This window comes from Lysinibacillus sp. ACHW1.5 (genome assembly GCF_022014815.1).
GTDB lineage: Bacteria > Bacillota > Bacilli > Bacillales_A > Planococcaceae > Lysinibacillus > Lysinibacillus capsici.
In genome coordinates, this window is record NZ_CP091777.1 from 3,747,425 (window position 1) to 4,208,797 (window position 461,373).

421 protein-coding genes, 25 tRNA genes, 9 rRNA genes, 1 pseudogene, 8 riboswitches and 2 other annotated features (1 of these 466 running past the window's edge) are annotated in these 461,373 nt (G+C 37.8%); of the genes and pseudogenes, 108 read left to right on the plus strand and 348 right to left on the minus strand.

What is annotated here, in order from left to right; translation table 11 throughout:
- The 7 genes from L6W14_RS18825 to L6W14_RS18855 all read right to left on the minus strand — a co-directional run.
- Positions 1–82, minus strand: partial view of a fatty acid--CoA ligase family protein gene (locus L6W14_RS18825; RefSeq protein WP_048390826.1) — the 5' end (the start) only. Its footprint begins 1,466 nt before the window's first position; 82 of the gene's 1,548 nt are visible here — the first part of the coding sequence; the start codon lies at positions 80–82; the stop codon falls past the left edge of the window.
- A gap of 142 nt (positions 83–224) precedes the next feature.
- On the minus strand, positions 225–2,159 hold the full coding sequence (locus tag L6W14_RS18830) for an FtsX-like permease family protein (protein ID WP_131521122.1): 1,935 nt from the start codon (positions 2,157–2,159) through the stop codon (positions 225–227).
- Entirely contained in the window at positions 2,131–2,907 is a 777-nt protein-coding gene (locus tag L6W14_RS18835; RefSeq protein WP_004230460.1) for an ABC transporter ATP-binding protein, read from the minus strand. The genes L6W14_RS18830 and L6W14_RS18835 overlap by 29 nt, the downstream gene beginning before the upstream one ends.
- Before the next feature lie 12 nt (positions 2,908–2,919).
- Positions 2,920–3,345, minus strand: coding sequence for a hypothetical protein (locus L6W14_RS18840; protein ID WP_131521121.1), 426 nt, complete (start codon positions 3,343–3,345; stop codon positions 2,920–2,922).
- 11 nt (positions 3,346–3,356) lie between these two features.
- Positions 3,357–4,340, minus strand: a complete 984-nt coding sequence (locus L6W14_RS18845) for a sensor histidine kinase (RefSeq protein WP_237898676.1) — start codon at positions 4,338–4,340, stop codon at positions 3,357–3,359.
- Positions 4,340–5,044, minus strand: a complete 705-nt coding sequence (locus L6W14_RS18850; protein WP_004230457.1) for a response regulator transcription factor — start codon at positions 5,042–5,044, stop codon at positions 4,340–4,342. Before L6W14_RS18850 ends, L6W14_RS18845 begins: the two co-directional genes overlap by 1 nt.
- A 100-nt stretch (positions 5,045–5,144) precedes the next feature.
- A complete protein-coding gene (locus L6W14_RS18855; RefSeq protein ID WP_131521119.1) occupies positions 5,145–6,137 on the minus strand; it encodes a lipoate--protein ligase in 993 nt (330 codons plus the stop codon).
- Positions 6,138–6,281: 144 nt separating this feature from the next.
- On the opposite strand from L6W14_RS18855, the gene yhfH reads away from it, so the two are divergent.
- Entirely contained in the window at positions 6,282–6,407 is a 126-nt protein-coding gene (yhfH, locus tag L6W14_RS18860) for a protein YhfH (RefSeq protein ID WP_004230455.1), read from the plus strand.
- A 397-nt stretch (positions 6,408–6,804) separates the two neighbouring features.
- Here yhfH and L6W14_RS18865 read toward each other — a convergent pair whose 3' ends face one another.
- The 6 genes from L6W14_RS18865 to L6W14_RS18890 all read right to left on the minus strand — a co-directional run bounded on the left by L6W14_RS18865 (position 6,805) and on the right by L6W14_RS18890 (position 13,386).
- Positions 6,805–8,994 (minus strand): YhgE/Pip domain-containing protein, encoded by a 2,190-nt coding sequence (locus tag L6W14_RS18865; RefSeq protein WP_237898677.1) that lies wholly within the window; start codon positions 8,992–8,994, stop codon positions 6,805–6,807.
- A 133-nt stretch (positions 8,995–9,127) separates the two neighbouring features.
- Entirely contained in the window at positions 9,128–9,700 is a 573-nt protein-coding gene (locus L6W14_RS18870; protein WP_009373269.1) for a TetR/AcrR family transcriptional regulator, read from the minus strand.
- Between the two features lie 121 nt (positions 9,701–9,821).
- A complete protein-coding gene (locus L6W14_RS18875) occupies positions 9,822–10,346 on the minus strand; it encodes a FixH family protein (RefSeq protein WP_131521117.1) in 525 nt (174 codons plus the stop codon).
- Between the two features lie 3 nt (positions 10,347–10,349).
- Positions 10,350–11,738 (minus strand): sensor histidine kinase, encoded by a 1,389-nt coding sequence (locus tag L6W14_RS18880; RefSeq protein WP_131521116.1) that lies wholly within the window; start codon positions 11,736–11,738, stop codon positions 10,350–10,352.
- Entirely contained in the window at positions 11,735–12,418 is a 684-nt protein-coding gene (locus L6W14_RS18885; protein WP_131521115.1) for a response regulator transcription factor, read from the minus strand. Before L6W14_RS18885 ends, L6W14_RS18880 begins: the two co-directional genes overlap by 4 nt.
- Complete coding sequence (locus tag L6W14_RS18890; protein ID WP_227744938.1) at positions 12,418–13,386, minus strand: YncE family protein; 969 nt, start codon at positions 13,384–13,386, stop codon at positions 12,418–12,420. The genes L6W14_RS18885 and L6W14_RS18890 overlap by 1 nt, the downstream gene beginning before the upstream one ends.
- Positions 13,387–13,569: 183 nt before the next feature.
- On the opposite strand from L6W14_RS18890, the gene L6W14_RS18895 reads away from it, so the two are divergent.
- Both L6W14_RS18895 and L6W14_RS23220 read left to right on the plus strand, forming a co-directional pair.
- Positions 13,570–14,655 carry a glycosyltransferase family 2 protein gene (locus L6W14_RS18895; RefSeq protein WP_131521113.1) on the plus strand — a complete coding sequence of 362 codons (1,086 nt, stop codon included), beginning with the start codon at positions 13,570–13,572 and terminating at the stop codon, positions 14,653–14,655.
- 179 nt (positions 14,656–14,834) lie between these two features.
- Positions 14,835–17,684, plus strand: a complete 2,850-nt coding sequence (locus tag L6W14_RS23220; RefSeq protein WP_371824158.1) for a beta strand repeat-containing protein — start codon at positions 14,835–14,837, stop codon at positions 17,682–17,684.
- Positions 17,685–17,824: 140 nt separating this feature from the next.
- Here the strand turns inward: L6W14_RS23220 and hemY are convergent, their stop codons facing one another.
- From hemY to hemE, 3 genes are all read right to left on the minus strand, one after another.
- The gene (hemY, locus tag L6W14_RS18905; protein WP_237898678.1) at positions 17,825–19,246 is read right to left on the minus strand and encodes a protoporphyrinogen oxidase; all 1,422 of its coding nucleotides are present in this window, start codon (positions 19,244–19,246) and stop codon (positions 17,825–17,827) included.
- A gap of 14 nt (positions 19,247–19,260) precedes the next feature.
- Positions 19,261–20,181, minus strand: a complete 921-nt coding sequence (gene hemH / locus L6W14_RS18910; protein ID WP_131521110.1) for a ferrochelatase — start codon at positions 20,179–20,181, stop codon at positions 19,261–19,263.
- 155 nt (positions 20,182–20,336) lie between these two features.
- Positions 20,337–21,386 (minus strand): uroporphyrinogen decarboxylase, encoded by a 1,050-nt coding sequence (gene hemE, locus L6W14_RS18915; RefSeq protein WP_131521109.1) that lies wholly within the window; start codon positions 21,384–21,386, stop codon positions 20,337–20,339.
- 233 nt (positions 21,387–21,619) lie between these two features.
- On the opposite strand from hemE, the gene L6W14_RS18920 reads away from it, so the two are divergent.
- On the plus strand, positions 21,620–22,135 hold the full coding sequence (locus L6W14_RS18920; RefSeq protein ID WP_237898679.1) for an antibiotic biosynthesis monooxygenase family protein: 516 nt from the start codon (positions 21,620–21,622) through the stop codon (positions 22,133–22,135).
- 70 nt (positions 22,136–22,205) lie between these two features.
- Here L6W14_RS18920 and L6W14_RS18925 read toward each other — a convergent pair whose 3' ends face one another.
- Positions 22,206–23,387 (minus strand): ABC transporter permease, encoded by a 1,182-nt coding sequence (locus tag L6W14_RS18925; RefSeq protein WP_237898681.1) that lies wholly within the window; start codon positions 23,385–23,387, stop codon positions 22,206–22,208.
- Positions 23,371–24,120, minus strand: a complete 750-nt coding sequence (locus L6W14_RS18930; RefSeq protein ID WP_131521106.1) for an ABC transporter ATP-binding protein — start codon at positions 24,118–24,120, stop codon at positions 23,371–23,373. Before L6W14_RS18930 ends, L6W14_RS18925 begins: the two co-directional genes overlap by 17 nt.
- A 104-nt stretch (positions 24,121–24,224) precedes the next feature.
- On the opposite strand from L6W14_RS18930, the gene L6W14_RS18935 reads away from it, so the two are divergent.
- The 5 genes from L6W14_RS18935 to L6W14_RS18955 all read left to right on the plus strand — a co-directional run bounded on the left by L6W14_RS18935 (position 24,225) and on the right by L6W14_RS18955 (position 27,322).
- Positions 24,225–24,638 (plus strand): HIT family protein, encoded by a 414-nt coding sequence (locus tag L6W14_RS18935; RefSeq protein ID WP_237898683.1) that lies wholly within the window; start codon positions 24,225–24,227, stop codon positions 24,636–24,638.
- Between the two features lie 148 nt (positions 24,639–24,786).
- Entirely contained in the window at positions 24,787–25,323 is a 537-nt protein-coding gene (locus tag L6W14_RS18940) for a tryptophan transporter (RefSeq protein WP_112116634.1), read from the plus strand.
- Between the two features lie 134 nt (positions 25,324–25,457).
- Positions 25,458–25,853: a YtxH domain-containing protein gene (locus tag L6W14_RS18945; RefSeq protein WP_237898684.1), complete on the plus strand. Its 396-nt coding sequence runs from the start codon at positions 25,458–25,460 to the stop codon at positions 25,851–25,853.
- A 157-nt stretch (positions 25,854–26,010) separates the two neighbouring features.
- Entirely contained in the window at positions 26,011–26,571 is a 561-nt protein-coding gene (locus L6W14_RS18950; RefSeq protein ID WP_004230760.1) for an HTH-type transcriptional regulator Hpr, read from the plus strand.
- A 205-nt stretch (positions 26,572–26,776) separates the two neighbouring features.
- Positions 26,777–27,322, plus strand: a complete 546-nt coding sequence (locus L6W14_RS18955) for a DUF3267 domain-containing protein (RefSeq protein ID WP_016992098.1) — start codon at positions 26,777–26,779, stop codon at positions 27,320–27,322.
- Between the two features lie 502 nt (positions 27,323–27,824).
- Here L6W14_RS18955 and L6W14_RS18965 read toward each other — a convergent pair.
- Positions 27,825–27,929 carry a YjcZ family sporulation protein gene (locus L6W14_RS18965; protein WP_004230765.1) on the minus strand — a complete coding sequence of 35 codons (105 nt, stop codon included), beginning with the start codon at positions 27,927–27,929 and terminating at the stop codon, positions 27,825–27,827.
- Between the two features lie 142 nt (positions 27,930–28,071).
- Between L6W14_RS18965 and L6W14_RS18970 the strand changes: the two genes are divergently transcribed.
- Entirely contained in the window at positions 28,072–29,052 is a 981-nt protein-coding gene (locus L6W14_RS18970) for a peptidylprolyl isomerase (RefSeq protein ID WP_131521103.1), read from the plus strand.
- 61 nt (positions 29,053–29,113) lie between these two features.
- Here L6W14_RS18970 and L6W14_RS18975 read toward each other — a convergent pair whose 3' ends face one another.
- The 4 genes from L6W14_RS18975 to L6W14_RS18990 all read right to left on the minus strand — a co-directional run bounded on the left by L6W14_RS18975 (position 29,114) and on the right by L6W14_RS18990 (position 35,623).
- A complete protein-coding gene (locus tag L6W14_RS18975; RefSeq protein ID WP_237898685.1) occupies positions 29,114–30,418 on the minus strand; it encodes a methyl-accepting chemotaxis protein in 1,305 nt (434 codons plus the stop codon).
- Between the two features lie 165 nt (positions 30,419–30,583).
- Entirely contained in the window at positions 30,584–31,519 is a 936-nt protein-coding gene (gene yhaM / locus L6W14_RS18980) for a 3'-5' exoribonuclease YhaM (protein WP_048391758.1), read from the minus strand.
- Positions 31,516–34,404, minus strand: coding sequence for an ATP-binding protein (locus L6W14_RS18985; protein ID WP_237898686.1), 2,889 nt, complete (start codon positions 34,402–34,404; stop codon positions 31,516–31,518). The genes yhaM and L6W14_RS18985 overlap by 4 nt, the downstream gene beginning before the upstream one ends.
- 4 nt (positions 34,405–34,408) lie before the next feature.
- The gene (locus L6W14_RS18990; protein WP_237898687.1) at positions 34,409–35,623 is read right to left on the minus strand and encodes a metallophosphoesterase family protein; all 1,215 of its coding nucleotides are present in this window, start codon (positions 35,621–35,623) and stop codon (positions 34,409–34,411) included.
- Between the two features lie 259 nt (positions 35,624–35,882).
- Here L6W14_RS18990 and L6W14_RS18995 point away from each other — a divergent pair, with 259 nt between their 5' ends.
- Entirely contained in the window at positions 35,883–36,068 is a 186-nt protein-coding gene (locus tag L6W14_RS18995; protein WP_036075853.1) for a YhzD family protein, read from the plus strand.
- Between the two features lie 52 nt (positions 36,069–36,120).
- Here the strand turns inward: L6W14_RS18995 and L6W14_RS19000 are convergent, their stop codons facing one another.
- Positions 36,121–36,903 (minus strand): enoyl-CoA hydratase, encoded by a 783-nt coding sequence (locus L6W14_RS19000; RefSeq protein ID WP_131521099.1) that lies wholly within the window; start codon positions 36,901–36,903, stop codon positions 36,121–36,123.
- A 137-nt stretch (positions 36,904–37,040) separates the two neighbouring features.
- Here L6W14_RS19000 and L6W14_RS19005 point away from each other — a divergent pair, with 137 nt between their 5' ends.
- Positions 37,041–38,012, plus strand: coding sequence for an oxygen-dependent tRNA uridine(34) hydroxylase TrhO (locus tag L6W14_RS19005; RefSeq protein WP_237898689.1), 972 nt, complete (start codon positions 37,041–37,043; stop codon positions 38,010–38,012).
- On the opposite strand, the gene L6W14_RS19010 is transcribed toward L6W14_RS19005, so the two are convergent.
- Together L6W14_RS19010 and L6W14_RS19015 are read right to left on the minus strand one after the other, a co-directional pair.
- Entirely contained in the window at positions 38,001–38,141 is a 141-nt protein-coding gene (locus tag L6W14_RS19010) for a hypothetical protein (protein ID WP_193767373.1), read from the minus strand. The two genes, L6W14_RS19005 and L6W14_RS19010, sit on opposite strands and share 12 nt — an antisense overlap.
- Positions 38,142–38,149: 8 nt before the next feature.
- Positions 38,150–39,799: an FAD-binding dehydrogenase gene (locus tag L6W14_RS19015; protein WP_131521097.1), complete on the minus strand. Its 1,650-nt coding sequence runs from the start codon at positions 39,797–39,799 to the stop codon at positions 38,150–38,152.
- Between the two features lie 404 nt (positions 39,800–40,203).
- Positions 40,204–40,445: a binding site (T-box leader), on the plus strand.
- Positions 40,446–40,604: 159 nt separating this feature from the next.
- On the opposite strand from L6W14_RS19015, the gene serA reads away from it, so the two are divergent.
- From serA to L6W14_RS19030, 3 genes are all read left to right on the plus strand, one after another.
- Positions 40,605–42,218: a phosphoglycerate dehydrogenase gene (gene serA, locus L6W14_RS19020; RefSeq protein WP_131521096.1), complete on the plus strand. Its 1,614-nt coding sequence runs from the start codon at positions 40,605–40,607 to the stop codon at positions 42,216–42,218.
- A gap of 96 nt (positions 42,219–42,314) precedes the next feature.
- The gene (locus L6W14_RS19025) at positions 42,315–42,818 is read left to right on the plus strand and encodes an RNA polymerase sigma factor (protein WP_237901007.1); all 504 of its coding nucleotides are present in this window, start codon (positions 42,315–42,317) and stop codon (positions 42,816–42,818) included.
- Positions 42,808–43,731, plus strand: coding sequence for a hypothetical protein (locus tag L6W14_RS19030; protein ID WP_131521094.1), 924 nt, complete (start codon positions 42,808–42,810; stop codon positions 43,729–43,731). Before L6W14_RS19025 ends, L6W14_RS19030 begins: the two co-directional genes overlap by 11 nt.
- Positions 43,732–43,776: 45 nt before the next feature.
- Here the strand turns inward: L6W14_RS19030 and L6W14_RS19035 are convergent, their stop codons facing one another.
- The 5 genes from L6W14_RS19035 to L6W14_RS19055 form a co-directional block, all read right to left on the minus strand.
- Positions 43,777–44,565, minus strand: coding sequence for an HAD family hydrolase (locus L6W14_RS19035; RefSeq protein WP_131521093.1), 789 nt, complete (start codon positions 44,563–44,565; stop codon positions 43,777–43,779).
- A 132-nt stretch (positions 44,566–44,697) separates the two neighbouring features.
- Complete coding sequence (locus L6W14_RS19040; RefSeq protein ID WP_131521092.1) at positions 44,698–44,946, minus strand: DUF3006 domain-containing protein; 249 nt, start codon at positions 44,944–44,946, stop codon at positions 44,698–44,700.
- The gene (locus tag L6W14_RS19045; RefSeq protein ID WP_237898690.1) at positions 44,933–46,123 is read right to left on the minus strand and encodes an MBL fold metallo-hydrolase; all 1,191 of its coding nucleotides are present in this window, start codon (positions 46,121–46,123) and stop codon (positions 44,933–44,935) included. The genes L6W14_RS19040 and L6W14_RS19045 overlap by 14 nt, the downstream gene beginning before the upstream one ends.
- Positions 46,124–46,192: 69 nt before the next feature.
- A complete protein-coding gene (locus L6W14_RS19050; protein ID WP_048391781.1) occupies positions 46,193–47,539 on the minus strand; it encodes a GntP family permease in 1,347 nt (448 codons plus the stop codon).
- On the minus strand, positions 47,540–48,679 hold the full coding sequence (locus tag L6W14_RS19055) for a glycerate kinase (RefSeq protein WP_131521089.1): 1,140 nt from the start codon (positions 48,677–48,679) through the stop codon (positions 47,540–47,542).
- Between the two features lie 165 nt (positions 48,680–48,844).
- Between L6W14_RS19055 and L6W14_RS19060 the strand changes: the two genes are divergently transcribed.
- Positions 48,845–49,942, plus strand: a complete 1,098-nt coding sequence (locus L6W14_RS19060; protein WP_237898691.1) for a CdaR family transcriptional regulator — start codon at positions 48,845–48,847, stop codon at positions 49,940–49,942.
- 22 nt (positions 49,943–49,964) lie between these two features.
- Here the strand turns inward: L6W14_RS19060 and L6W14_RS19065 are convergent, their stop codons facing one another.
- Positions 49,965–51,470 carry a coproporphyrinogen III oxidase gene (locus L6W14_RS19065; protein ID WP_131521087.1) on the minus strand — a complete coding sequence of 502 codons (1,506 nt, stop codon included), beginning with the start codon at positions 51,468–51,470 and terminating at the stop codon, positions 49,965–49,967.
- A gap of 165 nt (positions 51,471–51,635) precedes the next feature.
- Here L6W14_RS19065 and L6W14_RS19070 point away from each other — a divergent pair, with 165 nt between their 5' ends.
- Positions 51,636–52,034 carry a hypothetical protein gene (locus L6W14_RS19070; protein ID WP_054548655.1) on the plus strand — a complete coding sequence of 133 codons (399 nt, stop codon included), beginning with the start codon at positions 51,636–51,638 and terminating at the stop codon, positions 52,032–52,034.
- A 50-nt stretch (positions 52,035–52,084) separates the two neighbouring features.
- On the opposite strand, the gene L6W14_RS19075 is transcribed toward L6W14_RS19070, so the two are convergent.
- From L6W14_RS19075 to L6W14_RS19090, 4 genes are all read right to left on the minus strand, one after another.
- Positions 52,085–52,996 carry a copper amine oxidase N-terminal domain-containing protein gene (locus tag L6W14_RS19075; RefSeq protein ID WP_237898693.1) on the minus strand — a complete coding sequence of 304 codons (912 nt, stop codon included), beginning with the start codon at positions 52,994–52,996 and terminating at the stop codon, positions 52,085–52,087.
- Between the two features lie 119 nt (positions 52,997–53,115).
- Entirely contained in the window at positions 53,116–53,778 is a 663-nt protein-coding gene (locus L6W14_RS19080) for a ribonuclease H family protein (RefSeq protein ID WP_237898695.1), read from the minus strand.
- Positions 53,779–53,919: 141 nt separating this feature from the next.
- Positions 53,920–54,267 carry a YlbF family regulator gene (locus tag L6W14_RS19085; protein ID WP_004230811.1) on the minus strand — a complete coding sequence of 116 codons (348 nt, stop codon included), beginning with the start codon at positions 54,265–54,267 and terminating at the stop codon, positions 53,920–53,922.
- Between the two features lie 15 nt (positions 54,268–54,282).
- Positions 54,283–55,425 (minus strand): DUF445 domain-containing protein, encoded by a 1,143-nt coding sequence (locus L6W14_RS19090; protein WP_131521083.1) that lies wholly within the window; start codon positions 55,423–55,425, stop codon positions 54,283–54,285.
- A gap of 208 nt (positions 55,426–55,633) precedes the next feature.
- On the opposite strand from L6W14_RS19090, the gene L6W14_RS19095 reads away from it, so the two are divergent.
- The 4 genes from L6W14_RS19095 to L6W14_RS19110 all read left to right on the plus strand — a co-directional run bounded on the left by L6W14_RS19095 (position 55,634) and on the right by L6W14_RS19110 (position 59,267).
- Positions 55,634–55,837 (plus strand): YheE family protein, encoded by a 204-nt coding sequence (locus L6W14_RS19095; protein WP_131521237.1) that lies wholly within the window; start codon positions 55,634–55,636, stop codon positions 55,835–55,837.
- Positions 55,838–56,008: 171 nt separating this feature from the next.
- Positions 56,009–56,425, plus strand: a complete 417-nt coding sequence (locus tag L6W14_RS19100) for a hypothetical protein (protein ID WP_131521082.1) — start codon at positions 56,009–56,011, stop codon at positions 56,423–56,425.
- 428 nt (positions 56,426–56,853) lie between these two features.
- The gene (locus L6W14_RS19105) at positions 56,854–58,173 is read left to right on the plus strand and encodes a hemolysin family protein (protein WP_004230815.1); all 1,320 of its coding nucleotides are present in this window, start codon (positions 56,854–56,856) and stop codon (positions 58,171–58,173) included.
- 191 nt (positions 58,174–58,364) lie between these two features.
- Positions 58,365–59,267: a cation diffusion facilitator family transporter gene (locus L6W14_RS19110; RefSeq protein ID WP_048391796.1), complete on the plus strand. Its 903-nt coding sequence runs from the start codon at positions 58,365–58,367 to the stop codon at positions 59,265–59,267.
- A gap of 17 nt (positions 59,268–59,284) precedes the next feature.
- Here the strand turns inward: L6W14_RS19110 and L6W14_RS19115 are convergent, their stop codons facing one another.
- Positions 59,285–60,022, minus strand: a complete 738-nt coding sequence (locus tag L6W14_RS19115) for an effector binding domain-containing protein (RefSeq protein WP_131521081.1) — start codon at positions 60,020–60,022, stop codon at positions 59,285–59,287.
- A 65-nt stretch (positions 60,023–60,087) separates the two neighbouring features.
- On the minus strand, positions 60,088–61,014 hold the full coding sequence (locus L6W14_RS19120; RefSeq protein ID WP_237898697.1) for a helix-turn-helix transcriptional regulator: 927 nt from the start codon (positions 61,012–61,014) through the stop codon (positions 60,088–60,090).
- A gap of 555 nt (positions 61,015–61,569) precedes the next feature.
- Between L6W14_RS19120 and L6W14_RS19125 the strand changes: the two genes are divergently transcribed.
- A complete protein-coding gene (locus L6W14_RS19125) occupies positions 61,570–62,691 on the plus strand; it encodes a response regulator (protein WP_131521079.1) in 1,122 nt (373 codons plus the stop codon).
- A 48-nt stretch (positions 62,692–62,739) separates the two neighbouring features.
- On the opposite strand, the gene L6W14_RS19130 is transcribed toward L6W14_RS19125, so the two are convergent.
- Together L6W14_RS19130 and L6W14_RS19135 are read right to left on the minus strand one after the other, a co-directional pair.
- Positions 62,740–63,387: a response regulator gene (locus tag L6W14_RS19130; protein WP_004230823.1), complete on the minus strand. Its 648-nt coding sequence runs from the start codon at positions 63,385–63,387 to the stop codon at positions 62,740–62,742.
- Between the two features lie 12 nt (positions 63,388–63,399).
- Positions 63,400–64,515: a GAF domain-containing sensor histidine kinase gene (locus L6W14_RS19135; RefSeq protein WP_054548662.1), complete on the minus strand. Its 1,116-nt coding sequence runs from the start codon at positions 64,513–64,515 to the stop codon at positions 63,400–63,402.
- A gap of 188 nt (positions 64,516–64,703) precedes the next feature.
- On the opposite strand from L6W14_RS19135, the gene L6W14_RS19140 reads away from it, so the two are divergent.
- Positions 64,704–65,129, plus strand: coding sequence for a disulfide formation protein C (locus L6W14_RS19140; RefSeq protein ID WP_131521078.1), 426 nt, complete (start codon positions 64,704–64,706; stop codon positions 65,127–65,129).
- A 54-nt stretch (positions 65,130–65,183) separates the two neighbouring features.
- The gene (locus L6W14_RS19145; protein WP_131521077.1) at positions 65,184–66,023 is read left to right on the plus strand and encodes an RluA family pseudouridine synthase; all 840 of its coding nucleotides are present in this window, start codon (positions 65,184–65,186) and stop codon (positions 66,021–66,023) included.
- Between the two features lie 41 nt (positions 66,024–66,064).
- Here the strand turns inward: L6W14_RS19145 and L6W14_RS19150 are convergent, their stop codons facing one another.
- Together L6W14_RS19150 and L6W14_RS19155 are read right to left on the minus strand one after the other, a co-directional pair.
- Positions 66,065–66,895 (minus strand): aldo/keto reductase, encoded by an 831-nt coding sequence (locus tag L6W14_RS19150; protein WP_131521076.1) that lies wholly within the window; start codon positions 66,893–66,895, stop codon positions 66,065–66,067.
- Between the two features lie 82 nt (positions 66,896–66,977).
- A complete protein-coding gene (locus L6W14_RS19155; protein WP_004230831.1) occupies positions 66,978–67,148 on the minus strand; it encodes a hypothetical protein in 171 nt (56 codons plus the stop codon).
- A gap of 391 nt (positions 67,149–67,539) precedes the next feature.
- Between L6W14_RS19155 and L6W14_RS19160 the strand changes: the two genes are divergently transcribed.
- Entirely contained in the window at positions 67,540–68,385 is an 846-nt protein-coding gene (locus tag L6W14_RS19160; RefSeq protein WP_237898699.1) for a VOC family protein, read from the plus strand.
- A 37-nt stretch (positions 68,386–68,422) separates the two neighbouring features.
- Here L6W14_RS19160 and trmL read toward each other — a convergent pair whose 3' ends face one another.
- Both trmL and queG read right to left on the minus strand, forming a co-directional pair.
- Positions 68,423–68,896, minus strand: coding sequence for a tRNA (uridine(34)/cytosine(34)/5-carboxymethylaminomethyluridine(34)-2'-O)-methyltransferase TrmL (trmL, locus tag L6W14_RS19165; protein WP_004230835.1), 474 nt, complete (start codon positions 68,894–68,896; stop codon positions 68,423–68,425).
- Positions 68,897–69,080: 184 nt separating this feature from the next.
- Complete coding sequence (queG, locus tag L6W14_RS19170) at positions 69,081–70,211, minus strand: tRNA epoxyqueuosine(34) reductase QueG (protein WP_237898701.1); 1,131 nt, start codon at positions 70,209–70,211, stop codon at positions 69,081–69,083.
- A 59-nt stretch (positions 70,212–70,270) separates the two neighbouring features.
- Here queG and L6W14_RS19175 point away from each other — a divergent pair, with 59 nt between their 5' ends.
- From L6W14_RS19175 to L6W14_RS19185, 3 genes are all read left to right on the plus strand, one after another.
- Positions 70,271–70,960 (plus strand): B3/B4 domain-containing protein, encoded by a 690-nt coding sequence (locus L6W14_RS19175; RefSeq protein WP_237898703.1) that lies wholly within the window; start codon positions 70,271–70,273, stop codon positions 70,958–70,960.
- A gap of 15 nt (positions 70,961–70,975) precedes the next feature.
- A complete protein-coding gene (locus tag L6W14_RS19180; protein WP_004230848.1) occupies positions 70,976–71,485 on the plus strand; it encodes a hypothetical protein in 510 nt (169 codons plus the stop codon).
- A gap of 296 nt (positions 71,486–71,781) precedes the next feature.
- Positions 71,782–73,368, plus strand: coding sequence for a catalase (locus L6W14_RS19185; protein ID WP_237898705.1), 1,587 nt, complete (start codon positions 71,782–71,784; stop codon positions 73,366–73,368).
- Positions 73,369–73,411: 43 nt separating this feature from the next.
- Here L6W14_RS19185 and L6W14_RS19190 read toward each other — a convergent pair whose 3' ends face one another.
- Together L6W14_RS19190 and L6W14_RS19195 are read right to left on the minus strand one after the other, a co-directional pair.
- Positions 73,412–73,813, minus strand: a complete 402-nt coding sequence (locus L6W14_RS19190) for a cytidine deaminase (RefSeq protein ID WP_131521236.1) — start codon at positions 73,811–73,813, stop codon at positions 73,412–73,414.
- Positions 73,814–73,827: 14 nt separating this feature from the next.
- Positions 73,828–74,733: a S66 peptidase family protein gene (locus tag L6W14_RS19195; RefSeq protein WP_131521070.1), complete on the minus strand. Its 906-nt coding sequence runs from the start codon at positions 74,731–74,733 to the stop codon at positions 73,828–73,830.
- A 121-nt stretch (positions 74,734–74,854) separates the two neighbouring features.
- Between L6W14_RS19195 and L6W14_RS19200 the strand changes: the two genes are divergently transcribed.
- Positions 74,855–75,754, plus strand: a complete 900-nt coding sequence (locus L6W14_RS19200) for a DMT family transporter (RefSeq protein WP_131521069.1) — start codon at positions 74,855–74,857, stop codon at positions 75,752–75,754.
- A gap of 20 nt (positions 75,755–75,774) precedes the next feature.
- On the opposite strand, the gene nagB is transcribed toward L6W14_RS19200, so the two are convergent.
- Entirely contained in the window at positions 75,775–76,488 is a 714-nt protein-coding gene (gene nagB / locus L6W14_RS19205; RefSeq protein WP_131521068.1) for a glucosamine-6-phosphate deaminase, read from the minus strand.
- A 186-nt stretch (positions 76,489–76,674) separates the two neighbouring features.
- Here nagB and L6W14_RS19210 point away from each other — a divergent pair, with 186 nt between their 5' ends.
- The gene (locus tag L6W14_RS19210) at positions 76,675–77,421 is read left to right on the plus strand and encodes an arylamine N-acetyltransferase family protein (protein ID WP_131521067.1); all 747 of its coding nucleotides are present in this window, start codon (positions 76,675–76,677) and stop codon (positions 77,419–77,421) included.
- Positions 77,422–77,460: 39 nt separating this feature from the next.
- Here L6W14_RS19210 and L6W14_RS19215 read toward each other — a convergent pair whose 3' ends face one another.
- Both L6W14_RS19215 and L6W14_RS19220 read right to left on the minus strand, forming a co-directional pair.
- Positions 77,461–78,546, minus strand: coding sequence for an S-layer homology domain-containing protein (locus tag L6W14_RS19215; RefSeq protein WP_237898707.1), 1,086 nt, complete (start codon positions 78,544–78,546; stop codon positions 77,461–77,463).
- An 82-nt stretch (positions 78,547–78,628) separates the two neighbouring features.
- Complete coding sequence (locus L6W14_RS19220; protein ID WP_131521065.1) at positions 78,629–78,982, minus strand: VOC family protein; 354 nt, start codon at positions 78,980–78,982, stop codon at positions 78,629–78,631.
- Between the two features lie 176 nt (positions 78,983–79,158).
- Between L6W14_RS19220 and L6W14_RS19225 the strand changes: the two genes are divergently transcribed.
- From L6W14_RS19225 to L6W14_RS19235, 3 genes are read left to right on the plus strand one after another with little or no spacing between them, the layout of a single operon-like run.
- Positions 79,159–79,755 (plus strand): TetR/AcrR family transcriptional regulator, encoded by a 597-nt coding sequence (locus tag L6W14_RS19225; RefSeq protein WP_131521064.1) that lies wholly within the window; start codon positions 79,159–79,161, stop codon positions 79,753–79,755.
- Positions 79,756–80,457 (plus strand): SGNH/GDSL hydrolase family protein, encoded by a 702-nt coding sequence (locus L6W14_RS19230; RefSeq protein WP_131521063.1) that lies wholly within the window; start codon positions 79,756–79,758, stop codon positions 80,455–80,457. It begins immediately after the preceding gene.
- A 2-nt stretch (positions 80,458–80,459) separates the two neighbouring features.
- Positions 80,460–81,269, plus strand: coding sequence for an SDR family NAD(P)-dependent oxidoreductase (locus L6W14_RS19235; protein ID WP_237898708.1), 810 nt, complete (start codon positions 80,460–80,462; stop codon positions 81,267–81,269).
- Positions 81,270–81,309: 40 nt separating this feature from the next.
- Here L6W14_RS19235 and L6W14_RS19240 read toward each other — a convergent pair whose 3' ends face one another.
- The 6 genes and pseudogenes from L6W14_RS19240 to L6W14_RS19265 form a co-directional block, all read right to left on the minus strand.
- Positions 81,310–81,984, minus strand: a complete 675-nt coding sequence (locus L6W14_RS19240; protein ID WP_237898709.1) for an ABC transporter ATP-binding protein — start codon at positions 81,982–81,984, stop codon at positions 81,310–81,312.
- Positions 81,985–81,986: 2 nt separating this feature from the next.
- On the minus strand, positions 81,987–83,018 hold the full coding sequence (locus L6W14_RS19245) for an ABC transporter permease (protein ID WP_237898710.1): 1,032 nt from the start codon (positions 83,016–83,018) through the stop codon (positions 81,987–81,989).
- Positions 83,019–84,265: 1,247 nt separating this feature from the next.
- Positions 84,266–84,499, minus strand: a pseudogene (locus tag L6W14_RS19250) (transposase); the annotation flags it as partial.
- Positions 84,500–84,680: 181 nt separating this feature from the next.
- Positions 84,681–84,953, minus strand: coding sequence for a hypothetical protein (locus tag L6W14_RS19255; protein WP_237898711.1), 273 nt, complete (start codon positions 84,951–84,953; stop codon positions 84,681–84,683).
- A gap of 377 nt (positions 84,954–85,330) precedes the next feature.
- Complete coding sequence (locus tag L6W14_RS19260) at positions 85,331–86,869, minus strand: M56 family metallopeptidase (protein ID WP_237898712.1); 1,539 nt, start codon at positions 86,867–86,869, stop codon at positions 85,331–85,333.
- 1 nt (position 86,870) lies between these two features.
- Positions 86,871–87,239, minus strand: a complete 369-nt coding sequence (locus L6W14_RS19265) for a BlaI/MecI/CopY family transcriptional regulator (protein ID WP_237898713.1) — start codon at positions 87,237–87,239, stop codon at positions 86,871–86,873.
- Between the two features lie 536 nt (positions 87,240–87,775).
- Here L6W14_RS19265 and L6W14_RS19270 point away from each other — a divergent pair.
- Positions 87,776–88,168, plus strand: coding sequence for a tyrosine-type recombinase/integrase (locus tag L6W14_RS19270; protein ID WP_237898715.1), 393 nt, complete (start codon positions 87,776–87,778; stop codon positions 88,166–88,168).
- A 444-nt stretch (positions 88,169–88,612) separates the two neighbouring features.
- Here the strand turns inward: L6W14_RS19270 and L6W14_RS19275 are convergent.
- From L6W14_RS19275 to L6W14_RS19370, 20 genes are all read right to left on the minus strand, one after another.
- Positions 88,613–88,693: transfer RNA gene (locus L6W14_RS19275), tRNA-Leu, on the minus strand.
- Between the two features lie 47 nt (positions 88,694–88,740).
- Positions 88,741–88,814 (minus strand) — tRNA-Cys (locus L6W14_RS19280).
- A gap of 8 nt (positions 88,815–88,822) precedes the next feature.
- Positions 88,823–88,897, minus strand: a tRNA-Gly gene (locus tag L6W14_RS19285).
- 5 nt (positions 88,898–88,902) lie between these two features.
- A tRNA-Gln gene (locus tag L6W14_RS19290) sits at positions 88,903–88,977 on the minus strand.
- Between the two features lie 4 nt (positions 88,978–88,981).
- Positions 88,982–89,057: transfer RNA gene (locus L6W14_RS19295), tRNA-His, on the minus strand.
- Between the two features lie 35 nt (positions 89,058–89,092).
- Positions 89,093–89,168, minus strand: a tRNA-His gene (locus tag L6W14_RS19300).
- A gap of 12 nt (positions 89,169–89,180) precedes the next feature.
- Positions 89,181–89,254, minus strand: a tRNA-Trp gene (locus tag L6W14_RS19305).
- Between the two features lie 13 nt (positions 89,255–89,267).
- Positions 89,268–89,351 (minus strand) — tRNA-Tyr (locus tag L6W14_RS19310).
- A 9-nt stretch (positions 89,352–89,360) separates the two neighbouring features.
- A tRNA-Thr gene (locus tag L6W14_RS19315) sits at positions 89,361–89,436 on the minus strand.
- Positions 89,437–89,448: 12 nt separating this feature from the next.
- Positions 89,449–89,521: transfer RNA gene (locus tag L6W14_RS19320), tRNA-Phe, on the minus strand.
- Positions 89,522–89,536: 15 nt separating this feature from the next.
- A tRNA-Asp gene (locus L6W14_RS19325) sits at positions 89,537–89,612 on the minus strand.
- A gap of 3 nt (positions 89,613–89,615) precedes the next feature.
- Positions 89,616–89,690 (minus strand) — tRNA-Met (locus tag L6W14_RS19330).
- Positions 89,691–89,716: 26 nt separating this feature from the next.
- Positions 89,717–89,792: transfer RNA gene (locus tag L6W14_RS19335), tRNA-Val, on the minus strand.
- Positions 89,793–89,807: 15 nt separating this feature from the next.
- Positions 89,808–89,882, minus strand: a tRNA-Glu gene (locus L6W14_RS19340).
- A 24-nt stretch (positions 89,883–89,906) separates the two neighbouring features.
- Positions 89,907–89,998: transfer RNA gene (locus L6W14_RS19345), tRNA-Ser, on the minus strand.
- Between the two features lie 5 nt (positions 89,999–90,003).
- Positions 90,004–90,080, minus strand: a tRNA-Asn gene (locus L6W14_RS19350).
- A 16-nt stretch (positions 90,081–90,096) separates the two neighbouring features.
- Positions 90,097–90,212 (minus strand): 5S ribosomal RNA (gene rrf, locus L6W14_RS19355).
- A gap of 111 nt (positions 90,213–90,323) precedes the next feature.
- A 23S ribosomal RNA gene (locus L6W14_RS19360) occupies positions 90,324–93,251 on the minus strand.
- A 180-nt stretch (positions 93,252–93,431) separates the two neighbouring features.
- Positions 93,432–94,983 (minus strand): 16S ribosomal RNA (locus tag L6W14_RS19365).
- Together the 16S, 23S and 5S rRNA genes with 16 tRNA genes alongside form the textbook arrangement of a ribosomal RNA operon.
- A 346-nt stretch (positions 94,984–95,329) precedes the next feature.
- Entirely contained in the window at positions 95,330–96,217 is an 888-nt protein-coding gene (locus L6W14_RS19370; RefSeq protein ID WP_237898716.1) for a nucleotidyltransferase-like protein, read from the minus strand.
- Between the two features lie 149 nt (positions 96,218–96,366).
- On the opposite strand from L6W14_RS19370, the gene L6W14_RS19375 reads away from it, so the two are divergent.
- Positions 96,367–96,720 carry a YgzB family protein gene (locus tag L6W14_RS19375; protein WP_004230509.1) on the plus strand — a complete coding sequence of 118 codons (354 nt, stop codon included), beginning with the start codon at positions 96,367–96,369 and terminating at the stop codon, positions 96,718–96,720.
- Positions 96,721–96,742: 22 nt separating this feature from the next.
- Here the strand turns inward: L6W14_RS19375 and perR are convergent, their stop codons facing one another.
- From perR to bcp, 3 genes are all read right to left on the minus strand, one after another.
- Positions 96,743–97,186 carry a peroxide-responsive transcriptional repressor PerR gene (gene perR, locus L6W14_RS19380; protein WP_131521920.1) on the minus strand — a complete coding sequence of 148 codons (444 nt, stop codon included), beginning with the start codon at positions 97,184–97,186 and terminating at the stop codon, positions 96,743–96,745.
- Positions 97,187–97,306: 120 nt separating this feature from the next.
- On the minus strand, positions 97,307–98,251 hold the full coding sequence (locus L6W14_RS19385; protein WP_131521921.1) for a D-2-hydroxyacid dehydrogenase: 945 nt from the start codon (positions 98,249–98,251) through the stop codon (positions 97,307–97,309).
- Complete coding sequence (bcp, locus tag L6W14_RS19390) at positions 98,248–98,724, minus strand: thioredoxin-dependent thiol peroxidase (RefSeq protein WP_237898717.1); 477 nt, start codon at positions 98,722–98,724, stop codon at positions 98,248–98,250. Before bcp ends, L6W14_RS19385 begins: the two co-directional genes overlap by 4 nt.
- A gap of 129 nt (positions 98,725–98,853) precedes the next feature.
- Between bcp and L6W14_RS19395 the strand changes: the two genes are divergently transcribed.
- Complete coding sequence (locus tag L6W14_RS19395) at positions 98,854–100,140, plus strand: glutamate-1-semialdehyde 2,1-aminomutase (protein ID WP_131521923.1); 1,287 nt, start codon at positions 98,854–98,856, stop codon at positions 100,138–100,140.
- 135 nt (positions 100,141–100,275) lie between these two features.
- Positions 100,276–101,364, plus strand: coding sequence for an FUSC family protein (locus tag L6W14_RS19400; RefSeq protein ID WP_004230503.1), 1,089 nt, complete (start codon positions 100,276–100,278; stop codon positions 101,362–101,364).
- 122 nt (positions 101,365–101,486) lie between these two features.
- Here L6W14_RS19400 and L6W14_RS19405 read toward each other — a convergent pair whose 3' ends face one another.
- From L6W14_RS19405 to mutY, 18 genes are all read right to left on the minus strand, one after another.
- Entirely contained in the window at positions 101,487–102,521 is a 1,035-nt protein-coding gene (locus tag L6W14_RS19405; protein ID WP_131521924.1) for a toxic anion resistance protein, read from the minus strand.
- 22 nt (positions 102,522–102,543) lie between these two features.
- Positions 102,544–104,175, minus strand: a complete 1,632-nt coding sequence (locus L6W14_RS19410; protein ID WP_237898718.1) for a YceG family protein — start codon at positions 104,173–104,175, stop codon at positions 102,544–102,546.
- 95 nt (positions 104,176–104,270) lie between these two features.
- Positions 104,271–105,086 (minus strand): HAD family hydrolase, encoded by an 816-nt coding sequence (locus L6W14_RS19415; protein WP_237898719.1) that lies wholly within the window; start codon positions 105,084–105,086, stop codon positions 104,271–104,273.
- A gap of 8 nt (positions 105,087–105,094) precedes the next feature.
- Positions 105,095–106,195: a cysteine protease StiP family protein gene (locus L6W14_RS19420; protein ID WP_237898720.1), complete on the minus strand. Its 1,101-nt coding sequence runs from the start codon at positions 106,193–106,195 to the stop codon at positions 105,095–105,097.
- Positions 106,192–107,550, minus strand: a complete 1,359-nt coding sequence (locus tag L6W14_RS19425; RefSeq protein ID WP_237898722.1) for a phosphoribosyltransferase family protein — start codon at positions 107,548–107,550, stop codon at positions 106,192–106,194. The genes L6W14_RS19420 and L6W14_RS19425 overlap by 4 nt, the downstream gene beginning before the upstream one ends.
- The gene (locus L6W14_RS19430; protein ID WP_131521929.1) at positions 107,531–108,724 is read right to left on the minus strand and encodes an HpcH/HpaI aldolase/citrate lyase family protein; all 1,194 of its coding nucleotides are present in this window, start codon (positions 108,722–108,724) and stop codon (positions 107,531–107,533) included. Before L6W14_RS19430 ends, L6W14_RS19425 begins: the two co-directional genes overlap by 20 nt.
- A 321-nt stretch (positions 108,725–109,045) precedes the next feature.
- Positions 109,046–109,621 (minus strand): TerD family protein, encoded by a 576-nt coding sequence (locus L6W14_RS19435; RefSeq protein ID WP_016994007.1) that lies wholly within the window; start codon positions 109,619–109,621, stop codon positions 109,046–109,048.
- Positions 109,622–109,655: 34 nt separating this feature from the next.
- On the minus strand, positions 109,656–110,237 hold the full coding sequence (locus tag L6W14_RS19440; protein ID WP_048394760.1) for a TerD family protein: 582 nt from the start codon (positions 110,235–110,237) through the stop codon (positions 109,656–109,658).
- 30 nt (positions 110,238–110,267) lie between these two features.
- Entirely contained in the window at positions 110,268–110,885 is a 618-nt protein-coding gene (locus L6W14_RS19445) for a TerD family protein (RefSeq protein WP_131521930.1), read from the minus strand.
- A 278-nt stretch (positions 110,886–111,163) separates the two neighbouring features.
- Entirely contained in the window at positions 111,164–112,060 is an 897-nt protein-coding gene (nikC, locus tag L6W14_RS19450) for a nickel transporter permease (protein ID WP_131521931.1), read from the minus strand.
- Between the two features lie 12 nt (positions 112,061–112,072).
- The gene (locus tag L6W14_RS19455) at positions 112,073–113,077 is read right to left on the minus strand and encodes an ABC transporter permease (protein ID WP_131521932.1); all 1,005 of its coding nucleotides are present in this window, start codon (positions 113,075–113,077) and stop codon (positions 112,073–112,075) included.
- 226 nt (positions 113,078–113,303) lie between these two features.
- Positions 113,304–114,920 (minus strand): ABC transporter substrate-binding protein, encoded by a 1,617-nt coding sequence (locus L6W14_RS19460; protein ID WP_131521933.1) that lies wholly within the window; start codon positions 114,918–114,920, stop codon positions 113,304–113,306.
- 30 nt (positions 114,921–114,950) lie between these two features.
- Positions 114,951–115,931 carry an ABC transporter ATP-binding protein gene (locus L6W14_RS19465; RefSeq protein WP_131521934.1) on the minus strand — a complete coding sequence of 327 codons (981 nt, stop codon included), beginning with the start codon at positions 115,929–115,931 and terminating at the stop codon, positions 114,951–114,953.
- Positions 115,906–116,919, minus strand: coding sequence for an ABC transporter ATP-binding protein (locus L6W14_RS19470; protein WP_009371539.1), 1,014 nt, complete (start codon positions 116,917–116,919; stop codon positions 115,906–115,908). The genes L6W14_RS19465 and L6W14_RS19470 overlap by 26 nt, the downstream gene beginning before the upstream one ends.
- 296 nt (positions 116,920–117,215) lie before the next feature.
- A complete protein-coding gene (locus L6W14_RS19475) occupies positions 117,216–118,961 on the minus strand; it encodes an ABC transporter ATP-binding protein (protein WP_305799918.1) in 1,746 nt (581 codons plus the stop codon).
- A gap of 179 nt (positions 118,962–119,140) precedes the next feature.
- Positions 119,141–119,692, minus strand: coding sequence for a nucleoside tri-diphosphate phosphatase (locus L6W14_RS19480; protein WP_004230486.1), 552 nt, complete (start codon positions 119,690–119,692; stop codon positions 119,141–119,143).
- Positions 119,693–120,010: 318 nt separating this feature from the next.
- Complete coding sequence (locus L6W14_RS19485) at positions 120,011–120,190, minus strand: gamma-type small acid-soluble spore protein (RefSeq protein ID WP_004230485.1); 180 nt, start codon at positions 120,188–120,190, stop codon at positions 120,011–120,013.
- 77 nt (positions 120,191–120,267) lie between these two features.
- Positions 120,268–121,317: an A/G-specific adenine glycosylase gene (mutY, locus tag L6W14_RS19490; RefSeq protein ID WP_048394777.1), complete on the minus strand. Its 1,050-nt coding sequence runs from the start codon at positions 121,315–121,317 to the stop codon at positions 120,268–120,270.
- Between the two features lie 197 nt (positions 121,318–121,514).
- On the opposite strand from mutY, the gene L6W14_RS19495 reads away from it, so the two are divergent.
- The gene (locus L6W14_RS19495) at positions 121,515–122,501 is read left to right on the plus strand and encodes a metal-dependent hydrolase (protein ID WP_054549020.1); all 987 of its coding nucleotides are present in this window, start codon (positions 121,515–121,517) and stop codon (positions 122,499–122,501) included.
- Between the two features lie 36 nt (positions 122,502–122,537).
- On the opposite strand, the gene L6W14_RS19500 is transcribed toward L6W14_RS19495, so the two are convergent.
- Genes L6W14_RS19500 through recX form a run of 3 tightly spaced genes read right to left on the minus strand, consistent with a single transcriptional unit; the run spans position 122,538 to position 123,937 of the window.
- The gene (locus L6W14_RS19500) at positions 122,538–122,807 is read right to left on the minus strand and encodes a YfhJ family protein (protein ID WP_048394780.1); all 270 of its coding nucleotides are present in this window, start codon (positions 122,805–122,807) and stop codon (positions 122,538–122,540) included.
- Complete coding sequence (locus L6W14_RS19505; protein WP_036076977.1) at positions 122,808–123,137, minus strand: YfhH family protein; 330 nt, start codon at positions 123,135–123,137, stop codon at positions 122,808–122,810.
- Complete coding sequence (recX, locus tag L6W14_RS19510; protein ID WP_036219262.1) at positions 123,134–123,937, minus strand: recombination regulator RecX; 804 nt, start codon at positions 123,935–123,937, stop codon at positions 123,134–123,136. The genes L6W14_RS19505 and recX overlap by 4 nt, the downstream gene beginning before the upstream one ends.
- Before the next feature lie 204 nt (positions 123,938–124,141).
- Here recX and L6W14_RS19515 point away from each other — a divergent pair, with 204 nt between their 5' ends.
- The 3 genes from L6W14_RS19515 to rlmD (L6W14_RS19525) are packed head-to-tail and all read left to right on the plus strand — an operon-like array spanning position 124,142 to position 127,359.
- Positions 124,142–125,059, plus strand: a complete 918-nt coding sequence (locus tag L6W14_RS19515) for a TIGR01777 family oxidoreductase (RefSeq protein ID WP_237898724.1) — start codon at positions 124,142–124,144, stop codon at positions 125,057–125,059.
- A 58-nt stretch (positions 125,060–125,117) separates the two neighbouring features.
- The gene (locus tag L6W14_RS19520) at positions 125,118–125,942 is read left to right on the plus strand and encodes a polysaccharide deacetylase family protein (RefSeq protein ID WP_009371550.1); all 825 of its coding nucleotides are present in this window, start codon (positions 125,118–125,120) and stop codon (positions 125,940–125,942) included.
- A 37-nt stretch (positions 125,943–125,979) separates the two neighbouring features.
- Entirely contained in the window at positions 125,980–127,359 is a 1,380-nt protein-coding gene (gene rlmD / locus L6W14_RS19525) for a 23S rRNA (uracil(1939)-C(5))-methyltransferase RlmD (protein WP_131521937.1), read from the plus strand.
- A 325-nt stretch (positions 127,360–127,684) separates the two neighbouring features.
- Here rlmD (L6W14_RS19525) and L6W14_RS19530 read toward each other — a convergent pair whose 3' ends face one another.
- A complete protein-coding gene (locus L6W14_RS19530) occupies positions 127,685–128,320 on the minus strand; it encodes a hypothetical protein (protein WP_131521938.1) in 636 nt (211 codons plus the stop codon).
- 238 nt (positions 128,321–128,558) lie between these two features.
- Positions 128,559–129,743, minus strand: a complete 1,185-nt coding sequence (locus L6W14_RS19535) for an MFS transporter (RefSeq protein ID WP_237898726.1) — start codon at positions 129,741–129,743, stop codon at positions 128,559–128,561.
- A 372-nt stretch (positions 129,744–130,115) separates the two neighbouring features.
- On the opposite strand from L6W14_RS19535, the gene L6W14_RS19540 reads away from it, so the two are divergent.
- Positions 130,116–130,301, plus strand: a complete 186-nt coding sequence (locus tag L6W14_RS19540) for an SE1561 family protein (RefSeq protein ID WP_237898727.1) — start codon at positions 130,116–130,118, stop codon at positions 130,299–130,301.
- 41 nt (positions 130,302–130,342) lie between these two features.
- Here the strand turns inward: L6W14_RS19540 and L6W14_RS19545 are convergent, their stop codons facing one another.
- The gene (locus tag L6W14_RS19545) at positions 130,343–131,143 is read right to left on the minus strand and encodes a YwqG family protein (protein WP_131521941.1); all 801 of its coding nucleotides are present in this window, start codon (positions 131,141–131,143) and stop codon (positions 130,343–130,345) included.
- Positions 131,144–131,331: 188 nt separating this feature from the next.
- On the opposite strand from L6W14_RS19545, the gene L6W14_RS19550 reads away from it, so the two are divergent.
- Positions 131,332–132,870 carry a fumarate hydratase gene (locus L6W14_RS19550; RefSeq protein ID WP_131521942.1) on the plus strand — a complete coding sequence of 513 codons (1,539 nt, stop codon included), beginning with the start codon at positions 131,332–131,334 and terminating at the stop codon, positions 132,868–132,870.
- A gap of 272 nt (positions 132,871–133,142) precedes the next feature.
- Complete coding sequence (locus L6W14_RS19555; RefSeq protein WP_131521943.1) at positions 133,143–135,047, plus strand: heavy metal translocating P-type ATPase; 1,905 nt, start codon at positions 133,143–133,145, stop codon at positions 135,045–135,047.
- Between the two features lie 174 nt (positions 135,048–135,221).
- Here L6W14_RS19555 and L6W14_RS19560 read toward each other — a convergent pair whose 3' ends face one another.
- Both L6W14_RS19560 and L6W14_RS19565 read right to left on the minus strand, forming a co-directional pair.
- The gene (locus L6W14_RS19560; protein WP_004225576.1) at positions 135,222–136,139 is read right to left on the minus strand and encodes a YihY/virulence factor BrkB family protein; all 918 of its coding nucleotides are present in this window, start codon (positions 136,137–136,139) and stop codon (positions 135,222–135,224) included.
- A gap of 22 nt (positions 136,140–136,161) precedes the next feature.
- Positions 136,162–136,488, minus strand: coding sequence for a YtxH domain-containing protein (locus L6W14_RS19565; protein WP_131521944.1), 327 nt, complete (start codon positions 136,486–136,488; stop codon positions 136,162–136,164).
- Between the two features lie 177 nt (positions 136,489–136,665).
- Between L6W14_RS19565 and L6W14_RS19570 the strand changes: the two genes are divergently transcribed.
- On the plus strand, positions 136,666–136,887 hold the full coding sequence (locus L6W14_RS19570) for a DUF1128 domain-containing protein (protein WP_016995366.1): 222 nt from the start codon (positions 136,666–136,668) through the stop codon (positions 136,885–136,887).
- A gap of 66 nt (positions 136,888–136,953) precedes the next feature.
- Here the strand turns inward: L6W14_RS19570 and motB are convergent, their stop codons facing one another.
- Positions 136,954–137,706, minus strand: a complete 753-nt coding sequence (gene motB, locus L6W14_RS19575) for a flagellar motor protein MotB (protein ID WP_131521945.1) — start codon at positions 137,704–137,706, stop codon at positions 136,954–136,956.
- Complete coding sequence (gene motA, locus L6W14_RS19580; protein WP_004225583.1) at positions 137,690–138,493, minus strand: flagellar motor stator protein MotA; 804 nt, start codon at positions 138,491–138,493, stop codon at positions 137,690–137,692. Before motA ends, motB begins: the two co-directional genes overlap by 17 nt.
- A 191-nt stretch (positions 138,494–138,684) precedes the next feature.
- On the opposite strand from motA, the gene L6W14_RS19585 reads away from it, so the two are divergent.
- The 3 genes from L6W14_RS19585 (at position 138,685) to L6W14_RS19590 (ending at position 140,948) form a co-directional block, all read left to right on the plus strand.
- Positions 138,685–139,926, plus strand: a complete 1,242-nt coding sequence (locus tag L6W14_RS19585) for an aminopeptidase (protein WP_193767403.1) — start codon at positions 138,685–138,687, stop codon at positions 139,924–139,926.
- A gap of 140 nt (positions 139,927–140,066) precedes the next feature.
- Positions 140,067–140,201 (plus strand): hypothetical protein, encoded by a 135-nt coding sequence (locus L6W14_RS23105; RefSeq protein WP_004225590.1) that lies wholly within the window; start codon positions 140,067–140,069, stop codon positions 140,199–140,201.
- 183 nt (positions 140,202–140,384) lie between these two features.
- Positions 140,385–140,948, plus strand: coding sequence for a beta-class carbonic anhydrase (locus tag L6W14_RS19590; protein WP_004225593.1), 564 nt, complete (start codon positions 140,385–140,387; stop codon positions 140,946–140,948).
- Between the two features lie 72 nt (positions 140,949–141,020).
- Here L6W14_RS19590 and L6W14_RS19595 read toward each other — a convergent pair whose 3' ends face one another.
- Both L6W14_RS19595 and L6W14_RS19600 read right to left on the minus strand, forming a co-directional pair.
- Positions 141,021–141,608, minus strand: a complete 588-nt coding sequence (locus L6W14_RS19595; RefSeq protein WP_016995361.1) for a GNAT family N-acetyltransferase — start codon at positions 141,606–141,608, stop codon at positions 141,021–141,023.
- Between the two features lie 161 nt (positions 141,609–141,769).
- Complete coding sequence (locus tag L6W14_RS19600) at positions 141,770–142,594, minus strand: polyphosphate kinase 2 family protein (RefSeq protein ID WP_131521947.1); 825 nt, start codon at positions 142,592–142,594, stop codon at positions 141,770–141,772.
- Positions 142,595–142,793: 199 nt separating this feature from the next.
- Here L6W14_RS19600 and L6W14_RS19605 point away from each other — a divergent pair, with 199 nt between their 5' ends.
- On the plus strand, positions 142,794–143,507 hold the full coding sequence (locus L6W14_RS19605; protein WP_131521948.1) for a hypothetical protein: 714 nt from the start codon (positions 142,794–142,796) through the stop codon (positions 143,505–143,507).
- Positions 143,508–143,535: 28 nt separating this feature from the next.
- Here L6W14_RS19605 and map read toward each other — a convergent pair whose 3' ends face one another.
- Both map and thiT read right to left on the minus strand, forming a co-directional pair.
- Positions 143,536–144,291 (minus strand): type I methionyl aminopeptidase, encoded by a 756-nt coding sequence (gene map / locus L6W14_RS19610; RefSeq protein WP_048394807.1) that lies wholly within the window; start codon positions 144,289–144,291, stop codon positions 143,536–143,538.
- A 162-nt stretch (positions 144,292–144,453) separates the two neighbouring features.
- The gene (gene thiT / locus L6W14_RS19615; RefSeq protein WP_237898729.1) at positions 144,454–145,014 is read right to left on the minus strand and encodes an energy-coupled thiamine transporter ThiT; all 561 of its coding nucleotides are present in this window, start codon (positions 145,012–145,014) and stop codon (positions 144,454–144,456) included.
- A 134-nt stretch (positions 145,015–145,148) separates the two neighbouring features.
- A riboswitch (TPP riboswitch) is annotated at positions 145,149–145,256 on the minus strand.
- 125 nt (positions 145,257–145,381) lie between these two features.
- Here thiT and L6W14_RS19620 point away from each other — a divergent pair.
- Positions 145,382–145,705: a magnetosome magnetite crystal formation protein family gene (locus L6W14_RS19620; protein ID WP_009371560.1), complete on the plus strand. Its 324-nt coding sequence runs from the start codon at positions 145,382–145,384 to the stop codon at positions 145,703–145,705.
- A gap of 55 nt (positions 145,706–145,760) precedes the next feature.
- Positions 145,761–145,883, plus strand: a complete 123-nt coding sequence (locus L6W14_RS23110) for a hypothetical protein (RefSeq protein WP_004225603.1) — start codon at positions 145,761–145,763, stop codon at positions 145,881–145,883.
- Positions 145,884–145,923: 40 nt separating this feature from the next.
- Here L6W14_RS23110 and L6W14_RS19625 read toward each other — a convergent pair whose 3' ends face one another.
- The 9 genes from L6W14_RS19625 to L6W14_RS19665 form a co-directional block, all read right to left on the minus strand.
- Complete coding sequence (locus tag L6W14_RS19625) at positions 145,924–149,004, minus strand: AAA family ATPase (RefSeq protein WP_237898731.1); 3,081 nt, start codon at positions 149,002–149,004, stop codon at positions 145,924–145,926.
- Entirely contained in the window at positions 149,001–150,158 is a 1,158-nt protein-coding gene (locus L6W14_RS19630) for an exonuclease SbcCD subunit D (RefSeq protein WP_131521952.1), read from the minus strand. The genes L6W14_RS19625 and L6W14_RS19630 overlap by 4 nt, the downstream gene beginning before the upstream one ends.
- 141 nt (positions 150,159–150,299) lie before the next feature.
- On the minus strand, positions 150,300–151,202 hold the full coding sequence (locus L6W14_RS19635) for an SGNH/GDSL hydrolase family protein (RefSeq protein WP_131521953.1): 903 nt from the start codon (positions 151,200–151,202) through the stop codon (positions 150,300–150,302).
- Positions 151,203–151,228: 26 nt separating this feature from the next.
- The gene (locus L6W14_RS19640) at positions 151,229–152,458 is read right to left on the minus strand and encodes an aminopeptidase (RefSeq protein WP_131521954.1); all 1,230 of its coding nucleotides are present in this window, start codon (positions 152,456–152,458) and stop codon (positions 151,229–151,231) included.
- Position 152,459: 1 nt separating this feature from the next.
- On the minus strand, positions 152,460–153,608 hold the full coding sequence (locus L6W14_RS19645) for a DEAD/DEAH box helicase (RefSeq protein WP_004225614.1): 1,149 nt from the start codon (positions 153,606–153,608) through the stop codon (positions 152,460–152,462).
- Positions 153,609–153,818: 210 nt separating this feature from the next.
- On the minus strand, positions 153,819–154,520 hold the full coding sequence (locus L6W14_RS19650) for a cysteate racemase (protein WP_131521955.1): 702 nt from the start codon (positions 154,518–154,520) through the stop codon (positions 153,819–153,821).
- A complete protein-coding gene (locus L6W14_RS19655) occupies positions 154,517–155,749 on the minus strand; it encodes a carboxylate--amine ligase (protein WP_237898732.1) in 1,233 nt (410 codons plus the stop codon). The genes L6W14_RS19650 and L6W14_RS19655 overlap by 4 nt, the downstream gene beginning before the upstream one ends.
- 55 nt (positions 155,750–155,804) lie before the next feature.
- The gene (locus tag L6W14_RS19660; protein ID WP_131521957.1) at positions 155,805–156,794 is read right to left on the minus strand and encodes a C39 family peptidase; all 990 of its coding nucleotides are present in this window, start codon (positions 156,792–156,794) and stop codon (positions 155,805–155,807) included.
- Between the two features lie 210 nt (positions 156,795–157,004).
- Complete coding sequence (locus tag L6W14_RS19665; protein ID WP_131521958.1) at positions 157,005–158,501, minus strand: class I adenylate-forming enzyme family protein; 1,497 nt, start codon at positions 158,499–158,501, stop codon at positions 157,005–157,007.
- Positions 158,502–158,745: 244 nt separating this feature from the next.
- On the opposite strand from L6W14_RS19665, the gene L6W14_RS19670 reads away from it, so the two are divergent.
- The gene (locus L6W14_RS19670) at positions 158,746–159,339 is read left to right on the plus strand and encodes a metallophosphoesterase family protein (protein ID WP_131521959.1); all 594 of its coding nucleotides are present in this window, start codon (positions 158,746–158,748) and stop codon (positions 159,337–159,339) included.
- Between the two features lie 40 nt (positions 159,340–159,379).
- Here the strand turns inward: L6W14_RS19670 and L6W14_RS19675 are convergent, their stop codons facing one another.
- The 6 genes from L6W14_RS19675 to L6W14_RS19700 form a co-directional block, all read right to left on the minus strand.
- The gene (locus L6W14_RS19675; protein ID WP_237898734.1) at positions 159,380–161,131 is read right to left on the minus strand and encodes a methyl-accepting chemotaxis protein; all 1,752 of its coding nucleotides are present in this window, start codon (positions 161,129–161,131) and stop codon (positions 159,380–159,382) included.
- A 281-nt stretch (positions 161,132–161,412) separates the two neighbouring features.
- A complete protein-coding gene (locus L6W14_RS19680) occupies positions 161,413–161,997 on the minus strand; it encodes a DUF305 domain-containing protein (protein ID WP_004225628.1) in 585 nt (194 codons plus the stop codon).
- Positions 161,998–162,099: 102 nt separating this feature from the next.
- Positions 162,100–162,288 carry a cysteine-rich CWC family protein gene (locus L6W14_RS19685; RefSeq protein WP_131521961.1) on the minus strand — a complete coding sequence of 63 codons (189 nt, stop codon included), beginning with the start codon at positions 162,286–162,288 and terminating at the stop codon, positions 162,100–162,102.
- A gap of 79 nt (positions 162,289–162,367) precedes the next feature.
- Complete coding sequence (locus L6W14_RS19690; protein ID WP_131521962.1) at positions 162,368–162,565, minus strand: gamma-type small acid-soluble spore protein; 198 nt, start codon at positions 162,563–162,565, stop codon at positions 162,368–162,370.
- 12 nt (positions 162,566–162,577) lie between these two features.
- Positions 162,578–162,787 carry a hypothetical protein gene (locus L6W14_RS19695; RefSeq protein ID WP_004225632.1) on the minus strand — a complete coding sequence of 70 codons (210 nt, stop codon included), beginning with the start codon at positions 162,785–162,787 and terminating at the stop codon, positions 162,578–162,580.
- Positions 162,788–162,831: 44 nt separating this feature from the next.
- Positions 162,832–163,065, minus strand: a complete 234-nt coding sequence (locus L6W14_RS19700; RefSeq protein ID WP_016993469.1) for a hypothetical protein — start codon at positions 163,063–163,065, stop codon at positions 162,832–162,834.
- A gap of 134 nt (positions 163,066–163,199) precedes the next feature.
- Here L6W14_RS19700 and L6W14_RS19705 point away from each other — a divergent pair, with 134 nt between their 5' ends.
- Positions 163,200–163,694 (plus strand): L,D-transpeptidase family protein, encoded by a 495-nt coding sequence (locus L6W14_RS19705; protein WP_131521963.1) that lies wholly within the window; start codon positions 163,200–163,202, stop codon positions 163,692–163,694.
- A 39-nt stretch (positions 163,695–163,733) separates the two neighbouring features.
- Here L6W14_RS19705 and L6W14_RS19710 read toward each other — a convergent pair whose 3' ends face one another.
- Complete coding sequence (locus L6W14_RS19710) at positions 163,734–164,501, minus strand: DUF2935 domain-containing protein (RefSeq protein WP_237898735.1); 768 nt, start codon at positions 164,499–164,501, stop codon at positions 163,734–163,736.
- A gap of 202 nt (positions 164,502–164,703) precedes the next feature.
- Here L6W14_RS19710 and L6W14_RS19715 point away from each other — a divergent pair, with 202 nt between their 5' ends.
- Positions 164,704–166,377, plus strand: a complete 1,674-nt coding sequence (locus L6W14_RS19715; RefSeq protein WP_131521965.1) for a ribonuclease J — start codon at positions 164,704–164,706, stop codon at positions 166,375–166,377.
- 44 nt (positions 166,378–166,421) lie between these two features.
- Here L6W14_RS19715 and L6W14_RS19720 read toward each other — a convergent pair whose 3' ends face one another.
- A complete protein-coding gene (locus L6W14_RS19720) occupies positions 166,422–167,078 on the minus strand; it encodes a restriction endonuclease subunit S domain-containing protein (protein WP_131521966.1) in 657 nt (218 codons plus the stop codon).
- A 211-nt stretch (positions 167,079–167,289) separates the two neighbouring features.
- Here L6W14_RS19720 and L6W14_RS19725 point away from each other — a divergent pair, with 211 nt between their 5' ends.
- Positions 167,290–167,679: a helix-turn-helix domain-containing protein gene (locus tag L6W14_RS19725; RefSeq protein ID WP_004225641.1), complete on the plus strand. Its 390-nt coding sequence runs from the start codon at positions 167,290–167,292 to the stop codon at positions 167,677–167,679.
- Positions 167,680–167,721: 42 nt separating this feature from the next.
- Here L6W14_RS19725 and L6W14_RS19730 read toward each other — a convergent pair whose 3' ends face one another.
- Positions 167,722–168,597, minus strand: a complete 876-nt coding sequence (locus tag L6W14_RS19730) for a radical SAM/SPASM domain-containing protein (protein WP_131521967.1) — start codon at positions 168,595–168,597, stop codon at positions 167,722–167,724.
- A 196-nt stretch (positions 168,598–168,793) separates the two neighbouring features.
- On the opposite strand from L6W14_RS19730, the gene L6W14_RS19735 reads away from it, so the two are divergent.
- On the plus strand, positions 168,794–169,207 hold the full coding sequence (locus L6W14_RS19735; RefSeq protein ID WP_131521968.1) for a hypothetical protein: 414 nt from the start codon (positions 168,794–168,796) through the stop codon (positions 169,205–169,207).
- Positions 169,208–169,408: 201 nt separating this feature from the next.
- Here the strand turns inward: L6W14_RS19735 and L6W14_RS19740 are convergent, their stop codons facing one another.
- The 3 genes from L6W14_RS19740 to L6W14_RS19750 form a co-directional block, all read right to left on the minus strand.
- Positions 169,409–170,812, minus strand: coding sequence for a SpoVR family protein (locus tag L6W14_RS19740; RefSeq protein ID WP_131521969.1), 1,404 nt, complete (start codon positions 170,810–170,812; stop codon positions 169,409–169,411).
- 44 nt (positions 170,813–170,856) lie between these two features.
- Positions 170,857–172,014: a sporulation protein YhbH gene (gene yhbH, locus L6W14_RS19745; RefSeq protein ID WP_131521970.1), complete on the minus strand. Its 1,158-nt coding sequence runs from the start codon at positions 172,012–172,014 to the stop codon at positions 170,857–170,859.
- Positions 172,015–172,278: 264 nt separating this feature from the next.
- The gene (locus L6W14_RS19750; RefSeq protein WP_066038234.1) at positions 172,279–174,174 is read right to left on the minus strand and encodes a PrkA family serine protein kinase; all 1,896 of its coding nucleotides are present in this window, start codon (positions 174,172–174,174) and stop codon (positions 172,279–172,281) included.
- Positions 174,175–174,386: 212 nt separating this feature from the next.
- Between L6W14_RS19750 and L6W14_RS19755 the strand changes: the two genes are divergently transcribed.
- Complete coding sequence (locus L6W14_RS19755; protein WP_131521971.1) at positions 174,387–175,382, plus strand: M23 family metallopeptidase; 996 nt, start codon at positions 174,387–174,389, stop codon at positions 175,380–175,382.
- A 262-nt stretch (positions 175,383–175,644) separates the two neighbouring features.
- On the plus strand, positions 175,645–177,339 hold the full coding sequence (locus L6W14_RS19760; RefSeq protein WP_131521972.1) for a methyl-accepting chemotaxis protein: 1,695 nt from the start codon (positions 175,645–175,647) through the stop codon (positions 177,337–177,339).
- Between the two features lie 56 nt (positions 177,340–177,395).
- On the opposite strand, the gene L6W14_RS19765 is transcribed toward L6W14_RS19760, so the two are convergent.
- The 6 genes from L6W14_RS19765 to L6W14_RS19790 all read right to left on the minus strand — a co-directional run bounded on the left by L6W14_RS19765 (position 177,396) and on the right by L6W14_RS19790 (position 183,447).
- On the minus strand, positions 177,396–178,070 hold the full coding sequence (locus L6W14_RS19765) for a ceramidase (protein WP_237898736.1): 675 nt from the start codon (positions 178,068–178,070) through the stop codon (positions 177,396–177,398).
- 137 nt (positions 178,071–178,207) lie between these two features.
- The gene (locus L6W14_RS19770) at positions 178,208–179,698 is read right to left on the minus strand and encodes a sodium:solute symporter family protein (RefSeq protein WP_131521974.1); all 1,491 of its coding nucleotides are present in this window, start codon (positions 179,696–179,698) and stop codon (positions 178,208–178,210) included.
- Between the two features lie 21 nt (positions 179,699–179,719).
- A complete protein-coding gene (locus tag L6W14_RS19775) occupies positions 179,720–180,472 on the minus strand; it encodes an SDR family NAD(P)-dependent oxidoreductase (protein WP_131521975.1) in 753 nt (250 codons plus the stop codon).
- Positions 180,462–182,213, minus strand: a complete 1,752-nt coding sequence (locus L6W14_RS19780; RefSeq protein WP_237898737.1) for a methyl-accepting chemotaxis protein — start codon at positions 182,211–182,213, stop codon at positions 180,462–180,464. Before L6W14_RS19780 ends, L6W14_RS19775 begins: the two co-directional genes overlap by 11 nt.
- Positions 182,214–182,319: 106 nt before the next feature.
- Positions 182,320–182,405, minus strand: a riboswitch (cyclic di-GMP riboswitch).
- Positions 182,406–182,616: 211 nt separating this feature from the next.
- Positions 182,617–182,811: a hypothetical protein gene (locus L6W14_RS19785; RefSeq protein WP_004225659.1), complete on the minus strand. Its 195-nt coding sequence runs from the start codon at positions 182,809–182,811 to the stop codon at positions 182,617–182,619.
- A gap of 141 nt (positions 182,812–182,952) precedes the next feature.
- Complete coding sequence (locus tag L6W14_RS19790; protein WP_103118849.1) at positions 182,953–183,447, minus strand: YehS family protein; 495 nt, start codon at positions 183,445–183,447, stop codon at positions 182,953–182,955.
- Positions 183,448–183,632: 185 nt separating this feature from the next.
- Here L6W14_RS19790 and L6W14_RS19795 point away from each other — a divergent pair, with 185 nt between their 5' ends.
- The gene (locus L6W14_RS19795; protein WP_004225662.1) at positions 183,633–183,836 is read left to right on the plus strand and encodes an alpha/beta-type small acid-soluble spore protein; all 204 of its coding nucleotides are present in this window, start codon (positions 183,633–183,635) and stop codon (positions 183,834–183,836) included.
- 70 nt (positions 183,837–183,906) lie between these two features.
- On the opposite strand, the gene L6W14_RS19800 is transcribed toward L6W14_RS19795, so the two are convergent.
- Complete coding sequence (locus L6W14_RS19800) at positions 183,907–185,103, minus strand: MFS transporter (protein WP_131521977.1); 1,197 nt, start codon at positions 185,101–185,103, stop codon at positions 183,907–183,909.
- A 303-nt stretch (positions 185,104–185,406) separates the two neighbouring features.
- Positions 185,407–186,744 (minus strand): trypsin-like peptidase domain-containing protein, encoded by a 1,338-nt coding sequence (locus L6W14_RS19805; RefSeq protein ID WP_237898740.1) that lies wholly within the window; start codon positions 186,742–186,744, stop codon positions 185,407–185,409.
- Positions 186,745–187,034: 290 nt separating this feature from the next.
- Here L6W14_RS19805 and L6W14_RS19810 point away from each other — a divergent pair, with 290 nt between their 5' ends.
- Entirely contained in the window at positions 187,035–187,355 is a 321-nt protein-coding gene (locus tag L6W14_RS19810; protein ID WP_054548992.1) for a YflT domain-containing protein, read from the plus strand.
- 227 nt (positions 187,356–187,582) lie between these two features.
- On the opposite strand, the gene L6W14_RS19815 is transcribed toward L6W14_RS19810, so the two are convergent.
- The 5 genes from L6W14_RS19815 to L6W14_RS19835 form a co-directional block, all read right to left on the minus strand.
- Positions 187,583–188,242, minus strand: a complete 660-nt coding sequence (locus L6W14_RS19815; RefSeq protein ID WP_131521980.1) for a zf-HC2 domain-containing protein — start codon at positions 188,240–188,242, stop codon at positions 187,583–187,585.
- Positions 188,229–188,723 carry an RNA polymerase sigma factor gene (locus tag L6W14_RS19820; protein WP_054548990.1) on the minus strand — a complete coding sequence of 165 codons (495 nt, stop codon included), beginning with the start codon at positions 188,721–188,723 and terminating at the stop codon, positions 188,229–188,231. Before L6W14_RS19820 ends, L6W14_RS19815 begins: the two co-directional genes overlap by 14 nt.
- 264 nt (positions 188,724–188,987) lie before the next feature.
- Entirely contained in the window at positions 188,988–189,956 is a 969-nt protein-coding gene (locus tag L6W14_RS19825; protein ID WP_237898742.1) for a tRNA dihydrouridine synthase, read from the minus strand.
- A gap of 309 nt (positions 189,957–190,265) precedes the next feature.
- The gene (locus L6W14_RS19830) at positions 190,266–191,249 is read right to left on the minus strand and encodes a bile acid:sodium symporter family protein (protein ID WP_237898743.1); all 984 of its coding nucleotides are present in this window, start codon (positions 191,247–191,249) and stop codon (positions 190,266–190,268) included.
- A gap of 11 nt (positions 191,250–191,260) precedes the next feature.
- Positions 191,261–192,646 (minus strand): FAD-binding oxidoreductase, encoded by a 1,386-nt coding sequence (locus tag L6W14_RS19835; protein ID WP_237898745.1) that lies wholly within the window; start codon positions 192,644–192,646, stop codon positions 191,261–191,263.
- Between the two features lie 225 nt (positions 192,647–192,871).
- On the opposite strand from L6W14_RS19835, the gene L6W14_RS19840 reads away from it, so the two are divergent.
- A complete protein-coding gene (locus L6W14_RS19840; RefSeq protein WP_237898746.1) occupies positions 192,872–193,597 on the plus strand; it encodes a FadR/GntR family transcriptional regulator in 726 nt (241 codons plus the stop codon).
- A 220-nt stretch (positions 193,598–193,817) separates the two neighbouring features.
- Here the strand turns inward: L6W14_RS19840 and rlmD (L6W14_RS19845) are convergent, their stop codons facing one another.
- The 16 genes from rlmD (L6W14_RS19845) to L6W14_RS19915 form a co-directional block, all read right to left on the minus strand.
- On the minus strand, positions 193,818–195,185 hold the full coding sequence (rlmD, locus tag L6W14_RS19845; protein ID WP_237898748.1) for a 23S rRNA (uracil(1939)-C(5))-methyltransferase RlmD: 1,368 nt from the start codon (positions 195,183–195,185) through the stop codon (positions 193,818–193,820).
- 109 nt (positions 195,186–195,294) lie between these two features.
- The gene (locus L6W14_RS23115) at positions 195,295–195,417 is read right to left on the minus strand and encodes a cytochrome bd oxidase small subunit CydS family protein (protein ID WP_004225690.1); all 123 of its coding nucleotides are present in this window, start codon (positions 195,415–195,417) and stop codon (positions 195,295–195,297) included.
- A 13-nt stretch (positions 195,418–195,430) separates the two neighbouring features.
- A complete protein-coding gene (locus L6W14_RS19850; RefSeq protein WP_131521993.1) occupies positions 195,431–196,456 on the minus strand; it encodes a cytochrome d ubiquinol oxidase subunit II in 1,026 nt (341 codons plus the stop codon).
- Positions 196,453–197,799, minus strand: coding sequence for a cytochrome ubiquinol oxidase subunit I (locus L6W14_RS19855; protein ID WP_131521994.1), 1,347 nt, complete (start codon positions 197,797–197,799; stop codon positions 196,453–196,455). Before L6W14_RS19855 ends, L6W14_RS19850 begins: the two co-directional genes overlap by 4 nt.
- A gap of 432 nt (positions 197,800–198,231) precedes the next feature.
- Positions 198,232–199,146, minus strand: coding sequence for a diacylglycerol kinase (locus L6W14_RS19860; RefSeq protein WP_004225701.1), 915 nt, complete (start codon positions 199,144–199,146; stop codon positions 198,232–198,234).
- 72 nt (positions 199,147–199,218) lie between these two features.
- Positions 199,219–199,782, minus strand: a complete 564-nt coding sequence (locus tag L6W14_RS19865; protein WP_131521995.1) for a thioredoxin family protein — start codon at positions 199,780–199,782, stop codon at positions 199,219–199,221.
- Positions 199,783–199,939: 157 nt separating this feature from the next.
- The gene (gene gatB, locus L6W14_RS19870; protein ID WP_048394874.1) at positions 199,940–201,367 is read right to left on the minus strand and encodes an Asp-tRNA(Asn)/Glu-tRNA(Gln) amidotransferase subunit GatB; all 1,428 of its coding nucleotides are present in this window, start codon (positions 201,365–201,367) and stop codon (positions 199,940–199,942) included.
- A gap of 1 nt (position 201,368) precedes the next feature.
- Positions 201,369–202,832, minus strand: coding sequence for an Asp-tRNA(Asn)/Glu-tRNA(Gln) amidotransferase subunit GatA (gene gatA / locus L6W14_RS19875; RefSeq protein WP_131521996.1), 1,464 nt, complete (start codon positions 202,830–202,832; stop codon positions 201,369–201,371).
- A gap of 24 nt (positions 202,833–202,856) precedes the next feature.
- A complete protein-coding gene (gene gatC, locus L6W14_RS19880) occupies positions 202,857–203,144 on the minus strand; it encodes an Asp-tRNA(Asn)/Glu-tRNA(Gln) amidotransferase subunit GatC (protein WP_004225708.1) in 288 nt (95 codons plus the stop codon).
- Between the two features lie 233 nt (positions 203,145–203,377).
- Entirely contained in the window at positions 203,378–204,517 is a 1,140-nt protein-coding gene (locus L6W14_RS19885; RefSeq protein WP_131521997.1) for a CamS family sex pheromone protein, read from the minus strand.
- Positions 204,518–204,635: 118 nt separating this feature from the next.
- Positions 204,636–206,642 (minus strand): NAD-dependent DNA ligase LigA, encoded by a 2,007-nt coding sequence (gene ligA / locus L6W14_RS19890; protein WP_131521998.1) that lies wholly within the window; start codon positions 206,640–206,642, stop codon positions 204,636–204,638.
- Between the two features lie 14 nt (positions 206,643–206,656).
- The gene (gene pcrA / locus L6W14_RS19895; protein WP_131521999.1) at positions 206,657–208,909 is read right to left on the minus strand and encodes a DNA helicase PcrA; all 2,253 of its coding nucleotides are present in this window, start codon (positions 208,907–208,909) and stop codon (positions 206,657–206,659) included.
- A gap of 32 nt (positions 208,910–208,941) precedes the next feature.
- Positions 208,942–209,631 (minus strand): heptaprenylglyceryl phosphate synthase, encoded by a 690-nt coding sequence (locus L6W14_RS19900; protein WP_131522000.1) that lies wholly within the window; start codon positions 209,629–209,631, stop codon positions 208,942–208,944.
- Between the two features lie 111 nt (positions 209,632–209,742).
- Positions 209,743–210,063 carry a YerC/YecD family TrpR-related protein gene (locus tag L6W14_RS19905; RefSeq protein ID WP_004225717.1) on the minus strand — a complete coding sequence of 107 codons (321 nt, stop codon included), beginning with the start codon at positions 210,061–210,063 and terminating at the stop codon, positions 209,743–209,745.
- Positions 210,064–210,078: 15 nt separating this feature from the next.
- A complete protein-coding gene (locus tag L6W14_RS19910) occupies positions 210,079–211,134 on the minus strand; it encodes a DUF3048 domain-containing protein (RefSeq protein WP_131522001.1) in 1,056 nt (351 codons plus the stop codon).
- Positions 211,135–211,203: 69 nt separating this feature from the next.
- On the minus strand, positions 211,204–212,925 hold the full coding sequence (locus tag L6W14_RS19915) for an adenine deaminase C-terminal domain-containing protein (protein WP_131522002.1): 1,722 nt from the start codon (positions 212,923–212,925) through the stop codon (positions 211,204–211,206).
- Between the two features lie 199 nt (positions 212,926–213,124).
- Between L6W14_RS19915 and L6W14_RS19920 the strand changes: the two genes are divergently transcribed.
- Complete coding sequence (locus tag L6W14_RS19920; RefSeq protein WP_131522003.1) at positions 213,125–213,550, plus strand: YgaP-like transmembrane domain; 426 nt, start codon at positions 213,125–213,127, stop codon at positions 213,548–213,550.
- Between the two features lie 95 nt (positions 213,551–213,645).
- Here L6W14_RS19920 and purD read toward each other — a convergent pair whose 3' ends face one another.
- From purD to L6W14_RS20075, 31 genes are all read right to left on the minus strand, one after another.
- Positions 213,646–214,902 (minus strand): phosphoribosylamine--glycine ligase, encoded by a 1,257-nt coding sequence (gene purD, locus L6W14_RS19925; RefSeq protein ID WP_131522004.1) that lies wholly within the window; start codon positions 214,900–214,902, stop codon positions 213,646–213,648.
- 81 nt (positions 214,903–214,983) lie between these two features.
- Positions 214,984–216,510 (minus strand): bifunctional phosphoribosylaminoimidazolecarboxamide formyltransferase/IMP cyclohydrolase, encoded by a 1,527-nt coding sequence (purH, locus tag L6W14_RS19930; protein WP_131522005.1) that lies wholly within the window; start codon positions 216,508–216,510, stop codon positions 214,984–214,986.
- Positions 216,511–216,623: 113 nt separating this feature from the next.
- On the minus strand, positions 216,624–217,193 hold the full coding sequence (purN, locus tag L6W14_RS19935) for a phosphoribosylglycinamide formyltransferase (protein WP_004225729.1): 570 nt from the start codon (positions 217,191–217,193) through the stop codon (positions 216,624–216,626).
- The gene (purM, locus tag L6W14_RS19940; RefSeq protein ID WP_131522006.1) at positions 217,193–218,248 is read right to left on the minus strand and encodes a phosphoribosylformylglycinamidine cyclo-ligase; all 1,056 of its coding nucleotides are present in this window, start codon (positions 218,246–218,248) and stop codon (positions 217,193–217,195) included. Before purM ends, purN begins: the two co-directional genes overlap by 1 nt.
- A gap of 84 nt (positions 218,249–218,332) precedes the next feature.
- On the minus strand, positions 218,333–219,757 hold the full coding sequence (purF, locus tag L6W14_RS19945) for an amidophosphoribosyltransferase (protein WP_004225733.1): 1,425 nt from the start codon (positions 219,755–219,757) through the stop codon (positions 218,333–218,335).
- Positions 219,733–221,967 (minus strand): phosphoribosylformylglycinamidine synthase subunit PurL, encoded by a 2,235-nt coding sequence (gene purL, locus L6W14_RS19950; RefSeq protein ID WP_131522007.1) that lies wholly within the window; start codon positions 221,965–221,967, stop codon positions 219,733–219,735. Before purL ends, purF begins: the two co-directional genes overlap by 25 nt.
- Positions 221,954–222,637 (minus strand): phosphoribosylformylglycinamidine synthase subunit PurQ, encoded by a 684-nt coding sequence (gene purQ / locus L6W14_RS19955; protein WP_048394895.1) that lies wholly within the window; start codon positions 222,635–222,637, stop codon positions 221,954–221,956. The genes purL and purQ overlap by 14 nt, the downstream gene beginning before the upstream one ends.
- 2 nt (positions 222,638–222,639) lie before the next feature.
- The gene (gene purS, locus L6W14_RS19960) at positions 222,640–222,888 is read right to left on the minus strand and encodes a phosphoribosylformylglycinamidine synthase subunit PurS (RefSeq protein ID WP_004225741.1); all 249 of its coding nucleotides are present in this window, start codon (positions 222,886–222,888) and stop codon (positions 222,640–222,642) included.
- Between the two features lie 2 nt (positions 222,889–222,890).
- Complete coding sequence (gene purC, locus L6W14_RS19965; RefSeq protein ID WP_131522008.1) at positions 222,891–223,601, minus strand: phosphoribosylaminoimidazolesuccinocarboxamide synthase; 711 nt, start codon at positions 223,599–223,601, stop codon at positions 222,891–222,893.
- 128 nt (positions 223,602–223,729) lie between these two features.
- Positions 223,730–225,025, minus strand: coding sequence for an adenylosuccinate lyase (gene purB / locus L6W14_RS19970; RefSeq protein WP_131522009.1), 1,296 nt, complete (start codon positions 225,023–225,025; stop codon positions 223,730–223,732).
- Positions 225,026–225,038: 13 nt separating this feature from the next.
- Positions 225,039–226,163: a 5-(carboxyamino)imidazole ribonucleotide synthase gene (gene purK, locus L6W14_RS19975; RefSeq protein ID WP_004225748.1), complete on the minus strand. Its 1,125-nt coding sequence runs from the start codon at positions 226,161–226,163 to the stop codon at positions 225,039–225,041.
- Positions 226,160–226,648, minus strand: a complete 489-nt coding sequence (gene purE, locus L6W14_RS19980; RefSeq protein ID WP_131522010.1) for a 5-(carboxyamino)imidazole ribonucleotide mutase — start codon at positions 226,646–226,648, stop codon at positions 226,160–226,162. Before purE ends, purK begins: the two co-directional genes overlap by 4 nt.
- A gap of 208 nt (positions 226,649–226,856) precedes the next feature.
- A riboswitch (purine riboswitch) is annotated at positions 226,857–226,955 on the minus strand.
- Between the two features lie 93 nt (positions 226,956–227,048).
- Complete coding sequence (locus L6W14_RS19985) at positions 227,049–227,243, minus strand: NETI motif-containing protein (RefSeq protein ID WP_237898749.1); 195 nt, start codon at positions 227,241–227,243, stop codon at positions 227,049–227,051.
- A 140-nt stretch (positions 227,244–227,383) separates the two neighbouring features.
- Complete coding sequence (locus L6W14_RS19990; protein ID WP_237898751.1) at positions 227,384–227,650, minus strand: hypothetical protein; 267 nt, start codon at positions 227,648–227,650, stop codon at positions 227,384–227,386.
- A 140-nt stretch (positions 227,651–227,790) separates the two neighbouring features.
- Positions 227,791–227,906 (minus strand): 5S ribosomal RNA (gene rrf, locus L6W14_RS19995).
- A gap of 70 nt (positions 227,907–227,976) precedes the next feature.
- Positions 227,977–230,904: ribosomal RNA gene (locus L6W14_RS20000) — 23S ribosomal RNA — on the minus strand.
- Positions 230,905–231,084: 180 nt separating this feature from the next.
- Positions 231,085–232,636, minus strand: a 16S ribosomal RNA gene (locus tag L6W14_RS20005).
- 424 nt (positions 232,637–233,060) lie between these two features.
- Positions 233,061–234,362, minus strand: a complete 1,302-nt coding sequence (locus tag L6W14_RS20010; protein WP_237898752.1) for an NCS2 family permease — start codon at positions 234,360–234,362, stop codon at positions 233,061–233,063.
- Between the two features lie 131 nt (positions 234,363–234,493).
- Positions 234,494–234,595: riboswitch (purine riboswitch) on the minus strand.
- A gap of 209 nt (positions 234,596–234,804) precedes the next feature.
- A complete protein-coding gene (locus L6W14_RS20015; RefSeq protein ID WP_237898753.1) occupies positions 234,805–235,473 on the minus strand; it encodes an MOSC domain-containing protein in 669 nt (222 codons plus the stop codon).
- A 174-nt stretch (positions 235,474–235,647) separates the two neighbouring features.
- The gene (gene guaA / locus L6W14_RS20020; RefSeq protein WP_131522315.1) at positions 235,648–237,201 is read right to left on the minus strand and encodes a glutamine-hydrolyzing GMP synthase; all 1,554 of its coding nucleotides are present in this window, start codon (positions 237,199–237,201) and stop codon (positions 235,648–235,650) included.
- 157 nt (positions 237,202–237,358) lie between these two features.
- Positions 237,359–237,460: riboswitch (purine riboswitch) on the minus strand.
- A 32-nt stretch (positions 237,461–237,492) separates the two neighbouring features.
- Entirely contained in the window at positions 237,493–239,676 is a 2,184-nt protein-coding gene (locus L6W14_RS20025; protein ID WP_131522316.1) for a transglutaminase TgpA family protein, read from the minus strand.
- Positions 239,673–240,854 (minus strand): DUF58 domain-containing protein, encoded by a 1,182-nt coding sequence (locus tag L6W14_RS20030; RefSeq protein WP_131522317.1) that lies wholly within the window; start codon positions 240,852–240,854, stop codon positions 239,673–239,675. Before L6W14_RS20030 ends, L6W14_RS20025 begins: the two co-directional genes overlap by 4 nt.
- Positions 240,851–241,795, minus strand: a complete 945-nt coding sequence (locus tag L6W14_RS20035) for an AAA family ATPase (RefSeq protein ID WP_131522318.1) — start codon at positions 241,793–241,795, stop codon at positions 240,851–240,853. Before L6W14_RS20035 ends, L6W14_RS20030 begins: the two co-directional genes overlap by 4 nt.
- Positions 241,796–241,989: 194 nt before the next feature.
- The gene (locus L6W14_RS20040) at positions 241,990–242,670 is read right to left on the minus strand and encodes an ABC transporter ATP-binding protein (RefSeq protein ID WP_131522319.1); all 681 of its coding nucleotides are present in this window, start codon (positions 242,668–242,670) and stop codon (positions 241,990–241,992) included.
- Complete coding sequence (locus L6W14_RS20045; RefSeq protein ID WP_237901012.1) at positions 242,667–243,467, minus strand: ABC transporter permease; 801 nt, start codon at positions 243,465–243,467, stop codon at positions 242,667–242,669. Before L6W14_RS20045 ends, L6W14_RS20040 begins: the two co-directional genes overlap by 4 nt.
- Positions 243,467–243,919, minus strand: a complete 453-nt coding sequence (locus tag L6W14_RS20050) for a nitrous oxide reductase accessory protein NosL (RefSeq protein ID WP_131522320.1) — start codon at positions 243,917–243,919, stop codon at positions 243,467–243,469. Before L6W14_RS20050 ends, L6W14_RS20045 begins: the two co-directional genes overlap by 1 nt.
- Complete coding sequence (locus L6W14_RS20055; RefSeq protein WP_131522321.1) at positions 243,916–245,187, minus strand: right-handed parallel beta-helix repeat-containing protein; 1,272 nt, start codon at positions 245,185–245,187, stop codon at positions 243,916–243,918. Before L6W14_RS20055 ends, L6W14_RS20050 begins: the two co-directional genes overlap by 4 nt.
- A gap of 58 nt (positions 245,188–245,245) precedes the next feature.
- The gene (locus tag L6W14_RS20060; RefSeq protein ID WP_237898755.1) at positions 245,246–245,869 is read right to left on the minus strand and encodes a nitrous oxide reductase accessory protein NosL; all 624 of its coding nucleotides are present in this window, start codon (positions 245,867–245,869) and stop codon (positions 245,246–245,248) included.
- Positions 245,870–246,074: 205 nt separating this feature from the next.
- Positions 246,075–246,395 carry an NAD synthetase gene (locus L6W14_RS20065; protein ID WP_131522323.1) on the minus strand — a complete coding sequence of 107 codons (321 nt, stop codon included), beginning with the start codon at positions 246,393–246,395 and terminating at the stop codon, positions 246,075–246,077.
- A gap of 159 nt (positions 246,396–246,554) precedes the next feature.
- Positions 246,555–247,379, minus strand: a complete 825-nt coding sequence (gene nadE / locus L6W14_RS20070) for an NAD(+) synthase (RefSeq protein WP_237898757.1) — start codon at positions 247,377–247,379, stop codon at positions 246,555–246,557.
- Positions 247,380–247,397: 18 nt separating this feature from the next.
- The gene (locus L6W14_RS20075) at positions 247,398–248,858 is read right to left on the minus strand and encodes a nicotinate phosphoribosyltransferase (RefSeq protein ID WP_082148178.1); all 1,461 of its coding nucleotides are present in this window, start codon (positions 248,856–248,858) and stop codon (positions 247,398–247,400) included.
- 312 nt (positions 248,859–249,170) lie between these two features.
- On the opposite strand from L6W14_RS20075, the gene L6W14_RS20080 reads away from it, so the two are divergent.
- Positions 249,171–249,512 (plus strand): P-II family nitrogen regulator, encoded by a 342-nt coding sequence (locus tag L6W14_RS20080; RefSeq protein WP_016995352.1) that lies wholly within the window; start codon positions 249,171–249,173, stop codon positions 249,510–249,512.
- Between the two features lie 14 nt (positions 249,513–249,526).
- Complete coding sequence (locus L6W14_RS20085; protein ID WP_131522325.1) at positions 249,527–250,825, plus strand: ammonium transporter; 1,299 nt, start codon at positions 249,527–249,529, stop codon at positions 250,823–250,825.
- Positions 250,826–251,011: 186 nt separating this feature from the next.
- On the opposite strand, the gene L6W14_RS20090 is transcribed toward L6W14_RS20085, so the two are convergent.
- Positions 251,012–251,521 (minus strand): methylated-DNA--[protein]-cysteine S-methyltransferase, encoded by a 510-nt coding sequence (locus L6W14_RS20090; protein WP_131522326.1) that lies wholly within the window; start codon positions 251,519–251,521, stop codon positions 251,012–251,014.
- Between the two features lie 94 nt (positions 251,522–251,615).
- On the opposite strand from L6W14_RS20090, the gene L6W14_RS20095 reads away from it, so the two are divergent.
- The 3 genes from L6W14_RS20095 (at position 251,616) to L6W14_RS20105 (ending at position 254,145) form a co-directional block, all read left to right on the plus strand.
- Positions 251,616–252,347 (plus strand): ABC transporter ATP-binding protein, encoded by a 732-nt coding sequence (locus tag L6W14_RS20095; RefSeq protein WP_131522327.1) that lies wholly within the window; start codon positions 251,616–251,618, stop codon positions 252,345–252,347.
- The gene (gene fetB, locus L6W14_RS20100; protein ID WP_131522328.1) at positions 252,344–253,096 is read left to right on the plus strand and encodes an ABC transporter permease; all 753 of its coding nucleotides are present in this window, start codon (positions 252,344–252,346) and stop codon (positions 253,094–253,096) included. The genes L6W14_RS20095 and fetB overlap by 4 nt, the downstream gene beginning before the upstream one ends.
- Positions 253,097–253,170: 74 nt before the next feature.
- Positions 253,171–254,145, plus strand: coding sequence for a proline dehydrogenase family protein (locus tag L6W14_RS20105; RefSeq protein WP_048394992.1), 975 nt, complete (start codon positions 253,171–253,173; stop codon positions 254,143–254,145).
- Between the two features lie 45 nt (positions 254,146–254,190).
- Here the strand turns inward: L6W14_RS20105 and L6W14_RS20110 are convergent, their stop codons facing one another.
- From L6W14_RS20110 to L6W14_RS20155, 10 genes are all read right to left on the minus strand, one after another.
- A complete protein-coding gene (locus tag L6W14_RS20110) occupies positions 254,191–254,802 on the minus strand; it encodes a response regulator transcription factor (RefSeq protein WP_048394990.1) in 612 nt (203 codons plus the stop codon).
- A gap of 16 nt (positions 254,803–254,818) precedes the next feature.
- Positions 254,819–255,826, minus strand: a complete 1,008-nt coding sequence (locus tag L6W14_RS20115) for a sensor histidine kinase (RefSeq protein ID WP_193767439.1) — start codon at positions 255,824–255,826, stop codon at positions 254,819–254,821.
- A 271-nt stretch (positions 255,827–256,097) separates the two neighbouring features.
- Positions 256,098–257,129, minus strand: coding sequence for a Delta(5) desaturase DesA (locus L6W14_RS20120; protein ID WP_054548858.1), 1,032 nt, complete (start codon positions 257,127–257,129; stop codon positions 256,098–256,100).
- 109 nt (positions 257,130–257,238) lie between these two features.
- Positions 257,239–257,739 (minus strand): GNAT family N-acetyltransferase, encoded by a 501-nt coding sequence (locus L6W14_RS20125; protein ID WP_131522329.1) that lies wholly within the window; start codon positions 257,737–257,739, stop codon positions 257,239–257,241.
- Positions 257,740–257,833: 94 nt separating this feature from the next.
- Positions 257,834–261,265: a methionine synthase gene (gene metH / locus L6W14_RS20130; protein ID WP_131522330.1), complete on the minus strand. Its 3,432-nt coding sequence runs from the start codon at positions 261,263–261,265 to the stop codon at positions 257,834–257,836.
- The gene (locus tag L6W14_RS20135) at positions 261,258–263,105 is read right to left on the minus strand and encodes a bifunctional homocysteine S-methyltransferase/methylenetetrahydrofolate reductase (RefSeq protein ID WP_131522331.1); all 1,848 of its coding nucleotides are present in this window, start codon (positions 263,103–263,105) and stop codon (positions 261,258–261,260) included. Before L6W14_RS20135 ends, metH begins: the two co-directional genes overlap by 8 nt.
- Before the next feature lie 89 nt (positions 263,106–263,194).
- Positions 263,195–263,295: riboswitch (SAM riboswitch) on the minus strand.
- A 99-nt stretch (positions 263,296–263,394) separates the two neighbouring features.
- Entirely contained in the window at positions 263,395–264,789 is a 1,395-nt protein-coding gene (locus L6W14_RS20140; RefSeq protein ID WP_131522332.1) for a protoporphyrinogen oxidase, read from the minus strand.
- A gap of 240 nt (positions 264,790–265,029) precedes the next feature.
- On the minus strand, positions 265,030–266,322 hold the full coding sequence (locus L6W14_RS20145; RefSeq protein WP_237898760.1) for a globin-coupled sensor protein: 1,293 nt from the start codon (positions 266,320–266,322) through the stop codon (positions 265,030–265,032).
- A 627-nt stretch (positions 266,323–266,949) separates the two neighbouring features.
- The gene (locus tag L6W14_RS20150; RefSeq protein WP_131522334.1) at positions 266,950–268,236 is read right to left on the minus strand and encodes a tetratricopeptide repeat protein; all 1,287 of its coding nucleotides are present in this window, start codon (positions 268,234–268,236) and stop codon (positions 266,950–266,952) included.
- Between the two features lie 71 nt (positions 268,237–268,307).
- Positions 268,308–269,324 carry a YdcF family protein gene (locus tag L6W14_RS20155; RefSeq protein WP_237898761.1) on the minus strand — a complete coding sequence of 339 codons (1,017 nt, stop codon included), beginning with the start codon at positions 269,322–269,324 and terminating at the stop codon, positions 268,308–268,310.
- Positions 269,325–269,508: 184 nt separating this feature from the next.
- Between L6W14_RS20155 and L6W14_RS20160 the strand changes: the two genes are divergently transcribed.
- On the plus strand, positions 269,509–269,970 hold the full coding sequence (locus L6W14_RS20160; RefSeq protein WP_237898763.1) for a hypothetical protein: 462 nt from the start codon (positions 269,509–269,511) through the stop codon (positions 269,968–269,970).
- Positions 269,958–270,245, plus strand: coding sequence for a DUF2653 family protein (locus tag L6W14_RS20165; protein WP_131522337.1), 288 nt, complete (start codon positions 269,958–269,960; stop codon positions 270,243–270,245). Before L6W14_RS20160 ends, L6W14_RS20165 begins: the two co-directional genes overlap by 13 nt.
- A gap of 49 nt (positions 270,246–270,294) precedes the next feature.
- Here the strand turns inward: L6W14_RS20165 and L6W14_RS20170 are convergent, their stop codons facing one another.
- From L6W14_RS20170 to L6W14_RS20185, 4 genes are all read right to left on the minus strand, one after another.
- Positions 270,295–270,663, minus strand: a complete 369-nt coding sequence (locus L6W14_RS20170) for an ion channel (protein WP_048394973.1) — start codon at positions 270,661–270,663, stop codon at positions 270,295–270,297.
- An 89-nt stretch (positions 270,664–270,752) separates the two neighbouring features.
- Positions 270,753–272,378 (minus strand): S-layer homology domain-containing protein, encoded by a 1,626-nt coding sequence (locus L6W14_RS20175; RefSeq protein ID WP_237898766.1) that lies wholly within the window; start codon positions 272,376–272,378, stop codon positions 270,753–270,755.
- Between the two features lie 109 nt (positions 272,379–272,487).
- Positions 272,488–273,654, minus strand: coding sequence for an endonuclease Q family protein (locus tag L6W14_RS20180; RefSeq protein ID WP_237898767.1), 1,167 nt, complete (start codon positions 273,652–273,654; stop codon positions 272,488–272,490).
- 72 nt (positions 273,655–273,726) lie between these two features.
- Positions 273,727–273,897 (minus strand): hypothetical protein, encoded by a 171-nt coding sequence (locus tag L6W14_RS20185; RefSeq protein ID WP_175400775.1) that lies wholly within the window; start codon positions 273,895–273,897, stop codon positions 273,727–273,729.
- 181 nt (positions 273,898–274,078) lie between these two features.
- On the opposite strand from L6W14_RS20185, the gene L6W14_RS20190 reads away from it, so the two are divergent.
- The 3 genes from L6W14_RS20190 (at position 274,079) to L6W14_RS20200 (ending at position 275,399) form a co-directional block, all read left to right on the plus strand.
- The gene (locus tag L6W14_RS20190) at positions 274,079–274,657 is read left to right on the plus strand and encodes a TetR/AcrR family transcriptional regulator (RefSeq protein WP_237898768.1); all 579 of its coding nucleotides are present in this window, start codon (positions 274,079–274,081) and stop codon (positions 274,655–274,657) included.
- Between the two features lie 74 nt (positions 274,658–274,731).
- Entirely contained in the window at positions 274,732–275,085 is a 354-nt protein-coding gene (locus L6W14_RS20195) for a DMT family transporter (RefSeq protein ID WP_131522342.1), read from the plus strand.
- Positions 275,085–275,399, plus strand: a complete 315-nt coding sequence (locus L6W14_RS20200) for a DMT family transporter (protein ID WP_131522343.1) — start codon at positions 275,085–275,087, stop codon at positions 275,397–275,399. The genes L6W14_RS20195 and L6W14_RS20200 overlap by 1 nt, the downstream gene beginning before the upstream one ends.
- 89 nt (positions 275,400–275,488) lie before the next feature.
- Here the strand turns inward: L6W14_RS20200 and dapF are convergent, their stop codons facing one another.
- The 3 genes from dapF to L6W14_RS20215 are packed head-to-tail and all read right to left on the minus strand — an operon-like array spanning position 275,489 to position 278,242.
- Positions 275,489–276,346: a diaminopimelate epimerase gene (gene dapF, locus L6W14_RS20205; RefSeq protein WP_131522344.1), complete on the minus strand. Its 858-nt coding sequence runs from the start codon at positions 276,344–276,346 to the stop codon at positions 275,489–275,491.
- Between the two features lie 52 nt (positions 276,347–276,398).
- Positions 276,399–277,190, minus strand: a complete 792-nt coding sequence (locus tag L6W14_RS20210) for a heme ABC transporter ATP-binding protein (protein ID WP_237898769.1) — start codon at positions 277,188–277,190, stop codon at positions 276,399–276,401.
- A 5-nt stretch (positions 277,191–277,195) separates the two neighbouring features.
- Entirely contained in the window at positions 277,196–278,242 is a 1,047-nt protein-coding gene (locus L6W14_RS20215) for a FecCD family ABC transporter permease (RefSeq protein WP_048394957.1), read from the minus strand.
- 146 nt (positions 278,243–278,388) lie between these two features.
- Positions 278,389–278,577, minus strand: a riboswitch (cobalamin riboswitch).
- Positions 278,578–278,731: 154 nt separating this feature from the next.
- Here L6W14_RS20215 and L6W14_RS20220 point away from each other — a divergent pair.
- Both L6W14_RS20220 and L6W14_RS20225 read left to right on the plus strand, forming a co-directional pair.
- Entirely contained in the window at positions 278,732–279,328 is a 597-nt protein-coding gene (locus L6W14_RS20220; RefSeq protein ID WP_131522346.1) for a biotin transporter BioY, read from the plus strand.
- 102 nt (positions 279,329–279,430) lie between these two features.
- Complete coding sequence (locus tag L6W14_RS20225; RefSeq protein ID WP_237898770.1) at positions 279,431–280,000, plus strand: YdhK family protein; 570 nt, start codon at positions 279,431–279,433, stop codon at positions 279,998–280,000.
- 41 nt (positions 280,001–280,041) lie between these two features.
- Here the strand turns inward: L6W14_RS20225 and L6W14_RS20230 are convergent, their stop codons facing one another.
- From L6W14_RS20230 to L6W14_RS20255, 6 genes are all read right to left on the minus strand, one after another.
- The gene (locus L6W14_RS20230) at positions 280,042–280,743 is read right to left on the minus strand and encodes a response regulator transcription factor (RefSeq protein WP_131522347.1); all 702 of its coding nucleotides are present in this window, start codon (positions 280,741–280,743) and stop codon (positions 280,042–280,044) included.
- The gene (locus L6W14_RS20235; protein ID WP_237898771.1) at positions 280,721–282,121 is read right to left on the minus strand and encodes a sensor histidine kinase; all 1,401 of its coding nucleotides are present in this window, start codon (positions 282,119–282,121) and stop codon (positions 280,721–280,723) included. The genes L6W14_RS20230 and L6W14_RS20235 overlap by 23 nt, the downstream gene beginning before the upstream one ends.
- 126 nt (positions 282,122–282,247) lie before the next feature.
- The gene (locus L6W14_RS20240; protein WP_048394950.1) at positions 282,248–282,790 is read right to left on the minus strand and encodes an NADPH-dependent FMN reductase; all 543 of its coding nucleotides are present in this window, start codon (positions 282,788–282,790) and stop codon (positions 282,248–282,250) included.
- A 63-nt stretch (positions 282,791–282,853) separates the two neighbouring features.
- Positions 282,854–283,471: a nitroreductase family protein gene (locus L6W14_RS20245; RefSeq protein WP_131522348.1), complete on the minus strand. Its 618-nt coding sequence runs from the start codon at positions 283,469–283,471 to the stop codon at positions 282,854–282,856.
- Between the two features lie 69 nt (positions 283,472–283,540).
- Positions 283,541–284,524 (minus strand): ring-cleaving dioxygenase, encoded by a 984-nt coding sequence (locus L6W14_RS20250; protein WP_131522349.1) that lies wholly within the window; start codon positions 284,522–284,524, stop codon positions 283,541–283,543.
- Between the two features lie 50 nt (positions 284,525–284,574).
- Complete coding sequence (locus tag L6W14_RS20255; protein ID WP_131522350.1) at positions 284,575–285,009, minus strand: MarR family winged helix-turn-helix transcriptional regulator; 435 nt, start codon at positions 285,007–285,009, stop codon at positions 284,575–284,577.
- A gap of 152 nt (positions 285,010–285,161) precedes the next feature.
- On the opposite strand from L6W14_RS20255, the gene L6W14_RS20260 reads away from it, so the two are divergent.
- The gene (locus L6W14_RS20260; RefSeq protein WP_131522351.1) at positions 285,162–287,156 is read left to right on the plus strand and encodes a catalase; all 1,995 of its coding nucleotides are present in this window, start codon (positions 285,162–285,164) and stop codon (positions 287,154–287,156) included.
- Positions 287,157–287,203: 47 nt separating this feature from the next.
- Here L6W14_RS20260 and L6W14_RS20265 read toward each other — a convergent pair whose 3' ends face one another.
- The 3 genes from L6W14_RS20265 to L6W14_RS20275 all read right to left on the minus strand — a co-directional run bounded on the left by L6W14_RS20265 (position 287,204) and on the right by L6W14_RS20275 (position 291,399).
- Positions 287,204–287,668 carry a YusW family protein gene (locus L6W14_RS20265; RefSeq protein ID WP_131522352.1) on the minus strand — a complete coding sequence of 155 codons (465 nt, stop codon included), beginning with the start codon at positions 287,666–287,668 and terminating at the stop codon, positions 287,204–287,206.
- 105 nt (positions 287,669–287,773) lie between these two features.
- Complete coding sequence (locus L6W14_RS20270) at positions 287,774–289,981, minus strand: YcdB/YcdC domain-containing protein (RefSeq protein WP_237898772.1); 2,208 nt, start codon at positions 289,979–289,981, stop codon at positions 287,774–287,776.
- 128 nt (positions 289,982–290,109) lie between these two features.
- Positions 290,110–291,399, minus strand: coding sequence for a glycoside hydrolase family 18 protein (locus tag L6W14_RS20275; protein ID WP_237901014.1), 1,290 nt, complete (start codon positions 291,397–291,399; stop codon positions 290,110–290,112).
- Between the two features lie 487 nt (positions 291,400–291,886).
- Here L6W14_RS20275 and L6W14_RS20280 point away from each other — a divergent pair, with 487 nt between their 5' ends.
- Together L6W14_RS20280 and L6W14_RS20285 are read left to right on the plus strand one after the other, a co-directional pair.
- A complete protein-coding gene (locus L6W14_RS20280) occupies positions 291,887–292,306 on the plus strand; it encodes a hypothetical protein (protein ID WP_237898774.1) in 420 nt (139 codons plus the stop codon).
- Positions 292,307–292,318: 12 nt separating this feature from the next.
- Complete coding sequence (locus L6W14_RS20285; protein ID WP_237898775.1) at positions 292,319–297,409, plus strand: DUF4132 domain-containing protein; 5,091 nt, start codon at positions 292,319–292,321, stop codon at positions 297,407–297,409.
- Positions 297,410–297,454: 45 nt separating this feature from the next.
- Here L6W14_RS20285 and L6W14_RS20290 read toward each other — a convergent pair whose 3' ends face one another.
- Together L6W14_RS20290 and L6W14_RS20295 are read right to left on the minus strand one after the other, a co-directional pair.
- Entirely contained in the window at positions 297,455–298,186 is a 732-nt protein-coding gene (locus tag L6W14_RS20290) for a hypothetical protein (protein WP_237898776.1), read from the minus strand.
- Entirely contained in the window at positions 298,179–299,516 is a 1,338-nt protein-coding gene (locus L6W14_RS20295; protein ID WP_131522358.1) for an AAA family ATPase, read from the minus strand. Before L6W14_RS20295 ends, L6W14_RS20290 begins: the two co-directional genes overlap by 8 nt.
- A 149-nt stretch (positions 299,517–299,665) precedes the next feature.
- Here L6W14_RS20295 and L6W14_RS20300 point away from each other — a divergent pair, with 149 nt between their 5' ends.
- From L6W14_RS20300 to L6W14_RS20315, 4 genes are all read left to right on the plus strand, one after another.
- Positions 299,666–300,127 carry a hypothetical protein gene (locus L6W14_RS20300; protein ID WP_131522359.1) on the plus strand — a complete coding sequence of 154 codons (462 nt, stop codon included), beginning with the start codon at positions 299,666–299,668 and terminating at the stop codon, positions 300,125–300,127.
- A 525-nt stretch (positions 300,128–300,652) separates the two neighbouring features.
- Entirely contained in the window at positions 300,653–302,401 is a 1,749-nt protein-coding gene (locus L6W14_RS20305; protein WP_131522360.1) for a methyl-accepting chemotaxis protein, read from the plus strand.
- A 136-nt stretch (positions 302,402–302,537) separates the two neighbouring features.
- Complete coding sequence (locus L6W14_RS20310; RefSeq protein WP_237898779.1) at positions 302,538–305,708, plus strand: non-ribosomal peptide synthetase family protein; 3,171 nt, start codon at positions 302,538–302,540, stop codon at positions 305,706–305,708.
- Positions 305,705–306,361 carry a 4'-phosphopantetheinyl transferase family protein gene (locus L6W14_RS20315; protein ID WP_237898781.1) on the plus strand — a complete coding sequence of 219 codons (657 nt, stop codon included), beginning with the start codon at positions 305,705–305,707 and terminating at the stop codon, positions 306,359–306,361. Before L6W14_RS20310 ends, L6W14_RS20315 begins: the two co-directional genes overlap by 4 nt.
- A 79-nt stretch (positions 306,362–306,440) precedes the next feature.
- On the opposite strand, the gene L6W14_RS20320 is transcribed toward L6W14_RS20315, so the two are convergent.
- The 5 genes from L6W14_RS20320 to groES form a co-directional block, all read right to left on the minus strand.
- Complete coding sequence (locus L6W14_RS20320) at positions 306,441–307,451, minus strand: ABC transporter substrate-binding protein (protein ID WP_237898783.1); 1,011 nt, start codon at positions 307,449–307,451, stop codon at positions 306,441–306,443.
- A 10-nt stretch (positions 307,452–307,461) separates the two neighbouring features.
- Positions 307,462–308,223 carry an ABC transporter ATP-binding protein gene (locus L6W14_RS20325; RefSeq protein WP_054548890.1) on the minus strand — a complete coding sequence of 254 codons (762 nt, stop codon included), beginning with the start codon at positions 308,221–308,223 and terminating at the stop codon, positions 307,462–307,464.
- Positions 308,224–308,227: 4 nt separating this feature from the next.
- Entirely contained in the window at positions 308,228–309,307 is a 1,080-nt protein-coding gene (locus tag L6W14_RS20330; protein WP_131522364.1) for a FecCD family ABC transporter permease, read from the minus strand.
- A 353-nt stretch (positions 309,308–309,660) separates the two neighbouring features.
- Positions 309,661–311,292, minus strand: coding sequence for a chaperonin GroEL (gene groL, locus L6W14_RS20335; RefSeq protein WP_004224361.1), 1,632 nt, complete (start codon positions 311,290–311,292; stop codon positions 309,661–309,663).
- 129 nt (positions 311,293–311,421) lie between these two features.
- Positions 311,422–311,706, minus strand: coding sequence for a co-chaperone GroES (gene groES / locus L6W14_RS20340; protein WP_004224358.1), 285 nt, complete (start codon positions 311,704–311,706; stop codon positions 311,422–311,424).
- A gap of 171 nt (positions 311,707–311,877) precedes the next feature.
- Here groES and L6W14_RS20345 point away from each other — a divergent pair, with 171 nt between their 5' ends.
- Positions 311,878–312,642, plus strand: coding sequence for a CPBP family intramembrane glutamic endopeptidase (locus L6W14_RS20345; RefSeq protein WP_115672985.1), 765 nt, complete (start codon positions 311,878–311,880; stop codon positions 312,640–312,642).
- 77 nt (positions 312,643–312,719) lie between these two features.
- On the opposite strand, the gene tatC is transcribed toward L6W14_RS20345, so the two are convergent.
- From tatC to L6W14_RS20360, 3 genes are all read right to left on the minus strand, one after another.
- Positions 312,720–313,544 carry a twin-arginine translocase subunit TatC gene (tatC, locus tag L6W14_RS20350; RefSeq protein WP_131522365.1) on the minus strand — a complete coding sequence of 275 codons (825 nt, stop codon included), beginning with the start codon at positions 313,542–313,544 and terminating at the stop codon, positions 312,720–312,722.
- Between the two features lie 16 nt (positions 313,545–313,560).
- Positions 313,561–313,746, minus strand: coding sequence for a twin-arginine translocase TatA/TatE family subunit (locus L6W14_RS20355; RefSeq protein WP_008176991.1), 186 nt, complete (start codon positions 313,744–313,746; stop codon positions 313,561–313,563).
- 165 nt (positions 313,747–313,911) lie between these two features.
- Entirely contained in the window at positions 313,912–314,547 is a 636-nt protein-coding gene (locus L6W14_RS20360) for a redox-sensing transcriptional repressor Rex (RefSeq protein ID WP_004224350.1), read from the minus strand.
- A 253-nt stretch (positions 314,548–314,800) separates the two neighbouring features.
- Between L6W14_RS20360 and L6W14_RS20365 the strand changes: the two genes are divergently transcribed.
- Positions 314,801–316,744 (plus strand): ABC transporter ATP-binding protein, encoded by a 1,944-nt coding sequence (locus L6W14_RS20365; RefSeq protein ID WP_237898784.1) that lies wholly within the window; start codon positions 314,801–314,803, stop codon positions 316,742–316,744.
- Positions 316,745–317,178: 434 nt separating this feature from the next.
- Here the strand turns inward: L6W14_RS20365 and tsaD are convergent, their stop codons facing one another.
- The 6 genes from tsaD to L6W14_RS20395 form a co-directional block, all read right to left on the minus strand.
- Positions 317,179–318,195, minus strand: a complete 1,017-nt coding sequence (gene tsaD / locus L6W14_RS20370) for a tRNA (adenosine(37)-N6)-threonylcarbamoyltransferase complex transferase subunit TsaD (protein ID WP_048394920.1) — start codon at positions 318,193–318,195, stop codon at positions 317,179–317,181.
- Positions 318,195–318,647 (minus strand): ribosomal protein S18-alanine N-acetyltransferase, encoded by a 453-nt coding sequence (gene rimI / locus L6W14_RS20375; RefSeq protein ID WP_054548892.1) that lies wholly within the window; start codon positions 318,645–318,647, stop codon positions 318,195–318,197. Before rimI ends, tsaD begins: the two co-directional genes overlap by 1 nt.
- Positions 318,640–319,347: a tRNA (adenosine(37)-N6)-threonylcarbamoyltransferase complex dimerization subunit type 1 TsaB gene (gene tsaB, locus L6W14_RS20380; protein WP_131522368.1), complete on the minus strand. Its 708-nt coding sequence runs from the start codon at positions 319,345–319,347 to the stop codon at positions 318,640–318,642. The genes rimI and tsaB overlap by 8 nt, the downstream gene beginning before the upstream one ends.
- The gene (tsaE, locus tag L6W14_RS20385; RefSeq protein WP_131522369.1) at positions 319,344–319,793 is read right to left on the minus strand and encodes a tRNA (adenosine(37)-N6)-threonylcarbamoyltransferase complex ATPase subunit type 1 TsaE; all 450 of its coding nucleotides are present in this window, start codon (positions 319,791–319,793) and stop codon (positions 319,344–319,346) included. The genes tsaB and tsaE overlap by 4 nt, the downstream gene beginning before the upstream one ends.
- 181 nt (positions 319,794–319,974) lie before the next feature.
- Entirely contained in the window at positions 319,975–320,313 is a 339-nt protein-coding gene (locus L6W14_RS20390) for a hypothetical protein (RefSeq protein WP_048394912.1), read from the minus strand.
- Between the two features lie 467 nt (positions 320,314–320,780).
- Positions 320,781–320,856: transfer RNA gene (locus L6W14_RS20395), tRNA-Asp, on the minus strand.
- 196 nt (positions 320,857–321,052) lie between these two features.
- Between L6W14_RS20395 and L6W14_RS20400 the strand changes: the two genes are divergently transcribed.
- On the plus strand, positions 321,053–322,117 hold the full coding sequence (locus L6W14_RS20400) for a M24 family metallopeptidase (RefSeq protein WP_237898785.1): 1,065 nt from the start codon (positions 321,053–321,055) through the stop codon (positions 322,115–322,117).
- A gap of 161 nt (positions 322,118–322,278) precedes the next feature.
- Here the strand turns inward: L6W14_RS20400 and rrf (L6W14_RS20405) are convergent.
- The 23 genes from rrf (L6W14_RS20405) to acpS form a co-directional block, all read right to left on the minus strand.
- A 5S ribosomal RNA gene (rrf, locus tag L6W14_RS20405) occupies positions 322,279–322,394 on the minus strand.
- A gap of 192 nt (positions 322,395–322,586) precedes the next feature.
- Positions 322,587–325,514: ribosomal RNA gene (locus L6W14_RS20410) — 23S ribosomal RNA — on the minus strand.
- Between the two features lie 180 nt (positions 325,515–325,694).
- Positions 325,695–327,247, minus strand: a 16S ribosomal RNA gene (locus L6W14_RS20415).
- 197 nt (positions 327,248–327,444) lie between these two features.
- Positions 327,445–327,518 (minus strand) — tRNA-Gly (locus L6W14_RS20420).
- Positions 327,519–327,536: 18 nt separating this feature from the next.
- A tRNA-Arg gene (locus L6W14_RS20425) sits at positions 327,537–327,613 on the minus strand.
- A gap of 22 nt (positions 327,614–327,635) precedes the next feature.
- Positions 327,636–327,721 (minus strand) — tRNA-Leu (locus L6W14_RS20430).
- Between the two features lie 66 nt (positions 327,722–327,787).
- Positions 327,788–327,860 (minus strand) — tRNA-Lys (locus L6W14_RS20435).
- Between the two features lie 15 nt (positions 327,861–327,875).
- Positions 327,876–327,950, minus strand: a tRNA-Gln gene (locus tag L6W14_RS20440).
- 5 nt (positions 327,951–327,955) lie between these two features.
- Positions 327,956–328,031, minus strand: a tRNA-Asp gene (locus L6W14_RS20445).
- Positions 328,032–328,061: 30 nt separating this feature from the next.
- Positions 328,062–328,133 (minus strand) — tRNA-Glu (locus L6W14_RS20450).
- Between the two features lies 1 nt (position 328,134).
- Positions 328,135–328,211 (minus strand) — tRNA-Asn (locus L6W14_RS20455).
- 91 nt (positions 328,212–328,302) lie between these two features.
- Entirely contained in the window at positions 328,303–328,764 is a 462-nt protein-coding gene (locus L6W14_RS20460; RefSeq protein WP_237898787.1) for a SprT family protein, read from the minus strand.
- Positions 328,765–328,831: 67 nt separating this feature from the next.
- Positions 328,832–331,003: a Tex family protein gene (locus tag L6W14_RS20465; protein ID WP_305799919.1), complete on the minus strand. Its 2,172-nt coding sequence runs from the start codon at positions 331,001–331,003 to the stop codon at positions 328,832–328,834.
- 135 nt (positions 331,004–331,138) lie between these two features.
- Entirely contained in the window at positions 331,139–331,924 is a 786-nt protein-coding gene (gene sigB / locus L6W14_RS20470; RefSeq protein ID WP_066038032.1) for an RNA polymerase sigma factor SigB, read from the minus strand.
- Entirely contained in the window at positions 331,902–332,372 is a 471-nt protein-coding gene (gene rsbW / locus L6W14_RS20475) for an anti-sigma B factor RsbW (RefSeq protein ID WP_016993413.1), read from the minus strand. The genes sigB and rsbW overlap by 23 nt, the downstream gene beginning before the upstream one ends.
- On the minus strand, positions 332,372–332,704 hold the full coding sequence (locus L6W14_RS20480; protein ID WP_016993414.1) for an STAS domain-containing protein: 333 nt from the start codon (positions 332,702–332,704) through the stop codon (positions 332,372–332,374). The genes rsbW and L6W14_RS20480 overlap by 1 nt, the downstream gene beginning before the upstream one ends.
- Positions 332,705–332,767: 63 nt before the next feature.
- The gene (locus tag L6W14_RS20485; RefSeq protein WP_048394289.1) at positions 332,768–333,718 is read right to left on the minus strand and encodes a PP2C family protein-serine/threonine phosphatase; all 951 of its coding nucleotides are present in this window, start codon (positions 333,716–333,718) and stop codon (positions 332,768–332,770) included.
- Positions 333,719–333,776: 58 nt separating this feature from the next.
- A complete protein-coding gene (locus tag L6W14_RS20490; protein WP_048394287.1) occupies positions 333,777–334,178 on the minus strand; it encodes an anti-sigma regulatory factor in 402 nt (133 codons plus the stop codon).
- Between the two features lie 361 nt (positions 334,179–334,539).
- Positions 334,540–334,890, minus strand: coding sequence for a type II toxin-antitoxin system PemK/MazF family toxin (locus L6W14_RS20495; RefSeq protein WP_004232054.1), 351 nt, complete (start codon positions 334,888–334,890; stop codon positions 334,540–334,542).
- Positions 334,891–334,894: 4 nt separating this feature from the next.
- Positions 334,895–335,158: a hypothetical protein gene (locus L6W14_RS20500; RefSeq protein ID WP_004232053.1), complete on the minus strand. Its 264-nt coding sequence runs from the start codon at positions 335,156–335,158 to the stop codon at positions 334,895–334,897.
- A gap of 301 nt (positions 335,159–335,459) precedes the next feature.
- Positions 335,460–336,581 carry an alanine racemase gene (gene alr, locus L6W14_RS20505; protein ID WP_131520847.1) on the minus strand — a complete coding sequence of 374 codons (1,122 nt, stop codon included), beginning with the start codon at positions 336,579–336,581 and terminating at the stop codon, positions 335,460–335,462.
- 178 nt (positions 336,582–336,759) lie between these two features.
- Entirely contained in the window at positions 336,760–337,818 is a 1,059-nt protein-coding gene (locus L6W14_RS20510) for a LolA family protein (protein ID WP_048394283.1), read from the minus strand.
- A gap of 124 nt (positions 337,819–337,942) precedes the next feature.
- A complete protein-coding gene (acpS, locus tag L6W14_RS20515; protein WP_004232050.1) occupies positions 337,943–338,296 on the minus strand; it encodes a holo-ACP synthase in 354 nt (117 codons plus the stop codon).
- Positions 338,297–338,361: 65 nt separating this feature from the next.
- Here acpS and L6W14_RS20520 point away from each other — a divergent pair, with 65 nt between their 5' ends.
- Positions 338,362–338,985 carry a rhomboid family intramembrane serine protease gene (locus L6W14_RS20520; protein WP_048394279.1) on the plus strand — a complete coding sequence of 208 codons (624 nt, stop codon included), beginning with the start codon at positions 338,362–338,364 and terminating at the stop codon, positions 338,983–338,985.
- Between the two features lie 60 nt (positions 338,986–339,045).
- Here the strand turns inward: L6W14_RS20520 and L6W14_RS20525 are convergent, their stop codons facing one another.
- The 8 genes from L6W14_RS20525 to L6W14_RS20560 form a co-directional block, all read right to left on the minus strand.
- Positions 339,046–339,621 carry a GNAT family N-acetyltransferase gene (locus tag L6W14_RS20525; protein WP_131520848.1) on the minus strand — a complete coding sequence of 192 codons (576 nt, stop codon included), beginning with the start codon at positions 339,619–339,621 and terminating at the stop codon, positions 339,046–339,048.
- Positions 339,622–339,732: 111 nt separating this feature from the next.
- Positions 339,733–341,199, minus strand: coding sequence for a PH domain-containing protein (locus L6W14_RS20530; protein WP_131520849.1), 1,467 nt, complete (start codon positions 341,197–341,199; stop codon positions 339,733–339,735).
- Positions 341,192–341,671, minus strand: coding sequence for a PH domain-containing protein (locus L6W14_RS20535; protein WP_131520850.1), 480 nt, complete (start codon positions 341,669–341,671; stop codon positions 341,192–341,194). The genes L6W14_RS20530 and L6W14_RS20535 overlap by 8 nt, the downstream gene beginning before the upstream one ends.
- Before the next feature lie 135 nt (positions 341,672–341,806).
- On the minus strand, positions 341,807–343,330 hold the full coding sequence (locus L6W14_RS20540) for a degradosome RNA helicase CshA (RefSeq protein WP_054549592.1): 1,524 nt from the start codon (positions 343,328–343,330) through the stop codon (positions 341,807–341,809).
- A gap of 352 nt (positions 343,331–343,682) precedes the next feature.
- The gene (locus L6W14_RS20545) at positions 343,683–344,375 is read right to left on the minus strand and encodes an alpha/beta hydrolase (RefSeq protein ID WP_131520851.1); all 693 of its coding nucleotides are present in this window, start codon (positions 344,373–344,375) and stop codon (positions 343,683–343,685) included.
- Positions 344,376–344,450: 75 nt separating this feature from the next.
- A complete protein-coding gene (gene murF / locus L6W14_RS20550; protein ID WP_131520852.1) occupies positions 344,451–345,818 on the minus strand; it encodes a UDP-N-acetylmuramoyl-tripeptide--D-alanyl-D-alanine ligase in 1,368 nt (455 codons plus the stop codon).
- Between the two features lie 11 nt (positions 345,819–345,829).
- Positions 345,830–346,909, minus strand: coding sequence for a D-alanine--D-alanine ligase (locus L6W14_RS20555; protein ID WP_131520853.1), 1,080 nt, complete (start codon positions 346,907–346,909; stop codon positions 345,830–345,832).
- 223 nt (positions 346,910–347,132) lie between these two features.
- Positions 347,133–347,885: a hypothetical protein gene (locus L6W14_RS20560; RefSeq protein WP_048394266.1), complete on the minus strand. Its 753-nt coding sequence runs from the start codon at positions 347,883–347,885 to the stop codon at positions 347,133–347,135.
- A 353-nt stretch (positions 347,886–348,238) separates the two neighbouring features.
- Here L6W14_RS20560 and L6W14_RS20565 point away from each other — a divergent pair, with 353 nt between their 5' ends.
- Entirely contained in the window at positions 348,239–349,426 is a 1,188-nt protein-coding gene (locus L6W14_RS20565; RefSeq protein ID WP_036079404.1) for an FtsW/RodA/SpoVE family cell cycle protein, read from the plus strand.
- A 57-nt stretch (positions 349,427–349,483) separates the two neighbouring features.
- On the opposite strand, the gene L6W14_RS20570 is transcribed toward L6W14_RS20565, so the two are convergent.
- Positions 349,484–349,621, minus strand: coding sequence for an Lmo0850 family protein (locus tag L6W14_RS20570; protein ID WP_004232019.1), 138 nt, complete (start codon positions 349,619–349,621; stop codon positions 349,484–349,486).
- Positions 349,622–349,990: 369 nt separating this feature from the next.
- Between L6W14_RS20570 and L6W14_RS20575 the strand changes: the two genes are divergently transcribed.
- Complete coding sequence (locus tag L6W14_RS20575; RefSeq protein ID WP_371824159.1) at positions 349,991–351,151, plus strand: MFS transporter; 1,161 nt, start codon at positions 349,991–349,993, stop codon at positions 351,149–351,151.
- A 217-nt stretch (positions 351,152–351,368) separates the two neighbouring features.
- Positions 351,369–352,826 carry a cardiolipin synthase gene (gene cls, locus L6W14_RS20580; protein ID WP_048394260.1) on the plus strand — a complete coding sequence of 486 codons (1,458 nt, stop codon included), beginning with the start codon at positions 351,369–351,371 and terminating at the stop codon, positions 352,824–352,826.
- 49 nt (positions 352,827–352,875) lie between these two features.
- On the opposite strand, the gene L6W14_RS20585 is transcribed toward cls, so the two are convergent.
- The 4 genes from L6W14_RS20585 to L6W14_RS20600 form a co-directional block, all read right to left on the minus strand.
- The gene (locus tag L6W14_RS20585) at positions 352,876–353,655 is read right to left on the minus strand and encodes a M15 family metallopeptidase (RefSeq protein WP_131520855.1); all 780 of its coding nucleotides are present in this window, start codon (positions 353,653–353,655) and stop codon (positions 352,876–352,878) included.
- 150 nt (positions 353,656–353,805) lie between these two features.
- On the minus strand, positions 353,806–354,054 hold the full coding sequence (locus tag L6W14_RS20590; protein WP_054549596.1) for a hypothetical protein: 249 nt from the start codon (positions 354,052–354,054) through the stop codon (positions 353,806–353,808).
- Positions 354,055–354,109: 55 nt separating this feature from the next.
- Complete coding sequence (gene yidC / locus L6W14_RS20595) at positions 354,110–354,871, minus strand: membrane protein insertase YidC (protein WP_004232011.1); 762 nt, start codon at positions 354,869–354,871, stop codon at positions 354,110–354,112.
- 176 nt (positions 354,872–355,047) lie between these two features.
- The gene (locus L6W14_RS20600) at positions 355,048–355,842 is read right to left on the minus strand and encodes a helix-turn-helix transcriptional regulator (protein WP_048394255.1); all 795 of its coding nucleotides are present in this window, start codon (positions 355,840–355,842) and stop codon (positions 355,048–355,050) included.
- A 506-nt stretch (positions 355,843–356,348) separates the two neighbouring features.
- Between L6W14_RS20600 and L6W14_RS20605 the strand changes: the two genes are divergently transcribed.
- The 3 genes from L6W14_RS20605 to L6W14_RS20615 all read left to right on the plus strand — a co-directional run bounded on the left by L6W14_RS20605 (position 356,349) and on the right by L6W14_RS20615 (position 360,168).
- Positions 356,349–356,999 carry a LytTR family DNA-binding domain-containing protein gene (locus L6W14_RS20605; protein ID WP_004232004.1) on the plus strand — a complete coding sequence of 217 codons (651 nt, stop codon included), beginning with the start codon at positions 356,349–356,351 and terminating at the stop codon, positions 356,997–356,999.
- A gap of 349 nt (positions 357,000–357,348) precedes the next feature.
- Positions 357,349–358,869 (plus strand): succinyl-CoA:acetate CoA-transferase ScpC, encoded by a 1,521-nt coding sequence (locus tag L6W14_RS20610; RefSeq protein ID WP_131520856.1) that lies wholly within the window; start codon positions 357,349–357,351, stop codon positions 358,867–358,869.
- Between the two features lie 156 nt (positions 358,870–359,025).
- Entirely contained in the window at positions 359,026–360,168 is a 1,143-nt protein-coding gene (locus tag L6W14_RS20615; RefSeq protein WP_237898789.1) for an MFS transporter, read from the plus strand.
- A gap of 17 nt (positions 360,169–360,185) precedes the next feature.
- Here the strand turns inward: L6W14_RS20615 and L6W14_RS20620 are convergent, their stop codons facing one another.
- The 12 genes from L6W14_RS20620 to L6W14_RS20675 form a co-directional block, all read right to left on the minus strand.
- Entirely contained in the window at positions 360,186–360,494 is a 309-nt protein-coding gene (locus L6W14_RS20620; RefSeq protein WP_004232000.1) for a hypothetical protein, read from the minus strand.
- A gap of 498 nt (positions 360,495–360,992) precedes the next feature.
- Positions 360,993–361,274 carry a GNAT family N-acetyltransferase gene (locus L6W14_RS20625; RefSeq protein ID WP_131520857.1) on the minus strand — a complete coding sequence of 94 codons (282 nt, stop codon included), beginning with the start codon at positions 361,272–361,274 and terminating at the stop codon, positions 360,993–360,995.
- 223 nt (positions 361,275–361,497) lie between these two features.
- On the minus strand, positions 361,498–362,412 hold the full coding sequence (locus L6W14_RS20630; RefSeq protein WP_004231995.1) for a DUF1002 domain-containing protein: 915 nt from the start codon (positions 362,410–362,412) through the stop codon (positions 361,498–361,500).
- Between the two features lie 159 nt (positions 362,413–362,571).
- Positions 362,572–363,429 carry a CvfB family protein gene (locus tag L6W14_RS20635; RefSeq protein ID WP_131520858.1) on the minus strand — a complete coding sequence of 286 codons (858 nt, stop codon included), beginning with the start codon at positions 363,427–363,429 and terminating at the stop codon, positions 362,572–362,574.
- 29 nt (positions 363,430–363,458) lie between these two features.
- A complete protein-coding gene (mntR, locus tag L6W14_RS20640) occupies positions 363,459–363,878 on the minus strand; it encodes a transcriptional regulator MntR (RefSeq protein WP_004231993.1) in 420 nt (139 codons plus the stop codon).
- Between the two features lie 122 nt (positions 363,879–364,000).
- Entirely contained in the window at positions 364,001–364,297 is a 297-nt protein-coding gene (locus tag L6W14_RS20645; RefSeq protein WP_371824172.1) for a late competence development ComFB family protein, read from the minus strand.
- Between the two features lie 170 nt (positions 364,298–364,467).
- Complete coding sequence (locus L6W14_RS20650; RefSeq protein WP_237898791.1) at positions 364,468–366,591, minus strand: heavy metal translocating P-type ATPase; 2,124 nt, start codon at positions 366,589–366,591, stop codon at positions 364,468–364,470.
- Positions 366,572–366,943 (minus strand): ArsR/SmtB family transcription factor, encoded by a 372-nt coding sequence (locus L6W14_RS20655; RefSeq protein WP_131520861.1) that lies wholly within the window; start codon positions 366,941–366,943, stop codon positions 366,572–366,574. Before L6W14_RS20655 ends, L6W14_RS20650 begins: the two co-directional genes overlap by 20 nt.
- Positions 366,944–367,084: 141 nt before the next feature.
- A complete protein-coding gene (locus tag L6W14_RS20660; RefSeq protein WP_131520862.1) occupies positions 367,085–369,454 on the minus strand; it encodes a penicillin acylase family protein in 2,370 nt (789 codons plus the stop codon).
- Between the two features lie 496 nt (positions 369,455–369,950).
- Complete coding sequence (locus tag L6W14_RS20665) at positions 369,951–370,706, minus strand: exodeoxyribonuclease III (protein ID WP_048394240.1); 756 nt, start codon at positions 370,704–370,706, stop codon at positions 369,951–369,953.
- A gap of 51 nt (positions 370,707–370,757) precedes the next feature.
- Positions 370,758–371,672 (minus strand): UDP-N-acetylmuramate dehydrogenase, encoded by a 915-nt coding sequence (murB, locus tag L6W14_RS20670; protein ID WP_131520864.1) that lies wholly within the window; start codon positions 371,670–371,672, stop codon positions 370,758–370,760.
- A gap of 219 nt (positions 371,673–371,891) precedes the next feature.
- Complete coding sequence (locus tag L6W14_RS20675; RefSeq protein ID WP_004231981.1) at positions 371,892–372,197, minus strand: winged helix-turn-helix transcriptional regulator; 306 nt, start codon at positions 372,195–372,197, stop codon at positions 371,892–371,894.
- A 359-nt stretch (positions 372,198–372,556) separates the two neighbouring features.
- On the opposite strand from L6W14_RS20675, the gene L6W14_RS20680 reads away from it, so the two are divergent.
- Positions 372,557–373,084 (plus strand): YceI family protein, encoded by a 528-nt coding sequence (locus L6W14_RS20680; protein ID WP_131520865.1) that lies wholly within the window; start codon positions 372,557–372,559, stop codon positions 373,082–373,084.
- 34 nt (positions 373,085–373,118) lie between these two features.
- Positions 373,119–373,484, plus strand: coding sequence for a DUF2500 domain-containing protein (locus tag L6W14_RS20685; RefSeq protein WP_131520866.1), 366 nt, complete (start codon positions 373,119–373,121; stop codon positions 373,482–373,484).
- Positions 373,485–373,514: 30 nt separating this feature from the next.
- Here the strand turns inward: L6W14_RS20685 and L6W14_RS20690 are convergent, their stop codons facing one another.
- The 3 genes from L6W14_RS20690 to L6W14_RS20700 all read right to left on the minus strand — a co-directional run bounded on the left by L6W14_RS20690 (position 373,515) and on the right by L6W14_RS20700 (position 377,690).
- Positions 373,515–375,875, minus strand: a complete 2,361-nt coding sequence (locus L6W14_RS20690) for a bifunctional 2',3'-cyclic-nucleotide 2'-phosphodiesterase/3'-nucleotidase (RefSeq protein ID WP_237898792.1) — start codon at positions 375,873–375,875, stop codon at positions 373,515–373,517.
- Between the two features lie 303 nt (positions 375,876–376,178).
- Entirely contained in the window at positions 376,179–376,805 is a 627-nt protein-coding gene (locus tag L6W14_RS20695) for an FMN-dependent NADH-azoreductase (protein ID WP_004231976.1), read from the minus strand.
- A gap of 177 nt (positions 376,806–376,982) precedes the next feature.
- Positions 376,983–377,690 carry a DsbA family oxidoreductase gene (locus L6W14_RS20700; protein ID WP_112116765.1) on the minus strand — a complete coding sequence of 236 codons (708 nt, stop codon included), beginning with the start codon at positions 377,688–377,690 and terminating at the stop codon, positions 376,983–376,985.
- 125 nt (positions 377,691–377,815) lie between these two features.
- On the opposite strand from L6W14_RS20700, the gene L6W14_RS20705 reads away from it, so the two are divergent.
- Positions 377,816–379,195 (plus strand): FAD-dependent oxidoreductase, encoded by a 1,380-nt coding sequence (locus tag L6W14_RS20705; RefSeq protein ID WP_066038018.1) that lies wholly within the window; start codon positions 377,816–377,818, stop codon positions 379,193–379,195.
- A gap of 39 nt (positions 379,196–379,234) precedes the next feature.
- On the opposite strand, the gene L6W14_RS20710 is transcribed toward L6W14_RS20705, so the two are convergent.
- Complete coding sequence (locus L6W14_RS20710) at positions 379,235–380,161, minus strand: manganese-dependent inorganic pyrophosphatase (protein ID WP_131520869.1); 927 nt, start codon at positions 380,159–380,161, stop codon at positions 379,235–379,237.
- Between the two features lie 453 nt (positions 380,162–380,614).
- Between L6W14_RS20710 and L6W14_RS20715 the strand changes: the two genes are divergently transcribed.
- Entirely contained in the window at positions 380,615–381,418 is an 804-nt protein-coding gene (locus L6W14_RS20715) for a GNAT family N-acetyltransferase (protein WP_237898794.1), read from the plus strand.
- Between the two features lie 110 nt (positions 381,419–381,528).
- On the opposite strand, the gene L6W14_RS20720 is transcribed toward L6W14_RS20715, so the two are convergent.
- Both L6W14_RS20720 and L6W14_RS20725 read right to left on the minus strand, forming a co-directional pair.
- Positions 381,529–382,395, minus strand: a complete 867-nt coding sequence (locus L6W14_RS20720) for a MurR/RpiR family transcriptional regulator (RefSeq protein WP_237898797.1) — start codon at positions 382,393–382,395, stop codon at positions 381,529–381,531.
- 317 nt (positions 382,396–382,712) lie between these two features.
- Positions 382,713–383,942, minus strand: coding sequence for an MFS transporter (locus tag L6W14_RS20725; protein ID WP_131520871.1), 1,230 nt, complete (start codon positions 383,940–383,942; stop codon positions 382,713–382,715).
- A gap of 204 nt (positions 383,943–384,146) precedes the next feature.
- Here L6W14_RS20725 and thrC point away from each other — a divergent pair, with 204 nt between their 5' ends.
- The 3 genes from thrC (at position 384,147) to L6W14_RS20740 (ending at position 386,896) form a co-directional block, all read left to right on the plus strand.
- Positions 384,147–385,199, plus strand: a complete 1,053-nt coding sequence (thrC, locus tag L6W14_RS20730; RefSeq protein WP_131520872.1) for a threonine synthase — start codon at positions 384,147–384,149, stop codon at positions 385,197–385,199.
- Positions 385,196–386,110: a homoserine kinase gene (gene thrB / locus L6W14_RS20735; protein ID WP_237898799.1), complete on the plus strand. Its 915-nt coding sequence runs from the start codon at positions 385,196–385,198 to the stop codon at positions 386,108–386,110. The genes thrC and thrB overlap by 4 nt, the downstream gene beginning before the upstream one ends.
- 99 nt (positions 386,111–386,209) lie before the next feature.
- Entirely contained in the window at positions 386,210–386,896 is a 687-nt protein-coding gene (locus tag L6W14_RS20740; RefSeq protein WP_131520874.1) for an MtnX-like HAD-IB family phosphatase, read from the plus strand.
- A 55-nt stretch (positions 386,897–386,951) separates the two neighbouring features.
- Here the strand turns inward: L6W14_RS20740 and zupT are convergent, their stop codons facing one another.
- The 8 genes from zupT to L6W14_RS20775 form a co-directional block, all read right to left on the minus strand.
- The gene (zupT, locus tag L6W14_RS20745; protein ID WP_016992734.1) at positions 386,952–387,761 is read right to left on the minus strand and encodes a zinc transporter ZupT; all 810 of its coding nucleotides are present in this window, start codon (positions 387,759–387,761) and stop codon (positions 386,952–386,954) included.
- 158 nt (positions 387,762–387,919) lie between these two features.
- On the minus strand, positions 387,920–388,528 hold the full coding sequence (locus tag L6W14_RS20750) for a phosphatase PAP2 family protein (RefSeq protein ID WP_131520875.1): 609 nt from the start codon (positions 388,526–388,528) through the stop codon (positions 387,920–387,922).
- Positions 388,529–388,613: 85 nt separating this feature from the next.
- Complete coding sequence (locus L6W14_RS23120) at positions 388,614–388,745, minus strand: hypothetical protein (RefSeq protein ID WP_255501606.1); 132 nt, start codon at positions 388,743–388,745, stop codon at positions 388,614–388,616.
- Positions 388,746–388,784: 39 nt separating this feature from the next.
- On the minus strand, positions 388,785–389,684 hold the full coding sequence (locus L6W14_RS20755) for a hypothetical protein (protein WP_237898800.1): 900 nt from the start codon (positions 389,682–389,684) through the stop codon (positions 388,785–388,787).
- Positions 389,685–390,098: 414 nt separating this feature from the next.
- The gene (locus tag L6W14_RS20760) at positions 390,099–390,710 is read right to left on the minus strand and encodes a response regulator transcription factor (RefSeq protein WP_225341057.1); all 612 of its coding nucleotides are present in this window, start codon (positions 390,708–390,710) and stop codon (positions 390,099–390,101) included.
- Positions 390,694–392,982 carry a sensor histidine kinase gene (locus tag L6W14_RS20765; RefSeq protein ID WP_227744932.1) on the minus strand — a complete coding sequence of 763 codons (2,289 nt, stop codon included), beginning with the start codon at positions 392,980–392,982 and terminating at the stop codon, positions 390,694–390,696. The genes L6W14_RS20760 and L6W14_RS20765 overlap by 17 nt, the downstream gene beginning before the upstream one ends.
- A 5-nt stretch (positions 392,983–392,987) precedes the next feature.
- Positions 392,988–393,146 carry a competence pheromone ComX gene (comX, locus tag L6W14_RS20770; protein WP_131520877.1) on the minus strand — a complete coding sequence of 53 codons (159 nt, stop codon included), beginning with the start codon at positions 393,144–393,146 and terminating at the stop codon, positions 392,988–392,990.
- A gap of 12 nt (positions 393,147–393,158) precedes the next feature.
- A complete protein-coding gene (locus tag L6W14_RS20775) occupies positions 393,159–394,061 on the minus strand; it encodes a polyprenyl synthetase family protein (RefSeq protein ID WP_131520878.1) in 903 nt (300 codons plus the stop codon).
- A 339-nt stretch (positions 394,062–394,400) separates the two neighbouring features.
- Here L6W14_RS20775 and L6W14_RS20780 point away from each other — a divergent pair, with 339 nt between their 5' ends.
- Positions 394,401–394,946, plus strand: coding sequence for a hypothetical protein (locus L6W14_RS20780; protein ID WP_131520879.1), 546 nt, complete (start codon positions 394,401–394,403; stop codon positions 394,944–394,946).
- A 632-nt stretch (positions 394,947–395,578) separates the two neighbouring features.
- Here the strand turns inward: L6W14_RS20780 and L6W14_RS20785 are convergent.
- The 12 genes from L6W14_RS20785 to putP form a co-directional block, all read right to left on the minus strand.
- Complete coding sequence (locus L6W14_RS20785; protein WP_237898801.1) at positions 395,579–395,893, minus strand: antibiotic biosynthesis monooxygenase family protein; 315 nt, start codon at positions 395,891–395,893, stop codon at positions 395,579–395,581.
- A 1-nt stretch (position 395,894) separates the two neighbouring features.
- Positions 395,895–396,920, minus strand: a complete 1,026-nt coding sequence (locus L6W14_RS20790) for a siderophore ABC transporter substrate-binding protein (RefSeq protein ID WP_131520882.1) — start codon at positions 396,918–396,920, stop codon at positions 395,895–395,897.
- 63 nt (positions 396,921–396,983) lie between these two features.
- Positions 396,984–397,745, minus strand: a complete 762-nt coding sequence (locus L6W14_RS20795; RefSeq protein WP_131520883.1) for an iron ABC transporter ATP-binding protein — start codon at positions 397,743–397,745, stop codon at positions 396,984–396,986.
- Positions 397,742–398,695: an iron chelate uptake ABC transporter family permease subunit gene (locus tag L6W14_RS20800; RefSeq protein ID WP_131520884.1), complete on the minus strand. Its 954-nt coding sequence runs from the start codon at positions 398,693–398,695 to the stop codon at positions 397,742–397,744. The genes L6W14_RS20795 and L6W14_RS20800 overlap by 4 nt, the downstream gene beginning before the upstream one ends.
- The gene (locus tag L6W14_RS20805) at positions 398,688–399,638 is read right to left on the minus strand and encodes an ABC transporter permease (RefSeq protein ID WP_131520885.1); all 951 of its coding nucleotides are present in this window, start codon (positions 399,636–399,638) and stop codon (positions 398,688–398,690) included. Before L6W14_RS20805 ends, L6W14_RS20800 begins: the two co-directional genes overlap by 8 nt.
- Before the next feature lie 284 nt (positions 399,639–399,922).
- Positions 399,923–400,975, minus strand: coding sequence for a YkvI family membrane protein (locus L6W14_RS20810; protein ID WP_237898802.1), 1,053 nt, complete (start codon positions 400,973–400,975; stop codon positions 399,923–399,925).
- A gap of 51 nt (positions 400,976–401,026) precedes the next feature.
- Positions 401,027–402,133: an o-succinylbenzoate synthase gene (menC, locus tag L6W14_RS20815; RefSeq protein WP_131520887.1), complete on the minus strand. Its 1,107-nt coding sequence runs from the start codon at positions 402,131–402,133 to the stop codon at positions 401,027–401,029.
- Positions 402,134–402,154: 21 nt separating this feature from the next.
- Positions 402,155–402,979 carry a GNAT family N-acetyltransferase gene (locus L6W14_RS20820; RefSeq protein ID WP_131520888.1) on the minus strand — a complete coding sequence of 275 codons (825 nt, stop codon included), beginning with the start codon at positions 402,977–402,979 and terminating at the stop codon, positions 402,155–402,157.
- Complete coding sequence (locus L6W14_RS20825) at positions 402,979–404,124, minus strand: M20 peptidase aminoacylase family protein (RefSeq protein ID WP_131520889.1); 1,146 nt, start codon at positions 404,122–404,124, stop codon at positions 402,979–402,981. Before L6W14_RS20825 ends, L6W14_RS20820 begins: the two co-directional genes overlap by 1 nt.
- Positions 404,125–404,329: 205 nt before the next feature.
- The gene (locus L6W14_RS20830) at positions 404,330–405,817 is read right to left on the minus strand and encodes a peptide MFS transporter (protein ID WP_048394189.1); all 1,488 of its coding nucleotides are present in this window, start codon (positions 405,815–405,817) and stop codon (positions 404,330–404,332) included.
- Between the two features lie 400 nt (positions 405,818–406,217).
- Positions 406,218–407,504 (minus strand): GTPase HflX, encoded by a 1,287-nt coding sequence (hflX, locus tag L6W14_RS20835; protein WP_237898806.1) that lies wholly within the window; start codon positions 407,502–407,504, stop codon positions 406,218–406,220.
- Positions 407,505–407,637: 133 nt separating this feature from the next.
- On the minus strand, positions 407,638–409,125 hold the full coding sequence (gene putP / locus L6W14_RS20840) for a sodium/proline symporter PutP (RefSeq protein ID WP_066038005.1): 1,488 nt from the start codon (positions 409,123–409,125) through the stop codon (positions 407,638–407,640).
- A 198-nt stretch (positions 409,126–409,323) separates the two neighbouring features.
- Here putP and L6W14_RS20845 point away from each other — a divergent pair, with 198 nt between their 5' ends.
- Positions 409,324–410,484, plus strand: a complete 1,161-nt coding sequence (locus L6W14_RS20845) for a class I SAM-dependent methyltransferase (RefSeq protein WP_131520892.1) — start codon at positions 409,324–409,326, stop codon at positions 410,482–410,484.
- Positions 410,485–410,546: 62 nt separating this feature from the next.
- Here L6W14_RS20845 and L6W14_RS20850 read toward each other — a convergent pair whose 3' ends face one another.
- Positions 410,547–411,866, minus strand: a complete 1,320-nt coding sequence (locus tag L6W14_RS20850) for an ABC transporter permease (protein WP_131520893.1) — start codon at positions 411,864–411,866, stop codon at positions 410,547–410,549.
- Position 411,867: 1 nt separating this feature from the next.
- A complete protein-coding gene (locus L6W14_RS20855; RefSeq protein ID WP_048394180.1) occupies positions 411,868–412,554 on the minus strand; it encodes an ABC transporter ATP-binding protein in 687 nt (228 codons plus the stop codon).
- 425 nt (positions 412,555–412,979) lie between these two features.
- On the opposite strand from L6W14_RS20855, the gene L6W14_RS20860 reads away from it, so the two are divergent.
- The 3 genes from L6W14_RS20860 to L6W14_RS20870 all read left to right on the plus strand — a co-directional run bounded on the left by L6W14_RS20860 (position 412,980) and on the right by L6W14_RS20870 (position 416,855).
- Positions 412,980–413,600 carry a DUF47 domain-containing protein gene (locus tag L6W14_RS20860; protein ID WP_004231927.1) on the plus strand — a complete coding sequence of 207 codons (621 nt, stop codon included), beginning with the start codon at positions 412,980–412,982 and terminating at the stop codon, positions 413,598–413,600.
- 21 nt (positions 413,601–413,621) lie between these two features.
- Entirely contained in the window at positions 413,622–414,638 is a 1,017-nt protein-coding gene (locus L6W14_RS20865) for an inorganic phosphate transporter (RefSeq protein WP_004231925.1), read from the plus strand.
- Positions 414,639–414,743: 105 nt separating this feature from the next.
- Positions 414,744–416,855: an MMPL family transporter gene (locus tag L6W14_RS20870; protein WP_131520895.1), complete on the plus strand. Its 2,112-nt coding sequence runs from the start codon at positions 414,744–414,746 to the stop codon at positions 416,853–416,855.
- Positions 416,856–416,899: 44 nt separating this feature from the next.
- Here L6W14_RS20870 and L6W14_RS20875 read toward each other — a convergent pair whose 3' ends face one another.
- The 20 genes from L6W14_RS20875 to L6W14_RS20970 all read right to left on the minus strand — a co-directional run bounded on the left by L6W14_RS20875 (position 416,900) and on the right by L6W14_RS20970 (position 436,408).
- Complete coding sequence (locus L6W14_RS20875) at positions 416,900–417,508, minus strand: alpha/beta hydrolase (protein WP_131520896.1); 609 nt, start codon at positions 417,506–417,508, stop codon at positions 416,900–416,902.
- Between the two features lie 17 nt (positions 417,509–417,525).
- Entirely contained in the window at positions 417,526–417,717 is a 192-nt protein-coding gene (locus L6W14_RS20880; RefSeq protein WP_004231917.1) for a hypothetical protein, read from the minus strand.
- A 22-nt stretch (positions 417,718–417,739) separates the two neighbouring features.
- On the minus strand, positions 417,740–418,204 hold the full coding sequence (locus L6W14_RS20885) for a hypothetical protein (RefSeq protein ID WP_004231915.1): 465 nt from the start codon (positions 418,202–418,204) through the stop codon (positions 417,740–417,742).
- Positions 418,205–418,338: 134 nt separating this feature from the next.
- A complete protein-coding gene (locus L6W14_RS20890; protein ID WP_131520898.1) occupies positions 418,339–418,962 on the minus strand; it encodes an NUDIX hydrolase in 624 nt (207 codons plus the stop codon).
- 11 nt (positions 418,963–418,973) lie between these two features.
- Positions 418,974–420,065, minus strand: coding sequence for an AI-2E family transporter (locus L6W14_RS20895; protein WP_131520899.1), 1,092 nt, complete (start codon positions 420,063–420,065; stop codon positions 418,974–418,976).
- 165 nt (positions 420,066–420,230) lie between these two features.
- Positions 420,231–421,928: a M3 family oligoendopeptidase gene (locus L6W14_RS20900; RefSeq protein ID WP_131520900.1), complete on the minus strand. Its 1,698-nt coding sequence runs from the start codon at positions 421,926–421,928 to the stop codon at positions 420,231–420,233.
- Positions 421,929–422,069: 141 nt separating this feature from the next.
- A complete protein-coding gene (locus tag L6W14_RS20905) occupies positions 422,070–422,630 on the minus strand; it encodes a YdcF family protein (protein WP_237901018.1) in 561 nt (186 codons plus the stop codon).
- 90 nt (positions 422,631–422,720) lie between these two features.
- Entirely contained in the window at positions 422,721–424,463 is a 1,743-nt protein-coding gene (locus L6W14_RS20910; RefSeq protein WP_237898808.1) for a methyl-accepting chemotaxis protein, read from the minus strand.
- Between the two features lie 224 nt (positions 424,464–424,687).
- Positions 424,688–426,436, minus strand: a complete 1,749-nt coding sequence (locus L6W14_RS20915; protein ID WP_237898809.1) for a methyl-accepting chemotaxis protein — start codon at positions 426,434–426,436, stop codon at positions 424,688–424,690.
- Between the two features lie 82 nt (positions 426,437–426,518).
- Positions 426,519–427,814 carry an arsenic transporter gene (locus L6W14_RS20920; RefSeq protein WP_131520903.1) on the minus strand — a complete coding sequence of 432 codons (1,296 nt, stop codon included), beginning with the start codon at positions 427,812–427,814 and terminating at the stop codon, positions 426,519–426,521.
- A 64-nt stretch (positions 427,815–427,878) separates the two neighbouring features.
- Entirely contained in the window at positions 427,879–428,598 is a 720-nt protein-coding gene (locus L6W14_RS20925) for a YebC/PmpR family DNA-binding transcriptional regulator (RefSeq protein WP_237898810.1), read from the minus strand.
- 201 nt (positions 428,599–428,799) lie between these two features.
- Positions 428,800–429,261 carry a low molecular weight protein-tyrosine-phosphatase gene (locus L6W14_RS20930; RefSeq protein WP_131520905.1) on the minus strand — a complete coding sequence of 154 codons (462 nt, stop codon included), beginning with the start codon at positions 429,259–429,261 and terminating at the stop codon, positions 428,800–428,802.
- Positions 429,262–429,321: 60 nt separating this feature from the next.
- Positions 429,322–429,924 carry a lysophospholipid acyltransferase family protein gene (locus L6W14_RS20935; protein ID WP_048394163.1) on the minus strand — a complete coding sequence of 201 codons (603 nt, stop codon included), beginning with the start codon at positions 429,922–429,924 and terminating at the stop codon, positions 429,322–429,324.
- A 79-nt stretch (positions 429,925–430,003) separates the two neighbouring features.
- On the minus strand, positions 430,004–430,837 hold the full coding sequence (locus L6W14_RS20940) for a putative RNA methyltransferase (RefSeq protein ID WP_237898811.1): 834 nt from the start codon (positions 430,835–430,837) through the stop codon (positions 430,004–430,006).
- Positions 430,838–430,839: 2 nt separating this feature from the next.
- On the minus strand, positions 430,840–432,207 hold the full coding sequence (locus tag L6W14_RS20945) for an MATE family efflux transporter (protein ID WP_237898812.1): 1,368 nt from the start codon (positions 432,205–432,207) through the stop codon (positions 430,840–430,842).
- A gap of 134 nt (positions 432,208–432,341) precedes the next feature.
- Entirely contained in the window at positions 432,342–433,109 is a 768-nt protein-coding gene (locus L6W14_RS20950; RefSeq protein WP_237898813.1) for a tyrosine-protein phosphatase, read from the minus strand.
- A gap of 145 nt (positions 433,110–433,254) precedes the next feature.
- Positions 433,255–434,205 (minus strand): ABC transporter substrate-binding protein, encoded by a 951-nt coding sequence (locus tag L6W14_RS20955; protein ID WP_237898814.1) that lies wholly within the window; start codon positions 434,203–434,205, stop codon positions 433,255–433,257.
- Positions 434,189–434,746: a hypothetical protein gene (locus tag L6W14_RS20960; protein ID WP_131520910.1), complete on the minus strand. Its 558-nt coding sequence runs from the start codon at positions 434,744–434,746 to the stop codon at positions 434,189–434,191. The genes L6W14_RS20955 and L6W14_RS20960 overlap by 17 nt, the downstream gene beginning before the upstream one ends.
- Positions 434,747–434,903: 157 nt before the next feature.
- A riboswitch (cobalamin riboswitch) is annotated at positions 434,904–435,102 on the minus strand.
- A 124-nt stretch (positions 435,103–435,226) separates the two neighbouring features.
- A complete protein-coding gene (locus tag L6W14_RS20965; RefSeq protein WP_131520911.1) occupies positions 435,227–435,772 on the minus strand; it encodes a glutathione peroxidase in 546 nt (181 codons plus the stop codon).
- A gap of 81 nt (positions 435,773–435,853) precedes the next feature.
- A complete protein-coding gene (locus tag L6W14_RS20970) occupies positions 435,854–436,408 on the minus strand; it encodes a hypothetical protein (protein WP_131520912.1) in 555 nt (184 codons plus the stop codon).
- 90 nt (positions 436,409–436,498) lie between these two features.
- On the opposite strand from L6W14_RS20970, the gene ytvI reads away from it, so the two are divergent.
- Complete coding sequence (gene ytvI / locus L6W14_RS20975) at positions 436,499–437,557, plus strand: sporulation integral membrane protein YtvI (protein WP_131520913.1); 1,059 nt, start codon at positions 436,499–436,501, stop codon at positions 437,555–437,557.
- 161 nt (positions 437,558–437,718) lie between these two features.
- Here ytvI and L6W14_RS20980 read toward each other — a convergent pair whose 3' ends face one another.
- Both L6W14_RS20980 and L6W14_RS20985 read right to left on the minus strand, forming a co-directional pair.
- Positions 437,719–438,873: a C40 family peptidase gene (locus L6W14_RS20980; RefSeq protein ID WP_004231877.1), complete on the minus strand. Its 1,155-nt coding sequence runs from the start codon at positions 438,871–438,873 to the stop codon at positions 437,719–437,721.
- 322 nt (positions 438,874–439,195) lie between these two features.
- Complete coding sequence (locus tag L6W14_RS20985) at positions 439,196–441,184, minus strand: ABC1 kinase family protein (RefSeq protein ID WP_131520914.1); 1,989 nt, start codon at positions 441,182–441,184, stop codon at positions 439,196–439,198.
- A 250-nt stretch (positions 441,185–441,434) separates the two neighbouring features.
- Here L6W14_RS20985 and L6W14_RS20990 point away from each other — a divergent pair, with 250 nt between their 5' ends.
- Positions 441,435–443,129 carry an FAD-dependent oxidoreductase gene (locus L6W14_RS20990; RefSeq protein ID WP_237898816.1) on the plus strand — a complete coding sequence of 565 codons (1,695 nt, stop codon included), beginning with the start codon at positions 441,435–441,437 and terminating at the stop codon, positions 443,127–443,129.
- 39 nt (positions 443,130–443,168) lie between these two features.
- Here L6W14_RS20990 and L6W14_RS20995 read toward each other — a convergent pair whose 3' ends face one another.
- The 11 genes from L6W14_RS20995 to hmpA all read right to left on the minus strand — a co-directional run bounded on the left by L6W14_RS20995 (position 443,169) and on the right by hmpA (position 450,877).
- Complete coding sequence (locus L6W14_RS20995; RefSeq protein WP_004231872.1) at positions 443,169–444,119, minus strand: c-type cytochrome; 951 nt, start codon at positions 444,117–444,119, stop codon at positions 443,169–443,171.
- A 234-nt stretch (positions 444,120–444,353) separates the two neighbouring features.
- Complete coding sequence (locus tag L6W14_RS21000) at positions 444,354–445,058, minus strand: DsbA family oxidoreductase (protein ID WP_237898817.1); 705 nt, start codon at positions 445,056–445,058, stop codon at positions 444,354–444,356.
- Between the two features lie 12 nt (positions 445,059–445,070).
- Positions 445,071–445,847 (minus strand): sulfite exporter TauE/SafE family protein, encoded by a 777-nt coding sequence (locus L6W14_RS21005; protein ID WP_103118920.1) that lies wholly within the window; start codon positions 445,845–445,847, stop codon positions 445,071–445,073.
- Between the two features lie 80 nt (positions 445,848–445,927).
- Positions 445,928–446,155 (minus strand): sulfurtransferase TusA family protein, encoded by a 228-nt coding sequence (locus tag L6W14_RS21010; RefSeq protein WP_131521045.1) that lies wholly within the window; start codon positions 446,153–446,155, stop codon positions 445,928–445,930.
- A 144-nt stretch (positions 446,156–446,299) separates the two neighbouring features.
- Positions 446,300–447,427 (minus strand): MBL fold metallo-hydrolase, encoded by a 1,128-nt coding sequence (locus tag L6W14_RS21015; protein WP_237898818.1) that lies wholly within the window; start codon positions 447,425–447,427, stop codon positions 446,300–446,302.
- A gap of 79 nt (positions 447,428–447,506) precedes the next feature.
- Positions 447,507–447,902, minus strand: coding sequence for a DsrE/DsrF/DrsH-like family protein (locus tag L6W14_RS21020; protein WP_016992899.1), 396 nt, complete (start codon positions 447,900–447,902; stop codon positions 447,507–447,509).
- A 17-nt stretch (positions 447,903–447,919) separates the two neighbouring features.
- A complete protein-coding gene (locus L6W14_RS21025; protein WP_237901019.1) occupies positions 447,920–448,468 on the minus strand; it encodes a sulfurtransferase TusA family protein in 549 nt (182 codons plus the stop codon).
- Positions 448,469–448,533: 65 nt separating this feature from the next.
- A complete protein-coding gene (locus L6W14_RS21030; protein ID WP_131520920.1) occupies positions 448,534–448,833 on the minus strand; it encodes a rhodanese-like domain-containing protein in 300 nt (99 codons plus the stop codon).
- A 12-nt stretch (positions 448,834–448,845) separates the two neighbouring features.
- Positions 448,846–449,187 carry a rhodanese-like domain-containing protein gene (locus L6W14_RS21035; protein ID WP_131520921.1) on the minus strand — a complete coding sequence of 114 codons (342 nt, stop codon included), beginning with the start codon at positions 449,185–449,187 and terminating at the stop codon, positions 448,846–448,848.
- A gap of 41 nt (positions 449,188–449,228) precedes the next feature.
- Entirely contained in the window at positions 449,229–449,489 is a 261-nt protein-coding gene (locus L6W14_RS21040; RefSeq protein ID WP_004231849.1) for a metal-sensitive transcriptional regulator, read from the minus strand.
- A 221-nt stretch (positions 449,490–449,710) separates the two neighbouring features.
- On the minus strand, positions 449,711–450,877 hold the full coding sequence (hmpA, locus tag L6W14_RS21045; RefSeq protein ID WP_131520922.1) for an NO-inducible flavohemoprotein: 1,167 nt from the start codon (positions 450,875–450,877) through the stop codon (positions 449,711–449,713).
- 190 nt (positions 450,878–451,067) lie between these two features.
- Between hmpA and L6W14_RS21050 the strand changes: the two genes are divergently transcribed.
- The gene (locus L6W14_RS21050; protein ID WP_048394127.1) at positions 451,068–451,505 is read left to right on the plus strand and encodes an Rrf2 family transcriptional regulator; all 438 of its coding nucleotides are present in this window, start codon (positions 451,068–451,070) and stop codon (positions 451,503–451,505) included.
- A gap of 48 nt (positions 451,506–451,553) precedes the next feature.
- On the opposite strand, the gene L6W14_RS21055 is transcribed toward L6W14_RS21050, so the two are convergent.
- The 4 genes from L6W14_RS21055 to L6W14_RS21070 all read right to left on the minus strand — a co-directional run bounded on the left by L6W14_RS21055 (position 451,554) and on the right by L6W14_RS21070 (position 455,466).
- Positions 451,554–452,534: a GNAT family N-acetyltransferase gene (locus L6W14_RS21055; RefSeq protein ID WP_237898819.1), complete on the minus strand. Its 981-nt coding sequence runs from the start codon at positions 452,532–452,534 to the stop codon at positions 451,554–451,556.
- A gap of 524 nt (positions 452,535–453,058) precedes the next feature.
- Positions 453,059–454,183, minus strand: a complete 1,125-nt coding sequence (locus tag L6W14_RS21060) for a DUF4179 domain-containing protein (RefSeq protein WP_131520924.1) — start codon at positions 454,181–454,183, stop codon at positions 453,059–453,061.
- A complete protein-coding gene (locus L6W14_RS21065) occupies positions 454,155–454,745 on the minus strand; it encodes an RNA polymerase sigma factor (protein WP_131520925.1) in 591 nt (196 codons plus the stop codon). The genes L6W14_RS21060 and L6W14_RS21065 overlap by 29 nt, the downstream gene beginning before the upstream one ends.
- A gap of 226 nt (positions 454,746–454,971) precedes the next feature.
- Entirely contained in the window at positions 454,972–455,466 is a 495-nt protein-coding gene (locus tag L6W14_RS21070; RefSeq protein WP_237898821.1) for a DUF1648 domain-containing protein, read from the minus strand.
- Positions 455,467–455,777: 311 nt separating this feature from the next.
- On the opposite strand from L6W14_RS21070, the gene L6W14_RS21075 reads away from it, so the two are divergent.
- Positions 455,778–457,472, plus strand: coding sequence for a methyl-accepting chemotaxis protein (locus L6W14_RS21075; RefSeq protein ID WP_131520927.1), 1,695 nt, complete (start codon positions 455,778–455,780; stop codon positions 457,470–457,472).
- 262 nt (positions 457,473–457,734) lie between these two features.
- Positions 457,735–457,973: a binding site (T-box leader), on the plus strand.
- Positions 457,974–458,064: 91 nt separating this feature from the next.
- Positions 458,065–459,636 carry a 2-isopropylmalate synthase gene (locus L6W14_RS21080; RefSeq protein WP_036079516.1) on the plus strand — a complete coding sequence of 524 codons (1,572 nt, stop codon included), beginning with the start codon at positions 458,065–458,067 and terminating at the stop codon, positions 459,634–459,636.
- A gap of 50 nt (positions 459,637–459,686) precedes the next feature.
- Here the strand turns inward: L6W14_RS21080 and metG are convergent, their stop codons facing one another.
- Positions 459,687–461,321, minus strand: coding sequence for a methionine--tRNA ligase (gene metG, locus L6W14_RS21085; protein ID WP_237898823.1), 1,635 nt, complete (start codon positions 461,319–461,321; stop codon positions 459,687–459,689).
- Positions 461,322–461,373 lie beyond the last annotated feature (52 nt).

The window sequence follows — 461,373 nt, forward strand, 5'->3', positions numbered from 1 at the left end:
TCGTATCTTTCCCCATAAAATGATACGCCACTTTTTCAGGTTGTTCTGCTGCCTGTTGACGAACACGTGAAACTAAATTCAATTACACCATCCCCTTATCGTATAAAATGAATCGTTATTCAGTAATATTATATAAGAAATATATCTAAAAAACAATGAAACTTTTTATCTCATGTCATAAATTACGTTAAATAATTCATTTTTTTCTCCTTTAAACCATTACCTCATGAGCGAATATGGGAGATATAGCGCCATCGAATTAAATAAAAATAAACCACTTGTATTAATACAAAAAAGCCAAAAGCAAAGAATACTTCTTTTACAATCGATATATTCGCGATGTCCCTTAAAATACCTTGAACCATTAGAAAAGCAAAGGCACTATGCATCATCGCAACACCCCAAGGTAAGAAGAATTGGGGAAACAAATGGCGATTAACTAGCTTTTTTAACTCCGTATCTGTTAAACCCATACGTTTTAATACATCAAATTTACGCTTTTCACGTTCGAGGGATGTATGCAATTTAAAATAGATAAAGCTTCCAGCCGCAAGTAAAAATACAGTGGCTACTAAAACACCCACTAATGTAAATAATGAGTAGGTAGCTAGTATATAAGAATAATTTAATCCTGCATTTTCAAAGTAAAAAGGGCTAAACTTATCCTTTTTAATAAAATATAAATTGGATTCTAGATAATCGATATCCTTACCGATTTCCTTCGTTTCCATCCATTGGGGAATAACAAATGTGAACAGATGATAGCTTGGTTGAATAATGTCTTGCTCGGAAATTGGATGAATAAGCTTTGCGAAATCTTCATCACTAATGACAATCGAATTGACACTGACAATAGAGCCTGGAAACACTATTTTTGGATAGACACTATCAATAGTGAGCGGTATATTATTTTCTTCTAAAACAGTATGCACAACTCGATCTTTTAATTTTTTTAGGGAATCCTCCGAATAAGGAATAAATACTGCCTCACCTGCTTCCAGATTCAGTAATGGATAACTGTAGGAAGAAAGCAGAACATTCATATCGGACTCTCGAAAAACCTCCACTTCATTTCGAGTGAAAGAGGAGGTTTGCTTCACAACAATAAAACGGGATAGCTGATAAGATAAACCTTTCTCCTCTAATTGCAACCTTAAAGAATTGATATGCTCCCGTTCATATGGATTATCGACATCCCCTTTATAAACCAGCCCTAGTGGATTTAATCGATCATATTGCGTTGTATAGGAGGACATCGTTGCTAAAACACCAACAGATAAAAATGCAAGCGTCGATACCATCGTCACAACGAAAAACATTTTCACGTTATCCATCATTATATGCGTTTGTTCTGCTAGCGATAGTAGACGGTAGCGTTGCCAATGATATTTGCGTTTCCCACGTGCTAAATCTAAAAAACAAGGCACAGAATCACTGAAAAAATAATAGGTGCCAAATGTTGCGGAAAATGGTATTAACAGCGTTAGCCCGATTAGTGATGTATGTCCGACAACAAACGCGAGAATATACGTCGTTACAATTAAAGCAATACCATAGAAAGCTCGTATTTTGGAATACGTTGTTAAGCTATTTAAATAATCACTGCCTTTTATAAGATCTCGTAATTTTCTCTCTCGTGTAAAATACACACTAATAAAGGAAATGACGAAAAATGCACTTGTGAAAACACCAATCGTTAATAAAAATGGCTCCCATGAAATATAGAGTGGTAAATCTTCTAAATGTAAAATTTCCCGAACAATCATAAAAAAGAATTTTGAAAAGGAGAAACCAAAGACAATCCCTACAATAATGGAGCCTGTTCCAATAATCATTGTCTCTAAAAAGACAAGTTTATTCATCTGACGTTTTTCCATTCCCAAGTGCAATAAAATAGCAAATTCATGTGATCTGGCCTCTAAAAAGGCACTCATGGAATAATATAAAAAGAATAATGTAAACAGGACGAGAACAATTTCAGCCCCCACCATCCCAATGAGAGACATCTCCCCTAATATCCCACGTTCAATATCAGGGTGAAACATCAGCATGGAATAGATAAAAAATACAGCCACAGAAAAAAAGCTTGCCATGAAGAAGGCGCCATATATCCGGCTGTTCCGCACGACATTACGGTAAGCGAATTGTCGAAAGGTCACCTACTTGCCCTCCTCCTAGTAAGCTTAAAACATTTAAAATACGTTGGAAAAACATCTGACGGCGGTCATCTCGATAAATTTCATTAAAAAATTCACCATCTTTAATGAATAACACTCGATCACAATAGCTTGCTGCAATTGGATCATGCGTGACCATCACGATTGTCGTTTGTTTATCCTGATTCACCTTTGTCAATAGTTCAAGCACATCACGTGAAGAATTTGAATCTAAATTACCTGTAGGTTCGTCCGCTAAAATGAGACTAGGATTATGAATAAGCGCACGACCAATTGCTGTTCTTTGTGCCTGTCCCCCAGATATTTCATTTGGACGTTTATGAAGGAAGGAAGTTAAATCTAGCTTTTCTACAATACTTGCCAGACGCTCCTCCATTACCTCTAGCGGCTGTTGATCTAACGTTAAGGGCAACACAATATTTTCCTCGACGGTCAGCATATGCAAAAGATTGAAATCCTGAAACACAAAGCCAAGCTGTCTTCTTCTAAAATAGGCAAGCTCTGTTGCATTCAATTTATGTGGATTCATTCCATCTAAAATAATTTCCCCACTAGTTGGTTCATCGATGGTCGAAATAATATTCAGTAATGTCGTTTTACCGCTTCCTGAGGGGCCCATAACAGCTAAAAACTCGCCTTCTTCCACGTCAAAGCTCAATTGATTTAATGCACGATGTGTTACTTTACCTTCGTACACTTTAGTCACATCTTTAATTTGTAAAATAGGCATACTTCATTCACCTTATTTCTTCATTAATTCTAAGGATTGAGGTAAAAGCCACTGTAAAACGACCTCAAAACCAATATGAAAATGAGGCTCTGTTAAAGCCAGTATTGACTCTTCCTCTACTAAACTAAAGCAATGCTCCCCAATAATCACATCCCAAGCATCCATTTCTCCCTCTACAATTTCCCCACATACAGTATAATATCCACTATACATAATCTGTTGACCGTCTACAGGAAAAGCATTCAATAATGTTGGTTGCTGTAAGTTTAACCCAAGGCTCTTTGAAAAATGCAGTAGTTCTTCATCTAACTTTTCATGTGCCAGGATAAAATTTTGATAGGCTAATGGATCTCCCGCTTGCAGATGTGTCATATAAAGCGCATTTGTTTTCTCCTTATCAATCGTTAGTTTCCAATTTTCTATACGTACCTCTACCATCCTAATGCCCCCTAATTTGTAAATGTTACTGTCACAATCGTCCCTTTTCCTACCTCTGATGTAATAGCCAGCTCATGGCCTAGCTTTTCACAGATTTCTTTGGCTAAATAAAGGCCCATTCCAGTTGATTCCCCTGTTTTCCGCCCATTTTCACCAGTAAAAAAGGCTTTCGTAACACGTGAAAGATCGGAAGCTGGAATCCCAATACCCTCATCACAAATCGCAAGTTGTACATAGTCATCCTTTTCAATGGCAGAAATAACAATTTTTTTATTGGCTTCAAACGTGTATTTCACTGCATTGGTGATAAATTGTCCAAGAATGAAACGAAGCCATTTTGAATCACTGGCAACAATTAGATCGTCCTCAATATGAATTTCCGGAAAAACTCTTTTCGTAATAAATAAACGTTTATTTTCATTAACAGTTGCAGTTACAATACCTTTTAGTGCAACTCGCTCTACTTGCATATCATCCTCAAAATTTTCTAGGCGTGCATTAACAAGTACCATGTCCAATCCTCTTCGCAAGCGATCGATTTCCTCCTGAACATTCTTTTTATCAAGAGGTCGGTCATCTTGTAATAATAATTCAATCACTGAAATAGGTGTTTTCATTTGATGGACCCACTGGTTCATAAATTGATCATGCCTTTTTTGACTTGCATATAAAGCATGCAGCTCATGTTGATAAAGTCGATACAATTCATGCATATACTTCTCGGTTTGCATAGCTTCTGGCGTTTTTGCGTTTTTTTGTAGCACATCCTCCATTGCTGTTGGAAGCTGAGTTATCTTCAATAAGTAGCGTTGCCGCATTAAATAGCGAACAAGTAAAAAGGATGCTAATAGCACAAGGCTAATACAAAAGGAATAAATAGCCGTATCAATATTTCGAAAACCGTCTAGTCCATAGATAACCATGATGAAGCCAACTAATAAAAGCTGGAACACAATAAATGATGCATAATCACGTAAAAAAAGCTTCCAGCCCACTATAGCTCACCTGCACTTAAAATGAATCGATAGCCTGCACCACGTACCGTTTCGATTGTTGACGATATATGATAATCCGCTAACTTTTTTCGAACTCTGGTCATATTCACATTCAAAGTGTTTTCATCGACAAATGCTTGATCGTCCCAAAGTTCCTCTAACAACTGCTCACGTGAAACTACTTTTGGTGCATTGCCCATCAGTAGCTCTAAGATGATACATTCTTTTTTCTGAAGTGGAATTTCTAAATCATTTTTATGTAGCTCCATTCTTTCTAAATGAAGTACAAGCTGTCCTTGCTTGATTGTCCGTTCTTCTTGCCTTGCTGCATATTCACCATATGTACGGCGTAGATGACTACGGATTTTAGCCAACACAATTTCGTAGTTAAAAGGCTTGGTAATAAAATCGTCGCCCCCATTTTCAAGTGCAAAGATTTGGTCCATTTCTCCTGAGCGTGCAGAAATGAAAATTATCGGACATGTTGTATGCTGACGTAGCTGGCGACACCAATAATAGCCATCGTAAGCGGGTAAATTTATATCAAGCAGCACCATATGTGGATTAAATGCTGTAAATTCTTCTATAAGATGATCAAATTCTTGAATTGTTGCAACTTCGTATTGATATTTTCTAAGCGTTTCCGCTAGTAATGATGCAATCTTGACATCATCTTCAACTATGAATATTCGATGCTTTTCCATATCAACACTCCTTTCTTTCTATATTGTATCAAAAAAAGGTTCGACGACATAATTGTCAGCGAACCTTTAGGCTAAAACATTACATGAAACCGTATTTTCCTTAATAAATTAATTGTAAAAAGTCCTCAGTTGAAATGCCACCAAAATATGTAGGGATATCAATGTCTGCTAATGCCTTAGCAATAGCCGCTCTGTCATAGTTTGTCCCAACTAAGCGCTGTTCTATATCAGCCATATCACCGACGCCAAAGAAATCTCCAAAAATATGCGCTTCTTCCATCACACCATGATTTACTTCTAGGCGAATATCAATGCCTCCTGTTGGAAATCGATGTGTTTTTTGAATATTAAAGCGTGGTGATTTTCCAAAATTCCACTCCCATGTTTGATAGCGTTCCTCTGATAGCTTGTGGATATTTGCCCAATCATCTTCAGTTAGCTCATAATAACGAATATTTTCTTCCCCGCCAAAAATGGATTTCAAAATTTCAAGACGGAATTCCTCAACTGTCATTTGCTCTTTTAAAAACTCTGAAATGTTTGCTACTCGTGAGCGAATCGATTTAATACCTTTTGATTCGATTTTATCCTTTTTGACCTTTAAGGCAGAGACAACCGCATCAATTTCTGTATCAAACATCAATGTACCATGGCTGAACATACGTCCTTTTGTAGAGAACTGAGCATTTCCTGAAACTTTACGTCCCTCTGCTAGTATATCATTGCGTCCTGAGAGCTCTGCATTCACACCCATTTTTGCTAGAGCGTCAACGACTGGTTGCGTGAATTTTTTATAATTCATAAAGCTATCGCCATCATCATTTGTAATAAAGCTGAAGTTAAGATTGCCTAAATCATGATAAACAGCACCACCACCTGAAAGACGGCGCACAACAATAATGCCATTGTCCTCTACATAGTCTGTATTGATTTCTTCAATCGTATTTTGGTTTTTACCGATGATAATAGACGGTTGATTAATGTAGAAAAGGAGCACTGGCTCTTTCTCAACGTCCATTGTTTTTAACAAATACTCCTCAATAGCAAGATTAATGCGTGGATCATGGATCCCTTTATTATCAACGAAAATCATAGTTCACGTTTCCTCCTTCACAAAATATCCATATTTATTTTACCGTAAATTAGGCATTTTGTGTTGACGAAAAGCATCTGTTATAATACACTAGAAAATATCAAAACAGTAATAGTACAGATGAACTTAAAGGAGGAGTCCACAATGTTAGAAAACGTAGTTGAATTTTTCAAGAATTTACCTGCTAAGCAATGTACTGAGTGCGGTGAAAAAATGGAAGAACAAAGCGAATGCTACAGCAACACTTGTGAAAAATGTAACCACCTATAAGCATTTGCCTATTCTGATATAGTCATATACGTGCCCCACACGTAGCAATCATGACACCTTTCATCATATTTTGATGAACCCTTAATTAAATCTCTTACACTTACAAAAAACAACAGCTGATACGCTCATATCAGCTGTTGTTTTTATGTTTTTGAAAAAGACAATCACTAGCAGAGAAAGACCTTTTGGCAAGGAAAGGGGGATTTCCGTTCTGCCAGCGTCCAGAGGGAGCAGCTCGCCTACTTAAAAACAAATGGCCGCAATGGAATCATACTCTTTTTCATAAAATTTCTATAGATTGCTTTGTTTTTATTTATGTCATTTGAGGCTGAAGAATTATTACATAACCCCAATGAACAACAAAGCACTCACCGTACATTCGGTGAGTGCTTCATGATTAGTTCTCTTCAGCTACTTTAGAGTAACGTTTATTGTGCAGTAGCATGAAGTAGCCAAATGTGATTGCTAAGAATGCTACTAAGAAACCAGCTAGAACACCATAGTTTTGCATTAAGAATGTCGTATCACCAGTAGAAATACTTGATTTAAATGCTTGAACTGTATATGTCATCGGTAATAGCTTGTTAAATACTTGTAATGGTGAAGGTATTAATTCTAATGGGAATGTACCTGCACTTGTTGTTAATTGTAAAATTAGTACAACTATTGCCATGAAACGACCAGGGTCACCAAAGATCGAAACAAGCATTTGAATTAAGGCTAAAAATACATAGCTTGTTAATAAGGCTGTTAAAATAAAGTAGCTCATGTTATTCACTTCGAGTCCTAGACCCCATTTGACAATAACTACTGTTAGTAATGTTTGCACTAAACCTACGACTGCTAGTACAGTCACTTTACTTGTAAACCAAGATGCCCCGTTTTTAGGACGAATAGCAGGTTCAACAAGTGGGAACACAATTGAAATTAATAATGCTCCTACGAATAAACCTAGAGAAATAAAGTATGGTGCAAAACCTGTACCATAGTTAGGAACATGGTTTACAGACTCTTTTTCAACTTCAACTGGACTACCTACCATATCGTAAGTGTCTTGATTTGCTTTGACTTCATTTGCTTTTTCACTTGCCTCACCTAATTTGCCTGATAATGTAGACGTACCGTCAGCAAGTTCTGTAGAACCATCTGCAAGTGTTGCTGAACCTTGTGCTAGCTCACCAGATTTTGAAGCAAGGGTAGATGTCCCTTGATTTAATGTCGTTGTACCATTCGCTAATTCATTTAAACCAGATGCCAATGTTTTAGAGCCTGTTACAGCTGTATTCACACCTGCATTTAGTTCCCCTAATTTTGCAGCTAATGTAGCATTACCTGCTTGTAGACCTTTTGCACCTTCCAATAAAGCATTACTTTTAGCTGTTAATGCATTCGCACCAGCTAGCACTTCTGCTTGACCTGCTGCAATTTGAGTTGCACCAGAGCTTACTTGATTGGCACCAGCTTGTAATTTTTCTGTACCAGCTGATAAAGATGTTAAACCGTTATGCACACTAGCACTACCTGCCTGTAGTTCCGCTAATGTTTGTGTCAACGCTGCTGCTTGTTCTTCAGGCATTGAAGCCATCATCGTTTGTAATTGATTTGATAGGGCTGTAATACCTGCCTCTACTTTTGCAGATCCCGCTGTTAATTGGGTTGCTGCACCATTCAATGCACCGGCGTTCTCAGCAATAGATGCTGCACCTGTACTAATTTGCTGTTGTTTGTCGTTTAAAGTGGTTAAACCAGCTCCAACTTTTGCAACACCCTGTGTATATTGTGATAACCCCTGTTCAAGGCTCGTTGCTCCATTTGCAGCTTGCTGTGCACCCTGTTGTAATTGAACTGTACCATCTTGTAGTTTGACTAAACCACTAGATAAGTCATTCGCGCCTTTTGCCGCATCTCCCGCACCTTTTGTTAATTTATCAGTACCATTTGATAGTTCAACTGTGCTCGATGCTAGTTGCTCCAGATATCCTTTTAAATCTTTTGCACCATTCGCTACTTTTTGTGCACCCTCATCTAGCTTATTTGAGCCATCTGCTGCTTCTGTAAAGCCATCTCCAAGTGTTGCAATGGAATCAAATAATTTTTCTGCATACGTCGCTGATACTTGAGAATTTACTTCAGCGCGTACACGATCCATTGCTGTCTCACCAATCTGAGCACCAAGGAAGTTCAATCCCTCGTTTGGAATGTAGTTCATTACTAATTTTGATGGTTTGTCATCTAATAGTGTTGTTGCATGTTCAGAGAAATTTGTTGGAATTTCCAAAATCATATAATAATCACGACTATTTAAGCCTTTTTCAGCTTCATCTTTTGAAACTTCTATAAAGTTAAATTGCTCGCTATCTATCAATTTATCGACCAAGGTATCCCCTAAGTCTAATTTAACGCCATCCATCTCAGCACCAGTATCCTCATTAACAACTGCTACTGGAAGATTAGGAAGCCCCGCATACGGATCCCAAAACGCCCATAAAAACATACCCGCATACATTACTGGAATAAATAATACAGCAATGATTGAAACAAGCATTTTTCTTGTTTTAAAGATCTTTAGCCACTCAGCTTTAATCATATAATATCCTCACTCCTAAACTATTTGACCGAAAACGTCATTTGGTCATTTTCATTCAAAAAAAATAATCAACCTCGACAATATTGCAAAAAGAGTACTTGATTCGATACTTATACTGCTGTATTTTTTCGAATCAAGTTAGAATCAAACCTCGAAAGATAGTTTCCTTAAAAAGATTAAGAATCTTTTCTTCAGGGATTACATCACCATGTAACTCATGCCAATCGACAACAAAAGCAAGATATGCCTTCAGCAATAAGTAACTAACTAGCTCCGCATCACACTCTCTAATTTCACCTTTATTAATACGTCGTTGTATTAACTCTGCGACATACGATAAGATTTCAGTCTCGATACGTAGTAGCACCTGTTTAACTGCTGGTGTTCGTAATTCTTTTTCTTCCTCGATTAGCTTTGCAAATAAAAGATGTTTTTCTCGGAACTGTAGCATTTTCATTAAAGCATTATGCGCATTATCCATAAAGCTTGCTGATGCATCCAACACTGCATCTGCTTCCGCTTTCATCTCTCGTACAAGTGACATTGCGATCTCTTGAAATAAAATTTCTTTATTTGCAAAGAATGTATAAATCGTACCTTTACCTACATTGGCAATTTTCGCCACTTGCTCCATTGTTGTTGCCTTGTAGCCAAACAATGTAAAAGATTTTGCAGCTGCTTCAAGAATTTCCTGCCTACGATCCATTAGTAACATCCTTTCTAGTTAGGTTATGTACATCTCTCGTACACTTTAATAAAAATGACCAGAAAACCATTTCGGTCATCTGGTCATTATCATATTCCTATTTCAAAAAAATTGCAAGCCTTTAATGATGATTTTTTTCATCTTTTTTCTCTTCCTCATGATCCATATCATTTGAAGTGTCATTATTATGGTCCATCATGTTATTATCCATGCTGTTATTGGCTTTTTCATCCTCTGGGGCAACCTTTGTCATATCAGGGCTTCCAGCAATAATTTGTTGCTTTGGCATATTATGAACACCGTTAGCTGTTGTATGTGCATACATATAATACACACCATCATGATCAAAAGTAGTCGTTGCTTTATATACACCGTCTTGCTCTAATTTCCCATCAATCATTTGTCCTTCATCGCGTTTTCCTGATTCCCAAACTTCGAATTCTACTACAGCATCATCGACATTTTTTCCACCTTGTTCAACATGTGCTGCCAGCTCAATCGTTTCATTGAGTGCTACTTCTTTTGGTGTTAAAATTTCCACTTCTGGGATCTGTGGTACTTCTGGTTCTGGCAATGCCTCTTTTTTTTCTCCACATCCTACTAATAATGTAGGGACTGCAATTAGCGCAAATAACCACTTTTTCATCTTTTAATCCTCCATTAATGGCAACCGTATCTTTACGGATGTGCCTTTTTCAAAAACACTTTCAATTTCTAACGTTCCCTGTAACTGTTTTAATAACTGTTCAACAATCGATAAACCGAGTCCACTACCACCGTCTGCACGACTTCGAGCTTTGTTAACACGATAAAATCGTTCAGTGACATGGGTTAAATCCTCGGCAGGAATACCAATTCCATAATCCCTAATGGTAATTTGTGCACTACCAGCCTTTTCAGCAGCAACAATTTCCACCTTAGAATTTTCATGCGAGTAATTAATCGCATTTTCAATAATGTTAATAAAAATTTGTTTTAGTTTTACTTCATCCGCTTCAATAATTAGGGCATCATCTACATCTAAATATAAAGTTATGTTCTTTTTATTTGCTTGATGCGTTAAGATTTTTTGAACCTCTCGTAATGTTTCACCTAACGGAATTGGATATAAATCAATTTCGGTTTGTTCATTTTCTGTTCTTGCCAGCTGAAGTAATTCGTTTGTTAAGCGTTCCATGCGATTGGCCTCACGTACGATTAGCTGAATAGTTTCTTCTTTTTGGCCTTCTGTGATGATGCCATTTTGCATGGCTTCGCTATAGCCCTTTACATAGCTAATCGGTGTTCGTAATTCATGCGATACTGTTGCCAAGAATGTTTTTTGGGCTTCATCCTCTTGCTGAATGGCCTCTGCCATTTTATTAAAGGTACTAGATAATTTACCGATTTCATCCCGTGAATTGACAGGTACACGAGTCTCATAATTCCCATAGGACATCTGCTCCACTGCAAGCTGTAAATCGTTTAATGGTCGCATAATATGTCGAATCCCTTTATAAATTAAATAGCTAACAACTACTAAAAATATGAAGGCACTAATAAACAATAAAATAACGCCACTATTTGCCAATTCACTAATTTTGGCCAGTGGGAAATAAATATAAATAATACCTTCTAATCGATTTTGATCAACAAGTGGTACAACCACCGAAATAAGTTGTCGATCAAAACGAGGCTCGTACCCAATTTTTTGCACATACTTTCCTGCCAATAATTTTTGTCTTTCCTCAGGACCAATCAATGTCTCATAATCGATATCAAATGGAACACAGGCACTTAATTCACGAGGATTCCTTACCGCAAATATATTCAAGTTGGAATAATCATTAAATTCTTCAATATCTGCAATAAATTCATCCGTTACCTTGCCATTGTCATACATTGTCTGTAGCTTCAATCCAACTTCGACCATTGTATCTTCTGTATCTTGTACATATAAACGTTGATATAAAAAATTTGTGAGAACATACATAAAGACGACGGTAATAATTAAAAAGGCGAAAATTAACAACCAAATGCGCGTGGCAATTTTTTTCATTCGCCAGGATCAAAGCGGTAGCCCACACCCCAAACGGTTTGGATATGTGAAGCCGCATCCTTTCCAAGCTTTATTCGTAAAGTTTTAATATGTGTATCTACCGTGCGTGTTCCACCTACATAATCAATATCCCAAATGCGTTCTAATAATTGCTCTCTCGAATAGGCATTTCCTGGATTTTTCATAAATAAGTGTAAGAGTTCAAATTCCTTTAAAGTAAGTGGAATACTCTTTCCATCAACAGATACTTTTCGTGCTATTTCATCTATTTTAATAGAGCCAAAAATTACATACTTTTGCTGTAGTTCTGTAATATTTGCACCACTTCGTCTTAATACAGCATAAATTCTGGCTACGAGTTCATCATGTGTAAATGGCTTAACAATATAATCATCTCCGCCAAGTGTAAGACCTTTCACTTTATCCTCATTCGCATCACGTGCAGTTAAAAAAATAATCGGCACATTGGACATAGCCCGAATACTTTGACAAACAACAAAACCATCCTCATGTGGCATCATAACATCAAGTAAGACTAAATCTATATTTTCACGCACTATTACATCGTAAGCCTCAGTTCCACTAGCGGCAGTATATGTCTCTATATCAGAGTTATTGAGCATCATTTCAATTAAATTACGCATATCCTGCTCATCATCAACTATTAATACAGTTGTCATCATTGTTCCTCCCTTACTAACAGCTGAAAAGCACCTTTCCCTACATCAACTGTTTTTTCCTTCTGGCCATCTTTTATAAAATACAATGTATGATCATCATAGCCAGCGACAACAATATAATCTTTAAATTGATCCACTACAAATGGATTTGCCCCAACCTCTTGTTGCCATTTGATATGGCCATCAAAGTCAGCCACATATAACTCGTTGTGACCATGACTTACAACAAGAACAGCATCTTTGGTCTTTTTTAATCCTACTGGCATCAAAGGCATGTCAATCTCTCCATGCAGTTGACCTGTAGTCAAATCATATTTTTTAACAGAACTATTTGGCTTACTTCCTTCCCCATGACCGCCTACCCATAGCTCATGTGTTTCTTCTAGAACAGCTATTCCATGTGCAGATTTTTGAATCGGCCACTCTTGCTCAATTTTTAAATCCTTCATATTTAACACAGATAACTTTGTATCTTTAAAATTAATAACATATAGTTTATCCCTATACGATGTCATTGACATGGGATAATTGCCAAGTTGTTGTGAAGCTAGCTGATTGCCTTCTTGATCAAAGCTTGTCACTGTATTGGTTTTACTATTCGTGATAAAAAATTGCTTGATGTTGTCATCGTAGTATACATTGGTCGTACCAATCTCTACTTTTTTTGAATAGAGCTTTTCTCCAGTGGATATTGTATAGACGTCGATGTTATTTAATTGGTGTCCATATAATAAAACTTGGTCATTTCCTAATAGGATGGCCCCTGAATAAGCCTTATCAAATAACCATGTCGCAAGTATATTCCCATCCTCATCAATAAAATCTAATGATGGCTCTTGTATATTTAATGAAGCTATAAAACTTCGTTCCTTTTCAATGGGTTCATATGACTTTTCAGCGCAACCCGCTAACCATATAATTTGTAGTAACGAAAAAATGAAGAATGCCCATTTTTTCAACTTTATCACCTCTGCCCCTTTACTATACTTCACAATTGTGAAATTCGGGTGAAACTTGGAAGGTAAATTTATGACAAACCATGAAAATACATTTCACATATCAGGCGCGCAATTCTTCTAACAGTTCAATCATCCAACCAATATTTCCGTCCTTACATATATTACAAAGATAATGGTAAGGAGGAATAGAGTATGATATCCATTAGCTTATGTATGATTGTAAAAAATGAAGAAGATGTTATTGGTCGATGTCTTGACTCTGTCAAAGATATAGTAGACGAAATTAATATTGTTGATACGGGATCAACAGATAGTACAAAGCAAGTGGTTGCACAATATACAGACCGAATTTTTGATTTTACATGGATACATCACTTTGCAGCAGCACGAAACTTTTCGTTTCAACAAGCAACAAAAGAATACATCCTCTGGCTTGATGCTGACGATGTTTTTTTAGACGAAGACCGCCAAAAATTAAAGGCACTCAAAGCATCTCTTACTTCCGATATTGATGCTGTTTCTATGAATTATCATTTAAGTTTCGATCATGAGGGAAATGCAGATACCTTAATAAGAAGATATCGCCTTGTCAGGAGGGAAAAGCAATTTCAATGGATTGGTGCAGTTCATGAATATTTAGAAGTTTGTGGTATGTTGTTTGATAGTGATGTTGCTGTCAGCCATTTACCGTTAACCCATGATCACTCCCGCAATATTACGATTTATAGACAACTGATTGAAACGGGAGAAACACTATCACCACGTGATACATTTTATTTTGCTAATGAATTAGTAGATCATGGCCTGTTTGAGGAAGCTATTTATTATTATGAATTATTTTTAACGTCCAAATTAGGGTGGATTGAAGATAACATACGTGCCTGCTTAAAATTAGCTGATTGCTATTCCCATTTAAACGATAAAGGAAACAATTTCAGCGCTATACTACGAAGCTTTGAATACGATATCCCCCGACCAGAAGCCTGCTGTCGCCTAGGTTATCACTTTATGGAACAATCTAGAAATTACGAAGCTATATTTTGGTATGAGCAAGCTCTAGTGATTAAACAGAAGCCAAATGCGCCCTTTCAAAACAAAAGCTTTTCTACATGGCTACCCCACTTACAGCTCTGTGTTCTTTACGATCGCTTACAACAATATGAACTAGCCAATGCCCATAATGAATTAGCGGGCTCGTTTATTCCGAATGACCCAAAAATTCTACACAATAAAGAATATTTCAAGCGTATTTTAACAATCAATCAAAATGACTCTTAAAAAATATCAATCACCATCTAAAAAGTTTCGTCTTCTATTCATAGGATAAACATCCAATTATCTTAAATACAATTGCAACGAATCTATAAATAACTCTCTATTTACAAGTAATTAATAGTTATGTGTCTACCTCTCCTCTCCTTCCTCAGAATACGATATTTGAGAGAGGAGGTGAGATTATGCATTTTGGAAATTTTATAGATAGAGTTTGCAGTAAGTGTCATTCATTTCCCTGTTGTTGTAAAACTGGTCCTATTCCAAGTTGTCCAATTTGGCCAGTGAAACCTACAGGACCAACCGGGGGGATAACTGGACCTACAGGTAGTACAGGTGTGACTGGCGTTACCGGGGCTACTGGTGTTACTGGCGCTACTGGGGCTACTGGTGAGACCGGCGTTACTGGCGTTACCGGCGCTACTGGCGGTACTGGGGCTACTGGGGTAACCGGCGCTACTGGCGTTACTGGGGCTACCGGCGCTACTGGCGTTACTGGGGTAACTGGCGCTACCGGCGCTACTGGCGGTACTGGGGCTACTGGTGAGACCGGCGTTACTGGCGTTACTGGGGTAACTGGGGCTACCGGCGTTACTGGGGTAACCGGCGTTACTGGCGCTACTGGCGCTACTGGCGCTACTGGCGCTACTGGAGTAACCGGGGCTACTGGCGCTACTGGCTTGACTGGCGGTACTGGGGTAACTGGCGCTACCGGCGCTACTGGCGTTACTGGGGCTACGGGTGAGACCGGCGTTGCTGGGGCTACGGGTGAGACCGGCGCTACTGGCGTGACTGGTTCTACGGGTGTAACCGGGGCTACTGGGGTAACTGGGGCTACCGGCGTTACTGGTGTAACCGGCGCTACTGGCGTTACCGGCGTTGCTGGCGCAATCGGACCTACTGGGGTAACTGGCGCTACTGGCGCTACCGGCGCGACTGGGGTAACTGGCGCTACCGGTGTTGCTGGTTCTACGGGCGTTACTGGGGCTACTGGGGTAACTGGGGCTACCGGCGCTACTGGGGCAATCGGACCTACTGGCGCTACCGGCGTTGCTGGGGCTACGGGTGAGACCGGCGCTACTGGCGTTACTGGTTCTACGGGTGTAACCGGCGCTACTGGCATTACTGGGGTAACTGGCGCTACCGGCGTTACTGGAGTAACCGGGGCTACTGGCGTTACCGGTGCAATCGGACCTACTGGGGCAATCGGACCTACTGGCGCTACCGGCGTTGCTGGGGCTACGGGTGAGACCGGCGCTACTGGCGTTACTGGTTCTACGGGTGTAACCGGCGCTACAGGTGTTACTGGCGCAATCGGACCTACTGGCGCTACCGGCGTTGCTGGGGCTACAGGTGAGACCGGCGCTACTGGCGTTACTGGTTCTACGGGTGTAACCGGCGCGACTGGCATTACTGGGGTAACTGGGGCTACCGGCGTTACTGGTGTAACCGGCGTTACTGGCGTTACTGGCGTTACTGGCGCTACTGGCGCAATCGGACCTACTGGCGCTACCGGCGTTGCTGGGGCTACAGGTGAGACCGGCGCTACTGGCGTTACTGGCGCTACTGGGGTAACCGGCGCTACTGGCGTTACTGGGGTGACCGGGGCTACCGGGGCTACCGGCGTTACTGGCGCTACCGGCGCTACTGGCGTTACTGGCGCTACTGGGGCAATCGGACCTACTGGGGTAACTGGGGCTACCGGTGTTGCTGGTTCTACGGGCGTTACCGGGGCTACTGGCGTTACTGGCGCAATCGGACCTACTGGCGCTACTGGGGTTACTGGGGCTACCGGCGCTACTGGCTTGACTGGCGCTACCGGCGTTACTGGCGCAATCGGACCTACTGGCGCTACCGGCGTTACTGGGGTAACTGGGGCTACCGGCGCTACTGGCGTTACTGGCGCAATCGGACCTACTGGCGCTACTGGCGTTACTGGGGCTACCGGCGCTACTGGCGTTACTGGCGCTACCGGCGCTACTGGCTTGACTGGCGCTACCGGCGTTACTGGCGCAATCGGACCTACTGGCGCTACAGGTGTTACTGGCGCAATCGGACCTACTGGCGCTACAGGTGTTACTGGCGCAATCGGACCTACTGGCGCTACCGGCGTTGCTGGGGCTACGGGTGAGACCGGCGCTACTGGGGTTACTGGTTCTACGGGTGTAACCGGGGCTACTGGGGTAACTGGGGCTACCGGCGTTACTGGTGTAACCGGGGCTACTGGCGTTACCGGCGTTGCTGGCGCAATCGGACCTACTGGGGTAACTGGGGCTACCGGCGTTACTGGAGTAACCGGGGCTACTGGCGTTACCGGTGCAATCGGACCTACTGGGGTAACTGGGGCTACCGGCGTTACTGGAGTAACCGGGGCTACTGGCGTTACCGGTGCAATCGGACCTACTGGGGTAACTGGCGCTACCGGCGTTACTGGAGTAACCGGGGCTACTGGCATTACCGGTGCAATCGGACCTACTGGCGCTACTGGGGTAACTGGCGCTACCGGGGTAACTGGGGCTATCGGCGTTACTGGCGCTACCGGTGCTACTGGGGCTGCGTTTACTGAAGGATTCTCTGCCTTTAAAAACACGTTGGCTGTTAGTGGATCTACTTCAATCACTAACTGGAGTGTTGCTTCACCATACTTTACAACACCTGCTTTCAATCCAACAACTGGGATATTCACTGTACCAACTACAGGTAGGTATTCCTTTGAAGCAACCATTAACTACTCCACTGCTGCGGCTATTACCGTTACTTTAGGAGCAGGAATAAACCCTTCATTTGCAATTAGACAAAATGCTACTACAAATTTAATTAGTGGCTTGTTCCCTGTACTAAACGTCAATGTGGCGCTTGTATTAACTTTACGCGCAGTTCTTGGAAATGGCACTATCACTTTAGCAGGAGAAGTGAATTTAAATGCTGGAGATACGATTGATTTGTTCTATGAAGCAAATGGATTGACTATCTCTCTTACACTAGGCGGCGCTAACTCTGGTGGTATTGTTTGGTCATGTCATCGAATTTCTTAGCGTTAGGACATTAATCAGCAATACAGCTCTTAGTAGAAATAGCAAACCACTATTTTGTGGTTTGCTATTTCTTTTTCATGTAACAATATAAAAAAATAGTACAAACATTGATAATAAATGTTTGTACTATCTGATTTGCATTACTTGAACATTTCCATTAATACTTCATTCGCAACCTGTTTACCTTGTTGTACACATTCTGGAATTGATATTCCTTCAAACGAGCTTCCTGCAAGCTTTACAGTTGGAAAATGTTCTTGTAATTCTTGCTTGATACGAAGGACTTTCGCCTCGTGCCCAACTGTATATTGTGGCATCGCATTTTTCCAACGTGTTACAACAGTTGTGATCGGTGCTCCATCGATACCAATCGTTTTCTTTAAATCCTGTAGCACGGTTTTTTCGATCTCCGTATCCGATAACGCCACAATTGCTTCGTCACCCACTCGACCAATATAACTACGTAATAATACATAATCCTCTGGTGAAGTACCTGGCCATTTTCGATTCATCCAAGTGCAGGAAGTAATTGAAAAATCACTATTTCGAGAGACATAAAAAGAAAGTGCATCTAAATCACCGAGTTGTTCCTTTTTAAAGGCCATTGTAACGGTTGCAATAGTTGCAGCCTTCATAGTGCCCAATTCATGTAATAGACTTAACTTACTAAACATTTTTTCAGCCATATTAAAGGGGGTAGCAATAATAACAGCATCTGCTTTAATATGCGAAAAATTATTGAGCATCACCTGAACTGAACCATCCTTACCATGCTCAATTTCCTCTACTTTGACACCCTTCATCACTGTCCCCGGAAGTAGGGATTCTTCAATACTTTCGATAAGTGTTTCAAGGCCATTGCTAAAGGTTTGAAAGATACCTTTATTTTCAGCTATGTGATGATTGCTTAAGAAATTCGTGCCTGACTTCTTCATACCAATCAGCAAACTACGATATTGTTGTTCTAAACTATAAAGCTGCGGGAAGGTTGAACTCATACTTAATTGCTCAATATCCCCTGCAAATGTACCCGCTAGTAGGGGCTCTACTAGATTTTCCACAATCTCTGCACCAAATCTTCTTCTAAAAAAAGCGCCTAATGGTTGATCGTCATCCTGTGTAGAACGAGGAATGAAAAAGTCCCCCGCCGCACGAACTTTACCACTAAGTGAGAACAGGCCAGAAGTTATGAATGAAGAGATATGTGGTGTCTCTCCAGATAGGAGATGACTAGGTATTGGATATAACTGACTACCAACAGCAACATAGTTTGGACCCGCATTACTTGTTAATAGTTTCTGTTCGATCCCGAGATCCTTCGCTAAAGCATTGACATAGTTTTCACGATCAAAAAAAGATTCTGGCCCACGCTCAATAATGAATCCATCTTTTCTTAGAGTTTGAATTTTTCCGCCAAGACGTAATGACGACTCGACAAGTACGATATCTAATGGCAATTCTTTTGCGCTTGCTTCTTTTTGCATATAGAACGCAGCTGTAAGGCCTGTAATGCCACCGCCTATGACAACTACCTTTCGTCTTTTCTGAGTCACCAACATCATCACTTTCTTTTCGCTTAGCTTAATTTTTTATGAATCGCCTCTACCATCGCATCAATAAATAAAGGATGTGTATTTGGCATCGCTGGACGATAGTATTTTGCACCAAGTTCATCACAAACAACTTTACATTCGTAATCGTTGTCATACAACACTTCTAAATGCTCTGTTACGAAACCTACTGGTGTATAAACAAATGAACGGAAGCCTTTTTCTTCGAATAGCTCACGTGTTAAGTCTTGAACATCTGGACCAATCCAAGGCTCTGGGGTTTGGCCTGCTGATTGCCAGCCAACCTCTACATTTTTTAAACCAGTCGCAGCTTGAATAAGACGAGCTGTTTCAATTAGTTGATCTTCATATGGATCACCTAAGTTTTTAATTTTTTCAGGCAATGAATGTGCTGATACAACTAGACAAGCTGTCTCACGTTCTTCTTCTGACATTGCATTGAATGTCTCATTCACTTGTTGTTTCCAGTATTCTATGAATTTTGGCTCGTCATACCAAGATTCCACAGAAGTTATCTTTAAGCGACCTCCTGCAGCCTCTTCAGCACGACCATTATAAGACTTAATTGAGAAAGTAGAGAAATGAGGAGCTAAAACAATAGAAACCGCTTCTTTTATGCCCTCCTCCACCATTTGCTCTACTGCATCTTCTATAAATGGATGAATATGTTTTAAACCAATAAACAATTTATATTCTACAGCATCCTGTACTTCGTTCAAACGTGTACATAATGCTTCAGCTTGTGCTTGTGTTGCCGCAGCTAATGGGGATAAACCACCGATTGCTTCATAGCGGCTACGTAAATCTTCTAAATGCTCTGCAGAAGGTTTACGTCCATGACGAATATGCGTATAGTAAGGTTCAATATCTTCTTCTTTATAAGGTGTGCCGTATGCCATTACTAATAAGCCTTTAACTTCTTTCATTACCCTTTTCACCTCTAAAATTGTTTTATGTTTTCATACATTATGTGATAAAAAGAAGCTGCCCAATCTGGCTTGTTGGACAGCCCCTTTTCTACATTGAAATAAAAATTTCCTATATAGAAAAGGTCATATGATTCACGCCTGATTGTCTTCTATTAAGAACGAGCTTGAATTTGTTGAGCACTATATTCATGAATAAGCGTTGTAAGACGTTTTAAGACATCTGGGTCAACCTCTGGGAAAACACCATGACCAAGATTAAAGATATGACCTGGCATTTCTAGACCTTGATCAATAATATCTTTCGTTCGTTTCTCAATCACTGACCAATCTGCAAGTAATAGAGATGGATCTAAGTTTCCTTGTACAGGCTTGGTAATACCATTGGCACGTGCGTCTTTAATCGGTAAACGCCAATCTAAGCCCACAACATCTATCGGTAAATCATTCCATTCCCTTGCTAAATGGCTAGCACCCACTCCAAATTGAATTAATGGTACATTTTCTTTTTGCAACTCTGCAAAAATACGAGTCATAATCGGTTTAATAAATACACGGTAATCCTCTACATTTAGGGCTCCAACCCATGAATCGAATACTTGGATAGCTTTTGCACCAGCTTTAATTTGAGCCGTTACATCTGCAATAATCATGTCAGCAAGTTTATCCATTAAAGCAAACCAAGCTTGAGGTTCTGATACCATAAATGATTTTGTTTTATTATAGTTTCTTGAAGGTCCACCTTCAATCATGTAGCTTGCAAGTGTGAATGGGGCTCCAGCAAAACCGATTAGAGGTACATTTAATTGCTCTTCTGCAAGTAATTTGATTGTCTCTAATACAAATGGTGTATGCTCTTTAGCATTGAATTCACCTAGTTTTTCTACATCCGCTACTGAACGAATAGGATTTGAAATAACAGGACCAACACCTGCCTTGATTTTCACATCTATCCCAATTCCAGGGAGAGGTGTGACAATATCTTTATATAAAATAGCAGCATCTACATTGTAATTTTCTACAGGTAGACGAGTGACATACGCACATAGCTCAGGTTGATGTGTAATTTCCTCTAAGGAATACTTTTCTTTAATGGCACGGTATTCTGGCTGAGAACGTCCTGCCTGACGCATATACCAAACTGGTGTATGAGCGGTCCTTTCTCCACGTGCAGCACGTAGAAGTGTATCATTAAAAGTTGTCATGAATAGTTCCTTCCCCTCAATAAATTCTTACTATAAAAAATCGCATGTTTATTCCTTTATTATTGATATCCGTTTCCAATAGTAAACGCTTCCTCTGTTATTGTATAGTTTTCCTAGTGAAATGTCATAAAATTGTTCTTTCTAGGCATATTCTTTTTGAACGGAGCGTTAGACTTACGCCAGAAAGGGTATAATCACGCTATATTAGTAAGATTCATAAGGAGGATAAATTCATGTATATTTATTTAACTTCTGGTACTGGCGATTTTTTGGAACAGGTAAAAAATAAGTATCCTAATGAACATATGATTTTAATTCATGGCGAAGGTAACTCTGTACTGATACATGAAACAGAAGGAAAAACAGTATTTGCGACACCCCGTAAATTTGAAGTGCTAGATTCAGTAAATGATTTAGAGGAACATGGTTTCTTTGTTTTCAATAATATTCCTGTAACAGATGAAGGAAGACCAGTTTTCGAGCATCGCTTTTTAGAACGTTCACGCGCTATTGAAAACGAGCCTGGCTTTGTTGCCTTCCGTTTATTAAGGCCTATCAAGAGTGATACTTACATTGTCATGACTCAATGGCATGGACCCCATTCATTTGAGGCATGGAAGAGTTCTAAAGCCTATGAAACTGCCCATGCTAGAAGAGATGATTCAACTGGGATACGCCAGCAAAATATCTTCTCATCAGCTTCTTATGTAACTACCTATAGTGCTATACCGAAAGAAGAAGATTCATAATAAATTTAAATAATTAAAAGCTCATTTATCCAACAATATCATTGGTAAATGAGCTTTTTAGTATTTTATTCTACTTTGAAACCTTCGACGTTAATTCACTAATCATCATAACAATGATGAAGGCAATATAAAACATTGGTTGTGTCATAGCACATAAGCCCACAACAATAGCTTGTGTAATCATGGCTAAACGCACAATTTGCTTCACAGCTAGTTGACGAGCATGATCTGGTAACGGATAGAGCATGTCCATTCGAAATTCGCCACTGGCTAACAGAGCTTGTTTTAACTGAATAGTTGTCGCAAAGCTGAGTGCACCCGCTACAATCCATGTAACGACAGGAATATCTACAAATGCCGCAATGATTGCTGATATAGCAGTAAGGCGTACCCATAAATAGAAATGGTCATCTGTCCGAATAAAGGTACGAAATACCAGGTACTTTTGAGCATTTCCCTGACCGTATGGTACAAATTTATAGAGCCAGTCCATCCAGCTTCGACGTCGAATGCTACCGTGTAAATGAGGTACGTCTGTAAAATAATTTGCAAAACGATAGAAGCTCATCATACGATTCTGTTCAAGCTTGACAAAATGCTCATACGGCACTGGTTCGCCAACTGATTTTTTACTAAAGACCATCAAATAAACAACACTAATAACTGTCGCGATTACTGCTAATAACAACTGCGCATGAAGCCCCATATAAACAGCAGCCGCAAAAATGACAGCTCGGATAAACCTATCTACCCAAACCATCTGCCCTCGTTCACTATAACGATAGCTGAATTCTCCTCGAACACTTAGATATTTCAACACAATAGTAAGTAAAAATATTGTCCATATTTCGACCGTTGTTAATTCAGTCACGGCTTTTAATAAAGGGATACTAACAATATAGACAATCGCTACAATCCACACTTGAGACCAAAACGTCCAAGCCAACGCCTTGCTGAAGTACAAAGACATCTTTGATTCTAAAGGTAATAAGTATACTTGATCTGGCTCTCTCAACAATGTAGTCGGACGGCTAAAGGCCAATAAAATCCCTATGATAACAGCTATCAGGACTTCTGCTGGAAAGTCTGTTTGAACAACTTTCAGCCATTCGCTATATTGATAGCCCCCTGCTCCTATTAGAAATACAAGTACGATGGCTATATGCCCTGTAAAAATAAATTGCATATATTTTTGTACTTCTCCTATATAATGCATGAAGCGAGAGGACCATACATCACGCAAGTTCTTCATGGTCCCGCTCCTTTGTCATAGCAATATAGAGGTCATCTAATGTCGCATTCGGCATAGCAAATGATTGACGTAAATCAGCCATTGTTCCTTGTGCTCGAACTTTTCCTTCATGCAATAAGATAATGCGATCACAATACTTTTCAGCTGTCGATAGAATATGTGTAGACATTAATATAGAAGCGCCTTCTTTTTTCTTTTCATCCATTTGGTCTAATAACGATTGAATACCTAGTGGATCCAATCCCACAAAAGGTTCATCAATAATATATAGACTTGGATTCACTAAAAAGGCACACATAATCATAACTTTTTGACGCATTCCCTTCGAAAAATGTGAAGGGAACCAATTTAATCTTTTCTCCATTCGAAACTCTTTTAATAGTACCTCAGAACGAGCATCCAGTGTTGCTTTGTCAATACCGTAAGCCATTGCTGTTAATTCTAAATGCTCTCTTAATGTTAGCTCATCGTACAATACAGGGGTTTCAGGAATATAAGAAAAAGCTGTACGATACTTGTCCGTATCTTCCTTTAAGGTTACACCATTTAGACGAATGTCACCTTCCTTTGGCAACATTGTTCCTATAATATGTTTAATCGTTGTACTTTTACCAGCTCCATTTAAGCCAATTAAGCCAACTAGTTCACCTTTTCCAATCGTAAAAGATAGATCTTTAATAACAGGTTTTCTTGTATAACCACCTGTCACACGCTGTACCTCTAATACTGACATATTCTCACTCCTCTTCTTGTATTATATATTATCAAAAATTAGCAAATGATACAGGTTTGAGTATGATAGAATGTACTTACATATACGTTAAGGGGGAAATTCTTATGAGCGATTGCCTATTTTGCAAAATTATCGATGGTTCTATTCCAAGTACAAAAATTTACGAAGACGATCATGTCTATGTATTCACAGACATTTCACCTGTTGCAAAGGGCCATACACTATTAATTCCAAAACATCACTGCCAAGATCTATTTGAAATGCCAGAGGAAGTGGCGCGTAATCTATATGCTGTAGCGCCAAAAATTGCAAATGCTATTAAAGCAGCATTTCAGCCCATTGGTTTGAATACCATTAATAACAACGGTGCTGCTGCTGGACAAACTGTTTTCCACTACCACTTACATTTTATTCCGCGTTACGATGAAAAAGAAGGGCTAGGCTTAATTTGGCAAACACAAAAGTACTCACCAGAGCAGTTGACAGAAGTAGCAGAAAGTATTAAAGCCAATCTATAAGCCATTTGTAATATTTTAACATCTGAATGTTCAGAATACTGTATTGCAAATTTTAAAAATTTAGCGTACAATCACAAATAAGTTTCGCTAGCGGTCAAGAGGACACGTTAGGAGACAAATAGATTAGCATAGTCGAGGAGAGATTCAAATGAATACAAAGAATTTAGTATTAATGGCACTATTAGTTGGTGTCGGTGCTGCACTTTATGTGGTTACACCAGGAATGGTGAATGGGATGAAGCCTGATTTTATGTTAACCATGATGTTTATTGGTATTCTGTTATTCCCAACAGTGAAAGAAACGTTCCTACTTTCTCTTTCAACAGGGGTGCTTTCAGGTTTATTTACAACATTCCCAGCAGGTCTAGTTCCAAATATTATTGATAAAGCTGTTACTGGTTTTGTATTTTTAGCTGCTTTAATCATTCTCAAAAAACTGGCAGGTCATTTCGCCGTATCTGCTGTATTAGTTGGCTTGGGAACAATTCTTTCAGGAACTGTTTTCTTAGCAGTAGCGCTTTTTGTATTTAATGCAAATGTTGGCGCGACGTTTGCGATGCTATTTATTGGCGTTGTCCTTCCAGCTGTCGTATTTAACGTTGTTGCGTTTGCCGTTATTTACCCAATTGTTTCAAAATTAGTGAAGCGCTCTAAATTCAATACAGCTATTTCTCAAATTTCATAAGTAAACATTTTAAATAATCAAAAGAAACTAAACTGTGAAGGTCAAATCATTCGTTTAGTTTCTTTTTTCTTTTTGTATTGGTGCATTTCATGGTTTAATAGTAAATAAACATGACTAGAAATGAGGTATCTAATATGAAAGCAAAACCATTTTTACTTGGACTAACTACAGGAATTATCGGGGGGACAATCGCTGTGCTTTTCTCCACGCCACAATCTGGGCAACAGCTACGTGCTTCTGTTAAACAAAATGTTGACCAAACAAAGGGTATGCTCCTTGATGTAAAACAACAAGTAGGAACTGTTAAACAATCTGTTAATGCATTAACAATTGAAGTGAAAAATAATATCCCACAAATAATAAATGATTTAAAGCAAACAATTACGACTTTTACTGAAGAAATCGAACCAACGAAAAATAATTTACAACAAGAATTAGATGCTTTACAGAATTCGATAAGCGAAATCGAGAAAAACATTGCACAAATTACAGAAAATAAGAAAAAACCTCAAGAAAAAGTTAGCGACTAAAGTCCTTATCGATAGTTAGATAATCTGTATTTTTATCAAAAACTATTGCTATAATATTATTTTTTAGCCACTTTTCAATTTTTTAATTTTTCTAACTTTAAACTTTTTTCCTTTACTGCTATAATATTTTTAAAAATGTGAAAGAAAGCAGTAGGTGATGGCTTTGTCAGAGGAATTATATACACAAAAAGAAGCGATGCTTTATAGTCAAAGAATCGCACAGTTATCAAAAGCGCTGTGGAAAGCGGTTGAAAAGGATTGGCAACAATGGATTAAACCTTATGATTTAAATATTAATGAACACCATATTTTATGGATTTCATACCATTTAAAAGGCGCTTCCATTTCTGATGTTGCGAAATTTGGCGTGATGCATGTTTCTACAGCATTTAATTTCTCCAAAAAATTAGAAGAGCGTGGCTTTCTCAAGTTTTCCAAGCGTGATGACGATAAACGTAATACGTATGTTGAACTTACAGAAGCTGGCACAGAGCTCATTATAGAGATGAATAAAAACTACCATAATACGTATCATTCCGTACTGGAAGGATCATTAGCATTAAAAGATTTATATGGCCGTTTCCCTGATTTTTTAGATGTAATGGCTGTTATTCGTAATATCTATGGTGAAGATTTCATCGATATTTTCGAACGCTCTTTCCAACATTTCCGTGATTCCTTTGACACACTAGAAGAACGCACACCTGTAAAAGGATAAGACGAAGCTTCAAACTGCACATAATTTTTCCTGCAATTATTTATAAGTTGAACAAAAATGAGTTATACTACTGTTCATTCAGGAATGAGTCATGTGAAAGGAGGTATTTCAGAAATATTTCTGAAGTACCTCCTTTTTCTTGCATTCTAACATAATTCAATTTACATTAAATAGGACACTTCCTATTCGGAGTTGATAAAAAACCATGCATTGCTGGAAAATTTTAAATTTAGAACATCATTACGGTACTACGCGTATTATTATAATGGGTGTCATTACTTTTTTATTGGTCTTTTCTGTTTCGTATGTAACGTTTAATTTATTTAATGAAGAGCATTATACAGATCGACTATTCTGGCTCTTTGTGATAGCTGTGCTAACACTTTATCCCATTCACAAATTTTTGCACTTTGTGGCCCTATTTGATTTACGCCAACATTTAAAATTACGTGTACGTAGTCAGTTTTATATAATTCCTGTTTTACACATGCGAATTCGAGAGCCATTATCTAAAAATCGATACATCTTAGCATTACTTACGCCTTTTATCGTTCTAAATACTAGTATTATAGTTGGAACATGGCTTTTACCAGCCTATACCCATTATGGGACATTGCTGTTAGCCTATCACTGTAGTCTGTGCCTGATTGATATCCTTTACGTAAAGTATCTCTTGAATTCACCTAAAAATTCACAAATAGAGGAAACACCTAAAGGCTATGAAATTTTAGTTCCACCGACCGTTCACTAAATGGCTTGTACTTGTTTTTTATTGACGTTCTTTGTTATGCTATTACTATTGAAAGAGGGGAGGAATAGACTTGCTATTAATGATTGTAGTTCTATTCTCGGTATTCTATTTATTTCAAATTAACCGCATGACATATGCTCTATGCATGCGACGTGAAATTCCCGAAGAAAACCAACCAAAAATATTCCGAACTATAAATATACTTATTACTATCCTACTTGTCTCATTCTACATTGAAATTTTATATGCAGTTTAACAGAAAAATCCATTACGCCTCGGCGTAATGGAATCTAATTTTTTGGGGCTTTTTTTGAAAAGGCCCTTTTTTAAAAAAGTGCACCATCCGCGCCCGTCCGCACGCTCGAAGATAAGTCGAGCCCCCCATGCAACAACTTTTACTAATCAAATAAATTGTTTAGAACCTAAGGCATGCGGCGCGAATGTCTAACATTGTTAAGAAAAGCTAAGAGTTGATGCTCTTAGCTTTTCGCTGTTTTATTAATTAGTATAGGAACGCTGCACCAACGATAATTAATAAAATAAATAACACAACTAATAAAGCAAAGCCTGAGCCGTAGCCACCGCCACCGTATCCTCCGTTGCCCATAACTTCACCCCCTTTCTTTCTATATCCTATGCGCTTCAAAATTTGAAATATAGGCAATACTCAAGGGGGAACCATTTTGTTTTTAAAACGTTTATGTTATAGTAAAAAATGGACGAAACCATGTTAGGAGAGAATATCCACTATGAAAAAGACAGTTTTATCTTTAACTTTAGCTGCGTCTGTATTAGCGCTTGGTGCTTGTAGCGGCGGAGATAGCAAAGCAATCGTTACTTCTAAAGTGGGCGATATTTCAGTAGCTGATTTTAATGAAAAGGCAAAAGCTTTAACAGGCTCATATGTAATGCAGCAAATGGTGACTGAAAAAGTTTTAGCTGACAAATATGAAGTAACAGATAAAGAAATCAAAGAAGCGTATGACACAACTGCATCACAATTTGGTGATGGCTTTACACAAGCGCTTGCTGAAAGTGGCTTAACAGAACAGGGCTTTAAAGATTCTTTACGTGTTCAACTTCTTCAAGAGAAAGCTTTGAAAGATCAAGCCATTAAAGAAGAAGATGTGAAAAAATACTACGAGCAAATGAAAACAGAATTAAATGGTCGTCATATTTTAGTAGCAGATGAAAAAACAGCAAAAGAAGTAATTGAAAAAATTAAGGGTGGCGCTAAGTTTGAGGACGTTGCAAAAGAGTACTCAACAGATACTGGCTCTGCTCAAAAAGGTGGAGAGCTTGGATGGTTCTCTGTAGGTTCAATGGTAGACGAATTTAACGATGCTGCTTATGCTCTTGAAGTAAATACATTAAGTGAGCCAGTAAAATCTAGCTTTGGTTACCATGTAATTGAAATTACGGACAAGCGTGATGTAAAAGGTGTTGGTTCATTTAAAGACGAAGAAGAAAACATTCGTTCAACTATGTTAAGTAAACTGAACCAAACTGGTGAAGCTCAAACGATTCTTAAAGATATCGTTGCTAAAATGGCTAAAGATGCCGATGTGAAAACATCTGATAAAGATTTAAAAGAACCGCTTAAATTCTTTACAACAACAAGTGAAGAACAAGCAAAAGCAGCTGAAGAAGCAGCTAAAAAAGCTGAAGAAAATGCGCCAAAAGAGGATTCTGAAGATAAAGCAGAAGATACTGACAAGGAATCTAAATAATTAGAGTCTAGTGTAACAAAAAGAGAAGCACCTGATACATCAGATGCTTCTCTTTTTTACTCTATTTTACTTTAAATTGGCTAATTTCAGTTTGCAGGTCATTTGACATTGTTTGAAGAACATTTGCAGCACTTGCTATTTCCTCATTAGAAGCACTTTGTTGCTCGATAGATAAAGCAATATGCTGTATGCCCGAAGATGTGCCATTCGCTATGCCAACGACTTCTTTTACAGCCTCATCTGTTTGACTTGCTTTCTCATTGACACGCAAGACAATATCCTTTACTTCCATTGTACGATGACTTATCTGTTGCAAATATACGACTATATTTTTAAAGGTATCGCCTGTCTGTTCAACTGATTCACGACCTTCCTCCACAAATTGCGTCCCACTATTAATAGCATAAACAGCACTGGAGGTTTGGTTTAAGATATCATCCACCAATGATCGAATATTATGTGCAGCCTTCCCAGATTCCTCTGCTAGCTTTCTTACTTCATCTGCTACTACTGCAAAGCCTTTTCCAGCCTCTCCTGCACGAGCTGCTTCAATAGATGCATTTAATGCAAGCAAGTTTGTTTGATCTGTAATACTTGTAATCAACGCTACAATCGTACTGATTTCCTTTGATTTTTCACCTAAAGCATTCACAACTGCGGTTGACTGATGAACAGATTCATTTATGGTATTCATTTTTTCAATCGTTTGTTCAATTAACTGTAATCCTAAATCAGCCTTTTGGTTTGTTTCATTTGCTATTGAGGCCATTTCCTGTACAGCAGAGGATGCATGATCCATATCTTTAGTAATTAAATGTTGTGATTCAGATAATAAATCCATTTGCCTTAGTTGTCCTTCTGCACTGGAGGCAATTTCCCCAATGGCACTAGAAATAGTTTCAACTGTTTGACTACTTTGCTCGGTAATCGTTGTAAATTCCTTTGTAAAGGTTGATACATCTGTCGATGCTTTATTCGCCTTTTCAATGACCGTCCCAATTTGTTCTAGCATATGATTAAATTCAGTTGATAATTGACCAATTTCATCTTTTAATCGATCGTCAATGCGAACAGTTAAATCGCCATCTGCAGCTTGGGTCATAGCATTTAACACACGCTTTACACGCCTTAAGACAATATACCTTGTACATAACGAAATAATTACCGTGCCAATAAATAACGAAATAAATGTATTAATGGCAACCCCAGCACTTCCATTCAAATGCACTACCTTCTCGAATTGACGACTAACAAATTCTGAAATATGGGAGCTAATAAATAAACTTATGCCGATAGCTAGTATCATTTTGAAAATTAAACTTTTCCAAAACTTAATTTTTCGTGAAAAAAGTCCCTCTGTATCCATTACTTTTCCCCATTCCTATAATTTCTCTCTCTATTCTAAATTAAATATTCCCATTGGTACAATAGTTAGGCACTACAATTGAATTTATGAATATTTAGACTCAGAGAAATTAATAACGAATAGCTAGACAGTAACGTCAGTTTAAGGGCTGATTGATACTGCTGTTTAAATAGTAGGCTTATAGAATGAACGATTATCAAGAGGGAAGAGTCTCTCTGTAAATTCCCCTGGTGTCGTTTTACCTAACGCCCTTGTTAACATATTCATCTTTGCATCAATGTTATCGATATAATGCAAAATTTCCGCTTCCTGAATCATAGGTTTTTTTGGGCTACCCCACTCTTCTTTCCCATGGTGAGACAATACCATATGTTGTAACAGCATGACTTCCTCACCTTCAATTTCAAGCTCACTAGCAATCTTAGCAATTTCATTTACCATAATCGTAATATGACCTAATAAATTGCCCTCCACTGTATACATTGTGGCAACTGGGCCTGATAACTCTACAACCTTGCCTACATCATGTAAAATAATCCCAGCATATAATAAGTCACGATTTAATGTTGGATATAGATCAGCAATGGCTTTACCTAGTTTGAGCATGGAGACCATATGATCTAATAAACCTGACGCATAGTCATGATGATTTTTAGTCGCTGCTGGAAAAACTAAAATAGCCTCTTGATGTTTTTTAATTGCTGCTCTTGTAATTCGTGAGATATTAGGGTTTTTAATGTCAAAGAAAAATTGCGTTAATTCTTCATATAGTTGTTCTTTTGGTGTTGCAGAGGAAGGCACTAAATCATGAATAGCAATTCCTTCCTCTGGCTTTGCAACACGGATAGATTTAATACGCAATTGATTCTTTCCTCTATAGTCATGAATCTCTCCGCCAACACGTACAATGGCTTCCGCATGGTACATCTTTTCATGATCCTCATTCGTGTCCCATAGCTTTGCCTCTATATCCCCACTCTTATCTTGTAATATTAGCGACATAAATGGCTTTCCAACGGTTGTAACCCCTTTTGTCGCTTGTTTTATTAATAAAAATTGATCAACTACTTCTCCAACTTGGAGCGTCGTAATCCCTTTCATGTTGACGCCACTCCCCTTTCATTTGCTAATGCTCCTATATCGACAATCTGCTCTTTCTTCCAATAGTTGAGCATTGTGTCATGACAAGTAAAATACAAAATTTGACGTTCATATCCTACTTCTTTCATTAATTGTACCATTTTGTCTGTGCGGTTTCGATCAAAATGGACAAAAGGATCGTCCATAATCATTGGAAATGGAGCAGCACTCACTAGGGTTTTTGCTAGAGCCATTCGCAATGCAATATAAGCTTGCTCTTTGGTAGCCTGTGACAACTCCACCATTTGATAACGTATTCCTGCAGCATCCTGTGCTACAAAGTAACCATCCTCATGAATCGAAAGTTTGTCATAGTTTCCTCCTGTTAGTAAACGGAATACAGCATTTACCTCTTCAAGGACATGAGGTAATTTTTCTTCACGAAGACGGAATAGGGTTTCATGAATAGCTGTCGCCACCGCTTTTCTAGTTGCCCACTGCTCAATTAACTGCTGCAATTCTGTTTTCTCCTGCTCAAACTGTTGAAGTAATTGACCATACTTTTCATCATTTAATAGCTGTTCTTTTTCCATAAGCAAAGCAGCACGTTGTTCCAGACATTGATCAATTTCTAGTTGCAATGATTGCTGCTCTTGTTCCAAAGCAAATATGCGTTCGCTAACAGAGTCCTCAATCAGATTTTCCTTCTGTTGAAGATCGAGTGAAGATAATTGAGCCTGGACGGTTTGCAATTCTGTCTCAATTTTTCTTCTCTGTTCAAATTGCTCATGCATTTCATAATAAGCCTGTTCATTTTGGATCTTTGCTTCTTTGAATAGCTCGTACATTTCAGCAGTATAACGATCCATTCTTGATTGTCCACCTTCTATTTTTATTTGGACGCTGGCTAGCTGATCTTTTGCATGCTGTGCTTGCTGCTGTTGCTGTTGTGCTTCAAGGTAGGCTGTTCGTAAATGCATATAAATTTCATGTTCATCATAGGCTCCATCTAAAACCCGCTGAAGCTGCTCATAAATGCTGTTCTTTTCTACCTGCGTTTCTTGCAACAGACTTGAGGTACTGTTTCTTTTAGCTGCTAATTCTTGTACACCACGAATACGCATAAATAATTCGGGCATTAGCGATCTGGCTATCGTTCCTTGTAAGCGATAACGCTTTAAAAAATGCTGGAGTGTTTGAGTGGCTTCTTCACTCTCCACCTCCGTTAGTTGAATTTTATATTCAAGAGAAGTATATTGCTGCTCCTTCTCTTTCTGCTGTTCCTTGATGTGTAACAAGCGATCTTCATATCTTTGCTTCTTTATAAGAACTGCTTGTACTGTCAATTCCTCTTGCTCTAACTCCCGTAGGAGGATGCTGTGCTCTTTATTAGTAGGTTCATCTGCTTGCTTAACATATCGAATAAACAAAAAGGTTAGCAATGATAAAACTGCTCCAATTAGGATTACAATTATGTTTTTTTCAAATACACCATAAGCAAATGACATGAAGCCAATCAGTAGTACAAGCCAGATAAAGTCATGAGGCTTCTTCTGCTTACTTCGTTGCGATTTGGCAGCACGTAATTGCTCAAGCCTTCGCTTTTGTTGAGGCCATTGTGCTAAAATATGTTCTTCCTCACTTGTTAATGACTCATCCATTAGCTGTTGTTTCTGTTTGGCTATTGCATCTAATTCTAGGTGTACTTGCTCTAGTGAACGTAGATGAAATTTTAGCTCTTCCTCCGCCTCCTCTAATTTACTTAATTGAAGCTGAAATTGTTGCTCCTGTTGGAGTGAAACTGTTTCGTTCAAAAGATTTTCTTGTGCTTCTTTCTCTGTTACACCTAGTAAACGAAACTGTGCTTCAATTTCTTGTTCGAGCAAAAATAGATCATCCTGAAGATTTTGCTCTTTCACTATTAGCTGATGCCATGTTGCTTCCTTTTGCATAAGGTAAGCCATTTCATTAACCTTTTGCTCATCCACTGTAGCAAGTATTTTCTCCTGCAATGTTTGATGCTGCTCCTTTAATTGCATCAGTTGTTGGCTTTCATGTAACAGACGATCCTTTACTTGCTCATATCGTCTGATACCCTCTGAAGGAAACTGAACATGTTGAAAATTGGTCATTGTCTGTTGCAACGTCTGTTGCTGCTTGAGAAGAGGGAGTGCTTGCTTTTGAACAGTTAATTGCTGCCATTGTTGCTGTTGCCGTTTTTGCGTACCAAATAGCTGTTCCAACTTTTGCTCAAGTAATTGTAATTGCTGTAATTTATCCTCAAAGGTTTGAATCTTCCCCTGTTCCTGTTTAATCGTCCGCTCAAGTTGCTTTAATTGTTCAATTTTTTGATTAATCAATGGCACTTTACCTGTCTTTTTAAACAGCTCACTAGCCTCTTTATCCATTTTCTTTTCAAGGGTGGATAGATACTGAATACCTGTTGTACCAGAGGCAAGTAGCAAATGGGTTAGCTCCTCTTCAGACATTTTTTCAATACCTTGTAGTTCATGCAATGAAAAAGAAAAAATGGCTTCAAAGGATGCCCTAGAATAACCATATAAAAGCTTTACTAACAACGCCTCATGCCCCGTTGTTCCATCCTCTAGGTAGACAGTAACATCACCAGCAGCCTTTCCTTTCACACGTTCAACTGTACATTGCCCATAAACTGGGTGCAAAAGTGTCAGCTGACCTCCATATTTCGTTGAAATTTTCGGCTCATATTTGCGCTGTATCTGCTGCCTTGTTGGGAAACCAAAAAGCATTTGTAGTATAAACTGCTGAATCGTCGTTTTTCCTGCTTCATTTAATCCATAAAAAATAGTGACACCATCATTTAACGAAATGGAGATATTTTCATGCTTACCAAAGCCATATATTTGGATTTTCTGTATTGTCAGCATGTAATCACGCCCTTTGAATTTCTTCAGCTAATAATGTCTGTGCACGATTGGTTAAGTTCTCAATTTCCTTTTCACTAAGTGGCTCTATTAACCTCGCACCACCAGCATACTGGTACAAATCCTTTAGAATATCCTTCCATTCATTGCTGTCCCATTGCTCCATCAAGCTCACAACGGATTGAGTTGTTGCTGTATGCTCAAAAAATCTCGATGTCTTTTGCAACACCATTTTTTGTACCCAACACATTGGCTCAATACCTTCCTCTGCCTCTCGAATAGTCTCTAACCAAGCATCTACTGTTGCATGCTCAAATAAAGCTTCCGTTTGTTCGTCAATATGTTGCAAATGAAGCTCTACTACCGATGCGCCATATTTCTTCCTATTGGCTGTAATAGCTTCTGCACATCTCTTCAATAATTCATTGGCGTGTACCACATTCGTACAATCCACCTCAATGGTGCTATAAACAACTGTAGAAGTAGAGATAAAATCAAGCTCAGTCGATGTTTTGGATAACGTCACATCATAAAAGCCTTTCATTCCTTGTTCTTTACGATGTCGACTTTGAATATTGCCTGGATAAACAATTGGAGGGTTTTGATGTAAAAGCTGTCTTTTATGAATATGGCCAAGCGCCCAATAATGATAGTTCTTTTCAAGTAACTGTTGCTTTGTAAAAGGAGCATACACATCATGTGTCGTATTGCCTGCCTCACTGCCATGAAGCATACCAATATGTATAGCATGCTGATCATGTGCAATTGGATAGCTTTCAATAACGGATTCCTTTAAATGACGTTCAGGATAACTAAAACCATAAATATTCACTTGTTGACCCCGTATTTTTAATTGAACTACACTCGTTTCAGCGGGTAATTCATAGACATTACTTGGTAAAGAAAAGCGTGTCCATGTGCCATTTAAATGATCATGATTTCCGTAGCTTACAATGACAGGAATATTGTGTTGAAAAAGCTTCTCCATTGCATCTTGAAATCTTCGTTGTGCTTGCAAGCTACGATTTTCACCATCATAAATATCCCCAACAATTAGTAAAAAATCAGGTTTTTCCTGAATCGCTTTAAGGATAATTTTATCAAACGCTTCAAAAGTGCTTGACCGTATTTTCTTTAAAATGGGTTCGGGGAGACCAAATAAGCCCTTAAATGGACTATCTAAATGTAAATCTGCCATATGGAAAAAACGAATTGCTGACATCCAATCACCTCAAATAGTAGATAATTCTCTCTTTAGTGCAAAACCAAAGTAATAATATGCTGATTAATCAAAACCGAATATTTGTTCTATTTTATCATAATTCATGTATGATGAAAAATGCTATTACGCAAAAAAACAACATTGCCTTACTTTTTCCACAATTTTCGTAATTTATCAATAAATTCACTAGTTTTACCGTGAAGTTTATAAATCTTCTATGTATAATAGAAATATATTCAAGTAAAAGGGTGGGGTCTGTATGGAGAATTATCGTTTTACAGCTTTTGAAAAAACAGGGGAAACATTGTTTGATGAAACTTGGACTTTTGAAAATGATGAGGCTGCTAAACTAAATGGACAACAACAAATTGAGGAAAAAGGTGTTGCCGATAAAACTCATCGTCTTGTAAACGCTTCTGGTAAATTAATTTTATTCCATGTTTAGTGGCTAATAAAAGGCACGTAGTCAATGGTTTGCTACGCGCCTTTTATTATTTTTATTTACCTACAAAGACAGGCGTTCTTTTCTCTACAAATGCATGAATGCCCTCGACATGATCTGTTGTTTTACGCATTGCAGACTGGCCCTCAGCCTCTAATGCTAAGATATTTTCTAGCTGTGGTATATTTTGTGCATGTAAAATTTTTTTCGTTGTAATCATGGAAGAAATCGGGGATGCAAGCATTTTCCCCACCACCTGATCTGCCATTGCAAATACAGTGCCCTCTGGTGCAATATAATCAATTAACCCTGCATCTAATGCTTCTTTTGCTGTTAATACCTTTCCCTCCCATATCATTTGTTTCGCTTTAACAGTACCTACACGCTCCTTCATGAAGAAATGACCGCCCCCATCTGGAATCAGTCCAATTCCAATGAAATTCATAGCAAGTTTACTATTTTCACAGGCTACAATAATATCTGCCCCTAGTGTTAGACTAAATCCTAAACCTGCTGATGCACCATGAACCGCTGCAATCACAATCATTGGTAGCTGATAATATGCCTTCACGATACGTGTCAGATAAACCATTGCCTCATCAATATTCAGTGGTTTGCTTTCATCTAGCATTGCTTTTATATCACCACCCGCAGAAAAGACCTTTCCTTCCCCACGAATAACAAGCACCTGAATATCTTTTTCCTGTTGTAGTGCCTCGAAGCATTCTGCAAGTTCACGCATCATGACATCATCCATTGCATTCATCGCCTGTGGACGATTCAACGTTAACGTTGCACGACGCTCTAATTTTTCTAAAGTAATCGTTGAAAATTCCATTTCTATAACCCCCAAATATGAATAGTCATTCACTATGTATAATTCGTGTTTTTTTAGAAAACTCCTTCTCTCTGAGCAAAATTGCTCCTGTTATGCTATATTAAAGGACGAATATCGAGATAAGGTGGTAATGTATTTTGACAAAAAAAGACTATCGTGTATTACTTTATTATAAATATATTACGATTGAAGATCCTGAAGCGTTCGCAGAAGAACATTTAGCATTGTGTAAAGAGATAGGGCTTCTTGGTCGTATTTTAGTAGGTTACGAAGGTATTAACGGAACTGTATCAGGTACTATTGAGCAAACAGATGCTTACATGAACCATATGAAGGCAGATGCTCGTTTTAGCGATATGATGTGGAAAATTGATGAGGCTGAAGGGCATACCTTTAGAAAAATGCATGTACGTCCTCGTCGAGAAATTGTTCACCTCGGTTTAGAACAAGATATCAATCCGTTAGAAATCACAGGTGATTATTTAACACCTAAAGAATTTATGGAACAGATGCAAGATGACAACACAGTAATCATCGATGCCCGTAATGACTATGAATATGATCTCGGTCATTTCCGAGGTGCTGTTCGACCAGATATCGAAAACTTCCGCGACCTACCTGCTTGGATGGAGGCACATAAAGGAGATTTTGCAGATAAAAAAATCTTAACTTATTGTACAGGTGGTATTCGCTGTGAAAAATTCTCTGGTTGGCTAAAACGCGAGGGCTTTGGTAAGAGCGTAGGTCAATTACACGGCGGTATTGCTACATATGCGAAAGATCCTGAAGTGAAAGGTCAATTATGGGATGGTCAAATGTTTGTTTTTGACCGTCGTCGAAGTGTACCGATTAATCAGGTGGAACATGTCATTGTTGGGAAGGATTATTTCACTGGTGAGCCTTCTGAACGATATACAAATTGTGCAAATCCAGCGTGTCATAAATTAATGCTTTGTGAAGAAAAACATGAGGCTTTTTACATGCGAAGCTGTTCAGATGATTGTCGCCGTGCCGAACGCAACTTTTTCGTGGAGGAAAACAATTGGACAAAGGAACAGGTTGAAGAACAAATTGCTAAGATTGCAGAGGTCCAACAATCAAATTGCTAATCTATTCCATAATTTAATCAAGGTGAGCATCGCTGTTGGATTTCTGCTCAAAACTTCAGCATAGTGATCCACTTCAGCATTATCAATCCATTTAAAAAGAGCATCGTTCATCAAGACGATGCTCTTCATTATGCACCTTATCCTTGTCCTAAATAGCGTCCTACCTGACGTCCACTAAATAAACAACCACCAACAAATGTCCCTTCTAAAGCGCGGTAACCATGGACGCCACCGCCACCGAAACCACTTACTTCACCCGCTGCATATAACCCAGGAATTGGCTGACCGTCCATGCCCAAAACAGCGCCATTTAAATTTGTTTGTAAGCCACCTAAAGTTTTCCTTGTTAGAATGTTTAAGCGAACAGCAATTAAAGGCCAATTTTTGGTATCTAAAATTTTATGTGGCTTGGCAACACGCACCCATTTATCCCCAATATAATTTCTTGCTCCATGAATAGCGTTTACTTGCAAATCCTTGGTAAACTTATTGTCCATTTCCCGATCTCTTGCCAAGATTTGCTCTTTAATCTTCATGAAATCAAGTAGCTCATTCCCAGCAAGTTTATTCATTCCATCTACAAGTTCCTTTAGATCATGTGCAATCACAAAATCCTCTCCGTGATTTTTAAAAGCTTGGATAGGAGCAGGTGGGCCTGGTAAAATGCGTTTTAGAACATCGCCAATGCTTTTGTTTGTTAAATCTGGGTTTTGCTCCGAGCCAGATAAAGCAAATTCTTTCTCAATAATTTTCTCCGTTAAAATAAACCAGGAATAGTCATAACCTGTTTTTTGAATCGCCTCTAACGTACTGAGTGTATCAAACCCTGGAAAGTTGGGTGCATGAAAACGATTCCCCTCTGCGTCAAACCACAGGGAGGAGGGACCAGGCAATATCCGAATTCCATGGTTGGGCCATATTGGATCCCAATTTCTTAAACCCTCTGTGTAATGCCACATGCGATCACGGTTTACAATGCGTCCCCCAGCATGTTCCGTGATCTCTAGCATTCTTCCGTCAACGTAAGCTGGCACACCACATACCATATTTTTTGGAGGGATTCCTAATCGAGCAGGCCAATTTTTTCTCACTAAATCAAAATTTGCCCCAATACCACCACTTGCCACAATCACAGCTTTCGCTTCGTAGGAAAATTCACCGATTCCTAATCTCGAACTTTTTTCACCTCGATTAATAAAGGTTTCAGCTAGCACCGTTCCGCTAACTCCTATAATCTTCCCTTCTTGCTGCACAAATTCATCCACACGATGCCTTGGCTTGAAGTCAATGAATCCTTCTCTCATAGCCTGTTTTACTTTATCTACAAATGGTTTTACAATGCCAGGGCCTGTTCCCCAGACAATATGAAATCTAGGTACTGAATTGCCATGCCCTCCTGCCAACGAACCTCCCCGCTCTGCCCATCCAACAACAGGGAAAAACTTTATACCTTTTGACTTTAACCAGTCGTATTTTTCACCTGCAGCAAAATCGACATATGCTCTTGCCCATTTATATGCCCAAGAATCCTCATCTTCTAAACGATCAAAGCCTGCAGTTCCTTGCCAATCCTGCCAAGCAAGCTCCTTACTATCTTTAATTCCAAGCCTTCGTTGCTCTGGAGAATTTACTAAAAATATTCCTCCAAAAGACCAATAAGCCTGTCCTCCGATTGAATTTTCAGGCTCTTGATCTACTAAAAGCACTTTTTTCTTTGCATCTATTAATTCACAAGCTGCGACTAATCCTGCAAGACCAGCACCGACTATTGCAACATCGTACTTCATTCTTACACCCCCAAATCAATCATCCTTAACTAACATTCTTCTCTCACAGTCTGTTTACCTTCTACTTTTTATATTTTTGTCTAAAATGTGACAAACAAAAACGTTCGCTTTCTTAGAACAAATCCGTGGATAATTAGCATAAACCCTCTATTTTATTCCATTTAATTCCCATATAATTTTTCATGCTAAAACTACACAGAAACCTGATACTATCGGACTTTTCAAATATCGTTAGCGCTTTCATTGTACTCCCCAAAAAGACGAACTATATAACAAAAATATATACAAAATATTCGTTTTTAGTTATTTTTCAGAGTTTTGAAGTCAACATTTTTAAAGTTTTTAAGAAATATCGTTGACAAAGGTGAACAATAGGGATTATGATGTTAACAAATTTAATCACAAAAAATATAACGACGGAGACACACTAGTCGCAAGAAAATCCAAAGAGAGCTGATGGTTGGTGCAAATCAGTGATTTCTACGATAATAGTTCCACTCCTGAATAGATAGGCTGAACAACTTAAAAGTAAGCTTATCCGTCTCATGCACGTTACGCATATAGCTAAGACTGCCAGAATAAATTTTCCAGCAGTGATTAAGGGTGGTACCGCGAACCAAAGTTTATACAGCCTTTCGCCCCTTACAACACACTAACTGTGTTTGTAAGGCGTGGAAGGCTTTTTATATTGTCTTCGATTTAGAAAGGAGATTGTTTGTATGCTGTAAGATGTTCGAATTTTACAAATTTCAGACTATCGTAAATAAAGCCATAGCCAATAATGATAAAAAAGGAGCTAATTATAATGACTACTGCAACAAAAACAAGAACTATTAACGTATTTATCGCTGATCCACTAAGTGAGGATGGTATTTTCCCATTACGCCAGGAACAAGATTTAGATTTAAACATTATTGTAGACACAGGTTTAGCACCAGAAGAATTAATCGCTAAAATTGCTGATGTAGATGTATTACTTGTTCGTTCTCAAACAACGGTAACACGTGAAGTAATTGAAGCAGCTAAAAGCCTAAAATTAATTGGTCGTGCTGGTGTTGGTGTCGATAATATTGACCTTGCTGCTGCTACAGAACACGGCATTATCGTGGTAAACGCACCAGATGGTAATACTAACTCAGCTGCCGAACATACAATTGCGATGATGACTTCACTTGCCCGTCATATTCCACAAGCTTTTAATACATTAAAAAATGGCAAATGGGATCGCAAATCTTATGTTGGCGTGGAGCTAAAAAATAAAACTTTAGGTGTTGTAGGTTTTGGTCGAATTGGTGTTGAAGTAGCTTATCGTGCTAAGGGTCAACGTATGAGTGTTATGGCATATGATCCTTTCCTAACAGATGAACGTGCCAAAGAATTAGGTGTAACAAAAGCAACGGTTGAAGAAATTTGTGTAGCTGCTGATTTCATTACAGTTCATACACCACTTCTACCTGAAACTCGCAACCTAATTAATAAAGATAAATTTGCGATGATGAAAGATGGCGTACGTATTATAAACTGTGCACGTGGCGGTATCATCAATGAAGACGATTTATATGATGCAATCGTAGCAGGAAAAGTGGCTGGAGCTGCTCTTGACGTATTTGTTTCTGAACCAGCAACAGATCATAAGCTGCTGACTTTACCACAAGTTATCGCAACGCCTCACTTAGGAGCATCTACAATCGAGGCACAAGAATCTGTAGCGGTTGACGTGTCAAATGACATCATTAAATTTTACAAAACAGGGACTGTAACAAATCCAGTAAATATGCCATCTATACCTAAAGAGCTTCTTGCACAAGTTGAGCCTTTCTTTGAATTAGCTGAAAAACTTGGTTCATTCCTATCACAAGTGACAACAGAGCCAGTCAAAGAAATCAACCTATCTTATGCTGGAGAAGTAGCAAACTATGATGTTCGTCCATTAACTTCAAATGCGTTAAAAGGTTTACTGTCTAAAAATCATGGTAATCATGTCAATGATGTGAATGCTCGTTACTTATCTGAACGTATTGGTATGAAAATTAATGAGCACAAAACAACAACAGCAAAAGGCTTTACTAGCTTAATTACGATTGAAATTATTACTGCTAACGAAACACATACTGTAGCGGGTACACTATTAAACGGTTTAGGTGCACGTATTGTAAAAGTAGAGGACTATGTTGTAGATGTCATTCCACAAGGCCACCTTCTTTACATTAAAAACACTGACAAACCAGGTGCAATTGGCCGTGTAGCAACAAAGCTTGCAGAAAAAGAAATCAATATTGCAACAATGCAGGTTGGTCGTGCACAGGTTGGTGGTACAGCGGTTATGATGTTAACGGTTGATAATGTTGTAACAGAAGAAGATTTAGTTTTTGTGGCACAGCTTGAAAACATTGATGAGGTAAAAGCCATTAACCTATAATTAATAATAGCAAGAAGCAGGGAGTCTCTACTCTCTGCTTTTTATTTTGGGAAAATGATACTTTTCTATGAGTTCTTCGTCCTTATAGAAAAGGAGGTGCACAGCTTGAACATTGAAGAAATATTTTACTTACATAATCACACCATTTTTAAATACTTATATTACTTACTAAATGACGAAAAATTAGCAGAGGATTATACACAGGAAACCTTTGTCCGTTATTTGAACCATCATCAAACAATAAAAAAAGGAGCTGATCTTGCTTGGTTACGCTGTACTGCGCGTAACCTTGCCTATGATCATTATCGTCGAAAAAGGATCATTCAGTTTGTTCCTTTTTTACAACAGCATGAAGAACAAGTATCACCTTCTCCTCATCAATGGCTGATGCAACAAGAAGATGCCAAGATACTATATCTTGCCATTCGGAAACTAAAAATTACCTATCGCGATGTGATTATTCTGCGCAAAATAGAGGGACTGTCCATCGAAGAAACCTCCAATATCCTTGGTTGGAATGAGGGGAAAGTAAAAAACACATTAAAACGAGCACTCGTCGCATTAAAAAAACAGCTAGGAGGTGAAATGGATGAAGAATGATAAGAAGACATGGCAACACTTAGATGATTTAACATTATCTAATCAGCAGGAGAAAAAAATATTACGCAATATGACAGAGCCTTCAGTAATTAATAAACAACAATCAAAAAATAAATGGAAAATCCCATCTGTAACATTACTATTTATAGTAGTTCTTTCTTTATTAATTTTATCTTTTGTTCAACGTCCGATTGATTCTCCTACGACAATGGATTCCTCCAAAGCAATCCAACGAGTCTACTTAAAGGAGAATCTGAACAAGGAAACCTTTATAGCAAAGGACTCTTGCCTTTATGTTCCTCAGCAATGCTATGCTCATACAAAGGCTATCACACAGCTACAACAGAATTGGGACAACGCTTCTCCTATAACAATATCCGCTAGTCAATGGAAAAGTGGTACTAGCTATGATATTTTGATTCTCTATAATGACCGTACACAAGAGAAATGGAAGGTACTCAATAACAAGATTTTCTTCAATGTTGAAACCCAGCAAGCCTTTCTGATTGAAGAATCAATTGACTCTTTACGCTATTTTTATGATGAGAAGCGGTCGACGAAACTGATTTTAGGGAACTTTTTCATCCTACTTATGCATTTCATCCTATGGATTGCTAAAAAAAGAATGCCTTATACAGAACGTCGCTTTTTCGCTGCGACAGTAGAGCATGCTATTGCCAATGCCATTATGCTCGTGTTGTTTGGAGGTATTTCATTTGGTATCTATCTTGTCCACCATACTATTCATGCAACAATTATTTATGGCCTTTTCTCACTCTACTCCTTTATGCAAATCTATTATCGTAAAAAGGCTGGCGAACCACAGGGTTACTTAATTGCTAGCGCTCTTGTTCAGCTTTGTATAGGGATAGCTTTTACATGTTTATACCTTGGACTGAATGTCTATTTTTAATAAAAAAATGTACTGTCTCCACGAAGGATCAGTACATTTTTTATACTATAGCTTATTTACAAGCTCCAACAACGCTGTCAAAGAGTCCACCTCATAGGTAGGTGTCACAGCCCCGTTGGCGATATTGCTTTCACGATTAATCCATACATTACGCATTCCCACACGAGATGATCCTAAAATATCAGTATTAAGATTGTCGCCAACCATAATTGCCTCGTCGGCTATAATACCTGCTTTTTCCATCACATACTCAAAAATAGATGCGTCGGGCTTCCCTTTACCAAAGTCACCTGAAATAATAATATGATCAAAATATGGGGCAATTTCTGGTGTGATTTCTAGCTTTAAATTTTGCAAACTTGGTGCGCCATTTGTAAGCAATACAAGCTGATATTTTCCTTTTAATTCATCTAACACTGCAAAAGTATCTTCGTATAAAAATGGCGCTACTTTACGCTCGGCTACAAAGCGCTCTCCTAGCTCCGCTCCAAATGCTGTATCTTCAATACCAAGAGCAGCTAACCCTTTTGTCCAAGCCGCTGCACGATAGCTAGGCACAATTTCCTTCATTTTCTGGAAGGAATCCGTCGAGTCGTCAAACGTTCCCCAAAGTCCTTCAAAGGGATTGATACCAATTAATACCGTATAATCATATATTTCATAACTCTCATATAAAGCACGTGCCTCTCGGCGAACAGCTTCCTCTAGCTCAGTAGGATTCACATTATGTACTGTTGCTGCATAGTCACATGTTTTTTCAAATGCAGTTTTGACTGATTTCTTATCCCATAGCAGTGTATCATCTAAATCAAAAATAATTGTATTTATCGACATTTTTGTCCGCTCCTAGCTCCCGATTAATACTACTATTTTAGCATATTTTCAAAATAGTTAGGATAACAAATTATGTACAATTCCTTTATCTAAAAACAAGCTGTGCGTCAAATCTTCACAGCTTGTCATACATTAATTATGTTTATTACGCAAACGGTTCATTAAACTTTGAATGTCAGCTCTTTTTTGCTGTGTTTCTTCTTGTAAAATTTCAATATAGTAAATGCCATCTTTTTCTTCTATCTGAACACGATCACCTACTTGCACAGGCTTGTTCATAGCTGACTGAGAAATAATGAGTTGTTCCTCTTCTGCTGGAAACTTTAAGAAAACCGCATAGCCATTTTCAATACGGTCCAATGTGTATTTACTCAAGCTCACTTACAAGTTCCCCTTTCTCATTCCGTAATTGCGCAGCATCTCCAGCATTTAACCAAATTTGTTTAGTTGTCCATTTCAAATAATTTTGCCCTTCCCGTGCATTGGTTCCACTAGTAATATAAATCGTTTTCCCTGGCTGTAAAGAAAGATTAGGGAAGTTATAAACTTGATGCCCTTCAATTGAAATAAGCTGCCAATCTTTTAAAGATACTGCGTGTTGTCCACTATTTTTAATTCCTACAATTTCAGTAACAAGATCCTTGCTAACGATTTCAATAGCTGTTGTCGGTTCTTCTTTAGATAGTATATTACCAGTTTCTACACTAGAAGTTTCCTTACCGTTCACCGTATAGTTTACCCCATCTGTGGACACCGTAATCGTTCCTAAATCCGCGGTGGCATATATTTTACTACCAATAGCCTGCAAACGGTCCACAATTTCTGCATGTGGATGTCCATACTTATTATCCTCTCCATAACTTAATATCGTGACCTCTGGTTTTACAGCCTGAATGAACTCCTCTGAGCTACTTGTGTTAGAGCCATGATGTCCAGCTTTTAAAACTGTTGCTTTCACATCATACTGCAACATTTCCTTTTCTAATGCCACTCCCGCATCTCCTGTCAATAAAAAAGAGACATTCCCATAAGTCATTTTTAAGACAATCGAGGCATCGTTATTGTCTGTAGCCTGATCATTGGCATTTAAAACTTTCACATTTACATCCTTATCAAATTCGATATCATCGCCGATTTTTGGCACATGATAAGGAATATTTTTTTCATCGATACGTGTCAGCATCTCTTCAAAGGTTTGCGATGTATGTACTTTTCCCGAATCATAAAATTGCTCAATCGTCATGTTATCTAATACAGGAATAAGCCCTCCAATATGATCAGCATCTGGGTGTGTTGCTACTACAATATCAAGCTTATTTATCCCAAGTTCTTTTAAATAAGAGACAATCTGTTGCCCTGCGCCCTTCACTCCCCCATCTATAAGCATCGTTTTACCACTTGGTGATTCGATCAGTATAGAATCCCCTTGTCCTACATCAATAAAATGAACCTGCATTTCATGACCAGCTGTTACAGGAATTTTCTCTGTCTTGACTGCCTCGGTACAGCCGGCTAATAAAAAAAGACAAAGGAGTAATACCTTTATTATTTTTTTCATCTACTAACTTCCTTTCTATTTTCCTATTATACAAAAAGAGAGCTAGCCATGGGCTGCTCTCCTTTTACTTTAAACAAATATCCACCATAAAATCATCGTAATAATAATCGTCACAAGACCCTGTAACAACGTGGCCACCGTTTGGGCTTTATAGGCTTGTGTTACTTCCATACCACTATACTGCGTAATCACCCAAAAGAAGCTATCATTCACATGGCTAACTGTCATTGCTCCTGCACCTATTGCCATCACCACTAATGCTAATGGTACCGCTCCATCAATTCCCAATGTCACAAGCATTGGGGCTACTAAAGTAGATGTAATCACAAGAGCTGTTGTAGAAGAACCTTGAGCCGTTTTCAACGCTGCTGCTACTATAAACGGCACAAGAAGGAATAATGTACCTGAGGCAAACATACCTAAATCCATTTCTTGAAGCATTTCTCCAACACCAGCATTTTTTATAACAGTTCCAAACGAACCACCAGCCCCTGTTATAAGTAAAATTGGTGCTGCTTCTTTTAGACTTTCGCCAATCCAACCTGTTAATGTCGTTTCATTGATTTCAGGTAATAATAAAAAGGCTGCTGCTACACCTAAAAATAAGGCCACTGTTGGAGAACCTAAGAATTTAAAGATGGTATTGAAAGTCGCTTCCGTATCACCAACTAATGCTGCTATAGAACCCAAACCAATTAACACAATCGGCAGAACGATTGGTAAAAATGCTTTAAATGTTGAGGGCATTTTACCAAAGGATTTAATGACTTCCTCATAATCTAATGCCTCTACCTCATCTTCAGGAACGCGAATTTTTGTCGCAACTTTTACTGACCATAGATAACCTACGAATGTCGCTGGTATCGCGACTAATAAACCAATGACAATGACTGTTCCTAAATAATCTGCTGCGCCAATATTTCCTGCTGCTGCAATAGGACCTGGAGTTGGTGGTACTAATACATGCGTCGCAAATAAGCCAGTTGCTAAAGCTACTGCCATAGATGCAATCGTAACATTGGCTCGCTTTGCTAATGATTTTTGCAAACTGGATAAAATAATAAAGCCTGAATCACAAAATACTGGTATGGATACGATATAGCCAATTAAAGACATCGCTAATTGTGGACGTTTAGGTCCTACAATTCTTAACACTACTTCTGCCATTCGATAAGCAGCACCTGACTTTTCTAATATTAAGCCTATAATAGTACCAGCAATAATGACTAAACCAATACTTGTCATTAAGCCTCCAAATCCAGTATTAATGCTTTCCACTACTGTCAATAATGGCATACCTGAAGCAATTCCAACGAAGAAAGCGCTGATTAATAAAGCTAAAAACGGATGAAGCTTTAACTTAGCCGTTCCTAAGACAACAAATAATACCCCTATTAATATAATAATGAACAACATCTAGTCATCCCCCTTTTGTAAGTAACGCTCCAGCATTCTTTTTGTTTTTAATCGGATAAAGTGAGCAGGTTCTTGCATTGCCTGCTGCACACCAATCTCCTCATCTACCAATGACTCAACAACTGTAAAATACGCTTGTAATGCTGCATTTGCCTTGGTATCAATTCCTCCTGACAGCAGCATCGCCTCTACATTCGCTTGCTTTGCAGCCTTTGCTACACCTAATGGTGCCTTACCATGTAATGTTTGAAGATCTGATTTTCCTTCACCCGTTATCACTAACTGTGCTTCTGCTAAATGAGCCTGAAGCTGTACAGCGTCCAGCACAAGGTCAATTCCTGCATGGAAGGTTCCTTTTAAAAAAGCGATTAATGCGCCCCCCATTCCCCCAGCGGCTCCAGCACCTTTATAGTCATGTAATCGTATAGCAAATTTAGCTTCAACAATATCTGCAAAATGCTTTAAACAACGATCAAATTCAGCGACCTGGTGTTTTTGAACACCCTTTTGTGGACCAAAGATGGCAGTGGCTCCTCGTTCACCAATAAGCGGATTATCCACATCACAGGCAATCGTAAAAGTTGCTTCTGCTAATCTAGTATCTAGTAGACTCATATCTATGACATCTAATTGCATAAGGTTAGAAACACCAGCCTTAAGTTCCACCCCTTCTGCTGATAATAACCGCACACCTAATGCTTGTAACATACCAGTACCCGCATCATTTGTAGCACTCCCACCAATGCCAATAATAAATTTTCTAAAACCTTGATCAAGTGCGGCTTTAATTAATTGTCCTGTGCCATAAGATGTAGCAAGTTCAGGATTTTTCTCATTTTCTTGTAACAGCATAATACCAGATGCTTGAGCCATCTCTATTACACAGGTTACTTGATCGCCCAGTACACCATATTGAGCCTGGATAGCTCTTCCCAAAGGATCAAGCACAGTTGCTGAGCAATATCGACCATCTGTAGAGGCAATAAGTGAGTGCAGTGTACCTTCACCACCATCTGCCACTGGTAGTATAATTGTTTCAATTGAATGATCCACATCTAGGATTCCTTTTTGCATTGCCTTTGCTACTTCAACTGCTGACAGAGTACCCTTGTAGGAATCTGGACTAATGATAACTTTCATGTTATACCTCCACTTATGTCGTCCATTGACATTTACGTAAATTTTCATATCCCTAAGTTAAGCGCTTACAATTTATTATAATGACAATAAATTCAGAAAACATTATAATAAGTGTACAATTTATCTGTCATATAACAGGCTGTTTTTTATGCGAGGTGTATAAACATGTTGACAAAAAAGTTAGCAGAAGACATCGTCCATCAAACGATGCTACGCTTGCGTCACAATATTAATGTTATCAGCCCAAGTGGGGTCATTTTAGCTTCTGGAGATAAAATGAGGGTGGAAAATATTCATGAAGGTGCACTATATGTAGCACAGACAAAAGAGACTCTAATTATAAATGAGGAAAATATAGCACTTTATCCAAACACAAAACCAGGCATCAATATGCCAATTATGTATCAAGATGAGGTTGTAGGTGTTATAGGTATTACAGGAGATTCAGACGATATGCTTGAAATTGCTAATCTCGTTCAACTCACAACAGAGATTATGGCCCATCAAGCGATTGTTGAATCTAAAAGCGAATGGCAACGAAAGAATAACGATTACATATTTGAAGCACTCGTTCATGGAAGTAAGCTAGACGGAGCCTTAAATGAACGGATTCAGAAATTACCATTTGCTCTTTCGGGCTCTTTTCAGGTGATTTTAGTGAGCTTAAATGAAGCATCCTACGCAGAAAATACAATACCCTTCTTTTTTGAGGATCTATTTTACAAACAGCCTGTTCTTGCTGGTCATAGCCAATTACAGGAATACTATATCCTACTAACAAATTGCGGGGAGCAAAATTGCCGTCCTATTATAAAAGCACTGCGTAAGCAGAAGCAGAAACTTCCCTCCCTTCAAATTGGTGTAGGGCCTGTGGTTCAGCATTTATCTCAGCTTCCCTATAGCTACCAAGGTGCCAGAACAGCTCTAAAATTTGCTACAATCCATAATGAATTGACTTTTTTTGAAGATGTCGAGTTATTTTCCCTTTTTAAACCTCGTGAATCGGAGGAGGTTCAAGCATTTTACCATCGTATACTCAAAAATTTAGACGCTAAACAATTGGAAACATTACAATCGTTTTTTGACTGTAATTTACAGCTAAAGCATTGTGCTCAGCAATTGAATATTCATCGACATACACTTACTTATCGTTTAAATAAAATAAGGGAATTAACAGGCTATGATCCGCAATACTTTGAGGATGCTGTTCTGCTAAAAATGGCCTGTACCTTGCGAACACTACAAACAATGAAGGCAATCTGAACAGATCAGATTGCCTTTATCATTAAGCCTTATATAATTCATTTAAAAATTCAATTTTCTTCCCAATAGCCTCTTCAAAGGTCATGATATAGGCAGCAGGATCTTTCGGATTATGGAATTGTGTAATTCTCCCTGTTTCGGGATGAACAAATTTTGAGGATGCCCCACAGCCAATTCCTAAGATTGTCTGCACTTCTTCCATAATAACGATATTATAAATACTTTCTTCTCCCGCTTTACTATAGCCGACATTTTCTAAATTACCTAAAATATTTTTCTGACGATATAAATAGTATGGAACATAATCATTTTCTTTTGTCCAAATTTGGGCCATTTCCATCATTTCAGCTACCGTATCACGGTCGGCTACTTTGTATTTATCCTTATTACGCGTCATCTCTGATGCACGTTTAAATGATAGCGTATGAACAGTTAAAGACTCTGGCTGCATCTTTGCCGATTCCTCTAATGAATGTTGGAATTCTTCAATCCCTTCATTCGGTAGCCCAATTATAAGATCCATATTAATATTATTCATTCCTGATGCTCTTGCAAGCCAAAACTTATCAATGGTTTCCTGAACCGTGTGATGACGACCAATTGCTTTTAATGTTTCATCAGTATAAGATTGTGGATTTACACTAATACGATCAATACCCCATTTTTTTAGTACTTCTAATTTTTCTGGTGTGATGGTATCAGGTCTTCCTGCTTCAACTGTCACCTCTCGAATTGTTTCAGGGTTAGGGAATGATTCAAACATCGTTTGATATAAGGCATCCATTTCATCGGCCTCAATTGAAGTCGGTGTACCACCACCCCAATAAATGGAGGTGATTTTCATATCATTGTCCTTCAGCCATTTGCCCATTTCGCGCAATTCAATATGCAAGCCATCTAAAAAAGTCGTAACACGCCCCTGCTTACGATTGCTACCAATCGCATAGGCTGGGAAAGTGCAATATGCACATTTGGTAGGGCAGAATGGAATACCAATATAAACACTGATTTCTTCTCCAATGGCATCAAGATCAGGAATGGTCACTAGTTGTCGGTCCACAATTTCCTTTAATAGTCCAACTTTTTCCTTTGATAAGCGGAAATCTCGAATTAATAGATCAGCAATTTCTTGCTCACTTTTACCTTCTTTTCTAAATTTATGATACAGCTTTGTTGGGCGTACACCCGTTAAAATCCCCCATTGCTGATGCACTCCAGTATGCTGTTCAAGAACATCTAAAAATACATGTGACAATGCACGTTTTATGCGAATATTTAGCTCACGATCTGTTGCTGGGGAATCATATTGAATACTGTACTCATTCGTGTATTGCTTACCATCTACAATCAAGTTTGCTTTTGTAGAAATGGAAAAATCGTCTCCAGTCTGATAGTCAAATGAAGCAGACATATCTGCTCCCATTGGTTCAACCTTCAGCTTGGAATCCTCAAAAAATAAATTCGCAATATGATTTAATACGCGAATCCAATCTTCAGGATATTTTTGATCTATATGAATAATTTTCATTTCGTTTCGCTCTCTTCTTTTATATATTGCAGATTTAAGTTTAACAAATTTCTATGACTATAAGCAAAATAACAATTAGAATCTATAAAATAACAGAATATTCAGTTTAAATATAGACAAACTATTTTTTTGTCATTATAATTTTCAGAAAAGGTGGTGTCGAGAATGTTTATTTTAAAAAATGACAATTATACATCTGTTTCGAGCTTTATTCATCAAGTAGAAGTAGCATTCCACCATTTTGATTTAGAGCGCTGTGACGAAAAAACATTATATGTCACGGTAAAACTTAATTACGGCACACATAAAGTACTTTGTGATTTTATTTATATTATTGATCAACAAGAAATCTATGGCGCTATTTCAATTAACAAGCATTATGAAAAGACAAGGGTATTTATTCAACAGCATTTTCAGCAATTTTTATTGTATTCAGATGAAATGGTATTAGCTAAAAACTTCATGAGTACAATATCCTTTAAACAATGTCTCCAACAATTTGCGAAAAAGTATCCAGCCTTTATTTCCTCAAAGAACCATTACGCTCTAGCAATGGCTGAGTAACCACAAATAAAAATAGTATGCCAAGCATTGTTGGCATACTATTTTCTTAATTATTTTAAATATTCATCCACAAATTCAACAGGTACATATGTCTTTGTATCTTTTAAGGTCGGTGCGACTGTTAGTGTACGTAATGCCTTATTATAGCCAAATGTTTTTTCACCGCGAGTAATTGTGTAAGATATATTCCCTTTTGAAAGGATTGCCCCCTTGCCTGTAGAATCCACTTTGAAGCCAAGCTTTTCAGCGATCACACGTAATGGCACCATTTTTGTACCAGCTACTTCATAAGAATCTGATGCGATAATATTATCAATTTCTTCATGTATTGGATTCTTAGTAGTTGAGGAATCATCGTTCAGTACAATTACTTTAGATGGTGTTGTTTGAGCTGGGATACTTTTAGTAGAGGCCGTATAGAAAACAATCAGATGCTTCTCTGCTAAATCTTTAGCGTCCACCTTTTCACCTTTTTCATTGAATAGCTCTGTTTCTTTCCCAATATTTAATTTTAAAATATCATACGTATTAGTTAAATCTTCAAAGAAATAATCCACTTCTACAAAACCAACTTCTTCTGTTTCAACGATGACAACCTCTGGATTGAATTGTGGTGGATAAATATATTTTTGCGGTTTGTTAGCAAAGGTATAAGCTAATACTTTATCACCCTTTTGTAGCTCCACTTTCTTCCCAGTATTGTCGAACACGAGAGTATCTTTAGTAATTTCTAATACATTTGTTTGCTCGCCTTCTTTTACTGTGTAATATGTAATATTTTCCCCAACACGAACATCTTCCACAGTACCACGAGTATCATTAAAAATGTGTACGGGATCAATTTGTATTTGTGGTACCTCCGCTTCTGTAGATTGCTGCTCATTTGCTGAAGCTACTGGTACAAGGGCACTTCCAAATAATAATGCAGACATAGCTGCAGGTGCTATTTTTTTCATGTTCATAAAATCTCTCCTTATTGTTTGGATTCATAGTAGTAGTAGTTTTAAAATGGAAAAAGTTTCAGTGCAAACCGAGGATTTTATGAGAAAGAGGTGGCAGTATCTACTGCCACCTCTTATTCCTATTCTTTAACAATCTCGCTCAAACCAGTAATATCGATGCCATTTAAAGCTTGAGTAGCAAGGCGATCCGCTTCTGAATTATCCTTACGTGAAACAAGCTGATATTCGGCTTGAATGTGAAGTTGCTCCAGCTTAGCATCAATTTTATCTGCCCAGCTTGCTAGTTCTTTTTCCAATGCTGGCCATTCCCCATTCAGCTGGTTGATGACCACTTGTGAATCTCCTATAATACGTACAGGCAAATGGTGGACATTTAAAAGTTCTAGCTCTACTAAGGCTAAATAAAGCGCTGCATACTCTGCCTCGTTATTTGATTTCAATTCAGACGAAAAGGCATTCCTTCTCAATCGTAAAGGTTTACCATTTTGTTCGTAATAAATGGCGCAGCCTAGTCCTGCTTGCCTTGTCCCACGATCAAAACCTCCATCAAAATAGAGCGTAATATTATGAGGCTCTGTATCAATTTCCTTTAAATATGCTTTTAGCTCTTTAAGTGACCAATTTGTATCTTGCCGATCAACACAATGTAGCGATTTTACCCTTCCCGTTCTTTCCATATCCTCTGCAAGTAAAAATGCTTGAGCTGCAGGCATTTCAGCTGAACGTAAAACTGTTGTTGCTCCTTTTGATGTTTTATAGGTCCATTCAATGATGACATGCATATTCATAACCTCCCATACTCTTTAACTGGTACATAAAGCAAAAACGTGTACCGACCAATAGCGGATACACGTTTTCCTCTCACTTGTTATATGTGCAATTCCTAGAAAAATTATTCCTTTTTAAATTGCGCTTATCACCTATTATTGAATTCCTTCATATAAACCTTGGATAGGTTTTATTAAAATGCGATTTACTTCTTCGATTACTTTACTTACCTTCATTTCTGCCTCAAGCATCGTTGAAATTTTTTCATTTTGCTGTGCAAGCTGTGCCGCTTTTTGTGCATAGACAAGCTCATCTTCCAAAATATCCTCACCAGCTAATTGCTTTTTCTGTAATTCGATTTGGATTTTACGGAAGTTTTTAAAGACATTTAATGCCTCTTCATCATTTTTAACAACTTCAACAGCAGCTTTTAACGCTTCAAATTCTGGAATCTTACGGAAAGTTGCTTCTAGCGCATTAATGTCATTATAAATATTAATCATTCATACAATCTCCTTTTAAATAAAGTAAACAATCAAGCCTTGCACAATCCCAATCAATCCACCAAGCACTGCACCTAATACAGTAATCATTTTAAACTCACGTTTTGAAATACCTAATACAAGCTCCTCTAATTTCTCTACTGGGAATGAGTCAACCTGCTCTCGCACGACCTCTTGTAAGTTTAAACGTTTTAGTACATCCTCAAGTTTTTCCTCTGCCTTCACAAAAGCTTTTTCTATAGCTTGTGGAATCACGGTATACTTCGCCCAGTCATTTCCTTGTGGCCAATAATAAGAAATCGGTTGATTTAAACGTTCAGAGATTGCTAATTGTTCTTTCACGTACACTTGTAATTTCGATAAAATGGGGTCAAATTGAACATCTTGCAAAAAGTCCATAGCTGGTCGATCTTTAAGTTTTTCCCATTCCTGCGAAAATATTTTTGTTAGTAAGGTTGTTGTTCCTGGTGCTTGTAAAAACTTCACAAGCTCACGTTGAACTTTCCCAACTAATGAAGAGGAATCACCTAAGAACATATTGATCATGCCGCCTAGAGACCCTTTTGATGATAAAAAGTCATCAATCATTGCCTTAATCGTCATTTCACCTTCTGGTGATAAAAAATAATCCTCGCCTTTTTCTAAAATGTGCTGAACTGCTACTGGAATTTTAGCATCAATTGTATTTTGGATATCATCTGATAGGAGCGTACGAATTGATTTTGTTGATAGTGTATTCTTTACTGACGAAAATTGTCCCTCAACAATTGCTTCAACCTTCTGTTCAATGGTAGTAGGTAGATGAGCAAACCCAGCTAAGTTTAGCCAATCCTGAATTGTTTTGTCGTTTGTAAAGATTGTTTCTTCAACTTTTGTTTGCACAAAGTGTTCTACTTTGTCTTGAATATCCTTAGAGAAAAACTTTTTTCTAAATGTTTCAGGTGTTAGTAAATAATTAACTACTGTAAGACCCAGCTGTTTAGCTAATTCATCACGTCGTTTGGGTATAAGGCCTGGTGTAAACGGTACACGCCAATTTTTAATATATATCGCTTTATATGGACGAAAAAGCATTTTAATGGCTAAGTGATTTGTAACGCCCCCAATTGCAGCCCCAATGATAGCCATAAAAAGTAATGTCACTATAAAATTATCCATTAGTATCCTCTCATTTCAATTGTATTCAAGATTGGCGTATTTTGTCGCCTTCTGCACTCATTATAGCAGAGCAATGATTTTCAACGAAAGAAATACCCCTTTAGAATTTCAATCTCATCCTATTTACTTCTATGAAAAGTGAATAGTTGCAAAAATACCTTTATACTTGAATAATATGACTACATACTATAAGAAGCGAGGTTTGATGATGATTCAACATTTCAGTTTTAAACCACTATTTGAAAACACGCAACTACCTGGGTGGTCTATTTCGTTTTTTTATCAACGAGAACGATACCAAGGGGAATATTTAAAGGACGGTACGATTGAGTGGATAGGAGCCATTCCATCAGACGAAGAGGTTGTTAAAAAAATGATACATGAACTTATGCTGTTTCATGTATACGATTGAATTTGATAGTCAATTTTTCGTTGTGATCCCGTATAAAAATACCTATATTTACTATTAATAGCACGCCATTTAAGCTAATTATGTTGAATCCTGTTGAAATTTGTATATTTTTCTTATACATTTATGATATCAGCTTAATAGTAAATGTTTTTTATGCAGGGGGCCATTTCAATGAGTAAAGTCACACTTTCGGATGACTTAAATAGCTATAATTCAAAAGCGTTAATTCGTGTAAAAGTAAAAGAATTTTTTTCAGAATTTTCCGCTAAAATATTCGAATTAGTGGATGAAGCGGGTGCTGTTAATAGTAAGAAATTCGAGGAACTTTCTGGCTATAAAAGCGACTTTTACAATGAGTATTGCAGTCAACTAAAGGGCTTCTTTGATTCTTCTACTAGCTCTTTCGGCAAGAAATCGATTAAAACGTTCTATTTAACGTATAATAATAAGAACTATGTTTTAACACAGCAAGGCATAACGGAAAAAGCACCTGTATCTATCGCTCCGCTTACAGGTGAAATACCTTTAAAGGAAACGGTTCATGACGTTGAAAAAGCGTGTTTAAAATTACGCTTCCAGCAAGAATAAATAGGTCAAACATTTAGAAAGGGGGAGTCTCAAATGATGATTGAGACTCCCCCCTTTCTATAAAAAATAATTCATTTAAAAAAATCCGCAAGCTAAAGCACTCTTGAGATTTTTGACGTGTCGTATTATATGAGATGCAAAATGCTTCTTTCCCTAAACAAACTATCTTTGATCTTTCTAAAGTTAGCATATAGCCATGGTAATTACAATCTTTTGGTATTTGAATCTAGTTGCATTTTTACAAAAGATCCATGAAAAACAAGTGAAAAAGTTGTTGTCAATATTTGTGTTTTTCTTTTAAATAATTTATGATTGAAACATCCAACAATTTTTTAAATCATAGGAGGTGTACACTTTGTTTACTTCCCTCATTCGGGCGGGAACAAAGGAATTATTTGGACGGAGACATATTGGAGATAACCATTAGGTTGGCGGCATTCGCCCTACTAATTATAATGACTGGATTTTTCGTTGCAACTGAATTTGCAATCGTAAAAGTGAGATCTACCCGCATTGATCAATTGCTCGCGGAAGGGCATAAAAAAGCGAAAAATGCAAAACGTGTTGTTTCAGATTTAGATGAGTACTTATCTGCATGCCAGCTAGGTATTACCATCACTGCACTTGGTTTAGGTTGGTTAGGTGAACCTACATTTGAAATCATTTTACACCCAGTGTTTGAATTTCTAAATTTGAATGGTAGTATTACATCTATCCTTTCATTCATACTTGCATTCTCAATCGTTACGTTTATGCATGTTGTTATTGGGGAATTGGCGCCAAAAACATTAGCCATCCAAAAAGCAGAATTTGTCACATTAAATTTTTCTGGTCCATTAATCATCTTCCACAATATTACGTATCCCATCATTAAGCTATTAAATGGCTCTGCTCGTGGTTTAACAGGTCTTTTCGGCTTAAAAATGATGTCAGAATCAGAAGTGGCTCATACAGAGGAAGAGCTGCGTATGATTTTGTCGGATAGTTTAAAAGGTGGAGAAATTAATAACTCAGAATATGAATATGTTAACAGTATTTTCGAGTTCTCTGATCGTCTTGCAAAAGAAATTATGGTTCCTCGAACTGAAATTGTCGGCATAGAAAAAGAGCTAACAATTAAAGAAGTGTTTGATTTAATGGGTGTTGAGCAATATACTCGTTATCCAATTCTGGATGGAGATAAAGATCATATTATTGGATTAGTTAACATGAAGCATTTATTAACCGCTTACATTAAAGATCCTAAAAATGGTGATAAGCCAGTCATTGATTATATGCAACCTATTATTCGAGTGATGGAAACAACGCAAATTAACGATCTATTACTAAAAATTCAACGTGAACGTATTCATATGGCCATTTTAATGGATGAATATGGCGGAACATCTGGTTTAGTGACGATTGAAGATATTATTGAGGAAATTGTCGGCGATATTCAAGATGAATTTGATGAAGACGAAATCCCGGAAGTACAAGAAATTGCAGAAAATCATTTTATTTTAGATGCTAAGATGCTTCTTGAAAATGTAAATGATATGCTTGGTACTGACATAGAAGATGATGATATTGATACTATCGGTGGTTGGTTCATGACGAAGCGTTTTGATGCGGTCGAAGGTGACAGTATTGAAGAGCAAGGTTTTGAATTTATCGCAAAAGAATTAGATGGTCACCATATTTTATACTTAGAAGTTCTGAAATTACCTAACAGTGATTTATCAAATGAATATGACGCAGTCATTGACTAAAATTGAATTGATTTGCCATACTTGTCGTGGTACTATTAGAAGCACGCTTGTATAATCTAGGCTATAAATATGGTCTTTTCTTCACACCTTATATAGGTGGGAGCAACGACTGTAATAAATAGATGAAACGACTCCCTTTTTAAAAGGGGGTCGTTTTCTAATGTTCGAAAGTTTTGCGAGGAGGAAACAAAATGGAGCTCTATACAAATTTACGTCAAGGGGAAAAAGGTGCATGGCTATCCATTGGTACATATCTTATCCTAAGCTCTGCTAAGCTTACAATAGGCTACATTGGTACATCTGAGGCTCTAAAAGCTGATGGTTTAAACAACACCACTGATATCATTGCTTCCATCGCGGTACTGGTTGGTTTACGCATTGCCCAAAGACCACCTGATTCCAACCATCAATACGGACATTTACGAGCTGAGACGGTTGCCTCTTTAGTCGCATCGTTCATTATGCTTGTTGTCGGTCTCCAAGTATTAGTTAGTTCCCTAAAAAGCTTGTGGGAGCCCACTGGAACAACACCTTCACTGTTAACTGCCTATGTCGCAATAGGTAGTGCAGTTGTCATGTATGTGGTTTACCGCTATAATTTGGCACTATCTAAAAAAATTAAAAGCGCCGCTGTTAAAGCAGCTGCCTTTGACAATCGCTCCGATGCACTTGTCAGCATCGGTACAGCCATTGGTATTTTCGGAGCCATTTTCGGCTTTCCGATCATTGATTCACTTACAGCTCTCATTGTTGCCCTTTTAATTATTAAAACAGCAGTAGAAATTTTTTGGGAAGCTGTTCAAAGTCTTACAGATGCCTTTGATATTGATGAAGTTGAAACGTTATCGGTCTTAATCCGTAACGTGGATGGGGTAATGGAGCTTTTAGACTTTAAAGGACGTGCCCATGGGAATATGTACTTTATCGACGTAACTGTCACAGTAGACCCTTATTTAAATGTCTTTGAAAGTCATCGTATAACCGAAGAAATCGAACATACCATTATGCGTGAAAATCGCTTTTGTCAGGTTCTTGTGCATATTGAGCCACATATCATTCCTCCACAAAACGAAGAAAAGTCTCCTACCAATTGATTGGTAGGAGACTTTTTTTATTTAATAGCTATATAAATAGCCACTTGTGAATCATGTGGATTAGCACATCGTTCATCATACAGTTCAAAGTCGCCTGTATATGTTCGTTCAACTTTAGAATTTGCAAACCATGTCCAAATCTCTTGCCAAGTTTGAATGACAACTTCAGGCATCACGCCTTTATCTGATGTAAAAACTAGATACTTAGCTGCTGGAATCGTTTTTACTACTAAATCAGTTTGAATGTCATCATTATCTACCTCTACTCCTAGTGTAAGAGTATAATTACCATTCACATCCGTCTCATAGTCTGAATACAAACCATAGACATGACCATTTTTTCGCTCGGCTATTTGATCCGTAATATTTTGCTGATAAAAGTGATCCCATAATTGCGGAATTTTAGCTTGCTCTGTTATTTCATTGGCATTACTTGTTTGAGTTGAAATACCCACGATGTTAAATGCATTTAATTCAACTACTTTTGGTTCTCGCCACTCACTTTTTCTCCATCGCTTTAAATTTGGCAAAAAGGAAGTCAGCATATTACGTGCTTCATTTTCTGGCATACCACCTTCCATAAGATGCGGTACACAAATTTCAATCATTTCGTCTACTGTTAACTGGGGTTGTTTAAACTCGCCCCCCTCGTAACAATATGTACAATAATCCTGACTTTTTCCCCCTTCTTTTTCAGTACCCAATAATGCCTCTTCTACTAAAGGCATACCGCAGCTTTGACAATAGCTTTGCATCGTCATTCCACCTTTCGCTTTATTTGTACTTACTATAGCAAAGGAAACCTGACAACTGTCTGTCATCAATTATCTAGATTTTTATATAATTGAACAATTTCTAAAGCTCGTTTTTGAATGATATCTCTTATATAAGGTGGTTCCATAATTTTAATGTGATGGCCAAAGCTTAGCAAGAAACCATAAAGCCATTCATCTTCAGGTATAGATATATGAATCATAGATTGTTCATGGTCTATATGTTCTGCACCAAAGGATTCTTCCACCAATGTTGTAATGTCTTTATCAAAAGAAATGACCAAATCGACTACGTTTTGCGGTCGATGCCATTCTTTACCCCAAGGGAGTTCACTTAAATTCACTTCCTTACGATCAAAGGTAGAATTAGCTTGAAGCAAATGTTTCATTCTCGCAAGCTTAAATAAACGAAAGTCCTTTCTTAATGTACAATAGCCATACAAATACCATATCTTCCCTTTTTGAACAATTGTATGTGGTTCGACTATTCGGCTTGTTTGTTCACCATAAGTAGTAGAATAATGAAAGCTTATGCAACGATTATTCTCTATAGCTGTCTTGAGCGTCGTAATATGCTCTTTAAAGAGAGCGTTTGGTCCCCATGGACTAAGATCAACAAACAGATGGTCCATCGATTGTTTTACATGATCATCAGCAATACTCGTTATTTTCTCGAGCACGGCTTCAGCGTGGGAATCTTCATAGGTAGTCAACGCACTTTTAATCGCAATAGAAAGTGACGTGAGCTCATCCTTCGTCAACACTTGCTTATCAACACGATACCCATCGATTAAACTAATACCACCATTTACACCTTGCTGACTAATAACAGGTACACCAGCACAGCTCAGTGTTTCAATATCTCGATAGATGGTACGAATCGAAACATTAAATAACTCTGCTAATTCCTGTGCCTTAACCTTTTTACGGTTGATTAATATCATCGTCATGGTTAGAAGTCTTTCTAATTTCATGGTAAAATCTCCTTTCTTGCCATCCCATTATTCCTATATATACTTCTATTTTAATTAACAAACTATCTTTTTAAGTATTTTTTAAGTACTTTTTGAGTATTTTTTAAGGCAAATGTACTATAATAACGCCTAATTATTGTTATAACAATTATACTATTTTAACAATAAAAGAAAAAACAAGGCTAATGCCCATATGCAACTTTCATTAACAATACTATGTTGTTTCATTTTTGTATAAGAATAGTTTGATTTTAACGCCTAAACAATTATTTCAATTCTCTTAACACAACATAAAAAACTTCTATCTTCTATATAATGAACGGCGATATTTTCTTTGAATGGATTTGACGCGATGTGACAAACACATCGGGATTCATTGACTCTCACCCGTGAAAGAACTACAACATAAATTGCTTTTTCTAGCATCAAATTTTTAATAGAAAAGTTGAGTGAGTTTCACTTTTCTTGCCCTTCACTATATAGTAGGAAGCCTTTTCACCCAAAATGAACTAGAGTTTAATGTTTTTAATTTAATTGTATAAAGGAGAGTTTGATGTGATTCGAGCCGTTTTAATAGACAATGAACCTTTAGCTTTACACTATTTTCAAAATAAACTACATGCCTTTCAACAAATACAGGTGATTCAAACCTTTACTAGCGTAGAAGTATTTCTGAATGAACTACCCACTATGGAATTTGAAGCTATCTTTTTAGAAGTAAAACTTCAAGAATTATCAGGACTTGAAGTTGCTGATATTATCAAAACGGAACGTCCACAAGTCAGTGTAATTTTCATTACCTCCTATCATGAATTTGCATTACAAGCCTATGAAATTGGCAGTCTCGACTATGTATTAAAGCCTATCAGTCATGCCCGTTTAGAAAAAACTGTAGCCCGTATTGAGCATGAATTCTCAATTCAGCAAATGCTTCAACAAGCTACACAAACTGTATTAAATGTACAATGCTTCGATCAATTTGCCGTCTATAGTAACAATAGTTTAGTGGCATTTAAAACAGAAAAGACAAAAGAAATGTTTGCTTATTTTATTTTGCATCCAAATATACCGATTCATCGAGATTATCTAATTGAAATTCTATGGCCAGATTTAGATTATGTAAGAGCCAAATCAAATCTTCATACAGCTCTATCTTATTTAAGGAAAACTCTAAATACAATTGGCTATGAAAACTGTATTGTCTTTTCAAATAAATACTATATCTTCGAAAAGCCAAATATCGTATGTGATTTATACGATTTTCAAAAACTTCATGAAGATTTTGCAAAACTTGAATTTCCTTCTATTTCTTTGATTGATCAATGTCTTTCTATTTATAAGAATGGCTTATTTGTTTTTGATGATTATGAATGGTCAACTGCCTATAAAGATAAATTAATGAAATCATACATAGAGCTATTAGAAAAAGGGTTTCAAACAACAGTCTTTTCAGACACTGAAAGAGCTATGGAATTTTTACATGCATTAATAGAGTATGATCCCTATAATGAACAAAAAATTGAGCACTATTTATATACGTTAATACAGGCAGGGCTTCATGATCAGGCACTCAAAATTTTCCAAACATATACGCAAAAACTAGTGGAAGATTTAGCACTAACACCAAGCTCTACATTATTAGAGATATCCAAAAAATTATTTGTTCAACATAAATAATGTAAAAAACGGCGAGTGCTTCTATGTGAGTAGAAGCTCGCCGTTTATTTACATCCCACTACCTTCAGTTAGCCCGTGCTTAACAGCATACAGCGCTGCCTGTGTACGGTCTTGTACTTGTAGCTTTGTAAAAATATTTGAAATATGGGTTTTCACTGTTTTTTCTGTGACAAAGAGTGAAGATGCAATTTCCCGATTACTCTTTCCTTTTGTAAGCTCTGCTAGCACATCCTGCTCACGAGGTGTCAGCGGATTTAATAAATGGGGTGCATTCTGTGATTCCTGGCGATCCATTTCAAGCGTTGTCGTTGCTTCAGGATGTAAAGTGTTTTCACCACGCATAATACGACGAATGGATAAGACCAATTCATCTGGCTCAATATCTTTTAACTGATAGCCTGCCGCTCCAGCCTCCATTGCTGGCACCACATGGTCTCGATCAGAAAAGCTAGTAAGCATTAAAATTTCTATTTGTGGAAATTTCGCTTTGATGCGTTTAGTCGCCTGAATGCCATCCATTTCAGGCATGACTAAATCCATTAAGATAATATCTGGTTGAATGCTTTCTGCTAATGCAACCGCTTCGTGCCCATTTTTTGCCTCTCCAACAACCTCAATATCCTTTTGTGTCTTTAAGAAAAACAGTAGTCCTCTACGCACCACGTGATGATCGTCTGCAATTAATACACGTATCATGTCCTCTCCCCCTTAATATGGCAAGCGGATTAGCAGCTCCGTACCTTTGCCAATTTCACTTACCCAGTCGGCAGTTCCACCTACTGATTTTGCACGATCCTTGATAGATTGTAAGCCCATCGAAAGCAACTTTGTATTGTTGTCAATGACAAAGCCTCGTCCCTCATCACGAATAACCAACAAAATATCTGTTGATGTAACAGTAATATACAATGCTGCCTCTAATACACCTGCATGGCGACGTACATTATTTAACGCCTCTTGGGCTACGCGAAATAATGTTTCTTCAATACGTGAGGGAAATTGCAATACGCCTGAAACTGTAACATGTAGTTTTAAGCCAAGCATTTCAGCGTATACTTTCATGGCCTCAAGTAAACCATTTTCCAATCCTTTAGGTCGCAATTGCCAAATTAACGCACGCATCTCTGTAAGTGCGTCTTGTGTTAAATGCTGAATCTCTTTAAATGTTTCTTTCACTTCGCAATCATCCGTCATTTCAATACCAGCCCTAGCTGTTAACGTGACCGAGAATAGTAGTTGATTGACTGAATCGTGTAAATCGCGGGCTAGACGATTACGTTCCTTCACAAGTGCCATTTCCTGCTCCTGTTTTGTCAGTAAAATTCGCTTAATAGCTGAACCCATCTGAAAGGCAACTGATTCTAATAAAGCAAGCTCCTCCTCTGAAAAGCGCACTGTATCCTTAGATGCGACATTTAATACGCCAAAACGTTCTTGTCCAGATTGAAGGGGTACTGTCGCATGATGCGTGATTCCTTCATGATCCCCAACATTTGCGGCAATGGCACTTTCAATACGCTGACACTCAATAATATTGGAGGCTTTTTTTAGCTCTTCATTACGATAACGGGATACACACCAACAACCGCCCTTTTTTAAATAATGGCAATTGTTATATTCCAATGCCTCTGGTAGATTTTCATGGACAACAAGTTCTGAACGCCCCTTTGCATCAATAAAAAAAATCCAGCCTGTTTCAAAATTGGTGCCATTTAAAAATTTGATGAGCGCACCTTTTAGCATTGTGACAATTTCAGTTTCTTCATTTAATAGTTCAGCAATTTCTTTTAAAATACTGATATTGGAATGCTCATTCTCTCTCACGAAAACACCCCTTCTTTAGCATTACTATTGTTAATGATACCATTAAGCTATTGAAAGCGTCTGCTTCCACCGTTCATACTTTAGACTGAAATTCATCACATACCTTATTTTGTGTAAGTTGATTTACATATAAAACTAGAACCACTATAATCGAACAAGGACATGGTTTTATGAAGGGAAGATTGAATATGTCTAAAAAAGAAGAAAATGGCTTATTATTTATTTGGATTGTTTCTGCTATAGCAACGCTAGGTTCGTTATATTTTTCTGAGATTCGTCATTATGAACCTTGTAAATTATGTTGGATTCAACGTATTTTTATGTACCCAATTGTTATTATGACGACAGTAGCCTTTATACAAAAAAATGCGCGTATTGCTGTCACAACAGCTGTATTTTCTTTGATTGGCGGCTGTATTTCACTTTACCATTATGGAATTCAAAAGCTTAGCTATTTAGCTGAAAATGCTCCTTCCTGTGGCGCAGTTTCTTGTACAGGACAATATATTAATTGGTTAGGCTTTATTACTATTCCGTTTTTAGCATTAACTGCATTTATTTTAATCGCAGGGGCAAGCTTTTATTTAATAAAAGCTTCTAAAGCTGCAAAATAATCGGAAGACCGTGTTCTACCTTTGGAATACGGTTTTTTCTACGGAGGAAGATCTATGTTTCATTATGAAATTGCTGAAGATAACTTAAGTGTGGAAGAACTGCTACGTAATCATTGGCGACTCGGTAAAAAACTCGTTCATGAATTGCGTATGGCCAAAGCCATCACATTGGCAAATGATGAGCTGATTCAATGGAATACACCTTTACAAACTGGAACAATAATCAAATTTACGTTTCCTGTTCCAACTTCTAGCTACAAACCAACACCTGTATGTGCTATTGATGTAGTCTATGAGGATGACCATTGTTTAATCGTATCAAAGCCAAAAGGGATGGCAACACATCCTAATGATGCTCGTGATACACATACATGTATGAACCATGTCATGGCACATATCAAAGAACAGGGTGGCATTTATGCTGAACATGTTCATCGTCTTGATAAAGGGACACAGGGCTTATTACTAGTAGCAAAGCACCCTTTAGCAAAGTCCATTTTCGATCGAATGATTGAGGAAAAAACCATTATTCGTACGTATGCAGCAGAGGTGCAAGGTAATTTACGAACATCTTCTGGAACGATTGCAGAACCAATTGGCAAAGACCGACACCATGCCACAAGACGTGTTGTGTCTAAAACTGGACAGCATGCGGTAACTCATTATGAAGTGGTGGCGCGTTACAAAAATTCCTGTGTCGTTCATCTCATACTTGAGACTGGACGCACACATCAGATCCGTGTGCATTTAGCCTATATTGGCCATCCAATTATTGGGGATACAATGTATGGTGCACGAGAAACAGTAAGTGATGATTACGAACTACATGCCATTCAATTAGAATTTGACCATCCTTTTTTAAATCAACGTATTATTGTCAAGGACGAGCAATAAGAAAAATCCCGCCTCTATAGGAGTGCGGGATTTATTCTTTTTTAAAAATCAAATTTAAAATGATCAGGATCTTGTCCAAATCGTTGGTTACGATTTAATGTTGCCATTTTCTCCATTTGATCTTGGGTTAATTCAAAATCAAAAATCTGTGCGTTTTCCTCAATTCGGCTCGGTGTTACGGATTTGGGTATAACGAGTGTATCATTTTGTAAATGCCAACGTAGTACTACCTGAGCAGGGGTTTTGTCGATCTCTTTCCCAATCTCAATAATGGTAGGATCAGCAAGTACACCACCACGTCCTAGTGGAGACCATGCAGTAACAGCAATTTGGTGTTTATTACAAAATGCGCTTAATGGCTGCTGTTGTAAATATGGATGTACCTCCACTTGATTCACCATTGGTGCAGTATTTGCCTTAGCCAATATTTTTTCTAAATGATGCTCATGATGATTTGATACACCTGTTGCGCGAATTAATTTTTCATCGTAAAGACGCTCAATAGCTCGATATGTTTCTTCAAATGTTTCAGGGACAGCCCAATGTGTTAAATATAAATCTAGGTAATCCATATTTAAATTCTTTAGCGAAACCTCAAAAGCACGTAATGTTGCATCGTATCCTTGGTCATTATTCCATACTTTTGTTGTAACAAAAATATCTTCACGACGAATGCCTGAATGACGAATTGCTTCTCCTACTTCTACCTCATTCCCATATAGGGATGCTGTATCAATAGCTCGATAACCGTATTGAAGTGCTTTATCAATAGCCTGTAATGTTTCCTCGCGTTCTGTCATTTTGTAAACACCTAAGCCAAAACGAGGCATTTCTACACCATTTGTTAATGTTTTCGTTGATTGTAAATTCAAAAAGCACAACCCCTTTCTTATCCTAGTACCATTATACAAAAAATTGGATTTAAGAAAAATAAAGCGGCTTTTTTATAATACACTACTTTTTCTTTTGTTCAACATCTTCCAATTGAATTGGATCAGCGATTCGCTCATCCTCCGCAAGCTCTAGACCATCACGTAAATGCTCCATCTGCTTGCCTAAATCTTTTAATTCTTTCATATCTCTCACCATTGTCCCATTTTCAATATTTGGCACCTTTTTTTCCATATTGATCACCTCACTTTTAGTTTTCCCGATATCAAGCTGTTTGAACCATTTCTGACATATTTTATTCTGCTATGTCGTTTCATTTTTAAAGTAGATAGGCTATACTAAAAAGAGATTTCTTTATAACATGAGGAGGGTTACTTCCATGAAATTATTATTAATCATTGGTGTAACAGTTGCTTTCTTAACAGCTATTTTCACTGCTGGATATGAAGGCGACTACAAAGCTGACAAATAATATCTCAAGAAAATCACTAAGCTTTTAGAAAAGCTTAGTGATTTTCTTTTTTTGTGGAACAATAGAAATACTTGACTTTCCTTTATTTTTAAAATAAACTAACTTACATAAAGTAACTTAATGAAAAAAGATAACTATTCGGAGGTATTCTAAATGCATTTTCATGAAAAACCTAACACATATGTAACAAATGTTGAAATAAAAGTGAGTGATTTACATCGCTCTTTAACCTTTTATCAAGAAATTATTGGCTTTAAAGTGTTACAACAAGATTCACATAAAGCTATGTTAACTGCCGATGGAGAAACAGCTCTATTAACTCTTGTTCAGCCTAAAACTGTAGAAGATAAGCTTAGCATGACGACAGGACTTTATCACTTCGCCCTATTATTACCTAGTCGACGTGACTTAGCTAATGTTATTTCTCATTTTCACGAAAAAGGTGTGTACCTTGGGGCTTCTGATCATGCTGTAAGTGAAGCACTCTATTTAAGTGATCCTGATCATAATGGAATCGAGATTTATGCAGATCGTCCTGAAAGTGAATGGACATGGCATAACAATCAGGTGCATATGGTGACAGAACCACTCAATATTCGTTCTATTTTAGAAGAGGGCGATGGCAACTGGCTTGGTCTGCCTGCTGGCACAGTAATGGGCCATATTCATTTATCGGTCTCTAACTTGGTTGAAGCCGAGCAATTTTATACAAAGGGATTAGGTTATGATATTGTCACACGCTACGGGTCCCAAGCATTATTTATTTCTACAGGCCGTTACCATCATCATATCGGCTTAAATACGTGGCACTCAGAGAATGCACCAAAGCTTGGAAAAAATCAAGTTGGCTTAAAAACGTTCTCATTGCGTTTAGATAACGAAGAACAAGCGGCAACTATGAAAGATAATCTTCGTGGTATAGGTGCACCTGTTACAGAAATCATCGGAGGGTTCCAAACAGAGGATCCTGCGGGGAATGTTGTGTTATTAAAGTTTTAATATTAAAAAGCAGTTCTCACAAGCGGAGAACTGCTTTTTAATGTAACCCTGGATATCCTTGTTGACGTAATGCCTCATAAATAACAATTGCAGCCGTATTGGACAAATTAAGTGATCGCACATGATCACTTTGTGGAATACGTAAACACATATCTCGGCGTTCATAAGCAAAGTCCTTCGGCAAACCTGTAGTTTCTTTTCCGAACATAAAATAAATATCTCGGTCTTGATCACTAAAATCATTTTTCGTAAACGGCTCATCACTGTATGTTTCGATTAAATAAACATCTCCATTTTTAGAGTACTCTATAAAATCCTCAAGTGAATCATGATAGACAATATTTACACTATGCCAATAATCTAAGCCCGCCCGTTTCAGCATTTTATCATCCGTTGAAAAACCTAGCGGACGAATTAAATGGAGCGATGTATTAGTACCCGCACAGGTACGTGCAATATTCCCCGTATTGGCTGGTATTTCTGGTTGATATAAAACGATATGCAATGGCATAACGACACACTTCCTTATTAAAAAATTCTTTAAGATAGCTCTTTAAAAAGTTAAACGAAGTCTTACTCTTTTGGAGCGACTCTTCTCACAATTAGAGCGGATCCGCTCTCAATCATAGGAACTCCAAGCAATTGATTTCATCCCTACATTAAACTGTAGTTAGTCAATGCTTCTACATCCAATACTACTTAAAAAACTGCAACCCTTTATAAATTTCACTTCGCACTTCTTCGTCCTGCTCCGTAGCTTCTGCTTCATGTAAGGCAGTTTGTGCTGTATCCCCGCCAATCTTACCCAATGCCCATGCGGCTGTGCCTCGAATGACAGGACGGTCATCTTTATGAAGTAGAGCAATCAAATCTGGTATGGCGGCTTCCTCTTTAAAATGAGCAAGTGCCAAGATGGCATTTCGCTGAATAGGCTTTTTTCCACGCCATGAGCCTGAAACATGACCAAATTTCCCCTTAAATTCTCGATTGGAAATCGTTAAAAGCGGTGTCAATAATGGTTTGGCTAGCTCTGGATCTGGCATAAATTCTTCATGTATCCAATTAATTTTCCCTTTATTTTTAGGACATACTGTCTGGCATGTATCACAGCCATAGAGTCGATTACCGATATGACTACGAAACTCATCTGGTAATGTTCCCTTCGTTTGAGTCAAAAAAGCAATACAGCGCTGTGCATCCAATTGTCCACCTTGTATTAAGGCTCCCGTTGGACAAACATCCAAGCACAGGCGACAATCTCCGCATTCATCCTCCATTGGCTTATCTGGCGCAAATGGAATATTTGTAATGAGCTCTCCTAAATACACATAGGAACCAAATTCAGGCGTGATAATCGAGCAATTTTTTCCGCTCCACCCAATGCCTGCACGTTCAGCTACCGCCCGATCTACGAGGGCTCCTGTATCAACCATTGATTCAATACGTACACCTTTGACATGTTCCTCAAGCCAAGTGGATAATAGCTTTAAACGCTCACGTAATGCTGTATGATAATCGACACCCCATGAAGCACGGCAGAAAATTCCACGTCGCGCACCCTTTTTACCAACTGGAGCATTTTGCATACGTGAAGGGTAAGCCACAGCTATTGCTACAATACTCTCTGCTTCATCTAGTAATTGAAGGGGTTCTGTACGTTTTTGAATATCACTTTCTTCAAAGCCAGACTGATAGCCAAGCTCCTGCTGGCGACGCAATCTGTTTTTTAATTCTGTAAAGGGAGCTGCTGTTGTAAAACCTATTTTATCAACACCAATGGACATCGCATATGCCACAAAATCACGTTGTAGGTCGTGTATGTTCATTTTATTTCCAACTCCTTACATGGTACAATATTAGAAATAGATAAAGTAGGTGATGTTCATTGGAAATTTCCATTAACCCAACTCTATTAACACAACATCCCGAGCTAAAAATCGGCATTATTCATTATACCAAAATTGTTGTAGCAGAATCCCCTCAAATGATTAAAGGGCGTATGCAATTGTATCAGGAAAATCTTTTTCTTGAAATGCAGGAACTTCCTGTAACACAGCGTGAGGGGATCGCAGAATGGCGACAAATCTGGAAAAAGCTTGGTGCTGATCCAAACCGCTATCGTCACTCAGCAGAAAGCCTTATGCGTCGAATTAGTAAGCAAAACTATTTAACGCCAATTCATTCAGGTGTTGATTTAAATAATTTCTTTTCACTTCAATATGAAATGCCAATTGGGCTATATGATGTTGCTCAAATCAAAGGGTTTGTAGCAATTGAGCTTGGTCATGACGAGATTGGTTATGAAGGTTTGAATGGGCGCTTTAACACATTAGAAAATATTCTGTATAGTCGTGATGAGGTAGGAGCATTTGGCTCACCTTTTGTTGATTCTAAACGCACAGCTGTCACAGAGGAAACAACTGATGCGTTACATATTTTTTATTTCCGCCCTTCCTTAACAAATGACGCAGCGAATGAACTGCTAGCGTCAGCTGGGAAAATGTTTAATCAAATTCATGGCGGACATTATCAAATCGCAATTATATCAAATGATGTACCATCTATAACACTATAAAAAGGACGTGTTTTCGTGATTAATCTTGCAGAAGCTGTTAAACTAAAAAGTATTTTAGGAAAGAAAACTCAAGAGCTAGTAAACGAACTGCATCGCAGTGCCTTTGTAACAGTTGAAAAGGGACAAGCCCCTAAAACAAGTAATCGAGCACTCCCCCTTATTGAAGCTGACTTAGCCCAAGTTCGTCTAGATACTCGTACATTAGACCGCCTCGTTTACGAAGCAAACATCCAAAACACCGTAGACTTTAAAGGGCAAAAGCTAGCACTAGTAGAAGCCATCGAACTAGCAACACAACTCCGTGCCGAGGCTGATTTGTGTAAAGATTTCAGTATGCGAGAAAAAGAGAGTGTAAGATTTGGCTATGGCGAAAATACAATGTTATATGAAATCGCTTTGTATGAGCCAGATGAATATCGAGAACGGGCTACAAAGCTAGAAAAAGATGCACATAAACTATCTAATCTTATTAATTCAAAAAATTACAGTATTCAAATTAACTTTGACGATTCCCGTTATTTCTAAACTCGGGACGGTGAGACTCCAACCCGAGTTGGATGTGCTGTTTTCAAATCTAGCTTTTCAGCTAATTAGTTAAAAACCAATAACAAGTTACCTGTTACTGTATGACCGATGACTAATGACCAACTATAAGCAATGGCCATACTCAAAACAACTTGATTCCATTTGAAAACGCCATCCAAGGCTCTCCTACATTTATGTATGGAGAGCTTTTTTAGTAGTTCAAAGGGATAATTTGGATGACTAGTTTGCCCCTTTCAAGGACAAAATGGAAGTATCTATAGGAAAGGGGTCATACTATGACACAGCAAAATGATGCAACACATGAGCAAGATATGACAATGACCAACAGACAGGGACATCCAATTACCAACAATCAAAATTTGCGAACAGTCGGTAATCGAGGTCCTGCAACATTGGAAAATTATGATTTCCTAGAGAAGATGAGTCATTTTGACAGAGAGAGAGTTCCAGAACGAGTTGTGCATGCTCGTGGAGCTGGAGCACATGGGTATTTTGAGACCTATGGTGTTGTTGGCAATGAACCTATTTCTAAGTATACACGTGCAAAAGTCTTTCAGGATAAAGGGAAAAAAACACCTGTATTTGTGCGTTTTTCAACTGTTATACATGGTGGTCACTCCCCAGAAACATTACGTGATCCCCGCGGTTTTGCAGTAAAGTTTTATACAGAGGATGGCAATTGGGATTTAGTGGGCAATAATTTAAAGATCTTCTTTATTCGTGATGCGCTCAAATTTCCAGACATGATTCATGCTTTTAAGCCTGATCCCATTACTAATATTCAAAACGTTGAACGTTTTTTTGATTTTTGTGCTAGCTCACCAGAAACCTTCCATATGGTAACATTCGTTTACTCTCCTTGGGGGATTCCAGCAAATTATCGTATGATGCAGGGCTCTGGGGTTAATACGTACAAGTGGGTGAATAGTGAAGGCAAGGCAGTCCTTGTCAAATATCATTGGGAACCGCTACAAGGTATTAAAAATTTAACACAAAAAGAAGCAGAAGAAATCCAACAGAAAAATTTCAATCATGCTACACAAGATTTATATGATGCTATCGAACGTGGAGACTTCCCCGAATGGGAGCTACATGTTCAAATTATGGAGGATGGTTCACACCCTGAGCTTGATTTTGATCCATTGGATGATACAAAGCTTTGGCCAAACGATCAATTTCCGTGGTATCCAGTTGGCAAAATGGTGCTAAACAAAAACCCTGAAGACTATTTTGCTGAGGTGGAACAGGCTACTTTCGGGACAGGGGTGCTTGTTGATGGCTTAGACTTCTCTGATGATAAAATGTTGCAAGGTCGTACCTTCTCTTATTCTGATACACAACGCCATCGTGTAGGAGCCAACTACTTACAGCTTCCAATTAATGCACCAAAAAAACGTGTAGCGACCAATCAACATGGTGGGCAAATGATGTATAAGCGTGATTTGGCACCTGGACAAAATCCACATATTAACTATGAGCCATCCATGCTGAATGGGTTAAAGGAAGCAACACAAGCTGGTAAAGAATATACACCATACATTGAAGGAAACCTTGTTCTTGAATCGATTGATCGTCAAAGTAATACGAAACAGGCTGGTGAAACTTATCGTAACTTTGAACAGTGGGAACGCGATGAACTTCTTGAAAATTTAATCCGTGATCTATCGGTCTGTCATGAGGATATTCAAAATGCCATGATTGCTTTGGCACAAGAAGCCGACGAAGAATATGGTCGCTTACTCAAGGAAGGTTTGCACAACGCTAAAAAAGATTCCTCTGCATCAAAACCACTTGGCAATATCAAGGGTGACCAAGCACCTCAAGATGCCATGAATAAAGGACACGATGCTGAGCCTTATTAACGAAGCTAAAAAAGACATTACATTTTTTGTAATGTCTTTTACTTTATTGTTCATATGCTTTATACCAATGATAAGGTTGAATTTCCTTTAATGATTTAAATACCAATTCTCCATCTGCATTCGTAATCGCTGCCTTTACATTTTCTCCCCAATAGAAAAGTCTTTCCTGACAGACTCCACAGGGTGTCAGCACTACAAATTTAGATGTTTCATCTTCCCTAGCAACACAAATCGAATGTGTAACTTTTGTATTCAATTTATGTGCCTCTAAAATAGCACCTGTTTCCATACATAATTCAGTAGCAGCATTCATGACCTCGGGTGCGACACTTGTTAAAATTTGTCCATCCGCGGTATATAAGGCTGCAGCTCCTCCCCATCCAGAGGGATATCTTTTTTCTGCTAGTGCAACGGCAGCTTCATACAGTATTTTTTCAATAGCCATATTTCCTCTTCCTATCATACATGCACACCTGGTAATATTTTCAATACCTTTTCCTGTGCGTCTAAAATTGCTTCTGTTCCTAATGGAATCGCTATATTCGTTGTTTCATGTCCGAACTTAAAACCTGCCACAACTGGTATTCCTAAATCTGCAAAATACTCCTTCATTAACGAATGAAGAGCCGCTTCCTCAGATCCTGTCTGTGTAAACGAACCAATGACGACTCCTGCTAATTGCTCAAACTTCCTTGCTTGTTTTAAATGCTGAAGCATTGAATCAATAACTGGAATTGTTTCATTTACATCCTCTATTAATAAAATCCTGCCTTCAGTCCTCACTTCAAATTTGGTACCTAGTGTGCTGACAAGACGATAGAGATTTCCTCCAATCATTTCACCACGTGTGATGCCCCCAGCAATCGTTGTTAACGGAGAAATTGCCTCTGTATATTGAATTTCCATCGGGGAGAATAGCTGTAAAAACATTTTCTTTGATAAATCATCCATCTTATTAGCTGACATCAGCATTGGCCCATGAAATGTCACCATATTGGCATATTCATTAATCGCACAATGTAAATATGTAACATCAGAAAAGCCCCAGAAAATTTTAGGATTTTCTTCTATTAAAGCATAATCAATTTTATCAGCAATTCTGGCAGAGCCATAGCCACCCTTTATACAAAAGATTGCTTTCACTTCTGGGTTTTTTACCATCTCATGAAAATCAGCTAGTCTGATTTCATCACTTCCTGCCAAATATTCATGTTTTGCATGAATCGTATCACCCACAATATAGCGAAGACCCAACTCGTCCAAAAAAGCTACTGCTTCTCCTAGTTTTTCAGGCTCTACAAGACTTGAAAGTGCAACAACACCGACTAAATCTCCCTTTTGTAAACATGGTACGGTACTTTTCACAGTTATTCCTCCTCTTGTTTTCCTTATTTTAGCATAGCAAAACTTCAGGGGCATTGATTATTGCTATACTGACTGCCTATAATTAACTTTACTATTCAATTAATAAAGGGGTTAAAGCATCTTGAAAATTCCACCATATCTATTATTAGTACTCGCAACTCTTTTATGGGGTGGTAATTTTGTTATTGGACGTGCCGTTAGTGAAGATATCCCTCCCCTAACACTTGCCTTTTTACGCTGGTGCGTCGCATTTATTATCTTTTTTCCCATTGCATTTCACCAACTAAAACGTGAATGGCGGATACTGAAAAGACATTGGTTGATTGTCATCATTCTTTCATTAACAGGGGTTACAGCATTTAACACACTTGTTTACATTGGATTACATTACACAACGTCTATTAATGCATCTTTAATGAACTCTTCTACGCCCATAATGATTTACATACTTTCCTTTATTTTTTTGAAGGAAAAACTATCAAAATTTCAGTTAATAGGGACCGTTTTATCACTGAGTGGAGTTGCCTTTATTATAATGGGAGGCTCTTTTACAAGGATTGTCGATTTTACTTTCAATAAAGGGGATTTAATTGTAATCGCAGCAGTATTTTGTTGGAGCATATATTCATTGCTCATTAAACAATATGCAACTCGCTTACCAGGGCAGTCTACCTTTCTAGTGACGATTGGACTTGGGGCTATTGTGTTATTTCCGTTTTCTCTCTATGAAACATTGTCTAGTACAACAGCAATTCATTGGGAATGGTCAACCATTGGTGCTATTTTATATGTTGGTATTTTTGCCTCTATCATTGCTTTTCTCTGCTGGAACAGTGGTGTTATACAGCTTGGAGCGAACAAGGCAAGTATTTATTTAAATTTCATTCCTGTTTTTGCCTCCATTTTTGCTGTTCTTTTTCTACATGAAAGATTGCATTCTTTTCAGCTTATAGGTGGACTAGCCGTTGTAGCAGGGGTTATTTTATCAGGAAAAATAAATAAGCAAAGACTTCAATCCTAAGAAGCCTTTGCTTATTTTTGCTAATTCGTACCACCATAAATTATTGTAACATTAGGATGGTTTAATAATTGGCTTGCTGGGAATTCTTCTGTAATATGACCACTTTTCAATTTTTCAATCGCCGCGAGCTTTTTTTCACCAAAGGCAATGAGAACGATTTCCTTTGCCTTCATGATGGAGTGAATGCCCATTGTAATGGCATGTGTTGGTACTTCAGACGGATCATTAAAATAAATAGCATTTTCTGTTCTTGTTGACTCTGTTAGCTCCACAATATTCGTCTTGGCATCAAACGATGCGCCTGGTTCATTAAAAGCAATGTGTCCATTTACACCAATACCTAGAAGCTGTAAATCAATGCCTCCTGCTTCTTCAATGCGCTTATCATATGCAGCACATTCTTCAGCTAAATTGGCTGCCTGTCCATTTGGCAAATGGACATTTTTCGGCTGTATATCCACAAAATTAAATAAATTCTCATGCATAAATGTAAAGTAGCTTGCTGGACTTGATTGCTCAATGCCTACATACTCATCCAAATTAAAAGTTTGTACTTCCTTAAAAGATAAATGGCCAGCTTGGTGTCGTGCCACTAATTCTTTATACATGCCTACAGGTGATCCACCAGTTGCTAAACCTAAAACACTATCAGGTTTCTCTTGTATTCGTTTTGAGAAAATAGTAGCTGCCACTTCGCTCATTTCCTCATATGTATTCACTTCTATCCATTTCATGCTATATACGATACCTACCTTACCATTTATATTATTAACTAATATGTAAAACATTTCACTTTATAGTAGCTAATATATTAATCTTACTAGTTATTTAGCTATTTTTCTATCATTTCCTACTTCAGTTTATGCGTGTAATCTAAGACTATTTCGGTTATGTTATTAATAAGGAAGTGAGGCGATTTTATGAATGAGCAGATTCAGCACTATTTACAGTATATTCAATTTCAAGGAACGTTAGAGCCATCTATTCAGCTACTTGGACAACTTCAAACTAAACATCTATTAACCATTCCCTATGAAAATTTAGATGTTGCCTTGAACCGGGGTATCTCCTTCGCTATTCCTGATTTATTTCAAAAAATAATTATTGATAAACGTGGTGGCAATTGTTTTGAATTAAATATCTTATTCAGTTGGCTCTTACGAGAGCTTGGCTTTTCTGTTACCAATCGTTATGCCCAGTTTTGGCGCAACATAGCAGAAAATACCCCTCCTGAGGAAATTCCCATGCATCAATTATTGCTAGTGAATGTGAGGGGACAATACTATATCTCGGATGTAGGTGTCGGTGCATTAGCCCCCTGTAAACCAGTGCCACTAATTGCTGGCTATCAACACCGTGAAGGTAAAGAGTTATATAAAATAGATTATGATGAAGCGAATGGTTGGATGCTGTTGGAACAAGCTAAACATAGTTGGCGTTTGCTTTATAGTTTTCACGACGATGCCAATGATGCAAAATTTGCACCACGACTTTCCAAGCAAAAAAATAAAATTGCTATGATTCGAACCATTGGTGGCCGTCATACCATGATGAACAACGAATTTAGAATTTATGAAGGACAATCCTTAACTACCTATACAACAAACACTGAGAAGGAATGGCTGCAAGCTCTACAGCGTTTTTTTCATATCTCTGTACAACTATAAAGGAAAGCAAGTCCATCGGTGGCTTGCTTTCCTTTCACATTATTTCATTGTCCTATTGAGCAATTCAAACACAACTATGTCATTGTGTAGCTCTTTAACTAAACCTATATCATCTACAAAGTAATAAATTTTCACTACATCACTAAATTCTGACCTTTTCTCGACTATAACCACGCCCGTATATTGCACATCACCTGCTTGTACCGTACCATCTGTAGATTTTACAGTTACTCGTTCCCCTGCAGAAACCCCTGGATCATCTTCATGTAAAACAACACCTATTCTAAGTGGGAGTTCTATATATAAATCATAATGTGTGTTAGCTTCACTAGCAATGGCTTGTCCGTATGCACGATCATGACCATATAAAAGCTCATCAGAGATAGTTTGTCCTGTACTTACATTTTTGACTGTCCATACATCATTTTTACCGTCGTGTTGCTGATATTGATAGTTTAAAGTATAACGCTTATTGTCACTTAAAGAATAATAGGCATACGTATATTCAAATGCGGGGTCCCTTAGCAAGTTAGGTTTAGACAGAGTCATTGCTCTCGCTAAAAACGCTGAGAAATGGGCGCGTGTAACAGGATCATTAGGTTTAAACGAACCATTCTCATAGCCCCTTACCAAATGATTATGGGCCAGTGTTAAAATTTCTTTATAACCTGGCGTCTGCTTACTCACATCTGCAAAATAATAAGGATCTGAACCTTTTAATTGAAAGGCCCTATTTAGCACAATCGCCATTTCCCCCCTAGCTAGCGGTGCATCTGGATGAAATTTATGGGCAGTATCAAATATACCTTTATTTTGCACAGCCGCAATTTCTTTATAAAATTTATGAGTGGTTGTTACATCTTGATAGTTTGGATTTTGCATATGGATCGTGTTTAATCCTAAAGCACGTGTTAGCATTACAGCTACCTGTGCTTTCGTAATATAATCATTCGGCTTGAACAAGTTATTCGAATACCCTTTCGCAATATCCTGTTCTACTAAATAATGAATTTCCGTCGTTAATGTATCATCCGTTAGATCGATAAAGCTGGCTGCCTGCACTTCCTTCGGTAATATACCAATCGTTATCAGGATCAAACATACTAGCTTCAATATGTTCTTCACATTATCCCTCCTCCTTCGATTCTATACCCATAAAGACGTATCCATATGCTTAAAATGAGAAAAGCCTCTATTAAAAGAGACTTTATTCGTTATATTGAATTAATCCAATCCCTATTCCAGTCGGATCGACCAAATAAGCTAGATAGAAATCTTCGAACGTCATTTTGTCACGCAAAATAGTAGCACCGTTGTGTTTTGCCTGTGCAATGACTTCGTCAATTGCATCCACTTCAATTTGAATTCTTGTACCATGCGGAAAATCACTTGGTCCTTTACCAATGCCACCATTAATTCCAGCTTTGTCTTTATTCCCAGTCATAACTGCCCAATAATCCCACTTTGGAGTTGCTACCTCCCAGCCAAACACTTTACTATAAAAAGCTGCCGCTTTCTCCGGTTCCTGACTATTTAATTCAAAGCCAATCACTTTTCCCATACATATACCCCCTCATTTTTAGCATAACAAATAATTCAACAATAAATTGGAATTCCCTTCCTGAAGACTTTAGAAATTTGACAATATTCTAAATAAAAAATTATGTATTTAATTAGTTAGAAAATTATGTATAATTAAATTAGAACGATTGTTCAAATCATTAAAGGAGTACAACATTGAGTAAAAGACGCTATGACAGTGACAAGGCAAAGATTGAGATTATCAAACATGCCATCCAATTATTTTCTCAACATGGCTATAATCAGACATCTGTTGGTGATATTTCGAAAGCCTCTGGTTATAGTAAAGGACATATTTATTATCATTTCGAAAATAAAGAAAAGTTATTTGTGCTTTTGGCGCAGCAATCGATGAAAAATTGGCATAACAAATGGTTGCAACAAGAATCTTCATACACCACATCCACAGATAAATTGTATGGTATGGCCATGCATGTCCTCTATGAGTATCAAACACCCTTACTAAAGTCAGGTCAGGAACTGGCATCTAATCCCAAATCAAGTCCTGATTCAATACAACAGTTATACAATTTAGCTATTACGCCAATGAATGCTTATCGAGCAATTCTTCAAGAGGGCATCGACCAAAACGAATTTGTTCATGGAAATGTAGATACATGGACCGTCTTACTTGGCACATGGCTAGGTGGATTATGTCAGCTGACCAATACTCATAACTTGAAATCATTAGAACCACTCTTTCAACAGGCAATAACGATTTTCTTAAAAGAAATTAAAAAAGGTGGGGTTTAAATGAAAGTAGGTTTAATAGGTGATAGCTTAACAGAAGGTCGTCCAGGCGTTTCATTTTATGATCTCTTGAAACATCAATATCCCCATATTTCATTCGATAATCTTGGAAATCCAGGCGAGACGATTAAAAGTTTATTTACTCGCTTGGAAAAAATGCCGCTCCAATCTTCCTATGATCTTCTTATTCTTTGGATAGGCGTCAATGACGTCTATTCAAAATTATTAAAGGTGCAAGCACAGCCTGTGGCGAAGGATCACATTGAATTCGAAGAGTACTGCCTCAAGGTATTAGAGAAAGCACAAGACGCTTCCAAAAATGTTGTATTAGTATCTCCAGCATTAGTAGGAGAAGATCTTCAAAATCCCTCTAACAAAGAAATAACACAATTAACGTCTGTTATGGAGTCTATTTCAATGAAATCTGGCAATGTTTATTTTGTAAATATGCAAAATCTCTTTAAAGAGCATTTAGAACATTTGGAGTGCTCAGGCTTTATTAATACGAATGTAATAAGAGTCCTACTGGATGTTTTATTTTACAAAAGTCCTTTACGTATCGATAAATTATCTCAAAAAAGAGGGCTACATGTAACTTTAGATGGTGTTCATTTGAATAGTAAAGGTGCTGATTTAGTGGCACAGCAATATAGCTCTATCATTGAACTTTATAAAGTCGAAGGAGACAAAATCGGGAGGTCCTAAAGATGAGAAAGATTGCTGTTGTTACTGGCGGTGTTTCAGGGATAGGAAAGGCTATTTGCCAAGAATTAATCGCTCGACATATATTTGTCATTATTGCTGATATTCAAGATCATGAGGGTCGTGTGTTAGAAGCAGAGTTAAATAAGGATATCGCCCATGTAAAATTTGTACATTTAAATGTAACCGATTACAAAGATGTAGCTTCTGTCATTCATGATGTATTTGAAGAATTTCACCGTATAGATTACCTGTTTAATAATGCTGGTATCGCTATGTATGGGGAGATAGGTGAAATGACTATTGAGGATTGGAAGGAAATTATGGCCATTAATTTATGGGGTGTCATTTATGGGACTCAAATAGGCTACCCGCTTATGAAAAAACAAGGTTTTGGTCATATCGTCAATACCTCCTCTGCTGCAGGGTTAGGACCTTCTCCTTTTTCTACTGCATACGCTACTACCAAACATGCTGTTATAGGACTAACAACCTCTCTACACTATGAGGCTGAGGAATTCGGGATTAAGGTGAGTACTTTATGTCCAACGTTTGTGGATACACCCATTTTCGATAATGCAAAGGCGATTCATATGGATAAATCCATTATCACCAAACAATTAAAGCAGCAAAAAATGATCTCACCTCAGCGAATTGCAAAAATGGCTATAGAGGGTGTTCATCAAAATAAGCCTATCATTTGTCCAATGCCAATGCGCAAAACACTGGATGTTGTTTTTACTATTTTTCCTTTTTTACACAAAGCGTTAATGAGAATGGTTTGTAAAGTGAGTCGTAATGCACGTTTAACCTAATGTTTCACAAGGCTCCCTTCTAATGGGAGCCTTGCTTATTTTATAATACGACACCATCGCTCATTTTAATAATACGATCTGTATATGCCAACATTTCTTCGTCATGCGTCACTATTAATGTTGTTATATTTAAAGTTTTTGTTAATGTTCTTAATAACAACATAATCTCTTTAGAACGCTGTGAATCTAAACTAGCCGTTGGTTCATCAGCAAACAATACTTTCGGTTGATGAATAATAGCACGTGCAATTGCTACACGCTGCTTCTCTCCCCCTGACAAGGAGGAAGGATAGGCAGTTTTACGGTGTTCCATTCCAACTAACTTCAATAGCCGATTGACTTCATATTTCTGTTCATTCTTTTTTAAAGGAGATTCAGCCACATCTAGCATTAATAGCAATTGTTCCTCCACTGTCAAAAAGGGGACGAGATGTGCAAATTGAAAAACAAAGCCGAATTTACTTGCACGTAATTTTCGTACCTGGTCGGATTTCATCTTCGTAAGATCTTGCTCTTCAAATAACACTTGCCCATCTGTTGCTGGTTGTAGTCCTGCAGCGATCGTTAATAATGTACTTTTCCCAGAGCCAGAAGCACCTACCAATGCTGTAATCTCTCCTTCATTTAAAGAAAGATTGATGCCCTTTAAGATCTCTTCCTCAACTTCACCATTCTTGAACGTTTTTCGTACTTCATCAATTGTAAATAACGTCATGATTAAGCCTCCCCTTGCTGTATTGCTTGTAACGGTTCAATTTTTTTAATTTGCATTCCTGACAAGGTCGCACCAATAAAGCCTATGAGGAGGAATACAACGGATAACTGTGTTGTAGTGCCTATTGTTAAAGTGAATGGCATCCCCTTAGGAGCAATTATATTAAATAGCTGGCTAAGGCTGACAGATACTACAAGTGAAAAGATTGTAATAATAGCCATCTGTGTCCAGATCATTTTAAATAGCTTACTTGTTTTTAATCCAATCGCTTTTAAAATGCCATACAAGCCAATTTTTTGCACATTCATCATGTAGAAGAAAATAGCAAACAACATCCCACTAATCACAACTAAGAACCATATAATCATATTTAAAGATAATTGTTCCGCATTATAACTGGGGATAGTATTGAGAAACTCTTTATTGCTATATGCTTGCAATCCCTTAATATCTTTTGGCTCACTATTTGGTACGAAAATTAACTGTTTATCAGCTACTCGATACATCTCCTGGTAAGCCTCCTCACTAATATAAGCAACGGGAGCATGGCTATATTTTTTTTGTTTTACAAAACCTTTTACAATGAACTTTCCACTGTACTGATTATTCGTTAATATATCTCCTACTTGTATTCCTTTATCTTGTAGTGAGCTATCTAAAAGCACCTCGTCTTGATGCACATTGCTAAAAAGTGTAGATTCCGTTGATGTCACAAAGGCTACACTTTGTTGTTTATCATCCTGATCATTTAAAAAGCCCATCTGGATAGAAAAAGCTACTGCCTCTTTTTCTTTACTTATGACTTTCTGCTGCAGATCGCTATCGATTCTTGAAAGATTAAACGTGCCATCCGCATCCTCAGCCATATAAAATTGCCCCTTCGGTAAATCCTTAATTATAGCTGCATTATCCTGTGACAGACCATTTGCTAAACCCGAGATAATAAACGTTAAAAAACTAACTAGGAAGATAATGGAGCCCAAAATTAAAAACCGTACTTTATTCTTCTTCATTTCTTTCCAGGCAAGATTCATCACTAACCCCTCCATTTCTTTGATTACTCCTAGCTTAAAATTGTTAAATGAACAGAGCATGAACTAATCGTTAAAATGTAGAGATCTTATAAAAAGCCGCTCTATAAAGGCATTTTTATCCCATAGAGTGGCTTCTTTTTTGAATCTTATTTATCTTTACTTGCTAAAATCTTATTTTGTTATAGAACCTCGCCTTGAATGAATTGCTTTTTTTTGATTTCTAGTCACGGTCTTACTATTTTATACGAACTGTGAACTTCAATTGTTGTATGAATATAGTACCTATAATAGAAGACAAGTACACATTTATCTATTAGATAACGTTACCACGATCATCGTGATTACATATAATATAGCTGTTGTATAGACAACAATAAGACCCATTCAGTCTACCTCTTTTTTATCTATGTTTATATACATCCTATAATTTTTTACAATAAAAAAAGAATTCCTAATAAATCAAGGATTCTTCGTTGTAATTGATACCGGTGGTCAGGACAGGCAATGTAGTAAAATGCCTTATATATCAAGTTTTTCTACTTGGTGTGTGTAAAAATTGTGTAAAATGATTTGGCAATATAAATCTCAAAAGTACATACTTCACTTTCTTTTAAATTGACATGCCTCAAGCATAAGTTTTTTGGTGGATCCTAAGGTGGATCGAACCCTGACCTCATCGCGGTTAGGGGGGAGATGAGATTTTGTACGGTAGGAGACTAACTAAGGAAAGCCTTTTGAAACATGCCTTTTTTAAATTTATATTGCTACTGTCTAGTACTCAGCGGCATACAAAGAAAGAAAGCGTTACCAAGTTTGTGACCATTAAATTAAACTTACATTATAAATACATTAGAACTTGAATATTGAGAAGTCGTGGTGGGGTGGATGCTCTAAATATCAGATTCATCGACTAAAAATCCCTTGTCCTACTTGGGATTTTAGTCGATGAGCTCAATTATTTTGTAAAGCATTTGAGTATTTATATTAAATCAATTAATAGAAAGTTTAAACATGTCTGTTCATTTCCAACTATAAATAGTATTGATTTTGCTCTGCTTAAGCCTACATATATTAGTTCCCTTTTTTCATTAAATTCTAAATAATCCATTCCCCATAATCTCAGATTCTAACCCTTTAAATCTATTAATAGTAGTCATCGTTACAACGTTTTCCTTTAAGAGATCATTTTCAAGATATTGGATTCTTTGAGGAAGAGCATGCTCTTAAAGAGCGTCAAAATAAATTTTTAAGGATGTACCATTTTCAATTGTAAAATTTAGTACGTCCAGTTTAAACCGTTGTTTGTAATTTGTACATCGTTTAATAAAGGCATCAAGGCCATTATGTTCATATTGTATCACCCATATAAAGTTTGACTTCTTGTTTACACCAATGGTTTGCCCAATTTCTTTATAACTTTCATTACCATTCAAATAGCGTTGAACAGCTTGTAATTTTTCTTCAGCAGTAATTTTCGACAAAAAAACTGCACCTCCAATTGTTAGATTGTGTGTCTAACAATTGGGGAGCAGTTCATACTAGAGGTTGTTTTTAACCGTATTAAAATAAAAGGCTATTCGTAATATGTAGTAGAATAAGCTTATATTTTTACTAAACAATCGATAATCAAGTGGCGTGAAGCCATCTTTTTAATTTGCTTTATCAGTTATAAACACCATTAGCATATACATACATCGAGATTGTTCCACCACTGTTTGTTCCTGTTGAACCAGTATAAGATACTGTTGCATTAACGATTAGCATAGAAGTGTTATTCTTATCAACAGAAGTACCTGTTGCTTTCAAGTTAGAAGAAGATGGTTTATTGATTATCTTGGCTGAATGGCTTGTAGCCCCCACTATTTTCCCATCAGATATACATGTTGCATTAATGACTACAGAACCAAGGTTAGCGTTATTATAAAGGTCAGTCATTACAACTGTCTTGGTTGCATTTATCCCCGCTTGTGTTAATGTAGGAAGAACTCTAAATTCAATCCCGTCGATTTCGTAAACTTGCTCAGAATTGTCCGAAGCATCAATTTCGAGAAGAAAACCTTTTTCTGTGGGTTCTTCAGTTTCTGCTTCTTGTGCAAAAGCAGCTACTGGTGTTAATCATTGTCAACATACTCATCATCCATTTTTTCATTGTTAAATCCCTCTCTTTTTTCATATTTTCTTGTATAACTACTGAGATTCGAAGGTGGCATCACATCCCTTAAAGAAATTTTTCTATATGTGATAGTTCAGAAATGCTAAGTTTCTTAATAATATAAGAGAAGCCTACATCACTCAGTTATACAACACGATTTCTATGGTGTAGACTCCATATATCTTGGTGTAGTACCTATAGAATTCTGACTTGGGAAAGGCAGATGATCATTGTTCGTTACCCAACCACCAAAACGAAATGTGAATTCCACTCGTGCGTCTGTATTCTGTGTATCAATATCTCGCATATAGTCTTTCAATCTATTTTCTAGGTAATTCGGTGTGATAAAATCTGTATATGGTATAGACTTTAACTCATGAAAAGGCAACAAATAGGCTTCGATAAGGGTATTGAGCTCATCATATTCAACAGGTGCAAGTAGCTCATAGTCATATTCAATATGAATTACTGTTGTATATTTTTGTCCATTTTGTCTATGCACAATTTCAATCGGGTATTGGTATCTTGCTTCAGTTCCAATGACCCCCGCTGAAAACACATCACGATAGAGCTCTTTGTTTATAGTAGGCTCAGGTGGCACAGTTTTTCTATCACTCATATTCTTTGGGTAAATAATAAATTTGTCTGTTGCAAAGTAGCCTCTTGATGCACCATTTAAAATGGATTCTTTCATAAATGTTTCGTCTAAATAGCTCAACTGCTTACTGGAAATAGCAAATGCTGAACTGACAACCATTCCACCTGTTGTAAGTAAAATTAATAGTGCCATCACAACGATTCCTGATTTCTTCTTACTCATATCCATAATGGAGAGTATTCTCTTTTTTAAAATTTGTGTACTTCCTAGAAAATTTGTAGTAAAAACACCTTCTCCTCTTTTTAATTTCTCAGCATGTAGTATCGTCTGACTATACGTTTTTCTAAGTTGGATGTCAGTATTTTTAACTACTTCATCATCACAAGCGTGTTCACAAAGATTGTCCAGTTCTTTAGCGAAGAGATAGAACAATGGATTGAACCAATGAATACTACTAATCAGCAATACAAAAGCTTTATACCATAAATCCTTTCGTTTTAAATGAACTAACTCATGCTTCAATATCAAGTTTAGTTCTTCTTCTCGATAAGAATTATTAGGTAGCCAGATAGTATTTTTAGTAAATCCCACTAACATGGGGGAATGGATAAAGCTACATTCTTTCAATGCGATTTCCTTAGTGATATTCATTTCGCCTTTAACTTTTTCAAGCAAATAAAGGGTTTTCGGTTCAGTTATCGTTTGCCCCCATCTTTTCACCATGTACATAAATCGATAATGTTTTACAAGATGAACTGCCAAAAATACAACGATTCCTAAAATCCAAATTATCATCACCATCTGCCAAACAGAAAGTGCTGTCACTGTATCTACGGATGAGGACACAAGCGTTATCTGACTACTGTTACTTGGAACAGGTTCTTTAGATGGTATTTGCACCGATTCTGATAGATTGACAACTGGGGTCGATATATTGATTGTAAATGGTAAAATAAAGCCTACAAGGATAGCAAGCCAGCCATAATAAAGCCATCTAGCACTGTATCGTTTTAAAAGGAAAGGCGTTACAGCTATAAAAAGTAGTCCAATAAAGGACATAACTACTGATTTAAAGAATAAACCTACCATGATACTGTGCATATTAATCCCTCTTTTCTTCCACCCATTTAATTAATGAGGCTAAATCTTCATTAGAAATAGTATCGGATTTATAGAGTGTACCCACTAAATTCATAAAGGAGTTTTTATGATAGAGCTTCATAAAATGCTCTGTTTCAAAACTTAGATATGCACCTTTTTCTACTATAGGGTAATAAAATCTCTCCTTACCTTTTTTCTCACTATGAAGAAATCCACGTTCAGTTAATCTTTGCATAAGGGATACTACGGTTTGGATTTTCCAACCTTTCTCATTTCCTATTTCGTGCATTATTATACCTGTAGTAATTGGAGGATTACTTTCCCAAACTATCTTCATAATCTCAAATTCTGCTTCAGGCAATTTTTTCATATTCACTCACCCCTTTTTCATTTAAGTCAATTGTCTTAAACGTATAATATATCTTTTTTAAAACATTGTCAAATTATGCTATATATGGATATATAATATTCCGATGTCAAAAGTTATCCCAACATCCATTGCATTTTTGGTTCAAGTCGCAAAAATTCCCTATTAAACGATCAATTCTATGTAGCTATGGAAAAAGAATTATGGGCAGGTATTACATAAAAAAGCAAAAGCAATAGAATTAAAAACAAACCTTTTGACCTATAAAAATATTAATATTTTGAAAGTATGATACTTATAATTGAAGGCGGGTGGAGAATCACTTAAAAAAGTTAATTATGTTTTAGAAAAAGTCTTCGAAAATATAAATAGAAAGTATAGTATATTCTAATTAGGATGAGAGAATATCGAAATTACTATATTTCAGAATTATCCGGTTAATTCACTAAATATAATCGAATATGTTAACAAGGGAAAAACCCAAGCAACAGATATTCCAATGGATATTTCATCACTTTGAATAACTACTGCCTGAGTCTTTGCGTTGGTTAGAATATTATTTGCTGTTACTAGGTTTAATATCGGGACTACGATTTGAAGCATTGGTCGGACTTATATTTAGTGATTATAATTTCGATAATAAGGAAATAACTGTAGATAAAACATGGGGATATAATAACAGAATGCCTATAGGATTTGGACCATTAAAAAATAAAACATCTAAAAGGAAAGTTAAATTAGAGAATATAACTAATGAAAATAATTTAGTATTTTATAATGAAAAATCAAAGTATAAAGTAATTGCTAATGAAAGAGCAAATGATATTTTAAGGGAAGTTTTACTCGAATTAAATATTCATCCATTGATTACTATGTACGGTCTAAGACATACTCACAGTAATATTTTAGTTTATTCTCTTCTTTATATTTAATATACCTTTCAAATGTAAGAAAATAATTGTTTATGAATATGGAAATTCATTCTTTTTCAATAGCTGGTCTTTTAGAGTATTAGTCATTTTATCTTCTCCATTATAGAACTCTCTATTGATAATACCGTTAAAAGACCCTACATAGTCCTTTGCCAGAACTTTCGTTAAATATTATCAAATAATCATTAAACTCCATCTCCATCTCCCTTTAGAACATATATTTAAAAGAATTCTACAACCTTTCATTAAACCCTTATTGGATAACAGCTTGTGTAAAAACTTGTGTAAAATAAATCTGATTATGTGTAAAATTTGTGTAAAACAAAATCATTTCTTATCGTTTTATATCGTATTCTCAGGAAATGTAAAAAGCTCATAAACCTGTCATATCAAGGTTTATGAGCTCTCTTAATTTTTTAATCGTAACGTATATTAAACTAAAGATACCGGTGGTCGGGGTCGAACCGACACTCCAAAGGAACACGATTTTGAGTCGTGCGCGTCTGCCAATTCCGCCACACCGGCATAATGGAGATAAAAAAAATCGGATAAACCGATTAACAGTTGAAATATGGAGGCGGCAACCGGATTTGAACCGGTGATAAGGGTGTTGCAGACCCGTGCCTTACCACTTGGCTATGCCGCCGTCATACTTGGAGCGGAAGACGAGGTTCGAACTCGCGACCCCCACCTTGGCAAGGTGGTGTTCTACCACTGAACTACTTCCGCAAAAATGGCTGGGGTACTAGGATTCGAACCTAGGCATGACGGAATCAAAATCCGTTGCCTTACCGCTTGGCTATACCCCAACAATGGGGCGACTGATGGGAATCGAACCCACGAATGCCGGAACCACAATCCGGTGCGTTAACCACTTCGCCACAATCGCCATTGTATTATGATGTTTATTAATTTTATATGAGATGGGGCGACTGATGGGAATCGAACCCACGAATGCCGGAACCACAATCCGGTGCGTTAACCACTTCGCCACAATCGCCATAAAATTAATTGGCAGGGGCAGTAGGAATCGAACCCACACCAAAGGTTTTGGAGACCTCTATTCTACCGTTGAACTATGCCCCTAAAAAAATAAAACTGGTGGAGGGGGACGGATTCGAACCGCCGAACCCTAAGGAGCGGATTTACAGTCCGCCGCGTTTAGCCACTTCGCTACCCCTCCGGGAAAATCTGGTGCCGGCTATAGGAATCGAACCCACGACCTACTGATTACAAGTCAGTTGCTCTACCTGCTGAGCTAAACCGGCAAAAAAACAGGATGGGTCAGGACGGAATCGAACCGCCGACACTTAGAGCTTCAATCTAATGCTCTACCAACTGAGCTACTGACCCATATTTTAAAATAAATGGCGGTCCCGACCGGGATCGAACCGGCGATCTCCTGCGTGACAGGCAGGCATGTTAACCGCTACACCACGGGACCATTTGGTTGCGGGGGCTGGATTTGAACCAACGACCTTCGGGTTATGAGCCCGACGAGCTACCACTGCTCCACCCCGCGATAATACTATAATGTTGTAAAAATAATGGTGGAGGATGACGGGCTCGAACCGCCGACCCTCTGCTTGTAAGGCAGATGCTCTCCCAGCTGAGCTAATCCTCCATCTGGGTATTGAAATGGTGACCCCTACGGGATTCGAACCCGTGTTACCGCCGTGAAAGGGCGGTGTCTTAACCACTTGACCAAGGGGCCATCGTTTGGAACACATCAAAGTGCTGGCGGAGAGTAAGGGATTTGAACCCTTGAGACAGTGTTAACCGCCTACACGATTTCCAATCGTGCTCCTTCGGCCACTCGGACAACTCTCCAAGAATGGCTCCGAAGGCAGGACTCGAACCTGCGACAACCTGATTAACAGTCAGGTGCTACTACCAACTGAGCTACTTCGGAATAATTTTAGTATATAGCCTAGCGACGTCCTACTCTCACAGGGGGAAGCCCCCAACTACCATCGGCGCTAAAGAGCTTAACTTCCGTGTTCGGTATGGGAACGGGTGTGACCTCTTTGCCATCATCACTAGACTATTATCGACCTTCCATACACGGATTATTGGTGTATCTAGAAGCTCTCTTTTTAGAAAGATTTGCTCTTTCAAAACTGGATAAACGGCACATTGAATGTTTCAAACGTTTTTGGTTAAGTCCTCGATCGATTAGTATTCGTCAGCTCCATGTGTCACCACACTTCCACCTCGAACCTATCTACCTCATCGTCTTTGAGGGATCTTACTTACTTGCGTAATGGGAAATCTCATCTTGAGGGGGGCTTCATGCTTAGATGCTTTCAGCACTTATCCCGTCCACACATAGCTACCCAGCGATGCCTTTGGCAAGACAACTGGTACACCAGCGGTGTGTCCATCCCGGTCCTCTCGTACTAAGGACAGCTCCTCTCAAATTTCCTACGCCCACGACGGATAGGGACCGAACTGTCTCACGACGTTCTGAACCCAGCTCGCGTACCGCTTTAATGGGCGAACAGCCCAACCCTTGGGACCGACTACAGCCCCAGGATGCGATGAGCCGACATCGAGGTGCCAAACCTCCCCGTCGATGTGGACTCTTGGGGGAGATAAGCCTGTTATCCCCGGGGTAGCTTTTATCCGTTGAGCGATGGCCCTTCCATGCGGAACCACCGGATCACTAAGCCCGTCTTTCGACCCTGCTCGACTTGTAGGTCTCGCAGTCAAGCTCCCTTGTGCCTTTACACTCTACGAATGATTTCCAACCATTCTGAGGGAACCTTTGGGCGCCTCCGTTACCTTTTAGGAGGCGACCGCCCCAGTCAAACTGTCCGCCTGACACTGTCTCCTGCCCCGCTAAGGGGCATGGGTTAGAATTTCAATACAACCAGGGTAGTATCCCACCGACGCCTCCTTCGAAGCTGGCGCTCCGAGATCTCTGGCTCCTACCTATCCTGTACAAGTTGTACCAAAATTCAATATCAGGCTACAGTAAAGCTCCACGGGGTCTTTCCGTCCTGTCGCGGGTAACCTGCATCTTCACAGGTACTATAATTTCACCGAGTCTCTCGTTGAGACAGTGCCCAGATCGTTACGCCTTTCGTGCGGGTCGGAACTTACCCGACAAGGAATTTCGCTACCTTAGGACCGTTATAGTTACGGCCGCCGTTTACTGGGGCTTCAATTCGCAGCTTCGCTTGCGCTAACCACTCCTCTTAACCTTCCAGCACCGGGCAGGCGTCAGCCCCTATACGTCACCTTACGGTTTTGCAGAGACCTGTGTTTTTGCTAAACAGTCGCCTGGGCCTATTCACTGCGGCTCTCATGCGCTTGCACGCTCAAGAGCACCCCTTCTCCCGAAGTTACGGGGTCATTTTGCCGAGTTCCTTAACGAGAGTTCTCTCGCACACCTTAGGATTCTCTCCTCGACTACCTGTGTCGGTTTGCGGTACGGGCACCTCTCACCTCGATAGAGGCTTTTCTTGGCAGTGTGAAATCAGGAACTTCGTCCATACGGACTCGCCATCACAGCTCAACGTTACAGTGTGCGGATTTGCCTACACACACGCCTTACTGCTTGGACGCGCACAACCAACGGCGCGCTTACCCTATCCTACTGCGTCCCCCCATTTCTCAAACGGTGAGGAGGTGGTACAGGAATATCAACCTGTTGTCCATCGCCTACGCCTATCGGCCTCGGCTTAGGTCCCGACTAACCCTGAGCGGACGAGCCTTCCTCAGGAAACCTTAGTCATACGGTGGACGGGATTCTCACCCGTCTTTCGCTACTCATACCGGCATTCTCACTTCTAAGCGCTCCACCAGTCCTTCCGATCTGACTTCAACGCACTTAGAACGCTCTCCTACCACTGACATCGTAGATGTCAATCCACAGCTTCGGTGAATCGTTTAGCCCCGATACATTTTCGGCGCAGCGTCACTCGACCAGTGAGCTATTACGCACTCTTTAAATGATGGCTGCTTCTAAGCCAACATCCTGGTTGTCTGTGCAACGCCACATCCTTTTCCACTTAACGATTACTTTGGGACCTTAGCTGGTGGTCTGGGCTGTTTCCCTTTTGACTACGGATCTTATCACTCGCAGTCTGACTCCCGTGTATAAATATCTGGCATTCGGAGTTTGTCTGAATTCGGTAAACCGGGATGGCCCCCTAGTCCAAACAGTGCTCTACCTCCAGTATTCTCATCACGAGGCTAGCCCTAAAGCTATTTCGGAGAGAACCAGCTATCTCCAAGTTCGATTGGAATTTCTCCGCTACCCACACCTCATCCCCGCACTTTTCAACGTGCGTGGGTTCGGGCCTCCAGTAAGTGTTACCTCACCTTCACCCTGGACATGGGTAGATCACCTGGTTTCGGGTCTACGACCACGTACTACTTCGCCCTATTCAGACTCGCTTTCGCTGCGGCTCCGCCTTCTAAAGCTTAACCTTGCACGTAATCGTAACTCGCCGGTTCATTCTACAAAAGGCACGCTATCACCCATTAACGGGCTCTAACTACTTGTAGGCACACGGTTTCAGGATCTCTTTCACTCCCCTTCCGGGGTGCTTTTCACCTTTCCCTCACGGTACTGGTTCACTATCGGTCACTAGGTAGTATTTAGCCTTGGGAGATGGTCCTCCCGGATTCCGACGGAATTTCACGTGTTCCGCCGTACTCAGGATCCACTCAGGAGAGAACGAACTTTCGACTACAGGGCTTTTACCTGCTCTGGCGGACCTTTCCAAGTCGCTTCATCTAACTCGCTCTTTTGTAACTCCGTATAGAGTGTCCTACAACCCCAAGAGGCAAGCCTCTTGGTTTGGGCTCTTCCCGTTTCGCTCGCCGCTACTCAGGGAATCGATTTTTCTTTCTCTTCCTCCAGGTACTTAGATGTTTCAGTTCCCTGGGTCTGCCTTCAAGACGCTATGTATTCACGTCAAGATACTACGCGATTAAACGTAGTGGGTTCCCCCATTCGGAAATCTCCGGATCAAAGCTCACTTACAGCTCCCCGAAGCATATCGGTGTTAGTGCCGTCCTTCTTCGGCTCCTAGTGCCAAGGCATTCGCCGTGCGCCCTTAATAACTTAACCAAGTTATTAAGCCTATAAAAAACTTAAAAAATAAATGTGTTTGTTACAATTTCAATGTCGTTTTATCCAGTTTTCAAAGAACAAGTTTTGAAGTGTTTCATTCAGAAGAATGAACCTTCAAAACTGAACGCAAAACGTAATCTTACAAACCCAAGGTTTGTATTCCGAAATAATCCTTAGAAAGGAGGTGATCCAGCCGCACCTTCCGATACGGCTACCTTGTTACGACTTCACCCCAATCATCTATCCCACCTTCGGCGGCTGGCTCCAAAAGGTTACCTCACCGACTTCGGGTGTTACAAACTCTCGTGGTGTGACGGGCGGTGTGTACAAGGCCCGGGAACGTATTCACCGCGGCATGCTGATCCGCGATTACTAGCGATTCCGGCTTCATGTAGGCGAGTTGCAGCCTACAATCCGAACTGAGAACGACTTTATCGGATTAGCTCCCTCTCGCGAGTTGGCAACCGTTTGTATCGTCCATTGTAGCACGTGTGTAGCCCAGGTCATAAGGGGCATGATGATTTGACGTCATCCCCACCTTCCTCCGGTTTGTCACCGGCAGTCACCTTAGAGTGCCCAACTAAATGATGGCAACTAAGATCAAGGGTTGCGCTCGTTGCGGGACTTAACCCAACATCTCACGACACGAGCTGACGACAACCATGCACCACCTGTCACCGTTGCCCCCGAAGGGGAAACTATATCTCTACAGTGGTCAACGGGATGTCAAGACCTGGTAAGGTTCTTCGCGTTGCTTCGAATTAAACCACATGCTCCACCGCTTGTGCGGGCCCCCGTCAATTCCTTTGAGTTTCAGTCTTGCGACCGTACTCCCCAGGCGGAGTGCTTAATGCGTTAGCTGCAGCACTAAGGGGCGGAAACCCCCTAACACTTAGCACTCATCGTTTACGGCGTGGACTACCAGGGTATCTAATCCTGTTTGCTCCCCACGCTTTCGCGCCTCAGCGTCAGTTACAGACCAGAAAGTCGCCTTCGCCACTGGTGTTCCTCCAAATCTCTACGCATTTCACCGCTACACTTGGAATTCCACTTTCCTCTTCTGCACTCAAGTCCCCCAGTTTCCAATGACCCTCCACGGTTGAGCCGTGGGCTTTCACATCAGACTTAAAGGACCGCCTGCGCGCGCTTTACGCCCAATAATTCCGGACAACGCTTGCCACCTACGTATTACCGCGGCTGCTGGCACGTAGTTAGCCGTGGCTTTCTAATAAGGTACCGTCAAGGTACAGCCAGTTACTACTGTACTTGTTCTTCCCTTACAACAGAGTTTTACGATCCGAAAACCTTCTTCACTCACGCGGCGTTGCTCCATCAGGCTTTCGCCCATTGTGGAAGATTCCCTACTGCTGCCTCCCGTAGGAGTCTGGGCCGTGTCTCAGTCCCAGTGTGGCCGATCACCCTCTCAGGTCGGCTACGCATCGTCGCCTTGGTGAGCCGTTACCTCACCAACTAGCTAATGCGCCGCGGGCCCATCCTATAGCGACAGCCGAAACCGTCTTTCAGTCCCTTGCCATGAAGCAAAAGAGATTATTCGGTATTAGCCCCGGTTTCCCGGAGTTATCCCAAACTATAGGGTAGGTTGCCCACGTGTTACTCACCCGTCCGCCGCTAACGTCAAAGGAGCAAGCTCCTTTTCTGTTCGCTCGACTTGCATGTATTAGGCACGCCGCCAGCGTTCGTCCTGAGCCAGGATCAAACTCTCCATAAAAGAAATTTGATTAGCTCAAATTGTTTTGCTGGCATCATGTTTGATGTCCAAAATTGTGTTTCGTTCACTAGCGAAACTAGCTACTTAAAACTTTATTGATTACGTTTTGCTTGTTCAGTTTTCAAGGTTCATTGTTTAAGTCGTTTTTCAGCGACTTCTTTATATTAACATTTCATTCAAAACATGTCAACAACTTTTTTAAAAAGTTGTTTGTGTTTTTCTGAGTTATTCGTTTATGTCTTAGCGACAATTAATATAATACAATACTAAGATATTATTCGTCAACTACTTTTCTAAAAAAATATCGAGGTATTTTTTATATACCTCGATTACAAGCATACTACAGTCATTGCCCCATTTCTAGAGCATCTTTATTTACCTTGTAATGACGGTGAAATATCCTATCATTTTTCGCTGCAATGGGTTCAATTTGAATATAGCCTTTATCCACTAGATACTCAACAAACACTTCTAAATCCACGGAGTAGTTCACGAGCTCATGATGATCATGTAATTCCTGGATAGTCCACATTTCTTTTGTTTGCATGACTTCTAATATATGTTGTGCCCCATCTCGTGTACGAGAGTGGATTAAAAACTCACTTGCTAAAAACAACAATTCTAAGCGCTTTTCTATTGGCTCATTACTTGTCACTAGCTCTTCATACAACTTATAGATGGCTGGCTCAATTTTTTTCACCTGTGCCCAAACAGTTACTTCAGGATACAGGCCACTATCGATAATAGAAAGGCGGCCTAGATGATGTAGGGAATCCACAACGTGATTATAAGCATCCAAGTAACTTCCTTTATCGAAGTATTCTTTCCCCTCCAAATAGCGGCGAATTAACTTTGAAAATTGAATACCTGTTTTAATTTTACGACCACTATACGGAAATTCCTGCAATTCTATTTTTAGTTTATGCAGAAATTCATTCCGATCAAATAATACTCTACCGAAGAATATCCAATCAACAACCTTTCTATTTGAACCGATGAGTAACCATTTTCGAATTATTTTCTCCGTAACAGTATGTAGAGCGATTTTATTTCCTTCATATAAGTAATGTTTTGAAAAGACTGGTTGCTCTGCTTCTTTTACGATAATAAGTAAAACCGTATCAAATGTATCTGTAACGTTACTTTGTTCTTCACGCTTTTCCACTAAAATTACGCCTAATGTATTCGACTGACTCGCACGTTCTTGGTATATTGGACGCAGTACTTGCTCCATGTTCAGCCCTCCTTTATTCATATAGGTTCTTTTGTTCCGTTAAAAATTCGACATACTCTAAAAGTATTCCTTCTTTCATTCAGTTCAAAGCTAAAATACTTTGCCCTTATATGTTATAGTAGATTTTAGATTGGGAGGCAAGATGAAATATGAAACCTTATAAAAGTAAAATTAATAAAATTCGTTCATTCGCATTAGCACTAATCTTTTTTGGTTTTATTGTCATGTACGGAGGCATTTTCTTTAAAAACAGCCCGATATTAGTTTTAATTTTCATGTCACTAGGTGTTCTTTGTATTATCGGTAGCACAGTTGTATATGCGTGGATCGGATTACTGTCAACAAGAGCTATTCAGGTAGAGTGTCCTAATTGCCATAAACATACAAAGGTTTTAGGCCGAGTAGATATGTGCATGTACTGCAATGAGCCATTAACACTTGATCCTACTCTAGAAGGTAAAGAGTTCGATCAATCCTATAATAATAAAACAAAAAAATCCTAGCCCTTTTTAAGAGCTAGGATTTTTATTGTACTTTAGCAGTAGCAACTTTACATGATGGACAAGTGCCGTATATCTCTAAGCGATGCGAATGCACATCAAAGCCTGTTACCTGTGATGCAAAATGCTCTATTTCGTCGAGTCCAGGATAATGGAAATCGACGATCTTACCACAGCATTCACAAATCATATGGTAATGATCGTTTGTCACGAAATCAAAGCGACTTGAAGCATCCCCGTAAGTTAGCTCTTTCACAAGACCTACTTCACGAAATACACGCAGGTTGTTATAAACAGTCGCTACACTCATATTAGGGAACTTACCCTCAAGAGCTTTATAAATTTCATCGGCAGTAGGATGTGCCATTGTTTGAATTAGGTATTCCAAAATAGCATGACGCTGAGGAGTAATACGTACACCAGTTGTTTTCAACGTGTCCAGTGCATCTTGTAAATGCGTTGCAGACATCGTCATGCACCTCTTCCATAAGTATTATTAATTTATAATTGTTATAAATAGTGTATCCAATTCGTACTACTTCGTCAACAATCACACATTGCCTATCCTCAATAAATCAATGTTTTTTCCTTAATAGCCTCTCGATAAATCCATAACATTTTCTAAATCCTTGTCACCCTTTAGCCATTTTGTTAGGCTTGGCTTGAATATTTCTAAGCTACGCTCAACATAACGAGAAGAATGACTGGATACATGAGGTGATACTATGACATTTGGTAATGTCCATAATGGATTGTCAGATGCCAGAGGCTCCTCTTCAAATACATCTAAAACTGCGTGTCCTATTTGTTTGGTTTCAATTGCTTGCAAGAGTACCTTTTCATCAACTAAATTACCTCGACCAAAATTCATGAAGATCGCATTATTTTTCATCACAACAAAATGCTCTTCTTTTAATAAATGGGTCGTTTCTGTTGTTTTTGGTAGTACAGAAATAACGATATCTGCATGAGGTAGAGCTTCTTTTAATTGGGTAAAACTAATCATCGTATTCATATAGGCTGCTTCTTTACCAGAGCGGTTACAGCCAATCGTCGTAACACCAAAAGCTTGCAATAAACGTCCAACTTCCGAACCAATGGCACCTGGCCCTAAAATAAGTGCCGTACTATCCCGTAGTTCCGTTTGTTGTGTTTTTTTCGACCATTCTTTTTTCTTTTGCTGCTCATACATCCAAGGCAAAGCTCTTTTAATGGCTAAAATATGAGCAAGCATGGATTCAGCCATAGGCGTTTTATGAATGCCACGAACATTTGAAACTAGAATTCCACGTTCAATAATAGCCTGAGCTGGCATTTTTTCTATACCTGCTGATGCAACAAAAATCCATTTTAGCTTAGTCGCAGATTGAATACTCTCTTCTGTTAAATCTTCACCATATGTAACTAATACATCCGCTTGTTGAAGCTCTTCAATTGATAAGCTCTTTTCAAAGATAAATTCAAGCTGCGGAAATTCTGCTACTAATGGTTCTCGTAAATCTGGTCTAGGTTCAAATGTAAAATAGATTCTCATTGTTTTGCCTCCTGTTCTGCTAAATAAGCATATACATCTTCAATATGATTTTTCACTCGAACTTTGCGCCAAGCTTTTACAAGCTTCCCCTCAGCATCAATTAAAAACGTTGAACGCTCTATGCCCATATATTCACGTCCATACATTTTCTTTAAAACCCATACACCATATGCTTCAGCAATAGCATGGTCCTCATCCACTAATAATGAAAATGGCAAACCATGCTTATCAATAAATTTTGTATGCTTGCTTGCGTTATCTGGGCTAACACCCAGAACAACAGCATTTAAATGACTGAAGTCTTCAAACTTATCACGAAAATCACATGCCTCCGTCGTGCAACCTGGTGTCATATCCTTTGGATAAAAGTATAAAATAACATTTTTTCCTTTAAAATCAGCTAAATGCACCATCTCGCCCTTTTCGTTCAATAGAGAAAAATCTGGCGCCTTTTGTCCTTCTAGTAATGTCATATAATCTCCTCCTCTGTAGGTCCTATTTTACTCTAAGTAACAAATCAAGTCATATCCCTTAATTTCTTTGGATTTCTTACACTGATAGGTCTACAATAGATTACGTATAAAAAGTTAGGAGGCAATTCTATGAATCATGCAAAATCTGAAGCAATACATGCAGAGGCATTACAGCATATTGTTGGTGGTGTAAACAGCCCTTCTCGTTCATATAAAGCAGTAGGTGGCGGTTCTCCTGTAGCCATGGCGCGAGGAAAAGGCGCTTATTTTTGGGATGTAGATGGCAATCGTTATATCGACTATCTAGCAGCATATGGTCCAATCGTTACTGGTCATGGCCATCCTCATATTGCAAAGGCCATAACGCATGCTGCTGAAAATGGTACATTATTTGGGACGCCGACTGAATATGAAGTTACTTTCGCAAAAATGTTAAAGGAAGCCATTCCATCGATGGATAAAGTACGTTTTAACAACTCTGGTACAGAAGCTGTTATGACAACGATTCGTGTGGCACGTGCCTATACAGGCCGTACAAAAATCATGAAATTTGCTGGTTGCTACCACGGACACTTCGATTTAGTATTAGTGGCTGCAGGATCAGGTCCAGCAACATTAGGAACACCAGACTCAGCAGGTGTAACAACTTCAACTGCTGAAGAAGTTATTACTGTACCTTTTAATAACCCTGAAGCCTTTACAGAAGCCATGAATAAATGGGGCGAGGAGATTGCAGCTATTTTAATCGAACCAATTGTAGGAAACTTTGGTATTGTTGAACCGAATCCTGGCTTCCTTGAATTAGTACACGCTACTGCTAAAGAAAAAGGGGCCTTAACGATTTATGATGAAGTCATCACGGCCTTCCGCTTCCACTACGGTGGCGCTCAAAATTTACTTGGCCTCACACCTGATTTAACTGCACTTGGTAAAGTTATTGGTGGTGGTTTACCAATCGGTGCATATGGCGGGCGTAAAGAGATTATGGATACTGTTGCACCACTCGGTCCAGCATACCAAGCGGGTACGATGGCTGGAAATCCTGCATCTATGCAAGCCGGTATTGCTTGCCTAGAAGTGCTACAAACGCCAGGCATTTATGATGAAATGGATAGATTGGGCGCAATTTTAGAAGAAGGAATTTTAACTGCTGCTAAAAAACATGACGTAACCATCACGTTAAATCGTCTCAAAGGGGCGCTGACTATTTACTTTACAGACGTGAAAGTAGAAAACTATGAGCAAGCTGAAAACTCTGACGGTGAAATATTCGGACGCTTCTTTAAACTTATGCTTGAGCAAGGCATTAATCTAGCTCCTTCTAAATATGAAGCATGGTTCTTAACAACTGAGCATACAGAAGCAGATATTCAGGAAACAATTGAAGCAGTAGATATTGCGTTTTCTCAATTGTAATCTTGACAAGAAAAAGGCGACTTGCAAGTAGAAGTCGCCTTTTTCTTATTCATCCATGCAAATCTATGTATTTTATGAGCACTTCCTTCTATAATGTAAAGAAGCTAAAAAATATTAGACAGAAAGGACATCTTTATGAAATTAGGTGCCCGTGTATTTAAAACTGGTGTAGCTATCGTATTTGCATTATTTATTGCAGAGTTGTTAAAATTACCTTCACCTGTTTTTGCTGGAATTGCAGCTATTTTTGCTATTCAGCCTTCTATTTATCGTTCTTACCAAACCATTGTAGAGCAAGTACAAGCGAATATCATAGGTGCGACAATTGCTGTCATTTTCGGCTTACTTTTTGGCCATCATGTCGTTGCCATTGGTATAGCTGTCATAATAGCTATTGGTTTAATGTTAAAGTTTAAACTGGAAAAATCACTTTCGCTAGCGTTGGTATCAGTTGTGGCTATTATGGAATTTCAAGGGGATGACTTTTTAACATTTGGTTTAATACGCTTTGTTACGATATTAGTTGGTGTATTAGCAGCGTTTGTCGTAAACCTTGTGTTCTTACCACCTAAATACGAGGTAAAACTATTTCGCAAAATTTATATTTTACAAGATGATATTATTCGTTGGACACGACTGGCTGTACGTCAAGCTTCTGAGCACACATCCACAAAGACAGCATTAAGTAAGTTTAAAAACCGTATGCTACGAGTGGATACGCTGTATGATTTATATAAGGAAGAGCGTAATTATTTTAAAAATAAAAAATATGTGAAAGCACGTAAACTAGTAGTCTATCGTCAAATGATTTTAACTTCCAAGAAAAGCTTGGAGTTACTACAGCGTTTGCATAATCACGAAAATGAATTAGCGCAGCTCCCTACACAATTTCATTTAATGATTCAGGAAAGACTTGATTCCTTGCTAACGTACCATGAGCAATTGCTCTTAAAATATACAGGAAAACTAAAGCCTGAGCATTCAGAGTGGAGTAAAAGCATTGACTATGTCCAACGTAATGAGCTGATGGAAATTTTCATTAAGCAAATCAACTTTGCTCGTGAAGAAGGCGATACGGAGTTTTCTAGCTATCACCTACTCTATATTTTATCGCGTATTTTAGATTATGAGGAAAACTTAGAACATCTTGATACACTCATTGTTTCTTACCAAAGCTATCATGGACATGAAATCAATGTAGAATTTGAAGAGGAATTCATATAGCTAACATTTTGGCGACAGATTACCTTGATTCAGGGGGCTTTGATCACCCATTGAATGCGGTAATTCTGTCGCTTTTTTTATACAAAAAACCTCCAAGTAGTAATCTACTTAGAGGAAAGAAGCTAAGAACGCAATGTTAGCAATTGTTGCTCTGCTTGTTGGCGTTTAACCGTTTGTTCATCACGTAATTGCTGATAATTGGCAATGCCTGATACAATCGTATCCCACATTTCTTCAAGAGTCTGGGTAGTGCTGGATTGTTGAGCCATGGCAGTACTTAATTGCACCGCTTCCTTGCTAGCTCCCCCAAATTGCTTCATACGATCTTCAAAGGCAGCGGCTGATTGATTTTGTAATTGTTGACGTCTCTCATTAACTGCATTCATCAAACCCATTTTAAAAACAGGAATGGTTTTAACAAAAGCCCCATTAATTTGTTCAATCAATTCATTGTTACCATTACGTAGCATATCGATTTGAGGGGCTGTGATAATAGCCACCATACGCGATTTTTCTAAATCATCTATTTTTTGCTGGAGCATCTCTGCAATAGCTTGCAAACGATTTAGCTCCATTTTCGCCAGCTGATTACCTGCTTCACTCTGTTTTTCATACATCGGAATCAATGTTGTTTGGACCTCATGAAGTTTCATGTCAGTTGCTACGATATACTTTTCTAGCTCAAGATAGTACATGAGGTCTTCTTGATATAAACGTGCAAGTACTCGATTATCCCTTGCTAATTCCTCTTCCATCAGTACAAATTGATAATGGATTTTCTCAATATCTCTCCCCAGTCCATTGTATTTCGTAAATAAATCGCCATCATTTTTGATCTTACGTGCAAATAGCTTTTTAAAAAATCCCTTTTGCTCTGTAAAATCTTGTTTGTCGAATGTCTGCATAAGGGCTTCAAGCTGCTTAAATAATTCATTTGATTCGAAAGTTGTTGACTGGGTGATGATGGCTAAAATTTGATCTGCAAATGTAGCTAATTTTGTGGACGGCTCTTTTCCCAAAGCTAATAGCTCTATCTGATTTTTTATATTGATTTGATTGGCAATTTGCCGTACCTCTGCATGATCCCTTAACTGTTCTTTGAAGGCTTCTGCTGTTTCCAGTGTCAGCTGCTTCAGCATCAACGAGTTATTCGACATTCGTGCCGCCTCCTTCCTATCATCAGAAAAAACGATTAAAGAGTTTTTTTATGATTTTGTCGGGTGCAGTTTTCTGTGGCTTTGGTTCTTCATAGTGCAAGTCAAACAGCATATGCTCTAAACGGTGTACATCATAACTATCCTCTTGCAAATACTTTTCTAAATCTAGTTGACCTGTCGGATTATAAAAAACAATATCCACACCAAACCGATTTAAAAAGGCCAATAACGCTATATCCTCACGTGATAAAGCTGGTTGTTGAGGTGCTTGGTATAATACCAGCTTCGGTACCTCTTGGGAATAGTCAAAGCTTTGTAGTAATCTTAGGATCTCCTGTGGAATCATCGTCATTTGTTTAAATAAAAATAACTGTAAATCATATAAGGTCTCATTTGGCTGCTGTTTCAACATGGGCTGCTCACAGGAAGTTTTTATCGTGTGTGCAATCGCACGCTGTAGCTCCAATGTTAACTCACCGTATTGCCACCAATCACTTTGCATAATACGCTCTACTGATAGTTCTCCATTTACTAGGCAGTGCTTATAGTGAAAGTGAAAATTGGCTCTACTCGTTGGTGCATAGGGGAATTTCTGGACAAAAACAGTTTGCGGATTTGCTAATAACTGATGCATATAATACCAGTATTCTTCCCGTCTGCTCGAAACCCCACTAATTTTGGCAAATATGACTGGAATGACAATCTCATTCCCAATTACTTCAAACTGTGGTCGAACCAAAGCTTTCTCTTTTGCATAAATAAAAATATCATCATATGTCATCCGTAATGTTAAGGAGCGTGGCATAAAATCTTTAAACTGCCAAGGCTTATAGACACCTGATTGCTGATCATGCATTAATTGCTCAAAATGCTGACTAGATCGATATCCAACCGTTGCCTGCCGGTCACGCAACTTATCAGGAAATGGCTGTAAAGTTGTTTGATTGGCATATGCATATGTGATAGAGAAAGTATCGTTAGGATCAATCTCAGCAAATTCATCTATTTTAACTGGATGAAAAATTAACACATCACAACCAAGCTCCATTAATAACAATAAGAAATAGCGCTGACTTAGAGTTGCTTCCCCATACCAAACTACTTTAGGAAAATCATCTGTTGGTTTCATGGATTTTGTCCATAGAATCCAATGGTTTTTCAACCATTTCACCATATCAATTAAAAAACGGCGAAAGTCATTTGCTAGCAAACCTAACGATTGCTGTTTTTGAAAGAGCTCTACTACTTTAATGGTTGCTAACTGTAAATGGCGATTCATTACACTGTCATCATGCTTAGGAATTAATTGATAACCATACATCATTGCCACTAAACGATTTATAGATAGACCTTGTGGAGTTTGTTGATGCTGCGAAAGGATTGTTTGTATTGCCTGAAAGTCTTTTGGTTCAATATGTTTATTTAATTCTTCACTTAAAATATGGATGTTAGTGTTCTGTGACAATGTAAATAATGAATTGAAATAATCATCTTCTTCGATTGGTACGCCCAATACACGAACACCAATTCTACTAAAGCTCACTTGCTGCTCTGTTGTTTCATAAAATGCACGATCCTTTGGTGAATCTTGAAACGCCTGTAGCCAATCATCAGGATGACGCTCCAACACTGATTTAATTGTGATTGTTTGCATACAAACGCACCTCCTAAAAATCATCCTCAGCCTATGCTAAAGCATTCATTTGTCATAGGACGTCTCACCTAATGACAACAAAAATATTTGAACATCTATACGATCGTTTGTTGTGATGCCATCTGTAAAACTGTTTCCAATAAATTCTTTGTAAATGCTTCACCATTGTGAGGCGAGTAAGTTGTATTTTGTAAAAACTTTGGCTGTTTATCCTTTAAGTCGCCATGATTTGGTGTAAAACCTAAATCAGCCATTGCAAGCATGCCATAATCCATAATAGAATCACCTGCTGCTATATGCACATCGTATGTACAGAACTCTTTTATATATTCTATAGCCGCTTCCTTTGTCAGCACCTTGGGCATAAAATACAATTTTTTCCCTTGTAGCAGAACATGCCAACCATGCATATCAAACTCTTGAATCATCGCTTGTAATTCATCGGATGGTAAAACATCAATATCTACATGATGTACATAAAAAAGTTCATCTATATACAGAGATCGTTGTAGCCATGTATCAGATTTAATCGTCTGAAAAAGCTTTAGCATATCCATACGAGGGATCGAGGAATCTTCAATACGTCTAGATAATGTTTGTGTCCATTTCTCATATGGCTGACCCTTTTCTACTATTGTACCCCCATTGCTTGTAATTGCAAAAGCAGGGCATAAATCATGAATAAAATGGATTCTTTTATATTGATGTAAGGCTCTTGTCGTAACAGGTACAAATAAACTTTGTTGGTGTACCTGTTGCAATAGGGGTGCTGTTGCCTGTGTCATCATACTCATTGCTATTTCGACCTTGTGTTCAACGACGATTGTCTCTGTTGCTGGCGGAAACATCTCCATCATGCGTTTAGAATAAATAAGGGTTCTATCTAAATCAGATGTAAATAATATCATCATATTCTCCTCTATAATTCTTTGATCAAACCACAACATGCATAGGACATATTCGAATACTCTTCAACCAATACATTTTTTTCTTGGGCTAATAATAAAATATGTTTCAATTCATGCATGTACTGTGGGTTAATTAAAATCTTCCAAGGTATTCTTCTCAGCAAAACTCTTGTCGTTTCCCCAACACCTGGCTTAATGAAATGAATATTATCAATACCAAAATCTCGTTGAATTGTTTGCACGGACTTCATACCCTCCCAAGTAATTGGAGAGATTTCTTGCTCTTGAATTTGTTGCACAATTTTACTCTGTACTTGTTCAAAACATGTGACGATACGCTCTATGTACAGATTGGAGACATCTATTGCCTCTAATTCTTTGTAGTATTTTGCACCATGAAAATCGTTTGCATCCATAAACTGCAAATTTAATACCGTTCTACTTACTAATCCAGATACAGTGGAATTTAAACAAGCAGATGGTATTAAAAAATCCTCACGAGTTCCATAAATAGCTGCACAATGGCCAGGATCAGCCAAAACAGCTAAATCGGCACTTAACTGTTCTTGGTATTGTAAATTAAACTTTTGGCAGGATTGAATTAATTCATTGGTAATTGCCCCTTTTCCTGTCCAACCATCAATAAATTGCAGACTTCCTAGAGGATGCTGTGTCAAAATATAACGAATTGCCATTTCATCAAACCCACGACCTCGCAGTATAGAGATGGAGTAGTGTGGAACATTCACATGATAATGCATGGCTATATACCGTTTGATTAAAATACCAATGGGTGTACCTGCACGAGCTAAACTCACAAGAATTAAATTTTTTAATCCTCTATTTTCAATGATTTGTTCTGCCACTACTCCAACGGCGATTGCTATTCTTTCTGCATGAACATCTAGCGCTTTATAAAAAAGATTCATGTAGGTATCCGATGGTTGCTTCTCCACTGGCAGCATTTCCGAATAATGTATACCCGATTGAATGAGTTGTTCACGTTTCTCATTATCCATTTCAAGGAATGCACTTCCAATATCACGCAATAAAAAAATAACGTCCTCTGGTGCATAACTCCCCATTTTATCTGGCTGCAAAGTCGATATCATCGTTCTACCTCCAATTCATGCATACTAATTACATATACTTTGGCGTTAGTGGCTTCTTGTAATGCCTTTACCACACGAGCAACTACCTCTTTACTTGCTATACGTTCCACTAAGAAAAAAAGTTCCGTGTAAGACTGGCTTTGAAGATTATATAAAAAATTAGTGACCCCGTTATTTTCTGGACTTTCAAAGGCTATTTTATCGTTAATCGTATATCCTAAATCATCTGTACAATAGATTGGACTACGAGTAGTTGACTGAAAATAAACATCATTCCCTAAATAAGAGGCAATTTGCATAGGAACATACATGAACTCACCCGTGCCAATAACAAGCGCTGGCCCATTTGTTCTTAGCTCTTGTATTTGAATAGCAATAGCTTGTATCGTTTGCTTTTGGTCAACATGCTGTTTTGACGTGAGCATAAATCTCCCTGTTGCTAGTAAATAGGGATGCTTATTTATTAATCCATTCTCCGCAACAGATCGATAGGATTTGCGATCAGCAGATACTTGAATCGGACAAATATCCATATCTCGTGCAATCTGTGTTAGTAAGTTAGGTTGTGTACTGGTTAAGCTTGGAATGCCTGAACAGTAAAAATTCCCACACATAATGGAGATGAATTCTATAGAGATATCCCATTGTACTTCTAACTGCTTAAAGATTGTTTGCTGCTGTTGGGAACGCCAATCTAAAATAGATAGTACCGCATATTGTCTCACTAAAGGAAATTTCTGTCTTAATGTCTCAATCATATTAATGACCGTATTTCCAGTAGTAATCTCATCATCAATTAACACAATGCGCTTAGCTTGCAGTAAAAGTTCTGGTTCCTCCGTATAAATTCTATGGCTTGTCGCATGTGAATGTTCTTCCTCAAACGTAACAAATGGCTCAAAATCTAGCAGCACTTCACGTGTTGTGTGGATATACATAGCATTCGAGTGAAAGGTATTAAATACTGCGTGTCCAAGTGCTGTTGCCGTCTCAGCAAAGCCAATAAATAATGTTTCATCCGTTAATTCTAGGGTTCCTTCTATGGATTTTTGTACTTCATCCAAATTAGATTCATCTTTTAAAGCTGTAACGACAGACGAAGCCATTACCTTTTGTCCAGTAAGGTGCTGCTGATATAGCATAGCTAAAAGAGTTCCTGTCAGTAAAGGGATTTGCGGACGGACAGCCAAATGTTTGCCTAGTACCGTGCTTACAAACAAAAATTGTCTCTTCTTATTAATCCGAGCCGCCATTCTAAACAAGTCGGTTAGCGCAAAATTATGTGGATTGTAGGTAATTTCAATATCAATTGAATAATTCGGTAAAATGCTTAATTTACTCATTTGTTGTTGCATATACACTACCACCTATTTCAGACTGTAATAACAGTGAAGCAAAATCGACAGATTCATGATAAACACCATAGACATGAGCCTGTTTTAAAATCCGTTGTGCCCATCTCATATGTGGCTTCATTTCATTCATTTTATTAGCATAGTGACTTTTCATAACACCTTTTTGTCCATCATTATTTTCTATAATACTTAGCGCATCTAAGTATTCCTCATACGAAATAGCATAGAGGGCATGCACAACACGGATATGGCTCGGATGAATAATTGTTTTTCCCACTATGCCATTTTGTTTATCCATTAAAACTTCTTTCATTAATCCATCTAAACAATCGTCTAATAATGCTTTCCTTGTATCAAGCGCACCTTTCTCACTGAATGGTGTCACTCTAAGTGCGGGCTTTAATACACGCTGATTATTAAAATACTCCCACACAGGCCCAGAAATAATAAAACCATCTTCCTCACGGCCTAATATATTAACAATATCTGCAATACAATCGCGAATGACACTAATATCATAAATGGTAGAATCCATACGGCGTCGAATTCCGTAAATGCCACAAAAATCGGTAGCACCAATTCGTACATTTAACACACGGGCTTTGTATTGATGTAGAACTGCTTTAATGTCTAATAACGCTTCCATGCGAGATTCCTTATATAGGACCTCACGACTTTCTAAAATTGGCATACCATATAAAATTAAATCATTTTCTAAAATGGTTTGTTCAAGCAACTCGAAATAACGAGCACCCTGTTCTGCTGTAAATTTCGGAAAGACATAGCCAGTTAATATTTCTTGCTTTTTTCCTAAAACAGTTGTTAGCTTTTGAAATTGCTCAACATGACGTACTCGAACAAAAAGTAAAGGGAGCTCCTGAAGTAATAGCTGTTTTTGCTGATAGAGTGCATATAATTCACTAATATCCTCTATCAGCTTAGCTTCACAATCTACTAACTCTGCATCTCCAACTGCATCCTCCAAATCAATGACGAGTGATGTGAGTTCCTTATATTTTTGTGATCGGATCAAGCTCACAATCGTAGGCATGGAAGCTGGCATATACAAAGTCGCACCTAAGGCATATGACAAAATATCCGACGTTTCCCATTTTGTAAACGGCTGTGGCTTCTTATAAAAAATCGTCTCTGCTTCTGTTGCAAAGTGTTGCATCTAATCCTCTCCCCAGTAACTATGCCTTTTGTGAAAAAAGCACTGTATCAGCCTGTTCCATACAGACTAATACAGTGCCTTGTTTACACTGCTGTTTTCTTTTTCAACTTGTAAACCACAAATGTCAATAAGAATTTAGCTATTAAAATAATAACGAAAATTTCATGCGAAGGATGGTAGCCCCAAAATACTAACACATATTTTCAGTGCATTACGATAAGCCCTTGTTACATCTGCTAGTGTTAAAACTGTGCATATGTATTGAATATCTCATTTAATACATCTACACCCGCTCCTTTACCATGCCCCTATGTCCCATAGTTACTGTAGGCCATATGCATTGATTAAAGCAGCTAGTCCACCCTGGTAACCTGAACCTACTGCAGCAAATTTCCACTCACCATTATGTCGGTAAAGCTCACAAAATACTACAGCCGTTTCAATACTGAAATCTTCACCTAGATCGTAGCGCAATACCTCTGACCCCGACTCTTCGTTCGTCAATCGTACATAGGCATTTAAGACTTGCCCGAAGTTTTGATGACGTCCCTCAGCATCGTAAATAGTAACCGTCACTACAATTTTTTCAATTTGAGGTGATACTTGCTTTAAGTTGACAAGAATTTTTTCATCATCCCCATCCCCTGCACCTGTACGATTATCTCCTGTATGGACAACAGATTGGTCTGGGCTCGCTAGATTATTATAGAAAATAAAGTCCTGTTCATTCCGACATTTACCTGAAGCATCTAGTAAAAATACAGATGCATCCAAGTCAAAGTCTTGTCCACCATCAAATTGCTTTACATCCCAGCCTAAACCAATGCCAATGCTATTTAAGCCTGGATCTTGCTTTGTTAAATCAATACGTTGCCCTTTACTTAATTGTATAGCCATTCAAAAATCTCCCTTTCTGTCCAAAGATGAAATTTTAGTTTACACTTAAGCCATAATCATTACATAAAGCAGCTAAGCCACCTTGATAGCCTGCACCAATCGCATTAAATTTCCATTCTCCGTTATGACGATATAATTCTCCTACAACAATAGCTGTTTCGATACTGAAATCCTCGCCTAAATCATAGCGAATAATTTCTTCGTTGGAAGCAGCATTCATAATACGAATATAGGCATTAGACACCATACCGAAGTTTTGACTGCGAGACTCTGCATCATGAATGGTTACTGTGAAAGCTAGTCGCTGAACATGGGCAGGTACTTGAGTTAATGCCACTTTCACCACTTCATCGTCACCTTCGCCTACACCTGTTAAATTATCGCCTGAATGCTCAACTGAACCATTGCCACCTGTAGTGTTGTTATAGAAAATAAAATCATTTTGATCTGCAACTTTACCTGTATCAGCAAGTAAAAATACAGAGGAGTCTAAGTCAAAATCATGACCACCATCATATTTATTTGTATCCCAGCCTAAACCTACAACAACATTCGTTAATCCTGGATTTGTTTTAGTTAAATCTACCTTCTGACCTTTTTGTAGTGAAATGCCCATAATTTTTATTCCTCCTAGTTAGTCAATTATTTATTGATATCTTCGAACAACGTCGCCAAGCTTTATGTCATTTGTTCCCGTACCAACCGCAGCAAATTTCCATTCGTTATTATGACGGTAAATTTCTCCACATACTAACGTCGTTAAATTCGAATAATTATCAGTTAAATTATAGCGAATTAATTCGCTTCCTGTCCTGTCATCATATACACGAATATATGCATTTTGAATCATACCGAAGTGTTGATTGCGACCTGCCGCATCATAAATGTTTACAACAAACACAAGCTTGTTATATTGCGAAGGTACAGACGATAGTTCAATTGTAATTACCTCATCATCACCATCGCCATCACCTGTCAAATTATCACCTGAATGTCGAACAGAACCGCAGCTACTTGTTAATTTCCCGAAATAAACAACATCGTCACCCGCTACAACCTTATCATCTTGTAACATTAATACTGAAGCATCACAGTCGATACTTCTGCCACTGCCACTATTTCTGCTAGAAAATAAACCACCTAAAAAGCCGCCACTTTTCTCTTGGCCTACAGGGTCCCACCCTAAACCAACTTTAATTTTATTTAATCCTGCGTTACCCTTTGTTAAATCAACTCTTTGTCCTTTTTGTAAATTAATCCCCAATTCTAACACCCTCCTAAAATATGTATTTCAGTCGAAAGATTTTATGGTAAGCAATAATCTACTAAGCTAAAAGATTTCTACTTAAATTAAGTCTAAAATAACGTGACAAAAAATTCAATTAATGGCTCCGAAAAGGTGTTTTCTCTTATTTTTGAAAGCCCCTCATGTCTTTTTCTATACTATAGAACGTTTTTGTAGTAAAAATGTTCCTTTTATATCCATTGGTCCACGCAGCTAAAAAAACCTTCTAACTTGTAGAAGGCTATTGTTCCTAATTACTAACTTTTCATTTTTGGATCAAGTGCATCTCGTAGTCCATCCCCCATTAGATTAAAGCCTAAAACTGTTAACATAATAGCTAAACCAGGGAAAATCATCGTCCACGGAGCATTTAATAAAAACTTCCGTGCATCCGCTAACATTTTGCCCCATTCTGGTGCTGGAGCTTGAGCCCCTAGCCCAAGGAAACCTAATGCTGCCGCTTCAATAATGGCTGTCGCAATTGCTAGTGTTCCCTGTACAATTATTGGGGTTATGGAATTCGGCAAAATATGTGAAAATAGAATTCGTGCATCACGCATGCCAATTGCTTTTGCCGCTACTATATATTCCTCTTCCTTGACACTTAAAACTTTAGAACGGATTAAGCGCCCAAAATTCGGTACGTTAATAATAGCAATGGCGATTAATGCATTTTGTAAAGATGGACCCAGCACTGATACTACTGCAATCGCTAGTAGCATACTAGGGAAAGCTAGCATAATATCAAAAATACGTGAAATTATCGTATCGATCCATTTTCCATAATAACCTGCAATGATGCCAAGTAAACTACCAATTATCACGGACAAAATAACAGAAAAAAAGCCTACCCATAGCGATATCCTTGCACCGTGAATGATCCTCGAAAAAATATCCCGTCCAAAATCATCCGTTCCAAACCAATGATCAGCGGATGGTGCCAGTAAGCGCTTCGTTAAATCTTGTTCATTGATGCCCTGCGGTGCAATGAACGGACCAATGACAGCCAGTAAAATGAAAAATATAACAATTCCTGCTCCCACAAGGGATACTTTACTCTTTTTAAAACTACGCCAGCCTTCGAGCCATGGACCTACTGCCTTTTCTCGAGCTGGTGCTACTTCTTTTTTTATATCGATTGCTCCAGTCATCATTGCAACTCCCTTCTATTTGTATTTAATCCGTGGGTCGACTACTGTGTACAGTAAATCCACGATTAAGTTAATCATGATGAAAATAAATGCAACGATGAGAATACCTGATTGAATAACAGGATAATCCCTGAAGCCAATCGCATCATAAATATAACGACCAATTCCTGGCCAACTAAAAATCGTCTCTGTTAGAATGGCACCACCTAGCAGTAATCCAGTTTGTAGACCAATTACCGTTAACACAGGAATAACCGCATTCTTTAATGCATGCTTATAAACAACGATAAACATTTTTTGTCCTTTTGCTCTTGCCGTCCTTACATAATCTGAACGCATAACTTCTAGCATGGAGGACCTTGTGATTCTTGCAATGATAGCCATCGGAATCGTTGCAAGTGCTACTCCTGGTAATATTAATCGCTTTATGACTTCGATGAATTGATCAAAGCGGCCTTGAATGAGTGTATCTAGTAAATAAAAATGGGTTATGGCGGTAATTGGATTTCGCACATCTTCTCGACCAGATGTAGGCAACCAACCAAGCTTACTACTAAATGTCCATTGCTCCATCAATCCAAGCCAGAACACGGGTACAGAAACACCGATTAACGCTATGATCATCGCTGTATAATCAAACCAAGAATTTTGGAACCATGCAGAAATAATGCCAGCATTCACACCAATAACGATCGCAATAATCATCGCAAATAATGCAAGTTCGGCTGTTGCTGCTAAGTATGGGAAAATTTCTTCTGATACAGGTAGTTTCGTACGTAGGGAAACTCCTAAATCTCCCTGAAAAATACCCCCTAAGTAACTAAAATATTGTGTATACCACGGCTTATCTAATCCTAAACTTGCGTTTAACGCCTCGACCGCCTCTTTTGTTGCCTGTTGTCCTAAAATAACCTGTGCTGGATTTCCAGGGATTGCTCGTATCAACATAAAGACGATAAAAGTCATTCCAAGCAAAACTGGGATTAGTTGAAGTAAACGTCTCCCCATATAGTGAAGCATTTTCATCACCTCTCTATGATTTTCATAATCTACTGTGAAGTCTTTATATACTGTTGAAAGGTTGAGCCTTCACTAAACGGTTTTGAATGTTTAGTTGAATTCTTTCATACAGGAAATAATCATTATCTTTACTTGAAAAGAATCTGCGAGATTTCCACGGCTTACCCGCAGAAAAGCAAGCAGATTCTTCACATTTTTTTGTTCAATTAAAAAATGATGAAATTTACTATTGAATATCTACTGCATCTAAACGGTCAGAGCCAGTAGGATGCGCAATGTAATTTGTAACTTTCTTGTTAGCAGCTAAAATTGGAATAGAGTGAGCAAGTGGAACCCATGGAGCATCCTCAGAAATAATTACTTGAGCTTGCTTATAAAGTTCATTACGCTTGTCTTCATCGATCTCAGTTTGAGCAGCTGTTAATATCTTGTGTAATTCTGGATTATCATAGAACGTATAGTTATTAGAACCAATATTATCGGCGTCTAATAACGTGTATAGGAAGTTATCCGCATCCCCATTATCGCCTGTCCAGCCAAGTAGGAATGCATCCGCTTCACCATTTTGAGCTTTTTCTAAATACGTAGCCCATTCAAATGACACAATTTTAGATTTAATACCTACGTCTTCTAAGTTCTTTTGAATCGCTTCAGCCACTTTTTGTCCGTCTGGCATGTATGGACGTGGTACTGGCATTGCCCATAGCTCAATTTCCTTGCCATCATAACCTGCTTCAGCAAGTAATGCTTTCGCTTTTTCAGGATCATACGTATAGCCTGTCACTTCATCGTTATAACCAGAAATTACTGGTGGCATTGGGTTTTTCGCTGGTTCAGCTAGCCCTTCATAAAACGCATCCACTAATGCTTGTTTATCAATTGCATAGTTGACTGCTTGACGTACTTTTACATTATCAAAAGGTGGACGTGTAACAGTTAAACCAAGGTAACCAACGTTCATAGATGGACGTTCGATTAACTGTAAATTTGCATCGCCTTCAATTGTTCCTTTATCAGAAGGACTTAAGCCATCAGCTACATCAATATTGCCTGCTAATAAATCATTTAAACGTGCTGAGTTTTCTGGAATAGAACGATAAATTACTTTATCTAATTTAGGATAGCCATCAATATAGTAATCTGGGTTTTTCTCAATTGTGATTGAATCATTACGTACCCAGCTAACAAACTTGAATGGACCCGTTCCTACAGGATTTGCAGATAAACCTTCTTCATCTGCTTCAAATGCTGTTGGAGAAGCAATTGCAAATGGAGACATTGCTAAATTTTTCAAAAATGGTGCTTGAGGTTGACTTAACTTAAAGACAACTGTGTAGTCTCCCTCTGCAGTTACAGATTCAATTACTTGCTTGTCACCAACGACAAATTGCGAACTAAAGTAAGGATGTTTATCCGCACCTGTTTTCCAACGTTCAATATTCTTAACAACAGCCTCAGCATTGAAATCTGTGCCATCATGGAATTTCACACCTTCTTGTAGCTGGAAAGTATACGTTAAACCATCCTCTGATGCCTCCCATGATTTGGCTAAGCCTGGTTGAATTGTTACATCTCGTTCACCAAAGTTTACAAGTGTTTCATAAATATTAGCTGTCACTGTGAAGGATTCACCGTCTGTAACAACAGCAGGGTCAAGTGCTACAGAATCTCCACCACGACCATAGACTAAAATTTTTGGTTCTCCACTGCTCGCTGTATCGCCACCAGTTGAAGTATCTTTACTACCCGTATCCTTGTTATCTGAGCCGCCACATGCTGCTAAGATTGTCGAGAGAATAAGGAGTAGCATTACACCTAAAGTCCAAAACTTCTTTTTCTTCATCGAATTTCCCCCTATGAGTTTTTATATCATTTAATGTTGTAGTGCCTCGTAAAGATGGCAAGCAACATAATGACCTGGTTTCACTTCTTGCATTTTAGGTACTACCTGTGAGCACTGATCCTTTTTAAATGGACATCTCGTATGGAATGTACAACCGCTTGGCGGGTTTGATGCACTTGGAATATCTCCAGAAATGATGATCTGTTCCCGTTCAAACGTAGGATCTGGAACAGGAACCGAAGATAAAAGTGCTTGTGTATATGGATGAAGCGGTTCAGCATATAAGTCCTCACTCGCTGTCAGCTCAACTAATTTACCTAAATACATAACGCCAACTCGATTACTGATATGACGTACAACCCCTAAATCATGGGAAATAAAAATATAAGTTAGCTTTAAATCCTTTTGCAGCTTTTGCAATAAATTCAAAACCTGTGCCTGAATGGACACATCAAGTGCAGATACTGGCTCGTCCGCAATAATTAAGCGTGGATTGGTCATCAGGGCTCTAGCAATGCCGATACGTTGCCTTTGCCCTCCACTAAATTGATGCGGATAGCGCTTGATATGATACTCATTCAATCCAACAATCTCAAGTAGCTCCAACACTTTCTGTTTTCGCTCTTTGGCATTACCTATCCCATGAACAATAAGGGGCTCCTCTAAAATTTTGCCAATGTTATGGCGAGGATTTAGTGAGGCATAGGGATCCTGAAAAATCATTTGAATATCTCTACGTGCCTTCCTCATTTCATTGTTGGATAATTCTGAAATCATTTTACCTGCGAATTCTATCTTACCTCCAGTTGGCTCTAGTAAACGCATTAATAAGCGACCCGTTGTGGATTTACCACAGCCTGATTCGCCAACAATTCCTAATGTTTCTCCTTCAAATACTTCAAAGGAAACATCATCTACAGCCTTTACATCCCCGGCATGTGAATTAAGGACTCCCTTTCGAATCGGAAAATATTTTTTTAACCCCTCAACCTTTAATAACGCTTTCGACACGTTGCTCCACCTCCTGCTTCTCTAGTAAAAAACATCTCGATTTATGATTCTCTGCTGCTTCAAATAAAGGTGGTGTTTCCTGTAAACAACGTTCCATTGCATATTCACAGCGTGCCGCAAAACGACAGCCTACCTGAATACTTCCTGGTTTCGGTACACTTCCAGGAATGGAGTATAAATTTTCCTTTTTATAACGCATGTCAGGTACTGATTGAATGAGTCCTTGTGTATAGGGATGTTTAGGATTAGTGAAAATTTCATGAATCGGCGCCTCTTCCACTATTTGTCCTGCATACATAACAATCACTCGCTCACAAGTTTCCGCGACAACCCCCAGATCATGTGTAATTAACAACACAGCTGTATTCAATCGTTTATTTAAGTCTTTCATAAGCTGTAAAATTTGGGCTTGTATCGTAACATCCAATGCAGTTGTAGGCTCATCCGCAATCAATACTTGAGGGTCACAGACAAGTGCCATAGCAATCATCACACGTTGACGCATACCGCCAGACAGCTGATGTGGGTAGTCCTTTAGCAATTCCTCAGCACGTGGTAGACCTACCAATTTCATAATTTCAACCGCTCTTGCAAACGCTTCCTTTTTTGACCATTTTGGATTGTGGATTAATATAGCTTCCTTTAACTGATCACCAATCGTGAACAAAGGGTTTAGCGAAGTCATCGGCTCTTGGAAAATCATTGCAATGTCTTTACCACGTATTTTTTGCATTTGTTTGTCCGTACATTTAGCAATATTTTTGCCATCTAGCAAAATTTCTCCACCAGTTATTTTACCTGGTGGTGATGGAATTAATCCCATGATGGACAGCGACGTAACACTTTTACCACTTCCCGATTCTCCTACAATCCCTAAAATTTCTCCTTCATGGACAGAAAAATCGATATCGTCTACAGCAGGAATTTGCCCATTATCTGTGAAAAAGGTTGTTTTCAAACCTTTTATTTCTAGTAGTTTTTTCCTCATGTGTAACGCCCCACCCTACCTATATTTTACTCAAATGTATAATAATATTAATAGAATACTATAACTTTCGTTAAATTCCTTATTTTCAGATAATTCTAACTAAAAATCATTACTCTTTCAATCATTAATATTCTGCAAATTACATAGAATTTCTACAATAATTGCCTTCGATAATAATAAAATCTTATAAAGAGATAATTTTTTACATTTTTCAAAAAAAAATAGCCTTCCATTTTCGAATAAATGAAAGACTTTTTTTGAAAAAAATTCTTAAACCATGTATTTTACGGAAAATTTTAATCTAAATGCTGTACTTGGAATAAATTATAATATGTCCCTTGACTGTCCATTAGCTGTTCATGTGTTCCACTTTCAATTAATTGACCATGATCGATGACGAATATCTTGTCAGCATGGGTAATTGTAGAAAGACGGTGCGCAATAATAATAGTTGTTCGTTCATGAGCAAGCTTGTCTAATGATTCTTGAATCAGTGCTTCACTTTCTAGATCTAATGCAGAAGTAGCCTCGTCAAGGATTAGAATTGGTGGATTTTTTAAAAACACACGCGCAATGGCAACTCGTTGTTTTTGTCCGCCAGAGAGCTTTACTCCTCTTTCCCCAACCTTTGTGTCATAACCATTAGGCAGACTCATAATAAAGTCATGGGCATTTGCCGCTTTCGCTGCTTCGATGACCTGTGCATCTGTTGCATCTGGTTTCCCCATTAAAATATTCTCTTTGACAGAGTCACTAAAAAGTATATTATCTTGCAGGACAATACCAATTTGAGATCGTAAGGAATGTAAAGTGACATCCCGTACATCTTTTCCATCAATGGTCACTTGCCCGCTTGTTGTATCATAAAAGCGAGGAATTAAACTGATAATCGTTGACTTACCACCACCACTCATCCCTACAAAGGCAACAGTCTCCCCAGGATTTATCGTTAAATCGATAGCATCTATAATAGGTGAGCCAGTTTCTTCATATTGGAAGGATACATTGTGAAAGCGAACCTGCCCATTTGCACGTGGGAGTTCACCAGCATAGTCCTTATCCTTGACTTCATAAGGCTCATCTATTAAATCGAACATTCGATCCATTGAAGCGATTGACTGCGTTAAAGTTGTGGACGAGCTAACCAGTCGACGAAGTGGGCCATATAAACGTTCAATATAAGCAATAAAAGCAACCATTGTTCCAACTGAAAGTGACCCATTTATTACTTGATAGCCCGCATAGGCTATAACTAGTAATGGCGCTACATCTGTAATGGTATTCACGACAGCAAATGATTTTGCATTCCACTTTGTTTGATCAAGCGCTTTTTCTAAAAACTCACCGTTTGCTGAATCGAACAATTTTTGTTCATGCTTTTCTAAAGTAAAGCTTTTAATAATGCTCATACCAGCTACACGTTCATGTAAATAGCTTTGTACACCTGCAAGTGCTTGAGAACGTTTCCGTGTCAAATCTCTCAATTTGCCAAAGAAGTATTTCACACTGAAAGCATAAAATGGAAATGCGATTAACGCTACTAGTGTTAGCTTCACATCCATGGTTAGCATAATGGCAATCGCAATTACAATTGTCGCCAGATCTAACCAAACATTCATTAAACCTGTCATGACAAAGGTTTTTGTTTGTTCAACATCATTAATTACTCTTGAAATAACATCTCCTGCTCGTGTATTGGCATAGTACCTTAAGCTTAAACGCTGTAAATGTGCATAAATTTCCTTACGAATATCAAATAGCACCTTGTTGCTTACGTGTTGTGCAAAATATTGTCGATAATATTCAATAGGTGGACGGATAATAAAGAATACAATAATAGTGCCACCTAGCCAATAAAATAGTTCTTTTGTTTTTTCTACATCTGTTAAGTCATCTGCTGCAATAATATCGTCTAGCACAATCTTAATGAGCAGTGGAATAAATAGTGGAATAGCAAATTTTACTATACCAATGATAATCGTTAAAATAATTTCCCATGTATAGGGTTTAACAAAGCGCATATATCGCTTAATGCTTCCCAATTTATCATCACATCCTTACAAAAGAAACAGACATTCGAAGATGAATGCCCTATGTATTATAGCAATATTTTGATTAAAATACAGTTATGATGACTTTATAGCGGACTATTTTACCTTTGCCTTAACAACACTCTGTTCCCCTCCAATAAAAAAACACCTATTAGTTAAACTAATAGGTGTCATGATTGATCATCTGACTGCATATCAAGCTGGAACTTGTAACGATTTGTCCAGACATCGATGAAATCGGGTGCAAATGGTCCTCTTTTTTGTTGAATCCAGCTTATTAATTTATCGACATTGCGCTTTAAAATCTTATCTATGACATCAGGATAAGACATTTCCTTACGATGGAGCTCATATTCATCCTCGTCTAAAAGGGTATAAGACATGTCAGGAAAAACTTTAATATCTAAATCATAGTCGATATATTTAATGGCATTATTATCGAAAACAAATGGTGAGCTTAGATTGCAATAATAATACACACCGTCTTCACGTAGCATACAGATGATGTTAAACCAGTGTTCCGCATGGAAGTAGCAAATAGAAGGCTCTCTCGTTAGCCATGTACGACCATCGGATTCTGTCACAAGTGTCCGTTCATTCGCACCGATTACGATATTTTTCGTTCCTTTTAAAACCATCGTTTCTTGCCAAACACGGTGGATACGGCCATTGTGCTTATAACTATGTATTTGTATCGTTTCTCCTTCTACCGGTAATGCCATTTTGTTAGCCCACCTTTTCGTCTATGCTACCTAAATCTAGCAGTCTCTAGTATATTATAGCAATGTGTACGCGAAAGGTGTAGTTAGAAAACCACAAATTTCACTACGCTATTTTGAATTTGTATAAAATTTAGTCAATTATAAGCGAATTTTATTATAATGTCAGCGTTGATGGGATTTTTTAGTTAATGCTATAGAGGATTTCCTTTTATGCTGACGATTTACTTACCTAAACAATTTGAAAGGGGCTGTCTTTTTCATCTTTTCGGATTTAAGACAGCCCCTTAGAGGTAAATGCAATTATGCAGTTACAAAGTGTTACTCACCTAAATCTTGGTTAGTTTTTGAGAAACGGCCAGAAGCTGGAGCTTTCTTTTGCTCTGCTTTCGCATTTTGCTTTTGCACTTCATTTACGTCCGTTTCATAACCAAACTCTTCACTTTGACGTTGCATGTTTTTATTCGGTTGGAAATTTTGGTTGTTTTGTTTTTTCATCATTCATTCACCTCCACGCTAGTTATTGTGTACGGAGGTGATGACTTTTATGCTCATGTATCAATGATTTTAAGAAGGTTTTATTTTCCTGCCGTTTGCTTTTTTACTTCATCCCAAATTTTTAGCATAGGCACAGGCATCGGTAAAAGTTCTATTTGCTCACGATTTAGCCAATCACCTAGCTCAGTCGATTCGCATTTTATATAATAGCTATTTAAATGCCAAGTTAAATGTGAAAAAACATGTTTAAATGTAAGTAATTCATGTTTGGCTTGGACAATTACTTTATATTCCATTGTAAAGTTTTCTACCGAAGATTGGCTTGTATCAATCATTGGAAATTGCCATAGATTAGCTAGCAGGCCTTGCTCAGGACGTTGTTGCATTAAAAATTGTCCTTTGTCATTTTCATATACGAGAACATCATATGTGAGATGCTTCATTTTTATCTTTTTTGATTTGACAGGTAATTTTTCTGGTTCTCCCTCATTAAAAGCTGTGCAATACTCTCTGACTGGGCATAATAAACATTTTGGAGAGGTAGGTGTACAAATAAGTGCACCCAGCTCCATTAAGCCCTGGTTAAACGATGAAGCATGATCAGGATCAATTAGTTCCTCAACCGCACTTTCGAAAATTTTCTTCGTTTTGGGAATAGCTATATCTTCATGTATATCAAGCACTCTACTTAGAACCCGCATAACATTACCGTCAACTGCATGTTCAGGCTTATTATAGGCAATACTTAAAATAGCACCTGCAGTATAGGGACCAACACCTTTTAATTTAGATATTTCATGGCGATTGTCAGGTACTATACCACCGTAATTTTCTATAACCTCACGAGCACCTGCTTGTAAATTGCGAGCACGAGAATAATAGCCAAGACCTTCCCAATGCTTTAATAAGTATTCTTGGGGTGCTTCTGCAAGCAAATCTAATGTTGGAAAACTTTCCATAAAGCGATTGTAATAAGGAATAACTGTGTCGACACGTGTCTGTTGTAGCATCACTTCAGATACCCAAATTTTATAAGGATCTGTTGTGTGTCTCCACGGTAAATCACGCTTCTCTGTGTTAAACCAGTCAACTAATGATTGTCGAAATTCTGTTACATATGGGTAATTCACAGTGACCTCCGTTGTTTTTACGATTTAATTTATGATGAAAAGGGTATACAATGAAGAAAAGAATATTCGTGGAAGATCGACAATAATCGTCGCTTTCGCACGAGTGTCAGAATATTTCAATATACCTTTTATTATGTTCGAAATAAAGTTGTATGCACATTGTACTCGATTTTAATGCATACTAGGAGTGGATATTTTTGGATTCAGGTACACATTTCGTTATGGGTATTGCCCTTGGCGGTCTTGCATTAGCTGACCCTGTAGTAGCCAATCATTCAATGACTTTTACAGCAGTAATGGCAGGTACAATTATTGGCTCACAAGCTCCAGATGTCGACACTGTGTTAAAACTACGTAATAACGCCATCTATATCAGACATCATCGTGGAATTACACACTCACTACCAGCTGTAGCTATATGGCCTATTTTAATTACAATTGTTTTATCACTGATTTTGCAAGATGTGAATGTGTTACATTTATGGCTTTGGACATTTTTAGCTGTTGCACTTCATGTTTTTGTCGATATTTTTAACGCGTATGGTACACAAGCAATTCGACCTTTCTCTCGAAAATGGGTTGCGTTAGGTGTCATTAATACCTTCGATCCCATCATTTTTACCTTACATTGTGTAGGTATTGTGTTATGGGCATTTGGTACAAATCCAGTATGGACATTCAGTATCATGTACGTGGTTATCGTGATTTACTATATTTTACGATTTGCTGTGCAAAAAGCAGTAAAAAACGCGGTGCATCATACTATTCAAGATGAAGAATATGTCATTGTAGCACCTACTATGCGCTTCTTCCACTGGCGAATCGCAGCAAAGTCAAAAACTCATTATTATGTTGGCCGTGCTTATGGAAGGACTGTTAATATTTACGATAAATTCGAAATTAAGCCTTTGCCTAAAACTGCGCTTGTAGATGCTGCAATGAAAGATCCTAACTTAGCTGCATTTGTGTCTTTCTCTCCTATGTATCGATGGGAGATTTCCGAGCTTGAAAACGGCCTAATAGAAGTAAGGTTAATCGATTTGCGTTACCGTAGTGACAATCGCTATCCTTTCGTTGCCGTAGCACATTTAAATGATGCGAATGACATTATTACGTCTTACACAGGCTGGATTTTTACAGAAGATAAGCTCCAGAAAAAACTACAAATTGGTGCGAGTAATTAAGCAGTAAACCCTGACCAATATTGGTCAGGGTTTTTATTATTGTACCATATCATCACTAGCATCTAGTAAATGTATATACTTCGGATTGCGCCCTGCAAAAGCATGTAGTTTATCACCATAGCTTGCAATTAATTGACGAACAAGATTTTCTGTATACTCTGCCCCACGATAATCATACCCTGCTTTCGCGGCAGTTGATTCAAAGTCACTCCATAACAACTCCACCCAAACCTGTGCCCGTCCAACAGACATCTGAGGATTCTTTGCAAGTAACTCTTGTGTTAGTTTCTCAATTTTTTCATCCATTTATTTGCCCACCTTTACTGGTGAAAGGATAGATACTGGTAGTGCCTCTTGGTACTTGTCTCCACCTAAACGATGACCCCAAGCAAAGCGACCCTTCAAATAATCTACTTGGAAAAACTCATTATCTGAACCATCAATACGATACATTTCTCCTGGAACGATTGTATCAAGATCCACTAAATAAGCCGCAGCCATTAAAGCTTTGCGTTCATAAACAGCAAACTCATTGATGATCCCTAGCTGTTCTGCCTTTCGAGCTTTCTCTTTTAGAAAAGCAATTTCCTCTCGCAATTCATGTTCAGACATAGCTGCATAATTTTTTTCACTCATTCTTCATTCTCCTTCTCTTCTATAAAACGATCTATTACTTCTATAGGAAAACCCTTTTGATAGAGCGCCTGTTTAACCTTCATTTTTAGCTCATAACCAGTATACTTCGATACGTACTTTTTCCAAACTTTTTCGCCTTGAGCATCAAGTAGCTGCTGCCAGTTGTCATCATCCTGCCCTATCTCAACTTGGCTAAGCACCTCTTCTACAATCGAGAAAGCATACCCTTTTCTTAATAAGTAATCCTGAATTTTGGTCTTAATCTGTGTTGGGGTCTTCTTGCTCTCCGCTCGAACAATTTTCTCTGCCAGTTGCTTCGCCAGTTTTACTTGTTCCTCAAAACTATATGTAGCAAGCACCTCATCCTGCAAGTTTTTCTCAATGCCTTTTTTGATCATGTCTTGTCTAATGGCTCTTGGTCCTTTTTTCATAGTAGCTTTCTTTGTATCAAGAAGAGCCTTTGAATAGTTTTCATCATTAATAAAGCCATAGGATTTTAACTTTTGGATTGCCTCTAACACTACAGCTTCTCCAAATTCTAAGTTGAGCAGTTTTTTCTTAACCTCATGCTCACTTCGCATTTGATATGAAAGGAAGTTTAACCCCTTATTAAATGCCTTACGTATCTCATCTTCATAGGCAATCTCTTGAATTTCGAATTCATCGAGCACCTTTCCCTTTGTTAAACCAAATTGAATGAGAATGGCTTCATCAACCGGAAAAGCATACTCTTCATTTAAATAGATATTATAGCGTTCAGGATTGTTTTTTTGACGTGCAATTTTCGTAATCATACGCATAGCAAACACCTCACTATTATCATTATAGCATTTCTTGATGGGGGATCTGACAATTAGCACGGTTAATTTCCCTTTGTTCGCGGGCATTCCCTTCCTTCCATGGGTAAACTTCCTGATCTGCAATTAATGCCTAAAGATGTTTACTTTTTGCTTACATGATAAACTTATTAGTAAGCGTTTTATTCGAGAAAAGAGGTGCTTGTTATGAAAATAGTGATTGCAGGTGGCACTGGCTTTGTTGGAAAAGCTCTTATACAGCTATTGCAGGACAACGGACATGACATTTTTGTCTTAACGCGTCATGAGTCCAAACTAGAAAATGGCGTTCACTATGTTCAATGGCTACATCAGCAGGAGCAAACTTTGGCCATCTTTGAAGGTGTAGATGCCTTTGTGAATTTAGCAGGTGTTTCATTAAATAATGGTCGTTGGACAAAAAAGCAAAAGAAAGCTATCTATTGGAGCAGAATGAATGCCACACTAGAGATTATACGTATAATGGACATGCTCACGATAAAACCAAAAGTCCTTGTCAATGCTAGTGCAGTTGGTATATACCCTACTTCCACACAAGCCATCTATGATGAAGATTTTGCGGATTACGCAACTGATTTTTTAGGCACTACAGTCCACGATTGGGAGCGACATGCGAAACGAGCAGAAGCATTAGGTATTCGTGTGGCTCTTGCACGCTTTGGTGTCATTTTAGGTAGAAATAGTGGCGCACTTCCACCCATGCTATTGCCCTATCAAATGCATATAGGTGGAACGATTGGCTCTGGGGAGCAATGGCTTTCATGGGTACATATTGAAGATGTAGCACGTGCTATTTATTTTGCTATTACAAATGAAAATATTCATGGACCATTTAATATAACAGCCCCGCATCCTATGAGAATGAAGGAATTTGGTCAAACGATTGCCGAAGTCATGGGCAGACGTCATTGGCTGCCTGTTCCTAGCTTTGCGATGCGTTTAGCTCTCGGCGAACAAAGCATACTTGTTTTAGAAGGACAACAAGTGCTACCAACCCTATTAGAACAACAACATTTTATATTTAAATACCCTTATTTAAAGCAAGCACTTGAAAATTTGTTAAAGGCTCAAAATAGAAAAAATTAAGTTGGATAATTTTTTAAGTAATTACGCATTCTAATGAAAAAGAAAGGATGCGTTTTTTATGTGGAAACAACATATTGTTGGTGCGGTAATTGCTACTTTTATTATTGCCGCAGGAATTAGCTTTAATCCATTTTTTGCTGCTGGTTCTGATGAACACCATTGGGGTTTTAAACGTGCTAAAAACGGTGAGCAGGCAGAGGCAGGAGCACAGCTCGATCAGTTACTCGACAAATATGGTGCGATTTATAAAGGGAAGGCAGATAAAAAAATTGCCTATTTAACATTTGATAATGGCTATGAAAACGGCTTTACTGAAAGTATTTTGGATACATTGAAAAAAGAAAATGTACCTGCTACTTTCTTTTTAACAGGCCATTACTTAGACAGTGCAAGCGATTTAGTAAAACGTATGGTGAAGGATGGTCATACTATTGGGAATCACTCATATGGACACCCTAATATGGCTCGACTTTCGCCAGATGGCATGCGTGCAGAATGGCAAAAGTTCGATGGCAAGTTACGTGAATTGACAGGCATCGATCGTACAACATACGCTCGTCCACCTGAAGGAATTTTTAATGCAAAAGTGCTAGAGGTGGGCAATGCTGAAGGTTATCGTCATATTTTCTGGTCTGTGGCCTTTAAGGATTGGATGAAGGATGAGCGTCGTGGGGCAGATTATGCTTATAATGCACTTATGGAACAACTGCATCCTGGTGCCGTTATTTTAATGCATACCGTAGCACAGGATAATGCCGAAGCATTACCAATGTTTATTGCAGAAGCTAAAAAGCAAGGTTATACGTTCTTATCGCTTGATGATTTAGTATTAGAATACGAAGATTTCCCTGTTGCTTTGCAATCGCCTGCTCCTTCGCTATAATGGGGAGATGACAATATAGAGCAGGGACGTGGAACGTTTGACGCAGCAAACAACAATGACCGTGGGACAAAAATTCCCACTAACAATAAAAAGGCTAGGCATTAATGGTGAAGGTGTAGGCTTTTATAAACGTAATGTGATATTTGTAAAAGGAGCCATTCCTGGTGAAGAGATCACAGCTCAAGTAACAAAAACACAACGTAATTTTGCTGAAGCAGAGATTTTAGCCATTCGTAAAGCTTCAAAACATCGTCAGGAAGCACCGTGCCCAGTGTACAATGAGTGCGGCGGCTGCCAGCTTCAGCATATGACCTATGAAAAACAGCTAATAGAAAAGCGAGACATAGTTATACAAGCATTAGAGCGTTATGCCAAACCTTTACTCGAAACAATTGAAGTGCGAAAAACACTTGGCATGGATGATCCTTGGCATTATCGTAATAAAAGCCAATTCCAAGTACGTAAAGAAGGCAAGCGTGTTTACGCAGGTTTATTTGCTGAAGGAAGTAATAAGCTGTTAAACATTAATGATTGCCTTGTTCAACATCCGATCACTTCCAAAATCACCGTTGCCACTCGAAAAATTTTGCAAAAGCTAAATATCACTATTTACGATGGTCGTACGCTAGATGGTTTAGTGCGTACGATTGTTGTACGTACAGGTATTCGTACCGGGGAGACACAAGTCGTTCTTGTCACAACAAGGAAAGAAATCCCTCATTTAGCTGAATTGATTACACGTATTAAAAAAATTGATCCGAGTATAGTATCCATTGCGCAAAATATTAACCGTGAAAAAACATCATTAATCTTCGGTGATGAAACTGTTGTACTTGATGGCAAAGAAACCATTCATGAAGAGCTTGGTGAATTGGCTTTTGATTTATCCGCTCGCGCCTTCTTCCAACTAAATCCAACGCAAACAGTTCATCTTTATGATGAAATTAAAAAAGCTGCTGCTTTAACGGGAAAAGAAACAGTGGTTGATGCATACTGTGGCGTTGGCACAATTGGATTATGGTTAGCGGATAAAGCGAAGGAAGTTCGTGGAATGGATGTCATTCCTGAAAGCATTCAGGATGCTCGTAAAAATGCTCGAAACCATGGCTTCAAGCATACGAAATATGCAGTCGGTACAGCGGAAAGTGTCCTAGCAAAATGGCGCAAGGAAGGATTTACTCCTGATGTGATTACGGTAGATCCACCACGTACAGGACTAGCACCTGAATTTATTCGAACAGTCCTTAAACTAAAACCTAAACGTTTTGTTTATACCTCCTGTAACCCATCCACTTTGGCAAAGGACTTACAACAGTTAACGAAGCTTTATCATGTTGAGTATATTCAGCCTGTGGATATGTTCGCACAAACGGCGCAGGTGGAATGCGTTGCAAAACTTGTTTTAAAAAACAAATAGTATGAAAAGGACGTTTCCCTAGGAGACGTCCTTTTTCTAATGCACAGCACAAGCTGCCTGGTGGATGATGGATGGTCCAGAAAAGTCGATACCTTAACCAATAACCCAGGATTTAAATGATTATTAAATGTTAAATTTTCAGCTTTTATCCAAAGAACTTTAAAACGTAAGCTTTGTACTTTCACCTTTTACCTTTGAGCTTTCAAATCAGTTTAGTTGAAAGTTACCATTGGAGTAAGGCATGTTTTACGTTTTAACTCGCACACATGCCTTGAAGCGCGAGTGACTTTTCGTTTTCCATTTTCGCTAGGACATGCAAATCTTTTTAAACGTGTACTTCAATAAAGGTTGTGGCATTCGACTCTGATAAGACAGCGTCCACCTCTGATTCAAATTCTTCAATCCGATTGCTCAATTTCTCAATTTGTTGTTTAACATTTAGGGGATCAATGATTTCAAACTCATTTCTTTTCATAAATGTTTCGGTATGTAATTTAACTTCCTCTGGTGATTGTTTATCTTTATTGCCCAATATGTTAATTAAATAGGTTTCCAGCTTTGCAGGTAATGCATCATTTTCTTTGGCAACCGTATTGATAGCTGAACGATGCTGATGCTGAATAACTTCTAGCAAATTCTTTTCGTATTGAATGGATTGTTTCCGTTCAATTGCCTCCGCTACAGTCATTTCCTCTTTGCCCACCAACACCTTTGTGTTTGCATTGGACTGCACAACTAGTGCTTTTATTTTATTTCGATAGGAAATTAAACCTAGCACTTTATCATAGGATGCTTGCATTTGTTTTTCATATTCAGGAATGTCTACACCATTAATTTTACGATTGCTTTTTCGATTAGCTACGACTGCGCTAACCTCATTTGTTGCTGCTTCAATTCGTAGAGTCAGCATTTTTAATTCTGTTAAAGCACGGTGGATAGATAGTTTTTTCATTTCTGTCATGATAAAAACCTCCTTTTTAAGCAAGTGTTCCTTTATTATAAATAGAAAGATAGATAATGTCCAAAAATACCCATTTTATTTTTTATTGCTTTCATTAGAACATGTCTGTATAATAATTTTCTAGGTGCCAAACCTATGTAACTTGGACGGAACATCCTTGTTACGCAAAAAACGCCATAACAGCACGGATTTGCTGGGCGTTTTTTGTTTTTTGAGCGGGAGATGAGCCCCGCTCTTTTTATTTTGCCATCGTTGGTTGTTGATGCTTGCGGCGTCCAAATATAAATAAAACGATTGCAACGGCTAGCAAAAGCATAGCCACAAGTAAAAGGAAGCTATAATTTTTTACATATTCTAAATAAACTCCACCTAAAAATGGACCTGTTAAGCTACCAATACTTAAAGCAATTCCGCATAGTAAATTCCCCGTAGGCAGTAGCTCCTTTGGTGTCAAATCAGCCATAAATGTAATTCCTAAAGAAAACATCGAGCCAACCAGCGTACCCGTTAAGAAAAATGCGACCGCCACAGCGAATTGTGAATGCTCTAAAAAACTTGCAATCGCAAAAATAATTGCGCCACCAAATGACCCAATCATCAAAATATTCCTTCTCCCTACTTTATCTCCTAGTGCACCAAGCGGCACTTGCGTTAAAATACCACCAAATGTAAAAACAGATAAAATGATAGGAATCATGCCGACTTCAAAGCCCTTGCGTAGTGCATAGACAGGAAACAAGGCATTTAGTGAAGACTCCAGAAAGCCATAAACAAATGGACCTAAAAAGGCAATCCACCCAAATAAAATAGCCATTTTGTACCGTTGCCACCCTCTGGCATTTAAGTCACCTGTTAAACGCTCAGGCTTTTCATTTTGTAAGAGAAATACAAAGGACCATGCTAATAGGCACATTATTGAAGATACGATAAACGGTAGCGCCTCAGCAATTTCAATTAGCCTCACCATAAGTGGTCCAACAGCAAAACCTATGCTAAATGATAAGCCATAGATGGCCATTCCCTTTCCTAAGCTTTTATGATCTGCTGTACTTGTAATCCATGTTTGTGTCGCATAATGCAAGGCATGATCGCCTACGCCAATTAATAAACGAAGGACAAACCAAAAGGTCACACTTTTCCATAGAGGAAATGCAAGTAAAGACGCAAAAACTAGTGCTCCACCAATTAAAATAATCGGTTTATAGCCCCACCTGCGTAAGGGCTGCTCGATAAATGGTGAAATCAATAATGTTCCTATGTATAAGCCTGTTGCATTCAAGCCATTCAATGCAGAGGATACCCCATCACGTTCAAAAATTATCGAAATAAGCGGTAATAGCATCCCTTGTGAAAAGCCTGATATGGATACAATTATTACTAAAATGGTAAATCTTTTCTTGCTGTAATCTGAGAAGTACGTCATTTTTCCCTCCACTATCTAGTCATTCTTCCAAAGAACAGCATACCAAAAAGCCTTAGCGCTCACCACATGTGATTTTACGCTAAGGCTTAACTAATACTTATCCTCATTTAATTGTATAAACACGATTTTCGGCTTTTGAATATTACCGATTACTTGTTTAAACTCCCTCCTTTTCGAGTTAGCGTTACAGATGACTTTTTTCAATCAGCTCCTTTACTTTATCTTAAAACAACTTTAACATACATACTCAATATTGTAAATATTCTGTCTATTGTTTTTTTAAAATTAATCTCTTAGTCCTAGGTGTTTCCCTAAACATTGAAATTTAAGCTCAAATCGGCTACGATGAAAGGGATGAAATGAGGTGTACGAATGTCAAAGCCAATCACTAATAAAGAGCAACAAGTAACCTATTTAAAAGAGCGTCTGGAGATGTTTTTAGAAGTATTAGATGCCCTTGATCCTGAAACAGCTGAGTTAGAAGATATTGATCGCTTAATCCAAATGATGGATGATTTAGAGGACAAAATGGAGCAATTTCATGCTCGTGAACAATAATGAATAAAAAAACAAGCGAGCATCGTGTGCTCGCTTGTTTTTTAATGGCAATCCCAATTATAAAGTACCTTGCTAAAATCTTTATTCATTAACTCTTCCTCTGTGATAAAGAAATTGCCAACGCCACAATCACCCCAAAGAATATTGTCGCCGACACTATCAATCTGTAACAGCAAAATGATTGAATCTTTATAATCTCCATATGCTCGAGGATCCTCTTGCGTAAAGAATGGATAGCCTCCAATTTTACAACCATCACCAGTCATAGCATCATAGAAGCTGTCTTCTAATGCTTCGTCATCCTCCAAAGCTGTTAAGATGCTAGCATACTTTTCATTGCTTCTAAAATCATCAATCGACATCGGCTCAACGCCTGTAGTAAAGGATAATGCCATTTCACGCTCGACAGGAAAATATAATTCCTCATCATCTATTTCTATAAAAGAAAAGTCTTGTATAAGCTGTGCTTCATCTTGCATAACTTGTTCATGAAATATTACACGAAAGCCTTCTTGTTTTTGTCCATTATCAAAATCCATTCCTAAAACATCGTCATAACCATCAATATAAAACTGCAATATTCCCTCTTCTGGGAAATTGGGTAAATGCATAGGAACCTCTGCAAAGTTAATTTGAGCTAATAGCTTTAACGGTTGTCCCTTCATGTTTTTTGGATATTCCATCGCCAATGGGAAATAAGGATCTCCTGCAAACTTACTTTGAAATAAAGTTGTCTTGCTTATCTCCGTATTAACCATTACAACAGGCTTCATTGTCCCCTCTATTAATGGTCTATATTGCTCGAATGCTTCTGGTAATTCAAGTAAAGTTTTAGCAGCCATGCAAGTTCCGCCTAATATTGGATTTATTCTATTTTAGAACAAATGTTCTGTAAAATCAATACTCTCCTTCTATATTATTAAAATATGCTTTAATTTAGCAGTCTCAGATAAGGACTCTTTTTTTCATTAGTTGAAAAGAGTATAATGTAACGTGGAAATAATCAATTTTTCTATGGGGGGCAATACCAATGAATCTACAAAATTTGGAGAAGAGTCTTTACGATTTAATTACTGAAACATCTACGAATTTACCTAAGGATGTACGTCGTGCTATTAAAAAAGCAAAAGAAGCTGAAAATGCTGGTACTCGTGCAGCAATGAGCTTAGACACAATCGCAAATAATATTATTATGGCAGAAGATAACGTGTCACCAATTTGTCAGGATACAGGGCTACCAACTTTCAAAATTTATACTCCTGTTGGCGTAAACCAATTAGAAATTAAAGCTGCAATCAAAAAAGCAATCAGCGATACAACTGCAGATGCTAAATTACGTCCTAATGCGGTGGATTCATTATCTGGTGCAAACAGTGGTAATAATCTTGGTGATGGTTTGCCAGTAATGAAATTTGAACAATGGGAAAAAGATTACATTACAATTAAGTTAATTCTCAAAGGCGGCGGCTGTGAAAATAAAAACATTCAATACAGTCTACCATGTGAATTAGAAGGTCTTGGTCGTGCAGGGCGTGACTTAGATGGTATTCGTAAATGTATTTTACACTCTGTATACCAAGCACAAGGTCAAGGGTGTTCTGCTGGTTTCATTGGTGTAGGTATTGGTGGAGACCGTTCTTCGGGCTATGATTTAGCAAAAGAGCAATTATTCCGCCATGTTGAAGATACAAATCCAAATGCAGATCTTGCTAAGTTAGAAGAATACGTTGTTAAAACGGCTAACACATTTGGTATCGGTACAATGGGCTTCGGTGGTGAAGCAACATTATTAGGCTGTAAAATTGGCGTAATGCACCGTATTCCTGCCTCTTTCTATGTATCAGTAGCATATAATTGTTGGGCTTACCGTCGTATGGCTGTGGACATCGATCCTCAAACTGGCGAAATTTTGAATTGGCACTATCAAGAAGGTGAAAAAATTACCTTCAAAGAAAATGAAGTTGCTGCTACAACAGAAGATACAACTACAGATGTAGTAGAACTTACTGCGCCAATTACTGAAGAACAAATTCGTTCATTAAAAGTTGGAGATGTCGTTTCGATTACTGGTCGTATGTATACTGGCCGTGACGCCATCCACCACCATTTAATGAGCCACGATGCACCAGTTGATTTAAATGGACAAGTTATCTATCACTGTGGACCTGTAATGGCAAAAGACGAAGAAGGCAACTGGACAGTGAAAGCGGCTGGTCCAACTACTTCAATTCGTGAGGAGCCTTATCAAGGCGATATCATGAAAAAATTCGGTATCCGTGCTGTTATTGGTAAAGGTGGAATGGGACCAAAAACATTAAAAGCGCTTAATGAGCATGGTGGCGTTTACTTGAATGCAATCGGTGGAGCAGCACAATACTATGCGGATTGTATTAAAGGCGTTGATGGTGTTGATTTAATGGAATTCGGTATCCCTGAAGCTATGTGGCACTTAAATGTTGAAAAATTTACAGCAGTTGTAACAATGGATTCACATGGTAACTCACTACATGCAGATGTGGATAAATCATCATTAGAAAAACTAGCTTTGCATGCAGAAAGAGTCTTCTAATTAAATAATAGGTAGCAGTAGTAACTCGTTTTATTGCACAATTTTGTAAGGCACAGAATATTCCTAGTGAATAGACTGTGCCTTTTTCAATCCTTTCGCAAATTGTTTAAAAATCTCCATCAAACTTCCTACTTTATTTTTATAAATTCCTTTGTTATAATAATTCTAAACAAAAGAGATGGTAATTGAAATCCATTTTCAATTGAATAGCTCAAAACAACGCTAATTTATAAAGGTTTTGATATTGATTTTCATTATCAGGAGGGATAAAGATGGAATACTCTAATCGAGAAAACATAAACATAATTGAGAAAATAAAAGAACATGCAGAATTAATTGCTGCATTAATGGCTGGAATTTTCATCTTACTAGCATGGCGTTTAGACACAAGTGGACAAACAACAGCTTCTGTTCTACTATATTTAATTGCCTTTTGTGTAGGTGGTTTCGCGAAAGCAAAAGAAGGCATTGAAGAAACCATAGAAGAGCGAAAGCTAAATGTTGAGCTGTTGATGGTATTAGCTGCAATTGGCTCAGCTGCAATTGGCTATTGGACAGAGGGGGCCATCCTAATATTTATTTTTGCAGTAAGTGGTGCACTTGAAACTTATGCGATGAATAAAAGTCATCGCGAAATATCTGCACTTATGAATTTACAGCCAGAAGAAGCTTGGTTAGTGCGTGGCGGATTTGAGCCTATGAAAGTATCAGTTTCCACATTACAAATCGGGGATCATTTATTGATTAAACCGGGCGAACGAATTCCAGCAGACGGCATTATTTTTAAAGGCCAATCTTCTATTGATGAGTCAGCTATTAGCGGTGAGCCACTGCCAATCTCAAAAAGCGAAGGAGACGAAGTTTTTGCAGGCACAGTCAACTTAAATGGTGCTATTACTATGGAAATGACAAAGGCGAATTCAGAGACCCTTTTCCAAAAAATTATACAGCTCGTTCAAAGTGCCCAAAGTGAAAAATCTCCCTCTCAACAATTCATCGAAAAGTTTGAAGGGACTTATGTAAAATTTGTTTTACTTGGTGTTGCCATTATGATGGTTCTTCCCCACTTCTTACTCGGCTGGGACTGGACAACAACCTTTTACCGAGCAATGGTGTTATTAGTGGTTGCTTCACCTTGTGCACTCGTTGCCTCCATTATGCCTGCAACACTCGCTACTATATCAAATGGTGCAAAAAATGGTGTGCTATTTAAAGGTGGTTTACATTTAGAGCATCTTAGTGTGTTACGTGCATTGGCGGTCGATAAAACAGGTACTTTAACGCAAGGAAAACCAGTTGTTACAGATTTTATTGTCCGTGATGGAGTAGAACGTGAGACGGCTCTAGCAATTCTTGCAGGAATTGAATCTCAATCCAATCATCCCCTTGCCCAAGCGATTACCTCCTATGCTAAGGCTGAAGGAATCGACATACTGCCACAAGCAACAATTGAAGATATTCCTGGCTGGGGTATTAAAGGAACGATTCAAAACAAGGAGTATCAAGTAGGCAAACCAGAGTTTGTTGATGTACAACTTGCTAACAGTTTTGCAAATGGTGCTGTAACTAAACTTACAGAAGAGGGAAAAACAGTTATTTTCATTCGCGATCAACATGGTATTGTTGCATTAACAGCATTAAAGGATACTGTGCGCTCCGAAGCTAAAAAGGCTGTTACATTATTAAAAGAGCTTGGTATTCAAGTGGTGATGCTTACAGGTGACAACGAAAAAACAGCGAAAGTTATCGCGAAGGAGGCTGGCGTTACTGAATACGTCGCAGAATGTCTGCCAGAAACGAAGGTAACTGAAATGAAACGCCTACTTACACAACATCAATTTGTTGGCATGGTCGGCGACGGTATTAATGATGCCCCTGCATTGGCTACCGCAACTACTGGCATCGCTATGGGTGAAGGTACAGATGTGGCGCTTGAAACAGCGGATGTCGTGCTAATGAAAAATGACTTATCAAAAATCGCCTATGCTGTTCGTTTATCACGTAAAATGCAACGTATTGTGAAACAAAATATTTTCTTTTCTATCGGGGTTATTGTCTTATTAATCGCCTCTAACTTTTTACAAGTTGTCGACTTGCCTTTAGGCGTAATCGGGCATGAAGGTAGTACAATTCTAGTTATTCTAAATGGTTTACGTATGCTCAATAAAAATGTTTAACATCAATTAAGCCTCAGCATAATTGAGTCCAGCTTGCTTAAAAGCTCCTCTTCCTGCGCCATCCGTTAAGGCTTTTATTGAATAATTGATGCATTTAATCAGCTAAAATCAAGTTAAAAAAGCCTCGCTACTCTTTAGGAGTTTAGCGAGGCTTTTTATAATGAATTCATTTCCTTATCGACGAATTTCCTTTTGAAGTGCTCTTTTCTGCATTGTAGCATTTAATACGCCACCAAAGATTAAAATGATTCCCGTAAAATATAACCAGAGCATTAAAATAATGACGCCACCAATACTACCGTATGTAGCAGAATAATTTGCAAAATTATTAATATAAAAAGAGAAACCATATGTGACTGCTAACCAAGCAAGCGTGGCAAATAACGCTCCTGGCCATACGCCCATTATTTTTAAACGAGGACTTGTATTTGGCACAAACCAGTAGATGCCCATTAATACGATGAAAATCAATAATGGCGGGATTGACCATCTTAATCTATGCCAAACTGATTCAAATTGCTCCTCTATTCCGACGATTGAGAATAGGAAATGTCCAATTTGCTGACCAAAGACCGGTAATAAGAGCGCAACGGCAATAACAATGACGAGAGCGATTGTAAAAACTAGTGATAAACCCCTATCTAATATGCCTGCTCTCCCTTCTGTATCATAGGCTTTATTTAAAGCACGAAGCAGTGCATTAATGCCTTTAGATGCAGACCAAATTGTACCTAAAACCCCAATCGATAGTAAACTACTGTTGCGATTTGTTAAAATCTCATTCAGTGTATTTTCAATAAGCTTATACACTTCATCAGGTAAGATATTCACTAAAAACGAATAAACCTGAGTTGTTTCTAAGTTAAGATATGGTAGGAGTGTCACCAAGAAAATAAGTAAGGGGAAGAACGATAGTAAAAAGAAATAAGCCAATTGTGCAGCAAGCGCAGATATTTCAACTCGCTTGAGCCGACCTATTAAATCTTGGATAAAACCCTTGGATGTCATAATATCAATCGCTCCCTCCTCTGGAGAGACAAACGACTTTACAAACCCAAAAGCGTTATGCAATGTTGCTTTATTCTTTTCCATACATTTCCTCCTAAAACGACCTTTACTCCTTATGAGGTAAAGTAAAGGCTGATTTCGTATCTTCAATCATTCCCTGTATCGTGGAAGGTAAATCCTTAAATTCATCCACCTTTTCAGCAATTGTGTTGACATTATCTGACACACTTTCACAAAGCACCTTTGCTGCTAGTACTTTTTCCTCTACCAAAACCTGCAATTCTTCTCGATTTGCAGCATAGTATGAGATGGCTTCCTTCATCTTTTTTGTTGAGGCAATTGTTTTTTCTCGTGTAGCGTGATCTAACATACTTAATGCTGCTCCTACAGCTGCTCCTGCTACAATAGATACTAATAATTTACTTTGACCCATAATAAAACCCCCTGCTTGTATAGTTGCCTATTCCCTATTATTTCATAAATAAACAGTCTTCTGCCCTTATTCTACCCAATAACCGTCTATTTTTAAAGCAATGCCTAAATACAGAGTTGACATTTTTTTTATTCAATGAAATGATATGTGCGAGGATGACGAAAGGTAGGGTAAAAAATGGATTTATCAGTTCCATCTAAAGAAAACGTTGTGTATATGGTTGATCAAATGAAGGACAAGCTTCGTATGGTGAATGTCGATGCAATGAAATCAGAAAACTTCGATGAAGCAAATTATGAAGATTTAGTGTATCTATATGAAATGGTTATGAAGAGAGAAACTTTTAGTCCAAGCGAAATGCAAGCGATTGTTGCTGAATTAGGATCTTTGCGTAAATAGGTAAAATGAAAAGCTATTAGCCTAAGACATTTGTCTGCTGCTAATAGCTTTTTATTACTGTGTACTCTAAGTTTCTGAACCATCCTCAGTAACTAATGGTTGAATTAATACTTCCACACGACGATTCTTCGCACGTCCTTCGGCTGTGTCATTTGGTGCAATTGCACGATACTCACCGTTTCCTTTTGCACTAAAGCGCGTAGGATCTAATTTGTCATTACTTTCAATAAGCAGTTCTAAAAATTTAGTTGCACGCATTACAGATAACTGAAAATTCGATGTAAAATTCGGACCTGCTGGCACATTATCTGTATGACCTGTGATGACAATATTTCGAGCTGGATCAGATTCCAGCATAGTTGATAGCTCTTTGGCAATAGGGACATACTCAGGTTTAACTGTTGCCTGCCCTGGATCGAATAAAATACTATCACGGATTGTCACTAGCAACCCTTCATCCGTCATTTCTGTGGCAAATTGACCTTCCATTTCATTGACTGCAATAAAATTATCCACACTATCTTTTATTTCAGCTAACTCCTGTTGATCCTTTAAATAGGCAGAGTTTTGCTGTGGCGTTTGGTCGCTATCCGCATTCGGAGTAGGGACTGGTGCAGGTTGCTCTAGAAAACTAGTTCCACCATCAAAGACTTGATTAAAAACTGCCGACATTCTTTCTAGCTTTTCTTGATCGACTGAACTTGAGGCAAATAAAATAATGAACACGGCTAGCAGCAAAGTTAAAATATCTGCGTATGGCACTAACCAGGATTCATCAATATGTTCATCATGCTTTTTTTTCTTAGCTTTCTTTGCCAAGGCCACCCGCCCCGCTTTCACCAGAAATTTGACGACGTTCTTCCATCGTTAAGTATGATGATAGTTTCTGTTCAATTACACGTGGAGCCTCCCCTTCTAATACTGAAAGGATACCCTCAATCATCATTCTCTTTTGTTTTACCTCTAAAGCAGATTTACGTTTTAGCTTGTTCGCAAATGGATGCCATAAAACATACCCTGTAAAGATACCGAGTAATGTAGCCATGAAGGCAGCTGAGATAGCATGTCCTAGCTTTTCGATATCATTCATATCAGCCAATGCGGCGATTAACCCTACTACTGCACCAAGAACCCCTAAAGTAGGTGCATATGTACCTGCTTGTGTAAAAATAGCTGCTCCACTAGTATGTCGCTCTTCCATCGCTTCTACTTCTTCTGTTAAGACATCACGTATGTAGTCAGCATTTTGACCATCAATTGCTAATGTAAGGCCATTTTTTAAAAATGGATCTTCAATCTCTGAGGCCTTACTTTCAAGTGCTAATAGCCCTTCGCGACGAGCTAAGTCAGCCCATTGTGAAAACATTTTAATAATCTCTATATCATTTGCTAATTTTGTTTCTTTAAAAAGAATTTTAAATAGCTTCGGCACTCGCTTTAACTCCTGCATAGGAAAGGCAATTGTTACTGCGGAAATAGTACCAAAAATGATAATTAGGATAGCTGCAGGGTTATAAAATGCAGATAAACTTACACCCTTCATTACCATCCCTGTTAATAGTGCTACTAAAGCAAGTATTAACCCTATAATCGACGACTTATCCATTCTAGAACCTCCAAATCTACTATCTAATGTTATTTCGTCTTTTTTTCCATATTTTAAATATATATATTCCTAGTATAAATGTATTTCATATATTTTTCGATGTAATTAATGCTTTTTATTCACATTTCGACCATTTTTGATTATATTGAATTAAGAATATTACACTTAACTGTCTTAAATTGAAAGGGGATATGATTTTGTTATTATCGTTTGACACAAAATTACTAAAATATGCCGAGTTAGCGGTGAAAGTAGGAGTAAATATCCAAAAAGATCAGTATCTTTATATAAGCTGTTCGACTGATAACCTAAAACTCGCACAAATAATTACTAAAATTGCCTATAAAAATGGTGCAAAACAAGTTTTTGTCGATATATCCGATGATGAACTTGTACGTGCTCGCTATGAGGGGGCACCAAAAGACTCATTTGATTTCTTCCCACCTTGGAAAGTGCAGGAACGTGAATGGTTAGCTGAACATGGCGCTGCTTTTTTAAGCATTAGCTCACAAAATCCAGATTTATTAAAAGGTATTGAACGTGATAGAATCATGGCATTCCAAAAAGCATCTGGCCAAGCACTTGCCAACTATTATCAATGGTTACAAGCAGATAAGTTTAGCTGGTCTGTTATTGCTGCTCCATCTAAAGCTTGGGCAGCAAAGGTCTTTCCTCACCTTCCAGAAGAACAGCAAATGAATGCATTATGGGAAGCTATCTTTGCAGCCACACGTATAGACGTTGAAAATCCTGTTGAAGCTTGGCATGCCCATGATCAGGAATTACATAGTAAAGCTGATTATTTAAATGCAAAGCAATTTAAGTCACTACACTATACTGCACCAGGCACAGATCTAACAATTGAGCTGCCTCCACACCATGTGTGGACAGGGGGTAGTAGTATAAGTACACAAGGCCAAACATTTATGGCCAATATGCCCACTGAAGAGATTTTTACAGCACCGTTAAAAACAGGTGTTAATGGTTATGTATCAAGCACTAAGCCTTTAAGCTATGGCGGCAATATTATAGATAATTTCACATTAACATTTAAAGATGGTCGAATCATTGACGTCAAGGCGGAGCAAGGCCAAGAAATTTTAGCTTCTCTTATTGAAACAGATGAAGGGGCTCATTACCTTGGTGAAATAGCATTAGTACCACATCAATCACCTATTTCACAATCCGACCTATTATTTTACAATACATTGTTTGATGAAAATGCATCCAATCATTTTGCCATTGGTAGTGCCTATGCTTTTTGCATTGAGGGCGGCAAAGAAATGACCTCTGAGGAACTAAGTGCGCATGGTCTCAATCAAAGCTTAACACATGTAGACTTTATGATTGGCTCTACCAAGATGAATATAGATGGAATAACACATGATGATCAAATAGACCCAATATTCCGTGATGGAAATTGGGCATTCTAAATAATCCATTCCTACTAATAGTATTCTAGGCTAAGTATGTTAAGGTTGTCATAAATTATCCTTAGATTTTCCTAGTAACCTATTGTATAATTGTTTTAGGGAATTTTAGTAGATCATTTAAGTAGAGAGGAGCTCTAATAATGTTCATTACAACTGTTCTTGGCTTTTCAGCAGTTTTATTAATTTCAACGGGATTCTTCATCCACTACCTACAAGTTGGTTTAGATAGCAAGTCTTCAGTAACTGTAGATCCAAAGCCAAACGAAAAATTTTAATGTATAAAAAACAGCTACTATTATAGGTAGCTGTTTTTTTATAGCTTACAAGTTATTTATTTCATCTACTAAAGCGTATGAAACTGCTCCTTTATTGTAAAAATTATCTGAATAAAGTCTTTATTGTTTGCATATTGAAAATTTTGCTCTACAATATTTTTTGTAAGGAAGGGAGCAATATTCATGACAATGTTACAAGATATTCTAGAATTTAACAAAGAGTTTGTACAAGAAAAAAAATATGAGCCATTCATCACTACGAAATATCCTGATAAACGTATTGTTGTTTTATCTTGTATGGATACTCGTCTTGTAGAGCTTTTACCAAAAGCGATGAATTTGCGTAATGGCGATGTAAAAATAGTGAAAAGTGCTGGTGCGTTAGTGAGCCATCCTTTCGGTGCAGTTATGCGTAGTTTATTAGTTGCTGTCTACGGCCTACAAGCTGATGAAGTGTATGTTGTTGGACATTATGACTGTGGTATGAGTGCGGTTGATCCTGACGCCATGCTTAGCGAAATGGTACAACGAGGCATCGACCCAGAAACAATCAAAATGTTGGAATATTCTGGTTTTGATTTGAAAGAATTTTTACGAGGTTTCGGTGATGTAGCAACAAGTGTTAAGAAAAGTGTCGATACAATTCGTAATCATCCATTAATGGTAAAAGACGTACCTGTTCATGGTTTAATAATTGATCCAAATACAGGTCATCTAGATTTAATTGAAGATGGAAATAAGCAATAAAGTTATTTTTTGATACATTAATAAAAGAACAAGTGCCTATCCTCACTATGTAGAAGATAGGCACTTATTATTCTATTCATCCTCTAAACGTGCGTACATATAGTGATCTACCCAATGACCATTGATATACAGTAGCTTTCTTAGCAGACCCTCCTGCTGGAATCCAGCCTTCTCTAATACACGCATGGAGGCATTATTTTGTGTCGATACATAGGCCTCTACACGATGTAAACCAATTTGTTCAAATGCAAATCGGACCACCATATTCACAGCTTCTGTGACAATGCCCTTTCCAACATAAATCTCATCCATCGCATAGCCAACAAATGCACTCGAGTACGGTAAGCGTTTGACAGCATAAAGTGCAATATGCCCTATTAGATTATTTGTACCATGCTCAAAAATACCAAAAGTAAATTCACGCTTTGATTCCATTAAATAGAGACTTTCTTGAATTTTTTTGTATTGAGCATCGACTGTATAGTATTCAGGTCTTTGCAGTGGCTCGTATATAGACCAAAAGTATTTATTACGGCTTACGAGACCCGTTAAACTTCGTGCATCTTTTTCTTGGAATGTGCGGATGTAGCATTTTTCCCCCTTTATTGTTACCACATTCCCACCCTTTTTTCTTAATAGATTCCAAATTTTAAGCACCATTTCTCCACACTAGCCTTCCAATAAAAATCAATCCATTTCTCTTTGTTACATTGGCTATAAGCCATAATTGCAAAACCCTATTTATATTTCATTGTATGTAAAAAAAGAGGCTGCTACAACCAAAACAGCTTATGTCTTATTGTCATAGCAGCACAATTCAATTATTTAGTTTTTTGTTCTTTCTTTTTCTCATTTACTATTTCTAAGCTGGAGGAATCAGCATCCTCTAGTTGTGTATTGTCTAACACATTTGTTAAATGAAGACCACGTCTTTGAGCCTCTCGTTCAATGTGTGCAATAGTTTCCTGTAGCACCTGAACCCGTGCATACTTTTTGTCATCTCCAGCGACTAAGATCCATGGTGCATCCTTTTTATCTGTCTTTTCAAACATTGCATTCGCTGCTTCAATATACTGAGGTGTTTTATCTCGATTGCGCCAATCCTCGGCAGTTAACTTCCAAGATTTATAAGGGTTTTGTTCACGTTCTTTAAAGCGTTTTAATTGCTCCTCATCTGAAACATGAAGCCAGAACTTAATAATTATGTAATCTCCTGCAGTTAAAATCTTCTCAAAATTATTAATTTCCTCATAAGCACGAGACCATTCATCTTTTGTTGCGAATCCCTCGATGCGTTCCACTAATACGCGGCCATACCACGAGCGATCAAAAATAGCGATTTGCCCATGCTGAGGCAACTTTCTCCAAAATCGTTGTAAATAATTGTAGCGTAATTCATGAGCTTGAGGGGCAGAAATAGGATGTACAACATAACCGCGGGGATCGACACGTTCGATTAATCGTTTAATAGCGCCACCTTTACCAGCCGCATCCATTCCTTCGAAAACCAAGATCAAGCCAATCTTGTTTTTTAATAAAAATTGTTGTGCGTTCAACATTTCATATTGGAGTACTTTTAATTTCTTTTTATACATCTTTTTGTCTAGTTCAACAGTTAGATCTAGATTTTTTAAATTTTGGGTCATGAAACTTCACTCCTTTTATTTGACTATTCTTATTGTACTAAAGAAATATGTGGATGCCTATCAGACATGGTAAATTGTAGGTATTAATAGTAAAACAACACGATACATTGTTGGAAATTTCCGTTATAATAAAAAAAGTGACAGTACTATACTTATTTGTCTTTTCCCTATACAATCTAACACGAAGGGAGAGGAAAACATGCCTCGGTTTATCATGATGACAATCTCTTATCTTGTCTCAATCATCCTAACCTTTTCATCCTTTTTCGTGAACATCAACGGTCAATCTTCGCTAGAAATCGCTAATCGTTTTTCTGTTGTATTTGCACCAGTTAGTGTAAGTCATGTAATTTGGATTATCATTTATTTTTTACTCGGTTATTGGTTAGTTATGAACATGAAAAAGACAACTTTGAAACAGTCTGCGCTTTTTAGCTGCATAAATATATTACAAGCATTGACGATATATGTCTGGCACCATGAGTTATTTATTGTTTCTCTTGGCATTACATTACTCTTAGTCTTGTATTTATTTATGTTGTATAATACGTACCCTCTTCAGGACAAATCCTTGTTTGGTCGTATTCCTTTCTCTGTTTATTTAGCATGGATGACATTTATTTTTATCACAAATACAAGCTTTACGTTAACGGCTTATGGTTGGAACGGCTTTGGTCTTAGCACACCTCTTTGGGCAGTGATTTTACTTACTTTAGGTGGAGCCATTGCGCTACATATCCGTTTCCATCACTTTGATGTTATGTATCCAAGTGTTTTTATTTGGGCTTATATTGGAATCGCCATACATAATGGTTTTGATGAGCTACTTGTCACTACAGCCGCTTTATTTTTATGTGGTGTTCTCTTTGTTGGCATTTTATTTATTAAAAAAAATCCTGCTAACCAAAAATAATTTGGTTAGCAGGATTTTTCATTACATCTTATTCTTCGTCTAATGACGTTAAGATAATTGGTTTATCTTTTGTTACAATGACTGAATGTTCGATTTGAGCTACAAGTGATTTATCAGGTGTCACGAATGTCCAGCCATCACCTGCTTCTACGATATGCTCTGCATTTGCTGAGATAAATGGCTCAACCGCAAGGACCATACCTTCTTTCATAATAGTAGTATCCCATGCATCGTAATAATTTAAAATATGGTTTGGTTCATCATGTAAAGATTGACCTAAGCCATGACCTGTTAAATTCATAATAACAGTTAACCCATTAGCATTTGCCTCGCGTTCAACAGCTTTACCAATTTGATTTAATTTAGATCCAGCCTTTACCTTTGTCATTGCTCGATCAAAGGCACTTTTAGCAACACGGCAAAGCTTTTCTTTGTCCTCATAGCCATCACCCACAACAAATGAAATACCTGTGTCAGCAAAATAGCCATTTAAAGAGCCTGAAACATCAATATTTACGATATCTCCCTCTTGAATAACACGCTTTCCTGGAATACCATGTGCTACTTCTTCATTGACGCTAATACATGTATACCCTGGAAAATCATATTCTCCCTTTGGTCCTGAAATAGCGCCTGCCTCTGCAAACATGCGACCAGCAATTTCATCAAGCTCAAGTGTTGTAACACCTGGTTTTGTGGCAGCTTTCATTGCTTCGCGAATTTCAGCACAAATGCGTCCTATTTTTTTAAAAGCTTCAATCTCTTCTTGCGTTTTTACAATCATGTATAACGTCCCTTTCATCTAATATCTATTCTTTAATATAACATAACTTTTTATGCGTATAACGATAAACGCTTTAAATATTGTATGCTTTCCTACTTTGCAAAGTGCTAAAAGAGTTATTCACGACAAAAAAGTCCCTCCACTCATGTGAAGGGACTAGCATTAAAATTTTCTTTGCATTAATTGTGGAGCGGCTGTGAATAAAAGAACACCAACGACCGCCGTTAAAATGGTTGCTGGTAGCATATATGTACCATTGTAGATGATGGAATAGATCCATGCATTTTGGTCACCGGCATATTCGGCAAAAAATACAGCACCAGCAATTGTATGTGCTGTGTATCGTAAGAGGCCTGCGAAAACGGTACCTATGATTATATAAAGTGCCATTTTTGTTTTGTTCATATGTTTAGCAGCGTCTAACACTGGTCCACGTACAACCGCCGCTAATCCTACAACTGTAAAAGCAACTCCATAATCCAGGAATCCTTGTAGCCAGTGCACAATCGTAGCACCAAACATGGTTTGCATTACACCTACGAGTAATCCAGTTGTTAGCCCAGCTATTAAGCCCCAGCGAAATGCTATTAACATAATTGGTACCATAACAAGACTAACTGAGCCGCCTTGTGCCCATACTTTAAAGGAAACCTGATCCAGTACGAGACCAATCGCTGCAAAAATCGCAATCTCCACTAGCATTAATAGTCTTTTTTTGTCCATACATATTCTCTCCTTTGTTCCGATGTAGGATACAAGAGCAGGAATAGAAAAGCGCTGATATGTCTCTTTCTGACACCTTTTTTCCTTTAAGGACGAAAAAACGATGTCAGGACAGAGCCTCACATCGTACAAGTGTCGGTTTCTATCCACATCCCTACGCAAGCGTTAACTTACAGGTTCGAAGAGTCAAGGCATTACGTGCCCAGTCTCAGCTGACATCATCAGCTCCCCTTGTGGTCGTTACATCTGAATTTATTTGAACACTCTCATTGTACGCAAAGGATTAAAGGATTACAACCTTCCATACATCATTTTTTTGAAACTTTGCTGTTTTTCATGCGTAAATATTTAAAAAGGAGGTACAACTATGGAGAATCAAAAAATTTTAGCTGCCTTTAGTTATCTTAGTATTTTCTTCGCCCCTTTTATCGTTCCATTAATTGTATATTTTGTAACAAAAGACAGTGATGTAAAAAGCCATTCGATTCGTGCACTTGTCTCTCATTTAATACCTTTTGTTTTTGGCATTCTATTCTTTATTGTCTTTGTTTTTTCTACATTTAGTTTAGATCCAACCTCCAATAACAAGACGGTGATGATTATTTGGTTTGCTTCATTCGCCATCTATGCTCTCGTCTCACTAGGTATTGTGATTTGGAATATAATTCAGGCTGTTCGTGTTATCCGTTAATGTTTTATTTTTAAGTGAAACAGGTAGTAGTAATTGTAAAAGGAGCTGTTTTGGGATGAAAGTATCAAACGTTGTAAAAACCGCCGTTAAGTTAGCACCTATTGTTATTCCTATCGTAAAAAAAGTAATGGCTGCAAAAAAGGGCACAACGCCTACAACCACCACTCGAAAAAAATAAAATGAAGGCGTATTCCTTTTAGAGGAAATACGCCTTCGTTTTATTTCACTTCAAAATGGGTTTGACTATGGCCATTCAATGTTTTTTCTACATGTAAAACTGCTGGCATTGCAGATTTCAATTCAGGTACATGCGAAATAACGCCAATCATACGACCCGAATCCTGCAAATCAATTAATGTATCGATTGCTTTATTTAGTGATTCCTCATCGAGCGAGCCAAAGCCCTCATCAATAAACATCGTTTCAATATGAATATTACCTTGGTAGCTTTGAATCACATCTGCCATCCCCAATGCAAGGCTCAACGAAGCATTAAATTTTTCGCCACCTGATAAAGTTTTGACATCTCGTAATTGATCTGTATAAGCATCATAAACATCAAGACCAAGGCCACTTTGCTTCGCATGCTTTTCTAATCTATCTGAACGTCTAAGCTCAAATTGACCGTTTGATAAATGATACAGACGTATATTGGCAGCTTCTGTAATTTGATCTAAGTAGTTAATTTGTATATAACGCTCAAAGGATAGCTTTTTCGAGTTTTGTCCATTTAATAATCCATAGAGCTCCTTTACTCGCCCTGCTTCTTGTTCAAGTAAATGAAGCTCTTTCGCTATTTCTTCCACCTTTTCACTAAAGCCTTGGCATGCTTGTATAAAGCCATTGATCTGTTGTAAACGTTTAAATGCTTCCTCATAGGAAACTCGATGCTGTTCTACTCTTGCTTCCATCGCCTCTAAATCTTGCTTCTCTTTTCCTTGAAGGTATGTAGCCCCTTCGGTAATCTGAATTTGCAACGTGTGTACTTGTAAAGCATAGTCGCTACATGCTTTTCGAAGTGCATCCAATTGTATGGCACTCCGTTTAGCAGTTGCATAAGCCTCATAGCTTTCGAAACCTATTTCTTGCATATCTGCTGAAAATTGCTGAAGCTTTTCATTCATTTTAAGCTGTAATTCCTCAAAGGACTGTTTGGCAATTTCTACTGTTAGTGTTGCATTGCTAGCTGCTTCCTTTGCTACATGCAAATTTTCTTGACTCACTTGCCAACTTTTTTGAAGCCCTTCTTTCTGTTTACTAACTTCATTAAGTTGTTGCTTTAATTGCTGTAAAGTTGGTAAATTAGGGGGCATCTGCTTAAGTTGTTCGTCTACAACCGCTTGTAATTTTGTCCATTCTTTTATCTGCTCTGCTAAATATTGCTCTAGCTTCATATGCTTATTTCGTAGCTGCTCTATTCGATCATGCTGATGCTTTATTTTTAATCGCACATCAGCTAATTGATGTTGAATAATTTTTAATGCTGCAATCTCTTGTTCCACTTCATGTAAAGTAGCGATGATCTGTGGTTGGTCTTCTTGTTTAATATGCTGCGCCTCAAGTTGTTGCCATGTATCTTGAAGAAGCTGCTGCACTGATGCTAAAAATGCCTCTTTCTCTAAATACTTACGCTCGTCTGATGATGCCTTCGCTCTCAATGCTTCCACTTGAGCAAGCTCAATAATTTCCAGTTGCTCATTGTGTGCTTTCTGATGTGTCATACTACCACAAACAGGACAGGGTTCTCCTTCCTTCAGCTGTTCTGCTAAAATACTAGCTTGACTCGTCAGCCATCGTTGCTGCAAAAGTTGAAGAGCCTCTTTACTTTCTTGATAGAGACTTTCTGAAGCAACTACATCCTGCTTAGCTAACTCTACGACATGTTTATATTTCTCTGCTTGCTTGATTAAAGCAACCTGTTCCCGTAGTTTCGGTAATTGTTCTAAATAGCTTTCATAGGGTTCAACCTGTTTTTCATAGCCTTCTACTGATTGAGAAAAATGCTGTAATTGCTTTTGTTCATTTTCCAAAAGTTTGATGTTATCATTTACTGCTCGTTTTGCATTTTCAGCATATTGCTCCGCTATTTGCAGCTGTTGTATATTGTTTTCATAGGCTTCAAATTTCGGTAAAAGCGCTAGCATCTGCATTTCCTGCTGTAAGATTTGCTGTCGTTCAGATTCTTTAGCCTGCTCTATCTCATATTTTTCTTGTGCTTCTTGCAACTTTTCTTGTGACTGCTGTTGCGTAACTTTTGCTTGTTGAAAAGCTAGTTCTTTTACATTCAGTTCAGCACGTAAATCCTTGCATTGTTGTTCGAGGAGCACAAGTCGCTCTGCTTGTTCTGCCAAAGCAATCTCCTTCTCCTTTGCTTGGTATACATCCTGCTGTTGTAAAAGCATTTGCAGCCGTTGCTGTCGATTAGCTTGTTCATCAAATTGCTCATTTAGCGTTTTTGCTAAGCGATAATATTCCTGCTCTTTTTGATGAAGGCTATACGCTTCTTCATAGTATGACTGTTCATCTTCTCCACATTTCTTATAGTAGCTAAGCTCCTCATCAAGTGCCTCTGTCAGTTGATGTAAATTTTCGGTATTATCCGCAATCAATGTGAATAAAGCGGAAGAACGTTGTGGTAAGGCGCCCACAATTTGACCAAGTAAATGTTCTTTTAATTGTTTGGCACGTTCAAGATCACTTTCTGCTTCTTTACGCTTGGCATCAAGCTTTTTTGCCATGACACCGAAACGATCAGTTTTAAAGATTTTCCGTAAAATTACTTCTTTATTTGTTGAATCAGAGGTTAATAGTTTTCTAAATTCACCTTGAGGTAGCATGACAATCTGGCTAAATTGATCTTTTGTGAGACCTATAATTTCCTGCAATTTCTTATCGACTTCAAGCGTTTGCTGTTTCTCTACAATGCTATAATCCAGCTTTCCCTCTTTTACTTCTGCTAGCTCTATTTTCTTTCCAGTAACCGTTTTATTTTTTTCTTTAATATGACCTGGCTGTCGTACTATTTGATAGACTTTTCCATGCATTTCAAAGACGAGTTCTACAGCTGTATAAACTTCATCATGTGCAAAGCCGCTTCTTAGTAAAGCTGTATCCTGCCGGTCCTCCCCACTACCTGATCCGTAAAGAGCATAGCAAATAGCATCGAAAATGGTTGTTTTACCAGCACCAGTTTTTCCAGAAATGGCAAACAATCGATGCTCCCCTAGCTCTTGAAAATCAATTACTTCCGTGTCTTTATAGGGACCAAACGCTGTAATTGTTAACTTTAAAGGCTTCATTTTACAGTCTCTCGCTCCTCATCTAATAACTCCTGTAACATCTCTGTGAATAGGCGTTCCGTATCTTCATCAGGCTGAATGCCAATAATATTGGTGAAGAATGAACGGAATAAATCAATATCTTCTAGTTTTTCAGCTTCTACTACTTGTAGTTCACGTGGCATATCTTGTCTTAGTACCTTCCGCTCCACATGCATAGCGTGCGGAAATACACTACGAATGCGTTCCATTGGTGAAGTCACAGATATTTTATCCGTCAATCTAACAAAGACATAATCCTCACTTGGTGTGAGGGTTAATAACTCCTCTAATTGACCTTCTATTACTCGTAGATCTCTTCTTGGCACAAGCTTTCTTTTACTTACTGTGGTGTTACCTTGCTCGTCTAATTCAATGATTAAAAAACCTTTCTCATGTAAATGCTCAGATAACGAGTATTTTAAGATAGAGCCTGAATAGCGTATGGTTTCGTTTAAAACAAAATGTGCCTTATGTAAGTGCCCAAGCGCCGTATAGTGAAAAGGTTTGAATAAAGCTGCATTCACACAATCTGAGCCTCCAATGGAAAGGGGTCGCTCGGAATCACTAGTATTTGCTTCCTCCTCACCATACTTCGTCACAAAGGCATGTCCAACAAAAACATGACGCTTACTTGTGTCCATGTCTTCTGTGATATGCTCAATAATTTTTCGCATGGCGTCTTGATGAGAACGGATTGACTCATCTTCAAAGATGTTGCGAATAGCTGCTGGCTCTGCATAGGGCACTAAATGAAAATGTACTTCTCCATGTTGATCATTCAAAACAATAGGTGCATGATTTTTTGTAAATTGGCCCTTTATATATAAACCACTATCACTCATTAAACGACTACCAAAATTTAAACGACCTGCACTATCATGATTTCCCGCCACTGCTAGAACAGGAATCTTCTTTTCTAATACTATTTTCGCTAATACATCATTTAGTAAATTAACTGCCTCAATAGGAGGCATCGAACGGTCATATAAATCACCTGCGATGATAATTACATCTGGTTTTTCCTCATCTATCGCTTGTATAAATTGTTGAAGAATATAATGTTGATCTTCTGTCATATAGACACCTTGAACAAGCTTTCCTAAATGCCAATCTGCTGTATGAAATATTTTCATTCTAGTACCTCCTAGTCTTCTCTATATTTTAGCATGACTATTCCCCATCTAGTGCACACTAAAGGTTTAGTAGTTCTAGCCAAAATTGGTTTTCATAGAAAAAAGCATCTTAATAGGTAAGATGCCTTAGATATCGATTATTTAGATGTATTTGATAAATGCCTTATATCCTGGGAATCCCTGAATTACGTAAGTCATACGAGAAGATTGATGTTGTGCCACATTTTGCTTCCGAGGCTTCGCTGATGATTGTTGCTTTAGGATTTCCTCAAATGATTTGGGATTTGGCTCTGGCAATTCTGCTGAAGAGATGTTTAAAGCATCACTCCCACTATAAATCTGTAAAAATGAGTTAGCCATTTGTCGATAGCCTTCAATATTTGGATGAACATCGGCACTATTTGGTAAGTAGTTGGTTGCATTCAAACCAAAGGCATCATAGACATTTATATAAGCTGCGCCAGCTTGCTCTGCTTGTTGTTGTAAAATTGCATTTAATCTAACTAGCTGGGCGTTTGTTCCTTCTTTTTGCGTCGGATGAACTGTTGGATAAGCAAAATAATACCCTATGACATAGATTTTTGCTTTAGGCGCACGTTCTTCTAATTCATCCAAAATCGATAGCATATTTTTTCTAGCCAAATTTAAAGCGTAATCTGTCTGAAGCTGTGAAAAAGCTAAGGTCCCTGCATTTGGGTTTACCTGGACAAGACGTAATAAATCATTAGCCCCTGCCGAAATTGTAATAAGTGTCGCATTTGCTAATAAATTTTGCGCTTCCTCAGATCGTATTCGTTCTAATACATCTGCCGTAGTAAAGCCAGGAAAAGCAAGTTCTTTTGTATAAAATGATAATTGACCAATCGAACTTAATTTCATGGCAATCAAATCACTATACCCTACATCAATTTCTTTGTAGGGTGTTTGACCCGCTGCTAAGGAATCGCCAATAGCCACATAGGTTTCTGTTTGAGCGAAAGCAGATGAAACCCAAATTGTCATGAATAATATTGTCATACCTAGCAAGCTACATAACCGTTTCATCTGCTTCCCTCTTTTCTTGACTAAAATTAAAAAGCCCAGCTACCCTTGCGGAAAATTGGCTCAACCGTACCGTCTGGTAAAATACCATCAATGTCCATTTCACCACTGCCAATCATGAAGTCTTCGTGTGTCACAGAAATATTCGCACCCAATGCTTCAAGTTGACCATTTTCTAGGTCTCTACCGCCCTCTAAGCAAGTCGGATATGCCTCACCAATAGCTAAATGGTTTGAAGCATTTTCATCAAACAGCGTATTGAAATATAAAATCTCCGACGCTGAAATGGGTGATTCGTGAGGGACAAGTGCTACTTCACCTAAATAGCTTGAGCCTTCATCTACTTGAATAAGCTCTTGTAATAAATCATGTCCTACTTCGGCCTCTGCCTTAATAATTTTGCCCTCTTCAAATGTTAATTTAAAGCCATCGATGATATTGCCCTGATAGACTAATGGCTTCGTATTACGAACATAACCGTTTACACCTTGTTTCAATGGAAGTGTATAAACTTCTTCTGTTGGCATATTGGCCACAAAGACATTATCTTCTGGTGTTTTACTACCACCAGTTAGCCATTTATGTTGTGGTGCTAAAGCGATTGTTAAATCTGTACCAGGAGCTGTATAGTGAAGCTTTGCATACTTTTTATTATTTAAAAGCTGTGCACGAGATTCTAAATTAGCTACATGCTGACGCCAATTATCAACTGCATTGCCTTCTCCAATATGAACCGTTTTAAAGATTGCTTCCCATAATGCAGGTACTTGTTGCTCCTCTGTTAATCGTGGGAAAACCTTTGCTGCCCATTTAGCTGAAGGAACAGCTACGATGGACCAAGCAATTAAATCCTTCATGACTGCATTGCGATAGTTTTTTAATGCTGCCCCTGATACTTTTTGATGTGTTGCTAGTCTGTCCGCAGGAATTCCTGTTAGCTTATCAGGATCTGCTGCATCAATCCATAATAGAGCTCCTTTACGTTCAATCAGTTCATCACGCATTTTCACAACCCATTCAGGGAAGCGATTAAATTCCTCATCGGAAGCATGCTCAAAATAAGCACGATCCAATTCATCATCGGAAAAGTTTACATGAACACGACCTGCCCCAGCCTTATAAGCCTCTTTTACAACTAAACGGGCAAAATCTAAAGCATCCACAGATGTATTGACTAATAAGTACTGACCTGGTTGGATGTTCACACCCACTTTTACTGCAAGCTCTGCATATGCCTGTAATTTCTCTTCAAATGTCATACTATTTCCCTCGCTTCTGTCCAATTGTTTTAGAATTACCTTCAATCAGCTCGCCATCATGCCATATTTTTTGCACAGGCTTGCCTGGAATTTCCCTTGTCCATTTTTTATAGGTTTTTTCATCACGATAAGATAATAAGGTTAATACTTCCCCATCTGCTCCAGCACGCCCAGTACGACCAGAACGATGCAAATACTGTTCAATTGTTCGTGGGACATCAACATGAATAACATGTGTTAAACCAGCAATATCTAAACCACGAGCTGCAATATCTGTTGCAATTAAAATACGTGCATCTCCTTTACGGAATGCATCTAACGCTTTTTTACGTTCTTCTTTCTTCATATCAGAATGGAGCGTGACAATCGGTGCTGAACGGTATTGTAGTTTTGTTTCCTTCATTAATAATTGATCGATATTATTAACAAAAGCCAACGCTCTTAAACCCTCTGTATGCGAAAGTCGGCGCAGGAAATCCGTTTTATCACGTTCTTCTACCTTCACAAAAGAATGGACAACTTTACCAACCTTTAACATGTCCTCAGGCTTAATTTTAAAACGCAGTGGCTCAAACATCATACGACTTGCCACTAATTCAATTTCCTCTGTAATCGTAGCCGATACAACAACAACTTGTCGGCCATAGGCAGAACCTTCGATAAAGGATTTGATAACAACACGGTATTCCCGACTTAGTAATTGATCACATTCATCTAAAATAACTGTTTCGACTTCTTTAAGTTTTAATTTTCCTGCTCGTGCTAATTCGTTTAAACGACCAGGTGTGCCAACAACAATCGTTGGCTTTTTCTTCAACTTTTCAATTTGACGAGCAGAATTGGCACCACCAATCAGCTGTTGAACAGTAATGTCTGTTCCAGCTGTCCACTCACGAATTACTTCTACGATTTGCATAGCGAGCTCTTGCGAGGGAGCGACGATCAGTCCTTGTGTTTGCTTTTTTGCCCCATTCACTTTATTTAATAATGGTAAGACATATGCCAACGTTTTACCTGATCCTGTTGGTGATTCCGCTACAATATCTTTGCCTTCAAGCATAGCTGGTATCATTTCATCTTGAATTTTCATGGGTGTTTCAAAGTTCCATTTTGCTTGTAGTTCTTCTTTTAATAAATTAATGACTGACATGTTATTTCCCACCTTCTATCTACTTGACACTAGTTTAACACACTCCGTAGGTTCCTACTTTATATGTACGAAGCAATTATTTAATCGTTTCAATAAAACATTGCTTCCTTTCATAAAAAATCTGCTTCACTCAACACGGAAAAGTAAGCCTGTCCACAACTCTTTCAAGAATTGTAGCTTACCCGTGAAAAGCAAGCAGATTCTTTTCAATTAATCCACTAATTCATAACCACATGCTAAAATGGCACATTCAGCTAAAACGATTAATGAATCAATATAAATGTCACTTAGCTTCAAATCTCTGTTTACAACTGAAAGCTCAGTACAACCTAATACAATTCGATCACAATTTAATGCTAGCATCGCCTCTTCTATCGGTTGCCAATCTTCTAGCGTAACATCCTTCCCAGCCTTGACGTAATCATAAATAATCGACATCACATAGGATCTCATTTCATTATCTGGAACAACTGGTGTAATACCAAACTCCTCAAGTGCCTCCTGATACATCTGTGATGTTAACGTGCCTGTTGTTGCTAAAATACCTACTCGCTTTGCTCCTAAATCAGCAGCACGCTTCGCTGTTTCACGAATCATATGCAAGACAGGTATAGGAGAACCATCTTCAATTTCTTGATAAAAAGTGTGTGCCGTATTACATGGGATAGCTATTACGTCTGCTCCTACCGAAGCTAGTTTTTTTGCATCCTCAATAATGACTGGAACTGGATTCTCCTTTGAATTATCTAAAATAAAAGCCGTACGGTCAGGAATATTTGTATCATTATCAATAATGGTATGTAAATGATCCTGATCTTTTTGTGCCTTCGTACGTCTTACAATCATTTCTCCTATAAACATTGTTGCGAGTGGACCAACGCCACCAATAATACCTAAAGTGTGTTTTTTCATGTGTTAGACAGACCCTTGTTATTAAAATATTTCTTATAGCTACGATAAAAGCTTAAATTATCAAGCGTAACATTCAACCAACGTTTTGCATTCATATCCTTATAATTAAAAATAGAATCTGTAGCCATACCTTGACGAATTAAACTTTTCGCTTCCATTACTAGTTGTTCATTTTGAACATATTTGAACAATACACCATTCGGTACGATTGTCCAAAGATGCTTGTTCTTCACATATGTTAGTTGTTGTTTACTTCCTCGAACATAATCGTTCGCTACATACTGCATTAAATTAAAGCCACTGGCCGTCACATAATAATTGGAAAGTTCATTATGTAATTCAATACTCAACAATTTATATTGACCATCACGATCATCATATTTCATATCAAATGTGGCAAAGCCTTGGAATTGTATCGCTTCAAGGAATAGCTTAACATTATCCATTAATTCCTGATGATAGGTTGTCATAATCGCTACATAACGTCCTATCCCTTCTGGAGAATGCTCTTCTAAAATAGGGTTTCCTACGGCAAGAAGTTTTGCCTTCCCATCTTGTCCTATATATGCATTAACAACACGCATGTTAGCGTCTTCACCTGGTATATATTGTTGAATCATCAGATCATCACGATAAGCTGATTCTTTATAGATAGCACGTAGTATACTGTCCTTTTCGTCCTTATCATATGCAATATATACTTTTTTCTTACCAGGAAAAATACAAGTAGCATATTTTGTCATATTCATGGGCTTAATGACAACTGGATAATCAAAAGGCATGTTGTAGTCTTCATAATCATTCACCGTGCATACATGTGTAGCAGGGTATTGAAAACCAAATTGTGCACATAGCTCATACATGCTTTCACGAGTTAAAAGTTGATGCGCAAGTGTGGCGTCTACATAAGGAACTAGAAAATCCTCTGCTAACTCCTCTTTGTGTTCTACGATTCTTTTGACATAAAATTCATCACAGGCTAATAGCAGTAATTTTTTGTCTTGGAACTCCTCCGCAATGGCTTTTAGGGCGGTCACAAACCTTTCTTCGATATGAAGTCGCGGTATCTCACGAAAAGTCCATAAATCACTTTGTTGAATTTTTTCCATGTTCGTATGGTTTAGTTTCAGTGGCTTCACACCATAGGCTTCATAAAATGCTCTAGCCATGCCATAAGCATTCATTTCATCTCCAAGTAAAACAGGTAAAAAAACGTGCTCAATGGCCATTCTACTCAACTCACTTTTACTTTTTTATTAGTGTAACATACTAATGATTTATAGCTTATTTATGAACAGCTACAGCTTGTTTGCCTAATTCCTGATAACTTTTGAAAAATTGATCGACATTGTAAGTAACATACCCTTTTAAAGGATCCATTACGACTACCTTATCACCTAAATGTCCAGTTAAGACGACTGCATGTAAGTTCATAAAAGCATCATGCGGAGTCGTTTCCCCTGTATAAATCCAGCCTCTTTCTGCTTTTCGTTTAGGCTTTGATAAATCTAGCGTTACCCATGTCACAACAGGAATACCTTCACGCACAAGCTGTAAAATATCATCCTGCGAGGCGTTACTCATATTTTTGACATGTAGGTTAGCTTGTTTATCGGTAATAACTGCCTCAGCCGCTTTGACAATTGGAGCAGCAAAAACATACATGCCACGAGCTTTATCACGAGGATTACCTGCAAAAGCTTCATTGGGATTTGGTCCAAAACGTTGATTGCCTACTGTTCGTATTTCTTGCTTTGGTAAGTATTTGTCAGTCATTTCGAGTTTTGACACATTCATCCCAAAATAATTTAATACGGCTGTAAGTGAAGTAATTTCACAGCCATGTGGCAGCTCAGGGTTTTGCATGACAACAGGGACATCTAACTCCTGATCGTCTCTTAAAAAGTGTGTTTGTAATCGATAATAGGGCTTTGTTGTATCGTAAGTGAAATTCTCGATTGTTGTATACCCATTATTTGTCGTACTATTTTCAAGTGTTGTTGCCGCAATTGCATATTCTCTCCCTGCCTTTAGCTTCGAAAATATAGCCTCTCCCTCTTCTGAACCAATCGCTTCTTCCACTACATCACCTGTTTGTACATCTGTAACCGTAAGGAAGAGATTTGGAATAGGTGCCCCGCTATTAAATTCTACTGTTAAAACCGTTAATTGATTTTTTTGTTCAGCATCTTGCTGAGAAAATGGCTGACAGCCTGAAAGTAACATAATAATCAAAATGCCAATAAGTAAAAGGCGTTTATACCCCGTCCACAAGACAAATTCCGCTCCTATTCTAAGGCGAAGAGCAGCCCCTTCGCCATTCTGTTATTCAATTTGTCGTAGACTCTATTATACGATACTTTCATAGCCGTTCCTATTTTATCTTGATTTAGTAACTATTTTTTGTACTAATAGCGAGTTACACCCAAGACGTAAACCCCAAAAATCTGGATAGCAATTATGCCAAAGGATAATGGAACTGTCTTAAATCGTTGTCACTTTCGGCCGTAATGTATGCTTTAGGACCTTCCCAGAGGCATTTCGTGGCAATTCTATTAAAAATTCAATTTCATAAGGTACTTTGTATTTGGCAAGTCGTGTTTGACAATAGGATAGTATCGAATTTTCATCAAGAGACTTTCCCTCCTTTAACACCACAAATGCTTTTGGTACTTCTCCATATACTTCATGTGGCAATCCAATCACTGCAGCTTCTAAAATTTCTGGCATTTGATATAGAACTTCTTCTATTTCGATTGGGTAAATATTTTCTCCACCACGAATAATCATATCTTTTTTTCGATCTACAATATATAAATAGCCTTCCTCATCAAAGCGACCTAAATCGCCTGAGTACAGCCAGCCATCCCTAATCGCTCTTGCTGTTTCCTCTGAATTGCGCAAATAGCCCTTCATTACTTGTGGCCCTCTTACGCAAATTTCGCCCACCTCTCCAGCTGGTACGACCTTTCCTTCACTATCAACTACACAAACCTCTGTCTGTGCTAATGGTTTTCCCACTGAGCCAATTTTCGTCAATGCATCTGTATCTAGCAGAGAGGTAGCTGCAGGTGAATTTTCAGTTTGACCATAAAGATTTTGAACCTTTACATTTGGAAATGCTTCTTTCACTTGCTTTACTAGCTCATAAGGCATCGGGGCAGCCCCGTAACATAATAAACGTAAATGATTAAAGCTATGTTCCTTGAATCCTGGAGTATTTAATATGATCGTATACATAGATGGAACACCAAAGAAAATTGTTGCCTCAGTCGCTACAATTTGAGCTAACGTTTTAGTTGGTGAAAATGCTTCTTCAATGACCACTGTTCCCCCACGATAAAACATAGGCATAGCAAATACGTGAAGACCTGCACAATGAAACAAAGGCGTACAAATAAACATTTTGTCTTTGCTAGACATTTTCATAGAAGACGACCAAATATCTGCTGTAGCCACGATATTCTGATGCGTTAGCATGACGCCTTTCGGTTTACCTGTTGTTCCTGATGTATACATGACCACTGCCGTATCGTCAGCCTCTAATTGCACAATTTTTCTAACACGATTATCATATTCAATTATGTTTTTCATTTCGTGAAATCCGATTGTATGTTGGAATGAATAGGAGACGTCCTCTAATATCTCTGTTAATCTTTCATCAAAAATTAAGCCCCTTGCTTGTGAATGATTAAAAATAAAATCAACCTCAGGAGCAGCTAATTTAGTGTTAATAGGCATTACAATAAATCCAGCTAATTGGACGCCTAAATAAGCGATTAAAAATAAATCTGAATTGAGCGTATATAGGGCAATCACATCATTTTTTTCAAAATCTTGTTCCTGCAAGTAAGCCGCAAATCTTTCTACACGTTGGTAAAAATCATGATAGCTTAATGCCTTTCCATCATACAGTGTTGCAATTGCATTTGGTTGCTGCCCTGCGTAGTCTTCAAGAATATCTGTCATAAACTTCGTCATTATAAGCCCTCCATACATTCATTTTATTATTACTGAATAAACAAGAATGGGAAACTATTAAACTTCTTAAAATTCTGAAAATTACGATTATATTTTATCAGGCAATGTATTTCTTGGCAATTTTTCCACACATTCAAAATATGTAGCTGAAGTAACGAAATATTCTTAGACATTTTACTTTTCTAGCAATTTCTATTGGGTGTATGATACTTGTACCATTATTATTAGGAAAGGCCGGGTTTAAATGCTTTATGCACTTTTAGGAGATTTACATTCTAATATAGAAGACACTAAAGCTGTTCTAGCTCATATTCAACAAACAGCAGAGGAAGCAAAAATCATTGGGTTAGGGGATTTATATGAATGCACTGTTAGTAAGAAAAAGGCACAAACCATATCTGGCTTACCTTTGCAAAAGGCGGCCATAGTAGAAAGTGAATTTGAAAAACTGCTAACCTTCCCCTCTATTCGAGGCAATCAAGAAGAACGTATTACTCAGGTCACTGGCATTGAACGTTTTAAAGCTTTACCTGAGACAATAGAGATTGATGGAGCCACGCTTATGCACGGACATCAATTTAAGTGGAATGTAAGCTGGCAACCGACTTTCCCATCCTTTCAAAAACCATTATTTTTCTTTGGGCATAGTCACGAATCAGGTCTTTATCATCAACAAAAAAAGCTGCCGATTCGTATTCGCTACGGGCAACCAATTGCGTTACAAGACAAACAATATGGTGTGAATGTAGGCTCTGTTATCAATCACCGTGAATGGTGTCTTTATGATAGCCAAAAGCGTACAGTGACATTTATGTGTGTTCCACCTATTAATCTATAAAAGAGCAAGCTAGTATGTAGACTAGCTTGCTTTCCAATTTTTAATGAATATATTGCTTTTTCCCGCTCAATAAAATTTCCTTTAACTCTTTTAACTTTTCAATTACAGCATACGATTCATCCGTAATTTCTTTTAGGTATTTTTCAGCGCCCGTTTTATTGCCTACATTGTATTCACGCACTGCTTTTTTTGCTATATCATGCACGTAAATAAATGGTTGTTCTAACTCTGCGTAGACACGCTCATCACCTAACAGTTTCTTTCCTGTGCCGTAATACCACTCGCCAAGGCGTGATTCTTTTGGAGACCCTACATCCTGCTCCGTCATCGTTTCAAAGCCTAGTAGCAAATTGTAGATTTTCCATCTCCACAATAGATGGTCGGTAATAGCTAATTCAATAATATCCTCTTGGCTAATAATAAAGTTTTTAGAAATTGTTGTGGATCGGTATCCATCAATCATTTTACTTAACTTATAAATGGCAGAGCCCATATCAAAAACGATTACCTTACTTTTTTGCATGCTTTCTGTAATAGTATGGTTACGTTCAGAAATAGTAGTAGCAGATTGTGCCTGAACCTTTGTCGTTGTAGCTATTTCCTCAAAGCGCGCCCCCTGCTGCTGTAAGTTTTTATTTAGCTCAGCTAGCGTCTGTGATATATATAAGGTATCTGTAACACCTTGATGTAAATCTTGGGAAAATTGAGTCGTCAATGAACTAATATTATGGGTAATATGAAGTAGCTCCTGTATATCTGTATGTATAGATTTGACAGATGTACTTGTATCATCAGCAAGTTTCCGAACTTCCTCTGCAACAACCGCAAAACCTTTTCCTGCTTCTCCAGCACGAGCGGCCTCTATTGATGCATTTAAAGCCAGCAAATTTGTTTGATCTGCTATTTTTTTAATTAATTCCATTAATTTCGCTACACTATTTACACGTTCAACTAAACGCCTAATATCTTCCTGCATTGATTTATGGCCTTCATCGGTTGTCTGTAAAATAGATGATACTTGTTGTAATGATTCCAAATCCTGATTTAATTTTTTAAAGGCATACTTTGTTTGCTCTGAAATATCACCAACTGATGTGGCAATTTCTTCAATACTTTCGTCTAACTCATGCATTAATTGATCTGCTGCTACAATTTCCTGTTGTTGAATCTCCTGAAATTCAATCAGTTCCTTAATGGTATCTAACTGTGTATTATAAGTAATTATTTCACCTAATCCATTTACTACGGATCCTGCTTGAATTTCAATATAGGTCTCTAAAATAATTTGTTGATCAATTGTTACTAAGCTATCGTAAGACAATAAAACATCCAGCATTTTTTCTTCATCACGAGATAGTTCTTTGACAATAAGCGGAATGATTAATTGATTAATCAGTGTATAGGCAGAAATCATCCAATTCGGTAGTACACCAATTCTTGCATGAACATACGCAATTTTACGACGCTTAAAGACATAATCTAAATCTAATTCATCATCAAATAAGCTAATAAAATGTGTATCAAACAATCCTTTTAAACGCTCTACTGTCGAATGTGTATTGATGACATGATTAAACTCTGGAATTTCCAGTAGACGAGCATAAAAATTATCGAGTATATGCTGTCGATTATTCTCGTAAATTTTACGTAAAAACCCTACAGATTCTCTTCTAATTCTAGATAAAGCAAGGAAATCCAATTTTTCTTTAAAACGTTCATTTGTTTCGATGTCTGAATTTTTCGTAGCCGAAAAATAATCATAACTTTGATTAATCTTCTTCCTTTTGAACATAGCTCCCACTCCTAGTTGTATTCAAGTAAAATATAATTACCAATATTTTAAAGCCAATTATAGATTTCTCTTCATTACCTTCAACTAATAAAACATATATATTTTACCAACAATAGAATGACAAAAATAGATTCTCATTTAATTCTTTACACTTTATTATTTTTTCGTCCACTTTATTGACAATTTCTTATTTTCTTAGTTAAACACTGTCTTTACGCAGAAAAAGCGCTAAAATCCCAATTGATTTAGCGCCTTCTTCCCATATAAACTTCTCGTTAGTGCTAGCACTCACAATCGCAATTTTGTAAGCTATCCAGTAGCTTTTCCATGGCTTCTAGTTGCTCACACAGCGTTTGAATCATGCAACGTAGGATTGGAATTAACTCTTGACAGATGCAGAATCTAAGCACATTTTGTGCCAGTCGTATACCACCCTGATGATGGACGATCATTTCCCGAAGATAATTGATATTAATGCTATTAGAGACTGGTGGAGCACACATTGCATTGAACATAGCTTCTGTAATTTCTTTGTAAGCACACATATACTCGTATAATTCATACTCTGAATTTTGTACGACACAACATCGATTTTGTATCGCTTCAAGACTCTCAACCATTTCTGTATGTGTGCGAATGATTTCTAATGCGAGATTTTGCACAGGTATATTCGTTGTATAACGTAAAACATTTTCAGACATTTGGATTGCTGCAACTTGATGAGGGATGATTTGCTTAATAAAATTTTCTGAGATACTACAAGTAATGGTAACATAGGTCATACCCTGCATCATTTTTTTGAGGATTCGCTGATATTCCTCTAAATATGCCTTTGTCACATTACTGAGTTCAATTGGTTTAGCCATTAGACACACTCCTTTCAGAGTAATGTATGCCTGCTAGGTTGTTGTGCGATAGACAATTGTACCAATTGCTCAATTTTTACCAATCTTTATCATCGTAGAAAACTATACTTGCTCTTTCTTATATGTATCTATGCATGTTGAACAAATGCATAGATTTGGCTCTCTTTGAACTGAAGTTAACAGGGTTTCTGGTATGCTAACTGTCATACACCAGCACTCTTTTTCACCTCTTGCCACGCCACAATGGTTTTCGCCTCCGCATAATGGACATTTCATTTCTCCAGTTGTCATGCTTTTACAACTCCTTTATTTTTCACCATTGTAAAATAAAAAGGGAAGAGCGCTCAATACCTTGCTCCTCCCAAAACTTTTACTGTTGATGCCTGTGTATATCTTGTTTTACTTCTTCAATGTCAGTGTCGCTATAAATAGACGTTCCACGTCCACCACTTTTTGCTAACAGGGCCTTCACTTCATTATAGGATAATCCTGCATCTGCATTTTTTTGCTTCACTTCGTTAATATTTGTACCTGCAGATGTAAACTGGATGTCTTTTTCACGATTCATCATTTTTACCTCCTATAATTCATCTGGCTGCATTTCAATTAATTCGTCGCCTTCTCTTTTTACACGCTTATTGAGTTCCTCTATTGGAATGGCATCTACAGTTTGCATATCCTCATGCAGATCGAAAAGACTAATCGTATCTGATTCAACCATATCAGGCTTGTCCTTACTATTTAAATTCATGAACATTTTCTTTTCATGTGGTATTTTTTCGATGTCCATTCTGTCACACTCCTTTACCTTTAATGTGTGTAATGCTGAACAGATTATGTGTCTTTCTCTTTCGCACTTTTATCTATTCGATGATACTCAGCTATTTGAATAACTCGTACATGTTTTGTGTGCAGTTCATGGTATATTCCCCTACTATCCGTAAAGGAGATATATTGATCGCGTTCATTTTTCACTAATTTTTCTGCCTCTTGTTGCGATTCAATAAAAATGAATCTTCGAACATAATGTACCTCATCAAAAAAATACGTAATTTTAAATTCCTTCATCTTTATGCCCCTTAATCCTGCAATGTCACCGTTTATTCTGTCCAGAAACTGAAAAACTTTGCATTCCTAACATTACCTAAAACATCTGAAGCATATAGTAGAGCAATAAATCTTTGCATTGGAGTGAATAATAATTGATTCATACTGTCAAAGCTGGTGAAACCCTTGCTCAAATTTCTCAAGATTACCGTACACCTTTGGCATCCATTATCGCTGCTAATCCAGGAATTCAGCCTGACCATCTTTTCATGGGTCAACAAATTATCATCCCCGGCTTGCCCGACCCTGAAGCAATTCCTTATCGTATCGAGATATCCACCAATAATCGCTGGCTCCGTTTATATAAAAACAATATCCTTCAAAAACAATACCCAATTGCAGTCGGACGCATGCTTCACGAAACACCTGTAGGTAGTTTTATTATCATCAATAAAGCGCCAAACCCTGGCGGTCCTTTTGGCACGATGTGGATGAGTCTTTCTAAAGAACATTACGGAATTCATGGCACAAATGATCCTAGCTCGATTGGGCATGCTGTTTCACATGGGTGTATCCGCATGCAAAATCGAGATGTTGAAGAGCTAGCCAGTATTGTGCCAATAGGTACAGAGGTAGTGATTCATCCCTAACTAAAAAGGCTATCTAGTCAGTTTAGATAGCCTTTAGATTTAATTATCTTGTTCTCTAGCCTGTGCAAGCTTTGTTAAATAGTATTGCTCTTCACGCCACATATGATCCGCCATCGGAGCTGTAAATGTACCTAGCACCTCTGCACTTAGCTCCATTTCTTCTAATTCTCTTAAGAATGTTTTAAATAATGTCATTTCTAGCTCAACATCTTTATTAAATCGTTTTAAAGCTGGAAAGGAATCGATATTCGTACGTAAATAGCCTGTTAATTCTACGGCCTTTAAGTAAAATTGTTCAAAGTGTTGAGCAAACTCATGACTCTTTTGCTTCAAACGCTTCTCAACACCATCTAAATCATCATTAATAATGCCTGCATGTCCAGAGGCATCTAAAAGCCAAACTAAATGATGATGAAGTTCATGGATAATCGGTGGTGCTTCTCCTTTTTTCAAGTAATTCAGCACATTTTGGTATTCCTCTAATTCATTGACCATATGGTTGACAAACGTAGGCGTTAAATGAATCCCAATATCCCCCAATAGTTGATGTCTAAGTAGATGAAGCTTGAATTGTTTAAATTGCTCAACATTGTCGTCCACGGACACTGAAAAAGATACAGCATTTGAATCATCGAGCGAAGGTATATACGCAAGTAGCTGCGAGAATTGATAAATATACGTATGGGCATTTTGAATAGCATCCTTTTCTGAGGAATAGAGAGCGTCATGAATAAATTGAGCATGATTTTGCATAATTTCTAGCCAAAATCTATGCTCAAAAATAGCATGTTGCACAAAATTAGACAAAGGTTTACCTCCTCTTAACTTGATTTTAGAGAAATAACTAAAAAATTTACTCGGAGCTGTCTTTGATTTTGTTGTCTCTCCATTCTATTCTTTGCGTTATACAATTAGTCGTATATTTCGTATAGGATGAAATGCTAAAAGCTATACTACCTATGGCAAAAGCATTTAGAAGGCTTTATTTAAAACTATAGGAGGGAATACGTTGTCAACAAGTAAACAGCTATTATCCATATTCGCCCTAGGTGGGATAAATGAAATTGGTAAAAATATGTATGTAGTACAATATGCAGATGACATAATTATTATTGATTGCGGAGCAAAATTTCCTGATGAAACACTGCTTGGAATTGATTTAATCATTCCAGATATTACGTATTTACTTGATAATAAGGAGAAAATTAAGGCATTAATTGTCACGCATGGTCATGAGGATCATATTGGTGGTATTCCTTACTTACTAAAAAAATTAAATGTCCCTGTGTATGCTACCCGATTCACGCTTGGACTTATTGAATTAAAGCTGAAGGAACATAAACTTTTAAGAGGAACCGATTTAATTGAAATTCATGCAGACTCAGCTCTACATTTAGGACAAATCGATGTTAGTTTCTTTAGAACCAATCATAGTATACCCGATTGTTTAGGAATCGTTTTAGCCACACCAGAAGGAAACGTTGTCCATACTGGAGATTTTAAATTTGACCTAACGCCTGTTAACAACCAATTTGCTGATATTCATAAAATGGCTGAAATCGGTTCAAATGGTGTGCTAGTTCTTATCTCGGAAAGTACAAATGCAGAAAGACCAGGTTTGACACCTTCAGAGCAACTTGTAGGGCATCATATTGAGGAAGCCTTTTTACATGCTGAGCGAAAAGTAATCATCTCTACCTTTGCTTCAAATGTTAATCGTATTCAACAAATCGTACATGCAGCAATTGCCACCAATAGGAAGCTAGCTTTAGTAGGGCGTAGCATGGTCAATGTCGTTGATGTTGCAATTGAACGAGGTTATTTATTTGTACCAGAAGATCTGTTAATTGATGCACGAGAGGTCAAATACCTCCCACCAGAAGAGGTGGTGGTCCTCTGCACAGGTAGCCAAGGCGAGCCTCTAGCTGCACTTGCAAGAATAGCAAATGGTAATCATCGTGAAATTAAAGTTTTACCAGACGATACAGTCATTCTTGCCGCTTCACCAATCCCTGGTAATGAAAAGGGCGTTTCTCGCATTGTGGACAATTTGTTTCAGCTTGGTGCTAAGGTTATTTATGGTTCTTCCAGTCATACAGGTATGCATGTATCAGGACATGGTCATCAAGAGGACTTGAAACTTATGCTGACGTTTATGAAGCCTAAATTCTTCATCCCTATTCATGGTGAGTACCGTATGTTACATCAACATCGTTTATTAGCAGAATCTATTGGCGTTCAAAAGGGACATACATTTATTATGAAAAATGGGGATGTTGTTGATATTGAAGATTCAAAGGCAAGGCAAACACGGAAAATTCCAGCTGGGGATACCTATGTAGATGGGATTGGCATTGGTGAGGTCGAAGGAATTGTCCTCCGTGATCGCAAGCAACTTTCAGAAGATGGAATGCTTGTTATTGTATTGACACTCAATAAAGCTGACGGTGGTTTTATTTCAGAACCCGATACCATTTCACGTGGTTTTGTTTATGCTAAAGATTTCGAGGCACTGTTAACTAAAGTCAATGTGCTTTCCAAAGAAATCGTCAATGAGCTTCAAGAAGAGGGCAGACAGCAAATACATGTCCTTCGCCGAGAAATTAAAAGAGCTGTTGGACAATATTTATTTACCCAAACAAAACGTAAGCCCATGATTTTACCAATTATTATTGAAATTTAACAAGTCGGTGCAAGGATTGCTCAATCCATTTGCACCGACTTATGTTAATTGCTCAGCATTTGAAAGGAGGAATCATTTAAGAAATCTCCATTATAAATCTTATGTAACATATCCGCATATAAAGATTGGAGCTGGTCAAAGCTATGATGTAAGTTTTTTGAATGCTGATTTACTTGTTTTGACACATTATCGAAATACTGTGGAAGTTTTTCTACCGCTGTGACTAAAGAATCTTTATTCATTAATAGATGTTGAATAGCGTTTAATAGTTGAGCTGCTCTATGCTGTATATCAAGAGGAGGTAATTCGATTATTAAACGAAGGATATGACGCTTCTCTTTATTTAATTGATACCATTTAAAAAAGTGAAATAAATAGTCACTAACAACAATGGATTCATTTGGAATAATGGCAATGATATCATGACCGATGCACACAGCTTTTTTACATTGATAAATAATGGTTTCCTTTACATTTAATTTGTTGAGAAGAATGCTTTTTGCAGGTACTAGTGACAAATTTAATGAATCAACCGTGTGATCAATCTTTGGCACTTGACTAGCATCATCATCTACCATTAATTTCAAGAGTGTTGCTTTGGTGATAAAAGGAGTACCTTCCCTAGTAAAATATTGATCGTTCACAATTAAATGACCAATTTGGACTTTTGCTATTTCTTCTAAAAAAAACTGCTTCACCATGTATGAACCCTCCAATCCTCTGTCCCAATTAATACCCTGAATTCAATCTTCATTAACGCATGCCTAGTTATTTATTTAGGTCATTTGTCTGGATAAAAGTATTACTCTAAAGATTGTACCATTTTAATGGAACTTTTTCTCTATTATACCACTATAATAGTATAGTCATTTCCATTGTTTTTCACTAGCTTTTAACATAGAGGTGAATCATATGTCAGATTTTTTAAAGCTAGTAGGTGAACAACTTCGGATTATTCGATTATCTAAAGGACTTAGCCAAGAAGAAGTGGCTGAAAGAACAGGGAAGTTGGGTTTCAGTAAAGGAAGAGTTTCCAATATTGAGCATGGACAATCTAATATTACCTTAAGTACTTTGGAAACAATCATGAAGGCATTAGACATTACCCCTGAGGAGCTATTTAATTTTCAAAAATTATCTGGCGTTACTGATATTGAGGAGAAAAACCTCATGCTAGACATTCATCGCTCATTATTAAGAGAACGAAATTTAGACGAGGTAAAATATGTAGTTCGTATAACGAAGGATTTTTTAGATACGATTGATTCTCAATCAAAGAAAAACAGCTCTAACGGTCAATGACCATTGGAGCTGCTTCTTTATTTCAACGTAACTTTTTAGAAGCTACATACCAAACTTTTGACGATAGCCGCATTTTCTACATAGTTCTTCCACAGCTTCTCTTCTTGAGAAGCCTTCAACAATCTTATTGGCACGCTCTCCTTCTACAATGTCGGAGAAGGATTTTTCATGTACATTCCCTAAATTAATGACACCTTCACCATCCAAACAGCAAGGTACAACGGTACCATCCACCAATATAGCTGCTTGACTACGCAGAGCATGACAAAAGCCCTTGCCTTCATCCTCTGGTTCTAGGAGACTTGGCCATCTAAACTCATGATCTTGATTTAAATACACATGCGGGGCAATTTTTACCCCTTTACCAGGTTCTACTTTTTCTTCTATACGATAATCAAGATGATACTCATTTTCTAATATTTCTAAAGTCTCGCGGTTGCGACGAGCTGCAACATCTGAAACATGATCCTGTTGTAGATTCCATAAACGATAGGAAATAATCGTATTGTATTCCCTAGAATCTCGCACAAAATCCAAAATATCTCCTAAATATTTTTCACGATTTTCGGAGCCTTCATGCCCATCAAAGCTATGCAACGAGAAATTAATTTGACGTAATGCTGGCTTTCCTAATATTTTCTCGCGATTCTTTTTGATTAGCGTACCATTCGTTGTAATATTGACTTTGAATCCTTTTGCATGGGCAGCATCTAATAGCTGATCAATTCTTGGATGTAGTAATGGCTCTCCTTTCACATGCAAATAAATATATTTTGTATGTGGACGAATTTCATCTAATATTTTATTAAATTGTTCGACTTTAATAAGCCCCTTTGCACGCGCTGTAGGTGGACAAAAACTGCATGCTAAATTACAAACGCTTGTAATTTCTATATAAACCTTTTTAAATGTTCTCAATGTTGCTTCTCCGTTCCCATTCACTAAATAATCAAATCTCATTCATTTTAACAAATTTATTGGATAGATAGCAAAAATCGTTGAGCTTCCCTCTGGCCACTCCTACCTTTTCTCTAGGTAACATGGCTACACGTACAGGTGGGTTCAAGAAGCGCTAATATCTTAATAGTAATAGGAATGGAAGGGAGGAAAAACGATGTCTAGTTTTAATTCTAAAAAATTTTATGGACCTGACGAACCTGAGCAGGAATCCTCTAACAAGCAAGGGAAAAATCATATAACAATAAATTTTACATTCAATATAGGAAATACTGATTTTCACTTTGAGCAGCGTGCAGAAGGCGGAGGCCAAATCAATCATGATGTAGGCACAAATGCCAACCAAGGTGGACAAAACGCTAGTAACGGTAGTCATACACGCAACGTCAATTCACAGTTTGCTGACGGTAATGGAAGAAGCGGTATTGCTGGTAATCATAATGACGAGGCTGGTGGGCAACAAGGCATTAAAGTACGAGATAGTCTTGTCATTGATAGTGATATTCATTCATCCTCTAACCATAGTGAAAGTAATGAAGAGACTGATGTATTAACTGAAGAAGGCGAGTAGATTGGTTTCAAAAAGATCATATCAGTCGCAAAAAAAGTCCTTTTGGCAAGAACAGGCTCTGTGCTCTGCCACAGGAAAGCTAGTAGCTTGCAACCGATTGTTGACCTTTTCTAAAAACTACTATTAATGGTTTTGTTTTTCAATGCGATGAAAAAACTTCTATCTGCTTGATGGTACCCTCAACAGATAGAAGTTTTTTTATTATACATTGCGTTTATAATTTTTTGTGCCGTCATATGAATAGAGCATCGGCTTTTTATCCACATAGGTTTCTAAATGAACAGGACGTCCCCATAGCTGGTAAATATAAGGTAATACATTTTCTAAATAGTGTGGATCTAACTCCATCCCTTCATAGCCATGAACTAAATATAGCTCGCCATTCCGCAAATAATCACCATTTTTCACCACAATATATGGGAAGCCGCCGTTTACACGCATGGATACGAGTTGATCGCGAACCATCTCGTGATCCTTATCCGTTATACGGTATTCATTCCCTTTCTTTTGGAACAAGTACAAATCTTCACGCTTCGCTAAATCCTTTGTTAAATAGTTTCGAATAAAGGAAATATCTGATTCTACCTCTCTTACCTCAAAAATCTTTTCACGTCCCGTATTTGGCAAAACACCTAACCGTTTCATTTCCTCAGTAGGATTATTATAGCGATTTTCAATATCCTCGAAAATTTTAATCCCAAGATAATATGGATTAATCGATGTTTTGGAGGGCTGCACAACCCCCGCATTTAATTTGGCATATTCGATCGTTTCAGCAGTAGTTAACTTTAGCTCCCGCATGATTCGTTGATGCCAGAAGGAGGCCCAGCCCTCGTTCATTATTTTAGTTTCTAATTGAGGCCAAAAATAAAGCATTTCCTCTCGCATCATTGTTAATATATCTCGTTGCCAGTCTTCCAATTCACGGCTATGTTCCTCTAAGAATAACAACAGATCTTTTTCTGGCTGAGGAGGAAATTGCTTTAATCTGCGTCGAATTGGTTTATAAACTTTTTCTTTTTCTTCTATACTCCATAAATCATCATACGGTGATTTTGTTGGTGGTTTTTCCTCCTCAAGCTCATCCTCTTCACTCCAGGATAGCTTCGGTCTTAAAATTGATGGATCAATATGTTCTTGAATAGCTAAAACAGCATCTAAAAACTGCTCCACCTCATCCTTGCCATACTCTCTCTCATAGCCAGCTATTCGCTCCGCAGTTGCGGTCATACTTTCTACCATATCTCTTCTTGTATTAGAAAAACGTATATTATTTTTGAAGAAATCGCAGTGTGCTAGAACATGGGCAATAATCAATTTATTTTGGGTTAAAGTATTGGTATCCAGTAAAAATGCATAGCAAGGATTTGAATTAATGACAAGCTCATAAATCTGACTAAGTCCTAAATCATATTGAAGCTTCATTTTATGAAATTGTTTGCCAAAGCTCCAATGGGAAAAGCGCGTGGGCATACCGTAGGCGCCAAATGTATAAATAATATCTGCTGGACAAATTTCATAACGCATTGGATAAAAATCTAAGCCAAAGCTTGAGGCAATTTCGGTAATTTCATCTATTGCACGATGAAGCTCTTTTGTGTCCATTTTACGCCCCCTCCTTTGAACGTGGTGCTGAGGATACTTCCATGTTACTCTTCACTTTTCTTGAAAAAGCTCTTTAAAGCGTCATACACATCGCCTTTTTTTCTCAAAATATGGTATCTGAATTTAGGATCATCAATTTTTTTATACGTATACATAAGCGTTGAGAATCGGTTATGCTGATTCACCTCACCATAGCCAAACATGCTGGATACATCCATTAACTCTCCTACTAGCTTCAAGCACTTTTCATTGTCCATCGATATATTTTCACCATCTGAAAAATGGACAGGATAAATATTGTAGCGAGACGGATGATATTTATCCTGAATTAATTCCAATGCCTTTTTATAAGCTGAAGAACAAATGGTTCCACCACTTTCGCCCTTTGTAAAAAACTCCTCTTCTGTGACAACCTTTGCCTCAGTATGATGGGCAATAAATTCAATTTCTACTGTTTCATATTTTGACCGTAAAAACTTCGTCATCCAAAAGAAGAAGCTTCTCGCACAATATTTTTCAAATGCTCCCATTGAGCCACTTGTATCCATCATGGCGAGCACTACGGCTTTGGATTCTGGTTTCTCCACTTCATCCCATGTTTTAAAACGTAAATCGTCATTGTGGATTGGCGTTATTTCTGCTTTCCCATGCATCGCATTGCGCTTTAATGCATTCAAAATGGTACGCTTTTTATCGACATTACCCATGAGTCCTTTTTTTCGAATATCATTAAACTCTATTTTTTCTGTTTTAATATCTGCCTTTTCTTTTTGCTGTAAATTAGGTAACTCTAGTTCATGAAATAAAACATTTTGAATTTCCTCAATACTGACTTCCGCTTCATAATAATCTTGGCCAGGCTTGTCACCTGCTTCTTTACCTTTACCGGGAGCCTGATTGGCCTTACTGCCATCGCGCGCTACTACATCTCCAACACTACTATCCCCTTGTCCCTGCCCTACATGCTTAGAGTTATCATAGTTATATCGAATTTTATATTCATCAAGTGACCGAATTGGTATCTTAATAACCTCGCGACCATTGGACATCACAATACTTTCTTCGCTAACTAAATCAGGTAAATTATTTTTAATTGCATCTTTCACTTTTTCCATATGGCGTTGTTGGTCTTGGTGCCCTTTACGATGGAGGGACCAATTTTCCTGAGAAATGACAAAGCGTTTATTTTTGTGTTCAGTCATTTTTATCCTCACCCATCTATCAAATTCGCTTTTTCTATACTATGCTTGAGAGCCAAATTTTTGAACTTTTTTCATAAAATCAATTGTAAATCTATCAATCACGCCTCAATGCGTCCAGATTTTTTCCGATTATGCTCGAAAGTTTCTCTTCAAAGTCTCGGACATCCTCTGGGGCTTTTTGTTGATAAATCTCTCCTCCTGATAATAAAAGGAGTGCCCTAAAAATGGGACACTCCTATCTGACTTGGAACAATGAACATCAAGTTATCGATTGAGCAAACTTCCTACATACTGTAACAACTCATTTGCTGATGTTGTATTATAGCCATGTTCATCAACAAGCCTTGCCACAACCTCATTAATCTTCTTCAGCTGCGATTCATCTGGCATCTTAGAAGAAGTAGTAATTTTCACGACATCTTTCAAATCTGCAAATAATTTCTTCTGAATGGCTTCTCGCAATCTTTCATGAGAATTGTAATCAAAACGTTTACCTTTTCGTGCATAGGCTGAAATTCGAATGAGAATCTCTTCACGGAATGCCTTTTTAGCATTTTCTGAAATGCCAATTTGCTCCTCAATCGAGCGCATTAATTTTTCATCTGGGTTCATTTCTTCCCCAGTAAGTGGATCATAAATTTTATTTTTATTACAAAATGCCTCTACATTATCGAGGTAGTTGTTCATCAATGTTTTTGCCGATTCCTCATAGGAGTACACAAAAGCCTTTTGTACTTCGTTTTTAGCAATTTCATCATATTCTCTACGAGCAACCGCAATATAATTCATGTATTTTTCACGATCCTCTTGAGAAATAGATGCATGCTGATCTAGCCCATCCTTCAATGCTCGTAAAACGTCTAAGGCATTTATAGATGGTATCTCTTTGCGGATAATAGCGGAAGAAATACGGTTAATAATATAGCGTGGATCAATACCGTTCATGCCTTCATTCGGGAACTCTTTCTTCAGCTCCTCTAAGTCAACGGAATTAAATCCCTCCACATTTTCTCCGTCGTACAAGCGCATTTTTTTAATTAGATCCACACCTTGTTTTTTCGGAACTTCCAATCGAGTAAGAACCGAAAAGATTGCTGCGGCCTTTAAAGCATGCGGTGCAATATGGACATGGGACATATCGCTCTCTTTTATCATCTTTTCATAAATATGCTCTTCCTGACTAACTTTGAGGTTGTAGGGAATTGGCATAACGATAATTCGAGAATGTAATGCCTCATTCTTTTTGTTCGAAATAAATGAACGATACTCTGTTTCATTTGTATGGGCAACGATTAACTCATCTGCACTAATTAAAGCAAATCTTCCTGCTTTGAAATTTCCTTCCTGTGTTAGCGATAATAAATTCCATAAGAATTTTTCATCTAGTTTTAGCATCTCCTGGAATTCCATCATTCCTCTATTGGCCTTATTCAGCTCCCCATCAAAGCGGTAAGCACGAGGATCCGACTCTGAGCCAAATTCACCTATTGTAGAAAAATCAATACTTCCTGTTAAATCTGCAATATCCTGTGATTTAGGGTCTGATGGAGTAAATGTCCCAATGCCCACACGTTTATCTTCTGAAAAAGTAATACGTTCAATCATTACATTTTCAATGCGTCCATCGTATTCCTTTTCAAGACGCATTGTATTTAAAGGCGATAAACTTCCTTCAATTCTAATCCCATATTCCTCAAAGAACTCATTACGCAAATGATGTGGAATTAAATGGAGCGGATCTTCATGCATTGGACATCCCTTAATTGCGTAAACTGCACCTTCATCTGTTCGCGAATATTGCTCTAAGCCGCGTTTTAGTAAGGTAACGATAGTTGATTTACCACCACTAACTGGTCCCATTAATAATAAAATACGTTTTCTAACATCTAACCTGCGTGCTGCTGGATGGAAATATTCCTCCACCAGTCTTTCAATTGCTGTTTCAAGCCCAAAAATTTCTTGTCCGAAAAATTTGTACATTTTTTGCCCATCGCGTTCCTCTACACCAGAACTTTTTATCATATTGTAGACGCGTGAATGGGCTGTTTGAGCAACTTCAGGTCTTTCCCTAATGATGTTTAAATAATCTGCAAATGTCCCTTCCCACTTCAGCCTGTTTTCTTCTTCGCGATAGTTTTTCACTTTATCTAAAATGTTAATAGCCTTCCCTCCATTCAGGGCTTGATTTATAACATAGTATGAAGTTAATGGCATGATGATACCATTACTTTTTCTTTGATGAAGTTTCTTCTTATTATTTCTATTTTTTTTTGCAAAAAAATAGCGGAGATATCAACTGTTTTCATACATAGAACCTTACTGAATGAAGATAAAAATTTCGGTTATTCTAACGTTAGAAAGGAGGTCTATCATTGCATCGCCATTTTATATTTCTTTTCACGTGTTTATTTTTAGTGATTATGCTGTACCCTTCCGTCTCTTTTGCAAAGGAGGATCTTACAGAAGAAGAAATTTTACAGCAGCGTATGTCCTATTATGTACAATTCGATGAATTACTCATTCCATGGCATTTTTTAGCTGCTATCGATCAATATGAAAGAAACCTACAATCAGTTCGTAAAGACATCCCTAAACGAGAGGGCTATTTGGCTATTCAATTTTCTGATGAATACTGGTCAGGCGCATTAAATCCTGTAAAGGAAGACACTTCTCCTGAGACAATTAGCTATTTCGGAGGAATGGGCCTTGACGGTAATCATGATGGAATAGCTAGTCCAAAGGATGATGAGGATGTCATTTTTTCGATGGCTAGTTATTTAGGGAAATTCGGAACAACAGATGAGGATTTTAAATTAGCATTATGGGAATATTACGGAAGCGAAGAAGCAGTCAATCAAATATTTACCATCTCCACATTGTACAGACATTTTAAAACTATAGAACTTGATGCACATACCTTCCCGCTAAATATCCGCTCTGATTACAGTTACAGGGGCACTTGGGGCGCCAATCGTGGTTGGGGGGGACGCCGTATTCATGAGGGAACTGATATTTTTGCCAGCTATGGAACGCCTGTATTATCTACCTCTTATGGAATAGTGGAGGTTAAAGGATGGAATCAATTTGGTGGCTGGCGTATTGGTATTCGGGACAATCATAATTCCTACCACTATTATGCCCACCTTGGTAGCTATCATAAGGAAATTGAAGTAGGTACAATTGTAAAACCTGGTACTGTTCTTGGCTATGTTGGAAGCTCTGGATATGGAAAAGAAGGTACATCTGGCAAATTCCCTCCACATCTTCATTATGGTATTTATAAATTTAATGGAAGAACCGAATGGGCTTTTGACCCTTATCCTTCCCTTCTACAGTGGGAGCGCAAGGCGAAAAGTCAAAAACAATAGAGAATCCTTTACTTATGGCACTTGAAGCATGTTGCTTCAGGTGCATTTTCTTTCTACATAGGAAATTCTACATAAATATATAAATCAGTCGTTAGACATCTATATATATTTAACTATTAATAAAAGGAAAATAATTATATCATTGTACTAAGAAACTATTTTTAAATATTTCTACCGAAAGGCTTATTAATACGCATAATTAGTTATAAAATAATACTTGTGTTGAAAAAATTTCTCAATGAGATAGTAAAGGGATGGGAAAATGAAAGGCATTATCAAGTTTAAAACACTTAAAACTCGAATTTTAAGTGCATTTATTCTTTTGTTAGTTTTAGTAGTTAGCTTTACAACCTACACTTACAATTCCAATACAAATATGGAAAAACAAGCAAAAGATTTAGTGAAAGAAGATTTAGTTGTTTTAGATGCAAGTAAAAATTTAGCACTCTCTATGAGTGTCCGCCTATCTGCAGCGTTAAATTATGTGTTGACAGGTGACGAAAAATACAAAGAATCATTTAATGAGTATCGCAAAATGGCTGAGGAAAATAACGCTATTCTAGACAAATATGAAAAATCAGATGAACGCGATCAACTTGTAGCAATTGCCCGAGATTGGAGTACCCTTGTCAATACAGAGGTATTTGATATCTACCAAAAGGGCAATAAAGAATTAGCTTTAGAAAATTTAATGGATACACATGAACTCGTAACGAAAGTGCGATATGGTTACGAAAAACTGGCAGATGAACGCGCTAAAGCCATTACAGATGTCGGTAACGATGTCGTATCAACTAGCTCTGAGAATCGAACAATTGGTATCGCCTTTAGCTTGATTCTAACTATAGCGGGTATTCTTATTGCTATTATCACAGCAAGTACCATTTCTAAACCTGTTACAGTCGTAGCCGACCGAATGAAAGAATTAGCAGATGGAAATTTACAACTAGAGCCTCTACCTGTAAAAACACGAGATGAAATTGGAACGTTAATGGTAGCAGCCAATGACATGAACGAAAAATTAAAACAAACGATCCAGTCTATCTACACGGTTTCTGAAACAGTAGCAGCTAGTAGTGAAGAACTTGCTCAATCATCGAATGAGGTACAAGCAGGTACTGAGCAAATTACAGTAACCATGCAAGAGCTTGCATCGGGTACAGAAACACAAGCTTCTACCACAGGTGATTTGGCAGAAACAATGACAGCATTTAAGCGTAGCATTCATGAAACTACACAGGAGGGCATTGAATTAAGCGAACATTCTAGTCATGTTCAACAATTAACGGTTTCAGGGAAAAGTTTAATGGTTCAATCTACCAAACAAATGGCTACAATAAATGAAATTGTATTAGACTCTGTGAAAAAGGTGGAAAATTTAAATGAACAGTCTGCTGAAATATCCAAGCTTGTGTCCGTTATCGATGATATTTCAAACCAAACAAATTTACTTGCCTTAAATGCAGCCATCGAAGCAGCACGAGCAGGTGAGCATGGCAAGGGCTTTGCTGTTGTGGCAGATGAAGTCCGAAAGCTTGCTGAGCAAGTACAGTTCTCTGTCACGGATATTGCAACAATTGTCCAGCGTATTCAAGGTGAAACTGGCACTGTAACATCTGCCCTTCAGACTGGCTATGAGGAAGTAAAAAGAGGAACCACTCAGCTCGATGAAACAAATAAAACATTTGAAAAAATTTCTGATGCTGTTGGGGATATGATTGATAATATTTCAACGATTTCAACGAATTTAAATCAGCTGGCTCAAAATTCGGAAACCATTAATGCTTCTATTGATGATATGGCCTCCATTTCACAGGAATCCGCAGCTGGCGTTGAGCAAACAACAGCAACTGTTGAGGAAACCGCCGCTACAATGGATGAAATCGCTAGAAGTGCAAATCAGCTTGCTGGAATGGCCGAAGAATTAAATACACAGCTACAGCAATTTAAAATTTAATCATCTAAACAACAATGGCTATCTCAAATTTTTCTATTTTGAGATAGCCTTCTCTCTTATTGCCAATGACTTATTGGCACTCGTTCCAGTTCATGACGTTTAATAATAACACTTATCTTTTGAAACCATTTCTCACAAAGCTCTATGGCTTCTTTATAGTCATCCTCCTCTTTTGATATGGGATCTTCACTATTATCCATGAACATATATTCTTGAATAGGCTCTGATAAATGATCTACAACTAACTTTAGCGATAGCTGTGAAATTGTATCTTCTTCTACCTCCTCTTCTTCTATTTCATCTGCTTCAGCAAGTAAGGAACCACTCATTAGATGATTCTTTGTTCGAACCGTAAATACTTCATCTTCCATGATGGCCACCTCATATATTCTGTTAAATGGAACCTCTATAATTTTTAGTTCTTCGTCTAAAGCTTCTCTTCGGGCGAAAATAAGCATGTTTGTCTCTTCATTTAACAGTAAAGCATTTAAAGCATCATGGGAAACTGTACATTGTGTATGAGGAATAGCCATTATCTCCTCCTCACTAGCTTCCGTCATGGCTGTCAAAGTTTGTATGGCCATATAACGCTCTTTTAAATAACGGATACTTCCTAGACCGACTAAAGCGAGCCCAATTAAAAAAAATAGTTGCTTAATAATGACTAATTCAATAGCATTTGCTAGATAAAGATAGACAATCCCTAATAAAATGAAGAAAATATTTTTCATTCAATTCCCGCCTTTATCAAGATAATCACTAGAAAAATTCAGATGATGTACTAGCAATAGTATTCTTGATTCTATCTTTTCATTCTAATAAAAAACACGAATTCATTGAACTTTACAATGAATCCGTGCTTTTGCTTTTAACGACCAATTAGCTCTTCTTTACTACTTACGTCATCTAATGTTTTATCTTTTTCTATTTTATGCATCTCAAGAACATGCTCAGATGGCGGCACGAGTAAGCTCACCACGACAATTGTGATACCAGTTATAACAACACCCGAAAATACAGGAGCCTGCCATAATTCATTTAATAGGCCTATGAAGCCTTCTGATTGGATTGTCAGACTAGGTACGAATGTTAGTGATGTCACAATATAATAAACTAAGCCAACGGAAATACTTGCCCAAACTGCGGGTGTACTGACACGTTTCCAAAATGGTCCTAAAACGATTGGCCAGAATATTGTTACGAATATAATATCCCAAGCTAAATAAGCTAAATCAATTACTTTTTGGAAGCTTACAGCTAGCACTAAACCTAATAAAGCACTAGCTAGAATAATAGATCGTGAAAATCTTAATAGCTTCTTAGGATCAGGATTACGATTAATAAAATCTAAATAAATATTCTTTGTCACAATCCCTGAAGTCGCTACATAACATGCAGCTACTGTAGACATCCCCATGGCTGCCATAGCTGTTAAGAAAATAGCTGCTAATATAGGCGGAAAATAACCTTGTGCAAAGGTAAGCATCAATGTTTCTGGGTTTGTGCTCTCAGGATAAATAGACTTAAAGGCTTCCCCTAGCATCCCTGGAATCCAGCTAATTGCAATGACAATAATACCAGCAATAATCATACTTCGTTGTGCCACTCGCGGACTTTTCGCAGCAGCTACCCGCTGCCCAAGGTCAACTGCTGGGATATCTCCAAGTGCTAGTACAAGATACAAAGTCCAAAATTCTGCTCCTGCCTTCTCAAATAATGTACTGATATTCCACCACTCAGGATTAAATGTAACGTCAGGATAGTAAAACAAAATAAAAATGGTGATACCCAAAATGCCTGCCACTGCAAGCGCACCTTGTACGATTTCAGTATAGGCAACTGCCCATAAACCACCAATAACTGAATAAATAGCCGTTAGCGATACAAATAGAAGCGCCGCAGGTATAAAATCAATTTGCAACAATTGCTGAATAATATAAGTTCCACCAACTGTTAATGCCGCTGCATTAAAAACACCAAAAGCAATTGCCATAACAACCCCTGTATAGGCTCCTAGCTTTTTACTGCCATAGCGTAAACCGTAGTAATCTGCTAATGTCCAGCCCTTTAAACGTCGTAATGGCTTGGTCCAAATGAGTGCGCCAAGAATCATACAAGTCCCTAAACCACCCATTGTTGCCGAACCTTCAAAGCCACCACTTGTATAGCCAGAGCCTACCGCTGCAAAAAAGAAGGGAGCAGCTAATAAAGCAGCGACTAAACTACCCGTTACAACGGATAAAGGCATGCTCCAGCCAGCAACAATTAAATCCTCGGCTGTGTTGACACGCTTATAGCCTTTATAGCCAATGTAATAGATAAATAATAAGTATAAGCAAAAGATAATAATATTTAACATTATTTACTCCTTCGTTTTCCATTAACCGTTCATTACGACCCCACCATTTGGCGTTAATATTTGACCTGTATAGAAGTCAGCATGATTAGAGGCTAAAAATAATACACTTTTCGCAATCTCCTCTGGTTGCGCTAAACGTTTTAATGGATATTTTGCGGATTCTTCCTCCACATAGTTATCGCCAAACTCTCGTAGAATGTCCGTAAATGTTCCACTAGGAGCAACTGCATTGACAAGTATAGAAGGTGCTAATTCTCTTGCTAAAGCCTTTGTAAATGCATTAATAGCACCCTTCGCAGCTGAATAATGTGTGAATTCTTCACAACCCAAGCTACCAATATCAGATGAAATATTGATGATTTTCCCTGTATTACGTTCCTTCATTCTTTTAGCTGCTTCACGGCAATTATAGAAACAGCCATATAAATGAACTTTAATCATGCGGTCCCACTGCTCATCCGTTAAATCTGTCATACTGGAACCCTGTGCAAATCCAGCGTTATTTACAAGAATATCAAGATCCCCGAGATGCTCGTCCATAAATTGATGCATCGCTTGTACTTCTTGTGAGTTAGCAACATCTGCGTGGAATATTAAAGCTTTCACACCCCACTTTTCTGCTTCTGCACGTACAGCTTCTGCCTCTTGCTCATTCCCAATATAATTAATTAAAATATTGGCTCCATGTTGCGCAAAGCCTAATGCAATTGCTTTACCAATTCCTTTACTAGAGCCTGTAATTAAAACATTTTTTCCTGTAAAATTAATGTCCATTATGATCATTCTCCAATTTGAATTTTGCCACAAGACCTTGCAGCTCTTCTGCAGTTTTGCCCAATGATGAAGAGGCATCCTTTACTTCCTGCATGGTAGATAATTGCTCTTGTGTAGATTTCGATACATTTGAAGAGAATTCTGCTGACTGCTCTGCAGATTGTTTAATATTATTAACAGATGCCGCCACTTCCTCTGAGGATGCAGAAATTTGTTGTGAGGCTGCTGAAATTTCACGTATTTGGCTAGCTACTTCTTCTGATGCAGTAAGAATTTCTTTAAAGATTTCGCCTACTTCATTGGTAAATGCCATCCCTACCTTAACATCCTCTTTGCCTTTCTCCATAACCGTGATAGAAGCATTTGAATCAGACTGAATAGAACTAATTAAATTATAAATTTCTGTTGCTGATTGAGAGGATTGTTCTGCTAAGCGTCTCACCTCATCCGCAACAACGGCAAAGCCTTTTCCATGTTCACCTGCTCGTGCCGCTTCGATGGCAGCATTTAATGCTAATAGATTTGTTTGATCGGCAATAGCAGTAATTAAGCTAACAATTTCACTTATTTTTTTCGTATTAACATGTAGACCATTAATGGTTGTCCCTATTTGTTCAACAGAATCATTAATTAACTCCATTTGAGCAATAACTTGTTGTACAACTTCATTGCCTCGTTCAGAAGCCTGTGATGCTGAAATAGAAGATTCCGCAGCTACATTTGCAGAATCAGCAATTTGCTGAATACCTGTTGCCGTTTCTTCCATAGCAGCAGCTGTTTCCTCTGTCATGGTCATCGAGGCCTCAGCATTTTGTGTAATTTGATTCATGTCTAGTGCAATATTTGTTGAGCTGTTATAAGTTTCACCAGCATGTACCGTTAATTGATTGGCTGCTGAAGAAACGTGATTGGATGTATTGCGTATGTTTAAAATAATATGTTGCAAATTAGCCACCATTGTACGAATGGATTCAGATAATTTACCAATCTCATCCTTCGATGTCTCTAAATCAACATCTATTAATTCACCATTTGCCACTTGATTGGCAACGTTCACTACTTTTTTCAGTGGCTTTAATAGTCGATCTATAATTATGTAAACTAAAACTAATAAAATTAAAATGCCGATAATGGCAATGACAATTTGCTTAATCACACTTGTTTTAATAATCGTATTGATATAATCAGCGGAGTAATCAATCCCTAATAGGGCAATCAGTTGGCCATTATCATCTTTAATAGGACTAAAAACCGTTCTCCAAGAACCAAAAGGATCCTCGAAAATATCAGTTACCTCTGTACTATTATTTTCAATAGCTAATTTTGCTGTTTCTACATGTTCATCCGCTAAATCAGTAAAAATTTCACCAGCTTCATAGACTTCATTTAGATTAGAGGTATAACCAATTGGATTGACGCCACCCTCATCCTTGACATCCCAAATATAACTCCAGCTCATAATACCTTGCTGTTCCTGAATCATATCAAGTTGCTTTTGGATCTTTGTAAACTTTGCGTTTGTTTCCCCTTTTTCGGACAGCAAATCTTTTACTTCATCACTGTCTAAGTTCATAGCTGTTAATAAACCAACACTTTTTAATTCTTGCTTCAAATCCACATTCATCCGATTATTCAATTCACTAATACTTTGCGTCGTAATAATAGCGATAAGCAGTAATACAACGATAGAGACTGTTAGTAAAAGCTTATTTTTTAATGATGTGTTTTTTAACAACGTCATTTCCCCTTTTCCTCCTTTGAACTTTACTTGCAAAAAAAATGCCTATTTCAAAAGAAATAGGCATAAAAGAACAAAAACTAGAATGAAGATGATACAACTAGCACTCTTTTGCAACCCAGCCGTCATAGCATTTATTGCCTTAGACCTGTAGCTTTGCGTCTCTACTTTTCAGTAAATTTGCCTATATTTCCCTACCAAAATTAACACAGTAGGTAAAAGTAGTCAATGCTCTCTACTTAAAACATACATATTTTATACTAGCTGTTCCTTCATTAATAATTATATAAATTACTTAATTATGAAGGTTTTATTCATCTATGGGACAAAATAAAAACAGCTACAACCTCAATTAGCGTTGTAGCCGTCAACTTTCAATTCACTTACCCCTAAGTGTTTGAATAAATTATACGTTTTGTGTGACAAGTAATACGGATGGTATGAAGGATAACGCAAACATAGCGATATACCATACGGAAGTACGACGTAATGAAAAGCGCACTTTTTTTCGTTCTGCATAAAAAATATCTAACATAACTGCAACAATAAAAGGCATTGTAATACATGCAATAGCTACTAATAAGATGTCAAAATAAATCATACAAGCACCCCTTTGTTTGTGAACATTTTTCATCTTTTTTGTGAACATTTTGTGATAAATTCATTGTACACAATTTCGTCACAAATTGTCAACGAGTTTTAAAGAAAAAAATGGCACTTTATGATTGATATCCATTGTGCATTATGCTCTATATTTATATGTTAGGCCCCTTAAAAAATTTCGTACGAATGAATCGCCACACTCTTTATAATTACGATGACTTGGATTTCTTAAAATAGCACCTAATTCACCTTTTGTGACTTTAATACCGCCGTCATATAAAATCTCAAGCATCTCCTCGGTTGTTAAAGCTAAAGCAATTTTCACTTTCTTTAGTAGCATATTATTTGGGCTTTCTTTACCTGACACAGGTAACGGTCCAACCGCCTGTCCTTCCCTTGGTTTCTGAGGCCCGCGTTTAAAAGTAATTAATCCATTTAAAAATGCCTCTAACATTTTATTATTACATTTGATGTATTCCTCTGGCGCTTCTTCCTCATCATTAATCTTAATCAGCATATTTAATACTTCTTCCTTTGTATAATCCATGCCACCAAGTTTAAAAATTTCTACCATATCTACATTTTTTATATCGAACGCATAGCGTAAACGAATTAAGATATCATTATTTGTCATTATATGTTCCTCCTTTAATTAACCTTATATAGTAAAGAGCCAGGCTTAATTATAACAGAGAGTTTGCTGATTATTGCTAGCTTTCCACAAGTTGTTGTTGTTAGCAAATAGCGTGTGCATTTCCTACTTTTTAAATGTATGAAAAATTTCATCGCAACCATTCTAAGGTCAAGGAGGTGAGAACAATGGCTAACAATAACCGCAGTTCAAATAAACTTCTAGTACCTGGAGTACATGAGGCTGTCAATCAAATGAAATATGAAATTGCACAAGAGTTTGGCGTTCAGCTTGGACCAGAAGCATCTTCTCGCGCAAATGGTTCCGTTGGAGGAGAGATCACAAAACGCCTGGTTGAAATCGCTGAAAAACGTTCAAAAGGTTTATTATAATTAAATACTAATATGAAAAGAACGAATCCCATTTACATAATTGGAATTCGTTCTTTCGTGCTCTATAAAATTATGCTGTTTGCAATTCCTTCCCTGAGCTCTTAAGCGTTAGCATAACGATAAAGGAAATACAATACAGTGCTGCTAAGTAAATCATCACGACAGTCATATCGTAGCTTTGTAAAATAAAGCCGACAAAGATTGGTGAAAACCCACCTATAGCTCGTCCAAAGTTAAAAATGGTGTTTGTTGCTGTACTGCGAATTTGTACTGGATAAAAGCTACTAATTAATGCACCATACCCTGCAAACATTCCATTAGAGAAGAATCCTACAACCGCACCGCCTACTAATATCGCTACTGCACCTGTTGCAAACGAGTAAAGGAATACAGCACATGCAGAGGCTACTAAAAAGATCCCGAACGTTCGCTTTGCACCAAAACGATCCATAAATCTGCCAAACGTTAGCATTCCAATGATCATGCCTACTGCGGTACTAATGGTCCACAATGCTGAGCTTGAGACCGATAAACCTTGCGATTTCTGTAACATCGAAGGTAGCCAAATCATTAGACCATTATAGCCTGCAATTTGAACAGTAGCCATTAGAATTAGGGAGAGTGTTGTCATGGTGATACGAGGTGAAGCAAATAATTGTGCTAATTTCCCGTTCTCTTCCTTATTATTTTGTTGTTTCTGCGCTGCTAACCATTCTGGTGATTCATCAATATTTTTACGTACGATAAAGGCAAAAATAACTGGTAGTAATCCTACAAAGAATAATGCACGCCACCCTAAAGTTGGTAAAATAATAGCACTTAATAAAGCGGCTAAAATGACTCCATATTGTGCACCTACACTGACATAAGAGGATGCTCTGCCTTGTTTATTCTTTGGCCAAGCCTCCGCCACAAGCGCCATCCCAATACCATATTCTCCGCCAGCACCTAAACCAGCGATAAATCTATAAACATAAACTTGTTCAATACTTGTTGCTACTCCTGTTAAGGCCGTTCCGATGGCAAACAAAATAATCGTATACGTAAATACTTTTACTCGACCATATTTATCTGCTAACACACCGAAAACAATACCACCCAGTAGCATCCCAATATTCGTGATGGATGAAATCAATCCACCTGTTGCAAGATCAATATTAAATTCTGCAATAATCATTGTCATAGCAAAGGAAATAAACATAATATCCATTCCTTCTAACGTTAGCCCTGCCACTGAAGCGACCACGGTTTTTTTACGATAATCCATTCTTGTTAGCCTCCAATTTTCTAGTTGTCGATCTCTTTTAGTGAATGGATTATAGCTGTCTTGTCCATTCTCTTTTGAAGCCTCACAGGACTTCCTTTAAAAGAGGAGTATGGAACAATAATAAAAGCCCTTCCGTCACAGAGGACAAAAGGGCATGACAAAGCAAAGATATTAGCTTAAAAATATCACATAGCCCTTTTCAGCCTCTCTGGACCGTATTAAAGGATTTATATATCGTTCATTTATACCGTTCTACATTCTATAAGATTTAGAAAGAAAAAGCAATGGTCGAATAGTGGAAATTCAACTCGGTAATTCTATAAAGTTTTGAGCAAACTGATAAATTAAATTGGCAGGTACAGCCAAATTAAGGTTTTGACCATCATCGAAGCCTGCTGTAATCAGACCTACCAAGCGCCCATGCATATCCAATAAAGCACCCCCCGAACTGCCATTTGATATAGCGGCTGTAAATTGAATCATAGACATTTGCCGTATATCACGAAAACCAGAAACAATTCCATCAGAAACCGAATTAAACAATCCTAAAGGACTGCCAATCGCCACAATTTTTTGCCCTCGAACTAATTGTCCATCCATTTTAACAGGTAAAGGGTGGCTTCTTCTGTCTACCTTCAAAATAGCCAAATCATGCATATCATGATATTTCACAAATTGATGAGTAATATACTCATTGGTATCATTTTCATAGAGCACAGAATAATATTTTCCACCACCCACAACATGCAAGTTTGTTAAAATATATCCATCTTGGTGGAGAATGACACCAGAGCCATAGCATAAAACCTTGTCATCTTCCCCGAAGGTCTTTATCATCACAACAGATGTGGCTAAGGAGGCTAATTGCTCATAGCTCCACTCCTCTGTCGCATTCGTTTTTTGAGCAGGAATGTTCAATTGTCTTAAAGTACTTTTAATAGGCAATGTTATTTCTTTTTCATAGAAATGACGACACATATGTAAGGTAGATGACGCTTCTATTATAGGGTACAAATTGGCAATATCTCCTTTAGGATTCATGTAACAAATATCGCACCCCAGTGACGATAAGAAATATAAAAATAGTAATTCATGCTGCGTAATGTCGCCTATAAAAACAATTTTTGGGGACGTTGGATTTTCCTCAGAAAAAATTTGTGGTAAATAATAATCCATCCAATACAAAAATTTAACGGCAAAATTTTTTAACAACGTTTCATTAGGATAAGGCTGATTTTCTTTAAATAGTTGAATCATCTGTAAAAAGCTTAGCTTTTTTGTCCATTCAAGTTGATCACTCGCTAATTTACTACACAAAGAAAGCTTATACAGTAATTGCTTGTTTTCAGCAGCAGTCTGCCACCTTCTCCAACTTTCCGTCAATCTATCTACATCTTCCTTATTACGAATGACCTCAAGCTTCTGCAGCCGTAAATAAAAAATGCTTTGCTTGGAGAAATACTCCTCCATTTTTAGAATCTCATCTTTATAAAAATCTACAGAATCAGGTATACCGATATATCTTAGAAAAACTACTTCCTTCGTAAGAGAATGTTTGTGGTGATGAATTTGCATAAACTCCTGAAAAGTATTTGCTGATTTATTGTATTTAATTTTTAACGGTCTAGTTGTCACAATCATCTTCATACAACTCCTATAAGAACGTCATTACATAATGGTACTTATATACAATTCTCTGATGTTTCTCTAAATCCTCTATTGATGCAAACAAAAAAGCCCAACTCTATAAAGAATTGGATGTAGCTTTGGAATAAAGATTTAGAATAACAACCCCCAATGTTTTCTAGTTGTTCATTAGTATTCCATAAGTTGTTCATGCCGCTCTAACATAATTAAAAACTAAAAAGATGTTTTATCCATTCAATTTAGTGGAATAGATTGAATGTGAACATATATAGGAGGGATCAATAATGACAGTCAAATTGACAGTAGAAAACGTAGTACAGGCGAAACAAGAAGTGGAGAAATTAGAAGCGCAAGGATATCTTCGAGATAACATTTACATCTTTGCGCACTATGAAGAACGTGAAGATGATATTAACGAAGCACTCGGGACTGAAGAAGCTGGTATTAGCGAGCAAGGGTTCCTGACTTCTCTGAAGAACCTGGTGAATTCCCGTGGAGATGAACTCCGCAACAAGTTAGCTTCTGTCGGATTAAGTGAATCGGAAGCTGCTCAATTCGAAAAGGAACTGGATACAGGTAAATTGGTCATAATTGCCAATAAGTAAAAACAAACCCGGGAATCCAATCCCGGGTTTGTTTCATTTTACACCTTCGTCTCTGTATTCAAGATAGCCTTTCAACTATTGTCAATGATCTGCTCGAGGAAATTTTCTTCTTCTTCATTAAAGAGTCTTCTTTAGCAATATGGTCCTATTCATAAAGAATGACACTTTTCCTTATTACGGAAAAGCACCCGATAATGGAATAACTAAATATGATTTCCATCAGATTATTATTTCTCCCAAATTAATACTGCACGTTCTAAAACTGAATCCCAAGAATCCTTTCCTCCAGGAACCATCTCTTCTGAATCAAATTCCACATAATATACCGCATCGTTATTTCCACTTTCAGGTAGAACAAAGGTATCTTCTTGTCCAAGCCTCTTTTCATCATCAATCAGGTTTCTCGAAGGCGAATCAGCTACTGTTTTTGTATAATAAATAAAACTCACAATCTTTTTCTCTCCATCAATTTCAATTCCCATAGGAAACGTTCCGTGAACACCTGCACGGCTTTTGCCATAATATCGGGAAACCAACTGATGATCATTTTGTCTTTCAATTTTGATCAAATCTTCCGAATAAGAAATAACCGTTTCATAATAGAAAACAGACAAATAGGTCCCTAATAAAATAAGTGCCGTTATGAAAACCGAAGTAATGGAAATGATCACTTTTTTCTTACGCCATTTTTTACTGATCTCTTTAAATTGAAAAGCCTTATTTTCTGCCGGGATATAAAGTTCCTGTTTCATGGTTTCATATTCTTTTTGACATTTTTCACAATGCTGTAAATGTTCGTCTACCATTTCTTTTGTATCTTCACTAACTACCTCATCAACATACAGAGGTAAAACATCTTGAATAATTGTGCATTTAATCTCTTTCATAATTCATCGCCTCCATATACTCGATAATTTGTTTTCTCGCTCTGTAAAAGGTAACCCTTGCCCACCCTGCACTTTTTCCAAAAAGACGTCCTATCTTTTCAAAAGGTAATTCTCCAAAAGTACGTAATGAAAAGACCTCCTTATATGGCTCATTCATCGAGTGAAGAAACTGATGAACCATGAAGGCATCTTCTTCATTCATCAAATGCTTTACAATTTGCACTTCCATACTTGATTCTTCTACTGCACCTGAATCTACTTGTCGTTTCTTTCTTTTGTAGTGTGAGAAATATGTATTTTTCGCAATTGTAAAAAGCCATGCTCGAATATCCTTAGAACCATCAAATTTTTTTATTGCTTTTAATGCCTTAAAAAATGCTTCTTGTGTTATTTCCTCGGCTATGCGCTCATCGTGACTTAATGATAGGATATATAAATAAACTTCTTTAAAGTATTCCTGATAGATTTCCTCAAAGTCCACCTATTTTCACCCCTTTCACTTATATAACTCTTAGAATTTAATTACGTTACAAAAATATGTTATTTTCGATTACCAATCTACAAATGATTCAGGGGCAATATTGTTATTTTCACAAACATAAAAACAAGAGCCCCCTAGCATCTGACAAAACCTCAATAGCGATAAATTGAAAGGAGCAAAGAAAGGGAAATCTCATCCTCAAATCTTTGCTCCTATTTCTACTGTTATTTACTTGACTTTATTAGTGGTTCCATCATTTCATTGTCATTCAATATTGTTTGATTCAAAGTTGTCTAGCAATACACGCACTTCATCCGTTGATTTTGTGTTCATCAATTGACTTCTTAATTCACCAGCTCCTCTGAATCCTTTGACATAAATTTTGAAGAAGCGATGAAGCCCTGTGATGGAACGTGGTAGTTCTTCCGCGTATTGATCTTGAAGATCGAGCTGCAGTCTTAAAAGATTAAGATACTCTTTACTGCTATGCTCTTTTGGCTCCTTTTCAAAAGCAAAAGGATTTTTAAAAATACCTCGTCCAATCATCACGCCATCAATCCCGTATTGTTCAGCTAGTTGGAGTCCCGTTTGACGGTCAGGAATATCTCCATTGATTGTCAGTAGCGTATTAGGTGCAATACGGTCACGTAGTTTTTTGATTTCCGGAATAAGCTCCCAATGCGCATCTACTAGGCTCATTTCCTTTCTTGTTCGTAGATGAATCGAAAGGTTCGCAATATCCTGTTTTAATATATGCGTTAGCCAATCCTCCCACTCATTTACATCCTTGTAGCCAAGTCGTGTTTTCACGCTAACAGGCAGTCCGCCCGCTTTTGCTGCTTGAATTAATTCTGCCGCCACATCTGGTCGGAGAATAAGGCCACTCCCCTTCCCTCTTGATGCTACATTCGGTACAGGGCAGCCCATGTTAATATCAATGCCTTTAAAACCCAGCTCAGCCATGCCAATACTCATTTCACGGAAATACTCGGGATTATCTCCCCAAATATGTGCCACCATTGGCTGCTCATCTTCTGTAAAGAGCAAACGACCTTGCACACTTTTCTTTCCCTCTGGATGACAGTAGCTATCCGAATTTGTAAACTCAGTAAAAAACACATCTGGTCGACCTGCTTCACTTACAACGTGACGAAACACAACATCTGTCACATCTTCCATCGGTGCCAATACAAAAAATGGTCGTGGTAAATCACGCCAAAAATTATCTATCATGTTAATTCCAAATCCTCTCACTATGGATAAAACTCCATGCTCTCAGTTAAAAATTATAAAGTCAAATGTTACATTTATCTCATTAGCTAATGCAAAAATCAACAATGTTTATTTTAACGAAAATCAGTCCTAAATGGTATTTTAACAAACAAAAAAGTAGATGGTATAGATTGTTTCTACCTCATCTACTTTTATTATACCTAATTTTCATTTCTATATTTTTTCGAATGGATCCATTTGTGAGGTGGATTTAAACAAAATAGATAATATGACTGCACTACTATCGGGTGGAACTCAAATATTTACTTTCTATATTTGAGTTCTGCGGTTATCTTCTTGCATCTGTTTATTATACTGTACCTCTGGTTTCTCTGGTTTTTTCGACCAATAGGTAGCGAGAATCGGACCAGAAATATTATGCCAAACAGCCCCAAGTACACTAGGTAGGGCCGCTAAGGGACCGAAGTGGGCAGTAGCTAACGCTACACCCAGACCAGAGTTCTGCATGCCAACTTCAATTGAAATAGCTCTTCGATTGCTTTCATCGAGGCCTAATACACGAGCTGTTATATAACCAAATAACAATCCGAATGCGTTATGAAGCACTACAGCTGCAAAAATAATGGAGCCTGCCGAAGCGATGGTATCGACATTACCAGCAACAACAGCAGATACAATAATCATAATAGCAACTACTGAAATAAGAGGAATCACATTAATACTTTTTTCTACGATTTGAGGAACAACTCTTCTGATAATAATCCCTAGGATAATAGGGATAATAATTACTTGAATAATTGAAGTAAACATCGCTATGGGATCAACTGGCATCCATTTACCTGCAAGCAATAATAGGATGAATGGTGTGGCAATTGGAGCTAATAATGTCGAAAAGGATGTCATTGTGATGGACAAAGGTACATTTCCTTTAGCTAAATACACCATGACGTTTGAAGCAGTTCCACCTGGTACAGATCCAAGAAGGACTAGCCCTGCAGCTAATTCTGCTGGCAAGTTCATTATATAAGCAATTAAAAAAGCGGAAAGTGGCATGATAACATATTGAGCACATACACCAATAATGACTGGTACTGGATTCGTTATAACCAATTTAAAGTCTACTGCTTTTAGCGTCAGACCCATGCCAAACATAACAATGCCTAGCAAAATCGTGATATACCCCCCAAATATTAAAAAGGGTTCTGGAGCTATAAAGGCAATAACAGCAATACAAATAACCCATATAGCAAAGTATTTACCAGCAATGGTACTAATCGTTTCTAAAATCTTCATATTTCCACTCCCTATATTTTTATTTTCAATATTTTATTCGGATTGAAAAGTGTGTCAGGGTCAAGTGCTTGTTTAATCTTTTCCATCACTAGAAGTGCTTTACCGTGTTCTTTCTCTTGATATTTCTGCTTACCAATGCCCACACCATGTTCTCCTGTGCAAGTTCCTCCTCGTTCTAGTGCATACATCACAATCAACTCATTTAATTCATCAGCTTTCTTTATTTCCTTTGGATCATTCATATCAATCATTAATAGTACATGGAAATTGCCATCACCAACATGTCCAACAACCCCACCTGTAAGCGCTAACATATCAAGTGCTTCTCTTGCATGTTCAATAGCACCTGCTAACTCGGATATCGGTAAGCAAACATCGGTTACCATTAGTTTTTTTCCTGGATGACCATGGACATAGGCATAAGCTAAATTATGGCGAGCTTCCCATAGCTGATTTCGGGCTGCATTATCCATCTCAAATTCAATATTTTTGCAATTATGAGCCGCTACAATCTCTTTCATAAATTCTACATCCTGCCTTAAGCCAGCCTCATTCCCCTCAAACTCTAAAAATAAGGTTGGTTGTTCCTCATAAGCTGTTTGACTATACAAGTTCACTTGCTTCATTGAAGGTTCATCTACAAGTTCAACTCTTGCAATAGGAATTGCCGCTTGTAGAATACTCACAACTCCTTCCACAGCATCATTCACTGTTTCGAAGGACGCTCTAACAGCCATGACACATTCAGGAATACCATAAACTCTTAACGTCAACTCAGTAAAACAACCAAGTGTTCCCTCTGACCCAACAAATAGACCGTTTAAATGATAGCCCGATGAAGATTTCTCTGCTAAATTCCCTGTATGAATCACGGTTCCATCTGACAGAACAACCTCTAAATCTCGAACTTGATCGCGCATAGTTCCATATTTAACAGATGTTGTCCCACTAGCATTTGTTGCAGCCATTCCTCCAATTGTCGCATCTGCTCCTGGGTCTACGGAGAAAAATAATCCATATTTCTTTAACTCTTTATTCAATTGAGAACGTGTCACCCCTGGTTGAACTTTCACAAGAAAGTCCTTCTCTCTAACTTCTACTATTCTGTTCATGAGTGAAAAATCAATTGTTATCCCATGATTATAAGGAATCACATGTCCTTCTAAGCTTGTTCCTCTTCCAAATGGCACTATTGGTACTTTGTATTGATTTGCTATGTTCATTATCTTACTCACTTCTTCTGTCTTTGTCGGAAACACCACAATATCGGGTAGACAGGCACTATGATAGGATTCATCACTGCTATGCTGTTCTAAAATCGTTTGATTAATTGTCACTTCAATTTCTGGAAGAACATTTCGTAGGGCCCTCACTAATTCTTCATTTGTAATAATCATTTTTTCCTTCCCCTTTTGCTCTCATAGTATTTGGATTGTTTAATTGATAAATTTATATGTCATACCAATTCACCGTATTCTTAAAATTGGTCCAACCTTTTTACATTGTACTAAATATTCAGAAAATATCAACTATTAATTTTTTTCGTAAATTGATAAACATGCTGTATTTCTGTATGATTAAAGCGTTTATAGTACTATGTATTTAAGGTGGTGAGATAGGTAATGCCTCAACCAAAGAAAAAAGCGTATCAGGTAATCGTTGATCAAATAAAGGAATATTTTTTAAATGGTGAATTACAGCCTGGGGATAAACTCCCGACAGAAAGAGAATTAGCGAGTCGTTTTAATGTCAGTCGGACATCCGTAAGAGAGGCACTTCGAAAGCTTGAAATAAAGGGATTTATTGAAATTAAACAAGGCAGTGGTAGCTTTATTAAAACAGTAGAATCCCATACTTTAGGTGAAGAGCTTTCCTCTACAATTATAAATACTGAAAAAAAATTAATTTATGAAATGTTGGAGCTTCGCCAAGCACTTGAAGTAGAATGTGCCTTTTTAGCTTCCCGACGAGCTACTTCTGTAGACTTAGAACGAATAAGCAAAGCATTAGACATGATGGATCAAGGTAAAAATGATGTAGAATTAGGAATTCAAGCAGACCTAAGTTTCCATCATAATATTGTACTCGCTTCACATAACTCTATATTTTTGCAATTATTTCAAACCCTTAGTGAGCATATGCAAGACACAATCCGAGCTACCCGCAGACAACGCTTGGAAGATCCAGAACGAACGCAAGAAACCATCGATGAACATAAAAAAATTTACTTAGCCATTGCTTCTGGAGATGCGAACCAAGCTAAGCAACTCATGGAAAACCATATCACGCAAATAAGACGAGAATTGACAGAGTCTCTTTTAAGTCATATTGGAGAAAAAAACAATTAAACTAGAGATACACAATTATATATAGTTTATAAGTGATGGGATGTTCTGAATGGTTTTTGTCAATGTGAATTGACTCAATTAGTGAAGGTTTCAGATGGAAGAAATTACATCGAAAAAAACTCGGATTCGTATTTGATCGAATCCGAGTTTTTATTGATTTTAACTAAATTCCGTCCTAAAACGGTAATTTTTATATTGTATAGATGAGTTTAGTAATGTGTTACACATTTAACTTAAGCCATGCCACGGCTTCACAATGCGTCGAATGCGGGAACATATCCACTGGCTGGATTTCCTGCGTTTGATAGCCGCCATCCTCTAAAATGCGAAGATCACGTGCTAGTGTGGCTGGGTTACAGGATACGTAGACCACTCGTTTTGGTCGTTGCTCTAGTATCGTAGTTAGCAGTGCTTCATCGCAGCCTTTGCGCGGTGGATCGACGACTAGTACGTCTGCTTCCTTGCCTTCTTTATACCATCTTGGGATAACTTCCTCTGCTGGGCCTGCTTCAAAATAAGTATTTGTAAAGCCATTAAGCAGTGCGTTGCGTTTGGCATCTTCAATCGCTTGTGGGACAATTTCCACGCCCATGACAGCCTTTGCTTTTTGAGCAAGGAATAAAGAGATCGTACCAATTCCACAATACGCATCAATGACACGTTCATCTCCCTGCAAGTCAGCATAATCTAGTGCTTGCTTGTAGAGGACCTCTGTTTGCTCTGGATTGACTTGATAGAAGGAGCGAGCAGAGATTTCAAAACGTACGTCACCAATTGTATCAATAATAACGTCTTTACCCCAAAGGTTGATTGTGTCATCACCAAAAATAACATTGGTTTTCTCACTATTCACATTTTGCATAATTGATGTAACGTTTGGCACTAGCTTTTGGATTACTGCAATAGCTGCCTCTTTTTGTGGGAACTTTTTCTTTTTCGTTACAAGGACAACCATGACTTCGCCTGTTGCTCGTGCTTTACGGATAACGACATGACGCAACATCCCTTCATGTGTATGCTCATTATAAGAGCGAACACCTAACGTTGCTAATTCCTTTTTCAAGCCTGCAAGAATAGCATCTGCTTCTCCTGTTTGAATTAAACAGCGATCCATATCCACAATGCTATGCGTTTTTGTTTTATAAAAGCCTGCAATCGCTTGTCCAGCTTCATTTTCAGAGAAAGGAATTTGTGCTTTATTACGGTAGTGCCAAGGTTCTTTCATACCTTTTACTGGGTGAACAGGTGCATGAATTTTACCAATCCGCTGCATCACATTGCGCACCATATTTTCTTTCCATTTTAGCTGCCCCTCATAGGATAAATGCTGTAATTGACAGCCGCCACACTGCTTGAAGTAATCACATGGAGCTTCAACACGGTCTGGAGATGGCTTGATAATATCTATTACCTTTGCAAAGCCATAGTTTTTTAATGTTTTTAACACATGGATTTCGGCCGTTTCGTTTGGCAGTGCGCCTTGTATGAATAGTGGATAACCTTCAACCTTTGCGACACCATTGCCATCATGCGTTAGATCTTCTATATAAACTGAAAGTCGTTCATTTTTTTTTACGGGTGCTGACATTCGTACATCCTCCATTTCAATCTCCTTATTGTAGCATGTGTTGGCGAATGAAAAAAGAACAAGACTTGGCTGTTGCGTGTCTCTGCTAATTAACTTGAAAAAAGAGTCGCTATTCGCGACTCTTTTCCTGCTCTTTTGTAATATGATAATCCCTTGGTGCCCACCAAAATGCACACAAGATCCCAAGTATGACGACAATAAAAGGTGCATAAAAAATTAAAAAACTTTGCATATGTGCTTTCCTCCTATGCGTGATTGTCTTCTTTTCCTGTCACATATTTTTTATTGAATAAGAATAGTTTCATCAATAAATAAAGTGAAGGAAGAAGAAGACACAGTCCTAAAATAAATGCGATAACTAAAGCAATCGCCATTTGTGTGCTTGTAAAGCTATCGTAAATGGTTAAATACGGATACAGTAGGTATGGATATTGAGCTATTCCATAAGCAAAGAAGGCTACGGCAAATTGAGCAATCAGGAGCCCAACTGCAAGTCCGTACTTTTTACGCATGGCAATGAGTACGACTGTGACAATAAATAAGACAGCTGAAATCGCAAACATCCACCATAAATTTACCATATGACTGTAGCTCTCTGGGTTGATGGATTTCATTTCATACATAATGCCAAGCGCACTAATCATTAGCGGTGCTGCCCACACAAGAGCATATTTTCTCATCAGTTTCGTTGCTTCGCTATCATTTGCTTTATGCGCGTACCATGTTAAAAATACGGCTGAAATATACAATACAGCAGCGATACTGAGTACCACTATGCTCCAAGCAAATGGACTTGTATATAAAGTCCAGTAGTTCAGCATAGGCTGCCCATCAATTACATCAACATAGCCTCCACCAGCAATGGCAAAGACAACGGATAAAGAAGCGGGAATTAATAAACCTGCTACACCATATGTCAGTGTATATCCGATATGGCCTCGTGTACCATACGATTCAAAGGCATAATAGGAGCCTCGAATTGCCAATAGTACAAGCGAAATACTAACGGGCACAAGTAAAATCGTTCCGTAATAAAAAGCGGTTTGCGGGAAAAATCCTACGATTCCTACAAAGAAGAATACTAAAAAGACATTGGTAACTTCCCAAACAGGCGATAAATAACGTTTAATAATATTTGTTAAAATATGATTTTTTCCAATAAGTAGACTGTATGCATTAAAGAAGCCAGCACCAAAATCGATTGATGCGACAATGACATAGCCAAATAGGAATATCCATAATACTGAAATACCTAAAATCTCTAACGTCATAGGATGTCACCGCCTTTTTCAGAGTGGCGATCTTCAATCTCGCGTTCGATTGGGTTCTTTTTAAACATTCTTACCAATACGACAATACTTCCCACTGCTAATACTGCATAGACGCCTGCGAATAAAAGCAGCATTAAATCGACATGGTCGCTCGTCGTAGCTCCCTCAGGTGTACGCATTAGTCCATAAAGTATCCATGGTTGACGTCCAACTTCGGCAAGCCACCAACCTGCTTCAATGGCGATAATTGATAGTGGTCCACCCGCTACGATAATCCATCTATACCATCTTGAATGAATAAACTGCCAGCCCCGTGCTTTCCCTACAACATAAAGTAATGAAACTAGCAGCATAAACATACCAATGGAAACCATGATATCAAAGAGATAGTGAATATAGAGTGGCGGTAGATCCTCTTCCTCAAATTGATCTAAGCCGATTACCTCTGCATTAGGATTAAAATGTGCAAGAATGCTTAAAGCATACGGAATTTTAATAGCATATTTAACTTCTTCTCCATCTAAGACACCAAATAATACAAGAGACGCCTTACCTTCTGTTTCAAAATGCCATTCTGCTGCTGCTAGTTTTTCGGGTTGATATTCGGCTAAGTATTTTCCTGAAAAATCTCCAATCACAGCGGCTGCTATGGAGAAAATCAAGCCAATTTTCATTAGTAAAAGTAGTGATTTTTTATGGTATACATGCTTCGAGCCTTTTAACATTCTAAATCCTGCAATAGCTGCTAGCACAAAAGCCGATGTCATGTACGCTGTCACAAGTACATGTGCAACCTTCGTTGGCATGGCGGGGTTAAACATTGCAAGAAAAGGTTGAATATTAACAAGTTCTCCGTCTACGATATCAAATCCTCTTGGTGCGTTCATAAAAGCATTAACGATTGTGATAAAGACTGCTGACATGGATGCTCCGACAGCAACAGGGATTAACAGAAGCATATGCTTTTTCTGACTATCAAAGCGATCCCAAGTATATAAATAGATGCCCAAGAATATCGCCTCAAAGAAAAATGCAAACGTTTCCATAAAAAGTGGTAACGCAATTGTTTGACCAGCGAGTTGCATAAAATTAGGCCACAATAATGATAGTTGTAAGCCGATTGCGGTTCCAGTTACCACACCGACTGCTACAGTAATGACAAAACCACGGGCCCAACGTCTTGCCATTAAGATATAATGTTCATCATTCTTTTTATACCCAGTCCATTGAGCAATCATAATCATTAACGGGACACCCACACCAATTGTTGCATAAATAATATGGAACGATAATGTTAACTCCGTTAATGCTCGGCTCCAATAGACCGCTGATTCATTAATCATCTCATTGCCCCCTTAACTTCCAAATATTCTTCCAAGAATAGAAAGTAGCATAATGATTGCAACACCAAAGCTTAGCCATATAAGCTTCTTTTCTTGTGACTTATACAAAGGCAACACTTCCTTTCCCTTATCCATACCCCCATTTTCCACTATTCCAACGAAAAAAACCTTAATAACGGACCGAAACTTCAGTCTATTATTAAGGTTTCAAATTTTGTTCAAGTAATATACGCACATTTGCCAAACATTTTTCTAATTTCATTCACATTCTTACTTCTAAAGCTTAGTTTATGGGATTTAGCCAGTTTTATTCTAATGATGGAATTTTAATTTGGAGCGGCCTCACCTCCTTTGAGAGCGCTTCAAGCAATCAACCAAAAAATACAAAATAAAGCTCATCCTCAATAAAATCGGATGAGCTTTTCGGGTTCATTAAATACGGTCTTCCTCTCGAATATCTGCGAGTGGAACAAAGATTTCGATGTGACGCTTTAGGTTTTCAAATGTAGCAGGAGCGTCTCCGCCATATTCGCCATCGAGGTTAAGGTGGACCTCATTTTCTGTAGTCACTTTGACAACACTAGCTTTCTTGTAGATGACACGATCATCATTTAAATGTTCGCCTCTTAGTGCCATGGCAGCTAGCTGAATAAATTCAGGAAGACTTACCTTCTTTAGCACTATTAAAGTAAAGTAACCATCATTAATGCTTGCATCAGGAGCTAGTTTTTCAAAGCCGCCTACTGAATTCGTTAACCCACATAGGAACATCATAGCGTCGCCATCAAATACTTCGCCATCATATTCAATGCGCATATGTGAGGCTTTGATGGATGGAATCATCTCAACTGCCTTTACATAATAGGCTAGCTGACCAAGCATTGTTTTCATTTTGCTTGGTACTTCGTAAGTAAGCTCTGTAATACGTCCGCCAGCAGCAATATTGATGAAATAGCGTTCGCCATTTAAGAGACCAACATCCACTGGCAATGTGTCGCCTTGAATAATAATGTCTACTGCCTCTTCAATATTTCGAGGGATATGCACGGCACGGGCAAAATCATTTGTAGTGCCCATTGGAATTAGACCAACTTTCGGACGGTTTTCAAATGGACTTACACCTGAAACAACTTCATTTAATGTGCCATCTCCACCAACTGCGATGATGATATCAAAACCGCGTTCTACCGCATTTTTTGCTGCAAGCGTTGCATCGCCTTCACATGTTGTTGCGTGACAGGATGTCTCATAGCCTGCTACCTCTAGTTTTTCCAACACCTCTGGTAGATGTTTCTTAAACACTTCGCGTCCAGATGTAGGATTATAAATGATTCTTGCTCGTTTCATAACATACCTTCCTGCTTCATAAGATTCTACTTCATTCAACGATTTATACGTTGAAATGTTGCAATGCTCTTGTTATTTTTGTAATGCTTCTGTTACTTGCTTCTTAAAGTCCTCATAAACATATATCCAATATGTTTGATTGGAGATATTTTCCTCACGAATTTCTGCATACAGAGCCTTTTGAGCCTCTTCAAAGGTTGGATCTTCTTTATCTGGTAAGCTTGCTCGTTTCGTTACGACGAACTCTTGTAATTCAGGTGCACGTGGTCCCCATTTTCCAATCACTTCTCCAGCATCATCTAATAATAGATAAATTGGAATTGCACGACCACCGTTTGTTAAATAACGATCAATTAGCTCTGTATCAGCATCACGGAAAACGGTACGCATATCTAATCCTGCCGCTTCAGCAATACGGCGAATAATTGGATTATTTAACATTGCGTCTCCGCACCAATCCTCTGTAATCGTTAAAATTTTAGGTTGTTTTTCTTTTAATAACGCAATAAAACCATCGTTTGTTGGTACTTCAAAGCCATCATAAATACGAAAGCTTTCTTCTTTTAACGTCGTCATGTTCTCCATATATTGCTGTATTGATATAGCTTCATTAAAATACTGTTGTTCTGTTTTCATTGGCTCGTCCCCCTTATTACTGTCTATTCTATATTTTGCTATGGATACGCTTTTTAAACAACTATTAAGTTTCACAAAATGCAAATTTGTTACATTTTTGAATAGTAATAGCCGAGGGAGCAATGAAGCTCTCTCGGCTATTATGTTACAACGAGTATTATCGTTTGGCAATTTCTTGTTGTAATAATTTATTAACCATTGGTGGGTTAGCTTGACCTTTTGTTGCCTTCATAATTTGACCAACTAAGAAGCCAATCGCACGGTCTTTACCATTTTTGAAGTCCTCGATAGATTGAGCATTGTTATCTAAAACTTCTGTTACGATTGCTAGTAATGCACCTTCATCGGAAATTTGCACTAAGCCTTTTGCTTTCACAATATCCTGTGCAGAGCCACCGTTTTCTACCAATTCAGCAAATACTTTTTTACCGATCTTAGAAGAAATTGTACCGTCCGTGATTAATTTTACCATTTCAGCAAGGTTTTCTGGTGTTAATGCAGTATCTTTTAGATCTTTTTGCTCTGCGTTTAAATAAGCAGAAACATCACCCATTAACCAGTTAGCAGAAAGCTTAGCATCTGCCCCATTTGCTACCATTGCCTCAAAGAAGTCTGAGATTTCTTTAGAGATAACAAGAACTCCAGCATCATAAGGTGTTAAGCCTAGTTCTTCAACATAGCGTTTTTTACGAGCATCTGGAAGCTCTGGAATTTCAGATTTCACACGCTCTAACCACGCATCATCAATTGAAAGACGAACTAAGTCTGGCTCTGGGAAGTAACGGTAATCATCTGTTCCCTCTTTAACACGCATTAAAATTGTTTTACCTGTTTTTTCATCAAAACGACGTGTTTCTTGCTCAATCACGCCACCAGATAATAATACATCTGCTTGACGTAATTCTTCATGCTCTAAACCACGACGAACATAGTTGAAGGAGTTCAGGTTTTTAAGCTCTGTTTTTGTACCAAATTCTTCTTGACCATAAGGACGAATAGAAATATTGGCATCACAACGTAATGAGCCTTCTTCCATCTTACAATCAGATACGTCAGTATATTGAATAATCGATTTTAATTTTTCGAGATATGCATACGCTTCGTTTGGTGTACGAATATCTGGCTCAGAAACGATTTCAACAAGCGGTGTTCCTTGACGGTTAAAGTCAACTAGTGAATGGTCACCAGCATGTGAAAGCTTACCAGCGTCTTCTTCCATATGAAGACGCGTGATACCGATACGTTTTGTATAGCCGTCTACTTCAATATCAATCCAACCATTTTTACCGATTGGTTTATCGAATTGTGAAATTTGATAAGCTTTCGGATTATCTGGATAGAAGTAGTTTTTACGGTCAAACTTTGTTTCTTGTTCGATTTCCATATTGAGTGCAAGCGCTGCACGCATAGCGAAATCTACTACATTTTTGTTCAGGACTGGTAGGACCCCAGGATAGCCTAAATCGATTACTGTTGTATTTGTATTTGGTTCAGCACCAAAGTGAGCTGGTGCTGGTGAGAAGATTTTTGAGTTAGTCTTCAACTCAACGTGTACTTCTAAACCAATGACTGTTTCAAAGTTCATGTTATTTTCCCTCCCACATTTGAGGAACTTCTTTATGGAACTCAGTTGCTTGTTCAAAAGCATGAGCCACACGGTAAATAGTCGCTTCATCGAAATATTTACCAATTATTTGTAAACCTAATGGTAGATCGTTTTCAAAGCCACAAGGAATTGAAATCGCTGGTACACCTGCTAAGTTCATCGGGATTGTTAAAATATCGTTTGCATACATTGTCATTGGATCATCAACATTTTCACCAATCTTGAATGCTGGTGTTGGAGCTGTTGGACCAATGATAACATCAAAGTCTTCAAATACTTTATCGTAGTCTGCTTTGATCAGTGTACGTGCTTGTTGTGCCTTTTTGTAGTACGCATCATACGTACCTGCACTTAGTGAGTAAGTACCTAGCATGATACGTCGTTTTACTTCATCACCAAAGCCTTGTGCACGCGTTTCTTTATAAAGGTCCATTAAATTTGTTACGTTTTCTGCACGGAAACCATAGCGGATACCATCGAAACGAGATAAGTTAGAAGACGCTTCAGATGAAGAAAGGATATAGTACGCAGCTAGTGCATATTTCGAGTGAGGAAGTGATACCTCTTCTACAGTAGCGCCTAAGCCTTTTAATACCTCTAATGCCGCAAGCACTGATTGACGAGCTGCTTCACCAACGCCTTCACCAAGGAATTCTTTTGGCACAGCGATACGTAAGCCCTTAACATCACCAGTAAGAGCTGCAGCGTAATTTGGCACCTCAACATTCGCGGAAGTCGAATCATTTGGATCTAATCCAGCGATAGCTTCTAGTAATAGCGCATTATCTTCAACATTGCGTGTAATTGGTCCAATTTGATCTAGAGAAGATGCGAATGCAACGAGACCAAAACGAGATACACGACCATATGTAGGTTTCATCCCTACAACACCACAGTAAGCTGCAGGTTGACGGATTGAACCACCTGTATCTGATCCAAGAGAGAATGGTACTTCACCAGCTGCTACAGCTGCTGCAGATGCACCTGAAGAGCCTCCTGGTACGTGGTTTAAATTCCATGGATTTTTTGTTGTTTTATAGTATGAGTTTTCGTTTGAAGAACCCATTGCAAATTCATCCATGTTTAATTTACCAACTGTAATCATGCCAGCTTCACGTAGCTTGTTGACAACAGTTGCATCATAGATTGGCATAAAGCCTTCTAGAATTTTAGAGGCACATGTTGTTTCTAAGCCTTCTGTTACGATGTTGTCTTTCACACCGATCGGTAGACCGAATAATGGTCCACGCTTTTCAAATGGTACTTTATCCATTTCAGCAGCTTGAGCAGTTGCTTTTTCTTCGTTTGAAGCAAGGAATGCTTGTACATCGCCATCAAGCTTTGCAATACGCTCGTATGCTTCTTTCGTTAAGTCAGCGATTGATAAGTTACCCGCTTTAATTTCTGCTTGTAACTCCTTAGCTGAACGTTCAAATAGCGTCATGAGGAATCCTCCTATGTTTTAGTATTACATGATAGCTGGTACTTTTACTTGACCATCTTCTTGTTCTTTTACGTTTAACATCATTACTTCGCGGTCTAAACCTTTTACTGCTACATCTTCACGCATTACATTCACTAATGGTAAAACGTGCGTTGTTGGTTCAACATTTGTTGTATCCAGTTCATTTAACTGCTCCGCAAAGTCTGTAATTTTACCAAGCTGTTCAGCAAATTTCTCTGCTTCTTCTTCTGTAATTGCAAGACGTGCTAAATTTGCCACGTGCTTTACTTCTTCTTTTGTTAATTTAGCCATTTTTCACACCTCCGAATACTTGTTCAATTCATTGTTTTTATTGATAACAATAGGGTTGAATAAAGTTAACCATGCCAATAATCATAACATTTTTCATTTTAAAAATCACAACTTTCACTAAAAATATAGAAACTTTCACTACTATAACAAAGTGTTGTCGCTATCATCCTGTTGTGTTCCTCTATTTCAATCCATTACCATAAAAAATATAGTCAGCACAAAGGCTGACTATATTAATCATAGACATGCACGTAAGGGTCCTTGTCATTGGCCTTTTTAATGATTAGTGCCTCAGGACCATTCACTGAAGTAACACTCACTTCCACATGAATATTATCAAATTGATTGATTAAAATCCCTGTTAAATATTGCGTAAATCCTATTATCTCTGCTTTACCGAAAAATTGGATTGGAATTTCAATCGAAAGATTTTGAATTTGTTTATTACGATAGAAACCAGTACCGATCACACTTGTATAGTTAGAAAAATATTTATCAACATCTTGTTTGAAGTTCTTGAAGTTATTGTTGATATCTCGGTATACATCTTGTGAATCATCTGTTGGGAACAAGACGTAATTTTCATCTATACCTTCCCAATCAGCAATGCTGTTCTGTCCAGCTTTTGCTACACCATAGCTAAAGTATGTCCCTGGAATAATTTGATTACGGGCTTGCTGCTTAAACAAACCGACCACAATCGGTACATCCTTTAACTCTTCACGTGAACGTAAACGGGAAACGATTTCAGCAGCCATTTTTTTGCCTTGCTCAATAAGAGTAGACTCTGAAATTGGTTTCTCGTAATATTCGCCATACTGTTCTTTTTGATAATAATAGATAGAATTTAAGGCAAGACCAATTGAAATCCCACCTAGTTTCACTTTATTATCATTCGTTTTTGTTAAGTAGTTTTGCTCTACAATATGAGATAAATAAACTGGAGCCTTTGTTGCTCGCTCCTCTGGTGTCATTGTGTCTGTTGTCGGTGGATTTAATCCATCCTCTGTTTGTGAACTACGAGCAAGCCAAGAGCTTACTGTACTTTCAGCTAAATATTGACCTTCTTGGAAGTAGTAGTTATCTGTGTCGAACTCATTTTGAGATAAACGCATTAAACCTGATTCAACTTCCTTCATATCATATTTCGTATAAATATTAGATACCACTAGACCTCTACTTGCACTCTCTTTATAAGGGATAAGCGTCTTATAATAAGATTCATCAATTTGTATGCTTGGGATAATTGTTGTTTCAGCTTTTTCTTTCTGTTGCGTTTCCTGTGTAAGCTCTGTCTCCTTCTTGTCAGAAGGCACACAGCCGACTAGCATTGCAGCAGCTACGATTGCTGGAATGAGTCGAAAAGACTTCATTATTTAGTGCTCCTTTACTAATAGTCAATTTTAGGTCGACGAAACTACTCGACGCCTTGATGTAACGGTTGTGCACTCGACATCGCTTCCTATTCATAAAAGGGAAGATATCATGCACTTATTCGATGAGGTTAAGTTGTTCAATTAAGTTATCTTCAGTCCAAACTTCGATACCCAATTGCTCAGCCTTTGTTAGTTTAGAGCCTGCATCCGTACCTGCGATCACTAGATCTGTTTTTTTGCTGACACTACCCGTGACTGTACCACCTAACTCTTCTATTTTCGCTTTTGCTTCGTTGCGTGTCAATTGCTCAAGTTTACCAGTTAAGACAATTGTTTTACCTGCAAAAGGACTATCACCAATCGCCACTTCTACTTTTTTACCTTTGTATGTCATATTAACGCCTGCAGCAGCAAGACGCTCAATAACTGCTCGTGCATCTTCATTTGAGAAATACTCCACTAACGATGAAGCCATTTTATCTCCAATTTCATAAATTGCCACAAGCTGCTCCTCTGTTGCAGCCATCACCGCTTCCATTGAACCAAATTCCTCTGATACGATTTTGGCTGCTTTTTCACCAACATGACGAATTCCTAGTCCAATTAATAAACGCTCCATCGAATTTTCCTTCGATTCTTGAATAGCATTTACTAAATTAGTTGCTGATTTTTCGCCCATACGCTCCAATTCCACAAGTTGCTCCACCGTTAAATGATACAAGTCAGAAACATCATGTATTAAATCTGCACGCAATAATTGCTCCACTACTTTATCCCCAAGACCGTCAATATTCATCGCGTTCCGAGAAACAAAATATTTTATGCTTTCTGCAATTTGAGCAAAGCAGGCAGGATTTACACAGCGCAGGGCAACTTCGCCTTCAATACGAATCAATTCACTATCACAAACAGGGCAATTTTTTGGCATGACAAAAGGGACTGAATCCTCAGGACGTTGTTCTATTAGTACACCTACAACTTGAGGGATAATGTCTCCAGCTTTTCGAATAATAACTGTATCTCCAAGACGAATATCCTTATCTCGAATTAAATCCTCATTGTGTAAAGAAGCACGCTGAACCGTCGTCCCCGCTACTTGTACGGGGGTTAAAATCGCTGTAGGAGTAACAACACCTGTACGACCTACTGTTAAATCAATATCAAGTAACGTAGTAACAACTTCCTCTGCAGGAAATTTATAGGCAATCGCCCAGCGTGGACTCTTTGCTGTATAACCTAGTTCATCTTGCTGAGCATAACGGTCAACTTTAATAACAATTCCGTCAATCTCGTAAGCCAATTTTGGACGGTTTTCTGTCCAATGTTCTATAAAGGCCATTACCTCTTCAATAGTAGAGCATCGTTGGCGTTCTTTATTGGAAGGGAAGCCTAAGCCTTCTAAATAATCAAGCATTTCAGCATGACCGTCGATACCGTATACTTCACCGTCTCCGCCAATGGCATAGATAAACGTTGATAGTTGGCGACTGGCCGCAATTTTAGGGTCTAACTGACGTAATGAGCCAGCAGCCGCATTACGTGGATTAGCAAACAACTCCTCACCATTGTCAGCACGTTGGGCATTTAAGTTTTCAAAGGATTTTTTCGGCATATACGCCTCACCACGTACTTCAATCGTAATGGGTTCCTTTAAACGAAGGGGAATCGCACGGATGGTCTTTAAATTGGCGGTAATATCTTCTCCTACCACACCATCTCCTCTTGTAGCCCCTTGTACAAACATGCCATTTTCATATTTTAATGAAATAGCCAAACCATCTATTTTCAGCTCACATACATAAGAAAATTGATCTCCGATAGCCTGACGCACTTTACGATCGAATTCTCGCAAATCCGCTTCATGAAAAGCATTTGAAAGACTAAGCATCGGGTAATCATGCGTTACTTTTTTAAAGCCCTCTACCACTGCTCCACCAACACGCTGCGTAGGAGAATCCGGGTAAATAAGGGATGGGTTCGCTTCTTCTAATGCAATCAGTTCCTGTAATAGCTGGTCATAGACACTATCTGCTACGACAGGTTTATCTAAAACATAATAGGCATAACCATATTCATGCAATAATTTATTTAACTCCGCTATACGCTGTTCTATTTCGTTCATTTACGTTCCTCCGCTTACGCTTTTTCAATCGGTGCAAATTGAGCAAGTAATCGTTTAATACCAATTGGTTGTGGGAATGCGATATCGAGCTCTGTACTATCACCTTCACCTTTTACACTAACAACCATACCTGTTCCCCATTTTTTATGAATCGCCTTATCTCCAGCCTTCCATCCAAATTGATCTCCACCCGTTGCTTGTAAACGTGCTGTGGCAGGTTGTGTTTGCTGAATAGCACCAAGTGTACGCTTTTGATGACCACCTGTTGAACGATTGTTAGTAGCAAATGGTACTGTTGATGTTGTCCCTGCCTTAGAAATTGACTCTGTAATATCTTGAGAAATTTCACCTAAAAATCGGGAGGCATTATTAAAGCTTGAACGACCAAAAATCGTACGGCTTTGGGCACATGTTAAATATAGACGTTCCTCAGCACGGGTCACACCTACGTACATAAGGCGGCGTTCCTCTTCCATTTCATCTTGATCGTCAAGTGAGCGGGAATGTGGGAAGATGTTTTCCTCCATACCGATAATAAAGACAACTGGGAACTCTAAGCCTTTAGCTGCATGCATCGTCATTAAAATAATATTGCCCTTGGATGCATCCTCTTTGTCGAGTGCATCAATATCAGCTATAAGGGCTAAATCGGTTAAAAAGGCAATTAAGCTTTTATCATCACTGCGCTCTTCAAAAGCCTTTGTGACAGATAAAAACTCTTCAATATTTTCTAAACGGCTTTCTGCTTCAATTGTTTTTTCGTTTTGTAACATTGCTCGATAACCCGATTTGTCAATAACTTGCTCCACAATTTCAGTGACAGATAGATATTCCTGCATTTGTGTAAAGCCTTTAATCATGGCATAAAATTGCTCAGCCGAATTTGCTGCTTTCCCTGATAGTCCCATGAAAACAAGATCATTCATCGCGTCAAAAATCGAACGATCCTGATCTATTGCATAACGTGCCATTTTTTCAAAGGAAGTTGCACCTATACTGCGCTTTGGCTCATTAATAATACGTGCTAGTGATAAATCATCATCATTATTGGCAATAAGTCGTAAATATGCTAGTAAGTCCTTTATCTCTTTACGATCATAGAACTTTGTTCCGCCTACTATTTGATAGGCCATATTGGACTTAACAAGTACTTCCTCCATTACGCGAGATTGAGCGTTTGTACGATATAAAATAGCAAAGTCATCAAATGAACGATTTTCTTTTTCAATTAGCTGTTGAATTGTTTGTACAACAAATTGTGCTTCCTCTTGCTCGTTATAAGCTTTATATAGCGCAATCTTTTCACCTTCTGAATTTTCTGTGCGTAATTCTTTTGGGTAACGTGTTGTATTATTTTGAATGACGTCATTAGCTGCCTGTAGGATGCGTTTAGTTGAACGATAATTTTGCTCTAGCATAATCACCTTTGCAGTTGGATAATCCTTTTCGAAGGATAGAATATTCCCAATATCTGCACCACGCCAACGATAGATAGACTGATCGGAATCACCTACAACACAAATATTTTTAAATTTCTTTGCTAGTAACTGTACAAGTAAATACTGAGATTTATTGGTATCTTGATATTCATCGACATGAATATATTGAAATTTATTTTGATAATATTCAAGCACTTCTGGTACACGTTTAAACAACGTAATCGTCGTCATAATCAAATCATCAAAATCAAGGGATTGGTTGCGGCGTAATCTTTTCTCATAGCCTTTATAGACACGTGCAACTGTTTGTTCATAAGGATTCTTATCGTTCATTTGACCTGCATAATCATCCGCTGCTATACACTCGTTTTTTGCTGCACTAATAGCATTTAAAACTGCTCGTGGCTCAAAACGTTTTGGGTCAATATTTTCTTCCTTCATCACATTTTTGATGACTGAAAGCTGATCCGTAGAATCTAAAATAGAGAAGTTACGGGAAATGCCTAGTTGATCGATATTACGACGTAAAATTCTTACACACATAGAGTGGAAAGTAGATACCCACATACTATCGCCCGTACCATTACCAAGAATGCCATCAATACGTTCACGCATTTCTCGTGCTGCTTTATTTGTAAATGTAATCGCTAAAATTTTAGAAGGATATACTTCCTTTTCAATCACTAGGTAAGCAATACGATGTGTTAAAACTCGTGTTTTTCCTGACCCAGCACCTGCCATAATGAGTAATGGTCCTTCAGTTGTTTTAACTGCTCTTTCCTGTTCAGGATTCATGCCTGCTAGTAAATTTTTTGTTAACTGTTCCATTTCGCACCGCCTTACAAACATTTGTTCTAAAATTATAACGTATTTTTAACAGCCTTAACAGTCGCAAGTGCAGCTTTTAAATCTTCGTAAATAATATTTCCAACTACTACCGTATCTGCAAACTGTGCCATTTCCTCTGCTTGCTTTGCAGATGTTATGCCACCACCATAAAAGAGCTTGGTATGCTTCAGTTCGTTTTTCACAGCACTGACTATCCCTAAATCCCCATACATTCCACTGTACTCTAAATAAAAAACAGGCAGTTTAAAGAAATTCTCTGCCATGCGTGCATAAGCTACCACATCATCCATCGTTAAATCTGTTTTCGCCCCCGTTACGTGGGCTACTTTACAATCAGGATTTAAAATACAATATCCTTCCGCTACTAATTCATCCCATACCATAATATCGCCGTATTCCTTAATAGCCTCGTGATGTAAATTTTTAATCCACTTTGGATCATCACTATTTAATACCGTTGGGATAAAATAATAGTCGTAACCTGGTGTTACCGCATCAATCGTAGAAATTTCAAGGGCTATTGGCACCTCAAAACGACGTACTCGAACAAGTAAATCTAATACCCCATCCAACGTTACATTATCTGTTCCCCCAACTAAAATAACATCTGTCCCAGACTCGCAAATTTTTTCTAGTGCTTCATCGGAAATGTCCTTCGCTGGATCTAGCTTGAACACATGTCTCCATTCTAAATAATCCATCTATGTTTACCACCTATCATTTTCTATCTATTCGTTTACAAGTATAGCTTATGATTCACGACAAAAAAATGAAAAAGACCGAGTAGAACTTCTACTCAGCCTTTTTTCTGACTATTCTTTTGGTGCTTGGAATGGTTTTTCATCAGGATACAAACGACCTAACATTTCATCATATGTATCATTCCCGTAATCGAAGCAGCGACGCACGCGCGAAATAGTTGCAGTACTTGCCCCTGTTTCCTTTTTAATGGATTCGTAGGTTTTCTTTAATCGTAATAAATGTGCAACCTCAAAGCGTTGTGCCAACGATTGAATTTCACTAATCGTACATAAATCATCAAAAAACTTATAGCATTCCTCGATGTCCTTCAACTCTAACACTGCTTTAAATAATTGATCTGTTTGATGCCCCCGAATTTTTTCGATTTGCATGCAATTTTCCTCCCTTTAAGGCTGCGTTTTCACCATTGCTTGTAACCCTGGCGAAGATGGTACGAAATGAACCCACGACTTTCCTGGTACAAGCTTTACAGGATCCCCTGTTTGCTCTACAGCCATTGGTATTCCATTAACATTAGCCCATTTGACTTCCCTCAAATAGCCATTTTGAAATACATACGCATTTCCACCAGACGTTAAATCAATTGCTTGGCGACCAATATCATCAATTGTTTGGTGATCCATTTCGAAAAATAGAACATTTGCCAATGACACTGTTTCGTCTGTTAACATATCTTTTGTGTCCACGCTAGCCGATTGTCGTTCATAGTGATTAGTTTGATGTTCATACACATACGCGTTATGGAAATCTTCATTATTTCCGTAGTAAATATCCACTTGACTTGTTTCAATACCTATTTTACCACGTTCATCAGGTTCATAAAAAGCCTGAAGTACTTTTTCACTGTAATTCATTGAAGCGCCTACCATTTCAGCACCCTTTAGAATGTTTTCTGATGTAATATAGGAATTATGTGGGGCAACGCGGTCGTTAGAACGTTTAAACAGAATACCATCATAAGCCATACCGTTGATATTGTCGACGATACGATGATCAAGCATTGTTTTCGCCTCTGGACTATAGCCATGTGCTACATAAAAGGCATCAAATCCCTTGGCCATATCGATAAAATAAGAGCGTGCACTACGAACTGGCCCAATATTTTCAGGCAGTTCACTTTGGTATACTGCTAAAAAGCGTGTCACATTACCTTCTGCAAGCATTTCATAAATGATATCCGCCGCAGCTAAGCCTGATTGTGGACGTGCCGCTGGATGATTATTAATGGTTACGATAATTGGTCGCTGTGTAATTTCTTCTTGTACAGCCTCCCCAGTAAGTGGTGCAACAAAAGCTGGTTGTTGCACAGGCTCCTCCACTACTGCTTCTTCCTCTACAATTGGTTCATCATTCTCTTTGACTTTTGGCGTATCCTTTGAACATCCCCCGATCACCAAAGCACTAAATGCAAAAGCAATCCATAATTTTCTCGATTTGAACACAAGCATATCTCTCCTTTGAACAATTACACATATTTGTAATTGTTTAAACAACTGAAACACTTTCATGAATTAGCGCATAACAGCAGGTAATAATAACTTATTCTTCATCACATCGAAAATTCCTTGTGGTGTTATACGAATATATGGTAAATGAGTAGATTGTAAAAATAATAATGTATAAATGGCATCTCCTAATTGATAGCCTCTATCTGCTAAAGCTTGTTTTAAAGACTTTTCTTTCTCCGTTAAAGTGAATACATCTCCATCATATAAAAGTCCACCAATTGTTAATGGGATATCCGCTATAACTTCTCCTTTTTCAACGAGAACAATACCACCATTCATTGCCTTCATTTCTTCGAAGGCTTTAATCATATCGTCTTTATTTTTTCCAATTAGCAATATGTCACCCGTGTTGGAATAAGAGGATGCAAAGCCTTGGACATCTGTTGCAAATCCTTTAATCATTGTATTTACATGCCAGTTGCCTTTTCGGTTAATGAGCATTAAATAGCACTCATCATGATTTGCCAATTGCCCTTCTTTCGTAATTAAAGAATTATAAGGCTTTGTAATCACATCATTAACTAATTGAATCCCAAACGGCATAGAAAACTGGAAATCCTGTGAATCTAATGAGAAATCTAAATCTAAAGCTGGGATGGCAGAATAATCAATTGTCGCCATTCTATGCACACGATCCCCATCACGCTTCAACCAGACACCCTTTGATAAGACACTTTCTGGAACAGGATGATATTCATCTTGTAGAATATTGAGTGAAGCAAAACGCCCTGTTGCGATAAAACCATGTAAATTAGACATATTGTAATAACGTGCTACATTATAGGAAGCCATTTGATAAGCATCAATAGGAGATACTCCTGCATCTAAAGCTACTTGAATGCATTTATCCATCACACCATCCTCATGGAATGAAGGTGTTGAACCGTCTGTTGTCATCATTAAATGATCAAAGATTGGAAGCTCTTTTTCTACTATTCCTTTTAGTAGATTTGGTAAATCTGGTCGTATGGAAGAATGACGTAAAGTTACAGCATAGCCCTGCATAATACGACGCTCTACCTCTTCTACTGTCATTGCCTCATGATCACCATCAGCACCAAGCAGTTTCATGCGTGCCAATGTTCTTTCTGAAGCTCCAGGGAAATGGCCTTCAATTTTTTTTCCCAGTCCCTTAGCCATTTGCATACGATAAAGCATTTGATCGTCACCATGCAACAGCTTAGGCCAGCCTGTCAACTCTCCACCAAGTAAGACATCACTTCTCTCTAACCACTCTACTATAGAAGTATTAGAGAAAACCTCTTCTTCTTGCTCCAATTCAGTTTGTGAGTCAAAGCGAGTCCACCAATAAAAAGAAAAAGGTAGCTTTTTCAAACTCTCTAAAATTGAAAACGCTTTCTTATTTTCTAAATTTAAAACAAAGCTTAAATTATCCGAAATAAAAGTTGTTGTCCCAAGCTGACCACAAAAATCTGCAAATGACTGTGGATGATAAAGCTGGAATGGGTGTACATGTGGCTCAATATAGCCAGGTACGATTGTTTTTCCTGTACAATCCACCACTTCTGTTCCTTCTAATAAAGGAGGCATTCTGTCACCAGCATAGACAATGCGATCTCCCAAAATCCAAATGTTCCCTACTATGAATTGTTTTAACATACTATGCAAATAACGTGCATTCTTCAGCACGATATCTGGTGCCTTTTTCCCATCAATTACTGCTAATTGTTGACGTATTTTTGTTATTTTCCATACTGGATCCATGCTATTCGCTCCTTCCTAAATTACGTAATTTTTCATTGTGTAAATCCAACTTGAAATCACATACTACTACTGCATAATCGCATATTTTCATAAAAATTATGCTTTATGCAATCATCTTGTTTCAATCGTAACACAGCACTTTCATAAAGCAAAGTGCACCTCGCTTATTTTTTCCACAATGACTAAAGGAGGAAGTATGATGATGCAGCAAGCAAATTTAAGCGAAAAGAATGCATTTTGTCGTTTTGCCATGGGGACGAGTTTGACCGCATTTGGTATCGCTAAAGTTTCTAGAAATCCTAATTGTACAAAAGGTCGATTAATGATTGCATTAGGTGCCATGAAAATGGCTGAGGGACTTTTTAAATATTGTCCAACGAAAGCAGTTTTAAGCTCCAATATGCAGAATGCCATGAACACCTCTATGCAAAGTATGTTCAGCGGGCAAAATTCTATGTCTACTGAACAAATCGATAAGCTCATGAAGGATTTTTCCTCTGCTATAGCTGGTAATTCTTCAGGTTCACAAGCTACTGCTTCAAAACAATCTGATACCAGCACTTCAACTCAAAATTCCTCAAATAGTAGCGATTCTTCAACGAATAAAGCTCAAAATCCTTCTTAGTCAAAGGAGCCGTCCCAATCTATTATTGAGACGGCTCTTACCTCTTACGTTTTGAAACAACAAGAGGTTTCAAAAATATTTAGTGAAAATAATAATTACTTAAATGTACGCCAGCCAATATCTTTACGGAAGAAAAAGTGATCCCATGTTTCCGTTGCAATACCTTCATAAACCTTTTCCTGTGCTTCTTGTAAAGTAGCTGCTTTTGCACCAACTAACAGTACACGTCCTCCGTTACCAACGAATTGACCGTCTACTAATTTTGTACCTGCATGGAAAACTGCATGTGATGTCGAAAGTGCCTCTAAATTCGGTAATACCTTACCTTTTTCAACGTCTCCTGGGTAACCCTCTGCTGCAATGACTACACCAAGCATTGCTTCTTCTGACCATTGTAAATCAAAAGGCTGTTCATCCATTAACGCCATCATAAATGCACCAAAATCTGAAACCATACGTGGCAATACAACTTGCGTTTCAGGATCACCAAAACGAGCATTAAACTCTATGACCTGAGGACCTTTCTTCGTTAAAATTAACCCTGCGTATAAAATACCTGTAAAGGAAGCACCATCTGCCTCCATCCCTTTAACAGTTGGTTCTACAATAGTTTGAAATGCAATATCTACTACCTCTTGTGGGATTTGTGGTACTGGTGAATAAGCACCCATACCTCCTGTGTTTGGTCCTTTATCACCGTCATAAGCTCGTTTATGATCTTGTGCAATAACCATCGGATAAATTTGTCCTTTGTGTACAAAAGACATAAAGGAGAATTCTTCACCGTCTAAAAATTCCTCAACGACAACACGTGAAGAGGATTCACCAAAACGTTGGTTTCCAATCATATCCACTACAGCTTCAATCGCTTCTTCCTCTGTCATTGCCACAACGACTCCCTTACCAGCCGCTAAACCATCAGCCTTAATGACAATAGGCGCTCCTTGTTCTTTAATATAGGCTATTGCTTTTTCTGCTTCAGTAAATGTTTCATGTGCTGCTGTAGGAATATTGTATTTATTCATAATTTCTTTCGCATAGGATTTACTGCTTTCTATTTGAGCAGCAACTTTTGTAGGACCAAAAATACGTAAACCTCTAGCTGTAAAGAAATCGACAATGCCTTCAGCAAGCGGCTGTTCTGGGCCAACAAATGTTAATGCAATATCATTTTCCTTGGCAAATTGAGCGAGACCTGCGAAATCCATTGTATCAATAGCAACAACTTCTACTTCGCCTCGCATCCCATCATTTCCTGGCGCGACGAATACGTTTTTCACTGATGGAGAGATGCTAAATTGTTTAGCGATTGCATGCTCACGGCCACCGCTTCCGATTACTAATACATTCATTTTAGAGAATCCTCCTCTTTGTAAGTAAGACCGAGATGAACCAACATCTCGGTCTGTTTTGATTTCTATACAATTCAACAATTAATGTTTAAAATGACGTACACCTGTGAATACCATCGCAATGCCGTATTCATTTGCTTTATCAATGGAATCTTGATCTTTAATGGAACCACCTGGTTGAATAATTGCTGTAATCCCTGCAGCTGCCGCCGCCTCCACAGTATCGCTCATTGGGAAAAATGCGTCTGATGCTAATGCGGCACCTTTTGCTTTTTCTCCAGCTTGTTCAAAGGCAATTTTAGCTGCACCTACACGATTCATTTGACCTGCGCCAACCCCAAGTGTCATTTGGGAATCTGTTACAACAATCGCATTGGATTTCACATGTTTGACAACAGACCAACCAAGTTGCAATGCTTCCCATTCTTGCTCTGTTGGTTCACGATCTGTCATCACTTTAATATCCGCATTGCCGAAGCCATAACGATCTGGCTCCTGCACAAGAAGGCCACCCTCAACTGATACTACATTGAATGAATCTTGTTTCGCTTGCTCGAAAGGAATTGTTAGTAAGCGGATATTTTTCTTTTTCGTTAAAATATCTAATGCTTCTTGTGAGAAAGCAGGTGCAATAATAATTTCTAGGAAAATATGACTTAGCTTCTCAGCAGTTGCTGCATCTACTTCCATATTTAATGCGATAATACCGCCAAAAATAGATGTTGGATCGGCCTCATATGCTTTATCGAATGCTGCCTCTAACGTGACACCAGTGCCAACACCACATGGATTCATATGTTTCACCGCTACAGCAGCTGGCATTTCAAATTCTTTTACAATTTGCAATGCTGCATTACCATCTTGAATATTATTGTAGGATAACTCTTTACCATGTAATTGTGTAGCATAAGCTAATGAAAAGTCAGAGCCAAGACGCTTTTGGTAGAAGGCCGCTTTTTGGTGAGGGTTTTCGCCATAGCGTAAATTTTGCTTTAATTCATATGTCATCGTTAAGCTCTCTGGGAACTCTTCTTCAGTCAGGTAGTTCGAAATATAAGAATCATAAGCGGCTGTGTGACGGAAAACTTTCGCAGCTAGTTTACGACGTGTTTCAATTGTTGTGGCACCGTCTGCTTTAAGTTCCTCTAATACTGTTGCATAGTCATTGCTGTCCACGATTACTGTTACATATTGATGGTTTTTTGCAGCAGAACGTAACATTGTTGGACCACCGATATCAATGTTTTCAATTGCATCATCCCAAGTTACATTAGGCTTTGAAATTGTTTCAACAAACGGATAGAGATTCACACAAACAATTTCAATTGGTTCAATTCCATGCTCATTCATCTGTGCTTGATGAGAGACATCATCAAACTTTCCTAATAGACCACCGTGAATCATTGGATTTAAAGTTTTTACACGACCATCTAAAATTTCAGGAAACTTCGTTACTTCATCTACTGCTGTTACAGCTACCGCATTATCCTGTAACATTTTTTTTGTACCGCCAGTTGATAAAATTTCATAACCTAATGCTACTAATTCCTTTGCAAATTCTAAAATACCATCTTTATTGGAAACACTGATTAATGCACGTTTTGTCACAACAATATCCTCCTAATTTTTATCGTGCTGTCCACGAACTGACTTGCTTCAATAGATTAATAGAGTTAGGTCTTACTTGTTGAGTAGGATTCTCGACCTAACTCCTTCTTCAGTTATTGTAATAATTGCTGTAATGCCTTTGTATATAATAAATGCTCTTGTTTATGAATTTCAGCTTCTGTTGCCTCGCGATTTCCTTCAATGACAGGTACCGCTGCCTGAGCGATAATTGGTCCAGTATCCATTCCTTCATCAACAAAATGCACTGTGACACCTGTTATTTTCACACCATGATTAATGGCTTGTCCAATAGCGTCCTTTCCAGGAAAGGCAGGCAATAGGGACGGGTGAATATTAACAATTCGCTGTGGAAAGGCTGCTAATAATACGTCACTGATTAAACGCATATACCCAGCAAGCACAATCCATTTCACATCGCACTCATGTAAAGCTTCGATAATTGCTGTCTCATAAGCTGACTTTGAGACAAACTCTTTTGGATTCAATGCTAACACTGGAATCCCAAAGTTTTCAGCACGCGTTACTACAAATGCTCCAGGCTTATCTGTGACCACTAGTGCAACCTTTGCATGGAGTTCACCACGTTCAATGGCCTCTTGAATGGCTTGAAAATTGCTACCGCTACCTGACGCGAACACGGCTATTTTTGTTGGTGCAGTCATTACGCTAAACTCCCATCATGTGAGCCATTAAATACTACTCCGTCACCTTTAATAACACGTCCGATTGTATAAGCCTTTTCACCATTTGCTTCAACTGCAGCGATTACTTTATCAGCTTCAGTTTCTGGCACAGCTATTACAAAGCCAATACCCATGTTAAACACATTATATAAATCCTTATCTTCTAGCTGACCCTTATCTTTTAGGAATTCAAAGATACGTAATACAGGCCAAGAACCTAAGTCGATTTCCGTTGCTAGTCCCTCTGGCATCATGCGTGGTAGATTTTCATAGAAACCGCCACCTGTAACATGTGCACAGCCATGTACATCTGCTGCCTTTAAAGCTGCTAGCACAGGTTTAGCATATAGCTTTGTTGGCACTAGAAGCGCCTCACCGATTGGGCCTAGATCTTCATAGCCTTCTACAATAGCATCCACAGCATATTGATGATCTGCAAAGACAATTTTACGCACTAAAGAATAACCGTTTGAATGTACACCACTTGATGCAATTCCAATAAGTACATCGCCTTCTACGATTTCTTCACCTGTCACGATAGCAGACTTTTCACAAGCGCCTACTGCAAAGCCAGCTAGATCATATTCATCTTCTTCATAAAGACCAGGCATTTCCGCAGTTTCTCCACCTATTAGAGCCGCACCTGATTGCACACAGCCATCTGCAACACCTTTGACAATTTGTTCGATTTTTGCAGGCTCTGCTTTCCCAAGAGCTACGTAATCTAAAAAGTACAGCGGTTCTGCTCCTTGAGCAACAATATCATTTACACACATTGCTACACAGTCCACACCGATTGTATCGTGCTTGTCTACCATGAAGGCTAGCTTTAGCTTTGTTCCAACACCATCTGTCCCCGAAATAAGAACAGGTTCTTTAAGATTCAGTTCTGACAAGTCAAACATGCCACCAAAACCACCAAATGTCCCCATTACACCTAGACGGTTCGTACGTTCAACATGAGACTTCATTCGTTTTACGGCTTCATAGCCCGCTTCAATATTTACACCTGCTTGTTCATATGCCTTTGACACGCAGAGTTCCTCCTTATCATCCAAGTCGCCTAAGTTTCCTAGATAGAAATGACTGTAAGACACTAATTTGTTGCGATGTTGTTCTTAACGTAATAATTCTTTTTCATGTGGCAAAATCGTATCCGGGAAAATCTCTGTTGGATATTTGCCTGTAAAGCATGCAAGACAAAGTCCTCGGTTTTCATCTTCGTATGGTCGTGCAATTGTTTCTACCATCCCCTCAACAGAAAGGAATGTCAGAGAATCTGCACCAATTGCTTCACGAATTTCATCTACATTATGACTAGAAGCAATTAGTTCTTCATGCGTTGATGTATCAATGCCATAATAACAAGGGTTTGTCATCGGCGGTGATGAAATCACAACATGAACTTCCGCTGCGCCAGCATCTTTTAGCATTTTGACAATGCGACGAGATGTTGTACCACGAACGATAGAATCATCAACCATTACTACTTTTTTTCCTTTTACGACTTGAACAACAGGTGAAAGTTTCATTTTCACACCACGTTCACGTAGCTCCTGTGTCGGCTGAATAAACGTACGACCAACATAACGGTTTTTAATAAGACCTAATTCATAAGGGATTCCACTTTCTTCTGCAAAACCAATCGCTGCGGAAATACTTGAATCAGGAACACCTGTTACAACATCTGCTTCAATATGCGCACACTCACGAGCAAGCTGTTTACCCATACGTTTTCGTGCCATATGAACGTTAATACCATCAATATCCGAATCAGGACGTGCTAAATAAACATATTCCATCGCACACATCGAACGTTTATCCATATCAGCAAAACGATCTGATTTTACGCCCTCATCATTAATAATGATTAATTCACCTGGTTCTACCGAACGAACAAATTCTGCACCAATTAAATCGAATGCACAAGTTTCAGAAGCTACCACCCAGCCATCTCCTAGCTTTCCAAGAGATAGTGGACGTAAACCATGTGGATCACGTGCAACAAGCATTTCATCCTTTGTCATAATTAAGAAAGAATAGGCACCCTTTAAAAGAGAGAGGGCATTTTTCACCTTCGCACGGAATGGTGAATGCGAACTTTTCTTAATAAGATGCGCCAACACTTCTGTATCAGAGCTAGAGTGGAAAATGCTACCTTGTCGCTCTAGATATTGCTTTAAATGTGTCGCATTGACTAAGTTACCGTTATGGGCAATTGAAAGGCTACCAGTTGAGGAGTGGAATAATAATGGCTGTACATTTTCGATACCGCCACCACCAGCAGTCGTATAACGAACATGCGCAATAGCTGCTTTGCCGTTCACTGCTTTTAATTTATCTTCGTTGAAAACATCATTAACTAGTCCTTCGCCTTTCACCGCGCGAAGATGCTGTCCGTCTGAAACGACAATTCCAGCGCCTTCTTGTCCACGGTGTTGAAGAGCATGAAGCCCGTAATAGCTAAGGTGTGCTGGATTTGGGTTACCCCAAATACCAAACACCCCACATTCTTCGTTTAAGCCTCTGAGTTCAGCAAGCATGGGATTGCTCCTTTCCAATTAGAACGGAATTCCTCCACTGTACCTTCTACAAGCACACCTTTGTCCCCGTTGATTTTCACAAGTGCATCGTTTGTTACGACACCAATTTTTTGAGCATCTTTCATGATTTCTACAAATGCTGCAGCATTTTCTTCTTTAACTGTGACAACAAAACGAGATTGACTCTCACTGAATAGCGCAGTTGTTGCAGAGCCTGTTAATGTTACATCCACACCAAGACCGTTAGCGCCAAATGTTGTTTCAGCAATCGCCACAGCTAGACCTCCCTCTGCTACATCATGCGCAGATTGAACAAGGCCTGCTTTAATCGCCTTTAATAAAGCTTGCTGACGTGTCGCTTCAACCTCTAAATCAATAGCTGGCGCTTTCCCTGAAATAACACCATTATTTAAAAGTTTTTGAAGCTCTGAACCACCAAATTCTGTTTTTGTCTCACCAATAACAAAGACAAGATCTCCTGCTGCCTTTACATCCTGTGTCGTTACATGTGCTAAGTCTTCAATAAGACCAACCATACCAATTGTTGGCGTTGGATACACCGCTTCGCCTGAACGCTCATTATAAAGAGAAACGTTACCTCCGATTACTGGAGCATTTAATGCCGTACAAGCTGCCGAAATACCATCTGCAGATTTTTCAATTTGCCAGAAGATTTCTGGTTTCTCTGGATTACCAAAGTTTAAGCAGTCTGTAATTGCAAGTGGCGTACCTCCAGTTGCAACAATATTACGAGCTGCTTCAGCTACTGCAATAGCACCGCCCACTTCTGGGTCTAGATAAATGTAGCGAGAGTTACAGTCCGTTGTCATTGCTAAGCCTTTATTTGTACCACGTACACGAATAACAGCCGCATCAGAGCCTGGTTTAACAACAGTTGAAGTACGAACCTGATAATCGTACTGATCGTATACCCATTCTTTCGAAGCAATTGTCGGTGCTTTTAATAGAGCAATTAGTGTTTCTTTGTAATCAGTCACAGCAGGTTCAGTGTTTTCGATTGCTTGGAACTGAGCATAGTATGCAGGTTCTGCAGATGGTTTATGATAAACAGGTGCATCTTCTGCTAATGCATCAGCAGGTACCTCTGCCACCACTTGTCCATTGTGTAAAAGACGAAGCATTTTATCGTCCGTTACACGACCAATTGCTACAGCATCTAAATCATATTTATCGAAAATCGCTTTAATTTCATCTTCGCGACCTTTTTTCACAACTAAAAGCATACGTTCTTGAGACTCAGACAACATCATTTCATACGCTGACATTCCTGTTTCACGCTGAGGCACTAAATCTAAGTTCATTTCTACACCAGAACCAGCCTTTGAAGCCATTTCTGCTGAAGAAGAAGTAAGACCAGCTGCACCCATATCTTGAATACCAACTAGAGCATCCGATTTTACAACCTCTAAACAAGCTTCAAGTAAAAGCTTCTCCATAAATGGATCTCCAACTTGTACCGCTGGACGTTGGTTTTCTGATTCCTCAGTTAATTCCTCAGAGGCGAATGTTGCACCATGAATACCATCACGGCCTGTTTTCGCTCCAACATACATCACTGTATTACCTACACCAGCAGCAATACCTCGTTGAATATCTTTATGATCAATTAAACCGACACACATAGCATTCACTAGGGGATTACCTTCATAGCAAGGATCAAATTGAATTTCGCCACCTACTGTTGGGATTCCGATACAGTTACCATATCCTGCGATTCCCGCTACTACTTCTTCAAATAGATATTTACCACGCGCTGACTTTAATTCACCAAAGCGTAATGAGTTTAACATTGCAATTGGACGTGCACCCATTGAGAAAACGTCACGGATGATACCACCCACACCCGTTGCAGCTCCTTGATAAGGTTCTATTGCAGATGGATGGTTATGTGATTCCATTTTAAACACTACTGCTTGTTCGTCACCAATATCAACAATACCTGCACCTTCACCTGGTCCTTGTAGTACCTGTGGCCCTTTAGTAGGGAATTTACGTAGTACTGGCTTTGAATTTTTGTACGAGCAGTGTTCAGACCACATTACTGAGAAAAGACCTGTCTCTGTCCAATTAGGTAGACGTCCTAAAATACCTTCTACCATTGCAAATTCTTCGTCTGACATCCCCATTCCAGCGTATAGCTTCTCATCTTTAATCTGCTGTGCTGTTGGCTCAAACTTAGTTGTTGACATGATTTTCCCTCCACTGCTTCACGATTGATTTAAATACTGCTAGACCGTCTGCGCCGCCCACCAGTGCATCAACAGCTCGCTCTGGGTGTGGCATCATCCCTAATACATTGCCGCGCTCGTTTATAATCCCTGCGATATCTTCTAAAGAACCGTTTGGATTGTCACCTGAGTATGTGAATACGATTTGATTATTATCTTTTAGTGATTGTAAAGTTTCCTCGTCACAGTAGTAGTTACCTTCACCATGTGCGATTGGAATATTGATGATTTGACCTTGCTCATATTGATTTGTGAATAATGTATTGTTGTTTTCAACTTTAAGCTGCACTGTACGGCACATAAATTTTAAGTTTTTATTGCGCAATAAAGCTCCTGGCAATAAACCTGCTTCCGTAAGGATTTGGAAGCCATTACATACACCTAATACAGGTTTACCAGCATCTGCTGCCTTCTTAACTTCTGTCATAATGTTAGATTGATTAGCCATTGCACCACAACGAAGATAATCCCCATAGGAGAATCCTCCAGGTACTAATACACCATCAAAACCACTTAGATCTGTTGCTGTATGCCATACATATTCTACTTCTTCACCTAGCTCGTCTTTAATCGCATGATACATATCGATGTCACAGTTTGACCCAGGGAATACGAGTACTGCGAATTTCATGATTAAATAGCCTCCTCGACTTCGTAACGGTAGTCTTCAATTACAACGTTCGTTAAAACCTTTTCACACATTTCTTTTACTAGAGTATCAATGTCACGTTCTGAATCTTTAATTGATAGTTCAAGATATTTACCGATACGTAAATCTTCTACTTCACCGTAGCCCATCTTAGCTAAAGAACCTTGTACTGCAGAGCCTTGAGGATCAAGAATACTCTCACGTAATGTTACATAGATTTTTACTTTTTTCATTGTTATTTGCCTCCGAGTCTAGAAAGTATAATAGTATAAACTTCAGTTAAATTACCAAGGTCACGACGAAAAACATCTTTGTCTAACTTTTGCTTCGTTGTTGCATCCCAAAGTCGGCATGTATCTGGTGAAATTTCATCTGCCAATAATACATGACCATCCATATCACGGCCAAACTCTAATTTAAAATCAATCAATGTCACATTGACATCTGCAAAGATCGGCTGTAGCACTTTGTTAACGGCTAATGCACCATCATAAATAGCTGTCACTTCAGTTGGTGTGGCAAGTTCAAGAACATCAATATGTTCTGTCGTAATAAGTGGGTCGCCTAAATCATCGTCTTTATAATAAAATTCAACGATTGGTCGTTTTAAAGGTGTCCCCTCTTCAAGACCTAGGCGCTTTGCTAAACTTCCAGCAGCAATATTACGAACAACTACCTCAATCGGAATAATTTCTACTTTTTTTACAAGTTGTTGTGTATCGGATAATTGTTTTACGAAATGTGACGCAATTCCGTTAGCTTGTAATTTTTCGAAAATTAATGAAGTAATGCGATTATTTAAAATGCCCTTACCTTCAATTTCCTCTTTCTTTTCACCATTGAATGCTGTTGCACTATCCTTGTACTCAACAAGTAGCACATTTGGCTCCTCTGTTGTGAACAATTTTTTTGCTTTACCTTCATACAAAAGTTGACCTTTAGTCATTTCGTTTTCCCCCTGATATTATGAGATACGCTTGTAATAATATTCAGAATTGAACCGTATCTCTACGATTCAACTCTGAAACTTTTACGGGTGGCTCTAACATTTATTATTAGATGGCTAAATAAATATTAGTTAAGTCCTAGTCGTTCAAAAATCATATCAACATGCTGTAAGTGGTAGTTGTAATCAAAACAATCATCCAACTCTTCTTTTGTTAAATAAGATGTGATTTTTTCACTTCCATCGACTAATGTACGGAACTGAACTTGCTCGTCCCAAGCCTGCATTGCTAAAGGTTGTACTGTATCATAAGCTTCTTCTCGTACTAATCCTTTATCAATCAATGCTAGTAAGATGCGTTGAGAATAAATAAGACCAAATGTACGATCCATATTACGTTTCATGTTCTCAGGGAATACTGTTAAGTTTTTCACAATATTACCGAAGCGATTTAGCATATAGTTAAGAGTAATTGTTGCATCCGGTAAAATAACACGCTCTGCAGATGAATGTGAAATATCACGCTCATGCCATAAAGCTACATTTTCATAAGCAGTCACCATATAACCTCGCATTAAACGGGACATACCAACCATGTTTTCAGAACCGATTGGATTACGCTTATGTGGCATTGCGGACGAACCTTTTTGACCTTTTGCAAAAGCTTCCTCCACTTCGCGTGTTTCAGATTTCTGTAGTCCACGAATTTCTGTTGCGAATTTTTCAATTGAAGTAGCGATTAAAGCTAATGCACCTAAATACTGAGCATGGCGGTCGCGCTGTAAAGTTTGTGTTGAAATCGGTGATGCTGCAAGGCCTAATTTATCGCAAACATATTGCTCAACACGAGGATCAATATTGGCATATGTTCCAACAGCCCCAGACATTTTTCCTGTTTCAATTACTTTCGCAGCTGCTTCAAAACGTTCAAGGTTACGCTTCATTTCCTCGTACCATAAACCAAGTTTCAAACCGAAAGTTGTTGGTTCAGCATGAACACCATGTGTGCGTCCCATCATAACTGTATGTTTATGTTCTTTTGCCTTAGCAGCAATAATATCAATGAAATTTACGATATCTTTTCGTAAAATATCATTTGCTTGTTTGATTAAATAAGAAAGTGCTGTATCTACTACGTCAGTAGAAGTTAAACCATAATGTACCCATTTGCGCTCTTCTCCAAGTGTTTCAGAAACAGCACGAGTAAAGGCTACAACGTCATGACGAGTTTCTTGTTCAATTTCTAATATACGATTCACATCAAATGAAGCATTTTCACGAATTTTAGCAACATCCTCTTTTGGGATATCCCCTAACTCTGCCCATGCTTCACAAGCTAAAATTTCAACCTCTAGCCAAGCTTGGTATTTATTTTGTTCTGTCCAAATTGCGCCCATTTCGGGTCTTGTGTAACGTTCAATCATTGCGTATCTCCTTCTATTCTGACCAAATGCCAGAACTTTCGATTTGTTGTAGTGTAGCTTCTAAGTCTTTTGTCATAATCGTCACATGGCCCATTTTACGGTTGACCTTAGCTTCAGCTTTCCCATAAAGATGTATGGACCATTCAGGATATTTAGCAATTGAGTTACTGAGTGGCACGACATGCTGCCCTAATACATTGACCATAATGGACGGTGCCCATAGTTGTGGCTTACGTAACGGCCATCCACAAACAGCACGAATATGTTGATGGAATTGTGAAACATTACATGCTTCAATTGAATAGTGACCAGAATTATGAGGTCTTGGTGCTAATTCATTGATAACAATACTACCATCTTCTAATACAAACATTTCTACTGCTAGCGTTCCTACTAAATGTAAATAATCTGCAATTTTCAAAGCTTCTCGTTCGGCAGCTTGAGCTGTGCTTTCAGTTATGCGAGCAGGTACTATTGTCTCGTGAAGAATATGATGAACATGAATGTTCTCTCCAACTGGCTGACAATACGATTCACCATGACCATTTCTTTGAACAATGACCGATACTTCCTTTACGAAAGGAACAAACCCTTCTGCAATACATTGTGAATGTGTGAATAATTCTTTCGCTAAAGGCAAATCTTCAGTTGATTTTAAAAGCTGCTGTCCCTTGCCATCATAACCACCTCTTGCTGTTTTGACTATACAAGGATAACCAATCGAATCAATATTGGCTACTAATTCTTCATAAGTTTTTGCAACAATATATGGTGCTACTGGGCAACCAGCTTTCACAATAGCTTCTTTCTCTGTTATACGGTTTTGTGTAATACGTACCAACTCTGCTCCTTGAGGAACATAAGCCATTTGTGATAAACGCTTTAAGCCTTCATAATCAATATTTTCAAATTCATATGTGATAATATCACTTACTTCTGCAAGTTCTTCTAAAGCAGCTTCATCATCATATGGAGCTACAATGCGAATATCTGCTACCTGCCCACAAGGTGAGTCCATTGCTGGTTCAAGAACAGCCACTTTAAAACCTGACTCTTTTGCAGCAAGTGCCATCATTCGACCAAGTTGTCCTCCGCCTATAATGCCTATCGTTTGTCCAGGATAAATAATCTTCGTCACACTAAGTCACCTGTACTTTCTAATACTTGCTGCTTTGTTGCTTCACGTCTAGCATCTAATTTATTAGCAAGCTCCACATCTGTTGTTGACAAAATCTGAGCTGCAAGTAACCCTGCATTAGTCGCTCCTGCTTTGCCAATCGCTACAGTAGCTACAGGTACGCCACCAGGCATTTGAACGATGGATAATAGTGAATCAAGTCCATTAAGTGCTCGTGATTGAACTGGTACACCAATGACAGGTAATGTTGTTTTAGCTGCCACCATTCCTGGCAAATGTGCAGCACCACCTGCACCAGCAATAATTACTTGTATTCCTCGCTCGCGAGCTGCCTCTGCATATTCAAACATTAAATCAGGTGTACGATGTGCAGATACAACTTTCTTTTCGTACGGTACTTGTAATTCATCTAAAATATCACATGCATGTTTCATTGTTTCCCAGTCACTTGAACTACCCATAATGACACCGATTTTCGGATTCATAAATTGTCGCTCCTTTTAAACGATAGAAAAATGATCAATTATTTATTGTGCTAGCCTCTATTTTAAATAGCTACTGCAATTCTTATTTACAAAGAAAATCCCCAAGTAAACTACTCTCTACCAGTACACGTGAAAGCAGTTTACTTGAGGATTATTCGGACAAGATCGTCTCCATGTACATAGCTGTACAAAGACCTTCTCACCATACGCCAAAAGTGCTTTCCCGCATAGTCCAGCATTTACGGTGCCGGGTAGAGACACTAGAGCCAATCCTCTAGCATATATGTGGGATCTATTTGTTTTTCCTTCTCACATTTTAACAAGGGATTGTCTTATCGTCAATCCAAAAATGCGAACATTTTTTATTAGGCGAAAAAAAATGTTCGGTTTTTAGTCAAAATCATTCGATATCTTGAGCAGGTATACCTTTAAACTGAATTTTTTGACGCAGATAAGCTGGCTCGCCATCTACGATATGAAAAAGCGGCTCTTCTTTTCGTCCTATGACCATAAAGCCATCTTTCCGCATTCTTGCCAAGCAATCCTCGATTGACTCGTTTTCCAGTACCTCATACCAAATTTGCTTTTTTCCCAACTTTTTCTTCCTTTCCATTGTACATATTCATTCACAACCAATTTGTAATTCATTATACCTTTTGTTGCTTACAGAAGTATGTAAGAACTTAAATAAATAGAAAAAAACTGCAGATTTCTCTCCGCAGTTTTGATGAATGCTCATAGAATATAAAATGCCTTTAAATAGATACAAAAAAATAATAACAGTAGGAACAAATGAAGGACAACAAGAACCATACGATATCCTTTGATGCCAAATAGGGCACTGGTGATGCCTAAACCACCTAAAATAAACGGCATAAACATATTTACACGATAGAGAAATGTAAAAAAGTTTCCATACCATTTGGTTGAATCATAGCCAAACATAAAGAATATAAGTAGTAGACTTGAGATCGAAATCGCAGAAAAAATGTTCTGCCTCATTTTGATTCCTCCATTATTAAATCCAGAATGTATCTAGGTGAAAGAATTTTCCTTTAAATCCACTTAAATATATTATAGCATTTTATGAATAGTTCACAAAATAAAAAAAAGTCATGGAATAGATCCATGACTTTATAATTGCCTAGCGACGTCCTACTCTCACAGGGGGAAGCCCCCAACTACCATCGGCGCTAAAGAGCTTAACTTCCGTGTTCGGTATGGGAACGGGTGTGACCTCTTTGCCATCATCACTAGACTTTGTATTTAATTGAAAGATTTGTTCTTTCAAAACTGGATAAACGGTGCATTGAATGTTTCAAACGTTTTTGGTTAAGTCCTCGATCGATTAGTATTCGTCAGCTCCATGTGTCACCACACTTCCACCTCGAACCTATCTACCTCATCGTCTTTGAGGGATCTTACTTACTTGCGTAATGGGAAATCTCATCTTGAGGGGGGCTTCATGCTTAGATGCTTTCAGCACTTATCCCGTCCACACATAGCTACCCAGCGATGCCTTTGGCAAGACAACTGGTACACCAGCGGTGTGTCCATCCCGGTCCTCTCGTACTAAGGACAGCTCCTCTCAAATTTCCTACGCCCACGACGGATAGGGACCGAACTGTCTCACGACGTTCTGAACCCAGCTCGCGTACCGCTTTAATGGGCGAACAGCCCAACCCTTGGGACCGACTACAGCCCCAGGATGCGATGAGCCGACATCGAGGTGCCAAACCTCCCCGTCGATGTGGACTCTTGGGGGAGATAAGCCTGTTATCCCCGGGGTAGCTTTTATCCGTTGAGCGATGGCCCTTCCATGCGGAACCACCGGATCACTAAGCCCGTCTTTCGACCCTGCTCGACTTGTAGGTCTCGCAGTCAAGCTCCCTTGTGCCTTTACACTCTACGAATGATTTCCAACCATTCTGAGGGAACCTTTGGGCGCCTCCGTTACCTTTTAGGAGGCGACCGCCCCAGTCAAACTGTCCGCCTGACACTGTCTCCTGCCCCGCTAAGGGGCATGGGTTAGAATTTCAATACAACCAGGGTAGTATCCCACCGACGCCTCCTTCGAAGCTGGCGCTCCGAGATCTCTGGCTCCTACCTATCCTGTACAAGTTGTACCAAAATTCAATATCAGGCTACAGTAAAGCTCCACGGGGTCTTTCCGTCCTGTCGCGGGTAACCTGCATCTTCACAGGTACTATAATTTCACCGAGTCTCTCGTTGAGACAGTGCCCAGATCGTTACGCCTTTCGTGCGGGTCGGAACTTACCCGACAAGGAATTTCGCTACCTTAGGACCGTTATAGTTACGGCCGCCGTTTACTGGGGCTTCAATTCGCAGCTTCGCTTGCGCTAACCACTCCTCTTAACCTTCCAGCACCGGGCAGGCGTCAGCCCCTATACGTCACCTTACGGTTTTGCAGAGACCTGTGTTTTTGCTAAACAGTCGCCTGGGCCTATTCACTGCGGCTCTCATGCGCTTGCACGCTCAAGAGCACCCCTTCTCCCGAAGTTACGGGGTCATTTTGCCGAGTTCCTTAACGAGAGTTCTCTCGCACACCTTAGGATTCTCTCCTCGACTACCTGTGTCGGTTTGCGGTACGGGCACCTCTCACCTCGATAGAGGCTTTTCTTGGCAGTGTGAAATCAGGAACTTCGTCCATACGGACTCGCCATCACAGCTCAACGTTACAGTGTGCGGATTTGCCTACACACACGCCTTACTGCTTGGACGCGCACAACCAACGGCGCGCTTACCCTATCCTACTGCGTCCCCCCATTTCTCAAACGGTGAGGAGGTGGTACAGGAATATCAACCTGTTGTCCATCGCCTACGCCTATCGGCCTCGGCTTAGGTCCCGACTAACCCTGAGCGGACGAGCCTTCCTCAGGAAACCTTAGTCATACGGTGGACGGGATTCTCACCCGTCTTTCGCTACTCATACCGGCATTCTCACTTCTAAGCGCTCCACCAGTCCTTCCGATCTGACTTCAACGCACTTAGAACGCTCTCCTACCACTGACATCGTAGATGTCAATCCACAGCTTCGGTGAATCGTTTAGCCCCGATACATTTTCGGCGCAGCGTCACTCGACCAGTGAGCTATTACGCACTCTTTAAATGATGGCTGCTTCTAAGCCAACATCCTGGTTGTCTGTGCAACGCCACATCCTTTTCCACTTAACGATTACTTTGGGACCTTAGCTGGTGGTCTGGGCTGTTTCCCTTTTGACTACGGATCTTATCACTCGCAGTCTGACTCCCGTGTATAAATATCTGGCATTCGGAGTTTGTCTGAATTCGGTAAACCGGGATGGCCCCCTAGTCCAAACAGTGCTCTACCTCCAGTATTCTCATCACGAGGCTAGCCCTAAAGCTATTTCGGAGAGAACCAGCTATCTCCAAGTTCGATTGGAATTTCTCCGCTACCCACACCTCATCCCCGCACTTTTCAACGTGCGTGGGTTCGGGCCTCCAGTAAGTGTTACCTCACCTTCACCCTGGACATGGGTAGATCACCTGGTTTCGGGTCTACGACCACGTACTATTTCGCCCTATTCAGACTCGCTTTCGCTGCGGCTCCGCCTTCTAAAGCTTAACCTCGCACGTAATCGTAACTCGCCGGTTCATTCTACAAAAGGCACGCTATCACCCATTAACGGGCTCTAACTACTTGTAGGCACACGGTTTCAGGATCTCTTTCACTCCCCTTCCGGGGTGCTTTTCACCTTTCCCTCACGGTACTGGTTCACTATCGGTCACTAGGTAGTATTTAGCCTTGGGAGATGGTCCTCCCGGATTCCGACGGAATTTCACGTGTTCCGCCGTACTCAGGATCCACTCAGGAGAGAACGAACTTTCGACTACAGGGCTTTTACCTGCTCTGGCGGACCTTTCCAAGTCGCTTCATCTAACTCGCTCTTTTGTAACTCCGTATAGAGTGTCCTACAACCCCAAGAGGCAAGCCTCTTGGTTTGGGCTCTTCCCGTTTCGCTCGCCGCTACTCAGGGAATCGATTTTTCTTTCTCTTCCTCCAGGTACTTAGATGTTTCAGTTCCCTGGGTCTGCCTTCAAGACGCTATGTATTCACGTCAAGATACTACGCGATTAAACGTAGTGGGTTCCCCCATTCGGAAATCTCCGGATCAAAGCTCACTTACAGCTCCCCGAAGCATATCGGTGTTAGTGCCGTCCTTCTTCGGCTCCTAGTGCCAAGGCATTCGCCGTGCGCCCTTAATAACTTAACCAAGTTATTAAGCCTATAAAAAACTTAAAAAATAAATGTGTTTGTTACAATTTCAATGTCGTTTTATCCAGTTTTCAAAGAACAAGTTTTGAAGTGTTTCATTCAGAAGAATGAACCTTCAAAACTGAACGCAAAACGTAATCTTACAAACCCAAGGTTTGTATTCCGAAATAATCCTTAGAAAGGAGGTGATCCAGCCGCACCTTCCGATACGGCTACCTTGTTACGACTTCACCCCAATCATCTATCCCACCTTCGGCGGCTGGCTCCAAAAGGTTACCTCACCGACTTCGGGTGTTACAAACTCTCGTGGTGTGACGGGCGGTGTGTACAAGGCCCGGGAACGTATTCACCGCGGCATGCTGATCCGCGATTACTAGCGATTCCGGCTTCATGTAGGCGAGTTGCAGCCTACAATCCGAACTGAGAACGACTTTATCGGATTAGCTCCCTCTCGCGAGTTGGCAACCGTTTGTATCGTCCATTGTAGCACGTGTGTAGCCCAGGTCATAAGGGGCATGATGATTTGACGTCATCCCCACCTTCCTCCGGTTTGTCACCGGCAGTCACCTTAGAGTGCCCAACTAAATGATGGCAACTAAGATCAAGGGTTGCGCTCGTTGCGGGACTTAACCCAACATCTCACGACACGAGCTGACGACAACCATGCACCACCTGTCACCGTTGCCCCCGAAGGGGAAACTATATCTCTACAGTGGTCAACGGGATGTCAAGACCTGGTAAGGTTCTTCGCGTTGCTTCGAATTAAACCACATGCTCCACCGCTTGTGCGGGCCCCCGTCAATTCCTTTGAGTTTCAGTCTTGCGACCGTACTCCCCAGGCGGAGTGCTTAATGCGTTAGCTGCAGCACTAAGGGGCGGAAACCCCCTAACACTTAGCACTCATCGTTTACGGCGTGGACTACCAGGGTATCTAATCCTGTTTGCTCCCCACGCTTTCGCGCCTCAGCGTCAGTTACAGACCAGAAAGTCGCCTTCGCCACTGGTGTTCCTCCAAATCTCTACGCATTTCACCGCTACACTTGGAATTCCACTTTCCTCTTCTGCACTCAAGTCCCCCAGTTTCCAATGACCCTCCACGGTTGAGCCGTGGGCTTTCACATCAGACTTAAAGGACCGCCTGCGCGCGCTTTACGCCCAATAATTCCGGACAACGCTTGCCACCTACGTATTACCGCGGCTGCTGGCACGTAGTTAGCCGTGGCTTTCTAATAAGGTACCGTCAAGGTACAGCCAGTTACTACTGTACTTGTTCTTCCCTTACAACAGAGTTTTACGATCCGAAAACCTTCTTCACTCACGCGGCGTTGCTCCATCAGGCTTTCGCCCATTGTGGAAGATTCCCTACTGCTGCCTCCCGTAGGAGTCTGGGCCGTGTCTCAGTCCCAGTGTGGCCGATCACCCTCTCAGGTCGGCTACGCATCGTCGCCTTGGTGAGCCGTTACCTCACCAACTAGCTAATGCGCCGCGGGCCCATCCTATAGCGACAGCCGAAACCGTCTTTCAGTCCCTTGCCATGAAGCAAAAGAGATTATTCGGTATTAGCCCCGGTTTCCCGGAGTTATCCCAAACTATAGGGTAGGTTGCCCACGTGTTACTCACCCGTCCGCCGCTAACGTCAAAGGAGCAAGCTCCTTTTCTGTTCGCTCGACTTGCATGTATTAGGCACGCCGCCAGCGTTCGTCCTGAGCCAGGATCAAACTCTCCATAAAAGAAATTTGATTAGCTCAAATTGTTTTGCTGGCATCATGTTTGATGTCCAAAATTGTGTTTCGTTCACTAGCAAAACTAGCTACTTAAAACTTTATTGATTACGTTTTGCTTGTTCAGTTTTCAAGGTTCATTTACTAGTTACACTAAGTAACTTTTTATAATTTAACATAATGTTAACTCACTGTCAACTGTTTATGTTAATATTTTTTAAGTTGTCCGTTTGTTTCGTAACAACGTGTTTAAATATATCATCTTAAATTTAAGTTTGCAAGTGTTTCATTAAAGTAAAACTATTCACATTATTTAAAACCGAGTTCCTTCTATATAACTGTTAAAATAATAACTTCTTTTATTTTGAATCAACTCAATAAAAAACACCTCTAATTGTTAGCAACTTACTAACAATTAAAGGTGTCTGTTTAACTAACGTACCCAAATGAAGTATGCAAGGAAAACAAAGAATAGACCGTACATCATTGGGTGAATTTCTTTTTTACGACCGGCTAATAACATTGTAATTGGATAGAATACAAAGCCGATTGCAATACCAGTAGCAATTGAATAACCAAGTGGCATCATTAACACTGTAAAGAATGCAGGTACTGCTATTTCGAATTTGTCCCAATCAATTAAACGTAAGGACGATACCATTAGTACCCCTACGATTACTAAAGCTGGGGCAGTAACTGCTGGTGTTACCACTGCTAGTAATGGTGAGAAGAATAATGCAACTAAGAACAGTACTGCTGTTACGACTGCTGAAAATCCTGAACGAGCGCCTGCAGCAACTCCAGAAGTTGACTCTACATACGCTGTTGTTGTTGACGTACCAAATAAAGAACCGATAGTTGTTGCTAGTGCATCTGCCATTAAGGCACGTCCTGCACGCGGTAATTTATTATCTTTTACTAAGCCTGCTTGTGTCGCAACAGCCATTAAAGTACCAGCTGTATCAAAGAAATCAACAAACAAGAATGTTAACACTACTACTAAAAACTTCACGTTAAATAATGTACCGAAGTCACCAAGTGGTTCTAGTGCTACCATGAATGTAGAATCTACACTTGGAATAGCTGATACAACTGCTGTTGGAGGATCAATGATACCTGTGATCATCCCAATAATTGCAGTAATCACCATTCCTAAGAAAATACCGATACTGCGCAATTTAATAATAAGAATAACTGAAAGAATAATTCCGAATACCGCTAATAAAGTAGCGCCTGTGAAACTTCCTAAAGTGACTAAAGTCGCTGGGCTATCGACAATGATCCCTGCTCCTTGTAAACCAACAAAAGTAATAAATAAACCAATACCTGCAGAAACTGCATACTTAAGTTGTACTGGAATAGCATTAATAACAGTTTCGCGGATACCAGTTAAAGATAAAATAATAAAGATAATCCCTGAGAAAAACACGCCTGTTAAACCAGTTTGCCACGGAATACCGTATGCTCCGACTACAGTAAATGCAAAGAATGCATTTAACCCCATCCCAGGAGCAAGTGAAATCGGAAACTTAGCGAAAACCCCCATAATCAAAGAACCGACTGCTGCTGCTAATGCTGTTGCTACGAAAACAGCACCTTTATCCATCCCTGCATTTTCTAGAATACCTGGGTTAACAGCTAGAATATATGCCATTGCAAGGAAGGTTGTAATACCGCCTATTATTTCGCGGCGATAATTAGTTCCTAATTCATCGAACATGAAATATTTTTTCATTATCAAAAAATCCTCCGTGTGGTCGTCTTCAATATCGAAAACAAAAAAGACACGCTGACTACTCTACTAGTCGCATGTCTACGATATATTTCATCACAATTAGTGTGTGAAACAAATTAGTGTTTATACGTTTATGTATAAACCTAAATCGTAGTCAAGTTATTTACGGTAACTTGGTAGAAACTCACGGGCCTTATCCCCGACATTATACGACGACGTATTTAATTTACATTCGTAATATATCATTTCGTTTTTTAGATTTCAACCCTATTTCCGAACATTTTTCTAAAAAGAAATACGAAAGTTCGTGTAAAATTCTTATTTAATGTTCAGGTTCTATTAAATACATTACTAAAGAGGCTTTGTACTGAACATTCCACCAATCAGTTTAAAGAAAAAATCCCCTAGAAATTCTAGAGGATCCTTCTTTTGAGCTTATGTTTTAACTCATCACTTTACTTTGCAAGATTTGAATTCTTTTTTCTAATTTTTCTTTCCAATCTTCTGCTAATGCATCTACTGCTTGTATTTGTTTCATAGCGATTGCATCATTGTTTTTGAAGTACACTTCATTGCAATACAAAACAGAGATACGTGCAGGATGCTTTTCTACAAGCTCAATTGTTGAATCTGCACAGATTGTCCCTTCTTCAAGTACACGCGCAAGGAAACCTGTATAGCCTGTTTCGATTAAACGTTTGAGTAATGTGTTTGCCTCGGTATATCTATCAATCGTACTACATGGAATACGTCCCTGTGTAATTTGAATGACAGCATCTCCAATTTTATAAATATCACCAATACACACATCTGCTTCTAACATATTTGTTACGGTTAAATTTTCGCCAAATGCAGCAATAGGTAACGTTTTTCCAAGTTCCTGTTCCCATTGTATGTAATGCTCCGCAGGATATAAACAAACTGCTCGATCAGGGCCACCGTGATGTTTTTTATCTGCCACATCATCCCCTTCAAAGCCTTGAGAGGACAAATAAACTTCTTGCACTCGTTGCTTTTCAATCCCTGTAATCATTGAACGTCCTTTACTATCAACCAATTCTTTTGGCATCCCAACCGTTAATGTATGAATCATTGGTTTATTTTTCTCCATTTAAATCCCCCCCTAATCTGAATAGTATAATTTCTTGTGCATTCATTTAGTTTACTACATACAACACTTTACCAGCAATTTTTGCAGTTGAGATACTTCATTAAGCCATAAATTCAGAAGGAATTAAATCAAAAAGGCCCTAAAAACCTCTCAGGGCTTTTAGGGCTTTTGCTATTATTCCCACTCAATCGTTGCTGGTGGCTTAGATGTAATATCATACAGTACGCGGTTCACGTGTTTTACTTCGTTTACAAGGCGGACAGAGATTTTCTCTAGTACATCCCAAGGAATACGTGCCCAGTCAGAAGTCATACCGTCGATAGATGTTACGGCACGGATACCTATTGCATAGTCATACGTACGAGCATCGCCCATTACACCAACTGAACGGATATCAGGTAATACCGTAAAGTACTGCCAAATGTCACGCTCAAGACCAGCTTTTGCGATTTCTTCACGTAGAATGAAATCAGATTCACGAACGATTTCTAATTTTTCTTCTGTTACTTCACCAAGCACACGGATACCTAATCCAGGACCTGGGAATGGTTGACGCCAAACGATTTTTTCGTCAAGTCCAAGCTCTAAGCCTAGCGCACGTACTTCATCTTTAAATAAAGTTTTCAGTGGCTCGATTAGTTGGAATTGCATATCTTCAGGAAGACCACCAACGTTATGGTGTGATTTGATTGTTTGTGCAGTTGAAGTACCAGATTCAATAATATCTGTGTAAAGAGTTCCTTGTGCTAAGAAATCCATACCCTCAAGCTTAGATGCCTCTTCATCAAATACATAAATGAATTCATTACCGATAATTTTACGTTTTTTCTCTGGATCAGAAACGCCAGCGAGTTTGTCCATGAATCGTTTACGTGCATCGATTTTAATAAGATTCATGTCAAAGTCTTCTGTGAATGTTTTCATTACTTGTTCAACTTCACCTTTACGGTTTAAGTTGTGGTCTACGAACATACAAGTTAATTGATCGCCAATTGCTTTATGGATTAACACCGCTACAACTGATGAGTCTACACCACCAGAAAGTGCACATAATACTTTTTTATCGCCAACGATTTCACGAATTTTTGCAATTTCAAGCTCAATGAAGTTTGCCATTGACCAATCGCCCTTCGCTTCACAGATGTCGAATACGAATTGACGTAATAGATCATTACCATATACAGAGTGACGTACTTCTGGATGGAATTGTACAGCATATAGTTTACGTTCAACGTTTGCCATTGCAGCAATCGGACAAGATGCGCTAGTTGCGATGACTTCAAATCCAGCTGGAACTTCTGTTACATGGTCACCATGGCTCATCCAAACGATTTGTTCTGTAGGTAACTCACCAAATAATTTGTTTGGTGTTGTTACTTGAATTTCGGCTTTACCATACTCACGTGTTTCAGCACCTTCAACTTTACCGCCGTTTGTATGTGCCATTAATTGCATACCATAACAAATACCTAAAATCGGTAAACCTAATTCGAAAATAGCTGGATCCACATGAAAGGCATTTTCATCATAAACAGAGTTTGGACCACCTGAGAAAATAATACCTGTTGCGTTCATATCTTTAATTTCTTCTGCAGTTACCGTATGTGGATGTAGTTCACTAAAAACACCAAATTCACGAATACGACGTGTAATTAATTGGTTAAATTGGCTACCGAAGTCTAATACAACGATTTTTTCTTGCTCTTTTAATAAAGGGCTAGCTGTCAAAATTTCCACCTCTTCTATTATTTTTAAAGGATATTTTTCATGTGTTCAAAGAAAAACGCGAAGAAAGTAAAAAAACTTTCTACGCGTCCATAAGCTCTAGAATATTGATAAAGGCGAATGCGTAGCAAAGTAAAGTGATTTACTATACTTTTCACCTAACGAAAACATCCGCCTTCATAGAGAAATCATTTAAGGTGATTTCGTAGAAACATCCGAACCCTATTATCGAACTTATATGAAAGCAATCCTTGCATTTAATTTTTTTCATTTTACTCTTTGTCTACGTTAAAATCAACTGATAGTGCGATTGATTAAATATTCCCAACTTTCTTTCAGCTTCATGAAATCAACATCTTCTTTGTCTTTTCCATAAATATGTTGCTCGTAGACTACCGTCAGCTTTTGCATTTCATCTGTTTCTAATGCTGCATCTACACGCTCTGCGAATGCACTTAACGTTTCTCCATCTTTTCTGCGCAAACCAATGCGAGATAATTGCTTCAGTAAAACATGGTAAGAAGAATCGAAATTTGACCAATCCGCTACTTTTTTACGGTATGCTCGAACATGCATCTTAGGAATCCACGTTTTACGCTGTAAGAATAAAGAAATACCCGTGATTATGAATAATACAACAATTATTACCCAAACATAGGCAAACTTTTTCATCCATAACCACATTGCATCAAAGCTAAATGTTGATTTCATCTGTTCCTTCTCGGTTACCTGTTCTTGCGGTTGTGGCTGCTCGGGTTTTGATTCTGGCTGCACCACTTCCTCCTCATCAGACGTATCTAATGGGATATCATAATCGATATTGACATTTCCAGAAAAGCCGATTGTCGGTTCAAACTCCATCCATCCCGTTCCAGGTATAAATGCTTCTACCCATGAGTGCGCATTGTCATTCGTGATGCGATATTCACGTAACCCATCTGACACAGGGCCTGCAGTTCCAGGCGCAAAACCTTTCACCCATCGAGCTGGGATCCCTACTGAGCGTAAAAGTACCACCATTGAAGTGGAGAAATTATCACAATACCCTACTTTTGTATCGAACAAAAATTGATCGACATAGTCTTGATTTTCACCAGGAATAGCAGCTTGCGTTTTATCGTATTTAAAACCATTTGTTCTAAAATAACTTTCTACAGCCTTAATTTGTTCATAAACCGTATCTTTCTTTTGCGTTATTTCAGACGCTAAGTCCCTTACACGTTGAGGAAGTTGGTTTGGTAACTGTAAAAATCGATCAAAGGAAGAATCCATTGTTTCAAGTGTTGCTGGATATGATAATTGGAGCTGCTCCATACTATAAACAGGCTCACTATAAGACAATGAATAGTTTGATAATGATTTCGATTCCCCCACCTGTTGTTCTATATTCATTCTTTCAGTCTGCTCATCTTGAATAAATAAAGTGGAATCTTGAGCCGAAACAGAAAGCATACCATATGTTTGAATTAAAAATGGCATTGGAACAGCAATGTCTAATTGAATCTGACGTTCATTTTCAGGTGGCCCGACTTGTAAAGAAGTCAGAATGGGTGTATTTGACTCATAAACATTTTTCCCAAAGTTCCCCTCTGAAACAATCCAACCTTTCGACGTATACGTATCTTTTGTTTCAATGCGCCAGTAATGGCGATCACGAGAAGAGGCAGTGAAAATTAACGTATTATCTCCTTGGAAAGGACCACCTAACTGACTATCATCTTGGCTATAACCAACTGATTTTTGACCATTTCCATTTCCATCTTGTCCAGTAACACCTTGGATAAAGGGCACAGGATCTGCCCATGTTGGTCCAGTCTTTGGTAAAAAGAATGCTACAGAACTAATGAGCAATACAGCTACTAGCATGGGAATCACAATTTTCCATTTTTCCATTGCCGTACTTGTAGTTTCCACTTGAAGCCATAGACGCTTGACAAAAAGAACACCTGTCATGATTAATCCTAAAACAACAACTTTTACAATTGCCGCTTTACCATCATAGTCACTAAATGTATCCAAAGTAGCAATAAAAAATACGGTCATGGCAAAGAAGTAGAATATATTTTTTCGCACCGAAACCCAATGGTGAATTAAATAAACTAGCATCCAAATTAACACAAGAAATAATACTGTTCTGAAAACATCTGAAACCCGTCCAAAGTCACCTGTTAGAATCGTGGTTATGTTCCCTTTCCCTTCAGCCAATAAAAAAGGCAATGTATTACCAGATAATACAGGACTAGGGCTATAGATAAAAACGATAAACCAGGTAATATAACCAAACTTCACTAACCCTGATAGCAAAGGATGTACGCGGAAAAGACTTAGCGCTAAAGACATACCGATAAAGACTAAGAAAAGATGCATCCCACCTGTATTCGTTAATTGCATAATGGGAATAAGCCATTCACGCAAAATGAAAAATACAATAACATAAGCTATGGCTAATTCTAAAAATTCTCCTAATGTTTGCTTCACGGTCTCATCACCTCCGTGAATAAATGATAGAAATCTGCTGGATTTACATAAATAACTTGAATATGTTTATACCGCATCGCAAGCTCAGATTGCACTGGTGGCTGCTTGGCCACTACAAAACAAATACAGCTTTTCACAATATTTGCAAGAGTATGTAGTAATTCATCTGAAACATCACTTGTCACATAAAGCAGTGTTGCAACTTGCTTAAAGGCTTGTTGGTCATGAAATCGAAACTTGACATTCTCCGTAGGTTTTATCGCAGCTAAATAATACATGACCTGATCTAAATGCTTGTCCCCCTGTATAGCAGGGAATACTTTCGTCATTTCTCCAGCAGAAATAAAGGATAAATCTCCTCGTTCCTGAACGATCATCTGTAGCATTGAAGCCACTAACTCCACTTTTTCTTCAAACATTGTGGATTTTGTTGCGTCTAGCACTAACATTAGTTCTGATGATTGTCGATCCTCAAATTCCTTAGACTGCAACTTTTGTGTACGTGCAAATGATTTCCAATGAATCCATGAAAAACGATCTCCAGGAACGTACTCTCTTAATCCAACAGCCATCGATGTGTCCTTCACAATAGAGTATGGTGACATCATCGGGCCAACATCATATTTTGTTTGAAGCGCAGCATATTTCATCTCTTGTATTCTTGGGTAAACTAAAATAGTTTGGTCCTTTTCTGCTACGACAACCTTTTTAGCCCAGCCAAAAAAATCGTAGAAAATAATTGTAACACCTAGGTAGCGATGTTCACCACGTGGCATATTCTCCAATTCATATTGCCAGCTAAAGTCTTTTTTAAATCCAACGAACTTAATGGCATTCGCATTTTGTATTTTAGCTTGCACTAATCCCTCACTATCCACAAGTTCCTCCATTACGATATAGGCAAACGGAAAACGTGTTTTACGTTCTATCGTAATAAGCACCTTCGCTGATTGACCGCGTTCTATATGAATCGGGTCAATCTTACGTTCGATTAGTAAAATATCCTCTCTAACGATAAAGAACATACATGCATACACTAAAAACGGACTAACCGTAAAAAATACAAACCAGCTCACAAATCCACCTTGGAACATTGCATAACAAAATGTTACGATCATCAAGAAAGCGATTAATAGGAAATGTTTACTTTTTTCTACAAAAGCTTTCCATCGCCTCATTGTTCTGCAAACCTCTTTGTCGGAACTGGTGTTTTAGCAATGATACGCTGGATAATTTCGTCTGCCGTCACATTATCATAGCGTGCATCTGGTTTTAAAACTAAACGATGACTAAAAACAAATGGCACTAAATATTGAACATCATCAGGGGTAACATAGCTTCGCCCTTTCAAAAATGCGTAAGCTTGAGAAGCTTTCATTAGTGCTATTGTGGCACGAGGACTCACACCTAAATAGACATAATTATTTTCCCTTGTTAGGGTAGCAAGCTCCACCATATAATTTTTAACAGAATCTTCTACATACACACCTTGAACAAGTTCCTGTAATTCGATTAATTGCGCTACCGATAATACCGCTTCGATTTTTTCAATGGCTTTACCATTCTCAGCTCTTCGTAAAATTTCAACTTCCTGCCCCCTAGATGGATAGCCCATTTTTATCTTTAAGAGAAATCGATCTAGTTGTGCTTCAGGTAAAGGATAGGTACCTTCATGCTCAATGGGATTTTGTGTAGCCATAACAAAAAATGGCTGATTGATTATCAACGTTTTCCCATCAATAGTAACAGAAGCCTCTTCCATTCCCTCTAACAAGGCTGATTGAGTTTTCGGAGACGTTCGGTTAATTTCATCGGCTAGTACAACATCCCCCATGATTGGACCAGGACGAAATTCAAACTCCATTGTCTTTGGATTATAAATAGAAATACCGACTACATCTGATGGCAATAGATCTGGCGTAAATTGAATACGCTTAAATTGTGCATCAAAAGATTTTGCAAGCGCTCGCACCATCATTGTCTTTCCTACTCCAGGTACATCCTCCAACAAAACATGCCCTCTTGCCAATAATGCGACAATACTGAGCTCGGCAATTTCTCTTTTACCAATCATTACTTTTTCTATATTTTCTAAAACATTCTGTATTTGAGCATTCATTAATCGAAAAGCCTCCCATTCCATCAAGCAATTGTGTGAATTGCAAGCAAACTTAATCTAAGCATAGCGAAATCTGTCCTGTAAAACAATTATCTGAAACTTCTACTTCCTATGAACATTCATAAAAAAGGCTTGTTTGATAATACCCAAACAAGCCTAACCCTTATTATATAACGTCATTAATCATTAGAATGTTACAAATTCAATCTTTTTAACCATATTTCTTCTAAAGATGTAGAATTTTCTTGTAAGAAAATTTCAGTTATCGCCCCAGAAATGATAATTTCCCCTTCATGTAAAACTAATAGATCATCCGCTATTTCTTCCGCAAAAGACAGCAAATGAGTAGAAAAGATAACGGTATTGCCTTTTTCCTTCTCCTCCAACATCATGTTTTTCAACTGTGCTATCCAAAAGGGATCTAGACCATTCGTTGGCTCATCTAAAATTAGCAATGACCCGTTACCAAGTAGGCTTTGAGCTAGGTTTAGGCGCTGGAGCATCCCTTTAGAAAAGTGTTTAGCTCTTTGCTTCCGAACATCCCACAAGGAAACACGCTTCAGAACATTCTCTTGCTCATAACTATCTACTTCTTTTAAAGATGCCAACAGCTCTAATACTTCAGATGCAGTTAGCATAGTTGGAAAGTTTACATCATCAGGCATAAAACGTATTGTTTGTGGTTGATGCCATATTATTTCACCAGATTGCGCTTTCTCTTGACCCGTTAACAAACGAATCAAAGTACTCTTTCCTGCCCCATTTCCTCCAACCAACGCTAGAATTCGACCAGCTTGCAGCAGAAAGGAGGCTTCTTTTAATCCCCTATCATTTTCATAAACCTTGACTACATTTTTTCCCTCTAACAGAATCATCGCCGCTCCCCCTCCTTTAACAGCTTCGTAGCAAGCATTAACGGTAGTACAATCCAGAGTATTGTTATTATTCCATACACCACCTGACCAAGCGGTGATAAGTAAAACCTCGTAACATCATAAAAGGCTGGACCAAGCACACTAGCTTGATTACTAAATATAAAATAGCCGAAGCGCAGCCATTCAACTGGATTAATATGTATCGTTATGATGATAAACTTTTGTAAAAAATGCCCAGGAACAACTGCGCCTATAGCCATTAATGCATACGATATGAGCAATAAAAGTAAGGACCATACTACAAGTGATAATGCAAGTGCAAATAATCTTGTTTTTGCAAATACCCCTAGCAAGATTCCTAAAGACACAAAGATAATAATACATAATAGTGTAAGCATAACTAAAACAATTGGTAACCGTACCCCACCTAGTAACCCACCTACGGCTAATACAAAACCAAATGCCACTACTATTACTAATAAAAACGCAAGTGCTGTCGCTACATATTTGCCTGTAATATATTGCATCCGTTTCATAGGATATGTTTTTAATAACGATAACCAACCTGACTCTATGTCACCAGCTACACTCATACTACCAATGGTGAGGATAAATAGCGGCAGCAGAAATAACAACACACTTAAAAACGATGCAGTTTGCCGTGTAAAGCCTTCAATATCTGGCAAAGCCATCTGTTGAATGACGATAATGGCAACGAAAACAAACGTAAAAAGAAAGGCTACAAGTTGCATCCATCGACTTCTTAAAATCTGCTTCAGCTCTATTTTTACAAACATCACTCATGAATCCCCCAATTCAATGTCAACAAATCACGATAGACTAATAGTTGACCTTCTCCTTCATCATTCATCCATTCTCGCGCTTCGTCTTTTGTAGCAAATGCAATAACGCCATAGTTCATAGGCGTCCAATAATTTTTGTTGTATACATAAATCGCTTTATAAACATCAATCCATTCATTCGTTGCTTTATTTTTAATATAGGCTGCCCCAACTTCATCATCGCCATTTAGCTCAAGGTAATCCATCAAGCATCCAATATCATCAAAAATCTCATCGTCTCCATTTTTCAAAACAATCTGCCCTGCGTATTCATTATGAACAATACTCATATTACAAACTTTACAAACATCTGTTTCACTATTAATTTCACGTGGATGGTATGCTTTTTCACCACAGCCCACTAAAATAACGCCACATATAATTAGTATCATTATCCATCTAGTCATACTCGTCCCCCCCTTTTCCAAAGCCACAAACTTCCCATAAACACGATAAAACCAATCATTATTTGTAGGATATCTAATGAAAACTCTATCTCTTTCCTATTGCTCAGTAATTTTGGCTCATTATCTACCAGTAGATTTCGTTCTGTTTTATTAATCTGTTGATCTAGTGACGTCAGGATAACAACGCTGGGTGATGCCACAAAAAATTGATAAACTGGCTGTCTCACCATCCATTGTCCAAAACTCGACACAGCCACATATGGAACATCTCCAAAACCATCACCTGTAACATCTAGCCCTGTATAATCATCATAAAAATTATGAATTAAACGTAATCCCTGATTGTCTGACCTTGCTGTTAATATATTGCCTGTAAACTGATTATCCATAATGGTTGAACGCGCATCGACTTTTGTACCTTCTAATGCAGTTTGATTCATCTGAAAGCGATTTTCATGTATTTGAATCACTGAACTCTTCTGCAACGCTACCCCTACACGATTATGTAGAAAGCTATTTTCTCTTATCATTGCCTCCTGTGTGTCATACATCATAAGTCCATAACTATTGAAGCCATTATGAGTACTGATTGTATTACTACTTATTTCTAAATTAGTAGTCATCATCACCATAAGACCTGTAACATTGTGTGAATACGTATTGAACAACACCTTCACACCACTTGAATACATAAAATGTGTTCCATATCGACTATTTGTTACTTTATTTCGCTTTACATCCATTCGCGTCACTTCTTCAACGTATATACCATCTTGGACATGTTCGATCGTATTTTGATCGATCACAACATCCTCACTTTTAAAAACTGCAATTCCATTTCCTTTTTCAGCAAAGTGTGTTTCATTTCCAATGATCTTATTTTCCAAAACTCGAATATGCCTTGAATGTTGAAGATGTATACCAACGCGGATATCTTTTAATTCAATAGCTCTTAGCTCTAAATTCTCCACCTCATTAGCAACAATTCCTTGATTTTTTGCTGTTATTCTTATATTTTCTATCAAAACATTCGATGCAGATTCAATTTTTAATGCAGGTTCATCATTTTGAGCATAAAGCTCAGCTCCTTTTTGTCCGTACAGTTTGATCGGTTTTTTCACAATGAAATTCCCTTGGTAACGACCAGCAGGAATATGAATACTATCTCCAGCTTTTGCTTGATCGATAGCATATTGAATATCAAATTCTGCATACGCCGTTTGACTTGTAAATAGAAAAAACAAAAAGAACAACATCATTTGCTTCATCACTTTCCACCTCCTTACTCAGCAAGAAAAGACTAGAGGATTTCCCCTAGTCTTTGATTTAATGACTGTGCCCTTCTTGATTCATCTCATTCGAATGCACAGAACCAGATGCATCGTTTTCATCCTCAGCCTTTTTTTGCATCATTTTCTTACGTCTCTCCAATGCATCATCTTTAATTTTTTGTAGTTCCTCCACATAAGCTTTCGAATTTTCTTGCATATATTTATCTGCTTCAGCCTTGTCCACGAAATAAATATAGCCCCAGTTCATCGGCGATTTCAGCTCCGTTTTTATAATTGTTACATCTTCAATCTTTGCCCAATCTTTCGTCACAAAATCACGTACAAATTTTTCGTTTTTTTCTTCATTAGCAACCTCTGCATTTAATAAACAGCCAATATCGTCATAAAAAGCGATTGTTCCATCTTCTTTTATTGCCTGCGCTGAAAATACACCCATCTCATGGTCTTTCATATAAACTTTCATATTACACATTTCACAAATTGTATCTTCTTCTGGCTCTTGTAACCGTGTATCTACTAGTGAAGCAACTTGCACGGTTTCTGATTCGTTTTTCGTAGTTTCTTGTTCAATTCCCTTTTCTTCTACCTGTTTTTTTTCGCTACCACAAGCTGCAAGTACAAATAATAATATTAGTGCAGGTAACCATAATTTTTTCACAACTTTATCCTCCAAGTTTAGTTTTCTGTTGCCATATCCTACATTACAGATTAGTTGTGAAATTAGTTAAAAATCGCTGTGAAGAAATGGAAAAATTACCTTGAACATTCCATGAACATCTTCACTTCAAATATTTTGAATTTAGTGCTTTTATTTACTTCTCCTCAAAAATAAAAACTCCCCACACTGATGTGGAGAGTTTGGCTTATATGGAAGAACGATAACTATTGAGTCGCTTCTTTTGTTTGTTTAAACGACTGAGCTTTAATGCCGTTTCATTTAATTCACGGCGAATCTCCAAATCACTAGCGCTATCTACATGGATAGGTGTAATCGGTTGCTGCTGTTGTGAATTTACAGAAACAGTTGTTGAATTGTACGTTTTCTCTTTATTTTTTTGTAATCTATTCCGAAATTGCTTTTGTGGATTTTGCCCAAAGTTATGGCTGAGATCACCAGCATGTAAATACTGCTGTTCCTGCCGAAAAACACTACTTGTCGTTGCACTCACTCTAGAAGTCCTCATAAAAAGTTACCCTCCCCTACATTTTATTATCCTTATAGGTAATTATATCGACATTATATGCTGACAATTAACAACATAGAACCATAATACATAAAAAAAGAGCGAAAAGAGCTATTTTTAAAAGTGAAACCACTTTCTTTATAACCCTTTTCGCTCATCTTACTTCCAAAAATCATCAAATATTGTAATTGGCATATGACGTTTATGTTGGGAACGCAAATAATACTCTTCTAATCTTTGGCGAGGTTCTTCTGGAATTTCTTTCCCCTCTAAATAATCATCTATTTGATCATACGACACACCTAGCGCCACTTCGTCTGGCAATGAGGGACGATCTTCTTCTAAGTCTGCTGTAGGCACCTTTTTATAAAGATGCTCAGGGCATTGAAGTTCTGCTAACAATTGCTTTCCTTGTCGTTTATTTAAACGAAAGATTGGCATTAAGTCTGCTCCACCATCCCCGAACTTTGTATAGAAGCCTGTAATAGCTTCCGCAGCATGATCTGTTCCTAATACAACCGCTCCATTCATTGCAGCAATTGAATATTGGACCTTCATACGCTCACGAGCCTTTTCATTCCCTTTCACAAAGTCATTCAGCTCAACCCCCGCATTTGTTAGAGCTCTCACACTAGCATCCACTGCGTCTTTTATATTTACTGTATAAACCTTCGTTGGCTTTATATAATCAATGGCATCTTGGCAATCCTGTTCATCAACTTGTACGCCATATGGTAATCGTACAGCGAAAAACGAATACTTCATTTCTCCCTCTTCTGCATTTAATTCATCAATAGCCAACTGCGCTAGTTTTCCTGTTAATGTTGAATCTTGACCACCAGAAATACCAAGAACAAAACCTTTTACAAAACTATAGCGTTTTGCATATTCCTTTAAAAAATCAATTGATTTACGTATTTCCCTCTGTACATCAATGTTAGGCAGTACGCGTAATTCCTCAATAATTTGTTGCTGTAAAGTCATTGCACCCGTCACTCCTTTTTACATTCGTTTAACCATCGCATGCACTTCTTCAATATTACGCATCTTATTATCCCAGCATTTTTGACTGAGATCGACCGGATATTCTTCAGGATTCATCGCACGCTTATATTCATCCCACAACAGCTCTAAATTCTCCGCCGCGTAATCACGCATTTCCTCTAATGTAGGGTTTTGATAATTGATCGCTCCATTTTTAATAACATGCTGATGTAAATTTTTTGCTTCAAAATTTGTGACAAACTTTGAGACAAACGTATGAATCGGATGGAACATTTTGATACGTTCCTCAGCTTGAGGATTTTCATCGTGCATTGTGATGTAGTCTCCTTCTGCCTTCCCATTCTTTTTATCGATAATACGATAGACATTTTTCAAGCCTGGCGTTGATACCTTTTCCGCATTAGCTGAGATTTTTATTGTATCTTCAAGTTGCCCTTCGCTATTCTCGATAGCCACCATTTTATATACTGCACCTAACGCAGGCTGGTCGTAAGCTGTAATAAGCTTTGTACCAATTCCCCAAACATCCACTTTTGCTCCTTGAGCTTTTAAATTTAAGATGGTGTATTCATCTAAATCGTTTGAGACAATGATTTTGGCATCATGGAAGCCTGCAGCATCCAACATACGACGAGCTTCTTTTGATAAGAAAGCAATATCGCCGCTATCTAAGCGTATGCCAATAAAGTTAATTTTGTCTCCTAGCTCTTTAGCTACTTTAATTGCAGTTGGCACCCCTGATTTCAATGTATTATAAGTATCTACCAAAAACACACAATCGCGATGACGTTTTGCATAAGCATGGAATGCATCATAATCATTTTTATAAGCTTGTACTAATGCATGGGCATGTGTACCAGAGACAGGAATTTTAAAAAGTTTACCTGCTCGAACATTACTTGTGGAAGCAAAACCACCGATAAACGCGGCACGTGTTCCCCAAATAGCAGCATCCATCTCTTGTGCACGCCTTGTACCAAATTCCATTGCCACTTCATTTTTAATAATTTGCTTGATACGGCTAGCCTTTGTAGCAATTAATGTTTGATAGTTAACAATATTAAGTAAGGCTGTTTCAATTAGCTGCGCCTCTACTAATGGAGCTTCAATTCGGACGATTGGTTCATTAGCGAAAACCAGTTCCCCTTCTACCATGGAATACATTTCTCCAGTAAATCGGATGTTCTTTAAATACTGTATAAAGTCATCTTTATAACCTACTTCATCACGTAAATACGCAATATCCGATTCACTAAAATGAAAATCACGTAGATAATCAAGCATTCGCTCTAACCCAGCAAATATGGCATAGCCATTACCAAAAGGTAATTTTCTAAAATACAATTCAAAAACCGCTTTTTTATTATGTATGCCATCCGCCCAGTAGGATTCTGCCATATTGATTTGATATAAGTCTGTGTGTAGCGCTAAGCTATCATCTGCATAGTTCGATCTCAAAAGAAACCCCTTCTTCCGCTTTGATAATTAGTCCTAGTATACACTATATACCCAAATTCTTGCGTATTACATTCCCACTTATAGATGTTAGGTTTTCTAACATTAATAGTCAGAAAATTTAGAACTATTCACATTTTAGACACAAATTTTAGTACCGCTTTCATTCCCTTTATAAAAAGCTTTTTTCTAAAATACTTCGGGACTAGAAATATTCTGTGTAAACTAACCTTACACAGAATTCAAAAAAACAATTGCACTGTTTTTAATACCGTTTTAACATGTAAATTAAATTTACGCAAGGAGCTGGTACACATGAAAAAAATTGAAGCAATCATTCGTCCTGAAGTTTTTGGAGCTGTTCGGGATGGTCTTGCACAGGAAGGAATTGCAGGGTTAAGCGTTTCTGAAATCGCTGGTTGTGGTCGTCAGCTAGGTCGAACAGGACTCTTCCGCGGCAATACGTATGAAATTGAATTTTTACCTAAATTAAAATTAGAAATGATTGTAGACGATGGCAAAGTTGATGCCATTGTAGAGATTTTATTGCGTGAAGCAGCAACCGGTAAAGTTGGGGACGGGAAGATTTTTATTTATCCAGTAGAACAAGCAATTCGTATCCGAACAAAAGAAGTCGGATCGATTGCAGTAGAATAAAGGGGGCGATATAGATGGATGAAGTACTATTATCTGTTAATTTAATTTGGGTGATGCTTGGCACTATTTTAGTATTCTTTATGCATGCAGGTTTTGCTATGGTTGAGGCTGGATTTACCCGCTCAAAAAATGCAGTCAATATCATCATGAAGAATTTTCTTACCATTTCTCTTGGTGGGATCGTCTATTTTTTATGTGGCTATGCCATTATGTTCGGAGACTCAGTAGGTGGCATTTTCGGCACAAGTGGCTTTGCTTTAAAAGGAGTAGATGATCTTTCTTTCTTTATCTTCCAAACGATGTTTGCTGCAACTGGAGCAACTATTTTATCGGGGGCTGTTGCAGAACGTACTAATATTTTTGCTTATGTTGGCGTTATTATACTTATGTCTTTAGTTGTTTATCCTGTAGTAGGCCACTGGGTTTGGAGTGGTCAAGGTTGGTTAACAGATTTAGGTTTTGTTGATTTTGCTGGCTCGACAGTTGTCCACTTAACAGGTGCTGTTGCAGCATTTGTCGCAGCAGTTATGGTTGGACCTCGACTAGGCAAATATGAAAATGGTCGAGTAAATGTTATTACAGGACACAGCATTCCTTTAGGTGCATTAGGCGTATTTTTACTTTGGTTTGGTTGGTTCGGCTTCAATGGCGCTTCTACATTAGCTGCTGATCCAGAGCTAGTTCCTAGTGTTATTGCTAATACGTTTTTTGCAGCTGCAGCTGGTGTCGTTGCCACTGCTTTCTATACAAAATTTCGATACGGACATATCGATGGCTCTCTTACATTAAATGGTGCATTAGCTGGGCTTGTAGGGATTACTGCTGGTGCAGCGAATGTCAGCATATTTGGCTCACTTATCATCGGCTTAATTGCTGCACCTTTACTTGTGGAAGGTGTTCGCTTCCTAGAGTGGAAGCTAAAAGTTGACGATCCTGTTGGAGCAATTGCTGTTCATGGTATTTGTGGTATTTGGGGTACACTGGCAGTTGGCCTATTTGATATTGGTGGGCAAGGCTTATTTTATGGTGGGGGTTTTGGTCTATTAGGCATTCAAGCAATCGGCGTTATTGCTACTATTGCTTGGGTTAGTGTATCTGTAGCAGCAGGTTTATTGATCATCAAAGCATTTGTCCCATTACGAGTAACGGCTGAAGAAGAAATAGCTGGATTAGATGTAATGGAACACGGAACGCCTGCCTACGAATACCAAGATATTTTCAAAAGCTCCGCTGTACGAGGCGAAACCTTCGCTCATCGTTTAACACATTTCGGTAAAGCTCAGAACAATGTTCAAGAAGAACAACATGTATAGCTAGTAGAAACATCTGCTCCTTTATCTCTGGATAATGGGGGCAGATTTCTTTTGGCGCACTCCTACATCGGAAACCTTCATTTACAGAGGAGGTAGGATACTTTGTTTGGAGTGATCAAATCTATAGAAAAAGCGCTCTTTCCACGATTTAAGAAGATACTAACATTTACAAGAAATTATTTCGCTTCAATCCATTGATTCTTTCTCTAACTCAAGTAAAAATTGTTTCATAGCTAAGCCGCTTCTGAAGCCTGTTAATTGACCATTTTTACCAATGACCCGATGACATGGAATAATCGCCAGGATTGGATTTGCTCCAATAGCAGACCCTACAGCTCGAACCGCTTTGGGATTACCAATGCGTTGAGCAATATTTCCATAAGTTGTTGTTGTACCATAGGGTAATTCTTTTAATGCATCCCACACCGCTAATTGAAATGCCGTCCCTTTCACATGGATTGGAAGATTAAATTCAATAAGCTCCTTCTTAAAATAGGCTGTTAATTGCTCTTTATATGGGAGCAACGTTTCTGAATTCTCTTCAAAACAATATCCTTTAAATGGTTTTTTAGCCCACTCCTTTACTTCATCGAATGATGCATTTGGTGTACCTATATAAACTAGTCCTTTATCTGAAGCAACAACATACATATCCCCTTGCGCATATGTTAATGTATCGAAATACAATATTTCCATTCCCAAATCCCCTTCTTTCTTTTATTTCAACACCATCTTCCAGTCATTTCATGCTACAGTTATTTTACTGACTAAAGTAAAGGAGTTTCAATAGATGAATATGTTATATGAACCTGCCATTCACTTCCAACAAGTTCATTTTTCAGTAAATGACAAAATGATATTAAAGTCAATTACTGGGTCATTTCCAAAAGGGCAAATCACCACGCTCGTTGGCCCCTCTGGCGCTGGAAAAACAACATTACTTAAGTTATGTAATGGCCTTCTCTCACCATCAAATGGGCATATACTCGTTGATAATCAACCTATCTCTACATATGATCCAACAGCTTTAAGAAGGCATGTTGGTATTGCTTTACAGGCAGCTCCTATGATAGCAGGTACAGTGTTAGAGAATCTTGCACTTCCCCGCACACTGCAAGGACAGAAACTTTTGCAGCAGGAGGCTATTCAATATTTAGAGGACGTTGGGTTAAACGAAAGCTTCCTGCATCAATCTACAAATGATCTATCAGGCGGACAACGTCAAAAGGTATCCATCGCTCGAACACTTATCAATCAATCCTCTATTTTATTATTAGACGAAATAACGTCTGCCTTGGATCGTCAATCCGTTCAGGATATTGAAAAATTGATTGTCACCATTAACAAAAAATACAATGTCACCATGATTTGGATTACCCATAATTTGCAACAAGCGCTAACGATTGGTCACTATACATGGGTGATGATGAATGGGGAGCTCGTTGAAACTGGTAAAAGTTCATTACTCAATGCACCAACAAATCCACGTGTTGCCGAGTTTGTACAGGGGGTTAACAAATGACATATACAGCCTTATCACTGACATTAATTTTTGTTTGTATCCCTTTACTATTATCCAAAATATTAAAATTAGACCTTGAAAAAGATACGCTTATTGCAACATTACGCTCCATCATTCAATTGCTTGCTGTTGGCTATATATTAAAATTTGTGTTTGATGCAAATAGTTATAGTTATATTTTCCTGATGGTAGCACTAATGATTATCGTGGCCACGTTAAATGCACGAAAAAAAGGAGCAGGTATTAAAGGAATCACCTGGAAGATAGCACTGACCCTTGTCATGATAGAAATAATTACACAAGGTGTTTTGCTAGGCTTTCATATTGTTCCAGCAACTGCTCAGTATATCATTCCCATTAGCGGGATGCTAATTGGTAATTCCATGGTGCTATCCATTTTATTCTTAAATCGTTTTACAGCTGAAATTATTAACCATAAGGATCAAATGGAACTAATACTATCCCTAGGTGGCACACCAAAACAGGCTATTCATCGCCAATTAATTCATGCCATAAAAGCTAGTATGATTCCTACGATTGAGAGTCAAAAAACAATCGGGCTAGTACAGCTACCAGGTATGATGAGTGGTCAAATTATCGGGGGAGCCGACCCTCTTCAGGCAGTCCAATTTCAACTATTAATTATCTTTGCTCTCTTAACAACTGCAACATTATCCAGCGTTATGATTGGCTTTTTAAGTTATCCTGCACTATTTAATGAACGTATGCAAATACTTGAAATGAAATAATTGTTAGGCTGAATGTAATATAGTTTAAAAAATTTATGTTATACTAAAAAGAAAATGCAGTTAGGAGAATGACCATGTTATTACGCGATTTTTTCATCCACTTATCTGAGAACCAACTATTAAATAGTGCTGCAAAGAAATATGGCCTAAAATTAGGAGCACAAAGTGTAGTAGCTGGTACAAATATCGAAGAAACAATTGCAAGCATCAAAGAACTAAATGCACATAATATTTCTTGTACAGTAGATAATCTAGGTGAATTTGTTTCAAGTAAAGAAGAAGCGACTGCTGCTAAAGAAAAAATCCTTACTGTGATCGAAGCTATTCACGAAAACGGTGTAGCTGCACATATTTCATTAAAGCCATCTCAATTAGGCTTAGATATTGATGTTGATTTTTGTTATGACAATCTGTATGAGATTGTAGAGAAAGCCGCTTCATACGATATCTTTGTTAACTTTGATATGGAAGACTATGGACGTCTACAAACTTCCTTCGATATGGTGGAAGAATTATCGAAAACATTTAATAATGTTGGTACAGTCATCCAATCATACTTTTACCGTGCAAAAGATGATATTGAAAAATTTAAGGACTACCGTTTACGTATCGTAAAAGGTGCTTATAAAGAGCCAGTTGAAGTAGCTTATCAAGACAAATTAGATATTGATTTAAACTTTATTGAGTTGATTGAATATCACCTACTAAACGGTAAATTTACATCAATCGCAACTCATGATCACAATATCATTGCGCACGTAAAACGCTTTGTAGCTGATCATAATATTCCGCTTGATAAATTTGAATTCCAAATGCTATATGGTTTCCGTACTGATATGCAAAAAGAGCTTGCAAAAGAAGGCTATAACTTCTGTGTGTACGTTCCATTCGGTGAAGATTGGTACGGCTATTTCATGCGCCGTTTAGCTGAGCGTCCTCAAAACCTTAATCTTGTCACAAAACAAGTATTTACGAAAAAAACGAATACTGTTCTTGCAGTAGCAGCAGGTGCATTCGTTCTTGGCCGTTTAACTAAACGCAATAAGTAAAAAAAATGAGAACCTTTTCGCTTATGATGCGATAAGGTTCTCATTTTATTTATTCCATCCTTTTTCTTTAAAGCGTGCAATGGCCTCAATTCGATTGCCAACGTTTAGTTTTTCTAAAATCGTCGAAATATAGTTACGAACTGTGCCAGCAGACAAAAACAGCTCAGCAGCAATTTCCTTTGTCGTTTTGCCCTCTGCTACAAGTGTCAGTACTTGACTCTCTCGCTCCGTTAAAGGATTTTCACTATCATCTTCATAGACAAAATCAACGAGCTCTGGTGCATAAATACGTTTACCGTCCATGATTGTACGGATTGCGCTCACTAACTCCTCTATAGGGCTATCCTTTAATAAATAGCCTCTGACACTCGCTTTTCTAGCACGTTCGAAATATCCAGGTCTAGCAAATGTAGTTAAAATAATGACTTTACAACCTGAGCCAGTGCTATGCATTTCTTCTGCTGCATCTAGTCCCGTTTTCACTGGCATTTCAATATCCATAATACAAATATCAGGCTGATGCTCTTCCACAAGCATCAATGCTTCCTCACCATTTTTTGCTAAGCCAACAACCTCCATATCCTCCTCCATACTAAGTAAAGAGCGAAGCGCGCCTAATAGCATCCCCTGATCTTCAGCAATCACAATTCGTATCATGTCACAATCCTCTTTTCTATATGTTCTTCAGATTGTCTTTGACATTCTGATGCGTAATAGCTACTGGGATAGTTACCGTTAATGTGGTCCCCTCAACACTTTCAATTTTGAAGGACCCATTAATAAACTCTAAACGTTCCCGCATTCCTTTCAATCCATTACCAGTTCTCCAGGCTTGTTTTTTCGTAATGCCCTGTCCGTTATCTCGCACTACTAAGTAAACTTCTTTAAAATTTTGATGGAAGGCAATTTCGCATTTTGTTGCTCCACTATGTTTGACAACATTATTAACCGCCTCTTTTAAGCACATAGATAAAACATTCTCTACAAGTGGTGGAACTTGCAGTGCGTTTTTATCCCCTTCAAAGACAAACTCCATTTCAGCTGCCTTTAGCATTTGTGAAATACGCATGATCTCATCTTCAAATTTTGCTGTGCGCATATCTGAAACTAATTCCCGAACCTCTTTTAAAGCAATACTAGCCGTCTGGCGTATATCCTTAATCTCAATCAAGGCCTGCTGGGGATCTCGTTCAATCAGCCTAGAAGCTAGATCACTCTTCAAACCAATCATGGACAATTTTTGTCCTAATGTATCATGCAAATCTCGAGCTATTCTTTGTCGTTCTTCAAAAACAATTAACTCAGCAATACGTTCATTGGCTGTTTCTAACTGTCCCTCTAAATTTTCACGTTTATTTTTGGAATAAAGCGTTAGCGGTAAAAGGACAACAGCTAAAATAGTTAATACAACGAAAGGCAACTGCGATAAAAATAGGTTGAGCTCTACAAAAAATCCAGCACCCGTTGAAATAACTGTAAATCCAATATGTAGACCATACATAATATAAAAGCCGACGGGTCTTCGGATATTGCCAATAAAAAATGCTGTGAAAATGGACAAATAGACATAGCCATACAAGATGGTCATAATAATGTTTATGACCATTTCAAAGCTAATCCACATATAAACTAAACCGCTTTTCGAATTCATGGCAAATCGATAGAAGATAAAATAGAGCATTAAAAATGTAATGCCTATCGATATTTCGATATAAGATGATTTCCTAAAAATGAAGAAAAACGGTAGGAAACAAAAAATTATCCACAAATATACACTGAGCATCGGACTATTCGGAATAATACTATGCCATTTCCTCAACATAATCTCACGCTCTTTCCTACTTTTCCCTTATTATAACAAGAAAATTAAATTTATGCCTGTACATGCTTTGACCCATATTCCTCTCTTTATATAAAACAGCCATCTCCCTTGCAGAGATGGCTGTTTTCAACTAAGCGGCAATACTGCCTCTTGCTTTACGTTTTATAATTTCATTTACTTCTTTAAACGTCACAAATTTACCTTGATCTTCATCATATAACTTGTAACGTAGTGATTCTAAACTCGTACGTAAAGTAATCGTTGTTGCCATGTGTAATGGCGGTGTCTCATTGTGTGCCTTTTCAAGATTATAATTAGGTACACGAGGAGCTAAGTGATGAACATGATGGAAACCAATATTCCCTGTTACCCATTGTAAAAGTTTTGGCAATTTATAATAGGAGCTTCCTTCAACTGCGGCTTTCACATAATCCCACTCTGAATCATGTTCAAAATAAGAATCTTCATACGTGTGCTGGATGTAAAATAACCAAATTCCTAAAGAACCTGCAATAAATAAAGTAACGCCTTGCACTAATAAAAACGCTTGCCAGCCCATGAAGAAAATTAAAGCGGCACAAATTCCCACAATGACAATATTCGTTAAAATTGTATTGAGACGTTCCTTCTTCTTCGCATCCTTACGATTAAAACGATTTAAGACAAGAACCATATAAAGTGGGCCTAATCCAAACATCACAAATGGATTGCGATAGAAGCGGTACCATAGACGTTGCCCTTTTGAGGCTTGCATATATTCTTCAACTGTCATCATATCAATATCACCGATACCACGCTTGTCTAAGTTTGAGCTTGTTGCATGGTGAATTGTATGTTCACGTTTCCATTTTTCATAAGGGAATGATGTTAGCACCCCAGTAAAAAATCCAACCCAATCGTTTGCCTTTTTACTTTTGAAAAATGAGCCGTGTGTACAATCATGAAAAATAATAAAAGTTCGTACGACAAAACCTGCTGAAATAGCACTTAAGCCGACTGTTAGCCAAGGTGATACATCCACTAACAAGTAACCAGCCACCCATAATGCAATTAACGGTACAATTGTATTTATAATCTGAAAAACACTTTTACGCGTATCTGATTTGGCAAATGGCGCTACATCTTGGCGTAACTTTTTTGTTTTTTCTTTAATAGTTGCCATCTTTTACTCCCTCGTTTCTTTTTTTCTTATGACCTCATCATAAAACAAGAGTACAAGTCAGTAACAGACGCAAACATCACAAAAAGGATATGACAAATGTCATATCCTTTTATGATTTCGGTCCAGTCAAATGAAGTTGATAGAACACAAGGTCTAGCCATTGTTCAAATTTATAGCCTGCATTTTTAATGGTTCCTGCATATTCAAAGCCTAATTTTTCATGTGCTTTAATACTACCAATGTTTTCTCCATCAATACCAGCAACAAGCGTTTTGACACCATTTTCTTCAGCGATCTCTATCAGCTTGTTCATGAGCTTTGTCGCAATCCCTTTTTGATAATGTTCTTTGTGCACATAGACAGAGTGCTCCATTGTATATTTATAACCTGGGTAAGGACGGAATTGACTATAGGTAGCAAAGCCAGCGACAAGCCCATTATCCACAAATACAAGTAAAGGATTATCTAATGCTTGTTGCTCCCTAAACCACTGTACTTTTTCATCTAAAGTTTGTATTTCGTATCGATAGACAGCCTTGCTTGTTAAAATAATATCATTATAGATAACCAAAACCTCGGGAATATCTCTTTCTTCCATGAATCGTATCATTCTGCTCACTTCCCTTAACCAAATTGTTTTCTTCTATAAAGAAACAGAGATAGACAGTCATTGAATAGACTATCTACCTCCTCTTATTTATGCCTTAAACATTGAAGTAGCGAGCATCAGGATGAGCAAAAACGATTGCAGATACAGATGCTTCAGGCTCCATCATAAAGCCTTCTGTAAGATGGACACCAATATCCTCAGGTTTTAATAGGCCGAATAGTTTCTCTTGATCCTCCAAGTTAGGACATGCAGGATATCCGAATGAAAAGCGTTGACCCTGATATTTTGCAGCAAAACGATCTCTCATAGTGAAATCTGTTGCATCAGGGAAGCCCCATTGGTCACGAATTTCCTGATGCATACGTTCAGCAAAGCCCTCTGCTAATTCTAAAGCAGTCGATTGCAAGGCATGACTTTCAAGAAATTTCCCAGCCTCTTTTAAATGGCGTGCTTTAGCCATAACTCCTTGACCTGCTGTTACAACCATGAGTGCAATATAGTCCATTTCACCGCTCTCTACCGTTTTTAAGAAATCTGCAAGACATAAAAATGGTTCAACTTGCTGACGAGGGAAGGTAAAACGTTCAATTTCTGTCTTACTATCAGCAGGATCATACACAACGACATCATCACCATCTGCTTGAGCAGGGAAAAATTGATACAAACCAGATGGCTTTAATAGATCACTTTTTAAATAATCATCTACTAAATCCTTGAGCTCTGTTGCTCTTGAATCACCCGCATCAAGCAATTGCTGAACTTGCCCTTTCAAGCCTAAATGGTGTCCCAATAATGTACGCATATTAACATAAGGATATAAATGAGATACAGAATAGTCTTTTTTCACATGACGTCGTAAATCAGCTGGTAAAAATACTGGCGCTCCTTTTACTGTTCGTGCAGGCTTTATTGTTACCTCTTTTGCTGGACGAGCAGCTCGTTTTTCATCGGCCGCTAAACGTTTTTGACGGGATTCTTCAATTTCTGCTAAGAAATTTTCACGTGTCCCTTCACCCATTAATAGATTCGCTTGCTCTAAGCCTTGCATAGCATCCTTTGCATAAATAACAGGACCACCATATTCATCTGCAATTTTTGTTTCAGTAAAACGACGTGAAAGTGCAGCACCACCAACTAAAATAGGAACATCAATTCCCGCCTCTTTAAAATCTTGAGCAGTAATAACCATCTGTTGCGCTGATTTCACGAGTAAACCTGACAGCCCAATAAAATCAGGTTTTTCCTTACGAATCGCTTCAATCAATTGGGCAGGGGTTACTTTAATGCCCAAATCGACTACCTTATAGCCATTATTACTTAATATAATATCAACAAGGTTTTTCCCAATATCGTGAACATCGCCTTTTACCGTAGCAAGTACCATTTTTCCTTTTCCGGCACTCTCTTCATCCTTCTCCATGAATTGCTCTAAATGAGCAACTGCGGCCTTCATCACACCTGCTGATTGTAAAACCTCTGCTACAATGAGTTGATTATCATTAAATAATCGACCTACCTCAGCCATACCCTCCATTAAAGGACCATTAATTATATCAAGTGGCGCCTCGAAGATTTCCCTTGCAGCGTCTAAATCCTCAATTAGCCCTTCTTTGGTACCTTCTAATATATAGTAAGCTAAACGACCTTCAACCGTTTTCGGAATATCCGCTTCCGTTTTTTCCTTCTTTTTATCTCGATAAAAATCTGTAAACACTGCTAATGTTTCATCATTTGTATTAAAGAGCAGGTCATTTGCGAGTTTGATTTCCTCTTCAGGGATGGATGCATAACGCTCCAATTTCTCTGTATTAACAATGGCATAATCTAAGCCCGCCTGTGTACAATGATAGAGATAAACAGCATTCAGTACTTCACGGCCAACTGGTGGTAAGCCAAATGAGATATTACTTACGCCAAGTACTGTCAATGTCTGCGGCAATTTTTCTTTGATGAGACGGATGCCTTCAATCGTTTCTAACGCTGAACCAATATACTGCTCATCTCCAGTTCCTACAGGGAACATTAATGGGTCGAAAATGATATCCTCTGGTGCAATCCCCCATTTCTCTGTTAAAAGTTGATAGGAACGCTCGGCAATTTCAAGCTTTCGATGACGGTCAACCGCCATTCCCTTTTCATCTATCGTTCCAACAACTAACGATGCACCATATTTTTTCACAAGTGGTAATACTGCATCAAATCGTTCTTCACCATCCTCTAGATTAATAGAGTTAATGATGGCTTTCCCTTGTGAAAACTTTAATGCTTCCTCTATTACTTTTTCATCAGTTGAGTCAATCACAAGAGGCACCTTAACCTTTTTTACAACCTCCTGCATAAACCCACGCATATCGGCTAATTCATCGCGATCAGGATTGGCTAAACAAATATCGATAACATGTGCACCATTTTTGACTTGAGCACGTGCAATCTCTGCGGCCTCCTCAAATTTCCCATCAATGATTAAATTCTTAAATTTACGAGAGCCGATTACATTTGTTCTCTCCCCAATAAATAACGGACGCATAGAATCGTCATATAATAATGGTTCAATTCCTGATACCGCATGACCATGTGTTTTTTCTGGTAATTGACGAGGTTTTTCATCTTTTAAGACCTCACGAATGGCTGCAATATGAGCAGGTGTCGTCCCACAACATCCACCTACAATATTAAGCCAGCCCTTTTCTGCAAAACCTTTTAATTTTTGCGATAGCGATTCTGGTGATTCATGATAACACCCTTCTTCATCTGGTAAGCCAGCATTTGGGTAACAGCTAATATAGCCTGTTGAAAGCTCTGCTAATGAACGAATGTGATCCGTCATAAACTCAGGTCCTGTCGCACAGTTTAGGCCAACTGATATTGGTTTAATATGCTCAATTGAAATATAAAAGGCATCGATTGTTTGCCCTGCAAGCGTTGTACCCATCGGTTCTATTGTTCCTGAAATCATGACAGGTAGCTCTTTGCCAGTTGATGCAAAAGCGCGCTTTACGCCAAGTGTGCCTGCTTTGACATTGAGCATATCCTGACTTGTTTCTAATAACAAAACGTCAGCTCCTGCCTCAATTAATGCCTTTGCCTGTACATAAAAATTTTCCTCTAGCTCATCAAATGTAATACCACCAGTTACTGATAACGTTTTTGTTGTTGGTCCCATAGCACCTGCGACAAAACGTGGCCAATCCGATGTCGAATAACGATCCACTGCTTGGCGAGCAATTTCCACTGCACGCTTATTAATTTCTTCTGCTTTTGTGCCAAGATCATATTCATTTAACACAAGAGGCGTCCCACCAAATGTATTTGTACAAATAATATCTGCGCCTGCCTCTAAGTATTTATGGTGAATTTTTTCAATAACATCTGGTCTAGTAAGCACAAGATTTTCGTTACAGCCATCAAGTTCCTCGCCACCAAAATCCTCTGCTGATAAATTTTCATTTTGTAGCATTGTTCCCATTGCGCCATCAAGAATTAAAATACGTTTCTCTAGTTGCTCTTCAATCGAGTGCTTAGCCATGTATACTTACTCCTTTTTTCTGTTCATCCAATTGCTCTATATATTTCATCAACTCTAGTGTCACATCGTAACGTAAAAATGGTGTAATAAGGTAAATGCCATTGAAATATTGTGTAGCCACTTCTACTAATTCTTTAGCAATGGCAATCCCCTCCAATGTCGCTCTTTCCTTATCTTCTCCACATGCTTTCATTCTTGTTAAGGCATCTTCAGATAATTTGATACCTGGTACTTCATGATGTAAAAATTCAGCACTTTTATAACTCGTAACAGGCATAATACCGATGTAAATTGGAGCTTGTAAATGCTTTGTTGCCTCATAAATCTCTACAATTTTTTCTTTCGTATATACTGGTTGAGAAATGAAGTAGTCTGCCCCATGCTCAATTTTCTTCTCTAAGCGTGTCACAGCACGATCTAACACACGGACGTTTGGATTAAATGCAGCAGCAACTGAAAAATTTGCTTTTTTTCGAAGTGGCTTACCTGAGAAAGAGACCCCTCCATTTAATTGCTTAATTAATTGGATTAGCTCCATTGAAGATACATCATAAACACTTGTCGCACCTGGGAAATCTCCTACTTTCGTTGGATCACCCGTAACAGCCAACACATCATGAATACCTAAAGCATTTAACCCCATTAAATGAGATTGTAGACCAATTAAATTACGGTCGCGACATGTAATATGAGTTAGTGGACGTACACCATGTGTGCTCTTCAACAATGCTCCCATTGCAATATTGCTAATACGTGGAGAGGCCAATGAATTGTCTGCCATCATAACTACATCTGCACCTGCATCATATAATTGCTTTGCTCCTTCAAGGAACCCGTCAATCTCTAAATGTCTAGGTGTATCCAACTCTACTATGACAGAACGTTCACGTTTAACCTTTTCATGAAGAGGCTCATACTTTGTTGGCTCCGCTTCCCGAACAATCTCAATCTTTTCAGGTTTCGCATGCTTCTCCTGAACCGGTGATAACTCTTCTAAATACTTCTTTGCTGCTGCAATATGTTTGGGTGTTGTACCACAGCAGCCCCCTATTAAACGTACACCTTGATCACGCAATTCAACAGCCGCTCGACCAAAATAATCAGCTTCTGATTCATAAACGACACGCCCATCCTCTAAGTCCAGAAGTGATGCATTTGGATAGGCCGACATAAATGCCTTATTAGGAAGTTCTACACCTTCAAATGCTAGAATAGTATGGTGTGGACCTAGTCGACAATTGACACCAACAATATCAGCACCTAGGGCTTCAAGCTCATGGAGAGCATTATTTAAAGACATCCCATTTTGTAGAACACCGGGCTCATGCATAGAAACTTGTGCAATAATCGGCAATTTTGTTTTTTCTCGTAGCATCTTTAAGGTTGCTGTTAATTCTTCAAAATCATAATAAGTTTCAAGTAAAAGGCCATCTGGATTCCCTGCAAGTAAGACGCTTGCTTGTTCTTCAATAGTCGCTAATATTTCATCCAAGGTTGCATCACTTTTACGAATTCCCCGAATACCACCAATTGTTCCTAAAACAAATTGACCGCCATCAGCCGCTGCTCGTTTTGCGATGGTGATAGCAGCTTCATTAAATTGTTGGACTTTTGATTCTAATCCATAGCGAGCTAATTTAATGGCATTTGCACCGTACGTATTCGTTTGAATGATGTCAGCACCAGCTGCAATATATTCTCTATGAATCTTTTCAATTAACTCGGGTCTCTGAACATTCATTTCCTCATGGCAATACTCCAATCCATAGCCATATAGCACTGTGCCTATTGCACCGTCTGCCGTCAATACATGCGTTTTTAACCTTTCAAGCAATCCCATAAAATTAGCCTCTCTTCCTATGTCTCTATATAATAAAAAGCCTTCTTTCATAAAAAAAGAAGGCTTTAACGATTCATCATTGTTGTTCCTTCTCATCTTCGACTCAACGGTCTTCTGGATTTAGCACCTGACAATAAAGTTGGTTGCTGAAGCTTCAATGGGCCAGTCCCTCTGCTTCTCTTGATAAGAATTAAGTATGAATTTTTTAAATAATTAAAAGAATCATATCGTTTACTGACGAATGAGTCAAGACTATTTCACATAACAAAGTTTTTTTTCACTTAAAATCTTAGAAATTGGCAAGTTCATTTGCAAGCTCTTCGCCAATTTTTTTCCCGTTTTGAATACAAGCACCAATACCTACGCCAAAATATGAGCACCCTGCAATCGATAAATTAGGATAGTTCTCATGTAATTCTTGTAGTAGTCCTTGTAATGCTTCACGATGCGCTAAATCATATTTAGGCATTTGATCAATCCACTTTGTTACATTCACAACAGTTGGCTGCTCCTCTATTCCTAGGCTCTTTCTCACATCTTCTAAAGCAACTGCTGCCAATTCTTCATCAGTCATGGCACGTAGTTGCTCATAGGCTGGATTGATGCTCTTATAAAAGAGTCGCACAAGTAATTTATTTTCTTTCGATGTATGCTTCCATTTACGACTAGTCCAAGTTGCTGCATTACAAGTAACGTCTGAATTATGGGAAACAATATAGCCCGTTCCATCTGCTGGCAATTTAGCGTCTGGCACATCAAAACCTAAATAGATAGTAATTGCTGACGCTGTCGTAAATTGGTTAAAATAGCGGTTTAAAGATTCATCCTGTAGCAGATTTTGGACAGAATCATTCGGTAATGCTAAAACGACATAATCTGACTCAATAATTTCACCATTAGCTAAAGAAATTGTGTAGTTCTTATCTTGTTTTTGAACATTTAGTGTAGTAACACCCTTGATAATTTCTACATCGGATAAGGTTTGTTCAAGTCGATTAATTAAAGAAGATAAACCATTTTTAAAGGATATAAATTTTTTGTTCGCTGCTTTAACAAATTGCTCACGATTCGCATCAAAGCCTTTAATAATACTTCCAAAATCATTCTTATAATCAATTAAATACGGTAAAGTAGAGCCAATAGAAAGCTGATGTAAATCTCCCGAATAAACACCTGCAAGGACTGGTGCAATTTGGTTTTTCACCAGTTCCTCTCCTAAATAGTAAGTTAAAAATTCACCGATAGAACTTTCCTTTGTGAAGCCATTGTTTGGCAATGTTAAATCCTTCAACGCTTCTTTTTTTCCCTGCTCGGAAATAAGTGTACTTTCCTCTAAGGATGCTACACTCATCGGTATTCCGAAAGTTGAATCTGCCGGAATAGCATGTAACTCATTATTCGTATAAATATAAGAAATACCTGTTTCGTTGTAAACTAATTCCGCCTCAAAATCAAGCTCCTGCACGAGTTCCATAACGCCTTGATGACGGGCTACAATAGAATCAGCACCCGTTTCCATGATGAAACCTTGTTCATGTGCTGAATATAATTTGCCTCCTAAATATGTATTTTTTTCTATAAGCACTAGACGAACATCTAAATTATGTTCCTTCACTTGACGTTGCAAATAATGCATTGTACATAGTCCTGTAATACCGCCGCCTAAAACAACAACTGTTTTCATCATAACCGCCCCTAATATTCATTCTTTCTACAGTATAATCTTTTTTTCATTGAAAATTACGTTAAACCCTTTACAAATTTAGCAAAAATAGAGCTATTTCATCAGTGAAATAGCTCTTACTTTCTGAATCTCTATAAAATTGATCCTCTATAGCGATAACTTCACAACAAACATTTAAATAGGTACTATAGTGTTTATTACGTCTAAAAATATGAAAAATAGAATGTAAATGTTAGTAGTCTATCCTTTTAAATTTTGCGCAAAGCTCGCTAATTTTTCAGCTGAATTTGTTACCTCAGTAAATGAAGTGCCTAATTCACTTAATATGCCTACAATTGCTTGTATTTTTGTTGCAGTACACTCATTTTGATCTTTTGCTTCTGTCATGGCTCCCAATATACTCGTAAATTGGCCTTCAGTTTGTAACATATTTTCTTCACCTGCTGCAACTTCATCTTGAATGTTGGTCAAAGAATACTCTAATTTCTCTGTTCGTTCACCTGTCTTTTTCAATAACAAAGCCACCGCTGTAACAGATTCTTTTGTCTGAATTGATAATTTACGTACTTCATCGGCCACTACGCTAAAGCCCTTTCCCGCTTCCCCAGCACGTGCTGCTTCAATTGCAGCATTTAAAGCCAATAGATTCGTTTGATTCGCAATATTGGTCACAACACTCATAATTGTTTCCATTTCCTTAGACATACCTGATAATTGTTCAATATTTTCTTCTATATCATGAAGAGAATGACTAATATTGAGCATATTTTGTGATTGATTTTTTAAACGCTCGCGACCCTCAAGTGCTTGGTTTTCAGCCAGTGTAGACACATCGAGTGATTTTTTTGCCAAATGTTTAATTTCGTCAGATTGCTTACTTAAGCAGCAAAAAGAATTATTGGTTTCCTGCGAGATAGCTGCAAGTGCTTCCGAAGAATCTACAATCTGTCGTTCAATCGCTTCTTTTTCATGAACCATTTTTTCTTTCAGTTGTTCTACAGTGTTTTCAAAAGCTTCTAAAACGAGTTGTTGCTCAAAATTACAAATTTTCGATATAGCTCTGATCGTATTAAATTGATCTTGTGGAAATTCTATATTTTTTTCGACTAAATCTATAAATGATATCGATAAATCTTGGAATGCACAGATATACCACTGTGTTCTAAGCCCAATGTGGACATGCACCTTTGCAATCTTTACACGCCTTTGGTAATACATCTCATCAATGGTTCCGTTAAACATTTCAATAATATGCTGCCGTAATGTTACTTTAAGCTTTTCTACAGAACTATGATGGCTGATGATATCTACCAAATGATGCTCTGTTCCAATCATGTTGTAAAAACGGTTTACGATGTGATCTACATTATCCATAACTATTGGCTGGAAAGCTTTTAAATATTGTAAGTCGTTCTTCGTTAAGTTCAGCATTTCAATTTGCTTCGCCATCGATTGACGAGAGGACAAATCCATTTTCACTGTGTATTGCTGTAAATCCAATACCTTCGTCTTTCTCTGTCTTTGAAAAATCACACATCTTCCCTCTTTCATTCCGTTTACTTTCATCAGGCTGAGAAACATCAAATCCTTTTAACATATTGATGGATACACGAAAAAATACCGGTAAAATCAGATTAGTCAGATTTAATGGTTACATTCGATAGCGCAATTCCGTATGACAGACTTCCTCCAAAAGTATGTCGGGTACCCCTTTGCTAATTTAGCCTAAGGTCATATGCTCTCAGCAAACAGATATAGTCCTACATGACTAACAGTAAATTATTTACGTATGCTTCTTTTCAAAATCACTCATTTACATTAATCATTTTATAAATGACTGTCAATCTTATTAATACCATTATTTTACACAAAATGTATAAAAAGTCCTTGTTGTTAAATAAAGCGTAATAAACTATAAAAAAGCTACCACAATATTATTGGGTAGCTTTTTTAACCATTTTTTTGTTTATTATGCTTACTTGCTTTATATTTATTCTACTTTTTTATCGAACATCTTCAAATTTCACTATATTAATATTTTTTACCCTGAATTACCATCTATCTACATACCCATATACAGTAGTTTATTTCAGACTAAAATACCCATACTCCATAGCTTTATAAATCATTCTAAAAGCCTATGTTTTTTTAACACTAAATTTACAATCCTTTAAGTTCCTGTAATATTTTAGCCGCTTCTTCGGATCCTGCATCTGCCGCGAGTCCATACCATTTAATAGCTTCTTTTAGATTTCTATCTAACCCTGTATCTTTATTAAAAATATGCCCTAATTGTAGCTTGGCTTCTACATCTCCTTGAAGTGCAGCCTGCTTAAACCAATGAATACCTTTTTCAAGATTGCGTATTCCAGCCAGACCATTACTCCATATATAACCTAAATCATAAAAGGCATCTACATGATATTGTTCCGCAGCTCTTTCATACCAAAACAGACCACGATTGACATCTTTCGCTTGGCCTAAGCGCCCCTCTAAATAAATTCCACCAAGTCGATATTGTGCTTCCACATACCCTGCCTCAGCTGATTTTTTATAGGCGTTAAAAGCTTCTTTCTCATCTACCTCAACGCCTAACCCCTGCTCATAAATTATTCCTAACGTAAACATTGCCTCTGCCACATTCTTTTGTGCAGCATAATCAAACCATTTTTTTGCCAATGTATAATTCGTTGATACGCCCTCGCCATTAAAGTACATATCTGCTAAATTATTGGCAGCATCCGCATGTCCCTGCAAAGCTGCCTTTTCATAGTATGAAAAGGCAAGGGAATAATTCTCCTCCATACCTATGCCCCCAAAGCAGAAATTCCCAAGCATATATTGAGCATCAGCATTTCCCTGGACAGCAGCTAGCTCAAACCATTTCAATGATTTTTCAGGTTGAAAATGTTTACCCTCTCTAGAATTATAGTATTCGCCCAGTTGATATTGGGCATCTCCATCCTGCTCTTCAACCGCTTCTTTATACAAATCAATAATCAGCTCATGATCTAAGTCCTCTTCATCTAGAGCAGCAACTTGTTCATCTTGATGGCAAAAAAACCACTCTACAATATCAAGCACATCATCTACTACTTCTATACTGTTTTTTAACTTTTCTAGCGAAGAAATTTGCCAAATGAGTATATAGATAGGCTGTGGAATGGCATCGCGCAAGACATCATCATATTCTGCCAACAGCGTTAATACATTCTCCTGTATCGATTGAGATTGCACTGTATGGACAATCTGCAAATGACGTTGTTGCTGTTCTTTTAATAACCCTCGTACTACTTGATACAGTATTTTCTGCAAGGCTGTTAGGTTAACTTCAGCGAATGTAAGTAATTTTATATTTTGAGCAAACCACTGATCTTGAGTTTGTGTAAGATTTTGTAGGGAAATTATTCGTTCTTTATTTCGCTTGGCTAAAATTTGCTCGTACATTATTTTCCTCCCTTGCACACTATGTAAAAAACTGCCTTACCACTATTATATGGAAGACAGTTGAAGTTTGGTTACACATATGCTCTTAATAGTAAGCCTACGAATAGCGTAATAATTAAAAATACTGTGACATGGGTCCATTTATACATGGCTAATAAACCTATAAATTCTCGTGTGAATGCATTCGGAACATAGTAAAAAGCAGTTTTTGAGCCAATTCCCTCGGCATCTAATGCTGCTTTTCGAGCATAAATACTTGCGCGAAACACATGGAAATTATTCGTAACAAAAATGGAACGATAGTTAACTCCATGAGAATGGTGGTCCATTATTTGCTTTGAAAAGATCATATTTTGTTCTGTATTGGCTGAACAATCCTCCATTATTATCTTGTCAGTCGGAATATGATGTACTTCTATTAGGTATTGTTTCATTGCATATGCTTCTGATACCTTTTCATCATTTCCTTGACCACCAGAGACAATGATATAAGGCTTCATCTCATACTTTATATATTGCTTTACTGCTTCATCTAATCGGCTTGCTAAAAGTGGAGGTACTCTATCGCCAATTAATCCTGAACCTAATGCAATAATGTAATTTGGTTTATAACGTATTGGTGTAAGAAGATACAATATTGAATAAGCAAGGACACTAGTGTATAAGAACATTGTATAACCAAAAATCAAAAACGCATAGAAGAAAAGAATATGCCAAAATACATTTTCAATTTCAATAAAAATGACGAATACATACCATAACATCATAATAACAAAACTTAGCCCTAATATGGCTAACATTAAGTTACGGAATTTGCGTCCTTCCTTTTCCAATAATACTTTACTATTAAAAAACATGGCTATTGATAAAATAAACATAATACTTGGAAAGCTTCCTAATATAATGAATATCCCCATTTCAGAAATAATCCCCTGATCATTTGGTAGCAATAAAGGATAATGAATAATAAACGCTCTGACAATATATATCCCTATCAGGCCAAGGGCTACAACGTTGAGAAAGCGCCTTTTTTCTGTTAGGTACAAAATGATAAAAATGGTAAGGAAGATTGATAAAGTTAGTAGCATTTTTTCACTCCTTCCTATTGCATAATTTCTACAATCATTACATCTGCCACTATTTGTCCATATTTTTTGATATAGCTTAATTTTTGAAAGCGTTTGTTTTATTTTTTAATATAGTTCATGTAATATTACTATATAAGAACTAGTTTATGATTAGATTAAAAATTATATTGGAGGAATGTATGTAATGAAAAAAATTCTTGCCGCTCTTTTTGCAGCGACACTGATATTTTCGACTGTTGGTGCAACATTATTTATTTCTGATACACCAACGGCAGAAGCTAAATCCTATAAATCGGGTAAAAAGGGCTTCTCTAACAATAATAATAGCTCGAATATCCAAAAATCGGATAATACTAAAGATCAAAACAATGCAACAACAAATAAAAACAACTCAACATCTACTAATAAAGCAGATACTACTAAAAAAGGTGGCTTTTTCTCAGGTGGTCTGATGAAAGGATTAATGCTTGGGGGACTTGCTGGATTATTATTCGGTAGTCTATTTAGTGGTATGGGTATACTGGGGAATATTTTAGGTTTACTCATTAATGTGGCAGCAATTGTTGTTATTGTGATGCTTGTTGTGAAGATAATGAATATATTTAAAGATAAAAAGCGCAAAGAGGAAGCACAATGGCACAAATAATCAGTGAACAAGATATTATTAATGCTATTTGTTTATCTCAAGCCTACTATCAAAGCATTCGCCCTGAGGATGTTCTTGTTGAATTGACTTACGAGGATGATGCAGGTTTTGGTGCAGAGGTCGAAGTCAACGGTCAAATCGAGGTGCTTAATACAGCAGCCATGATTGGTGCCTTACGTGTTTGGATCAAGGATGTTCTACATGGTGATCCATTCTCGACAGGGATTGAACTTGTTTTAGATGACGAAGAAGGCATTATTGCCAAACTATCATAAAAAATAGCAGTACAATGAATCGTCCAAAAGAATTCATTGTACTGCTATTTTACTTTTTCAAACGTTTTTTAACCTCTTCTTTTTCTTCTTCATTAAGAGAAAAATCTACGATAGAGCGTCCCAACATTAATAACATGATAAACATTACTCCTGTACCAACAATTAAATAAATCATTGTAAATACTTTAGAATAAGCCGTTGTTGGATATAGTCCTGTTTCGACTCCAGTTGGAATTAAGCTCACTACAGCAAAATACATGGCATCCAACCAATACCACCCTTCTGTCCCCTTATAGAATAGAGTTCCTGATAGAATGATTAAAAATAGTGTAGTAAATAATGAAAGGAACTGTGGACGTTTAAAGGACCTCCACAAACCTTTTCCTAATCTTTTAGCAGATAATATAAATGACAACATCCCATTCTCCTTTATCTAGTTAAACTTTAACTTCGTTTTTTACGAAAACGTCAAAAGGTAGAGGAGACAATCCCCCTACCTTTTAATGATTATTGAATGAGTAGCTGACTAAGATTGGTAAATATTTTAGCTGCTTGACCTCTTGTTGTGACAGCCTCAGGTGAAAATTTGCCTCCATCCCCTGTCACGATTCCTAATTCATACAGCATTGTGATGGCTCGTTTGGTTTCTGCATTATATGAAGCAACATCTACAAATGGCACATTGCCTTTTGCAATATACGGCTGATTAGATTGCTGTTCATAGGCGCGATGAATCATTAAAGCTAATTGAGCCCGTGTCACAGGGTGTCCGGGCTTAAATTTCCCATCTGTTCCTTTAATAAGACCATGTACATATGCTGCCGCAATTTCTGATTGGGTTGCTGCATCATAATTTGTGATATCAGTAAATGGTGCTTTTTCTTCTGTAGTTAATCCAAGACTTCTTACAAGAATTGCTGCAGCTTGGGCACGTGTTACACTACTCTCAGGCCTAAATGTTCCATCTGTATAGCCATTCATTAAACCTGTATTTGCGGCTTTTTGAATATAATCTTTTGCCCAATGATTCTGTGTATCTGTAAAGCTAACTGTTCCTTTCGTAGTGAACGTTACTGTAGGATTTTGAACACTTTCATTACCAGCAGCATCAATTGCTTTGATAGATACATTGTAGCTTGTATTTTCTATTAAATCTGTGAGCGTAATCGTAGTAGTGTCTGCATTTAATGTTGAAGTTAATTTTCCATTCACATAGACAAGGTAATTTGCTATGCCTACATTATCTGTCGCTTCTTGCCAGTTAACCTTAACAGTTGTACGATTTTTTACATCTACTCCAATAGCCTGCGTGACATCCCATAAAGAGCTTGTTTTAATGATTGGTAAAAATGCTTCATTTGCTACCGCTAAATAACCAGCTTCACTTAAATGAATATTTTCAGGGTTTGGTAGATAGTTGGCAACATCTTTTGCAACAACATCATATGTAGGAACAAAAATAGCGCCCGCTTTTTCAGTAGTTGTTTTGATTGTTGAATTCAATGTAGCTAATAACAGATTAAATTGTTTTTGTAAGTTCTCACTATAGTATGGGAAGGAATTATAATAGCCCATTACATATACTTCAGCTTGTGGATTAATCTTTTTGATTTCAGATAGAATAGTAGCAATGTTCGATACAGCTTCTTTAGTAGCTTTTATGATAGCCACCGTGTCAATTCCCGTTGCTTGGGATTCTTTTAATATTGGCAATAGATCATTTGCCCCAGCTGTTAATGTGATGATTTCAGCTTCTTTAATAGAAGCTCGTAACTTTGCCTGTTCCTCTGTATAGCCAAAACCAGTCACTGTTTTTGCCACATCATTTTGTAGATCAGCTAAAATATTTTTAGTTGTGTAGCCTGACATAGCAAAGCCCTTATTAAAGGAAGTAAGGAAGCCGTCTTGTTGTAATGCCTGTGCAATAAAATCGGTATAGCCTAATCCAATTCCACCAACTTCATTCATCCCATGTGCTAATGAATCACCAAGTGCCACATAATCAGTTTGTACAACCCAACTTGGTGCTATATGGTCACCCTGCCCTTCCTCTGCACTAGCTGCTACAGGTATAGCTAATTGCAAAGCCAATACACTTGAAGCTAAAAAACGAAATTTCTTTGATAATCGCATTTACTCTCTCCTCTACTTATAAAATAGTCGTTGTTTTCACTATTTTACTAGAGGAATGATAAAAATAGGTTAAATTACAACAATCTTTTTGAAATATTTCATTTTTTATCTAATCAACCTGTATCTTTCCATAAATCCCACCTCCACCAACTTCAATGGCTAATTGACCCGTTCTCGCTAAATCGATTAATTGGGCTAGTTTATGTGGTACAGTTTGTTCAAGCTGGTCGATTGTTACACGATGCAAAATATTCATTTCTGTACCAAATGCCTCGATTAAACGTTCCATCATTTTAGGACCAATACCTGGAATAAAATCAAGTGGTATCTGATGAATGTAAGGTGGTCTATTTCGTTTATTGGGAAAGTCTTCAGATAGCTCCTGTATACGGGTAGCTACTCCCTTTATAATTTGAGTACTCCCACATTCTGTACAAATGGTAGCCTCTTTACTTAGCTGTTGACTACATTTTGCACAAACTGTTTGATGATATTTACCAAGCAAAGGATTTAGGCCATAATTGGCTATTACTGCTCGTCCCTCTTGCTCATGCAGGGCCATTTTTAATTCTGTAAAATTTGCTTCTGCTAATCGTAACTTTTGATATTCTCGTGCCAATTTTCCAAGCGAATGTGCATCAGAATTGCTAACGAATGTATATGCTTGTAATTCTTTAATATGACTTACCATATTTGTATCAGAGCTTAAACCTAATTCAATGCCATCAATAAGCTCCGGATCAAAGACTTCAGTTAAACTTCGACGAACCCCTTTGCCAAACAAGCTTTTAAATGGTGTAAATACATGTGCAGGAATAAAAATACCTCCTAATTCATGCACCTTTTGCTGCAAGGTCTTGCCATCACAATAAATACGCTGTGAACTTAAATGGATATTCTTCATATGTTGTGACATCCATTCTGAGAACAGCTTCATGAGCTCTAGTGTAGGAAAGTAAGCAAGCACATGAATAGGACCCTGACAATGTTGATCATAAATTTCGATCTCTGATCCGGGAATTAAAGTCGTTTCCTGAAATCGCAGACCACCTTCTTTAAGTTCTTGCAGTTCTCCTTGTTCAATCATCCTCACCATTTCTTCGATTACTTCAGGTGAGTGACAGTCAATGATCCCAATGATGTCTAATCCCTTTCTTGCACTAGCCGTCTCTAAAATTCGTGCTAATGTTAACGTTTTACTGCCAGTAATTTTCACTGCCCTTCCACTAGAAGTACGTCCAATATGAATATGTAAATCAGCATAGAATTCATTCAATTCAAACACTCCTTTAAATACATTCTATAAAACGAAAATACCTTACATTACTGCAAGGCATTTCTCACTTCATTATGATGGATGATTTGTAGTAGTGCTATTATTTGACTCAAAAGCGCCAGAACCGTGTGATGGTGTGGAGGAAGCATCATAGGCAACTAATGTTACACCAATCTTTTCTTCAAGCTCATTAATTTTTTCTAGTTGCTGCGGGTCTAATTGTGCAAACTTAATTTCTTTCATGGTTATCAATCCTTTCAATTATACAATTCCCCGAAATATAGAAAATATACTCTTACGCATAATTGTGGAATGACAAACGAACATTGGATAATAAAAATGACTGATAATCAGTCATTTTTATTGACATTATTTTTCTTATTCTATAACATAATAATTAAGTAAGGCAAAAGTGAGGGATTGCATGTCAAAAGAAGAAAAAATTATTCAAGCTGCCATTGAGGTTTTTCGAGAAAAAGGTATAGAAAAAACAAAGGTTTCAGATATCGTTAAAGCTGCTGGGATCGCTCAAGGAACATTTTATCTTTATTTCCCATCACGCCTTTCTGTTATGCCTGCTATTGCAAAAAATATGGTAGAAAGAATTATTGCTACCTTAGATGAAGGTATTTCAAGTCATAAGCCCTTTGAACAGCAACTTGAAGAGGTTGTGGAAATGATTTTCTTAATCACGAAAGATTATGGAGACATCGTTGCACTTATTTATGCAGGTATTGCGCAAACTGAGCATTTAAAAGAATGGGAAAATATATATGCACCCTATTATGACTGGATGAGTCATTTCTTACTATCTGGCCAGCAACAGGGAATGATACGTGATTCAATTGACCCAACACGTTCTGCTAAACTGATGATTGGTCTAATTGAATCTGCTGCTGAACAAATTTATTTATTTGATGATAGCAAGGACGAAACAATGAAATTGCTCAAGCTTGAGCTTATAGACTTCCTATCTCACGCACTTGGCCTACGTCACCCATAAAAGTGACGTTCTCTTTTACCTCAAAAATGACTGAATGTCAGTCATTACATTGCCTAATAGAAAGGATTTTATTGATGAAAAAAGAATGGATGTACGTCGTTTTAACAAGTTTATTTGAATTGCTTTGGGTATTTGGCTTTAACGTAGCAAGCTCATGGTGGCATTGGATAATTATTGTGACAATCATTGCTATAGATTTTCATTTCTTATCGAAGGCTTGTGAGAGCTTACCTACTGGTACAGTCTACGCTATTTTCGCCGGAGCAGGTGCAATCGGTACCACATTAATGGATATTTTCATTTTCGAAGGAGAATTTAATGCCGTTAAAGGACTGTTCATGATTATTTTATTATTAGGTGTGATTGGTCTAAAATTAGCGGATAATTCCTCTAAAGAGCAGGTGCAAACGAAAGGAGAGAATGTATAATGGGTTGGGTACTTATTATCTTAGCTGCATTGTCTGAAATTATAGGTGTGGTTGGCTTACGCTTCTATAGTCAGTATAAAACATTACGAAACTTAATGTTATATATTGGTGGTTTTGGTGTGTCCTTTGCCCTTTTATATACATCCTTCAACTATTTGCAGTTAAGTATTGCCTATGTTGTTTGGGTAGGAATTGGTACTGTTGGAGCTGTACTCGTAAATATCATTTTCTTTGGCGAATCCAAAAATCTATCACGTATTATCAGTATCATAGCAATTATCATAGGTGTAGCAGGCTTAAAAGCAGTATCTTAATGGCTTTACAATATAGGACGCCACCCTTAAATCGGAGGCGTCCTGTATTCATTTATTTAAAATGGCATGACGAAGAAGGATGGGAGTAATTAAGATAAAAATTCATAAATACCATCTGCAATAAATGCTGCAGGACCACGCATCCAGATATGGTCATTGTCAGCCCATCGTATGGCTAAGTCACCACCACTAAGTTGGACTACTATTTCTTCCCCCTTCTGACAAAAACCATTTAATATAGCAGCCACTACCGCTGCACAAGCACCTGTCCCACATGCCTCTGTTATACCCGAACCTCGTTCCCAAACGCAGCATTTTAATGCCTTCTCATGAACAACCTCTACAAACTCAACATTGCAGCGATAAGGAAATCTCATATCGTTTGCTATAATACCGCCTAATGTTCTTAATGGTGCTTGCTCGATCGCATTCACAAAAACTACAGTATTCGGATTGCCCAAAAACAAAGCAGTTACCATAAGAGACTGTTGGGGTAAAGGAAATATCTCATTGATGACAAGCTCATTTGGGTTTCCTAACATCGGAATGTCTTTGCGCAATAAGAGAGGTTTGCCCATATCGACAATCACTTCTATTACACGATTGTCTTGCACCACTACCTGTGCCAGCATAATCCCGGATTTCGTTTCAATCGTAATTAGCTCTTGTCGTACAATATGACGTTCAAAAATATACTTAGCAACACAGCGAAGACCGTTACCACAATTTGTCCCCTCAGATCCATCTTTATTAAATACACGCATACCACAGTCAGCAATTTTAGAGGGTTGGATAATAATCAATCCATCTGAGCCAATACCAGTATGGACATTGGCCATTTTTTGAGCCAATACACAAAAGATATCTTCCTTGTAATCATGTTGGAAAAGATCAAGATAGATATAGCTGTTGCCAATACCATGCATTTTCGTAAAGGCTATTTGCATACAGTCACTCCTTAAAGGATGTTTTATGTATCTAATAGAAGATGACACTTTTCTATATTTGGCTAAACCCCTTCGTGAACTGTTCAGGAACATATGTAAGATACGGCTTCCCTGTCATTGGATGGATTTGAATATCCGCAAAAACACCAAATACATCTTGCAGCACTGTTGGCGTAAGTACTTCCTCTGGTGTACCATGACAAACTATTCGCCCTTGCTGTAAAACGTAAATTTGATCGCAATACATAGCAGCAATATTCAAATCATGTAAAGCTGCTACTACGGTTAAATGCAAAGTCTGAATTAAATCCATAAGTTGAAGTTGATGTTGAATATCTAAATGATTCGTCGGCTCATCTAATATTAATATCTGTGCTTGTTGAGCGAGTGCCCTTGCAACCATGACACGCTTTTTCTCGCCACCAGAAAGCGAACTAAAGCTTCGTTTCTCTAAATGCGATATGCCCGTTTGCCTAAGAGCCTCTTTAACAATTTGAAAATCTTTCTCTTGATCAAGCTCTAACAGCTTTTTATGTGGGGTTCTTCCCATACTGACTAAATCATGCACAGTGAAATCAAATAATACGGGTGTCTCTTGGCTTACAACAGCCAAATTTTTCGCAATTGCTTTACTTGATTGCTTTAATATATCTTGCTCATTTAATACTACCGATCCACTTTCAGGTTTTAGGAGACGATACATATTTTTTAACAATGTTGATTTTCCGCTCCCATTAGGACCAATTAATCCAACAAATTGCTTTTCTTTTATTTGAATGCTTACATCATGCAGTATACGCTGATCGTAAATGGAGAATGATATTTGTTTCGCTTCTAATGTCATGGAAGTTAATCTCCTTCACCGAAAGAATAGTTGTTACGACGGAGAAGCCAAATGAAAAATGGTCCTCCACAAAAAGCTGTAATAATACCAATTGGCATTTCCTGAGGAGCAATAATAATTCGAGCAAAGGCATCTGCCCACACTAAGAATATTCCACCTATTAAAGCACTGATAGGTATTACGTATTTATAGTTTGAGCCCACAATTAAACGCACAATATGGGGAATAATTAATCCCACAAATCCTATAGAACCACTAACTGCGACAAGCACACCTGTTAATAGAGATACTAGTAGTATTAACTGAATACGGAATTGCTGAAGATTAACGCCTAATGTCACTGCCGCCTCTTCTCCTAGTAATAATAAATTTAAATTGCGATAGTGTAGCCACAGTAGCCCAAATACAATAAAGAATACGAAAGCTGGAATCACAATATTATTCCATTTGGCTCCAGCTAAACTACCTAGCATCCAAAACATAACAGCCTTTAAGGCCCCTTCTTGCTTTGACATCATTAAAATAAAGTTAGAGATAGCCGTTAAGATAAAGGACACAGCCATGCCTGCCAATAGCAAGCGGAAAATAGAGACACGTCCCCCAACACGTGATAAGAAAAAGACAAGTGCAATGGCAAGTAATGAACCAAGGAATGCGGATACTGAAAGAGCGTAAATACCTAAAAATGAAAAGGCTCCTAAAATAATCACAGAAGTAGCGCCGACAGCTGCCCCTGAAGAAATCCCTAGAATATACGGGTCTGCAATAGAATTACGTACTAGTGCCTGAATGGCTGCCCCTGCAATAGCTAACCCCGCTCCTACTATCGCTGCTAGCAAAACACGAGGTGCTCTTATTTGCCAGATGATGATTTCCTGAGAGCGACTCCAATCTTGCTCGATCGAATTTTGTATAAAAGGAATTTTAGAAAGAATAACTTTCCATACATATAGCGGTGTAACTGAAACTGAGCCAACCATTACAGCAAAGGTCATTGAAACAATTAATACCATGAAAAGTACGAAGGAAAATAACATAAATTTTTTATTCATCTGTTTTAAACTCCTACTGAATATATTGATGAATGAAGCAATAAAAAAAGGTATCCCATGCGAAAATGCGCATAGAAATACCCTAGATTAAACAAAGTCAGAAAAATATCCAGCTATTGTCCGTATTGCTTGCATCCTCGTGGGCATTACAGGTATTACTAAATGGCAGGTCTCCTGGCTTCGATTCACTATCCTATAATTGCCTTCCCATTCTTAAACAGTGGCAAATCATATTATAGGATTCCTCGTTACAGTTGCGGGACAGCGTCGGACTTCCACCGACTTCCCTTTTAAGTGACATTTAAAAATGTCACACCAATAGTATTTGAAGTTATAAAATGGTGACGGTTCTATCATACATTTTTATAGATAGATAGTCTACTTCAATTTAATTCAGCAATTGAGTTAACTTAAATAAACAATAAGGTTGACACAAATACATTCGTTTTTTACACTAGCAGTAATAACTTATAAAGCGAGGTGAAATTCATGGCAACTGTTACACAACATAGTCACCATAAGTTAAGAACTGTTGACATTACCTACATTGGGTTATTTTCAACGCTAATGATGGTGGGTGCTAATATCACTTCCTTTGCACCTTTTATGGTAGTTGGTGGTGTACCCATTACGCTTCAAACCTTCTTTGCAATTTTAGCAGGGCTTATTCTTGGTAGTAGAAAAGGTGCGCTCGCCTGCACAATTTATATGTGCGTAGGATTGGCAGGAGCCCCTGTCTTTGCTCGTTTCGGTGGTGGAATTGGCCAAATTTTAAGCCCTACCTTTGGGTTTATTATTACATTTATATTAGCTGCATTTGTTGCAGGATTGATCGTAGAACGAAGCGGGACAAAGAAAAGTTTTATCGTAGCTGCTTTGGTAGCAACGGCTATAAATTATTTGATAGGAACAAATTGGATGTTTTTTGCCTATAAGCTTTGGGCAAGTGCGCCAGAGAATTTTTCATATAAGCTCGCTTGGCTTTGGATGATTCCTCCACTACCAAAAGATATTATTTTAGCTATTTTTGCTGGTATCTTCGCCTATAGATTACAAAAAACATTGAAGATTATGCCCATTCAATAGTATATCTCCCCCTACTTGTGCTAGATATTTTTCATAGGTCATATCCATCGTTTCTGCACATTTATTTGCTACCTTAAGAGCAAATAATGAGGAGGATATCATATGAAATTCAATAAAAGATGGTCAGTCGGACTATTATCAGTGGTCACTCTAATTAGTTTAACGGCTTGTACAGAGGAGCAAACAAAACCTGCGTCCACTTCTAATGAAACTGCTGAAAAAATGGATCATTCTACAATGAACCATTCAAGTTCTGGCCATGTACCAGTAACGTTAAAAAATGCTGAAAACCCGAAATTTCCTGTAGGGGGCACAGCCATTATTACAGATGGACATATGGAAGGTATGAAAGGAGCCGAAGCAACAATAGTAGGAGCCTATCGTACAACTGCCTATGTTATTTCCTATGAGCCTACATCTGGTGGAAAGCGAATAGAAAAGCATAAGTGGATAATTCATGAAGAATTAATTGACCCACAAGAAGCACCACTGGCACCTGGAACAGAAGTAAAAACGGACGCAACACATATGGAAGGTATGGAAAATGCGACTGTCCTTATTGACGAGGCTGTGCAAACAACTGTATATATGGTTGATTATACTTCCACTACAAGTGGTGAAGCTGTAACAAATCATAAATGGGTAACAGAAGAAGAGCTTAGTTCAAAATAATAGAAATAACCTCTACCTTCAATTCTGGTAGAGGTTAATTTCTAGCTTTTATGTTCCATTTGCTTTCTCTTTGCAGACTTATGCCATTTATAGCCGATGCCCCAAACGGTTTGCAAGTAATCATCCGCCGGAAAACCACTTTTTCTTAATTTTTCTCGTAAATTACGTACATGTGAATCGATGGTACGATCTTCAATCGTTACATCAAATCCCCAAACGGCATGGATAAGGTGTTCTCTAGAAAATGCTCTATTTTGATAATCTAAAAATAGGGCGAGCATGGCAAATTCCTTTGGTGTTAATGGAATTGCCTTATGTTGAAAATATACTTCAAAGGACTCTCTATCTAAACAAAGCCCTTCAAAGTTAATCACTTTGTCTTCAGATATCGTTCTTCTTAATACAGCATGTATGCGTGCTAACAACTCTTCCTCATCAAAAGGCTTTAAAATGTAGTCATCTGCACCAAGGTTTAAACCTTTTACAATATCAGCGTGTTCTCCTTTTGCAGTAAGCATAATGATAGGAACATCCCAAAACTTCCTAATTTCCTGGCAAACCTGCCACCCATCCATCTCTGGCATCATAATATCCAAAAGAACTAAATCCACATGCTCTTCTTCTAAAAAATCCAATGCCTCTTGTATAGAAGACATTGCTTTACAAATAAATAGTGGTTCCAAATAAAGGGTTAATAAATCTAACATTCTTGGTTCATCATCAATGCATAAAATCGTTTTCATTCGTTTCTACTCCTTTAAATGACAATTCAAAAGTAGTCCCTTTATTTATTTCACTTCTAACCTTTATTTCTCCCCCATGTGCTTGTACAAGCTCCTTGACAATAGCAAGCCCAAGTCCAGATCCACCTAATGCACGACTACGTGATTTTTCCACTCGATAAAACCGATCAAAAATATACGGTAAATCCTTCTTTGGAATTCCTTTCCCTGTGTCTTCAACGACGATGCTTAAAATTCCACTGTCTTGTTTTACAGTAACTGTAGTCATATCTCCTGACGCACAATAGATGAATGCATTATTTAATAGATTAATCACGATTTGCTCAAGTCTTGCTTCATCTGCACATAGTGTTAAGCCATTATCACAACGTACAACCAAATAGATACCTTTATCTTGAAACGCGGGACTTAATTTTTCTTCAATGTTTGTAAAAAACGGCTCTAAATATAAGCAATGTTTTTCAATTACAAATGAATTTTCATCCATTTTCGCTAAATCAAATAAATCTTTAATTAATCTTGAAAGTCTATTTGTTTCTTCTATTATAATAGCTAAATACTTTTGACGATCTTGCCCTGTTAAATCCCGTTTAGCAAGAATGTCTGTATAGCCTTTAATAAAAGTTAGTGGTGTACGAAGCTCATGTGCAATACTCGATAAAAACTCCTTACGCTCTTGCCTTAGATGATTTAAATCATTGGATAAAAGCTGGATAGCATTTGATAAATCCCCAAGCTCATCTTTTCCATTCATAGAAAGAGCGACTGTAAAATCACCCTTACTCATTTTCAATGTAGCCTCTTTCATTTGAATAAGTGGTTTAGCCAGCTTGCGAGATAGAACAACAATGACTGCAATACTGACAAGACCAGATACAATACCTACGATGAGAAAATGCTTATTGAGCCGTTTCATTAATGCATGGATGGAATCGGTATTTTGAAACATAAATACATAGCCAATCGTTCCTTGCTGGTTTTGAATAGGGCTTATAGTCGCAATAGCTTTAACTTCTTGCCAATTGTCTTGTAAAACCCTTCCTTCATAAGGTATTTCCCCCTCCCCCTCTATCTCACGAATCAGATCACTGATTTCTTGATGTGGTTGTGAGGATGCAAGGATTGTCCCGAAAAAGTCAGTCACCACGACATCTGTACTTGCTTCTGATTCCATAAGAACGACATGTGCTAATGTTTCATTATTGAAGTTCTGTTCTAATATCGTACGATGTGAATTTCCTCTCGCTTGTAAACGCTCTAGTTCCTCTTCCACTCTAGAATTCGTCAGGGAAACATGCAAAAAAAACATCATAAAGGTCTCAATACAAAACAATGTAATGAAAAAGATAATACCAAGCTTTAATGATAATTTTCTCATCCGTAACCACCATTTTAGAATTTCTTAAAAGTATATCGTGAAAGTGTGAAGATTTCATGCAGAAGTAGCATCTTTCTAAACAAAAATGCCCATAAGTATATTGTATACTTATGGGTTAGAATTTAATTAAACGTATTTTTTTGCCCAACTTAAGAAATTATCAATGACTACGTCAAGGAATTTCACTGTTCCTTCATCAGTTAAATTGCCTTCTTCATCAAATTTAGTGTGAACAGCACCAATATAAACGTCATTGCCGCTAAGTAATGGTGAGTTAATGCCTGGAGAGAATAAGATATCACGTAAATGTAATTGTGCTTTTACAGTACCTAAGTTCCCCATTGATGCACCCATAATGATGGATGGTTTGCCAATCATTACTTTATCTACACGAGATAGCCAATCAATAGCATTTACCATAACCCCAGGCACTGTACCATTATATTCTGGTGTAACCCAAAGTACAGCATCTGCAGCTTTTACTTTTGCTTTAAAATCAAGAACTGCTTGTGGAGCCTCATTTTCAATATCTTGATTATACATTGGTAGGTCCTTTAGGCTTAATACTTCAAGATCTAACTTTTCTGTATAACGTTTTTGAATAAATTGAGCTAATTGCATATTATAAGATTCTTTACGGATACTACCTACGATTGCTACTACCTTCATGATGTTTCCTCCTAAATGTACATTATTCATAGTATTTGTATAGCTATTGTATTTTATACCATTTCAATAATAAATGGCAAATTCTTCAACTGGCTTGCGATACCCACGTAATCGACGACTGCTTTCTTTTTCTTTCCCAATAGTAATCATTAAGGCTATTTCATGTGTTTCTGGCACATTGAAAAGCTCACGCATTTTCTGATTATCAAAGCCAATCATTGGGCAAGTGTCCCAACCACGATTTTTCGCAGCTAGCATGAATAACATTGCAGACAGAGAAGCATTACGAATGGCTTCATCTTTCATGAATCCTTCACCACGATCCTCATAAAATCTTGTATTCTCTGCTACAATATCCTCTAGTTCGCCCGCTGTAATTATGCCTAAATCCACCATGCCCTGGCTTAGCTCAGCAGTATTTTTATATGCTTCCTTGTCACCTAGTACAAGAATTACACCTGAAGCTGAATGTACTTTATATTGACCATATGCTGCCTCTCTCACCTTTTCTTTCATATCCTCATCCAGCACAACAATATAATTAGCATGCTGTAGGTTAAATGCTGAAGGGGCAAGCTTAACATCCTCCAAAATAGAGCGTATATCTTCTTCAGTCATCTTAACGTCCTTGATAAAATTATTAGCAGAGCGACGCTTATCAATCAGCTTGGAAAATTCCATTTTTTATCCCCCAATACAGTTATGTATACATCCAGTAGGGCTTTTCTTTCCCAACTGGATGAAATGGTATTACTCATATTCTTTATCGAACATAATGGAACTTCTTACAGTGTCAATCGGACGAACAAGACTTTCAATCTGTTCTCGTTTTGGTTCTAAAAACGGTGGTAATGACAGTTTTTCTCCTAATGTTTCATATGGCTCATCGCCCATAAATCCTGGACCATCTGTAGCCAATTCAAATAAAATCTGCGGAGCTACTCGTGCATACAATGATTCAAAGAAATGACGATTTACATAGCCAGAAGTGTGGAAACCAAAACTTTCAAAGCGTGCAGTCCATTCATCTAATACCGCACGATCCTCTACACGAAAGGCAGCATGGTGTACAGTACCAAAACCTTGACGAGCAACGGGTAAGACTGTATTGTGCTCGACAATAATCTGGGCGCCATTTCCTCCATCACCTACTTCAAATAAATGGAAGTCTCCTTCTTCTGCAATCTCTCTAAAGAGCATTACCTTTTCTAATACATCTTTAAAGTATTTAAAATTAGCGACACGTACAAAAACTGGCCCTAAACCTGTAATGGCATACTCAAGTGGGATGGGGCCATCCTGCCAAGGTGTACCTGCTGCCACACCAGTATTGTACTCATCAGAAATTAACTGATAGTGCTGCTCATCAAAATCTACGAAAGATAGTGTTTTCTTACCAAATTGTTCTTTCATACCTGTATGCTTCACATTTAAACGATCAAAGCGCTTTATCCAATAATCTAAAGCAGCATCCGTTGGTACACGGAAAGAGGTCTTTGAAATTTCATTAGTACCATGTACACCTTTTGGGATATTAGGGAAATCAAAGAACGTCATATCTGTACCCGCACTACCCTTATCATCTGCAAAGAATAAATGGTATGTTTGAATATCATCCTGATTCACTGTTTTCTTTATTAAGCGCATTCCTAAAACATAGGTAAAGAATTTATAATTTTCTTCAGCACTACTTGTGATAGCCGTTACATGGTGTACACCTTTTAAATGATTCATAATATGCTCCTCCTATATATCTCGATATCGAGATATATATTTAAAATTTTTTATTGGTTAGTGGCGTTCTTGCCAACTTTTTTAAGTGATAAAATCATGTTGTCCAGCTCCTGAGCTTCCAATACTTCAAATATCTCATTTATTTTCTGTTCATGCTTAGGGAATATTTCCTCCATCAAAACCTGTCCCTCAAGCGTTAGTAATACATACGTAACACGACGATCTTTTGGACATGCCTTACGGTACACATAGCCCTTTTGCTCGAGCTTATCAATCACATAGGTAATACTACTGCTTGCAATTAATATTTTTTTACCAATCATTTGAACTGGTTGTTCTCCATGATGATACAAAAATTCAAGAACCGAAAATTCAGTTGGATTTAAATCGAATTGAAGTAAATCTCTTTTAGTTGCATCTTGAATCGTTTGATATGCTCGGAACAAGACCGTAAATGCTTTTAAGTTACGATTGTTTTGCTTCATACGACTCCCTCTTTTTACTTCGAATTTAATTATCTTTAATTCGAGATAATAATAACATATACATTTTTAAACAGCAAACAATTTGTTTCTTCATGTTTGCCATCTTTTCGTTCGGGTAGAAGGTAGTTGTAACTTATAAAGGAGGATTCTAAATGAAAAAAGATGTCAATCAAAAACAACAACAGCTAGAAGCATTCCGAGTAAGTGATAAAGATCAACCTCTCACAACCAATCAAGGATTAAAAATATCGGAAGATGAGCATTCACTAAAAGCAGGTGAGCGAGGACCCACTTTACTAGAGGATTTTCATTTCCGTGAAAAAATGACTCACTTTGACCATGAACGAATTCCTGAACGAGTAGTACACGCACGTGGCTCAGCCGCTCATGGAATTTTTGAAACATATGAATGCGCAAGTGATATTACAAAGGCACAATTTTTAAATGGAAAAGGAACTAAAACCCCTGTTTTTGTCCGCTTCTCTACCGTTGCTGGATCTAAAGGCTCTGCAGATACTGTTCGTGATGCACGCGGCTTTGCTACTAAGTTTTATACGCAAGAGGGCAATTATGATTTAGTTGGAAATAACATTCCAGTGTTTTTTATTCAAGATGCTATTAAATTCCCCGATTTTGTACACGCTGTAAAGCCCGAACCAAATAACGAAATTCCACAAGCACAAAGTGCCCATGATACATTTTGGGATTTCATTGCAAATAATCAGGAGTCTGCTCATATGGTTATGTGGCATATGTCAGATAGATCGATTCCACGAAGCTATCGAATGATGGAGGGCTTTGGTGTTAATACTTATCGCTTTATCAATGCCGAAGGAAAAGCCCATTTTGTTAAATTTCATTGGAAACCTGTACTTGGGGTAAAATCATTAGTATGGGATGAAGCACAAATCATTGCTGGGAAAGATCCCGATTTTCACCGCAGAGATTTATGGGAATCGATTGAACGTGGGTATTTCCCAGAGTGGGAGCTTGGTGTGCAACTTATTCCCGTTGAAGATGAATTCAAATTTAGCTTCGATATTCTTGATGCCACGAAAATATGGCCTGAAGAAGAAATTCCAGTACACATTCTTGGGAAAATGACCTTGAATAAAAATGTGGATAATTTTTTTGCAGAAACGGAACAAGCCGCATTCCATGTCGGGCATGTTGTGCCAGGCATTGATTTTTCAAATGATCCTTTATTACAAGGTCGTTTATTCTCCTACACCGATACACAGTTAATACGACTGGGAGGACCTAATTTCCATGAGCTTCCTATTAATAAACCAATTTGTCCATTTCATAATAACCAACGAGATGGCTATGGCCGACAAACCATTAATGTGGGACAAGTTAGCTACCATAAAAATTCCTTAGCCAATAATACACCACATCCTGTTTCTGAAGAAGATGGTGGATATAAGCATTATGAAGAAAAAGTTGAAGGGCATAAAGTACGTGCACGTAGTGAGAGCTTTAAAGACCATTTTTCTCAAGCAAGATTATTCTGGCTTAGTATGACAGATATTGAGAAAAAGCATATTATCGATGCCTTTAGCTTTGAACTTGGCAAAGTAAAAAATAAAGCGATTCGAAAACAAGTTGTAGACATGTATGCTCATGTCAGTTACTCACTTGCTTCAGCTATCGCTGAACGAATTGGTATAGTTCCACCTGTAGAAGTGGAAGTACCACATATTCAACAAACTTCTCCTGCTGTTAGCCAAGTAATCAATGCAAAGGAAAGTGTCAAATCTAATAAAGTAGCTGTAATTGTTACAGAAAATAGTGGTGAAAAATTAAATGAACTTATTGCTACATTTTTAAGTGAAGATATTGTAGTTGAACTAGTAAGTAATAAACAAGGCATAGTAAGCGGCTATGAAATTCACGAAACATTTGCTACTACCTCCTCAGTTCTTTATGATGGGGTTTATGTTACAGGAGCCTTTCAGAATTCCTACGAACAAGCAAAAGCAGAACAGTTTATTGAACAAGCCTATCAGCACTGTAAAACAATAGGTTATACGGAAAATGTTTTATTTTTACAGCATATAGCCAATAAACATGGGGTTGCAACCGATCCAAAATCTTTTGTTCATGCCCTTGCTAAACATCGACATTGGGTTCGAGAATGTAAATGAAAGAAAAGCCAGCTAACTGATTAAATCAGCTAGCTGGCTTATTTTTATTATTTAATTCGTTTAAATTCCTTTTCATTGCCGTCTACAAATTCGACATCTACTTCAATGGATTGATAGTTATCTTCAATATTGAATACTTTAATTACTTGATCAATCACTTCATCATTAGATGTTGTAGAATCAAAATTCAACTGCTTAAATAACGGCTCTAATTTAGTATAAGCTTCATCGCCCTGCAGTTTTTCTTGTTTTCGATCATCTTCTAATTTTGCTTCTATTCCTGTTTTTTTATCCTCATATTCTACCTCATAAGACTCCGTTGCAGAGTAATCAACATCTAAAGAAAACTCTAAAAAATTAAATGTCACTTGGTCAGTTGGCGTCTCACCAGTCTGTTGAGTAGCATTCTGATCTGCTGGAGCGTTTGCAGGCACATCTTTTACCTCATCCTTATTACAGCCGTAAAGAATAACAGTCATTAAAGAAATCACTAAAATAAATTTCAATTTCAATTTATTCACTCCTTTCTTTACTTATTATTTCCCCATTCTTCTACAAACTAACCTAAAAAGGGCATCTCCTACAATTAAGGAGATACCCTCTTCATGGAATGCGACTTAATAATAGAAGTTACGATCCACTTTATTTTCTTGAATAGCTTTGGCTAAACGAACTGTTGAAACAGCCAAATCGGCATATGACACACTCTTGGTAGCATTAAAGTTATTTTGCTGTGTATCTATCAGACCCATCCCATTTGCTATTGCTATATAGCCTGTATATGCTGGATCAATGGACGCTGCATCCGCAAAGTTTAATTTGTAAATATCCTTATACTTTGCAACATTCTCCAATTGCATTGCTTTAACAGCCCATACCGCTAGCTCTTGACGAGTCAATGATTCATCTAAAGCGAATTGGTTTGCTGGCTGTAAAATTCCCATTCTTACAGCTTGTTCAACCACTCCATATAATGGATGATTTTTATCGATATTGCTGAAGGTTTGCTTTTCACCATCGCCACTACCAAAATAGCCATATGTTAGAGATTTTAGTAGAATCTTTAATGCTTCTCCCTTTGTCACAGCAGCATCAGCATTAAAGTTTGCTATATCTTTTACCTCTAATACATTTTGATGTAAAAGATAATTTAATTCATTGGCTGCTGTTGGGTGTGAAATAGATGGTTTTTCTTTTGAGTCATCTACCTCATACAACCATTCACCAGTAATTGCATCAATCTGATTAACTAAGCTACCGTTGTAAGTTGGAGCATAGACTAGATCATAATGTTGTTTACCTTCAGTAGCTTGTTTTATATATTGTAGTTGTAATGTAAGGGCCTTACTATATGCTTCTTTTGCTTTATCAGCAGAGATTACCTGATTAAGAGAAGGCCAATTATTAATCTTTTGTTTATTAACATTCAGTGAACGTAATGACCCATCAGAGCCAATACCTACGTTTATTTCATCTCCAACAACCGCAATCCCGTTTACGATGCGTGGGAAGGAGAAGTAATAATCTTTACTATAATCATCATGGACAGGATCATCAATTGGCATCGAATACTCATGTAAATAGGATGGAGCCCATTGCTTTAAGTATTCAACAGCCTTTGCCAATGCAGCATCCTTAGAAATAGTATTTGTTTTGTCAGTGTTTGTAAAATCTCTCTTTAAATCGTGGTACTGCACGATTTCGCCTGTTGCCTTATTCATTTCGAAAGAGGTACCAGAACCACCATTATTGTACATATACGTATAATTTACTGTATAAACTGTTTCGCCATTGTCATTTTCTCTTTCATCCACCATATCAATCGTGAGCTTCGCCTTATCTTCATCCACCTTTAAGAAGTTTTTAGCAAATTCCTCCACTTCTGCTACTGTCATACCACTTTTTCTTGGTGGTAATTGCTGTGAGGATATTTTCTCAGCGCTTTTCGTCTTTGGAACTTGGGTAGAGAAGCCATTCGTTGTTTGCCATTGGCCCGTTAAAGCATGTACACCATTAAATCCTGTTGCTGGCATATAGACAAGCTTCACATTACGTTGATCGCTAAAATAGTCAACGTAATAACGAAGTTCAACCGCTAAGTTATCACTTACTTGTGCAACAATTTCTTCCTCATTTTTTTTCTGGCTTGAGTTATCAAATGTTGCTTTACCAATTGATTCTGTATTTCGATACATTCCTGTTATTTGACCATTAGCAAGAACATCTATAGTGATACTTTGATCGCCAATAAGCACTCCATTATAGGTTGGTGAATAAACAAATGAGTAAGTAATTGGTTGTGATAATGGACGATTGATGTCATTGTAATAACCGAAGCCATCTTCACGGAGTTTATAGTTTTCTATTTTCGCAAATTTTCCCAGGAAGTCTTCTGCAATTTTTTTGGCTTCATTCTCTGAATATTTTGCAGGATATACTGCTTCAGCGATATTAGCTGGCTGATAATAGAAATGTTCTAACTCTAAATCTTCACCTTTAAATGTAAAACCACCATAGACATCTTTACCATTTACAGTTTTATGGAAGTTTAAATCATAACGGACCGTTGTATCTTCTCTAAAGAAATGACCGCCACCAGAACTAAATTCATTATCAGCTACAAATTTGAACTCTTCAGGGAATAGTGCCCGTAACTTGTTAATTAGCATACCTTTTGTCACTTTTGTCTCTGTAGCAGCTAACTGTATTGCAATACGCTCCGAAGGTTCTTTCACATTTGCAGAAGCTTGTGAAACGGGTGCTAGCACTCCAACAGAAAATGCGGTAGTTGTTAAAATAATACCTAACTTTTTTAATTTACCCAAAATATCCCTCCTAAAATACTATTTAATATAATTATAGTATATTTATCCATAATTAGAAATGAAATTTACAGATTATTTCCTCTTTGAAGAAAATACATTGGGTAATCTGTCCCTTATACTTCATTATCTTATTTCTTTACCACATCAAAATTCGCACCAATTAACACCCAATTCTGAGGGAATGGTAGTCCTAATTTCCAATACCCAATACCACGAAGATTATATTGTTTTATAAGATTGAATTTAGCTTGAATAGATCTAGCATCTTCAAACCACACCATATGTGCCCTACCTTGCTCATCATAGTATTCAAAAAATGGCGCTTGGGCTCTCCAATCATACTGAATCGCTGCATTATAACGTTTAGCAATCTCAATGGCTCGCTGAGGACTAAGTGCTTCTGCAAAAGGTCCCCCCTGGACAAAAGGTAACGTCCAATCATATCCATATAAATTTTGCCCCAACAGAATTTTGCTTGCCGGTATTTCACTAATCGCATATTTTACAACAGCCTCTACCTCTGGGAGAGGTGAAACAGCCATTGGTGGGCCTGCTGAATATCCCCATTCATAGGTCATGAGTAAAACAAAGTCCACGATTTCTCCATGTGCCTTATAATCATGTGCCGCTGTCCATGGCCCTCGCTCACTATCACTGGTTTTTGGCGCTAATGCCGTAGACACTGTGTATCCTTGAGCATGGAATTTTTCAACAGCTCTTCTTAAAAAATTGTTATAGGCTTGTCGTTGATCTGCTGGCAAATTTTCGAAGTCAAAGTGGATATCTTTAACATCCCCAAGTCGCTTTGCTTCTGCAAGAATATTATCAAATAGTAAATCTTGAACAGCTGTACTTTGAAAAATATCTCTCGCTAATTCACCACTAAAACTAAAATTCTCCAAATTAGAAATAACCATTGCCATTGATGCTCCCGTATCATTTGCAATTTGTGTCACACCTTGGCTTGGTGGCCTCTGTAAAGTACCATCACGCCTAGCCTCATAGCTAAATAAAGCTAAATATGTTAAATTAGGACCCGCTTCCCTCGCTTGATTCAAGAGTGCCTCACTAACTGATGTTCCTCTCGGCTCTAAATAGGCTAATGTTTCTGCCCTTGTTCTTGGTGGCTGTGGGATGTATAATCTCGTTCCAACTGCTAATGGTTGATTGGGATTAATACCATTTACTTGTGCAAGTGTTACATAATTAATACCGAAACGTTGGCCAATTGACCATAAGCTATCACCTGGCTGTACATAATAAAAACTTCCGACAATCGGGATTACAAGAGCTTGCCCCACAACTAAACGATTTGGCTCTGGAATTTGATTGGCATCTATAATGCTCTGAACCGTAGCCCCATACGCCTGTGCAATTCCCCATAAAGACTCGCCAGCCCGTACAACGTGTATTTGAATGATTTTGCCTCCTTCTAGCTTGATAAAATCATACCTATAAAGCTTATGAAATCAGAGATAAAAAGATGTCTTTCAACAACTACACAAAAGTAGACCACTATATATAGCGGATGAATAGTATGCTGTATTATGTCACCTATTTAATACTAATGAGAATAATCTTCGTTTACGAGATTTCATGAAAGAATTTTCTTTTAAATACGTATGTCTAAAAAGTTACCTGAGTAATATATTCTGCTTCTTCACCGTTATTAGAATAAAAAAACGCAAAATGATACTTATCTTGACAACAATAATCGTACAAATGTTCTATTTTCCGCATAATCTTCAGTAAATTTTCACCCACTTTCTACCCTACCAATCAAGTGTAGCAGGCTACTTTTTGTTACACTTTTCCCAAACTTTTTTACACAACTAGCGTCATATGCCTTATTCTTTTCCCTGTTCTCACTCTTGTATAATGAAATTATTGTAAGGAGGTGTTAGATTGCGTTTATTTTACCAGCAAAAAGTAATCGGTAAGAAGTCTCGTAAACTTGAAAAATTTCCATTTTCAATTGAAGAGCCTGTCATCACGTTACAAGATTTACTTGTTCAGCTTGTTACACAGCAGGTACAACAATTTAATGAAAAAATGGTAGATACACCACTTCATCTATATTTAACGGATCAGCAATTAGTAGACGCGGCCCAATATGGCAAAGTACAGTTTGGAGAAAAGAAAAGGGATACTGTACAGTCAGTTGATCATGCTATTTCCACAATGCTTCAAGCCTTTCAGGACGAACTGTTCTTAGTCCTTCATAATGAAGAGCCTTTAGATTCTCTTTCTACACCATTAAACATACAGGAAGATGATGTTTTTACATTTATTAAACTTACTATGCTTGCAGGACGAATTTGGTAGGAGGGATTTTTGATGACACTTTCACATGAACAAAAGACACATTTTCAAACTTTAGCTGATTCTGCACCTATAGCGATACAGCCTTTAGCAGCCGCACTGTTAAAATACATGGACAATAGAGATTATGACATTGAACCACTTATAGCTGCTCAGCAATATTCCTCACTTGGAGAGCTATTTAGTGGACCACTATTTGAAGTGCTTACCTTGTTTTCTTCACAAGAACGTGCACTCAAGATCAAGAAACTAGCATTACATTTTGATGCTACAATGTTTCAAACAGATGCTTTACGTCGATCCTTTCGTTCATCTCAACCAGTACAAGACCATCTTTTTCAATGTTTACAGTTAATAGAAGAGATGCTGACATTTGAGGAAATTACTTTGCAGGAGTTATTAACGAATCATCGCCAATATGAGCATGGCACTTATCCAAACTATAGCTCCTATGTCTTGAAGAATGAAAATGTGAAAGTCATGGGTTTTAATGTTTTTGAACAGTTGCTCGCTGAAGAACTATCATTAGAAAACCCTTCCATAGAAGAAGCAGTAGAGAGTATTTTATTTGATGAGCATCAAAGTAGCTTTTTCGGTCATCCATTCATTCGAGGTATTTTCAAGTCAAGTAATCGTCGTATGCATGATGCACTTGGTAAACTCTTAATAGCAGCTGCACGACAAGAAGGTTTACGACAGGCAATAGTAGAAAATATTGACCATGGCAATCTAGATGCACAGCTCAACATGATGAAGCTTATTCAGGAACATCGCCTAACACGCTTCTCCTCTGTAATTCGAGCAGTCGATACTTGGATGGGGCTTGGCTATAATAGCTTCGAAAATCAAAAAATAACAGAGGAAGTTCTTACATTAGCCATCCACGCAATTGAAGAGGACAGCTTTGTTGAGCAATTGTTAAAAAGTGAACGTACAATTGATATTTATGTTGCATTATGGGCTACTGCTACAAAGGACTATACGAAGTTAAATGACCTTGTAACAAAACTCTTAAAGCGTGACAAGCATATCCAACTTACAACGCTTGCCTTTTTGAAAAACTTATCGAAAATCTCCTTTACAGCGCCATTTGTGAAGGATTTAATCTTATCAACAAAAGATATTGAGCTGTTTGCCTTTGCATGGGGCAATTTTCTTTATGCTAATCACCATATTAATAGTGAGTATGCAAGAGACAATGAATGGGCGCAAATCCTTCAAACCTTCATGCAAGAAAACACACAGCTACAAGGGATTGAATACCTCTTATTTGAACAGCTTGAGTGGGCAAAGAATGAAATTACGAAAGATGGACTTATCATTACAGGCAAACCTCTATCCTTTGTCCATGTCCATTTGTCATTAGAAGATTTAATTTCAACACAAATTATTTTAGCCCACCATATACAAGACGAGGCATTATTCCAACGGATTATTGAGCATGCTGATTCTTACTCACCATCAAGTAGAATCGGACTACTGAATATTTATTGTCTTGACCCTGTCACAGAAGGTCAACGTGAATTTTTATTTAATTCTTTACGGGATCGCAGTTCCATCAATCGTTCTCTTGCGTTAAAGAAAATACATGCTCTAACACCAACAGAAGAAGAAATAGCAAAAATTGAAGATCTTTTAGCTAATAAATCAGGTGCACTTCGTAAAGAGGCTATTTCACTCTTAAAAGTTCAGCCACAGAACCATCTATTACAAAGTGCTGAAAGGCTGATAAAAGATAGTAAGCAGTTAAAGAGACTTGGAGGGCTTGAGTTACTATTTGAAGCCTCTAAGGAATACAGCTTAGCAAGCGAGCAAATTACAGCTTTATGCTCCTTATTACCAAAAGTAACTAAAAACGAGCAAGTGTTGTTAGAGCAATTAATTACAAGGGATGTCCCTGAGTATAACGAGAGTAATGGCTTTGGCTTGTATACGCCACATCCCCCTATTCAATACGGCTGTATTTCGGATGGAGCCATTCAAATGAATGATGTAGAGCCTTGGCAACAGCTTGCTCCACTTTATGTACAGGCACCTACACCTTTTGAAAAATTCTTTCAATATGATGTTGATCAATTATTATCTAAGCTAGAGCAGCTTATTCAACTTTTAGATAAACATGCTGAACTAGAATATGAAACATACCAATGGAATGACACACCCATTAGCACTACATTAGGACAAAGATATAGTATAATGGCAACTAAATCGGATAATCAACGACATGCTAGTCTTGATGCTTATCCTATCCCCGAAGAAATTATTCAATGGATGAAGACAGCATTATTTAGTAATGAGGACTTAGCCTATTTTAATTTTTATCATAGTCTATCAGAATACCCCTCTGCTCATGATCTTTCCGAAGCAGCTCATACACTAATTAAACCGTTCTTCCAATACAAAGATTTAAAGGTACGTGTTGCGCAATTTAATTCCTTGAAATATGACGATACAATTCAACAGATTTTCTCAGTGCTATCCCAAGACATCGACAAAATCTCAGGTGATACAGTGCTACATCAGGAAGCACTTTCATTACTACAAAAGCATGCACCCGAATTTAATCGCTTCGAACAGGCATTAGGCATAATATTACAGCTATTCAAACAAATACCTGCTGATCAGTGGCAACTTGATGTTCGAGAGAAGGGTTATTATTACTATCGTTCCACTTCTACCATTATCGATTTAGATGTCATTGAGACATTTGTTGATCGATGCTGGTCTGATTACGCAACCTATGGTGAATATGTAAAAATGCTAGCTATCAATGAAGAGCTAACAAAGCGTATGAAAAATGAAAGCTATAAGCCAAACGTCTACAATTTATCTTTATTCCAATATTTAGACGCAATGAAGGTTGGTTTATTTACGCAAGATCACTTATTTGAGGCCATCTTTACCAATACGCTCGCTTCAGAAATATTTAACGAGCCAACTAAATTACAAGAACGCTATCAACAGTCATTTGAAGATTTAACCGATTTCTTTACTATTCGTGAACAAGCAATTGATCGAATTTTAGCCATAGAGCTAAAACGTGGTGATACGCCTACTGCTGTTACAAAGCTTGCTAGTAGCATTTCTTATTTTGAGGGTATTGATTATTTCTTACAGATTCTACAGGCACTTGACGGAGAAAAGCTTGCGCGAGGATATATTTGGCAGGCAGAAACGAAAAAGGATGTATTCTCCCGATTGCTAACTAACTGTTACCCCAAAAAAGAAGAAACAGCGCAGCAATTAAAAGAAGCATGGCAGAAAACAGACATTTCTAAAGAACGTTTAATTGAAGCCATGATGTATAACCAGCATTGGATAGACCTTGTCAGTGAAGTAATTGGCTGGAATGGATTAAAAGAATCAGCCTGGTATTTTATTGCTCACACAACAGATTCATTGTCCGACTATGCCAAAGATCAAATTGCCCTTTTCTCTAGCATCACTGCTGAGGATTTCCGTGATGGTGCATTCGATTTAGCTTGGTTCCAAAGCGCCTATCAAACACTTGGGGCTAAAAATTTCAAAATTGTCTATGATGCTGCAAAGTATGCCTCAGAAGGAGCGAACCATCGTCGGGCACAGCTTTATGCCGATACAGCTATCGGTAAGCTCAGTCCAAAACCGTTAATGCAAGAAATTCAAGATAAACGCAATAAAGATAAACTGCGCGCACTTGGTCTTATCCCTTTAATAAAATCAGATGACAAAGACGCCCTGACACGCTATCAATTTATTCAACAGTTTTTGAAGGAAAGTAAGCAATTTGGTGCTCAACGCCGCGCAAGTGAGGCTCGAGCAGCAAGTATCGCTCTAGAAAATTTAGCGCGCAATGCAGGGGATGGAGAAGCCACTCGCTTCACATGGCGTATGGAGTTATCTGCCTTTAACGATATGAAGCATTTATTTAAAGCACAACAAATCGAACAAATTACAGCCCATCTACAAATAGAGGATGATGCCTCTGTAGCTATTATTGTTGAAAAAGATGGTAAACGCCTAAAGAACGTTCCTGCTGCATTAAAAAAGCATGCTGATATTGTAATCTTGCAGGAAGCCCGAAAAGACTTACAAGAACAATATAAACGAGCACGCCCAGCTCTTGAGCAAGCAATGGAATTAGAAACTGTATTTTCGATCGAGGAGCTCATTCATTTATTGGCCCATCCGATCCTAGCTCCACTTTTACAAAAACTAATATTTATCAGCGATGATTACGTTGGAATGCTTACACCACAAGGCTTACAGCTTCTATCGGCTGACATTGTGGACCTTGCTCCTTCGTCCTCTATAAAGATTGCTCATCCTTACCATCTTCTAGAAAGTGGTCAATGGAGACAGTGGCAATCCTATATGTTCGAGCACAAAATACAACAGCCATTTAAGCAAGTGTTCCGTGAGTTATATCTCATCAATGCTGATGAAAAAGCACAGAAACAATCATTGCGCTATGCAGGACATCAAGTAAATCCTTCACAAACAGTAGCCTTGTTGAAAACACGTGGCTGGCAAATCAGCTATGAAACAGGACCACGTAAAGTATATTATAAGCAAAATATTGTGGCATCCTTGTATGCACAGGCAGATTGGTTTACGCCAGCAGAAATTGAAGCACCTGCAATCGAAGGTGTTTACTTCTATGATCGACTCACAGGCAAAAATATCGTTTTAGATAATATTCCAGCTGCGATATTCTCTGAGGTTATGCGAGATATTGATCTTGTTGTCAGTGTAGCTCATGTTGGTGGTGTAGACCCTGAGGCAAGTCATTCTACTGTTGAAATGCGCAGTATTATCGTAGAAGAATTGGCTAAATTATTGAAGCTAAACAATGTGGAAGTGAAAAAGCACCATGCTCTCATAGAAGGTAAGCTAGCAAGTTACTCCTTACATTTAGGAAGTGGTGTGGTGCATCAAATAGGCGGTTCCATGATCCCGATTCTTGCTGTACCTTCTCAGCATCGTGGACGAATTTTCTTGCCGATGGTGGATGATGATCCGCGTACTGCTGAGATCATGTCCAAGCTTTTATTATTAAGTGAAGATACAAAAATTAAAGACCCTGCCATATTAACTCATATTCGAAGCTATGAGCAAATGCGCTAATTTAACACTAGATAAAAACAGGTGACGTATTTCGTCGCCTGTTTTTTACTGTACATCTGTTTTAATCATTTCAAATAATAGCGGTACATTCGTGCCTCGTTGCAATGAATGACAATCCTCCATTAAAAATGACCAACTTTTCTTTATCTTTTCCCTATAAGGCAACTCTGAACTGACCGGTAGGTATGCGCTTAGGTATTCCTCAATCGTGCCTGACAGATTGTCCATAAATTCATCTGCTTTTTGCATTTTTTCTGTAGGGATTTCATTGCGCTCATTCCATAAGACATGCTCTAAATTCGTAGAAAAATAAAATAATTGATAAGGTACTTTCATACGGTTAATGCTAAAGTGGTCGTTGGCAATCAAAATTCTAGCATTCTTAGCCTTCATATCATTACGTTGTTCTATTTGTTGTTTACGTTTATCTGACTTCACTAAAATAGCATCCTCTGTATAAAATAAGTTTTGCTCGATAGTCTCATCTATCTTGACGCATTCTGGTGCGATAAAGCATCCATCTGCATCTGTAATGTGAACAACAGCAGTTAAATCATTGGCTAAAAATTTATATTTTTGAAGATAGCTTTGAATCACTCGTACAACACTGTTTTTAATATTGGGGATCCGTTTGTGTGCATCCCACTTTGTTAAAATATCTTCACGTTGCACATCAAAGCGTATCGTCGAATTCGCAAAATGAGTATCTAAATAATCCTCTAAAATAATTTGCTCTGTCTGCCCTTCCACAATAATTAAAAGTACTTTTTTAGTCATGTTGAACACCCGCTTTACGAAAAGCACGCTTTATTTTAAATGTTTTGGTTTCCTTATATATCTCTTCGTCCTGTCCACCAAGTTGGATAGCACGTAAATAGACATCTCTAGCGTTATTCACTTCTTTAATACCTTTTAGCTGCATATAACGGTGATGTTCATTTGTTGTCGTAAACCATAAATTTTTAATAGCTAGCACCTCTAACACACGTAGATTATGGGATGTAAAAATAAGTTGCCCTTTTCCATCCTCATCTATCACTGTTAACAACTCGCCCAACAAATATTCAAATACACCTGAGTCTAATTCATCAATCACTACACATGCATTCGGATTATTGTATACAGCAATTAATACACTAAGAATCGAAATGATCTTTAAAATTCCCTCTGACTCTGTTCGTAGCGGTAATTCCCGCTCCCCACGCTGAGACAAAAATTCAAAACGAATTCCCTGCTCACCATTGTCCATCATTTGCTTTGTAATGATATTAATTTTAATCGTCAAACCAGGAATAATTGCTGAGAGCACTTGATTACTTTGTTCAATAACTTCACATAGAGCATAGAATGCATCCTCTGGTAATAAAGCTGGTCCATTTAAATCATAGGGAATAAGGCCTCTTGTTTTCTCTAAATGAATACTGAATGGCATCATTCGTTCTTCAAATAGTGGGGCAATATTTTGATTATTAACAACATGTAAGTCCCGACTAAAATCGACGGCAATATTTTGTAGCAACTGCATTTCTAACTCAGAAAGTCGTTCCTTTAATAATGGCTTTATATCTTTATGGAATAGAAATGACATATTTTGTTTTCTTGCTAGCTGTTGAATAACCAGTAATTGAATTCGCGCTTGTTCACTCAAATCATCCAGTTTCGATTGACGGATTTGTACATCCCTCTCCGTCACAGCCACTAAAACCTTTGATCGCTTCCCTTTCGTGTTTTCTCGATAGGTAAGGCGCTCCAACGTAGTATATAGTCGATACTGATCCTCCTGTAGTTCCACATAGTAATTCACAAAAAATGTACCGAATTGATTCTGAACTAGAAATTCTACATCCATGCTAGCTGTTTGCTCGCCTGCTAATATAAGTCGCTTCTTTTGAGAGGGCAACTTCACTTCAGCAAGCCATCCTGATAGAAGTGTCTTCAATAAACTAAATGCATCTACAATGGTTGTCTTTCCAGAGCCATTTTGTCCATATAGGCCAACAACATTCGCTTGTAGAAATGTCTCAAAATTTACTGCGAGTACAATTTCACCCTGTCGTACATTTCGTAAATTTTGTATGTTTATTTTTTTTATCTTAATAATTGCCATGTGCTAAACATCCTTTTAGCTTTTTCCCTTATTATAATGAAATTTGTTTTATTTTATAACAAATTAGAACTTAAGCATCCATAGCCTATAGCCTATGACAAAAATCGCAATAGGCATATGTTAGAAAAAATGAAGAAAGGTGTGTTTCATTGGTTTATCCTAGATTAGCCCCTGAAGATTTTAACAGTCAATTTCGCCCAGGTATGAAAATATGGGTAACACTCCCTACTGGTACTTATTCAGGTACATTAATTCGGACATTTGGAACTGGAGGAAGAACTGCTGAAATTCAGTTAGATAATGGTCAAATTGTGACTGTGGATGTTAGTCAAATCACTGCTGCAGGTACAGGAACACCTCCTGGTAGTTCCTATCCGCCGCCATACCCACCACCATATCCACCATATCCGCCTCAACCTTATCCACCGCGTCCATACCCACCACAGCCTTATCCACCGCAACCTTATCCGCCACGTCCATACCCACCACAGCCCTATCCGCCCCAACCTTATCCGCCACGTCCAGGGGGGCAATATCCTGGTTTCCCACCACCATTAATACCAGGACTCCCTAATATTTTACCGGGTATATTTGGTAATCCACGGCCATAGCAACAACTAGAAAAGGTTATTTCTTTATTTAAGAATAAAGAAATAACCTCTTTTCATTTTATTCCCATAACAAAAATAACCAAATTTCTTTACACATAAGACATGACAAAATAAGTAAAAAGCCCTAACAAGGAATTGAAAATTGGTATTTCAGCCAAATTTTTAATCAACTGAAAATAAGTTAGATATGAGCATACTTCTTTTTTATACTAGGAAATGTATAGCTTTTTGTAAAAATTTAACCTAACAATAAAAATACATAGACTAAAAAACTATATATTAACTATTATTCATAGAGATCATGACTTGAAATAGTAAGTTTTCTGGGTTGTGAATCAATTTTTTTGGCAGTATAGTAGTTAAATGATAGGGGATAAATAGATTATTTTGCATTTATAAATAGTTTACACGCATCTGGACTTCTACGAATAACATCAACATCTTCAATGTGTAGTACATTGACTGAATTATCCATTTATAGTCCTTAGCTTGAAATATTCGCTATATCATATTAGGAGGAAAAGCATGAAAACACGCAAGAAGCAGCAAATGTCTATTAGTAAGAAATTAACTGCAATAGTAGTGAGTATTTTATTATTATTTGGATTAGTTACTTTAGGTCTTTCTTATTATATAGTAAGAAATAGTAATTTAACAGACATGAATCAATCTCTTTCTGACAAAGGCATGATCCTAGCCAAAACCATTGATATTACTACACTAAAATCGATATTAGAGAATCCTACAAATAGTAATCCCGATGCTCTACGATTAACTAGTGAAATGGATGCAATCAATGATAATTCAGATAGCATTACCAATCTATTTTTAATTACAGTTAACGGTGAAAATATTAATGCACCTGTTCTATCATCTAGTATACTTGAACTAGGGGCAGAGTATAACCAAGATATGATTGCAATGGGTTTATCTCCAGATTTCCTAGCAAGAATTAAAGAAGTTTTTGATACAAAAAAAGCAACAGCAACAGATATTTATAGCGATGAATATGGTAGCTATAAAACAGGCCTTACACCAATCTTGGATGAGAATGGGGACATGCTGGCTGCTTATGCCATTGACTATGACGTATCAATGGTAACAGGAAAAGCGATGTCTGAAGCCCTATGGACGTTATTAGTAACGGTTATATTCTTAATTGGTTCATCCATTGCTGTTTACACTCTTTTAAGAAAAAAATTAACACCGATTCAACAACTTTCTTTACAATCTAAAAAAGTCGCAGAAGGTAATTTAGAGCTTGAACCATTACCAGTTACTTCAACAGACGAAGTAGGAACGCTCACACAAAATTTTAATTCTATGATTGATAACTTAAAAAATGTTATTAAGAGTACAACGAATGTTTCTGAGCGTGTTTCAAACACAGCCAATGTTTTATCTGTAAATATGCAAGAAGCTTCCGATTCATATAATAATGTAGCATCTTCTATGCAGGAGATTGCAAGTGGCGCTGATCTTCAAGTACAAAAGGCAAAAGAAAGTACAATTACCATTGAAGAAATGAATATTGGTATTCAACGTATTGCTATGACGTCCAATCAAATTTCAGAATCCTCGATTTTAGCATCAGAGGAAGCTGAAAGAGGGAATGAATCGACAAATAAATCTGTTGCACAAATGAATGCTATTAGCAAAGCTGTTAATCAATCTGCAGCTTCTGTTAAATTACTTGGCGATCATTCCAATAAAATAGAAGAAATCGTAGGAATCATCACAGGGATTGCTTCACAAACCAATTTACTTGCATTAAATGCAGCTATCGAAGCTGCACGTGCTGGGGAGGCTGGTAGTGGCTTTGCAGTGGTTGCTGACGAGGTACGTAAACTTGCAGAGCAATCTGAGGCATCTGCAAGAGAAATTTCTACACTTATTTCGCATATCCAGCACGATACAAACGAATCTGTAAATATCATGGTTCACGCTGTAGAAGAAGTAGATCATGGTATTGTCATGATCAATGATTCAGAAAAATCATTTAGCCAGATTTTAACTTCCATTCACCATGTGACAGGGCAAATTCAAGAGCTTTCTGCAACAATTGAAGAAATGGCAGCTGGTATGGAAGAAGTAACATCTGCCGTAAAAGATATGGAAGACTTTTCAGTCAATTCAAAGGACAATACAAGAGCAGTAGCAGCAACTTCTGCCTCTCAATTGAATACAGTACAACGAGTTTCTGAAGAAGCTCAAGTATTATCCGAGCTATCTGATGAATTAATGAATGTTGTTAATACCTTTGTAGTGAAATAAAAAATGAAAGGGCTGCCCTTATTAAGGAGAGTTATGTCCGTTAGTTTCTCACAGATCGATTCATTACTGTGGACCTAATGACGATAATCGCTCCTTCATAGGTGTCGGCCCTTTTCTAAAATAGGAGTTGTCATAATTGAATAATAAAAAAGAATTTGATGTACACCCATCACAGAATAATACGCTTTCTTTTGACCAACAAACACTTCAATCCAATAGTACACAATTATTAAACAGAGAAGACTTACTCGCATATCAAACGTTAAACCGTACAATAGCTGACTACGATCAAAACACCACAATACCTGACGTATTTTATCAGGCAGCACAAAAATTTGCGGAACGAATCGCATTATCCTATGGAGGTGGAAAACTTACCTACCGTCAGCTAAATGAACAATCCAACCAAGTTGCTCATATGTTAGTTGCCAACGGTCTACAAAAAGGAAACTATGTAGCGATAGTTATGGAACGCAGTAAAGAAACCGTCATTAGTTTGTTAGGTATCCTGAAAGCTGGTGGAGTTTATGTTCCCATTGATCCGAGCTATCCAAAAGAACGTTGTCAGTACCTATTAAACGATACAGGTGCTCCATTTATCATAACGAAAAACGAACATACAGCTCTACTGAATGATTTTATACATAATGATTCCCAAACACGCACAGTGTTCACAATCAACCAAATGGAGCAAGGATATTCACAGGAAAATATCCAATGTGAACTTCTTCCATCCGATTTAGCCTATATTATTTATACATCTGGTTCAACAGGTAAGCCAAAAGGCGTCATGCTTAAGCATGAGGCTGTCATTAATTTAATAACAGATAATCAACGAATCTACCATTCAACTAAAGAAGATGTTTATTCCCAGTTTATTTCTTTTAGTTTTGACCCTTCTATAACAGAAACCTTTACTGCTTTATTTTCAGGTGCAAGACTTCATATGCTTACAAGTATAGAGCGTTTGTCCATTGAGGCATTTGCTGATATGATCGACCGTGAGCAAGTAACGACCGCTACTGTTCCAAATGCTTTCTTTACACAGCTAGCTACACATTTACCAGTAAGCTATAGAAAAAAGCTTTCGACATTAAATTATTTATCTGTAGGTGGTGAAGCCCTATTGCCTGCCATTGTTCAAAAATGGCAAGATAAATTTGGACTCTCTACAGAAATTATTAATGTGTATGGACCAACTGAATGTACAGTATTGTCCTCCTATTTTAAGGTGAAAAGTCAGATAACAGACATGCAATCTAGTATCCCTATTGGTAGACCAATCGCCAATTATGAAATGTACGTTATTAATACGGACGATCAGCTATGTCCCGTTAATGTAATCGGAGAATTATGTATTGCTGGTGCTGGTTTAGCAGCAGGTTATTTACATCAGCCTGAAAAAACAGCTGAAGTATTTGTACCTCATCTCTTAAAGCCAGATCAAAAAATGTATCGAACAGGTGATTTAGTTCGACTATTGCCAACTGGTGTCATTGAATTTGTTGGACGTAAAGACTCTCAAATTAAAGTAAGAGGCTTCCGTATTGAACTTGGAGAAATCGAAACCGTATTGAGCAATCATACGAGCATTCAGGAAGCTGTGATCATTGCAAAAAAAATGGCTGATGGGAATAATCATTTATTTGCCTACTATACGGTGGCAAGTGGGATGCAGCTTGAGGAGAATCTTTTAAGGGACTACTTAGCAAATCTTTTACCAGATTATATGGTGCCAGAGCAATTTATTGAATTGCAAGAAATGCCATTATCCCCTACAGGAAAAATTGACCGAAAACACTTAGCTTCATTGGAATTAACTTTATCACGCAGTATTACATATATTGCCCCAGAAAATGATACACAGCGTATGCTTGCTGCTGCATGGGAATTTGTACTCGGTATTGAGCCAATTGGCATTCACGATAACTTCTTTCATATCGGAGGGCATTCGCTAAAAGTGCTCGAGATTCTTGTACAAGTGAAAAAACATATACCATTCTTAAAGATTCAGGATTTCTTCCAATATCAAACAATTGCTGAACTGGATCATTATATTCGTCATTATCAACCAGAAGCCATTGAAGATCAAGACGAGCCAGCTAAAAGCATTGTATTCAAGGACTTAATGGAGCCTAGTCCTCTAAAAGTCTCCCAAAATGTGAAGCCCTTGCCAATGACATCGGTATTACTAACAGGTGCTACAGGTTATTTAGGTAGTCATGTATTATATGAGCTATTAGCTACAACAACTGCGCACATATATTGCCTTATTCGACCAAGCACCCAAACTACGATTGAAGATAAACTAAGAGAGAGTATGCAATTTTATTTTGGCAATACTATTGCTCAGCAGATGAAAGATCGTATTACTGTTATCCAAGGTGACTTAGGGAAGCAACGACTACACTTATCTGATAAAGATGAAAAAATCATTATGAAAGAAATTAATGCTATCATTCATTGTGGTGCAGATGTACGTCATTTTGGTGCAGCTGATCATTTTAATAATGTCAATGTGAATGGAACTCGCTACTTGCTTGAAATAGCCAAACAGAAACCAGGTGTGCATTTCCATTATGTATCGACAATTGGCATTCCAGAGGAGCTAGCCGCCATACAATGGGGACCAAATGAAGCAAAAGGTAACTTCAATTACAATGTTAAGCTTGATAATGTTTATACTCAAAGTAAGCTAGAAGCAGAAAACCTTGTTCGAAACGCTGTACAGGATGGAATCCCTGTCTCCATTTATCGTGTAGGAAATTTAAGCTGTCATTCTGAAACAGGTAAATTCCAACGTAATATCGATGACAATGCCTTTTACCGTATGATTAAATCAATGCTTTATTTAGGTAAAACACCTACCGCACAATGGCATGTTGACTTCACACCAATCAATTATGCTAGTCAGGCACTTGTTTCTTTGGCAAGCCAGCCAGCAACCAGCGGCCATGTCTTCCATTTATGTAACCCTGTATCACTTACTTATTTAGAATTAATCGATATGCTTAAGGAAATTGGTTACGACTTAACAATTGTTTCAAAACAAGAGTATACTGATTGGCTATTAAATGGCGATCATTCAAGAGGTGTACAGGGATATTTATCGTTAGCCATTGCGCAGCTTGAAGGTGATGGAGCAAGTGACTCCCCATTTATCTTCAATTGCAAAAAAACGATAGAATTTTTAGCTCCTACCAAGATTGAATGTGCGGCACCAAATAAAGCCTTTATTTATAGAATGATTCAATATGGCATTGATACAGGCTACTTTCCTGAGCCAAAACAAGTCAATATAAGATGATAAAACAAACTATACAGTTATTTGCACTTCCTCTAGGAGTACAGTTAGCACCACCAGAACGGGATGCTTTCCTTAAAGCACTCCCTTTTGAGGTGCAAAGAAAAGTTCAGCAATACAAGCACTGGCAGGATCAGCAAAGAGCGTTGCTAGGTAGCACTCTTATTAGATGGGCACTCCTTCCCTATATAGATGACGTTCTGTTACATCTAGCTCATAATGAATGTGGGCGCCCATATATTGCTGGACACCCACATTGGCAGGGGGATTTTAATCTCTCTCATTCTGGGGATTGGATAGTGTTAGCAGTCACCACTATCGGACGAGTCGGCATTGATGTTGAAGAAATAAAGCCAGTGAGTGAAGATATGATGATATATGCGCTTTCTGAGACAGAGCGTCAATTGGTCTCTCATCAGCCTTTACATGTTTTTTATGAGTTTTGGACTTTAAAAGAGGCTCTTTTTAAAACAGGCTTATTGCCAATCCTATCGCCCTATTTGCTTGATACAACTACCATAAAAAAAACAAGACAAGACCTTTTTACTCAATTATTCTATCTCGATCAGCAGCATCCTGTATCCGTCTGCTGGAACACTGAAAATTCTAAGTTAATAACCACAATAGTAAATAAAGAGCAGCTTCTACAGTCATAACAATAATTATTCCTCCGTATTAAGAAAACGCTGCCCTAACGTGTCATTTATTCGACCCGCTAGGACAGCACTTTTTGTTTTATTTAAATAAGTCTGGGTACATTTCTTTTGCTAATGCTTCCATTCCATCAATTGTGTTATAGCCATAGCCAAACATGTAATTGTAATCTACAATATACATTTGTTTATTTTTAATAGCCTTCATGCTTGATAGTTTAGGATTCGCATAAATTTCTTCACGTACTTTTGTCAAATCAGAACCGTCCCAGTTAGGAAGAATTAATACATCTGGATCTGCTGCAATTAATGTTTCAACACTTACATCGCCTGTTTCATCTTTAAAAATATTATCTAATTTAACCATTTTGAATGCATCATTAAAGAATGTTTCATCGTGTGCTGGATAAACAAAAAGCTCTTTTGGATCATTTGTATGCAAATAGGCAAATGTTTTTTCTTCTTTTATACTTTCTAATTTTGAGGAAATATCTTGTTGTCGACCTTTTAATTCTTTAATAAAGCTATCTGCTTTGTCTTGAACATTAAAAATTTCACCAATATTCTTTATATCTTTATAAATAGAATCATACGTGCCGCCTGTTACGGATGACTCTAAAACATATGTTTTTACACCCATTTCATTAAGCGAATCTACTGTCCCTACTCCCCATTCAGCATTATCAAATAAGCCACCACGACCAAATACTAAATCAGGATCAGTACCTAATGTAACCTCTTTCCCAACATATTCATCACTTAAAATATTTAGCTTAGCATACTCTTCTTTAACAGCTTTATCAACTGCACCAAAGTTTGCACCAACACCAACGATTTTATCGCCTAATCCTAAATGTAATAATAATTCTGCAGCTGGGCGTGTATTTGCCATAATTCTTTCAGGTGCTTTATCAAATACTTGATCTTTCTTTTCCCATGTTGATCCACCTTCAGCCTTTGTAAAGTTCTCAATTGTCAGTGGATAATGCTCTTTTGTTTGTGTTTCCTTAGATGTATCTTTTGATGTGTTACCGCAGGCTGTTAATGTTAATAAAGCTGCTAAACCAATTCCTAATAATAATTTTTTCTTCATGTTTTTCCTCCTACAGTCCATATGCAAAGCCTAATCCATTCGTCACTGGATTAGTAAATGTTTGACATTTGATATGATATAAAGCTTCTATTGTTTCTGGTGTTAAAACTTCTTGGGGTGTACCATGTGCATAGATTTCACCATCTTTTACTGCATAAAGATAATCACAGTAATGTGCTGCCATTTCTAGATCATGAAGAGCTGCTAAAACACCGATGTTTAAACTTTTTACACAGGATAGTATTTCAATTTGATAACGAATATCTAAATGATTTGTTGGCTCATCTAAAATCATAAATTTAGGCTGCTGGGCAATCGTTCTAGCTAAAATAACCCTTTGCTTTTCGCCACCAGATAGTGAAAGAAAACTGCGCTCTCTATAAGATTGTAAGTTTGTTCTTGTCAATGCCTCTTCTACGATGTCAAAATCCTTTTGGTTATCTGACTCTAGCATTTTTTTGTGAGGTGTTCTACCTAACATCACCATTTGTTGTACCGTTAAATCAAAGTGCATTTCATTGAATTGTCCAACTACACCTAAGTGTTGAGAAATCTTTTTTTCGGCGCTTTTTAAAACATCCAAATCATCTAAGAAGACCATCCCTTTTTGAGGTACTAGGCTTTTATAAATGCTTTTCAGTAAAGTTGATTTTCCGCATCCGTTTGGTCCGATTAAGCCCACAAATTGTTGCTTATTCACATGAATGGATACGTTTTTTACGATTTCCTTTTTGCCGATTTTTACTTCTATTTCCTTTGCTACTAATTCCATTGTTCTACCCTCCGAAGTTGTAACCTTTTTTTACAATCATATAGATAAATAATGGTGACCCAATGACAGAAGTAATAATACCAATCGGTAATTCCACATTTTGGATTAATGTTCTAGACAGAATATCAGCCCAAATCATGAAAAGCCCTCCTAAGAGCAATGTTCCTAACATTAATCGTTTGTGATCTGCCCCGAAAATACCTCTTGTGATATGAGGAATAATTAAACCAACAAAACCGATCATACCTGCATAAGCGACCATCGTTCCTGTAATAAGCGAGGTAAGAATCATATATAATTTACGATAAGCACTTAAATTGATCCCTAAGGTGATAGCTGATTCATCCCCAAGTAGCATTGTGTTTAGCACACGATGTTGGAAAAGGAATAATGCAGCTCCTAGTACAATCACGATTGTTAAAATTGGTGTTTTGTCCCAGCTGGCAGATGCTAAACTCCCCATAGACCAGAACGTAACCGTTTTGATGCCCTCTGCATTATTGGCAAAAAAGATGATAAGGCTTGAAAACGAACTACATAATGCACCGATAACAACCCCTGATAAAACCAATTTTACTGAGGTTGCTTTACCTCCAATGCTGGATAAGATAAGCACTGCCATAGAGGTAATCATCGCCCCTGCAAATGCACCAAAGGCTACTCCAAATTGTGCTAACAATGCACTACTCCCAAAACCAACTAGAATAGCAAAGGTTGCACCTAATGACGCTCCTGAAGAAATACCAAGTATGTATGGATCAGCAAGCGGGTTTTGGACAACTGCCTGCATGACAGCCCCACACAATGCAAGACCGACACCAATCAATAAGGCAAAAACCACACGCGGCATTCTGACCTGTAGAATAATATTCAAATAGGATTCACTTTCCACACTATCAAGTGTTCCAAGTTTTCCATTGGATATAGTATGTAGCAAAATATCCATCGATTGCTTGAAAGGAATGCTGATTTGTCCTATTGATACAGAAAAAACGGCAGATATTAAAATAGAGACTATTAAAAGCAAGATAATAACATAATAAATATTGCCCATTCCTATTCTGTTAGCTTCCTGTCTATCCAAAATTTCACCTCTATCTATTAAACTTTTAGTCAATGATAACGATTATCATTTTCATTTTGTATTGTAAGTGATAATCCATTGAAAAACAACAGGAAAATTTTTAATTATAAATTATGCATACATTCAGTAGATAAATATTCCACTACTAGCGGGTTTTAATTCGCTAAAATTATTGTTCCGATAGAAATTAAAACAGCTCATTGTAAATTCCGGATATTATATAGCGAAGAAAATTTAGGGATTTTTATTTAAACTCAGTTCTAATAAAAAATCAAAATAAAAAACCACTTTCCATAAAACTATGGAAAGTGGTCATATTACTTAAAAGATTGTGCTTATAGGCTAACTAAATCTTACATCATTCCTGGCATACCGCCCATGCCGCTCATATCTGGCATTGCTGGTGCTGCTTCAGGGATATCTGCTACAACCGCTTCTGTTGTTAAGAATAGGGCTGCAACTGATGCTGCGTTTTGTAAAGCTGAGCGAGTTACTTTTGCTGGGTCTACTACGCCTGCTTCCATCATGTTTACCCATTCGCCAGTTGCTGCATTGAAACCAATGCCAACTTCTTCACGTTTTAGACGATCTACGATAATTGAGCCTTCAAGACCAGCATTATTAGCAATTTGACGAACTGGTTCTTCTAAAGCACGTAGAACGATTTTCACACCTGTAGATACGTCGCCTTCTACTGCTTCAGCCGCTTTTTCTACTGCTGCATAGACGTTTAGAAGAGCAGTACCACCACCTGATACGATACCTTCTTCAACAGCCGCACGAGTTGAGTTTAAAGCATCCTCAATACGAAGTTTACGCTCTTTCAGCTCTGTTTCTGTTGCAGCACCAACTTTGATAACTGCTACACCGCCTGCTAATTTTGCAAGACGTTCTTGTAATTTTTCTTTATCGAACTCTGAAGTAGTTTCAGCAAGTTGTGCACGAATTTGACCAATGCGTGATTCAATTGCGTCTGCTCCGCCTACACCTTCAACGATTGTTGTGTTGTCTTTTGTTACAACAACTTTTGCTGCACGACCAAGTGCAGAAATATCAGCTGATTTTAGGTCTAAGCCTAATTCTTCTGTAATCACTTGTCCACCTGTCAGGATAGCAATATCTTCAAGCATTGCTTTACGTCGATCACCGAAACCTGGTGCTTTTACTGCTACAGCATTAAATGTACCACGAAGTTTGTTCACAACAAGTGTTGCAAGAGCTTCACCTTCTACATCTTCAGCAATCATTAAAAGTGGACGACCTTGTTGCACCACTTGCTCTAATAATGGTAATACTTCTTGAATGTTTGTAATTTTTTTATCAGTAATTAAAATGTATGGGTTATCAAGAACCGCTTCCATTTTATCTGTGTCAGTTACCATGTAGTGAGAAGCATAACCACGATCAAACTGCATACCCTCAACTACATCTAACTCTGTTGTGAAGCCTTTTGATTCTTCAATTGTAATAACTCCATCGTTACCAACGCGTTCCATTGCTTCAGCGATTAGTTGTCCAACTTCATCATCTGCAGCAGAAATAGCAGCAACTTGTGCAATTTCTTCCTTATTGCTTACTGGGCGAGAAATAGCGTGTAATTCAGTAAGTGCTGCAGCAACTGCTTTATCGATACCTTTACGGATACCTACTGGATTTGCGCCAGCTGTAACGTTTTTCAAGCCTTCACGAATAATTGCTTGAGCTAATACTGTTGCTGTAGTTGTACCATCACCAGCGATTTCGTTTGTCTTAGAAGCAACTTCTGCTACTAATTTTGCTCCCATGTTTTCGTATGGGTTTTCTAGTTCGATTTCTTTAGCGATTGTCACACCATCATTTGTAATAAGTGGTGAACCGAATTTTTTTTCTAAAACAACATTACGTCCTTTTGGTCCTAATGTTACTTTTACTGCATTTGCTAATTTATCTACACCTTGTAACATTAATGAACGAGCGTCTTCTGAGAATTTAATATCTTTTGCCATGAGAATTTACCCTCCTGAAATGGAATATTCGTTAAGCTTCTTCAATATATTTATATCAATTTCACCTTATTGTCACATTTGTTATGCAAACAATAAGTATTCACCTTACGTAAGGTGCCTTTAAAGTTCTTATTCAATAATTGCAAGAATATCGCTTTCGCGTAAAATTAGGTATTCATTACCTTCAAATTTAACTTCTGTGCCAGCGTATTTAGAGAAAATAATGCGGTCGTCAACTTTAACGTCAAGCTCTACACGTTGCCCGTTCTCTAATACACGACCTGTCCCAACTGCTACTACTTTACCTTCTTGTGGTTTTTCTTTTGCAGAGTCAGGTAGTACAATACCGAATGCAGATTTTTCTTCTACCTCGATTAGTTCAATTACAATACGATCTCCTAGTGGTCTTAACAAGTGAAACAACCTCCTAATAATTAAATAATTGTTGATATTTATTAGCACTCTATATCAATGAGTGCTAACACAATTATTATGATAATCAATCACTCTTTTTTTTGCAAGTCAGAACTTCAAAAAATTTTGTTTTCTTTCCATATTCCTCTACAATAGAAAGGAAGCATATGAATGGAAAGGATTTTGACTGTGACTAATTCTCAAAAAGTAACGAAACATAAAAAAACAGCCCTGTATGTTTTGCTGATTTATATCTTGATGCAAATCTCTAGCAGATGGTTGCTCTTACCGTTCCATAGGCTCATCATGAAGGTAACTGGTTTAGCTTCTGAACAAGCGGCTCCTATTACTCAAGGTTGGTATATCGCACTAAGTTTTGCGGTAGCGCTCATTTTAAGCTTAATCCTTACATCTCGAGATAAAGCATTTTGGAACATTTACCAAGGAAAAAAAGAAACGATACCTCTTACAATTGTGTGGGGAATCATCGGCTTCTTCCTAGTGTTCTTTGGACAAATGATTGGTGCAGCTATTGAGATGGCTGTTTTCGGTATTGAAGGAGGCTCACAAAATACTGCAGATATTGTCGCGATAGCTAAAGGTGCTCCCATCGCTATATTAGCAATTGTTGTATTCGGGCCAATCTTAGAAGAATTCGTCTTCCGTAGAGTGATCTTTGGCTCGCTTGTCCAAACAACAAATTTCTGGGTGGCAGCAATTGTGAGTGCCATTTTCTTTGCGATTATCCACTTCGACTTCTCACATATCTTGCTTTATACCATTTGTGGTTTAATTTTCGCCTTTTTATATCACAAAACAAAGCGCATTTGGACGTCTATTATTGCACACGTCATGCTTAATGGATTTGTGACACTTGTACAATTCTATGCGGAACCATTGCAAAAGTTTCTTCAAGAACTCGAAAAAATGCAATAAATTTTTGTAAAGCGATTGTAAGATGCAAAAATAACACAAAAGCTCGGTGTCCCATTTAGGGCACCGAGCTTTATTTATTACTGTTGATTCAATTCTTCTATTTGTCGTCGTTGCTGCTCAAGTGCCTCTTCAATCTGGCGCTTTTGTTCCGCTTCCTGCTCTTCTTTTAATCGAATCTCTTCGGATTTAAGATATTTCTTATAGCCGATTCGTGAAATCATAATACTAATTTCATACAAAATAAACAGTGGAACTGAAACCATTAAATGCGAAGCCAATTCAGGCGGTGCAATAATCGCAGCACATACAAATAAACCAAAGTACGAGTATTTACGAATACGAATTAGTAATTCTGGACTTAATATGCCAATTCGTGAAAAGAATAAAACAACAATTGGCAATTGGAAAAGGAAACCAAAGGGTATTGTAAGCTTAAACAAGAATGTAAAATACTGATGTATGCCAATGGTTTGCTTTATCTCCAAATCATTCGATAAATTCATCATGAATTTGATGACATATGGGAATAGTAAAAAGTATGAAAAAGATAACCCTGCAAGAAACAATAAAAATGAATACGGAATATAGCTTAGAGTTGCTTTACGCTCTACTTCCCTTAATCCAGGGCTAATAAACGACCATAATTGATACATCAACACTGGTGATGAAAGAATAAATGCAATTATAAAAACAACTTGTATATAAATTGCAAGTGGTGTGACTACATCAAATGCATGGAGTTCTATATTATATTTGGCTCCAGTCATTTGAAGGTATTTTACAAGTGGCTTTGCGACAAAAAAGGCGCCGGCCATAGCTAGAACAAAGAAAACGGCAACAATGAACAGCCGTTTTCTTAATTCTTCTATATGCTCAATGACAGTTAGATCTTTTGGATTCATTCCTCAACATCCTAACTTACTTATCTAGTTCTTTCTTTTTCTTATCATCATCATCTTCGTCGGCTAAACCTTTAGTAGCATTTTTGAATTCACGTAGTGTTGAACCAAATGCCTTACCAAGCTCTGGTAACTTTTTAGGACCAAAAATTAGTAACGCGACAACTCCGATAATAATGAGGCTCATAGGACCAATACCACCCATTACAGCCACCTCCTCTTTATATCCATCATTTTAACGCATATTTCGCCATTTTGCTAACTAATTATATGTGAAAGTTTTTCGTCACACTCACTGATTTGACCTCATTTTATTTAAATTATCTATTTGACAGAAACGGTGAATTACACTAAAAAATATGTATGGTTTTCACTCTTCCTGATTACGTATTAAATAAATAAGCGCTTGCAACTCTACCGATAAATCGATTGTTAAAAGCTGCATTCTATCAGGTACTGTTAATCGCTCTGGCGTAAAGTTTAAAATTCCCTTTGCATTCATGGCTGCTAAGCGATCCGCCATTTTTTGAGCGGAGCGTGGTGAAACGGTTAAAATAGCAAGCTCTGCACCGTATTCTGCATATTTTTCTTCCAATAAATCTGGATGAAAGACCGGAATGTTACTGATCATTTTGCCATCCTTCGGTGCTTTTGAATCGAATGCTACCACAATATGTGTATTATGGTTTTTTTGAAAATTATATTTTAATAATGCACTGCCTAAATTCCCCACACCAATTAACGCTACTTTTGTCGTTTCATGTTGATCAAGCGTCTGGCTAAAAAATTGTAATAGATGTTGCACATCGTAGCCATAACCTTTTTTCCCAAGTGCACCAAAATAAGAAAAATCACGGCGAATAGTTGCAGAATCTATTTTCATCGCTTCACTCAATTCCTTCGACGAAATACGTTCCATACCTTCTTGTGCAAAGTTTTGAATAAATCGATAGTAAAGAGGAAGTCTTTTTGTAGTGGCTTGTGGAATTTTTAATTCTTGTTTCAAACTTTTTCCTCCTTATGATGTACCTCCATCAATTTTACTGTCTTTAACTACTAATTTTAATACATTCATCCTTAACAATATACAACATTTTTGCAATCCCCTGCTGTATTTCTCTTTAGTTAATGGCGCCTTATACGCAGCTAACTAAAAAGAAATCGTTTCAATCTTACATGACTGCTAGGAATAAGTAAAGCACGGACATTGCATGCAAATCGTTCATCCTTTACACTAAGGTAGAATTGAGGTGTCAAGAATGATTGTTTTACAGGTCAATCAACTAACTAAATCCTTTCTTGCAGATGAAATTTTAAGTGGTGTTAAATTAGAAGTTCAACACCGTGACCGTGTTGCCTTAGTAGGACGAAACGGTGCAGGTAAATCTACTTTATTAAAAATAATTGCTGGTCAAATGTCTTATGATTCAGGTGATATCATTATCCCAAAGGATATTCAAATAGGCTATTTAGAGCAACATGCAGGATTAAACTCTACGCTAACAATTTGGAATGAAATGATGACTATATTTGAATCTCTTTTAGCCCAAGAACAGCTGCTACGCTCACTTGAACAACAAATGGCTGATCCTACTGTCTATGAAAACCCTACTATGTATGCGAAAGTTATGTCGGAATACGATCAATTACAGCATACGTTTAAAGATGCAGGTGGCTATCAATATGAATCAGACATACGGTCAGTCCTTCATGGTATGCAATTTTATTCCGAAGACTATGACAAACCCATCAGTTCCTTATCTGGTGGACAGCGCACACGTTTAGCACTTGCTAAGCTCTTACTTAGTAAACCAGATCTTTTAATTCTCGATGAGCCAACGAACCATTTAGATATCGAAACACTATCTTGGTTGGAATCCTATTTAAAGGGCTATGAAGGCGCTATTTTAATTGTTTCCCATGACCGCTACTTCTTAGACCAAGTCGTTTCTATTGTCTACGAAGTATCTCGTCATCGCGTTACCAAATATCCGGGTAATTATAGTGCATATCTAGATGAAAAAGCTAAAAATTATGAGCGTGATGTCAAACTCTTTGAACGTCAGCAAGATGAAAAGGCCAAGCTAGAGGATTTTATCCAAAAAAATATTGCACGTGCTTCTACAACAAAAATGGCACAAAGTCGACGTAAAATGCTTGAACGTACCGAGTGGATGGAATCGCCGGATGGTGATGAGAAATCCGCTAGTTTCGGTTTCACGATTGAACGTCAAAGTGGAAATGATGTTTTATCTGTTGATGAATTAACGATTGGTTATAACGAACGTACCATTTCTAGTGGGATAAACCTCCGCACTTTTCGTGAGGATCGTATTGCCCTTGTTGGACCAAACGGAGTTGGTAAATCGACATTATTAAAAACAATTGTAAAAGATTTATCCCCTCTTGGAGGTAGTATTCGATATGGTACGAATGTACAAATCGGCTACTATGATCAAGAGCAAGCAAAGCTATCGAGCAATAAGAGTGTCCTAAAAGAATTATGGGATGAATGGCCACTCATGAACGAAAAAGATATTCGAACTGTATTAGGGCGTTTTCTTTTTAGTGGTGAAGATGTGGATAAAGCTGTATCCTCTTTATCGGGCGGTGAAAAAGCACGCCTTGCACTCGCAAAGCTAATGATGCAAAAGGCTAATTTCTTAATTCTAGATGAGCCTACCAACCATTTAGACTTAGATAGCAAAGAGGTATTAGAAAATGCCTTGATCGATTATCCAGGTACGCTTCTATTTGTCTCACACGACCGCTACTTCATTAATCGTATCGCAACAAAAGTGGTGGAGTTATCTGGAACGGGTTCATTTGAATATTTAGGTGATTACGATTATTACGTTGAGAAAAAGCAGGAACTATTAGAGCTAGCACAAATGAAGGCTGCCTCCCAACCACAAGTACAGCAAGACCTCCCTGATAAAACGTCTACATCAAAAATTGATAAAGAAGCAAAAAAGCGTGAACGTCAAATTAGACGTACGATTGAAGATTTAGAAAGCAAGATGCAAGAAACATCTGCTATGGTTGCAAGACTAGAAGAAGCTCTTTGTGACTCTGCCATTTTTACCGACCATGAAAAAATTTCAATGCTTCAAGCAGAATTAGCAACTGCTAAAGAACAGCATGAGCTATTAGAATTAGAATGGCTTGAGCTAAATGAAGAACTAGAAAATATTAGCATGTAAATGATGTAAGCCGTGTGACCTTTCACATGGCTTTTTCTTTACTTGTCTTCATTTTTCATATATATTGGTCAAGTGCTATTTTTCGACAAAAAATGCCCACAGTTTTATTCACACTATAAATCTAGTAATACCAACATATCAACAGAGTTTTCCACATTGTCCACAACAAAAATTTATTTTATCCACATTCTATCGTATAAAACCAGCTACTATATATTGAATAATCACAAGTTATACACAAGTTATCAACAATTTGTGCATAAGTACGCGTGTTCGCCATTTAATTCGCTCCTTTACCTGTGGATAATTTTCTGAAAAATTTGTCAATTGTAATGCTTCTACTGACTATTCCCTTCGCACGGTTCTTTTTTATCAACAATTATTCGACAATTAATAAAAGAGGTATCTAAAAATATAGATACCTCTTTCCTATACTATACCCAGGATTTTAACTCCATTCCTGGACGTCCATTCATCATTAAGTTTCCTCGAATACCAGCCTCAAACATCGGCATAGCTGCTGCGCCAATCATTGCCGCATTATCCGTACACAATTTAAGTGGGGGGACAAAAAACGGGATGCCTTCTTCTTCAAAAACAGTCTCCAAAGAAATTCGCAAACCCTTATTTGCTGCTACACCTCCAGCTGCAATAACCTGTTTCACCTGATATTCGCGAGCAGCACGTAATGTTTTAGCAGTCAGTACTTCAACAACACTTTCCTGAAAGCCCTTGGCAACAGCTGCTGGTGAAATAGCTTCACCTCGTTGATCCATATTATGTTTATAATTGATGACAGCTGATTTTAAACCGCTAAAGCTAAAATCATACGAATCCTCTTCCAACCATACTCTTGGAAAAGGAACAGCCTCTCCTTCCTCATGAGCAAGACGATCAATATGTGGCCCACCAGGATAAGGTAAATTTAAAACACGCGCCACTTTATCATAAGCTTCACCCGCTGCATCATCTCGTGTTTCACCAATGACCTCAAAAGAGCCATGTTCCTTCATATAGACAAGCTCTGTATGACCGCCTGAAACTACAAGTGCTAATAAAGGGAACTCCATCGGTTGAACAAGCGCATTGGCATAAATATGCCCTGCAATATGATGCACACCTACAATTGGTAGGTTATTCGCAAAGGCAAAAGCCTTCGCTGCATTAATACCAATCAACAATGCCCCTACAAGACCCGGACCCTCTGTAACAGCAACCGCATCCAAATCTACCGGCTTTAAATTTGCTTGAGCTAATGCTTCTTCAATTACCATCGTAATTTGTTCAACGTGATGGCGTGATGCAATTTCAGGAACAACGCCACCAAATCGCTTATGACTCTCTATTTGAGAAGCAACAACATTCGACACGATTTCATGACCATTTCGTATAATCGCTGCAGCTGTTTCATCACAGCTTGATTCTATTGCTAATATCAATCCATTATTCATTATAAATTCACCCACATGACAAGGGCATCCTCCCCGTTATCCGTATAATAGCCTTTCCGTATACCACCATCTTGGAATTGGAGCTTACGATAAAGATTTTGTGCAACTGTGTTCGTTACTCGTACCTCCAATGTCATAACCTCCATTCCATGTAAACGAGCTATTTGCATTGCCTCACGCATTAATCCCTCGCCTATACCTCGTCCACGAGCTGCCTCAATAACAGCTACATTCGTAATTTGGGCTGCATCTATAACCATCCACATCCCGCAAAAACCAATAATACTTCCACTTGCATCAACAGCCAGCACATAATGGGCATACTGATTTTCATGTACTTCATAGTAAAAGGAATCCAACGTCCAAGGTACAGGAAATGAAGCTACTTCAATTTCATAAACTGCTGGTACATCATCAGAAACCATTTTACGATAAGTTACATCACTACTCATGTTCTTTCTCCTTCTGTTCTTTCAGCCAATTTGCTTCAGCCTCTGCAATTCGTTTATATTGTGGGACAAAGTGATGAGTAGCTTCAACACTCGGTAACTCCACTTTAGTTCCTACACGAATAACTTCCGTTGCACGTGGCAAGTCAAGACTAAAAGGTGCACGTAAAGCGTTATCACCAAGCTCCTCTACAATGTTATCCCAAAATATGCCCACATCTGTTCCTACAAATAAAATAGGTGCATCTAATGCCCTTAAACGCTCTAACAAATCCGCGATATGTGCATGATGATCCTCCACAAGAGCCTCTAGTGTCTCTCCTTGATAAACAGCTGTATAAACGTTATCTCTTCTTGCATCAAAAATTGGACAAATTAACCCCTTATAAAGGGAAGCATTTGCAGCTAATGCTTTTAAGCTAGAGACACCAACTAAAGGTATCTGTAATGTCCATGCTAGGGTTTTCGCTAATGTTACACCTATACGGACCCCTGTATACGAACCAGGCCCTTCAGACACTGCAATCACATCCAAGTCGCCTGCCTTCAAACCTGCTCTTGCTAATACCTCTTCAATAGCGGGCATTGCGCCTGCTGAATGTGTTAATTTTATATTTTGTACCAGCTCAGCTACCACTTTTCCATCCCTTACAATAGCAACGGAAAGTGGTGTATTCGCTGTTTCTATTCCTAACCAAATCATTTCATTAGCTCCTCACATAGTGCCTCATAGCGTTCCCCACTAGGTATTAACACAAATCGTCGTTCATTGTCTCCGATTCGATAAATCTCTATCGCTAATCGATTCTGTGGCAAATCCTGTTCAATTAAATGCGCCCACTCTACCACTGATACTGCATCTCCATAAAATAATTCATCCCAACCAAGGTCCTCGTCACTTTCAGCCAAACGATAAACATCTAAATGATTGAAGGGTAAACGTCCTTCATACTGTTTAATGATTGTAAATGTTGGACTGTTGACCGTTCTTTTCACACCAAGCCCTTTTGCTAATGCCTTCGTAAACGTTGTCTTGCCTGCACCTAAATCTCCTTCTAATGTAATCGTATCTTGAGCTTCTAGTAAATTGGCAAGTGTCATCGCAAAACGCTCTGTATCATCAACTGAATTCATGATTATTTCATACATTCTCATTTTTCCTCTCATCACTACATTACCTCTAGTTTACCTAAACTAGCGAAAATGTTCAAAGCATCCAATATCATTATATCCTACTTAGATTGTCTTCGTTAAAAAGCCTAATTTTATGACATAGGTAACTCATTTAAATAAAAAAACACGCCTTCATTTACAAAGACGTGACAACTATTTATCTGTTTGAATGACCTTTCACTGCTATGATTTCTTTGCCAATTAGTTTATCATCCTTAAATTTCACTATATAGGCCTGTGTCATCAAGATTTCATCATTCCAACGATATTCATTATTTTTGATTTTTTTACCTGCTCCGCCCGCTGCTTCTACTACCTCAATATATGACATATCATTTTTTAATTTCTCAAATTCTACTTCATTCATATTTTTTTGCCAGTGATACGCATTTGATTCTTCAATCTCCATAATAGGATCTCCACAGCCTACCATCATTATCATGGAACCAATAAGCAAAGGGAAATAAATACTTTTAAAAGAATAATCTTTGCTCATCTAAACACCTCCGTAGCCAATCCGATTACTTCTACATTTTTACCCCTAATCTTTACATTAGAAACACTCTAATTTTACCTTATAAAAACGCAATCATTTATCGGTAATTTTTACTATTTTTAGATAATGTTAAATATATGAAATTCGCTATGTTTATGGGCATATTTTCGATTATTTCACAGCGATTTAAGCCATTTTTTAGACACCCTTGATATGTTTTAGGGAAATAGATGTTGTTTATGAAATAATAAAGGGAAGTTGGTCTCAAATACTTCACAGAATGTTATGCTTTTAGCCTCTGTGTTTCTATAAGGCGGTGTTAATCCTTTCGACGTTATTCATTGGTCATGTAATTTCTACTTAATTTTACTGATAAGCTCCTGAAAGATGTATTGGATCCATACTCCAAACACATACAAAAAAGTCCCTATGATGTAAAATCATAAGGACTGTAATATTAATTTAAATGGCGGTCCCGACCGGGATCGAACCGGCGATCTCCTGCGTGACAGGCAGGCATGTTAACCGCTACACCACGGGACCTCTTTAAGACATTTATAAATATATCATAGAAAATATAGATATACAATAGCTTTTTTCATATTTTAATAATATATTTTCCAACAATCTCTAATCTAGGATAGAATTTATCCTGCAATGCATTTTCCACATAATCATATAAGCTCTAAACATGATGCAAATTTTGCAGTATATTTAACTTTAAAGGAGGAAACAAAACATGTCAAAATTAGAACAATTACAAGCAGCCTTACAGCTCCACGATACCGATGCAATTATTATTACAAATGCTCAAAATCGTCGCTATCTAACAGGTTTTACAGGTAGTGCAGGTACAGTCATTGTAACAAAGACACGCGCACTTTTATTAGTAGACTTCCGCTATACACAGCAAGCAACAAATCAGTGTGACACCTTTGAAGTACTAGAGATTGATCGCAACCATTTATATGAAACCATTCAGGAAATTCTGGAACAGGAATTAATTCAAACTGTTGGTTTTGAGCAACATCATGTAACTTATTTTAGCTATCAATTAATGAAGAGCAAATTGACAGCTATATTAAAACCAATGCCTACTATTGTAGAAGATTTACGGATGATTAAAACACCAGAAGAAATTGAAATAATTAAGAAAGCAGCATGGATTTCCGATGAGGCGTTTAATCATATTCTGACATTCATCAAACCAGGTATTTCAGAACTTGATATTGCCTATGAATTAGAGTTTCATATGCGAAAAAATGGTGCAACAGGTGCAGCCTTCGATATGATTATTGCTTCTGGCCATCGTTCAGCACTCCCACATGGCGTAGCATCCTCTAAAATAGTGGAGCAAGGTGACATGTTGACAATGGATTTTGGTGCTTACTACCGAGGTTATCGTTCTGATATGACAAGAACGATTGCTGTTGGAGAACCATTAGAGCAATTAAAAGAAGTATATCATATAGTTCATGGTGCCTTACAACATGCCCTTTCCAATATGAAGGCTGGTATTACTGGACAAGAGGCAGATCGTTATTCACGAGACTACATTACTGCAAAGGGATATGGACAAAATTACGGACACGGTGCAGGACATGGCATAGGCTTAGATATCCATGAAAATATATTTATGTCTACCATATGTAAAGACATGTTAGAAGAAAATATGGTACTAACTGTCGAACCGGGTATTTATATACCTAATGTAGGTGGTGTTCGTATCGAGGATGATGTTATCGTTACAAAAGAAGGTGTGGAAGTCATCACTCACTCTCCTAAGGAACTGATTATTTTATAGCCCATTAAAGTGATGTTTTTAATATGGAGATATCATTAAAGAAGTTTCGCTGCTTTCTTTGATATAAAATAAATGTTTTAAAGAGTATGTACAATTATTTCATTGTACTTACTCTTTTTATAAAAGGAAAAACAGCCAGCACACAGCTGACTGTTTTGTTTGCCTAGCGACGTCCTACTCTCACAGGGGGAAGCCCCCAACTACCATCGGCGCTAAAGAGCTTAACTTCCGTGTTCGGTATGGGAACGGGTGTGACCTCTTTGCCATCATCACTAGACTTATTCGACCTCCAATACACGGCGTATTACTGCGTCAGCTGCTCTCGTTCAATCAGTCACGTACATAAGTACGCTCCTTCAATCACTCGTTTGCTTCCTTGTACTACTTGTGTCTTGAAGCTCTCTTTTTTTGTTGAAAGAGTTGTTCTTTCAAAACTGGATAAACGGTGCATTGAATGTTTCAAACGTTTTTGGTTAAGTCCTCGATCGATTAGTATTCGTCAGCTCCATGTGTCACCACACTTCCACCTCGAACCTATCTACCTCATCGTCTTTGAGGGATCTTACTTACTTGCGTAATGGGAAATCTCATCTTGAGGGGGGCTTCATGCTTAGATGCTTTCAGCACTTATCCCGTCCACACATAGCTACCCAGCGATGCCTTTGGCAAGACAACTGGTACACCAGCGGTGTGTCCATCCCGGTCCTCTCGTACTAAGGACAGCTCCTCTCAAATTTCCTACGCCCACGACGGATAGGGACCGAACTGTCTCACGACGTTCTGAACCCAGCTCGCGTACCGCTTTAATGGGCGAACAGCCCAACCCTTGGGACCGACTACAGCCCCAGGATGCGATGAGCCGACATCGAGGTGCCAAACCTCCCCGTCGATGTGGACTCTTGGGGGAGATAAGCCTGTTATCCCCGGGGTAGCTTTTATCCGTTGAGCGATGGCCCTTCCATGCGGAACCACCGGATCACTAAGCCCGTCTTTCGACCCTGCTCGACTTGTAGGTCTCGCAGTCAAGCTCCCTTGTGCCTTTACACTCTACGAATGATTTCCAACCATTCTGAGGGAACCTTTGGGCGCCTCCGTTACCTTTTAGGAGGCGACCGCCCCAGTCAAACTGTCCGCCTGACACTGTCTCCTGCCCCGCTAAGGGGCATGGGTTAGAATTTCAATACAACCAGGGTAGTATCCCACCGACGCCTCCTTCGAAGCTGGCGCTCCGAGATCTCTGGCTCCTACCTATCCTGTACAAGTTGTACCAAAATTCAATATCAGGCTACAGTAAAGCTCCACGGGGTCTTTCCGTCCTGTCGCGGGTAACCTGCATCTTCACAGGTACTATAATTTCACCGAGTCTCTCGTTGAGACAGTGCCCAGATCGTTACGCCTTTCGTGCGGGTCGGAACTTACCCGACAAGGAATTTCGCTACCTTAGGACCGTTATAGTTACGGCCGCCGTTTACTGGGGCTTCAATTCGCAGCTTCGCTTGCGCTAACCACTCCTCTTAACCTTCCAGCACCGGGCAGGCGTCAGCCCCTATACGTCACCTTACGGTTTTGCAGAGACCTGTGTTTTTGCTAAACAGTCGCCTGGGCCTATTCACTGCGGCTCTCATGCGCTTGCACGCTCAAGAGCACCCCTTCTCCCGAAGTTACGGGGTCATTTTGCCGAGTTCCTTAACGAGAGTTCTCTCGCACACCTTAGGATTCTCTCCTCGACTACCTGTGTCGGTTTGCGGTACGGGCACCTCTCACCTCGATAGAGGCTTTTCTTGGCAGTGTGAAATCAGGAACTTCGTCCATACGGACTCGCCATCACAGCTCAACGTTACAGTGTGCGGATTTGCCTACACACACGCCTTACTGCTTGGACGCGCACAACCAACGGCGCGCTTACCCTATCCTACTGCGTCCCCCCATTTCTCAAACGGTGAGGAGGTGGTACAGGAATATCAACCTGTTGTCCATCGCCTACGCCTATCGGCCTCGGCTTAGGTCCCGACTAACCCTGAGCGGACGAGCCTTCCTCAGGAAACCTTAGTCATACGGTGGACGGGATTCTCACCCGTCTTTCGCTACTCATACCGGCATTCTCACTTCTAAGCGCTCCACCAGTCCTTCCGATCTGACTTCAACGCACTTAGAACGCTCTCCTACCACTGACATCGTAGATGTCAATCCACAGCTTCGGTGAATCGTTTAGCCCCGATACATTTTCGGCGCAGCGTCACTCGACCAGTGAGCTATTACGCACTCTTTAAATGATGGCTGCTTCTAAGCCAACATCCTGGTTGTCTGTGCAACGCCACATCCTTTTCCACTTAACGATTACTTTGGGACCTTAGCTGGTGGTCTGGGCTGTTTCCCTTTTGACTACGGATCTTATCACTCGCAGTCTGACTCCCGTGTATAAATATCTGGCATTCGGAGTTTGTCTGAATTCGGTAAACCGGGATGGCCCCCTAGTCCAAACAGTGCTCTACCTCCAGTATTCTCATCACGAGGCTAGCCCTAAAGCTATTTCGGAGAGAACCAGCTATCTCCAAGTTCGATTGGAATTTCTCCGCTACCCACACCTCATCCCCGCACTTTTCAACGTGCGTGGGTTCGGGCCTCCAGTAAGTGTTACCTCACCTTCACCCTGGACATGGGTAGATCACCTGGTTTCGGGTCTACGACCACGTACTATTTCGCCCTATTCAGACTCGCTTTCGCTGCGGCTCCGCCTTCTAAAGCTTAACCTCGCACGTAATCGTAACTCGCCGGTTCATTCTACAAAAGGCACGCTATCACCCATTAACGGGCTCTAACTACTTGTAGGCACACGGTTTCAGGATCTCTTTCACTCCCCTTCCGGGGTGCTTTTCACCTTTCCCTCACGGTACTGGTTCACTATCGGTCACTAGGTAGTATTTAGCCTTGGGAGATGGTCCTCCCGGATTCCGACGGAATTTCACGTGTTCCGCCGTACTCAGGATCCACTCAGGAGAGAACGAACTTTCGACTACAGGGCTTTTACCTGCTCTGGCGGACCTTTCCAAGTCGCTTCATCTAACTCGCTCTTTTGTAACTCCGTATAGAGTGTCCTACAACCCCAAGAGGCAAGCCTCTTGGTTTGGGCTCTTCCCGTTTCGCTCGCCGCTACTCAGGGAATCGATTTTTCTTTCTCTTCCTCCAGGTACTTAGATGTTTCAGTTCCCTGGGTCTGCCTTCAAGACGCTATGTATTCACGTCAAGATACTACGCGATTAAACGTAGTGGGTTCCCCCATTCGGAAATCTCCGGATCAAAGCTCACTTACAGCTCCCCGAAGCATATCGGTGTTAGTGCCGTCCTTCTTCGGCTCCTAGTGCCAAGGCATTCGCCGTGCGCCCTTAATAACTTAACCAAGTTATTAAGCCTATAAAAAACTTAAAAAATAAATGTGTTTGTTACAATTTCAATGTCGTTTTATCCAGTTTTCAAAGAACAAGTTTTGAAGTGTTTCATTCAGAAGAATGAACCTTCAAAACTGAACGCAAAACGTAATCTTACAAACCCAAGGTTTGTATTCCGAAATAATCCTTAGAAAGGAGGTGATCCAGCCGCACCTTCCGATACGGCTACCTTGTTACGACTTCACCCCAATCATCTATCCCACCTTCGGCGGCTGGCTCCAAAAGGTTACCTCACCGACTTCGGGTGTTACAAACTCTCGTGGTGTGACGGGCGGTGTGTACAAGGCCCGGGAACGTATTCACCGCGGCATGCTGATCCGCGATTACTAGCGATTCCGGCTTCATGTAGGCGAGTTGCAGCCTACAATCCGAACTGAGAACGACTTTATCGGATTAGCTCCCTCTCGCGAGTTGGCAACCGTTTGTATCGTCCATTGTAGCACGTGTGTAGCCCAGGTCATAAGGGGCATGATGATTTGACGTCATCCCCACCTTCCTCCGGTTTGTCACCGGCAGTCACCTTAGAGTGCCCAACTAAATGATGGCAACTAAGATCAAGGGTTGCGCTCGTTGCGGGACTTAACCCAACATCTCACGACACGAGCTGACGACAACCATGCACCACCTGTCACCGTTGCCCCCGAAGGGGAAACTATATCTCTACAGTGGTCAACGGGATGTCAAGACCTGGTAAGGTTCTTCGCGTTGCTTCGAATTAAACCACATGCTCCACCGCTTGTGCGGGCCCCCGTCAATTCCTTTGAGTTTCAGTCTTGCGACCGTACTCCCCAGGCGGAGTGCTTAATGCGTTAGCTGCAGCACTAAGGGGCGGAAACCCCCTAACACTTAGCACTCATCGTTTACGGCGTGGACTACCAGGGTATCTAATCCTGTTTGCTCCCCACGCTTTCGCGCCTCAGCGTCAGTTACAGACCAGAAAGTCGCCTTCGCCACTGGTGTTCCTCCAAATCTCTACGCATTTCACCGCTACACTTGGAATTCCACTTTCCTCTTCTGCACTCAAGTCCCCCAGTTTCCAATGACCCTCCACGGTTGAGCCGTGGGCTTTCACATCAGACTTAAAGGACCGCCTGCGCGCGCTTTACGCCCAATAATTCCGGACAACGCTTGCCACCTACGTATTACCGCGGCTGCTGGCACGTAGTTAGCCGTGGCTTTCTAATAAGGTACCGTCAAGGTACAGCCAGTTACTACTGTACTTGTTCTTCCCTTACAACAGAGTTTTACGATCCGAAAACCTTCTTCACTCACGCGGCGTTGCTCCATCAGGCTTTCGCCCATTGTGGAAGATTCCCTACTGCTGCCTCCCGTAGGAGTCTGGGCCGTGTCTCAGTCCCAGTGTGGCCGATCACCCTCTCAGGTCGGCTACGCATCGTCGCCTTGGTGAGCCGTTACCTCACCAACTAGCTAATGCGCCGCGGGCCCATCCTATAGCGACAGCGAGATGCCGTCTTTCAGTCTCTTGCCATGAAGCAAAAGAGATTATTCGGTATTAGCCCCGGTTTCCCGGAGTTATCCCAAACTATAGGGTAGGTTGCCCACGTGTTACTCACCCGTCCGCCGCTAACGTCAAAGGAGCAAGCTCCTTTTCTGTTCGCTCGACTTGCATGTATTAGGCACGCCGCCAGCGTTCGTCCTGAGCCAGGATCAAACTCTCCATAAAAGAAATTTGATTAGCTCAAATTGTTTTGCTGGCATCATGTTTGATGTCCAAAATTGTGTTTCGTTCACTAGCAAAACTAGCTACTTAAAACTTTATTGATTACGTTTTGCTTGTTCAGTTTTCAAGGTTCATGTCATCGCCCTTTTGGACAACTATTTAAATTTACCATACAACCAAGAGGTTGTCAACACTTTTTTTGGAGCGGGTGATGAGAATCGAACTCACGACATCAGCTTGGAAGGCTGAGGTTTTACCATTAAACTACACCCGCATATATTTTTTGAAAAAATGGCGCGCCCGGCAGGAGTCGAACCCACAACCTTCTGATCCGTAGTCAGACGCTCTATCCAATTGAGCTACGGGCGCATATGAAATTAATTAATTGACTTGGTGCGGCCGAGAGGACTTGAACCTCCACGGGGTTGCCCCCACTAGGCCCTCAACCTAGCGCGTCTGCCGTTCCGCCACGACCGCATTCAATTAGTAACTTTTTTATTATACTATGATAATTCAAAAAGTCAACTCTTTTTCTTAAAGAGATGAGCCATGAAGGACTCGAACCTTCGACCCTCTGATTAAAAGTCAGATGCTCTACCAACTGAGCTAATGGCTCGAATTAAGAAATGAATGGCTGGGGTACTAGGATTCGAACCTAGGCATGACGGAATCAAAATCCGTTGCCTTACCGCTTGGCTATACCCCAATAAGTGGCGGTCCCGACCGGGATCGAACCGGCGATCTCCTGCGTGACAGGCAGGCATGTTAACCGCTACACCACGGGACCAAAATATTATTTACATTAAATTATGAAAAATGACCCCTACGGGATTCGAACCCGTGTTACCGCCGTGAAAGGGCGGTGTCTTAACCACTTGACCAAGGGGCCATGGCTCCGAAGGCAGGACTCGAACCTGCGACAACCTGATTAACAGTCAGGTGCTACTACCAACTGAGCTACTTCGGAATAATTCATGTTATGTTGTCGTCGTTATCTTGTCGACTTTTACTATTATAGGGACAACTCAACAAAACGTCAACTATTTTTTAAACTTTTTTTACTCTACTAATTTTAATTTCCCCAAACACTTACTGCAACAATACTTTTCAACATTCATTTTTATTTTCCGTATATATAATTGGTGGCAATTGACACAAGTATATGTATAGCGTCGTCGTTGTTTTTTAACTGTAGCTTTCGGGACATGTAAAACTGCGCAAAATCGAGGGGCATCTACTTTCCTTAATAATTCTCTAAAATCTTTATCTCGATGCTGATACCCTTTACCTTCAAGATGTAGGTGATAATGGCATAATTCGTGTAAAACAATACCTTGAATCTCTTTCAAACCGTATAACTCATAGGCTTTAGGATTAATCTCAATATTATGGGATTGTAAAAGATATCGTCCTCCCGTTGACCGTAATCTCGGATTAAAGTAGGCTTGATGCAGAAAAGGCCTCTGAAAGTTTTCTAAAGATAAGCGACGAACAAGCTCTTGTAATTCTTGATTGTCCATAGTAATCACCTCTAACAACAAGAATACCACACTGCGTAGTATAGACAGTGTGGCAAAAATTTAGTACTCAAACTAATGCTTGATTTTTAGGAGGAAGCATCGTTAAAGAGATACGCCCTTTCGTTACATCTATTTGTTCAACCCAGACAGTTACAATATCCCCAAGTGCTACAACTTCTAATGGATGCTTAATACGTTTATTTTGGAGTTTAGAAATATGCACAAGTCCATCTTGCTTCACGCCAATGTCAACAAATGCGCCGAAATCTACTACATTTCTTACCGTCCCCTGCAATTCCATACCTACTTTTAAATCTTCCATTTTTAATACATCAGTCTTAAGCAATGGTTGCGGGAATGCATCACGCGGGTCACGACTAGGTTTCATTAAAGTATCCACGATATCTTGAATTGTCACAACTCCTACTCCAAGCACATCACTTAACTTTTGGATATTTAGTGCTGCAATAGCTTCCTCTGCCTTCTGTGTCCCTAACTCTTTTTTATCTATTTGAGCCTCTACTAATATTTGCTCTGCAAGATCGTAGCTCTCAGGATGAATACCTGTAGCATCAAACGGATTTTTTGCTTCTGGGACACGTAGGAAACCAATAGCTTGTTCATACGTTTTGGCGCCTAACCTTGGAATCTTCTTTAATTGCGCACGTGTAGTAAATTGACCATTTTCCTCTCGCGTCTTTACGATATTCTCTGCAACAGTTTTTGATAGACCAGAAACGTATTGTAAAAGTGATGATGAAGCTGTATTTACATCAACACCAACTTGGTTAACAGCTGTTTCTACTATAAAAGAAAGCGATTCATTTAATTTTTTTTGAGAAACATCATGCTGATATTGACCTACACCCACAGCTTTTGGTTCAATTTTCACTAACTCCGATAAAGGATCCTGTAAGCGACGTGCAATGGAGACAGCACTACGTTGTTCAACCTGTAAATCAGGAAATTCTGTACGTGCAATTTCAGATGCTGAATAAACAGATGCCCCCGCTTCATTGACAATCACATAGGCTATGTCAGTAGTAAGCTCGTTTAATACATCCGCGATAAATTGTTCTGTCTCCCGAGATGCTGTACCATTACCAATGGCAATTATACTTATTGGATACTTTGCCAAAATTCCTTTTACAATAGCTTTGGATTTTGCCACATCTGGTTTCGGTGGATGTGGGTAAATAGCTGTAACCTCAAGCATTTTCCCAGTTTCATCTACAACCGCTAGCTTGCAACCTGTACGGTAAGCTGGATCAACCCCTAAAACATATTTACCTTTCATAGGTGGTTGTAGCAATAGGTTACGTAAATTTTCGGAAAAAATATGAATAGCCTGTGCCTCCGCTTTTTCTGTAAGCTCGTTTCGTAATTCCCTTTCAATTGAAGGCTGAATTAAACGCTTGTACGAATCCTCAATTGCTAGTTTAACTTCTGCAATAGCAGGAGATGAACCAGTTGCAGGTATCCATTCTTTCCACATAATCATTAATACTCGGTCCACCGGCACATGAATAGAAACCTTTAAGATTTCTTCTTTCTCTCCTCGGTTTATCGCTAAAATACGGTGTGGTACAATGCGACTAACAGGCTCTTCATATTCGTAATACATTTCAAACACATTTTTCTCGTCGATTTCTGTATTTTTCACAGACGTCACAAGAATTCCATCTTTCCATGAATAAGCTCGGATTTTTTCACGAATAGAGGCATCGTCCGCAAAACGTTCTGCTAATATATCTCGAGCTCCTATCAGGGCTTCTTCCGTATTAGCAACTTGTTCGTTGTCCACAAAGTCAGTTGCTAATTGCTCTAATGCATCATCACTAAATGCTAACAGGAGATCTGCAAGAGGCTCTAAACCTTTCTCTTTTGCAATCGTCGCCTTTGTACGTCGTTTTTGCTTATATGGTCTATATAAATCCTCAACACGTTGTAAGATTGTTGCAGAAAGAATAGCCTGCTCTAATTCTGGTGTAAGCTTTTCTTGCTCTTGGATTAATCGTATAACTTCTTCTTTTCGTTGTTCAAGTTGCTGTATGTAGTGATAACGATCTTCTACAGCTTTAATTTGCACCTCATCGAGTGATCCTGTAACCTCTTTTCGATAGCGCGCAATAAATGGTACCGTATTTCCCTCTTCTAATAAGTTAATAACAGCTTCTACTTGCCCTGGTTTGACTGCTACATCCTTTGCAATGAGCTGTAACATTTGCTTTTGCTCCACATCATCACTACCTTTTTCTTTTCATTTTACCATTACACTTTACTAAAAATGCAAAAAAATAGTCTACTCAGACGAATATGAGTAGACTATTTCCATTCATTTTAAAGGTATTTTTCATTAAACACCCACGAAAGATTAGAGCGAAACACCGCCACTTGCTAGAATAGCCTCTTGTAATTTCTTTATTGCTTTCCTTTGTATCCTCGATACATGCATTTGAGAAATCCCTAATCGTTCTCCAGCTTCTTTTTGACTAAGTTGCTCTAGATATGTAAGCTGAATAATTTGTTTTTCCCTCTCATTCAACACAACCAGCGCCTCGGAAACAATCATTCGTTTATTGGTCATTTCATAGCCATCGTCTTCCCTGCCCAAAATATCGAATAACGTGACTGTACTACCGTCTGAGTCTGACTCTATCGAATGGTCCATAGAAAGAGCTTGATAACTACGGCTCATTTCCATAGCTTCTAGTACCTCTTCCTCTGCTACTTCTAATCGTTCAGCAATATCTTTAATGGATGGAGAACGCTGTAATTCAATTGTCAGCGCCTCCACCGTTGATTTAATCCTCGGCCCAAGTTCCTTTATACGTCTAGGCACATGCACATCCCATGTTTTATCACGTAAAAAACGTTTGATTTCCCCAACAATTGTTGGCACGGCAAAAGCTTCAAAACTACGACCAACATTCGGATCAAAACGTCTTATTGCACCTAACAATCCCAGCATCCCTACTTGAACAATATCATCATAATAAGATTTACCATTCGAATATTTACGAGCTATAGATTCAACTAGATATCGATAATGAATCACTAAATTGGTTTGTGCTTCATCATCCTCCGTTGACTGGTACAATTCAATCCACTTAAGTACATCTTCTTTAGATGAAGATTTATGTAGTGATTCTTTCGACATTTTTCTCCACCTGCTCCCTAGTGACATACTTTGTCATGAAGACAGTTACGCCACCATCGTTATTGATCATCACCTCATCCATCAAAGTTTCCATTAAATAAAGTCCCAAACCACCTTCTCTTAGCCCTGCAATACTTTCTTCAGGATGATACGGCCCAATCTTAGACTTAATCTCTTCAAAATTAAAACTATTGCCGTAATCCGCAATCATCATTTCCATTTTATTGTCGTACAGCGCACACCCGATGACAATTTCACCCTCTTCTTCGTCTTTATAAGCATGGTGAACAACATTTGTCACAGCCTCACTTGCTGCAATTTTTAAATCTTCAATATCATCATAATTAAAGCCAATCCTACTCGCTAAGCCCGAGACAGTTAATCGAATGACACTGACAAATTGCGGTTTAGCAGGAACTCTAATTTCAATATAGTCAAATTCCTTCATTATCTTAATTCCACCTTTTTATCAGTTTCGATATCCATCAAATCACTAAGACCAGTAATTTCAAATAATCTTTGTAACCTATTCGATAAACCAACGAGCTTTACTTTACCATTTTCACGTAATGCTCTTTTATAAAAGGCAACAAAAATCCCAAGTCCTGTACTATCCATGTAATTTACCTTTGATAGATCAAGCTCAATTTCTAAACCCTCTGTAATCTTTACAGCTTCTAATTCGTCTCGTAATCCTGAAGCAGTAAACGTATCAATCTCACCCTCAACAAAGCCAAATAATTTATGATCAATTTCTTTAAAATGTATCGTTACGTCCATATAGCACACCTCCACCATATTTGTTAGACTATTTTCTCTACCCTGTTCAATTTAAACTTAAACCTATTTTTTTAAAATAACTACAGTAAAATCATCAAATAGTTTAAAATTTTGCACTCTCTCTATTTCCTTATAAAGGAGCTGACACAATTGCTGGGCAGATAAATGTCTATTTTCTTTTATTAAAGTTGTGATTACCTCTCGCGAATTTAATTCTTCTTTCACTCTAAATTCTGTCACACCGTCGGTCATCATAATAATCAAATCATTCTCTTCTAACACAATTTCATGAAACGTATAGTTTGTTTCAGACAATACACCCAATAGTAAACCTTTAGCCTCTAAGGTAAAGAACTGATCGTTCTTTGCACTATAATGTAAAGCTGGTTCATGGCCTGCCGAAGCATAAGAAAAAATGTTTTGCTCTACATCTAAGCAGCCATAAAACATCGAAACAAACATACTGTCATCCACACCTTTTTCTATTACCCTATTAATAACTTCTAAAACATATGAGGGATCTTTATATGCATATACTAATGTTTCAAGTCCATATTTCACCATCGACATACATAAAGCAGCAGGAACTCCTTTACCGACAACATCTGTCACAGCCACACTCAAATATTCTTCTCCATCATGAAAAAAATGTACATAATCGCCGTTCATTTTTCGAATAGGTACTGAAATCATACCTATATCAATATTTTGCATATTCGGCACATAAGTTTTCAACAATGTTTTTTGGATGTTTGTCGCTATTTTCATTTCCATTTCATATTCAGCTTGCTTTTGAAGTAAACTTTGATGCTCTCTATGTGCCATTCCATAATGCACCATTACTTCAATCAAAAAATCATAAGCAGGCTGTGATTCGTTCATTTGATTCGGAAATATTTGTTCTACAGCATTTTTATGAATGCTAATAACATCCTCGGGAGAGATATTTTTTTGAATTAACTGACGTGTGAAGTTCTGAGCGATATATAAATTTCTTTCTGTTTGGTTGACCATATAATCTGCTAATATTTTTTTATACTGAGCTTCTAATTGTTTCAGTTTTCTTCACGTCCTAACGCAACCATTTTTCCGCTCTTATCGTTGTTCCCTCTCCAACGACAGATTGAATATCTAAACTATCCATCAATCGTTTAACACCTGGCAAACCAGCACCTAGCCCCCCCGAGGTGGAATAACCATCCTCCATTACTTTACGAACATCTTTAATACCAGGCCCTTGATCTGTTGCAACAACAACTATTTTCTTTTCAGTATCTGCTTCAACCCTTTCAATTGCTATGATACCTATACTTGCATATAAATAAATATTTCGTGCTAATTCACTAATTGCCGTGGTGATGCGGGCTTGATCAACAGTGCCAAATCCAAGTGCTTTCGCTTCATTGCGCCCCAGTTGTCTAGCTGCAACAATATCCCACTCTGTAATAATTTCAACCGAAGACCTATATGTCACTGCTGTCCCTCCATTTCCTTTGGAGTTATACTCTTACACTTTTATTCAAACTGCTTGCCATCATTTAAAATGAATGAATTGCCTCTATAAATGGAATATTCTATGTAAATTTTCATATACCTTTTAAGAATTTTTTCAAAAATCTATTTTTATTAAAAATCTTGTGTATATCTTAAAGCTTTTTGTAACATTTATCAATTACACCTTGGCTTAATTATTTCAGGTACTTCATCTTTCGTAGCAAAATCGCTTGCTGAGCAAGATCTATCGTAATTCAAATTATGGTAAAGACATTTCAAGGATATAAGACAAAAAAGCATCGAGATATCATAATCTCGATGCTTCTATACACATATGTATATCAAAATTTAACTAGACCTAAACTAATCATCAACGCACCATCAACTTTTTCCATCACAGCATGATCCAGTTGCGTAATACGATCCGTCAATCTTGACTTATCAATTGTCCGCACTTGTTCTAGCAAAATAACCGAATCACGTTCAAAACCATACTTTTCAGCATTGATTTCAACGTGTGTCGGTAACTTTGCCTTTTGAATCTGTGCAGTGATAGCTGCGATGATGACAGTCGGACTAAATCGATTGCCAATATCATTTTGAATAATCAGCACCGGCCTAGTGCCTCCTTGTTCAGAACCTATTACCGGTGATAAGTCTGCAAAAAAAACGTCACCACGTTTTACATTCAAAGTGTCATCCCCCGCTAACGAGACGCTCCACCATATGTTGTGCTTCATACTCTGCATGCAAGCATTCGCTCGCAATCATTAAATTAATATGAGACATTTCAACATATCCTTTAATCATAGCTTCCCGTATTTGATTTGGTTGCTCCTGCATTAAATTTTTGCGCGCCAAAATACGCACAAAAGATTCACCTTCAATTACTTCCTTTGTTTGTAGAAATAGTCTGTCTTGAACAGCAATTGTAGCTTCTCTTAACTTTTTCTCGTACACAGCAAGCACCTCCAACGGAACCATACACTTTTCATTACTTCCCATTCTATCATTGAAAGATATTGTTGAAAAGACATGAAATGACAAAATATCTGACAATTTGAAGTACAAATTGTAAAAATATGTTGGTTGTCGAAGGTATATGCTGAATAATTATTATTGCAATGTGTTTTCAAATATGAGTCATTACTATGTTTTGGAAAAGAAATAAGTTCTCCAGTGCTAATTTATTTACCAAATTCAACTTGGAACATTGCTCATGACATTACATTGAGATTTGACTTATTCTAATGAAAGACAACTAAAGATATATTCTAGGAACTCTTGTTGTTATAATGCATGGTATTTCATAATTAATTGTTTCGAGCTTTGTTGCCCATTCATCGATCGATACTCCAGTATTTCCTTGTCGACCAATGAGTGTTACCTTCTCACCTATATCATATGCTTTTGGTAGGGCAACCATACATTGGTCCATACAAATTCGTCCAACAATCGGCATTCTTTGTCCATCAATTAAAACCTCTTGTCCACCTAACTTGCGAATCACGCCATCTGCATAGCCAATTGGAATTGTTCCTATCCACATATCTGTCGGAGCAACATATGTAGCTCCATAGCCAACTGGATCACCTGATTTTATTTGCTTTACATGAACAAGTTCACTTTCAAGCGAGAACGCTGGTAACAAGGGAAAAGGTAATATACTTTTCACATAGGAAGAAGGTGATAATCCATACATCGAAATACCAAATCTAACAGCATCATATTGTAAATGCGGATCTTTTACTAATGAGGCGGCTGTATTAGATGCATGAACAAGTCGCGGCTTATTAGGTATTACAGCTAAACATTTCTCAAAAAATTGTACCTGTTGATCAAAATGTAGCGTATCCTCTTCATCAGCTGTCGCAAAGTGTGTAAATATTCCATCCAGCTCCATGTTATCTGCAGACTGTATTGTTTGATAGAGCTCTAATAATTCCTGCTCTGAGCGAATACCTATTCTACCCATTCCGCTATCTATTTTTATATGAAGTCGTAAAGGAAGCGCTTCATCCACTAAAAGAGAAGCAGCTTGCTGAATCCAATCATCGGCAAATGCCGTAAGTATAATACGTTGCTGCGCTGCATAAGGAGCAAACGAAACTGGAGATGCACCTAATATTAATATGTCTGGTTCTTCAAAATGTGCTCGAATATGTAATGCCTCATCGGGCGTTGCCACTGCAAGTACTGTGGCACCAGCTTCAAGAGCTGCCCGTGCAACGGCTACATCTCCATGACCATACGCATTTGCTTTTACTACAGCGATAATTTGAACATTAGGTCGTAAAAATTCTTTTAAGTTTTTTACATTTTGTTGAATTGCTTGTAAGTCTATTATTGCTTTTGTTGGACGAAAAAACTGCTGTGTCTTCATAAGAATACCCTCTTTATTTTTAATTAAAACATTATGTAGGACATACATATTGCAAAGTATGTCGATTTAGCTTGTACACACAAAGTTTTAGTTTTCGGATGAGCCTATACTTTATAGGTTCATTTTAATTATCAATAAGCTACAGCCTCCGTATTCCAGAAGGCTGTAGCCAGAAAAGTTACTTCATACTACTTATCGTCATAGATGTAGCAACTTCAATCATTTCTTCTCGCGTTAATTTACTTGATGCTACAAAGAATTCAACGCCATCTTTTTCCCAACTAATTGATGTATCTGTAATAGCACCAATTGTATAGCCTAAATCAACTGGATCACCAGGTGACGATACAGGTAACATTGAATTTTCCTTCATTACTGGTTGCTGCATAACAGTAAATGCCTTCTCACCATCGTATGTTAAGATTACTCGTTCCATTCCACTTTCCTGCACAACTTTTTCATTCGCTAATTGTGCCCAATTTACAACAGGATAATGTGTTTGGAATTCTTGATATTCAACTTCTGCTCCAACAGCTTCCTTATCCTCATTATCTTCTTGCCCTTCTTTTTCGGCAGGTGTAGCTTGTTCACCTTTCGTGTTATCTTTATCAGTGAATTGTTCAACTGCATACTCTTTTGCAGCATGTTGTACACCTAGCTTAATTTTCTTAAATGTGATTTTGATTTGCTCTTCTTTCACATCATTCATAATCACTACTGAGGTTGGCAATAAAGTTTTCTTATCTACTGTTATAACCTGATGTGGCATACTGTTCTTATAGCTATTTCTAGTAGCCGCTTCAAATATATATGCTTTTTCTTCTTCTTTCATGACAAGATTTTTATCTTCTGCTAAATCTTCTGCTAGCGCTCCAATTAGGTATGCCTGACTATTTTTCTTTGGCCAATCACTTTGGAATTTATACATTTTGTTTAATGTTGGTGTTACGACAAAAACACCATCAGCATTACGTACAATCATTTGAGAAACATCTTTCCCACTTTCAACTACTTCTACTCGATAGAAATCAGGTTTTGTGTGCCATACTGTTACATCATAATTTCTAGGTTCCCCACCCGATTTAATTTCCATCGATGCATTTAATTCATAACCATTCGTCTCTGCCCATTTACCATTCACTTTCTTCAACACTTTTTCCTGTGAGGCTGCACCACATGCCGACAGAAGTAATATCGTACAAAGTAAGACGAGCCATTTAACTATACGGTTGCCCACGCTTTCACCCTTTCTTCTTTCAAATCCACTACGACAATATATGAACCGTATTTGTCAGTTATGTCATTTGAAGAAAGGGCAATATATTTAAATTTACATGCAATCCTTTTAGACAAGTTAAGTACTATTCTAATAAGATTACTTGAGCAGCTGCGTATTGCTTAGAATGCGTAATACTAACAAATCCGTTGACAAGTTCATCCTTAAAATATAAAACAGGATTGCCCGCTGCTCCTTTTAACACTTCCATATCATGAAGCTTACATTGTTCCCCAAGCCCTGTTCCCAGAGCCTTCGAAAATGCTTCTTTTGCAGCAAATCGCCCAGCTAAAAATTCTATTTTGCGAGTTTCCGAATAACCATCAAATATTTTTTTTTCATTTATCGTTAAAATGCGGTCTTTAAATTTATCTGTTCGTTTCATAGCCTTTGCAATACGATCAATCTCTACAATATCGAGGCCAATTCCCTTAATCATGTGAACCTTCTCCTTTACCTATTTCCAACAGGGCATGTATAATAATTGTAAATTGAGGTGGAGCCATGTTTAGTAGAACGGAAAATTTTAAGCAATATACAAAGTATTACCCTGTTGTTTCAACTTTAATAGCAATAAATCTTACTCTTTATGTATTGTCTCTCATACCCAGCATAGGAACACTCTTGTGGAATTACGGAATCCAAGCAAATTTCCTGATTCAAAGTGGTGAATGGTGGCGTGTTTTCTCTGCCATGTTTTTACATGCAGGTTTTATGCATGTGTTTTTTAATATGTTTTCCTTATATCTCTTTGGACCAGAGCTAGAAAAAATCGCAGGGAAAGCACGTTTCATTACAATTTATTTAGTATCAGGTATTGTAGGCAACATGGCAACCTATATATTCTATGATAGTAGTTATGCGAGCCTTGGTGCAAGTGGGGCTATTTTTGGAATTTTTGGTGCATTTGGGGCATTAGTTTACTATACGCGACGTACAATGCCCATGCTTCGTAAGCTCATTTTACCAATCATCGTCATCAGTGTCATTATGACCTTTCTCCAACCAAATGTGAATGTCTTTGCTCATTTAGGCGGTTTAGTAACCGGATTTATCCTTGGACTTGTCTATTTACATCCAAAAAGAATTTTAAGTTGGCGCAAACAAAAGATGGCTGGTAGACCATAACATTAAAAAGAGGAGCTGCTCACCTATAGAGCAGCTCCTCTTTCCTTACAAGGACCTCCATTATAAAACCACTGTAGCTTCATTTGACATCTTTATTTTTTTCCATTCAGTTGCTGTTAAACCATAAACAACCTGATCTACGTAGTGATCATATAGCCACTCAGCATCCCTTAAACGCCCTTCTTCATGAAAGCCCAATACCTTTGGGATTGTACGACTACGAATATTTCCAACTGCAACACGCACTTCTATACGATTTAACTTTAAATAATGAAAGGCAAAATCAATCAATGCTTTCATGGAATTCGTAACGAGCCCCTTTCCTACAAATTCATTCCCTAGCCAGTAGCCAATACTTGTCCATTTATGTTGCCAGTTGATTTGGTGATAACCAATAACACCCGCAAGCTTTCCATCATAGTAAATCCCTACTTGTATGCCATTGTGATCAGCATATTGTTGCATAGCATTTTTTACGAATTGCTCAGTATCCTTTACTGTTTTGACATCATCTACAAAGGGCAACCATTCACGTAATGTATCCCTTGAACGGTCAGTTAAAGCGAATAACTCTTCTACATCACTTAAATCCAAAAGCTTTAAATAAGCGCTTTCATGAATGTCATATTTAAACAATGTCTCCACCCCTTTTGTTCTATTTATTTTATTATAAACAGCATCTCATGTTATTTATAGTTAAAAAAGCTAATACTTCCATAAAATTGAAAGGATTAGCTTTTTTGTTCATTAATGTTCATACCATGTTAAGATCGTCTCGGCATCTTGTTGCTCTAAGCTGGAAACACTCCCCGTTGTACCAGTTGCTCCTGACATGACGGTTGCTTTTACAGACATAACATTCTTTCTTTTTTGAAAGTATGATTGTGTACTTTCAATAGATTGAATTCGCTTCTTCTCCATGATTAACGTAATTCGACTAAACACCCGATACTGCATAGCCAGTTGCTTGCCATCTATTTGATAGCCTGCTGTTTTATGCTGCCAAATACCAAGTAAAATTGTTAATGGAATTAACAGCAACGACAATAACCCGTATGGATAAAAGAAATAGATAGATGCACCGATAATCGGAACTAACCAGAAAAAATCAATGCGATAAAAAAATGGTCTTGCCCTTTTCGGTGAGCGAGTAAATGTAGGCTGCCAATTCATATCTGGGAAAAGCTGTTCTAATGTTTGCATACAATCCAGCTTCTTAATAAGTGGAAATAGTGTAATTTTTTTATCATTTCCATTTTCACCATTACCACCAGCACTTTCAACAACCACTGTAGCAAAGCCTGTTAACTGACGTAATGGATTTTCCACAATACGAATTGCCTGAATTCGATTCAACGGCAAAGTAATACGCTTTTTTTCTAACAGTCCTTTTGTAATAATCAACTTTTCTTCCTCAATGCGGACCGTATAATCATAATAATTTATCAGTGTGATGACCACCGATACAATCCAAGCGACAATTAAAACAACCATCACCGTCAAAGCCACTAAAAATGCGCCAATTTTCACAAAATCAGCTAACTCATGAAATACAGTTTCATAAGGAATAATATCGGAAAATTGTGAAGCAACGGCTGCAAGACCTGATAATACAACACCAATTCCACCAGATGTTGTTGCTAATACCAGTAAATCTCGCATGGACATATGGTAAATCATCGGAGTTGGTGTCGCTTCCTCTACTACCTGCACTTGATCCTGTTGTTGAACCGCTTCGTTTTTAGCATGACGCATTTCTAATTCAATAACATCTGCTGCCGCTTTGCGAATGGCTGTCAGCTCAACCTCAGGTTTTCCTCCTTTACTACCAGCAGTCTCCACCTGAACTTTCACTAAACCAAAAATGCGATGAAAAACGCCTTCATTGTAATTTAAACTTTGTATACGTTCAAAAGGGATATAACGTTTCTTTTTAACAAATAATCCATATGTCACACGTAACTCCCCATCTTCAAACCAGTAAACAAATGTCCGCCATTTTATAATTCCTCCCACGAGCGCAAGAAGTGCTGCAACTCCCCATACACCGAAAAGTAAAATGGTTTCAAAAAAATGATCACTACGAAAATTCAAAGAAAAATTAAAGCCGTTACTTATGATAATAATTGCAATTGGTAATATCATACTTTTCAATGCTTTTACACTTGTTATAATTGCAGACACTGGGTGTAAACGATTAATTTCCTTAGACATCATCTTCAGCCACCCTTGCTAAATCAGAAATACGCGCACGCAGTACGTCTGCTTCATCCATAACAAGTGCAGGAATCGTATGTACAGTTGCAGCTGTAGAAATAGAGATATTACCTAAGTCGTATTTTTTTAATATTGGCCCTTGTGTTGTATCAACATGTTGCACACGTACCATTGGAATTAATGTGCGTTTCACAACAAATAAACCATGTTGTACTTCGATTTCATGCTCTCGAACTTCATAGCGCCATCTCTCCCATCTTATTTTCGGGAAAATAAAAATAGATAATATCGTACTTAGTAATACAATTGCACACGCTATGAAGTAAATAAATGAAGGCCATTCAAAATAATAAGTACCATAGCTTACAAGTCCTGCTACGACTAACAGTACCAATGTTTGTATGACTCCATACAAACGCCACACGGTTAGCCCTTTACGAGAAATTTGATGAATTGGTTGTGCTCTCATTGTCGTTCCCCCTCTTTCTTCATTAGGTGTATACGAATTTAATCACCTTTTTGTTTCAACTATAGCCGAAAAAAAACCTTACAGCCATCATGACTGTAAGGTTTACTATAAAAGTTAAGTGTATTTCGTCTAAAATTATCCTTCGTGACGTCTTGGAGAACGAGAACGACCTTGTCCACCTTCACGACGTCCACCTTCACGGCGTCCACCCTCTCGACGGCTACTGCTACTGCGACGTTCTCCACTGCGAGCATTGTCACGACGTCCTCCGCCAAAGCTACGGTTTCCGCGGCCACGATCACCGCCACCACGATTATTGCTAGAACGTTCACGACGCATTGGTAATGGACGTTCTTCTGTAATTGTTACTGGTGTATCGTCTGGCTCTCTTGTTAATGAACGTAGAGCAGCTGCAACAACATCAACAGCATCATGATTGTCTAATAATTCTGCTGCAAGTGTACGGTAATCACCTAAATTGTTATTAGCAATAAGACCTTCCAGTGTTTCAACAGCTAAGCGTTGTTGTCCTTCTAATGCTTCATCTGTTGTTGGTGGGCGAAGAGGTGTCATACGTTTTTTCGTAGTTTCTTCTACAATACGTAAGTAACCCATTTCACGAGGTGTTACAAATGTTACGGCAAGACCTGATTTACCTGCACGACCTGTACGTCCAATACGGTGAACATATGATTCAGGATCTTGAGGAATATCAAAGTTATAAACATGTGTTACACCAGAAATATCAAGTCCACGAGCGGCTACATCAGTCGCAACAAGGATATCGATTTTATTTTCTTTAAACTGACGTAATACGGAGATACGCTTCGCTTGGCTTAAATCACCATGAATACCTTCAGCTAAATAACCACGTATAGATAGTGCCTGTGCAAGCTCATCTACACGACGTTTTGTACGACCAAAAATAATGGCAAGCTCTGGTTGGTGTACATTTAATAAACGAGATAAAATATCGAATTTTTCACGTTCAGCAGACTTAACAAAATATTGATCAATGTTATCAACAGTTAGTTCTTTAGCTTTAATTTTTACAATCTCTGGATCACGCATAAATGTTTCTGCAATTTTACGGATTGCTGGTGGCATTGTTGCTGAGAACAGTAATGTTTGGCGCTCAGAAGGTACGTTTTCTAAGATTGAATTAATATCATCGATAAAGCCCATGTTTAACATTTCATCTGCTTCATCCAATACTAATGTTTGAACATCTTCTAATTTTAACGTACGACGATTAATATGATCAATAATACGGCCTGGCGTACCAACAATGATTTGAGGTCTATTTTTCAGTGCACGAATTTGACGGCCTATTTCTTGACCACCGTATACTGATAATAATTTTACGCGTTTGTCATAGCCAATTTTATAAAGCTCTTCTGAAACTTGAATCGCTAACTCACGAGTTGGAGCAATGACTAATGCTTGAATATTAGGGTTTTTTGGATCGATTTTTTCAATTAGTGGAATCCCGAAAGCGGCAGTTTTACCAGTACCTGTTTGTGCTTGACCTAATACATCACGGCCTTCAATCGCAAAACGAATAGTACCTTCTTGGATTGGTGTTGCTTCTTCAAATCCCATACGCTTTACTGAGCGTAATGTAGATTCGCTAATATTTAATTCTGAAAAATTTGTCAAACTTCTCAATCTCCTTTTTTTCCTTTTAAGTTGACAAATGGTTACATTTTCAGATGAAGTTGTCGGCAAATTCGAGCCTGTGTAGTGGAACGTTTCCGTTACTTAAAAATTTTCTCTACATGATAGTCCATATAGAGCTCTCTTATATGAAAAGGAAAGCCCGGTCTTTACCGAGCGGTTCAATTCTGTCGTAATTTTTCACTTTAGAATAAAACCGTTGTGTTCAAAAAAAAGTACTCTTCAACCAAATATGAAGAGTCTTCGCACAAAATGTATCCATTGCTTACACTAGTCTAACATGGCTTTAATTCCTATGCAACGATAACGCATGAGTCGTAATAATCTGACTACTTTATTTGTCTTTCAAAAACATTAAAACCTGTGGAAACCATTCAGAGCAATCTTCCTCAAAACATATATGGTGCTTGCCATTATCAGAAAAATACAAAACCTTGTCTACAGAGGCTAATTCATCAAAAAGAAATTGAGCCGTATGATAAGGCACTATCCCATCCAACTTTCCCTGCACAATGTATACCGGAATTTGTATATGCTGATAATACGGTTCCACCATTCTTACCAACTTCATAAATTCTACTGTTGAGGCAAGTGGCACATTGCTAAACTTCTGATGGTATCGTAGATAGAGTTCGTTATTAGTCAAATTATGGTGATAGGCTTCAGTAGCTAACATTTTAAAATCTTTGACTAGCTGCTTAGGGCTCACATACTTTGCAGCAGCACTTAGTAATACAAGCTTTTTCACTTTATAGCGTTTAGCTAAATATAGCGCTATAATTCCTCCCATTGAAAAGCCCACAACGATTACCTCGTCTACTTTTTTTGCCAACGATCGGAAAGCTAATTCTGCATCCATCAACCAGTGTTTCGCCTTAAAACCACTCATATGTAATTCTTCACCATGCCCAGACAATGTTGGCTCTTCAATTATCCAATCTGTATGTGAACGTAAATAACTTGTGAATGGCTTCACCTCATATGGTCCACCTGAAAATCCATGAATACATAGTACACCTACTGACAACGTTCTCACCTCATTTAACAATTAATCACTTACACAAATAAATCGGTGAGCGTTTATCTCACCGATTCATTGCTACTATGATGTAAATGCCTTTAAGATTGTCTCTAATTTCATACCACGTGAACCTTTAAGTAAAACAATAGATGATTCATTCGCTTGTTTTAGCTTTTCGATAATAGCCGTATAATCATCTTCTGTATACAATAAACGTTCAGCCTCAAAGCGCTCTTTTAATATTTTGTAAAGATATAGCATACGAGGGCCAAACAAACAGACATTATCAATTTCATCCTCATTAATATGCTCAGCCAGACCCTCATGGAAACGTTGCTCATTTGGTCCAAGCTCTAGCATATCTCCTAACACAAGCCATTTTTCAGGTCGAATAGTTGATGTAGCCATAAATTGAATGGCAGCTTTTACAGAGGTTGGAGCTGCATTATAGGCGTCATTGATAAATAGAGCGCCATTCGTTCCTAGTACCTGTTGCATCCTCATATCAGTTAATACGACATGCTCTAAGGATGTACGTATTTGTTCATTGCTTAAACCTAGCTTATGAGAAATTAACATGGCCACAAGTGTATTTTTTACTTGATGCTTGCCAAGCACTGAAATAAAGAAATCACCCTCGATCATACCGTGTGTAGTGAAGTGGCTGCCATCAGCGTTAGCGTGAATATTGTCAGCGTATAAAAGATTATTGGATTCTAACCCGAACGGTACTGATTGTAAGTGTTGTTCCTTTGCCACTAATTCCTGAAGCAAAGGTTCATCACCATCATAGAATAATAGACCATCTTCTTGCATTCCTTGAATTATTTCAAACTTTGCTTTTGCAATACCTGCACGTGACCCCAAATCCTGCATATGGGCCTCACCAATGTTGGTAATAACCGTCATATGTGGACGAGCAAGCTTCGTTAAAAACTCAATTTCACCAAATCCACTCATACCCATCTCAAGGACAGCCACATCTGTATCTTCATCAAGCTGTAAGATAGTAATAGGCAAGCCCAATTGATTATTAAAGTTCCCAATCGTTTTTTGTACTTTAAAGAATGGACCTAGTGTTCCGGCTAAAATATCCTTTGTTGATGTCTTACCATTTGAACCTGTAATGCCTATAAATTTTGCTTTATGTTCATTACGATATGCTCTAGCCATTTCTTGCAAGGCTAATTCTGGATCATCCACAAACAGCAAGGGGTAATCTTCTGGTGGATTCGGTTCATCCTTTTGCCAAAGAGAAGCTCCAGCACCTTTCTCAAATGCCTGCATTACAAACTTGTGCCCATTTGTATGCTCACCACGAAATGGAACAAATAGGTCTCCTTGTTGAATTGTTCTTGTATCAATAGAAATTCCTGACACAATAGTGTCACCAAAAGAACCCATTTCCTCATTTAACCATGCAGCTAATTGTTTTAAAGTTTTTTTCACGATAATCCCACTCAGTCTTTTTTATAGTGAAGCTGTTGTTTTTCTTCATAGCGTTCAATTGCTAGGGTAATTAAACGGTCGATCAGCTCCGGATAACTCACATCTGTATGCTGCCATAATAATGGATACATACTTACAGGCGTGAAACCTGGCATTGTGTTTACTTCATTAATGTAAACGTTATTTTCAGCTGTTACAAAAAAGTCTGCACGAACTAAGCCGCTACCATCTATAGCCTTAAATGCACGCTTTGCCAGTTCTTTTAAGCTTGCCACAGTTTCTACTGGAAGCTCAGCTGGAATAATAAGTGCTGTAGAACCGTCCTTATATTTAGAATCATAATCATAAAAATCAGTAACAGGTTTAATTTCTCCTGGCACTGATACTTCAGGATCGTCATTTCCTAACACTGCCAGTTCAACTTCACGAGCGACAATTCCCTGTTCAACAACGATTTTACGATCATATTGCAAAGCAACCTCAATTGCTTTCACCAATTGCTCGCGATTTGCTGCCTTGCTAATCCCAACACTTGATCCTAAGTTTGCGGGCTTCACAAACATTGGCCAATTCAAGGTATTTTCACAGTGTTCAATGATTGCCTGTTGCTCACTCTTCCACTCACTACGAATAAAATACGTATAGGGCACTTGAGGTAATCCAGCAATTTCAAATAATTGCTTCATTACCACTTTATCCATTCCAGCAGAGGATGCTAATACACCATTTCCTACATACGGTAAATTTAGAACCTCAAGTAAACCTTGCACTGTTCCATCCTCACCATTCGTACCATGTAACAATGGGAAAATGACATCAAACTTTACCTCATTGCCATTTTTATCAATCAAAAAATCAGTGATATTATTTTCCAAAATTGTTGTATTATCACCAAATTGTAGTTCTTCTATTGCACTTACGGGTTTTTCTAAACGATCTCCACGACGCCATTCCCCGTCAGATGTAATGAAAATCGGATATACTTCATACTCCTCGAAATTCAAAGCTCCAGTGACTGCACGTGCTGTCGATAACGACACTTCGTGCTCCGCTGACTTTCCGCCGTATAATAAACCGATTCTTTTTTTCATTTTTGTGCCCTCCACATACTTCTTGAGTACTATTAGTTTATCATGAAACGTCTTGACAAATGACATAAAAATCTCACCGTATTTTTAACGGTGAGATTTTGCGTGTATATTTCATCAATTATGCCCTAGCATCATTACTTCCTGCTATTGAATTGTACAGGAATAATGCAACATAAATATTGTCTACCAACATCTTAGTTCTTTGATTGCGTCACCATGAAGTTTAAATAATATAGATTAATTCATCGTGCTCTGTTTTTAAAATCGTATTTAAGTCATCCCAAACTTCGTCAGGAAAAGAATATTCAGACAGATTGCGAACTTCTATTCCATACGCTACTTTTGGTTTCTCAATCCGATACAGCGATAGTAATGCTCCATCTTTCGCAAAGGATCGGTAAGAACGTAAAAAATCTGGTGATATAGCGGGAATACTCGCTTTTACTTTTCGACGCCAAAATCCAGTGCTGCGTTCCTTTTCACGAATTAAACTATTAAAAACATTGGCAACCAATAAATCCGAATCACTTAAATGACGAAAATAAATTTTTGTCATTTTCTCTAAGTCTGAAGAATAATAGACAAATCTATTTTGTAATTTATTAAAAAATGCTGACGTAATCGGTTCTTTCTTGTGACTTATGTAAAGCAATTCTCCTTGTTCCATCGGTGTTAAATGATCTAGCCTCTTCTCGTCCATAAAATCTACCCAGCATAATTCTTTAGATTCAGCAGATTTTTTCACAAAACGAGGAACATCTTCTTCTAATACATATTCAAATTGTGTATGCATATTAAAAGAACCGTCTTCATAGGAATGTTTTAATAACAGTAAGTGATGTAGTGGTTCAAGTGCAGCCACAAATTGCGAGAATTTTAACCCGCTAAATATAACAAATTTATCGACATCATTCATATGAACATAAATATGATACATAAAATCATCAGCTGACTTTAATTTTTTAGCCACAACCATCACCCCATTCTTCACTACATTATAAGACTAAACATGATTTTTTTGAAACATTTTATGTTAATTGTCGTTACTACTATATACGCAGGCATAAAAGTAATTTTTGCGTTATAATTAGGAATGTTAAACATGCATTTGCATATAAAGTTTAGATTACTCAATGAGTTCAAGTATTTGCTTAAAATTCCATTGACAATATTCAAAGCAAATTGCAAGCTTATCAATAGATATGAGCTATTCTTACACCACTACTGGTTATTAATTTGCTTTCTTCTTTGACCAATTATAAACGAAATAGGGAGAATCGCATCACATTTACTCATATTGAGATACTATTTTAATTTTAGGTGGCTTTTATGGAAAATAAACGAAATTTCGCAAATCGTTTTGACTGGACACTTGCATTTATACTCTTCACTTTTCTAGTCATTAGTTTGTTAGCTATTGCATCTGCCCAAACTTCAGGACAATATGGTATTAACTACGTACCAAAACAAATGCAATGGTATGTGATTGGTGCAGTTATTATTGGTATAGTCATGTTTTTTGAGCCAGATCAATATAAAAAAATGTCATGGTATATGTATGGAGCAGGGATTGCCTTACTGGTACTGCTTATTTTTATGCCAGAAGGAGAAGGTCAAATCGGTGCACCCGTTAATGGTGCTAAAAGCTGGTATCATACGCCGATTGGAAATATACAGCCTTCTGAGTTTATGAAAACTTTTTACATTTTAGCACTAGCTCGATTAATTAGTAAGCACCATGAAATTTATTCATTACGATCAATTAAAACAGACTTTTTGCTACTCGGTAAAATTGCAATCACCTTAATCGTACCATTAGCTATTATTTTAAAGCAGCCTGACCTAGGCTCAGCACTCGTATTCTTTGCCATTACTGCAGCCCTTATCATTGTAGCGGGTATTTCTTGGAAAATCATTCTACCAACTTTTTTAGGTGGCATGGTAGCAGGCGGTACACTACTGTGGATGGCACTTTATATGCAGGACTTTCTAGAAAAAACATTTGGTTTTAAGGCTTATCAATTTGCTCGTATTTATTCTTGGCTAGACCCCTATTCCTATTCATCCAGTGATGGCTATCATTTAATTACCTCTTTAAACGCCATTGGATCAGGTGAAATTTTTGGTAAGGGATTTAGAAATCGTGAAGTATATGTAGCTGAAAACCATACCGATTTCATTTTTACAGTTATCGGTGAGGAATGGGGCTTTATTGGCGCTAGTATTGTTATTTGTATTTTCTTCTTATTAATTTATCATTTAACAAAGACAACCCTTTTATTGAAAGACCCCTTCTCGACCTATGTATGTGCTGGGATTATTGCAATGATTACCTTCCACGTTTTCGAAAATATTGGTATGACTATTCAATTATTACCTATCACAGGTATTCCACTTCCGTTCATTAGCTACGGAGGAAGTTCACTTATGGGGAATGCTTTAGCAATTGGGCTAGTCTTTAGTATGCGATTCCATTATCGAACTTACATGTTTACCACACATGATGAAGATGAATAACTATAGAAAAAGGGAAGTCTCGCGTATTGAGACCTCCCTTTTTCTATTGGAAACGAGTTAAGCTTGAACTTGCGGAGTTTGCGTTGGTGGTGTTAGCACTTTTAAAAGTTCTAGTCGAGACTTTGTTACTGTGGCTGTTACACCCAACTTAGATAAATTCGAAACAATCTTTTTCAAATCTACTTCTTTTGTCATACATTCCACCTCAATCTTTCCTCGATTTTATATAACGTTTTATTTACGAAAAAGTTTCATTTTTCTACGAGTATGATGTCTGACAAATTTATCATACCATTTAACTTACCTTTAAAATTTTTCAATTTTGTTACATTGTAAATTTTTCACATCATCAAACTTTTCCATCAAACATCTTTAAATTACCCAAAATGGCTACATTTTATTCAAAAATCAGAACATAGATTTAAAAAATTTTAAATTGCTTCATTTCTTTCTTTACTAAATTGTTCCACTTTATTCAAGCTTCCCCTCCCCTATTGTTGTAATCGCAAGAACAAGAGGGGTAGAATATACATATTGAAATATCGTATGAAAGCAGGGAACTGTATGAAAAAGGCTATTTTATTATTGATGTCTGTTCAATTCCTCGTTTATCTAGGGTTCGGCATTATTATTCCCGTCTTACCAGAGGTAATTGTGCAGCAAAATTGGCATGATCTCCACGTAGGTGGTTTATTGACCGTCTATTCACTTGCAAGTTTTTTCACAGCACCGTTTTGGGGGATGCTATCAGATAAGGTAGGGCGAAAACAACTAATCCTTACTGGTCTAATTGGCTTTAGCCTTAGTTTTGTTATTTTTTCACTATTTATTGATAACCTAGCTATATTGTATGTTTCACGTATTATTGGTGGTTTATTTTCTGGTGCATTATATACAGCAGTAACAGGATTTATCGCCGATATGTCTAGTGAAGAGGATCGCAATAAGTATATGGGCTTTATGGGCATGTCCATCGGTCTTGGGTTTATTTTTGGTCCAGCAATCGGAGGAATGCTAGGCCATTATAGCTTGCAGTTACCGTTTACTGCATCAGCTTTATTAATTGCACTATTATTTATTTATGCAAGTTTCGTCCTAAAAGAACCTAAAAAACGAAAAGATTCAAATAAACGTGCTATAGTGCCAAAAGGTGCTGCAACAATGCTACAATTTCGTGTGCGCTATTTATTTATGTTTTCTTTTTTAGTAACTTTTATGCTAGCGGGCGTGGAGGCTACATTTCAGCTATTTCAAATTGAAAAAATTCATATTACACCATTACAAATTGGTTACTTGTTCATGTTTAGTGGCTTTGTCGATGCAGCTATTCAAGGAGGGGTCGTTCGACGCATAAAAAATGGCAGTGAAACGACATGGTTAATCGGCGCACAAATTGTAACTGCTGTTGGCATGCTTTTATTTACATTAACAGCTAATCTTTTTATCGCTGGGCTTGCCCTTTGTGTTTTTACAGCAGGTAATGCACTTGCAAGAACATGTGTTGTATCACTCTCCTCTAAAGAATCTGGAGGACAATATGGAACTGCCGCTGGTCTGTCCTATTCGATGGATAACTTAGGACGTATTCTTGGTCCACTATTTTTCACATGGTTATTTACTGTCCAATCAAGTCTTGGTTATTATATTTCGGCTGCAATAGCCATTCTCTCTATAAGCCTAATTTATATATATAAGGCATCCCGTAAATCATTGCGTCATCCATAAAATATAGTAGGTTGCAATTTATGGATACCAATCGTTGAGTCAGTAATCATAGAAACATCCTATCTATTAGAGAATTACTAATTAAATCATGCGGATTATCCCTATATATCAAAGGGATAATCCTTTTCCATGCTAACTAGCCATTTCATATCTTCTTTCCGCATTTGAAGTAGGCTATACTAAGTATGTTATTAACAATACAAAGGCAGGTGTAGGAATGAGCATTTTTACAGATATAGAATATTTAGTTCCTTTAACTTTGTTTTTTAATATTTTATTAGCCATGACCATCATTTTCTTAGAACGTAAAGATGCTACCTCTACATGGGCATGGATTCTCGTGTTATTTTTCCTGCCATTAGCTGGATTTATTTTGTACTTATTACTTGGAAGACAATTACGAAGAAAGCATCTATTCCGTTGGGAAGGACGCAAGGATATCGGGATTGATAATCTAATTACCTACCAGATGGAAGCGATTCGTGATGAAACGTTTGAGTTTCGTATTGCTAATGCAGAAAATTATCAAGAGATGATTTATATGCACCTCAGAACAAACAATGCGGTATTAACACAGGACAACCATCTGGATATTTTTGATGATGGTGCCGATAAATTTGAGCAGCTCCTTAAAGACATTGAAGCAGCTAAAGATCACATCCACATCCAGTATTATATTTTCAGACTTGATGACTTAGGTACACGCATCGTCAATGCATTGATAAAAAAAGCAAAGCAAGGTGTTAAGGTAAGGCTTCTCTACGATGAAATGGGATCACGTAATGTAAAAAGACGTCATTTTAAAGAGTTGCTGCATGCTGGTGGTGAAGTAGAAGTTTTCTTCCCATCCATTTTGCCACTTCTTAACCCTCGTTTAAATTTTAGAAATCACCGAAAAATCGTTGTCATTGATGGTCGAATTGGCTATATTGGTGGTTTTAACGTCGGTGACGAGTATTTAGGTTTACAAAAAAAGTTTGGTTATTGGCGTGATACACACTTACGTATTGAGGGTAGTGCCGTACATCCTTTGCAAACCCGCTTTTTACTTGACTGGAACCAAGCTAGTGCTCAACAAAAAATGGGGTACTCTGATCGTTACTTCCCTGCCATCCCGAAAAAAGGTGATGTGGGTTTACAGATTGTTTCAAGTGGACCAGACTCGGACTGGGAGCAAATAAAGATCGGTTACTTAAAGCTTATTAATATGGCTCAAAAATATATTTATATTCAAACACCATATTTCATCCCAGATGTTAGTTTTTTAGACGCCATTAAAATTGCCACCTTGTCAGGCATTGATGTACGCATAATGATTCCTAATAAGCCTGATCACATGTTTGTATATTGGGCTACTTATTCTTATGTTGGTCAATTATTACGTGCTGGAGCCAAAGTCTACATCTATGAAAAGGGCTTTATCCATGCTAAAGCTATTATTATTGATGACGAGGCTTCCTCTGTCGGAACAGCGAATATTGATGTACGAAGTTTTAGTCTGAATTTTGAAGTCAATGCCTTCATATATGATGCAAATATATCGCACCAATTGGCAGAACTGTTTGAGAAGGATATTTTTGATTGTACGGAATTAACATGGGAAATGTATAAAAACCGTTCAACACTGATTAAATTTAAAGAATCTATTTCCCGTCTATTAACACCCATTTTATAAAAATAAAAAGGAAGAGAGCCTATTCACCGCATGGCTTCTCTTCCTTTTATTATTTAACACCTAAATATTCTTCCAATGTAATGTTTTTCTTTGTTATCTCTTTTGCAATCTCTTTGCCCACATAACGATAGTGCCATGACTCATACATATAACCTGTTATCTCTTCTTTGTTTTGAGGGAAACGCAAAATAAAGCCATACTCCTGTGCGTGTGCAAATAGCCATTGCCCTGCTGGAGTTTCCCCAAATTCTTCTGTCAGCCACACATCTTCTTTTCCACGCTCTCCTATATCAAATGCTAAGCCTGTTTGATGTTCTGAGTAGCCAGGTCGAGCACTATATCGATCTGCTGCTGCCTGTCCATCACGTTTAACATAGTTATTATAAAGTGTTGTTTGATATTCAAAAGATCGGTAGCCACTAAATGCAACTAAATCAAATCCTTGCTGCTTGGCAGCGGCTAGCATTTGATTTAACGCTTCTCGTGCTTCTGGATTTTCTTCAGGTGCAAAGGTAGATGGAAGCGGATAAATTTTATTAGCTAACAGAATACCATTAATATAAGTCGGTTCCGTAGGTAATGTTTGATTTGGAAGATACCCATTTTCGTCAGGTTGTTGCTCTGGCTTTGCAGGAGTTTCAGTATTGTCTGGTTTCTCTGTTGCAGTAGAATCTTGTTCAGCTGGTTTGTTTGTTTCTGTTGTTTTTGGCTGCTCATCAGATGCACTATTTACTTGATTATTTTTATAGTTATAGACTACAAAAATTGCTACGATTAACGCAATAGATATGAAAGCACCAACGATAAGCGGAAGACGATTGTTTTTCACTCTTTATACCCCTTTTAAAATATCAGGTATCTAAAAGGATGTTTTAAAGCATTTCACCTTGAAAATACCTATTTTATTGTATTACTAGTTATAATCTTATTTTAGCACTGTTCACATTTTCAGGTGTAAATTTCCTACGTAAATATTCAATTAATCTGTTAGAACGATGACAAATACTACTATAGATGCAATTGCGAAAAAAATTGCCATATACTGCATCCATTTTGCTTCTTTTACATAACCTTGCTCTTTAAAGCTTTTTGCTCTAAACCCATTTGATAAGGCAAACATGATCGTCATTGCAAGTACGGCAAAATTAAATTTCCCCATAATAATAAATACTAGTGCTGCAATACTAAAAATTGCAACAAGAATAGATGATAGCCATTTTTTGTTCATCTTGCTGTCCTCCTAAAAAAATCGAGGCAACAAAGGCGCCTCGACATCAATCAATTTATTTTTTTGCTTTCTCAGGATGTTCCGAATAATATTTACGCCCAATATATGTTTGAATAATCAACAATGCACCACTGACAGACCAATACAAAGGCAGTGCTGCCATAGAAGACATAGAGATAAAGACAATCATAATTGGTGAAATATAAATAAACATTTTCATCTGCGCTTTTTGTTGTTCAGGTACCGTCCATAAAGATACACGAGCCTGGATCAGGTAAACAATCCCTGCAACAATAGTCATCACGATATCAGGTGAACCTAAGCTAAACCATAAAAACTCATGGGATTTAACATCGGCAGAATACAAGATCGAGAAATACAGCCCCATAATAATTGGCATTTGAATTAACATCGGTAAACAACCCATATTAAGTGGATTAATGCCATGCTTTTGATATAGAGCCATCATTTCTTGTTGATATTGCGTTTGCTCTTCTTTTGTCTTAGCTTCCTTCATTTTTTTCTGAACGGCTTCCATTTCAGGTTTAAAAGCATCCATCTTCGTTTTCATTAATTGTTGTTGACGATAGTTTTTTAACATAATCGGCATTAAGACTAAACGAATTAGAACAGTAATCGCAATGATTGCTAAACCATAGCTCCCTGAAAAGATATCATTCCCAAAAAACTCCAATAAAAATTCCATAGGTTTTACAAAGATACTATAGAAAAAACCTTCTTTGTTTTGCACAGCTTGACAGCCACTAAGAACAAAAACGGCAATACCAAGCATTGAAAATAGCTTCAAATTTTTCATTTTTCCACCTACTATTATTTATCAACTACTGTGAAGTATACCTTATAGGGTCTCTCTTTATCAAATAGCAAGTGCTACTTATTCCTTAAGCTGTTTCCTCAGATGATTCATCAAAAAAGATGCGAGCTTTAGCAACGCTAATATCTTCGCATCTTCTCATTCTCTATGCACAAAATCTAAACATTTTGTAATTCAGCTTCTGCCATTTCAAAACGATAAAATTCATGATGAAGCTCGTCTCTAAAATGTTTTGGCGTAACTCCAGTATATTTTTTGAAAATACGTGTAAAATAACTTTGATTACAAAAATGGAATTGATCTGAGATAGAAGTAATACTTTTGTTTGTATGTCGTAAGTAGTATTGTGATTCTTCTACACGTCTTACATTTAAATACTCAACCAATGTAATGCCCACATGTTCTCTAAAAATACGTGATAAGTGACTAGTACTTATATGAAAGTTATTCGCTATACTTTCAACAGTTAAATCATTTTCAAGCTCGTCATTTATATACATTATCACTTTGTTAACAGTTTGATGTCGGAAAGTCGGTTGTTTGCGATCTGCAATAAAGTAAACAAAGAAATCAATTAAATCATCGGCAAATTGTAAAAACTCTGCGTCTTTCATCTGATTTTCAATCATATCGTTACACGCAATATTGAAAGCAAATGCTTTTTTCGAAGGTACTTGATTGTCCAGCAATTTACGAGCAACAATTGATGACAAAACAGAAAAATAACTTCGAACGATTTTAATGACCTGTTTGCCAAAACGAATTGAGAGAATATCAATTAACTCATGCAAAGATTTTTTCGCTTTTGCAGATTCTAAATGGTAAATTTCAAAAATTAATTTCGACTCAATATTAAAAAATTCTTCGACACCGATATATTGATTAATATTATCGATTTCTTGGAAGTATCTTTTGGATATCGTTTCTGACATAGAATGTTGATGTAGTTGCATAATCTTCCCCATCTTTCCTCAGAGTGCACGAATTGCATGACAATATTTGACACCAATCCCGACGAATTAAAAAATAAGAAAATAGTATTTACTTATTCAATATAAGAACTGAGTCCTATTTCACAAATTTTATTAACAAATAAATCAAAAATAACCCTACTAAAACACCAGATATAAAAAAAATAGACTATACAGTGAATTTTACCATATTCTGCGATTTCCTTTCAACCACATTTTAATTGCTACTCTAGTTCTAATTTATCACATACGCATAGTAGAAACCTCGTAAACTTATTCCTAACAATTAAATTTTACCATATACATATCAAAATAAATTAGTCATTTTATAAATTTATTTACAAATTATACAAAACAACTTACATCATTCTAATGAATCATTCGACATTTTTCTATTTTATTCCTAAATCTTCTCTATATAATTTATATGAATATGTAGTAAAATAGATGATAATACTATTTTTAAAAGTTTAGACGAGGTGTTTAAAGTGGATCCAAAACAAATAGAAGAGATCATGGAGATTATTAAGGAGTTCTTCCCTGAAAATACGTCCATCGCTATCTCTGATACAAATGAATATTTGTATTACCAACCAAGCAAGAAAGTTGATTTAAAAATTAAACCTGGTGACCCTATCAAAGAAGGTTCAGCCGCACACAAAGCATTAAGCTATGGTCAAAAAATCAGCTCTTATATCGAACCTGATGTTTTCGGTGTCGCCTATTATGGCATGAGTATTCCTTTAATGGAGGAAGGCGAAACAAAAGGAGCTATTACTGCTATCTTCCCGCAAAAACCATCAGCATTCTTAACAAACTACATTACCATCAAAATTGATGATTGCTGGTACCCAATCAAACATGATCAAGTTATTTATTTAGAAACACAACTCCGTAAAACATTTGTTAAAACAATGACTCGTGAAGGTTATCACCGTTTAAACTTAAGTGATCTAGAGCTATTTTTAGCACCTGACTCATTTATTCGTTGTCACCGCTCTTATATCGTTAACATTGACTACATCGATGAAATTCAACCAGATTCACACTCAACGTTTTTATTAATTATGAAAGATGGGACACGTATTCCTGTTAGCCAACGCTATGCAAGCTATTTCCGTCGTTCTTTAGGTTTCTAATTTGTATGAACAGCGAGCAATTATAAAAATTGCTCGCTGTTTTTTTGCCACAAATCAGACTCATTTACCTCCCTATTTAACTATTTTTGCACTATTTTTAATGTAGAAAACAACTAAATTTATACAGCTCTACAATAAAACGTTTTCTCTGTCGAAAAATCATCTTAATGCTCGATTTTCCTTTTTTTACTCAATTTAATGCTAATTCTAAAGTTTTTGTGACAATTTGGTGATAGTATTATTCAAATGGTTGGAGTCATACTACAACTGAATAAACAGAAAATTCTTAAATGTTTTTTCTAGTTTTGTAATCGGTTTCCATCAAAATTATTTAGGGGAGGATTTTTTTATGGATGCAAATGTTCAAAAACGCCTAGGTTTAAAAGAACTTGAGAGTAAAATTGTAACTGCTGAAGAAGCAGCAGCACTGATTTCTAATGGTGATGTAGTTGGGATGAGTGGTTTTACTCGTGCTGGGGATGCAAAAGTTGTTCCAATGGCATTAGTTGAGCGCGCAAAAAATGAAGAATTCAAAATTGATGTATATACAGGTGCATCATTAGGACCAGAAGTAGATAAGTACTTAGCAGAAGCTGGTGCAATTCGTAAACGTGGACCATTCCAGGGTGATGCGGGTATCCGTAATTTAATCAATTCTGGAGATATCTTATATGTAGATGCTCATCTTTCTCATAATGCTGAGCTAGTGCGCCAAGGAATTATCGGACCAATCAAGTATTTAATTCTTGAAGCGGTTGCTATTACTGAAGATGGATTAATCATTCCAACAAACTCTGTAGGTAACTCACCTATCTTTGCCGAATATGCAGAAAATATTATTATCGAGTTAAATATTTCTCATCCAGAAGCTTTAATCGGTATCCATGATATTTATGTACCTGGAGAACAAGGTAAACGTGAAGCTATTCCAATGACAGATGCTATGCAACGCCTTGGTGATATTGGTATCAAAGTAGATCCAGCTAAAATTAAAGCAATTGTTATTTCTGAAGAGCCAGATGCTCCTTCATTAATTGTACCTCCAGATGAAGAAACACAAAGGATGGCAAACATTTTATTAGACTTCTTCCGTGACGAAATTAAAGCGGGCCGTTTAACAAAACAATTAATGCCATTGCAATCTGGTGTAGGTTCTGTAGCAAACGCAGTACTTGATGGCTTTGCAGATTCAGAATTTGAAGATTTAATTGTTGCATCTGAAGTACTTCAAGATGCTGTATTTAACTTAATCGATGCTGGTAAAGTTAAATTCGCCGCTGCTACTTCAATCACACTTACTGAAGAATTACAGCAAAAAGTTTATGGTAATTTAGAAAAGTATGCTGATAAAATTTGCTTACGTCCACAAGAAATTTCTAACCACCCTGAGCTTATCCGTCGTTTGGGTCTAATCTCAATCAACACAGCTCTTGAGTTAGATATCTATGGTAACGTTAATTCGACGCATGTGTCTGGTACTCGTATGATGAATGGTATCGGTGGTTCAGGTGACTTCGCACGTAACGCACGCCTTGGTATTTTTGTTACAAAATCATACGCAAAAGGTGGAGCAATTTCTTCTATCGTGCCAATGGTATCTCACGTTGACCATACAGAGCATGACGTTGATGTTATCGTTACGGAACAAGGTATTGCTGACTTACGTGGTCTTGCACCAAAAGAACGTGTACCTTTAATTATTGAAAACTGTGCACACCCAGATTACAAAGAACAATTATGGGATTACTATAACCGTGCAGTTGAGGCAACTGGCAACCACCAAACTCCTCATCTGTTAGAGGAAGCACTTTCTTGGCATGTAAATCTTGCTAAAAACAAAACAATGAAAAAAGAAGTTGCAAAAGCTTAATTATTAAATTCTCGTACGTCTAATAAGTATTAACTTATTAGACGTTTTTTTTACGTGAAAGCAAAAAACAAGTGAGAAGTATTATCGATTGGAAAATGCTATAATAGGACTATACTAATCTTATTGACTATAATGTTCTATTTCATCGGAGGAACCATGAAGAAATTTATCTATGCTATTATTTTCTTTTCGTTTTTCGACCTTTTTACCCAGCTTCCTGTTATGAGTACTTATGCTGAGTCTTTAGGTGCATCGGCATTTCTCACTGGTCTTGCAGTGGGCATGTATTCGCTTTCCAATACATTCGGTAATATCATTTCTGGCTTCTTAACGGATCGCAAAGGACCTTTCATTATACTCATAATAGGTCTTCTAACAACGGGTCTATCATTAACATTTTATAATTTAGTAGAAGAGCCCATTGCTCTATTAATTGTACGTTTTATCCATGGCCTTGTTGCAGGCTTCATTGTTCCTGCTGCCTTTACATTTCTAGCGAACGCTACAGAGCAGGAAAAAAGAGGAAAGGGCAGTGCTATTTCTGGCGCCTTTGTTGGTATTGCAGCCATTATAGGCCCTGCATTTAGTGGCATTTTAGCTAGCCGGACAAGTGTACCCTTTGTTTTCAATATCACAGCAAGCTTTATGCTTCTGCTAGGTATCCTTGCGTGCTTTATATTGAAAGCAAATCAAGTAAAAAAAGAGAAGACTAAACCAAGTAATTACATTCCGATCAGTGTCTTTTTTAATAACACAGGAACATTAAAAGCCTTTTTAGGAGCCTTTTTCTTAATGTTTTCTCAAGGGGTTATTGCGTATCTACTCCCGCTTAAAGTACATTCATTAGGGTTCGACTCTCGTTTAAGCGGCACTTTAATGAGTACATTTGGTATTATTGCAGTTCTTGTTTTCCTATTACCTACTAATCGTATTTTTGATAAGGTCAATCCACTCAAAACATTGTCTTTTGGTATAGGCTTAATGGGAATAAGCCAGCTATTAATTAGCCAAGCAAATTCTAGTTCTTTACTCTATATAGCAATGGCTTGCTATGGGATCGGATTCGGTTTCCTATTCCCTTCAGTAAATTCGCTGCTAATTGACTCCACAACTGCTGATGTACGAGGAAAAGCATATGGCTATTTTTACGCGTTTTTCTCTCTAGGTGTAGTTATAGGCTCTTCTTTATTAGGTTGGCTATCACTTGGTACTGTCAGTGGCTTTGCATTTACTGGCTGCGTATTATTGCTCTTTGCAGGCGCAATCCTTATCCCACACAAAAGACCTTCTCATGCTTAGATGAGAAGGTTTTTTGTTTACTTTTCCTTTTCTTGAATTTCTTCATTATAGAAATGGACACCAGTATGTCCTCCGCCTTCAGCTACCATTTCATTCGAGGCAATTTTAGTTGGTGACGTACCAGCCTCTGTTGCTACCTCTGTTGCTACACGCTCTGCAATATTGTCATGCATATCAGGACCTGTAGTAAGATACGACTCTAATTTTGCTTTCATACTATTAAACATTGTTAGTGCTTTATCACGATTCTCTTTTTTACTGAAATAAGATGCTGCTAGTCCTGCTAATCCTGCAACGACAACACCTGTTCCTTTTCGTTTTGCCATAGTTTATAACCTCCTAAAAATATAGAAACTAGCTCTGTAGTATAGTTTTTCCCTATTCTTAAAAGAATAAACATTATTTTTTTATCCCCACTAGCATATATATTAATGTATGGATAAATACTTGCCCTTTTATCTAGTAATAACTCCTCAATCCATTGTAGTTCGTCTAGTTTTTAATGCAGACAATCTCACTCGATCTCCTATTAAAGTCCAGTTATCGGACCCTTATTTTTAGCATTCGTCAAAATTTTGTAACTATTTATGATTATAAAGGGTAAGTAAAGGGAATTAATGAATTAATAATAAAATAGGAGAGTGGTTAGGATGAAAGATTTCGATTTAGCATATGATTGGATAGATATGGCTTCATTAATCGGCGGGGCTGGCTTCTTAACAGTACTAATTTATAGTGTCATTCTATTATAAGGAGCTATTTACATGATTTGCTCTAGCAATTAAAAGGCAATCCGCTTAATTAAAAGCAGATTGCCTTATTTTTTATTGTTTCACGTCATTGTACGCATCTGATTTTTCAAATACTGCCACAACATAGGAACAAACGGCCTTCATTTTATAACCATTTTCGCGTGCATACGATGCTGCTTGATCGAGTAATTGTTTGGCCACACCTTGACCACGGAGCTTATCTGATACATATGTGTGATCCATTACCATTACTGAGCCATTTTGCTGCCAAGTAATTTCTGCTAGTTTTTCTCCTGCTTGCTCATTCAAAAATGCAAACTTATTTTCTGCTAATTGTTGTAATTGGAATTCCATTTCTCACCACTCCTTTTATTCATAGTACCATAGCTTTTTATATTTTCACAAAATTTGCGACGCTTCTTTTATCTAATCAGAGAAGGTATGTCCAAATAATCGGTTAGCTTTCCTATGTCGAAAACATCACAGTTCAAAGTCTGTCACTTGTTGAATCAAAAAAAATCTGTATACCTTCTCTAGCAAAGAAGGTATAACAGATTCCTTTCTATCAACTATAAATTTAGTTAAACCATGAAGAAATAGTATCTTTTAAATTCGCAAAAAAGCTTTTTACGCTTTCCCAGAAACCTTTATCTTCCATAAGTGAGCCAAATTTTTCTTGGATCGTATTACTGATATCATTTAATTGATCAGACCATTTACTAAAATCAATGTCCAGCTTGCTTATTTTATCCATTAAATCCACTAGCAGTTGACGGTCCTTTTCACTTAAATTAATTTCAAGCTTACTTAATTGCTCTTCTACAATTTTCTCCACATCTTCACGTGTTGCTGGCTTTAGCTCTGCAATTTGCTTTTTAATTTCTGTCAGTAATTCCGCAACCTTTGCATCGTCTACCCCCGCAGATTCTGCAATGGATGTTGCTACTGATAACTCTTCATTTGCTACATCTGTACGATCAATATCCAGTGTTTCCCCTGTAGTGACCTCATATGCCTTGTAAATACCTACTAATGCTGAATGCCCTGTAACAGCTTTCGGCGCAGCTACTTGTACGGATGCATCCTGAATTCCTGCTGTTAACATCGCATTTGCATACATCTCTGAAGTTACCTGCGTTATATTCGATGGTGTGACAATTTGTATTACTAGACCCTCGCCTGCATCTCTGCGTGTAATTTTTGCAGAAGAGTACATACGTGAGCTTGAATTACTATCTTTAATGTATTTTACTAGATCCTCACCAGACACAGTAATTTCTTCAATTTCAGGTTCTTCGCTTACTTTTAATGATTTTTTAACTGACTCTTTTTCAGCCTCAGATAAATTTGCTCCATACACGACAATCGGTACGCCTAGTTTTTCATCAATTGCTTTTGGAGGCGTATTGTCAGATGCAAATCCTGTTGCTGGTGCCATCACTCCAAATACTAACATTGTAGCAGTTAGTATTTTAATCCATGTTTTTTTCAAATCGTGTGACCCCTTTCGCTAAAACTTCATAATTAGCAAGTATAATGTATGCCACTATACAATAATTAGTACGAAAAAAAGACGAGAAGGTTTCAAGGATGTCTCTCGTCACTTTTCCTTTTGTAAAATGTTTTGCTAGCTAGTCAAACTAACCATCCTTTAAATTTCTTCAGTCCAACCGTCCTGTTGTTTCACTTTACCAGCTTTCATTAATGTTCCTAAGGCACGTTTAAATGCACCTTTACTCATATTAAACATTTCTTGAATCTCTTCAGGAGACGATTTATCACCAAATGGCATTTTACCGCCCACATCCTGTATATACTTTAATATTTGTTGCGCATCATTTGAAAGACGCTCATGTTTTCTTGGTAAAAGAGAGCCATTCATGGAACCATCGTCTTTTACATCGATAATACGAACAACTACATCTTGTCCTAATCGAGGCTCATTATTTCGCTCAGACTCATGCACAAAAATACGGTAAGGAACTTCTACACCTAGCAAAAATGTCCCAATCGGTAACAAACGGTATGGGCGTGCTTGGATATTCTTATTGTGCATATCTTCAAATGCACCTTCATATAGCTCCGAGATTTTTTCCTCTGTGGCTAAACGACCAAATAAATCACCGTTACGATCTGTACGTAGTGTCATAAATAAATGATCGCCTGGTTCTGGCCATACCTCTTTTAATGCAGGTAAATCCTCTGCTCTTACTAATACTTCACGAGATGTACCAATATCCACAAAAGCACCTTCACGTTCCACTACTTTCAAGACACGTGCCCAGCCGTATTCACCTTGTATAAAAGCTGGAATAGCCGTTGTTGCAGCCAAATCTCCACGACGGTCTGCAAATAAAAATACTTCAAGGCGGTCACCTACTGTTAGTGGCTCTGTTACCTCTGAAGCATTTAAAGGTAGTTCTTCAACTCCATTTGTTAAAATCCATTTCGATGCTTGTTGCTCTAATACCGTTAATGTAACGACTTCACCTGATTTTAATGCGTTCATATTGTCTCCCTTTCCTTCACACCATCATTTTAAAGATTGTGCTGTGTCTTAGATGCCTCTAATTTTTTCACGATGTCTGGATTTTCTTCCATTACTTGCACAAGATCTGCAATACGATCGATTGAATTCCAACTTAAATGATGTTCAATTCCCTCCACATCATCATAAATACGTTCTTCATCCACACCAATCATTCGTAAAAACTGCTCGAGCAATTCATGACGCTGCACAAGACGCTTTCCGAGCTTATCCCCTTTAGGCGTCAATGTCAGTCCACGGTACTTTTCATAAACTAAATAACCATCTTTATCTAATTTTTGAACCATTTTTGTAACAGAAGAAGGAAGAACAGATAATGCTTCAGCAATGTCAGACACTCGCGCATATCCCTTGTTGGCAATTAATAAATATATTTGTTCGATATGGTCCTCCATACTAGGTGTTGGCATATCCTTTTCCCTCTCTTTCCTTTTCTTACTCTCTAGTTTACTACAAGCTTGGCTTAAAAGTTAACTGAAAATACATAGCCTAGAAAAACACTTCCTATACAACTTAAATAGAGCCTCTTCTATTAAGAAGTAGGCTCTACTTTGTGTCGAGGATACTTATTTACCACATGTAACGAATGAATAATCTCTTTATTAATGCGCTCAATGTTTCCAGGAGTATTCATTTCTTTAAATGCCTCATCTCTAGCTTCCATAGATGTAACATACTTACTTGGCAATGCATTTAGTGTAAGTGCCACCGTGTCTAATTCACAGATTTCGCATTTACAAAATGTTTGATATTCTGGTCCTCGTAGTAAGAAGCTTACTAAACCACGCACAATTTCTTCTGTAACATTTACTAAAATAGGATCTGACATATTCAAACTTTCGCCTCATTTATATTTAATTGTTACATTACTCCTGAAACTATAATAGCCTTAAAAAAAGTCTTTTTCAAGAATCACAAGTAGCATCTATTCGCATAAAATCCCTCGTGCCAAAGCAAGATTAATTTCCTACTTTTTCATATATTTCTACACCTTACTTACTACTTTTTTGCTCTAATTAGTCTTAATGAATTAAACACAACTAATAGTGTTGCACCCATATCGGCAAAAATTGCTATCCATAATGTTAACCATCCTGGTATGACAAGTAGCAATGCAATTAATTTTAAAACTAGGGCAAATATAATATTCTCTTTAATGATACGTAATGTTTTTCTGCTCAAGCCAATAGTGTAAGGAAGCTTTGTTAAATCATCACCCATTAAGGCAATATCTGCTGTCTCAAGAGCTGCATCTGTTCCTGCTCCACCCATGGCAATTCCTACGTTTGCAGTGGCCAATGCTGGTGCATCGTTTACACCATCTCCAACCATTGCTACAGCACCAAATTGTTTACGTAAATCCTTAATCGCCTTTAATTTTTCTTCTGGTAACAAGCCAGCGCGCACATCTGTCATCTTTAATGACGTAGCAATGGCTTTCGCAGTAGGCTCTGCATCGCCTGTTAACATCACCATATGCTTTACTTTTAAGGCATTTAATTTGTTCAATACATCCTTGCTTTCATGACGTAATTGATCAGCAATTGCAACCAGTCCAATAAGTTGATTATTCGAAACAGCTGCTACTACTGTTTTACCCTGTTCTTGCAGATTCTTAACCTGACTTTCTATATTTTGATCTACAGAAGTTAATGAAGTAGCCCATTTCATGCTACCTACATAAATGATCTGATTATCCACGGTAGCATAGGCACCTTTTCCAGTTACTGATTGGAAATTTGTTGGTATTAGCTCAGATAATTTTTTATCGTGTAATCTATTTAAAATTGCTTTAGCTAAAGGGTGCTGTGACTGTTTTTCTACCGCTGCCACTAGTTGTAACACATAGTCCTCTGACCAGTTTTCAGTCGTTACGATATCTGTTACTGCTGGCTGCCCTTTCGTTAATGTTCCTGTTTTGTCAAAGGCAACTGCTTCAATATGTCCTAGCTGCTCTAAATGAACACCACCTTTGATCAGTACACCTTGCCTTGCTGCATTACCAATGGCTGTAACAATGGCGACGGGCGTAGAGACGACCAGTGCACAAGGACACCCTACCACTAAAACAGCTAGCCCCTGGTAAATCCAATGCTGCCAATCACCTACTATTAAAGGTGGAAGTACAGCTACTAAAAAAGCAATAACCATAATTGCTGGTGTATAATACTTTGCAAAGCGATCTACAAATTGCTGAGAAGGTGCCTTTTCTGCTTGTGCTTCTTCCACTAGATGTATTATTTTAGCGATAGTAGTATCTTCTACACGCTTTGTCACACGTACTTCAAGAGCACCCTCTTCATTTAAAGTCCCAGCAAATACTTCATCATTTACTGTCTTATTTACGGGAATCGACTCACCTGTAATAGCTGCCTGATTGACTGCAGACAACCCACTAATGACTATGCCATCCATCGCAATCTTTTGCCCAGGCTTTACAATTAAAATATCTCCTATTTCTATTTCCTCAGTAGGTAACTCAACCTCATGGTAGTGTTCACCGTGGGCTCTTTTGATAATCGCTGTTGGTGGAGCAATATCCATTAATTGACGAATAGATTGACGTGCTTTATCCATTGAATACGCTTCAAGTGCCTCACTCACAGCAAATAAAAATACGACCACTGCTGCTTCTTCCCATTCACCGATAATAGCAGCTCCAATGATGGCGATTGTCATAAGCGTCTTCATATCAAATTCAAAGCGAACTAAATTACGGAAGCCTATTTTAAAAATACCCACTCCGCCCACAAGGATGGCTATAATGAACATGGCAATCGGTAGAGGGTTCGATTCCCCATTCATACCTACAAATAGATAACCTAGAATGACAAAAAGCAATGAAATTCCTGCTAAAACATTTTCCTTTTTACGATAAAAAGGTGTAGTATTTTCAAGTGCTTTTGCTGCCGATTGTGTAACCTTAATACCATCAAAGGCACCTGCTTCTTCAATTTGGTCTACACTAATAGCACCGATTACTGTAATTTTAGAAGCACCAAAATTTACTTGTGCATCCTGTACTTCTGGAATAGCCTTTACGTTTTTCTCAAACTTTGCAGCACAACTAGCGCAGGATAAATTTTGTAATCTGTATTCTTGTTTAATTGGCGTGGCTGCCATTCGCAATCCCCTCTTTCGCATGTTCGTAGGCAATTGTTACAATTTGATATACATGCTCATCCGCTAAAGAGTAATACATTTGCTTACCTTTGCGGTGTGATCTCGCTAAATTATTATCTTTCAAATATCGTAAATGATGGGATGCTGTAGCAACTGAAGAACCAATAATAGTTGCAACATCACAAACACATAGTTCATCTTCCACCGTTAAAGCATAGGCAATTTTAAGTCTAGTTTCATCAGATAACGCTTTTAAAAATTTGGCCACACCTGATAAATCAGGCATTTGTTGTTTCACCTTTGTGACTGCTTCTTCATGTACATGCGTCACCTCACATATTTCTTTCGGCATTTTCCTCACCTCATTCAAATATTCGTTTGATTGTATTCAATGTAACATATTATTCCATCTTATTCAAACGAATATTTGAATGTTAGGATGTATATCCTTAAATAAAAAAGTTAGCGCACTTTCTGTACGCTAACCCTTTTATTATTTCGCTATTAATTGTAATGTTTTGCCTTTTATCTCTTCCTGTTTAATAAATGTTTGATGGTAATCACCATTTGCCCAATCCAGCACCTGATCTTGATACCAATCAGATTTTACATGACCACTTTGACCAGGACCAACAATATGATAGGCTGAGCTTAAATCACCTACATCAACCACAAAACGCCAAGATGCACCGTGATCTACATTACCAGCTAAATCATTATCTGCTGCTTGTACGGTAACTTTTGATCCACCAATAGGAACCTTTTTAGCATTAAAATAGGCTGCAAGAATAGGCGATGCACTTCCTAGTGTATGGTCAAAAGTAAGCTGATGGTAATCACCCCATTGCCATTTCGAGGAATTTTTTCCGAATTGATCTTCTAGTTGTGCTATTGTTAGCTCAAATGCCTTGTATACGGTTTCATCAATGCCACCCTGCTCCTCAATCCAAATGCTTTTCTCTCCTGAATAAGCTGTACGTAAGAGCTGGTCTGTAATATTAAACTTCCCATACATAATGCCATACATATCTTCAGGCATTTGATCTTTAAACAAAACTTCCTGTAGCTTAATCATTAATGTATGGAACACAAGTGGTGCACCTGATTCCTTTGCGTCCACCATATCCCACTTCTCTAGCATGGCCATAATATCGGCATACTTCCCATTCTGATCTTTTTCTTTTATCGATGTTAATAAATCAGGCAGAAATTCTCTTGCATAGAGATTGTGCTGATCCATTTGCAAAGCCATCATATCGTCTACTGTAATAGCATCATTTTCCTCTAACACTTCTTTAATTCTTTCGAAACGATAAGGTTGCGCCCAGAAATCAGTTATGTGATAAGGGTAGTCCTCTCCTATTACTTGGTTATTTGCCGTCGCAATAAAACCTTCTTTTGGATTTACTAGAGTCGGTAATTCATCCCAGGGGATAAAGCCCTCCCAGCCATAGTCGCTCGAATCACCTGGAACTGGTAATTGGCCTTCACCTTGCTTACGAATAGGTATTTGACCATTAGCTTTATAAGCAATCGTACCGTCCTTTGATGCAAATACAAAATTTTGTGCTGGCGCTTTAAAGTCTTCTAAAGCTTTTTCGAAATCACCCCAAGTTTTTGCCTTATTAAAACCAAGCACTGCTCTTAGTTCAGCTGTCGGTTGTAGTGCTGTCCACTGCATCGAAAATTGTGCTGTTGGCTCTGTATCTTTAAAAGCTAAATCTGTCATTATAGGACCGTGACGTGTAACAACGACTTCAAAATCTACCGTATCTCCATCTTTTACCTTAATTGATTCGTCGCGTACCTCTGCTTGTTCCCATTTTCCATCGTATCTGAATTGTGTTGGATTATCTGGATTTGGTATCTCAATATATAAATCCTGTACATCTGGACCTACATTGGTTACCCCCCAAGCAATTTCATCATTATGGCCTAATATAATACCTGGAATCCCTGCAAAGATGACGCCACTAACATTTTGTTGTGGTGATTGCAGATGCATTTGATACCAAATAGAAGGGGTGCTTAACCCTAAATGTGGGTCATCTGCTAAAATAGGCGTTCCTGATTTCGTTTTATCACCTGAAACTACCCAGTTATTACTTCCATTAAATTCGTTTGGTAGCATTTCCGCGCTGAATTGCCCAGCTACCGCTACAGGATTTTGGATATTGGCCTCGATTATCGCCGAAGCATTTTCTGGATATTTAATAAATAATTCTTTTGCCTTATCTTCATCAAAATTCTGTAATGCCCAATGACGAAAAGCTAATGTATTCCAATTTCCACCCAGATCATAGGCCATGTATTTACCAATTGTTAAGGAATCAACAACTGTCCACTCCTCTGGTTCATAGTCTAACAAAGCAAATTCATAGCTTAGTGTATTGCTTTCCTTTGCCTGTGCAATAAAAGCATTTACTCCTTCAGCATACCATTCAAGTACTTGTTTGCTTTCGTCATCATAGGCAGCTAATGATTTCTCTGCAGCATTTCGCAAGCTAAATGTACGGAAATGTTTGTCGGTATTAATCGTTGCTTCTCCAATAATTTCAGATAATCGACCACTTGCCTGCCTTCGTGCTAAGTCCATTTGAAATAGTCTATCCTGTGCTTGGACATAACCTTGCGCACGATACAAATCAGCATCTGTTTTGGCAAAAATATGCGGAACCCCTTTTTCATCTCTCGTGACTGTCACATCCTGATCCAGAATAGTAACAGCTAACTCACCATCAATCACCGGCTTAGATTTATTCATAAACCATGTAAATCCAATAAAAGCCACGAGAGCCAAAGCAGCTATTATCCCAGCTATGACAATGAGCCACTTTTTCCAATTAAGCTTTCTCTTTCCCACTGAATAACCCCCTTTTTGCACTATATTCCCGTACTACCTTCCCAAACCCGCTTTGAAACCCAAATTTTTTAGCGAAATTTCTTGTTTTATGTATATAAAATCGTCTCTAAATACAAAAATTTATATTTATTCGCTATTAGAATAGTATAAACAATAGGAATTATGAAGGCTACTGAGTAATGTTAAAAATTCGTTTTCATAGAGATATAAGAATTCTATAGAGTATATTTTCTTTTATCTTCACTCGTGAAGCGGTCCATGTTATGGAAGCGGATTCCCGTATGGTTGGAGCGTTCTTCACTACTTTAGAGCGGGTACCCACTTGATCGGAGCGCCTCTTCCACACTTTAGAGCAGATTCCCATGTGATTGGAGCGAATAACTCCTCACTTTAGAGCTAACCCCCTAGCATTGCCAAACCTCACATTTAAAAGTCATCTTATTCAGTTACAAAATACAAAAAATCGTATTTCCATTAAGAAAATACGATTTAAGTACTAGCATTGTAATTGCAATTCAATTGGACAATGATCACTGCCCATAATGTGTGGGTGAATTGTTGCGCTTTCAATTTGTTCCTTCAATTGATTGGATACAACAAAATAATCGATACGCCAACCAATATTACGTTCACGCACTTTATTCATATAGGACCACCATGTGTAGTGGTCAGTTTCCTCGGGATGCTTGTATCTAAAAGAATCTACAAAACCGCTTTCCAATAACGCTGAAAATTTTGCTCTCTCTTCATATGTAAAGCCCGAATTTCCAATATTAGATTTTGCATTTTTTAAATCAATTTCCGTGTGTGCAACATTTAGATCACCACAATAAACCACTGGCTTCTGACTATTTAGTTCTTGTAAATAGCTAGCTAAACGATCCTCCCATTGTAAACGTAATGGTAACCGCGCTAAATCACGCTGTGCATTTGGAGTATAAACATTTACTAAATAGAAATTCTTATATTCTAATGTTATAATTCTGCCTTCATCCTGAGAATCTTCGGCGCCCACTCCATACTTAACAGACAATGGCGTGTGCTTCGTGAAAATTGCTGTTCCAGAATACCCTTTTTTCTGCGCGTAATTCCAATACTGCTCATAACCTTCAATAGAGAGCTCTACTTGTCCAGCCTGACATTTTGTTTCTTGGATACAAAAGAAATCAGCATCTATTTGATGAAAAAACTCTAAAAAGCCTTTACCTAGACATGCTCGTATTCCATTAACATTCCATGATATAAATTTCATTTATCCACACTCCTAAAAAAACGCCCTTCGGCTTATGCGAAGGGCATCCTATTATAGATCGTCACCAACAATTTTGACTTCCGTCTCTAATTCAACGCCAAATTTTTCTTTCACTACACGTTGAACCATTTGGATTGTCTTAATATAGTCTGAAGCAGTAGCATTTCCTTTGTTGACAATAAATCCTGCATGCTTGGTAGAGACTTCAGCATCACCAACACCTTTACCTTGTAGGCCACTATCTTGAATAAGTTTTCCAGCAAAATGTCCAGGTGGGCGTTTAAACACACTTCCAGCAGATGGATATTCTAAAGGCTGTTTTGATTCACGTTGGAAGGTTAAATCAGCAATCTTCGCATCAATTTCCTCCTGTACGCCTACTGCTAATTGAAATTCAGAGGACAGCACATAATAACCCTTTTTGGCAATAATGCTTTGTCGGTATCCTAGCTCAAGGTCTTCTTTACCTAATATTAAAATGTCCCCTTCTTTTGTTAACACCTTCGATGAAACAATAATATCTTTAATCTCACCGCCATAGGCACCTGCGTTCATAGCCATTGCTCCGCCAATCGATCCAGGAATACCACATGCAAATTCAAAACCTGTTAAGGATGCTTGCGCTGATAGCTTTGATACATCTTTGATCAGTGCACCACTTTGTGCATACACATGCTCACCAGAAATACGAATCTCATCTAAGCGTGAAAATGTTACAACGATTCCCCTATGACCGCCATCTCGAACAACCATATTAGACCCGTTACCTAACATTAATAAAGGAATATTATTTATATATGCATAGCGAATAACGGATGCTGCCTCTTCTTCTGTTTCAGGAAGAACAAAAACATCTGCTTTGCCACCTAATTTTGTCATTGTGTATTGCTGTAATGATTCATTTAACTTAATATTGGCAGGATTAATACTTTTTGCTAAATCCACCGCCCATTGTTCTTTTGTCATGAGAGCTAATTCCTTTCTAACGTCCTTCTTACTCTACACCAGTATGGATTTACAACCCCAATTTGACAAGTAAAATGAAGGGTATTTTTATCTCATATTAAAAGACAGGTAAGACCTGTGCAGAGATGATGAATATTATAAAGAAAATTGACAGTCATTCCAAGTGTCGTTTTTAGGACACTATTTTATTGTATTATCTAATAAAATAATCCATTCACCCTAGAGCCAACTACTTGCCCATGTTTCGATATTGCGGATAGCACCTTCAAGTGCCTGACCTTTATCTGTTAATGAATACTCAACGCGTACCGGTACTTCTGAATATACCTTACGTTCAACAAGCCCCTCTTTTTCAAGCTCCTTTAAACGTTCTGATAATAAACGTCCACTGACAGGTAGTGCAGATTCGATTTCATTAAAGCGCTGTGGTCCATCTAGTAATTGATATAATATTAACCCTGTCCATCGTTTTCCGATTAAATCCATTGCTTTAGCTAAACGAGGACACAAAGTTGTCTCATTCATATTTTTTCACCTCTATGTAACTATTGTAACGATTAATGCACTAAATGTAAATTTGAAGTAACTTATTTACGTAAAATAATCTATTAACTTTTATATATTTAATTACAAATAGTAACTTATAATTTCAATGTTGGACATATCTAACAAGGGAACATAAAATGTCTTCGACTAAACGCTATCCTAATAAAATGCACATATTTCCAATAATATGCCTATTCCATTTTAAATATGTTTTGTTTCATGTTCACAGATTACACTTTTATAGAGGGAAAAACTTCCACATTTATAAAAAACTCATTGAATATGCAATTTGTTTACTTTATCATTCGTTGTAGAATGCTGTTTTAGGAGGTTTTCAAATGAAAAAATATGCTATTGATTTCAGTCATTCAACGATCGGATTTTCTGTAAGACATATGATGATTTCTCGAATTCATGGTACGTTTGAATCGTACAGCGGCGAAATAGTTGCATCCAATATCGAACAAATGCAGGATGCAAACATTTCTATCACGATTACAGTGGCTAGTGTCTCCACCAAGAATCATGATCGTGATGTCCACCTTGTGTCTCCTGACTTTTTTGATGCAGACGTCTATCCAAAAATAGTATTTACCTCTACATATATTGATAAACTTGATGATAAAAATTTTGCTATTCATGGGGATTTAACCATCAAAAACATAACAAGACCTATCGTATTTACAACAGTATATACAGGAAAAGGTGTGAATCCATGGGCACAAGAAGTATTTGGCTTCCAAGCTAAAGCCCAAATTGATCGTCGTGATTTTAATTTAGTCTACAATACCTTTTTAGAAACAGGTGGTGTATTGATTAGCGATGAAATAGACGTGATAGTAGATCTTGAATTAAATCCTCTTTAAGTATTGTTTCTACCTTAAAGAAAGGGAGGAATTTATGTTTTGGTTTGATAATGATTTTTTATTTGGCTCCGCTTTTATTACCATCATCTTCTTTATTGTTTTTGGAAGCATAGCCTTTATGATTGTAAACGGGATTATCACTTGGTCTAAAAACAACCGTTCACCAATTTTAACAGTACCCGCTAAGGTTGTGACAAAGCGTACGAATGTACGTGGGGGATCTAATAATACCGGGGCATCTACATCCTATTACGTTACGTTTGAAGAGCAAAACGGAGAACGGCATGAACTAAAGATGAATGGCTACGATTATGGTCAGCTTGTAGAAGGTGATCTTGGCATTTTAACCTATCAAGGTACACGGTATCATTCATTCAACAGACATAAAAAAGGAGAGTAGCGATTATCGTACTCTCCTTTTCTTATTCTCTTATTTAATTAAATATTTAGCAAATCCAGCTTCTGTATCTTCTAAATATTCAATACCACTACCTGCTGGAATAAACTTTTGTGCATCTTTTGCAGATAGGTAGATAACCTTTGTATTGGCTGGGAAAGGTACAAATGACCAGTTATTATCCGCAGCTGGGTTAATTGTTTTATTGGCCATAATATAATCTACAACAGCTTGTCGATTTTCATAAGCACAGTTTGTTATGTTAGAGCCGTCAGTATTTTTAAATGTCGCCCCATATGATCCACCAACACGGTAATTGTTTGTGATGATGATGAATTCTTGTTTTAAATCGATTGGTTTACCATTGTATTGTACATTCTTAATACGATTTGCCTTTTCATCAGTAAGATTACCGCGGCGGTCATATTTTGCTGGCGATGTGACATCAATTTGATATGTTAAGCCATCTAACACATCAAAGTTATAAGAACGTGCTTCTGCATCGATAATATTTTGCTCTTCTGTTTTAGTCGGATCAATTGTTGCAAAAATACCAGCAGCCATCTCTAACCACTCGATTGCTTGTGCGCCTGTCACTTTAATCGTAGCAACAGTATTGTCATAATGATAAATGTCGGCCATATTTTTAATAGCAAGCGGTCCTACAGGAATATTTGTATAATCTAATGGATTATTACGTGATCCTGCTTTGAAAGGAGCTCCAGCTGAAAGAATTGGTGTCTTTTCATCAGCCGTACCCTTTAGCTCTTGTTCGATAAACCATTTTTGAGCTTGTGTTACGATTTGAATGGATGGATCATCTTGCACCATTGAAAAATAACTATGGATTGGTGCTGTTGTTTCTCCAACAGGCTGACGGATATACGTTAATGTGCCCTCATGTGCCTCTTTAATAGCCTCTAAAACCGTTGTGGATGGTTGTAAACCTTCTTGTTTGATCGATTGTAAAGAACCTTTACCATCTACCACTACCCATTCTGATCCTTGTTGTTCTAGTTTTAAATCAATTACACCAAGATGACTACCATAGCTACCTGCCATAACAGTAGGAACACCGTGAATTGTCCCCTTCTCTTGGTCAACATCTTTCAAATCCTTATAGTCACCAGGGAATGTTAAATGAGAGTGTCCTGTAATTAAAGCATCAATACCATCAATTTCTGCTAATTGGTAACCAACATTTTCAGCACCCTTCACATAAGTATCTTCACCAATACCTGAATGTGACAGAACGACAATCACGTCAGCTCCAGCCTTTTGCATTTCTGGTACTACCTCTTTCACAGCTTCGACTGGCTCTTGCATTTCCACTTTACCTGCTAAATGAATGGCATCCCATTCAACAATTTTCGTTGGAACAATCCCTGTAACACCAACTTTAAGTGTATGTTTTTTACCTGAACTGTCTACCACTTCTTTATCAAGAATGACATAAGGTGTAAACATACGTTCTTTTGTTTTTGCATCATAGGTATTAGCATTTACCACTGGATACTTTGCATCGTTTAATACTTCATCTAAAAAGTCTAGACCATAGTTGAATTCATGATTTCCTAAAGTTCCACCATCGTATTTTAATGCATTAAGTGCAGCAATAGCTGGATGAACTTCACCTGGCTTTAAAACACTTTCTAATGCTTTATATGAGCCAAGTGGTGTGCCTTGAATTAAATCACCATTATCAAATAGTAATGTATTTGGATTTTTAGCTCTTACTTGCTCAATAAGTGTTGCGGTATTAGCTAACCCAAGCTCTGATGATGGAGCATCTAAATAGTAATTGTAATTAGCTAAATTGGTATGAATATCTGTTGTCCCTAAAATCTGAAGATCAACTGATACACCAGTTGAAGGTGCTTTGTACTCTGCTACAAAGCGCTCCACAATACTCTCCATCTGTTCCTTTGTCACATAGTCACGAGGACGAATAGTATTATCCTCAAATGCTTGTAAAATGTTTGCTGCAACAGCATTCGCTAAATCTTGTTTATATGCCGTTGCAATTTGATCTGCATCCTTAAATTGCTCTAAAACTTTGAGGGAAGCGTTTTCACTAACAAGTCCACGAGCAGAGATAACAAATGCTTGCTGACGTGTTAATTTGTCATCTGGGCCAAATGTCGTTGCTGTTTTCCCTTTAATAAGTTTTAATTGAACAGCTTTTTCTACATAAGGTGCTAAATCCTTAGAGACATCGTTAAAGGCAAGCGAAGAGCCGTCACCCATCTCTACATCTAAATTTTCTACTAATTCTTTTACATAATCTGCGCGTGTTACATCATTGGAAGCAGCATCAGCAGAAATTCCAAATGGTATAAACGCGAAAAGGACTAGTAACGTCGCCAAGAAATTAGTTATTAATTTCTTATTCATACAACAACCTCCTTAATAATCTAGTATTTTCCTACAAATTCTATTATATTAAAACCATTCTAATTTTTACTGAATATATAGTCCTAATTATATGTATTTTTAAAAGAATGGTTAATTACTTTCCCTCCAAATCATAGATTTCTACCATCCTTTATTTTTCTATTAAATAGGATGTTAGTAAATGTAAATTCAAAATAATTAGTTACTGTCAATATGTCTGACCTCCATACCACACCATACATCTGTTAACAAAATAAAAAAAGTCCTCCCAAAATTGAGAGGACTTTTAATAAAAAATAATTTTTATGCATTCACAGTTTGTAGTGATTGAGCAACCTTTTTCACTTCTTCTAGGCCATTTGCAATAATTTCTTGCGCTTTATCTGGTGAAGCATTGTGACCTTCAATAATCACTTCTTCAATAACTTTCATCCCGAATACGCCACCTACTACGTTTTTAATGTAGTTTACTGACATTTCCATTGGTTGAGCTTCAGGTGATGAATAGTAGCCACCACGAGCATTTAAAATAATCGCTTTTTTGTCAGTCATTAAGCTAATTAATTGACCATTTTCGCCATATTTGAATGTGAATCCTGCTTGGTATACATAGTCAATAAATGTTTGTAAAGGTGCTGGAATTGTTAAGTTCCATAGTGGGAATGCAAATACAACTAAATCAGCAGCAGTTAATGCATCCATTGCTTTTTGTTTTGCAGCTAATAGACGTGATTCAATGTCTGTTAACTCTCCACCATTTTGTACTTTACCAAAAGCATTGAAAAGATCTTGGCCAAAATAAGGCATATCTTCTGCAAATACATCAAAAGTTGTTACGTTGGCACCTTGTACATTTTCCATGAAAGTATCATACATTTTTGTTGAAATACCGTCTGGACGGTTGTTAGCTTTTACTACTAAAACGTTCATTATATAAAATCTCCCTTAAATTTCAAAATCTAATATCTCGAATTCAAGATATGTGTTTATCTTAAAAAATTTCATCTAAAATGTCAATGCTACTTGCCTCAGACTTTTGACTGAAATATTCTATCTTTCATCCATTCTAACAAGAGAGTTGAAAGCCTTACTCCTCTCTCTAGTAAGCTAAAATTTACAATTATCGTCTGTACAAATACCCGCATCACCTGTGCCAGCCATCTTTAGCGATGGTTGTAAGCCCTCTTCTTCAGCAACTTTACGCAATGTATCCTCAAATACCTCCTGCGGTTGTGCACCTGAAATACCATATTTACGGTTTAAGACAAAGAACGGTACCCCTCGTACACCAAGCTGGAGACCTTCTTGAATATCCGCTTCTACCTCATTTTTATAAACATCATCAGCAAGAACCTTTGCAACTTCTTCACGCTCTAGGCCCACTTTCTCAGCTATCTCTAATAAAACATCATCTTGACCGATACGCTTTCCTTCAATAAAATGACTGTGTAAAAGTGACTCCACTAGAGCTGTAACATCTCCCTGTTGTTCAGCCCATTTTACAAGCCGATGTGCTTTTAGCGTATTCTCTTCCATCAAATTGCTAAAATCGTAGTTTAGCCCTACTTCTTTCGCACGCTCTGTTACACCCACTGTCATTTCCTTTGCCTTCTCTAAGGACATTCCATATTTCTTTGCCAATGATTCATAGACAGTACTATGCGAATCTATTGGAGTAGTTGGATCTAGTTGGTAGCTTTTATAGACAAGCTCCACCTGCCCCGAATAGCCAGTATCCTCAATCGCTTTCTCTAATTGTTTTTTACCAATATAACAAAATGGGCATACATAGTCAGACCAAATTTCAATTTTCATTTCATACTCACTCCTTTTGCTACATTGTAGCGATAGTTGAAATCACAAGGCAATTTTAATGCCTCACTGCATAAATTTTCAAGTTCTTCTACATACTGAATACAAAAACAATGTGAGGTTTCTATATGACACAATCTCTTTGGCTTGCTACAACTGAGTCTGTCTCTTTATCTTCTCTTACTTCCTCAACAACATGCGATGTGTGTATAATCGGTGGTGGCTTAACTGGTTTATATACTGCCTATACTTTAGCAAAAGCAGGTGTGGATGTAGTTCTTCTCGAAGCAAATACCCATTTTGGTCACGGTACGACAGGGCATTCAACAGGAAAATTAACAGCCCAACATAGCATTGTCTATGCAAATCTTTTAGAAAAATTATCTTTGGAAGAGGCACAGCTTTATTATCAACTGAATCAACAAGCCATTGATAAAGCTAGACAAATACTCCCACCAGACAGGGTTCGTTCGGTGGATTCACTGTTATACTGTCAAACAAAAGAAGGCTATGCACAATTATTAAAAGAATGGAATGCCTATAAGGTTTTAAACATTAAGTCTAACCTTACCTCTGACACAGAGCTCCCATTCCCTATTACAAAAGCTTTATGTATGACACAACAAGCACAAATAAATCCTGTTGAAGTAAGTAATTTTCTTGCGAAAGAGGCGCAGAAGATGGGCGCAAAACTTTATGCAAATACCCGTGTTCAGCAATTAAACATACCACAGAATAACTTATATACCGAAAAAAATATGTCGGTTCAATATAATAAACTTATTTTATGTTCACATTATCCCATTGAAGCATTTAAAGGGCTTAAACTTTTTAAATTATCCAATAGTCGCTCCTATATGGTTGCAAGTAAAACCTCTGAGACTATGCAAGGTCAATATTTATCAGTTGATTTTCCTTCCCGTTCGATACGGACTGCCACGATTAATCAGGAAAATTATTTAGTCTTAGGAGGTGCGAATCACATCGCTGGCGAGACCGTTCATACCGAGCCATATTATGAGGCCATTTCCAATGAAATGAAGGAGCATTTTGAACAACAGCCACTTTATCGATGGTCAGCCCAGGATATAGAAACACCTGATATTGTCCCTTATGTTGGGAGAATTACAAACTCCTTACCTAACGTATTAATTGCCACTGGCTATCGAAAATGGGGAATCTCCAATTCCTTTGTCGCAGGCGATATCTTATCGTCTCTTTTAACAGGCTCAAAGATTGAAGAAGGTGCTATCGCTCTTTATTCACCATCACGTACTAAATTCGGTGCCCAATTCATGCAAATGCTGAAAGTAGGAGGATTTGTTGCCAAGGAATATATAGCTGGGTATATGAGGAATGCCACTGCTCCAACCTGTACTCATTTAGGCTGCAAAACAAAGTGGAATGAAGCTGATGAAACATGGGATTGTCCTTGCCATGGTTCCCGTTTTAACGCTAAGGGTGAGGTGCTTGAAGGCCCTGCTGTACAGCCATTAAAACTCGATTAAAAAAGAGGCTGTCTTAATAGACAGCCTCTTTTTTATTTTTTATTTTAGAGCTTCTGTTAATACTGGCACAATTTGTTTCTTACGAGAAACAACACCTGGTAATACAACACGGTTATTGATAAGATCAGCACCGAATCCTTTTGCTGCTGCTTCTGCTACTTGCCCAATTGCAACAGCTGTTGAATCATTATTTAAAATGTCAGTCACAACGAAGAAGAATAGATCTAAGCCATTTTCTGCAACATTTTTATTGAGTAGGATTTCTAACTCTTCTTGACGATTAAGCACATCATTAACATCAACTGCATTAACTTGAGCTACAACAGATTTGTACTCACCAAATTGGAATTCCTTTGCATCTAATGATAATAAATCTTCTAATGATTTATCAGATAAATCAGCACCTGCTTTTAGCATTGCTAAACCATACTCTGCAATCTCCACACCGGCAATTTTTGCTAGCTCTTCACCAGCTTTTACATCTTGCTCTGTGCAAGTCGGTGATTTGAATAATAATGTATCTGAAACAATTGCAGATAACATTAAACCAGCAATGTTCGCAGGTATGTCTAAACCGTTTTCGTTAAAAATTTTCTTAAGAATAGTAGCCGTACAGCCTACTGGTTCTGCACGATAATATAGTGGATCAGCTGTTTGGAAGTTGGCGATGCGGTGGTGATCAATTACCTCTGCAATTTGCACTTCCTCAATACCGTCAGCCGATTGTTGGAATTCATTGTGGTCTACTAGAATAACTTTGTCCGCTTCACCAACTACAGAAGAGATTAAACGTGGCGCTTCAAAGCCGAATTTATCTAATGCAAATTGAGTTTCATTATTAACATCTCCAAGACGTACTGCCTCAGCTTCTTCACCAATTTGCTGTTTTAAATAGGCATATACAATAGCAGACGTGATTGTGTCTGTATCTGGGTTTTTATGTCCAAAAACTAATACTTTACTCATAGAATTAATTCCTCCTAAAATGGCACTTACATTTATATTTTATTTTATCATACCTTATAGCCTGACAAGTGATAAAGTGAAACTTTGGAACAATTTCGCCTCAGCGTATATACCACTGACCCTCACTCTCGATATAACATACAGTGCTTAATTGTGTCCAAACTATATTATGCAAATAGAATGGCAGTGCTCTAAATACATACTTTTCAAATAAGATATCTATATTATAACTAGCTTAAGTTGCTATGTATACTTTTAATAGGTCTAATTACTTCTATAAAACTCTCTATTTTTACCAACCTATTTTTAACATTCAATAGTAAAAATGCCTCTTTTTTATAAAATAATTAGTTTATATAGATATTTAGTTGGGTTTTCATATTTAAGTCATCATAATTTTATGCTATCATCAGGTAGTCTATATTTTTGGATATTCAGGAAATGGGGATTACGATGACGAAGAAGATAGAAAAAAAGTACATTCCTTTAGCTAACTATTTTGATGTAGCTTTACAACAAGAAATTACTTTATCCTTTAGTGAATTAGAAAACATTATGGGACAAGCATTACCGAACGCTGCCTACTTAAATAAAAGCTGGTGGAAAAAAACTAAGCCCCCTCTCTCACATTATTTATCATGGACAAATGCAGGCTATTATGTCATTGATGTTAAGCTAGGTTCTAGTGTATCTTTCTCACGTACGCAAATGAAGTCTACCGAAAACAACACTTCTAATAGTGAGGAGAATTCATCTGCATACATAATACGAGGAATTGAAGCTTCTGATGCTAGATCATTCATTCATTTACAAGAGGAGATTTTTCAAGAAACTGACTTTATGTATAATGTTCAAAATGAGCTAGATCTCACTGTCCAACAACTTCGTAAAAATTTAACCTATTGGAAGCAACTAAAAAACCGTACTATACTACTTTGTGTACTAAACGGAATCTTTGCAGGTTATGCAGTTATTCATGGATATAAACAATCAAAAGCTAGACACGTTGCCTCTATTCGTTTAGCTGTGAAAGAAGAGCATCAACAAAAAGGTATTGGCTCCTCACTAATGAAAGCTGTAGAAAGTTGGTCTAAACAACATGATATTTCCCGTTTAGAGTTATCTGTTATGGAGCATAACAATGTAGCTTTACGTCTCTTTACAAAGCTAGGATTTCATCAGGAGGGCATTCGAAAAAATGCCATTAAATTAAATGATACTTATATTAATGAATATAGCTTGAGTAAAATTCTATAATTCACTTTCCCTAGATGTCTAAATACTATTTGGACATCTTTTTATATAGAAAATTTCAAAAAAATACGCATAGATAGTTTGTTGAAACAAACTATCTATGCGTATTTACATTAAAAAACCTGCTTTTCTCTAATAGCATCTAAGAATAATACATTACTTTCTACTTGCTCGTACGATTGTTGATATTTTTCATAGTGGTCTTTATCCTGGCTTATCATTTCCTCTATTAACGCATGCAAAAATGAAATCAAGACTGGTGCAATATCTAGAGAAGAATGATTCTTGGTGCCGAGGGTAAATAATGCACTAGCATATTCTCGAATAGGCGAAAACGCAGAACCTGTAATGGCAATAATTTTCACTTTCTTTACCTTTGCAATTTCAAGAATCGTTTTAATATCCACAATTTGTTTATCAAAAGAAAGTACAATTAAAGTCGTATGTTCGCCCATACTGTTTATTTGATTCACTAAATCATCTGAGTCTAAACGAAGCTGCTTAATATTAGCACGGAGTGTTTGCAGTGTATTAGATAGCCAATTTGCTACAGATGCATTGTGACGAGTACCTAAAATATAGATATTATCTCCTTCATGCATCCATTTTGAACATTTTTGGATCTGCTGATCGTTAATCAATTGAATTATTTCTTGAATATTTTGGCTATCTCGTTGCATCACCTTACCAAAGCTAGAATTAGTTAGCTTCTTAGCAGTATATGTAGGCTGTAGATTTGCACCTACATCTTGAGACATAATATAGGCTCTAACTTCCTCTTGCAGTTCTACATACCCTGACAAATCCATAGCATAACAAAATCGAATCACGGTTGATTCACTTACATTAGCCAATCTGCCAACCTCTGCTGCTCCATTAGCAATCACTGTTGTGGGATTATCCATTACAAATTGAGCTACTTTACGCTGGCCCTTTGACAGCCTTACAAACCTTTTCTTTATATCTTCATGAATACTCATTCCTAACAACCTTTCTTTCAATGACCTTATCACGAACGGGAGATTGTTTCCTACTGACTCAAAATTCGATTAAAAATACAGTATCACGATTACAATTTGAATACAATGACTTTTCTGAAAAATCTTCATCGCATTAACCTGCTAATAAAACAATTTGATTTACGCTTTAACCATTTTATATTGATTTGTCATTTTAACAAATAAATCAGTCAAATCGAATAAAAATTAATAAAATCTTATTTTTATGTATTATTTAAGCGAAATCAGACAAAAATGTCCTGGACCAATTCCTTTGATCCAGGACATTCTATTTCATATTATTCTAGTTCAAGCTGCTTCGTTTCCTTCCCAAGGAAGATGACCCCTATAACACCGATAATAATCGCTCCACAGAAAATGGCAAAGATAAAGCCTATATCATAGCCTGCCGTTAATAAAAAGCCAACGAGCAACGGACCAAAAATACCACCAATTCGTCCAACTGCTGCTGCCATACCAGCACCTGTTCCACGAATAACTGATGGATATTGCTCGGGTGTATAAGCATATAATGCTCCCCAAGCTCCTAAGTTAAAGAAAGATAAAAGCATCCCTGAAGTTAACAATACGGCTAAAGTATCTGCATTACCAAAAATATAAGCACTCGCTGCAGTACCAATTAGATAGGAAACAAGGACAAACTTACGTCCAAACTTTTCTATAAACCAAGCGGCTGTAAAGTAACCCGGTAATTGAGCTAAAGTCATGATCAAAACATATTTAAAGCTTGTGATCATGTCAAAGCCTTTCCCTACCATCACACTTGGCAGCCATAAAAACATGCCATAATACGAAAATACAACTGTAAACCATAATAGCCACAGCATAAATGTAGAACGAGCATACTTTTTTGACCAAACCTCTTTCATATTTTGGCCAATGCTCCGTTTTTTTGCTTCTTCCTTCACAGTAAATTGTGGTGAATCTGGCAAATGCCAACGAAGATAAATAGCATAAAACGCTGGAAGTGCTGTTAGTATAAGGGCTACTCGCCATCCCCATGTGGGAATAACAAAATACGAAATAAGTGCTGCAATTAACCAGCCTGCTGCCCAAAAGCTTTCAAGTAATACAACCACGCGCCCTCTTTCTTTGGCAGCCACACTTTCAGATACAAGTGTTGAAGCTACAGGCAATTCTCCTCCTAGCCCCATCCCTACTAAAAAGCGTAAAATTAAAAATGCAGTTAATGTTGTTGTAAAAGCGGATAATCCACTTGCAATAGAAAAAAGGACAAGTGTCCACATAAATATTTGCTTGCGACCTACTTTATCAGCAAACACACCAAAAAAGAGTGCTCCTACAGCCATGCCGATAGAATTTATACTACCAATCCAACCAGACTGACTTGGTGATAGTCCCCACTCAGCGGCCAATGCTGCAATGACAAAGGATAATATACCAACGTCCATCGCATCAAAGAGCCACCCAACCCCCGCTACACCCAATAATTTATTTCTGGAAATGGATTGCTGAGGTTTCTTTGTTACTGCTGTATTTATTGTCATCCCAACCACCTGTCTTTACACTTGACTTTACATTACAAGATTACTATACAGTTGTTTCAAGAAAGTGACAAGTACTATTCAAATTACCGAATTGTTTCGACAATTAATGAAATGGTATTGAAATAATAGTGCTATTTGCGTTAAAATGTCTTTTATACAAAAACAACTGTTCTTTCTATAAGAACAAAAGGAGATCGTTACGTTATGTGGAAAGGCCTTATCGAAGAATATAAACAATTTTTACCCGTAACTGAAAATACACCTGCTTTAACTTTAAATGAAGGCAATACGCCTCTTATACATTTAGTGAATTTATCTAAGAAACTAGGCATTGAGCTTTACGGAAAAATTGAGGGTGCAAACCCAACTGGCTCATTTAAAGACCGAGGAATGGTATTTGCTGTTGCAAAAGCAATCGAGGATGGAAGTCAATGCGTTATTTGCGCTTCTACAGGAAACACTTCCGCTGCTGCGGCTGCTTATGCAACTCGTGCAGGCATCCAATCAATCGTTGTTATTCCAAAAGGTAAAGTTGCTCTCGGAAAGTTAGCACAGGCAACAATGTACGGGGCAAAGATTATCGAAATTGACGGAAACTTTGATGATGCACTCAATATCGTTCGCCAAGTAAGTGAAACGACACCAGTTGCACTTGTTAACTCTGTAAATCCATACCGTATCGAAGGTCAAAAAACGGCTTCGTTCGAAATTGTTGATGCCTTAGGTTCAGCCCCTGATTATTTGTGTATTCCAGTTGGGAACGCAGGTAATATCACTGCATATTGGAAAGGGTTTAAAGAATATCACGCTGCAAAAAATAGTGGGCTACCAAAAATGTATGGCTTTGAAGCTGAAGGTGCTGCAGCAATCGTTAAGGGTGAGCCAATTGCTAATCCTGAAACAGTGGCAACTGCCATTCGAATTGGCAATCCTGCGAGTTGGACATTGGCAGAAGCTGCTCGAGATGAATCTGGTGGTATCATTGATTCTGTTACAGATGAAGAAATTGTAGCAGCCTATAAATTAATCGCAAGTACAGAAGGCATTTTTGTTGAGCCTGGCTCTGCTGCTTCTTTAGCAGGTGTTATGAAATCTGTTGAAAATGGAAAAATTCCTCAAGGCGCTAAGGTTGTAACAATCTTTACAGGGAATGGCCTAAAAGATCCTGATACAGCCATGAATGTGTCCACTGTAGAGGTCGTATCCCTTAAAAACGATGAAGAAGAAATTCGTGCATATATTGAGGGTGTACTATGAGTAAAATGTGGCAAATCTCAGTTCCTGGAAGCACAGCCAACTTAGGTCCAGGCTTTGATTCAATAGGACTTGGCTTGTCTCTTTACTTACAGCTTTCTGTTACCTTGCAAGAACAATGGGAAATTATTCATCTTGATGATAATGGTCCTAAAGAGTTTGAGCTTGAAGATCACTTACTATACATCATTGCAAAAAAAACTGCAGATCTATATGGTCAACAGCTACCTGCCTGTCGTGTGGAGATGACTAGTGAACTTCCATTGGCACGTGGACTTGGCAGCAGTGCAGCAGTTATTGTTGCAGGTATTGAGCTTGCTAACCAAGTCTGCAAGCTGGAGTTAACACTTCAAGATAAACTCAACCTCTCTTCACAAATTGAAGGACATCCAGATAACGCAACTGCTTCAGTTTTAGGAGGATTAACGATTTCTTCGATGGATGACAATGGCATAGTCGATACATTCCACATCAATGATATCGATGCCTCCTTTGTGGTATATGTACCAGATGTTGAATTAAAAACAAGTGAATCACGTTCTGTTTTACCAGAGCAATTTAACCGTTCCTATGCTGTTCACGCCTCAGCAAATGCAAATATGTTAGCCGCTTCTTTAATGGTACGAGATTTTGAACGTGCTGGACGTTATATGGAGGCAGATTTATTCCATGAACCGTTTCGTGCAAAGCTAATTCCTGCTTACAAAGAAATTCGTATGGCTGCAAAATCGAACGGTGCATATGGTACTGCTCTAAGTGGCGCTGGACCAACAATGATTTCTATTATTCCTTCTGCTATTGCCTCTGACTTCGTTGAATTAATGAAAAAGCAATTCCCAGAGCATCAAATTATTTTAACAAATGCTGATGAACATGGTGTACAAGTCAATGAATGTGTGAAACGTCTACTTTAATAGTAGGCGTTTTTTCTTGAAAGCAAGTTTGGATAAAACTAATATTATAGAAGTATAGAATTAGACCTTTTATACGCGCTTTTCTAAGGAGGAATTATCTTGAAACCCATTATATTCTGTGATTTCGATGGCACGATAACAGAAACAGATAACATTTTTTCACTTATGACTGAATTTGTACCAGAAGAATCTGAGAAAATTGCTCAAGCGATGATGGAGCAAACCATTTCATTTAAAGATGGGCTATCAGCAATGTTTCATCTACTTTCTACTCATCAAAAAGATGAAGTCATTCAATACCTAATGGAGTCGGCAGTTATACGTGAGGGATTTGGTGATTTTGCCCGCTATGCTCAAAATAACAATATACCATTTTATATTGTAAGTGGCGGAGTTGATTTTTTTATCGAGCCTTTAGTTGATAAATTTGGTCCCTTTTCAGGCATTTACTGTAATAAGGCCGATTTTTCTGGTAAACAAATAGAATTGATCTACCCAAATAGCTGTGATGAGGAGTGCGCTAAATACAGCACACAAGGATGTGGCTGCTGTAAACCAAGCGTAATGCGGAAGGTTGCTAAGGAAGATCATTATAAAATTGTAATTGGTGATTCTCTATCAGATTTTGAGGCAGCTAAACTAGCAGATATTGTTTTAGCTAGAGATCATCTTATCCAACGCTGTGAAGAGCTCCATGTTCCATATAGACCTTTTACCACATTTCATGATTGTCTCAAAATAGTACAAGAGCTAGTGGAGTCAAAAGAAGCTGTTGTTACACGCTAATAGAAAAAAGAAAAAGGAGCCACTTTTACAAAGATGTCTCCCTTTTCCTACTTACTTATGCTAATAATACTAAGCTAATGGCCATGACCGCCATCCCCCCTACTAGACCGTACATCGACAAATGTGTTTCATCATATCTTTGTGCAGCCGGTAGCAATTCATCTAGTGAAATAAAGACCATTATCCCTGCAACCCCAGCGAAAACGATTCCAAACATGACATCTGTTAAAAAGGGCATAAGGAGCAAAAAAGCTACTAATGCACCTACAGGCTCTGCCAATCCTGATAAAAAGGATAATTTAAAGGCTTTCCTTCGATTACCTGTTGCAAAGAAAATAGGAACAGATACAGCAATGCCTTCTGGAATATTATGAATAGCAACTGCAATGGCAATAGCAATCCCTACATTCGGATCATTAATAGCTGACATAAATGTAGCGATCCCCTCAGGAAAATTATGAATGCCAATCGCCAGAGCTGTAAAAACGCCCATCTTCATCAAATGTTCTTCATTAACCTGTGGTTTGATGGCATTAACATCCTCTACCAGCTTTACTTCATGAGGATTAGTTGCCTTCGGAATGAATTTATCAATTAAGGCAATAAACAACATCCCACCGAAAAATCCTAGGATTGTCATCCAATAGCCATTTGTTGTACCTAATGCATTGGTTAAAGCATCTTTAGCTTTCACAAATATTTCTACAAGGGATACATAAATCATCACCCCTGCTGAAAAACCCAATGCTAATGATAAAAATTTTGTATTTGTTCTTGATGTAAAAAATGCTATTAAACTACCTACACCTGTTGCAAGTCCAGCAAACAGGGTTAATCCTAATGCCAGTAAAACATTTCCGTCCATGCCCTTCTTCCTTTGCTCTTTTTCTTATTGTACTCATCTTAACGTAGAAGTTTCCTATACGCAATTCTTTTTTATAAGGCAAATATCATTCTTTACAGTGTCTCGGTAAAATGTAAAAAAGCAGTATCTATCATGTGAAATAGATACTGCCTGTCTTTTTATTTATGATTAGATGGAAATAAACGTTTACGCCGTTCGTACCAAATGACACAGATGATAAACCAAGTATAGCCGATGCTCCAACCACCAAGTACATCTGTAGCAAAATGTCGAGCTCCTGCAATACGTGATAAACCAATAAGCACCATTAAAATTGTAGCCCCAAGCCACAGAAGGTTTTTACGTTCTTTACTACTATTCTCCGCTAAAATATAAGCAAGTGTAAATAAATAAAGTATACCTGTCATCGAATGTCCAGACGGAAAGCTAAAGGATGTCAGTTGATCCTCAATTTCAGGTCGTGGACGTTGCACCCATTTCTTTAGTAATTGATTCAGAACATTGCCTACTGCAAAAGTTAGTACAACAAATAGCATACCTCGATAATTTTTTACCTTCCAAGCTAAATACACCATTAAAACTATTGCAACAGCAACAACAAATTTCGGCTCACCTATATAATGAAAGATCTCAATAAAACGATTACCAAAAAGAAGCTCTGCCATCTTTGCATCAAATGTATTCATCAGCTGACTATGATAAGTGGCTCTTAATACAATAAAGACAATTAACGTTAAAACTGCTAATGGATATGCCCATTTTTTCATTTTTTCACCTCAAAAAACATTCATGCTATGTCCTTCACATCATAACACAAATAAATCTTTTCTGAATGAAATATAGGCCTTCATTTTATGAAAGGTTTACACCATTGACCTCTTGATAAATAGTGACAGATTCTTCTTCTGGTTTGTGAAAGTAATTGGAAACGGCCAATGCAACAATGAATAAAATGGCTACTATAGGTAGTATTCTTCTAAACATCCTAAACACTCCCTTATTCTTTTACTAGACCAAATTTGTCTACTTAATTAGCACTGGATCAAAAAGCCAATCTTTTGAACCAAAGTTTACATCCTTTTCTCCTCTAACCTCACGTGAAATACCATATTTTATAATAGTTTCTCTAAATCTTTTACTAAACAAAGTCTTTCTATATAGATATCTTCCATCATGACTACACTCGGCTGAGTAGAAAACATCACCTTTTAAGTTTTCCAAATCTTCATGATGATAAATATCAGGACCATTAATGACACCATTTAAACCACAACTACACGGAGGTTGCTCAGTTGCAAAGTATAATTTAACTCTGTCCTTACTACACTCAGGGAGTATTTGTATAGGAATAATTTGATAGGCTGGCTGTTTTCCTTCTTCCGGGCCTTGATGGATCACCTCTAAAAGCTCATAGCCTTCTAGTTTTTCTCTTTTCATTAAAGATACTAGTTCCTCAGAAGCTACCCAATAACCATTTACATGCACTAGATGACGATCTTTCATCTGCGTAGTATCAATGACTATTGGTGATAACTGCTCTTTATCCATGAGCCCACAACACTTACAATGTGTACTCAAAGAAAATAGTGTCCCTTTATCTTCTAAGAACATTTCCGGTGAATTACCTGTTGAATTTAAAGTAAATAATGGTGCTCGTTCATACTCTGTATCTGAAAATTCAAAGTAAAAACGTTCTCCGATTGAAACGATTCCAAATTCACGCTCTAATGACTCATATAAAGCTGTTACCTGCTCGTATGTTACATCTTCATTTAATGTAAAAATAGGATTAAATTTTGTTTTTAAGTTTCTTTTTCTCAATTCAGGCGCACCAATAGCAATACCATGACGATTATAAACGTTAATAACTTGATCTTGACTAGTTTCATCTATGGAAAACAAATTTTCAAGTTCTACTTTCACAATACACGCCTACCTTTATAAAGTTTTATGGTGAAGTATATTGACTAGCTAGTAACATTCTACTAACGCTACTTTATTCATAGATAGTCAGGCTGCTTATTTAATAAAATGATTTATATATTACTCACTAAAGCAAATCTACTTAACCATTGTTAATTTAAGCGTACCAGTAGTTATACCGTTATTTCAACTTCGGGTTTACGCCAATTTTCTGGCGTGATTCAGACAAATTTTTGGCGTGATTTGGCGGAAACAAAAAACACCGCCACTTTTTTGGCGGTGTCTATCATATTTTATAGGCAATTCAGTATAGGAATATGGTTTTATTTTACTAAGGAAATATATAGGATATTCCATTCCCATAATGCCCCCTATTAATTGAAAAATATACCAACAGTATAACATAGAAATATTTTAGAGTAAATTCATTCTCTCAGCAAGATTTACAGCTTCTGTTCGTGAATCTACATTCAACAAAGAAAAGAGTTGCGTTAAATATCTCTCCGTTGTACGTTGAGGAATATTTAATTCAATAGCGATAGCTTTATTTGTATGGCCCTCTGCAATGAGTCTTAGAATTTTCTTTTCCTTTTCATTTAAGTGAATATCTTTAGCGCCTTGCAGTTTAAATTTATCATCCAGAAAATCTAAGAAATTTTTAGGTAAAACAATTTCACCGTTTGCAATTGCCCTTACTGTTCTTAATATTTGCTCTTTCGAAGCTGTTTTAGCTAAAATACCTTCTATTTTTCTTTCTAAAATGAGTGGATAATAATCCGTAATGTCATCACCTGTGTAAAGAATAACTGAAGCATTTGACTGAATAGCCTTGATATTACGGGCTAGGTTAATTCCATTTTCTAATGGCATATTGATATCTATTAGATAGATATCGTACGGTTTATTCTTTATCCTTTGAATGACACAAGTTGCATCACTTTCCGTATCGATGATAATATCTTCATTCTCTTGAAATAAATTTTTAGTTCCCTCTAACACTATAGGGTGATCATCCACTATGAGCATCGTAATCAAGTGTTTCACTCCCTTCTTTCACCATGATTCTAATAAACATCCCTTTATTGATATTTGAGTCAATAGTAAATTGTCCGTTAAACGCTTTTACGCGCTCCTGCATGCCTTGAATGCCCATAGATTCTGCTACTATAATGTCCTCTACATTACAGCCTACACCATCATCTTTATAAATGATTTCAAAACCATCGTTCATTTCTTTTAAATGAATTTCAACTGATACTGCATAAGAATGCTTCAATGCATTATTAAGTAGCTCTTGGAATAAACGATAAATCATCAAATTCATGCGCTCATCCTCTAAATAAAGACGATCAATGGTGTAAATAAGCATGAAGTTAGCTCTTTCTTGAACTTTCCGAATCAGTTTTTCTAAAGCAGCATTTAAACCTAATGTATCTAGTAACGGCGGTTTTAGGTTTTCACAATAAGTACGTAATTCATGTAAGGATGCAACCATTTGTTTATGAATTTTCGCAAGCTTTTCTTGAATATCCGTGGTATTTTTTGCATTTACTAGGACATCCACCTCGCGAGCTATATGAAGTTGCTCCTGTAAATTGGTGTCATGTAACTCTTGAGCTAACTGGTATTTTTCTTCTTCAAATCTTAGCCATAATAGCTTATTCAGCCATGGTAACTGACCATCATCAGCTTGCTTCATATGCTTCAGTTCCTCTAGCAGTTCTTCTACCATCTTGGTATTTTCAATAAAATTATTTACATATAATAAGAGTAGTTCAAGCCATAAAAGCTCCTCATCTTTTAAATGAATCGTATTATTATGCCCTAGCACTAAAGCTCTTTTAAAATGTGCATCCTGATGGAGGAATGCTATATAAACTTTGTCAATTTTGCGTATTTCACCTAATCTGATTTCTTCCATTGTGTCAGGATCGATCCTAATACTTTCACCAGCTATTGGTAAGAATTCGTTTTTGTCATAGTTATATGTTAAGACAAAAACATCCTCTAACTCCAGATGCACGGAAACCTCATAAGCAAACTTTTCTAAAAGTTCGTTAATTTTAATTGTTTTCCCAATTTTATCTACAGCTGTATATAGCTGATGAATATAGTCACCCTTTGTGGAAAATAATATTTTCCGCTTGCGATAATCGACCTTCTCTTTTACGTAAAAAAGTATGATTAATGAAGAAAATGTAAAGAAAGATACACCCGACACAACAGTCATGGTTAAATAACGCCCGGCAATAAAATATAGTCCCACTGTAAACCATACAGTAAAGATTAAAGAAAATATAACATAATAACGTAGTCTTGTAATATGGTACTCAATATCAAATAATCGCTCTGCTAATTGCGTAAAAATAAAGCTAAATGGTATAAACAATAAAAATAATGAGCTTATCTCAGAAGAAAGTATATACGTATGGAAAAAAATTTTAGGGAGTGCATATAAAAAAAGAAATGGTAGAAACGGTATTAATATACTATTTAATAAAATTTTCAACTGAGGTGAGCTGTACTTAAAATAGCTTATTAATAAAATACTAAGGATGATCACTAGGAGAATAAAGAAAATAGCCAATATAACATTGGAAAGAATATCATTTGAAGCAGGATAAATAGTACCCATACATCCTAATACAAAAGCTATAAAAGGAATTATATAAAAGAGCTTGATATTATTTGTAAACACCCAATTTGTTTTCACAAATGAATAATAATTTCTCAAAAAATGTAATAGTATAACTAAACATAACAGCATACTACTTCGATTTACGATAATGCCAATCGTATCCATCCTACCAGAGACACCACTACTTACATAAGCCAATGAAACGGTTAACATAAAAAGAATTAGTAAGTCAGCTAATTTTGTATTCCTTTGTTTGAAATGTAAATAAAATGCAACAAATAATGTTAATAAATAATAACAAGCTGGAATGATTAATACATAGATAAATTGTTGAGGGATATCCAAATGCTTAATATGTATATTGATTAGATCTCCATCGGGCTTCAGTACTGTTATTTCATTAGCAGATAAAATTTTAGATTTATATCTCAGTTGATTTAATTCATTGATGGGTTCATGATCTACACTTAAAATTGCATCACCAACAGAAATATTTTGATCCTCTGCCCAGTCTTTATAATAAAGTTGAGAAATAACCCATTTGTCATTCTCTTCTTCTACCCCAATTTGTATATAAGGCTCGCTATAATTCACATAATTTAAATAAAAACCAATAATTAAATAGAGAATTATAGCGGGCCAAAACAACTTACTTCGCAACTTTCTTAGTTCCAAATATCACTTTCTGTATTCATTTCACCGTTAAATGCTTCTAAAATTGCTGATTGCTCTACAGATGAAACTCCAACTAATGATGCTTTTTGCTCTTTTAATAGTGTAACTAGGCTTGGATTTTGCTCTAAATATTGGATTACATTAATCATTTTTATCTCTCCTCATTTCAATAGTTTTTGTAGGTATTCTCTACCTACCTGATTTATAGCTACATTTTCTAGGTAATTTAATGCTTTAAATTTATAGACGTTTTTTATGGTAATGGCATAACGTATCGCCCCACCATTTGTCAACGCATCTTCTGTTGCATTATTATCCAAATCTGTAACTATATCATCATTATAATAGCTAGAAACAGATTTTGAAACATCATTTTTCTGTGATAAAAGATAAATAATAGGCAGAGAATACCTTTTATTTAGCAGATCATTTTTAGGACCCCATACCTTTAAGCTTTGAATATCATTTTTAATTTGTTGGATGATCCCTATGTATTTCCCATATTCCTCTACTTCTTGAGATATTTCTCCTTTTGCAAGTACTTCGCCAACCAAGCAACCCATTGCTGTTAATGATCCGGATTTCAAGGTAATCATTTTTACATAGGAATCTTCATCGCGACAACTATTTAGTAAGTCTAATTGCTGTCCATTTATACTTTTTAATGCGTATTCATCAACTAGCTTTATAGCCGCTCTTTTATGTTCAAAAGAGGTTTCATCTATTGTTTTAGATGCCATGATCAGCATAGCTAAAGCAACGTTTAATGATAATTCAGGTGTTTTGTTCCAACTATAGTCTGAATCCTTATCCTGCAGATCATCAATAATATCAAAAGACAGTATTAAAAGTTCAATTGCAGCAGCTACCTTGTAGATATCTTGATTTATACTACTTGAAAATGCTTCATAATGCCAAAAACACATTTTACCAAAGGAAAAACCTACTGTTGTTTTTTCTTCTTTAAAGCTTTTTAGCATTAATTTTAGCTCAGGTCCAAGTAATAGCTCATTTTCTATAAGGATGTCTAATGATTCATTGATACGCATATCTAAATCCTTCAATAGTCCTCTCTCCTATCTAGTGTATTACTAGATATTATATAGATTAGTGGGAATTAATACTAGTCACGCCATTATATAATACATTAAATACCATTAATTCCTTTATAAAGAGAAAGACCGCCAAAAAATGGCGTTATTCATGCAAACCACGCCAGATTTTTGCTAATTATTACTAAAAAAATGGCGGTAGAGAACCAAGTACCGCCATTAAAGTGGCGTAAACTTACCATTGAAATGGCGCTCTAACAGATGTTACGCTTAGATTAGCAATAAATATATTTATAAAGTCAGGATAGATTGATGAACATGAAATCTTTTTGTACTGGGAGTGACTTAAAATTGAATGAAACTGTTTTCATACTTACGGCTACTTTTTCATGTAATATCTCTGTCTCAGCTGAAGAAATTACAATTAAACAGCCTAGCAAGGATCAACAACGAATTGAACAAATCATTATTCAATCTGAAGTAAAAGCCTATCAAGATACACTATCTGCCTATAAAAATATTTCACTCTATTCAAAATATATTAGTGATATTCCTGGATTTGAGGATACATTTCAACAAAAACGAGATTATTATATTGAGCAATATGGCATTATTAGAATATCAAACGAAAGTATTTCTACTATGTCATTAGTCAATCCTTTCACTTTTGGATTAAATATAGATTCCCCTATAGTGTATGTAACGCCACATGACACAATTATTAATGCGAGAGGGCTGGCAATGGCGGCCAATGCATCAAATAAAAACAATCATTCAGATAGTTTGGATGAACTTTGTAATACAAGTATCTCAGGCTTGTCCATTAATGAGAACACCATATCCTTTAATATGGATTCGACATTTAGTAAATGGAGAAAACCATCTATTACACATTAACCTATACGCCTAGCTAAGCAGGTCACACTGATTGTGACCTGCTTTTTGAGTAATAAAACGACATCTCTACATAGTGTTGATAAACAAAGCAATCAATAGCATTTTTATAAAAGATGAAAATGAATTTCCGTTGCAGGCTACTTGCTTTCCTGTAGGCGAGCGCCGAATCGCTTCCTCCGCTACTGCTCCGTTTAAAGTTTTGCCTGTCTCGCTATTCCATGGTAGTCCAGTAGCCCACCACTATAAACCACTTTTTAGTGAAGGTGTTCATTACTCTTTATGAAGAGGTGTTGTCACGCATCACTTCTCCACATTGAAAATAAGAGCTTATCCCCTCTAAGAATACAGATAATGGGCTATTTGATCGCTATGCTAGTATGAAAAAGTAAAGACATTTTGCAGAATGGTTGATTGGAGTGGAGCCAGCGTCACGCCTAGGGGATTTAGCGTCACTGAGGAGACCCTGGAGCGAGCGCAAGTGAGTGAAACGGCTCATCGGACGCCCCCTGGAAAGGACGCTGGCGGAACGGAAATCAACCCCTCACCTTGCTAAAAGGGCTTTTTCTGCTAGTGACATTCTTTTTTCAACAACAAGAAAAGGTGCCTCAATCCCTTGAGACACCTTTAGATGATTAACCTTTTACATAATAAACTTCTTGACCGCTTTCAATGATATGATCAGGCTTCGGTTTACCTGCACTTGCCTTATGGCCTGCAATATGCTCAGGGCTCTTCTCCCAATTTTTCCATGCTTCTTCCGATTCCCAACGAACCATCACTAGCACTTCTTCATCACCACGGCGAACTTTCTTTACAAGTACCTGCTTATCAATGAAGCCAGGTTGTTGTTCAAGTAATGAGGGACTGTTTGGCTTACCACCAAAACGATCCACAACCTTATCCGAATTCCCTTCCGTCACAACAATACGTTTAATTTGTACAAACATATTAGTTGAACGCCTTTAATACATCTTCAGCTTTTTGTGTTTCTGATTGTAAACCGCCACCTGAAAGGTACCAAATTTCTGGATCTAGATAGAATACTTTACCGTTTTTCACAGCGTTTGTTGCACTTACGATTTCGTTTTCAATTGCAGCTTTTGTACCTGATTCACCGTTTTCATTTACAACAGCGTCGCGGTCAATAACGAATAAGATATCTGGGTTTTTCTCACGTACGAATTCAAAGCTTGCATTATCACCATGTGATTCGATTTTGAAGCCACCAGCTTCAGCTACAGCTTTTACACCATATACATCATAAATCACACCGAAACGTGAACCAGGACCGAATACGGATAATGAACCTTCACTACCTAAAACGATTAACGCTTTTTCTTCTGTTGCAGTAGCTTTAGCTTTTACTTCTTCTACTTTTGCTTCATAAGCAGCAATTGCATCTGCCGCTTCTTTTTCTTTACCAAAGATTTTGCCAGCTAATTCTGTATTCGCTTTGAATGACTCTAAGAAGTTAGTATTATCTACACCAATGTATACTGTAGGAGCAATTTTAGATAATTCAGCATAAGCTGCTGAAGCACGACCAGAGATGAAAATAATATCTGGGTTAATTTCAGATAATTTTTCATAATCAGGCTCGAATAATGTACCTGCGTTTACATAAGTACTATCTTTAAACTTGCTTAAATATGCTGGTAATGAGTCTTGTACCACTGCAGTAGGATTAACGCCTAAAGCATCTAATGTATCTAAGAAACCATTATCAAAAACAACAACTTTTTCTGGCATTTTATCAAGTGTTACTTCTTCAAATGTTGTACTACCATCACGACCTTCAACTGTACTACCTGGAATTGTTAGTGGATATACCGATGATTCTTCATTTTGTTCCTCAGCTGGTTTGTCAGTTGAAGTACCTTTATCATCTTCTTTTGCTTCATCTTTCGAACCGCAAGCAGCTAATACTAATAGCATCATAGCCATTAATATCGTAAGTAATTTCCATTTTTTCATTGTGAAATTTCTCCTTTAATTAAATTATTTGATAGTTAGATGTGCATCCATCTTGAACTATTTTTACGAATTAAAATAAACACAAATTCGACAGCCATCCTGCTCTTGAACAGGAATATCCATATCATAAATTTCCTTCAATGCATGTGAGTTAATAATGTCATTTGTAGGACCATTTTTAACAACACGGCCATCTTTTAATGCAACAATATGGTCAGAGTATACAGAAGCGAAATTAATATCGTGTAAAACGATAATCACTGTCTTGCCTAACTCATCAACCAACTTACGTAAAATCTTCATAATCTGGACAGAATGCTTCATATCTAAATTATTTAATGGTTCGTCCAGTAAGATATATTCAGTATCTTGGGCAATAACCATTGCGATAAATGCACGCTGGCGTTGACCACCTGATAGTTCATCTAAATAATTATGTTGCATATCTTCTAAATTCATATAGCGAATAGCTTCGTCCACTTTTTCTTCGTCTTCAGGTTTTAAGTGCCCTTTTGAGTAAGGGAAACGGCCAAAAGATACAAGCTCACGAATCGTTAGACGAACATTCATAAAGTTGGACTGCTTTAAAATCGATACACGTTTAGCAAAATCATCCGATTTCCAGCTACGTACATCTGCCTTATCGAGTAGTACTTCGCCAGTATCTGCATTCAGTAAACGACTCACCATAGAAAGTAGCGTGGACTTCCCTGCACCATTCGGTCCAATAAACGATGTGATTTTTCCTGAAACAATATCAACACTTACATCTTGAACGACAGGTTTTTTACCAAAAAACTTTGTGATTTCTTTGACTTGTATCATCCTGCTGACCTACTTTCTCTTAATAATAAGTAGATGAAGTAAACCCCACCCACAAAATTAATAATGACACTAAGTGTAGTAGTGAAACTAAATAAACGTTCAACCATCCACTGTCCACCGACTAAAGCTACAATACTCATTACACAGGAGCCAGTAATTAAGATGGAATGCTTGTATGTTCTGAAATACTGATATGATAAATTTGCAACGATTAAACCAAAGAACGTGATCGGACCAACAAGCGCTGTCGAAACAGCAATTAAAATTGAAGCTAAAATTAACATACGTTGTACCAGCTTATCGTAAGGTACACCTAAATTTATAGCTGTGTCTCGTCCAAGAGACATAACGTCTAATTGGTTCATGTGACGAGCGCCGTAGATAAACGTTATTAAAATGATAACGCCTGCCAGCCAAACTAAATCTGAATTAACATTATTGAAACTTGCAAACATTTTACTTTGTAAGCCTAAAAATTCATTCGGATCTATTAATACTTGGAAGAACGTAGTAATACTTCCTAAAAACGTACCAACAATCATTCCTACAAGCAGTAGAAAATAAATCGGTCGCTTTCCTTCTTTAAACAATACTCGGTAAAAAATTAAAGCGAATAGAATCATCGCCCCAATTGCAAGCGTAAAATTATAGTAGATATTAATAACTAATATGGATGTAGAGCCAAAGAAGAAGTAGATGCATGTTTGAATTAACATATACAAAGCATCTAAACCCATGACACTTGGCGTTAAAATACGATTATGTGTAATTGTTTGGAAAACTACGGTTGAATAGGCAATTGCTATACCCGTTAATGCCATTGCCACAACCTTTATGACACGGCGTGGAAAAGCATAGTGATAATTACCATTGAGTTCCCAAAATAAATATAGGACAACTGCTATAACAGCGAGACCTAGTAAAATGAACATTTTTGTACGATTACGCATAGGCTCTCCCCCTAAACAACATGAATAGGAAGATGGCACTTCCAATTACACCAACAGTCATACTTATTGGTATTTCATAAGGGAAAATCAGTACTCGTCCTAAAATATCACAGAATAATAAGAATGACATACCAAGTAATGCTGTGTGCGGCAAGGTTTTTGCCAAATTATCACCTTTGAACAGGGAAATAATGTTCGGAATAATCAAACCAAGGAATGGAATGATACCGACTGTTAACACCACTGTCGTGGAGATAAGAGCTACCAACACCAAGCCTAAATTGACTACAAATTTATAGGATAGACCAAGATTTTTTGCAAAATCCTCCCCCATCCCAGCTACTGTAAAACGATTTGCGTAAATATAAGCTAAAATGAGTATTGGTACACTTACATATAACAGTTCGTAACGGCCTTTCATGATTAATGAAAAATCTCCTTGTAACCATGCAGAAATGTTTTGGATGATATTCGCCTTATATGCAAAGAATGTTGTAACAGAGGACAAAATATTCCCAAACATTAAGCCAATAAGCGGTATAAAAATCGCATCTTTAAACTTAATTCGGTTTAATATTTGCATAAATAGTAATGTGCCGGCTAAAGCAAATATGAAAGCGAAGGAAATTTTTTGGAAATACGTAACGTTCGAAAAGAACATCATGGAAATCAATACACCCAACCGTGTGGCATCTAATGTACCAGCTGTTGTTGGTGAAACGAATTTATTCCTACTTAAGCTTTGCATAATTAAACCAGCAATACTCATACCTGCACCTGCTAGCAAGATTGCAACAAGTCTAGGTACACGACTAATTAAAAATAGTCTAGCCTCTTCTGATTGGAAGTCTAATAGGTCGCTAGGCTTAATATCAACTACTCCGATAAATAGCGACACAATAGACAGCAAAACAGTTGCTGTTAAAAGATATCTTATTTTCATAGTAATCCCCGGTAGATTTCATTTTTGTGTGTAACTTACTTATTAGTGAAAATGATTATCATTACTCACGTTTTCCATTATAAGCATGATTTTATTCTCAGTCAACATGCAAATGAGAATTATTCTCGTTTTATGAATGATTAACTAAAAAATATGCCAAATTAACGAAATATCAGCATAACCGTAAATGAATCAACAGAAATAATTCACTATTTCTACAATATTTTTATCCAAATAAAAAGGTAATTGAGAATAAAATCTATCCCTCAATTACCATTTTTATATTAGATAATTTTTTTAGTGCCTCTTAACCATGCAAAAATAATGAATATGATTAATACTAACCCTACATAGCCCATCACTGCATATAGTTTAGCTACTAGCGTTGTAAACCCTACAAGGCTTGCTAGAAAGCCGAGACCACCTATAAATATAACTGCGATCCTAAAGCTTGCTCTACTAGGCTCGAAAAACCTTACCATAAAGGAATATAGCATCCCTACTGCCGTATTATAAATCATTCCTAAAAGAGAAATAGTCATTAACACTCCAACAATCGGATGAATTTCATTCGCTAACGCTAGCATCGGAATGTCTAGTCCAACAATGATATTCATCTTGGCTAAAAGGGAGAAATTCACAAGTAAGATTAAAGCACCTAACAAAATCCCACCAATTATACCACCCATGCCAGCTACCTTATGATTGCGTATGGATCCACACATAACAGTCAATAAAGAGAAGCTAACCCCTACATTAAACGACATGTACAATAAAGCCGTTACCCACCAACTTTTCTCACTTATTTGAGCCTGTTGAGCAATAACTGCTTGCTCTGCAAAGGTAAAATCCATCGTTGCAATAGCATAGATAGCGATGATGGAGACGACGGTTAGTAGATACGGTGTGGCGAGTGCAATGATATTAATGATGCTTTTCACATCCATCATGACAGTGGCTACTGTAAGCAAGATCATACAAATACTCCCTAGCCAAATAGGCAGTCCAAACATTTGCTGAAATGTTGCACCAGCCCCAGCAAACATGATGACAGCTACACCAAATAAAAAGAGTGATAGCACTATATCCAATACAAAGCCCATAGTATTCCCTGAAATTTGATAGATCAAATCCTTATGGGATGATGTGCGAAGCCTAGAGCTCACTTGAGCAACACACATGCCAACAATTGAGAAACCAACCATAGCTAACAATGCTCCATATATTCCTTTAAAGCCATAGCTTGTAAAATAAAGGACAATTTCCTGCCCAGATGCAAATCCTGCTCCAACGATAATCCCCACATAGGCACCACCGATTTGCAAGCTTTTTTTCAATCAGTTCTCTCCTCGTTTTCCTAAATACTAAATGATCGACTAAGTACTGCCTTATTGATAGATTTCTTTGCTAATTGTTAATTTATCAATCACAGCCATATCAGGCTTAAAACCAATACCTACCGACTGGGGTACCTCAATATAGCCATCTTTGACTTTTACTTCAGGATCAATGATATCCTCGTACCAATAATGACTAGAACCTGCTGTATCGCCAGGTAAAATAAATTGACTAAGAGACGTTAAGGCAACATTATGTGCTCGTCCAATTCCAGCCTCTAACATACCACCACACCAAACTGGAATATGGTTTGCTTTACATAGGTCATGGATTCGTATTGCTTCCGTTAAACCACCTACTCGTCCAATCTTGATGTTTATGACACCACAGCTTCCAAGTTCAATTGCTCGTCTGGCATCCTCATAGGAGGTGATGCTTTCATCTAAGCAAATAGGCGTTTTTAACTTTTTCTGCAATGTTGCATGATCGACAATATCATCAGTAGCTAATGGTTGTTCAATCATTAATAAATTAAAGTCATCAAGCTGCTGTAGTATTTCTATATCATCTAATGTATAAGCAGAGTTTGCATCTACCATCAAGGGTAAATTAGGAAATTCCGCACGAATTGCCTGTACTACCTCTACATCCTCTCCAGGCTTTATCTTAATCTTCACCCTTTTGTAGCCTTTTTCAATATGACCTTTTATTAATGCTATTAACTGAGAGATAGAGGGTTGGATACCCACACTGACTCCTACTTCAATACGTTGTTTTTGACCACCTAACGCCTGTGCAAGTGATTGCTTTGTTTGCTGAGCATAGATATCCCATACAGCACCCTCAATTGAAGCTTTCGCCATGCAGTTTCGCCGAATAGGTGCAAATAATGAGGTTACCTCATCTGGATGCCCAATCTCTTTATGTAACAAGATGGGTATCAAAAAATCTTGTAGCATATGCCATGTTGTCTTTAATGTTTCCTCCGTATACCATGGTGCTACAAAAGCAACAGTTTCTCCCCACCCCGTCGTCCCTGATTCATCTTTTGCTTCTATCAGTAACATTTCCTTTTCATCAACTGTGCCAAAACTCGTAGTAAATGGTGCTTTCATAGGCATTTTCAAATGCCTTAATGTAATCTTTTCTAATCTCACATTGTTCACTCCTTATCATTATTATAAAGCTAATAAGGAGCGTCTGACTAACAGATAGCTATGAACATATTCTGGATGTTTCTTCATGCGTACGATGGCATAATCTTGGTTAAATAATGTTGTTAAGATTGTGCGAATTTTATAACGCCAGTCCTCTGCAAGTTTTGGACTTTCCACTTTCATTTTCTGTAGAGATTGAGGGATCGGTAAAAGATAGGCATCTTTATAAAAGGATTGTTTTAACTGAAATGTATTTTCTACATCTAGAACTGGTAATCCATCTACTGTTAATGTCCAAGGTACTATTTTCTGTGCCCCCTCTTCTAATTCATCAAGGCTATCTGCCATTTGATCACGCTCGATCCACCATTCAACGACTAGTCTATCTGAAGGTAGTCCTTCATTAAAGTCATCGCGAAGCGGACCATAATAATCATTTTCATATTGATAACTAGTGGCGTTCAATTTTAGAAATGCTAGATTCGCTAAACGCGCCTCTAATGGGTCAATTAACCAGCGGACAAGTTGAAAACCATGCTCTTTTGCATATTCTTGTTGGGCATGCTTCAATAATTCACCCACACCTTGTTCACGATATGCTTTTTCTACACCAATCATGTGCGAATGTAAGTACATTTCTCTATTCCGATAGCCAACGAAGCAATAGTTAAAGCCAATTAGCTTTTCATCGAAATACGCTCCTAATACGATTCCGCCATTTTGTACAGCAGCTAGTAATTGATGGGAGGGGATTGCTTGGCTGCCCCATATTTCAGCATTTAATTTTTGGATCTCTGCAATTTCTTTCGGTGTCGTTACTTTGTGAATTCGCACTTGCTCTAACATTACGCTGACGCCTCCTTTTTATGCCCTGATTCCAAAGCTAATAAAACTGCTCTTGTAAGTATCTCCACTCCTGTGACAAGTCTTGCTTGTTTAAATTTCATTTTCGGATGATGCAAGCCTGGTGTTAATCCACAACCCAAGCCCAGCATGGTTGTTTTTAAATGCGGCCGTTGTACAGCATAATGGTGAAAATCCTCTCCTCCAGGTGTATGAACAGGCTTTCTTAAATTTGATAATCCAGCAGCCTGTATAATTGCCTGCTCCATCAAATATTGAGCACTTGTATCAACTTCAGCAGCTACGATATTGGCCACCGTACGTAATTCAATTTGTACCTTATGCAACAATTTAGATGAATCGATCACACGCTTTACGCCTTGTGCTAAATCGTCCATCACCTTGTTTTGCTGTGCACGAATATCAATCGTAAATGAGGCATTACCTGGGATAATATTGCCCGAATCTCCCCCTGCATGGAATTTCGTCATCTTAACAGATACAGGGACCATAGGATCTGTATGAATGGTTCGCAAATCTTCGATGATTGTTGCACCTACTTCAATGGCATTAATACCAAGGTGCGGCCTTGCAGCATGAGCATCCTCTCCGATAATTTCGCCTTCAAGTAAACGAGAGGCACCATGATATAAGGCTGCACAATAAGTGCCGTCCTCTAGCTCATGAACAGGTCTTACATGGACACCAAATAAATAATCTAAGTCATCAATAACACCTTCTTCTAGTACAGATAATGCTCCTGTTCCTTTTTCTTCAGCAGGTTGGAAAATAACGCGGATTGTACCATTTATAGATTGCTGTAGTTCTTTTAAAAGTAATAGTGTACCAATGGCCATCGTCATATGACCGTCATGTCCACATGAATGATTCGCACGGAAATGACCATCTACTTCTTGCCATAAGGCATCTATATCAGTTCTTAGCCCTACTTTGGGGTCACCGTTGCCCACATCAACATATAATCCTGTGGAATTTTTAAATCGTATTGGGGAAAAGCCTTCCTGTGTTAATAGCTCCACTATATAATTGGTGGTTTCTACTTCATGCCAACTGATTTCTGGATTTGCATGTAAATACGTAAAAATCTCCATTAATCTTGGCCTCAAATAATCTAACTCTTCCTTCATAGATTCCAACCCCTTAAATTTTCATATTATTAAAATTATTATAACGAAAATGATAATTTTCTACATAGAAACTTATACCCACATTCAACAAAATAACTACTTACGATAATATATTTCGCTCTCAGCTTCTTAGATAGACTTTTATTTAGATAGCAAAAAAAGATGCAAGTACAGTTTTTTTAATAACTGTACTTGCATCTTTCATTTAATTAATACCCTTCATCGCTTTTGAAATAATTGGTGAAAGCACCAATATAATAATCCCGACTACAATAGATAAGGTACCTAAGAAACCAAAGTATGTGAATTCGCTTACAACTTCATAGACCTTAACTAATTGCGCATTAATTGCTTGTGCTGCTGCACTTGTTAAAAACCATAAAGACATTGTTTGCGCTGCGAATGCCTGTGGTGCCAATTTCGTTGTGGCAGATAGACCAACTGGTGATAATAATAGCTCACCAACAACCACTAAGAAGAATGACAATACTAACCATAAAGGACTCACTAATGTATCTCCACCAGACAGGTGTGCTGGAATCATCATCACTAAGAATGATAGACCCGCAAAGAACAATGCATATGAAAACTTACGTGGTGTTGTCGGCTGCTTGTCTCCCCATTTAAGCCATAGCATCGCAAATAATGGTGCCATTGTAATAACAAATAATGGGTTCAATGACTGGAACCAAGAAGATTGAAGCTGAATACCACCAAAACTTAGCTGTGTACGCTCATCTGCATAAGTCGCTAAAATAGTTGCTCCTTGTTCTTGAATAGCCCAGAACATTACAGCTGATAAAAATAAAGGAATATAAGCAAGTAGACGAGACTTTTCATCCTTTGTTGTTTTTTTACTGCGATACATATAAATAAAGAATGCAGTTGGAATTAATACACCTAGAGCTGTGATGATTAAACTAAATACATTCATTGTTAAAGTACCAGTTTTAATACCGATAGCACCCAAGATGATAATAAGTAAAGCTGCAACTCCGAATTGCGTAAAGACTTTTTTACGTTCTTCAGGCTTTAATGGGTTGTTTACTTGTAAGCCCGCTAAGCCTAAATATTTTTTCTCTGTTAATTTATAAACAATTAAACCAATAAACATACCTAGACCCGCTAAACCGAAGCCAAGGTGGAAGCTATATTTTTGTCCAATTGTTCCGACAATAAAAGGTGCAATAAATGCTCCCATATTAATACCCATATAGAAAATAGAAAAACCTGCATCACGACGGCTATCTGTTTCAGCATAAATGTCCCCAACAATACTTGAAACGTTCGGTTTTAATAAACCAGTACCCATAACGATAAATGCCATGGAAGCAAATAACATGCTCACACCACCAGGCAATGCTAGCAGTAAATGACCAATCATAATTAACACGCCACCATAAAAAATGGTTTTTCGTGTTCCTAAAACTCGGTCGGCAATCCATCCACCTATAATTCCAGACATATAAACAAGTGAGCCGTAGATGGCCATAATAGAGTTTGCTGTTCCGCGGTCTAGACCTAAGCCCCCGTCATGTAATTCGTAATACATAAAGAAGATAAGAATTGCTCGCATACCATAGTACGAGAAACGTTCCCAAAATTCTGTGAAAAACAAAGTAAAGAGCCCTTTAGGGTGTCCAACAAAACCATTTTGAGGGACAGATTTTACAACTTCATCTTTACTAGACATACAATACCCTCTCCCAATAAAAAATTATTCTACAAAAACACAACTACCCTAATATAAGGATAAAAAAACTTTGTTTCATCATACTAAAGCGTTTTATAAACTTTAGCAAGAGTTTTAAAAAATGTTGAAAATTTGTCATTTTTCTATAAATTCTGATTGATTATTAGATAAATTATTAAATCCTTTGATATATCTAAGTTTTCTCACACTTTATCCCTAAAAGATTTTTAAATTTACAATGAATTATTCTAAAATATTTAAAATTCAGATTCCTTACTTTACTTGAAAATTAATACAATTTCTTGAGTACACGTTTTACCTTTGTTCTAGATTCTACTATTCCCTCTAATCACAAAAAGCATGCCAAAAATCTTTTGGCATGCTTTGGGAAGTACATTTTTTAATTAATTACATAGTGCTGATACTTTGCGTAATCTGCTGCTTTTACTTCAAGAGACAATAATGTCCCACCCTCTTCATAGGCTGTATTAAAAACAGAGGCATTCTCATTTAAATAAGAAACAATGTTCCCATGATCATAAGGTATTAACATTTCACACGTTACGTAATGCGAGAAGATGTGTTGACGAATTAGCTGTACTAATTCTTCTAAACCAACCCCCTGCTTTGCTGAAATCCAAATATTATCTCCACTTACCACAGGATATGGAACATCTGCTATATCTGCTTTATTGTATACATAGATTGTCGGAATGTCCTCAACACCAACTGCTTTAAGTGTTTCGTTCGTTACATCCATCATAAATCCGTGCTCTGTATTCGAAACATCCACCACGTGGAGTAAAAGGTCCGCATCTCGCGCCTCTTCCAAAGTGGAGCGAAATGCCTTCACTAAATGGTGAGGTAATTTACTAACAAAGCCTACAGTGTCTGTCAGTAAAAAGGTCTTCTTATCAGGTAGTTCAATCTGACGAACAGAAGTTTCAAGGGTAGCAAAAAGCATATCCTTCTCAAAGACTTGTTTGTGCTCTTCTTGTCCTATTTGTGTAAGCAGTTGATTCATAATCGTTGATTTCCCAGCATTTGTATAGCCTACAATCGATACAACCGGAAGAGCGTTTTTACGACGCTGTTTACGCTGCGTTTCTCTCTGTTCCTTAACGTGCTCTAGATCCTTTTTAATTTTAGCAATTTGATCTTCAATTTTTCGTCGATCCAATTCCAGCTTTGTCTCACCAGCACCACGGTTTTTAAAGCCTCCCCCAGTACCTCCACCCTGACGGCTTAAAGAGGCATGCAAACCCACTAAACGAGGTAGCATATATTGAAGCTGTGCTAATTCCACCTGCATTTGGGCTTCACGTGTTTTTGCGCGCCTTCCAAAAATATCTAAAATAAGCATTGTTCGATCAATGACCTTCGTTGCTAAATCACGCTCCAAATTACGGATTTGCGAAGGAGACAGTTCATCATTAAAAATCACGAGGTTTGCTTGTGCTTCTTCATAAAAATTTTTGATTTCTTCTATTTTACCTGTACCCACATAATGGGAAGGTGTCACACGTTCCAAATTTTGCGTGACAGTCCCAACCACTTCTACATGCAAGGCCTCAGCTAAATTTTGTAACTCTTCCATAGAATAGTCAAAGTGCTCATCATTTCGTAAATTCACGCCAACTAGTATGGCCTTTTCAATTAATACATCAACTTCCTTAATTCTATCCATTAGAAACCTCCCACCAAAGCTTGGTGTCGCTACGACAAATTTTCTTCATCTTACCATAATATACCCTTTTTCGTATTTGAAGATCATCGTTAACTTTCCTAAAAAATGCGCCTCATGTAAAGGCGCATCTCAACTATTTTCTTTCTTCTTTTAGCAGGGCTTCTGAGCGTGTGAACTCTTCTTCAATTTCTTTATTTGGTTTATATGTCAGTATACTGACAACAACCGCAACAATTAAACAAACAATGAAGCCAGGAACAATTTCGTACAACGCACTTGATAAAGCATCTACTTTCCCCCAAATAAACGCAGTTGCAGCCCCTGTTACCATTCCGCTAAGTGCTCCGTAGTTCGTTAACTTTCTCCAATATAAAGAAAGTAAAATAACAGGTCCGAAGGCTGCACCGAATCCTGCCCAAGCAAAGCCAACTAAGCTTAAGATAGAACTATCTGGATTCCACGCTAGGATTGCTGCAATAATTGCAACAACTAATACAGCCATACGCCCAACAAAAACGTAATGCTTATCGTCTGCTGTTTTATTAAATAATGCTTTATAAATATCCTCTACAAGTGCTGAAGAAGTTACGATTAATTGAGAAGAAATTGTACTCATAACAGCTGCTAAAATAGCCGCCAGCATAATACCTGCTATAAATGGATGGAATAAAATCTGACCAAGTACAATAAATACTGTTTCAGCGTCTTTTAGCTCACCAGCATTTTGCTGATAATAGGCTACACCCACCAAGGCAGTTCCAATAGCTCCAAATAAGCTTAACATCATCCAGCCAATACCAATGCGTCGAGCTTGCTTCGTTTCTTTAACGGAACTAATCGCCATAAAGCGGACGATAATATGAGGCTGTCCAAAATAGCCTAATCCCCAAGCAACTGAAGAAATGATCCCTGCTGCTGTCGCAGTGGCTGGTAATAAATTTAGAAGATCTGGATCAACAGATTTAATAGATGAAATGGTTTCACCTATACCACCTGTTACAAATAAACCAAATAGCGGTACCATAATAAGTGCTAAAAACATAATAAGACCTTGTAAGAAGTCTGTATAACTTACCGCTAAAAATCCGCCAAAAAGAGTGTATGCTACAACTACAGCTGACACAATTAATAAGCCTGTATGGTATTCATAACCAAAAGAACTATCGAAAAACTTGCCCCCTGCTACCATTCCTGACGATACATAAAATGTAAAGAATATGAGGATGATGATACCTGAAGCAATTCTAATAAGCTTCGTATGATCACGTAATCGATTATCCAAATAACTTGGAATAGTAATGGAATCATTTGTAACCTGTGTATATACCCGTAAACGTGGTGCCACAAGTAGCCAGTTTAGGTAAGCTCCTATTGTTAATCCAATTGCAATCCAAGCCTCCACAAGACCTGATAAAAATATCGCACCTGGTAAGCCCATTAGGAGCCAGCCAGACATATCCGCAGCACCCGCACTTAGCGCAGTAACCGCTGGACCTAAGGAACGACCGCCAAGCATATAATCTGTTAAATTAGATGTTTTAACAAATGCATACCAGCCAATTGCTAGCATGGCGATCATATAAATAACAATCGCTAATAATTGATACATGTTATCCGACATATTTTCTCCTCCTTATTAATCCTTAGTATCACCAATTTAAAAAGAATTACTGTATTTAAGATACCACGAATATACAATTCCACCTATAAATACTCGGAATTTTTATTAAATTTATTCCGAATACCCAAGATGCCATTGTCTTTTATAAAATGTGTTAAACTAGTGCCATCTATAACACAATAAAGTAGGCGAAAATGTATGACATTTGAAGAAATGAAAGCTCTGCTCACTGAGCAAATTTTGCAACAAAAGCTTGTGACAGCTACAATCAGTCAACCACGTATGAAATCAAATGAAATAAAACGTATAAAATTAAAACCATTAATGTTAAAAAATCAGTACCATATACAAATTGAATACCAATATGAACGGATTTTAAAACATGAAAATATTCTATTGGCTCGTTTACCTTCCAAGCTTGACGCGTTTTTTGAGGAGTATCGTCAAGCTCATATTGATTTCGTAGATGAAACGGTACAAGTACAATTATCAAAAAAGAACAAAGTCCTTTGGAAATCAGATAAAACAGCTTCACCTAAACAAGTCCATCTAAGCCATAATCGTAAAAAAAATTATTTACTATCTGATGATCAACCCTATCCATTTTTAATTCGACTGGGGGTACAAACAGAAGAAGGAAAGGTTAAGAAACAAAAGTATGATAAATTTAAACAGATTAACCGCTTCATTGAATTTATTGATGATGCCTTAACCTATTTACCTCAGGATCGACAGGTGAGGATTTTAGATTTTGGTTCAGGTAAATCCTACTTAACCTTTGCTTTGTATCATTATTTAAAAATTGAAAAAGGCTTAGACATTCGTGTTACTGGTTTAGATTTAAAAAAAGAGGTTATTGAAGAGTGCTCAAGAATAGCACAGGATCTAGGCTATGATCAGCTAGAATTTCTTGTAGGAGATATCAATGATTATAATGATGAAAGTGCTGTGGATATGGTGGTGACACTCCATGCATGTGATGTAGCGACAGATATGGCCTTGGCTCGTGCTGTGAAATGGGGAGCAAGTGTCATTCTAAGTGTGCCTTGCTGTCAGCATGAGTTAAATCGTCAACTAAATACACCTGCTCTCGATATTATGTTGCAACATGGACTTGTTCGAGAGCGATTTGCGGCACTTGCTACAGATGCTATTCGAGCTGAAATTTTATCGCTTGTTGGCTATGAGGCACAGCTTTTAGAGTTTATCGATATGGAGAATACACCTAAAAACATATTAATTCGAGCCTATCAAACAGGTAAAAAACCAAATGAAGAGCAACGTGCCAGCTATGATGCCTTCTTAAAATTATTGAATGCAACACCATTTTTAGCGAATGAGTTAAAAGAGTATTTATAACATACAGATGTACTTCAATCCAAATAAAAGGCGATCCAATGTTGATTGGACCGCCTTTTTTATTATAACTCTTGTCGTAAAGCTTGAATAACGTCGATTTTTGTTGCTTTACGTGCTGGGCGATAACCTGAAATCATCGCTACGCCAACACTAATGGCTGCTGCAATAATGACTAGTTGCCATGGAATAAGAGAAAATGTTATATCATTTGTTGCGAAAGCTTCCTCCCCTGTTGCCGCCTTAAGAATTAATGGTAATGCTGCATTAGCTGCAAAGCTAATAGCATACGAGATGACAACCGCAATTAGCGTACCAAAAATGCCGATAAATGTGCTCTCCATTAAAAATAATCGTTGAATAAGCTTTGGACTTGCCCCAATTGCCTTTAACACACCAATTTCACGTGTTCGCTCTGTGACAGCCATTGTCATTGTATTAAAAATACCAATGGAAGCAATCAACACAGCAATTGTGCCAACAAAGATTAAGCCAATTTTTAATACAAGGAAAAATACATTCATTTGATCTAGTTGCTCTGTTACTGAATATACGCTATAGCCCTTATCTTTTAACTTCTCTAAAATCGGCTTTACGTTTTCTAAAGTATCCGCAAAAATATTAAATTCAGAGTAAAACAGCTCATTCTCTGCCATGTTATTAGTTGTAGATAAATTTTCAACTAATACTGCCTTTTGCGCTTTATCCATATGAATAGCGTTATCAACCATCCAATCATAAGAAGGTTTCTCCATTACGCCAACAATTGTATAGCTCATTTTTTGTGTTTCATTATTTGTACCCGTGTGAGGAACTAACGACAGGTCTATGTTTTTTCCAATTAATGATTCTTTATAGCCCTCTTCACTACCATCATAATACGTACCCTCTGCTTCAGCCTTTTTACTTTTTTCCGCAATGACATCACGTTCTGTGTCATTCAATAATGTTTGAGCAAAATGATAGCCTACAACAATTTCATTAGATTTTGTTGGATAACGCCCTTTTGCAAGCTTTCCATTTACCTGTTCAAAGTCCTGCATATCTGACAATATTAAATTAGAAGTTGTATCACGATCTTCAAAAAATGATTGTGCGGAAGCATTGACACTAATTGTTTCAAGCACTGTTTCTACATGTTCCATTTTTTTAATTTCTTGTACTTGTTCTTCAGTTAATTGCTTATCGCCATATACTTGAATTTTTGTAACTGTTTCGTTTGATAGAATTTCATTGCGTAAAGATTCCTGTAAACCAAAACCAACGGATGCTAGCACGATTAGAAAGGCACAGCCCATCGTTGCAGCTAGTATCGTCATAAACACACGCAGCTTATTTTTCTTGATATGCTGTGTTACAAAATCTAATTGATCCTTAAATAACATGTTAAGCTTCCTCCTTTACAAGTTCTCCATCGTACATGCGGAAGCGTCTATGTGCGATCGTAGCTACTTCTTCATCGTGCGTGATAATGACAAAAGTTAGCCCTAATTCACGATTTAAACTTTGAATAAGCAATAAGATATCCTGCTCGGTTTCTGAATCGAGACTCCCTGTTGGCTCATCAGCAAGTAATATAGGCGGATTCGTAATAAGGGCTCGTGCAATGCTGACACGCTGTTGCTGTCCACCTGACAATTCATTGGGATAATGGTCTGCTACTTCTGTCAAACCAACCTTGTCCATTAATTTCTTTACTTTTTCTTTGCGCATAGCCTTACGCAAACCCTGTAGCTTTAAAGGTAATTCGATATTTTCAAAAGCAGTTAAGCCAGGCATCAATTGAAAGTTTTGAAAAATAAAACCAAATTGACGTAAACGGAAGGCAGCACTTTCTGTTTCAGTTAGATGGGCTGTTTCCTTTCCATTTACTTTAATAGAGCCCTGTTCAGCCTTCATAAAACCAGCTAGAACTTGTAATAAGGTCGATTTTCCTGAGCCACTTTTACCTACAATGGCAACAATTTCTCCTTTATGGACCTCGAAGTTCACACCTTTCAATACCGGCACTTGCTTTTCCTTCCCTCGTTTTCCAATTAAAAATGTATGTTGTAAGTTTTCAACCTGAATCATTAGTTAATAAACGCTCCTTTCCTATTCATTTTCCATTGTAGTAAACAATTCTTAATAAAGAGGGAGGATAAAAATGAAGATATTCTTAAGAATAAGAAGGTACTCTTCTGGTTATCAAATGAATTTACAATACCTTTACAATTCGAATGCGCTATTTTTATTACCTTCTATTATCTTTCATGTCTTAATCTGTACTAATAAGTCAGCGTAATAGGATAATTGCCCATTATAACAAGGTTTTATCTGTACTCATAAAAATAAATACAGTTGGATTACCTCACATTTTGTGAACGAATTGTATATTACAGCAATGTAAATTTTCGTGTCGATTAGTAAATTTTTATGTAGATAAATTAAAGATTTTGTTATGATAGTAAAGTTTAGAGGTCGATTAATTTATTTATATCCAGGAGGATTCGATTCACATGCTTAACTCAAAAAAACAAGACCCTTTCTTTATTGCATTGCATAAAATTGCTGAAAATATGAGAGAGGCTGTACATTACGCAAATGATTTTCGTATTAACAGTGTAGCTGACCTAAAAGAGATTAGCATTACAATGAAAAATTATGAAACTGCTGGTGATAAGCTTATTCATGAACTGATTGTCATGTTAAACAAATCATTCATGACACCTATTGAACGTGAGGATATTTTAGAGCTCGCCATTCGTATGGATGATGTATTAGATGGAACAGAACACTGTATTGCACACTTTGAAATGTTTTCGCTCACTGAGATTGATGAATCTATGCGCATTTTCTTAGGGTTTATTTCAAAAAGTGCTGATGAAATAGTCAAAGCGACAGAAGAGTTAAAGAAAAAGAATCTAATTGGCATGCGTCCACACGCAATTCTTATTAAAGACTATGAACGTGAATGTGATGAGGTACAACGTACTTCTATTAAGAAGTTATTTTTAAATGAAAAGGATCCAATCCGCCTCATTAAATTTAAGGATATTTATGAACAACTTGAAGATATCGCTGATCATTGTCAAAACGTAGCAAATACTATGGAAACAATTATCATGCGTAACGCATAATTAGGAGATGGGCACTTTACAATGAACACAATCATTATCTTAACCGTACTGGTCGTCATCTTTGCCCTAACATTTGACTTTATCAATGGCTTCCATGATACAGCAAATGCTATTGCAACTTCGGTTTCTACTAGAGCTTTGCCGCCACGCACGGCAATCATCATGGCGGCAACTATGAACTTTATTGGCGCTATCACCTTTGTAGGGGTTGCAAAAGCTCTAACAAAAGATATTGTAGATCCTTTTGCATTAAATGCTTTTGAAGGAGACACAACTGGCTCAGTCGTTATTTTAGCTGCATTAATTTCAGCCATAATTTGGAATTTACTGACATGGTATTTCGGTATACCGTCAAGTTCTTCACACACATTAATTGGGTCTATTGCCGGTGCTGCAATCGCATCCGCTGGTTTTAATGTGTTAAACTATGGCGGCTTTACTAAAATCATCATGGCTTTAGTATTTTCACCTTTACTTGCTATTTGTGCAGGCTTTATTATGATGACTCTTTTTAAATTATGGTTTAAAAATTTAAATTTATATCGGACGAATAAGGGTTTCCGTACAATGCAAATTTTTACTGCTGCCATCCAATCGTTCACCCATGGTACAAATGATGCGCAAAAAGCGATGGGGATTATGACAATGGCGTTAATCGCTGGTGGCTTGCACACTGGAGATGAAATACCTTTCTGGGTGCGTGCTGCTGCAGCTACAGCAATGGGGCTAGGTACCTCAATTGGTGGTTATAAAATCATTAAAACGGTAGGCGGTAAGATTATGAAAATCCGCCCTGTTAATGGTGTTGCGGCAGATTTAGCATCTGCTACTGTTATTTTTGGCGCTACGCTAATCCACTTACCAGTATCAACAACACATGTCATTTCTTCGTCCATTATGGGTGTCGGTTCAGCACAGCGTGTGCGTGGTGTAAACTGGGGTATGGCTCGAAAGATTGTTACTACTTGGGTGATTACAATGCCAATTTCTGCCGTTATGGCATCTGTTATTTATTTCATATTATCATTATTCTTTTAATAGTAAGACTCCTGTCCAAAAAGTGGATGGGAGTCTTTACTTTGTCACACGACAAAATGTGACACATCCTTTACACTAATTGAAAAGGGGGATGTATAAACAACTATGAAAACTTTTTCAGCTTTTATTACAGCACATGCGAAAGCAATCGTAGTCATATGGCTTATTATTTTTCTAGCAATGGCGTACTTTGCTTTACAGCTTCCAGGCAAACTTCAAGGTGATGGTTTCTTTGTCGAAGCAGATCATACCTATGTTACCAACGAGCTAGCAGAAAAATTTGATTTACCATCTAATACGATTTTGGTTGTCTTTGATCCAGCTGATGATCAGAAAATTGAAGACACTTTAAAAAAATTAGATAGCATAAAAGAGATTCATTCTATTCAATCACCTTTAGAAGACTCCTCTTTACGGAAAGATGGTATTGCCTATGCGATGGTTCACATAAAGAACGATGTAGAAAACCTTCCTGACATTGTTGAGGAATGCCGTTCATTAATTGAAAAAGACGGCATTAGTATCACTGGAGGGCCTGTTATATCTGCTGACATAAATACTGCTAGTCAAAAGGATTTGGCATCAGCTGAGGCCATTGGATTGCCAATTGCCATCGTGGTTCTCTTATTAGCGTTCGGTACAGTTGTTGCTTCTATTTTGCCAATCGTCATTGGTGTTGTGACAGTGGTTACCGCCTTTGGTATGATGACGCTGCTCAGTGCTAATGTCAATCTATCTATTTTCGTCTTAAATATTGTTCCAATGCTTGGGCTGGCTTTAAGTATTGATTTTGCGTTGCTGTTTATTAATCGTTACCGAGAAGAACGCACACATACTTCTATTGCTCAAGCCATTCAAACTGCTATTCAGACAGCAGGTCGTTCTATCATTTTCTCCGCAGTCTGTGTCATGATTGGCTTAGGTGCTATGATTGTCATTGATGTAGAAATTTTTCATAATATCGCCCTAGGAGGCACTATAGTCGTCCTGTTAGCCGTTCTTTCTGGCTTAACATTACTTCCTGCCACTATGATGCTATTAGGAGATAGACTTAATAAATGGCGCTTAATACGCGTTAAACCAGGTGGGGCAAATCGTTGGCGTGGCTTTGCAGGTTTTGTCATGAAGCATCCAGTAGCTATAGTGATTTCAGCATTATTATTACTAGGCATCGGCATGATCCCTTTAAAGGATATCCAATTAACCATTCCACAGGTGGACTCCTTACCTACGAAATATGATGCTCGTGCAGCATACGATAAATTAGATGAAACGTTTGGACTAGCTGAATCCTCTACATTGTATTTGTTGGCTGAACGAAAAGATGGCTGGGAGGATACTGAGGGTAGAGAGCTAATTTATACGATTCAAGAAAAGCTATTAAAGGACCCATTAGTGACTAATGTTTCAACTATTTATACAGCTGCTAACATTCAAACACCAGAGGAGCTTTCTGCTTCTTTAGCTATTCCACAGGTTGCTGAACAATTAAAACCTGTTATTAATTCATTTTCAAAGGATACACAGCTATTTGTTCCAATTACAATTGATGCAGCAGGTTCTTCCTCTACAGCTCAAAAATTTGCCCGAACATGGATGGACAAAGACCTGGGCGTGGATTTTGCACTTGGTGGACCAGCTAAATTCAACCAAGAAATCTTTGATGAAATTGCTAATAAAATTGTTTTAGCTATAGCAATTATTATCGTTTCTACATTCTTTATTTTAATGTTGGCATTCCGTTCTATTTTAATTCCGTTAAAGGCAATAATCATGAACATTATTGGGCTTTCATCTGCATTCGGTATACTCGTTTATATTTTCCAATATGGTCATTTTGGTATTGAAGCAAGCTCCATTGTGCTAATCATTCCAGTTATTGTTTTTTGTCTTGTATTTGGCTTAAGTATGGACTACGAAGTCTTTTTAATTTCTCGTATCCAAGAGGAATATTTAAAGGGCTCCGATAATACGCGCGCAACAATTGATGGCTTAACATCCACTAGCCGAATAATTACGTCGGCAGCGCTTATCATGATTGTTATTACAGGTGCATTTGCCTTCACAGATGTAATGCCTGTGAAGCAAATTGGTGTGGGTATTGCTATTGCTGTTGCCATTGATGCAACGATTATTCGTCTTATGCTTGTACCTAGTCTTATGAAGCTGTTTGGTGATTGGAACTGGTGGCTTCCTTTCTCAAAGAAAAGTAAATAACATAAAGAAAATCCACCTCCTTTAAAAGGAGGTGGATTTTCCAATTAAGCGTAAATGCTTTTATACCATTCTTTTGCTGCTTGTACTTCAGGCATTGTTAGTTGATGACCAAAATTAAACCATTTCGTCGTTACTTTGGCACCTGCAGCACTTAAAAGGGTTTCTAAATCCTCAGACTCCTGTGCTGTACACATCGGATCATTCGTACCAGCACCGATAAACACAGGTGTTGGAGAAAGTTGCGGTAATTCAATACCACGTCTTGGTACCATTGGGTGATGCAAAATAGCTCCTGCTAACGCATCATCATAGTGGAATAATAAGCTTGCTGCAATATTAGCACCATTCGAATACCCTATTGCTACAATTCGTTGGCGATCAAAGCCATATTGCTGTGCTGACGTCTCCAAAAATTCATGAAGCTCCTTTGTACGAAAGATTAAATCCTCCATATCAAAGACACCTTCGGCTAATCGGCGGAAAAATCGTGGCATTCCATGCTCAAGTACATTTCCGCGAACACTTAAAATATTGGCTGTTTCATCTATTTCTTTTGCTAGCCCAATAAGACTTTCCTCATTACCACCTGTACCATGTAGCAATAATAAAGTCGGTTTTGTTTCGTCTGTACCTTTATAATAAATATGTTGCACTGACAGTCACCTCTCAATTATCTTGAATTCGAGATAATTGTAGCCTGTGGCAAAATTAAATTCAAGCTCTTTGACTTATTAATTTCACGATTTTCACGATTAGGCTGTTCTTCGTGATTTTTATAAAAATTAGTAATGGTATAAACTGAAAATAAACATGCCGCAATCACAACAACAATAACAATTCCCACTAATTTTTTTCCGTTCATCTATCATGATCCCCCGTATAACTTATTTCTTTGTACGAAAGCCTTCTTCTAGTAAATATTCCTTTGCTGCCTCATACGTACCAAATGCCTCTTCTAGATTGTCTCCATGATACACGTTCCACGAACGTTGCTCAAAAGCTAGCTGTAACTGACTACCATCGCGACTATGCCAAATCTCTACAATTGGCTCCTGCTCTTCTACTTCTTCAGATAAATATTGGATTGCGTCTTCAATAATTTCACGAAGTTGTTGTTCATCGTAATCGCGGATATTTACTAATCCTTTATCATTAGCCTCATTCTCATAGCGTAATAAATCTCCTACAAAGACAAAGCCATTGCCGTTTGGATGTAATTTCTCAACTACAATCGTCTTTTCGTAAAGACTGTCCATGTAATGATAATTTAGGCGCTTTAAAGAAATTTCTTTTTTTGTTAGCTCAGAAAACGATTCAATAATCGCTTGTTTTTGTTCAAATGTTAGCATATAAAAAATGCTCCTTTTCTTTACAATCTATCTAACAGTATAACTCATTTTTTCCTATTATATCGTGTCGTTTCTAAATCATTTTTGCGCAAGAAAATAGGACAAGCTAATATTATAGCTTATCCTATTTAAACTTATGAGGTTTGATTAACTATTTTTTCACGTGTGAATTTTATCACCTGTGCAACATACAATTCCCGATAAGGAACAAATTGTGCAGTACCTACTGGTCTGACAATTCTCACACGTTGACCATCAGGGAAATATTCATACCCTTCAATATTAAGTGTCGTCGTTTCTCCCAAGAAGAAAGCCTCCGCCTCATCTAGCTTCGCTCTAACTACACCCGATACTTCTTCATACTGCAAAGCAAAGGAATCCCAATCATGCTTGAAAGGATATATGTAGACATGGCAAAATTCATTGTCGATCATATTTTCAGAAACGATACTACAAGATGTCATACCCATTTTGACAACCTCATGGACATCAATATTAAGGCCCAATTCTTCTCTTACTTCTCGAATGCCTGACTCTACTGTCTCAATCGCTAAAAGATGTCCTGCTGCTGTAATATCGAGTAACCCTGGATAATCCTTTTTCTGTGAACTACGTACTTGAAAATAAATATAGTCTTCATTTACAAGCCAGCAATGAAAAGTCTCATGCCAAAGCCCCTTTTCATGCACTTCCGCTCTCGTAGCTGTCCCAATTTGCTCATGCTGTTCATTAAATACCTTTACAATTTCTTGTTCCATTGTTTCGACTCCTATACTGACTTCGTCGCTTTTTTCTTAATTGCATTACGTTGATCATAAATATTGGATACGATAACCTTTAAGACTGCATAAAATGGTACAGCGATAATAATACCAATAAAACCTGCTATATTACCTGCCGCTAAAATAATTGTAATAACGGTAAGGGGGTGGATATCAAGTGATTTCCCCATGACATTAGGTGTAATAAAGTTGCTGTCTATTTGCTGAGCAACCAGCGTCACAACCGAAACCCACACCACTAAAATTGGATCTTGAATAACTGCCACAATCAGGGCTGGCGCAAAGGCAATCCAAGGCCCGATAAATGGAATCATATTCATAAAGAATGCAAAAATCACTAGTAATAACGAATAGTCTAATCCGATAATTAAATAGCCTACATACATTATTAGTGCTAATAAAAAACTAATTTGCAGTTGGCCCTGAATGTAGGTACGTAATACATCATCAATTTCACTTAACGTTTTCTTTACCCATTGCTGACGTTCACCACTGAAATATTTATAGATGGATGGAGCAAACTTCTCATGATCCTTCAGCATAAAAATAAAGAAGAACGGAATTAAAATGGCTAATAACGACACAGATACAATGGATTGTAAAAAGGACACAAAACCTTTACTCGCCACTACTGCAATATCTTGTACCGAATTCGCCATTTTTTCGATAACATCATTTAATTGCTCAGGGAAGTTATCCTTATTTTGCGTTACATAGTCTGTTAATTGCTGGATGCTCGTACTAATACTCGTACTAATCATAGGGGCATTCTTCACTAATTTATTGACCTGCTCGGCAATTGGGTTACCAATAATCCAGCCAAAAATACCTACCATTGCTATTAGTCCGAACAAAATCGTCAATATACTTCCCCATCGAGGAAATCTACGTTTTTCTAAAAATCTCTGAATTGGCTCCGTCACATAATAGAGAACACCACCAAGTAGTAAAGGCACAAAAATCGCTTTTAATATGATGACAAGCGGTGAAAAAATCCAATGAATTTCTATAAAATATTTAATGATTAGTAGTGTAAGTAGTATCCCTACTCCTACTTGAAACCAAACTTTCCTTGTCACTTTCTTTCACTTCCTTTAATAGCAGTTACTGAAAATACTACTGATATATTAACCATTTCGCAAGTATCCTAGTATTTTTTTACAGAACTCCTCTGACAAACTAAAAAATTCGCTCACTTCCACAATACTAGTTATCGTGGAAGTGAAACGAATTTAAGTCATCAATTATAGAGAAGAATCATCAATGGAATTTAAGAATGTCTCAATTTCTCCAATAACCGATTCAACACAGCCATCCTCAAATGGCGAGATTAAACCTGCCTCTTTTACAAGCTTTGTAAAGGACATAGAGCCACCTAAACCACAAAGATGAATATAGTCTTTCCAAGCCGCTTCAAATTCTTCACGTGAACGTTTCCAGAATTGGAAGGCACAAATTTGCGCTAACGTGTAATCAATGTAGTAGAACGGACTTGCATAGATGTGAGCCTGACGTTGCCAAATGCCCCCAGCCTCTAGGTAGCTGTTATGATCATAGTCACGGTGTGGTAAATACGTTTCCTCAATTTTTTTCCATGCAGCTTTACGTTCAGCAGGAGTCATTGTTGGATTTTCATAAATAACATGCTGGAACTCATCTACTGCCACACCATATGGTAAGAATAAAAGACCACTACTTAAATGTGTAAATTTATATTTCTCTGTATCACCTTCAAAGAACAGCTCCATCCAAGGCCATGTGAAAAATTCCATACTCATCGAGTGAATTTCACAAGACTCGTAGGTAGGCCATAAATACTCAGGAATGCCAATGTTACGGCTTGAATAAACTTGGAAAGCATGTCCAGCTTCATGTGTTAATACATCGATATCACCTGAAGTACCATTAAAATTTGAGAAAATGAATGGGGAATGATAGTTTTCAATAAACGTACAATAACCGCCACTTTCTTTCCCTTTCTTCGCTACAAGATCCATTAAGTCATGGTCAATCATGAAATTAAAGAATTCTCCTGTCTCAGGTGAAAGCTCCTCATACATTTTTTTACCGTTTGCTACAATCCACTCAGGATTCCCTTTTGGTGTAGCATTACCTGATAAGAAGTTAAGTGCTTCATCATAAAATTTGAAATCTTCAATGCCAATTCGCTTTGCCTGACGCTCGTAAAGCTTCGTTGCAACAGGCACAATTAAATCACGTACCTGATCACGGAATTTTTTAACCATATCAGCATTGTAATCAATCCGATTCATACGAATATAGCCTAGTTCAACATAGTTGTTATAGCCAAGTTTAATCGCAATGTCATGGCGTACCTTGACAAGTTCATCATATAAACGATCGAATTCATCTTCATGCTGTGCAAAGAAGCCAAAGCGAGCATCCGTTGCTGCCTTACGTGTTTCTCGATCCGTTGACTCTGCAAACGGACCAAGTTGAGCGAGCGTTAATGTTTCTCCATTAAAGTCAATTTGTGCAGATGCAACAAGCTTATTGTACTCAGAAACAAGTCTGTTTTCCTTTTGCATCAAATCAATAACTTCTGGTGAGAAGCCTTTAATTTGATAAGTTGCTAGATCAAATAATTGCTGACCCCATTTTTCTTCTAATTGCTCACGAAATGGTGAATCAATTAAAGCTTTATAGTATTCCGTCGTTACTTCTTCTAGCTCAGGACCTACTTCATCGAAATAATCACGTTCTGCTTGATAAAATTCATCATTCGTATCGATTGAAGCACGAATATATACTAAATTAGCCATTGTCGCAAAGTCATTACTAATTGCATTGTGCTTTTCAATGATATTACTTTGCTCGTCCATGGATTGTGCTTGTTTAAATTGCTCAATGAGTGCTAATTGCTGCTCTTTCATCGATGCCACATTTGGACGGCTGTACTGATATTCTTTAAACGTTGTCATTAAAGTCCCCTCTTTCTGTCCTATACCCCGTAATATTTCTATTATATGCCAAATAGAATCTATTAAGAAACAATTATCTCTTTTCTGTTGAAATGATTTTTATGAGAAAGAAGCAGTTCCTAAATCTAATGGCGTTGTTGTTTAATAGCCCACAATATATGTTTTTAATAACGCAGCTCTTTCTCTTATTCTTAATTTTGCTTCTACTGATTTTGGGGTTCTTGCTGATAGGACATCTACTTCAAAATCTAAAGTTTCAGCAAGATATTTTGCACGTTTTAAATGAAAGTCATTTGAAACGATGGTAATTTTCTTTGTCTCTTTTGGTAATAATTCTTTAGAGAATACTAAATTTTCATAAGTAGATGTAGATTGATCTTCTATGATAATTCTCGTGGCATCAATGCCATGCTGTTCCAAATAGTCTTGCATTACAGCTGCCTCTGTACGATCTTCATCTGGCCCTTGTCCGCCTGACACAATGACCTTAACATGTGGGTATTTTGTTAAGTATGGAACAGCCACCTCTAATCTACTTTTTAATGAAAGCGATGGTACACCACCTGGCCTTACTTTTGCTCCCAATATAATCATATAATCAGCTGAACCATCAGCATTCGGTTCCATACCCTGATCAATTTCTTTCCCAAGCCAAATATAAAGAACGATTCCACTACCGATTAAAATAACACCAACTGTCATCAACCACCTTCTCACAAATCATTCCTCCTTTACCTTTTATTAACGATGATAAAAAGAAAAGGATGCTTGTTAACCAAGCACCCTGAAATATTATCTCAATATAAATCGTTTAATAGACTCCTGTAAGGCAGATATTTCATCGGTTAAATCATTGGAAGATTCGCTAACCAGTTGTATTGCGCGTTGTTGCTCATCTACAGATGCTGTTACCTCTTCAGATGCAGCAGCATTCTTTTCACTAATCATCGCAATGCTTTCAATCGATTGCATAATCGTATTCTTAGAGCTATTTAAATATTCTACACTATCTGTCGTATCGCCTATAATGGCTATAATTTTTTCAACAGCTAATTTAATTTCTGTAAAGGATGATTCTGTTACCATGACAGAATCATTTTGTTGACTTACAATGATATGGGTTTTCTGCATTTCACCATTGACTAAGTTTGTTTCACTTTCAATGCCTTTTAGCGTTGTGCGTACTAGCTCAGTTGCTACAGAGGTTTGATCAGCAAGTTTACGTACCTCTTCCGCGACAACTGCGAATCCTTTACCATGTTCACCCGCTCTTGCTGCTTCAATAGAGGCGTTAAGTGCAAGTAAATTCGTTTGATCTGAAATCTCCGTAATCGTGCCCACGATGCCTTCAATTTCACGTACCTTGACAATTAAGCTACCAAATACAGACTGAATATTCTGAACGAGATTTGAAGACTCTCTCGACTTATCCTTTAAGCTTTCTAGATTAACTAGGCCTTCTTCATTTGATTTTTTCATATGCTGTGAGGCATCTAACATTAATTCATTTTTATCATGCAATCCTTCAATTTGGTGCGCAAATTCGATAGCCGTTCGGTTTGTATCCTCTGCATCAGATGCTTGCTTGACTGCACCCTTGGATACTTCATTGATTGCTTTGACGATTTCATCCCCATAGGCATTTGTCTCTTCAGCTACTGCGGTTAAGTTGGCTGATGTTGATTGTATTTCTACAATCGCTTCCTCCACATCTGAAATAAGTGTTTTAAGTTGATGTACCATTTCATTAAAGCCATCATTTAACTGTCCTATTTCATCCGAGCGCTGTAAATGCTCAATTTCAACCGTTAAATTCCCTTTTGCTACTTCACGTACACGTTTAGATAATTTTTGAACTGGTAATGCCAGATGTCTTGATACAAGAATGACAACGATTGTCCCAATAATGATGGCACCTACTAATGTCAAACCAATTACTAGCAATAAAGAATTCGCCTCTGCATTAAAATCCTGCATATATGTACCTGATGCAATAATCCATCCCCAATATGGATCTTTCTCAGAATAAATAATTTTATCGGCTAAGACATCCTGACCTGGTAGTTCAAATTCATATTGTGTAAAGCCACCCCCATCAAGTGCCTTTTCAGTTACTTCTCGAATAAAGTAATTGCCACTGCTATCTTGGTCATTCCAAAGATTATCTCCTTCTCGTGTTGGATGTGTTGTTAATGTTCCCTTATCATCCAACACATAGATATAGCCATATTCCCCTAAATCACCAGGATAATTAATTGGCCGTTTTCCTTCGCTATCTTTCGGACCAAGAAATGCTTCTCGTACTCGCTCCTGTGCAACCTCTAAGGAAATGTCGCCCTTTTCAACACTCTCGTTTGCGAGCTCGATTAATTGCAAAGCAGATTCAACACTATTGTAAAGTACCTGCTCTCCTATATCCTCCATTCCATTCTTAGCCTTACCATAACTAACTATACCAATTATTAAACTTGGAATAATTAGTAATGCCAATGAAATAATAATCAATTTCCCCTGTATTGAACGTAAAAACTTCATACTTTAGCCCCCCTATTTTCTTCGTTCAACAATATATTACTTTATATTATGTTATGGTTTGAAAGTTTTCACAATGGGTAAAGCACAAATTATTTTCTTATTTCCCTTAATATGGTTTGTTTTCATGCCTTTATGCTAATCTCCAGTTAAATTTTAAATGCCAAAAATAAAAAGAACTATTTCTCCACAAGACATAAGCTTATAGAGAAATAGTTCTAAACTAATCATAATTTAAATGTATTAATCGTTTCTATAACCTCTTTCGATGTTTGATCTAATATTGTTACAACTTCATTTAATTCAGAAACCATCGTTACTTGTAAATCTGAGGCAGTTGCTACTTCCTTTGTTCCTAGGACACTATGCTTCGCAATAGCATTCATCTGTTCGGTAGTAGCTAATACTTCCTCAGAGCCTGCCGACATTTCTTCAATGACAGCAGAGTCATCTTGAATTTTATTATTCACCTCAAGGACAGATTGCAATATTTTCTCTAGACTTTCACCTATGTGTTGCACTGCTTTATTGCCTGCCTGTACATCTATGGTACTACTAGCCATCTCTTGTAACGCTCGATCAGTAATTTTCTTAAAGCTTTCTAAATGCATGTGTATTTCGTCAGCAGATGCTTTAGACATCTCTGCAAGTTTACGAACTTCATCTGCCACGACCGCAAATCCTTTACCAGCTTCTCCTGCTCTAGCTGCTTCTATTGCAGCGTTTAAAGCTAGTAGGTTGGTTTGATCCGCAATACTCGTAATGATGGTCACCATCTCTTCAATTGAGCGGAACTTATCACCCATTTCCTCGACATGATTAGCCGTACGTAAAACAGAAGATTCTACGTTTTGAATTTGAGATACAACTTCTTGAGAATGACTAACACCTGTTTCCACAAGTCCCGTCATTGCTGATGATGACTCCGCAATTTCTGAAGTTGTATCAGCCAGTCGTTGAATACCTATTGACATCTCATTCATCGTTAATACAACCTCTTGATTATTTTGCTGCTGTTGCTCACTACCAGCAGCAATTTCAATAATTCGATCTGCAATTTGAGCGTTTGATTCTTCCACATGCTGAGAAGTCTCATCAATTTTTTGAACAACATTTTGTAAAGCAAATGTGCGTTGTTGAATCGTATGGAAAGTTTCTTTTAATTTTTGTAGTGATTCTCTGAAGGATTGTGCAAATATTGTAATTTCATTTGCTCCTTTTAGCTGGATTTTCTCCACTGCTATCGTTGCCTTAGCAATATCACCTTGAGCAAAACTTTGTGCTGCATCACCTAAATGTGCAAGGGGTTTTAACGCTCCATTAATATAACGATATAGGATGAACATAACAATACCTGTTAAAGCTAAGATGACAATAATTAATGCAGGTAAAATAGCCGTTAATACGGCATTCGCAACATTGCTTACCTCTGTTGCTTCTATATCGACCCCAACAAAGGCAACAGTATTCCCTGCCTCATCCTTTAATGGAACAGTACCAGATAAATAATCTCCAAAATCACTATGTAAAATAGCGGAATAATAACTTCCTGTATTCTTTACCTTTTCAATATCCTTGTAGTATGTGGTGGAGGACTCATCTCCTATAGCTCCAGCATTTTCTTGATCATCTGCTGGCATACCGTCCACTAAAAAACGTACCTTTTTATCTTCCTGTGGTACTGCGAAAGTATAGGCATAGAGAACACCATTTATTTCACGTAATTCGTTGAGCTCTTCTCGAAGTCGCCAATATAACTCAGATTCTTTTGGTTCCTTTGAGAGTTGCTCATATTCAGCAGCATTTAGATGTTTTGCAATATTCTCAGCAACTGCAACTGCCTGTGTTCCCATGGTTTTATTAACAGATGATTTTGCTGTGTAGATTGTTGTTATAACGAAAAAAGATAACAAAGCCACTAACATTACTAATGACATTAACACTATTTTATTGCTTAATTTGCCTGTCGCTCGCATACGTTCCTCCTTTAATATATTGATATACTAATATCTTAATAGTTCCTATTGTACTATTTTTTTAACTATTTCGACAATAAATCTATGATATTAAGCATATCCAAATAATTAATGCAATTAAAGTGGCGAACAGTGTCGGAATGGTAAGAATAACACCAATTTTAAAATATTGTCCCCAGCTAATTTTAATGCCTTTCTGGGCTAATATATGAAGCCATAGCAATGTTGCCAGTGAGCCAATCGGTGTCATTTTTGGGCCTAAATTCGTACCAATTATATTTGCATATATCAGTCCCTCTTTCATCATGCCCGATGCGCTTGTTTCTGAAATCGCCAAAGCATCTATCATAACAGTAGGTAAATTGTTCATGACAGCAGACAAAATGGCAGCAACAAATCCCATCGTCATCGTTGCTACTACGAAGCCCTGCTGTATAGCTAGTTCTAATAAATTTGCTAACATTCCTGTCATCCCTACATTTTTTAACCCATAGACAACCACATACATGCCAATTGAGAAAAACACAATATTCCACGGCGCTCCTTTTACAACTCTTATTGTATCTACCACAGAGCTACGCTGTGCTAGCCATAAGAATATTGCAGCGACCCCACATAAAATAAAAGATACAGGGATGTGTAAAACCTCACCAGCTACAAAGCCCACTAATAGAATCCCAATTACATACCAAGCGATCGAAAATAATTTGGGATCTCGGATTGCCTGACTTGGTTGCTCAACTGCCTCAAGAGAATAATGTTGTGGTATGGAACGGCGAAAAACAATGTAAAGCACTACTATACTTGCCACTAACGAAAAGAAATTCGGTACAAGCATATGAACTGCATAATCTATAAAGCCTATATCGAAAAAGTCAGCTGATACGATATTCGTTAAATTGCTAATAACGAACGGTAACGAGGTTGTATCTGCTATAAATCCACTTGCAATAATAAATGGAAAGATCATTTTTTCACTCAAGTTCAGTTTTCTCACCATCGCTAAAACGATTGGCGTTAGAATTAAAGCACCCCCATCGTTCGCAAACAAAGCCGATACAACAGCTCCAAGGCAACTAATATAAACAAATAAGCGAATTCCACTTCCCTTTGCAAGTCGTGCCATATGTAGAGCCGCCCATTCGAAAAAGCCAATTTCATCTAAAATGAGTGAAATTAAAATAATACCAATAAATGATAGCGTTGCATTCCAAACAATCCCCGTTACCTCTAACACATCATGCCAGGTTACTACACCTATTACTAGCGCAATAGCTGCTCCTATACAGGCTGACCAGCCAATTGATAGTTTTCGTGGTTGCACGATGACAAAAAATAATGTGACTAAAAATAAAATAATGGCTAAAGCAGTCTGCATCTTTTCCTCCCTAATTAAAAACCAGTAGCTTAAATGCTACTGGTTTACTCATTTTGTTAATGGTTTATTCGCCTAAATCTGCGTTGTGGAAAACATTTTGTACATCTTCTAAATCTTCTAATGCATCAATTAGTTTTTCAAACTTCGCTACATCGTCGCCAGTTAAAGTCACTTCTGTTTGAGGCAACATAGAAAGCTCTGCTACTGTAAATTCTTCTACACCCGCAGCCTTTAATGCTTCTTGTGTCGCAAAGAATTGGTCTGGCTCTGCATAAATAATTACCGCTTCATCCTCTTCTAGAATATCACGAGCATCTATATCAGCTTCCATTAAAATCTCTAGTACTTCATCAGCCGTTTTACCCTCTAAGCCAATAACCGCTGTTGAATCGAACATATAAGCTACAGATCCACTGACACCCATATTGCCGTTATTTTTACCAAATGCTGCACGTACATCAGATGCTGTACGATTTACATTGTTTGTTAAAGCATCCACGATAATCATTGTGCCGGCTGGTCCAAAGCCTTCATAACGTAATTCATCAAAGCTTTCATCACCGCCACCTTTTGCTTTATCAATGGCTTTTTCTATAATATGTTTTGGAACACTGTATGTTTTTGCGCGTTCAAGCACTACTTTAAGTGCACGGTTTGACTCTGGATCTGGTTCGCCTGATTTAGCTGCCACATAAATTTCTCGCCCAAATTTTGCATTAATACGGCTTGTGCTTTGATCTTTAGACGCTTTCTTTTCTTTAATATTGTTCCACTTACGACCCATTGTTTCCACTCTCTTTCAAAAGATAAATTTATAAAAATAATAGATACACAGTTGTATATCTGTAAATGGTAATTAAATACTTATCGTATCTTTACTCTGCAAATAATAACACAATGATGCTTACAAAGCTAGATATACCAATGTTTAAGGTAGTATTTTTCTAAAAAAACGGCTGTTAAAATTTACGATTTTAGCGCCATCTTACAACAGCTCTTGTTTAATTTTTGCTAGCAATGCCTGACAACCTTCTTGCACCAATTCATAGGTTTCCTGAAAATCACCTGTATAATAAGGATCCGGGACATCCTTGCGATGTGCTGTTAAATCTAAAAACCGAAAAATCTTTGGCGAGTTTGGATTGCCTAGTATTGTGCGGATATTACGAATATTGCTTTCATCCATTCCAATAATATAAGCAAACTTTTCAAAATCAGACTTTTGTAATTGTCGACCTTGCATATCTATTGTAGAAATACCATATTCCCTAAGCTTATCCTGTGTACCCCTATGTGGAGGTTCGCCAATATGCCATGAGCTAGTAGCAGCGGAATCCACTTCAATCTTATCTTCTAAATGCTCTTTCTTCACCATGTCGCGCATGACCGCCTCAGCCATGGGTGAGCGACAGATATTACCTAAACATACGAAAAGTACTCGAATCATTTTATTTTCCTCCTACAACAAAGCACTCAAAATCAATTTGATTCTGAGTGCCCTTTGCTTTTATTTTACGGGAATACGTTTCTGTAGTTCTTCTGTTAAAGCAACTAATTCATGCTCAAGGTGTTGAGTAAACTGCTCACGGCCTTCTTTACCCTTGCCTGTTACATAAAATGGCTCACCATAAATTAAATAGCCCTTACCTCGCTTCATTACATCACCCACATTACGTGCACCAACATAAGCAGCTGGAACAATTTGCGCCTTTGCCAACTGTGCGATGGTAATAGCCCCTTGTTTTAAATCTGTTCCTTCTGCACTACGAGTCCCAGAGGGGAAAATCCCAACAATTTTACCTTCCTTCAATAACTGCGAAGGAATTTTAATCACGCTTGGTCCAGGATTATCACGGTCTACCGGAAAAGCATTTAAATGCTTAACAAGCCAGCCAAGCCCTTTCATTTCAAATAATTGCTTCTTCGCCATAAAGTGAATTTCACGAGGGTACATGGCTACACCAAGGTTTAAAATATCAACATAGCCGGTATGTGTACAAGCTATAATAAACCCACCCTCTTTCGGCAAGTTTTCTTCTCCGTATACACGAGCCTTTGAACCCATTAATTTTAATATTACTTTGACAACATTTGCTGCTAGTTTATACACTGTTACATTCCTACCTTATTCAATAGTTATTCCCATTGTAATCGAAAAGACCAGTATACTGCAATTGCTGGTGACCAACTTAAACCTTCCCTACTAATAGATCCACATCAATCGTGATTTCATTTAGTTCAACGGCTGTTTGTTCTGCTTTATGCCAACCCATTGGTGTCATTTCTAATAGCGCGGGTACTAGCTCTTCCGAAAGCGGTAAAGTATAAGTTACACGTTCTACGTTTACCTCACGAAAACTATCTTGAAAACGAGCTACAATTTGTTCATTAGAGTAAGTTTCCTTGTTTGAATCTGCATATAATTGAGCACGCAGTTCCCTCAAATAACCACTTTGCGGTACAACCTTCACAAGACAGCCATTCGGTGTAAGAAGTCGTTTAAACTCCTCATAATTTGCTGGTGATAGTATATTTAAAATGGCATCGAAACTCGCTTGAGCAAATGGACTTTTAGCTAAATCCCCTACACACCAAATTTGTTGAGGATAATGACGTGCTGCAGCCAAAATGCCCTCCTTCGCTATGTCAATTCCAACGCCAATACCATGATCTCTATCATTCATAATGCGAGCTAAATGTGAGCCCTCTCCACAACCAGTATCGAGCACCGTTTTTGCAGAGCTAATAAGCTCACCGATTCGGGCTTCTACAGCATCATAAATCCCACTATCAATAACAGACTTGCGGGATTCAAAAAGGCCCTTACTATATTTAGAAGCGGCGTTATGTGTCAGCATATTGACATAGCCTTGTTTCGCAATATCAAAGGAATGGTTAGAAGTACAAACCAATCTCCCCTGCTCATAGACATGCATTGATTGCTGACAGATTGGACAAGCAAAAAGGGTGATATGTTGATCCATTAATGCCGCCCCGATCGCACGTTTCGATAATGCGCCCATTTCTATGCCTCCTTTTTGTCGTTCGGTGATACAAGAGCATAACGCTCCCATTTACGACTTTTCCATCTAAAGTATACGATAATCGCCCGCACCCATTCATCTGCTGAAATGGCTAGCCAAATTCCGACCAAGCCCCAATCCAATACAAAGACAAATAAATAGCCAAGCGGCAGGCTCATGCAAACCATTGATAGAAAACCAATTTTCACAGGGAATCTAGCATCCCCAGAAGCGCGTAAAGAGTTAATGACCACGATATTCATTGTGCGACCAGTCTCTAGCAAAATACTTAATGCTAACACGGATGCCCCAATCTTAATGACTTCTGGATTATCAGTAAATACCTGCATAAGTGGCTTACGGAATAGCGTAACGACTGCGAGCATAATAATCGTAAAAACAAATGCTGCACGAACACTTTTCCATAGCTGATGATACGCCTCATCTTTTTCTCCTGCACCTACATGACGACCAATAATAATGGCTGTTCCTGTACCAATGGCAATTGCAAATAAATATGTAAACATCGAAATATTCATAGCATATTGTCGTGCTGCTAGTGTTTCTGCTCCTAAGTATGTCGCATAATATAAAAAGATGATTTGGCAAAATTGATAAAGTACCTGTTCAAACGCAGATGGTAAACCAATGTTTAGTATTTTCCTCACATATTCCTTTGAATACTCAAAATAATATTGTAACTTTACGCGCACTTCCATTACCTGAAACAGTAACCAGAAAAATACTAGGACAGCTAATCCGCGACTAATGACAGAGGAAATAGCCGCTCCTTTCACACCAAGCTCTGGTAAACCTAAATTCCCAAAAATAAGACCGTAGTTTAGCACAACATGTAAGACGTTCATGCCAAGTGAAACGTACATAGTTTGTTTTGTCCAACCATGTACACGAATAATTGCAGCGAGTGCATTAATAATAGCCTGTAAGAAAATAAAACTCCCAATGATGGCTAAGTAACTTTGTGCATAGTGGAGTACTTCTCCCTGCAAGTTCATCATTGTCATTAAATGTCTCGCAAAGAAGAAAAATAAAATACTCATTAAAAGCCCCACGACCAAATTCATCGTGACCGCTAACGCCGAGATCTTGGCTGCTTCAAAAAAGCGTCTGGAGCCTAAATACTGAGAAACAACAATAGATGCACCATTGCCCACTACCTCCAGAATCAAGATGGCAATATGGATATATTGATTGGCTGCACCTACTCCTGATACAGCATTATCCGATAAAGCACTGAGCATAAAAGTATCGGCTAGTCCCATCAACATAAATAGAAAAACCTCTAAGAAGATCGGCCATGTTAAATGGAATAGACTTAACTTATTTGTCTCTTTAATTGTGTCTGCCAATACTTTCACTTCTCCTATTTTTTCTTAAAAATCTATTGTATCTTATCACAAATATTCAGACTGTAAAGAGATTTATAGGAAGACAGCGCTTCCACATAAAAAATCCCTCTCACATCGTGTGAAAGGGTCCATTTTTAAATCAAGCAATAGGATTGTAATTGCTCTCGTTTTTCAATTGTTAGGCCAAATTCCTGCTCTAAAAACCCAGTCTTAGAACCATAGCGACGATCCATCGCATCCAATGCTGCTTGTAAATAGTCTTCACGGGCGGACATTAATGCATAAAATTGCAGTAGTTCTTGCTCATTATACTGATGCTGAATAGCCTGAGCCATTCTTTCTACCATCGGACGTAAATGTATATTAGTATCTAAATAGTCCTCCATGATAGTCTCCTCAGGTACATCTAAAGCTAGTAAAATAAGTGCTCCTCCAATACCCGTTCGGTCCTTACCAACTGCGCAATGATGGACAAGACCTAGATTATTAGGATTTTGAATCGTTTGCATTAACTCTTTAAATGAAAGATTGTTAAAAGGCATTTGTGCATAAAAATCCCGAAACATCTCAGGGCTTACCACTTTATAGAAATCTCTACCACCAGCATTGGTAGGCATTTCAAAAGCATGATTACCCTTCGCTGGGATTTGTATATATTGAGCATACGAGAACACTGGGTTAGGATTATGATACGCCTCATTGTTATCGCGATAATCAAAAATGGTTTTAATCCCTAATGTTTCAAATAGCTCTTTATCTGCCAGTGTCATTTTTCCAAGAGCAGCTGAGCGGTAAAATAAACCTTTTTTTACCCTACGCCCATCTTTTGTCTTATATCCACCCATGTCTCGGAAATTATAGACTGCCTCAAATGGAATTACCTTTGTCTCTAATTGCTCCAATCACTACACCTCCTAAGATTATTAAGCATACTTACTTTTATTTTAAAGAACAAACTACATTAATTCCAATTTTCACGCTAGGTAATAATTTAAACCACATAAAAAATGCTAGCTGAATGGCTCACAGCTAGCATGGAAACATTTCTTATTTAAATAATTCGGGGTACACAGCTTTCGCTACTAATTCTACAGCTTCACCAATACGCGGACCAGGTCGATTAGAGATATCTGTATCGATGGACAATACCGCTTTGTTTTGAATAGCTGTCACAGTATTCCAACCATCTCGTTCAAGAATTTCTCCTATTGGATCTTCTGTATCGTTTACTGTTGTTAAAATAACATCTGGATTTTTCGCAATAACATCTTCCTCATTCACTTTTGCCCAGCTATTCAAGTCAGAAAAAACATTATTAACATTAGCTGCATCTAATATTTCTTGCTGGAAAGTGCTAGAGCCTGCTGTATATATGTCTGGCTTAGGGCTAACCTCTAAATAAACATTTTTCGGCGTTTTTACGTCCTTCACCTTCGTTTGTACTTCAGCAATTTTCGCCTTGATCTCTTCATTTAATTTATTTCCTATATCAGCAACATCCATCACAGCAGCAATTTGTTCGATATCTCCATAAACATCATCGAAAGTTGTCGCAGATTGAATAACAAACACTTTAATTCCTGCGTCCTCAAGCGGCTTTAGGGCATCCTTATCACCGATTGTATAAGCAATGACAACATCTGGCTTTAACGCTATAATTCTTTCACTGTTAAAGTTCGTAGTATCAGAGACACGTTCAATTTTTTGTGCTTCCTCTGGATAAGTATCGTACTCAGTTGCTCCTACAATTTTATCGCCAACACCTAAAGCAAACAAAATTTCAGTATTACTTGGTTGTAAAGATACAACTGTTTTTGGTACTTCTTTAAACTCTATTTCCACTCCACGGTCATCTGTCACTTTATAGCTTGTTTTCTCTGCGTGTTGTGTATCTTGCGAAGCATCTTTATTTTTTGTATCTTCAGCAGTGCCACAGCCTGCTAATACCAGTGCAAGTAAGAGCACTGATAGCCATTGGAAATTAAATACTTTCTTCATTGTTATTCTCCTTTTTCTTTTTCATTGGGTAGGATTTACTAATAAACGGTATTTCAGCTATTCCAGCTTGCTGATTCATAAAAACAGCCATGACAAAACATACATTAGCTAATAAACCAAGGTAATCGAAAAGAATAGCAGGAACCTCTCGTTCTTCTGATACTTTGTGTAAAGTACGATATGATTTTTTTGCTTCACTGCGACAAAGATGTAAGGCTGCAGCGGCCTCTGTTCCTTGAGGTAAAACAAAACTTTGAATCTCTTCCTTCACATGGCGAACGTAAAAATCATAACGCTCACTTAACCAAGATAAATCCTCTTCAGTTACTGCTAATTTCCCACGAACTGAGCCATTCACATGATACGCCATAGGTAACATAAGCAATAAATCCTCAGCAACGACTTGAACATCCTCTTTTTTTACCGCAGCTAATGCAACTCCTAGATGTGTTGTAAGGCTATCTGTTCGAATTTCAAAATCGACCGTTGAAGCTTTCTCACGCATAAATGGATAACAAGAATAACGGGCATCTTTTTTCACTTGCTTCCCCCCTATTTTCTATAATGAAAAATTCTTATTTGAAAGGCATAAAAAAGTCGCTCCTTTTTGCAAAGGAACGACAAAAATAACATAATGAGCCATCAAACTGGACAAAGCCTATGTATTTGCCGTATATCCTCCTAGCTTCCGAGAAGTTTTTATACGTTCAAATAAAGGTCGGTCTCCTGGCTTGTACAGTTCGTCACATGAAACGAATGTGTTATAAAGGACCTTCCCATCTTCTTTGAGACAGTGGTAAATCTTTATAATGGCTGCACTTACAGTTGCGGAAACAGCTCCGGTTTTTCACCGGATTCCCGATTATGCTAATTAGCACCTTTATTCTGCAAGAATATTTCATTTGTAAAGCAGTTTATCATATATGCTTCAGAAAAAATAGCTGTACTCAGTTTTAAAATATAGCAATATTTCTACTTGAAGAGAAAACCCTAACAAATTTTTACATTATTAAGAAATTTACTATAATAGTGTTTCAATTGCTTTTTCAATATCGAGCTGTGAATCTGTTGGTTCAAAGCGTGAGACGGTCTTACCATTAGCATCTACTAGAAATTTTGTAAAGTTCCAGCGAATATTACGACCATCTAAAAAGCTTGGGGCAAGTTGAACAATTGCTTCTGCCAACATTTTCTCCTGCATACTTGCCTTCCCAAACTCTCGGTAATCCACTTCATGCTTTAAATAATTAAAGAGTGGATGGGTAGCCTCTCCATTTACCTGTACAAGCTCAAAAATCGGGAATGTGACCCCATAGTTTACCTTGCAGAGATGCTTAGTTTCCTCCCCATCTTCAGGATTTTGATGGCCAAATTGATCACAAGGGAATCCAAGAACTACAAAATTCTCTTTTCCATATTTATCATACATTTTCTGTAAGTCTTCAAATTGATATGTAAATCGGCATTGGTTTGCCGTGTTAACAATTAACATTGTTTTTCCACGATATGTTTCCATCGATAAAATTTCGCCATTAGGCTTCCGAACTAGATAATTATAAATGCTCATGCCATAATCCCCTTTTTTCATTCATTATAGTTGACTATTCTACCGCTCATCAAAGAATTTGCACAAAAAAACACCACCTCGCTACTTTGAACGGATGGCTGACTTATACTTCTTTTTATATTTAGCATCTTGTTCTTCATTAATTAAACGATGGGCAATATCTAATAATTTCGAGTCATTTGTTTGATCATATAGCTTTTTAAATGACATAATAATATCCTGACGAATAAGAGATGGCTGTTTTTCATCTATACATGTTTGAAATCTTTTAGCTAGATACGATACAACCAAATCTCTTTGTACTGGACCCGCTTGTCCAATTTTCCAAATTGCTTGTAATGCATGCCTTGCTGTAGCAGATTGCTCATCGTAAGTCACAGCCCAAATCTTTAAAAAATCCTCCAAGACCCTTTCTTCTGGATCACTTTTTGCAGCTAAAGCGCATAAAATTTGTGCAGCACGTGCACGAGAATAACCATTATTGTATGTAAGTGCTTTTACTAGCTGTTCCCAAACTGCATATGTCCAATCTACAGGTTCCTGCATAATTTTCATTAATTCCTCGTAAGATTCATATTGAATATCGCGATCATGCTCTGTTAAATTACTAAAAAGTTGCAAAATCTCTTTTTCCATAATTCATCCCTACCTTTATTGATTCAGAACGTAATAAAATTTGATTTATGGTACACTTAACTTAATTTTTTTCGCAAAGAAGGTGAGTTTATGAATAAATTTAATGCTAGGAAATTGATTTTTCGGTTGATTGTGATTATATCCCTACTTCTAGCTGCGTATTTTGTTATCCCAGTGTCCATGCCTTTAATCCTTGCTGGGATTAGTGCATTTTTCTTAGAACCACTTGTCATGTTCGTTAAACGGAAATGGAAAATGTCACGGAAAATAGCAGTTGCTTTTATTTACATAGTGAGTGTAATAGTTATATCTATTATTTGTTATCTGTCCATTACCCAAATAATGACACAAATAATTTTACTGTCTAAGCAAGCTCCCTATTATATTTCCAAGCTATCAGATATGTGGCTTCATATGCAAGAAAATATTTCTAAATATACAGAAGACTTTCCACCTGAAGTAAGTGCTTCGCTTCAAAAAACCACAATGGATTTCATAAAGAAAGTTGAAGAATCCTTTTTAAGCTTCTTTAATTATAGCAAAGTTTCTGCCTTCTTTTCAGAGATACCCAGCCTATTCATCAGTCTTCTCGTTTATATGATTGCGCTATTCCTATTTATGCTTGATTTGCCTAAGTTAAAGCAAATCACTTATAAATATTTAAAGCCCAATACAGCAAAGAAGATAAAAATTATTTTAAATCGCTTAAAAGATGCAACACTTGGCTATATGAAGGCTCACTTATTTGTAAGCTTTATTATTGGAGGCGTCACACTCATTGGACTGCTATTAATCCAACCGAAATACGCAGTAACAATGACGATTATTATCTGGTTAATAGATATTGTACCATTCCTAGGTTCTATCATTATTCTAGCGCCATGGGGACTTTATCACCTATTGATGGGAAACACCTCTATAGCTGTAAAATTATTCATCTTAGCTGCTATTTTACTTATTATTCGTCGAGTAGTCGAGCCTAAATTAATGGGAGACCATATCGGTTTATCCACTTTACCAACATTAATTTCCATGTTCATAGGTCTACAGTTATTTGGTATTATCGGTTTACTTGTCGGCCCATTCGTTATTATTTTCTTTATAGCGTTGAAAGAGACAGGTGTCATCAAAGTAAATTTTAAAATTTAATATCCATCTAGTATGCAGGAAAATCTCTTTTCAAGAATAGAAGTTGTCGTCTTGTTTCTTTGAAAGAATAGCATTCTAAAAACAAAAAAGGCCATCTTTGTATATTTTTCTCTACAAAGATGACCTTTTTCTTATCTCAACCGTCTATATAATAGTGAGGCCTATTGAATACGTCCAAAGCCTACTAAGTATTGATTCCACCAATCAAGTGATTCAATTACGACACCATTGTTTTGAGCGTCGATCATTGTGTTATTACCTAAATAAATACCTACGTGTGCTACCCCTGAACCATAGCTGAAGAACACTAAGTCCCCAACGCGTGCTTCACCTGCTGAAATGCGTTGTGTTGCTAAATATTGTTGTGATGCTGTACGAGGTAAAGAAACACCCGCTTGCTTATATGACCATTGTACAAGACCTGAACAGTCAAAGCCTGTCGATGGGTTGCTACCACCCCAAACATAAGGGCGTCCTAGGAATTGTTTAGCTGTAGAAATGGCATCTCCTGAAGAAACAGTGCCAGCTCCTGACCCAACAATAATTTTTTGTGGTTCGCCTCCACCATTATTTTGAGTTGCTTGTATAACTGGTGTAGCTGCTTGAAGTGCACGTAAACGAGCTGCCTCTTCTTCAGCTGCTTTACGCTCAGCTTCTAAACGTTCTTCTTCTTGTTTCGTTGCAATTTCAGCTTTTAATGCAAGTGATTTCGCTTCGTTCTCAGCTTTCTTCACTTCCATTTCGCTTTCTTTTTGCTGAAGCTCTTGGAATTGTTTTTGAAGTTCCTTTTGTTTTTCATCTAATGTAGCTTTTTGTTGCTCTAAGCTTGCTTTATCTGCTTCCTGTTGATCTACTAATTCTTGGTCAGCATCCATTAATGTTTTTACCGCTACGACACGATCCATTAAATCTGCAAAGCTTTTTGCCTCAAGCACTACATTTAAATAAACACCTACAGTGTTGTCCTGTGCTTGGTATGCAGCCATACGCTCACTTAAAATTTTTGAACGTTGCTCGATACGTTTTTGTGTTTCAACAATACTAGCATCCACTTCTTTAATATCTGCTTGTACTTGTTTAAATACCTTTACTTTTGCGTCGATCTCTTGTTGTAGTTTCGTTAGTTCTTCTTGTAATTTTTTAATTTGTGCATCTATTTCAGCCTTTTTCTCAATCATTTGTTGAGAAGTTTCTTCGGCATGTACTTCTGTTGGTTGAATTGTATTAAATAATAAGCCGCCAGCTAGTGCTAATGCTAGCACCATCGACTTACGCCATTTGTTACGCTTAGCCACGTTACCTTCATTTCCCTTCATCTATCAATTTCGCTCTCGATATTCTATGTAATCACTTGAACGATTTCTATTTTAATCAAATGTTCTTATATTTATTTTAGCCTTTTAAAGTTTAGCATTTTCTACATAACTTTTATACTATTTCATGTCTATTTAATACATTAGTAAAACTCGAAATAATTCTGTAACATTCGCACTTAAACTACATTATTCTACAAAACACATTTTTCTTCTACACAAAGAAACTATTAGCTAATTCGACATTAGACCTAACAGATCTTTTGTAATGTTTTTGTAATATTTCTAGGTGCCAAAGAAAAAAGGTAGGGAAAAAATTCCCTACCTATTGCTTCATCGACCTTAAGGCTTGTATAGATAATCTCACTAACAAAATAGCACATAAAAATAAACCTAAATATGCCGCTGTGTTCAAATAGACCGCATAAGAATCGTGGATAAATTGTGAAATAGCTAAAAGAGCGACAGATATAATACCAAAAGTTATACCCACCAGCAGCAAAACAAATTGAGAAAACAAATGTGTAATAAAACGTGAATTATGTTCATCCGAAAAGACATCATGATGTAAAATGATTTTTCCGCTCTCAACTCGCTGAATGAGCTGATCGACTCTTCTAGGCATTTTACGTAAAGTCGGTATTAGCATAGATAATTCTTCTTGCAGCCGCTCCTTAGTTGCCATCGGTTCTTTAAAAGGCTTAAGGAAAGAGGCACGCATATATGTAGCAGAAAAATCCTTTGCCTCAGTAAAGATATCAAAACGTGGATCTATTACCCGTAATGTGCCATCTAACGTCACTAAGGAACGGAGAGCTAATCCTACTGCTGGATAAAATGCAAGTCCAAAATCTCTTACCACTGTAAATAGCGCGTGAATTAATTCTTCAGTTGGTATACGGTCAACATAGGAAATTTTCAGTAATATTTGGTCGATTGCCTGCTCCATTTTCGCACGTTCTGCATGATCAGCATTTTCCACCAATAATGTTAAACCATCATATAAAACACTTGAATCATTTAGTTGAATGCCCATCAGAAATAACTTTAAGCCTTCTTGCTGTGTTGCACCTAAACGTCCTACTGCGCCAAAGTCAAGCAAGACTGGTGTGCCATCTGTTTCATCTATGTGGATATTTCCTGGATGCGGGTCTGCATGAAAAATACCAGAGAATAGCATCTGCTCAAAAAATGAATAGAGTACGGTTCTTGCAAACTGCCTACGATCAATAGACAAGCGATTAAATTCAGATGCCCCATCTGCCACACTTTGTCCACGAATATACTCCATCACAATAACATTTTCATTACTGTAAGGCGTAAAAATTTTAGGAATGCGAACCTTGTAATCACTTTTCGCCAAAGCATTCTTCACCTGTAGCGTATTACGTACCTCAATATCTAAATGAATCTCCTCACGTAACCCATCTGCAAATCCCCCAGCCAACTCTCGAAAGCCCAATGATTCTGCCCAGGTTGATTTTGTGGATAGCCAATTAGCAAATTCCTCTAAAATTTCAAGGTCATCGCGCATAATTCCCTTTACTTCTGGACGCAATAGCTTGACTACCACCTCTTCATAATTTTTAAGCCTTGCTTTATGCACCTGGCCAATAGAGGCTGCTGCAATGGGTTCCATTTGAAATTGGCTAAATATTTCGTCCATTGATTGCGGAAGAGACCTCTCTAAAATTTGTTTCACCTGCTCCTCTGATAAAGGCCTTACTCGGTGTTGAAGTCTTTCTAATTCATCAATAAAAATAGGTGAAAAAAGCTCTTTTCGTGTGGAAAGCACCTGGCCAAATTTGATGAAAATCCCACCACATTGTTCTAACGTTGCGCGCAAAGCAATTGCAAGCTCTTTTTCATTTTCTCGTTGCCTCGCATATTTAATCGTTTGTACGACACCGTTTGTAACAGCAATTTTTAATACCTGACGCAGGCGTTTCTGCTGTCGCCAATAGCTACGCAATCGTAGTATTAAAGATTTTTGGCCGTGACGGCGATCTCCATTTGTAATACCACTCGGGTCAAAAAGCTCAAATACCAAATAAAGCAACATCGAAATTAGTAGCATACTACCGATCCAAATCAGTGTGCTTACCTCGGTTACTGTTTGCATCATCGTTTCTGATAAAAAATCTGTATGGCGCAGATAAGAATACCAATACACAAAAGAGGTTAATGTCACACTAATAACAACTGACAGCACTCTTCGTACAAAATTGATATTCGAGCCAATTAATCGTCCACTCACAATATAAATCAAACCCGATACTATGAGGATTTGGGTTAAAAATTTCAAAAAGATCAACAGTTTCACCCCCTGTGCCATTTCCATTTCCTACTACCGTTAGTATAGCAAATTTGTGCACCAACTTTCTTGAAGAAGGAACACCACAGAAAATTTATTAATTTTGCACCTTGATAATATACCCTCTAGGGTATATTATTTATTTGTAGTATTTAAACTACATAATCTACTTACTTATAGAAACGAAATCTTTATTTATAAGCTTTCAAATACCCCATCATGTATTTACTAAGAAAAGGAGTGTTTACATTTGAGTAAAAAATTTTTAGTAGTTGGCGGCGTTGCAGGTGGTGCATCCACAGCTGCTCGTCTTCGTCGTCTAGATGAAAAGGCAGAAATTATTATATTTGAAAAGGGGCCGAATGTTTCATTCTCTAATTGTTCTCTCCCCTTCCATTTAAGCGGGATTGTTGAAAATAGCGACAAATTAATTTTAATGACGCCTCAAGGCTTCCAAACAAAATACAATATAGAGGCTCGTGTTCAGCAGGAAGTTGTACGTATTAACAGAGAGCAAAAAACCATCACCATTAAGGATTTAAAAACGAATAGAGATTATGAGGAAAGTTACGATACATTAATTTTATCCCCAGGAGCAAGTCCTATCGTCCCTGACTTAGAGGGCATTCAATCTAAGCACGTCTTTACTATTAGAAACGTGACTGATATCGACCGTTTAAATCGGTATCTACAAGCAGATAATGTACAGGATATTGCCGTAGTCGGCGGAGGCTTCATTGGTGTAGAGGTAGCGGAAAATTTGAAGCTAGCAGGCTATAATGTATCTCTAGTTGAATTCGGTCAACAAATTATGACCCCTTTTGATTATGATATGGCTCAAATCCTACACAAGGAAATGACTGATAAAGGGATTCAAGTTATTGTCAATGACGGTCTTGCAAAGGTTACACCAAATAATGTGACGTTGAACTCAGGCAAACAATTGAAAGCACAAGCAGTCGTATTAGCAATTGGCGTTCGACCTGAAATCCGCTTAGCCAAAGAGGCCGGGCTAACAATTGGTGAACTCGGAGGTATCCAAGTTGATGCAAATTACGTGACGTCTGATCCTTCCATATATGCTGTGGGAGATGCGATAGAAGTATTCCATCAGCTTACCCATAAACAGACGCGCCTTGCTTTAGCCGGTCCCGCTCAACGACAAGCACGTGCAGCAGCTAATCATATGTATAACATCCCTCATCACAACAAAGGAGTCATTGGATCTTCAAGCGTACAAATTTTCGATCTCGTATGCGCGACAACAGGTTTGAACGAAAAAACAGCCCTAGCAAATGGCTTTCAAGCAAAAAGTGTTTATTTGATAGCTCCCGACAAAGTAGGACTAATGCCTAATAGTCATCCACTTCACTTTAAGCTTGTTTATGAAACACCCACAGGTAAAATACTAGGGGCTCAAGCAATAGGCAAAGGTAATGCAGATAAGAGGATTGACGTAATAGCTACCCTCATCACCATGGGTGGTACTTTAGAAGATTTAAAGGAGCTAGAGTTATCCTATTCCCCAATGTTTAGCACTGCCCGTGATATCGTTAATTTGGCAGCTCTTGTAGCTCAAAATCTATTACACGGACACTTTAAGCAGGTAAAAGTTGATGAAGTGAGGGAACTCATTGAAAATCAAGCCTTTTTCTTAGACGTTCGTGAAAAAAATGAATTTGAATCAGGTCATCTCATCAATGCACACAATATTCCTCTAAGTGAACTTCGGGTAAGAATGGATGAAATTCCGAAGGATCAAGCAGTGTATGTGCATTGCCGATCTGGTCAACGTAGCTATAATGCTGTTATGGCCCTTCAAAATAGCGGTTTTTCTAACGTCTTTAATGTAAGTGGGTCATTCCTAGGGATTTGCTTATATGAATATTTTACAGATATCACAACAAACAGAGACAAAATAGTAACTGCTTATAATTTTAAATAAATTAAAAGGGATGCCAATTATCAGCATCCCTTTTCTACGTTAGTTTGTAGACAAAACTTTTTCCCAGTCAATCGTACCATTTTTAACTTGTTCACGTTTTTCCTTAGTCATGATGTCATTTGGACGTCCGCCTTTTGGCCAGTCTTTTTCATGGTTTGCCCACTCTGGACGATCTTGCGATAAAATAAAGGCAGCTAAATCTGCAGCTTCTTGATCTGTTAAGGTCCCCGCTGCACCTATCGGCATATTATTTTGAATATAGCCAGCCATTTTTGACATACGTGCCATGCCTGCGCCATCATTAAATGAATTATCTCCCCATAAAGCTGGGCCAGTATTAGCACCAGTTCCTGCGCCATCAGCTGCATGACAGGCTATACAGGACTGTGCATAAAGCTCCTCACCATCTGCAACATTTGGAATCGGCACATTCTTCATATCACTTGTGCCCGCCCATTCACGTTTTGCTCCAATCGGAACACCTTCAGAAATATAAGCGAAATACGCCACCATAGCCTCTAGTTCATCACTATTCATTTCGAATTTTTTACCATTCATACTCCGAACCATACAGCCATTAATCCGTTCTTCTATTGTAACTACACCACCTGAGCGTCCAATATACTGTGGATAATTTGCCATTACACCTACTAATGATGAGGCTTGCTCGTCATAGCCAGCACCGGCATGACAGCTTGTGCAAGATAATTGGTTGCCCACATATTCATCTGCCGCAACATGTGTGTTATTAACAAGTTCATAGCCCGTTAATATTGCTTCTTTCATTGGACCATCTGGTACTTCTTCAATACTTGGTGGAGCATAGACCACTGACTGAGCAGCTGCTGTTGTTGGTATTTGTGTTTGCACTGTCGCTTCTTTCTCACTCACATTCGAATCAACTGTAATTTTGTCACTGACAAACGTCCCAACAAAAATGGCGCCTGCTAACAGTACTGTTCCTGCTACTCCTGCTACTATAGGTTTCATCTATAATACCCCCCTTTGTATTCACACTTATATTTTAGCAACATAACAATTTATTGGATGTGATTTTTCTCACACTACCATAAAATAGAACCATTTAGATGATAAAAAAGGATAAATTATACATTTAATTTTGTTCTATAACACAGAAAACAAGACTTAATACCTCTTGCAGTATTCATTTGTTCGAAAAAAAAGCGTCAAGTACACATACGCACTCGACACCTTTAAAGACTTTTATAGTTTACACTGTCCATCAGCACATACCGATTCTTCATTACCATTTATCATTATCGTTGGCTGAATACCAGCTATTTCTGCAGCTTGATGCAAAGTTCGCACAAACACTTCATTCGGTTCAGCCCCTTTAATACCATAACGATTTTCAAATACAAAGAACGGAACACTTTGCACGCCAAGTTGCTGTGCTTCATAGCGATCCTTGTCTAGCTCTTCACTAAAATCAGTTGAAGCTAATATTCCCGCTGCAACTTCTCTATCCAAATCTAATTGCGCAATAACTTTTAATAAGAACTCATCTTTATTCAAATCTTCACCATCTTTAAAATAACCAGCCATTAGTGCTTCCGTATAAGCTGTCGCTTTACCAAATTGCTGCGTCCATTTAGCTAAACGATGAGCCTTTTCTGTATGCGCTGTTTTCATCTTAGCAAAATCATAATGCAAACCAACTTCCGTTGCTCTCGTAGCTATACCCTCGACCATATCTTTCACTTCTTCTAGCGTGACATCATACTTTTTAGCCAGCGCCTCATAAAAAGAGGGTGCATTCACTTTCGGGATATCTGGGCCTATTTGAAATGCTTTATATTCTATTTCCACTAATCCTGTATAGCCTGCGATGCCAATCGCCCGTTCCAGTTCTCGCTTGCCAATATAACAAAATGGACATGTAAAATCAGAGAAAACTTCAATTTTCATTACCATACCCCCTTATAATATATCCATCCAAATTTTAATAGCTGTTGCTAATATAAGAACCGCTAAAATAATTTGTAGGAATTTAGTATTTAACTTGCCCCCTATTCTCGCACCTAGAGGAGCAGCTATTAGACTAGCTACAATCAAGATGAGCGCTGGATAATATTCCACTTGCCCAGTCATTAATTTACCAATAGTTCCTCCTATTGAGGAGATAAACGTAATAGCAAGGCTTGACGCAATGGTCATACGAGTAGGGATTCCTAAGACCACAAGCATGATTGGTACTAATAAAAATCCACCAGCTGCCCCTACTATCCCGGAACCGATACCAACAACGAAAGCTAATAGGGCCGACAATGGTTTATTAAATGTAACAGCCTGCATCGGTTTATCATCAATTTGCTTTTTCGGTATGAACATCATCACAGCTGCAATCAATGCAAGGATTCCATAGACCATGTTAATACCAGACTCAGATAAAAATTTTGAACCGAAGCTACCCACAAAGCTTCCCGCTAATATGGCGCTCCCCATATAGATAATGAGTGATTTATTTAAATACCCACCTTTACGATAGACCCAAACACCTGAAAGAGCAGCAAAAAGCACCTGAATCGCACTTATTCCTGACACCTCATGTGCCGAAAAGGCCGCAAATCCTAGTAATGGCGGTATATATAGTAGCATCGGGAAATTAATGATGGCACCGCCAATACCTAACATCCCTGATACAAATGAACCGAGAAAACCAATAAGTAAAATGGTTAAGATCCATGCAATATCCATTTAGTTTTCCTTCTTTCTGGCTGTATTCAACAAAAGGAAAGAAGGGTTGTTCTACTGTAATAGACAACCCTCAATCAGCCCTATGCTTTCTGAATGAAAAATGTAATAACGTCAGCCTCTTCAGATTGATCTAAAATGATATGACCTCCTGCTTTTGCCCAAGCAGGAATATCCGCTAAAGCTCCTTTATCTGTCACCTGAACTTCTAAAACTTCCCCAGACTTTAGGGTATCCATTGCTTTTTTTGTCTTCACAATAGGCATTGGACAAGAAAGGCCTTTTGCATCTAGTTGTAAACTTGATTTCATCATATTCTCCTTCGACTCGGCAAAAGTTGTAAGCGATTTTGCCGGTTCTTCTTGTTTTATATCTTCATGAAGGATGAGCGCCTTCAATTCACGAAATTTACATATAATCAGCATACATGCATACTCATTGCACTTTAGCATGTTTTATCGTACTGCACAGCGATTTGGTCCAATTTCCATTTCTGTTTGCTCATCTAACGCAGGTGTGATTTTCCCCATATTCACCTGACGAATTTCCTGATAAGCATTTGGTTGTGGAGGTAATTCATCTGTTACTACACGTCTAAATTCTTCTTCATCTTGAATATTTAATCCATGGTTTTGTACAAATAAATCCCCTAGTCGTCTAGCAACCGTCCCATCTTCATTCAGCTCATCAATAATCATAAAATGTGCTGGTAAGACAATAAGTTCATCAGACAATTCTCGATAACGCTTGTAAAGCGTGTCTCGTAAATCTCCAACCCAGTCATCAGCAAGGCCAGCTAAATCAGGACGTCCGATTGAATCGATAAATAAAATATCTCCTGTTAATAAATATTTGCTGTCAACAACAAATGAAGTAGAGCCTATCGTATGACCAGGAGAATAGATAGCTCCTACATCTATTTTTGATGCACCGATTTGAACAGTCGTTCCATCAACTAATGGTGTATAGTGGAACATAACTTCCTCAGCGTCCTTAGGTGGCAAATAATAGGTTGCGCCTGTCATCTCTGCAATATGGCGCCCACCTGAAATGTGATCAGCATGTAAGTGTGTATCAAAAACATGTTTAATTTGGACATTTTTATGTTCTGCAAAGTTAATAAACACATCTGTAAAACGTACAGCATCAATAATAGCTGCTTCACCTTCAGAAAGGACCATATAAGACAGACAACCCTTTCCTAAGCGCACAAACTGATAAAGCTCACCACCGCCTGTTAAATCACCTACTTTAATTGGCTCTAAATATTCACTCCAGGATTTCATACCTCCAGCTAAATAGGCAACCTCAATACCTGCCTCAGCTAACATTTCAGCAACCATTAAAGACGATCCTTCTTTAGCACAAACGACTAATACATCTTTATCAGTTGGGATATTCGGTAAAATATTATCAATACCATCTAACAGTTCAAAATACGGTATATTTAAGTACTCAAAACGATGTCCATCGATTTTCCAATCTTCGAATGCATCCGCATTACGAACATCTAAAATAAACAACTCTTCATTGTGAATAACCTTTTTAGCTACTTGTGACGCGCTCCATTTTTGAATTGACATCTCTTTTACCCCCATCGGTATTATTTTTATGTTTTTTATAGCGGAGAGGGGTGCCCTCTCCGCTTTTATAGGTAGGTCACTAGAATGTAAGTGACGGTGCTGCGTCTTTCGCGAATTCTAGGAACGTTACGGCTCCTCCAACTTCAATACCCTCTATGAAATCTTCAGTAGTTAAACTCATAACATCCATCGTCATTTGGCAAGCAATAAATTTCACACCTAATTCTTGTGCCATTTCCACTAATTGAGGAATAGCTGGCACATTTGCTTTTGTAAACCCTTCAGCATAGTGTTCTGCTCCAGCTGGCATTGGTAATGCATGCATACCTTGCTTATGAATTAGGTTCAAACCTTCAAATGTAAAGAAGATAGCTACCTCTTTCTCAGAAGCTGCCGCAGCTGTTGCGATATTAAATACCTTGTATGCATCAAATAAACCACCGTTACTTGCAATGATTGCTACTTTGTTCGACATAATAAAATTCCTCCAATTTAAATGTTTTTTGTTAAATCACCTGACCAGGATGTCATACCTGGTAAGACGTTAAATACTTTCGTAAAACCACGTGAAGCCAGCTTTTGCGCAGCCATGTCACTGCGTTTTCCAGTACGACAAATAACATATATCTCCTGCTCTTTATCAAGCTCAGAAAGTCGTGTCTCCAGTTCGCCCATTGGTATCGATTTTGCTCCCGCAATATGCCCAAAAGCGAATTCCGCTTCCTCACGTACATCTAGAATTATTCCATTACGACTTGTGATTTGCTCTAAATCAATTGTTTGATCAAACGTCATTTCTTCTATTTGGTCGTTTGTACATTTACGAATATAGTGTTTCAGTACACCATCATCTTCTAAAGTACCAATATACTGATGACCTACAGTTTCAGCCCATGCCGCAATATCAGCTTTTGACCCTTTATCTGTCGCAGCTACTTCTAAAATTTGACCATCTACTAAATCAGCCATCGCTTTTTTGGTTTTCACAATCGGCATCGGGCAAGAAAGACCCTTGGCATCTAGCTGAAAATCCGCCTTCATACTTTCCATAACCTCCACATACCTGTAAGGGTATTATTTTATTCAAAAAAAATATAGATATAAAACTATAACTGTACTTTGCCCTCCCAAGCTAACATACCACCAGTCATGTTAGTTACATTAAAACCATGACTTTCTAATAGTTGAGTAGCCCGAGCACTTCGTCCACCTGATCGACAAACCATAATATACGACTCCCCCCTATTCAATTCATGTAGTCGAAACTCTAATAAACCTAGCGGGATATGAATAACGCCTGGGATGTGACCAGCCTCTACTTCATCTACCTCTCGCACATCAATAAGATTCAGCTTCTCTCCTTGCTCCATCGTTTGCTGAACTTCTCTGGCTGTAATTTCCTTCATTTTTTTCTCCTCCTAGTATGCACTCATTCCACCACGAACATTAGAAACACGCTCAAAGCCTTGCTTTTTCAGTTGCTTACAAGCCTGACTACTTCGCATGCCACTCTGACAAATAACTATGATCTCTTTATCCTTCGGAAGATTTTCAAAGCTTGATCCAAGCGGAACATTTTTAAATTGCGAGATATGCCGACCTTTATACTCAGCAGGCGTGCGTACATCGATAAATAGCTTATCCTTATCATTCAGCATATCTTTTAATTGGGTTGTAGAAATTGATTGAACGCCTTTCGCTGGCTTCATTCGCCAAACGAAAAAGGCTGCCACAAGCGCGATAATAATCCATATTTCCATATGATCAGTCCTCCTTTTTATACAATTATGGGTATATCAAGTTATCGACTTTTCACGACCAAATCCATCGCCTCTTGGATAGCAGCATTCATTTTTTCAGCATTACCTTCAGCAGTCGATACACAATCTAATAAATTTTCACTTACAATGACACCGATCGTCCGGTCAACAGCAGAACGCACGGCAGATAGCTGTGTAATCACATCTTTACAACTTTGATCTTCTTCCATCATGCGTAAAATACCCCGCATTTGACCTTCCATACGTTTCACACGATTTGCAGTGTTTGAACCATACGCCATTCTGTTTTGCCCCCTTTCAAACGATAGCTTCAACTTCCTTACGAGATTTATATTATACCCCTATAGGTATATTGTCAATATAAAGCTTCAATCTTTTTTTTAATGCTGCACTTGCGAGTCACAATGTTCTGCCTATTGCTTTAACCTCAACTATCTGCTTCCTTATTATTTCAACAAAAAACCCTGCTACGAGTTATTACTCATAGCAGGGAGTTTACTTTTTATTTAGCTAATTGCATGGCTGGTCCAAAGAATTCATAGTGAATTTTTTCATCTTTCACGCCAATTTCCTGTAAATTTTTAATAACCGCTTCCATAAAGCCTACAGGGCCACATACATATACATCTGCATTATCAGCTACTTTTTCAGCCAGCAATTCTTTTGTAATAAGCTTGTCTTCATCAGAGTATAAAGCTGTATAGGATGCATTCGGTAATACGTTTACTTTCTCTTGAATGTCATCACTGAATGCTACAACCTTCTCATTACGAGCACATTGGATAAAGTTCACTTCATTCACTGCATTATCATTTAAAGATTGCAGCATACTGTTTAAAGGTGTTACACCGATACCGCCACTTACAAATGTAATTGGTGCAGCCGTTTCTTCTAACACAAATAATCCGGCTGGAGCACTTACATCTACCAAATCTCCAACTTGTAAGTGATCATGAATATAATTTGACACTTTACCATTTGGCGTATGGTCACTTTCACGTTTCACCGAAATACGATAGCCATCTTCTGCACTCGCTTGTGAAAGTGTATATTGACGGTTCATTAAATACTCTTCTCCTGGCACTTTCACTCGAATAGAGATGTATTGACCTGGTTCATAAGTTGGTAGTGGTGATCCATCTTCATTAACAAAATAAATAGAAGTTACTAAGTCACTTTCTACAACTTTTTTTGCCACTTTTAATGGTTTAAATAGACGCCAACCACCATTGTTCTCAGTTTTTTGGTATAACTCTTCTTCTACTTGAATGAAAATATCTGCGATAACGCCATAAGCCTCGGCCCATGCACCAATAATGTCATCAGTTGCTGCATCACCAAGTACTTCTTTAATCGCTTTTAATAAGTTTTCACCCACGATTGGGTAATGTTCAGGTAAAATTCCTAAACTACGGTGTTTATGTGCAATAAGCATTACTGCTGGTAAAATCGCTTCTAAGTTTTCAATATGAACTGCTGCAGCGTAAACAGTATTAGCTAATGCTGTTTGCTGGCGGCCTTGTTCTTGGTTCGTGTGATTAAAAATATTTAGTAATTCTGGATGAGCTTGAAACATATTTTTGTAAAACGTCTTTGTGATTTCAACACCATGAACTTCTAATACAGGTACTGTTGCTTTAATAATTTGAATTGTTTCTTGTTTTAACATATCGCTTACCATCCTTTCGTGATTACAATATAACGCTTTCATTCTCTTAAAGCAATATATAAAATACATCTTTAACAAAATAGACATATTTGATGTATTCTAAATACATCTTTAAAAATAGGTTGAAGATATTATACTTCAATGTAAAAATGCTATAATTATTATGAATTATAGAAAGTAGGGTGTTCGGATGCGCTTAACTTTATACACGGACTACTCTCTGCGCACGCTTATTTATTTAGGCGCAAAGGAAGATGGTCAATTATCAACTATTCAAGAGATCTCAGATGCTTATAATATATCGAAAAACCATTTAATGAAGGTGACACACCAGCTTGGATTATTAGGTTACATTGAAACAATTCGTGGACGCGGCGGTGGAATTCGCCTTGCTATCGATCCAAAAACCATTACCATCGGTGAAATTGTTCGTCATACAGAAGAGGATTTTCATCTTGTAGAATGTTTCGATAAAGAAAATAACCTATGTAAAATAGCTCCAGAATGTCAATTAAAGGGTGTACTGTATGAAGCTTTGCAAGCCTATTTGAAAGTATTAGATCAATACACCTTGGACGATTTCCTTCATTCTAAGGAAAAATTAATGGCTCTACTGCTCGGTAAATAAAAATACCCGCTCAACATTTGTTGAACGGGTATTTTTTTATGAAATTGCCTATAATTGCTTTGTAAAGAAAATCATATCCAATGCACGAATACCATTTTCATAAATTGGTTCTGGGTAATGACTAAAGAAATCCTTTTCAATAGCCTCCATGCGAAAGCCTGCTTTTTGATAAAAAGCAATATTATCAATACTTGAGTTCGCTGTTCCAACCAATACTACCTGATAGCCTTCCTTACGGCATTTTTCAGTAAGTTGTCGCAAAATCTCTTTGCCTATTCCCTTACCTTGATACTTGGCTTCAATAGCAATATTCTTCAATTCAATTGTAGTATCAGTTTGAGGAATGACTAATGCCACTCCCACCAGCAGTTCCCCACAATTAATTTTATATAATGTACCCTTATCTAAATATTTCCGAACCGCCACCTCACTCTCATCCGCTAATAAAAGCTGAGGTAAAAAGGCTTCTCGGTTTCCTTCTACCTTTTCTAGGGATGTTCGATAACGGACATAATCTTCTCGTTCAAAAACATTCAACACACATGGTTGCTTTTCCTTCACTTCTAACCACAAATGCTCCTCAGGATAATCTTGTTCCACCCCTACTCGAACAAAAGGGAGCTTTTCTTGGGCTTTTTGTGAACGGATATTAACCTTTCGGGCTCCTGCAAAAACACGTGATAATCCCAACTCAAAAAACGCAATATCTAAAATAGCCGTTTTTGCTTCAAGATTATAGCCCTTCCCCCAAAATTGATAGCCAAGCCAAGAGCCGATATGACAGCTCTTTTTATGATGGTCTATAAACATCAGAGATGTAACACCTATGACTTGCCCCTCCTCATTTAAAACCACACGAGGAACGGTTTTACCTTCTTCTTCATCTATACGTTCACGCTTAATAAAATGAATCGTGTCTTCTACCTTGCCGGCAGGTAAGCCAAGGGCATCACGAACCTGCGGCATAGAAGACAACGCATGCATAGCCTCGGCATATTTGATATCGTGTCTCACTAAAGTTACCGTCATCTTCTATTCTCCTTTATTTCTGTTAACAATACATTTTCTTTATTGTAAAGCTTACGAAAAACTTTTTCATCGATTGGAATATCCATAAGACGTAATAATCTTTGTAGCCTTACAAACTACTTTAAATAAAGGCAACAAAAACTACAACCAAACGAGTTATAAAAAAGTTTACTTTATTAATACTTTCATTATTCCTTTCTATAAAAGATCAACTGTATTTTATGCATTACTCACTTTGCAACATTTCATTATAAAACACCTATTGTAAAATATACGATATTTACCATTAAATTCATAACACGTTATTTTTATAACGTTATTATTTATTAGAATTTAATTCAAAATGTTGACTCTAGAATCGCATTGAATGGTCATCATTGGTCAATTGCGCAAGGAGAGAGAGTTGTCAATGTAGGGAACGCTGTAGTACAAGCACTACTTGTACTTATTATTTTTATATAAGAGGATAGTTTGAAGTACTAAAAAGTAAAGAAAGTGAGCTTTGCCTCACTTTCTTTACTTTTTTATTCTTTTGAGTTAATTGGTATTGTTATTTCTAGCTCTGGAATGTATTGAATCTTGGGGTCTCCGTTTTCATCCAGTTGGTATGATCCCTCATCGTCATAAAGATGAATATACGGTTTCATTGTAATAGCTTTCGGTACGGTTTCAAATGGATGTACCCGTAGATCCATGATGAAATCACTATTTCCTTTATTTGTCTCACGTCTACCATTGCCATGAATTAGTTTTAGTTCATGCCCTTGTTCATCATAAACTTCGATACTTATTCCTTCCCGGAAATCGACAGAAGTTGTTTTATCAAGCAAGGCTATTCTTGTTGTAATACTAGTTGTTATGGGAGTTAGCACAATTTGTTCAATAGTAAACTGATTATTTTTGTATTTTCTACTTATATTAGGTTGTAGGTTTACATAGTTTCCAATATCACTCACTGGAATATCCATTTTAAAAGGTTTAGAAACCCCATTTATTGTAGCAGAAAATGTCAAATTAAATTGCTTTGGAAAAGGACTTCCACCTTGGTTTTTCAAATCTGCAAATTCAAGAATGGCGGAATTCTTATCCTTACTTGGTTGTCCAAAAACACTACTAAAATTGGTGTGATTCAATGGTTCACCATTTAGTAAAAATTCAATATTACTGATTTGCTCTGATAAACTTTCTTTGGCATTTTCATCTTCCTTATGATGGCGTTCGATCCCAATTGCAACACGTGTACCGTCATACACTACTTCTGTTACATTTAATGTAAAGCCTTCATGCGTAACGCTTATATTCAATTTTGTTGAGAGTCCCTTTTCATCTGCGGCGTGTAGACCAAGATCCCTTGTAAATTTAAAAACAGATGATAATAAAGGCACTTCTTTCATCGCCGCAGCCATCGTTGGTGAAATTAAACCTGTAATAATAATCAAACTAACAATCATTGCTGCGGAGACTGTAATCATCATGATTCTTTGACGTAAGTTCTTACGAGCTTTAAATTTTTCAGACTGCTTTGTATCACGGCTGCTTTCATATTTGTCCATTGTCCGATTTACTATATCTACTTCAACAGGTGTTTCCCGAATAAATCTTTCTATCTGAGTTAACTCCTTATCCTCCAATTTTGAACGAGTGTCCATAAATATCCCCTCCTAACATATTTTCCTTCATCAATTTTTTCCGTAATCGTTCATACTTTTTTCTTACTGTAGCTGCTTTCAAATCCATAATGGCAGCAATTTCTTCAAAGCTATACTCTTCAATAGAACGAAGCAGTAAAATTCTTTTTTCATCTACATGTAAGTTTTCCAGTAGCCTATGTACCATTTCATCATATTCAGGCATTGGTGTCTGTGTCTGCTTCACCTGTTCCTGCTTCAGATTTAGCCAAAATTTATAGCCCTTATTTTTTGCTTTTATGACATCAATACAATGGTGGTGAGCGATTTTATAAAGCCAAGCTGATAAGGATACTGTATAAGAAAATTTATGAATATTTTCTAATCCCTTAATAAAAATATCTTGCGAAGCATCCTCCGCCTCCTCTTTAGTTCCTAGCATATAGTAACAATAAATATAAATTTGCTTTTGAAAACAACGAATGATTTCTGCATAGTCATGCGTGTCCCCTGATTGAACTTGCTCCACGATTGATTGAATATCTATATCAGCTCGCTCTTTTGATGGTTCTCGTGTAGTCAATGTTGTCCCCCCTCTCCAATCTATATAACTGAAATTATTAGAAGTTTGTGACACTAGATAAAAAATCTTAAAAATATTATTGAATGTCATCGAGTTACTTGGAGAAATCTTTTATATCTTCCCTTCCTCGCCTATATAACTGAAATCAACAGCCATTTGTGACACACTATAAAAATTTTTTCGCAAAAATAAAACGCTTAAGGGTATCCTAAGCGTTTGAGTCTCACTATTTTATTTTGTAGCTTGTTATAAACCCTTTAATAATTGGGATAAATACTCCTATCAATACAATGGGTAGGAACCACCATCCTAATGAATTTACCTCACCAAGACCGATACGAACCATTTGAAACGATATAAAGGCAAATAAAATGAGACAGATGTTTTTCACTTGATTTAGTATTTTTCTGCTATTCAAATAAAATACTTTTACATTACTTTCATTCAAACGTGTCGGATAATTATGCATATGAGGTGCTTTTTCTAGCAGCCCCATAACAATCCATAAAAATAAACCGATGAACGGAAGAATGAATAATTCTATTTTTGATCCCCATCGATCCACCTCACCTAATCCATTAAAATGACCAGGTATTTCATCAGGCAACTTACCCCATGCCAATATAATATAAAAGATGGATAAAATAAATATACTACCACCAATATAGTCCCATATCTTTTCTGATCTTGTTTTAGGTAACTTTAAAATTGGCCTATACATTTTCTCCACCCCTGTTCTTTTCCTCTACTACTTCTACGTTATGACTACTATTAAAGTTTCAAAATTTATGAAAATTGACTTAATATTCAACATGCACCATTAATTATCCCTATTATTAGTAGCATTATAGCGATAAAATCTACTTTTTTTATTACTTCATATATAATTAAGACCCATTTTCAAACTACTAATTACTGTAGAAATACTCATAATACTTTGTAAAATTCATATAATCTGATATAAATGATATATATACATATTTCATTATTTTGTAACATTTCTACTAATTACTGAGAAGGGATATTTCAACTATGCGATTTACTATCTACAAGAAATTATTACTCGGTTTTTTTATAGTTATTTTGGTACTCGTTACAACAATCGGCTTAAATATAAAACAGCTTGATTCTGTAAATAAGACCTATCGTACATTATTGGAGGAACAAACTACTAAATCTATAAGTATTCAGGAATTACGGGTGATTGCAAAACAGGAAATTGTCAGCATGCGAGGCTACTTACTACTTGGAGACAAACAAAACTTTCAAAGTAATCAAGCCTCACGCGAGGAATTCAAACAAAAATCAGAAGAATTAATGGCTACTTTAGATTCAGAAAAATCAATTAAGATGCTTGAAGCGATTAATAAAAGTGAGCAAAATGTGCAAGAATTTGCAGATCGTATGTTTGAGTTAAAAGCTGCTGGCGAAACAGAGAAGTACGAAAAATTGGATAGTACTCAAGGACGCTTAATTATTAAACAATTCGATGAACGTGTTGAAAACCTTTCTAATTATCAAAATGAATATGTAGAAGGTAAAATGGCTGCTACATCCAATCAAATTCAAGACATCAAGCTCCAAATGATGCTTCTTGGAGTTTTTGCTGTTGTCATAAGTCTGATAATTGCTATGGTTGTTGGTAGTCTAATGTCTCGTCCAATTAACGGCATGGCTAAGGCTGCGAAAAAAATAGCTGAGGGTGACTTAACAGCTGAAAAAATTCGTATAAAGAATCGTGATGAAGTGGGTGATTTAGCGCTTGCGTTTAATCAAATGGCTACAAATTTAAAGGATTTAATTACGAATGTTCGCCAAAATACTGTACAAGTAAGTGGCTCTGCTGCTGAGTTAACAGCTAGTGCAGAGCAAACTATACAGGCTACAGAACAAATCACTTCTTCTATTCAAGAGGTTGCTAGTGGCTCAGAGGCTCAAGGGAAAAACGCAACTGAAAGCTCAGAAGCAATGAAAAACATGACAAAGGGTATACAACAATTAGCTTCTACTACTGCGGCTGTTTCTGAACTGGCAATCGAAACAAATTCAGAGGCTAAGAAAGGGAATGATTCTTTACATCGTGTTATCTCTCAGATGACAACAATCAACACGGCTGTTTTAGAGTCAGCAAGTGTTGTTAAAAATCTAGACGGACATTCCATTGAAATTGGCAATATCATTGGCATTATTACTGATATTGCAGAACAAACAAACTTATTAGCACTTAATGCTGCCATTGAAGCGGCTCGTGCAGGCGATCATGGACGCGGCTTTGCAGTCGTAGCAGATGAAGTGAAAAAGCTAGCAGAGCAATCAAAAAAATCCGCTGAGCAAATCGCTACCTTGATTTCTGAAATACAGCAGGATACAAACCGTGCTGTAACGGTGATGGATACTGGAACTCAAGAGGTACAAATTGGTATGCAAGTAGTGAAGGTAGCAGAAGAAGGTTTCTCTAAGATTGTTGAGCTAATTGAGCAAGTATCCATGCAAATCCAAGAAGCAACGACAGTGTCAGAGGAGATGTCCTCTAGTGCAGAGCAAATCTATGCTTCCTTTGATGAAATTGCAACTATTGCACAGATGTCCTCATCTAATTTACAAAATGTTGCTTCTGCTTCCGAGGAACAATTAGCTACTATCGAAGAAGTAGCTGCTTCAGCAGCAACACTTTCAAATATGGCAGAAGAACTTCACACGCAAGTCTCTCGTTTTAAGGTAGAATAAAAAACTGCTCGTTTTCTTTAGGTTTATAGAAAACGAGCAGTTTCTTCATACAATGAAAAATAGCATGATTTTTCTACCTATCGTATGCTAACCCCACTTAACATTTTATCCCAATAAATATATTCTTCGCCATTTCATTTCACACTTCACCAAATATCAAATTTTTAATAAAATAGACATTACCTAAGACAGAATTAAATAAATTTTTAGAATATTATTGACAGGAAGTTAATATCCAAGTAATATTGCTTTCAACAACACATTGCAGGCCAAGATTGGAAATAGTAAAAGTGTTTGTGTACTTGTAGAGAGCCGATGGTTGGTGTAAATCGGTAGGCACACATTTTGAACTCGTCCATGAGCTACTCCCTGAACTTTTTAGTAAGGGATGTCGGTTTCCCCCGTTAACAGGATAGACAGTGATAGCTGTCGATAAGGGGACTTTTTCTATAAAGAGAAGGTCAATTAGAGTGGTACCGCGAGCATAAACTCGTCTCTATTTTTAAATAGAGACGGGTTTTTTTATTTTTTAATGACTTATTGGCCTAAGTGTAGATTTTAGATACTAATCACTAAAAAGGAGTGTTTGAAAATGGGAAGAAAAATTTGGGTGTTTGATACAACTTTACGTGATGGCGAACAGGTGCCTGGAGCAAAGCTAAATCTTTATGAAAAAGTAGAGATCGCACAGCAGCTGAAAAAATTAGGTGTCGATATTATTGAGGCTGGATTCCCCGCTTCCTCTCAAGGTGATTTTGATGCCGTCAAAGCTGTAGCTGAAAAGGTTGGCAATACAAACGACATTATGATTACAGCATTAGCACGTGCAGTAAAGGCTGACATCGATGCTGTCTATAACGCTGTGAAATATGCTCAAAACCCAATGATTCACATGGTACTTGGCACATCTGATATTCATGTGGAGAAAAAATTCAGCAAGTCAAAAGATCAAATTTTACAAATTGGCGTGGATGCTGTGAAATACGCTAAAACATTATTGCCGCAAGTTCAATATTCCACAGAGGATGCCTCTCGTTCTGACTTTGAATATCTTTGGAAAACAATTGAAGCTGTTATGAGAGCTGGCGCAACGATGATTAACGTTCCTGATACGGTTGGCTTTGCAGAGCCAGAGGAATTTGGCGAAATGATTTTTAAATTAAATGACCGTATGAAAAACTTAGATGATAGCGTTCTTTTAAGCGTTCATTGTCACAATGATCTTGGCATGGCAACGGCTAATACGCTAGCTGCAATTAAAAATGGTGCAGATAAGGTAGAGTGTACAATCAATGGTATCGGTGAACGCGCAGGTAATGCTGCATTAGAAGAAGTTGTCATGGCACTTAAAACTCGTAGCTCCGTCTACAATGCAGAAACACGTATTAATACAAAAGAAATTATGAATACTTCACGTCTTGTTTCTAGCTTTATGGGCTTAGATGTACAGGTCAATAAAGCCATTACAGGAGATAATGCATTTGCCCATTCTTCTGGTATTCACCAGGATGGTTTGTTAAAATCTCGCGATGCTTATGAAATCGTCCATCCTGAGGATGTAGGTCTTGATGATATGGAGCTAGTACTAACAGCTCGATCTGGCCGCCATGCAGTGAAAAATGCTCTTGAAAAATTAGGTTTTACTAATCTTTCAACAGAGGAATTTGAAGGTATTTTCGAAGGATTCTTAAAGCTAGCCGATGCGAAGAAAGAAGTATATGATCACGATTTATATGTTATTGTTGAAAGCTATTATGAAAAACATGATGCCAATAATAAAAATGCTACACATTATAGTGAGCAATTCTTTGATTTTGATGATCTACAAGTCGTCAGCAATACAAGCTTCCCTTCAGCAAGTGTTAAGGTTCGAAAAGGCGGCGAAGTATTTAAAGCTAGTGCAGTAGGCTCTGGTCCAATTGATGCCCTCTATTCAGCCATTGCAGAAATTACAAATATGGATGTAAAACTAGTGGAATATAATATCAATAGTGTTTCACGAGGCAAAGAGGCTTTAGGTAAAGTAAAAATTACGATTGAGCATGAAGGTGAAAAGTATATTGCAAAAGCAGCAGATACAGATATTCTTAAGGCAAGTGCATTAGCCTATATTAATGCGATTAATAGCATTGTAGTGACAAAATTAACACCTGTTATGAATTAAATGAAAATAGCAAAGCAGTATGGCTCTTGCGCCATACTGCTTTTTCAATCCTAGTGACTATCCCTAACTAGTTTTTGATATTCCTCATCGATTCGTTCGATATCAAGACGTTCAAATAATGGTGTCACCTCTCGAATGACTTTAGGGAGATCTACCTGCTCATGCCACATCATTTCATTTATACCTAACATATTTCTTACTTTCTTTGCTGAAAACGGTAAGAAAGGATGCAGCAGCTGTCCTAAATTCGCAATGATATAGACGCAAGTTGCTAATGTACGATTACCTGCCTCTACGTTTTCTTTTACCTGTAGCCATGGCTGTTGTTCATCAAAATAACGATTAGCACCGCGAATATACTCAAAAATGGATTCTAACGCCTGCTTGAAATGACCACCTTCGATAAGAACACCCGCTTCATTAAACAATTGTACGGTTTGTTTTCGAATGTCACTATCCACCTCCGCTTGTGGCACCTGACAAGCAAATGATTTCTCAATAAACTTCAATGTACGGTTTACAAAATTGCCATAGGCTCCGAGTAGTTCGCCATTATGGCTATAAATAAATTCCCGCCATGAAAAATCAGTATCACGATTTTCTGGCGCATTCATCGTTAAGAAGTAACGAATAGAGTCCGCATCATAACGGCTTAAAATATAAGGAACCCATACAGCCCAATTCTGACTAGTAGATAATTTGCGTTTTTCTAATGTTAAATACTCATTAGATACGATATGGGTAGGCAATGCCTTGGATCCAATTCCCATTAAAATGGCTGGCCAAATAACTGTATGGAATGGAATATTATCCTTCCCATGTACATAGTATGAAATGGTCTCTTCATTCCATAAATCTTCAATAGCTATTTGATGCTCTTTTGCCCATTCTAAGCTTGCTGTTAAGTACCCTGCTACAGCTTCAATCCATACATATATTTTTTTCCCTTCAAAACCTGGCACTGGAACATCTATGCCATTCGGTAAATCTCTTGTTACTGCTCGGTCGGGAACTCCCTCTGCCAAGTATCGCTCCGTTAACCCTAAAGCATTGTCACGCCAACGTTTCTCGGCTTTCGCTTGTGCTAAATAAGACTCCAACCTTCCTTGAAATTGACTAAAGGTAAAATAAAAGTGCTCAGTTTCCCGAATAACAGGTTCGTTCCCACATATTTTGCAGCGCTTATCAATTAAATCCAATGGGTCTAAAATTTCTGAGCAGTTATCACATTGATCTCCCCTTGCTTTCGCTCCACAATTTGGACAGAGCCCCTCGACAAATCGATCTGGTAGAAATTGTTTATCCGTCTCACAGTAAGCCTGTTCAATTTTCTTCTTGTATAAGAAATTATTAGCCAGTAGCTGTAAGAAAAGGGCCTTAACGGATTCATGGTGGTGCTCCGCATCCGTTCTTGTGTACAAATCATAGGTAAATCCTAAATCATGAAAGCATCTTGTAAACTCCTCATGATAGTGATTAGCTATAGCTTCTGTCGTTGTATTTTCTTGGGCGGCACGAATAGAAATGGGTGTACCATTACAATCACTGCCCGATACATATAAAACCTGCTCACCTTTTTGTCGGTAATATCTAGCCAAAATATCACCTGGTAATAATGCGGCAACATGCCCTAAATGCAAAGAGCCATTTGCATACGGCCAAGCGCCTCCAATAACAATCGTCATTCTAAATTGCTCCCCTCACAGAAAAAATGATAAAAAAAATCGCCCTAATCAA

Excerpts from the sequence above, each read along its gene's own strand:
- L6W14_RS18835 (WP_004230460.1), bottom strand. The coding sequence starts at position 2,907 with ATGCCTATTTTACAAATTAAAGATGTGACTAAAGTGTACGAAGGTAAA.
- L6W14_RS18840 (WP_131521121.1), bottom strand. The coding sequence starts at position 3,345 with ATGGTAGAGGTACGTATAGAAAATTGGAAACTAACGATTGATAAGGAG.
- L6W14_RS18850 (WP_004230457.1), bottom strand. The coding sequence starts at position 5,044 with ATGGAAAAGCATCGAATATTCATAGTTGAAGATGATGTCAAGATTGCA.
- L6W14_RS18855 (WP_131521119.1), bottom strand. The coding sequence starts at position 6,137 with ATGATTTTCGTTGATAATAAAGGGATCCATGATCCACGCATTAATCTT.
- yhfH (WP_004230455.1), top strand. The coding sequence starts at position 6,282 with ATGTTAGAAAACGTAGTTGAATTTTTCAAGAATTTACCTGCTAAGCAA.
- L6W14_RS18865 (WP_237898677.1), bottom strand. The coding sequence starts at position 8,994 with ATGATTAAAGCTGAGTGGCTAAAGATCTTTAAAACAAGAAAAATGCTT.
- L6W14_RS18870 (WP_009373269.1), bottom strand. The coding sequence starts at position 9,700 with ATGGATCGTAGGCAGGAAATTCTTGAAGCAGCTGCAAAATCTTTTACA.
- L6W14_RS18875 (WP_131521117.1), bottom strand. The coding sequence starts at position 10,346 with ATGAAAAAGTGGTTATTTGCGCTAATTGCAGTCCCTACATTATTAGTA.
- L6W14_RS18880 (WP_131521116.1), bottom strand. The coding sequence starts at position 11,738 with ATGAAAAAAATTGCCACGCGCATTTGGTTGTTAATTTTCGCCTTTTTA.
- L6W14_RS18885 (WP_131521115.1), bottom strand. The coding sequence starts at position 12,418 with ATGACAACTGTATTAATAGTTGATGATGAGCAGGATATGCGTAATTTA.
- L6W14_RS18895 (WP_131521113.1), top strand. The coding sequence starts at position 13,570 with ATGATATCCATTAGCTTATGTATGATTGTAAAAAATGAAGAAGATGTT.
- L6W14_RS23220 (WP_371824158.1), top strand. The coding sequence starts at position 14,835 with ATGCATTTTGGAAATTTTATAGATAGAGTTTGCAGTAAGTGTCATTCA.
- hemY (WP_237898678.1), bottom strand. The coding sequence starts at position 19,246 with ATGATGTTGGTGACTCAGAAAAGACGAAAGGTAGTTGTCATAGGCGGT.
- hemH (WP_131521110.1), bottom strand. The coding sequence starts at position 20,181 with ATGAAAGAAGTTAAAGGCTTATTAGTAATGGCATACGGCACACCTTAT.
- hemE (WP_131521109.1), bottom strand. The coding sequence starts at position 21,386 with ATGACAACTTTTAATGATACACTTCTACGTGCTGCACGTGGAGAAAGG.
- L6W14_RS18920 (WP_237898679.1), top strand. The coding sequence starts at position 21,620 with ATGTATATTTATTTAACTTCTGGTACTGGCGATTTTTTGGAACAGGTA.
- L6W14_RS18925 (WP_237898681.1), bottom strand. The coding sequence starts at position 23,387 with ATGAAGAACTTGCGTGATGTATGGTCCTCTCGCTTCATGCATTATATA.
- L6W14_RS18930 (WP_131521106.1), bottom strand. The coding sequence starts at position 24,120 with ATGTCAGTATTAGAGGTACAGCGTGTGACAGGTGGTTATACAAGAAAA.
- L6W14_RS18935 (WP_237898683.1), top strand. The coding sequence starts at position 24,225 with ATGAGCGATTGCCTATTTTGCAAAATTATCGATGGTTCTATTCCAAGT.
- L6W14_RS18940 (WP_112116634.1), top strand. The coding sequence starts at position 24,787 with ATGAATACAAAGAATTTAGTATTAATGGCACTATTAGTTGGTGTCGGT.
- L6W14_RS18945 (WP_237898684.1), top strand. The coding sequence starts at position 25,458 with ATGAAAGCAAAACCATTTTTACTTGGACTAACTACAGGAATTATCGGG.
- L6W14_RS18950 (WP_004230760.1), top strand. The coding sequence starts at position 26,011 with ATGGCTTTGTCAGAGGAATTATATACACAAAAAGAAGCGATGCTTTAT.
- L6W14_RS18955 (WP_016992098.1), top strand. The coding sequence starts at position 26,777 with ATGCATTGCTGGAAAATTTTAAATTTAGAACATCATTACGGTACTACG.
- L6W14_RS18965 (WP_004230765.1), bottom strand. The coding sequence starts at position 27,929 with ATGGGCAACGGAGGATACGGTGGCGGTGGCTACGGCTCAGGCTTTGCT.
- L6W14_RS18970 (WP_131521103.1), top strand. The coding sequence starts at position 28,072 with ATGAAAAAGACAGTTTTATCTTTAACTTTAGCTGCGTCTGTATTAGCG.
- L6W14_RS18975 (WP_237898685.1), bottom strand. The coding sequence starts at position 30,418 with ATGGATACAGAGGGACTTTTTTCACGAAAAATTAAGTTTTGGAAAAGT.
- yhaM (WP_048391758.1), bottom strand. The coding sequence starts at position 31,519 with ATGAAAGGGATTACGACGCTCCAAGTTGGAGAAGTAGTTGATCAATTT.
- L6W14_RS18985 (WP_237898686.1), bottom strand. The coding sequence starts at position 34,404 with ATGCTGACAATACAGAAAATCCAAATATATGGCTTTGGTAAGCATGAA.
- L6W14_RS18990 (WP_237898687.1), bottom strand. The coding sequence starts at position 35,623 with ATGTCAGCAATTCGTTTTTTCCATATGGCAGATTTACATTTAGATAGT.
- L6W14_RS18995 (WP_036075853.1), top strand. The coding sequence starts at position 35,883 with ATGGAGAATTATCGTTTTACAGCTTTTGAAAAAACAGGGGAAACATTG.
- L6W14_RS19000 (WP_131521099.1), bottom strand. The coding sequence starts at position 36,903 with ATGGAATTTTCAACGATTACTTTAGAAAAATTAGAGCGTCGTGCAACG.
- L6W14_RS19010 (WP_193767373.1), bottom strand. The coding sequence starts at position 38,141 with ATGAAGAGCATCGTCTTGATGAACGATGCTCTTTTTAAATGGATTGAT.
- L6W14_RS19015 (WP_131521097.1), bottom strand. The coding sequence starts at position 39,799 with ATGAAGTACGATGTTGCAATAGTCGGTGCTGGTCTTGCAGGATTAGTC.
- serA (WP_131521096.1), top strand. The coding sequence starts at position 40,605 with ATGACTACTGCAACAAAAACAAGAACTATTAACGTATTTATCGCTGAT.
- L6W14_RS19030 (WP_131521094.1), top strand. The coding sequence starts at position 42,808 with ATGAAGAATGATAAGAAGACATGGCAACACTTAGATGATTTAACATTA.
- L6W14_RS19035 (WP_131521093.1), bottom strand. The coding sequence starts at position 44,565 with ATGTCGATAAATACAATTATTTTTGATTTAGATGATACACTGCTATGG.
- L6W14_RS19045 (WP_237898690.1), bottom strand. The coding sequence starts at position 46,123 with ATGAAAAAAATAATAAAGGTATTACTCCTTTGTCTTTTTTTATTAGCC.
- L6W14_RS19050 (WP_048391781.1), bottom strand. The coding sequence starts at position 47,539 with ATGTTGTTCATTATTATATTAATAGGGGTATTATTTGTTGTCTTAGGA.
- L6W14_RS19055 (WP_131521089.1), bottom strand. The coding sequence starts at position 48,679 with ATGAAAGTTATCATTAGTCCAGATTCCTACAAGGGTACTCTGTCAGCA.
- L6W14_RS19060 (WP_237898691.1), top strand. The coding sequence starts at position 48,845 with ATGTTGACAAAAAAGTTAGCAGAAGACATCGTCCATCAAACGATGCTA.
- L6W14_RS19065 (WP_131521087.1), bottom strand. The coding sequence starts at position 51,470 with ATGAAAATTATTCATATAGATCAAAAATATCCTGAAGATTGGATTCGC.
- L6W14_RS19070 (WP_054548655.1), top strand. The coding sequence starts at position 51,636 with ATGTTTATTTTAAAAAATGACAATTATACATCTGTTTCGAGCTTTATT.
- L6W14_RS19075 (WP_237898693.1), bottom strand. The coding sequence starts at position 52,996 with ATGAACATGAAAAAAATAGCACCTGCAGCTATGTCTGCATTATTATTT.
- L6W14_RS19080 (WP_237898695.1), bottom strand. The coding sequence starts at position 53,778 with ATGCATGTCATCATTGAATGGACCTATAAAACATCAAAAGGAGCAACA.
- L6W14_RS19085 (WP_004230811.1), bottom strand. The coding sequence starts at position 54,267 with ATGATTAATATTTATAATGACATTAATGCGCTAGAAGCAACTTTCCGT.
- L6W14_RS19090 (WP_131521083.1), bottom strand. The coding sequence starts at position 55,425 with ATGGATAATTTTATAGTGACATTACTTTTTATGGCTATCATTGGGGCT.
- L6W14_RS19095 (WP_131521237.1), top strand. The coding sequence starts at position 55,634 with ATGATTCAACATTTCAGTTTTAAACCACTATTTGAAAACACGCAACTA.
- L6W14_RS19100 (WP_131521082.1), top strand. The coding sequence starts at position 56,009 with ATGAGTAAAGTCACACTTTCGGATGACTTAAATAGCTATAATTCAAAA.
- L6W14_RS19110 (WP_048391796.1), top strand. The coding sequence starts at position 58,365 with ATGGAGCTCTATACAAATTTACGTCAAGGGGAAAAAGGTGCATGGCTA.
- L6W14_RS19115 (WP_131521081.1), bottom strand. The coding sequence starts at position 60,022 with ATGCAAAGCTATTGTCAAAGCTGCGGTATGCCTTTAGTAGAAGAGGCA.
- L6W14_RS19120 (WP_237898697.1), bottom strand. The coding sequence starts at position 61,014 with ATGAAATTAGAAAGACTTCTAACCATGACGATGATATTAATCAACCGT.
- L6W14_RS19130 (WP_004230823.1), bottom strand. The coding sequence starts at position 63,387 with ATGATACGTGTATTAATTGCAGACGATCATCACGTGGTGCGTAGAGGA.
- L6W14_RS19140 (WP_131521078.1), top strand. The coding sequence starts at position 64,704 with ATGTCTAAAAAAGAAGAAAATGGCTTATTATTTATTTGGATTGTTTCT.
- L6W14_RS19145 (WP_131521077.1), top strand. The coding sequence starts at position 65,184 with ATGTTTCATTATGAAATTGCTGAAGATAACTTAAGTGTGGAAGAACTG.
- L6W14_RS19155 (WP_004230831.1), bottom strand. The coding sequence starts at position 67,148 with ATGGAAAAAAAGGTGCCAAATATTGAAAATGGGACAATGGTGAGAGAT.
- L6W14_RS19160 (WP_237898699.1), top strand. The coding sequence starts at position 67,540 with ATGCATTTTCATGAAAAACCTAACACATATGTAACAAATGTTGAAATA.
- trmL (WP_004230835.1), bottom strand. The coding sequence starts at position 68,896 with ATGCCATTGCATATCGTTTTATATCAACCAGAAATACCAGCCAATACG.
- queG (WP_237898701.1), bottom strand. The coding sequence starts at position 70,211 with ATGAACATACACGACCTACAACGTGATTTTGTGGCATATGCGATGTCC.
- L6W14_RS19185 (WP_237898705.1), top strand. The coding sequence starts at position 71,782 with ATGACACAGCAAAATGATGCAACACATGAGCAAGATATGACAATGACC.
- L6W14_RS19190 (WP_131521236.1), bottom strand. The coding sequence starts at position 73,813 with ATGGCTATTGAAAAAATACTGTATGAAGCTGCCGTTGCACTAGCAGAA.
- nagB (WP_131521068.1), bottom strand. The coding sequence starts at position 76,488 with ATGAAATGGATAGAAGTGAATACATATGAGGAAATGAGCGAAGTGGCA.
- L6W14_RS19210 (WP_131521067.1), top strand. The coding sequence starts at position 76,675 with ATGAATGAGCAGATTCAGCACTATTTACAGTATATTCAATTTCAAGGA.
- L6W14_RS19220 (WP_131521065.1), bottom strand. The coding sequence starts at position 78,982 with ATGGGAAAAGTGATTGGCTTTGAATTAAATAGTCAGGAACCGGAGAAA.
- L6W14_RS19230 (WP_131521063.1), top strand. The coding sequence starts at position 79,756 with ATGAAAGTAGGTTTAATAGGTGATAGCTTAACAGAAGGTCGTCCAGGC.
- L6W14_RS19235 (WP_237898708.1), top strand. The coding sequence starts at position 80,460 with ATGAGAAAGATTGCTGTTGTTACTGGCGGTGTTTCAGGGATAGGAAAG.
- L6W14_RS19240 (WP_237898709.1), bottom strand. The coding sequence starts at position 81,984 with ATGACGTTATTTACAATTGATGAAGTACGAAAAACGTTCAAGAATGGT.
- L6W14_RS19245 (WP_237898710.1), bottom strand. The coding sequence starts at position 83,018 with ATGAATCTTGCCTGGAAAGAAATGAAGAAGAATAAAGTACGGTTTTTA.
- L6W14_RS19255 (WP_237898711.1), bottom strand. The coding sequence starts at position 84,953 with ATGACTGACCTTTATAATAACGCTAACCTTGGTTCTGTAGTCATTAAT.
- L6W14_RS19260 (WP_237898712.1), bottom strand. The coding sequence starts at position 86,869 with ATGCACAGTATCATGGTAGGTTTATTCTTTAAATCAGTAGTTATGTCC.
- L6W14_RS19265 (WP_237898713.1), bottom strand. The coding sequence starts at position 87,239 with ATGAAAAAATTGCCTGAAGCAGAATTTGAGATTATGAAGATAGTTTGG.
- L6W14_RS19370 (WP_237898716.1), bottom strand. The coding sequence starts at position 96,217 with ATGGAGCAAGTACTGCGTCCAATATACCAAGAACGTGCGAGTCAGTCG.
- L6W14_RS19375 (WP_004230509.1), top strand. The coding sequence starts at position 96,367 with ATGAAACCTTATAAAAGTAAAATTAATAAAATTCGTTCATTCGCATTA.
- perR (WP_131521920.1), bottom strand. The coding sequence starts at position 97,186 with ATGTCTGCAACGCATTTACAAGATGCACTGGACACGTTGAAAACAACT.
- L6W14_RS19385 (WP_131521921.1), bottom strand. The coding sequence starts at position 98,251 with ATGAGAATCTATTTTACATTTGAACCTAGACCAGATTTACGAGAACCA.
- bcp (WP_237898717.1), bottom strand. The coding sequence starts at position 98,724 with ATGACATTACTAGAAGGACAAAAGGCGCCAGATTTTTCTCTATTGAAC.
- L6W14_RS19395 (WP_131521923.1), top strand. The coding sequence starts at position 98,854 with ATGAATCATGCAAAATCTGAAGCAATACATGCAGAGGCATTACAGCAT.
- L6W14_RS19400 (WP_004230503.1), top strand. The coding sequence starts at position 100,276 with ATGAAATTAGGTGCCCGTGTATTTAAAACTGGTGTAGCTATCGTATTT.
- L6W14_RS19405 (WP_131521924.1), bottom strand. The coding sequence starts at position 102,521 with ATGTCGAATAACTCGTTGATGCTGAAGCAGCTGACACTGGAAACAGCA.
- L6W14_RS19410 (WP_237898718.1), bottom strand. The coding sequence starts at position 104,175 with ATGCAAACAATCACAATTAAATCAGTGTTGGAGCGTCATCCTGATGAT.
- L6W14_RS19415 (WP_237898719.1), bottom strand. The coding sequence starts at position 105,086 with ATGATGATATTATTTACATCTGATTTAGATAGAACCCTTATTTATTCT.
- L6W14_RS19420 (WP_237898720.1), bottom strand. The coding sequence starts at position 106,195 with ATGATATCGACTTTGCAGCCAGATAAAATGGGGAGTTATGCACCAGAG.
- L6W14_RS19425 (WP_237898722.1), bottom strand. The coding sequence starts at position 107,550 with ATGCAACAACAAATGAGTAAATTAAGCATTTTACCGAATTATTCAATT.
- L6W14_RS19430 (WP_131521929.1), bottom strand. The coding sequence starts at position 108,724 with ATGCAACACTTTGCAACAGAAGCAGAGACGATTTTTTATAAGAAGCCA.
- L6W14_RS19435 (WP_016994007.1), bottom strand. The coding sequence starts at position 109,621 with ATGGCTATACAATTAAGTAAAGGGCAACGTATTGATTTAACAAAGCAA.
- L6W14_RS19440 (WP_048394760.1), bottom strand. The coding sequence starts at position 110,237 with ATGGGCATTTCACTACAAAAAGGTCAGAAGGTAGATTTAACTAAAACA.
- nikC (WP_131521931.1), bottom strand. The coding sequence starts at position 112,060 with ATGATGACTGGAGCAATCGATATAAAAAAAGAAGTAGCACCAGCTCGA.
- L6W14_RS19455 (WP_131521932.1), bottom strand. The coding sequence starts at position 113,077 with ATGCTTCACTATATGGGGAGACGTTTACTTCAACTAATCCCAGTTTTG.
- L6W14_RS19460 (WP_131521933.1), bottom strand. The coding sequence starts at position 114,920 with ATGAAGAAAAAGAAGTTTTGGACTTTAGGTGTAATGCTACTCCTTATT.
- L6W14_RS19470 (WP_009371539.1), bottom strand. The coding sequence starts at position 116,919 with ATGAGGAAAAAACTACTAGAAATAAAAGGTTTGAAAACAACCTTTTTC.
- L6W14_RS19480 (WP_004230486.1), bottom strand. The coding sequence starts at position 119,692 with ATGGCATTACCGGTAGAAGGAGAAACGATACAAATACATAGTTATAAG.
- L6W14_RS19485 (WP_004230485.1), bottom strand. The coding sequence starts at position 120,190 with ATGATGAAAAAACAAAACAACCAAAATTTCCAACCGAATAAAAACATG.
- L6W14_RS19500 (WP_048394780.1), bottom strand. The coding sequence starts at position 122,807 with ATGGATGAAAAAATTGAGAAACTAACACAAGAGTTACTTGCAAAGAAT.
- L6W14_RS19505 (WP_036076977.1), bottom strand. The coding sequence starts at position 123,137 with ATGAGTGAAAAAAATTATGCAGCTATGTCTGAACATGAATTGCGAGAG.
- recX (WP_036219262.1), bottom strand. The coding sequence starts at position 123,937 with ATGCGTATGATTACGAAAATTGCACGTCAAAAAAACAATCCTGAACGC.
- L6W14_RS19515 (WP_237898724.1), top strand. The coding sequence starts at position 124,142 with ATGAAAATAGTGATTGCAGGTGGCACTGGCTTTGTTGGAAAAGCTCTT.
- L6W14_RS19520 (WP_009371550.1), top strand. The coding sequence starts at position 125,118 with ATGTGGAAACAACATATTGTTGGTGCGGTAATTGCTACTTTTATTATT.
- L6W14_RS19530 (WP_131521938.1), bottom strand. The coding sequence starts at position 128,320 with ATGACAGAAATGAAAAAACTATCTATCCACCGTGCTTTAACAGAATTA.
- L6W14_RS19535 (WP_237898726.1), bottom strand. The coding sequence starts at position 129,743 with ATGACGTACTTCTCAGATTACAGCAAGAAAAGATTTACCATTTTAGTA.
- L6W14_RS19540 (WP_237898727.1), top strand. The coding sequence starts at position 130,116 with ATGTCAAAGCCAATCACTAATAAAGAGCAACAAGTAACCTATTTAAAA.
- L6W14_RS19545 (WP_131521941.1), bottom strand. The coding sequence starts at position 131,143 with ATGGCTGCTAAAACTTTACTTGAATTACCAGAAGCATTCGAGCAATAT.
- L6W14_RS19550 (WP_131521942.1), top strand. The coding sequence starts at position 131,332 with ATGAATCTACAAAATTTGGAGAAGAGTCTTTACGATTTAATTACTGAA.
- L6W14_RS19555 (WP_131521943.1), top strand. The coding sequence starts at position 133,143 with ATGGAATACTCTAATCGAGAAAACATAAACATAATTGAGAAAATAAAA.
- L6W14_RS19560 (WP_004225576.1), bottom strand. The coding sequence starts at position 136,139 with ATGGAAAAGAATAAAGCAACATTGCATAACGCTTTTGGGTTTGTAAAG.
- L6W14_RS19565 (WP_131521944.1), bottom strand. The coding sequence starts at position 136,488 with ATGGGTCAAAGTAAATTATTAGTATCTATTGTAGCAGGAGCAGCTGTA.
- L6W14_RS19570 (WP_016995366.1), top strand. The coding sequence starts at position 136,666 with ATGGATTTATCAGTTCCATCTAAAGAAAACGTTGTGTATATGGTTGAT.
- motA (WP_004225583.1), bottom strand. The coding sequence starts at position 138,493 with ATGGATAAGTCGTCGATTATAGGGTTAATACTTGCTTTAGTAGCACTA.
- L6W14_RS19585 (WP_193767403.1), top strand. The coding sequence starts at position 138,685 with ATGATTTTGTTATTATCGTTTGACACAAAATTACTAAAATATGCCGAG.
- L6W14_RS23105 (WP_004225590.1), top strand. The coding sequence starts at position 140,067 with ATGTTCATTACAACTGTTCTTGGCTTTTCAGCAGTTTTATTAATTTCA.
- L6W14_RS19590 (WP_004225593.1), top strand. The coding sequence starts at position 140,385 with ATGACAATGTTACAAGATATTCTAGAATTTAACAAAGAGTTTGTACAA.
- L6W14_RS19595 (WP_016995361.1), bottom strand. The coding sequence starts at position 141,608 with ATGGTGCTTAAAATTTGGAATCTATTAAGAAAAAAGGGTGGGAATGTG.
- L6W14_RS19600 (WP_131521947.1), bottom strand. The coding sequence starts at position 142,594 with ATGACCCAAAATTTAAAAAATCTAGATCTAACTGTTGAACTAGACAAA.
- L6W14_RS19605 (WP_131521948.1), top strand. The coding sequence starts at position 142,794 with ATGCCTCGGTTTATCATGATGACAATCTCTTATCTTGTCTCAATCATC.
- map (WP_048394807.1), bottom strand. The coding sequence starts at position 144,291 with ATGATTGTAAAAACGCAAGAAGAGATTGAAGCTTTTAAAAAAATAGGA.
- thiT (WP_237898729.1), bottom strand. The coding sequence starts at position 145,014 with ATGGACAAAAAAAGACTATTAATGCTAGTGGAGATTGCGATTTTTGCA.
- L6W14_RS19620 (WP_009371560.1), top strand. The coding sequence starts at position 145,382 with ATGGAGAATCAAAAAATTTTAGCTGCCTTTAGTTATCTTAGTATTTTC.
- L6W14_RS23110 (WP_004225603.1), top strand. The coding sequence starts at position 145,761 with ATGAAAGTATCAAACGTTGTAAAAACCGCCGTTAAGTTAGCACCTATT.
- L6W14_RS19625 (WP_237898731.1), bottom strand. The coding sequence starts at position 149,004 with ATGAAGCCTTTAAAGTTAACAATTACAGCGTTTGGTCCCTATAAAGAC.
- L6W14_RS19630 (WP_131521952.1), bottom strand. The coding sequence starts at position 150,158 with ATGAAAATATTTCATACAGCAGATTGGCATTTAGGAAAGCTTGTTCAA.
- L6W14_RS19635 (WP_131521953.1), bottom strand. The coding sequence starts at position 151,202 with ATGAAACGGTTATGTAGCTTGCTAGGTATGACAATATTATTCATGACA.
- L6W14_RS19640 (WP_131521954.1), bottom strand. The coding sequence starts at position 152,458 with ATGACATTTGAAGAGAAATTACAGGCATATGCAGAGCTTGCAGTAAAA.
- L6W14_RS19645 (WP_004225614.1), bottom strand. The coding sequence starts at position 153,608 with ATGTCAGTCATTAATTTATTAAAAGAAGAACTACAAGCAAAATGGAAC.
- L6W14_RS19650 (WP_131521955.1), bottom strand. The coding sequence starts at position 154,520 with ATGAAAAAACACACTTTAGGTATTATTGGTGGCGTTGGTCCACTCGCA.
- L6W14_RS19655 (WP_237898732.1), bottom strand. The coding sequence starts at position 155,749 with ATGGCCATTGAGCACGTTTTTTTACCTGTTTTACTTGGAGATGAAATG.
- L6W14_RS19665 (WP_131521958.1), bottom strand. The coding sequence starts at position 158,501 with ATGACGAAGTTTATGACAGATATTCTTGAAGACTACGCAGGGCAGCAA.
- L6W14_RS19670 (WP_131521959.1), top strand. The coding sequence starts at position 158,746 with ATGCTTTATGCACTTTTAGGAGATTTACATTCTAATATAGAAGACACT.
- L6W14_RS19675 (WP_237898734.1), bottom strand. The coding sequence starts at position 161,131 with ATGTTCAAAAGGAAGAAGATTAATCAAAGTTATGATTATTTTTCGGCT.
- L6W14_RS19680 (WP_004225628.1), bottom strand. The coding sequence starts at position 161,997 with ATGGCTAAACCAATTGAACTCAGTAATGTGACAAAGGCATATTTAGAG.
- L6W14_RS19685 (WP_131521961.1), bottom strand. The coding sequence starts at position 162,288 with ATGACAACTGGAGAAATGAAATGTCCATTATGCGGAGGCGAAAACCAT.
- L6W14_RS19690 (WP_131521962.1), bottom strand. The coding sequence starts at position 162,565 with ATGAATCGTGAAAAAGACATCCAGTTTACATCTGCAGGTACAAATATT.
- L6W14_RS19695 (WP_004225632.1), bottom strand. The coding sequence starts at position 162,787 with ATGGACATCGAAAAAATACCACATGAAAAGAAAATGTTCATGAATTTA.
- L6W14_RS19700 (WP_016993469.1), bottom strand. The coding sequence starts at position 163,065 with ATGAAGGAATTTAAAATTACGTATTTTTTTGATGAGGTACATTATGTT.
- L6W14_RS19720 (WP_131521966.1), bottom strand. The coding sequence starts at position 167,078 with ATGGTGAAGCAGTTTTTTTTAGAAGAAATAGCAAAAGTCCAAATTGGT.
- L6W14_RS19725 (WP_004225641.1), top strand. The coding sequence starts at position 167,290 with ATGTCAGATTTTTTAAAGCTAGTAGGTGAACAACTTCGGATTATTCGA.
- L6W14_RS19735 (WP_131521968.1), top strand. The coding sequence starts at position 168,794 with ATGTCTAGTTTTAATTCTAAAAAATTTTATGGACCTGACGAACCTGAG.
- L6W14_RS19740 (WP_131521969.1), bottom strand. The coding sequence starts at position 170,812 with ATGGACACAAAAGAGCTTCATCGTGCAATAGATGAAATTACCGAAATT.
- yhbH (WP_131521970.1), bottom strand. The coding sequence starts at position 172,014 with ATGACTGAACACAAAAATAAACGCTTTGTCATTTCTCAGGAAAATTGG.
- L6W14_RS19760 (WP_131521972.1), top strand. The coding sequence starts at position 175,645 with ATGAAAGGCATTATCAAGTTTAAAACACTTAAAACTCGAATTTTAAGT.
- L6W14_RS19765 (WP_237898736.1), bottom strand. The coding sequence starts at position 178,070 with ATGAAAAATATTTTCTTCATTTTATTAGGGATTGTCTATCTTTATCTA.
- L6W14_RS19770 (WP_131521974.1), bottom strand. The coding sequence starts at position 179,698 with ATGTTAAATATTATTATCTTTTGCTTATACTTATTATTTATCTATTAC.
- L6W14_RS19775 (WP_131521975.1), bottom strand. The coding sequence starts at position 180,472 with ATGGACATTAATTTTACAGGAAAAAATGTTTTAATTACAGGCTCTAGT.
- L6W14_RS19780 (WP_237898737.1), bottom strand. The coding sequence starts at position 182,213 with ATGACGTTGTTAAAAAACACATCATTAAAAAATAAGCTTTTACTAACA.
- L6W14_RS19785 (WP_004225659.1), bottom strand. The coding sequence starts at position 182,811 with ATGATTTATTTTGACATCTTATTAGTAGCTATTGCATGTATTACAATG.
- L6W14_RS19790 (WP_103118849.1), bottom strand. The coding sequence starts at position 183,447 with ATGACAAATAATGATATCTTAATTCGTTTACGCTATGCGTTCGATATA.
- L6W14_RS19795 (WP_004225662.1), top strand. The coding sequence starts at position 183,633 with ATGGCTAACAATAACCGCAGTTCAAATAAACTTCTAGTACCTGGAGTA.
- L6W14_RS19800 (WP_131521977.1), bottom strand. The coding sequence starts at position 185,103 with ATGGATTATCGTAAAAAAACCGTGGTCGCTTCAGTGGCAGGGCTAACG.
- L6W14_RS19805 (WP_237898740.1), bottom strand. The coding sequence starts at position 186,744 with ATGATTGTGACAACTAGACCGTTAAAAATTAAATACAATAAATCAGCA.
- L6W14_RS19810 (WP_054548992.1), top strand. The coding sequence starts at position 187,035 with ATGACAGTCAAATTGACAGTAGAAAACGTAGTACAGGCGAAACAAGAA.
- L6W14_RS19815 (WP_131521980.1), bottom strand. The coding sequence starts at position 188,242 with ATGAAAGAGATTAAATGCACAATTATTCAAGATGTTTTACCTCTGTAT.
- L6W14_RS19825 (WP_237898742.1), bottom strand. The coding sequence starts at position 189,956 with ATGATAGATAATTTTTGGCGTGATTTACCACGACCATTTTTTGTATTG.
- L6W14_RS19830 (WP_237898743.1), bottom strand. The coding sequence starts at position 191,249 with ATGAAGATTTTAGAAACGATTAGTACCATTGCTGGTAAATACTTTGCT.
- L6W14_RS19835 (WP_237898745.1), bottom strand. The coding sequence starts at position 192,646 with ATGATTATTACAAATGAAGAATTAGTGAGGGCCCTACGAAATGTTCTT.
- L6W14_RS19840 (WP_237898746.1), top strand. The coding sequence starts at position 192,872 with ATGCCTCAACCAAAGAAAAAAGCGTATCAGGTAATCGTTGATCAAATA.
- rlmD (WP_237898748.1), bottom strand. The coding sequence starts at position 195,185 with ATGTCAGCACCCGTAAAAAAAAATGAACGACTTTCAGTTTATATAGAA.
- L6W14_RS23115 (WP_004225690.1), bottom strand. The coding sequence starts at position 195,417 with ATGCAAAGTTTTTTAATTTTTTATGCACCTTTTATTGTCGTCATACTT.
- L6W14_RS19850 (WP_131521993.1), bottom strand. The coding sequence starts at position 196,456 with ATGACGTTAGAGATTTTAGGTATTTCAGTATTATGGATATTCCTATTT.
- L6W14_RS19855 (WP_131521994.1), bottom strand. The coding sequence starts at position 197,799 with ATGATTAATGAATCAGCGGTCTATTGGAGCCGAGCATTAACGGAGTTA.
- L6W14_RS19860 (WP_004225701.1), bottom strand. The coding sequence starts at position 199,146 with ATGAAACGAGCAAGAATCATTTATAATCCTACATCTGGACGCGAAGTG.
- L6W14_RS19865 (WP_131521995.1), bottom strand. The coding sequence starts at position 199,782 with ATGAAAACAGAACAACAGTATTTTAATGAAGCTATATCAATACAGCAA.
- gatB (WP_048394874.1), bottom strand. The coding sequence starts at position 201,367 with ATGAACTTTGAAACAGTCATTGGTTTAGAAGTACACGTTGAGTTGAAG.
- gatA (WP_131521996.1), bottom strand. The coding sequence starts at position 202,832 with ATGACGCTATTTGAACGTTCAGCTAAGGAGTTACAAGCAGAAATTAAA.
- gatC (WP_004225708.1), bottom strand. The coding sequence starts at position 203,144 with ATGGCTAAATTAACAAAAGAAGAAGTAAAGCACGTGGCAAATTTAGCA.
- L6W14_RS19885 (WP_131521997.1), bottom strand. The coding sequence starts at position 204,517 with ATGAAGTCTTTTCGACTCATTCCAGCAATCGTAGCTGCTGCAATGCTA.
- ligA (WP_131521998.1), bottom strand. The coding sequence starts at position 206,642 with ATGAACGAAATAGAACAGCGTATAGCGGAGTTAAATAAATTATTGCAT.
- pcrA (WP_131521999.1), bottom strand. The coding sequence starts at position 208,909 with ATGGAACAGTTAACAAAAAATTTACTAGCAGGCATGAATCCTGAACAG.
- L6W14_RS19900 (WP_131522000.1), bottom strand. The coding sequence starts at position 209,631 with ATGGATTATTTAGAATGGAGACATGTGTTCAAGCTAGATCCAGCGAAG.
- L6W14_RS19905 (WP_004225717.1), bottom strand. The coding sequence starts at position 210,063 with ATGCAAATCGAAAAAATTCGGGGGCATCAAACAGATCAATTATTTAAA.
- L6W14_RS19915 (WP_131522002.1), bottom strand. The coding sequence starts at position 212,925 with ATGGATCCAGTATGGAAAATAACAAAAATACGTCAACAATTAGCAGTA.
- L6W14_RS19920 (WP_131522003.1), top strand. The coding sequence starts at position 213,125 with ATGATGCAGCAAGCAAATTTAAGCGAAAAGAATGCATTTTGTCGTTTT.
- purD (WP_131522004.1), bottom strand. The coding sequence starts at position 214,902 with ATGAATGTATTAGTAATCGGAAGCGGTGGCCGTGAGCATGCAATCGCT.
- purN (WP_004225729.1), bottom strand. The coding sequence starts at position 217,193 with ATGACTGCACCAACAAAAATAGCCGTGTTCGCGTCAGGTAGCGGTAGC.
- purF (WP_004225733.1), bottom strand. The coding sequence starts at position 219,757 with ATGCTTGCTGAACTCAGAGGCTTAAACGAAGAATGTGGGGTGTTTGGT.
- purL (WP_131522007.1), bottom strand. The coding sequence starts at position 221,967 with ATGTCAACAACTAAGTTTGAGCCAACAGCACAGCAGATTAAAGATGAG.
- purQ (WP_048394895.1), bottom strand. The coding sequence starts at position 222,637 with ATGAAATTCGCAGTACTCGTATTCCCTGGGTCAAACTGTGACATCGAT.
- purS (WP_004225741.1), bottom strand. The coding sequence starts at position 222,888 with ATGAAAAAAGTAAAAATCTATGTAACATTACGTGAGAGTATTCTTGAT.
- purC (WP_131522008.1), bottom strand. The coding sequence starts at position 223,601 with ATGACTAAAGGTCAACTTTTGTATGAAGGTAAAGCAAAAAAATTGTTC.
- purB (WP_131522009.1), bottom strand. The coding sequence starts at position 225,025 with ATGATTGAACGTTACACAAGACCCGAAATGGGCGCAATTTGGACAGAA.
- purE (WP_131522010.1), bottom strand. The coding sequence starts at position 226,648 with ATGAATCCGAAAATCGGTGTCATTATGGGTAGTTCAAGTGACTGGGAA.
- L6W14_RS19990 (WP_237898751.1), bottom strand. The coding sequence starts at position 227,650 with ATGAGGCAGAACATTTTTTCTGCGATTTCGATCTCAAGTCTACTACTT.
- L6W14_RS20010 (WP_237898752.1), bottom strand. The coding sequence starts at position 234,362 with ATGAAAAAATATTTCATGTTCGATGAATTAGGAACTAATTATCGCCGC.
- L6W14_RS20015 (WP_237898753.1), bottom strand. The coding sequence starts at position 235,473 with ATGGAGAAAAATAAACCAATGATTCATACATTAACGGTTGGGATGCCA.
- L6W14_RS20030 (WP_131522317.1), bottom strand. The coding sequence starts at position 240,854 with ATGAGGCGATGGAAAGCTTTTGTAGAAAAAAGTAAACATTTCCTATTA.
- L6W14_RS20035 (WP_131522318.1), bottom strand. The coding sequence starts at position 241,795 with ATGAATGCTCAAATACAGAATGTTTTAGAAAATATAGAAAAAGTAATG.
- L6W14_RS20040 (WP_131522319.1), bottom strand. The coding sequence starts at position 242,670 with ATGATTCTGTTAGAGGGAAAAAATGTAGTCAAGGTTTATGAAAATGAT.
- L6W14_RS20045 (WP_237901012.1), bottom strand. The coding sequence starts at position 243,467 with ATGTTTGTAAAAATAGAGCTGAAGCAGATTTTAAGAAGTCGATGGATG.
- L6W14_RS20050 (WP_131522320.1), bottom strand. The coding sequence starts at position 243,919 with ATGACTAGATGGATAATGATACTAATTATATGTGGCGTTATTTTAGTG.
- L6W14_RS20055 (WP_131522321.1), bottom strand. The coding sequence starts at position 245,187 with ATGAAGCAAATGATGTTGTTCTTTTTGTTTTTTCTATTTACAAGTCAA.
- L6W14_RS20065 (WP_131522323.1), bottom strand. The coding sequence starts at position 246,395 with ATGAGGACTTCTAGAGTGAGTGCAACGACAAGTAGTGTTTTTCGGCAG.
- nadE (WP_237898757.1), bottom strand. The coding sequence starts at position 247,379 with ATGACTTTACAGCAACAAATTATTGAGGAATTACGCGTACTGCCTAAC.
- L6W14_RS20080 (WP_016995352.1), top strand. The coding sequence starts at position 249,171 with ATGAAAAAAATTGAAGCAATCATTCGTCCTGAAGTTTTTGGAGCTGTT.
- L6W14_RS20085 (WP_131522325.1), top strand. The coding sequence starts at position 249,527 with ATGGATGAAGTACTATTATCTGTTAATTTAATTTGGGTGATGCTTGGC.
- L6W14_RS20090 (WP_131522326.1), bottom strand. The coding sequence starts at position 251,521 with ATGGAAATATTGTATTTCGATACATTAACATATGCGCAAGGGGATATG.
- L6W14_RS20095 (WP_131522327.1), top strand. The coding sequence starts at position 251,616 with ATGAATATGTTATATGAACCTGCCATTCACTTCCAACAAGTTCATTTT.
- fetB (WP_131522328.1), top strand. The coding sequence starts at position 252,344 with ATGACATATACAGCCTTATCACTGACATTAATTTTTGTTTGTATCCCT.
- L6W14_RS20105 (WP_048394992.1), top strand. The coding sequence starts at position 253,171 with ATGTTATTACGCGATTTTTTCATCCACTTATCTGAGAACCAACTATTA.
- L6W14_RS20110 (WP_048394990.1), bottom strand. The coding sequence starts at position 254,802 with ATGATACGAATTGTGATTGCTGAAGATCAGGGGATGCTATTAGGCGCG.
- L6W14_RS20115 (WP_193767439.1), bottom strand. The coding sequence starts at position 255,826 with ATGCTCTATTTTATCTTCTATCGATTTGCCATGAATTCGAAAAGCGGT.
- L6W14_RS20120 (WP_054548858.1), bottom strand. The coding sequence starts at position 257,129 with ATGGCAACTATTAAAGAAAAAACAAAAAAGTTACGCCAAGATGTAGCG.
- L6W14_RS20125 (WP_131522329.1), bottom strand. The coding sequence starts at position 257,739 with ATGATACGATTCATGGAAGAAAGAGATATTCCCGAGGTTTTGGTTATC.
- metH (WP_131522330.1), bottom strand. The coding sequence starts at position 261,265 with ATGGCTAAGCACTCGATTGAAGAGCAACTAGAGAAACGTATTTTAATT.
- L6W14_RS20135 (WP_131522331.1), bottom strand. The coding sequence starts at position 263,105 with ATGGGATTGCTTGAAAGGTTAAAAACGCATGTATTGACGGCAGACGGT.
- L6W14_RS20140 (WP_131522332.1), bottom strand. The coding sequence starts at position 264,789 with ATGAAAACAGTTGTTGTTTTAGGCGGCGGTATTACAGGACTATGTACA.
- L6W14_RS20150 (WP_131522334.1), bottom strand. The coding sequence starts at position 268,236 with ATGTACGAGCAAATTTTAGCCAAGCGAAATAAAGAACGAATAATTTCC.
- L6W14_RS20155 (WP_237898761.1), bottom strand. The coding sequence starts at position 269,324 with ATGCTACTAACTTTATCAATCTTCCTTACCATTTTTATCATTTTGTAC.
- L6W14_RS20160 (WP_237898763.1), top strand. The coding sequence starts at position 269,509 with ATGAAAAAAATTCTTGCCGCTCTTTTTGCAGCGACACTGATATTTTCG.
- L6W14_RS20165 (WP_131522337.1), top strand. The coding sequence starts at position 269,958 with ATGGCACAAATAATCAGTGAACAAGATATTATTAATGCTATTTGTTTA.
- L6W14_RS20170 (WP_048394973.1), bottom strand. The coding sequence starts at position 270,663 with ATGTTGTCATTTATATTATCTGCTAAAAGATTAGGAAAAGGTTTGTGG.
- L6W14_RS20175 (WP_237898766.1), bottom strand. The coding sequence starts at position 272,378 with ATGCGATTATCAAAGAAATTTCGTTTTTTAGCTTCAAGTGTATTGGCT.
- L6W14_RS20185 (WP_175400775.1), bottom strand. The coding sequence starts at position 273,897 with ATGAAAGAAATTAAGTTTGCACAATTAGACCCGCAGCAACTAGAAAAA.
- L6W14_RS20190 (WP_237898768.1), top strand. The coding sequence starts at position 274,079 with ATGTCAAAAGAAGAAAAAATTATTCAAGCTGCCATTGAGGTTTTTCGA.
- L6W14_RS20195 (WP_131522342.1), top strand. The coding sequence starts at position 274,732 with ATGAAAAAAGAATGGATGTACGTCGTTTTAACAAGTTTATTTGAATTG.
- L6W14_RS20200 (WP_131522343.1), top strand. The coding sequence starts at position 275,085 with ATGGGTTGGGTACTTATTATCTTAGCTGCATTGTCTGAAATTATAGGT.
- dapF (WP_131522344.1), bottom strand. The coding sequence starts at position 276,346 with ATGCAAATAGCCTTTACGAAAATGCATGGTATTGGCAACAGCTATATC.
- L6W14_RS20210 (WP_237898769.1), bottom strand. The coding sequence starts at position 277,190 with ATGACATTAGAAGCGAAACAAATATCATTCTCCATTTACGATCAGCGT.
- L6W14_RS20215 (WP_048394957.1), bottom strand. The coding sequence starts at position 278,242 with ATGAATAAAAAATTTATGTTATTTTCCTTCGTACTTTTCATGGTATTA.
- L6W14_RS20220 (WP_131522346.1), top strand. The coding sequence starts at position 278,732 with ATGGCAACTGTTACACAACATAGTCACCATAAGTTAAGAACTGTTGAC.
- L6W14_RS20225 (WP_237898770.1), top strand. The coding sequence starts at position 279,431 with ATGAAATTCAATAAAAGATGGTCAGTCGGACTATTATCAGTGGTCACT.
- L6W14_RS20230 (WP_131522347.1), bottom strand. The coding sequence starts at position 280,743 with ATGAAAACGATTTTATGCATTGATGATGAACCAAGAATGTTAGATTTA.
- L6W14_RS20235 (WP_237898771.1), bottom strand. The coding sequence starts at position 282,121 with ATGAGAAAATTATCATTAAAGCTTGGTATTATCTTTTTCATTACATTG.
- L6W14_RS20240 (WP_048394950.1), bottom strand. The coding sequence starts at position 282,790 with ATGAAGGTAGTAGCAATCGTAGGTAGTATCCGTAAAGAATCTTATAAT.
- L6W14_RS20245 (WP_131522348.1), bottom strand. The coding sequence starts at position 283,471 with ATGGAATTTTCCAAGCTGATTGATAAGCGTCGCTCTGCTAATAATTTT.
- L6W14_RS20250 (WP_131522349.1), bottom strand. The coding sequence starts at position 284,524 with ATGAATCATTTAAAAGGTGTACACCATGTAACGGCTATCACAAGTAGT.
- L6W14_RS20255 (WP_131522350.1), bottom strand. The coding sequence starts at position 285,009 with ATGAAGCAAAACAATCGTAACTTAAAAGCATTTACGGTCTTGTTCCGA.
- L6W14_RS20260 (WP_131522351.1), top strand. The coding sequence starts at position 285,162 with ATGAAAAAAGATGTCAATCAAAAACAACAACAGCTAGAAGCATTCCGA.
- L6W14_RS20285 (WP_237898775.1), top strand. The coding sequence starts at position 292,319 with ATGACACTTTCACATGAACAAAAGACACATTTTCAAACTTTAGCTGAT.
- L6W14_RS20290 (WP_237898776.1), bottom strand. The coding sequence starts at position 298,186 with ATGACTAAAAAAGTACTTTTAATTATTGTGGAAGGGCAGACAGAGCAA.
- L6W14_RS20295 (WP_131522358.1), bottom strand. The coding sequence starts at position 299,516 with ATGGCAATTATTAAGATAAAAAAAATAAACATACAAAATTTACGAAAT.
- L6W14_RS20305 (WP_131522360.1), top strand. The coding sequence starts at position 300,653 with ATGAAAACACGCAAGAAGCAGCAAATGTCTATTAGTAAGAAATTAACT.
- L6W14_RS20315 (WP_237898781.1), top strand. The coding sequence starts at position 305,705 with ATGATAAAACAAACTATACAGTTATTTGCACTTCCTCTAGGAGTACAG.
- L6W14_RS20320 (WP_237898783.1), bottom strand. The coding sequence starts at position 307,451 with ATGAAGAAAAAATTATTATTAGGAATTGGTTTAGCAGCTTTATTAACA.
- L6W14_RS20325 (WP_054548890.1), bottom strand. The coding sequence starts at position 308,223 with ATGGAATTAGTAGCAAAGGAAATAGAAGTAAAAATCGGCAAAAAGGAA.
- groL (WP_004224361.1), bottom strand. The coding sequence starts at position 311,292 with ATGGCAAAAGATATTAAATTCTCAGAAGACGCTCGTTCATTAATGTTA.
- L6W14_RS20345 (WP_115672985.1), top strand. The coding sequence starts at position 311,878 with ATGGAAAGGATTTTGACTGTGACTAATTCTCAAAAAGTAACGAAACAT.
- tatC (WP_131522365.1), bottom strand. The coding sequence starts at position 313,544 with ATGAATCCAAAAGATCTAACTGTCATTGAGCATATAGAAGAATTAAGA.
- L6W14_RS20355 (WP_008176991.1), bottom strand. The coding sequence starts at position 313,746 with ATGGGTGGTATTGGTCCTATGAGCCTCATTATTATCGGAGTTGTCGCG.
- L6W14_RS20365 (WP_237898784.1), top strand. The coding sequence starts at position 314,801 with ATGATTGTTTTACAGGTCAATCAACTAACTAAATCCTTTCTTGCAGAT.
- tsaD (WP_048394920.1), bottom strand. The coding sequence starts at position 318,195 with ATGAATAATGGATTGATATTAGCAATAGAATCAAGCTGTGATGAAACA.
- rimI (WP_054548892.1), bottom strand. The coding sequence starts at position 318,647 with ATGAGTAGTGATGTAACTTATCGTAAAATGGTTTCTGATGATGTACCA.
- tsaB (WP_131522368.1), bottom strand. The coding sequence starts at position 319,347 with ATGATTTGGTTAGGAATAGAAACAGCGAATACACCACTTTCCGTTGCT.
- tsaE (WP_131522369.1), bottom strand. The coding sequence starts at position 319,793 with ATGTATGAAATAATCATGAATTCAGTTGATGATACAGAGCGTTTTGCG.
- L6W14_RS20390 (WP_048394912.1), bottom strand. The coding sequence starts at position 320,313 with ATGAGCAAAGATTATTCTTTTAAAAGTATTTATTTCCCTTTGCTTATT.
- L6W14_RS20400 (WP_237898785.1), top strand. The coding sequence starts at position 321,053 with ATGTCAAAATTAGAACAATTACAAGCAGCCTTACAGCTCCACGATACC.
- L6W14_RS20460 (WP_237898787.1), bottom strand. The coding sequence starts at position 328,764 with ATGGACAATCAAGAATTACAAGAGCTTGTTCGTCGCTTATCTTTAGAA.
- sigB (WP_066038032.1), bottom strand. The coding sequence starts at position 331,924 with ATGTCGAAAGAATCACTACATAAATCTTCATCTAAAGAAGATGTACTT.
- rsbW (WP_016993413.1), bottom strand. The coding sequence starts at position 332,372 with ATGAAGGAATTTGACTATATTGAAATTAGAGTTCCTGCTAAACCGCAA.
- L6W14_RS20480 (WP_016993414.1), bottom strand. The coding sequence starts at position 332,704 with ATGGACGTAACGATACATTTTAAAGAAATTGATCATAAATTATTTGGC.
- L6W14_RS20485 (WP_048394289.1), bottom strand. The coding sequence starts at position 333,718 with ATGGTCAACCAAACAGAAAGAAATTTATATATCGCTCAGAACTTCACA.
- alr (WP_131520847.1), bottom strand. The coding sequence starts at position 336,581 with ATGAAGACACAGCAGTTTTTTCGTCCAACAAAAGCAATAATAGACTTA.
- acpS (WP_004232050.1), bottom strand. The coding sequence starts at position 338,296 with ATGATTAAGGGAATTGGCCTCGATATTGTAGAGATTGATCGTATTGCA.
- L6W14_RS20520 (WP_048394279.1), top strand. The coding sequence starts at position 338,362 with ATGTTTAGTAGAACGGAAAATTTTAAGCAATATACAAAGTATTACCCT.
- L6W14_RS20530 (WP_131520849.1), bottom strand. The coding sequence starts at position 341,199 with ATGTCTAAGGAAATTAATCGTTTACACCCAGTGTCTGCAATTATAACA.
- L6W14_RS20535 (WP_131520850.1), bottom strand. The coding sequence starts at position 341,671 with ATGAGAGCACAACCAATTCATCAAATTTCTCGTAAAGGGCTAACCGTG.
- L6W14_RS20555 (WP_131520853.1), bottom strand. The coding sequence starts at position 346,909 with ATGAAAAAAAGAATCGGTTTATTATACGGCGGAAAGTCAGCGGAGCAC.
- L6W14_RS20560 (WP_048394266.1), bottom strand. The coding sequence starts at position 347,885 with ATGGTTGTGGCTAAAAAATTAAAGTCAGCTGATGATTTTATGTATCAT.
- L6W14_RS20565 (WP_036079404.1), top strand. The coding sequence starts at position 348,239 with ATGGAAAATAAACGAAATTTCGCAAATCGTTTTGACTGGACACTTGCA.
- L6W14_RS20570 (WP_004232019.1), bottom strand. The coding sequence starts at position 349,621 with ATGACAAAAGAAGTAGATTTGAAAAAGATTGTTTCGAATTTATCTAAG.
- L6W14_RS20575 (WP_371824159.1), top strand. The coding sequence starts at position 349,991 with ATGAAAAAGGCTATTTTATTATTGATGTCTGTTCAATTCCTCGTTTAT.
- cls (WP_048394260.1), top strand. The coding sequence starts at position 351,369 with ATGAGCATTTTTACAGATATAGAATATTTAGTTCCTTTAACTTTGTTT.
- L6W14_RS20590 (WP_054549596.1), bottom strand. The coding sequence starts at position 354,054 with ATGAACAAAAAATGGCTATCATCTATTCTTGTTGCAATTTTTAGTATT.
- yidC (WP_004232011.1), bottom strand. The coding sequence starts at position 354,871 with ATGAAAAATTTGAAGCTATTTTCAATGCTTGGTATTGCCGTTTTTGTT.
- L6W14_RS20600 (WP_048394255.1), bottom strand. The coding sequence starts at position 355,842 with ATGCAACTACATCAACATTCTATGTCAGAAACGATATCCAAAAGATAC.
- L6W14_RS20610 (WP_131520856.1), top strand. The coding sequence starts at position 357,349 with ATGGATGCAAATGTTCAAAAACGCCTAGGTTTAAAAGAACTTGAGAGT.
- L6W14_RS20615 (WP_237898789.1), top strand. The coding sequence starts at position 359,026 with ATGAAGAAATTTATCTATGCTATTATTTTCTTTTCGTTTTTCGACCTT.
- L6W14_RS20620 (WP_004232000.1), bottom strand. The coding sequence starts at position 360,494 with ATGGCAAAACGAAAAGGAACAGGTGTTGTCGTTGCAGGATTAGCAGGA.
- L6W14_RS20625 (WP_131520857.1), bottom strand. The coding sequence starts at position 361,274 with ATGGAATTCCAATTACAACAATTAGCAGAAAATAAGTTTGCATTTTTG.
- L6W14_RS20635 (WP_131520858.1), bottom strand. The coding sequence starts at position 363,429 with ATGAACGCATTAAAATCAGGTGAAGTCGTTACATTAACGGTATTAGAG.
- mntR (WP_004231993.1), bottom strand. The coding sequence starts at position 363,878 with ATGCCAACACCTAGTATGGAGGACCATATCGAACAAATATATTTATTA.
- L6W14_RS20645 (WP_371824172.1), bottom strand. The coding sequence starts at position 364,297 with ATGTCAGATCCTATTTTAGTAAATGTTACAGAAGAAATTGTGCGTGGT.
- L6W14_RS20650 (WP_237898791.1), bottom strand. The coding sequence starts at position 366,591 with ATGGCAGCCACGCCAATTAAACAAGAATACAGATTACAAAATTTATCC.
- L6W14_RS20655 (WP_131520861.1), bottom strand. The coding sequence starts at position 366,943 with ATGCCGAAAGAAATATGTGAGGTGACGCATGTACATGAAGAAGCAGTC.
- L6W14_RS20665 (WP_048394240.1), bottom strand. The coding sequence starts at position 370,706 with ATGAAATTTATATCATGGAATGTTAATGGAATACGAGCATGTCTAGGT.
- murB (WP_131520864.1), bottom strand. The coding sequence starts at position 371,672 with ATGACAAAAGAACAATGGGCGGTGGATTTAGCAAAAAGTATTAATCCT.
- L6W14_RS20675 (WP_004231981.1), bottom strand. The coding sequence starts at position 372,197 with ATGAATGAGACAACTTTGTGTCCTCGTTTAGCTAAAGCAATGGATTTA.
- L6W14_RS20680 (WP_131520865.1), top strand. The coding sequence starts at position 372,557 with ATGAAAAAATATGCTATTGATTTCAGTCATTCAACGATCGGATTTTCT.
- L6W14_RS20685 (WP_131520866.1), top strand. The coding sequence starts at position 373,119 with ATGTTTTGGTTTGATAATGATTTTTTATTTGGCTCCGCTTTTATTACC.
- L6W14_RS20690 (WP_237898792.1), bottom strand. The coding sequence starts at position 375,875 with ATGAATAAGAAATTAATAACTAATTTCTTGGCGACGTTACTAGTCCTT.
- L6W14_RS20695 (WP_004231976.1), bottom strand. The coding sequence starts at position 376,805 with ATGAACGTTTTAGTAGTAAAAGCTAACAACCGTCCAGACGGTATTTCA.
- L6W14_RS20700 (WP_112116765.1), bottom strand. The coding sequence starts at position 377,690 with ATGAAAATTGAAATTTGGTCTGACTATGTATGCCCATTTTGTTATATT.
- L6W14_RS20705 (WP_066038018.1), top strand. The coding sequence starts at position 377,816 with ATGACACAATCTCTTTGGCTTGCTACAACTGAGTCTGTCTCTTTATCT.
- L6W14_RS20710 (WP_131520869.1), bottom strand. The coding sequence starts at position 380,161 with ATGAGTAAAGTATTAGTTTTTGGACATAAAAACCCAGATACAGACACA.
- L6W14_RS20715 (WP_237898794.1), top strand. The coding sequence starts at position 380,615 with ATGACGAAGAAGATAGAAAAAAAGTACATTCCTTTAGCTAACTATTTT.
- L6W14_RS20720 (WP_237898797.1), bottom strand. The coding sequence starts at position 382,395 with ATGAGTATTCATGAAGATATAAAGAAAAGGTTTGTAAGGCTGTCAAAG.
- L6W14_RS20725 (WP_131520871.1), bottom strand. The coding sequence starts at position 383,942 with ATGACAATAAATACAGCAGTAACAAAGAAACCTCAGCAATCCATTTCC.
- thrC (WP_131520872.1), top strand. The coding sequence starts at position 384,147 with ATGTGGAAAGGCCTTATCGAAGAATATAAACAATTTTTACCCGTAACT.
- thrB (WP_237898799.1), top strand. The coding sequence starts at position 385,196 with ATGAGTAAAATGTGGCAAATCTCAGTTCCTGGAAGCACAGCCAACTTA.
- zupT (WP_016992734.1), bottom strand. The coding sequence starts at position 387,761 with ATGGACGGAAATGTTTTACTGGCATTAGGATTAACCCTGTTTGCTGGA.
- L6W14_RS20750 (WP_131520875.1), bottom strand. The coding sequence starts at position 388,528 with ATGAAAAAATGGGCATATCCATTAGCAGTTTTAACGTTAATTGTCTTT.
- L6W14_RS23120 (WP_255501606.1), bottom strand. The coding sequence starts at position 388,745 with ATGTTTAGAAGAATACTACCTATAGTAGCCATTTTATTCATTGTTGCA.
- L6W14_RS20760 (WP_225341057.1), bottom strand. The coding sequence starts at position 390,710 with ATGCTCATAGTGGATGATCACCCTATAGTGTTAGAGGGAACTAAAAAT.
- comX (WP_131520877.1), bottom strand. The coding sequence starts at position 393,146 with ATGATTAATGTAATCCAATATTTAGAGCAAAATCCAAGCCTAGTTACA.
- L6W14_RS20785 (WP_237898801.1), bottom strand. The coding sequence starts at position 395,893 with ATGTTTGTACAAATTAAACGTATTGTTGTGACGGAAGGGAATTCGGAT.
- L6W14_RS20790 (WP_131520882.1), bottom strand. The coding sequence starts at position 396,920 with ATGAAAAAATGGAAATTACTTACGATATTAATGGCTATGATGCTATTA.
- L6W14_RS20795 (WP_131520883.1), bottom strand. The coding sequence starts at position 397,745 with ATGATACAAGTCAAAGAAATCACAAAGTTTTTTGGTAAAAAACCTGTC.
- L6W14_RS20800 (WP_131520884.1), bottom strand. The coding sequence starts at position 398,695 with ATGCGTAATCGTACAAAAATGTTCATTTTACTAGGTCTCGCTGTTATA.
- L6W14_RS20805 (WP_131520885.1), bottom strand. The coding sequence starts at position 399,638 with ATGAAAATAAGATATCTTTTAACAGCAACTGTTTTGCTGTCTATTGTG.
- L6W14_RS20820 (WP_131520888.1), bottom strand. The coding sequence starts at position 402,979 with ATGTTAGAGCAAGTGCGAATTCACAAAGTAACGACACCGAAAGAAATT.
- L6W14_RS20825 (WP_131520889.1), bottom strand. The coding sequence starts at position 404,124 with ATGAAGGAAGAGTTAGATTATTTGAGGCCAAGATTAATGGAGATTTTT.
- L6W14_RS20830 (WP_048394189.1), bottom strand. The coding sequence starts at position 405,817 with ATGTCTAGTAAAGATGAAGTTGTAAAATCTGTCCCTCAAAATGGTTTT.
- hflX (WP_237898806.1), bottom strand. The coding sequence starts at position 407,504 with ATGGATAGAATTAAGGAAGTTGATGTATTAATTGAAAAGGCCATACTA.
- putP (WP_066038005.1), bottom strand. The coding sequence starts at position 409,125 with ATGTCGGATAACATGTATCAATTATTAGCGATTGTTATTTATATGATC.
- L6W14_RS20845 (WP_131520892.1), top strand. The coding sequence starts at position 409,324 with ATGACATTTGAAGAAATGAAAGCTCTGCTCACTGAGCAAATTTTGCAA.
- L6W14_RS20850 (WP_131520893.1), bottom strand. The coding sequence starts at position 411,866 with ATGTTATTTAAGGATCAATTAGATTTTGTAACACAGCATATCAAGAAA.
- L6W14_RS20855 (WP_048394180.1), bottom strand. The coding sequence starts at position 412,554 with ATGATTCAGGTTGAAAACTTACAACATACATTTTTAATTGGAAAACGA.
- L6W14_RS20860 (WP_004231927.1), top strand. The coding sequence starts at position 412,980 with ATGCTTAACTCAAAAAAACAAGACCCTTTCTTTATTGCATTGCATAAA.
- L6W14_RS20865 (WP_004231925.1), top strand. The coding sequence starts at position 413,622 with ATGAACACAATCATTATCTTAACCGTACTGGTCGTCATCTTTGCCCTA.
- L6W14_RS20870 (WP_131520895.1), top strand. The coding sequence starts at position 414,744 with ATGAAAACTTTTTCAGCTTTTATTACAGCACATGCGAAAGCAATCGTA.
- L6W14_RS20880 (WP_004231917.1), bottom strand. The coding sequence starts at position 417,717 with ATGAACGGAAAAAAATTAGTGGGAATTGTTATTGTTGTTGTGATTGCG.
- L6W14_RS20885 (WP_004231915.1), bottom strand. The coding sequence starts at position 418,204 with ATGCTAACATTTGAACAAAAACAAGCGATTATTGAATCGTTTTCTGAG.
- L6W14_RS20890 (WP_131520898.1), bottom strand. The coding sequence starts at position 418,962 with ATGGAACAAGAAATTGTAAAGGTATTTAATGAACAGCATGAGCAAATT.
- L6W14_RS20900 (WP_131520900.1), bottom strand. The coding sequence starts at position 421,928 with ATGACAACGTTTAAAGAATATCAGTACAGCCGTCCAAATGTGGCATCG.
- L6W14_RS20905 (WP_237901018.1), bottom strand. The coding sequence starts at position 422,630 with ATGACAGTTGGTGTTATTTTAATCGGTAGTGGAATCGTTCTTTATATT.
- L6W14_RS20910 (WP_237898808.1), bottom strand. The coding sequence starts at position 424,463 with ATGAAGTTTTTACGTTCAATACAGGGGAAATTGATTATTATTTCATTG.
- L6W14_RS20915 (WP_237898809.1), bottom strand. The coding sequence starts at position 426,436 with ATGCGAGCGACAGGCAAATTAAGCAATAAAATAGTGTTAATGTCATTA.
- L6W14_RS20920 (WP_131520903.1), bottom strand. The coding sequence starts at position 427,814 with ATGCAGACTGCTTTAGCCATTATTTTATTTTTAGTCACATTATTTTTT.
- L6W14_RS20925 (WP_237898810.1), bottom strand. The coding sequence starts at position 428,598 with ATGGGTCGTAAGTGGAACAATATTAAAGAAAAGAAAGCGTCTAAAGAT.
- L6W14_RS20930 (WP_131520905.1), bottom strand. The coding sequence starts at position 429,261 with ATGATTCGAGTACTTTTCGTATGTTTAGGTAATATCTGTCGCTCACCC.
- L6W14_RS20940 (WP_237898811.1), bottom strand. The coding sequence starts at position 430,837 with ATGGGCGCATTATCGAAACGTGCGATCGGGGCGGCATTAATGGATCAA.
- L6W14_RS20955 (WP_237898814.1), bottom strand. The coding sequence starts at position 434,205 with ATGAAGAAAGTATTTAATTTCCAATGGCTATCAGTGCTCTTACTTGCA.
- L6W14_RS20965 (WP_131520911.1), bottom strand. The coding sequence starts at position 435,772 with ATGAGCATTTATAATTATCTAGTTCGGAAGCCTAATGGCGAAATTTTA.
- L6W14_RS20970 (WP_131520912.1), bottom strand. The coding sequence starts at position 436,408 with ATGGAAAAAGAGATTTTGCAACTTTTTAGTAATTTAACAGAGCATGAT.
- ytvI (WP_131520913.1), top strand. The coding sequence starts at position 436,499 with ATGAATAAATTTAATGCTAGGAAATTGATTTTTCGGTTGATTGTGATT.
- L6W14_RS20980 (WP_004231877.1), bottom strand. The coding sequence starts at position 438,873 with ATGAAGGGAAATGAAGGTAACGTGGCTAAGCGTAACAAATGGCGTAAG.
- L6W14_RS20995 (WP_004231872.1), bottom strand. The coding sequence starts at position 444,119 with ATGAAACCTATAGTAGCAGGAGTAGCAGGAACAGTACTGTTAGCAGGC.
- L6W14_RS21000 (WP_237898817.1), bottom strand. The coding sequence starts at position 445,058 with ATGAAAATTGAAGTTTTCTCTGATTTTACATGTCCATTTTGTTATATT.
- L6W14_RS21005 (WP_103118920.1), bottom strand. The coding sequence starts at position 445,847 with ATGGATATTGCATGGATCTTAACCATTTTACTTATTGGTTTTCTCGGT.
- L6W14_RS21010 (WP_131521045.1), bottom strand. The coding sequence starts at position 446,155 with ATGAAATCAAGTTTACAACTAGATGCAAAAGGCCTTTCTTGTCCAATG.
- L6W14_RS21015 (WP_237898818.1), bottom strand. The coding sequence starts at position 447,427 with ATGTCAATTCAAAAATGGAGCGCGTCACAAGTAGCTAAAAAGGTTATT.
- L6W14_RS21020 (WP_016992899.1), bottom strand. The coding sequence starts at position 447,902 with ATGTCGAACAAAGTAGCAATCATTGCAAGTAACGGTGGTTTATTTGAT.
- L6W14_RS21025 (WP_237901019.1), bottom strand. The coding sequence starts at position 448,468 with ATGAAGGCGGATTTTCAGCTAGATGCCAAGGGTCTTTCTTGCCCGATG.
- L6W14_RS21030 (WP_131520920.1), bottom strand. The coding sequence starts at position 448,833 with ATGAAGGAAATTACAGCCAGAGAAGTTCAGCAAACGATGGAGCAAGGA.
- L6W14_RS21035 (WP_131520921.1), bottom strand. The coding sequence starts at position 449,187 with ATGGAAATATGGATTATTATCGCGCTTGTGGCAGCCTTTTTCGTTTGG.
- L6W14_RS21040 (WP_004231849.1), bottom strand. The coding sequence starts at position 449,489 with ATGGCGTATGGTTCAAACACTGCAAATCGTGTGAAACGTATGGAAGGT.
- hmpA (WP_131520922.1), bottom strand. The coding sequence starts at position 450,877 with ATGTTAAAACAAGAAACAATTCAAATTATTAAAGCAACAGTACCTGTA.
- L6W14_RS21050 (WP_048394127.1), top strand. The coding sequence starts at position 451,068 with ATGCGCTTAACTTTATACACGGACTACTCTCTGCGCACGCTTATTTAT.
- L6W14_RS21055 (WP_237898819.1), bottom strand. The coding sequence starts at position 452,534 with ATGACGGTAACTTTAGTGAGACACGATATCAAATATGCCGAGGCTATG.
- L6W14_RS21060 (WP_131520924.1), bottom strand. The coding sequence starts at position 454,183 with ATGGACACTCGTTCAAAATTGGAGGATAAGGAGTTAACTCAGATAGAA.
- L6W14_RS21070 (WP_237898821.1), bottom strand. The coding sequence starts at position 455,466 with ATGTATAGGCCAATTTTAAAGTTACCTAAAACAAGATCAGAAAAGATA.
- L6W14_RS21075 (WP_131520927.1), top strand. The coding sequence starts at position 455,778 with ATGCGATTTACTATCTACAAGAAATTATTACTCGGTTTTTTTATAGTT.
- L6W14_RS21080 (WP_036079516.1), top strand. The coding sequence starts at position 458,065 with ATGGGAAGAAAAATTTGGGTGTTTGATACAACTTTACGTGATGGCGAA.
- metG (WP_237898823.1), bottom strand. The coding sequence starts at position 461,321 with ATGACGATTGTTATTGGAGGCGCTTGGCCGTATGCAAATGGCTCTTTG.